This window comes from Acinetobacter sp. 789_lipA (assembly GCF_058242845.1).
In genome coordinates this window covers 1383901-1845273 of the sequence record NZ_JBZAYS010000001.1, presented here as the reverse complement: position 1 = coordinate 1845273, position 461373 = coordinate 1383901, and the positions used below count along the sequence as shown (strand labels likewise).

General features: G+C 41.0%; 403 protein-coding genes, 19 tRNA genes, 3 rRNA genes, 1 other RNA gene, 30 pseudogenes, 2 riboswitches and 1 other annotated feature (1 of these 459 only partly in view). Of the genes and pseudogenes, 198 read left to right on the top strand and 258 right to left on the bottom strand.

The features are described from left to right. Positions 1 to 935: the 5' portion of an amino acid permease gene (locus AC4CUZ_RS08920; protein ID WP_004695775.1), read on the bottom strand. It extends 469 nt beyond the left edge of the window; the window shows 935 of its 1404 coding nt (coding positions 1-935); it begins with the start codon at positions 933 to 935; its stop codon lies beyond the left edge, outside the window. A gap of 331 nt (positions 936 to 1266) precedes the next feature. Between AC4CUZ_RS08920 and AC4CUZ_RS08915 the strand changes: the two genes are divergently transcribed. From AC4CUZ_RS08915 to AC4CUZ_RS08900, 4 genes are all read left to right on the top strand, one after another. Beyond that, positions 1267 to 2628: an alanine/glycine:cation symporter family protein gene (locus AC4CUZ_RS08915; RefSeq protein WP_004695773.1), complete on the top strand. Its 1362-nt coding sequence runs from the start codon at positions 1267 to 1269 to the stop codon at positions 2626 to 2628. Positions 2629 to 2771: 143 nt separating this feature from the next. Continuing rightward, complete coding sequence (radA, locus tag AC4CUZ_RS08910) at positions 2772 to 4163, top strand: DNA repair protein RadA (RefSeq protein ID WP_004695771.1); 1392 nt, start codon at positions 2772 to 2774, stop codon at positions 4161 to 4163. A 118-nt stretch (positions 4164 to 4281) separates the two neighbouring features. Next, positions 4282 to 5244 carry a Tim44 domain-containing protein gene (locus AC4CUZ_RS08905; protein WP_490747495.1) on the top strand — a complete coding sequence of 321 codons (963 nt, stop codon included), beginning with the start codon at positions 4282 to 4284 and terminating at the stop codon, positions 5242 to 5244. Positions 5245 to 5505: 261 nt separating this feature from the next. Then, positions 5506 to 5829, top strand: a complete 324-nt coding sequence (locus AC4CUZ_RS08900; RefSeq protein WP_419381260.1) for a CREC-EF hand family protein — start codon at positions 5506 to 5508, stop codon at positions 5827 to 5829. A 70-nt stretch (positions 5830 to 5899) separates the two neighbouring features. Here the strand turns inward: AC4CUZ_RS08900 and AC4CUZ_RS08895 are convergent, their stop codons facing one another. Then, positions 5900 to 7081: a S1C family serine protease gene (locus AC4CUZ_RS08895; RefSeq protein ID WP_419381261.1), complete on the bottom strand. Its 1182-nt coding sequence runs from the start codon at positions 7079 to 7081 to the stop codon at positions 5900 to 5902. 168 nt (positions 7082 to 7249) lie between these two features. On the opposite strand from AC4CUZ_RS08895, the gene AC4CUZ_RS08890 reads away from it, so the two are divergent. The 8 genes from AC4CUZ_RS08890 (at position 7250) to AC4CUZ_RS08855 (ending at position 11259) form a co-directional block, all read left to right on the top strand. Further along, positions 7250 to 8008 carry a Nif3-like dinuclear metal center hexameric protein gene (locus tag AC4CUZ_RS08890; protein ID WP_078388626.1) on the top strand — a complete coding sequence of 253 codons (759 nt, stop codon included), beginning with the start codon at positions 7250 to 7252 and terminating at the stop codon, positions 8006 to 8008. 345 nt (positions 8009 to 8353) lie between these two features. Next, positions 8354 to 8974 carry a superoxide dismutase gene (locus tag AC4CUZ_RS08885; protein WP_335998500.1) on the top strand — a complete coding sequence of 207 codons (621 nt, stop codon included), beginning with the start codon at positions 8354 to 8356 and terminating at the stop codon, positions 8972 to 8974. Between the two features lie 209 nt (positions 8975 to 9183). Next, entirely contained in the window at positions 9184 to 9810 is a 627-nt protein-coding gene (gene sodB, locus AC4CUZ_RS08880; RefSeq protein ID WP_419381262.1) for a superoxide dismutase SodB, read from the top strand. A gap of 144 nt (positions 9811 to 9954) precedes the next feature. Next, positions 9955 to 10030, top strand: a tRNA-Asn gene (locus AC4CUZ_RS08875). A 4-nt stretch (positions 10031 to 10034) separates the two neighbouring features. Continuing rightward, positions 10035 to 10110: transfer RNA gene (locus tag AC4CUZ_RS08870), tRNA-Asn, on the top strand. Between the two features lie 196 nt (positions 10111 to 10306). Next, positions 10307 to 10382, top strand: a tRNA-Asn gene (locus AC4CUZ_RS08865). Positions 10383 to 10662: 280 nt separating this feature from the next. Then, positions 10663 to 10738 (top strand) — tRNA-Asn (locus AC4CUZ_RS08860). Positions 10739 to 10794: 56 nt separating this feature from the next. Continuing rightward, on the top strand, positions 10795 to 11259 hold the full coding sequence (locus AC4CUZ_RS08855) for a DUF2726 domain-containing protein (RefSeq protein ID WP_419381263.1): 465 nt from the start codon (positions 10795 to 10797) through the stop codon (positions 11257 to 11259). Between the two features lies 1 nt (position 11260). Here AC4CUZ_RS08855 and AC4CUZ_RS08850 read toward each other — a convergent pair whose 3' ends face one another. Both AC4CUZ_RS08850 and AC4CUZ_RS08845 read right to left on the bottom strand, forming a co-directional pair. Further along, positions 11261 to 11491: a hypothetical protein gene (locus AC4CUZ_RS08850; protein ID WP_078388624.1), complete on the bottom strand. Its 231-nt coding sequence runs from the start codon at positions 11489 to 11491 to the stop codon at positions 11261 to 11263. Positions 11492 to 11590: 99 nt separating this feature from the next. After that, positions 11591 to 12817: pseudogene (locus AC4CUZ_RS08845) on the bottom strand (alpha/beta hydrolase family protein). Positions 12818 to 12972: 155 nt separating this feature from the next. Here AC4CUZ_RS08845 and AC4CUZ_RS08840 point away from each other — a divergent pair. Next, positions 12973 to 14274 (top strand): IS4 family transposase, encoded by a 1302-nt coding sequence (locus AC4CUZ_RS08840; RefSeq protein ID WP_039891156.1) that lies wholly within the window; start codon positions 12973 to 12975, stop codon positions 14272 to 14274. Positions 14275 to 14323: 49 nt separating this feature from the next. Here AC4CUZ_RS08840 and ubiA read toward each other — a convergent pair whose 3' ends face one another. The 4 genes from ubiA to glnA form a co-directional block, all read right to left on the bottom strand. Then, positions 14324 to 15205 carry a 4-hydroxybenzoate octaprenyltransferase gene (gene ubiA / locus AC4CUZ_RS08835; RefSeq protein WP_078388623.1) on the bottom strand — a complete coding sequence of 294 codons (882 nt, stop codon included), beginning with the start codon at positions 15203 to 15205 and terminating at the stop codon, positions 14324 to 14326. Continuing rightward, a complete protein-coding gene (locus AC4CUZ_RS08830) occupies positions 15202 to 15687 on the bottom strand; it encodes a chorismate--pyruvate lyase family protein (RefSeq protein ID WP_078388622.1) in 486 nt (161 codons plus the stop codon). The genes ubiA and AC4CUZ_RS08830 overlap by 4 nt, the downstream gene beginning before the upstream one ends. A gap of 87 nt (positions 15688 to 15774) precedes the next feature. Then, positions 15775 to 16050, bottom strand: a complete 276-nt coding sequence (locus AC4CUZ_RS08825; protein WP_078388621.1) for a hypothetical protein — start codon at positions 16048 to 16050, stop codon at positions 15775 to 15777. A gap of 89 nt (positions 16051 to 16139) precedes the next feature. Continuing rightward, entirely contained in the window at positions 16140 to 17555 is a 1416-nt protein-coding gene (gene glnA, locus AC4CUZ_RS08820; RefSeq protein ID WP_005400480.1) for a type I glutamate--ammonia ligase, read from the bottom strand. Positions 17556 to 18398: 843 nt separating this feature from the next. Between glnA and AC4CUZ_RS08815 the strand changes: the two genes are divergently transcribed. The 3 genes from AC4CUZ_RS08815 to trpC are packed head-to-tail and all read left to right on the top strand — an operon-like array spanning position 18399 to position 20869. Beyond that, positions 18399 to 18983, top strand: a complete 585-nt coding sequence (locus AC4CUZ_RS08815) for an anthranilate synthase component II (protein WP_005400479.1) — start codon at positions 18399 to 18401, stop codon at positions 18981 to 18983. Between the two features lie 16 nt (positions 18984 to 18999). Continuing rightward, complete coding sequence (gene trpD / locus AC4CUZ_RS08810) at positions 19000 to 20046, top strand: anthranilate phosphoribosyltransferase (protein WP_005400478.1); 1047 nt, start codon at positions 19000 to 19002, stop codon at positions 20044 to 20046. Positions 20047 to 20062: 16 nt separating this feature from the next. Then, positions 20063 to 20869, top strand: coding sequence for an indole-3-glycerol phosphate synthase TrpC (trpC, locus tag AC4CUZ_RS08805; protein WP_419381309.1), 807 nt, complete (start codon positions 20063 to 20065; stop codon positions 20867 to 20869). 112 nt (positions 20870 to 20981) lie between these two features. On the opposite strand, the gene AC4CUZ_RS08800 is transcribed toward trpC, so the two are convergent. Beyond that, positions 20982 to 22880: a winged helix-turn-helix domain-containing protein gene (locus AC4CUZ_RS08800; RefSeq protein ID WP_419381310.1), complete on the bottom strand. Its 1899-nt coding sequence runs from the start codon at positions 22878 to 22880 to the stop codon at positions 20982 to 20984. A gap of 48 nt (positions 22881 to 22928) precedes the next feature. Next, the gene (locus AC4CUZ_RS08795) at positions 22929 to 23552 is read right to left on the bottom strand and encodes an AAA family ATPase (RefSeq protein WP_419381311.1); all 624 of its coding nucleotides are present in this window, start codon (positions 23550 to 23552) and stop codon (positions 22929 to 22931) included. A gap of 427 nt (positions 23553 to 23979) precedes the next feature. On the opposite strand from AC4CUZ_RS08795, the gene AC4CUZ_RS08790 reads away from it, so the two are divergent. From AC4CUZ_RS08790 to AC4CUZ_RS08765, 6 genes are all read left to right on the top strand, one after another. Continuing rightward, positions 23980 to 24474, top strand: a complete 495-nt coding sequence (locus AC4CUZ_RS08790; protein ID WP_490747494.1) for a 2,4'-dihydroxyacetophenone dioxygenase family protein — start codon at positions 23980 to 23982, stop codon at positions 24472 to 24474. A 70-nt stretch (positions 24475 to 24544) separates the two neighbouring features. Continuing rightward, the gene (locus tag AC4CUZ_RS08785) at positions 24545 to 26179 is read left to right on the top strand and encodes a long-chain fatty acid--CoA ligase (protein WP_419381313.1); all 1635 of its coding nucleotides are present in this window, start codon (positions 24545 to 24547) and stop codon (positions 26177 to 26179) included. 43 nt (positions 26180 to 26222) lie between these two features. Then, positions 26223 to 27032 carry an SDR family NAD(P)-dependent oxidoreductase gene (locus tag AC4CUZ_RS08780; protein WP_490747493.1) on the top strand — a complete coding sequence of 270 codons (810 nt, stop codon included), beginning with the start codon at positions 26223 to 26225 and terminating at the stop codon, positions 27030 to 27032. A gap of 252 nt (positions 27033 to 27284) precedes the next feature. Continuing rightward, positions 27285 to 27971 carry a Smr/MutS family protein gene (locus AC4CUZ_RS08775; protein ID WP_004695682.1) on the top strand — a complete coding sequence of 229 codons (687 nt, stop codon included), beginning with the start codon at positions 27285 to 27287 and terminating at the stop codon, positions 27969 to 27971. A 93-nt stretch (positions 27972 to 28064) separates the two neighbouring features. Beyond that, positions 28065 to 28613 (top strand): GTP cyclohydrolase I FolE, encoded by a 549-nt coding sequence (folE, locus tag AC4CUZ_RS08770; protein WP_171054237.1) that lies wholly within the window; start codon positions 28065 to 28067, stop codon positions 28611 to 28613. 86 nt (positions 28614 to 28699) lie between these two features. Continuing rightward, a complete protein-coding gene (locus tag AC4CUZ_RS08765; RefSeq protein WP_419381315.1) occupies positions 28700 to 29059 on the top strand; it encodes a cupin domain-containing protein in 360 nt (119 codons plus the stop codon). Positions 29060 to 29115: 56 nt separating this feature from the next. Here the strand turns inward: AC4CUZ_RS08765 and AC4CUZ_RS08760 are convergent, their stop codons facing one another. Next, entirely contained in the window at positions 29116 to 30492 is a 1377-nt protein-coding gene (locus AC4CUZ_RS08760) for a diguanylate cyclase (RefSeq protein ID WP_490450182.1), read from the bottom strand. Positions 30493 to 30603: 111 nt separating this feature from the next. Between AC4CUZ_RS08760 and AC4CUZ_RS08755 the strand changes: the two genes are divergently transcribed. Then, a complete protein-coding gene (locus tag AC4CUZ_RS08755; RefSeq protein WP_007116247.1) occupies positions 30604 to 31632 on the top strand; it encodes an IS701 family transposase in 1029 nt (342 codons plus the stop codon). 162 nt (positions 31633 to 31794) lie between these two features. On the opposite strand, the gene AC4CUZ_RS08750 is transcribed toward AC4CUZ_RS08755, so the two are convergent. From AC4CUZ_RS08750 to hemE, 4 genes are all read right to left on the bottom strand, one after another. After that, complete coding sequence (locus AC4CUZ_RS08750; RefSeq protein WP_419381319.1) at positions 31795 to 33678, bottom strand: Lnb N-terminal periplasmic domain-containing protein; 1884 nt, start codon at positions 33676 to 33678, stop codon at positions 31795 to 31797. A gap of 69 nt (positions 33679 to 33747) precedes the next feature. Then, a complete protein-coding gene (locus AC4CUZ_RS08745; protein ID WP_168158113.1) occupies positions 33748 to 34218 on the bottom strand; it encodes a DUF3015 family protein in 471 nt (156 codons plus the stop codon). 144 nt (positions 34219 to 34362) lie between these two features. After that, entirely contained in the window at positions 34363 to 35160 is a 798-nt protein-coding gene (locus AC4CUZ_RS08740; RefSeq protein WP_419381329.1) for a DUF817 family protein, read from the bottom strand. A gap of 36 nt (positions 35161 to 35196) precedes the next feature. Further along, positions 35197 to 36267: a uroporphyrinogen decarboxylase gene (gene hemE, locus AC4CUZ_RS08735; RefSeq protein ID WP_419381320.1), complete on the bottom strand. Its 1071-nt coding sequence runs from the start codon at positions 36265 to 36267 to the stop codon at positions 35197 to 35199. 202 nt (positions 36268 to 36469) lie between these two features. Between hemE and AC4CUZ_RS08730 the strand changes: the two genes are divergently transcribed. From AC4CUZ_RS08730 to AC4CUZ_RS08715, 4 genes are all read left to right on the top strand, one after another. Continuing rightward, positions 36470 to 37711: a L,D-transpeptidase family protein gene (locus tag AC4CUZ_RS08730; RefSeq protein WP_490747492.1), complete on the top strand. Its 1242-nt coding sequence runs from the start codon at positions 36470 to 36472 to the stop codon at positions 37709 to 37711. Between the two features lie 39 nt (positions 37712 to 37750). After that, positions 37751 to 38236: a hypothetical protein gene (locus tag AC4CUZ_RS08725; RefSeq protein WP_419381322.1), complete on the top strand. Its 486-nt coding sequence runs from the start codon at positions 37751 to 37753 to the stop codon at positions 38234 to 38236. Continuing rightward, on the top strand, positions 38209 to 38853 hold the full coding sequence (locus tag AC4CUZ_RS08720; protein ID WP_419381323.1) for a hypothetical protein: 645 nt from the start codon (positions 38209 to 38211) through the stop codon (positions 38851 to 38853). Before AC4CUZ_RS08725 ends, AC4CUZ_RS08720 begins: the two co-directional genes overlap by 28 nt. 122 nt (positions 38854 to 38975) lie before the next feature. Next, the gene (locus AC4CUZ_RS08715; protein ID WP_419381324.1) at positions 38976 to 39671 is read left to right on the top strand and encodes a pirin family protein; all 696 of its coding nucleotides are present in this window, start codon (positions 38976 to 38978) and stop codon (positions 39669 to 39671) included. Positions 39672 to 39749: 78 nt separating this feature from the next. Here the strand turns inward: AC4CUZ_RS08715 and AC4CUZ_RS08710 are convergent, their stop codons facing one another. The 3 genes from AC4CUZ_RS08710 to AC4CUZ_RS08700 all read right to left on the bottom strand — a co-directional run bounded on the left by AC4CUZ_RS08710 (position 39750) and on the right by AC4CUZ_RS08700 (position 41783). Continuing rightward, positions 39750 to 40103: a DUF1304 domain-containing protein gene (locus AC4CUZ_RS08710; protein ID WP_062033999.1), complete on the bottom strand. Its 354-nt coding sequence runs from the start codon at positions 40101 to 40103 to the stop codon at positions 39750 to 39752. A gap of 66 nt (positions 40104 to 40169) precedes the next feature. Continuing rightward, a complete protein-coding gene (locus tag AC4CUZ_RS08705; RefSeq protein ID WP_419381325.1) occupies positions 40170 to 41147 on the bottom strand; it encodes a zinc-binding dehydrogenase in 978 nt (325 codons plus the stop codon). A 3-nt stretch (positions 41148 to 41150) separates the two neighbouring features. After that, complete coding sequence (locus AC4CUZ_RS08700) at positions 41151 to 41783, bottom strand: TetR/AcrR family transcriptional regulator (RefSeq protein WP_419381326.1); 633 nt, start codon at positions 41781 to 41783, stop codon at positions 41151 to 41153. Between the two features lie 171 nt (positions 41784 to 41954). Here AC4CUZ_RS08700 and AC4CUZ_RS08695 point away from each other — a divergent pair. After that, positions 41955 to 43080, top strand: a pseudogene (locus tag AC4CUZ_RS08695) (acetyltransferase domain-containing protein). 135 nt (positions 43081 to 43215) lie between these two features. On the opposite strand, the gene AC4CUZ_RS08690 reads toward AC4CUZ_RS08695, so the two are convergent. The 7 genes and pseudogenes from AC4CUZ_RS08690 to AC4CUZ_RS08660 form a co-directional block, all read right to left on the bottom strand. Beyond that, positions 43216 to 44088, bottom strand: coding sequence for an EamA family transporter (locus AC4CUZ_RS08690; RefSeq protein WP_419381327.1), 873 nt, complete (start codon positions 44086 to 44088; stop codon positions 43216 to 43218). Positions 44089 to 44113: 25 nt separating this feature from the next. After that, positions 44114 to 45019, bottom strand: coding sequence for a DMT family transporter (locus AC4CUZ_RS08685; protein ID WP_419381328.1), 906 nt, complete (start codon positions 45017 to 45019; stop codon positions 44114 to 44116). Continuing rightward, on the bottom strand, positions 45016 to 45594 hold the full coding sequence (locus AC4CUZ_RS08680; RefSeq protein ID WP_490747491.1) for a TetR/AcrR family transcriptional regulator: 579 nt from the start codon (positions 45592 to 45594) through the stop codon (positions 45016 to 45018). The genes AC4CUZ_RS08685 and AC4CUZ_RS08680 overlap by 4 nt, the downstream gene beginning before the upstream one ends. Before the next feature lie 569 nt (positions 45595 to 46163). Then, positions 46164 to 46253 (bottom strand) — tRNA-Ser (locus AC4CUZ_RS08675). Positions 46254 to 46473: 220 nt separating this feature from the next. Next, positions 46474 to 46563: transfer RNA gene (locus tag AC4CUZ_RS08670), tRNA-Ser, on the bottom strand. Positions 46564 to 46652: 89 nt separating this feature from the next. Continuing rightward, positions 46653 to 47006, bottom strand: a pseudogene (locus tag AC4CUZ_RS08665) (GreA/GreB family elongation factor); the annotation flags it as partial. 120 nt (positions 47007 to 47126) lie between these two features. After that, entirely contained in the window at positions 47127 to 47462 is a 336-nt protein-coding gene (locus AC4CUZ_RS08660; RefSeq protein ID WP_490747490.1) for a helix-turn-helix domain-containing protein, read from the bottom strand. A gap of 247 nt (positions 47463 to 47709) precedes the next feature. Between AC4CUZ_RS08660 and AC4CUZ_RS08655 the strand changes: the two genes are divergently transcribed. From AC4CUZ_RS08655 to AC4CUZ_RS08600, 12 genes and pseudogenes are all read left to right on the top strand, one after another. Then, entirely contained in the window at positions 47710 to 48117 is a 408-nt protein-coding gene (locus AC4CUZ_RS08655; protein ID WP_490747489.1) for a hypothetical protein, read from the top strand. Between the two features lie 72 nt (positions 48118 to 48189). Beyond that, complete coding sequence (locus tag AC4CUZ_RS08650; protein ID WP_017395860.1) at positions 48190 to 48594, top strand: transposase family protein; 405 nt, start codon at positions 48190 to 48192, stop codon at positions 48592 to 48594. Positions 48595 to 48631: 37 nt separating this feature from the next. Next, a pseudogene (locus tag AC4CUZ_RS08645) lies at positions 48632 to 49024 on the top strand (transposase family protein); the annotation flags it as partial. A 472-nt stretch (positions 49025 to 49496) separates the two neighbouring features. Then, positions 49497 to 50806: pseudogene (gene gmtY / locus AC4CUZ_RS08640) on the top strand (gamma-mobile-trio recombinase GmtY). Continuing rightward, positions 50803 to 53570 (top strand): annotated as a pseudogene (gene gmtZ / locus AC4CUZ_RS08635) (gamma-mobile-trio integrase GmtZ). The pseudogenes gmtY and gmtZ overlap by 4 nt, the downstream one beginning before the upstream one ends. Next, positions 53560 to 53796, top strand: coding sequence for a gamma-mobile-trio protein GmtX (gene gmtX, locus AC4CUZ_RS08630; RefSeq protein ID WP_490747488.1), 237 nt, complete (start codon positions 53560 to 53562; stop codon positions 53794 to 53796). The pseudogene gmtZ and the gene gmtX (AC4CUZ_RS08630) overlap by 11 nt, the downstream one beginning before the upstream one ends. A 12-nt stretch (positions 53797 to 53808) precedes the next feature. Then, complete coding sequence (locus tag AC4CUZ_RS08625) at positions 53809 to 54834, top strand: IS30-like element ISAba125 family transposase (RefSeq protein WP_079265503.1); 1026 nt, start codon at positions 53809 to 53811, stop codon at positions 54832 to 54834. A 7-nt stretch (positions 54835 to 54841) separates the two neighbouring features. Further along, positions 54842 to 55255: pseudogene (gene gmtX, locus AC4CUZ_RS08620) on the top strand (gamma-mobile-trio protein GmtX); the annotation flags it as partial. After that, positions 55252 to 55725, top strand: coding sequence for a transcription elongation factor GreB (gene greB / locus AC4CUZ_RS08615; protein WP_490747487.1), 474 nt, complete (start codon positions 55252 to 55254; stop codon positions 55723 to 55725). The pseudogene gmtX (AC4CUZ_RS08620) and the gene greB, both read left to right, overlap by 4 nt. 150 nt (positions 55726 to 55875) lie before the next feature. Then, positions 55876 to 56487: a hypothetical protein gene (locus tag AC4CUZ_RS08610; protein ID WP_490747486.1), complete on the top strand. Its 612-nt coding sequence runs from the start codon at positions 55876 to 55878 to the stop codon at positions 56485 to 56487. Positions 56488 to 56504: 17 nt separating this feature from the next. Next, positions 56505 to 57605: an XRE family transcriptional regulator gene (locus tag AC4CUZ_RS08605; RefSeq protein ID WP_125278473.1), complete on the top strand. Its 1101-nt coding sequence runs from the start codon at positions 56505 to 56507 to the stop codon at positions 57603 to 57605. Between the two features lie 34 nt (positions 57606 to 57639). Next, entirely contained in the window at positions 57640 to 58461 is an 822-nt protein-coding gene (locus tag AC4CUZ_RS08600; RefSeq protein ID WP_490747485.1) for a hypothetical protein, read from the top strand. A 24-nt stretch (positions 58462 to 58485) separates the two neighbouring features. On the opposite strand, the gene AC4CUZ_RS08595 is transcribed toward AC4CUZ_RS08600, so the two are convergent. The 6 genes and pseudogenes from AC4CUZ_RS08595 to AC4CUZ_RS08570 form a co-directional block, all read right to left on the bottom strand. After that, positions 58486 to 61182 (bottom strand): DEAD/DEAH box helicase, encoded by a 2697-nt coding sequence (locus AC4CUZ_RS08595; protein WP_490747484.1) that lies wholly within the window; start codon positions 61180 to 61182, stop codon positions 58486 to 58488. 9 nt (positions 61183 to 61191) lie between these two features. After that, positions 61192 to 62172, bottom strand: a pseudogene (locus tag AC4CUZ_RS08590) (site-specific DNA-methyltransferase); the annotation flags it as partial. A gap of 18 nt (positions 62173 to 62190) precedes the next feature. Further along, positions 62191 to 63281 (bottom strand): IS4-like element ISAba33 family transposase gene (locus tag AC4CUZ_RS08585; RefSeq protein ID WP_115736667.1). Its coding sequence is split into 2 segments (ribosomal slippage): positions 62191 to 62741 and positions 62741 to 63281, totalling 1092 coding nucleotides; the frame shifts between segments, so codons are not numbered across the junction. A gap of 38 nt (positions 63282 to 63319) precedes the next feature. Further along, positions 63320 to 63919 (bottom strand): site-specific DNA-methyltransferase, encoded by a 600-nt coding sequence (locus AC4CUZ_RS08580; protein ID WP_490747483.1) that lies wholly within the window; start codon positions 63917 to 63919, stop codon positions 63320 to 63322. Positions 63920 to 64008: 89 nt separating this feature from the next. Next, positions 64009 to 65259 (bottom strand): hypothetical protein, encoded by a 1251-nt coding sequence (locus tag AC4CUZ_RS08575; RefSeq protein ID WP_490747482.1) that lies wholly within the window; start codon positions 65257 to 65259, stop codon positions 64009 to 64011. 113 nt (positions 65260 to 65372) lie between these two features. Beyond that, positions 65373 to 65519, bottom strand: a pseudogene (locus AC4CUZ_RS08570) (transcription elongation factor GreB); the annotation flags it as partial. Positions 65520 to 65883: 364 nt separating this feature from the next. On the opposite strand from AC4CUZ_RS08570, the gene AC4CUZ_RS08565 reads away from it, so the two are divergent. Then, positions 65884 to 66996, top strand: a complete 1113-nt coding sequence (locus tag AC4CUZ_RS08565; RefSeq protein WP_148825666.1) for an MltF family protein — start codon at positions 65884 to 65886, stop codon at positions 66994 to 66996. Between the two features lie 66 nt (positions 66997 to 67062). Here the strand turns inward: AC4CUZ_RS08565 and AC4CUZ_RS08560 are convergent, their stop codons facing one another. Continuing rightward, entirely contained in the window at positions 67063 to 67446 is a 384-nt protein-coding gene (locus AC4CUZ_RS08560; RefSeq protein ID WP_004695646.1) for an SCP2 sterol-binding domain-containing protein, read from the bottom strand. A 227-nt stretch (positions 67447 to 67673) separates the two neighbouring features. Further along, positions 67674 to 68597 carry a tRNA 2-thiocytidine(32) synthetase TtcA gene (ttcA, locus tag AC4CUZ_RS08555; protein WP_004695645.1) on the bottom strand — a complete coding sequence of 308 codons (924 nt, stop codon included), beginning with the start codon at positions 68595 to 68597 and terminating at the stop codon, positions 67674 to 67676. Between the two features lie 502 nt (positions 68598 to 69099). Between ttcA and AC4CUZ_RS08550 the strand changes: the two genes are divergently transcribed. Together AC4CUZ_RS08550 and htpX are read left to right on the top strand one after the other, a co-directional pair. Next, positions 69100 to 69972, top strand: a complete 873-nt coding sequence (locus tag AC4CUZ_RS08550) for a lytic transglycosylase domain-containing protein (protein WP_419381399.1) — start codon at positions 69100 to 69102, stop codon at positions 69970 to 69972. A 117-nt stretch (positions 69973 to 70089) separates the two neighbouring features. Then, positions 70090 to 70995, top strand: a complete 906-nt coding sequence (htpX, locus tag AC4CUZ_RS08545; RefSeq protein ID WP_490747481.1) for a protease HtpX — start codon at positions 70090 to 70092, stop codon at positions 70993 to 70995. Between the two features lie 52 nt (positions 70996 to 71047). Here the strand turns inward: htpX and AC4CUZ_RS08540 are convergent. The 8 genes and pseudogenes from AC4CUZ_RS08540 to AC4CUZ_RS08505 all read right to left on the bottom strand — a co-directional run. After that, a pseudogene (locus AC4CUZ_RS08540) lies at positions 71048 to 72106 on the bottom strand (IS4 family transposase); the annotation flags it as partial. Between the two features lie 12 nt (positions 72107 to 72118). Further along, positions 72119 to 72592 (bottom strand): annotated as a pseudogene (locus AC4CUZ_RS08535) (IS630 family transposase); the annotation flags it as partial. Between the two features lie 17 nt (positions 72593 to 72609). Next, positions 72610 to 72957 (bottom strand): IS630 transposase-related protein, encoded by a 348-nt coding sequence (locus AC4CUZ_RS08530; RefSeq protein ID WP_039890557.1) that lies wholly within the window; start codon positions 72955 to 72957, stop codon positions 72610 to 72612. 34 nt (positions 72958 to 72991) lie between these two features. Next, positions 72992 to 73240: pseudogene (locus AC4CUZ_RS08525) on the bottom strand (transposase domain-containing protein); the annotation flags it as partial. Positions 73241 to 73354: 114 nt separating this feature from the next. Next, entirely contained in the window at positions 73355 to 73720 is a 366-nt protein-coding gene (locus tag AC4CUZ_RS08520; protein ID WP_201952079.1) for a bleomycin resistance protein, read from the bottom strand. Positions 73721 to 73726: 6 nt separating this feature from the next. Then, positions 73727 to 74320, bottom strand: coding sequence for a DUF4112 domain-containing protein (locus AC4CUZ_RS08515; protein ID WP_201952082.1), 594 nt, complete (start codon positions 74318 to 74320; stop codon positions 73727 to 73729). Positions 74321 to 74435: 115 nt separating this feature from the next. Continuing rightward, positions 74436 to 75782: a magnesium transporter gene (gene mgtE, locus AC4CUZ_RS08510; protein ID WP_419381289.1), complete on the bottom strand. Its 1347-nt coding sequence runs from the start codon at positions 75780 to 75782 to the stop codon at positions 74436 to 74438. A 134-nt stretch (positions 75783 to 75916) separates the two neighbouring features. Next, entirely contained in the window at positions 75917 to 79021 is a 3105-nt protein-coding gene (locus tag AC4CUZ_RS08505) for a multidrug efflux RND transporter permease subunit (RefSeq protein ID WP_419381288.1), read from the bottom strand. 257 nt (positions 79022 to 79278) lie between these two features. Here AC4CUZ_RS08505 and AC4CUZ_RS08500 point away from each other — a divergent pair, with 257 nt between their 5' ends. Both AC4CUZ_RS08500 and AC4CUZ_RS08495 read left to right on the top strand, forming a co-directional pair. Further along, positions 79279 to 80424, top strand: coding sequence for a glycerophosphodiester phosphodiesterase (locus tag AC4CUZ_RS08500; protein ID WP_419381287.1), 1146 nt, complete (start codon positions 79279 to 79281; stop codon positions 80422 to 80424). Positions 80425 to 80632: 208 nt separating this feature from the next. Further along, a complete protein-coding gene (locus AC4CUZ_RS08495) occupies positions 80633 to 81007 on the top strand; it encodes a diacylglycerol kinase (protein ID WP_419381286.1) in 375 nt (124 codons plus the stop codon). A gap of 103 nt (positions 81008 to 81110) precedes the next feature. Here the strand turns inward: AC4CUZ_RS08495 and AC4CUZ_RS08490 are convergent, their stop codons facing one another. Further along, positions 81111 to 82715, bottom strand: coding sequence for an isocitrate lyase (locus AC4CUZ_RS08490; RefSeq protein ID WP_078388603.1), 1605 nt, complete (start codon positions 82713 to 82715; stop codon positions 81111 to 81113). A gap of 647 nt (positions 82716 to 83362) precedes the next feature. Here AC4CUZ_RS08490 and AC4CUZ_RS08485 point away from each other — a divergent pair. From AC4CUZ_RS08485 to AC4CUZ_RS08470, 4 genes are all read left to right on the top strand, one after another. Then, positions 83363 to 84352 carry a LysR family transcriptional regulator gene (locus AC4CUZ_RS08485; RefSeq protein ID WP_004695623.1) on the top strand — a complete coding sequence of 330 codons (990 nt, stop codon included), beginning with the start codon at positions 83363 to 83365 and terminating at the stop codon, positions 84350 to 84352. A gap of 129 nt (positions 84353 to 84481) precedes the next feature. Next, entirely contained in the window at positions 84482 to 85810 is a 1329-nt protein-coding gene (gene paeA / locus AC4CUZ_RS08480) for a polyamine export protein PaeA (RefSeq protein ID WP_419381285.1), read from the top strand. A 236-nt stretch (positions 85811 to 86046) separates the two neighbouring features. Then, positions 86047 to 87387: a CitMHS family transporter gene (locus AC4CUZ_RS08475; protein WP_125279981.1), complete on the top strand. Its 1341-nt coding sequence runs from the start codon at positions 86047 to 86049 to the stop codon at positions 87385 to 87387. A gap of 121 nt (positions 87388 to 87508) precedes the next feature. Continuing rightward, positions 87509 to 87793: a hypothetical protein gene (locus tag AC4CUZ_RS08470; protein ID WP_490747480.1), complete on the top strand. Its 285-nt coding sequence runs from the start codon at positions 87509 to 87511 to the stop codon at positions 87791 to 87793. A gap of 48 nt (positions 87794 to 87841) precedes the next feature. Here AC4CUZ_RS08470 and AC4CUZ_RS08465 read toward each other — a convergent pair whose 3' ends face one another. Next, a complete protein-coding gene (locus AC4CUZ_RS08465) occupies positions 87842 to 88354 on the bottom strand; it encodes a hypothetical protein (protein ID WP_490747479.1) in 513 nt (170 codons plus the stop codon). Between the two features lie 173 nt (positions 88355 to 88527). Between AC4CUZ_RS08465 and AC4CUZ_RS08460 the strand changes: the two genes are divergently transcribed. Further along, entirely contained in the window at positions 88528 to 89256 is a 729-nt protein-coding gene (locus AC4CUZ_RS08460; protein ID WP_419381284.1) for a hypothetical protein, read from the top strand. A gap of 40 nt (positions 89257 to 89296) precedes the next feature. Here AC4CUZ_RS08460 and AC4CUZ_RS08455 read toward each other — a convergent pair whose 3' ends face one another. Further along, positions 89297 to 91066: an alkaline phosphatase D family protein gene (locus tag AC4CUZ_RS08455; RefSeq protein ID WP_419381283.1), complete on the bottom strand. Its 1770-nt coding sequence runs from the start codon at positions 91064 to 91066 to the stop codon at positions 89297 to 89299. Positions 91067 to 91279: 213 nt separating this feature from the next. On the opposite strand from AC4CUZ_RS08455, the gene AC4CUZ_RS08450 reads away from it, so the two are divergent. Beyond that, a tRNA-Leu gene (locus AC4CUZ_RS08450) sits at positions 91280 to 91365 on the top strand. Positions 91366 to 91516: 151 nt separating this feature from the next. Here the strand turns inward: AC4CUZ_RS08450 and AC4CUZ_RS08445 are convergent. Then, entirely contained in the window at positions 91517 to 92449 is a 933-nt protein-coding gene (locus AC4CUZ_RS08445) for an IS5-like element ISAha2 family transposase (protein ID WP_001040037.1), read from the bottom strand. 62 nt (positions 92450 to 92511) lie between these two features. Here AC4CUZ_RS08445 and AC4CUZ_RS08440 point away from each other — a divergent pair, with 62 nt between their 5' ends. After that, positions 92512 to 92880 (top strand): hypothetical protein, encoded by a 369-nt coding sequence (locus tag AC4CUZ_RS08440; RefSeq protein WP_201952108.1) that lies wholly within the window; start codon positions 92512 to 92514, stop codon positions 92878 to 92880. A 54-nt stretch (positions 92881 to 92934) separates the two neighbouring features. Here AC4CUZ_RS08440 and AC4CUZ_RS08435 read toward each other — a convergent pair whose 3' ends face one another. The 4 genes from AC4CUZ_RS08435 to rlmE all read right to left on the bottom strand — a co-directional run bounded on the left by AC4CUZ_RS08435 (position 92935) and on the right by rlmE (position 97069). Continuing rightward, positions 92935 to 93246 (bottom strand): DUF5713 family protein, encoded by a 312-nt coding sequence (locus tag AC4CUZ_RS08435; RefSeq protein ID WP_004982696.1) that lies wholly within the window; start codon positions 93244 to 93246, stop codon positions 92935 to 92937. Positions 93247 to 93406: 160 nt separating this feature from the next. Beyond that, positions 93407 to 94258: a dihydropteroate synthase gene (gene folP, locus AC4CUZ_RS08430; protein WP_419380853.1), complete on the bottom strand. Its 852-nt coding sequence runs from the start codon at positions 94256 to 94258 to the stop codon at positions 93407 to 93409. 135 nt (positions 94259 to 94393) lie between these two features. Then, positions 94394 to 96286: an ATP-dependent zinc metalloprotease FtsH gene (gene ftsH, locus AC4CUZ_RS08425; RefSeq protein WP_005400430.1), complete on the bottom strand. Its 1893-nt coding sequence runs from the start codon at positions 96284 to 96286 to the stop codon at positions 94394 to 94396. Positions 96287 to 96418: 132 nt separating this feature from the next. Further along, positions 96419 to 97069: a 23S rRNA (uridine(2552)-2'-O)-methyltransferase RlmE gene (gene rlmE / locus AC4CUZ_RS08420; protein ID WP_004695608.1), complete on the bottom strand. Its 651-nt coding sequence runs from the start codon at positions 97067 to 97069 to the stop codon at positions 96419 to 96421. A 194-nt stretch (positions 97070 to 97263) separates the two neighbouring features. On the opposite strand from rlmE, the gene yhbY reads away from it, so the two are divergent. Together yhbY and AC4CUZ_RS08410 are read left to right on the top strand one after the other, a co-directional pair. Then, positions 97264 to 97587 carry a ribosome assembly RNA-binding protein YhbY gene (gene yhbY, locus AC4CUZ_RS08415; protein WP_004695606.1) on the top strand — a complete coding sequence of 108 codons (324 nt, stop codon included), beginning with the start codon at positions 97264 to 97266 and terminating at the stop codon, positions 97585 to 97587. Between the two features lie 12 nt (positions 97588 to 97599). Next, positions 97600 to 98139: a DOMON-like domain-containing protein gene (locus AC4CUZ_RS08410; protein WP_005400429.1), complete on the top strand. Its 540-nt coding sequence runs from the start codon at positions 97600 to 97602 to the stop codon at positions 98137 to 98139. A gap of 86 nt (positions 98140 to 98225) precedes the next feature. Here AC4CUZ_RS08410 and AC4CUZ_RS08405 read toward each other — a convergent pair whose 3' ends face one another. Continuing rightward, positions 98226 to 98672: a hypothetical protein gene (locus AC4CUZ_RS08405; RefSeq protein WP_004982703.1), complete on the bottom strand. Its 447-nt coding sequence runs from the start codon at positions 98670 to 98672 to the stop codon at positions 98226 to 98228. Positions 98673 to 98980: 308 nt separating this feature from the next. On the opposite strand from AC4CUZ_RS08405, the gene carA reads away from it, so the two are divergent. From carA to AC4CUZ_RS08380, 5 genes are all read left to right on the top strand, one after another. Beyond that, the gene (gene carA, locus AC4CUZ_RS08400; RefSeq protein ID WP_004695603.1) at positions 98981 to 100123 is read left to right on the top strand and encodes a glutamine-hydrolyzing carbamoyl-phosphate synthase small subunit; all 1143 of its coding nucleotides are present in this window, start codon (positions 98981 to 98983) and stop codon (positions 100121 to 100123) included. A 14-nt stretch (positions 100124 to 100137) separates the two neighbouring features. Then, on the top strand, positions 100138 to 103371 hold the full coding sequence (carB, locus tag AC4CUZ_RS08395) for a carbamoyl-phosphate synthase large subunit (protein WP_005400426.1): 3234 nt from the start codon (positions 100138 to 100140) through the stop codon (positions 103369 to 103371). Between the two features lie 93 nt (positions 103372 to 103464). Further along, positions 103465 to 103941, top strand: a complete 477-nt coding sequence (gene greA, locus AC4CUZ_RS08390; RefSeq protein WP_005400425.1) for a transcription elongation factor GreA — start codon at positions 103465 to 103467, stop codon at positions 103939 to 103941. A 112-nt stretch (positions 103942 to 104053) separates the two neighbouring features. Beyond that, complete coding sequence (locus AC4CUZ_RS08385; RefSeq protein WP_062032364.1) at positions 104054 to 105358, top strand: IS4 family transposase; 1305 nt, start codon at positions 104054 to 104056, stop codon at positions 105356 to 105358. Positions 105359 to 105555: 197 nt separating this feature from the next. Then, a complete protein-coding gene (locus AC4CUZ_RS08380) occupies positions 105556 to 106182 on the top strand; it encodes a CatB-related O-acetyltransferase (protein WP_419380852.1) in 627 nt (208 codons plus the stop codon). On the opposite strand, the gene AC4CUZ_RS08375 is transcribed toward AC4CUZ_RS08380, so the two are convergent. Together AC4CUZ_RS08375 and AC4CUZ_RS08370 are read right to left on the bottom strand one after the other, a co-directional pair. Continuing rightward, positions 106174 to 106632 (bottom strand): hypothetical protein, encoded by a 459-nt coding sequence (locus AC4CUZ_RS08375; protein WP_419380851.1) that lies wholly within the window; start codon positions 106630 to 106632, stop codon positions 106174 to 106176. The two genes, AC4CUZ_RS08380 and AC4CUZ_RS08375, sit on opposite strands and share 9 nt — an antisense overlap. 129 nt (positions 106633 to 106761) lie before the next feature. Then, entirely contained in the window at positions 106762 to 107388 is a 627-nt protein-coding gene (locus tag AC4CUZ_RS08370; RefSeq protein ID WP_490747478.1) for a KAP family P-loop NTPase fold protein, read from the bottom strand. Positions 107389 to 107408: 20 nt separating this feature from the next. Here AC4CUZ_RS08370 and AC4CUZ_RS08365 point away from each other — a divergent pair, with 20 nt between their 5' ends. Next, positions 107409 to 108434 carry an IS30-like element ISAba125 family transposase gene (locus AC4CUZ_RS08365; protein WP_001988464.1) on the top strand — a complete coding sequence of 342 codons (1026 nt, stop codon included), beginning with the start codon at positions 107409 to 107411 and terminating at the stop codon, positions 108432 to 108434. Between the two features lie 17 nt (positions 108435 to 108451). Here the strand turns inward: AC4CUZ_RS08365 and AC4CUZ_RS08360 are convergent. Continuing rightward, a pseudogene (locus AC4CUZ_RS08360) lies at positions 108452 to 108814 on the bottom strand (P-loop NTPase fold protein); the annotation flags it as partial. Positions 108815 to 109111: 297 nt separating this feature from the next. On the opposite strand from AC4CUZ_RS08360, the gene AC4CUZ_RS08355 reads away from it, so the two are divergent. Next, positions 109112 to 109552, top strand: coding sequence for a universal stress protein (locus AC4CUZ_RS08355; protein WP_004982711.1), 441 nt, complete (start codon positions 109112 to 109114; stop codon positions 109550 to 109552). A gap of 43 nt (positions 109553 to 109595) precedes the next feature. On the opposite strand, the gene AC4CUZ_RS08350 is transcribed toward AC4CUZ_RS08355, so the two are convergent. Continuing rightward, positions 109596 to 109919, bottom strand: a complete 324-nt coding sequence (locus tag AC4CUZ_RS08350; protein ID WP_419380850.1) for an MGMT family protein — start codon at positions 109917 to 109919, stop codon at positions 109596 to 109598. 114 nt (positions 109920 to 110033) lie between these two features. Next, positions 110034 to 111533 (bottom strand): cation:proton antiporter, encoded by a 1500-nt coding sequence (locus AC4CUZ_RS08345; RefSeq protein ID WP_151837235.1) that lies wholly within the window; start codon positions 111531 to 111533, stop codon positions 110034 to 110036. A gap of 223 nt (positions 111534 to 111756) precedes the next feature. Between AC4CUZ_RS08345 and AC4CUZ_RS08340 the strand changes: the two genes are divergently transcribed. Beyond that, the gene (locus AC4CUZ_RS08340) at positions 111757 to 112314 is read left to right on the top strand and encodes a hypothetical protein (RefSeq protein ID WP_419380849.1); all 558 of its coding nucleotides are present in this window, start codon (positions 111757 to 111759) and stop codon (positions 112312 to 112314) included. Between the two features lie 54 nt (positions 112315 to 112368). Here AC4CUZ_RS08340 and ypfJ read toward each other — a convergent pair whose 3' ends face one another. Both ypfJ and AC4CUZ_RS08330 read right to left on the bottom strand, forming a co-directional pair. Continuing rightward, entirely contained in the window at positions 112369 to 113274 is a 906-nt protein-coding gene (gene ypfJ / locus AC4CUZ_RS08335; protein ID WP_058870080.1) for a KPN_02809 family neutral zinc metallopeptidase, read from the bottom strand. A 41-nt stretch (positions 113275 to 113315) separates the two neighbouring features. Next, on the bottom strand, positions 113316 to 114242 hold the full coding sequence (locus tag AC4CUZ_RS08330; RefSeq protein WP_176538115.1) for a DUF808 domain-containing protein: 927 nt from the start codon (positions 114240 to 114242) through the stop codon (positions 113316 to 113318). Positions 114243 to 114439: 197 nt separating this feature from the next. On the opposite strand from AC4CUZ_RS08330, the gene trpS reads away from it, so the two are divergent. Then, positions 114440 to 115453 (top strand): tryptophan--tRNA ligase, encoded by a 1014-nt coding sequence (gene trpS / locus AC4CUZ_RS08325; protein WP_004695576.1) that lies wholly within the window; start codon positions 114440 to 114442, stop codon positions 115451 to 115453. 588 nt (positions 115454 to 116041) lie between these two features. Here the strand turns inward: trpS and AC4CUZ_RS08320 are convergent. The 3 genes and pseudogenes from AC4CUZ_RS08320 to AC4CUZ_RS08310 form a co-directional block, all read right to left on the bottom strand. Beyond that, positions 116042 to 116527: pseudogene (locus AC4CUZ_RS08320) on the bottom strand (IS3 family transposase); the annotation flags it as partial. Positions 116528 to 116606: 79 nt separating this feature from the next. Continuing rightward, positions 116607 to 117848, bottom strand: a complete 1242-nt coding sequence (ltrA, locus tag AC4CUZ_RS08315; RefSeq protein WP_004826931.1) for a group II intron reverse transcriptase/maturase — start codon at positions 117846 to 117848, stop codon at positions 116607 to 116609. A gap of 504 nt (positions 117849 to 118352) precedes the next feature. Continuing rightward, positions 118353 to 119095: pseudogene (locus tag AC4CUZ_RS08310) on the bottom strand (IS3 family transposase); the annotation flags it as partial. Then, positions 118704 to 118820: a sequence feature (AL1L pseudoknot), on the bottom strand. (Overlaps the previous pseudogene by 117 nt.) 54 nt (positions 119096 to 119149) lie before the next feature. Here AC4CUZ_RS08310 and AC4CUZ_RS08305 point away from each other — a divergent pair. Together AC4CUZ_RS08305 and AC4CUZ_RS08300 are read left to right on the top strand one after the other, a co-directional pair. Then, positions 119150 to 119704, top strand: a complete 555-nt coding sequence (locus tag AC4CUZ_RS08305) for a YqiJ family protein (protein WP_490747477.1) — start codon at positions 119150 to 119152, stop codon at positions 119702 to 119704. A gap of 45 nt (positions 119705 to 119749) precedes the next feature. Next, complete coding sequence (locus AC4CUZ_RS08300; RefSeq protein WP_419380848.1) at positions 119750 to 121462, top strand: flotillin family protein; 1713 nt, start codon at positions 119750 to 119752, stop codon at positions 121460 to 121462. Positions 121463 to 121761: 299 nt separating this feature from the next. Here the strand turns inward: AC4CUZ_RS08300 and AC4CUZ_RS08295 are convergent, their stop codons facing one another. The 10 genes from AC4CUZ_RS08295 to sdhC form a co-directional block, all read right to left on the bottom strand. Beyond that, positions 121762 to 122136, bottom strand: a complete 375-nt coding sequence (locus tag AC4CUZ_RS08295) for a hypothetical protein (protein ID WP_227518508.1) — start codon at positions 122134 to 122136, stop codon at positions 121762 to 121764. A gap of 368 nt (positions 122137 to 122504) precedes the next feature. Then, positions 122505 to 123395, bottom strand: coding sequence for a succinate--CoA ligase subunit alpha (sucD, locus tag AC4CUZ_RS08290; protein WP_004982733.1), 891 nt, complete (start codon positions 123393 to 123395; stop codon positions 122505 to 122507). Between the two features lie 11 nt (positions 123396 to 123406). After that, positions 123407 to 124573: an ADP-forming succinate--CoA ligase subunit beta gene (gene sucC / locus AC4CUZ_RS08285; protein ID WP_419380846.1), complete on the bottom strand. Its 1167-nt coding sequence runs from the start codon at positions 124571 to 124573 to the stop codon at positions 123407 to 123409. A 172-nt stretch (positions 124574 to 124745) separates the two neighbouring features. Continuing rightward, positions 124746 to 126179, bottom strand: a complete 1434-nt coding sequence (gene lpdA / locus AC4CUZ_RS08280; protein WP_419380845.1) for a dihydrolipoyl dehydrogenase — start codon at positions 126177 to 126179, stop codon at positions 124746 to 124748. 59 nt (positions 126180 to 126238) lie between these two features. After that, on the bottom strand, positions 126239 to 127453 hold the full coding sequence (odhB, locus tag AC4CUZ_RS08275) for a 2-oxoglutarate dehydrogenase complex dihydrolipoyllysine-residue succinyltransferase (RefSeq protein ID WP_004695562.1): 1215 nt from the start codon (positions 127451 to 127453) through the stop codon (positions 126239 to 126241). 16 nt (positions 127454 to 127469) lie between these two features. Further along, complete coding sequence (locus AC4CUZ_RS08270; RefSeq protein ID WP_062034018.1) at positions 127470 to 130292, bottom strand: 2-oxoglutarate dehydrogenase E1 component; 2823 nt, start codon at positions 130290 to 130292, stop codon at positions 127470 to 127472. Between the two features lie 804 nt (positions 130293 to 131096). Continuing rightward, positions 131097 to 131807: a succinate dehydrogenase iron-sulfur subunit gene (locus AC4CUZ_RS08265; protein WP_004982744.1), complete on the bottom strand. Its 711-nt coding sequence runs from the start codon at positions 131805 to 131807 to the stop codon at positions 131097 to 131099. A 14-nt stretch (positions 131808 to 131821) separates the two neighbouring features. Further along, a complete protein-coding gene (locus AC4CUZ_RS08260; protein WP_004695556.1) occupies positions 131822 to 133720 on the bottom strand; it encodes an FAD-binding protein in 1899 nt (632 codons plus the stop codon). Positions 133721 to 133732: 12 nt separating this feature from the next. Continuing rightward, positions 133733 to 134098, bottom strand: coding sequence for a succinate dehydrogenase, hydrophobic membrane anchor protein (gene sdhD / locus AC4CUZ_RS08255; protein ID WP_004695554.1), 366 nt, complete (start codon positions 134096 to 134098; stop codon positions 133733 to 133735). Then, positions 134098 to 134496 carry a succinate dehydrogenase, cytochrome b556 subunit gene (gene sdhC, locus AC4CUZ_RS08250; protein ID WP_005400408.1) on the bottom strand — a complete coding sequence of 133 codons (399 nt, stop codon included), beginning with the start codon at positions 134494 to 134496 and terminating at the stop codon, positions 134098 to 134100. Before sdhC ends, sdhD begins: the two co-directional genes overlap by 1 nt. Positions 134497 to 135523: 1027 nt before the next feature. On the opposite strand from sdhC, the gene gltA reads away from it, so the two are divergent. After that, entirely contained in the window at positions 135524 to 136798 is a 1275-nt protein-coding gene (gltA, locus tag AC4CUZ_RS08245; protein WP_004695551.1) for a citrate synthase, read from the top strand. A 148-nt stretch (positions 136799 to 136946) separates the two neighbouring features. Here the strand turns inward: gltA and AC4CUZ_RS08240 are convergent, their stop codons facing one another. From AC4CUZ_RS08240 to AC4CUZ_RS08225, 4 genes are all read right to left on the bottom strand, one after another. Continuing rightward, the gene (locus AC4CUZ_RS08240) at positions 136947 to 138539 is read right to left on the bottom strand and encodes a flavin-containing monooxygenase (RefSeq protein WP_419380843.1); all 1593 of its coding nucleotides are present in this window, start codon (positions 138537 to 138539) and stop codon (positions 136947 to 136949) included. A gap of 18 nt (positions 138540 to 138557) precedes the next feature. Beyond that, the gene (locus AC4CUZ_RS08235; RefSeq protein WP_419380842.1) at positions 138558 to 139403 is read right to left on the bottom strand and encodes an SDR family NAD(P)-dependent oxidoreductase; all 846 of its coding nucleotides are present in this window, start codon (positions 139401 to 139403) and stop codon (positions 138558 to 138560) included. Between the two features lie 15 nt (positions 139404 to 139418). Then, the gene (locus AC4CUZ_RS08230) at positions 139419 to 140375 is read right to left on the bottom strand and encodes a metal-dependent hydrolase (RefSeq protein WP_419380841.1); all 957 of its coding nucleotides are present in this window, start codon (positions 140373 to 140375) and stop codon (positions 139419 to 139421) included. A gap of 183 nt (positions 140376 to 140558) precedes the next feature. Next, complete coding sequence (locus AC4CUZ_RS08225) at positions 140559 to 141065, bottom strand: type IV secretion protein Rhs (protein WP_419380840.1); 507 nt, start codon at positions 141063 to 141065, stop codon at positions 140559 to 140561. Positions 141066 to 141268: 203 nt separating this feature from the next. On the opposite strand from AC4CUZ_RS08225, the gene AC4CUZ_RS08220 reads away from it, so the two are divergent. Then, the gene (locus AC4CUZ_RS08220; protein WP_419276352.1) at positions 141269 to 142894 is read left to right on the top strand and encodes an NAD+ synthase; all 1626 of its coding nucleotides are present in this window, start codon (positions 141269 to 141271) and stop codon (positions 142892 to 142894) included. 117 nt (positions 142895 to 143011) lie between these two features. Here AC4CUZ_RS08220 and AC4CUZ_RS08215 read toward each other — a convergent pair. After that, positions 143012 to 143088: transfer RNA gene (locus AC4CUZ_RS08215), tRNA-Met, on the bottom strand. Positions 143089 to 143266: 178 nt separating this feature from the next. Here AC4CUZ_RS08215 and AC4CUZ_RS08210 point away from each other — a divergent pair. Continuing rightward, positions 143267 to 143683 (top strand): hypothetical protein, encoded by a 417-nt coding sequence (locus tag AC4CUZ_RS08210; RefSeq protein ID WP_335997468.1) that lies wholly within the window; start codon positions 143267 to 143269, stop codon positions 143681 to 143683. A gap of 162 nt (positions 143684 to 143845) precedes the next feature. On the opposite strand, the gene AC4CUZ_RS08205 is transcribed toward AC4CUZ_RS08210, so the two are convergent. The 4 genes from AC4CUZ_RS08205 to coaD form a co-directional block, all read right to left on the bottom strand. Beyond that, positions 143846 to 143922 (bottom strand) — tRNA-Met (locus AC4CUZ_RS08205). Between the two features lie 73 nt (positions 143923 to 143995). Continuing rightward, an RNA gene (gene rnpB, locus AC4CUZ_RS08200) (RNase P RNA component class A) lies at positions 143996 to 144373 on the bottom strand. 26 nt (positions 144374 to 144399) lie between these two features. Beyond that, positions 144400 to 144663, bottom strand: a complete 264-nt coding sequence (locus AC4CUZ_RS08195; RefSeq protein WP_004695536.1) for a YfhL family 4Fe-4S dicluster ferredoxin — start codon at positions 144661 to 144663, stop codon at positions 144400 to 144402. A 1-nt stretch (position 144664) separates the two neighbouring features. Continuing rightward, entirely contained in the window at positions 144665 to 145156 is a 492-nt protein-coding gene (coaD, locus tag AC4CUZ_RS08190) for a pantetheine-phosphate adenylyltransferase (RefSeq protein ID WP_004695534.1), read from the bottom strand. Between the two features lie 141 nt (positions 145157 to 145297). Between coaD and smpB the strand changes: the two genes are divergently transcribed. Beyond that, positions 145298 to 145774, top strand: a complete 477-nt coding sequence (smpB, locus tag AC4CUZ_RS08185) for an SsrA-binding protein SmpB (RefSeq protein ID WP_004695532.1) — start codon at positions 145298 to 145300, stop codon at positions 145772 to 145774. A gap of 42 nt (positions 145775 to 145816) precedes the next feature. Here smpB and AC4CUZ_RS08180 read toward each other — a convergent pair whose 3' ends face one another. From AC4CUZ_RS08180 to rluD, 3 genes are all read right to left on the bottom strand, one after another. Next, positions 145817 to 146383 (bottom strand): flavodoxin family protein, encoded by a 567-nt coding sequence (locus tag AC4CUZ_RS08180; protein WP_490747476.1) that lies wholly within the window; start codon positions 146381 to 146383, stop codon positions 145817 to 145819. Positions 146384 to 146490: 107 nt separating this feature from the next. Continuing rightward, a complete protein-coding gene (gene pgeF / locus AC4CUZ_RS08175; protein WP_490747475.1) occupies positions 146491 to 147231 on the bottom strand; it encodes a peptidoglycan editing factor PgeF in 741 nt (246 codons plus the stop codon). A gap of 30 nt (positions 147232 to 147261) precedes the next feature. After that, a complete protein-coding gene (gene rluD, locus AC4CUZ_RS08170; protein ID WP_078425306.1) occupies positions 147262 to 148314 on the bottom strand; it encodes a 23S rRNA pseudouridine(1911/1915/1917) synthase RluD in 1053 nt (350 codons plus the stop codon). A 71-nt stretch (positions 148315 to 148385) separates the two neighbouring features. On the opposite strand from rluD, the gene AC4CUZ_RS08165 reads away from it, so the two are divergent. Continuing rightward, positions 148386 to 149369, top strand: coding sequence for an outer membrane protein assembly factor BamD (locus AC4CUZ_RS08165; protein ID WP_419380838.1), 984 nt, complete (start codon positions 148386 to 148388; stop codon positions 149367 to 149369). A 191-nt stretch (positions 149370 to 149560) separates the two neighbouring features. Further along, the gene (locus AC4CUZ_RS08160) at positions 149561 to 151456 is read left to right on the top strand and encodes a DNA primase (RefSeq protein WP_279678638.1); all 1896 of its coding nucleotides are present in this window, start codon (positions 149561 to 149563) and stop codon (positions 151454 to 151456) included. A 25-nt stretch (positions 151457 to 151481) separates the two neighbouring features. Here AC4CUZ_RS08160 and hemA read toward each other — a convergent pair whose 3' ends face one another. After that, positions 151482 to 152765, bottom strand: a complete 1284-nt coding sequence (hemA, locus tag AC4CUZ_RS08155) for a glutamyl-tRNA reductase (protein ID WP_125273209.1) — start codon at positions 152763 to 152765, stop codon at positions 151482 to 151484. 78 nt (positions 152766 to 152843) lie between these two features. On the opposite strand from hemA, the gene AC4CUZ_RS08150 reads away from it, so the two are divergent. The 11 genes from AC4CUZ_RS08150 to panD all read left to right on the top strand — a co-directional run bounded on the left by AC4CUZ_RS08150 (position 152844) and on the right by panD (position 158931). Then, on the top strand, positions 152844 to 154553 hold the full coding sequence (locus AC4CUZ_RS08150; RefSeq protein ID WP_078389155.1) for a tetratricopeptide repeat protein: 1710 nt from the start codon (positions 152844 to 152846) through the stop codon (positions 154551 to 154553). 5 nt (positions 154554 to 154558) lie between these two features. Then, entirely contained in the window at positions 154559 to 155140 is a 582-nt protein-coding gene (lolB, locus tag AC4CUZ_RS08145; RefSeq protein WP_004695517.1) for a lipoprotein insertase outer membrane protein LolB, read from the top strand. 10 nt (positions 155141 to 155150) lie between these two features. Continuing rightward, on the top strand, positions 155151 to 155981 hold the full coding sequence (gene ispE / locus AC4CUZ_RS08140) for a 4-(cytidine 5'-diphospho)-2-C-methyl-D-erythritol kinase (RefSeq protein WP_490748061.1): 831 nt from the start codon (positions 155151 to 155153) through the stop codon (positions 155979 to 155981). Between the two features lies 1 nt (position 155982). Next, positions 155983 to 156057 (top strand) — tRNA-Gln (locus tag AC4CUZ_RS08135). A gap of 28 nt (positions 156058 to 156085) precedes the next feature. Further along, positions 156086 to 156160: transfer RNA gene (locus tag AC4CUZ_RS08130), tRNA-Gln, on the top strand. 19 nt (positions 156161 to 156179) lie between these two features. Continuing rightward, positions 156180 to 156254: transfer RNA gene (locus AC4CUZ_RS08125), tRNA-Gln, on the top strand. 90 nt (positions 156255 to 156344) lie between these two features. Then, positions 156345 to 156419, top strand: a tRNA-Gln gene (locus AC4CUZ_RS08120). Positions 156420 to 156455: 36 nt separating this feature from the next. Continuing rightward, on the top strand, positions 156456 to 157409 hold the full coding sequence (locus AC4CUZ_RS08115) for a ribose-phosphate pyrophosphokinase (RefSeq protein ID WP_004695513.1): 954 nt from the start codon (positions 156456 to 156458) through the stop codon (positions 157407 to 157409). Between the two features lie 101 nt (positions 157410 to 157510). Continuing rightward, on the top strand, positions 157511 to 157807 hold the full coding sequence (rplY, locus tag AC4CUZ_RS08110; protein ID WP_004695511.1) for a 50S ribosomal protein L25: 297 nt from the start codon (positions 157511 to 157513) through the stop codon (positions 157805 to 157807). A gap of 18 nt (positions 157808 to 157825) precedes the next feature. Continuing rightward, the gene (gene pth / locus AC4CUZ_RS08105; RefSeq protein ID WP_004695508.1) at positions 157826 to 158407 is read left to right on the top strand and encodes an aminoacyl-tRNA hydrolase; all 582 of its coding nucleotides are present in this window, start codon (positions 157826 to 157828) and stop codon (positions 158405 to 158407) included. Positions 158408 to 158550: 143 nt separating this feature from the next. Further along, the gene (gene panD / locus AC4CUZ_RS08100; RefSeq protein WP_004695506.1) at positions 158551 to 158931 is read left to right on the top strand and encodes an aspartate 1-decarboxylase; all 381 of its coding nucleotides are present in this window, start codon (positions 158551 to 158553) and stop codon (positions 158929 to 158931) included. Positions 158932 to 158995: 64 nt separating this feature from the next. Here panD and AC4CUZ_RS08095 read toward each other — a convergent pair whose 3' ends face one another. Next, on the bottom strand, positions 158996 to 159589 hold the full coding sequence (locus AC4CUZ_RS08095) for a GDYXXLXY domain-containing protein (protein WP_490747474.1): 594 nt from the start codon (positions 159587 to 159589) through the stop codon (positions 158996 to 158998). Continuing rightward, positions 159586 to 161370, bottom strand: a complete 1785-nt coding sequence (locus AC4CUZ_RS08090; protein ID WP_490747473.1) for a DUF2157 domain-containing protein — start codon at positions 161368 to 161370, stop codon at positions 159586 to 159588. The genes AC4CUZ_RS08095 and AC4CUZ_RS08090 overlap by 4 nt, the downstream gene beginning before the upstream one ends. A 264-nt stretch (positions 161371 to 161634) precedes the next feature. Then, a riboswitch (FMN riboswitch) is annotated at positions 161635 to 161797 on the top strand. Between the two features lie 105 nt (positions 161798 to 161902). On the opposite strand from AC4CUZ_RS08090, the gene ribB reads away from it, so the two are divergent. Continuing rightward, entirely contained in the window at positions 161903 to 162562 is a 660-nt protein-coding gene (gene ribB, locus AC4CUZ_RS08085; RefSeq protein ID WP_234963552.1) for a 3,4-dihydroxy-2-butanone-4-phosphate synthase, read from the top strand. Between the two features lie 63 nt (positions 162563 to 162625). On the opposite strand, the gene AC4CUZ_RS08080 is transcribed toward ribB, so the two are convergent. Beyond that, positions 162626 to 163240 carry a LysE family translocator gene (locus tag AC4CUZ_RS08080; RefSeq protein WP_490747472.1) on the bottom strand — a complete coding sequence of 205 codons (615 nt, stop codon included), beginning with the start codon at positions 163238 to 163240 and terminating at the stop codon, positions 162626 to 162628. A gap of 80 nt (positions 163241 to 163320) precedes the next feature. Then, on the bottom strand, positions 163321 to 163806 hold the full coding sequence (locus AC4CUZ_RS08075; RefSeq protein ID WP_078389134.1) for a DUF1289 domain-containing protein: 486 nt from the start codon (positions 163804 to 163806) through the stop codon (positions 163321 to 163323). Between the two features lie 180 nt (positions 163807 to 163986). Here AC4CUZ_RS08075 and trhO point away from each other — a divergent pair, with 180 nt between their 5' ends. From trhO to AC4CUZ_RS08055, 4 genes are all read left to right on the top strand, one after another. After that, positions 163987 to 164919, top strand: coding sequence for an oxygen-dependent tRNA uridine(34) hydroxylase TrhO (trhO, locus tag AC4CUZ_RS08070; protein ID WP_490747471.1), 933 nt, complete (start codon positions 163987 to 163989; stop codon positions 164917 to 164919). A gap of 214 nt (positions 164920 to 165133) precedes the next feature. Beyond that, positions 165134 to 165433 carry a hypothetical protein gene (locus tag AC4CUZ_RS08065; RefSeq protein ID WP_087012710.1) on the top strand — a complete coding sequence of 100 codons (300 nt, stop codon included), beginning with the start codon at positions 165134 to 165136 and terminating at the stop codon, positions 165431 to 165433. A gap of 77 nt (positions 165434 to 165510) precedes the next feature. Continuing rightward, the gene (locus tag AC4CUZ_RS08060; protein ID WP_201953694.1) at positions 165511 to 166125 is read left to right on the top strand and encodes a DedA family protein; all 615 of its coding nucleotides are present in this window, start codon (positions 165511 to 165513) and stop codon (positions 166123 to 166125) included. Positions 166126 to 166147: 22 nt separating this feature from the next. Then, complete coding sequence (locus AC4CUZ_RS08055) at positions 166148 to 166561, top strand: ABZJ_00895 family protein (protein ID WP_490747470.1); 414 nt, start codon at positions 166148 to 166150, stop codon at positions 166559 to 166561. Between the two features lie 63 nt (positions 166562 to 166624). Here AC4CUZ_RS08055 and AC4CUZ_RS08050 read toward each other — a convergent pair. After that, a pseudogene (locus tag AC4CUZ_RS08050) lies at positions 166625 to 167517 on the bottom strand (LysR family transcriptional regulator). Positions 167518 to 167621: 104 nt separating this feature from the next. On the opposite strand from AC4CUZ_RS08050, the pseudogene AC4CUZ_RS08045 reads away from it, so the two are divergent. Beyond that, positions 167622 to 168225: pseudogene (locus AC4CUZ_RS08045) on the top strand (LysE family translocator). Between the two features lie 117 nt (positions 168226 to 168342). Here AC4CUZ_RS08045 and AC4CUZ_RS08040 read toward each other — a convergent pair. Both AC4CUZ_RS08040 and AC4CUZ_RS08035 read right to left on the bottom strand, forming a co-directional pair. Beyond that, on the bottom strand, positions 168343 to 168867 hold the full coding sequence (locus AC4CUZ_RS08040; RefSeq protein ID WP_490747469.1) for a YecA/YgfB family protein: 525 nt from the start codon (positions 168865 to 168867) through the stop codon (positions 168343 to 168345). A gap of 70 nt (positions 168868 to 168937) precedes the next feature. Further along, the gene (locus AC4CUZ_RS08035) at positions 168938 to 169147 is read right to left on the bottom strand and encodes a PA3496 family putative envelope integrity protein (protein WP_004982817.1); all 210 of its coding nucleotides are present in this window, start codon (positions 169145 to 169147) and stop codon (positions 168938 to 168940) included. Between the two features lie 433 nt (positions 169148 to 169580). Here AC4CUZ_RS08035 and rpoD point away from each other — a divergent pair, with 433 nt between their 5' ends. The 6 genes from rpoD (at position 169581) to AC4CUZ_RS08005 (ending at position 176156) form a co-directional block, all read left to right on the top strand. Then, positions 169581 to 171467, top strand: a complete 1887-nt coding sequence (rpoD, locus tag AC4CUZ_RS08030) for an RNA polymerase sigma factor RpoD (RefSeq protein WP_201952170.1) — start codon at positions 169581 to 169583, stop codon at positions 171465 to 171467. Between the two features lie 122 nt (positions 171468 to 171589). Continuing rightward, positions 171590 to 171877 (top strand): YbeD family protein, encoded by a 288-nt coding sequence (locus AC4CUZ_RS08025; protein WP_039890011.1) that lies wholly within the window; start codon positions 171590 to 171592, stop codon positions 171875 to 171877. A 161-nt stretch (positions 171878 to 172038) separates the two neighbouring features. Then, positions 172039 to 172698, top strand: coding sequence for a lipoyl(octanoyl) transferase LipB (gene lipB / locus AC4CUZ_RS08020; RefSeq protein WP_010327322.1), 660 nt, complete (start codon positions 172039 to 172041; stop codon positions 172696 to 172698). Between the two features lie 132 nt (positions 172699 to 172830). Next, positions 172831 to 173310, top strand: coding sequence for a hypothetical protein (locus AC4CUZ_RS08015; protein WP_216076700.1), 480 nt, complete (start codon positions 172831 to 172833; stop codon positions 173308 to 173310). Between the two features lies 1 nt (position 173311). Beyond that, the gene (locus AC4CUZ_RS08010; protein ID WP_148825626.1) at positions 173312 to 174496 is read left to right on the top strand and encodes an iron-containing alcohol dehydrogenase; all 1185 of its coding nucleotides are present in this window, start codon (positions 173312 to 173314) and stop codon (positions 174494 to 174496) included. A 265-nt stretch (positions 174497 to 174761) separates the two neighbouring features. Then, positions 174762 to 176156, top strand: coding sequence for an APC family permease (locus AC4CUZ_RS08005; RefSeq protein ID WP_004695470.1), 1395 nt, complete (start codon positions 174762 to 174764; stop codon positions 176154 to 176156). Positions 176157 to 176221: 65 nt separating this feature from the next. Here the strand turns inward: AC4CUZ_RS08005 and AC4CUZ_RS08000 are convergent, their stop codons facing one another. After that, on the bottom strand, positions 176222 to 176776 hold the full coding sequence (locus tag AC4CUZ_RS08000) for a flavodoxin family protein (protein ID WP_279043455.1): 555 nt from the start codon (positions 176774 to 176776) through the stop codon (positions 176222 to 176224). A gap of 95 nt (positions 176777 to 176871) precedes the next feature. After that, positions 176872 to 177654: an SDR family NAD(P)-dependent oxidoreductase gene (locus tag AC4CUZ_RS07995; RefSeq protein WP_279043453.1), complete on the bottom strand. Its 783-nt coding sequence runs from the start codon at positions 177652 to 177654 to the stop codon at positions 176872 to 176874. A 115-nt stretch (positions 177655 to 177769) separates the two neighbouring features. Between AC4CUZ_RS07995 and AC4CUZ_RS07990 the strand changes: the two genes are divergently transcribed. After that, positions 177770 to 178156 carry a winged helix-turn-helix transcriptional regulator gene (locus AC4CUZ_RS07990; RefSeq protein ID WP_490747468.1) on the top strand — a complete coding sequence of 129 codons (387 nt, stop codon included), beginning with the start codon at positions 177770 to 177772 and terminating at the stop codon, positions 178154 to 178156. A gap of 24 nt (positions 178157 to 178180) precedes the next feature. Here AC4CUZ_RS07990 and AC4CUZ_RS07985 read toward each other — a convergent pair whose 3' ends face one another. The 9 genes from AC4CUZ_RS07985 to rplU all read right to left on the bottom strand — a co-directional run bounded on the left by AC4CUZ_RS07985 (position 178181) and on the right by rplU (position 185200). After that, positions 178181 to 178660 carry a tRNA (cytidine(34)-2'-O)-methyltransferase gene (locus AC4CUZ_RS07985; protein ID WP_279043451.1) on the bottom strand — a complete coding sequence of 160 codons (480 nt, stop codon included), beginning with the start codon at positions 178658 to 178660 and terminating at the stop codon, positions 178181 to 178183. A gap of 32 nt (positions 178661 to 178692) precedes the next feature. Further along, on the bottom strand, positions 178693 to 180069 hold the full coding sequence (gene cysG, locus AC4CUZ_RS07980) for a siroheme synthase CysG (RefSeq protein WP_279043449.1): 1377 nt from the start codon (positions 180067 to 180069) through the stop codon (positions 178693 to 178695). A 76-nt stretch (positions 180070 to 180145) separates the two neighbouring features. Further along, positions 180146 to 181417, bottom strand: a complete 1272-nt coding sequence (serS, locus tag AC4CUZ_RS07975) for a serine--tRNA ligase (RefSeq protein ID WP_279043447.1) — start codon at positions 181415 to 181417, stop codon at positions 180146 to 180148. Between the two features lie 100 nt (positions 181418 to 181517). Next, on the bottom strand, positions 181518 to 182288 hold the full coding sequence (locus tag AC4CUZ_RS07970) for an RsiV family protein (protein ID WP_490738292.1): 771 nt from the start codon (positions 182286 to 182288) through the stop codon (positions 181518 to 181520). A gap of 173 nt (positions 182289 to 182461) precedes the next feature. Next, the gene (lolA, locus tag AC4CUZ_RS07965; protein WP_151835884.1) at positions 182462 to 183160 is read right to left on the bottom strand and encodes an outer membrane lipoprotein periplasmic chaperone LolA; all 699 of its coding nucleotides are present in this window, start codon (positions 183158 to 183160) and stop codon (positions 182462 to 182464) included. A 220-nt stretch (positions 183161 to 183380) separates the two neighbouring features. Next, on the bottom strand, positions 183381 to 183755 hold the full coding sequence (locus AC4CUZ_RS07960) for a YadA C-terminal domain-containing protein (protein ID WP_490747467.1): 375 nt from the start codon (positions 183753 to 183755) through the stop codon (positions 183381 to 183383). After that, positions 183755 to 184135, bottom strand: a complete 381-nt coding sequence (locus tag AC4CUZ_RS07955) for a hypothetical protein (protein ID WP_178928232.1) — start codon at positions 184133 to 184135, stop codon at positions 183755 to 183757. Before AC4CUZ_RS07955 ends, AC4CUZ_RS07960 begins: the two co-directional genes overlap by 1 nt. A 479-nt stretch (positions 184136 to 184614) precedes the next feature. After that, a complete protein-coding gene (gene rpmA / locus AC4CUZ_RS07950; protein ID WP_004695443.1) occupies positions 184615 to 184869 on the bottom strand; it encodes a 50S ribosomal protein L27 in 255 nt (84 codons plus the stop codon). Positions 184870 to 184888: 19 nt separating this feature from the next. Further along, the gene (gene rplU / locus AC4CUZ_RS07945) at positions 184889 to 185200 is read right to left on the bottom strand and encodes a 50S ribosomal protein L21 (RefSeq protein WP_004695441.1); all 312 of its coding nucleotides are present in this window, start codon (positions 185198 to 185200) and stop codon (positions 184889 to 184891) included. Between the two features lie 468 nt (positions 185201 to 185668). Between rplU and sdsA the strand changes: the two genes are divergently transcribed. From sdsA to AC4CUZ_RS07900, 9 genes and pseudogenes are all read left to right on the top strand, one after another. Beyond that, complete coding sequence (sdsA, locus tag AC4CUZ_RS07940) at positions 185669 to 186646, top strand: All-trans-nonaprenyl-diphosphate synthase (RefSeq protein WP_176538148.1); 978 nt, start codon at positions 185669 to 185671, stop codon at positions 186644 to 186646. Positions 186647 to 186679: 33 nt separating this feature from the next. Next, positions 186680 to 188734, top strand: a complete 2055-nt coding sequence (locus AC4CUZ_RS07935) for a site-specific recombinase (protein ID WP_419381208.1) — start codon at positions 186680 to 186682, stop codon at positions 188732 to 188734. A gap of 146 nt (positions 188735 to 188880) precedes the next feature. Next, on the top strand, positions 188881 to 189492 hold the full coding sequence (locus tag AC4CUZ_RS07930) for a phosphatase PAP2 family protein (RefSeq protein ID WP_419381199.1): 612 nt from the start codon (positions 188881 to 188883) through the stop codon (positions 189490 to 189492). Between the two features lie 25 nt (positions 189493 to 189517). After that, positions 189518 to 190762 (top strand): efflux RND transporter periplasmic adaptor subunit, encoded by a 1245-nt coding sequence (locus AC4CUZ_RS07925; protein WP_126037584.1) that lies wholly within the window; start codon positions 189518 to 189520, stop codon positions 190760 to 190762. Between the two features lie 13 nt (positions 190763 to 190775). After that, positions 190776 to 193955: a multidrug efflux RND transporter permease subunit AdeJ gene (gene adeJ, locus AC4CUZ_RS07920; protein WP_419381200.1), complete on the top strand. Its 3180-nt coding sequence runs from the start codon at positions 190776 to 190778 to the stop codon at positions 193953 to 193955. Beyond that, positions 193955 to 195412, top strand: a complete 1458-nt coding sequence (gene adeK / locus AC4CUZ_RS07915; RefSeq protein ID WP_178928237.1) for a multidrug efflux RND transporter AdeIJK outer membrane channel subunit AdeK — start codon at positions 193955 to 193957, stop codon at positions 195410 to 195412. The genes adeJ and adeK overlap by 1 nt, the downstream gene beginning before the upstream one ends. 103 nt (positions 195413 to 195515) lie before the next feature. Further along, entirely contained in the window at positions 195516 to 195872 is a 357-nt protein-coding gene (locus AC4CUZ_RS07910) for a YbjQ family protein (RefSeq protein ID WP_094148967.1), read from the top strand. A gap of 3 nt (positions 195873 to 195875) precedes the next feature. Beyond that, positions 195876 to 196313: a YbjQ family protein gene (locus AC4CUZ_RS07905; protein ID WP_005400359.1), complete on the top strand. Its 438-nt coding sequence runs from the start codon at positions 195876 to 195878 to the stop codon at positions 196311 to 196313. A gap of 180 nt (positions 196314 to 196493) precedes the next feature. Then, a pseudogene (locus tag AC4CUZ_RS07900) lies at positions 196494 to 197623 on the top strand (agmatine deiminase family protein). A 94-nt stretch (positions 197624 to 197717) separates the two neighbouring features. Here the strand turns inward: AC4CUZ_RS07900 and AC4CUZ_RS07895 are convergent. Both AC4CUZ_RS07895 and AC4CUZ_RS07890 read right to left on the bottom strand, forming a co-directional pair. Beyond that, the gene (locus AC4CUZ_RS07895; RefSeq protein ID WP_419381201.1) at positions 197718 to 198524 is read right to left on the bottom strand and encodes an SDR family NAD(P)-dependent oxidoreductase; all 807 of its coding nucleotides are present in this window, start codon (positions 198522 to 198524) and stop codon (positions 197718 to 197720) included. A 12-nt stretch (positions 198525 to 198536) separates the two neighbouring features. Beyond that, positions 198537 to 199211: a hypothetical protein gene (locus tag AC4CUZ_RS07890; RefSeq protein WP_004982886.1), complete on the bottom strand. Its 675-nt coding sequence runs from the start codon at positions 199209 to 199211 to the stop codon at positions 198537 to 198539. Between the two features lie 182 nt (positions 199212 to 199393). On the opposite strand from AC4CUZ_RS07890, the gene AC4CUZ_RS07885 reads away from it, so the two are divergent. From AC4CUZ_RS07885 to AC4CUZ_RS07875, 3 genes are all read left to right on the top strand, one after another. Continuing rightward, positions 199394 to 202288 carry a valine--tRNA ligase gene (locus AC4CUZ_RS07885; protein WP_419381202.1) on the top strand — a complete coding sequence of 965 codons (2895 nt, stop codon included), beginning with the start codon at positions 199394 to 199396 and terminating at the stop codon, positions 202286 to 202288. A 71-nt stretch (positions 202289 to 202359) separates the two neighbouring features. Further along, positions 202360 to 203769: an AAA family ATPase gene (locus AC4CUZ_RS07880; protein ID WP_419381203.1), complete on the top strand. Its 1410-nt coding sequence runs from the start codon at positions 202360 to 202362 to the stop codon at positions 203767 to 203769. Between the two features lie 3 nt (positions 203770 to 203772). After that, the gene (locus AC4CUZ_RS07875) at positions 203773 to 204444 is read left to right on the top strand and encodes a hypothetical protein (RefSeq protein WP_419381204.1); all 672 of its coding nucleotides are present in this window, start codon (positions 203773 to 203775) and stop codon (positions 204442 to 204444) included. Positions 204445 to 204954: 510 nt separating this feature from the next. Here the strand turns inward: AC4CUZ_RS07875 and AC4CUZ_RS07870 are convergent. The 3 genes from AC4CUZ_RS07870 to AC4CUZ_RS07860 all read right to left on the bottom strand — a co-directional run bounded on the left by AC4CUZ_RS07870 (position 204955) and on the right by AC4CUZ_RS07860 (position 208171). Next, complete coding sequence (locus AC4CUZ_RS07870) at positions 204955 to 206145, bottom strand: molecular chaperone DnaJ (protein ID WP_419381205.1); 1191 nt, start codon at positions 206143 to 206145, stop codon at positions 204955 to 204957. Positions 206146 to 206233: 88 nt separating this feature from the next. Beyond that, positions 206234 to 207256 (bottom strand): coiled-coil domain-containing protein, encoded by a 1023-nt coding sequence (locus AC4CUZ_RS07865; protein ID WP_419381206.1) that lies wholly within the window; start codon positions 207254 to 207256, stop codon positions 206234 to 206236. A gap of 153 nt (positions 207257 to 207409) precedes the next feature. Next, positions 207410 to 208171 (bottom strand): ferredoxin--NADP reductase, encoded by a 762-nt coding sequence (locus tag AC4CUZ_RS07860; protein ID WP_419381207.1) that lies wholly within the window; start codon positions 208169 to 208171, stop codon positions 207410 to 207412. An 85-nt stretch (positions 208172 to 208256) separates the two neighbouring features. On the opposite strand from AC4CUZ_RS07860, the gene gigC reads away from it, so the two are divergent. Beyond that, on the top strand, positions 208257 to 209135 hold the full coding sequence (gene gigC / locus AC4CUZ_RS07855; RefSeq protein WP_004695408.1) for a LysR family transcriptional regulator GigC: 879 nt from the start codon (positions 208257 to 208259) through the stop codon (positions 209133 to 209135). Between the two features lie 30 nt (positions 209136 to 209165). Here the strand turns inward: gigC and AC4CUZ_RS07850 are convergent, their stop codons facing one another. From AC4CUZ_RS07850 to ndhC, 16 genes are all read right to left on the bottom strand, one after another. Then, complete coding sequence (locus tag AC4CUZ_RS07850; protein WP_490747466.1) at positions 209166 to 209897, bottom strand: cold shock domain-containing protein; 732 nt, start codon at positions 209895 to 209897, stop codon at positions 209166 to 209168. A gap of 121 nt (positions 209898 to 210018) precedes the next feature. Beyond that, positions 210019 to 210312 (bottom strand): cold shock domain-containing protein, encoded by a 294-nt coding sequence (locus tag AC4CUZ_RS07845; protein WP_058870137.1) that lies wholly within the window; start codon positions 210310 to 210312, stop codon positions 210019 to 210021. A gap of 81 nt (positions 210313 to 210393) precedes the next feature. Then, entirely contained in the window at positions 210394 to 211029 is a 636-nt protein-coding gene (gene upp / locus AC4CUZ_RS07840) for a uracil phosphoribosyltransferase (RefSeq protein WP_005400348.1), read from the bottom strand. A gap of 122 nt (positions 211030 to 211151) precedes the next feature. Further along, the gene (gene nuoN, locus AC4CUZ_RS07835; protein WP_005400347.1) at positions 211152 to 212648 is read right to left on the bottom strand and encodes an NADH-quinone oxidoreductase subunit NuoN; all 1497 of its coding nucleotides are present in this window, start codon (positions 212646 to 212648) and stop codon (positions 211152 to 211154) included. A gap of 3 nt (positions 212649 to 212651) precedes the next feature. Next, complete coding sequence (gene nuoM / locus AC4CUZ_RS07830) at positions 212652 to 214259, bottom strand: NADH-quinone oxidoreductase subunit M (protein WP_171054233.1); 1608 nt, start codon at positions 214257 to 214259, stop codon at positions 212652 to 212654. Positions 214260 to 214266: 7 nt separating this feature from the next. After that, positions 214267 to 216156: an NADH-quinone oxidoreductase subunit L gene (nuoL, locus tag AC4CUZ_RS07825; RefSeq protein ID WP_005400345.1), complete on the bottom strand. Its 1890-nt coding sequence runs from the start codon at positions 216154 to 216156 to the stop codon at positions 214267 to 214269. Then, entirely contained in the window at positions 216153 to 216461 is a 309-nt protein-coding gene (gene nuoK / locus AC4CUZ_RS07820) for an NADH-quinone oxidoreductase subunit NuoK (protein WP_004695395.1), read from the bottom strand. The genes nuoL and nuoK overlap by 4 nt, the downstream gene beginning before the upstream one ends. Next, on the bottom strand, positions 216461 to 216979 hold the full coding sequence (nuoJ, locus tag AC4CUZ_RS07815; RefSeq protein ID WP_171054232.1) for an NADH-quinone oxidoreductase subunit J: 519 nt from the start codon (positions 216977 to 216979) through the stop codon (positions 216461 to 216463). The genes nuoK and nuoJ overlap by 1 nt, the downstream gene beginning before the upstream one ends. Further along, the gene (gene nuoI / locus AC4CUZ_RS07810) at positions 216979 to 217521 is read right to left on the bottom strand and encodes an NADH-quinone oxidoreductase subunit NuoI (RefSeq protein ID WP_004651038.1); all 543 of its coding nucleotides are present in this window, start codon (positions 217519 to 217521) and stop codon (positions 216979 to 216981) included. The genes nuoJ and nuoI overlap by 1 nt, the downstream gene beginning before the upstream one ends. A gap of 16 nt (positions 217522 to 217537) precedes the next feature. Beyond that, the gene (nuoH, locus tag AC4CUZ_RS07805) at positions 217538 to 218545 is read right to left on the bottom strand and encodes an NADH-quinone oxidoreductase subunit NuoH (RefSeq protein ID WP_490747465.1); all 1008 of its coding nucleotides are present in this window, start codon (positions 218543 to 218545) and stop codon (positions 217538 to 217540) included. A 3-nt stretch (positions 218546 to 218548) separates the two neighbouring features. Then, positions 218549 to 221230 carry an NADH-quinone oxidoreductase subunit NuoG gene (gene nuoG, locus AC4CUZ_RS07800; RefSeq protein ID WP_490747464.1) on the bottom strand — a complete coding sequence of 894 codons (2682 nt, stop codon included), beginning with the start codon at positions 221228 to 221230 and terminating at the stop codon, positions 218549 to 218551. 11 nt (positions 221231 to 221241) lie between these two features. Further along, positions 221242 to 222573: an NADH-quinone oxidoreductase subunit NuoF gene (gene nuoF / locus AC4CUZ_RS07795; RefSeq protein ID WP_078426487.1), complete on the bottom strand. Its 1332-nt coding sequence runs from the start codon at positions 222571 to 222573 to the stop codon at positions 221242 to 221244. Continuing rightward, the gene (nuoE, locus tag AC4CUZ_RS07790; protein ID WP_004695385.1) at positions 222570 to 223079 is read right to left on the bottom strand and encodes an NADH-quinone oxidoreductase subunit NuoE; all 510 of its coding nucleotides are present in this window, start codon (positions 223077 to 223079) and stop codon (positions 222570 to 222572) included. The genes nuoF and nuoE overlap by 4 nt, the downstream gene beginning before the upstream one ends. Before the next feature lie 14 nt (positions 223080 to 223093). Further along, complete coding sequence (gene nuoC, locus AC4CUZ_RS07785) at positions 223094 to 224881, bottom strand: NADH-quinone oxidoreductase subunit C/D (RefSeq protein ID WP_419381171.1); 1788 nt, start codon at positions 224879 to 224881, stop codon at positions 223094 to 223096. Positions 224882 to 224969: 88 nt separating this feature from the next. Next, entirely contained in the window at positions 224970 to 225647 is a 678-nt protein-coding gene (locus AC4CUZ_RS07780) for a NuoB/complex I 20 kDa subunit family protein (RefSeq protein WP_004695382.1), read from the bottom strand. A 6-nt stretch (positions 225648 to 225653) separates the two neighbouring features. Next, positions 225654 to 226202, bottom strand: coding sequence for an NADH-quinone oxidoreductase subunit A (gene ndhC / locus AC4CUZ_RS07775; RefSeq protein WP_419381170.1), 549 nt, complete (start codon positions 226200 to 226202; stop codon positions 225654 to 225656). 491 nt (positions 226203 to 226693) lie between these two features. On the opposite strand from ndhC, the gene AC4CUZ_RS07770 reads away from it, so the two are divergent. Further along, the gene (locus AC4CUZ_RS07770; RefSeq protein WP_004695379.1) at positions 226694 to 227050 is read left to right on the top strand and encodes a hypothetical protein; all 357 of its coding nucleotides are present in this window, start codon (positions 226694 to 226696) and stop codon (positions 227048 to 227050) included. A 49-nt stretch (positions 227051 to 227099) separates the two neighbouring features. Here the strand turns inward: AC4CUZ_RS07770 and bfmS are convergent, their stop codons facing one another. Together bfmS and bfmR are read right to left on the bottom strand one after the other, a co-directional pair. Then, entirely contained in the window at positions 227100 to 228764 is a 1665-nt protein-coding gene (bfmS, locus tag AC4CUZ_RS07765) for a sensor histidine kinase BfmS (RefSeq protein ID WP_094148765.1), read from the bottom strand. A gap of 36 nt (positions 228765 to 228800) precedes the next feature. Next, a complete protein-coding gene (gene bfmR, locus AC4CUZ_RS07760; RefSeq protein WP_004695375.1) occupies positions 228801 to 229517 on the bottom strand; it encodes a response regulator transcription factor BfmR in 717 nt (238 codons plus the stop codon). Between the two features lie 595 nt (positions 229518 to 230112). On the opposite strand from bfmR, the gene AC4CUZ_RS07755 reads away from it, so the two are divergent. The 4 genes from AC4CUZ_RS07755 (at position 230113) to AC4CUZ_RS07740 (ending at position 234970) form a co-directional block, all read left to right on the top strand. Beyond that, on the top strand, positions 230113 to 232944 hold the full coding sequence (locus AC4CUZ_RS07755; protein ID WP_201952221.1) for a ribonucleoside-diphosphate reductase subunit alpha: 2832 nt from the start codon (positions 230113 to 230115) through the stop codon (positions 232942 to 232944). 280 nt (positions 232945 to 233224) lie between these two features. Beyond that, positions 233225 to 233353 (top strand): hypothetical protein, encoded by a 129-nt coding sequence (locus AC4CUZ_RS07750; RefSeq protein WP_265102688.1) that lies wholly within the window; start codon positions 233225 to 233227, stop codon positions 233351 to 233353. Between the two features lie 58 nt (positions 233354 to 233411). Further along, entirely contained in the window at positions 233412 to 233549 is a 138-nt protein-coding gene (locus tag AC4CUZ_RS07745; RefSeq protein WP_004695369.1) for a hypothetical protein, read from the top strand. 137 nt (positions 233550 to 233686) lie between these two features. Then, on the top strand, positions 233687 to 234970 hold the full coding sequence (locus tag AC4CUZ_RS07740) for a ribonucleotide-diphosphate reductase subunit beta (RefSeq protein ID WP_078389989.1): 1284 nt from the start codon (positions 233687 to 233689) through the stop codon (positions 234968 to 234970). Between the two features lie 484 nt (positions 234971 to 235454). Here the strand turns inward: AC4CUZ_RS07740 and AC4CUZ_RS07735 are convergent, their stop codons facing one another. The 6 genes and pseudogenes from AC4CUZ_RS07735 to AC4CUZ_RS07710 form a co-directional block, all read right to left on the bottom strand. Beyond that, positions 235455 to 235865 carry a hypothetical protein gene (locus tag AC4CUZ_RS07735; protein ID WP_004982919.1) on the bottom strand — a complete coding sequence of 137 codons (411 nt, stop codon included), beginning with the start codon at positions 235863 to 235865 and terminating at the stop codon, positions 235455 to 235457. Between the two features lie 178 nt (positions 235866 to 236043). Continuing rightward, positions 236044 to 236448 carry a hypothetical protein gene (locus AC4CUZ_RS07730; RefSeq protein WP_114837115.1) on the bottom strand — a complete coding sequence of 135 codons (405 nt, stop codon included), beginning with the start codon at positions 236446 to 236448 and terminating at the stop codon, positions 236044 to 236046. A 2-nt stretch (positions 236449 to 236450) separates the two neighbouring features. Further along, on the bottom strand, positions 236451 to 236645 hold the full coding sequence (locus tag AC4CUZ_RS07725) for a hypothetical protein (protein ID WP_004982921.1): 195 nt from the start codon (positions 236643 to 236645) through the stop codon (positions 236451 to 236453). Positions 236646 to 236850: 205 nt separating this feature from the next. Further along, on the bottom strand, positions 236851 to 237267 hold the full coding sequence (locus AC4CUZ_RS07720; RefSeq protein ID WP_419381169.1) for a hypothetical protein: 417 nt from the start codon (positions 237265 to 237267) through the stop codon (positions 236851 to 236853). A 28-nt stretch (positions 237268 to 237295) separates the two neighbouring features. Beyond that, a pseudogene (locus AC4CUZ_RS07715) lies at positions 237296 to 237688 on the bottom strand (transposase family protein); the annotation flags it as partial. Positions 237689 to 237725: 37 nt separating this feature from the next. Next, entirely contained in the window at positions 237726 to 238130 is a 405-nt protein-coding gene (locus tag AC4CUZ_RS07710; RefSeq protein ID WP_017395860.1) for a transposase family protein, read from the bottom strand. A 143-nt stretch (positions 238131 to 238273) separates the two neighbouring features. Here AC4CUZ_RS07710 and AC4CUZ_RS07705 point away from each other — a divergent pair, with 143 nt between their 5' ends. Both AC4CUZ_RS07705 and AC4CUZ_RS07700 read left to right on the top strand, forming a co-directional pair. Then, positions 238274 to 239170 (top strand): LysR family transcriptional regulator, encoded by an 897-nt coding sequence (locus tag AC4CUZ_RS07705; RefSeq protein WP_005265686.1) that lies wholly within the window; start codon positions 238274 to 238276, stop codon positions 239168 to 239170. Between the two features lie 134 nt (positions 239171 to 239304). Further along, positions 239305 to 239976: pseudogene (locus tag AC4CUZ_RS07700) on the top strand (hypothetical protein); the annotation flags it as partial. 42 nt (positions 239977 to 240018) lie between these two features. On the opposite strand, the gene AC4CUZ_RS07695 reads toward AC4CUZ_RS07700, so the two are convergent. The 3 genes from AC4CUZ_RS07695 to AC4CUZ_RS07685 all read right to left on the bottom strand — a co-directional run bounded on the left by AC4CUZ_RS07695 (position 240019) and on the right by AC4CUZ_RS07685 (position 245448). Further along, a protein-coding gene (locus tag AC4CUZ_RS07695; RefSeq protein WP_107908576.1) for an IS3-like element ISAba22 family transposase occupies positions 240019 to 241184 on the bottom strand; the annotation gives its coding sequence in 2 pieces (ribosomal slippage) (positions 240019 to 240926 and positions 240926 to 241184; 1167 coding nt in all). Positions 241185 to 241247: 63 nt separating this feature from the next. Then, complete coding sequence (locus AC4CUZ_RS07690) at positions 241248 to 242636, bottom strand: hypothetical protein (RefSeq protein ID WP_419381135.1); 1389 nt, start codon at positions 242634 to 242636, stop codon at positions 241248 to 241250. Continuing rightward, positions 242620 to 245448, bottom strand: coding sequence for a type VI secretion system Vgr family protein (locus AC4CUZ_RS07685; RefSeq protein ID WP_078390445.1), 2829 nt, complete (start codon positions 245446 to 245448; stop codon positions 242620 to 242622). Before AC4CUZ_RS07685 ends, AC4CUZ_RS07690 begins: the two co-directional genes overlap by 17 nt. Positions 245449 to 246561: 1113 nt before the next feature. Here AC4CUZ_RS07685 and atzF point away from each other — a divergent pair. From atzF to AC4CUZ_RS07670, 3 genes are read left to right on the top strand one after another with little or no spacing between them, the layout of a single operon-like run. Next, positions 246562 to 248391: an allophanate hydrolase gene (gene atzF / locus AC4CUZ_RS07680; RefSeq protein WP_419381136.1), complete on the top strand. Its 1830-nt coding sequence runs from the start codon at positions 246562 to 246564 to the stop codon at positions 248389 to 248391. A 20-nt stretch (positions 248392 to 248411) separates the two neighbouring features. Continuing rightward, on the top strand, positions 248412 to 252014 hold the full coding sequence (gene uca, locus AC4CUZ_RS07675; protein ID WP_490747463.1) for an urea carboxylase: 3603 nt from the start codon (positions 248412 to 248414) through the stop codon (positions 252012 to 252014). Positions 252015 to 252017: 3 nt separating this feature from the next. Next, positions 252018 to 252722 carry a GntR family transcriptional regulator gene (locus AC4CUZ_RS07670; protein ID WP_490747462.1) on the top strand — a complete coding sequence of 235 codons (705 nt, stop codon included), beginning with the start codon at positions 252018 to 252020 and terminating at the stop codon, positions 252720 to 252722. A gap of 68 nt (positions 252723 to 252790) precedes the next feature. Here AC4CUZ_RS07670 and lysM read toward each other — a convergent pair whose 3' ends face one another. From lysM to AC4CUZ_RS07640, 6 genes are all read right to left on the bottom strand, one after another. Then, a complete protein-coding gene (lysM, locus tag AC4CUZ_RS07665; protein ID WP_062034058.1) occupies positions 252791 to 253264 on the bottom strand; it encodes a peptidoglycan-binding protein LysM in 474 nt (157 codons plus the stop codon). Positions 253265 to 253510: 246 nt separating this feature from the next. Further along, a complete protein-coding gene (acpP, locus tag AC4CUZ_RS07660; RefSeq protein WP_004695351.1) occupies positions 253511 to 253747 on the bottom strand; it encodes an acyl carrier protein in 237 nt (78 codons plus the stop codon). Between the two features lie 86 nt (positions 253748 to 253833). Then, positions 253834 to 254568, bottom strand: coding sequence for a 3-oxoacyl-ACP reductase FabG (gene fabG / locus AC4CUZ_RS07655; RefSeq protein WP_490747461.1), 735 nt, complete (start codon positions 254566 to 254568; stop codon positions 253834 to 253836). Further along, on the bottom strand, positions 254565 to 255551 hold the full coding sequence (gene fabD, locus AC4CUZ_RS07650) for an ACP S-malonyltransferase (RefSeq protein ID WP_062034056.1): 987 nt from the start codon (positions 255549 to 255551) through the stop codon (positions 254565 to 254567). The genes fabG and fabD overlap by 4 nt, the downstream gene beginning before the upstream one ends. 176 nt (positions 255552 to 255727) lie before the next feature. After that, entirely contained in the window at positions 255728 to 255910 is a 183-nt protein-coding gene (gene rpmF / locus AC4CUZ_RS07645) for a 50S ribosomal protein L32 (RefSeq protein ID WP_004695348.1), read from the bottom strand. Between the two features lie 76 nt (positions 255911 to 255986). Then, a complete protein-coding gene (locus AC4CUZ_RS07640) occupies positions 255987 to 256544 on the bottom strand; it encodes a YceD family protein (protein ID WP_004982945.1) in 558 nt (185 codons plus the stop codon). Positions 256545 to 256641: 97 nt separating this feature from the next. Between AC4CUZ_RS07640 and AC4CUZ_RS07635 the strand changes: the two genes are divergently transcribed. The 6 genes from AC4CUZ_RS07635 (at position 256642) to rluB (ending at position 261306) form a co-directional block, all read left to right on the top strand. Next, positions 256642 to 257304: an elongation factor P hydroxylase gene (locus AC4CUZ_RS07635; protein ID WP_436905675.1), complete on the top strand. Its 663-nt coding sequence runs from the start codon at positions 256642 to 256644 to the stop codon at positions 257302 to 257304. Between the two features lie 85 nt (positions 257305 to 257389). Then, on the top strand, positions 257390 to 258007 hold the full coding sequence (locus tag AC4CUZ_RS07630) for an L-threonylcarbamoyladenylate synthase (protein ID WP_004695345.1): 618 nt from the start codon (positions 257390 to 257392) through the stop codon (positions 258005 to 258007). A 54-nt stretch (positions 258008 to 258061) separates the two neighbouring features. Next, positions 258062 to 258328 carry a hypothetical protein gene (locus AC4CUZ_RS07625; RefSeq protein ID WP_279739255.1) on the top strand — a complete coding sequence of 89 codons (267 nt, stop codon included), beginning with the start codon at positions 258062 to 258064 and terminating at the stop codon, positions 258326 to 258328. Between the two features lie 448 nt (positions 258329 to 258776). After that, positions 258777 to 259571: a segregation and condensation protein A gene (locus AC4CUZ_RS07620; RefSeq protein ID WP_279677629.1), complete on the top strand. Its 795-nt coding sequence runs from the start codon at positions 258777 to 258779 to the stop codon at positions 259569 to 259571. Next, on the top strand, positions 259571 to 260158 hold the full coding sequence (scpB, locus tag AC4CUZ_RS07615; RefSeq protein WP_010327370.1) for an SMC-Scp complex subunit ScpB: 588 nt from the start codon (positions 259571 to 259573) through the stop codon (positions 260156 to 260158). Before AC4CUZ_RS07620 ends, scpB begins: the two co-directional genes overlap by 1 nt. 41 nt (positions 260159 to 260199) lie before the next feature. Beyond that, entirely contained in the window at positions 260200 to 261306 is a 1107-nt protein-coding gene (rluB, locus tag AC4CUZ_RS07610; RefSeq protein WP_490747460.1) for a 23S rRNA pseudouridine(2605) synthase RluB, read from the top strand. A gap of 120 nt (positions 261307 to 261426) precedes the next feature. Here rluB and tnpC (AC4CUZ_RS07605) read toward each other — a convergent pair whose 3' ends face one another. The 14 genes from tnpC (AC4CUZ_RS07605) to AC4CUZ_RS07540 form a co-directional block, all read right to left on the bottom strand. Further along, a complete protein-coding gene (tnpC, locus tag AC4CUZ_RS07605; RefSeq protein WP_490747413.1) occupies positions 261427 to 263031 on the bottom strand; it encodes an IS66 family transposase in 1605 nt (534 codons plus the stop codon). Positions 263032 to 263105: 74 nt separating this feature from the next. After that, on the bottom strand, positions 263106 to 263441 hold the full coding sequence (gene tnpB / locus AC4CUZ_RS07600; protein ID WP_004684362.1) for an IS66 family insertion sequence element accessory protein TnpB: 336 nt from the start codon (positions 263439 to 263441) through the stop codon (positions 263106 to 263108). Next, positions 263438 to 263821: an IS66-like element accessory protein TnpA gene (gene tnpA / locus AC4CUZ_RS07595; protein ID WP_043974824.1), complete on the bottom strand. Its 384-nt coding sequence runs from the start codon at positions 263819 to 263821 to the stop codon at positions 263438 to 263440. Before tnpA (AC4CUZ_RS07595) ends, tnpB (AC4CUZ_RS07600) begins: the two co-directional genes overlap by 4 nt. 169 nt (positions 263822 to 263990) lie before the next feature. Further along, positions 263991 to 265721: an ABC transporter ATP-binding protein gene (locus tag AC4CUZ_RS07590; protein ID WP_490747459.1), complete on the bottom strand. Its 1731-nt coding sequence runs from the start codon at positions 265719 to 265721 to the stop codon at positions 263991 to 263993. Between the two features lie 10 nt (positions 265722 to 265731). Beyond that, the gene (locus AC4CUZ_RS07585; RefSeq protein WP_436905672.1) at positions 265732 to 266877 is read right to left on the bottom strand and encodes an ABC transporter permease; all 1146 of its coding nucleotides are present in this window, start codon (positions 266875 to 266877) and stop codon (positions 265732 to 265734) included. A gap of 7 nt (positions 266878 to 266884) precedes the next feature. Then, positions 266885 to 267823, bottom strand: a complete 939-nt coding sequence (locus tag AC4CUZ_RS07580; protein ID WP_490747458.1) for an ABC transporter permease — start codon at positions 267821 to 267823, stop codon at positions 266885 to 266887. A gap of 11 nt (positions 267824 to 267834) precedes the next feature. Then, a complete protein-coding gene (locus AC4CUZ_RS07575; protein WP_490748059.1) occupies positions 267835 to 269850 on the bottom strand; it encodes a M3 family metallopeptidase in 2016 nt (671 codons plus the stop codon). 24 nt (positions 269851 to 269874) lie between these two features. Then, entirely contained in the window at positions 269875 to 271683 is a 1809-nt protein-coding gene (locus tag AC4CUZ_RS07570; protein WP_436905670.1) for an ABC transporter substrate-binding protein, read from the bottom strand. A gap of 13 nt (positions 271684 to 271696) precedes the next feature. Further along, positions 271697 to 273490 (bottom strand): ABC transporter substrate-binding protein, encoded by a 1794-nt coding sequence (locus AC4CUZ_RS07565; protein ID WP_490748058.1) that lies wholly within the window; start codon positions 273488 to 273490, stop codon positions 271697 to 271699. 621 nt (positions 273491 to 274111) lie between these two features. After that, positions 274112 to 274756: a dethiobiotin synthase gene (gene bioD, locus AC4CUZ_RS07560; RefSeq protein ID WP_168158223.1), complete on the bottom strand. Its 645-nt coding sequence runs from the start codon at positions 274754 to 274756 to the stop codon at positions 274112 to 274114. Next, positions 274753 to 275532: a malonyl-ACP O-methyltransferase BioC gene (gene bioC / locus AC4CUZ_RS07555; protein ID WP_490747457.1), complete on the bottom strand. Its 780-nt coding sequence runs from the start codon at positions 275530 to 275532 to the stop codon at positions 274753 to 274755. Before bioC ends, bioD begins: the two co-directional genes overlap by 4 nt. 7 nt (positions 275533 to 275539) lie before the next feature. After that, the gene (locus AC4CUZ_RS07550; RefSeq protein ID WP_490747456.1) at positions 275540 to 276697 is read right to left on the bottom strand and encodes an 8-amino-7-oxononanoate synthase; all 1158 of its coding nucleotides are present in this window, start codon (positions 276695 to 276697) and stop codon (positions 275540 to 275542) included. Next, positions 276694 to 278013: an adenosylmethionine--8-amino-7-oxononanoate transaminase gene (gene bioA, locus AC4CUZ_RS07545; protein ID WP_490747455.1), complete on the bottom strand. Its 1320-nt coding sequence runs from the start codon at positions 278011 to 278013 to the stop codon at positions 276694 to 276696. The genes AC4CUZ_RS07550 and bioA overlap by 4 nt, the downstream gene beginning before the upstream one ends. 105 nt (positions 278014 to 278118) lie before the next feature. Then, the gene (locus AC4CUZ_RS07540; protein ID WP_490747454.1) at positions 278119 to 278865 is read right to left on the bottom strand and encodes an alpha/beta hydrolase family protein; all 747 of its coding nucleotides are present in this window, start codon (positions 278863 to 278865) and stop codon (positions 278119 to 278121) included. Positions 278866 to 279028: 163 nt separating this feature from the next. On the opposite strand from AC4CUZ_RS07540, the gene AC4CUZ_RS07535 reads away from it, so the two are divergent. Continuing rightward, on the top strand, positions 279029 to 279589 hold the full coding sequence (locus AC4CUZ_RS07535) for a peroxiredoxin (protein WP_376699556.1): 561 nt from the start codon (positions 279029 to 279031) through the stop codon (positions 279587 to 279589). Positions 279590 to 279686: 97 nt separating this feature from the next. Here AC4CUZ_RS07535 and ftn read toward each other — a convergent pair whose 3' ends face one another. From ftn to AC4CUZ_RS07510, 5 genes are all read right to left on the bottom strand, one after another. Further along, a complete protein-coding gene (ftn, locus tag AC4CUZ_RS07530; protein ID WP_004695301.1) occupies positions 279687 to 280151 on the bottom strand; it encodes a heteropolymeric bacterioferritin subunit Ftn in 465 nt (154 codons plus the stop codon). A gap of 270 nt (positions 280152 to 280421) precedes the next feature. Further along, positions 280422 to 282053, bottom strand: a complete 1632-nt coding sequence (locus AC4CUZ_RS07525; RefSeq protein ID WP_490747453.1) for a PepSY-associated TM helix domain-containing protein — start codon at positions 282051 to 282053, stop codon at positions 280422 to 280424. A gap of 3 nt (positions 282054 to 282056) precedes the next feature. After that, positions 282057 to 282350: a hypothetical protein gene (locus AC4CUZ_RS07520; protein ID WP_058870177.1), complete on the bottom strand. Its 294-nt coding sequence runs from the start codon at positions 282348 to 282350 to the stop codon at positions 282057 to 282059. Then, complete coding sequence (locus tag AC4CUZ_RS07515) at positions 282316 to 282606, bottom strand: hypothetical protein (RefSeq protein WP_490747452.1); 291 nt, start codon at positions 282604 to 282606, stop codon at positions 282316 to 282318. Before AC4CUZ_RS07515 ends, AC4CUZ_RS07520 begins: the two co-directional genes overlap by 35 nt. A gap of 73 nt (positions 282607 to 282679) precedes the next feature. Beyond that, positions 282680 to 284821 carry a TonB-dependent receptor gene (locus AC4CUZ_RS07510; RefSeq protein WP_490747451.1) on the bottom strand — a complete coding sequence of 714 codons (2142 nt, stop codon included), beginning with the start codon at positions 284819 to 284821 and terminating at the stop codon, positions 282680 to 282682. Positions 284822 to 285095: 274 nt separating this feature from the next. Between AC4CUZ_RS07510 and AC4CUZ_RS07505 the strand changes: the two genes are divergently transcribed. After that, positions 285096 to 286163: an SDR family oxidoreductase gene (locus tag AC4CUZ_RS07505; protein ID WP_490747450.1), complete on the top strand. Its 1068-nt coding sequence runs from the start codon at positions 285096 to 285098 to the stop codon at positions 286161 to 286163. Positions 286164 to 286441: 278 nt separating this feature from the next. Here AC4CUZ_RS07505 and AC4CUZ_RS07500 read toward each other — a convergent pair. Further along, positions 286442 to 287326: pseudogene (locus AC4CUZ_RS07500) on the bottom strand (helix-hairpin-helix domain-containing protein); the annotation flags it as partial. 1080 nt (positions 287327 to 288406) lie between these two features. On the opposite strand from AC4CUZ_RS07500, the gene AC4CUZ_RS07495 reads away from it, so the two are divergent. From AC4CUZ_RS07495 to AC4CUZ_RS07455, 9 genes and pseudogenes are all read left to right on the top strand, one after another. Beyond that, the gene (locus AC4CUZ_RS07495) at positions 288407 to 290518 is read left to right on the top strand and encodes a hypothetical protein (RefSeq protein ID WP_490748057.1); all 2112 of its coding nucleotides are present in this window, start codon (positions 288407 to 288409) and stop codon (positions 290516 to 290518) included. Between the two features lie 11 nt (positions 290519 to 290529). Then, positions 290530 to 292518, top strand: coding sequence for a hypothetical protein (locus AC4CUZ_RS07490; RefSeq protein ID WP_490747449.1), 1989 nt, complete (start codon positions 290530 to 290532; stop codon positions 292516 to 292518). 16 nt (positions 292519 to 292534) lie between these two features. Beyond that, a complete protein-coding gene (locus AC4CUZ_RS07485; protein ID WP_004695280.1) occupies positions 292535 to 293071 on the top strand; it encodes a hypothetical protein in 537 nt (178 codons plus the stop codon). Beyond that, positions 293071 to 294426: a site-specific integrase gene (locus AC4CUZ_RS07480; protein ID WP_490747448.1), complete on the top strand. Its 1356-nt coding sequence runs from the start codon at positions 293071 to 293073 to the stop codon at positions 294424 to 294426. Before AC4CUZ_RS07485 ends, AC4CUZ_RS07480 begins: the two co-directional genes overlap by 1 nt. A 178-nt stretch (positions 294427 to 294604) precedes the next feature. Beyond that, on the top strand, positions 294605 to 295033 hold the full coding sequence (tnpA, locus tag AC4CUZ_RS07475) for an IS66-like element accessory protein TnpA (protein WP_000364662.1): 429 nt from the start codon (positions 294605 to 294607) through the stop codon (positions 295031 to 295033). Further along, positions 295030 to 295365 (top strand): IS66 family insertion sequence element accessory protein TnpB, encoded by a 336-nt coding sequence (tnpB, locus tag AC4CUZ_RS07470; RefSeq protein WP_000618090.1) that lies wholly within the window; start codon positions 295030 to 295032, stop codon positions 295363 to 295365. The genes tnpA (AC4CUZ_RS07475) and tnpB (AC4CUZ_RS07470) overlap by 4 nt, the downstream gene beginning before the upstream one ends. A gap of 74 nt (positions 295366 to 295439) precedes the next feature. After that, the gene (locus tag AC4CUZ_RS07465) at positions 295440 to 297086 is read left to right on the top strand and encodes an IS66-like element ISAba17 family transposase (protein ID WP_001094416.1); all 1647 of its coding nucleotides are present in this window, start codon (positions 295440 to 295442) and stop codon (positions 297084 to 297086) included. Between the two features lie 96 nt (positions 297087 to 297182). After that, the gene (locus tag AC4CUZ_RS07460) at positions 297183 to 299189 is read left to right on the top strand and encodes an esterase/lipase family protein (protein ID WP_314341491.1); all 2007 of its coding nucleotides are present in this window, start codon (positions 297183 to 297185) and stop codon (positions 299187 to 299189) included. A 252-nt stretch (positions 299190 to 299441) separates the two neighbouring features. Continuing rightward, a pseudogene (locus tag AC4CUZ_RS07455) lies at positions 299442 to 299792 on the top strand (MutS N-terminal domain-containing protein); the annotation flags it as partial. 253 nt (positions 299793 to 300045) lie between these two features. On the opposite strand, the gene AC4CUZ_RS07450 reads toward AC4CUZ_RS07455, so the two are convergent. The 6 genes from AC4CUZ_RS07450 to AC4CUZ_RS07425 all read right to left on the bottom strand — a co-directional run bounded on the left by AC4CUZ_RS07450 (position 300046) and on the right by AC4CUZ_RS07425 (position 308896). After that, positions 300046 to 300333, bottom strand: coding sequence for a hypothetical protein (locus tag AC4CUZ_RS07450; RefSeq protein WP_279683774.1), 288 nt, complete (start codon positions 300331 to 300333; stop codon positions 300046 to 300048). Further along, positions 300314 to 302353, bottom strand: coding sequence for a PHP domain-containing protein (locus AC4CUZ_RS07445; protein ID WP_490747447.1), 2040 nt, complete (start codon positions 302351 to 302353; stop codon positions 300314 to 300316). Before AC4CUZ_RS07445 ends, AC4CUZ_RS07450 begins: the two co-directional genes overlap by 20 nt. Before the next feature lie 100 nt (positions 302354 to 302453). Further along, positions 302454 to 305894, bottom strand: a complete 3441-nt coding sequence (locus tag AC4CUZ_RS07440; protein WP_490747446.1) for a DEAD/DEAH box helicase family protein — start codon at positions 305892 to 305894, stop codon at positions 302454 to 302456. Between the two features lie 32 nt (positions 305895 to 305926). Beyond that, positions 305927 to 307114 carry a restriction endonuclease subunit S gene (locus tag AC4CUZ_RS07435; protein WP_490747445.1) on the bottom strand — a complete coding sequence of 396 codons (1188 nt, stop codon included), beginning with the start codon at positions 307112 to 307114 and terminating at the stop codon, positions 305927 to 305929. Beyond that, the gene (locus tag AC4CUZ_RS07430; protein ID WP_490747444.1) at positions 307111 to 308592 is read right to left on the bottom strand and encodes a type I restriction-modification system subunit M; all 1482 of its coding nucleotides are present in this window, start codon (positions 308590 to 308592) and stop codon (positions 307111 to 307113) included. Before AC4CUZ_RS07430 ends, AC4CUZ_RS07435 begins: the two co-directional genes overlap by 4 nt. A gap of 97 nt (positions 308593 to 308689) precedes the next feature. Continuing rightward, positions 308690 to 308896, bottom strand: coding sequence for a helix-turn-helix domain-containing protein (locus AC4CUZ_RS07425; protein ID WP_279683782.1), 207 nt, complete (start codon positions 308894 to 308896; stop codon positions 308690 to 308692). 93 nt (positions 308897 to 308989) lie between these two features. Between AC4CUZ_RS07425 and AC4CUZ_RS07420 the strand changes: the two genes are divergently transcribed. Then, positions 308990 to 309469: a hypothetical protein gene (locus AC4CUZ_RS07420; RefSeq protein WP_490747443.1), complete on the top strand. Its 480-nt coding sequence runs from the start codon at positions 308990 to 308992 to the stop codon at positions 309467 to 309469. A 480-nt stretch (positions 309470 to 309949) separates the two neighbouring features. Here the strand turns inward: AC4CUZ_RS07420 and AC4CUZ_RS07415 are convergent, their stop codons facing one another. From AC4CUZ_RS07415 to AC4CUZ_RS07390, 6 genes and pseudogenes are all read right to left on the bottom strand, one after another. Then, complete coding sequence (locus AC4CUZ_RS07415; protein ID WP_279683889.1) at positions 309950 to 311887, bottom strand: BRCT domain-containing protein; 1938 nt, start codon at positions 311885 to 311887, stop codon at positions 309950 to 309952. 74 nt (positions 311888 to 311961) lie between these two features. Next, a pseudogene (ligA, locus tag AC4CUZ_RS07410) lies at positions 311962 to 313122 on the bottom strand (NAD-dependent DNA ligase LigA); the annotation flags it as partial. A 94-nt stretch (positions 313123 to 313216) separates the two neighbouring features. After that, a complete protein-coding gene (locus tag AC4CUZ_RS07405; RefSeq protein ID WP_183175236.1) occupies positions 313217 to 314212 on the bottom strand; it encodes a cell division protein ZipA C-terminal FtsZ-binding domain-containing protein in 996 nt (331 codons plus the stop codon). A 4-nt stretch (positions 314213 to 314216) separates the two neighbouring features. Next, complete coding sequence (gene smc, locus AC4CUZ_RS07400) at positions 314217 to 317669, bottom strand: chromosome segregation protein SMC (protein WP_490747442.1); 3453 nt, start codon at positions 317667 to 317669, stop codon at positions 314217 to 314219. A gap of 10 nt (positions 317670 to 317679) precedes the next feature. Next, complete coding sequence (locus AC4CUZ_RS07395) at positions 317680 to 318375, bottom strand: GntR family transcriptional regulator (RefSeq protein ID WP_004983028.1); 696 nt, start codon at positions 318373 to 318375, stop codon at positions 317680 to 317682. A gap of 159 nt (positions 318376 to 318534) precedes the next feature. Further along, complete coding sequence (locus AC4CUZ_RS07390; RefSeq protein ID WP_234955445.1) at positions 318535 to 319338, bottom strand: sulfite exporter TauE/SafE family protein; 804 nt, start codon at positions 319336 to 319338, stop codon at positions 318535 to 318537. A gap of 28 nt (positions 319339 to 319366) precedes the next feature. Between AC4CUZ_RS07390 and AC4CUZ_RS07385 the strand changes: the two genes are divergently transcribed. Next, positions 319367 to 320122 (top strand): biotin--[acetyl-CoA-carboxylase] ligase, encoded by a 756-nt coding sequence (locus AC4CUZ_RS07385; RefSeq protein ID WP_234956292.1) that lies wholly within the window; start codon positions 319367 to 319369, stop codon positions 320120 to 320122. Between the two features lie 16 nt (positions 320123 to 320138). Next, positions 320139 to 320870, top strand: a complete 732-nt coding sequence (locus AC4CUZ_RS07380; RefSeq protein WP_234304572.1) for a type III pantothenate kinase — start codon at positions 320139 to 320141, stop codon at positions 320868 to 320870. Here the strand turns inward: AC4CUZ_RS07380 and AC4CUZ_RS07375 are convergent. Together AC4CUZ_RS07375 and ffh are read right to left on the bottom strand one after the other, a co-directional pair. Next, positions 320861 to 321460 (bottom strand): RBBP9/YdeN family alpha/beta hydrolase, encoded by a 600-nt coding sequence (locus AC4CUZ_RS07375; RefSeq protein WP_234304571.1) that lies wholly within the window; start codon positions 321458 to 321460, stop codon positions 320861 to 320863. The two genes, AC4CUZ_RS07380 and AC4CUZ_RS07375, sit on opposite strands and share 10 nt — an antisense overlap. 179 nt (positions 321461 to 321639) lie before the next feature. Continuing rightward, on the bottom strand, positions 321640 to 323046 hold the full coding sequence (ffh, locus tag AC4CUZ_RS07370) for a signal recognition particle protein (RefSeq protein ID WP_490747441.1): 1407 nt from the start codon (positions 323044 to 323046) through the stop codon (positions 321640 to 321642). Positions 323047 to 323184: 138 nt separating this feature from the next. On the opposite strand from ffh, the gene AC4CUZ_RS07365 reads away from it, so the two are divergent. The 5 genes from AC4CUZ_RS07365 (at position 323185) to AC4CUZ_RS07345 (ending at position 328615) form a co-directional block, all read left to right on the top strand. Next, complete coding sequence (locus tag AC4CUZ_RS07365; protein ID WP_010327405.1) at positions 323185 to 323994, top strand: cytochrome C assembly family protein; 810 nt, start codon at positions 323185 to 323187, stop codon at positions 323992 to 323994. Between the two features lie 37 nt (positions 323995 to 324031). Further along, entirely contained in the window at positions 324032 to 324382 is a 351-nt protein-coding gene (locus AC4CUZ_RS07360) for a hypothetical protein (protein WP_490747440.1), read from the top strand. A gap of 38 nt (positions 324383 to 324420) precedes the next feature. Beyond that, positions 324421 to 325511 (top strand): IS4-like element ISAba33 family transposase gene (locus AC4CUZ_RS07355; protein ID WP_490748056.1). Its coding sequence is split into 2 segments (ribosomal slippage): positions 324421 to 324961 and positions 324961 to 325511, totalling 1092 coding nucleotides; the frame shifts between segments, so codons are not numbered across the junction. A gap of 519 nt (positions 325512 to 326030) precedes the next feature. Continuing rightward, complete coding sequence (locus AC4CUZ_RS07350; protein ID WP_490747439.1) at positions 326031 to 327617, top strand: ATP-binding cassette domain-containing protein; 1587 nt, start codon at positions 326031 to 326033, stop codon at positions 327615 to 327617. 62 nt (positions 327618 to 327679) lie between these two features. Further along, the gene (locus tag AC4CUZ_RS07345) at positions 327680 to 328615 is read left to right on the top strand and encodes a tRNA dihydrouridine synthase (RefSeq protein ID WP_215900985.1); all 936 of its coding nucleotides are present in this window, start codon (positions 327680 to 327682) and stop codon (positions 328613 to 328615) included. Here the strand turns inward: AC4CUZ_RS07345 and AC4CUZ_RS07340 are convergent. From AC4CUZ_RS07340 to AC4CUZ_RS07315, 6 genes are all read right to left on the bottom strand, one after another. Further along, a complete protein-coding gene (locus tag AC4CUZ_RS07340; RefSeq protein ID WP_490747438.1) occupies positions 328612 to 329667 on the bottom strand; it encodes a DUF1176 domain-containing protein in 1056 nt (351 codons plus the stop codon). The genes AC4CUZ_RS07345 and AC4CUZ_RS07340 overlap by 4 nt on opposite strands. A 39-nt stretch (positions 329668 to 329706) precedes the next feature. Next, positions 329707 to 330111, bottom strand: a complete 405-nt coding sequence (locus AC4CUZ_RS07335) for an NUDIX hydrolase (protein WP_168158243.1) — start codon at positions 330109 to 330111, stop codon at positions 329707 to 329709. 98 nt (positions 330112 to 330209) lie between these two features. After that, a complete protein-coding gene (locus AC4CUZ_RS07330; protein ID WP_039889976.1) occupies positions 330210 to 330656 on the bottom strand; it encodes a YybH family protein in 447 nt (148 codons plus the stop codon). A gap of 110 nt (positions 330657 to 330766) precedes the next feature. Next, a complete protein-coding gene (locus AC4CUZ_RS07325; protein ID WP_004695228.1) occupies positions 330767 to 331102 on the bottom strand; it encodes a YegP family protein in 336 nt (111 codons plus the stop codon). Positions 331103 to 331334: 232 nt separating this feature from the next. Then, entirely contained in the window at positions 331335 to 331700 is a 366-nt protein-coding gene (locus AC4CUZ_RS07320; RefSeq protein ID WP_078389055.1) for a 5-carboxymethyl-2-hydroxymuconate Delta-isomerase, read from the bottom strand. Between the two features lie 139 nt (positions 331701 to 331839). Next, positions 331840 to 332178 (bottom strand): zinc ribbon domain-containing protein YjdM, encoded by a 339-nt coding sequence (locus tag AC4CUZ_RS07315; RefSeq protein ID WP_279043392.1) that lies wholly within the window; start codon positions 332176 to 332178, stop codon positions 331840 to 331842. 77 nt (positions 332179 to 332255) lie between these two features. Here AC4CUZ_RS07315 and AC4CUZ_RS07310 point away from each other — a divergent pair, with 77 nt between their 5' ends. Then, the gene (locus tag AC4CUZ_RS07310) at positions 332256 to 333284 is read left to right on the top strand and encodes an IS701 family transposase (protein ID WP_490747408.1); all 1029 of its coding nucleotides are present in this window, start codon (positions 332256 to 332258) and stop codon (positions 333282 to 333284) included. 186 nt (positions 333285 to 333470) lie between these two features. Here AC4CUZ_RS07310 and AC4CUZ_RS07305 read toward each other — a convergent pair whose 3' ends face one another. From AC4CUZ_RS07305 to AC4CUZ_RS07265, 9 genes are all read right to left on the bottom strand, one after another. Continuing rightward, positions 333471 to 333815, bottom strand: coding sequence for a DUF488 domain-containing protein (locus tag AC4CUZ_RS07305; protein WP_490747437.1), 345 nt, complete (start codon positions 333813 to 333815; stop codon positions 333471 to 333473). A gap of 58 nt (positions 333816 to 333873) precedes the next feature. Further along, positions 333874 to 334320, bottom strand: coding sequence for an SRPBCC family protein (locus AC4CUZ_RS07300; RefSeq protein ID WP_490747436.1), 447 nt, complete (start codon positions 334318 to 334320; stop codon positions 333874 to 333876). 170 nt (positions 334321 to 334490) lie between these two features. Continuing rightward, the gene (locus AC4CUZ_RS07295; protein WP_004695219.1) at positions 334491 to 334877 is read right to left on the bottom strand and encodes a ribonuclease E inhibitor RraB; all 387 of its coding nucleotides are present in this window, start codon (positions 334875 to 334877) and stop codon (positions 334491 to 334493) included. Positions 334878 to 335027: 150 nt separating this feature from the next. Further along, on the bottom strand, positions 335028 to 335984 hold the full coding sequence (locus tag AC4CUZ_RS07290; protein WP_490747435.1) for an SNIPE associated domain-containing protein: 957 nt from the start codon (positions 335982 to 335984) through the stop codon (positions 335028 to 335030). Positions 335985 to 336261: 277 nt separating this feature from the next. After that, complete coding sequence (locus AC4CUZ_RS07285) at positions 336262 to 336927, bottom strand: RluA family pseudouridine synthase (protein ID WP_490747434.1); 666 nt, start codon at positions 336925 to 336927, stop codon at positions 336262 to 336264. A gap of 638 nt (positions 336928 to 337565) precedes the next feature. After that, positions 337566 to 337961 (bottom strand): VOC family protein, encoded by a 396-nt coding sequence (locus AC4CUZ_RS07280; RefSeq protein ID WP_159153324.1) that lies wholly within the window; start codon positions 337959 to 337961, stop codon positions 337566 to 337568. 16 nt (positions 337962 to 337977) lie between these two features. Next, positions 337978 to 338859 (bottom strand): IS982 family transposase, encoded by an 882-nt coding sequence (locus tag AC4CUZ_RS07275; RefSeq protein ID WP_490747433.1) that lies wholly within the window; start codon positions 338857 to 338859, stop codon positions 337978 to 337980. A 671-nt stretch (positions 338860 to 339530) separates the two neighbouring features. Beyond that, positions 339531 to 339803, bottom strand: a complete 273-nt coding sequence (locus AC4CUZ_RS07270; protein ID WP_159153323.1) for a hypothetical protein — start codon at positions 339801 to 339803, stop codon at positions 339531 to 339533. 106 nt (positions 339804 to 339909) lie between these two features. Beyond that, positions 339910 to 340566, bottom strand: coding sequence for a hypothetical protein (locus AC4CUZ_RS07265; RefSeq protein ID WP_159153342.1), 657 nt, complete (start codon positions 340564 to 340566; stop codon positions 339910 to 339912). A gap of 255 nt (positions 340567 to 340821) precedes the next feature. On the opposite strand from AC4CUZ_RS07265, the gene AC4CUZ_RS07260 reads away from it, so the two are divergent. Then, a complete protein-coding gene (locus AC4CUZ_RS07260) occupies positions 340822 to 341175 on the top strand; it encodes a hypothetical protein (RefSeq protein ID WP_490747432.1) in 354 nt (117 codons plus the stop codon). 80 nt (positions 341176 to 341255) lie between these two features. Here the strand turns inward: AC4CUZ_RS07260 and AC4CUZ_RS07255 are convergent, their stop codons facing one another. The 4 genes from AC4CUZ_RS07255 to AC4CUZ_RS07240 all read right to left on the bottom strand — a co-directional run bounded on the left by AC4CUZ_RS07255 (position 341256) and on the right by AC4CUZ_RS07240 (position 343016). Next, positions 341256 to 341462, bottom strand: a complete 207-nt coding sequence (locus tag AC4CUZ_RS07255) for a hypothetical protein (RefSeq protein WP_490747431.1) — start codon at positions 341460 to 341462, stop codon at positions 341256 to 341258. 232 nt (positions 341463 to 341694) lie between these two features. Further along, positions 341695 to 342270, bottom strand: a complete 576-nt coding sequence (locus tag AC4CUZ_RS07250) for a DUF4126 domain-containing protein (RefSeq protein WP_279739207.1) — start codon at positions 342268 to 342270, stop codon at positions 341695 to 341697. A gap of 118 nt (positions 342271 to 342388) precedes the next feature. After that, the gene (locus AC4CUZ_RS07245; protein WP_490747430.1) at positions 342389 to 342532 is read right to left on the bottom strand and encodes a zinc ribbon-containing protein; all 144 of its coding nucleotides are present in this window, start codon (positions 342530 to 342532) and stop codon (positions 342389 to 342391) included. Positions 342533 to 342872: 340 nt separating this feature from the next. Then, positions 342873 to 343016, bottom strand: coding sequence for a zinc ribbon-containing protein (locus AC4CUZ_RS07240; protein ID WP_332476704.1), 144 nt, complete (start codon positions 343014 to 343016; stop codon positions 342873 to 342875). Between the two features lie 158 nt (positions 343017 to 343174). On the opposite strand from AC4CUZ_RS07240, the gene AC4CUZ_RS07235 reads away from it, so the two are divergent. Further along, positions 343175 to 344203 carry an IS701 family transposase gene (locus AC4CUZ_RS07235; RefSeq protein ID WP_490747408.1) on the top strand — a complete coding sequence of 343 codons (1029 nt, stop codon included), beginning with the start codon at positions 343175 to 343177 and terminating at the stop codon, positions 344201 to 344203. A gap of 82 nt (positions 344204 to 344285) precedes the next feature. On the opposite strand, the gene AC4CUZ_RS07230 is transcribed toward AC4CUZ_RS07235, so the two are convergent. Beyond that, positions 344286 to 345170, bottom strand: coding sequence for an HNH endonuclease (locus AC4CUZ_RS07230; protein WP_490747429.1), 885 nt, complete (start codon positions 345168 to 345170; stop codon positions 344286 to 344288). Between the two features lies 1 nt (position 345171). Further along, on the bottom strand, positions 345172 to 345417 hold the full coding sequence (locus AC4CUZ_RS07225) for a hypothetical protein (RefSeq protein ID WP_490747428.1): 246 nt from the start codon (positions 345415 to 345417) through the stop codon (positions 345172 to 345174). Positions 345418 to 345484: 67 nt separating this feature from the next. Here AC4CUZ_RS07225 and AC4CUZ_RS07220 point away from each other — a divergent pair, with 67 nt between their 5' ends. Together AC4CUZ_RS07220 and AC4CUZ_RS07215 are read left to right on the top strand one after the other, a co-directional pair. Next, positions 345485 to 345889 carry a transposase family protein gene (locus tag AC4CUZ_RS07220; RefSeq protein ID WP_008942454.1) on the top strand — a complete coding sequence of 135 codons (405 nt, stop codon included), beginning with the start codon at positions 345485 to 345487 and terminating at the stop codon, positions 345887 to 345889. Between the two features lie 37 nt (positions 345890 to 345926). Next, positions 345927 to 346229: pseudogene (locus AC4CUZ_RS07215) on the top strand (transposase family protein); the annotation flags it as partial. Here the strand turns inward: AC4CUZ_RS07215 and AC4CUZ_RS07210 are convergent. The 3 genes from AC4CUZ_RS07210 to acnD form a co-directional block, all read right to left on the bottom strand. Then, positions 346172 to 347320, bottom strand: a complete 1149-nt coding sequence (locus tag AC4CUZ_RS07210) for an AAA family ATPase (protein ID WP_490748055.1) — start codon at positions 347318 to 347320, stop codon at positions 346172 to 346174. The pseudogene AC4CUZ_RS07215 and the gene AC4CUZ_RS07210 overlap by 58 nt on opposite strands. 341 nt (positions 347321 to 347661) lie before the next feature. After that, positions 347662 to 348752 (bottom strand): IS4-like element ISAba1 family transposase gene (locus tag AC4CUZ_RS07205; RefSeq protein ID WP_088631513.1). Its coding sequence is split into 2 segments (ribosomal slippage): positions 347662 to 348212 and positions 348212 to 348752, totalling 1092 coding nucleotides; the frame shifts between segments, so codons are not numbered across the junction. Between the two features lie 277 nt (positions 348753 to 349029). After that, entirely contained in the window at positions 349030 to 351636 is a 2607-nt protein-coding gene (gene acnD, locus AC4CUZ_RS07200) for a Fe/S-dependent 2-methylisocitrate dehydratase AcnD (protein ID WP_490747427.1), read from the bottom strand. Positions 351637 to 351901: 265 nt separating this feature from the next. Here acnD and ygfZ point away from each other — a divergent pair, with 265 nt between their 5' ends. Then, positions 351902 to 352624, top strand: coding sequence for a CAF17-like 4Fe-4S cluster assembly/insertion protein YgfZ (ygfZ, locus tag AC4CUZ_RS07195; protein WP_490747426.1), 723 nt, complete (start codon positions 351902 to 351904; stop codon positions 352622 to 352624). A 73-nt stretch (positions 352625 to 352697) separates the two neighbouring features. On the opposite strand, the gene AC4CUZ_RS07190 is transcribed toward ygfZ, so the two are convergent. The 3 genes from AC4CUZ_RS07190 to AC4CUZ_RS07180 all read right to left on the bottom strand — a co-directional run bounded on the left by AC4CUZ_RS07190 (position 352698) and on the right by AC4CUZ_RS07180 (position 355577). Beyond that, positions 352698 to 353888 (bottom strand): PQQ-dependent sugar dehydrogenase, encoded by a 1191-nt coding sequence (locus tag AC4CUZ_RS07190; protein ID WP_490747425.1) that lies wholly within the window; start codon positions 353886 to 353888, stop codon positions 352698 to 352700. A gap of 69 nt (positions 353889 to 353957) precedes the next feature. Continuing rightward, positions 353958 to 354986 carry an IS701 family transposase gene (locus tag AC4CUZ_RS07185; protein ID WP_490747408.1) on the bottom strand — a complete coding sequence of 343 codons (1029 nt, stop codon included), beginning with the start codon at positions 354984 to 354986 and terminating at the stop codon, positions 353958 to 353960. Between the two features lie 345 nt (positions 354987 to 355331). Beyond that, positions 355332 to 355577, bottom strand: a complete 246-nt coding sequence (locus AC4CUZ_RS07180; protein WP_004695190.1) for a hypothetical protein — start codon at positions 355575 to 355577, stop codon at positions 355332 to 355334. A 292-nt stretch (positions 355578 to 355869) separates the two neighbouring features. On the opposite strand from AC4CUZ_RS07180, the gene AC4CUZ_RS07175 reads away from it, so the two are divergent. Continuing rightward, positions 355870 to 356679, top strand: coding sequence for a tetratricopeptide repeat protein (locus tag AC4CUZ_RS07175; RefSeq protein ID WP_490747424.1), 810 nt, complete (start codon positions 355870 to 355872; stop codon positions 356677 to 356679). Positions 356680 to 356720: 41 nt separating this feature from the next. Here the strand turns inward: AC4CUZ_RS07175 and AC4CUZ_RS07170 are convergent, their stop codons facing one another. The 3 genes from AC4CUZ_RS07170 to AC4CUZ_RS07160 form a co-directional block, all read right to left on the bottom strand. Beyond that, positions 356721 to 357644: an AEC family transporter gene (locus AC4CUZ_RS07170; protein ID WP_234963493.1), complete on the bottom strand. Its 924-nt coding sequence runs from the start codon at positions 357642 to 357644 to the stop codon at positions 356721 to 356723. 110 nt (positions 357645 to 357754) lie between these two features. Beyond that, positions 357755 to 358870 carry an NADH:flavin oxidoreductase/NADH oxidase gene (locus tag AC4CUZ_RS07165; RefSeq protein ID WP_148825560.1) on the bottom strand — a complete coding sequence of 372 codons (1116 nt, stop codon included), beginning with the start codon at positions 358868 to 358870 and terminating at the stop codon, positions 357755 to 357757. 108 nt (positions 358871 to 358978) lie between these two features. Further along, positions 358979 to 360259, bottom strand: a complete 1281-nt coding sequence (locus tag AC4CUZ_RS07160; RefSeq protein ID WP_490747423.1) for a carbohydrate porin — start codon at positions 360257 to 360259, stop codon at positions 358979 to 358981. A 344-nt stretch (positions 360260 to 360603) separates the two neighbouring features. On the opposite strand from AC4CUZ_RS07160, the gene mutM reads away from it, so the two are divergent. Both mutM and AC4CUZ_RS07150 read left to right on the top strand, forming a co-directional pair. Further along, positions 360604 to 361458 carry a bifunctional DNA-formamidopyrimidine glycosylase/DNA-(apurinic or apyrimidinic site) lyase gene (gene mutM, locus AC4CUZ_RS07155; protein WP_234304549.1) on the top strand — a complete coding sequence of 285 codons (855 nt, stop codon included), beginning with the start codon at positions 360604 to 360606 and terminating at the stop codon, positions 361456 to 361458. After that, a complete protein-coding gene (locus AC4CUZ_RS07150) occupies positions 361455 to 361739 on the top strand; it encodes a peptidylprolyl isomerase (RefSeq protein WP_058870212.1) in 285 nt (94 codons plus the stop codon). The genes mutM and AC4CUZ_RS07150 overlap by 4 nt, the downstream gene beginning before the upstream one ends. Positions 361740 to 361797: 58 nt before the next feature. Here the strand turns inward: AC4CUZ_RS07150 and AC4CUZ_RS07145 are convergent, their stop codons facing one another. The 3 genes from AC4CUZ_RS07145 to typA form a co-directional block, all read right to left on the bottom strand. Continuing rightward, complete coding sequence (locus AC4CUZ_RS07145; RefSeq protein ID WP_004983113.1) at positions 361798 to 362127, bottom strand: gamma-glutamylcyclotransferase family protein; 330 nt, start codon at positions 362125 to 362127, stop codon at positions 361798 to 361800. 127 nt (positions 362128 to 362254) lie between these two features. Beyond that, the gene (gene mscL, locus AC4CUZ_RS07140; RefSeq protein ID WP_058870213.1) at positions 362255 to 362689 is read right to left on the bottom strand and encodes a large conductance mechanosensitive channel protein MscL; all 435 of its coding nucleotides are present in this window, start codon (positions 362687 to 362689) and stop codon (positions 362255 to 362257) included. Between the two features lie 202 nt (positions 362690 to 362891). Continuing rightward, positions 362892 to 364730, bottom strand: coding sequence for a translational GTPase TypA (gene typA / locus AC4CUZ_RS07135; protein ID WP_010327435.1), 1839 nt, complete (start codon positions 364728 to 364730; stop codon positions 362892 to 362894). 171 nt (positions 364731 to 364901) lie between these two features. Between typA and AC4CUZ_RS07130 the strand changes: the two genes are divergently transcribed. The 3 genes from AC4CUZ_RS07130 to AC4CUZ_RS07120 all read left to right on the top strand — a co-directional run bounded on the left by AC4CUZ_RS07130 (position 364902) and on the right by AC4CUZ_RS07120 (position 368838). Next, the gene (locus AC4CUZ_RS07130; RefSeq protein ID WP_058870215.1) at positions 364902 to 366272 is read left to right on the top strand and encodes a uracil-xanthine permease family protein; all 1371 of its coding nucleotides are present in this window, start codon (positions 364902 to 364904) and stop codon (positions 366270 to 366272) included. 67 nt (positions 366273 to 366339) lie between these two features. Next, the gene (locus AC4CUZ_RS07125; RefSeq protein WP_004983119.1) at positions 366340 to 367365 is read left to right on the top strand and encodes a methyltransferase; all 1026 of its coding nucleotides are present in this window, start codon (positions 366340 to 366342) and stop codon (positions 367363 to 367365) included. Between the two features lie 9 nt (positions 367366 to 367374). Then, positions 367375 to 368838, top strand: a complete 1464-nt coding sequence (locus AC4CUZ_RS07120; RefSeq protein ID WP_281962772.1) for an amino acid permease — start codon at positions 367375 to 367377, stop codon at positions 368836 to 368838. Positions 368839 to 369480: 642 nt separating this feature from the next. Here the strand turns inward: AC4CUZ_RS07120 and omp38 are convergent. Then, the gene (gene omp38 / locus AC4CUZ_RS07115; RefSeq protein WP_126037838.1) at positions 369481 to 370488 is read right to left on the bottom strand and encodes an outer membrane protein Omp38; all 1008 of its coding nucleotides are present in this window, start codon (positions 370486 to 370488) and stop codon (positions 369481 to 369483) included. Between the two features lie 374 nt (positions 370489 to 370862). On the opposite strand from omp38, the gene AC4CUZ_RS07110 reads away from it, so the two are divergent. From AC4CUZ_RS07110 to AC4CUZ_RS07100, 3 genes are all read left to right on the top strand, one after another. Continuing rightward, a complete protein-coding gene (locus AC4CUZ_RS07110; RefSeq protein WP_490747422.1) occupies positions 370863 to 371387 on the top strand; it encodes a GspH/FimT family pseudopilin in 525 nt (174 codons plus the stop codon). Between the two features lie 100 nt (positions 371388 to 371487). After that, complete coding sequence (locus tag AC4CUZ_RS07105; protein ID WP_148825552.1) at positions 371488 to 372663, top strand: thiolase family protein; 1176 nt, start codon at positions 371488 to 371490, stop codon at positions 372661 to 372663. A gap of 183 nt (positions 372664 to 372846) precedes the next feature. Then, on the top strand, positions 372847 to 373299 hold the full coding sequence (locus AC4CUZ_RS07100; protein WP_490747421.1) for a VOC family protein: 453 nt from the start codon (positions 372847 to 372849) through the stop codon (positions 373297 to 373299). Positions 373300 to 373313: 14 nt separating this feature from the next. On the opposite strand, the gene AC4CUZ_RS07095 is transcribed toward AC4CUZ_RS07100, so the two are convergent. From AC4CUZ_RS07095 to AC4CUZ_RS07070, 6 genes are all read right to left on the bottom strand, one after another. Then, positions 373314 to 373667 (bottom strand): DMT family transporter, encoded by a 354-nt coding sequence (locus AC4CUZ_RS07095; protein ID WP_058870222.1) that lies wholly within the window; start codon positions 373665 to 373667, stop codon positions 373314 to 373316. A gap of 103 nt (positions 373668 to 373770) precedes the next feature. Beyond that, entirely contained in the window at positions 373771 to 374256 is a 486-nt protein-coding gene (locus tag AC4CUZ_RS07090) for a DUF934 domain-containing protein (protein WP_114837210.1), read from the bottom strand. After that, a complete protein-coding gene (locus AC4CUZ_RS07085; RefSeq protein ID WP_490747420.1) occupies positions 374249 to 375892 on the bottom strand; it encodes a nitrite/sulfite reductase in 1644 nt (547 codons plus the stop codon). The genes AC4CUZ_RS07090 and AC4CUZ_RS07085 overlap by 8 nt, the downstream gene beginning before the upstream one ends. Before the next feature lie 380 nt (positions 375893 to 376272). Then, positions 376273 to 378675 (bottom strand): glucose/quinate/shikimate family membrane-bound PQQ-dependent dehydrogenase, encoded by a 2403-nt coding sequence (locus AC4CUZ_RS07080; protein WP_490747419.1) that lies wholly within the window; start codon positions 378673 to 378675, stop codon positions 376273 to 376275. Positions 378676 to 378859: 184 nt separating this feature from the next. Continuing rightward, the gene (locus tag AC4CUZ_RS07075) at positions 378860 to 380134 is read right to left on the bottom strand and encodes a carbohydrate porin (protein ID WP_490747418.1); all 1275 of its coding nucleotides are present in this window, start codon (positions 380132 to 380134) and stop codon (positions 378860 to 378862) included. Between the two features lie 119 nt (positions 380135 to 380253). Beyond that, positions 380254 to 381372: a CaiB/BaiF CoA transferase family protein gene (locus AC4CUZ_RS07070; RefSeq protein WP_490747417.1), complete on the bottom strand. Its 1119-nt coding sequence runs from the start codon at positions 381370 to 381372 to the stop codon at positions 380254 to 380256. 209 nt (positions 381373 to 381581) lie between these two features. Here AC4CUZ_RS07070 and AC4CUZ_RS07065 point away from each other — a divergent pair, with 209 nt between their 5' ends. Then, a complete protein-coding gene (locus AC4CUZ_RS07065) occupies positions 381582 to 382592 on the top strand; it encodes an AraC family transcriptional regulator (RefSeq protein WP_004695134.1) in 1011 nt (336 codons plus the stop codon). 74 nt (positions 382593 to 382666) lie between these two features. Here the strand turns inward: AC4CUZ_RS07065 and AC4CUZ_RS07060 are convergent, their stop codons facing one another. Further along, positions 382667 to 383629, bottom strand: coding sequence for an IS30-like element IS18 family transposase (locus AC4CUZ_RS07060; RefSeq protein ID WP_004691346.1), 963 nt, complete (start codon positions 383627 to 383629; stop codon positions 382667 to 382669). Positions 383630 to 383859: 230 nt separating this feature from the next. Between AC4CUZ_RS07060 and AC4CUZ_RS07055 the strand changes: the two genes are divergently transcribed. The 7 genes from AC4CUZ_RS07055 to AC4CUZ_RS07025 all read left to right on the top strand — a co-directional run bounded on the left by AC4CUZ_RS07055 (position 383860) and on the right by AC4CUZ_RS07025 (position 391692). Continuing rightward, complete coding sequence (locus AC4CUZ_RS07055; protein WP_490747416.1) at positions 383860 to 385065, top strand: acetyl-CoA C-acetyltransferase; 1206 nt, start codon at positions 383860 to 383862, stop codon at positions 385063 to 385065. Positions 385066 to 385076: 11 nt separating this feature from the next. Further along, positions 385077 to 387209, top strand: coding sequence for a 3-hydroxyacyl-CoA dehydrogenase NAD-binding domain-containing protein (locus AC4CUZ_RS07050; RefSeq protein ID WP_178928397.1), 2133 nt, complete (start codon positions 385077 to 385079; stop codon positions 387207 to 387209). Between the two features lie 188 nt (positions 387210 to 387397). Further along, positions 387398 to 387739: a hypothetical protein gene (locus AC4CUZ_RS07045; RefSeq protein WP_178928396.1), complete on the top strand. Its 342-nt coding sequence runs from the start codon at positions 387398 to 387400 to the stop codon at positions 387737 to 387739. Between the two features lie 256 nt (positions 387740 to 387995). After that, complete coding sequence (tnpA, locus tag AC4CUZ_RS07040; RefSeq protein ID WP_043974824.1) at positions 387996 to 388379, top strand: IS66-like element accessory protein TnpA; 384 nt, start codon at positions 387996 to 387998, stop codon at positions 388377 to 388379. Continuing rightward, positions 388376 to 388711, top strand: coding sequence for an IS66 family insertion sequence element accessory protein TnpB (gene tnpB / locus AC4CUZ_RS07035; RefSeq protein WP_004642106.1), 336 nt, complete (start codon positions 388376 to 388378; stop codon positions 388709 to 388711). Before tnpA (AC4CUZ_RS07040) ends, tnpB (AC4CUZ_RS07035) begins: the two co-directional genes overlap by 4 nt. A 74-nt stretch (positions 388712 to 388785) precedes the next feature. Then, on the top strand, positions 388786 to 390411 hold the full coding sequence (gene tnpC, locus AC4CUZ_RS07030) for an IS66 family transposase (protein WP_490747142.1): 1626 nt from the start codon (positions 388786 to 388788) through the stop codon (positions 390409 to 390411). A gap of 9 nt (positions 390412 to 390420) precedes the next feature. Next, on the top strand, positions 390421 to 391692 hold the full coding sequence (locus tag AC4CUZ_RS07025) for an IS4 family transposase (RefSeq protein ID WP_490747415.1): 1272 nt from the start codon (positions 390421 to 390423) through the stop codon (positions 391690 to 391692). A 21-nt stretch (positions 391693 to 391713) separates the two neighbouring features. Here the strand turns inward: AC4CUZ_RS07025 and AC4CUZ_RS07020 are convergent, their stop codons facing one another. Both AC4CUZ_RS07020 and AC4CUZ_RS07015 read right to left on the bottom strand, forming a co-directional pair. After that, on the bottom strand, positions 391714 to 392148 hold the full coding sequence (locus tag AC4CUZ_RS07020; RefSeq protein WP_178928395.1) for a GNAT family N-acetyltransferase: 435 nt from the start codon (positions 392146 to 392148) through the stop codon (positions 391714 to 391716). 59 nt (positions 392149 to 392207) lie between these two features. Further along, positions 392208 to 393422 (bottom strand): class I SAM-dependent methyltransferase, encoded by a 1215-nt coding sequence (locus AC4CUZ_RS07015; protein WP_125274298.1) that lies wholly within the window; start codon positions 393420 to 393422, stop codon positions 392208 to 392210. Positions 393423 to 393528: 106 nt separating this feature from the next. Here AC4CUZ_RS07015 and trhA point away from each other — a divergent pair, with 106 nt between their 5' ends. The 5 genes from trhA (at position 393529) to AC4CUZ_RS06990 (ending at position 397085) form a co-directional block, all read left to right on the top strand. Further along, positions 393529 to 394170 carry a PAQR family membrane homeostasis protein TrhA gene (trhA, locus tag AC4CUZ_RS07010; RefSeq protein WP_178928394.1) on the top strand — a complete coding sequence of 214 codons (642 nt, stop codon included), beginning with the start codon at positions 393529 to 393531 and terminating at the stop codon, positions 394168 to 394170. A 143-nt stretch (positions 394171 to 394313) separates the two neighbouring features. Then, on the top strand, positions 394314 to 395627 hold the full coding sequence (locus AC4CUZ_RS07005) for an MFS transporter (protein ID WP_178928393.1): 1314 nt from the start codon (positions 394314 to 394316) through the stop codon (positions 395625 to 395627). A 234-nt stretch (positions 395628 to 395861) separates the two neighbouring features. Beyond that, entirely contained in the window at positions 395862 to 396167 is a 306-nt protein-coding gene (locus tag AC4CUZ_RS07000; protein ID WP_131230730.1) for an IS630 transposase-related protein, read from the top strand. A 44-nt stretch (positions 396168 to 396211) separates the two neighbouring features. Beyond that, on the top strand, positions 396212 to 396634 hold the full coding sequence (locus tag AC4CUZ_RS06995) for a transposase (RefSeq protein WP_131230732.1): 423 nt from the start codon (positions 396212 to 396214) through the stop codon (positions 396632 to 396634). Between the two features lie 166 nt (positions 396635 to 396800). Then, positions 396801 to 397085 carry a hypothetical protein gene (locus AC4CUZ_RS06990; protein ID WP_490747414.1) on the top strand — a complete coding sequence of 95 codons (285 nt, stop codon included), beginning with the start codon at positions 396801 to 396803 and terminating at the stop codon, positions 397083 to 397085. Positions 397086 to 397092: 7 nt separating this feature from the next. Here AC4CUZ_RS06990 and AC4CUZ_RS06985 read toward each other — a convergent pair whose 3' ends face one another. Then, positions 397093 to 398103 (bottom strand): metallophosphoesterase, encoded by a 1011-nt coding sequence (locus AC4CUZ_RS06985; protein WP_010327455.1) that lies wholly within the window; start codon positions 398101 to 398103, stop codon positions 397093 to 397095. Between the two features lie 188 nt (positions 398104 to 398291). Between AC4CUZ_RS06985 and AC4CUZ_RS06980 the strand changes: the two genes are divergently transcribed. Next, complete coding sequence (locus AC4CUZ_RS06980; protein WP_490748054.1) at positions 398292 to 399833, top strand: phospholipase D family protein; 1542 nt, start codon at positions 398292 to 398294, stop codon at positions 399831 to 399833. A gap of 10 nt (positions 399834 to 399843) precedes the next feature. Here AC4CUZ_RS06980 and AC4CUZ_RS06975 read toward each other — a convergent pair whose 3' ends face one another. After that, a complete protein-coding gene (locus tag AC4CUZ_RS06975; protein ID WP_178928884.1) occupies positions 399844 to 400662 on the bottom strand; it encodes a lysophospholipid acyltransferase family protein in 819 nt (272 codons plus the stop codon). A gap of 387 nt (positions 400663 to 401049) precedes the next feature. Between AC4CUZ_RS06975 and hflX the strand changes: the two genes are divergently transcribed. From hflX to AC4CUZ_RS06955, 4 genes are all read left to right on the top strand, one after another. Next, the gene (gene hflX, locus AC4CUZ_RS06970) at positions 401050 to 402381 is read left to right on the top strand and encodes a ribosome rescue GTPase HflX (RefSeq protein WP_114837562.1); all 1332 of its coding nucleotides are present in this window, start codon (positions 401050 to 401052) and stop codon (positions 402379 to 402381) included. Between the two features lie 43 nt (positions 402382 to 402424). Beyond that, positions 402425 to 402796, top strand: coding sequence for a hypothetical protein (locus tag AC4CUZ_RS06965; protein WP_004695106.1), 372 nt, complete (start codon positions 402425 to 402427; stop codon positions 402794 to 402796). A 10-nt stretch (positions 402797 to 402806) separates the two neighbouring features. Beyond that, positions 402807 to 403481: an LrgB family protein gene (locus tag AC4CUZ_RS06960; protein WP_004695104.1), complete on the top strand. Its 675-nt coding sequence runs from the start codon at positions 402807 to 402809 to the stop codon at positions 403479 to 403481. A gap of 87 nt (positions 403482 to 403568) precedes the next feature. Beyond that, on the top strand, positions 403569 to 404018 hold the full coding sequence (locus AC4CUZ_RS06955; RefSeq protein ID WP_178928881.1) for a DUF2147 domain-containing protein: 450 nt from the start codon (positions 403569 to 403571) through the stop codon (positions 404016 to 404018). Between the two features lie 43 nt (positions 404019 to 404061). On the opposite strand, the gene AC4CUZ_RS06950 is transcribed toward AC4CUZ_RS06955, so the two are convergent. From AC4CUZ_RS06950 to pdxA, 3 genes are read right to left on the bottom strand one after another with little or no spacing between them, the layout of a single operon-like run. Next, on the bottom strand, positions 404062 to 404910 hold the full coding sequence (locus AC4CUZ_RS06950) for a symmetrical bis(5'-nucleosyl)-tetraphosphatase (protein WP_148825541.1): 849 nt from the start codon (positions 404908 to 404910) through the stop codon (positions 404062 to 404064). Between the two features lies 1 nt (position 404911). After that, positions 404912 to 405724, bottom strand: a complete 813-nt coding sequence (gene rsmA / locus AC4CUZ_RS06945; RefSeq protein ID WP_178928882.1) for a 16S rRNA (adenine(1518)-N(6)/adenine(1519)-N(6))-dimethyltransferase RsmA — start codon at positions 405722 to 405724, stop codon at positions 404912 to 404914. Positions 405725 to 405756: 32 nt separating this feature from the next. Then, positions 405757 to 406725, bottom strand: a complete 969-nt coding sequence (gene pdxA / locus AC4CUZ_RS06940; RefSeq protein ID WP_010327460.1) for a 4-hydroxythreonine-4-phosphate dehydrogenase PdxA — start codon at positions 406723 to 406725, stop codon at positions 405757 to 405759. 491 nt (positions 406726 to 407216) lie between these two features. Between pdxA and rplM the strand changes: the two genes are divergently transcribed. Both rplM and rpsI read left to right on the top strand, forming a co-directional pair. Further along, positions 407217 to 407645, top strand: coding sequence for a 50S ribosomal protein L13 (gene rplM, locus AC4CUZ_RS06935; protein WP_004695096.1), 429 nt, complete (start codon positions 407217 to 407219; stop codon positions 407643 to 407645). A 12-nt stretch (positions 407646 to 407657) separates the two neighbouring features. Further along, the gene (gene rpsI, locus AC4CUZ_RS06930) at positions 407658 to 408044 is read left to right on the top strand and encodes a 30S ribosomal protein S9 (RefSeq protein WP_004695095.1); all 387 of its coding nucleotides are present in this window, start codon (positions 407658 to 407660) and stop codon (positions 408042 to 408044) included. Between the two features lie 126 nt (positions 408045 to 408170). On the opposite strand, the pseudogene AC4CUZ_RS06925 reads toward rpsI, so the two are convergent. Then, positions 408171 to 408365, bottom strand: a pseudogene (locus AC4CUZ_RS06925) (hypothetical protein); the annotation flags it as partial. Positions 408366 to 408608: 243 nt separating this feature from the next. Between AC4CUZ_RS06925 and AC4CUZ_RS06920 the strand changes: the two are divergent. The 7 genes from AC4CUZ_RS06920 to tnpC (AC4CUZ_RS06890) all read left to right on the top strand — a co-directional run bounded on the left by AC4CUZ_RS06920 (position 408609) and on the right by tnpC (AC4CUZ_RS06890) (position 414306). Then, positions 408609 to 409637 (top strand): IS701 family transposase, encoded by a 1029-nt coding sequence (locus tag AC4CUZ_RS06920; RefSeq protein WP_490747408.1) that lies wholly within the window; start codon positions 408609 to 408611, stop codon positions 409635 to 409637. Positions 409638 to 409728: 91 nt separating this feature from the next. Continuing rightward, entirely contained in the window at positions 409729 to 410382 is a 654-nt protein-coding gene (locus AC4CUZ_RS06915) for a glutathione S-transferase N-terminal domain-containing protein (protein ID WP_004695093.1), read from the top strand. Between the two features lie 8 nt (positions 410383 to 410390). Next, a complete protein-coding gene (locus tag AC4CUZ_RS06910) occupies positions 410391 to 410822 on the top strand; it encodes a ClpXP protease specificity-enhancing factor (RefSeq protein ID WP_010327462.1) in 432 nt (143 codons plus the stop codon). Positions 410823 to 410839: 17 nt separating this feature from the next. After that, complete coding sequence (locus AC4CUZ_RS06905) at positions 410840 to 411499, top strand: hypothetical protein (protein WP_178929032.1); 660 nt, start codon at positions 410840 to 410842, stop codon at positions 411497 to 411499. Positions 411500 to 411911: 412 nt separating this feature from the next. Then, a complete protein-coding gene (gene tnpA / locus AC4CUZ_RS06900) occupies positions 411912 to 412295 on the top strand; it encodes an IS66-like element accessory protein TnpA (protein ID WP_043974824.1) in 384 nt (127 codons plus the stop codon). Continuing rightward, the gene (gene tnpB, locus AC4CUZ_RS06895) at positions 412292 to 412627 is read left to right on the top strand and encodes an IS66 family insertion sequence element accessory protein TnpB (protein WP_004684362.1); all 336 of its coding nucleotides are present in this window, start codon (positions 412292 to 412294) and stop codon (positions 412625 to 412627) included. Before tnpA (AC4CUZ_RS06900) ends, tnpB (AC4CUZ_RS06895) begins: the two co-directional genes overlap by 4 nt. 74 nt (positions 412628 to 412701) lie before the next feature. Next, positions 412702 to 414306: an IS66 family transposase gene (tnpC, locus tag AC4CUZ_RS06890; RefSeq protein WP_490747413.1), complete on the top strand. Its 1605-nt coding sequence runs from the start codon at positions 412702 to 412704 to the stop codon at positions 414304 to 414306. A 137-nt stretch (positions 414307 to 414443) separates the two neighbouring features. On the opposite strand, the gene AC4CUZ_RS06885 is transcribed toward tnpC (AC4CUZ_RS06890), so the two are convergent. The 10 genes from AC4CUZ_RS06885 to AC4CUZ_RS06840 all read right to left on the bottom strand — a co-directional run bounded on the left by AC4CUZ_RS06885 (position 414444) and on the right by AC4CUZ_RS06840 (position 424414). Beyond that, entirely contained in the window at positions 414444 to 414887 is a 444-nt protein-coding gene (locus tag AC4CUZ_RS06885; protein WP_178929031.1) for a transposase, read from the bottom strand. A 47-nt stretch (positions 414888 to 414934) separates the two neighbouring features. Further along, positions 414935 to 415240 (bottom strand): IS630 transposase-related protein, encoded by a 306-nt coding sequence (locus tag AC4CUZ_RS06880; RefSeq protein ID WP_000122230.1) that lies wholly within the window; start codon positions 415238 to 415240, stop codon positions 414935 to 414937. 140 nt (positions 415241 to 415380) lie between these two features. Next, positions 415381 to 415495 (bottom strand): 5S ribosomal RNA (rrf, locus tag AC4CUZ_RS06875). A 175-nt stretch (positions 415496 to 415670) separates the two neighbouring features. Then, positions 415671 to 418564 (bottom strand): 23S ribosomal RNA (locus tag AC4CUZ_RS06870). 395 nt (positions 418565 to 418959) lie between these two features. Beyond that, a tRNA-Ala gene (locus tag AC4CUZ_RS06865) sits at positions 418960 to 419035 on the bottom strand. A 68-nt stretch (positions 419036 to 419103) separates the two neighbouring features. Next, positions 419104 to 419180: transfer RNA gene (locus AC4CUZ_RS06860), tRNA-Ile, on the bottom strand. A gap of 61 nt (positions 419181 to 419241) precedes the next feature. Then, a 16S ribosomal RNA gene (locus AC4CUZ_RS06855) occupies positions 419242 to 420779 on the bottom strand. Together the 16S, 23S and 5S rRNA genes with 2 tRNA genes alongside form the textbook arrangement of a ribosomal RNA operon. Before the next feature lie 541 nt (positions 420780 to 421320). Next, positions 421321 to 422411 (bottom strand): IS4-like element ISAba33 family transposase gene (locus tag AC4CUZ_RS06850; protein ID WP_115736667.1). Its coding sequence is split into 2 segments (ribosomal slippage): positions 421321 to 421871 and positions 421871 to 422411, totalling 1092 coding nucleotides; the frame shifts between segments, so codons are not numbered across the junction. A gap of 237 nt (positions 422412 to 422648) precedes the next feature. After that, complete coding sequence (locus AC4CUZ_RS06845; protein ID WP_005402020.1) at positions 422649 to 423803, bottom strand: RNA-guided endonuclease InsQ/TnpB family protein; 1155 nt, start codon at positions 423801 to 423803, stop codon at positions 422649 to 422651. Further along, the gene (locus tag AC4CUZ_RS06840; RefSeq protein WP_005402019.1) at positions 423800 to 424414 is read right to left on the bottom strand and encodes an IS607 family transposase; all 615 of its coding nucleotides are present in this window, start codon (positions 424412 to 424414) and stop codon (positions 423800 to 423802) included. Before AC4CUZ_RS06840 ends, AC4CUZ_RS06845 begins: the two co-directional genes overlap by 4 nt. Between AC4CUZ_RS06840 and dgcN the strand changes: the two genes are divergently transcribed. The 4 genes and pseudogenes from dgcN to AC4CUZ_RS06820 form a co-directional block, all read left to right on the top strand. Beyond that, positions 424403 to 425338: a diguanylate cyclase DgcN/YfiN gene (gene dgcN / locus AC4CUZ_RS06835; RefSeq protein WP_490748053.1), complete on the top strand. Its 936-nt coding sequence runs from the start codon at positions 424403 to 424405 to the stop codon at positions 425336 to 425338. The two genes, AC4CUZ_RS06840 and dgcN, sit on opposite strands and share 12 nt — an antisense overlap. 205 nt (positions 425339 to 425543) lie before the next feature. After that, a pseudogene (locus tag AC4CUZ_RS06830) lies at positions 425544 to 425937 on the top strand (IS630 transposase-related protein). Between the two features lie 17 nt (positions 425938 to 425954). Continuing rightward, positions 425955 to 426428 (top strand): annotated as a pseudogene (locus AC4CUZ_RS06825) (IS630 family transposase); the annotation flags it as partial. 13 nt (positions 426429 to 426441) lie between these two features. After that, positions 426442 to 426732: pseudogene (locus AC4CUZ_RS06820) on the top strand (OmpA family protein); the annotation flags it as partial. Between the two features lie 54 nt (positions 426733 to 426786). Here the strand turns inward: AC4CUZ_RS06820 and tnpC (AC4CUZ_RS06815) are convergent. The 10 genes from tnpC (AC4CUZ_RS06815) to AC4CUZ_RS06770 all read right to left on the bottom strand — a co-directional run bounded on the left by tnpC (AC4CUZ_RS06815) (position 426787) and on the right by AC4CUZ_RS06770 (position 433548). Continuing rightward, positions 426787 to 428391: an IS66 family transposase gene (tnpC, locus tag AC4CUZ_RS06815; protein WP_490747412.1), complete on the bottom strand. Its 1605-nt coding sequence runs from the start codon at positions 428389 to 428391 to the stop codon at positions 426787 to 426789. Positions 428392 to 428465: 74 nt separating this feature from the next. Beyond that, positions 428466 to 428801: an IS66 family insertion sequence element accessory protein TnpB gene (gene tnpB, locus AC4CUZ_RS06810; protein WP_004684362.1), complete on the bottom strand. Its 336-nt coding sequence runs from the start codon at positions 428799 to 428801 to the stop codon at positions 428466 to 428468. Further along, positions 428798 to 429181, bottom strand: a complete 384-nt coding sequence (tnpA, locus tag AC4CUZ_RS06805; RefSeq protein WP_043974824.1) for an IS66-like element accessory protein TnpA — start codon at positions 429179 to 429181, stop codon at positions 428798 to 428800. The genes tnpB (AC4CUZ_RS06810) and tnpA (AC4CUZ_RS06805) overlap by 4 nt, the downstream gene beginning before the upstream one ends. 186 nt (positions 429182 to 429367) lie before the next feature. After that, a tRNA-Pro gene (locus AC4CUZ_RS06800) sits at positions 429368 to 429444 on the bottom strand. Between the two features lie 18 nt (positions 429445 to 429462). After that, positions 429463 to 429538, bottom strand: a tRNA-His gene (locus AC4CUZ_RS06795). A gap of 35 nt (positions 429539 to 429573) precedes the next feature. Continuing rightward, positions 429574 to 429650 (bottom strand) — tRNA-Arg (locus tag AC4CUZ_RS06790). A gap of 46 nt (positions 429651 to 429696) precedes the next feature. Beyond that, positions 429697 to 429773, bottom strand: a tRNA-Pro gene (locus AC4CUZ_RS06785). Positions 429774 to 429926: 153 nt separating this feature from the next. Then, complete coding sequence (gene nadA, locus AC4CUZ_RS06780; protein ID WP_114837920.1) at positions 429927 to 430994, bottom strand: quinolinate synthase NadA; 1068 nt, start codon at positions 430992 to 430994, stop codon at positions 429927 to 429929. Between the two features lie 145 nt (positions 430995 to 431139). Next, positions 431140 to 432360, bottom strand: coding sequence for a bifunctional glutamate N-acetyltransferase/amino-acid acetyltransferase ArgJ (gene argJ / locus AC4CUZ_RS06775; RefSeq protein WP_490747411.1), 1221 nt, complete (start codon positions 432358 to 432360; stop codon positions 431140 to 431142). A 129-nt stretch (positions 432361 to 432489) separates the two neighbouring features. Then, on the bottom strand, positions 432490 to 433548 hold the full coding sequence (locus AC4CUZ_RS06770) for an RNA-guided endonuclease InsQ/TnpB family protein (RefSeq protein WP_058951462.1): 1059 nt from the start codon (positions 433546 to 433548) through the stop codon (positions 432490 to 432492). Positions 433549 to 433568: 20 nt separating this feature from the next. Between AC4CUZ_RS06770 and tnpA (AC4CUZ_RS06765) the strand changes: the two genes are divergently transcribed. Next, entirely contained in the window at positions 433569 to 433982 is a 414-nt protein-coding gene (gene tnpA, locus AC4CUZ_RS06765; RefSeq protein ID WP_287166577.1) for an IS200/IS605 family transposase, read from the top strand. Between the two features lie 130 nt (positions 433983 to 434112). Here tnpA (AC4CUZ_RS06765) and AC4CUZ_RS06760 read toward each other — a convergent pair whose 3' ends face one another. The 4 genes from AC4CUZ_RS06760 to AC4CUZ_RS06745 form a co-directional block, all read right to left on the bottom strand. Next, the gene (locus AC4CUZ_RS06760) at positions 434113 to 435177 is read right to left on the bottom strand and encodes a transposase (protein WP_490747410.1); all 1065 of its coding nucleotides are present in this window, start codon (positions 435175 to 435177) and stop codon (positions 434113 to 434115) included. Positions 435178 to 435373: 196 nt separating this feature from the next. Then, positions 435374 to 435721, bottom strand: a complete 348-nt coding sequence (locus AC4CUZ_RS06755) for a hypothetical protein (protein WP_114837871.1) — start codon at positions 435719 to 435721, stop codon at positions 435374 to 435376. Between the two features lie 192 nt (positions 435722 to 435913). Then, entirely contained in the window at positions 435914 to 438637 is a 2724-nt protein-coding gene (gene secA / locus AC4CUZ_RS06750) for a preprotein translocase subunit SecA (RefSeq protein WP_114837870.1), read from the bottom strand. A 215-nt stretch (positions 438638 to 438852) separates the two neighbouring features. Next, on the bottom strand, positions 438853 to 439203 hold the full coding sequence (locus AC4CUZ_RS06745) for a hypothetical protein (RefSeq protein WP_490747409.1): 351 nt from the start codon (positions 439201 to 439203) through the stop codon (positions 438853 to 438855). Between the two features lie 431 nt (positions 439204 to 439634). Between AC4CUZ_RS06745 and AC4CUZ_RS06740 the strand changes: the two genes are divergently transcribed. Next, positions 439635 to 440276, top strand: a complete 642-nt coding sequence (locus AC4CUZ_RS06740) for a peroxiredoxin (protein ID WP_178928712.1) — start codon at positions 439635 to 439637, stop codon at positions 440274 to 440276. Positions 440277 to 440493: 217 nt separating this feature from the next. Here the strand turns inward: AC4CUZ_RS06740 and AC4CUZ_RS06735 are convergent. The 3 genes and pseudogenes from AC4CUZ_RS06735 to AC4CUZ_RS06725 form a co-directional block, all read right to left on the bottom strand. Continuing rightward, a pseudogene (locus tag AC4CUZ_RS06735) lies at positions 440494 to 440817 on the bottom strand (IS4 family transposase); the annotation flags it as partial. A 15-nt stretch (positions 440818 to 440832) separates the two neighbouring features. Continuing rightward, a complete protein-coding gene (locus AC4CUZ_RS06730; RefSeq protein WP_490747408.1) occupies positions 440833 to 441861 on the bottom strand; it encodes an IS701 family transposase in 1029 nt (342 codons plus the stop codon). Positions 441862 to 441917: 56 nt separating this feature from the next. Next, positions 441918 to 442904, bottom strand: a pseudogene (locus AC4CUZ_RS06725) (IS4 family transposase); the annotation flags it as partial. Between the two features lie 190 nt (positions 442905 to 443094). On the opposite strand from AC4CUZ_RS06725, the gene AC4CUZ_RS06720 reads away from it, so the two are divergent. Beyond that, positions 443095 to 443919, top strand: a complete 825-nt coding sequence (locus tag AC4CUZ_RS06720) for an MBL fold metallo-hydrolase (protein ID WP_490738240.1) — start codon at positions 443095 to 443097, stop codon at positions 443917 to 443919. Then, positions 443916 to 444491: a dual specificity protein phosphatase family protein gene (locus AC4CUZ_RS06715; RefSeq protein ID WP_004697794.1), complete on the top strand. Its 576-nt coding sequence runs from the start codon at positions 443916 to 443918 to the stop codon at positions 444489 to 444491. The genes AC4CUZ_RS06720 and AC4CUZ_RS06715 overlap by 4 nt, the downstream gene beginning before the upstream one ends. Before the next feature lie 26 nt (positions 444492 to 444517). Here the strand turns inward: AC4CUZ_RS06715 and AC4CUZ_RS06710 are convergent, their stop codons facing one another. From AC4CUZ_RS06710 to trpA, 4 genes are read right to left on the bottom strand one after another with little or no spacing between them, the layout of a single operon-like run. Then, complete coding sequence (locus AC4CUZ_RS06710) at positions 444518 to 445531, bottom strand: SPOR domain-containing protein (protein WP_410551838.1); 1014 nt, start codon at positions 445529 to 445531, stop codon at positions 444518 to 444520. After that, entirely contained in the window at positions 445522 to 446805 is a 1284-nt protein-coding gene (folC, locus tag AC4CUZ_RS06705; RefSeq protein ID WP_183173860.1) for a bifunctional tetrahydrofolate synthase/dihydrofolate synthase, read from the bottom strand. Before folC ends, AC4CUZ_RS06710 begins: the two co-directional genes overlap by 10 nt. After that, positions 446802 to 447698, bottom strand: coding sequence for an acetyl-CoA carboxylase, carboxyltransferase subunit beta (accD, locus tag AC4CUZ_RS06700; RefSeq protein ID WP_004697788.1), 897 nt, complete (start codon positions 447696 to 447698; stop codon positions 446802 to 446804). The genes folC and accD overlap by 4 nt, the downstream gene beginning before the upstream one ends. Continuing rightward, on the bottom strand, positions 447695 to 448498 hold the full coding sequence (trpA, locus tag AC4CUZ_RS06695) for a tryptophan synthase subunit alpha (RefSeq protein ID WP_004983629.1): 804 nt from the start codon (positions 448496 to 448498) through the stop codon (positions 447695 to 447697). The genes accD and trpA overlap by 4 nt, the downstream gene beginning before the upstream one ends. A gap of 372 nt (positions 448499 to 448870) precedes the next feature. Between trpA and AC4CUZ_RS06690 the strand changes: the two genes are divergently transcribed. After that, positions 448871 to 450202, top strand: a complete 1332-nt coding sequence (locus AC4CUZ_RS06690; protein ID WP_234304517.1) for a Na+/H+ antiporter NhaC family protein — start codon at positions 448871 to 448873, stop codon at positions 450200 to 450202. Positions 450203 to 450254: 52 nt separating this feature from the next. On the opposite strand, the gene AC4CUZ_RS06685 is transcribed toward AC4CUZ_RS06690, so the two are convergent. Continuing rightward, positions 450255 to 451277, bottom strand: coding sequence for an AraC family transcriptional regulator (locus tag AC4CUZ_RS06685; RefSeq protein ID WP_234304516.1), 1023 nt, complete (start codon positions 451275 to 451277; stop codon positions 450255 to 450257). 135 nt (positions 451278 to 451412) lie between these two features. On the opposite strand from AC4CUZ_RS06685, the gene AC4CUZ_RS06680 reads away from it, so the two are divergent. Both AC4CUZ_RS06680 and AC4CUZ_RS06675 read left to right on the top strand, forming a co-directional pair. Beyond that, a complete protein-coding gene (locus tag AC4CUZ_RS06680; RefSeq protein ID WP_490747407.1) occupies positions 451413 to 452288 on the top strand; it encodes a metal-dependent hydrolase in 876 nt (291 codons plus the stop codon). A gap of 112 nt (positions 452289 to 452400) precedes the next feature. Then, complete coding sequence (locus tag AC4CUZ_RS06675; RefSeq protein ID WP_178928467.1) at positions 452401 to 454233, top strand: DUF3413 domain-containing protein; 1833 nt, start codon at positions 452401 to 452403, stop codon at positions 454231 to 454233. Between the two features lie 49 nt (positions 454234 to 454282). Here the strand turns inward: AC4CUZ_RS06675 and AC4CUZ_RS06670 are convergent, their stop codons facing one another. From AC4CUZ_RS06670 to AC4CUZ_RS06655, 4 genes are all read right to left on the bottom strand, one after another. Beyond that, complete coding sequence (locus AC4CUZ_RS06670; RefSeq protein ID WP_159153230.1) at positions 454283 to 455275, bottom strand: DUF2804 domain-containing protein; 993 nt, start codon at positions 455273 to 455275, stop codon at positions 454283 to 454285. Between the two features lie 163 nt (positions 455276 to 455438). Beyond that, positions 455439 to 455951, bottom strand: a complete 513-nt coding sequence (locus tag AC4CUZ_RS06665) for a DUF1543 domain-containing protein (RefSeq protein ID WP_428870046.1) — start codon at positions 455949 to 455951, stop codon at positions 455439 to 455441. Positions 455952 to 456492: 541 nt separating this feature from the next. Next, the gene (gene trpB / locus AC4CUZ_RS06660) at positions 456493 to 457722 is read right to left on the bottom strand and encodes a tryptophan synthase subunit beta (protein WP_058870266.1); all 1230 of its coding nucleotides are present in this window, start codon (positions 457720 to 457722) and stop codon (positions 456493 to 456495) included. Further along, on the bottom strand, positions 457706 to 458347 hold the full coding sequence (locus AC4CUZ_RS06655; RefSeq protein WP_428870047.1) for a phosphoribosylanthranilate isomerase: 642 nt from the start codon (positions 458345 to 458347) through the stop codon (positions 457706 to 457708). Before AC4CUZ_RS06655 ends, trpB begins: the two co-directional genes overlap by 17 nt. A 143-nt stretch (positions 458348 to 458490) precedes the next feature. Then, positions 458491 to 458697: riboswitch (cobalamin riboswitch) on the top strand. 39 nt (positions 458698 to 458736) lie between these two features. Between AC4CUZ_RS06655 and AC4CUZ_RS06650 the strand changes: the two genes are divergently transcribed. Both AC4CUZ_RS06650 and AC4CUZ_RS06645 read left to right on the top strand, forming a co-directional pair. Next, entirely contained in the window at positions 458737 to 460644 is a 1908-nt protein-coding gene (locus tag AC4CUZ_RS06650; RefSeq protein ID WP_428870329.1) for a TonB-dependent receptor plug domain-containing protein, read from the top strand. A gap of 102 nt (positions 460645 to 460746) precedes the next feature. Beyond that, entirely contained in the window at positions 460747 to 461325 is a 579-nt protein-coding gene (locus AC4CUZ_RS06645; protein ID WP_428870330.1) for a cob(I)yrinic acid a,c-diamide adenosyltransferase, read from the top strand. The last annotated feature ends 48 nt before the right edge of the window (positions 461326 to 461373 follow it).

Sequence of the window (461373 nt, the reverse complement as noted above, 5' to 3'; positions counted from 1 at the left end):
ATTGATGACATCACAGAAGACAATACCACCAAGTTCATGATGATTGCTGCAGCTGCAATACCCGCTTGACTAAACAAGTTCACAAAAGGCGAAACCGCCGGATCAATCACGTTCCATGGTGTCACAGACATCACAATTACTAAAGACAGCACATAGAAAACAATGATACGAATTGGAATCGAGTTCACCGCTTTAGGCAAATTCTTTTCTGGGTCTTTAGTTTCAGCAGCCGTGGTACCGACTAGCTCTACACCTACAAAGGCAAAGATCGCAATTTGGAAACCAGCAAGGAAGCCCGTCACGCCTGTTGGGAACATTCCGCCATGTGACCAAAGATGACTAAATGATGCAATTTCACCCGTTGTTGAAGTGAACCCTGTAAAGATCATCCATAAACCAACGGCAATCAACACCACAATGGCAATAATCTTAATTAGTGCAAACCAGAACTCTAGCTCACCAAACAGTTTCACCGTGACCAAGTTCAAGCCCATGATGAACACAATGGCCGCAACACTGATCATCACCCCTTCCCCAGGTGTGAACGGCATCCCTCCATTAAAGAATTGAAGGTAATAAATAATGGCTGATAAGTCCGCGATACCAATCGTGATCCAACATAACCAATAGGTCCAACCAACGAAATAGCCTGCCCACGGTCCGATCAAATCGGTAGAGAAATCGATAAACGATTTGTACTTCAAGTTAGACAGCAGTAATTCGCCAAGCGCGCGCATGACCAAAAACACCATAAAACCAATAATCATGTAAATGATTAAAATAGATGGCCCAGCGAGACTAATCGTCTTCCCCGACCCCATAAATAAACCTGTACCAATCGCACCGCCAATCGCAATGAGTTGCAAATGGCGGTTGGATAAACTCCGTTTTAAATCACCTTGTTCAGAGGTCGATTCTGTATTTTCTAAACTCATTCTTGATGTCGTCTTTTATTTCCAGTCGCCAAAATTACCCGAAAAGAACAAAAAAATAAAAATAAAATTGTATTAATCTATATTTTCAACATCTTTTGAAAAGTAAATTAATTTTTCTTATATTTAACACGACAAAGGACACGTAAAAGTTCCTGTTGAAAAAATCAGCAAAACACTTGTCAAAAATAAATTTCCGTGTAACAAATACAACAAGACTAAAAATCAATAAAAAATCGTGCAGGAAGCATGACTGTGGCATATCAATTGCTTAATAAAACTCAAAATTTTTATAGAAATTTCAAGTTTTAAAACATAGAGGACTAAAAGAAAAATGAATACACAAAGTTTACAAACTTTTATGGAAACCATCAGTGGTTGGGTCTGGGGACCCTATATGTTGGTCCTCATTGTCGGAACAGGGATATTCCTCACATTACGCTTGTTCTTCTGGCAAATTCGCATGTTGCCTCTAGCCTTTAAACAAGTCTTTGGCAAACATGACCAAGCACATTCTCATGCAGGAGATATCTCGCACTTTGCATCCCTCATGACAGCACTCTCTGCCACCATTGGTACGGGTAATATCGCTGGTGTTGCAACCGCTTGTGTCCTTGGTGGCCCAGGTGCGGTGTTTTGGATGTGGATGACAGCCCTGTTCGGTATGGCAACCAAATATGGTGAAGGCGTACTGGCAGTTAAATACCGAATCAAAAATGAAAAAGGTGAAATGTCTGGCGGTCCAATGTACTACATTGAACGCGGCCTAAAATGGAAGTGGTTGGCACTGATTTTTGCACTATTTGGCACCTTGGCATCTTTTGGGATTGGCAGTTCAGTGCAATCCAACACAGTTGCGCTCGCTGTTGAAAACAGTACGGGAGTTGCAACATGGATCACAGGTATCGTCATTACGGTATTCTCCGCTTTGGTTATTTTAGGCGGGATTAAATCTATTTCTAAAGCCGCTTCTTTCATCGTACCGATTATGGCGATTGGCTATGTCCTCGGTGGTCTCATTATTATCTTCAACCATCTTGAACTCGTCATGCCTGCACTTGAACTGATCTTCCGTGATGCCTTTACGGGTGAAGCTGTAGCAGGTGGTGCAATTGGTGCCGTCATTCGTTACGGTGTCGCTCGTGGCGTCTTCTCAAATGAAGCGGGGATGGGTTCGGCGCCGATCGCCGCCGCTGCTGCAAAAACCGACCACCCTGCACGTCAAGGCTTAGTCTCAATGACAGGTACGTTTATCGATACCATTATCGTCTGTAGTATTACAGGGATCGTTTTGGTTATGGGCTTTATTATGGCGGGCAATAGTTTTGGTGGCGAAACAGGCGCGGTATTAACCACTCATACTTTTAACCAATTACTGCCGGGTGTCGGAGGCTGGATCGTGACTTTTGGTATTGTGTTCTTCGCTTACTCCACCATTTTAGGTTGGTGCTATTACGGCGAAAAATGCTGTACATATTTACTCGGTGAAAAGTATGTTCTGTTGTACCGTCTCATTTACATCGCATCAGTCTTTATTGGTTGCGTGGCATCTCTTGATTTAGTCTGGCTATTTGCCGATACCTTTAATGGTTTAATGGCGGTTCCAAACTTAATTGCTTTGTTATTGCTGTCGACGGTGATTGTGAAAGAGTCACGTGATTTTGTCGAAAAGCGTAAATCAGGTGAGTTGTACTAAGGTTATTTTCAAAGCAAGTTTTTAAAATCTGCAATCGTTAAGCCACCTTCGGGTGGCTTTTTGATTCAGAGCATTCATTTCAAATCAAATCCTCTGTATGCTGTTGAACCATCGAATACTCTAAATAGTGCATCAAATAAAGCATGGCAAAAGCAAAAAGTGTTTACCGCTGTGAACAATGTGGCGCTGACCATTCAAAATGGGCGGGTCAATGTTCTGAATGTGGAGAATGGAATAGTCTAGTTGAAGTCAATATTGCACCTGCAGTCACACATCGTGCGCAGCCCAAAATGGGGGGCGGCTATGCAGGTCAAGCTGCTGCTATTAGCACCTTAAATCAAATTTCAGTTTCACATGAGACTCGACTGGCTACAGGAATTGGTGAGTTTGATCGTGTGCTTGGCGGTGGTCTCGTCACGGGTTCCGTGGTGCTGATTGGCGGTGATCCGGGCATCGGGAAATCGACCATTTTATTGCAAACGGCAACGCATATGGCCGCAGCCAACAGTGCGGCATTGTATGTCACAGGTGAAGAATCACTCTCTCAAGTGGCTTTGCGTGCAAATCGTCTTGATCTACCCACAGATAAACTCAAAGTCATGGCTGAAACCTGTGTCGAGCGGATATGTGAAATGCTTGCTCACGAACGCCCTGCCGTGGCAATTTTAGATTCCATTCAAACCCTATATACCGAAACACTCCAGTCAGCGCCGGGCGGCGTTTCTCAAATTCGCGAATCTGCTGCTTTACTAACACGTTTTGCTAAAAATAGTGGCACAGCCTTGTTCATCGTCGGACACGTCACCAAGGAAGGTGCACTGGCTGGTCCACGTGTGCTTGAACATATGGTGGACTGTGTTCTGTACTTTGAAGGTCAGTCCGACTCACGTTATCGGATGATTCGAGCTGTTAAAAACCGTTTTGGTGCAGTCAATGAACTCGGGGTTTTTGGCATGACCGATAAAGGCTTAAGAGAAGTAGCGAATCCTTCAGCCATTTTCTTAAGCCGTTATGATGAAGCCATTGCAGGCTCAATCGTAATGATCAGCCGTGAAGGCACACGTCCTCTGTTGGTTGAGGTTCAAGCTTTGGTTGATGATGCACATGGTCAACCGCGTCGAGTCGCCTTAGGTTTAGAACAAAACCGTTTAAATATGCTCTTGGCGGTAATGCATCGCCATGGTGGCGTGCAAACATCTGGACAAGATGTCTACGTCAACGTTGTCGGTGGTTTAAAAATCACGGAAACAGGCTCTGACTTGGCCGTCTTATTGGCCTGTGCCTCTAGCCTGCGAGGTAAAGCGCTGCCACAACAACTGGCTGTTTTTGGTGAAGTAGGACTCTCTGGGGAAATTCGCCCAGTGCCAAATGGGCAGGAACGCTTAAAAGAAGCCATTAAACATGGTTTTAAATACATTATTCTACCGCGAGGCAACGCACCGCAAAAAGACATTGCTGGGGTGAAGGTCATCGCTGTGGCGCGCTTACATGAGGCACTCACTGAAGCCATGAGCTTAAGTGACGAACTCAACTAAGCTAAATTCCATCTATTTGGATTTCTCATAAAATAAACACGTTTTTTATTGAAATTTAGGATGAAAGACTGCATAAAGGTAGAGTTAAAATTTATTTTTTATAGAGTAGGAAAATTTGATGGAAGTTCGACAGCGTGGTTTGATTGCTGGTTTTTTAACAGCGGCTCTTTTAGTTGCACCCTTAGCCGCAGAAGCTAAACGTGCAGGTGGTGGTAAAAGCCACGGCATGAGCCGTCAAGCTGCACCAACTCAGTCTTATCAACAACCTCGTCAAGCAACTCCAGCTCAACAACCTACCGCGCCAGCTACAGCTCCAGCTAAATCTGGTCCAGGCGTCGGTGGTATGGTTGCGGCTGGTGTAGCGGGTGCTGCAATTGGTGCTGTAGCTGCAAATGCATTGGCAGATGACAACTCTGCTTCTCAAGCGCAAGCACAGGAAGAAAAAGGTGGTATTCCGAGCTGGATTTGGATTCTTCTTGCCGCTGCTGTTGCCTTCTTCATTTTCCGTAAAATGGGCGCAAAAAAAAAAGTAGCAGCTAATCCATACGCGCCAAACAATGGTTTAACTCAAGCACCGTTTGGCCAACAAGCTGCACCACGTACATCAAATGACAATAGCAATATTTTTGGTCAGTCTGTAGGTGGTTCAGCTGCTGCACCACAAAACAATGCACCTTTTGGCGCTGCCTATACCAATAGTGGTAGTCAGCTGCCAGACGGTACAGAACCTGCGGCTTTCTTACGTATTGCTCGTCAACGTTTCAATCATATTCAGTCAATGAACACGGCAAGTAACATTTCTGAAATTCAGCGTTACTTAACACCTGATCTTTACCAGTCTATGTATCAAGACATTATGGCGAATCAAGATCAAGATGTAGCTGAGTTTTCAAACCTTAATGCAATGGTTGCGGACTCTGCGACAGAAAATGGCCAATACGTGGTTAGCGTACGTTTTACTGGTACAGTAAGTGAAGATCTCAACAGCTTACCGCAACCTTTTGCTGAAGTTTGGCACTTTGTAAAACCTGCGGGTTCTACCCAAGACTGGCTCGTTGCAGGTATCCAGCAAGAAGCTTAATCTCTAAAGATAAAAAACAGCGACTTCGGTCGCTGTTTTTTATTGTGCAGATTCAACAATTAAATTACGGATAAATCGCTATACAACTTTTCAATACAAAATAGCATCCACAAAAACTGAACACCTATTTCAATAAATTTCCTTACCTAATAAATTATAGTATTCATATTCAGAATTCTATTTTGCGCTTAGGCTATAGCCATATCACAAATAGTTTCGCATTTTGAACACTCTGTAAATAATGTTACTGAGAAAGAAAATATGAAAAATTTAACCATGCTTTGCATTTCACTATTTATCAGCTCCCATAGTCTCGCCTGCGAGCCAGCCTCCTTAAATTGGGAACAGTTTCATAAGGCCTATGATCTAAATAAAAATAAAACCTTCGAGTTAAAAGAATTTTTAAGCGTTAAAGATTTTGACCCGCTTCCTTGGCCCGATGACAAACGCTTCCAAGCTAAAGATAAAAATTTTAAATTATTTAAATATCTAGATAAAAATAAGGATGGTAAACTGGCCGATGAAGAGCTTGGAGAAATTCATAGCTTACTCCCTAATCCTTGTGCAAATTGGCCCCCACGATAATTTCTCAATCATAAAATTCTAAGCAATAAAAAACCCTGAATAATCAGGGTTTAATATTTTTAAATAATGATTAACGTTCTGGTAATGGGATAAATTGAGAGTCCTGATTTTGCTCTTTTCTTTCCCCAACAACCACATCAACATCTAAAGGTTTGCCATCGCGCTCAAGTGAAATCTGAATGGTGCTATTTGGCGGTTGTAGAGCCACAAAATTAATCAAATGTGAGGTTGAAGCAATCACTTCATCATTCACTTTCACAATCTTGTCGCCTTTCTTTAAACCAGCTTTTGCAGCAGGTCCCGTTTTTAACACGTCCGCGACAACCACACCTGGCCCTTTAGGCTCTAAGATATTGACTTGTTCAACAGGCAATAAACTAATACCTAGCCAACCACGTACCACACGACCGTCTTTAAGAATAGAGTTCAGTACTTGTTGGCAAATTCTTGCAGGAATGGCAAAACCAATACCTAAAGACCCACCTGACTGAGAGAAAATCGCAGTATTAACCCCAATCAAATTCCCCGCCACATCAATCAAAGCACCACCAGAATTACCAGGATTAATTGCAGCATCAGTTTGAATGAAGTCTTCATAAGTGTTAATGCCCAGGTCAGAGCGTCCTGTAGCAGAGATAATACCCTGCGTAACGGTTTGACCTACGCCAAATGGGTTGCCAATGGCCAAGACCACATCACCCACTTCGTTGCCACTGAGCTTAAAGGGTAAAACAGGCAGATTTGCCAGCTCAATTTTAATCACAGCCAAATCGGTATCGGGGTCGGTACCAATCACTTTAGCCACTGCACGACGACCATCTTGCAATGCCACAACAATTTGATCGGCTTGAGCAATCACATGATTATTCGTCAAAATATAACCATCAGGGCGAACAATCACACCTGAACCCAAACTGTTTTCATTTTTATTTTGGCTAAACTGATCTGGAATTTGATTGCCAAAAAATTCACGGAACGCAGGATCATTGAGTAATGGATGGTCAAGTTGTTTGACTTTTTGCGTGGTAAAAATATTTACTACTGCTGGTGCAGCCACTTTCACGGCAGCGCTATAAGAAACTACCCCACCGGTACGCGTGGTGTTAATTAAAGGCTCAACCTTTTCAGCAGGCATCTTAATACCATCCGACGCCACAGGCGCTTTTGGCTTTTGATACTGCTGCCAAGCAAAAAATCCAGCAATGACTAAAATGAGTAATACCCAAGGTAACCAGGAAAAGGTCCTGCGCACGATTTCACCCTCTAAAATGTTTTAATTCATTGATGACTAAGTAATTTATGCCTATTGTAAAGCGAAATTCAAGCCGAAACACAAAAATAAGCAAGAGTTTTGTCATGCTTTAGTTACAATAAACAATAGGTTCCGATGTAATCAATTTAAAAGAGTTTTTAAGTCGATATGGCAAAATTACAAGACATTATTCAGTGGTGTGATCAAACCCTCAAATCACCTGAGTTTAAGGACTATGCACCGAATGGCCTTCAAATTGAAGGTAAGACCGAAGTACGTAAAATTTTAGCTGCGGTGACAGCATCGCAAGATGCCATAGATGCCGCGATCCGAGAAAATGCGGATCTTTTACTAGTGCATCATGGTTATTTTTGGAAAGGTGAAGCCTATCCCATCACAGGTATGCGCGGTAAACGGATCAAGAGTCTGATTCAACATGACATTTCTTTGTTGGCATATCACCTCCCCCTCGACAGCCATCCGAGTCTTGGAAATAATGCAGCTATTGCAGATTTGCTCGAACTAGAACGTATTGAGGCGCTTGACCCATCTGAGCGTCATCCTATTGGCAATATTGGTTATTTAAACCAGCCTATGCCTGTGGAAGAGTTTAAAAAGTTTGTGTCTGAGAAATTAAAGTTTGATGTCACCCATCTTCCTGCGGACAAGACCATGATTGAAAAAGTCGGTTTTTGTACCGGTGGTGCACAAGATTTTATTGTAAAAGCCGCAGAACAAGGATGTGATGCCTATATTTCAGGCGAAGTCAGTGAACGTACCTTCTATGAAGCTAAAGAATTAGGCGTACATTATTTTGCTTGCGGACATCATGCGACTGAACGCTATGGCGTGCAGCGATTAGGTCAAGCCATTTCAGAACAATTTAATATTGAATATGTTTATTTCGAGTTAAACAACCCAATCTAAGCAATCACTGGGATGAGACCTCTTTCATCCCAGTCCTTTCAATGCGCTTACATCGCATGGCATCCGACATTACCTCCATTTAAGCAAATTATTACTTTCTAAAATATTATTCCTAGTCTTTCATCTTTTTAAATCAAAACATAGCATCAGTTCAAAAACGCTTTGCATTTGATCTTTGTTATACATACTGAACTTCCAACCCAATATGAACAATAAAACTTGTTATCTTCTACCTTAAAATTGCAAATAATAAACATATTGATTCTCATTAACTTTTAAGTAGATAATGAAACTGCTTTAAAAAATCCCAATAAAACAATTTTGATGATTAAAGGAATCAAACACATGGCTTATTCTTTACCCGCTCTTCCATATGCCTATGATGCACTCGAACCCAATATTGATGCGAAAACGATGGAAATTCACCACAGTAAACATCATCAAACCTACATCAATAACATTAATGGCGCGATTGCAGGCACAGAATGGGAGAAACTGTCTGTGGAAGATTTGGTTGCCAAAGTCAATGAAGTCCCTACTGATCTTAAAAATATGGTGATCAATAATGCAGGTGGTCATGCCAACCACTCACTGTTTTGGACGGTCATGAGTCCACAAGGTGGTGGCCAACCGACTGGAGCTGTGGCAAAGGCTATTGATGAGCAACTCGGTAGTTTTGATGCTTTTAAAGATGCATTTACCAAAGCCGCGATTAGCCGTTTTGGCAGTGGTTGGGCATGGCTGAGCGTGACACCTGAGCACCAGCTGATTGTTGAAAGCAGTGCAAATCAGGATTCCCCACTGATGCACGGTCATACCCCTATTCTCGGTTTAGATGTATGGGAACATGCGTATTATCTAAAATACCAAAACCGCCGTCCTGAATATATTAATGCCTTTTATAATGTGGTCGATTGGGATGAAGTAAATCGACGTTACCATACTGCGTTACAAGCTAAAAATTAATCAACCACCTCAATCCATCTAGAGCTTAGAGTCTTTTAAAATGAATATATTCTGTACGAAAGGCTCTAACGATATCTTGTGTATCGTATATGTCTCCTTGCGAAGTTTTTTGCATATTTTGTGTATTAAAAGACTGCCCTATTGTCTATAGAATCATTTACAATAAATGCACTTAAAGTAAAACCCAGCAAATCTGCAAGGAATGAAACATGACAACCATTACTTTACCTGCACTTCCATATGGCTACGAAGATCTTGCTCCGCACATCAGCAAAGAAACTTTAGAATTCCACCACGACAAACACCATAATACTTATGTTGTTAACCTAAACAACCTAATCAAGGGTACTGACCTTGAAGGCAAAACTTTAGAAGAAATCATCACAGCTTCTGCTGGTGATGCAGCTAAAGCAGGTATCTTCAATAACGCAGCACAAGTTTGGAACCACACATTCTACTGGAACTGTATGGCTAAAAACGGTGGTGGTAAAGCAACAGGTGCTTTAGCTGCTAAAATTGATGAAGTGTTCGGTTCTTACGAAAAATTCGCTGAAGAATTTGCTGCTGCTGCAACAACTCAATTCGGTTCAGGTTGGGCTTGGTTAGTTGCTGACGAAGTAAATGGCAACCTTTCTATTCTTAAAACTTCAAATGCAGACACTCCACTTGCACACGGTAAAGTTGCAGTGTTAACCATTGACGTTTGGGAACATGCTTACTACATCGACTTCCGTAATGCGCGTCCTGTTTACATCAAAACTTTCCTTGAAAGCCTTGTAAACTGGGATTATGCAAACGCGAAATATGCAGGTCAAGCTGCTGGCGTTGAAAAATAAGATTCGTCTTGTTTAAAAAACCGCTCTTTTTGAGCGGTTTTTTTGTTTTTGCTGCCTAAACGCATATTTATAAAGCAAACAATTCATTTCTCAATATTTTTTGCTTGACCCATTTTCCTTTCCTCCCTAAAATGCGCATCAGATTCTCCAATAGCTCAGTCGGTAGAGCGACGGACTGTTAATCCGCAGGTCCCTGGTTCGAGCCCAGGTTGGAGAGCCACTATTCTTCCATAGCTCAGTCGGTAGAGCGACGGACTGTTAATCCGCAGGTCCCTGGTTCGAGCCCAGGTGGAAGAGCCAAGATTCTAAAAAGCCCAAGCATCGTGACTTGGGCTTTTTTTATCGCTCATTATTCTGATCCACAAACATATACCATTCTGGTATACAGCTATGACATATCAAATTGTTTATAAAAAAAACATTTAATCTAAAATTCGACTTTTTTTAGAATTGTAACTTGACCGATGTGTAATTTTCTCTATACTGCATTTCAGATTCTCCAATAGCTCAGTCGGTAGAGCGACGGACTGTTAATCCGCAGGTCCCTGGTTCGAGCCCAGGTTGGAGAGCCAAATTTTAAAAAGTCCAAGCATTATGACTTGGGCTTTTTTCTATCCATATAGATGATATTCACCTAATAAGTAAAACCAAAATCACTCCAAAGCAGCTCTCCATACAGGCCCTCCTCATCTTGACTCCCCCAAAACATCTTCATGAAAAGTGTGTGGCTGAATCAAATCGCACCAATAAAAGCTAAACCGTTTATTTTTAAATCATTTAAAGCAAATTATATAAAAATATCAGGCCAAAGACTTGACCCTTTGAGCTTTGCCACATAGAATGCGTGCAGATTCTCCAATAGCTCAGTCGGTAGAGCGACGGACTGTTAATCCGCAGGTCCCTGGTTCGAGCCCAGGTTGGAGAGCCAAAATTCTAAAAACCCACTCCATGCGAGTGGGTTTTTTCTTTGCGCTAGAAAATATTGTGTTCGATCTGAGTCAAATCATCTTTTTTATCATCGGCTGCTTCGCCACTATTACGTTAGTGATGATGGTCTACCCTGACCTGTTTCGCCGTAAACAAAAGTTTTATGCCAAACACGTCATTACGCCGTTTGAACGTAAAATGTTTATTCGCTTAAAAGAAGCCTTTCCACGCCATCATGTTCTAGCTCAAGTTTCATTTAGTTCACTGATTACCAGTGATCACTATAAAATGCGGGCCAAATTTAACCGTAAAGTCACCGATTTCGTTTTATTAGATGAACAATTAGCAGTCGTGGTGATTATTGAACTTGATGATCCTTCCCATATCGGCAAGGAACAAGAAGATGCAGAACGTGATGCCATGCTCAATGAAGCAGGTTACATCGTTCTGCGTTTTACTGAAATTCCAAGCATTCGCCAACTGCACAAACACATTGGTATCACACCTGCAATGCGTGCTTGAATTATTTTGAGACCGCGCTGCTCGCTTCCTGCTGTGTGAATTGCTTTTCGGCAGCCAACTTTTCTTGAATACGCTGCTGTTGTTCTTCTTTAATACGCTGATATTCCGCTTGGTTTTTTGCATCGCTTTTTACCGCTAAAAAAGCAATTCCTAAAATAAGCAATGGAATCACAATACCAAGACTCGCCAAAAACATCACTTTCGACGTTAGTTTTTTAGTTGATTTCGTCATAGCCAGCCTATTTCCAATATCTAGATTTTGATGGGCCAATACTATAACAAAAAAAGAACCTCAACCATGAGGCTCTGTCTTCAGTTTAAATGGTTAATTTTATGTCGGTGCTATACCTGTACAATTTTCATTGGTGCTGGCATCTTTTTGTGCATCAGTTAGTACAATACCCGTACCCGCAGACATATAGGTCTGAATAAAATCCACAGCCTCCTTATTTTGACATACGATTGCCTGCGTATGCGTCGCCTTCGGTACAATAGTTAGTTTATAACCATCAGCATATCCATTTTGCGGGAAGTATGTGGTCGCTTTTGCTTTCATATTCGCATATAACAGTTTCGTCATATCAGGCAGTACCGCTTGATCATTCGCACCTTGAATAATAAATACAGGGGTTTTAATGACTTTCGCAGCAGTGGCATTGGTTGCTGGTTGATTATCCGCCAAGAACTTCTGAACCACTGGATCTGTTTTAATTTTATTTAAATCAACACCATACTGAGAAGTCCAGTGTGTCGGATCTGCCAGAAACTCAACAACACCCGCTTTAAATTGTTCTTGTAAGCCATTTGCACTATTCGGTGCTGGATAACCTAAACATGCACCATCATCGCCTGTACGCCCATTGGTTTAGGTTGACCATTTGCGTCAAGATTATATTGTGGATCGAGATAAATTTGAATAATTTGTCCTAAACTGGATGCAGGTGCACCAGCCACAGCTCCTTTATAAGTCGTATCTGTATTAGCAAACTCGGCTGTACCCAATGATGCATGCCCACCTTGTGATTGACCAATCGACATCCATGCCCCATTTAACTGCTTACCATAATGATCTTTTGCCGTTTGTACAGCAGAAAGCGCTGACTTCGCAGCACTAGATAAGTTTAAATATGGATGAATCCCTGGTGTACCCAGACCTTCATAATCGGGGGCAACAATGACATAACCCGCAGCCAGTAGACTGTCTGCTAAAATTTTAAAACGTGGGTGAATCATATTATTACTTGGCGCACAACTATCACCAACCCCAACCGTGCCATGCTCCCAAACCACTACGCGATAACCATCTGTAGGTGGTGCTACTTTAGGGAACATCACCAGCGCCGTTGCTTTAGCGGTCTGACCTTGAACATTTTCCATGTTATACGTCATTACCTTAATAGAAGCTGCAGTGGTTAATGTGTCTTCTGAATAGGTACTTTCAGAAACATAGGTCTGTTTTTTGATTTGAAGCGGGCGAATCATCATCGTCATTACAAGCAGTTAAAGACAGCATTGAAACGGCAACTGTAAGGGCTAATGCTATTTTCGAGCGTTTCATAAAATATCCTTTTATTCGTTGTTTTTTTAAGCATGAAACTACATGCCGTTTTATTAAGACATAAAAAAGCGCTCTGTACAGGTAATGCTGATCAGTTAAGACAAAATAGCTGAAATGCGGTAAAAATGAGCGTATCCAGATACGCTCATTTTTTTATGACTTTTTCTCAGAATTTAAGTTCAGCATTTCAGCAGACAGCTCCTTCACTTTCTAATTTTAGCGAATTAATTGATTTAAACTGGATTGAAGACTGTTTAAAACGGACCGGGAAAGCATCGGTCAGAAAAAGAAAACTCCCCGCAGAGCATGCTGTATGGCTAGTTATTGGACTTGCATTGTTCCGCGACCAGCCCATCTGGTATGTTGTTCAGCAGCTGCAGCTGGTTTTTGGCACGGCTGAAAGCTGCGCCCCAAGCGCATCAGTGCAGGCCAGACAGCGCTTGGGTCTGGAGCCTTTAAATGTCCTGTTCAACACACTGAGTCAGACATGGTTTGAAGATTCTCAGCCGCAATATTCCGCCTTTCATGGCCTAAGCATCTGCGCTGTAGATGGAGCCGTCTGGTCCATGCCCCACACAGATGAGAACTTCAGGCACTTCGGTTCTTCCAAAGGCAAAACGATAGCAGCACCTTGGCCGCAAGCCAGAGCGGTTTGCCTGATCAACACCAATACTCATGAAGTGATTGATGCCGGGATTGGAAGTATGGATCAAGGCGAGCTGACTTTAGCGAAGAAATTGAAAGTGCCTGCAAATAGCCTGACTTTATTTGACCGGGCCTACTTCTCTGCTGATTTCTTATCAGGGTGGCAGTCTCGGGAAAACTGCCATTGGCTTATGCGGGCTAAAGACAATCTGCGCTATGAAATTATCAGGAAAAACTCAGCGCATGACTTTCAAATCAGAATGCCTGTTTCTCCAAGAGCGAAGAAACTGAATCCGGATTTAGGTGACTATTGGGAAGCCCGCCTGATTGAAACTGAACAGTCTGGAAGGGTTAGACGATACGTTACATCATTATTAGATTCAAAGGCTTATCCTCTGGAAGAGGTCAGTACGCTGTATGCTCAGCGCTGGGAAATCGAGATGTGCTACCGTGAAATCAAGAGCGACCTGCAAGATGGGATGCATTTAAGAAGCAAGCAGCCTGAATTGGTGTATCAGGAATTATGGGGTGTATTGATTGCTTATAATATTCTTAGAAGGCAAATGAAATTTATGGCTCAACGGGCGAAAGTCAGCCCTTTGCGTATCAGTTTCCATATTGCTTCAATCAGCATTATCAATATATTAAGGCATACTCCGCTGGAATCGGCAGGGAATTTGCCCAAGCATTTAGAGCGTTTGCTGGAACAGTCTAAAATGTTTGTTTTGCCTGAAAGAAGATCAAGGCAATGCCCTAGAGTCGTCAAAATAAAGCCTCAAAAGTACCCAAGAAAATGCCAGTCAATTTCTTAACTGACTGGCATTACTCTGTACAGGACGCTTTTTCAACCAATATATAAATTTAAATAATTAATTCTAAAAAGATTCCAGCAAAAACAATCAATCCCACCCAACGATTGTGACGGAATGCCCAAAAACAACGCTGTGGATCTCTGTCTTTGGTTTTTGACCATTGATAAATAAAATCAGCCACGACTACAAGCAATGCGATTAGACCCAATGGCATCAATAAATTTTCAAGGTAAAGCGCCGTACCGATCAAAACGACACTCATCGCCTGTAAAAGTGCAATGATTTGAATATCAAAACGACCGAATAAAATGGCTGTCGACTTCACCCCAATTTTTAAATCATATTCACGGTCGGTAATCGCATATTGAGTATCGTATGCCACAGTCCAAGCCAGATTGCCGAAATACAGCAACCAACAGGTTAAATCTAATGGTTTACCCATAGCCGTAAATGACATCGGAATTCCCCACGAAAAAGCCATGCCTAAAACAACCTGAGGCAAATGGGTATAGCGCTTCATGAAAGGATATATAAATGCGAGAACAAGCCCACCTAAAGCACAATAAAACGTTTCAATCGGTAGAAACAACAACATACAAGCACTAGCAAAGACTAGAGCTAGAAACACATAAATGGCTTCTTTGGCCGTGATAATCCCTGTTGCTAAAGGCCTTGTTTTCGTGCGCTCTACATGCGCATCGACCTTACGATCAGCAAAATCATTAATTGCACACCCAGCCGCACGCATAAATATCGTGCCAAGTACCATCGGAATCAGAATACCAATTGGCGGTATGCCCTCTGCTGCAATCCACAGTGCCCACATGGTGGGCCAGAATACCAATTCTGTGCCAACAGGCTTATCAAAACGACATAAATAATAATAGGCTTCTAAACGTTCACGCCAAGTAATTTGATGCGCAGTTGTCATGACTGTCCTTCAGATGCTGAATTCTGCTTTTGCAAAAATTGCTCAAAACTCGCTAAAAAAGTTTCTTGAACAATAAACTTGCAGCCGTGCCAAGTATAACAGCTCTGTCTAGTCCAGCCATCTTCTAGCCAAATCACACGACGTTCACATGCTGGATTGGTGCGCTGAAACAAGAACCAGCCAATCGGTTTTTTACCAATATGTTTAAAAAGCCGTGCACGGCCTTGCAAACTTAAGATCGGAAAAATGCTTTTGGCTTTAACCCAAGGCTCTACATCACTACCATATAAAAAACTTTCTCGTACCCATGACGTATGCTGAAACGGCATGCCCATCCATTTTGCATCGATAAACTGAAGACGCTGAAAATGCTCTTTGGTTGGTTGAACCCTAAATGTTCCATCAGCCAAATCCTTCAGTTGCTGAGTAAGTGAACCTGAAGCATATAACCATGTTTTCAGTTCAGCTGGAATCTGCTGCATAAGCCTACCTGTACCATTGATTTACTGTGCGCTTAAACGCTTTTTGAGTTATGCAGAATGTCATTGATTCAATTCTAAGATCAATCTTTAGCAATTATCTGTTTTTGCAATGGTTTCAAATTTACCCTGCGGAGTTTTTACCAAAATAAAACCTTCAGCACTCAAGTAAAAACTTTGAGGATAATCATAATCCAGTGCTAACTCAGGGCTTTTCAATGCAACAAATTCTGCCTGCTTGTAGCCTTCAGGGGTGCGACCAACTTCGATATAAATCACCATCGAAAAATTTAGCTTAAAACCTTTGTCGTGATCTTTAGGGTCAATCCAAGGATAAAAACTGGTGTGCTTCTTACGCTGTGCCATTGCTCTCATCAATTTTTTTCAAGTTAAACAGATGATACAAAAAAACCCGCGGCTAGCGCGGGTTTTTTGCAGCGAAATTCAGTTCAGAATTACAAGCTGTAGTACATATCAAATTCAACTGGGTGAGTTGTCGTGTTCAAACGACGCACTTCTTCAGTTTTAAGTTCGATATATGCATCAAGCATTTCTTTAGTGAATACACCACCTTTAAGAAGGAACTCGTGATCCGCTTGAAGCGCTTCAAGAGCCATATCTAGGCTGTGCGCAACTGTAGGGATTTTCGCTTCTTCTTCAGGAGGAAGGTCGTATAAGTTTTTATCAGCTGCTTCACCTGGGTGAATCTTGTTTTGGATACCGTCAAGACCCGCCATTAACAATGCAGCGAAACCTAAGTACGGGTTCATCATTGGATCTGGGAAACGAGCTTCGATACGTTTGCCTTTCGGGCTAGAAACGTAAGGAATACGGATAGAAGCAGAACGGTTACGTGCTGAGTAAGCCAACATAATCGGTGCTTCGAAGTGCGGAACTAAACGCTTGTACGAGTTTGTAGATGGGTTCGTAATTGCGTTCAATGCACGAGCGTGTTTGATTACACCACCAATGAAGTAAAGCGCCATTTCTGACAAACCAGCGTATTCATCACCAGCAAACAAGTTCTTGCCATCTTTAGAGATTGACATATGAACGTGCATACCAGAACCGTTATCACCAACCATTGGCTTAGGCATGAAAGTCGCAGTTTTTGCATATTGGTGCGCAACGTTCCAAACCGCATATTTGAACTGTTGTACTTCGTCAGCTTTACGAACCATTGTGTTGAAGCTTACACCAATTTCTAATTGGCAAGATGCAACTTCGTGGTGATGTACTTCTACACGACCTGGGCCCATGATGTCTTCAATACGCGCACACATATCAGCACGCATGTCATGTGAAGAGTCAACTGGAGGAACTGGGAAGTAACCGCCTTTAACACGTGGACGGTGACCAGAGTTTCCGCCTTCGTAGTCTTTGTTTGTTGACCAAGCAGCTTCTTCAGCAATCAATGTATGGCGCGCGCCAGACATATCAATTTCCCATTTTACTTCGTCAAATACGAAGAATTCTGGTTCTGGACCAAAGAATGCAGTATCACCAATACCTGTCGATTTTAGGTATTCTTCAGCACGGCGAGCAATCGAACGCGGGTCACGGTCATAACCTTGACCTGTTGATGGCTCAATAACGTCACAAGTAACAACTACTGTCGGCTCAGCGAAGAACGGGTCGATAAAACCAGTTGCAGCATCTGGACGTAAGATCATGTCAGATGCTTCAATGCCTTTCCAACCAGCAATAGAAGAACCATCAAACATTTTACCGTCTTCAAAAGTATCTTCGTCGATAGTATCTGCTGGGTAAGTTACGTGTTGTTCTTTACCCTTAGTATCCGTAAAACGGAAATCGACCCATTTTGCGCCACTTTCTTGGATGAGTTGTAGGACCTTGTTCGCCATGCTCATTTTGCTCCGATGAATTTTTGTTGCACTCTTTAGTGCGTGTTAGTAGTTGGTTGTTCTAAAGCAATTACCGTACCAACTTTAAAAAGCTTAGCTAAAATATTGAATTCATTATCAGAATAACAGTTTTAAGCTGTTTGCTTTGGCTCTATTATACTGAGCTAAAAAGTAAATGCACCATATTCAAGCACGCTTCTTCACATTTAATCTAAAAGATTTTGAGTGTGGATCATAATGGTGCATTTTTAAATATTATGGGTCGATTTACACCCGTTTTTTATAAATTAGAGCACTTTTTAAGCTGTTATTTTCGCCTTGATTTGACTTCCACACCTCATATCACGGCGAGCGATATACCTTAAATCAAATATAAGCAGCGTAATCAACTGTTTTTATTTGATTTTTAAAAAACAAAAAACCTCTCCTTTCAAACTAAATATAAAGCCGACATCTCAGATGTGAGCAAGCAAAAAAATATGCTCTGTTTTGGTGACATTAGGGGAGTTTTTGGCTCACAACATCAGAAGATATTCTTTTTATATTCATTGAATATGCATGCTTCATGACATTTATACATAGTCCACGAGGCTTCTCGTTAGGATTTGAATCTGAGATATTCATAAACTCTATATCAGTTAGTAACAAAACCCATTGTAATTTTTAGACCCACAAAAAAATGTCGCGCCCTAGCTGTGTATTTTTTGCTATGATAATTTCGGTTTTGTGCCTCCATTCAAGTCATTGAATGAGAAAAATAATTTACTTATAGCTTTATAATGTAAACGCACGAATACCATAGGACTCTTCAAGCACATTTATGTGCATAAATTTCAATAGGTTAAGCTCATGCTTTTAATGATCGACAACTATGACTCTTTTACCTACAACATCGTCCAGTATTTTGGCGAGTTAAATCAAGAAGTAAAAGTAGTACGTAATGATGCCGTGACATTGGAAGATATTGAGCGATGGCAACCTAAGTATCTTGTGATTGGCCCTGGTCCATGCTCACCTTCGGAAGCAGGAATTTCTATTCCAGCCATTCAGCATTTTGCTGGAAAAATTCCATTATTAGGGGTGTGCTTAGGACATCAGGCCATTGGTCAAGCATTTGGTGGCGAAATCATTCGTGCCAAAAAAGTGATGCATGGTCGTTTGTCTGACATGCACCACTCAAATAAAGGCATTTTTAGCAACCTCCCTTCTCCGTTTTCAGCAACGCGTTATCACTCACTGGTGATTGATCAAGAAAGCTTGCCTGAATGCTTAGAAGTGACTTGCTGGACCAATGAAGCCGATGGCTCAATTGAAGAAATCATGGGTGTAAAGCATAAGACGCTTGCCGTTGAAGGCGTGCAATTTCACCCTGAATCAATCTTGAGTCAGCATGGCCATCAAATCTTTAAGAACTTTTTAGAAATTTACGCATAAATGAGTGCAGTGAAAAATGAATATGCAACAAGCTTTAAATAACATCACTAAAAATATTGAGTTGACGCAGCCGCAAATGGAAGACGTCATGCGCACCATCATGAATGGTGAAGCAACAGATGCCCAAATTGGTGCACTAATGATGGGTCTTCGCTTAAAAGGCGAAAGTATTGATGAAATTACCGCAGCGGCTCGTGTCATGCGCGAGTTTGCCATCAAAATTGATGTCAGTGATGTACCTTATTTAGTCGACATCGTCGGTACAGGTGGTGACGGTCAGAACTTATTCAACGTCTCGACTGCGTCTGCTTTTGTGATTGCAGCGGCAGGTGCAACCATTGCTAAACATGGTAACCGCGGTGTTTCAACCAAATCGGGTTCCTCGGACTTGTTAGAACAAGCAGGCATTCAACTTGACTTAAACATGCAACAAACTGAACGTTGTATTCGCGAAATGGGTGTGGGTTTCTTGTTTGCCCCGAATCATCATAAAGCGATGAAGTATGCGGTTGGCCCACGTCGTGAATTAGGCATTCGCAGTATTTTCAATTTACTTGGCCCGCTTACGAATCCGGCTGGAGTAAAACGTCTAGTGATTGGGGTGTTTTCGACTGAATTATGTCGACCAATTGCAGAAGTGATGAAACAACTGGGGGCTGAACATGTCATGGTCGTTCATTCTAAAGATGGTTTAGATGAAATTAGCCTTGCATCAAGCACCTATGTGGCCGAACTTAAAAATGGCGAAGTCACCGAATGGGAAATTCAACCTGAAGATGTTGGGATCGAATCGCAAACTTTAACAGGTTTAATCATCCAAGATTCTGCTGAAAGTTTAAGCCTAATCAAAGATGCCTTAGGTAAAAACAAATCCGATAAAGGCGAAAAAGCAGCCAATATGATTGCTTTAAATGCAGGTGCCGGTTTATATGTCTCTGGACTTTGTACCAGCTATAAACAAGGCGTGGCTTTAGCACATGACATCATCTACGGCGGACAAGCCTTAGAAAAGATGAGCATCCTTGCTGAATTCAGCAAAACCCTTAAACAATACGACGCTTGATAGACAGGATTTTGTCATGGTAGATATCGCAAATACGATTTTAGGCAAAATTGTGGATCGCAAGCAGGAAGAGTTTGCTGCACGCCTCAAACAACGTAGCTATAAAGATGTTGAAGAATGGGCATTTGAGGCAACTCCTGTGCGTGGTTTTGCAAAGTCTTTACTGAGCAGACAACCGGGTGTGATCGCTGAAATTAAGAAAGCATCACCATCTAAGGGCATCATTCGTGAAAACTTTGATCCTGCTGAAATCGCACAACAATACGAAGCCGCAGGTGCAGCATGTTTATCAGTTTTAACCGATGTCGATTTTTTCCAAGGTGCCGATGAGAATATTCAAATTGCACGTTCTCACTGTGCCCTACCTGCATTACGCAAAGACTTTCTGATTGACCCTTATGGGGTGATTGAAGCACGTGCTTTACATGCGGACTGTATTCTTCTGATTGTGGCATCCTTGTCCGATCAACAACTCGAAGAAATGTCGAAAACAGCTTTTGAGCAGAATTTAGATGTCTTGGTTGAAGTACACGATGAAGCAGAGCTTGAACGTGCTTTGCGTCTATCTGAGCGTTGCGTATTGGGTGTCAATAACCGCAACTTAAAAACCTTTGATGTTGACTTAAACACCTCGATTCGTCTGAAAAAACTGCTTGAACCATCTCGTCTACTGGTAACTGAAAGCGGCATTGCGACCCCAGCAGATGTGGCCATGATGCAAGAGCATGACATTCATGCTTTCTTGGTCGGTGAAAGTTTTATGAAGCAGCCGCGTCCGGATCACGCCTTTACCGAGTTGTTTGGAACACCTAAATCACTTTAATGGCATATTCAGGGTAAGGCATGCTCTTGCCCTGAATACTTTGTGATATATCCTTTCAAAAAGCTGTTGAAGATCTGCTTAAACAGCAATATATAAAAAATTCAATCTTAAATTACTCAATTAAACCCTGTTTCTTGGCTTCATTCACCGCTTCCATTCGAGAGCGGACCTGCAACTTGTTATAGATTTTACGCAGATGCCATTTCACCGTATTGATGGACAAAAAGATCGACTCGGATATTTCAGCATCGGTACAGCCACGGCTTAGTTTTTCTAAAATTTGGACTTCACGTTTTGATAAAGCCTCAAGGCCAGAACTTCCGATCAAAGCTTCAGCACTGCTTTCAGCTTGATTGAGCTTTTGAAGTTGCTGAATATATTCTAATAACACAACTGTATGCTTTTGCTTCTGTCGACTTAAATGCTGACTTAGCCCACTTAATATATCCCAAATTAAAGGGTCTTCATCTAGAATCACCCGCACCGCCTGAGTCGGCATGAGGGTTTCAAGCGCTTGTTGTAGCGCCTCAAAAGCCTGTTCATGTTGTTTCAGCTGATACAGGGCCAGTGCAAACAAAATTTGAACACGCGCAAAACGTATAGGATAAATCCTAAAAAATGCTAACTGCTGGCTTAAATATTCTTTGGCTTGTTCGGCTTTCCCCATGAAAATTTGCTGACGCACCAGCATTAAATCATCGCCACGCAGCAAATTCGTAAAATTTAAATATGGCTGAAATGCTGCTTGTTCAGTATCAGCTAATGCAGAAAGCGGGCTTGATTGTTGCACATAGGCTTGTATGGTTTGTGCGAGTCGAGGTAATGACCATTGGCTACTACGGGTATGTGCTTGGTGCAAACACGTTTGTATCGCACTTTGATCTTGATGCAAGGTCGCTAGTCGCATTTGTAAAATATAACCGACTATCACCATATCAGGCATTGCTAGATTACCGCCGCCCTTAAAGTCCATTAATGCAACTTCGACTTGCGACATTTGGTTCATTTCATAATACAGGTCTGCTTTAAAGCTGCTCAGAATATTCATAATGGCCGCTTGATTGTCTTCATCTAGACCTAAGTTACGATATTCCTCGCTCTGTCCTACTTGAGTAAATTTCTCTGCCGCGAGCGTTAAATTTCCTAATAAATAATCACATAGGGCATCAATACAATCGACCATTGCCAAACCATATAGGTTATGACCTTGCAAATAGATAATGCGCGTTTGTAGTAATAGCTTTCGTGCTTCACTCATTTGCCCCAAACAAATGTGATGTAAAGCCCCAATCCCAATCAGTAGAGCACGGACAAAATAAACGGTACTTGGCAGTTGTGCTAAGTTTTGTTGCGCTAAGCGATAAGCCACATCTAACTTGTCTTCTAAAACAGCAATGAGAGGGGCTAAACCTAATTGGTCCTCATGTTGTAATAAGGTTTCATGTTGATCCACACTATGCCAGAGCTGTAAATAATGATTGGCTAGGGTCACTTGATGCGTCAGCACCAAGGTCCAAATAATGTCATAGAGCAAATTTGGATTTTGCAGCAAGACAGAATCTGGTATCTGTTTGACCAACTCCAACAACGTATAGTGTCGGCCTTCTAAGATCAGTTCACGACATACCGTGTTGAGCAATGATAAAATCAGCTGCTGATCTTCTGCCTGTTGGGCGTGATAAATCGCTTCCATCAGATAACGCTGTTGTTTGAACCATTCTGCCGCTTTACGATGCATTTGCTGATATGCATCGGGTTGTAAAAGCTTAAACTTCGATTGCAAAAAGTCTCGAAATAAATGATGCACGCGATACCACGTACGCTGTTCATCTATCGCTTGAATGAACAAGCCTTTTTGGCTGATGACATCGAGAATCTGCTGTGCAGCATGATTACCCGTTAAAGCGACAACCAAAGCTGGATTAATTTTCCTCAGTACACTAATTTGCAATAAAAATTGCTGAATTTCAGGGTCTTGTTGTAAAAAAACCTGCTCACTGAGGTAATTCACAATCTGATGGTGCGCACCGCTTAAATTTTGAATAAAGCCATGAATATCTTAGTGTTCTTTCAAATATAAATTGGTGAACTGAATGCCTGTAAACCAGCCTTCAGTTTTATCAATCAGTTGTTCTGCAAGCTCCGTGCTTAAAGCAAGCTGGTCAAAGTTTTGTTGTTGTAAAAACTGAATGAGCTCACTGCTTTCTTGCTGTTTGATACTCAACTGAGACTCAGTAACCCACTTTAAACGCCCCAATAGATATTCTTTCGCGAAACTCCAGTTGGGTTTGACCCTTGAAGCAATCACCAAATGACAATTTTCAGGTAAAGACTGGTACAACCACCAAAAGATATTTAAACATTCTGGGTTTGTTAATGCTTCAAACTCATCGATAAATAAAACTGTGTCAGCATCCTCTTCTGCAACTTTTTGCGTCAGTTCAATGATGTGTTGTTTATGGATCTGTCCATAAGAGATCGAATGCGGTGGTTCTAAATCTAAAAGCGCTAAACGCAAGTATTGATAGAGTCGAATAGGATCATTTTCATCATCATCCAAAGTTAACCAACAGACTTTCTTTCCCTTTGCTAAAAGAGACTCTGAAAGTTGATGCATCAGCGTGGTTTTTCCATAACCCGCCGCGGCGTGAATAAAAACCAAAGAAGACTGACAATAGTCCACGATCTGATTAACAGTTGGGGACGTTGCATTGCCCTGCCATTCAGCATGCTCGGACGACTGAGTTTAGTCTTCAACACTTGCATGTATATTCATCCAATCTTTTTATTCAATTACATCTGCAACATTCATTTCCCTGAATTTTGCATTTGGCAAAACATCATTCTCTACGAATCATGTTATGCCGTTCATCAGTCTAAAACACTTATAAATTAGTAGGGGCACCGCAGTTAAGCAATATGAAATAGCATCAAAAACCATTCCAATCCCTATTTTAAACTGTTCATTCGCGCATTTATCAAACAATGTAAATTCCATTCTTTCGAGTGGTTTGCATTTTCTGAAACATTGTTATGCTCAGGCTTAAGGAAATCTTAGATATTGATATCTCATATCATATTCTGATTCCAAGACATACAAGGAGTTTGTCATGAGCATCGCACAATCAGTTAAACATCAGGATCGATTATTAACGATTAACATCAAAGATGGCGAAATCAAAAATGCACTACCGGGTGTGCATGTCACACCATGCTTTTTAGATCCTGACAATGGTAAATGGATTATCTACGCTCGTTTTGATGCTGGCGTTGTAATGCCACGCCACTTCCACACAGGTGTTGTACATTTCTACACAACTGCTGGTTCATGGCATTATGTCGAATATCCTGAAGATGTTCAAACGGCTGGCAGCTATTTATTTGAACCAGCAGGTTCGATCCATACTTTAGCAACACCAGAAGGTGCTGAAGGCTTTATGGTCATTAATGGTGCGAACGTCAACTTAAATGATGATGATTCACTGATGTTTATTATGGATGCCAGTTGGATCGAGCGCACCCTTCACGTCGTGGCTGAACATACAGGGCAAAAAATGCCGCGTTATATTAAACCGGGTTCGGATGTTGTATTTAGCGACAAATAAATTCCAAAAGGCTTTTGGCTTCGGCTAATAGCCTTTTTTATTAGAAAAATAGTCAGCAAGGATGAATGAAATGTTTGGCAAAATGATGCACCAATCTTTATTGATTAGTAATTTAATCGAACATGCGGCAAAGTACCACGCAGATACTTCTATTTTTTCACGTGAAGTAAATGGTCAAATGACCACCACCAATTGGTTACAGGTTCAACAGAATAGCAAACGTTTAGCCAATGCTTTCACGTCATTTAATCTTAACCAAGGTGATCGTCTTGCAACGATCGCGTGGAACAACCACCGTCATTTAGAGTCTTGGTATGCTATTTCAGGGAGTGGTTATGTTTGCCACACCATCAACCCTCGCTTATTCCCAGAACAACTGGTGTTCATTATTAACGATGCACAAGATAAAGCGATTTTCTTTGATTCAACTTTTCTACCGTTAATTGTCGCAATCCAAGGCAAAGTACCAACCGTTGAAAAATTTATCTGTTACGGTGCGCGTGATGAAAACGTCATTGCAGCACTTCCAGATGTTATTTTCTATGATGATTTAATTCAAAACCAATCTGCTGAATTTAGCTGGCCACAATTCAGCGAAGAAACCCCTAGTTCTTTATGTTACACCTCTGGCACTACAGGTAACCCGAAAGGCGTACTGTATAGCCACCGTTCTACCCTACTCCACACCATGGCGATTAGCTTGCCAGACGCATTAAACCTGTCTGCAAATGATGTGGTCATGCCTGTCGTTCCTATGTTCCATGTCAATGCATGGGGTGTGCCATATGCAGCAGCGATGGTCGGTACCAGTGTGGTTTTACCAGGACCAAACCTAGATGGTGACAGTCTCGTTGATCTGATCGACAGCTATAAAGTTACTGTGGCTTTAGGTGTACCCACCATCTGGCAAGGCTTACTTGCAGCTGCAAAAAAACGCGGGACAAGCTTAGAGAGCATGACGCGTAACATCGTGGGTGGTGCTGCATGCCCGCCATCGATTATTCGTGATTTCAAAAACAACTATGCTTGCGACACCATTCATGCATGGGGAATGTCTGAAACCAGCCCACTGGGAACAGCGAACCAACCGAAAGCAAAACATGCCACGTTGAGTGCTGAAGAGTTTGAAAAGTTACGCTTAACCCAAGGTCGTCCACCTTTTGGTGTTGAATTACGTATCGTTGATGAAAGCACCAATCAAGTCTTAGCTAATGATGGTCATACTCAAGGGAATTTACAAATTCGTGGCCCTTGGATTGTCGATCATTATTTCAACCAAGAAAAAAGTGCCACCACAACCGATGGTTGGTTCGACACGGGGGATATCGCGACCCTAGATACAGACGGTTATATGACCATTTGCGACCGTGCCAAAGACTTAATCAAATCGGGCGGTGAATGGATTTCTTCGGTTGAACTTGAAAATATTGCCGTAGGTCACCCTGAAATTCGTATAGCAGCAGCCATTGCGGCACGCCATCCAAAATGGGACGAACGCCCAATTTTGATTGCCGTAAAACAGGAAAACTCAACACTGACTGAAGAAGAAGCGCTGGCTTACTTTGATAATAAGATTGCCCGCTGGCAGACTCCTAACGTGGTGATTTTTGTAGATGCACTGCCAATCAACGGTACAGGTAAAATTGTGAAGGCAGAACTCCGCAAACAATTTGGTCATGTTCTACTTCAAGACGAAGTCGTTTAAGGCTCATTCGAAACATTCAAAAGGATATTGTGATGAAAAAAATATGAAAACAGCATGGGTTACAGGTGGCAGCAGCAGTATTGGCCTTGAGTTGACTAAACGTTTACTCAAAGATAACTACCAAGTGTGTATTTTCGCCCACGCGGGGATTGAACAAGCGGTGATTGACTTGCAAAAGCGCTCCCCTGCGGTCTGTGGTTTTGAAGTCGATGTACAAAATGAAAGCACTATGGACGCGAAATTTGCAGAAGCAGTGGCTGCATTCGGCACACCAGATTTGTTGATTAACTCAGCAGGCATTGCAATTGCAAAATCATTTGAAGACATGACTTCTGAAGAATATTTACGACAAATTAATATCAACCTAGTCGGTAGCCGTAATGTAGCCCATGCTGCCTTACCGCATCTCAAGCAAGCGGTTCAACAAGGCAAATCACCAAAACTGGTTTTAGTTGCATCAGCAGCGGGCTTGGTCGGTTGTTATGGTTATACGGGTTACTGCTCATCTAAATTTGGCGTGGTCGGTTTGGCTGAAGTGCTACGTATGGAACTGCGTAGTCAGAAAATTAAAGTTGCCGTGGTTTGCCCGCCAGAAATTGAAACACCGATGGTATTTGACGAACGTAAAAATGGTTCACCAGTCACAGCGGCATTAAAACAACTTGGCGGCAGCCTCCCACTAGAGAAGGCCTGTCAGGAAATTTACAGCGGCATTTTCTCATCCCAATTTATGATTATTCCAAGTACTCAAGCACGTATTCTTGCCAAACTTTCGCGTGTCTTGCCTGACCTTTATCGTAACCAAATCGATAAAAAACTGGATAAAATCATCCGTACTTTACGTGCAAGTTAAGTCACGACTGACTTAGCATGCCAAACCTGAACCCGAGTACATCATTTGTCTATCTAGATAGAATAGTTGCTCGGGTTCAATCATTTTAAGTTCTTACAGAACAGCAGTTCTCTTGAGCACCCCGCAGAATACTATTAGCCATTTGATATGCAATTTTTTGCAAATCTCTATGAATGCAATTCAGTTCAAATATAGGGAAAATCAGACTATAATTATCGCCTAATTTCTTATTTTGCGTATTTTTCTGACACTATGAGCAAACATGATTCATCGCTTTCTAAAGAACAGTTTAATTTACTGAAAGACTTTAAAAAGCAAATCACCAATCCGCATTCGACTGCCATCAAACAGTCTGAGGCCCAAGCTCAAGTTGCTCCACCCGAGCCAGAAGATGATTTCGCGTTGTTTCAAAAACAAATGCAAGGTGTCCAAAAGATGGAGACCGCGAACATTGCCAAAATAGAAAAAAATCCAAAGAAAAAAATCGATGCACAAACTTTAGCAAAACGTGCAGCGGCTGAAGGCCCAATGCATACCGATGCAACTGAGCTGTCTGATACTCAAGCCATGCTCAATCCTGTCGCGAGCCAAGCCGCGCTCAGTTATCGCATTGCTACGCTGCAACACAAAGTATTTGAAGATTTAAAAGCGGGTAACATTCGTTGGTTTGAAGCAGTCGACTTGCATGGTTGCACCGTTGAAGAAGCCCGTGTCGCAGTTTTACAAGTCATTCAAATGGCCAAAGATGAAAATCAAAATGTCATTAAAATTGTACACGGCAAAGGTCCAGAAGCCATTTTAAAAACATATGTGAATGGTTGGCTACGTCAACACCGAGATGTATTGGCTTTTGTAAGTGCGCCAGAAAAGCAAGGTGGTACAGGTGCAGTTTTAGTGTTGCTAAAACGTGCTGAAAAGAACCCAAAGTTTAAACAGTAATCGGATTTTTGTCCAAAATAAGGCATTGGAATAGTTTTCTGCTACAATGCCGTCCTTGTTCAATATCAGTGTAAGTGAACACGTCTTATGTCTATGCAGCAATCCTACGCTAACATCTTAACTGCCGTTGGTGAAGACCTAACCCGTCCAGGTCTCCTCGATACGCCTATGCGTGCTGCTAAAGCTTTTTCGTATTTAACGTCTGGTTATAGCAAAAGCTTAGAAGAAGTGACCAATAATGCGGTGTTCCCATCGGACAACCGTGAAATGGTACTGGTTAAAAATATCGAATTTTATTCACTCTGTGAACACCATTTATTGCCTTTCTATGGTCGCGTACATATTGCGTATTTACCTGAAGGCAATGTCCTTGGACTCTCTAAATTTGCACGCATCACCGAAATGTTTGCACGTCGTCTACAGATTCAAGAAAATCTGACGCAGCAGATTGCAGAAGCGGTTGCAGAAGTGACAGGCGCACGTGGCGTGGCGGTTATGATTGATTCTGCACATATGTGTATGATGATGCGCGGCGTCGGCAAGCAAGAATCGACTACACGTACCGTTTCCTTTATTGGTGACTTTAAAACCAATAAAGAAGAGCGTCGTGAGTTTTTAAGTGCAGTCCCTGAAAGCTATTAATTGAAACATAAAGCCTCAACCTCTGTTGGGGCTTTTTTTATGCATATATCATTGAACGATTCATTTTTTGTTTAGAGGAATACGCAATGTCAGCAATTTGGTTAGCAGGTCATGGTTTGACCCAAGGCGAACAGAGTATTGATTTTCCACGTTCAGACCGTTTAGTTCAAGGTAACCCACAGCGCTTGACCTATAATCTGTACGAGCATCCACACATGGGCTGCGGGATTTGGCACTGTGAAGTTGGCTCATGGAATATTCAATTTGCTGACAACAAACAAGAATTCTTTCAAGTGATGGAAGGCTGCATCCGTATTCATGATGCCCACACTCAAAACTTCATTGAAGTCAAAGCAGGTCAGGCAGGAATTATTCCACCGAGTTTTATCGGCACATTTGAAGTGGTTGAAGCTGTAAAAAAATACTATGTGATTGTTGAGGTATAAGCACCTCAACAACCGATTTGAAACGTCTTAGAATAGTTCGTGTTTAAGTCTGAGATTTAAACACTCAGGACTTTTTCAGTCACATGAATACAGTTACGCCCTTTATTTTTGGCAGCATAGAGTGCCGAATCGGCAGTGTCTAAAAAGCGTTGATAGTCAGGATGACCATTATAAACCGTACAGCCAATACTGACGGTAAAACTAAAACTTTGCCCATGAGCGGTACGAATTGGGGTTTCCTGTATCCGCATGCGAATCGTTTCAGCGATTTGTAAAGCACGCGTGAGATCACTGTCGACCAATAGCAATAAGAACTCTTCGCCACCGACACGGAAGGCATAGTCACTACCCTTCGCTACATCTAACAAGACTTCAGCAATAAAACTCAGTGCCAAGTCCCCTGCGGTATGCCCATACTTATCATTAATACGTTTGAAATAATCCGCATCAATTGCTAGTAGGCTCAACGCAGCATCATTTTTACGGGCAAAATTAATTTCACGCGACACAATCGTACTTAAATAACGACGGTTTAACAGCTGAGTGAGCGAGTCATTGCCTGAATCTATATATTCGGTCACTTGAAACAGTTGATCGACCAAATGCTGAATCTGTCGGTTCACGTCACGAATTTCTTGAATGCGTTCTACCTTCTGAGCCTGATCTTGACAGTCGAGCACATCAAAATTGAGGGTATCGACCTGTTGAATCAGCCTGATAATGGTCTCCACCTGCTCTGCGCCCGTAAATGCATACGCTGCTTTATGAACAAACCATAGACCAAATTCTGACTTAGACAAAGCAATGTGTTGCAACTGCGGATGCTCGGAGAAGACTTTGAACATCAACTCATTTTCCCAGTCGAGCAAAATACTGCGCTGCTTATCTTTTTGTACCGCGACATCTTGCATTGCAGAAAATAAACGATAACTATGCTTAACTTCATGGCTTCGCTCTGTATTGGCTTCATAGGATCTGCACATAATTTCTGTCGCAAAACCCATAATTTGCAGCATATAACTCAGCATGTGGTGGTTATTTTCCAGCGGAAGTTCAGCCAAGAGTTCCAAGATCTTGTTTTCAATCTCACGAATACCGCGCATGATCAACCAAGAAGGAATGCCCACCCGCGCATGTACCTGCCCAACTTTTTGTTGTTTTTCAACTGCTGCATAATAAGCTTCATTCACAGCCACGTCGAAACTTTCAATGAGCCATTGGTTTAAACTGTTTTTTAAACGTTGTTGAATGATGTCATCTTTAAAAAAATCTGCAGCCTCAGGCTCCAAGACAATATTGCTATAAAATTCATTAACCAATACAGACGAATGCTGCTGAATAAAATTTTGCGCTTTAACTTGATCATTCACTGAATAATGTTGGCAAATTTTCCCCCATTGCTCGGCCAATTTAGCCATGCATTCATCATTCATAAAACTTACCTATTTATATATTTTTGAGACTTACTAGACATTTATGTGATTAATATAGGACTTACGCATTGACGGATTCAAAAAAGTATTAAAATACTTTATAAAGTATCTGTGATCAGACGAATTAAACATGCTTCTACAGCAACTTGTACATTACCCATTTATATGGGCTTTCTCATGACAGAACCGAACTCTATTAGCTGCACACAACTTGCCGAGACTTATAACATCTCGCATGATAGTGTAAATCGCTTTCTAGAACGTGAAGACTACACACCTCACGACCTATATCAAGAAGCAATTCAACATATTGATAATAATAAACTTATAGTCAGTATTGATGATACTGTTTTAGATAAACCCTATAGTCAACATATGGACTTGGTTAGCTATTTTTGGTCAGGCAAACACCACCGATCCGTCAAGGGTATTAATCTCATTACCTTGTATGCGACAGATCAGAATGGTCAAAATATTCCAATTAATTTCCGAATTTATGACAAATCTGAAAGTAAAACCAAGAATGATTACTTTATGGATATGTTAAGTGAAGTACTCAGTTGGGGTGCAAAGATTCAATTTATTACAGGTGATAGTTGGTATTCATCGACTGGAAATCTAAAAACCATAAGAAAATATGGTATTCGATTTATGTTTGGTATCGACTGTAACCGTAAGGTTTCCCCAGAAAAAGGACAATGGTTTCAACTGCGTTTATTGCCAAATTTCCATCAGGGTCAAGTGGTCTGGCTCAAAGATTTTGGCTTTGTACAATTATTTAAGACTCAGTTAAAAGAACAGCAGAGGTTTTATATTGTGCATCAAGATGAAGATGATTTATTGTCCTTTGAGGGTTTTCATGAATTACATTCAAGTCATTGGAAAATAGAGCAATATCACCGGGTGATTAAACAGGTTTGTCATATTGAAAAGTTTCAAGTAAGACGATCTAAACTGATTTTGAATCATATTTTTTCAGCCTTGATGGCCTACGTCGAGATACAAAAGAACCAGTTTGAGCGGATCTTTGAAAATGTATATCGTTGGCAGAAGAAATTATTTAGACCAGTTATCAAAAACTTCATTGATGACTTTATTCTCGATAAAAATCATCTGCTACCACAGAGAATCTATAAATAATAGTGCGTAAGTCCTATAATATAACAAATTTCAATACTTATTTTCACCATCAGCTTTGATTTTCAGCACTTTATAAAAAGTAAGGCTCACGTTTGGTTGTTTTAACAGCAACGACTTTCATAAAAAAAGCCCCTTTATTGGAGCTTTGAAAAGAGGACCGAACTAAAAGAAATGGAGATAACTCAAACCCGTCTGATCCCAATCCTTGCCTTTTTGCTGTTGATACTGCCAATGAAGCCTCAACGCATTTTGCTGATTGAATAAATATTGCAACTGAGTATTCAGTCTGACTTGCCATTGATGGCTATCTTCCCAATATGGCAGCTCGACCTGTACCAAACTATTGATATGTTCGCTCCAGATGTTCTGGCAGCCTACCGTTGGCCCAAGTCCCACGCGCCAACCTCGGTCTAAAGCTTTGCCTGCTTGAACATGATTTTGCAATTGTGCATAGCATAAATGTTGACGCTCTTGATCTGCCACACTATAGCCAAACTGACTGGATAGATTGAATACACCATGTTGATCCTGTTCACTAAATGCACCATCTCGATTTAGTGCCTCTTGTTGCCAACCCATGTTAAAACCCCAGCTTAATGGTGTTTTAAAAGCAGTCAATGGACTGTAGGCATTGACCTCCAGCACATTCAGCTCCTGCAGTTTTAGTCGATCATCGCGATATTCGAGGCTACCATCTAGAAACTTAAGCTGTGTACCCAAACGGAAACCGCCTTGTGGGTCAATCAAGTCATGATAGGCCTGACGATGGCTCAGTCGGAAATAAGTGTCACCTTGTATTTCACCCGCTTCAAACTGAACGGTTCGCGCATGGTGGCCTTTTACCGGATCTACTTTTGGCGCTTCGACCACTTGACGTTGCTTTTCCAAGTCAATCTGACTCCGCAAACCCAGCAGTTGTCGAATACGCGGTTGGGCGTCTTCTGCCGCAATCTTTTGTGCAATTAACTGTAAATACACATGGTCATAGGCCATTTCTAAAATACGTGCCTGATCCACCAAGGCATAGCGATTCAAATAATCTTGCATTTGAGCAGGTTCAAGTTGCGCAACCTGATGCGCAGCCGCTGCCAAGGCTTGTCCGTGTTGTTTGGCTTGTGCCAACAACTGAGTTTCTAAAGCTGGACGGTAAACACTTTCTGCAATTAGATGGTTTTCATCGACCGCCTTAATAGTCTCAACAGGAATCGCAGCGGTTTTAAATTGTTTTTGCAGGTTGACCTCTGGCCGAACCAAATCAATTAAACCCAGTAAACGATAGGCACAGTTATCACTGATAAAATAGTAAGGAAATTGCACATGCTTGAGTTCCCAAATATGCTCAACCATGGTTTTGGTTTCTTCTGGCGTCAGGGCTAACTCGTACTCCCACAAATCGCGGCTTTCCAAATCACCATATTCTTTCACTTTTCGATAGTACGGCATGAGTGAGTACTCACCTGGGTACTGCCCGGTTAAGCCCTTCCATGCAAAAGAAAAGCTGTCGCTATTGGCCACTGTCGCTGCATAATTCACGGCATAAGAGACTAAGTTCAGCTGTTTTTGGTCTTTAGGATCGAGCCTTAACAGGGTATGCCCAAACATCGAACTGGGATTGCCCATAAAGTCCGTGGCGTAAATTAAAGTCGCCTTATACGGCTTAATTTGCCCAAGCCACTCATCCAGCTCAGGACATGAGGCTTTAGTCAGTTGGTTTGATGCAATATTCAGTTGTCCTATGAGCCATTTTGAACGTGCCGGAAAGCGACACTGAATCGATTGATTGGCTTCGGCTGGGATAAAAAGTGCTGCAATATTGGCATCAAGCTCTTGTTTGAGCTGAGTTTGTCCGTGTTCGCTATAAAAAAATGGACGGTAGGTGACTTCACTTTGTCCTGAGACATTGGCATACATCAAACGTTGCCAAGTCACATTTGAGGCTAGCTTCAGCTGCTGTGCTTTTTCAATATAAAACTCTGCTGAGCTAGGTGCTTGAGCAAAGATGCTGGTGCTGAATAGCACACTAAAGAGGAGGACAACAGATTTCATGCAGTGTTAGCTATTCTTCTTTTTTAGATATGAAAAACCCTGCCTGAATGGCAGGGTTTTATGGTGCAATTAAACGTATGCTTTTAATACGCTATCCGTTGCCATCACTGCTTGTAAAGATGCTAATACTTGAAGCGCATCTTGGTTCTCAGCTGAATAGATTTTTGCAAAGTTTTGTTTAGAAACTTCAAAGAAACGTGCTTTATCACCAGATTGAATGTTGAGTAATTCAGCAAGGACATTCAGACTTTCACCCTCACCGACTGCCATATCACGCGCCAATGCTTCCGCATTTTCGTTGGTAAATGTTACTGCCTGAGCAGTCACAGTACCTGTACCGCTACAACCTAAAGTACCAAAGGTAATACCGAAAAGTTGGTTAGCAAAAAGACCATTGGTTGTACCCGCTAAAATTTTAGCGACTTTACCAGACTGGCCAGCCCAAATTTGTGAACCAATACCACAACCGACGTCATTATCTGCAAATGTAGCGGTAGAACCAACAGCCAAAACCGCAGCCAATGCTATTTTTTTCAACATAAGGTTTCTCCAGACTCGATTATCTCCGAGTATTTTTATTGTTCCTATTGTGTGTATTTTGAGCTACACCCTTGTAAGATAGCGGTAACAAGCGCATAACGCAAAACAATTTATACTAAAGTGAAGTGAATATTTAAAAATGTGCTAGCGGTATAAGGACCAACTGCCACGTAGGTCTCGTTTCCCTAAAATCTTTAACACCAACACCAGACTGAGCAGTAGCAATAAATACCAAGAACCCAACTTACCCCAACCGACCATATGCCATGCATCGACTTGACTTGGGTACAGCCAGATTTGGTAAAACGTACTGATATTTTCCGCAATCCAAATAATAAAAGCCAACAGTAAAAGTACGGGTAACATCGGCAGTTGAAAACGGTGCTGCTGTAATTCAAAGCCAATCTTGGTTTTCCAAAACAGCACTATGCTCCACGCAAACAAAAGATAACGAATATCGGGAACAAAAAATTTGGACATAAAGTTGATATAAGACAACACCGCCAATGTCAGCATGGCGGAGAAACGGGGTAAGTGCTGAAAAGAAACATGATAGAGACGTAATGAACGCGCAAAAAAACTACCCACAGCCGAATACATAAAACCTGCAAACAAAGGCACTGTTAAAATTTTAAACACGGCGGGATGCGGATACTGCCAAGATGCAATTTGCGGATGGGTCAAAAAGATTTCCATCACCATTGCCATCACATGAAATAATGCAATCACTTTGGCCTCGGCCCAAGACTCAAGTTTTAAGTACAACAGACAAACTTGTATCAGTACGGCATAAAACAGTAGATAGTCATAACGGAAAAAACCGAAATATTCCTGACTTCCCATACTGGCTGTGAACGCAAAAGCCAATAGCAGTAATATCCCAAATAAGGCAGCCGAAGCTGCCTTAGATGAGAACTCAAAACATGATTTTAAAATCGTGATCACGCATGAACCCTAATTGAATTGAAGCTGTGAAACTTAGAGATATTTGGCACTGTATTCATGCACAGTATCAATAAAGGCTTTCGGGTTTTCAGGGTCAACCCACTGGGTAATACCGTGACCTAAGTTTGCAACATAACCCGTTTTCTCACCGCCTGCATAAGCGTCATCTAACATGGCTTTGGTGGCTTTCACAATGGTCTCATGCGAACCATATAATGTTGCAGGGTCTAAGTTGCCTTGCAGTGCCGCACGGCCAGCCACCGTTTGGCGAGCCACATTTAATGGCGTCGTCCAATCTAGACCGAAAGCATCCGCCCCTGTTGCCACCATTGGCTCTAACCACTGACCGCCACCTTTGGTGAATAAAATCACAGGCACTTTACGTCCTTCATTTTCACGTTTTAAACCTGCAACAATTTTTTGCATGTATTTTAAAGAAAATTCTAAATATTCACGGTGTGCCAATGCCCCGCCCCAACTGTCAAAAATCTGTACGGCTTGAGCACCTGCATCAATTTGCGCATTGAGATAGTCAATCACCGCATCAGCCAAACGATCGAGTAGCGCATGTAAAACTTCGGGTTGCGCATACATCATTTGCTTGGTGAAACGGAAATCTTTGCTCGAACCACCTTCAACCATATAAGTTGCCAGAGTCCAAGGGCTGCCCGAAAAGCCAATTAATGGCACTTGGCCACATAAGGCTGAACGAATCGTCTTGACCGCATTCATCACATAGTCGAGATCAGATGCAGCATTAAACTGAGGTAAATTCGCCACATCTTGTTCAGTACGAACCGTTTTATGAAATTTAGGCCCTTCCCCAGCTTCAAAATAAAGCCCTAAACCCAAAGCATCGGGTACAGTTAAAATATCTGAAAACAAAATGGCAGCGTCGAGTTCATAACGACGCAAAGGCTGTAAAGTCACTTCGCACGCAAATTCGTTATTTTTACACAGCGAAAGGAAGTCACCCGCTTGAGCACGGGTTGCACGATATTCAGGTAAATAACGCCCTGCTTGACGCATCATCCAGACGGGTGTGGTATCTACAGGTTCACGTAATAAAGCACGTAGAAAACGATCATTTTTAAGCGTCGTCATTTACTTTCCCATCTCAATTAAATTTGCCCACCATCATAACAAAAAGGTCGAATTTTTAATAACTTCTCATAACACTAAAATTCGATCAGGACAAAGATACAAACGAATATTTACACAAAACAAATACTGCATCTCCATCTTTTTTCTGTAATACTTCACTAGTTTTTACTTTGTAAATGAATAATTCTTAAGGTTGAATTACATGTTCGTTCGCACAATACTCGCGATGAGTTTAAGTTGCATTCTTGCTGGTACAGCGTTTGCTGCATCTACTACTGAACAACCCTTGACGCCAAAAAAGATCATTGATACTTCAGTTCAAGATCCTATTGATCCTTTAGCAACAGATGTTGCTTCAGCTTCTACTGCGGTTGCAAACAGCCAAATTACAGCAAAAGAACAAGCAGACTTAAACCAAGCTTCACAAACTTTAGATCAACTTGAACGATCTGAAGATAAAACCGCTGACGTTGGTGCTGCACCAAGCAAAACCACCTCTGCACCGACCACCACGACGACAAATCCTGCTGCAGCAAAAGCATCGTGGACATTAAATGGTCTAAACAGTGCAGAATGGTTTGACAATATTGCTAAAGGCCAATTCCCTGTCTATGCACGTGCTCACGTGATGCTGAATAATGCACATGCGTCTCCGGGTGCAATTGATGGCATGAGCGGTAAAAATACCCTCAAAGCCATTGCCTCGTTCCAGCAAATGAGCGGTTTAAAAGCAACAGGCACTTTAACCAAAGAAACTTGGGATGCCCTACTGGCAAGCCAAGGTTCTAAGCCTGCATTTATTGAATACACCATTACCGAAGCAGACCTAAAAGGTCCTTATGCTGCATCAATTCCACGCGATTATGCACTACAAGCCAAAATGAAAGGTTTGTATTACACTCGCGTGACTGAAATGTTGGGTGAAAAGTTCCATATGGATGAAGACTTCTTGCAGAAGTTAAATCCAAAAGCAACCTTCAAAAAAGCGGGCGAAAAAATTATTGTGGCCAATATCCGCAATGAAGTGCCAGAAGACATTCATTTGATTGTTGCACACAAAGGTGCAAAACAGCTGTATTTATTTAACAGCCGCAACCAAATGATCGGTTCTTTCCCTGCAACCATTGGTAGCTCAGATACTCCGTCTCCAACGGGTACTTATAAAGTTACGGGTGTTGCGCCAAATCCATGGTATAGCTACTCACCTAGTAACTTTGTACAAGGTAAAAACTTAAAACCACTTTCTCTACCACCGGGTCCAAACGGTCCTGTAGGGAATATCTGGATTGGTTTAAGCAAAAAATCATTTGGTATTCATGGTACACCAAACCCTTCAGCTATTTCTAAAACAGCATCGCACGGTTGTATCCGTTTGACCAACTGGGATGCTAATGATCTTGGCAAAAAAGTGAAGTCAGGTGTTACGGTTAAATTCTTAGAGTAATTGGCTTTCTAAGTTATTTACGCTATAAAAGGTGTTCTCTTGAGAGCACCTTTTTTCAATTACAACAATATAAAAATGACGATGAACGCTTTAAAAATAATACTGCCCGTGGCCTGCTTACTATCTTTCTCAACTTATAGCTTTGCCGAATTAGATGAAGAAATCGTGACCAGCGTGGATGCTTCTGCATATGTAGTCGAATCTGACAATCCATTTGACAGTCTGGATGATCATGAAAAAATCCGTCATCCGCAATACATTCCAGAGCAAGATAGCCTCAAAGATCCACTTTTGAATGCACTCTATTATGTCATCGCAGGCAAATCTCCGATTCACTATTACGCGATTCGAACGGGGCAAAAGCCTAAACTGCTTTATTTAAACTCGCCCCACTCGGCAGTTTTTTCAATAGGCGAGGCTTATACTGAAAATCGAGAAAATTCACCCTACAGCCCCAACTCAACAACACTGTCAAAGATCATGAACTGTTTTCGATTATGCCCGTCGCGAAGCATCTCGCCCTGATTTTTCATACTCGCTATGCCTATACTCCTACAGAGTTAAAAGCCAGTGCGGCCATGAACTCCATCTATGCCAACAATCACTACCGATACAGCTATGAAATTATTGAAATCGACACGAATGGCAAACAGCTCCACCGCGTGCAATTTGTGGCTCCAGCAATTGAAGATGGGATGAGTTTTGGCCCCAAATGGGATGAGAACTCATCAGATTATAATAATGCAACACTTGAATACAGCACCAAGTCCCCGGGCGACTACCAAACCGTGCATCCTTATAATCTTGAAACCCATTATGAGTACAGACAAGGTACGCTTAAGCACTTTGAACAGAAAACTCTACTCACCGCCAGTGACAAAGTATTCTTGAAGAATCCACCCAACTCGATTAATTATGAAAATTATCTCGATGATCAAAATGTACCGCTCTCCGTCGAAGGCAGTACTTGCCTCGATGACTATTTTGTTTTTAAAGACAAAGCGGCTCCTCTCGGTGTGAAATGGGGCAATGACTGGATGCAACAGCAGCCGATGTTGCATCAACAATTTTTAGCTGAATATGCTCAAGGCAAAAACTATGTCTGGAAAGATTTCCGTGTGCGGTATTGTGATTTAGACTAAGACTGCAATGTTGCGTTTAATCATTTCAATATTGAAACGCAACATTGCAAATTCACTATTTTAGCGATAAATATAAAACGCTAAAATTACTCCATAGATTAAAAATAAGATTGGAGTTCAAAATGGATGCTTTCATTCATCGCAGTCAAGACCGCGGTCATGTCAATATCGGTTGGCTAGAGTCTAAACACAGCTTTTCTTTTGGCAGTTGGTATAATCCTAAATATATGGGCGTGAGTGCCTTACGTGTTATCAATGACGACGTGATCGCGGGCCATCAAGGTTTTGGTCAACACCCCCATGACAATATGGAAATCTTGACCTGTGTGCTTAAAGGTACCATCACCCATAAAGACAGCATGGGCAACCATGGTGGTATTTCTGCAGGTGAATGGCAACTGATGAGTGCAGGTACGGGTGTACAACACAGTGAAATGAATCAGGGGGATGAGCCGGTACATTTGCTACAAATTTGGATTAACCCAAATCAAAGAGATGCAGCGCCAACCTATCAACAGATTCGTCTTGATCCATATGAGCAACCAAATCAATGGCATGTGATTTGTGGACCAAATGACAATGCTGCAATGCATATCCGTCAAGATGCCGAAGTCAAAACGGCTGTGATTGAAAAAGATCAAATGCTAGAAGTTAAAGCTACACAGCATATTAACTATATGCATGTAATTTCAGGTTCAATCCAAGTTGCAGAACATATTCTTCATGCAGGCGACGCGATTGCTTTCTTAGAAGCAAGCGACGTTAAAGCTTTGGAAGAAGCACAAGTGACTTGGTTTGATTTGCCTGAAGTCAAATAAGTCATCCCTCACAATAAAAAGCCAACGTCAAGACGTTGGCTTTTTTAATGCAGAACTCAAGCAGTTGTTTCATTTGGTTTAGAGAAAATTCACCGCAAGTAACGCTACAACAGCAGGTAAGGCTTGAATGTAGATAATTTTCTTACTGGCGGTCAACCCACCATAAATTCCAGCAACCAAAACGCAGCCTAAAAAGAAATTGGCCAGTGGCAGTGCATAAGTTTCGGGTGCACATAGCGCCCAAAATAGACCTGCAGCCAAGAAACCATTGTATAAACCCTGATTTTGCGCCATGACTTTGGTCAGCTGTGCTTTTTCAGGCGTATTGCCAAAGGCTTTTAAACCATAAGGCTTATCCCATAAAAACATCTCTAAAACTAAAATATACACATGCAACAGTGCAATTAAAGCAATCAAAATTTGTCCCATCATACGCTTTATCCTTATTTTTGATGAATGATGCTAGATCAGCTTCACAACTGATCTAGGTCGAAACTATTAGGGTTTCAAAAGTACTTTACCCTGACGCGCGCCTTGCGTCGCTTTCAGTGCTGCATCTTTAATTTGAGCAAAGCTGAAGATGCCTTCAACAGGCAACAGTAATTTTTTCTGTGCAGCAAGCGTCAATAACTCCACAATTAACTCCTTTTTACGTTCAGCAGACAATTGCTTATTCACCACACTTGCCCAAAAACCTTTGACTGTGGCTTGTTTAAAAATCAGATCTCCCGAAGAAATCTGCATAGTCTCACCCGTCATGCTACCAAATGAAACCAATAGACTATTTTCACTCAGCAAAGCCAACATTTCCCCACTGGCCTGACCACCAATGGAGTCTACACCCGCAATCAGTGGCTGATCTGCATGAATCGCTTTGACTTGTTCTTTCCAATCGGCTTGGTCTGTTGCCACCACATTTTGAATGCCTAAGGCCTGCATTTCAGTTACAGCCTCAGTACGGCGAACCAAGTGAATCACCTTTTGACCACGCGCTTTTGCAATCATTGCCACGGTTTTACCCACCGCACCATTGGCAGTGTTCTGAATCAACCACGAATCTGCCGGCAAGTCGATAAAATCTAAAAGCATCAGTGCACTGATCGGCATTCCAATCAACTGCGCTGCCGTTTCATCATCAATCGCGTCAGTTAAAGGCACGATGCCATGTGCTGGCGCAATAAAATACTCAGCCCAACTGCCATGAACTGCAGCAACTGCTACACGCTGCCCTACCGATACGCCTTGTACACCCTCACCAAGCGCATCAATCACGCCCACAGCTTCGCTACCACCAATTGCAGGCAGTGTTGGTTTATAACCATAACTACCACGCACTGTCCACACATCGTGGTTATGCATTGGCGATAGAATCATTTTAATACGTACTTCACCCGCTTTCGGTTCAGGTTGCGGCATATCTGCAGCTTCCAAGACGTCAACAGGTTCACCAAAATGGTGATGAATAATACTTTGCATTTGCTATTCCTTTATCGGTTGTAATAGTTGTTGAGTGGTTTCCAAAGCAAGGTAAAGAGGCTGCTTATCTTGGGCCAATCTTGCCAATAAAGCTGCTCCCAACCACAGGTGATACATCGTCTGTGCCATTTTTTCAGCGTCAATATGCGCTGGAATTGAACCGTCTTGCTGCCCTGCTTGGATTAGGCCCGAAATACGTTCTGTTAACTTACGCACCCCGAAGTTCAAAATCTGACGCATATCTTCAGATAAATCTGAGACTTCTGCTGCCAATTTGACGATCAAACAACTCTCCGCCCACCCCCCATCGCTATGATGTTCAACATCACTTTCAATATGTGATGGGTTATCAATCCATGCTTGCCAAAGTGCTACGAGGCTTGCATAAGCGCTTCGCTGTTCTTGCTGTATCAGCTGATCGATTTTGACTTTATAGTCGGCCAGATACTGCTGGAGTAGCGCACAGCCGAAAGCCTCTTTCGAAGCAAAGTAATAATAGAATGAACCTTTCGGCACATCACAATTCTTTAGAATTTCCTGTAAGCCCACTCCGACAAAACCTTTATGTAACACCAGTTGAAAACTGCTATTTAAAATGTGTAGTCGTGTCGCTTCACTTTTATCTGATCGTTTCATATCCACACTATAAATCAATAATAGACCAGTCGCCTATAAAATAATGCATCTACCTTTGATAATTCATCTCAAATCATTGGATTACATATAAATTTTGCTGATTAAATTTTAGATATAAATGATTGAAATAAATGTTACATTATACTATAACCCTAATTTTCAATTCATCTTATGTCTACACCTTCACAACGTTTACAAGCGATTGACGCTCTCAGAGGATTGGTTATTCTGATTATGATGGTCGACCATGTCAGAGAAACTTTTTATCTGCACCAGCAAGTCCCCGACCCGATGCTAATTCCAGGAACCGAAGAATCCCTTTTCTTTAGCCGAATCTTGGCTCACTTATGTGCCCCTGTTTTTGTGGTTTTAACAGGCTTATCGGCTTATCTTTACCAAGCAAAAAACAACAGCGTTCAAATGACACGTGAATTTTTACTCAAACGCGGTCTATTTCTGATTTTTCTCGAACTGATCATTATCAACTTCGCTTGGACTGGACAGTTCCCGCCCGATGTCATCTATTTACAAGTAATTTGGGCCATTGGTCTGAGTATGGTGGTTTTAGCAGGCTTGATTGGGCTATCGCAAAAATGGCTCTGGGTGATCAGTCTCAGCATTATTTTTGGACATAATGCGCTGGATCAAGTGTCATTTTCACAAATACCTATCCTGCAAAATCTGTGGTTTATTTTACATGAACGTGGTTGGATCAAATTTGGAGATCTGATTCGCTTTAGAACCTCCTACCCTGTACTGCCTTGGATTGGGGTGATTACCCTTGGCTATTGCATCGGTCATACCATATTTAACAGTACATACGATGTCGCAAAAAGAAATCAAATCTTGTTAGGTTTCGGGCTTGCCAGTATCAGCTTATTTATCGTTTTAAGAATGATCAATCTCTATGGCGACCAGCACTGAAACCGTTATGAGTTTTTTGAACTTGACCAAGTATCCGCCATCGCTGCTGTTTATTTTGTGGAATGTCGGACTAGGCTTAGTCCTGTTAGTATTAATTCAAAGGGTTGAAAGTAAACCTTGGGTCAAGCCCTTGATTGTCTTTGGTTCCGTGCCAATGTTCTTCTATATCGTACACTTATATGTGCTGAAAGTACTCTATGTCATTGCGGTTGCACTATTTGGCACGACCCATGGCGAATACTTCGGGGTTGATCATGTATCCACCCTCTGGCTCATTTCGATTATTTTAACTGTGGCTCTCTATCCGTTGATGTTGAAATTCTCAGCCTTTAAACATAAAAACAAACACATTCGTATTCTTAAATACCTCTAAGGATTTAAGGTGTATAGCCAATTTCACTGCAATAAGATTGATGCTTAGTCCAACGAGGCATCAATCTTGACCTTATATCGGGTTATAAATAATGGCTATTAGATGACTGCCCTACTTCAGTTTCAATAACCAAACCTAGTCTACACATGTTTGAGCAACGCCTGTATTTTGATAAGAACAATAGAAGAACCCTGCACACGATACCATGATAATTGACACCCCTATCATTTGATAAAGGTTTAAATTTTCACCTAAAATAAACCATCCCGCCAATGCACTGATGATTGGTGAAGCACTTAACAACACCCCAAATATTTTGGGTGACAAACGCTTCATTGCAAAAATATCCAGTAAAAATGGAATACAACTCGACAGCAATGACACCACAATGCATAGACCGAATACCTCATATGTACTAAAAGCCTGTCCAACATTAGATATTCCAAAAGGAACAATACATAGCGTCGCAATCATCATGCCAATTGCTACCGTGTTACTGCCGCCTTTGGCCACTTTGGTTCCATAGATAATATACAGTCCCCAGCAGATGGCAGCACCAAGCGCATATAACATGCCAATATAGCTAAAGTTATTATCCACCTTCCCTAAGGGAAATAAGATCAAACCAATCAGCGATAAGCCACCCCAGACAAAGTCCGATTTATTTCGTGACATAAAAATAGCCACAGCCAAAGGCCCTAACACCTCAATTGAAATCGCGATCCCGACCGACATATAGGAAAAAGCTTTATAAATGAGTAAATTCATCAAGCTTAAAATCACGCCATAACAAAAGAGATCTTTCCATTCCATGCTGTTTTGACGAAAAGTTTTCCATGGCTGAAATACAATCCATAAAAAAACTGCGGATAAACCTAAACGCACCAAAGCGACCGTTTCAGCTCCGAGGATGGGAAAAAGCATTTTTGCAAATGCAGCACCCACTTGTACTGAAATTAAAGACAATACGGCTGCGAAAAGTGCTGTTTCTTGTTTATGTATCATCATGTATGAAACGACCCAAGGAGAAAATTTACTTTGCTTTGGTGAGTAGTGCTAAGCAGATTGAAATTAAAACCATCCCAATCCAACCGATTGGTGCAAGTTGTTCTCCCACCAACAGGATTGCAAAAACAGCAGCAACCAAAGGTTCAAACAATGTCAAGGTAATGGCTTTACTGGCGGGTACGGTTTTTAAGCCATATCCAAATAAAACATAGCCCAAAAACATTGGAATCAACATCATATACCCCACGACATAAAGGTTGATGTTTTCTTCAAACAAGTTTGAACCTGTTATCCATAAAGTCGGAAGTAATAATAAAGAACCAAGTCCGAAGATGAGCCCCATAGATGCTTTTGCATCCATTCCTTGGTCAATCATTCGTTTTGCCGCCCAAGAATATAAAGCATAGGTCAATCCCGCAACCGCCCCTAAAGCAATACCCAACATTTGTCGATTTTGGGACAAATGCTCCGTGGTTGCTACAGCATGTGATTCCCCTAGAGAAAGTAACGCAACGCCCGTCACTCCCAATACGAAACTCATCAGCCATGTCATCGAAAGTGCTTTTCGATCAAATACCCTTTCTAAAAGTGCGGTAAATAAAGGCGCCGTACCAATCGACACGACTGTCCCAATGGTGATCCCAGCATAGTGCATCGATGAATAAAAGGCCAAAGGATAAATAAAAACCGCAGTTACACCTACACCGAGCATCACAGCATGGGCTTTGATATGTGCCAGATGGTAGATAATACTTTTTCGCGCCAAAAGTGCCTGTAACAGTCCACCACCGCCCATGGCGGCAGCACCAACAGCCAAAGGACTCAAATTAGGTGCAAAAAATGCGACTGTACCCGTCGTTCCCCATAGAAAAGCAGCGAATAGCACTGCGATAAAACCATAATTTGGTACCGCAGAAACAGACTGATTCACGTACTGATTTCCTGCGTTAAAAGTATTTTCACCATCGCTGTTGCAGCTTGTACTTTTTCACTCGAGCTTTCCAAGCCTGCTCGCGCAATCGATCCCTCTAGAATAAAAGACAACAACAAAGCCATTTGTTTGACCTTGTCTGCGTCCGAAATGATAAGGGCAAGCTGTGTAGAGATAATGTTTTCAATTTCATCCTTATGCGCTTTCACAGCCAAGCGCTCGGCGCTGTGCGCTGGGAACTCAGCAGCAGCATTCAACAAACCACAGCCCCGAAAGCCTTTTTCATAGGCAAACTCAGCATGGTCTTGATAAGCTTCAAAAACCGCGACAATTTTATCAATAGGAGTATGGGCTTGTTGGTTTCGAAGCGCATACAAATCTAACCACTCTTGATGCCGTGCTTCTATATAAAAAGTGATCAAGTCAGCCTTAGTCGCGAAATTATTATATAAGGACATTTTAGCAACTTTGGCCTTATCGGTAATGCTATTAATCCCTGTACTGGTGATGCCATCGTTATAAAACAAAATCGCGGCTGCATCTAAAATTTTCTGTTTCGCAGTTTTTGTATTCATCACACTCAACCAAGTAGACCGATCTACCTAATATATAGAATATGTAAAAATATTCAAGTCACCTTTGCTTATTTAATGAAGGAAATATCAGATGAATCAAATACGGGAGAATACCCTTCAATAGCCCCATCGCAATGGCGGTGGATAAAAAGCGAAACGGAACTATCGCTCTATACTTTTACACGGCATATGTAGTTCCAACTTATAGGTAATGAGTTGCTAGATAGGCCGAACGAAGGATGCTAAAAACCCATCTGAGAAATTGAGAAACTTTCAAAAAACTGATCTACAGAAATGACTGCTATACAGTACAACTGCATAGTCTCTATAATTGCTTGTCTGAAACGAATAGTGAATCCAAAAAAGGATCAAGTTGGACAGCTCAATAGTTATAAAAGAAGGTTAAATACCTTAAATAAAAAAAGCAGTAAGAGAAGGTCTGACTGCTTTTTTTAGAATTTGATCACTGCCGATCTATGTGGTGTTCCCCACACTACTTGCCGTAATGGCTCAACTTAAACTTGGGTTATCGATTAATGATTAGTTTTAATTTGTATTTAAAAATAATTTGGCGGAAGCGGTGAGATTCGAACTCACGGAGGACTCACACCCTCGTCGGTTTTCAAGACCGGTGCATTAAACCGCTCTGCCACGCTTCCATGGGCGCTATCATATAAATAAAAATATTTTTTGGCAAATATTTTTCATCTCTCAGCCTTCAAAAGACCACTATTCAGCTAAAAAATGTTCAATCTCAATAAGATATTAACTTTACAGCCTTCATATGCAGGAAAATTGAGCGATAGCACTGACATCTTTTAGAAATTAATTTAAAAAAGGCATAAAAAAACCCTGACTCAGTCAGGGTTTTTTTGAATTTGGCGGAAGCGGTGAGATTCGAACTCACGGAGGACTCACACCCTCGTCGGTTTTCAAGACCGGTGCATTAAACCGCTCTGCCACGCTTCCATGGGCGACATCATATAAACATTCAATCTACTTGGCAAATACTTTTCTTCAAAAATCACACCAAGTGGCTAAAATTAAAACAAAATCTTTTAGTTCTCTGAACTTTCAGGTCTGTCATAACGAATTGAATTGACATACCAGTGTTTTTTTCCAGTTGGCGTCAACACTTCAATTTCATCATCGACTTGTTTGGACAGTAAAGCACGTGCCATCGGCGAGTCGATGGAGATGTGCTGCGGGTGATGATCGTAAATTTCATCTACTCCGACGATGCGTAAGGTTTTTTGTTCCCCTGCGTCATTTTCAATTTCGACCCAAGCGCCAAAATAAATCTTGCCAGCCTGCTCTTCAGAAAAGTCGATAATACGAAGTTCTTCGAGGCGTTTTCCCAAGTAGCGAACCCGTCGATCAATCTTACGTAAGATCTGTTTGTTGTACTGATATTATAACCCCACTCTAAAACATACTATTTCTAATCAAATTAGCTTTTCATATCACAAAAGTTTGTACAATCTGGTATGTAAAAGCCCATATTTCATACTGAATAGTATATGTTGAACTAGTTAATTTTCACTGTCCGAACCTGAATTGAATGAGTTAATAAAATTTAAAACTTCAAGTTTTTGTCGATCAGATAAGAAATGAAGCTTTAAAATGATTTCAGCCATCAAGTCATCTTCCGTATAAAAATAAGCTACGGGAACATCCAAAACATTTGCAATATTTTTTGCCATAAGAAAGTCTGGTAAATGCTTACCAGTTTCGTATTGATTCATCCTAGCACTAGCAGAGGATTCATCAATACCAGCTAAAATTCCCAAACGTTCCTGAGATAAACTTTTTGTTTTTCGTGCAACTCTCAACCGTCTGGAATAAATATTCGAATTATGTTGTGTCATCAGTTTAGTAATAAACCATAAAACTAAGATGTTCTTAGTTTTTAATTGCTTTATTACTAAGGATTTCTTAGTATTTTAAATATTGTGTAATCTCTGAAAAGTTGAAGGTTCCGAATTAAAAATTAAATTAAGATAATTTGTTATTTAAATTTGGAAAAATTTTTCATATTTCAAGTTATTGGATTACATATAGCCCATTAGTCTTAAGTTTAGCTGATAACTTAATAGTCATTTCTAGATCAAGTGTATGAAAGAAATTAAAAATGTAGTTAAAGAACAGTTTTTATTAATTTTAGAACGTCAAACTGTTCTGGTGATGTTTACTCCAAAAGAAATTTGGTCACAGTTCGATATGATTTCCGAACAAGTCAAGCTGCAAACTTACGCTCTTATAAGACAGCTTGTTAAGTACAATTATTTAACAGAAAAAACATGCTCGAACGGGAAAAAACTCTATTCAGAGACTTCGAAATTAGAAGATTTTAGATTTGATCATTGCAGGTTAAAAGCAACAAAAATTTTAAATGAAAAGCTAAATGATATAAAGCGACTAGAATTTGAAAAAAATAATGAACTCAATCTTACTAAGGAATTAATGAAAGAAATTCCAGAACTTGATTTCTGTTTAAAAAAATATATTAGACTTCCGTCATAAATCAAAAAACGTACAATTTATTTGATCTTAAATTAATCAGCAAAATTATTTAATTCAAGAGATAATCCTTGGATGAAATTCAAAGATATTCAAAAATTATCAGACGTTAAGTTTCGTAGGCTTACCGGTGTTAGTTGGGCTACATTTAACCTCATGTTGGCCGAGCTAAATAAGCATTTACCTCGTCATATTGGTAAAGGACGACCGCATAAATTACCGTTGGAAGATCGTTTGCTCTTATGTATAGAATATTGGAGAGAATATCGAACATTTTTCCATCTTGGTATGAGTTACGGTGTATCTGAAACGAGTGCAATTCGTATCACACGTGTTATTGAAGATACCTTAATCGGTTCTGGAAAATTTAACTTGCCAAAACAACTTCCTAATCGAGATGAAGTGGATTGGGAAGTTGTTGTGATTGATGCCACTGAAATATTAGTTCAACGTCCAAAAAAAACAGAAGAAATGGTATAGCGGTAAAAAAAAGCGACATACCTTTAAATTTCAGCTATCTATGCACTATACAACAGGTGAAATACTGAGTGTATGTGGAAGTCATGGAAGCATGCATGATTTTAAAATATTTAAAAAAAGCATGAGGAAATTAAAATTTAAGCCCTTTTTTATCGTTGATAAGGGGTATTTAGGGATAAAGAAATTGGGTTTTGGATGCCTCATGCCATCTAAAGCAAAGAAAACTGAAAAACTAGATTCTGAATTAAAAAAGTTAAATAGAGAGATTGGTCGTAGACGAATTCAAGTAGAGCATGTATTTGGAAGGATGAAATGTTTTAAGATTTTATCTTGTGTATATAGAAATCGTCGTAAAAGATTAAACCTGCGGTTTAATTTACTTGCTGGCATATACAATTTAGATTGGGTGAAAGATAAACAATTAAATTGATTGAAAAATGATTTATGAAGGAAGTCTATTAGCAATATTAATTATGAGATGAAAGAAATTAAAAATAAAAAAAATAATATTTCAAACATTATCAAAAAAATTGAATTTTGCATTTATTAAATTTAAAACTTAACTTTAATAATTTATATTAGCTTACTTAAAATATCAAACAAACAATAATTTATCATTAAAATCACACATCCATATAGAAATTAGCAGATCAAAATAAATTATTTTTTTAAAATTCATTATTATCAATTAGATATATAAATTTCAAGAATTTTAAAAAACAATCTATATAGTAGACACTTAAAATTCACAAAAAAAATAAAACAAATAAATTTATAACATATACCACAAAAAATTAAAAAATATTATTGATATTAAAGGACAATATTAAAAATATTACAACATCATTGACATCAATAAAAATAATAATAAAAATAAACTAGTTAAATCAATCAAAGCTAATATGACGTACGTTAAAGATATTTATGTAAATTATAAAGATTGTACTTCTCAGACAACCTTAGTGCTACCTGCTATCTTGACTGAAAGTGGAATCATTATTTCTCATTTAAGATATTTAGCTTCGCATAAAGTAAAAAGTGAATCATGGAAAGAACGATCATGCTATGCGCTCAAACTTTTATTGAAATATATTAATTCTGTTCCGAACATTAATAATGCAACAAAAGTTTTAAAAGCCTTCACTGAAGCTTTAATCACAGGGACAATTGATTACGATACTCGAACAGACCCACTTGATCTATATTGGCGCCCACGGACAATTAGTGATACTAATAATTTATTGTTCCATATCACAAATTATACTGATTTTTTAACGAGGCAAAACGAACATTCCACACTTCGAGTAAATCCTTTCAGAAAAGCGACAACCCATGAAGAACGACTGAATTGGTGTGCTTATTACCATAAACAAAATCATGTTTTTTTAAATCATCTAACAACAAAAGATTCATCACTACAGCAAGTTCGTGTAGTTGACTCTTTCGAAAATCATTTCATTGATTGTGAATACGTAGTACGTTTTCCAGAAGATCAAATTGAAAGACTTTTATATTTAGGTTTTGAAAAAATGGGGTAATTGACTATAAATCTCAAGCAATCACTATGTTGATGAATTATGGTGGGCTGAGAAAAAGTGAAGTTTTTCACATTTTTACATCAGACATCACATTAAATCCTAATTACCCACAGGAAGCTCTTGTGCGTGTTTACCATCCAGTAGAAGGTGCCTCCCCCGATCCATTTTTTAACAATAGAAGTGAATATCTTTTATCTAAAACCTCATTTAAACCTAGAAATAAATACGTATTAACAGAACGTCTTTATGCCGGATGGAAAAGCCCATCACTTCTTTCTCCTGGATTTTATTTAGAGGTTGTTTTTAACCCGCCAGAAAAAGCTAAAGAATTCTTATTAATATGGGCAAATTACCTCAAATATCAACGTGTAGAACCTGCAAAAAATAACCCTCACCCTTTTGCATTCACTAATACCCGTGGAGAACCTGAAACGCTTAAAAATTTCCAGCGATTGCATAAAAATGCCGTAGAACGTATCGGATTACAATGTAAAAAAAACTTAGGCACAACCGAACACGGTCACCGACATGCCTATGGATTTCGAGCACGCCAAGCTGGTTTAAATCAAATAGAAACCAAATACGCTATGCATCACAAAAGTCCAACTTCTTGCCTTGTCTATACCAAACCAACTTCAGAAGAAGTTCAAGAAAAATTGAGAAAGAACAAATGATAAAACCACAATCAATTCGTCAAATTGAAAATAAGCGATTTAATAAAGAATTTTCGATGTTTCCTGACCTGAACTCTTTAAAGCAATTTTGTAAAGATACAGGCATTACTAATTCCGTTCTATATAAACAACAATACAGAGAACATGGACTGCCTGCACATCCTGAAAGAATTTATGATGAGTGGATCAGTTATAAAGATTTTTTTGATATTGTTGATTTTATTTCATATTCTGAATTAAAAGAATTAGTCATTACTGCGAAACTTAAAAGCTCTAATGAATATAAGAAGTTTGTTCTAAAACAGAATGATCCGACCCTTCCACTCGACCCTCAAGGAGTCTATCAAAAGGAATGGGAAAACTGGTACAGATTTTTAGGTAAAAGCGAACCATTTAAACCTGATTTCATTTCGCCAGAATACATTAGTTGGGCAATTAAAATTAAAGAGTTTATGACTCAAGCACGAGGTGGAAGTACTAAAGAAACGCAGCTCTGTCGCTTCGTCCGTCTTTATATTGAACCTTTTGATAAAAGTAAAACGCCACATATCTTTCTCATACAAGAAAAATTTGATGTAAATCGTTTTCGAAATTTACTCGCAAACATAGCATCCGAACCGATGAAACGAAAACTAGTCGTCTATGTTAATGAGTTTTTGAATTATATTATTCATAATGATTTAACAATAGAAGATGAAGAAACAGGCGAAATTGTTCGAGTTAAGAATGCTCGCAACCCATTTTCGTATCTATTAGATCAACAAAATATATCCTCTACCTCTATTCCATCGGAAACAACAAAACCTTGTCTACAATATCATTTTGTAAAAAAGGTGCAAGGATGGATTATTCCTGAAAGTGCTAAATGTTTTCAGGATCTAGAACATCTTCATAAATTTGATGCTGATTGGGTCAAAGTTAATTTTGATCAATTAGATCTTTATGATCCTGACTGTGTTTATCGGATTACAGATAATCAAGCTTACTTATGGTGCCCTACCGATTGGATTCATACTTACACACTAACCAAAGTTCCATTACGAGGACGACAAATTGCCTATAATGATTCTGGTGAAGCTGATGAGTATTTAGCGGAATTTGATGAACAAAATAAAATCATTTGGCAAAAGAATCTTTCGCCATTATCAGGAATGACCAAAGATCAATCATTCATCAAAAGAATGCCTGATGGTCAATTAGGGATGTATACCACGACTAATAAAACAAACAACAATGGAAATGGCTACACTATTCCATGGATACCTGAAGAGCTTGCTTACTGGCTATTAAAGCTGCGCAAATGGCAACAAAAATTTAATCCAATTCATGCCCCAACATCTTGGTTAAATTGCCAAAGAACAAATTTGAATGAACTACAAAGGAAAGCAAAAGGAATCAATTGTTTTTTATTTAGACGATTTAATGACTCTGAACCAGCAAATGTTGGAAACTCTTTAACACCACGTTTGGCAGCTGCACTTTATAACATACAGCCTTCTAACCTTAGTTTGGCGACCCTTGAAGGTAATCAAGCTATTCTAAGTGCATATAAATCTAAATACACACCACATAGCATGCGAGTTAGTTTAATTACTGCATATGTCGTTGAAATGGGTATGCCTATTGAAATAGTAATGAAAATTGTAGGTCATAGCTCAGTAATTATGTCTATTTATTATTGCAAAGTTTCAAATCGTGATATTAGAACTAGGCTAGAGGAAGGCGAGAAAATCGCATTAAAGTCTGAGGCCGAGTCTATCCAACGAACAATTGAGCAAAATAAGATTGAAAATGTTAAAAACCAGTTGGTTGGTAATAATTCTGAATTACTACAGGCATTATCTAATGAAGTACCAGCGGGAAATTATATATTTAGAGATTACGGTATTTGTCCCTTTGCAGCATCTAGATGTGATGATGGTGGGGAATTAATTAAGAGTAGTACGTTCTACTCCCCCACACCACAAGGTTATTTAGGTATTCAAAATTGCATTCGTTGTAGGCATTTCATTACAGGTCCTGCTTTTATAGGTGGATTATTGGCAATAACTAATGAAATTTTACTCCAATCTAATGAGCAATCTGACATATGCTCAAAACTGCAACTAAATATCAATCAAATCAATCAGGATCTCGATAATTTAGAGAAGGAAGAGTACATAGCAAATATTAAAAAAAAAAATTTGAAGGTGCTACCAATAGATCAAAATTGGAAACACAACTTCGTAATTTTGAATCAGAATATGAAACCGCTGCAAAAAAATTAGATATGCTTTTATGTGATATACAAGCTGCTTATGGTTATATTACTAGCTGTCACAAACTAATCAACAATATTACCTTAATTGAAAACGATGACAAACTTTCTCTAATAACATCTTCTAATGCTGAATTAGTCGTGGAAATGGAGGAAGTAAGTCATTACCAGCAATTGCAAGAAGTTTGTGAAAATGCGGTAATTTATAAATCATGCAGTGCTGATAATGCAATTTATCCAAGAACACAACTTATTGATAGAATGGCAGCATTCAATGAAATTATGCCAAAACTTTTCACGCTTTCTAAAGATCAACAACTTTATGCAGGTAATCAAATTTTCAGGTTGTTGATGAATAGGCTAAAATCTTGGGATAAAGTACACAAAGTAATATATGGAGAAATTAAACTAATTGAATTGACAGAAATAGAGCAAATTTCAAAAACTGAAATTGAACTTATTTTAAATAATTCAACACCATTAATTGAGACTACTCATGGATTCTAGTGAGTTATTAATTGAATTAAAAAAGAATACATCTTCTAAATCTCAGCAAACACTTGATGCCATTTATGAGGTATGTACGGAGCAAATGAAACGAGGTGGTGATGATTTTTCATTTAGCACTATTGCAAAATTAGGATTTGATCGTGGAGTACCTCAAGCACAAAGTATTAGAAATAATAAAAAGGGCAGAGTAAAACTTGAAGTGCGACATAAACCACCTAATTAATTTAAAGGGTTTATGGAGTATATAAAATTGTCATACCATCATCTTAACTTTGAAGATCGTACTGCATTAATGCTTGAGTCAAGAAAAGAAGGCTTTTCAGCCAGAAAATTTGCTGAACTTATTAAAAGACATCCTAGTACGATCTATCGTGAGCTTAAAAGAAATAGCATCAATGACGTTTATCAAGCTCGATATGCTTCTGATAACACTTTTGCTAGACGTAGACGTGGTCACAGAAAACTCAAAATCGATTCAATCCTCTGGAAATTTATTGTTGAAGCGATCCGTTGTTTATGGTCTCCTCAGCAAATAGCAAAGCGTTTAAAGACATTTCCTGATTTGGATCAAACAATGAATGTAAGCCATACAACGATTTATTCAACGATACGAGCATTACCCAAGGGTGAGTTGAAAAAAGACTTATTATCCTGTCTACGTCATGAAAATAAAAAGCGAAAAGCTAACGGTGAACCTAAAAAAGATTCTATATTACAGGATATTAAAACTATTCATGAGCGCCCAGCCGAAGTTCAAGAAAGAAAAATACCGGGTCATTGGGAAGCTGATTTAATTAAAGGTAAAGACAATAAAAGTTCGATAGCAACACTTATTGAACGAAATACACGGCTCTGTATCTTGGCAACATTACCTGATGCAAAGGCAGAATCAGTGCGCAAGGCTTTAACTGAAGCTCTGAAATATTTACCTGCAGAACTGCGTAAAACGTTGACCTATGACCGTGGACGTGAGATGTCAGAACATAAAATACTCGAAGAAGATTTAGGCATAGATGTATATTTCTGTGACCCACATTCACCCTGGCAAAAAGGCACATGCGAAAATATGAATGGTTTAATTAGGCAATATTTACCTAAAGGGATTGATTTAAATCAGGCAGATCAGCATTATTTAAATCAAGTTGCCATGTCACTGAATACTCGTCCTAGAAAAGCGTTAGATTGGCTTACACCATTAGAGAAATTTGCTCAGCTTGTTGATTATCATAAGACTTTTCAAACTGTCGCACCTCATGTTTGAATTCGCCAAGTATAAAGTACTCATTCAATCTTTTCAGGATAAATCCTCACAGAAACCTAAGTTAAAAAAACCTTCAAAAAGTGACAATGAATGGATAGACGAAATTGAAAATCATAAGCATCAATTACTGGTACGTATCATGGCATCTGAATTAAAAGAAGCTCAACAAATGATTAGAGAATTAATTCCGCCTAAACAACGGGTTGATTTTTATGATCATAAGCATATGATGCCTGATCAATCTTTTAAGTTTTCTGATCAAGAAGTTCGGGCTTTACAGTATTTACTTTCGACTGATTTTCAAAAAAAGTGGAATTTAAAACCTACTGCTTTTGGTGAACTTGTGGACGACTCTAAAAAGCCTGTTTTTAAAGTTGCAACCTTGGATGCCTTACGTAAGGCCTTGGAGTATTTATCTTGAATCGTAAATTACTTACCGCTGAAGGTTATCAGCGCTTACAAGATGAATTAAATGATTTTGTCCGTAAAGAACGTCCTGAGATTACGAAAATAGTGTCATGGGCAGCAAGTCTCGGCGATAGATCGGAGAATGCTGATTACCACTATAATAAAAGAAAACTACGTGAAATTGACCGCAGAATTAGATACTTAACTAAACTTTTTGAGGTAGCCCATAAGGTCGAATATAACCCTGAACAAGATGGAAAAGCTTATTTTGGAGCATGGGTTGAATTAGAAAATGACGAGGGTGAGACTATTAAGTTTCGCATTGTAGGCGATGAAGAAATTTATGGACGTAAAGACTATATTTCTCTCCAGTCACCTCTTGCAAAGGCTTGTCTAGGTAAATCGGTAGATGATGAGATTCAAGTACATACGCCTACAGGAAAAAAAACTTGGTATATCTGCAATATTTCGTATATTAAGTAAATAATTTTTAATGAAATTCCTGTTTTATCTATTCACACCAACCCTAGTTGACAAAAAACATATATAGCAATAAATATTGGTTGACATAATTTAAATATAGCAATAAATTTAAGTTACCCCAACATTTCACAATTTATCGCGGATTTATTTATGGAATTACATCATCCTTCACTTTTTGAACCACAATTAACCGATGAGGTTATAAGTTTTTTCGCCAAGCATATGTTAGACATCTATCGAGATATTAATTATCTATTGAGTACTGATGATGACTCAAACTATGGACGTGGAACTAGTATCTTCGATAGAACTCGTAATCGCTTTTTAAAGTTAATTGTTAGAAAACAATGTCCGGTGGATGTTCACTTAACTGATGGTTCATTAAAGTTTATTTTTCAAATAGGTAATGCTTCTATACGTTTTTTAAAAGATGATTTTGAAAAACCTAAAAAGAAAAAATTCCTCATGCAACAAATACAAAGTTTTAGCCTATTTCCTTTAGATGATCACCAACCACATTTTTGGCGATTCATTCTGAATGAACCTAAAACTCTTGATGATGAACCACTTGTTGTATTTGCTGGCTATAACTTAGCAAATGATGTTGTTGCATATTGGGATTCAAATAGTATTACTGATATCAACCATATTCATTTGGTTGAGCCAGAAACCCCCGCATCTGTCGAGTTAGGCTCCCCATTGGTCGAAGATCTTGATATCGAAGATAAAGATGATGAAGATTCCATAGCTGTAAATAACTAATTGTACGATGACTAAACATGACAACACAGTTTAATGGCTTGGAACTAAAACTTTTAAGGCAATTCAATGAATTATCATTAGAAGATTTAGGTACCGAGCTAAATTTAACACGTCAATATCTTCATAAAGTTGAAACTGGGCAAACTATACCCAATGATCAATTTATTGATAAAGTGGCGCACTTTTTTAATGTGCCACAGACTTTTTTTATGCAGCTAAAACCTGTTTTACAGGAAGATCAGATTCATTTTAGAAGTAATCGTACCGCTAAAGTTTCGTTTAAGCAGATTGTTATCGCAAGAGGTGAATACATAAAACGATTAATTGAATATTTGGATTCAAAACTCAGATTACCTAAATATGATATTCATACTTTATATGACGAACCAATTGATCAAAATCCAGCAATTGAATCTATAGCTGAGCAATGTCGTGAAAAATGGGGATTAGGTTTAGGCCCTATTAGTAGCATGGTGCGACTCTGTGAAACACATGGAATTATTGTGACCACTTTCTCTAGTATATCAAAAGAAGTGGATGCTTTATCCCTTGCCACAAAACGCCCGATTTTTGTACGCAATGAAGCAAAAGAAAGTGTATGTCGTCAACGTTTTGACTTAGCTCATGAACTTGGCCATCTTGTACTTCATGATGGACTTGTTACCGGTGATAGACTAACAGAGTCTCAAGCTAACCATTTTGCATCTGCTTTATTAATTCCACAGGTAATGATGCGTACGCACTTCCACACTTGGCATAAAAATGGACGTTATAACTGGTCTAAATTAAGTGAATTTAAGCAAACTTGGAAAGTTAGTAAAGCTGCAATTTTGTATCGTGCTAGACAATTAGGTTTATTAACTCCCGAACAATATACTAGTGGTGTTATCTACTTGAAAAAAACAGGTGAAGGTCTTACTGAAAAAGAAGATCATTTAATTCCAAGTGAAAAACCTGAATTACTAAAAGTTTGTTTCTCTGCACTCTCCAAAAAGAGAATTTTTGCTGAAGATGTTGCAAACTCTTTGAATATAAATGTCGATTTTTTAGAAAACTTAGTTGGCATGAGTATTCCTAGAAAACCTAATACATTAAAAATCGTTGAAGAAAGCACCTAAAGGTGCTTTCTTCAACTTTGGAAAAATAGAAACTATGACTAATTTATCTTTTACTTCCTACCCGATCAGAAATAAATACGAATATTATTTACCTGAATTACAACTTTTTAGTTCATATAACGTTGGTGGAATAGCTTTAAAAGATTTAAACATTTATACAGAACCATCTTACCATGATGGTCATTCTGATGATCATAGATTCAATACATTTCATTGTAATAGCATCACAAACCATGATGAAGCTTGGGCAATTGGATTAGAACTTATAAGTCTTTTGAGAGGGCTGGTAACTATTTTTTTTGGTGAAAATGAACAGAGATTTGTTCGGTTGGAAAAAATGAAAATAGAAGGACAGCCTCTTGAATATCCAACATATGAAATGAATCACAATATTAAAATTTTGTTAGGTTTCTACCAAAGATTAGGAAGTAATCTAAATAGTAATTTAACTTTTACAGAGAGAAGAGATTATAAAGAAAGTGCTAAGGCTAATGTATTTGCTAGTTCCTTTTACATAGCACAAACACATATTGGAGTTTATTTGATTTTGAAATATTTTTCCGAACCATTAACGTGGATGAGTCTATATAAAATAATGGAAACATTTATGACTATTGAAGCTCATCATGATACAGGTTGGAAAATACCTTATAGCAAAGCTGACAAAACTAGATTTACCAATCCAGCTAATGATTTCAGCATGGTAGGAATTGATGCTCGTCACGGATTTAAAAAAGATTCGTTAATGCCAAATACTGGATCTAAAATGGAAATTAATGAAGCAAAAGAGATGTTTATTAATTGTGCTAAATCATATTTAAATTTTAAGCTCGACGAATTAAGAAAAGCACCTTAAGGTGCTTTTCTAATAACCAATAAATTAATTGGTTAAAGCTTGATTTATCTGCTCTTCCAAACTACGTCCAACTTCATCCTGATTTTTAGCCATTAAGAATAGTCGTTTTCCATTACTATCTTTAACCCATTGCTTACCAATAGCATTTTTAATTCGTGCATCATCAGCTGTATCTAGATGTCCCCCTTTGTATTCCAACACAAATATCGAACCATCAACTAATTCAGCAATGAAATCTGGGTAGAAATAGTCTTTTTCTGTTGGTAACCAGAAGGAAGTATGTGATTGCTTAGGAATATTACGCACCCAATATTTTACTTTAGGATGCATGTCCAAAAGCTGAGCACATTTAAACTCTTCAGAAATCTTTCCTGATTCAGTCTTTTCTTTTAAATCATCAATCTGAGCATAGAAATGCTTTTTAAACTTATAGCTACCTCGATAAGGCTTTCTAACTGGGTAAATTCCACGCTTAAACTCAAAACTATTTTCTAGTTTTAATTCTTCTGCTACTTTCAACTCTGCAAATAAATCACTTTGGAATGCTTGTTTACGAGCAAGTTCAAAGAGTCGGTCAAGCTCACGAGAAACAGCTAGTGACAATTGGAATTGAGCACGATGTAGTTGCGTCAATGTAAATCTACGCTCATTCAACAAGTGACTAATGAGCTTGGTTAAATACGCTCTTAGCTGAATTTGCGTTAATCCTGCCCTTCTTGTTTTCCGATCTAACCAATTCAACAAATCATTTTCGGTGATTGGTGTTGGCATATCATCAAATTGAATCTGTTGGCTATTGAGTAATTCATAACTCAACTGCTCATCTTCAAGATTTAGGTCAATCGCAAAACTATTTACAGTTTCACGTATGTTAAAACCTTCCAATTGAACTGGATAATCTAATAGATTCCATTCAACCGAATCTTCAATAGTTTCTTTGTCTGCAACTTGCCATTCACCATCAACAAATAATCCTAATTGTGGAATCAATGCGAAAGTAGCATTCCAGTTTTCTGGTGCTTGATGAGCTTGTCGCTCCGCACGAGCTTCCTTGAAAACTTCTTGTATTTGAGTTTTTTGTTTCGGAGTGGCTTTTTCAATTACAGCTTTTTCAATTTGATCAAACTCTTCGTCAGTCGTCCCTTTATGAATAATCAAGGACGTACCTTGGCTATTTTCTCTCGTTTGAATCGCTGGTTGCAAATTAGTTGGAATAAGTTCAGGTGTAACCACAAATGGAATAGAGACCATGACTTCAGGAGTCTTTGGTTGAGTAGTCCCTTGACTTGTACCTGTAGTACCTAGATCCAATTCAGGTTGTGGATTTGCCACAATCGAGGCTTCCGCTTCCCATTTATCAAAGCCCATATTTTGCACCATACGGTCTTTAAGAAGCATGGTGGCTTGAGCAATGGAACTTGAGACAACGTGAGCATATGCTTTATTGAGTTCATCATTCTGACGTAGTTTTGCATACGGCATACGTAAGACACGACCTAACAACTGCTCTACATCAGTTGCAGAATTGATATTTTGCAAACTCGCAAGTACATAGGCAAATGAGCAATCCCAACCTTCTTTCAGTGCTTCGACTGTAATCACAATTTTGACTTTACTTTGAGGGCTAAAGAGATTTTCATCTTCTAGCTCTTTGGTTTGCCCTGTAGAGATCGCAATCCAGTCTTCAGTTATATTTTCATATTCGCTTAACAAATGCTGTTTCACAGCTTCTACATTCGCTTCACCATTTTTATCTTGGGCTTGGATCAATAAAATTGGGCGAATATATTCTTTTTCGCTTTGTGCAAGCACTTCTAACTTTTGTCGTTGAATCAGCGCATCACGAATACAATCTTGCCAACTATTTGGATGTTCAGTCAGTACGACTGGCAGCTTAATCATGTGATCAACTTTTAACTGTGCAGCAGAAACCGAGTAAAGAACATTATTGTCTTTTGGTGTTGCTGTCAGCTCTACCAAGCAACTTGGGTTGAGACGCTTCAAGGTTGGGAAGAATGTTTTTCCACCACGGTTTTTATGCGCTTCATCCACAACAATAATTGGTCTATGCAAGTTAAAGAAATTGACCAATGAATGTTTAACACGACCAATATCTTTTTCAGTTAGGAATGGTTGATACTGCAAAGTATCAGCCGTTACTTTATCCATACTTTCGGCTTGGTGTGGAGTCAATTGAGTAAAGTGTTCACTCAAGGATTCATCAAAAGCATAGGCATTGCGCTGATAGGTCTTTTCTTTATCAATATTGAAGATCTGAATAGTGGTCACAATGATAATACATGACTGTCCAACATCATGCTTGTTGAGTGATTGAAGCCCGTCAATGTCACAGATTTTGATGCGATCGCCATAATAGCTTTGTAAGGCTTGTCTATAAGGGTGATTTACATTAGCAAGTGCAGCAAGTGTTTGCTGTCGAATCATATCTGTTGGTACAAGCCACAATACAATAGGACTCTCAGTATTCACATAACTCTGTGCCACTTTAGGAATACTATGCGCTGCAAGCAGCGTCTTACCGCCACCCGTAGGTACACGTAGGCATACAATTGGTATTCCCTCCAATCGATCGTTATAAGCAATATTTTCGCCGACACAGCGTTTAAATGCTTTCTCCGCCCCTAATGATGCTGCCAAAGTAAAGAATTGCTCTAATGCTTTTAAAGAATCTATTTGGTACTGTTTTAATTTAAGTGACATACGCAATCCTTACTGAGCTTGGTTGCCATAAAGCGAATATGGGATTTGTTTAAACTCAATGTCTAGAGCTTCAAGTCGGGCATCTCCAAGTCGTGATGCTTCGCCTATAACCACTCGTTTACCTTCATGCGCATGACATTCATTTAAGTAATTTAAAATAGATAAAGTTAAGACATTACCGCCATTTGGTCGTCTGTCACCTAAAATGCCGTTATAGAGAAGATAGTAAGCAACACCGTCATGTGTGCCTAAATATGGGGTATCAAAGCTTTCTGTTTGATTTAGAGCTGTTTTGGTTTGAAGCCACCAAATATAGCTTGCGAGGTCTTTAAACTTTACCTCTGTATTTAAGAAACCTTGATCATCAAATACGGGATTGCCTAAAGTGTAGAAGCTGAAACCGCCGCCACCTTGCCAATTCACAGTTAAAGAAATACCACCTTGTTCACCATCAATGACTTTTTCAAGACGTGGAATAATATGAGTTTTTGCATGTTCACCCATTTCAATTCCAATATAACGACGGGACATTTTATGAGCGACAGCAGCCGTTGTGCCTGATCCCAAGAAAGAGTCCAATACAATATCCCCTTTATTTGAAGCAATATGTATTATCTTTTCCATTAGACGTTCTGGTTTTGGGCTAGAAAATGTATCATCTTTACCAAACAAAAACTGACTTTCTTTTTTAGCTTCATCTGTATGTCCATGATCTTCATGATTCCACCATGTCCAAGGTACTACACCCTCAACTTCAGATAGATAACGGATAATATTTGGTTGAGTGTCACCATTTTTTCCAAAATAAATCCGTCCTTGGGCAAGAAGCTTTTTGAACTCAGGTTCAATAGTTGACCAACAGCGGCCTTCAGGTGGAATATGTTTAGTGCCATCTGGTGAATAAATAGGATACATCTGATTAGGTCTAAATCCTTGAGCTGTCATTGGAATACCACGCCATCTTCCCCGAGGATCATTATTAGGATTTTTCTCTGTACACGACAAATTTCATAGGATCCTTGTCCTATCAGGCTTTTTCTTTCTTAAAATTGCTAGCACTTTCTTAAATTCTTCTTTTTTTCCAAAACCAATCAAACGTAGAATAGCCATTTGAACATAGTCCAAACCGTAGCGAAATAAACTTACTGAAAGTCGTCCATGCTTCTTTATTTTTATCGCTTTTTTTCGATCATGTTGCCATTCACCTGTTAAATAGCACCAACAGAAACCGATAGCTAGCACTGCTATCAATTTCTTGACTCGTCCAGGGTCTGTTAAACGAGTATTTTCAAGATTGAATCCACGTCCTTTGAGACAACTAAATAAGGTTTCGATTTCCCAGCGTAATGCATAATCACGAATAGCAGAAGCATTAAACATAGGAGAAACAACAAGTAAAAGTTCTCCATCTTCTAATCGTAGCGCACTAATATACAGTTTTACTCGACCAACCCAAATACGTCGTTTACGACATTCAGTTTGACCAACTTGAAGATGACGAAATAAATCACTAATTTTATGATTCCTGGCTAAGTGATTGGTCACAATAAAGTTTTTTTAACACGTATACAGAAGTTAATGTCATTTTCAATTAACCATGTAAACCATTTCTCACCGATAAATTCTCTGTCTGCGAACACATTCACAATACGGTCTTTACCAAAAATAGAGATAAAGCGTTGAATCAAAGCAATACGCTCTTTTGTATCTGAATTTCCACGTTTATTGAGCAATGTCCAAACAATAGGTATCGCTATTCCACGATAGACGATGGCTAACATCAAGATATTGATATCTCGTTTTCCCCATTTCCAATTGGTTCTATCTAAAGTCAGTTGCACTTTGTCGAATGAAAATATATTGAAAATTAACTGAGAAATTTGACGATAATCAAAATACTGACCTGCAAAGAAGCGTTGTATACGTCGATAAAATGATTGTGGTAAGCACTTGATGGGTAAGGCTTTAGATGCAGAAGAAAGATTACATGTCTGTTTTACAATTAATGCAATCATAATCAGTGTAAAACATTTTACATGTGACTTGTTCCACTTTAGATATTTGTTTAAGATGAGATGTAACTCATTGAAATGTGTCATCATATTCGTCGTCAGAAAACAAGTATTATGCCATTATTTCAATGAGTTATCTTTTTTTGTCGTGTACAAAGAGGATTTTTATAAACTTTAGCTTGTGCTTCACTCATAGGAACCAAATTTCGACTCTTTTTGAAGTTAGCACTATCTTTTGCATAAACTAATAAGTGATCATGTGCATCGCCTATAGCTTCACGGTTTTCTCTTGAATAACGTTTCTGCCATACAATATTTGCTACAAAATTCTTCCTTGTGAACACTTCATCACATAAAACTTTTAAATAATGTGCTTCGTTATCATCTACTGTAATCCAAAGGGAACCATCCTCTGCCAAAAGTTCTTTTAGCAATTGTAGGCGTGGATACATCATGGAAAGCCATTGAGCATGTTCTAACTTATCGTCATAGTGTTCAAAAGCTGATTGTGTGTTGTATGGTGGGTCGATAAAAATACATTTCACCTGTCCACCATAAAGTGGTAACAATGCTTTCAAAGCTTGAAGATTATCCCCTTGAATGATGAGGTTTTTTTTCGCTTGCTCTTCATCACCAAAAGATTTTTCGAATTTTAAGAGATGATAGGGCACATTGGTGGCTGTTTCTTCAGCTTGGTTGCGGTTAACCCAATCTAATAAAGGCATAACAATACTGAATAAAAATAAGAATTACCTTTATCTTATCAAAATGCCCTTAATGAAAGAGTAAAGCAGCCTTTATTTTTTTAAATATTTTATACGTCATCTTGTATTCCAGCCGATTCAACCCACAAAGCCAAAATTTCGCTAGGTGTAAATTTCTCCCATTTCTGATTATTTTTAATTATATTGTTAGCAATAAAAAACTCTAATTCTGAATATTCCCAATCAATCGGAAGTTGCTTAGTGTAAAGAGTACGATTCGCATCCATCTCAATCCTATTTAAAAAATTCTCTATGTTTCTAATATATAAATTAGAATTAATATAATTAAATTTGCCTTCAAAAAAATGTTCATACTTATCTAAATTAGAGGTTGTTTTAATAGCTTGGTAGTTTAAAATATTATAAATAGTTTCTAAATTGTATTTTTTTGCCATCCCAATTAAAATAAAATTAAAAGCATTATTTTTATTTATTTTAATATGATTTCTAAAACAAACCTGATCAATAAGAACACCAATTTCCCAAAACCGCTTATTGAATATAAATTTTTCTACTTCCCTAATATCTTCAATTGTCATCATTTCTTTTTGAAGAGTTTTTAAAATTTCAATCATCCAATCTTCCAAACAATTAAATTCAGATGGAATTAGAATAATGCACTGACAATCAAAATTTAGTTTTAAAGTTTTTTCTACTTCATTAATCAAAATATGATCAAAAAGATTTGAATATTTCATATAAATTGAACGTAGTTTTGCTTGCTTACCAGAAAGTTCTATGGAACCTTCACAAACTTGTATATATCCTTTCTTAATAACATTATCAACCACCTCCCCCCCACCATTAGTTCTAACAACTGTATTATAATTCCAGCTTTTAACAATACCTTTATTCTTAATATAATTTTCAATTAAGACATACAAATATATATTTTCTAAATAACTTAATTTTTTAAATTGGTAGGATTCATCTTTAATTTTAATATCTGCATTTAAATCAGAAATCAATTTTTTTGTCATTTTTAAAGCATTAGATTTTTCACATTCTGCACAGGAAATTTCTTTTTTTAAAAAGTTTAATTGAAGATATTTAAAAGATGGTCGATCATTTGCTTTGTATTCTTCATAGCAAAGATTACAAACTTTTATTTTTTTTACTTCAAGAAAACCAGCCTTTCTAACCTTCTTCAATAATTCATTAGGGCTAATTACTTCATATTTCTTAAGTAAGTCATTAATTGTATAAGAATATTTATAATTATCATCAAACCGCCAATAATCTAAAAGCAATTCAGTATTTGATGAACAATTTTCGATAACTTCTAAATTCAATTTTTTCATTTGGTTCTCGTATATCTTTTTTTAAATAGTATATAAGAATAGTATGTATACTATTTTTAAGTCATTGATTTATGAATATTAAATTTAATAAAGTATAAAAAATGGGGTTATAATTTAAAATCCGCGTTTTCACTACGGTCGCCAAGGCTCGCCGCCCAGTTTACTTTCTTGGTAATTTCAGGGCGTTCTTCATGCCAAAGCTGCTTTAATTCCGCCACCAATTTGTCGTGACCTGCACGTGTAATTAAGTTTGATTTCATGATGAATGCCGTCTAAATCTGCTTATTGATTTACAACAAAGGATTATTTTATCCCTTATTTCTCCACAACAGAAGTTTATAAAATAAATTCCTGAATTAAATTAAATTGTTATGTTACATTTTTCAAAAAAATATTGCACAAAATTTGACACTTTTAAAATTGATATATATTATGCGCACATCTTAAATTAGTTGCCTATTTTTTAATCTATGTAGTTTTTCTACATAATCTTCTTAATCCCATGTCATTTTGAATGACGTCATGAATGCCCAACCTCTTATTGAATTTAGACAACTTGAACTCGTTTTAAGGCATGTTTTGCCTTTGCGTTCTAGGGCATAAATTACTTGTAGCGGAGACAACATGCACAGTAGTTCAACTTCTGGATCGAGGCTTTGCCTTAATTCATTAACTTTCTCTCTCCCGTTGAAAGCCCTTGCTTTAAGTACTTTGTTAATTCCATTTCATAGTATTAATGCAAGTAAGACCTACCAATATGATAACGTCGTCAATCATAATAAATTGACTGTCGTTTCAGTGGAAAACCCAACGACCGTTTTTAAAGATGGTCAGCATTTGCATGGTTTTGGTTATGACCTTGCACGTAACTATGCAGACAGCTTAAATGTAAAGCTAGACTTCAAAACCGTCCCCGATAATGCTACAGCACTTAAATGGGTAGCACAGGGCAAAGCAAATTTTGCAATGACGACGGCAAGTGTTCAAACGATTGAGCAAAAAAGTCTCGCAACCTTTTCTGCTACTTGTGGTGATTTAAACGTTTTACGTAAAAATGGCCTCAATACTGAGCTGAACTGGGTGTTTAAACATGCGAATGATCCATTGACGCAAACGGCGAGTGGATTTGTCTGCCGTGGTAAACAATCTGGTTCAATTGGTCAATTAGCCTCTTTTTACAACCGTAATGTCGTGAAGCCTGAAAACTGGAATACGATTCAACGCGATTTGCGTCAGCGTATGCCAATCTATAAGGCCAGTTTTAAAAGCACAGCGCAAAAGTACGATTTAGATTGGCACTTATTGGCAGCGATTGGTTATCAAGAGTCTTATCTTAAACCGAACTCCATTTCTCCCACGGGTGTCCGCGGTTTGATGATGTTGACCAATAGCACAGCCAAAGCCATGGGTGTAAGTAACCGTACCGATCCAGCGCAAAGCATTCAAGGTGGTGCTAAGTACTACGACCAAATGCTGAGTCGCTATGAGGATATCCCCTTCCCTGACCGTAACTGGTATGCATTGGTTGCGTACAATATGGGACCGGGTGCGGTGAATCAGATTCAAAAACGGATTCAGGCACAAGGTAAAGACCCTAATAACTGGCTCAATTTGTATGCTTACTTACAACAGAACCAAGCAAAGAATGGCCGTTACCGTCAAGCACTACAGTATGTGACACGTATCCGTGCTTATCTTGAACATATTAAAACCACGCCGCAGTTGGTCAATATCTAAAAGATCCTCTCTATCGGCATAAAAAAAGCTTACCTATAAAGGTAAGCTTTTTTTATTTCAGAACACTTAAGCTGTTTGCTCAAGCACTTTCTTAAATAAATCTTTTTGCTCTTGGCTTGGCTTCGCTGTTTGCAATGCCATCAACTGTGACATATCGCCTTGAACTTTTATTTTACCCGTCATGAACGCTTGCATTGCTGCAGCCATATCAAACTCAAGGAACACTTTACGTAGTGTTTCAGCATCCATGTTCAAAGTTGTTTTCGCGTTTGAAGACAAGCCTTTTTTAATTGCGCCGCCATCTAAAGATAACTCGGTATTACCCGCATTGTCAGCAACAACTAAGTTAATTGCAAGATTCGCAAGTGCTGGCGGCAGGTTCAGATTTCCCGCTTGAGCAGTTAATGTTTCTACAGTTGAAAACCAATCATCAGTTAAAAAAGCAGGCATGATGTTTCCTCAATTCTTTGTTCGTTGTGTGCTGCCTATCCAGACGGCATCATTGTGAAGCTAAATACGCTCGGAGATTGTTATAGCATGTATATCCTACATGTGCCTAAAGTTTTTTGTACGTACCGTTCATATTTTATATTTCTTATACAAAGTTTATCAAAATCATCCACATAAAAAAAACACCAATCATTGATTGGTGTTTTGCATTGGCTTAACTGACAAAATTAGTCTGCTGCAAAGCCAAGATTAACCATGTTAATGCGTTTGTTCTCTGGTTCATCTTCCGTTGAACAACTTTCACCTTTAAAGTCGAATTCACGTTCGCTATCTAACGCTTCAAAGTCGAATAACTCACGGTCTGCCAGCTGCGATGGCGAGACATTTTGCAAGGCACCAAAAATACTGTGTAGACGCTTTGGATGTGCTTTATCCCACTCACGCAACATGTCATTTAACATGGCACGTTGCAGATTTTCCTGAGAACCACACAAGTTACACGGAATAATCGGGAACTGGCGCATTTCAGCATATTTAATAATGTCTTTTTCTTCCACATAAGCCAGTGGGCGAATTAAGATGTTCTTTTTATCTGAGGATAACAATTTAGGAGGCATCGCCTTTAAGCTGCCGCCATGGAATAAGTTCAAGAAGAAGGTCGCCAAGATATCATCACGGTGATGCCCCAACGCCACTTTGGTCGCGCCAATTTCTTGCGCAAAGCCGTATAAAGAGCCACGGCGTAAGCGTGAACAGACTGCACAGTAGGTTTTGCCTTCAGGCGTTAAACGTTTGGTGATGCTGTAGGTGTCTTTTTCTAAGATATAGTAGGGAATATTATTCTCTTCTAAATAACGTGGTAACACGTCCTCAGGGAAACCGGGTTGCTTCTGGTCCAAATTCACAGCCACCACATCAAAATTGATCGGTGCAATGCGTTTAAACTGCAACATAATATCGAGCAAGGTATAACTGTCCTTACCACCGGAAATGCAGACCATCACTTTATCGCCTTCTTCGATCATTTTAAAATCGCGAATGGCATGACCCACCTGACGGCGTAACTTTTTCAACAGACGATAATACGCAGAGCTAGTGGGTAGTTCTGGTTTAAAATTAAATCCCTGATTGGACTCAACTGGCGAGAACATAGACGAGTTAAACCTTAAAAAAAATACCGCGCAATTTTATCCGATTCACAGCCATCTCGCACCTAAAGAATGTAAATTCTCATGAATTGTCATTGCTGTCATATTCATGTATTGAAATCGGTTTAACTTTGAACGATTGCGTTCAAATTTTAGCTGAACTGCTTATGTTTTGGACTTTTCCACATTTTTCCACAAAAGCTGGGGATAACTTTGTGGATTCTAATCGACTTGACAGGGTGTTCCCCCCACTCTTTAAGGCTTCTATTTAAATTGATCATTTTTTGATCAATTTATTTACTATTAAATTTCAATAACTTAACCCAGTCAAGCAATCCTCATTAAAAATAAATTAATTATTTTTTTTGATTAATTGCTCAACAATTTGACTTGATTTTTACAAAGACATAGATTTTTTGAACTTAAAATAGTTTCAGACGGTTCTTTTTTTGCTAAACTCATTTCTAGTCACTGAAATCGATTTTTTTACGATTAATAATAGATAATGAAAAATAAGCTGCTTTTGAGTCGTTTTTACGTTTTGGGGTGTATGACGATTTCGTTCATGGCACTGGATTGTCACGCGGGTCAAACCATCTACCAATTGAGAGATTCCAACGGCACGACCTTGTTAACCAATAAACAAAGTCGTTATAGCAACTTAAAAGTCGAAAAGAAAACCTATTATCCAGACAGTAATATCCACAGTTATAGTAACTGGGGGGCTTCTGAATCTTCAGTGTTGCCCAGTTATAGTCGTAACAAAAATGCTTTTGACCACATTATTCGCCAAGCGGCTCAAACCCATGGCGTTTCTGAAGGCTTAATTAAAGCAGTTATGCATACCGAATCAGGCTTTAATGTCAACGCACGCTCACCTGTTGGGGCTCAGGGGCTTATGCAACTCATGCCTGCGACAGCACGGCGCTTTAATGTGTCTAATGCATATGATCCACAGCAGAACATAAATGCAGGTGCAAAGTATTTGGCATGGCTGATGAAACGCTTTAACGGCAACACCAGTCTTGCGCTTGCAGGCTACAATGCTGGCGAAGGCAATGTACAAAAGTATGGTGGCATTCCACCCTTCCGTGAAACTCAAGACTATGTTCGCCGTGTGAGTAGCCGTTATAGCAATTTATATGCAGGCGGGATCAACATTTCTGCAGGCTCAAATAACACACCAGCCAATGCTCAAGTCATTGCCCAATCTGCACATTACGATGCAGACTCTTCTCCAAACACACAACTCAGTGTGAGTCGTAGCGCACCTTCACGTCAAATTATCCTCGCAGCTGATGGCAGTTTTACTGATGCGCCTGGTTCCTATGCCACGGCCAATGCAACCGCCTCTGCCCGCATCCAAATTTCAGAATAATTTTTATAGCAGTTTTATTATTTTTTCTTGAATTTTGATGAGTTTCACCTCATATTGAGATCAATGATTTTCGATTTATAAATCAGATTATTTTTTTATTATAAGAGGATTTTCTCAATGATGCGGATTGGTTTGTTCTTGCTAACCAACCTCGCGGTACTGGTTGTAGCTGGCATTATCTTGTCACTCTTCGGTGTCGGTAGTTACCATGGCGCGGGTGGCTTAAATCTAGGTAACCTACTGGTTATCTGTTTTGTCTTTGGTATGGTTGGCTCAATGATTTCTCTATTCATGTCAAAATGGATGGCGAAAAAAACAACTGGTACAGAGTTAATTGACCCCAATGCCCCGCGCAACCAAGCTGAAGCATGGTTGTTACAAGAAGTCGCTCAATTGGCGCAACGTTCTGGTATTAAAATGCCAGAAGTCGGTATTTTCCCGTCTTACCAATCTAATGCTTTTGCTACAGGTTGGAACAAGAACGATGCATTAGTTGCAGTTTCTACTGGCTTACTTGAGCGTATGAATAAAGACGAGCTTCGCGCAGTCTTGGCTCACGAAATTGGTCACGTGGCCAATGGTGACATGGTGACTTTGGCGCTGGTTCAAGGTGTCGTGAACGCCTTTGTGATGTTCTTTGCACGTGTCGCAGGTGATTTCATTGACCGTAATGTCTTTGGTCGTGAAGACGGTGAAGCACCAGGTTTAGCTTATTTTGCCATTACCATCGTGCTTGATATTGTCTTTGGTATTTTAGCTTCTGCAATCGTGATGTGGTTCTCCCGCTACCGCGAATATCGTGCAGATGAAGCAGGCGCGCGTCTTGCAGGCAAACAAGCAATGATTTCAGCCTTGTTACGTTTACAAGCCGAGTCACAACTTCCAGATGCGATGCCTAAAGAAATGAAAGCATTTGCAATCGCCGCAGGTCAAGAGCAAGGCTTTAGTTTAACTGCTTTGTTCCAAACCCACCCAACGATTGAACAACGTGTTGCTGCTTTACAACAGCTCGATTGTCCATAAACAATTCGTTGACTAGATTTTAAAAAGCCTCCGCATGGATAATGCCAGTCAGTTAAGAAATTGACTGGCATTTTCTTGGATATTTTTGTGCTTTAATTTTCACTACTCGCGGACATTGCCTTTGCCTTTTTTCAGGTAATACAAATATTTTAGATTGTTCAAATAATTGCGCTAAATGTTTGGGTAGGTTTCCTGCTGATTCTAAAGGTGTGTGCCTTAAGATATTGATAATACTCATAGATGCAACATGGAAACTGATCCTTAAAGGACTCACCTTTGCATGTTCAGCGATAAACCTCATCTGTCTTCTTAAGATATTATATGCAATAAATACCCCCCACAATTCTTGATAGACCAAATCAGGTTGTTTGCTTCTTAAAATCCTTGCATCCTGTAAATCACTTTTAATTTCCCGATAACACATTTCTATTTCCCAACGCTGGATATAAAGCATTGCAAGGTCTTTGAATGGATAAACTTTAGAATCTGTTAATGATGTAATGTAACGTCTTATTTTTCCTGCATATTCAACTTCAATTAAACGTGCTTCCCAATAGTCACCCAATGACGGATTTATCTTTTTTGCTCTTGCTGAAACAGGCATTTTGATCTGAAAGTCATGGGCCGCATTATGATGAATCACTTCATAACGCAGGTTGTCCTTTGCTCGCATCAACCAATGACTCTCTTCTGCCTGAGATTGCCAGCTCACTAAAAAATCAGCAGAGAAGTAAGCACGATCAAATAGGGTAATACTGCGAACTGGTGCTTTTAATTGACTGGCTAAGGTTAATTCACCTTGATCCATACTGCCCATTTGGGCATCAATCATTTCATGGGTATTGGTATTCACCAGGCAAGTCGCTCTAACTTGTGGGTAAGGTGCAGCTGCTGTTTTGCCTTTGGATGAACCAAAGTGCTTAAAGTTTTCTTCTGTATGAGGCATAGACCAAACCACACCATCTACAGCACAAACGCATAGACCGTGAAAGTTGCTATATTGTTGTTGTGAGTCTTTAAACCATGCCTGACTTAATGTCGAAAATAAAGCACTCATGGGTTCTAAGCCTAAGCGTTGTCTTGCTTGTACGGATGCACTCGGTACACAGTATAGTCAAACCGCTTAATTACCCATACACTCGTTAAAGAAACGACTAAAAAGCTTATCTATTGAGTTAACCAACCATTTTTTCCTTTTTGCTTTCACCCATGCCCACATTTTTTCAATAGGATTAAGGTCAGGACTATAAGGTGGTAACCAAAGTATTTGATGCCCATGTTGGCTTAATAGATCTTGTATATCTGGTCGTTTATGGAAGGCTGCATTGTCCATGACAATTACACTATTCGAGGGTAGTTCTGGTAATAAAAACTGATCTACCCAAAAATAAAATACATCCGAATTTACTTTGCTATCAAATAAACCCACTGCAAATAACTTACCCTCATGGATTGCTCCTATTGCATTGGTTTGATTTTTTAATTGCCAATTATATGTTCCATAACAAGGAGTTCCCTGTTTTGAATAACCATGAGGTCTATGTTCATGAGATTTAAATCCACTTTCATCAAGATAGATGATCGGGTGTTGATACCTTAATCGGTTTAAATCTTTTAAATACTGCTCTCTGAGTTCTGTTTTTGCTTTCGGGTGCCGTAAGGTCTTTTTTTAACTGTAATATTTAGACGCTTGAGCGCATCTCCAATTGTAGAAGTAGCACAACCAAAACGAGCAGCGCGTTCATATTGATAATCATCGGGATATTGCTCAACATCTGCACGTAAGGCATCATCATCAACTTTAGATGGTTTTCTTGGTCGAGTTCTTTTTATTTCGATTCGCTTTTTCCATTCGACAATTGTATTTTTATTAATTTCGAAGTGCTGAGCAACCGCTCGGATAGATTGACCTTCTTCAAGCTTGGCTAATATTTTTTTTCTAAAATGTATTGGATAACTCATATCAGTATTGTATTGGTTTTTTGACGTGTTGACTATATTCTGCCGTACCGAAAACAAGTTGCAATTGTTGAACCACATACCAAATCGGTTGATTTCGAAATAGAGCAAGTCCGATTACCAGCCAAACAACATGTTCAGCAGGCAGTTTTCTTTTTCGAATTGATGCTTTACCTGTTTGGTCTAAGCAATCCTCAATCCAGTTTAAATCAATCAATTCACTGAATTGTGAAAGTGAAGGTAAGGTTTGTTTTAATGTTAAATCTAGATTCTGAGATAAATTCATAAAAAAAGAGCGTATTTACATACGCTCTTTTTACAGCATTTTAACTTTTTTTGCTTAACTGACTGGCATTACTCCGCATGGAGGCTTTTTTTGTGACTCGGCATAAGAACATTTTTATTTAATCGTCACTTCGATACAGCGTAATAAACTGCCATTTGGGTCAATGATACAAAACTGGCGGAACTCGTCAAAATCCTGAATATCAGTCATACGAGCGCTTTCCCACAACGACCAATTCACTTTAGACCAGTATTCATAATAGGGTTGAATTTCCGCTACGCGAATACAGGCACTATGCCATGAACTATTTGGGTCTAAATGCGGATGATGGAAAAATTCCAGTGTCATTTCGCCCAAACGCAGAATCATCCACTCTGCAGACTGATAAACCAGATTAAAGCCCAAGCCTTGGTAAAATGAAGCGGTGCGCGCTAAATCAATCGCTGGCAAATTCGCCGTAATTTGACCTTCAAATTTCATCAGCGGCTATCCTAAGTTTAATTCCTGTAACCAATGCCACATCACACTACCACCCCACCACAATAAGCCAATAAAACACACCAAAAAGATCAGGCCAAACAAATCGGGGATGTGTAGCCAAAGCCATGCCACTACTGGATTTCGCCAAAATTCGGATTGTTGCTGTTTCTTTTCTAATTTTTCATGAAGAAAAGGATGCGTCACATGATGATCTGAATGGATTTGGTATTCTTCCCGAATATGGTCATGAACCACATCCAGTGCTTTACGACTCGGACGTATAAAAATATCAAACAATGTCCCTAGCACAGGGATAAAACCGACCACAGCGTCAATCATAGCCAGCTTCAATACTGGACTCAATTTCTCTTGCGGTACGCCAATTTGCTTGGCTTTATAAATGGCATAACACGTTAGGGCAAAACCAGCGATATCACCAGCAATCGGAACAGTACTCAACGCAGCATCAGCACCAACACCCTGCTTGGTGAACGGAATACGCACCACAGAATCCATCATATTGGCATATTTGGCCAAATCACGCTCTAAACGAATGACATCTTGCTGGCTCATTTTTTTTTGTTCTAAGGGTTCAGGCATGTTGTTACTGACCTCCATCATTTCAACCACATTAACATCATAAAACCACTGAATTATGCTGGTTTTTATGACTTTTTTCTGTGCTAACTTTGTGCTGAAACAATTGCTTATAAGTTTAAGACAAGGTCAGAATTTGCGACGCAATCAGCAGATATACCACCACGCCTGACGCATCACAAATTGAGGTGACCAAAGGTGCAGATGCACTGGCTGGGTCGAGTTTCATGCGGTTTAAGATAAACGGCAGACTCATACCAATCAGACAACCCATCAACACAATGCCCATCATACTCAGTGCCAATACTACGGCGACCAGAATGTCCCCACGGAAATAACCCAAAATGGAAACAGCCGTTGCCATAGTTCCGCCAAGACACAGCGCAACCAAACTTTCACGTCCTAGCAAATAAAACCAGTCTTTAAAATGTACATCGCCCGTTGCCAGTGCACGTACCATTAAGGTTGCGGATTGAGACCCCGCATTTCCCCCACTTCCTACCAGTAAAGGTAGGAAAAATACCAAAACAATATGTGCCGCAATCAAGTCTTCAAAGTGCGCAATCCCCAGCCCTGAGAGTAAACTGCCAAAAACCAGAAACACCAACCAAAACACCCGCTTCTTATACAGTAAGAGGATTGAAGCCGTTTTAATACTCATCTGCGGACTGGCCGCAACCGCACTACTTTTTAGAATATCTTCTGTGGTTTCTTGTTGTACCACATCCATTGCATCGTCATAAGTCACAATCCCCAATAGACGCTGCTGCTCATCAACAATGGGCAAAGCCATAAAATCATAATGAGCCAGTTTCTGTGCAATACTTTCCTGATCCTCACTGACTAAACCCGTAATGACATGACTGGTCATAACCTGTCCAATCAATTGCTCAGGCGGAGACTGGATAATTTGCCGCAGCGAAATCACACCATCTAAATAACGCGAGGCATCGGTCACATAGATGAGATATAAAGTTTCACTTTCCGCTGCATGCTGTCGTATATGTTGAATCGCCTGTTGCATGGTCATTTCGGCATGTACCGTAATGACCTCGGTGCTCATAATTGCACCCGCAGACTCGGCTGGATAATCCATCAAGGTCTTCAGCTGAGCTTGAACATGCGCGTCTAACTGCGGAAAAATATGACCTTGAACGTCCTGCGCTAAGCTTTGAAATAAATCGGTGCGGTCATCCGAATGCATATGAGCTAGTAGCTTCACCAGCAAAGCCTGAGGCAATTGCGCTGCTAGCTGCTGCTGCTGGGTTAATGCTAAAAACTCAAAGACATAACTGGCTTGTGGTAATTGTTCCAATAGCCGAATTTGGTCATTTATAGGCAGGCCCATTAAAATATCAGCCAAATACGCAGTGCTGTACTGTTTCAGACTTTGAATAAAAGCATGGTTATCGGGCTGATTTAATTGCTCTTGGAAATCTTGCTGTGAAAATGACGGATTTGGCATACACCACTCAAATATTGTTTTCTTTATCTATGCGAGTATAGCAAACGATCTTTAAATGTCAGGCCTTTCAGCCTGATTGGGTTAAAGGTTCGCTTTGCCTATTCAGACTGCACACGAATGTTTCGGATTCGATCTTAAACCTCGTCCTGAGGTGTTCGTCCATGAAACACACGGCGAACCAAGACATACATTAAAGGAATAAACAGCAATACCAACACCGTGCCAAAAATCACGCCACCAAGTACACTCACCCCAATTTCCTGACGACTTGCGGCCCCTGCACCAAAAGCAAAGACCAGAGGTGTAACACCCGCGCCAAAAGCCAAAGACGTCATTAAAATCGGGCGTAACCGTAAGCTTGCGCCTTCCAAGGCAGCTTCAATTGCGGTTTGGCCTTTTTGCTGCGCCAGTGAAGCAAATTCCACAATTAAAATCGCATTTTTACAGGACAGACCAATTGTAGTCAGCAAGGCAATTTGAAAGTAAATATCATTCGGAAAACCCGTCAGATAACTGAACAAAATATTGCCACCGATACCGAGTGGAATCGCACTCATGACTGCAGTTGGAATACTCCAACTTTCATAAAGTGCAGCAAGGCATAAAAAGATAAAGCCTATGGAGACCAAATACAGCAGCAATGCTTGGTTATTGGACTTGTTTTCCTCGAACGATAACCCGCTCCAAGCCAAATCTATACCATCATGCCCTCGTACCATGTTTTGTACGTCTTGCATGGCTTGTCCAGAACTAACATTTTGTGCTGTATCCGCCTCCATTTCTAGTGCGGTATAGCCCATAAAGCGATTCACTACCTCAGGGCCTCCACTCCAAGATACTTGAGCAAAATTTGTAAAAGGAATCATTTGGTTCAGATCATTACGTACGGTCCATGCTTGAAGATCATCAGGTTTTGAACGAAATTCGGCATCCCCTTGCATAATTACCCGCTTAATCCGACCACGGTCAATAAAGTCATTGATATAACTTCCACCCCAAGCACTGGATAAAGTGCTATTAATGGCGGTCTGGCTGAGTCCATTGGCCAAAGCTTGCTTTTGGTTCACATCCACTTTGAGTTCGGCTTTATCTGGGTTAGAACGTTTATCTAAATTGCTAAAACTAGAATACTGCTTGGATGCTTCCTGCAAAGTTTTGAACTGTGCTTCTAAATAGGCACGACCTTCGCCATTGATATCACGTATCCAAAACTCCATGCCATCGGTTTGCCCTAAGCCACTGACTGAAGACGGCATATTTACATTAATTTGCGCATTTCGATGCGATCTAAAATGAGCAATCGCCCGTTCTCGAATCGCTTGTGCGGAGTTCTCTTTCCCCTTACGTTCATCCCAATGTTTCAACGCAATAAAACCCTGACCTAAATTTTGTCCCGTCCCCGAGAAATTACGACCATAACGGATCATCACCAAATAGATATTGGCCTGTTCTTTATCTAAAAAGTATTGGCGAATTTCTTCCCCAACCACACGGCTTTGACTCAGCGGTGCACCATCGGCCAGTTTAAACTGGACACTTAAAATACCCTGATCTTCACTGGGAATAAAACTGGTCGGCAAAGCACGATAAAACAGCGCAAAGACGGCAATTAACGCCACAAAAACTACCAGCATGATTTTACTGTGCTGAATGGTCTGGCTACTCAGCTTTAAATAACGCTGTTTTAGCTGATCTAACGTCAGATTAAACCAAGTTGCCCATCGTGCCGATTTATCATTGGGTTTTAAAATTAAGGCACATAGTGCAGGCGTTAGAATTAATGCGACCAGCAGAGATAGCGCCATGGCAGCAACCAAGGTCATTGAAAACTGACGGTAGATCACTCCTGTCGAGCCACCGAAAAAGGCCATGGGAATAAACACTGCAGTTAACACCAAAGTAATCCCAATCAATGCCCCACTGATTTCCTGCATCGATGCAATCGAAGCTTGTTGAGCACTCATCTGCTGTTCATGCATCAGCCGTTCAACGTTTTCCACCACCACAATCGCATCATCCACCAGAAGCCCGATAGCTAAGACCAATGCAAATAAGGTTAAGGTGTTGATACTCATCCCGAGCACATACAGAATGGCCAGCGTGCCCAAAATTACAACAGGCACAGTGATAGTGGGAATCAACGTTGCACGCCAATTTTGCAAAAAGACAAACATGACCACAATCACCAAAAGCACTGCTTCAAACAGTGTTTTGACCACTTCCTTAATCGACTCTTGCACAAAAGGCGTGTTATCACGTGGATAAACAATTTGATAGCCTTCTGGGAGTTTAGAGGACAATCGGCTGACTTCTTGTTTGATCAATGCCGAAGTTGCCAGTGCATTGGCCCCTGAAGACAATGAAATGCCCATACCCGCTGAAGGAAAACCATTAATGGTATTAAACGACTGATAATTTTCCGCGCCCAGTTCCACCCGTGCGACGTCTTTTAAATAAATAAAACTGCCATCACGGGTCGATTTGACAATGATGTTCTCAAATTCTTCAACGGTTTTTAAACGTGTACCGGAGGTAACTTTGGCATTTAAATATTGATCTGACAGGCTAGGTAACTCGCCAATTGCCCCTGCGGCCACTTGCGTGTTTTGCGCTTCAACCGCCGCACGAATATCACTCGGCATCAGTCCATATTGACGCAATTTGTGCGGATTCAGCCATAAGCGCATGGCATACTGTGCGCCAAAGACATCAACCTCACCAACCCCATCAATACGGGCTAAATCTTGCTCCAAATGCGTCATCATATAATCAGACAGTGCAATATTGCTGCTTTTGCCTGTTTGGTCATATAAGCCAATCACCATATGCGTATCGCCAAGCGATTTATAGACATTGATCCCTTGACGCTGTACATCTTCTGGTAAACGGTTAATCACTCCATTGATGGCATTTTGAACTTGCACCTGAGCGGTATCTGGGTCAGTTCCATTCTCAAAACTAATGCTGATTCGACTACGGCCATTCGAGTCACTGCTCGAACTAAAATACAGTAAATGATCAATCCCTTTAATTTGCTGCTCTAAAACCTGAGTAACGCTCTCCTCCACCGTCTCTGCCGACGCACCCGTATATGTTGCACTCACAGTAATTCGCGGAGGTGCAATATCGGGGTAGCGCTCTACAGGCAACTGGAAGGTGGCAAATAAACCAAATGCCATCACGATAATCGCCAACACACCAGCAAAAATTGGACGATGAATAAAAAATTTAGACAGCATGGGACTGCGGTACTCTTGGGTCTGAGGCTAGATCTAGAAACTGGGCATCACTTCATGCTTGATCTTCTATGACGAATCATTAAAAAACAAGACTTAACAACATGAAATAGAACATTAGAGCTAAATATGAAGAAACTATGAAGAAAGCTTTTTGACCAATTGATGACATCCTGTAATTTTTCGCAATTTGTCATTGATCTGAGATATTAAAATTGAACACTGAGTCCGCAACACCACAATAAAATGTTGAGGAACACATGTTAAAAAGAACATTATTGAGCTTTATTTTTTTAAGTTTATTGGGCTGTCATCATGATGAGAAAGACAATGCAACATCCCAGCCACCATCAAACAACGCCGAATACATTGAGCCTACATTGCTTATTATTGGACATCGCGGCGCCAGCGCGCTACGCCCTGAACATACCTTAGCCGCTTACCAAAAAGCAATTGATGATGGTGCAGATTTTATTGAGCCTGATTTGGTGCCAACTCTAGACGGTTATTTAATCGCTCGCCATGAAAATGAAATCGGAGGAACCACCAATGTCAGCAGCTTGCCGCAGTTTGCAGAACGGAAGACCAGTAAAGTCGTTGATGGCGTGACTTACACAGGTTGGTTTACTGAAGACTTTACTTTAAACGAGCTGAAGCAACTGAAGGCACGAGAACGTATTCCAGAGATTCGTCCAGCAAATGCCCAATATAATGATCAATTTGATCTGCCCACTTTAGATGAAATTATTGAACTCGTAGATGCGCACTATAAAAAGACAGGAAAAATTGTGGGCCTGTATATCGAAACCAAACATCCCAGCTATTTCCAAGGTCTCAATTTGGCCATGGAGCAACGCCTATTAACCACGCTGGCCAAACACAGCTATAGTCGTGACATTGCACCAGTCTATATCCAGTCATTTGAAGTCAGCAACTTAAAACAGATGCGTCAACAGTTAGATCAATTAAAATCGATTCAACATGCCAAAATTATTCAACTCTATGGCGGTAACTCCGAACAACCTGCCGATGCTGTGCTTGCCAAATCAACACTCCGCTATAGTGATATGGCAACACCTCAAGGACTGAAAGACGTCGCAAGTTATGCACATGGTGTTGGGCCAAGTAAAACCTATATCGTGCCCAATACTCAGCCGGCGACCCCGACCAGTTTTGTAAACGATGCACACGCAGTGGGCTTAAAAGTACATCCTTATACCCTACGCCCAGAAAATAATTTCTTAGCAGACTATTTAGACTGTAGCGCGATAGCCGCTGAAAAGTGCGAAAAAGGCGCGCTGGCAGAGTTTGAAATTTTCTTTAAAGCTGGAGTGGATGGTATCTTTACCGATGACCCTGCTTTGGGACGTCAAGCAGCGGATGCTTTTTTGAAAAAAATAGAATAAGTCACACAAAGCAAACCAAACAACTGAGCATCTCGTTTACTTTCAACCAATATCCATCCTTTAACTATAGAGATTAAAAAGTAGGCTTTTTTAATCTCTTTCTCCTTATTTTAGGTGTACATAGATTAAGCACTTTTTGAATACTATAATTAAGTGACTTTTAATATAGATCATGTATTGTGGCTGAAATTTTAAAATGGTTGATGGTATGAGCCAATATTCCCCACTCAAAGGCAAGTCAGGTTTTAAGCGTATTTTTAATGCAACTCATTATTCCATTTCAGGTTTTAAGGCCGCATTTGCGCACGAAGCAGCTTTTCGCCAAGTCCTATTGATTAACCTGATTCTGATTCCAATAAGCTTTTTCTGTGATGTCAGTCGCTTAGAACAAGCCCTCATGGTAGCCGTTTGTTTACTTGCAATTATTGTTGAATTGTTCAATTCAGCCATTGAGGCGATTGTGGATCGTATTTCTCTGGAGCGGCATGAGCTTTCAAAAAATGCCAAAGACATGGGTAGTGCTGCACAGTTTGTTTCTTTAAGTATTATCTTTATTGTTTGGCTACTGATTCTGATGCCTTAATATTTTTGTTCAATATTTCACGCTCAAACTGTTCAACAAGCTAAAAATTAATTCATAAAAAAACCCTGCTTTAGCAGGGTTTTTTTATGAATCAGTTCAGTGCTTAGTGAGCAGCGAATTGGTTCATTGTGTTTTTAGCATCATCGTGCGCTTTAAGAGCGTTGTCACCAGAGAAGATTTCTTTGTGATCATCACCGATGTCAGAACCCGCCATTGCTTGGTGTTTAACACAAGCGATACCACCACGGATTTCTTTACGTTGTACGCCAGCAACATAAGCCAACATACCTTCAGAACCGAAGTAACCTTGTGCAAGCTCATGAGTAGAAAGAGCAGCAGTGTGGTAAGTCGGAAGTGTGATCAAGTGATGGAACACACCCGCTTCACGAGCAGCATCTGCTTGGAATGTACGGATCTTAGCGTCTGCATCAGCAGCTAATTCAGTAGCATCGTACTCAGCGCTCATTAATTTAGCACGGTCGTAAGCAGAAACGTCTTTACCTTCAGCAACCCAACGGTCGTAAGCTTGTTGACGGAAGTTCAACGTCCAGTTGAATGATGGAGAGTTGTTGTAAACAAGTTTCGCATTTGGAACTGTTTCTTTAACACGGTTAACCATGTGCGCGATTTCGTCAACGTTTGGAGTCGCAGTTTCGATCCAAAGAAGGTCAGCACCATTTTGAAGGCTAGATACACAGTCAAGAACAACACGGTCAATTTGTGTGTCTGGACGGAATTGGTATAAACCAGAAGCCAAACGTTTTGGACGGTGAAGTTTACCATCACGCTTGATTAAGATTTCGTCTTCTTGAGCATCAGCAATGTCAATTTCAACAGTGTCTAGGAAACCGATGTATTGAGAAGCGATGTCGCCTGGCTCTTTAACCACTGGGATTTTTTGAGTCAAGTCAGCGCCTTCAGAGTCAGTACGCGCAACGATGATACCGTCGTCAAGACCCATTTCTAAGAATGCATAACGTAATGCATGGATTTTAGAGATGAAGTCTTCGTGAGGAACAGTTACTTTACCAGCTTGGTGACCACATTGTTTCGCGTCAGATACTTGGTTTTCGATTTGTAGTGCACAAGCACCCGCTTCGATCATTTTCTTAGCAAGTAAGTAAGTCGCTTCTTCGTTACCGAAGCCAGCATCGATGTCTGCAATAATTGGCACAACGTGAGTTTGGAAACCGTCGATTTGTGCAGTGATTTCAGCAGCTTTAGCAGTATCGCCTGCTTCGTTTGCTTTTTTAAGCGCACGGAAAAGGTCGTTTAATTCTTTCGCATCAGCTTGGCGTAAGAACGTGTAGATTTCTTCGATCAACGCAGGTACTGAAGTTTTTTCATGCATAGATTGGTCAGGAAGTGGACCAAATTCTGAACGAAGCGCAGCAACCATCCAACCAGAAAGGTAGATGTAACGACGTTCAGTCGTACCGAAGTATTTTTTGTTCGCAATCATTTTTTGTTGTGCGATGAAACCGTGCCAGCAACCCAAAGACTGAGTGTATTTGCTAGAGTCAGCATCATAAGCAGCCATATCACGACGCATAATTGCAGCTGTGTATTTAGCGATATCTAAACCAGTTTTGAAACGGTTTTGGATTTGCATACGCGCAGCATCTTCAGGACTGATGTCTGCCCAAGTGCTACCGAATTTTGCTTTTAATTCGCGGATTGCATCAATCGCTGTTTGATATGTAGTCATGATATTTCCTGTAATAATATTAGGATTTTCTTCAACGAAAAGCTAAAATCAGACCCTCAAGCTTTTGCTTAGATTTAGAGCGCTTCGTTGCGATGAATACAGATTAGATTGACAGAATAAATTAATCCAATATTCTGCATTAATTTTCAGTATTTATTTAAAAAATATATAGATAAAAGTCTAATTATATTTCGATAAAACATAATTAAGTAATTGTTATTTTTAAACTTAAATAAAATAAGAAAACCGTGAAAAATACATCCTTTGTCGAATATTTCTTCATTAGACTTAAGTCTCGGCCGTTGGAAAAAAGAGTTCAAACCAAAAATCAATACTTAATTTGACCCAAATGACAAAAGTTCAATATTCAGCAAAAAGAGTATTTATCACGCTTTTATTCCATCAATAACAGGCCAGCTTAAGCCATTTTCTAAGCAATAATCTGAGCCTCAATTTACGCATATTGAGACATTGCTTAGGACTAATATGCTCTCCGTTTTTAAGCATAAAAACCCATTTTCTGAGAAAATGAAGGGGGTATTCTTTGTACAACCCGATGCTTTTTTTTTCGTCAGTTTATTACACAAGCCCGATGGCTTATGGCATAATGCAAACAATTTCATGATTTTATTCTCGGTATTTATTTTATGAATCTGGAGCGGGTTGATCTAAACCTCTTAATTTACTTGGACGTACTTTTACGCGAAAAAAATGTAACCCGAGCAGCTGAACAATTGGGTGTCACCCAACCAGCAATGAGTAATATTCTACGTCGTCTTCGTAACTTATTTAATGATCCCCTGCTAATTCGCTCTTCTGAAGGTATGACACCGACCGAACGGGCTTTAGAGTTACAACCCCGCATACGTGACGCTCTTTCTGATCTCTCCATGATTTTGGAACCTCGTACCGAGTTCCGTCCTTACACTTCAAACCGTGTTTTCCGTATTATGACTTCGGACTATGCCGAAGCAACCTTAGTTCCCCGCCTCGTTAAAGCATTACGTTCTGAAGCACCCAATGTGGTTTTAGACTTCTTAACTCCAAGTGATGTGTCATATCGTGATATGGAACAAGGTAAAGTTGATCTAGCCATTAACCGATTCAATGAAATTCCACAAAGCTTCCACCAAGTTTTGGTCTGGCGTGACAGTTTTTCATGTCTACTCAACGGTAAACACCCCGCTGCCAGCAACTTAAACCTAAAAAGTTACCTCGATGCACAGCATATTTGGGTCTCTAAAACAGGTATGGGCGTTGGTTTCGGCGTTAACCCTGAAAAACAAGCAGGTCTAGGTTGGATTGATCAAGCTTTAGAACGGATTGGCCAAAAACGTAAAATTTCGGTCTTCACCCGACATTATCAAATGCCTGCACTATTGGCTTCAAATGTAGATTTGATCGCGACTTTACCGACCCGTATTGCACGCTTACAAGCCAAAAGTCAAAACCTCCTGATTAAAGACCCACCTTTTTATATTCCAGAACTTGAGTTGAAAATGGCATGGTGTCCACTGTTACATCACCATCCTGCACATCGCTGGCTCAGACAGCTGATTTTGTATGTGGCACGTCAAATGATTGAGGAAGAAAATCGAGAGTTTTTAGGCAATAACTCGCAATTCTCACATTATTAAGCATTCAAGCTCTAAATAATTCATTTTCATACCAATAACTCAGGTATGATAGAAGACAGTAAGTGATTACTGTCTTTATTTTTTTGTGTTAAAAATATTCATAATAACGATGAATCACAGGTGGATTCCGTGAGCCTTTTTCAAAACATAGTTATCATTCTAGTCCTGATTGCTGGGGCGGGTTTCTTGTCTCTGACAGAAATTGCACTGGCAGGAGCACGTAAGGTCAAGCTGAAAATCTTGGCTGAGTCGGGCGATGATCGCGCACAGAAAGTTTTGAATTTACAAGAAAATTCTGCTGACTTCTTTGCCGCTTCACAAATTGGCTTAAATGCAGTGGCGATCTTGGGCGGTATTTTAGGTGAAGGGGCTTTTCGTCCCTACTTCATGAGCTTTGTTTCTCGTTTTTATACAGGTCCTTGGTCTGAAACCATTAGCTTTGCTCTATCTTTCACTTTAGTCACCTCTCTATTTATTTTGTTTGCTGACCTCATGCCAAAACGCTTGGCCATGATTGCGCCAGAAAAAATTGCTGTTTCTGTCATTAACCCGATTCAGGTTTTTATTAAAATTTGTAAGCCCCTTGCCTGGGTCATTAATGCCATCGCCAATTTGCTATTCCGTCTGTTTAAAGTGAATACCATTCGTGATGACAACATTACCTTTGCTGATATTTCCGCAGTGATGGATGCCGGTGCACAAGCGGGTGTACTACAAAAGCAAGAACATCATTTCATTGAAAATGTATTTGAACTTGAAGAACGTAATGTTCCATCAAGTATGACCACGCGTGAAAATGTGGTGTTCTTTACCTTAAAAGAGTCTGAAGCCAGTATTCGCCAAAAACTTGCAGAATATCCTTATTCCAAGTTTTTAGTGTGTAGTGAAAATATTGATGATGTGATTGGCTATATTGATGCCAAAGACATTCTGGTACGTATTTTAAATAATCAGTCTCTATTACAATTAAATGAAAATACCATTCGTAGTGTATTGACCATTCCAGATACCCTGACCCTTTCTGAATTGCTAGATCGTTTCCGTTCAACCAAAGAAAAATTTGCTGTCGTTATTAATGAATATGCCTTAGTTGTAGGGGTAATTACCCTATCTGACATTATGATTACCGTGATGGGCGATTGGGTTACTCCAATTGAAGCCGAACAACAGATCATTAAACGTGATAATAATTCATGGCTGATTGATGGCAGCACGCCGATTGAAGACATGAAGCATGCACTGGCCATTGATGAAATGCCAGATGAAGAAAATTATGAAACCTTGGCTGGTTTTATGATGTACCGTCTACGCAAAATTCCACGCCCTGCCGATACCGTAGAATACGCAGGCTTTAAATTTGAAGTGGTTGATGTCGATCATTTTAAGATTGACCAACTTTTAGTGACGCGCTTACTTGAAGAAACACTACAGCCTGCAACCCAAACAGTCGAGGAATAGAAACATCGCCTTGAATTAAAACCTTGCAACTGCAAGGTTTTTTTTGCTTCAGATTTAACCATATGAAGTTATACAAAATAAGTATCTTAACCATACTTTACATATATATATTATTTATTAGAAAAATAGAATGAAAAATCACATATGTTTAAGAGCATTTAAAAATCATGCTGAATTGCATACTATCGCTGTCACTTGATGAATAAACAGACTTAACACGTTCAAAGGATTGATCCATGCTGACCATTTTAGGTTTAGGCATGATTATGTGCTTCATGTACTTAATCATGTCCAAACGACTGAGCGCTCTTGTTGCTTTAACTTTAATCCCTATCATTTTTGCATTACTTACTTATGTTTTAAGTCTCTTTGTTGACAACCTTGCTGGATTTGATATTGCTGAACTTGGCAATATGATGATGGAAGGCATTAAAAAGCTCGCTCCTACGGGCGTAATGCTCCTTTTCGCAATCCTTTATTTTGCAATTATGATCGACACGGGTCTATTCGACCCTTCTGTGAAGTGGATTTTAAAGCAGGTTAAAGGTGATCCTTTAAAAGTGACCCTTGGCACTATTACGCTGACTTTAATTGTTTCCCTGGATGGTGACGGTTCAACCACTTATATGATCTGTGTTGCCGCAATGCTACCGCTGTATAAGCGTATTGGTATGAGCCCTTTAATTATGGCCTGCCTAATGATGCTTGCGAGCGGAATCATGAACCTAACGCCATGGGGTGGACCAACAGCACGTGCTGCAACTGCATTACATGTTGATCCAAACGATGTCTTTGTTCCGATGATTTTACCAATGCTCGTTGCAATTGGGTGGTTATACTTCCTCGGCTTTATGTATGGCCGTATGGAGCGTAAACGCATTGGTATTGTGGAATTAGATATTAGCCATGGTGACAGTATTCAGATTTCGCAAGAACCTGAAGCCAACCGTGCCCACTTAAGATGGTTTAACGCTCTACTAACTTTGGTCTTGATGGTCTGCTTAGTAATGGGCATTTTACCTGCGGCGATTCTGTTCATGGTTGCCCTGTGTATTGCCTTGGTGGTGAACTATCCAGATCTAGACATGCAAAAGCGTTTGGTTGGTAACCACTCTGCCAGTGCCTTAGCTGTAGTCGGGATTATCTTTGCGGCAGGTATTTTTACCGGTATTTTATCGGGTACAGGTATGGTTGAAGCCATGTCTCAAGAACTGGTTGCCATTATTCCAGAAAGTATGGGGCCGTATTTAGCACCTATCACGGCTGTGATTAGTATGCCACTGACCTTCTTCATGTCGAATGATGCCTTCTACTTTGGTGTACTGCCTGTACTCTCTGAAGCCGCTGGACACTATGGTATCACTCCTGTGGAAATGGCTCGTGCATCGATTGTTGGTCAACCTGTACACTTACTGTCCCCATTGGTTCCATCGACTTACTTACTCTGTGGATTGGCTGGAATTAACTTTGGTGAACACCAAGAATTTACCATCAAGTGGGCAGTAATTACCTGTTTAGTCATGTTGGTTACAGCGATGATCTTTGGTATTTTCCCACTTTACTCAACACTGGGTTAATCAAATACTCATACTGAGTTATAACGAACCTTAAGCTCAACAACCGATAAATACCCGATGTATCACATCGGGTATTTTCATTTATAATGCCTTGATATAACAATATAATAGAGTCAAGCTTATGTCTTTTTCATTGCCTGCTATTTTGGCGTGTACTTTCTTTTATTCTGCGCTTTATCTGATTTACTATTATTTTTCCCAATACAGCCACACACTTCTGATCGTAAGTGCGATTGTTTTGCTGATTTTAGCATGGCGGATTACACCTTATGCTTATGAACGTGGGCAACGCAGCTTTAACGAGACTCTGTCTTTTGGACAGTATTTCTGGAATCTACTGATTACATGGTGGCGACTGTTTATTTGGCCCATCAGCTTATTACTGTCTTGGATTTTCCATAGCTAATATAACGCCATAAAAAAAGCACCCGAAGGTGCTTTTGAGACTGCGATCTTAACGACCATACAATTCAAGCAGTTTATCTAAAGTCGCTTGATAGTGAATGCTAATATCTTCAGATAAAATTTTATATGCACTGTCAAACTGAACCATTGGCCAGCCTTCTTTCCAAAATGGGAAGATGTTGTGTAAATCATGTGTCACGGTCGCATCTTCACGTACAATTGCTTGTGTAACTTGTGACAAGACCTGTGCTGTTTCCGCACCATCAATCGCCATGTAATCAATCCCACGTACTTTTAAAATACGGATGCGGTCTTTCTTATAGCGAATTTTTTTGGCTTGACCTTCATTCAGACCCAACGCCAAAGCTACAGCTTCAACAAACTTACTTTCAAAAGATTGGTTCAAAGCCACAATCGCAAGTTTATGTGCTTCTTGACGACCCGCTTTACCGCCTTTACGAATCTCTTCTTTTGCCTCTGTATCAAGCTCATCGTCTTTCATAGACTGCAAAATGTCTAAAATTTCGATATCACTTAAAGATTCAGGAGAATGATCAGTCATGAACTGCCCTTAGACAAAAAAATTGAATCCGACATTTTCGCATAATTCAGAGCGAAAAAGCGAAATTGTTGTACTTTTCTCTGTGAATATTCTGTTTCACGTATTTTTTTGAGCCATCCCCTTCCAAATCTACTATAGTAAAGGCTATTTTTCTCATACGCTCTTTTTTGACGATGCAATCCAAACAAGTTCAACTGTTACTGCAACAATTAGAGACCCTTTACCCTGCCGCATTTAAACGTAATTACTTGTTTTATAGTCAAATCAAAACACGCGGTATTTTAGATGACCAACGTGAAATTATTCCGTGGGTTTTGGCGGTGATGATTTTTATTCCAATCAGCTTAATTCTGAAAGATTTTTACTTAACTCACTTGGAGAATCTCGATCCGCTGCAAAGTCACAGTTATGCCATTATTAGTATTTTATTGGTGCTGATGTGGGTCTTACCTTTTGTCATTAAGCAAATTAAACATTCATCAAACTCCTTGTATCAACTGCAACGCCATGCGCCCATCAAACTCGCTGCAGTGATTCTTTTAAGTGGACTAAATCTGATGTTCCTTGAAAGCAGTTTGCTGATGTGGGTCTTGTTTTATTTTGGTGTGAACTTTGGTTTTGTGCGCTTCTATAAAGAAAATTTATTTCGAGACCACAGCCAGTCGGTTGAACATCATCAGTTACAACAACTCAGACGTGTCTGTTTTTGGGCCTATAAGCAAACGGTCAAATCTCGATTCCAGTTGCGCTTTAGCTCCCATCAATCTGAAGATTATCAGGCACGGAAAACCCAGCTGGGGCATGAAGCAGATTTATATGTGCAACTGCTGAAGTATGAGCATGCTTACTGTAAGCAGATTAAGCACATCGATCTCGACAGTTATATCGATGAGAAATTATAAAAAAACCGAGCAATCATGCTCGGTTTTTTCTAAGGCCATTTTAGGCCGTTTGCTTTAACGAACTGATTGGCAATAATGTCGGGTCTAATATCACTTGATGCGAGCGAGTTTCATCAACGATGTATTCTTTGTGCTTAATGCTATCCACAAAAATCCAATCCGCTTGCACCTGCTCTGCGGTAAAACGGACTTTCAAATAACCACGCTGATTTAAATTGCAATAATTCAGCTCATCAATCAAGGTTGTAAAAGCAAACTCAAACTCTTTGAGTTGTTGCATTGAAATAGACAAATACTTTTCCATACCTGGCGAGGAAACTGAACTTGTCGCTAACTCCACACCCACAAACTGCCCTGTTAAATCGTGTAAGTCCGATGCCCATGCATTATGGGTATCACCAGCCAAGACCACGACTTTTTTATTTAAATACTGCAGTGTGCCGTACAGCGTCTCCCTTTCAACCGCATAACCATCCCATGCATCTAAATTGTAAGGAACCACAGTTTTAATACGAGACAACTGCTCTACTGTTAAAGATGGATCATGATTTAAGTAACGAAGTTTTATTTCTACCAATTCTTTAATGAGTTGATTCACCTGCGCCAAAACCTCTGGAGTTACCGCGCCGCTACTGATTGCACTGAGCACTTGTAACATCTCGGCTGGAACAAGCATTTTGCTCATCAACACCTGCTGACCCAAAACTTGCCATGTGGCTTTAGAGCTCGCAAGTTGCTGTGTTAACCATGCGCGTTGATTCAACCCCAGTAACGTTCGATTTGGATCTTGCATATCTGTAGTAAAGCGCACAGCATCCAAACTCGATGCGGTTAAATAATCCGCATAATCTAGCTGTTTACTCCGCGCTAGAATACGCGTATCCAACATATTCAACTGCACTAAATTACCAAAGTTAAACTGGCGATAAATATTCAAATGATCTTTTTCAGAAAGCGGACGGATTGGCATCCATTCAAAATAGGCTGCCAGTGCCGCAAGTTTACGATCGAGAAAATCGCCTTCATTATCTGGCTGATGGTTCTCAGCGCCATCTTTCCATGTATCATTGGCTAACTCATGGTCATCCCATACCACAATAAAAGGATGGCGTTGATGCGCGGCCTGTAAATCCTGATCTAGTCTATATAAAGCATAACGTTTACGATAATCATCTAAGCGAATAATTTCTGCATTATTATCATCCGCCAGTGCGCGCCCCATCGCTACAGCCTCTTCCGTTGCATATCCGCCCATACCATATTCGTAAATGTAATCCCCCAAATGAATCACAACATCCACATCTTGTTTGGCCATTTCTTTATAAACATGGAAATAACCCGCTGGATAATTTGAACATGAGCATACGGCAAACTGAACCGACTGTACCTGCGCTGCCAAGGTTTTGGTTTGCCCTGTGGTTGAATATGTCGACGCCGATTTAAAACGGTAGAAATAAACTTGCCCCTCAGCAAGTCCCGTCACATCCACTTTCACAGTAAAATCTTGTGCAGCTGTAGTCAGCACCTTTCCTGTTGCTGTAATGTTTTTAAAGTCTGCATCTTTTGCTACATCCCACTGCACTTCTAAACGCGCACTGCTGTCCGTCGGTGTTACACGTGTCCAAATGATCACTTGAGTTTGTAAAGGATCACCACTGGCAACCCCATGCAAAAATTGCACTTGCGTATTGGGCTGTGTGTTTGAGTCGGCGTCATCACCACAAGCAGTCAGTGAAATAGGTAAAGATAAAGCACCAAATCCTGCCAAAGTTTTTTGAATAAGTTCTCGGCGGTTCATTTTTTTTGTCATGTGGATTGCCTAAAGACGATATGGACTTGAAATTTATGCGAAAAAGATGACATCCATATCTCAAGTCGATGACATTTTTATGAAGCCTGAACAAGTGCAGCACAGATAATTTTGCTATTTTTTAAACATAAACCGCTGAATTGATTGAAAAGAAAGCAAATAATCACAAATAGACTTGCCAACTTTTATTTCGTCCTCTATTATTGCGCTCATGCCCGAGTGGTGAAATCGGTAGACACAGGGGATTTAAAATCCCCCGCCCACAAAGCGTGCCAGTTCGAGTCTGGCCTCGGGCACCATTCTTAAGCTAATTAAGATGGTGCAATAAAAAATCCAGCGATATGCTGGTTTTTTTATGTCTATAATTTATGCATCGAAGCACATAACAATCACAATAGGCTTTGTTGCACAAAGATTTAAAAGATAACACTCTGCTCATTTGAACAGAATTCAAGTGACAACTTGGGTATGAGGACGACCTAATTCTGTAAATTTGTTCAATACGGCTATGCGTGCATGAATCTCATTCACCTGACTAGAAAAACTCCTTGCTGTTAATTTATCACCTAATAGTTTGATGCAATGCATCTTGGTTTCAACTAAACTTCGACGATGATAACCAGACCATTTTTTCCAAAGCGTTCTTCCTAAACGTTTAACTGTTTTCAGTAACTCATTCCGCTCTAAAGATCTCAATTTCTGATCTTTCCATGGTTTTGCATTTTTTCTTGGCGGAATGAGCGCATGTGCATCTCGATCTAGAATGACTTGTCTGCAGTGCTTCGTGTCATAAGCACCATCGGTATAGACCGAATCAATTCGTTCATCTAAGGGAATTTGAGCAAGTAAATCACCGAGTACTTGCGAATCGCTCACATTATTTGTAGTAAGCTGTACTGCACGTATTTGCAAGGTTTCAGCATCGATGCCAATATGAAGCTTACGCCATTGGCGACGATATTCAGGTCCATGTTTCTTACGTTTCCACTCACCTTCACCTAGAAACTTTAAGCCAGTTGAGTCGACGAGTAGATGTAGCCCATCACTACTTTTTTGATAGCTAATCGCAATATCAATATGTTTTTGTCTTCGACAAAGCGTACTGTAATCTGGTGCGGTCCAATTTAATCCACAAAGTTTAATCAGACTTTGAACAAAACCTGTGACCATGCGTAAAGAGAGTCTAAATAAAGATTTGATCATTAAACAGCATTGAATAGCCGTATCGGAGTAAGTTTGATTTCGACCTTGCTTGTTTTGTGGTTGTGCATACCACTGAGTGTTTGGATCAAACCAAATGGAAATGTTGCCCCGATTAATGAGAGCGCGATTATAGGAAGACCAGTTGGTTGTACGATAAGTTTTAGGAGTAGGTTTATTCATTTTGAAATTATAGGACTGAATAAACCTTATAGGCTAGGTTTGTGCAACAAAGCCATCACAATATGAAAAAGAACACTCTTATTATCATCTTATGCCTCATTTTTTCAAACGTCAGCCATGCAAACCCCACCTCGCAGCAAACAGATAGCGATACGTTTTATGACTTGTTTGCAGGCACGATTATTGAAAAAGACCGTCAACTCTATTTACATGCGTGTAAATCAGTAGATGCTCATTTTAAATTAAGCTTTAATCACACTAAAGATGAGCAACATATTCGTGAGCTCATGAAAAAGCATCCAAAATTTTGGCTGAATCTCAGTGCAAATGCTGAAATGGTCGAAGGCGAATACGTGATGACAGTCGATGCGATTGGAGATGAGCATTTAAATCAAAGCTGTCATCTCACCGATCTTTTAGATGAGTTGTAACAGCAAACTCTGTTTCTAAAGCAAAACCAACAGAACTTGAAATGAGAGAGTGACTCACCACTCTCTGTTCACCACCAATTCTTCCATTTCAATATCCATAAACCCAGCATCTTGCACCACCATCATCATCGCTTCAGCAATAAAATCGGCAGCAGAATCATCTAATGATGAATCTAGATCTTCAAAATGCGGCTTCATTTCATTAATTTCAGCTACTGTGGCATTGGCATATTGATAGATATCACCCTCAGATTTTGCTTTTACAATTTTTTTAGCAAAAGTCTCAACATGCTGCTTCACTTCAGCAACAAGAATATCGGGATAATATTCATCATCAAACATAGGGAGAAGTAAATCTGCAAACATACAGGCACTCAAAATGAGAAACTTAAAAAACGAGTCTATATAACATAAACCAAACAAATCACCAAATAAAAAAGCAGCATCTGAAGATGCTGCCAGTCTAAAAATCTAATATAGATCAAATTTACAAATTAAATCATTAGCTCAGCATTCCACCGCCGCATTAAGCCATATTCATCGCTTGCCAAACCTTGATCGCATCACTCATGGCTTTGACATCATGGGCGCGCACCATACACGCGCCTTGTTGAATACTCAGCAAATGTCCCGCTACAGAACCCACGGCCCGCTGCCCTGCATCGGCCCCACCTAAAGCTTCTCCGATAAAGCGCTTTCGTGACAATGCGGACAAGATGGGATACCCGAGCTGATTCAGCTGATGGAATTCGTTTAAAAGCTTAAGGTTCTGCTTTGCATTTTTAGCAAAGCCAAAACCCGGATCAATCATGATATTTTCAGCTTTGACACCAGCCTTGAGTGCATCCGACACGCGCTGGGAAAGCTCAGCCATCACATCTAAAGTGACATTATCATATTGATCTAAACCATTCATGGTGGTCGGTTCACCACGCATATGCATGATAATCACTGGGATATTCAGTTCAGCTGCCGTTTCTAAAGCATTCGGGCGTGTTAATGCTCGTACATCATTCCAGATATGCGCACCTGCTGCGACCGCAGCTTGAATTACTTCAGGTTGAGAGGTATCAATCGAAATGACCACATCAAGTTCAGCCAAAGCTTCCACCACTGGGACGACACGACGAATCTCTTCCTCAACCTCAACCACAGATGCACCTGGACGTGTAGATTCCCCCCCAACATCGATGACTGTCGCCCCATCCGCAATCATTTGCTGAGCATGCGTAAGCGCTTGTGCTTTGCCATTATGTTTGCCGCCATCACTGAACGAGTCTGGCGTCACATTTAAAATACCCATCACATGCGGTACCGACAGGTCGAGTGATAGCTCACCACAACGTAGGATTTTCTTCGGCAAAGCCATCAATTGCATGTAATATTCTCCAGTTCAACTTACATTATCTTAACGCGTTCCCACTTTTAAGTGCCTATTTTTCTTCATCGGCAGTGGAAAATCTGCGCAATAAAAAACCACCCGAAGGTGGTTTTTTATTTTAACTTTTAAAAATTAAGTTGCAGATGGTAATGGTGGTGGTGTACTTGGACCATCCGTTGGAGTTACATCTATCACAGGATTTTCTGCAACATATACTTTTGGTGGTTGTGGCTCACGACCTTCCATAATGTCACGAATTTGCTCGCGATCAATCGTTTCCCATTCCATCAGAGCTTTCACCATCGCATGAGCAATATCTTTATTGTTTTCTAAGATATTGCGTGCGACATGGTATTGCTCATCGATGATACGACGAACTTCAGCATCTACTTGTTGCTGTGTTGCTTCAGAAATCGTACGACTACCAATGCTGCCCATGAATGATTGCTGAGAATCATCTTCATACACCATTACACCAAGTTTGTCAGACATACCGTACTTGGTCACCATCGCACGTGCCATTTTAGTTGCACGTTCAAAGTCGTTTGAAGCACCTGTCGACATTTGGTTGATAAAGATTTCTTCAGCAATACGACCACCAAACAAAATTGAAAGTTCATTCAACATTTTGTCTTTATAGTGGCTGGTTTGGTCATGTTCAGGCAACTGCCAAGTTACACCCAACGCCCAACCACGCGGCATAATAGTCACTTTATGTACAGGGTCTGTACCCGGCAGAATTTCAGCCACAATCGCATGACCAGCTTCATGGTACGCAGTTGCACGACGTTCTTCTTCACGAATCACCATCGACTTACGTTCAGGGCCCATGTACAACTTGTCTTTTGCATCTTCAAAATCATGCATATCGACAGTGTTCTTGTTACGACGCGCAGCAAAGAGTGCAGCTTCGTTCACAAGGTTCGCCAATTGTGCACCCGAGAAGCCTGGCGTACCACGTGCAAGCACTTGTACATCGACACCAGTCACTGAAGGCAATTTCTTCATGTGAACATTTAAGATTTGCTCACGACCTTTAATGTCTGGTAAGCCAACCATTACTTGGCGGTCAAAACGACCCGGACGGAGTAAAGCTTTATCCAGTACATCGGCACGGTTTGTCGCAGCAATGACGATAATACCTTCATTACCTTCAAAGCCATCCATTTCCACCAACATTTGGTTCAAGGTTTGCTCACGCTCATCGTGACCACCACCTGTACCTGAACCACGATGACGACCCACAGCATCAATCTCATCAATAAAGATGATACATGGCGCATGACGTTTCGCTTGTTCAAACATGTCGCGAACACGAGACGCACCCACACCCACGAACATTTCAACAAAGTCAGAACCAGAAATACTAAAGAATGGTACTTTCGCTTCGCCTGCAATTGCTTTTGCAAGTAAAGTTTTACCTGTACCCGGTGGACCCACCATTAACACGCCTTTAGGAATCGTTGCACCTAAGCGTTTAAATTTTGAAGGATCTTTTAAGAAATCAACAATTTCTACAACTTCTTGCTTTGCTTCATCACAGCCAGCGACGTCGGTAAAAGTCACTTTAATTTGGTCTTCTGCCAACATTTTTGCTTTTGACTTACCAAAACTCATTGGACCGTTTTTACCACCTGCTCCGCCACCCATGTTGCGCATAAAGAACATGAATAACAAAATGATTAAAAGTACAGGGAAGCTTGCGATCAAAAGTTGCATCAATAAACCTTGGCGCGCAGGTGCAGTACCTTCAACGACAACGTTATTTTTAATCAGATTAGGCATAAGCTCTGGGTCTTGAACCGCAGGACGAATACTTTCAAACTCTGAACCGTTTGATTTTTGGCCATGAATTCGTTCGCCATCAATTGTCACTTGCTTAATTTGACCAGCATTCACCGCAGCAACAAACTCTGAATAATTCATCGCTGTCGGCTTTTCATTGCTACTGACATTACTGAAAATAAGGATCAGTACGCCCAGTATCACTAGCCACAATATGGCATTCTTGAAGAGATCGCTCAAAGCTTTATTCCCATATCAATCTAATTTGATCATGCCCTATCGGGTGACCTTAAAGTTTCTGCTGAAGATCAGCTTCGCAAAATAATAAAAAGGTACAAAATGCACAATTTTTAACGACTTGGCAAGTAAACTTTATTTGAAAGCCTTCTTACGGCCTTGCCCAACTAAGAATACTTCCTTAGATCGGGCACGTGATGCAGCAGGTTTTACTGTCTTTAACACATCAAAGTTGTCGACTACTTGCTTACGGAACTCGTCAAAGCCTGTACCTTGGAATACCTTTACAACAAATTGACCATTTGGACCGAGCACTTTCGTAGCAAAATCGATGGCCAATTCACAGAGGTAAATCTGGCGAGGTTGATCTACAGCCTTGTTACCTGAAGTATTGGGGGCCATATCTGAAATTACAACGTCTACTTTACGTCCATCTAAAATATTTAACAATTTATCGAATACTTCTTGCTCACGGAAGTCACCTTGCAAGAAGGTCACATCTGGAAGTGCATCCATTTCCAAAATATCAGATGCAACCACCAATCCTCGATCACCGACCAGCTTTCCTGCAATTTGTGACCAACTTCCAGGTGCAGCACCCAAGTCAACCACGGTCATGCCAGGACGAATGATGTTATATTTTTCTTGAATTTCAAGTAACTTATAAGCTGCACGTGCTCGATAACCTTCTTTTTGCGCTTTTTTCACAAAATGGTCATCAAGGTGCTCTCTCATCCACGCACGGCTACTTTTGGATAACTTTTGGTTGGTAATGCGTGTTGCCATATCTCTCTAAAACATTAAAATTTCTTAAACTTAATTGTACGTTAAATTCTCTAGGCTTGCAGTATACATCTGTATCCAAATCTTGGGTTTTAGTTGTTTTTTTCTATTATCTAAATCGATTATTTCCACAGAATATACAGCGTTTAATTTCGCAGTTTGTTATACTAAGCCGTTTTTAAAATTAGGTTATCTTTATGGCGACTTTATCCATTCAGGAACGCAAGCGTTTGCGTCAAATCGGTCATGCTTTAAACCCTGTGGTAATGCTTGGCGGTTCAGGTCTGACTGAAAATGTCGTTGAAGAAATTTTACGTGCTTTAAACGACCACGAATTGATTAAAGTCAAAGTCGCGGGTGAAGACCGTGAAGAGCGCGCTGCAATCATTGCAGAAATTGCCTCAACTACAGGTGCAGAAATTGTACAGACCATTGGTAAAATTGCGTTGCTTTACAAAAAAGCGGCGAAACAAAATGCCAAATTGTCTAATTTAGTTCGTTTCGCTCACGCAGCAAAATAATTGTAGTTTTTTATGGCAAGTTACGAACTCAGTGCATTTGATCGTCGCTTTCAAGCTATTTCGCTTGTTGGTGCGATTGAACAACAAAGCCCATATGCTCTCAATATCGGCTTTTGGTTACGCGATCCCAATTTGTACATGCACTGGCCCGAAGTCGTGAATGCAAATCCTCGTCAAGACTTTTTATGGGAAAACACCTGTTTTGAAGTCTTTATCGGGGTAAAAGGCGAAGATTATTATCGTGAGATCAATCTCTCCCCTTCGCAAGCTTGGCAGGCCTATCAGTTTGAGGAATATCGTTATCCTGAAGATATGCCGCCACAGATCGCTTACGATATTGAACTCAATCAATTGAAGCGCACCCACTATGGTTTAAATGTCAGCATTGATCTGACTGAGTTTATGCTACAACACAAACTGAAATGGGCTGACCTATATCTAGGTTTATCCGCGGTGTTGAATACCTCACAAGGTCAACAGTTCTATGCCATGCAGCATAGTGGCCAACAAGCTGACTTTCACAATAAACGTGATTGGTTGCATCAGTTTTAATCCAGACAAATAAACCAGAGCAATAAAAAAGTGAGGCTATGACCTCACTTTTTTATGCACTTAATCTTGAGCCTCGTACAGCTAGATTATTTGTTTGAAACTTTATTCCACGCATCTAAGGTGTGTTCTTTTGAACGTTTAAACGTTTCAGTCAACTGATCTTTATGTTTTACTGAAATTTCGCTGACATCACCTTTTAACTCTTTACCTAGTTTGGTCAAGTCATCTAAAACAGCCGTAAACTCAGTTTTAACAAACTCTTTTAGTTCAGTTAAGTCTTTTTGAGAGTTCGATAACTGCCCTTTAATGGTTTCTAAGCGCAGTAAAAGATCTTGTTTAAACTGGCGGAGTTGCTCTTGCACACTGGCATTTAACTGCTTCGCTTCAGCTTCAAGCTTTTCTTTGCTTTCAACTACCGCTTCAGTGACCTGCTCTGTTGCTTCTTTCGCCACTTGCTCAAGCTTTTCAGTGCTTTCTGCAACAACTTCTTTCAACGCTGGCTTTGGTTTGGTCACTTTGTCTTGTTCAGTCATGATGTTATTCCTGTTGTTATATACACAGCGACAGCTTAGCGTGATTCGATAAAATTTAGATTTTGATTTGTTAGACAATTATTTGTTGTTACATTTTTCTTTACAAAACTTAGAAACAGTATCCGCTACAAAATAAAAGCACTTTATCTTGTTAATTCCATCTTATTGGCATGGACTTTGTTAGTGAAGTTGCGTATAGTGCCATGTTAAGTTCAAGCGAGCAGACATAGGGAGGGTAGGTTTTTAGATAGCCTTCCTTTTTTTTCGTCTACTCGCTTTTTTACAGCCTAAATTTCAGGAGCTTTGGTTTGAGCACCCCAGCAATTTTAGCCCTTGCCGATGGTACGATCTTTAAAGGAACGTCTATTGGTGCATCGGGTAGTACGACTGGTGAAGTCGTTTTCAACACTGCCATGACTGGCTATCAAGAAATTTTGACTGACCCGAGTTATGCACAGCAACTTGTGACTTTAACTTACCCTCATATCGGTAACACAGGTTGTAATGATGAAGACGCTGAGTCAGGTCGAATTCATAAAGTGTGGGCCAACGGATTAATCATTCGTGACCTACCTTTATTGCATAGCAACTTCCGATCAACGCAATCTTTAGGCGAATACTTAAAAGAACATAATGTTGTCGCAATTGCAGATATTGATACGCGTAAATTAACCCGTATTTTGCGTGACAAAGGTGCGCAAAATGGTTGCATCCTTGCTGGTGAAAATATTACTGAAGAGCAGGCTTTAGAAAAAGCACGCGCATTCGGTGGTTTAAATGGTTTAGACCTAGCGAAAGAATGCTGTGACCCAACTGGTTTCGAATGGACAGAAGGTTCTTGGGTATTAGGCAAAGGCTTCACACAACCTGAACTTAAATTCCATGTTGTTGCATACGACTACGGTGTCAAAACCAACATCTTACGTATGCTTGCAGACCGCGGTTGTAAACTCACTGTCGTGCCTGCACAAACTCCTGCTGCTGACGTGCTTGCATTGAATCCAGATGGCGTGTTCTTATCGAACGGCCCTGGCGATCCAGCTGCATGTGACTACGCAATTGAAGCTGTAAAAACAATTGTAGAAGACGCTCGCAACCTACCCGTCTTTGGTATTTGCTTGGGTCACCAAATTCTTGCACTTGCCTCAGGTGCAAAAACGGTGAAAATGCCGCATGGCCACCACGGTGCTAACCACCCTGTTCAAAACATGGAAACAGGCACAGTGATGATTACTTCTCAAAACCACGGCTTCGCAGTGGATGCAGAAACACTTCCTGCAAACTTGAAAGCTACGCACAAGTCTTTGTTCGATCAAACTCTTCAAGGGATTCATCGTACAGACAAACCAGCGTTCAGCTTCCAAGGTCACCCTGAAGCAAGCCCTGGTCCGCATGACTGCGCACCATTGTTCGATCATTTCATCGAACTTATCGAAGCATCTAAGAAGTAATTAAGGAAGCGATCATGGCTAAACGTACAGACATTAAAAGTATCTTAATTATTGGTGCAGGTCCGATTGTAATCGGACAGGCATGTGAGTTTGACTACTCAGGTGCGCAAGCGTGTAAGGCTCTTCGTGAAGAAGGCTACCGTGTTATTTTGGTGAACTCTAACCCAGCCACCATTATGACCGACCCTGCGATGGCAGACGCAACATATATCGAGCCAATCACTTGGCAGACTGTTGCACAAATCATTGAAAAAGAGCGTCCAGATGCTGTCCTTCCTACAATGGGTGGTCAAACAGCATTGAACTGTGCACTTGCACTTGATGCCAACGGTATTTTAGAAAAATACAATGTTGAATTGATCGGTGCGACCAAAGAAGCAATTGAAAAAGCTGAAGACCGTAAACTGTTTGATGAAGCAATGCGTAAAATTGGTCTTGAATGTCCAAAAGCTGCGATTGCTGAAAACATGGAAGAAGCTTTAGAGATTCAAGCACGCTTCGGCTTCCCTGTGATTATCCGTCCGTCATTCACGATGGGTGGTTCAGGTGGCGGTATCGCTTATAACAAAGAAGAATTCCTTGAAATCTGTGAACGCGGTTTCGATCTTTCTCCAACCAAACAATTATTGATTGATGAATCTTTAATTGGTTGGAAAGAATACGAGATGGAAGTTGTTCGTGACAAAAACGACAACTGTATTATCGTTTGTGCGATCGAAAACTTTGACCCAATGGGCGTGCACACAGGTGACTCAATCACTGTTGCTCCTGCGCAAACATTGACAGACAAAGAATATCAATTGATGCGTAATGCATCTTTAGCAGTTCTTCGTGAAATTGGTGTGGAAACAGGTGGTTCTAACGTTCAGTTCGGTATCTGTCCAGATACTGGCCGTATGGTGATCATCGAGATGAACCCACGTGTATCGCGTTCATCTGCCCTTGCATCAAAAGCAACTGGTTTCCCAATTGCAAAAATCGCTGCGAAACTAGCAGTTGGTTATACCCTTGATGAATTAAAAAATGACATCACGGGTGGAACAACTCCTGCTTCGTTCGAACCTGCAATTGACTACGTGGTAACAAAAATTCCACGTTTCAACTTTGAAAAATTCCCACAAGCAGACGCAACACTGACCACACAGATGAAGTCTGTGGGTGAAGTGATGGCGATTGGTCGTAACTTCCAAGAGTCTGTAAACAAAGCGCTTCGTGGTCTTGAAGTTGGTGCGTGTGGTTTTGATGAAAAAATCGCTGTAGGTACTGAAGGCGCGAAAGAAAAGATCTTGGTTGAACTTAAAGTTCCGGGTCCAGAGCGTATTTGGTATGTAGCCGATGCATTCCGTCATGGTTTCACCTTAGAAGACGTGTTCCAAGCGACGAAAATCGATAAATGGTTCTTGATCCAAATCGAAGACATCATCAAAACTGAAAATGAAATCAAAACTTTAGGTTTTGGTGATCTAAACGCAGACAACATCCGTTCGTTCAAACGTAAAGGTTTATCTGACCTTCGCATCGCGAACTTGATGGGTATTTCACAAAAACAATTCCGTAAGCACCGTTGGAACTTGGGCGTGACTCCAGTTTACAAACGTGTGGATACTTGTGCAGCAGAATTCGAATCTGACACTGCCTACATGTACTCAACTTACGATGATGAGTGTGAATCAAACCCATCTGATAAAGATAAGATCATGGTGATCGGTGGTGGCCCTAACCGTATTGGTCAAGGGATCGAATTCGATTACTGCTGTGTACACGCGGCGCTTGCAATGCGTGAAGATGGTTACGAGACCATCATGGTGAACTGTAACCCTGAAACTGTTTCAACGGATTACGACACTTCTGATCGTTTGTACTTCGAACCAATCACTTTGGAAGATGTACTTGAAATCGTACGTACTGAAAAGCCAAAAGGCATTATCGTTCAGTACGGTGGTCAGACTCCGCTTAAATTGGCTCGTGCTTTAGAAGAAGCAGGTGCCCCAATTATCGGTACATCACCAGATGCGATTGACCGTGCGGAAGACCGTGAACGTTTCCAACAAATGATTCAACGTCTTCAACTTCGTCAACCCAACAACAGCATTGTAAAATCTGCTGAAGAAGGTATGGCTGAAGCATCTAAAGTCGGCTACCCACTTGTGGTACGTCCTTCTTATGTACTCGGTGGTCGTGCGATGGAAATCGTATACAACGACGACGAACTTAAACGCTACTTACGTGATGCGGTTCAAGCATCAAATGAAGCGCCTGTTCTTCTTGACCGTTTCTTAGATGATGCGATCGAAGTTGACGTAGACTGTGTATCTGACGGTAAAGACGTTGTGATTGGCGGTATTATGCAGCACATTGAACAAGCAGGGATTCACTCAGGTGACTCAGCATGTTCGATTCCTCCTTACTCGCTCTCAGTTGAAATCCAAGACGAAATGCGTCGTCAAACCGTTGCTATGGCGAAAGAGCTTGGCGTTGTTGGTTTGATGAATGTACAGTTTGCTGTGAAAGGCGAAGACGTTTACATCCTAGAAGTGAACCCACGTGCGTCTCGTACTGTGCCATTCGTTTCTAAATGTATCGGTGAGTCTTTAGCGAAAGTGGCCGCGCGTTGTATGGCGGGTCAGTCTTTAGAATCTCAAGGATTTACTAAAGAAATCATCCCGACTCACTTCTCTGTAAAAGAAGCGGTGTTCCCATTCAACAAGTTCCCGGGTGTTGACCCTATTCTTGGCCCTGAAATGAAATCTACAGGCGAAGTCATGGGTGTAGGTAAAACATTTGGTGAAGCATTCTACAAAGCTGTGTTAGGTTCTAATGAACGCGTACCGGGTCTTCCTACAGAAGGCGAAGTGAAGCATGCATTTATTTCTGTGCGTGATTCAGACAAGCCTCGTGCTGTTGGTATTGCGAAGCAACTGGTAGGCTTTGGCTTCAAAGTACTTGCGACTGGCGGTACTTATGAGTTCATTAAAGCTGCGGGTATTGAGTGTGAACGTGTAAATAAAGTCACTGAAGGCCGTCCTAATATCGTGGACCGCTTGAAAAATGGCGAAGTTCACCTCATTATCAATACAACTGAAGGCAAACAAGCTCAACAAGATTCGTTCTCGATTCGTCGTTCAGCGCTTCAAGCGAAAGTGTATAACACTACGACCTTGAACGGTGCTGATGCTGTATGCCAAGCTTTTGCAATTCAATTGCCAATGGATGTATACCGTTTGCAAGATTTACAAACTGTAGGTTAATTCGTTTACCGAGAAGTCCCGTCACCTCTCGGTGGCGGGCTTTTTTCATTTATAAACCTATATTTTTTACACTCACAGACTTGAGGGACAACAATGCAACGTTATCCTATGACTCCCCAAGGCAAATTAGCCTTAGAGAAAGAATTACATCAATTAAAAAGTATTGAACGTCCACGTATTATTGCGGCAATTGCTGAAGCACGTGAGCACGGGGATTTAAAAGAAAATGCGGAATACCATGCTGCGCGTGAGCAACAAGGTTTCTGTGAAGGTCGTGTTCAAGACATCGAAGGTAAATTGGGTGCGGCTCAAGTGATTGATGTAAAAGAACTTGAACAGAACGGTCGCGTGGTTTTTGGGGTGACAGTCACTATCGAAAACTTAGACACCGAAGAACAAAAGACCTATATGATCGTGGGTGACGATGAAGCTGATTTTAAAATCAATAAAATTTCAGTGAACTCTCCTATCGCACGCGGCCTTTTGGGCAAAAGTGAAGGGGACGAAGCAAAAATTCAAACCCCTCAGGGTGAAGTTGAATACGAAATTGTAAAAGTTGCATATATCTAAGTTTCTTTGATATTTACGGCTGTAGAAACCCCTCGATTGAGTAATGCCAGTCAGTTAAGCAAAAAAAGTTAAAATGCTGTAAAAAGAGCGTATGTAAATACGCTCTTTTTTTATGAATTTATCTCAGAATCTAGATTTAACATTAAAACAAACCTTACCTTCACTTTCACAATTCAGTGAATTGATTGATTTAAACTGGATTGAAGATTGCTTAGACCAAACAGGTAAAGCATCAATTCGAAAAAGAAAACTGCCTGCTGAACATGTTGTTTGGCTGGTAATCGGACTTGCTCTATTTCGAAATCAACCGATTTGGTATGTGGTTCAACAATTGCAACTTGTTTTCGGTACGGCAGAATACTGTGTACCGAGTGCATCCGTACAAGCAAGACAACGCTTAGGCTTAGAACCCATGAGTGCTTTATTTTCGACATTAAGTCAGGCATGGTTTAAAGACTCACAACAACAATATAGCAACTTTCACGGTCTATGCGTTTGTGCTGTAGATGGTGTGGTTTGGTCTATGCCTCATACAGAAGAAAACTTTAAGCACTTTGGTTCATCCAAAGGCAAAACAGCAGCTGCACCTTACCCACAAGTTAGAGCGACTTGCCTGGTGAATACCAATACCCATGAAATGATTGATGCCCAAATGGGCAGTATGGATCAAGGTGAATTAACCTTAGCCAGTCAATTAAAAGCACCAGTTCGCAGTATTACCCTATTTGATCGTGCTTACTTCTCTGCTGATTTTTTAGTGAGCTGGCAATCTCAGGCAGAAGAGAGTCATTGGTTGATGCGAGCAAAGGACAACCTGCGTTATGAAGTGATTCATCATAATGCGGCCCATGACTTTCAGATCAAAATGCCTGTTTCAGCAAGAGCAAAAAAGATAAATCCGTCATTGGGTGACTATTGGGAAGCACGTTTAATTGAAGTTGAATATGCAGGAAAAATAAGACGTTACATTACATCATTAACAGATTCTAAAGTTTATCCATTCAAAGACCTTGCAATGCTTTATATCCAGCGTTGGGAAATAGAAATGTGTTATCGGGAAATTAAAAGTGATTTACAGGATGCAAGGATTTTAAGAAGCAAACAACCTGATTTGGTCTATCAAGAATTGTGGGGGGTATTTATTGCATATAATATCTTAAGAAGACAGATGAGGTTTATCGCTGAACATGCAAAGGTGAGTCCTTTAAGGATCAGTTTCCATGTTGCATCTATGAGTATTATCAATATCTTAAGGCACACACCTTTAGAATCAGCAGGAAACCTACCCAAACATTTAGCGCAATTATTTGAACAATCTAAAATATTTGTATTACCTGAAAAAAGGCAAAGGCAATGTCCGCGAGTAGTGAAAATTAAAGCACAAAAATATCCAAGAAAATGCCAGTCAATTTCTTAACTGACTGGCATTACCTCGATTGAGGGGTTTTTTGTTTTTGTATTTTACCAAATAGCTCTTCCTAGCCCTCTTCTTATCCACGTGGGAAATTTCACTACAAGAATGAGATAAATTTAAGGAATCCATTTCCCCCTCTCTTTTTCAAAGCAATACTTTTATTTGTTATAATTTCTCACACTCTCCAACGCTGTCTTTTTATGTCTGAGCCCCTGATTAATTCTCCTGTCAAACACTGGTGTGAGTTTGAGTTCATCTCTAAAACGGTGAAGAATCCGAATATTCACATTAAAGGAAATTACTCTTACTACTCAGCGTATTGGGATCAAGGTTTTGAACGTTGTGTCGTGCGTTATTTGCATGATAAGCCCTCGACCGTAGATAAACCGATTGATCAGCTCTATATCGGCAATTTTGTTTGTTTTGGGGCAGAATGCGTCATTATGATGGGTGGTAACCAACTGCATCGTACTGACTGGATTTCGGCCTTTCCTTTTGATACGCGTAGTTTTGTGCCCGCAGGTAATACCATCATTGGGGATGGCTGTTGGATTGGTTCACGTGCCATGATTATGCAAGGTGTGCAGTTAGGTGAAGGCGCAGTAGTGGCAACAGGCGCTGTCGTGACCAAAGATGTTCCACCCTATGCCGTTGTGGCTGGAGTACCTGCCAAGATTATTAAGTATCGCTTTCCCGAAGCAGATATAGAAAAACTGCTTACACTGAAGCTCTATGACTTAGATGAAAAGCAGTTTTTAAAAATGCGGGAGGAGTTGCAGACGGATGATGTTGAAAGTTTAGTTAAATATTTCGAAAAATTATTTTGACTCTTCTATATTATTTTCATCCCATAAATTTGCTTTTAGATATAATTCAAACTGCCCTGATATATCTGAATAAGTTGCTAATGGTTGTATTGAGTATTTACAGTATAGCTGCGTAAGCTCACTCTGAATTTTTGGTTGAGGATCAGGGCTGACAGTATTTCTGTGCCTAGAATATATATTCTTAACTTGTTCTAAGAATGTAATGTATTCATACGCTTCAATTGCAAAAAATTTGCTGATTGTCTTTTCAATAAGTTTTATTTCACTATTACTTAATCTTTGAAAATTCATTAAATCTTGTCCATTTCCCATTTTATATAGTGTTTTTGCAATATTTTCTATTTTTTCAGGCAAATTGTTAGCACCGCTAATAATTGATAACATTAAGAATATATTAATTTTTACACTATTTGTTTTAAGTAATGCATATTGATTAATTCTTTTTTTCAATGTTCTTGTAGAAAAATCTTTGTCATATTAGACTTCTTGCGTTAGTCAAATTTTAAGTAGCCGAAAGCTATATTTTATGAGGTTTTAGCCAATTCAAAAAATAGATAAAACTATACTTTCGCAAGAGGTCTATTGTTCAAAAAATAATATTAAACAAATATCTACAGAATCTTCACCTACAGTTAGCAATAACTCCTTTAGCTTTGATAAATACTCTATACTTACATCTATACTAGGTTTTAAAATTTTGGGTAAAGAAACCCAAAAATCAACAAACTTATCTAAATATTCCTCACCCAACTTTTCATCATAACCATAGTTATGGCAAACGACTTTTGAAAATTGAGTTTTATCCATCACTAAAACAAATACAATTTTAGGAATATCAAAAAAGTGCTTAATTCGCTCAATCAAACGAATTGCAAAATCAGGGCGACAACGATCTAATTCATCAATAACAAAAACTAAAGGTTTTTCTAACTTATCTGCTAATTGAGCTAATTCTTGCTTAAATACTAATAACGTATTTTTATCAGCTTCGTGACTTTCAATTTTAGCTTCAATACTTTCTTTAATTTTTTCGCCAATTTCATCACTTGCTGATTCAATAACTTTTTCACCTGTTTCATAAGCTTGTTGTGCTAATGTTCCTAAAACTCCACCACTAATCAAATTTAGTCCCAGTGTAAGCAACACTTTAGGTAAACTTGGCAATAATGCTTGGCAGAGTAAAACTTGAAGTGCGACATAAACCACCTAATTAATTTAAAGGGTTTATGGAGTATATAAAATTGTCATACCATCATCTTAACTTTGAAGATCGTACTGCATTAATGCTTGAGTCAAGAAAAGAAGGCTTTTCAGCCAGAAAATTTGCTGAACTTATTAAAAGACATCCTAGTACGATCTATCGTGAGCTTAAAAGAAATAGCATCAATGACGTTTATCAAGCTCAATATGCTTCTGATAACACTTTTGCTAGACGTAGACGTGGTCACAGAAAACTCAAAATCGATTCAATCCTCTGGAAATTTATTGTTGAAGCGATCCGTTGTTTATGGTCTCCTCAGCAAATAGCAAAGCGTTTAAAGACATTTCCTGATTTGGATCAAACAATGAATGTAAGCCATACAACGATTTATTCAACGATACGAGCATTACCCAAGGGTGAGTTGAAAAAAGACTTATTATCCTGTCTACGTCATGAAAATAAAAAGCGAAAAGCTAACGGTGAACCTAAAAAAGATTCTATATTACAGGATATTAAAACTATTCATGAGCGCCCAGCCGAAGTTCAAGAAAGAAAAATACCGGGTCATTGGGAAGCTGATTTAATTAAAGGTAAAGACAATAAAAGTTCGATAGCAACACTTATTGAACGAAATACACGGCTCTGTATCTTGGCAACATTACCTGATGCAAAGGCAGAATCAGTGCGCAAGGCTTTAACTGAAGCTCTGAAATATTTACCTGCAGAACTGCGTAAAACGTTGACCTATGACCGTGGACGTGAGATGTCAGAACATAAAATACTCGAAGAAGATTTAGGCATAGATGTATATTTCTGTGACCCACATTCACCCTGGCAAAAAGGCACATGCGAAAATATGAATGGTTTAATTAGGCAATATTTACCTAAAGGGATTGATTTAAATCAGGCAGATCAGCATTATTTAAATCAAGTTGCCATGTCACTGAATACTCGTCCTAGAAAAGCGTTAGATTGGCTTACACCATTAGAGAAATTTGCTCAGCTTGTTGATTATCATATGGCTTTTGAAACTGTCGCACCTCATGTTTGAATTCGCCCTTGATAAGCAGCTGCAGCTTTTTCTTTAAAAGTATTGATATGACTTGAAACATTATCATCTTTTGCAAGGCAACTTGTGATTTCAGAAGAAATTACTAGAAATGGATCTTCCAAGTAATCATTTGCAAATGCATCCAAATAAATCACATTATGGTTTTCATCTTCTAAATGTTTTTGCCAGTGTCGAACAAACCAAGTTTTACCCTCCCCCCAACGAGCATCTAAAGCGAGTACAGCTCCACACTGCAAACGATCAACATAATTCGTTAGTTGAATACCCAAACGCTTACGATTCCAAAGGTCACCTTCCCAAGCTGTTTCTATATTCTCTAAATTTGTTCGTTGCCAATTCAGTTGATTCGTATCTGTCATCGTATTTATAAAGTAGTAAGTTATTCATAAATATAAGCTATTTTTTAGGCAAAGCCTATGTTTCTTAAACGCTACATTTACATTCAACTTTAGTGTTAAATTGATTATTATTCACACGCTTTTGTGCTAATTTAGAAGTGAGAAATTAGCATTTCATATGCAAATATCCATATGAATTTACTAGGTTTTATTCTTTAAAAAATACAGCTATTATCAAGATATAAGCTGTATTTAACCCGTGATACATTAGAACAGAAATCTGCACGTATAATCAGTTGATAATAAGGAGAAACAACCATGGCATACCAAAACATTTTAGTCCCTGTAGACGGTTCAGAAACATCATATGCAGCAGTTGCGCAGGCGGCTGAACTTGCTAAAGCATTTGGCGGTAAAATTACAGTCGTTCAAGTGCTTGCACTTGACCCTTACATTGCAGCTGAATACATTTCTGCAACTCAAACCAATGACTTAATTGAACGTGCACGCACTTCAGTTTTGAAAACACTTGAGGAAGCAGCAGCTAAATTTAGCGATCTGGGCATTCCTGTTGAAGCAAAACTACTTGAAGGTCAGGTCGTACACCGTGAAATTATCAGAGAAGCTGAAACATCTAAAGCAGACCTGATTGTCATAGGCTCTCATGGCCGCACAGGTTTAAAACGTTTATTCCTAGGCAGTGTTGCACAAAGTGTTTTAGGTGAAGCGCACATTCCTGTTTTAGTTGTGCGTCAGTAATACATCGAGTGCTCTACTTCCACTGAGGTAGAGCATTTCTATTTTAAATATTCCACTGAAACTCTTTCATTTTTACTTTTCCCCCAATCACTAAAATACCTTCAGACATCAGTAACTGTGCTTGAATGTTCTGTCCCTGATCATTCAGTTTACTTAGGCTAATTTTTCCTTGGGAGTTGATTACCCGATACCAAGGCAAACTACTGTCTGCATCCATATGTTTTAGCACATAGCCGACTAAACGTGCATGTTTGGGAATACCTGCTAAACGTGCAATTTGTCCATAACTGGCTACCCGCCCATAAGGAATCTGAGCGATCACCTGAAAAATCATCGGGGCTAGTTCTTTGACTATCGATTCTGCCATTTCAAATGTGCCCTATTCTAATTATTCCATAATGACATCGTTATATGATTCAAATAAACCAGCTCATTCATTCTAAAAAGCCCCAATACAGGGGCTTTTGGGTTGGCCAAATCACTAAAAATTATCAGGACTTTCCAAACGTTTCACTTCCTGAACTCGTTCAGGGTTATGCACCGCAGCAATGCCGTCATCTGCTTTAACATCAATCAATGCTTCAGGTTGATAGACGATAATGGTTTCATAGCCCTGTGCATCTTCACCAATAATATACTTGAAACCTTTACGGTTCATTTTATTACACAGGCGTTGATACCAGCCTTTAAAACCCGTCTTTTCTTCATTCGGGTTGTAGTAAAACGCATTCATCACAGCAGGTAATCCTAGGCCACAGACCATGCCTGAAAGCAACACGGCGATAAAAGTATAACCAATCAAAATACTGCTGTATTCACTTAACTCAGGCACGTTGGCTACCGCTAAGATCAGTGCTAAGGAGATACCTCCACGCACTCCACCCCACGACAAAATCGCCAAACTTCCGTTATAACTTTTCTTACGGAAAGAGGGAAAAAAGGCAAAAGATAAATAGTTCGCTGCAAAACGTGAAGCATGCAGAATAATAAAAGCGACGATGCCGCCAAAAATCAAACTAAAGCTGAGATCTAAAATAAACAGTTCCAAGCCAATTAAGGTGAATAAGAACGAGTTAATAATCCCTTCAACTGTATGCCAAAAATGGTTCACTTCCCGTATTTCGCGCTCTTGTAAAATTTCTTTCCATTTGTTCCCCACAATCAAACCACCGATGACGCAAGCAATCGGTGCTGAAGCATGGGCAAACAGTGCAACCAAGTACGAACCACAGGCCAAGAGTGCTGTGGTCAAAATGAGAGACTCCATTTCGTGCTTACCACGCAGCAGTCGCAAGATCCCTAAACCAAAGGCCCAACCAATAATAACTGCGACAAAAATTTCGTAGAGTAAGGTCTGCAACACGCCCATGACGGTAAAGTTTTCACCTTGTAAGACGTTTAAAAGCGTCATAAACAAGGCAATACACATGGCATCATTAAACAGTGATTCGCCCTCAAGCTTGACCATTAAATGATGTGGTGCACGTACCGAACTAAGCACGCCTTTGATCCCAATCGGGTCCGTTGCACCCAATGCAGCCCCCAACAGCAAAAGCACCAATAAATCGACATGCTGCCCAATCAGGAACTGATAACCATACAGCACCACCCCAAAGAACACGGCACACAATACCAGTGCAATACTGGCTAAAATACTGATCGGTTTCCAATGACTACGTAAATCTGAGACTTTGAACTTCAGTGCCGAAGAGGTCAAAATGAAGCAAATCACACCATTGATTAAAAAGTCATAAAAGTCGATGTGACGAACCGCTTCTTCAATGTTATGAATATTGATGGTAATAAACTGATTACCACTCAACAGGCTCGCGCCCCACTGTAAAATAAAGACAAAAATGGCAGAAACGATGGGTACGCCAATGGCTTGAGGAAAACCTAAAATGCGTTTATTGAAAATAGTCGTTGCAATGGATAATGCAAAAATAACGGTAAAAACTTGTAGAAAAAAATAATTTCCCATTGAACTTCCAAATTGGGCGGTTGGGGAGACGGCGGCTTTCAGTGCTGATAGATGGAATAAAAGTTCATTTCATACACATTGATGCTCGAAATATTTTAATCATTTTTCAGTTCAACGCCCGAAAAAAATAATTTTTTTAACATTTCTCCTAATGATGAATTAACATAGCGCATATGCATGTTTTTTATGCGTGAACGTTCCCTTTGGCCAAGTTTGATCTCCTATGCAATTCACTTTTAAAACCATCTTTCGGATGTTCTTCGCACTGATTATTTTCCTGACCACCTTTGCGTTGTTTCTGACCTGCTTTGCAAAAACCAAAGAAATTTTACAAGCCGAGCAAACTTTTGCCTCAGCACAAAGTTTTAAAATGAACTCTCGTCCCGATCAAACACTAGTTCTACTTTCAAACAATAAAGCTCCCGATGATCATATTTATTTGCATGTGGCCAATCAGGGTTATATCGCCAAACTCAGCTGTGATCATTATTTAACTGACATTTGTGTGGATGATTACAACGAACAACATACCCGCCAAATTCAGTCAATTGAACTACTCAAAGCAGGTCAGTTTAACTATATTCAGCAAGTCAGTTATTTCGATACACGCACACAAGATGTTAAAACATTGCGTTATACGCCTGAACAAATTCAACAGTTTTACCGTGCGGATATGAGCAACTTAAAGTATGTGGTGTTTGGGGTGTTGTTATTTGCCTGTATTGCGTTATATGTGAGTGTCCGTATTGCTCGAAACTTTAAGCAGTTCTTAAACCGCTAGAATGAATTGCTTGAAATAAAAAAAGAGGCGATCAATCGCCTCTTTTTTTATGGCTTAAATGGCTTGGTTAAAGGTATCACAACTTTCAACTTGACCCGACTTAAAGCCAGTGCCAAACCAAGTCATACGCTGTTGACTGGTTCCATGGGTAAAGCTATCAGGGACCACTTGCCCTGTTGCCCGCTTTTGTAGGTAATCATCACCAATCTTATGTGCCGCATCCATCGCCTCTTCAACATCGCCTTGCTCTAAGAACTGAGTTCGTTGATTGTTATGATGCGCCCATACTCCTGCTAAACAGTCAGCCTGTAACTCTTGGCGTACCGATAAAGCATTGCCTTGCGCTTTTGAGCCCTGTGCACGAGCTTTTTGTACTTGTTCAGAAATACCTAAAATGGTCTGAATATGATGTCCAACCTCATGTGCCACCACATAAGCCTGAGCAAAGTCACCTGCTTGATCTTGGCGCGCCAACTCCGTTTGGTTTTGCTCACCGCCAATACCCATTTGAGTCCGCATGTCTTTAAAGAAAGCGGTGTCGATATACACCTTCTGATCTGCTGGACAGTAAAACGGCCCCATTGCAGACTGAGCAGTACCACAACCCGAATTGATCACTCCTGAAAACATCACCAGCTTCGGTGGAACATATTGTTGTCCCAATTGCTGTTGAAAAATTTGACCCCATGTGTCTTCAGTGTCGGCCAGTACAGTACCGACAAAGTCCATCGCTTCCTGCTGATCAGGCGTTGGGTTATCCAAACCTTGGGTTTCTGCCGCTCCAGTTTGTGCGGTCACTTGTTTAGTGGCTTGGTAGGCTTGCTGCGGATCCACTCCTAGAAATTTCCATGCCACAAAGGCCACGATCAGCCCTAAAATACTGATGCCACCCGCCTTGACACCGCCACCACCACGACGATCCTCGACATTGCTACTGACACGACGTCCCTTCCAACGCATAGCACTCTTCCTTCTTCTAATACATGCTGACCCGATCCAGTTTATGCCTTTTTTGAGCTCGGCCAAACTTTTTTAATCAAGCTCACAATAGCCAATACAATCAAACCAGCCACAAAACCAATCACTAAGTTAATCAGTGTTGGGGTTAATGCCCCCACAATGCTTCCCACAGTTGGAATATGTTCAGCATAATCCACTGAACCTTCAGTTAAATGATGCAATAAAGGCACGCCGTGGGAAATAATGCCACCACCCACTAAAAACATCGCGATAGTGCCCACGATGGTTAAGGTCTTCATTAGTTTTGGTGCAAAAGCCAATAAACCACGGCCAATAGTTTGCTTAAATGAAGAGGCTTGCTGAGTTAGATACAGCCCTAAATCATCAATTTTGACAATCATCGCCACAAAACCATACACACCGACGGTCATTAAAATGGCAATTACAGACAACACCATAACTTTGGTTGAAAAAGTTGCAGCAGCCACAGTCCCCAGTGAAATCACTACAATTTCTGCCGACAAAATAAAGTCGGTACGAATCGCCCCTTTGACCTTATCTTTTTCAAAAGTCGCCATATCCGTTTCAATCGCAGTTAATTCTTGGCTGGCTTCCTCTTCGGTTTTGGCTTTTTTGTGATGCAAACTATGCAGGACTTTTTCTACCCCTTCATAACATAGAAATAAACCACCAATCATTAACAGTGGCGTGATCAGCCATGGTGCAACCACACTAATCAACAGCGCCGCAGGGACTAAAATCAATTTATTAACAAAAGAGCCTTTTGCCACAGCCCAAACCACAGGCAGCTCACGGTCAGTACGAACTCCACTGACCTGCTGTGCATTAAGTGCTAAATCATCGCCCAAAACACCCGCCGTTTTTTTTGCTGCCATTTTACTCATGACCGCAACGTCATCTAATATCGTGGCAATATCATCTAGTAATATTAATAAGCTACTCGCCATTTATTTTTATCCATCTTGAGAATTCTGACATTTTAATCTGTGATCTAAGCTTTTGAATATTTGTTTTTTGAAATTTAACTGATTTTATAATTTTTTCACTGCAGTTTTTTTAAGACTGACATTGAAAAAGATTATGCCGTACAATGTCTGCATTCTTTGAAAATAGCATGTCGCTACGACGACTTTGGAAATAGATAATGAGTAATCAAGACAACCGTCCTGTTATTTTGACAGGCGACCGTCCAACGGGACAACTTCATTTAGGGCACTTTGTCGGATCTTTACGTTCACGTGTGGGTTTGCAGGATTCACACCATCAGCATTTATTATTGGCCGATGCGCAAGCCTTTACTGACAATGCAGATAACTTTGAAAAAGTTCGCCGCAATATTCTTGAAGTTGCCACAGATTACTTAGCAGTCGGGATCGACCCAACCAAAACCACCATTTGCGTGCAGTCGAGCTTACCGGCGCTGAATGAACTCACCATGTTGTATCTCAACTTTGTGACCGTATCTCGTTTAGAACGTAACCCGACGATCAAGTCTGAAATTCAGATGCGTGGTTTCGAACGAGATATTCCAGCTGGTTTTTTATGCTACCCAGTTGCACAAGCAGCAGATATCACCGCATTTAAAGCAACGGTTGTACCTGTGGGTGAAGACCAGATTCCAATGATCGAACAGACCAATGAAATCGTACGCCGCTTAAACCGTCAGATTGGTCAGGAATTACTGCCTGAATGTAAGGCTCTGCTTTCCAATATGAGCCGTTTACCCGGCTTTGATGGTAAAGCCAAAATGTCGAAATCTTTAGGCAATACCATTGTGTTGGACGCAACAGATAAAGACATTAAAAAAGCTGTGAATGCGATGTACACCGACCCGAACCACCTGCGTGTTGAAGACCCAGGTCAGGTTGAAGGTAATATCGTATTTACGTATTTAGATGCGTTTGATCCAAACAAAGAAGAAGTTGAAGAACTGAAAGCACATTACCGCCGTGGTGGTTTGGGCGATGGTACGGTGAAAAAACGTCTTGAAGGCGTATTGAAAGAGCTGATCACGCCTATTCGTGAACGTCGTATGGAACTTGCGAAAGATCCTGATTACATCATGGATATTTTGAAGACTGGTACAGACAAATGTCGTGACATCACTCAACAGACTCTAGATGAAGTTAAGTCGGGTTTAGGAGTGTTTCATTTCTAATCCGTTCTTAAACTAATCCGCTTCTTTAAAGCCTTTCTCACTGAGAAAGGCTTTTTTAATCGCGAAATAAACACAAATAAGCTACATGCATCTCAAAAACTGACATTTAGTGTCGTTTGTTAACCTAAATTTACAGTACTTAACGTGAATACTCATGAAATAACAACGCGCAGCCCTTATGATGAGTTCATAGCTTAGATTAACCCTGAGATATAACATTTCTCCTTTTTACCGAAACTGTGTAACAACAGATTCGTAGTTCTACGCAATGAATACCCCAATCATTGCGTATTTTTTTGTCTAAAATTTATCAAATCACAATTAAACTGCTCTCTCCTTACGTGCCAACAAACTTAGACATTCTTTTTTTTGAATGCTATGCTAAAGCCCAATTTCAATACAATTCTTTTTAAAAATTTACACTTAACTGATAACAGCATAAAAATAGAGAACCTTTAGAATGTGGGAATTATTTACTCACCCATCCAATTTAATTTTTAGTATTTGCCTCAGTCTGATGTTTTTATTGGGACTGCTCGAATTGATTTTTGAACCGTACCGGGTTTGTCGGAGACTTTTTTATTTAAGTTAGGCCACCTGACCTAACGGGTTAATCTTATCATAGTACATTGCTTCAAACTCAAAAGGCGATACATAACCCAGTGCACTGTGTACACGCTTTTTATTGAACCAATCTACCCAGTTTAGTGTCGCAAGTTGTACATCTGCTAAACCTTGCCAATCTGCTTTTAAATATTCAATCACCTCTGTTTTGTATAAGCCATTCACCGTTTCAGCCAAAGCATTATCGTATGAATCACCAGTTGTACCGACTGATGCTCGTAAATTTGCAGCTTCTAAACGATTGGTATAGCGAATAGAAAGATATTGAACACCTCTATCGGAATGATGAATCACATTCTTAGGCATACCTCGATCGTGCAATGCTTGCTCCAATGCATCGAGCACCATATCTGTATTCATCCGTGTAGATACTTTCCATCCAACAATTGCTCGTGAGAACACATCAATAACAAATGCGGTATATACCCAGCCTGAATGAGTTTGAATATACGGGTGAGTAGACCAAGGGAATTTCACCCTTAGCCCCTCGCAGAACCGGACATGAACCTCTCAGCTCATCCGGCTCCCATTATCCAACCGATGGTAAACATCCCATTTTCCAGTGCACAAAGGCATTTGGAAAATCACGCGCAAGTCGCCCTAAGGCATATCTAGCCCGTCTTTTATGACGGGCCAAGTTTTTATACTTACGCCTCATCCAGCGTATAAGATAAGCATTCATGTGTTGCCAGATCGCTGACATTGCTGAACCATGGAATCGACCATAGTATTGCTGCCAACCTTGAAGAATTGGATTGAATATTGCAGATAAATCACTTAATTCGCGATTACACATCAGATGTAGATGCCATTTCCGAATAGTCTGTCGCATTGCTTTAAGTGCATCACGACTGACTGCAGGAGAGAAATTTACATAAACTCTTTTATACTTGTCCACAGCCTTACGGGGCCTAAACGTGTACCCGAGAAAAGTAAATTGAACATCGGGATATGCTTTACGACGATTAATATCTTGGCAATAAACAATCTTTGTCTTGTCTGGATGCAATTCGAGACCACATTCACGAAATCGTGCATCGATCTTTTGTAAAACAAGTTTGGCTTGAGATAAACTCCGACAATGAATTACGCCATCATCTGCATAACGGCAGAACCGTACACTTTGAAGATGTTTCGTAATCCACATATCAAAAGCATAATGCATAAATAAATTCGCCAATAAAGGACTCACAACACCACCTTGTGGTGTGCCGCGATTCCTTTCTAAAAGATGGCCATTTATGTGTTGCATTGGTGCTTTTAACCAACGTTGCACATATAAAAGAATCCATGGAATTTCACAGTGTTTCTTGAGTGCACGCATGAGTAAATCATGGTCGATGTTATCAAAGAGACCTTTGATATCAAATTCCACAACCCAGTCATAATCCCAACTTCGTCTCCTCACTATCGCAATTGCATCATGGGCAGAACGCCCCGGACGATATCCATATGAGTTTGGATGAAATAATGGATCAATTTTCGGCTCTAATAAGAGCTTAACTGCTGTTTGCGCGACTCGATCTGCAACTGTTGGAATACCTAGTATACGCACGCCACCTGACTTCTTTGGAATCGGAACAGCCTTAACTGGCGGTGGAAAATAACTGCCAGAACAAAGTCGATTCCATAGTTTGTATAGGTTGTTCTTTAAATGCTTTTCGAATTGCTCAATAGATTCATGATCAACGCCTGGAGCGCCACCATTCTCTTTGACTTTTTTAAATGCCTCCCAGATTAACGCTTTAGGAATATTAAATGGTTTGGTCATAAAGTTTTGCTCCTCCTGCTTGCACAGTTGACAAATCCGTAGACCTGGATAATGCAACCCCTTCGCTCCATTACCATTACAGTAACTTCAACACTACTACGAGTTGCTCCGCCCCTTGGTGACGCATTGCTATTATCAGCCTTGCCTTTTGAGCTTGTGCCTTTCGCTTGACATCGCCACCGAAGGTTCCCGCAGTTCAACGTAAGAGCCTGAATTAGGATCGCGCTGCCTCTACGCCGGACACCGAATGGCCCGTAAGCAGGTAACGGCCAAACTAATCGCGGGGTAACTTCCATCCCCGGTTTTGATGTCATTTGAGTACTTTCGACACTTGAACGGCAGTTCACTGTTGTTCGCCTTCCTAATTCTTACCTGACATCTCTACGATGCCTTTTCCATAACGCTCACGACCGGGACTTTTGATCCAAGCCGCTTATGGTGGTTTGCTACCTGCTCCTGCAAGCCGATAGCGAGGGGCCATACCCTCATCTCTTACGCCGCTTGCTGCGGCACACTAAAGTCACCCACCCATAGTTGGTTTGGATGATCAGCATTAAAATTACGTTTCACTAAATCATCTGCCCGTTTTTGGTCATCTCGGTTACGGGTGGTTTGTTTATTCTTACCACGCCAAACACCTTGTATACCTAGCTTTTGCATCAATCGAGCAACTGTACAACGTGCAATAACATAACCCTCACGTTTTAATTTTTGCCAGACTTTACGTACACCATATCGACCTGAACTTTCCTTCCAAATTCGTTTAATTTGTTCAGCATGATGCTCATCATGTAGATCTCGTTTCGCTCGATGTTCTGGATTGTCAGCGAGATCTAAAGTTCGGTAATAGGTTGAAGCTGCGATCGGTAAAATCCTACAAATCGCATCAACACCATATAAGTCTTTATTGTTATGGATGAAATCCACCATTATTTGTGTGGGCGGTCGAGCTCCGCCTGGGCGAAAAAAGCGGCTGCTTTACGTAGAATTTCATTGGCACGCTTTAATTCTTTAATTTCACGTTCCATTTGCTTCATTTTTTCTTGATCAGATATCTGTTGTACTTTAATAGGATTTTGCTGATCTAAATGCTTTTGATGCCAGGCACGAAGTGTTTCAGGAGTACAACCAATCTTAGGCGCAATTGCTGTGATTGCAGCCCAAGTAGAAGGATAATCTTTTTCAGATTCAATCAATAATTGAACCGCTCTTTCTCTGATTTCAGGGGTATATTTTAATTTTGTCATCGCGATAGTCTCTCAGAATATTGACTCTCCGACAAACCCGGTACGGTTCATTTATTGGTGTTAGGCGGCGGCTCACAAGGCCTACTTGACCAATTCCTACCTGATGACCTAGGCAGTACTAAAGACGTCGACATTGCACTAGATGCCGATCAAGGTTGGCTCAATGCCCTGCTGGATTGGTTGTTTATCGGCCGTGTTCCTCTTTTAGTTTGGCTGATTATCTTCCTCACTCTATATAGCTTAAGTGGCTTTATTCTACAGTCCATTCTTCAAACTTGGACCGGGAGCTATTGGAGTGCATGGATCATGGCACCTCTTTGCCTCGTACTTTCAATGCCTATGATTCGTTACAGCGCCATGCTGATTGCTAAAATTTTGCCACAAGATGAAACCACAGCAATTTACAGTGAAGAGCTGATTGGACGAACAGCACTGATTATTTTAGGTGAAGCTAAAGTCAACTCACCTGCTCAAGCACGGGTTCAAGATCAGTTTGGGCAAACACATTATGTACTGGTTGAACCTGAAACAGACCTTCATTTTTCTCAAGGTCAAGAAGTCATCTTGACTCAAAAAACCAAGATTGGCTTTAAAGCCATTTCACTTTAATTCTTTCATTTTCTACTTATAACTTTAAATAAAATCGGGATCTTTATGCTCAGCAACAACTTCTATAACATTCTTATTCTTGCAGGGATTATCTTTGCAGCTCTCGTCATTATCGGCATTATTATTGCCCGTCTGTACCGTCGTTCAAGCAAAGAAATCTCTTTCGTACGTACCGGTTTTGGCGGCGAAAAAGTAATTTTAGGTGGAGGTGCAATTGTACTGCCTGTGTTACATGAAATTATTCCTGTCAACATGAACACACTACGTTTAGAGGTTCGCCGTGCTGATGATCAAGCGCTCATTACCCGTGACCGTATGCGCGTCGATGTCATGGCTGAGTTCTATGTCCGTGTGAAGCCGCTAGCAGAATCAATTGCAGTTGCCGCGCAGACTTTGGGACAAAAAACCATGTCTCCAAATGAGTTGAAGAACCTTGTGGAAGGTAAATTTGTCGATTCCTTACGTGCAGTAGCAGCTGAAATGGCGATGGAAGAGTTGCATGAAAAACGTGTGGATTTCGTGCAAAAAGTACAACAAGTGGTGTCCGAAGACTTACATAAAAATGGTCTAGAACTAGAAACTGTGTCATTAACAGGTTTAGACCAAACAGGTTTTAAATACTTTAACCCTCAGAATGCATTCGATGCCGAAGGTTTAACTAAGCTGACTGAAACAATTGAAGACCGCCGTCGTAAACGCAATCACATTGAACAAGATGCTGACCTTGCCATTAAGACTAAAAACTTAGAAGCTGAACAAGCTCGCCTACAAATCATCCGCGAAGAAGAATACGCCAAACTACAGCAAGAGCGTGAAATTGCAATTCGCCGTGCAGAACAATTGGCTGAAATTGCCTCACAAGAAGCCGAGAAAAAACGTGAAGCAGAAGAAGTACGTATTGCAGCTGAGCGTGAAGTCGAGTTAAAGCGTATTGGTGCAGCACGTGATGTAGAAAGTCAAAATATTCAAAAATCACAAATTATTGAACAAGCGCAGGTTGAGCAAAAGAAAACCATCGAACTGGCAGAACAATCACGTGCCATTGCGATTGCTGAAAAGTCGCGTGAAGAGTCTGAAGCCAAAGCTTCTGCTGACCGTGCCCGCGCTGAAGCGGTTAAAGCTGAAGAAGAAGTGATTACCGTACGTGAAACCCAGCGTGCTGAGCGTCAAAAAGCTGTTGAATTGGTTGCAGCGAAGCAAGCTGCAGAAAAAGATGCTATTGCGATTACGGTGGCAGCTGAAGCAGGTAAACAAGCTGCTGCCGATGATGCCGAAGCTGTTCGTATTGCTGCGGAAGCTCAAGCCGAACAAGCTCGCTTAAAGGCCAAAGGTGAAGCGGATGCCAAAATACTGTTGGCTCAAGCAATGGAAAAACAATACCAAGTCGATGCAGATGGTACACGTGCCGTGAATGAGGCCAACAACGTCTTATCTCCTGAGCAAGTTGAAATGCAAATTCGCCTAGCATTGTTAAAATACTTACCTGAAATCATTCGTGAAAGTGTTAAGCCGATGGAAAACATTGATGACATCAAAATTCTACAGGTTAACGGTTTAGGTAATGTCGGCTCAGCCACAACTGGAGGTGATGGTGCGGAATCTTCACAAGTTGCTTTGTCTGATCAAGTGGTGAATAGTGCGCTACGCTATCGTACCCAAGCACCATTAATTGATAGCTTGATGAATGAACTGGGAATTCAAGGCGGCGACATCAATGGTTTAACCCAAAGCTTAAAACCGCAAAGCAAAGCTCAATAGTAGTTAGACTTACAAGCAAAAAACGCGACGATCTGTCGCGTTTTTTATCATCTACTTTAATATTCAACTTTCAATAAAATACACATTTAAGCTGTTAAAACGATAGACCCTCTAATTCACTCAGCATAGTAAGCCTATCATCTATTATAAAAATTTAAGTTATTTTAGCTTGGTAATCGATTAGCCTACCATCAGAAAAGTCCAAAAGTAATGTAAACATCCTAGACTCTACAATTGAGTGAAAACATTCTAAACCATATGGCTACAACCTTTTTTACAAATAAACTGAGTTGAACCATTTAGTGCAAACGCACCCAAAAGAAACGGATCAATTGCCCACGATCATAAGGAAAATTTGAAAGGTACTCATATCCAACTTTATTTCGTTTGTTGATTTTAATTTCAATACCATACCCAAATGAAATACTGAGTGCATCCAAATCTGAACTATCAAACTCCCCTGTCCCCAATTTATGGCTTAAACCATCCGAGTTGTAGGCCGAGTAGTTAAATACGCGAATATATTCATTCTCATAAAAATCATTATTGATCAATGTATAATCGTTTTCTTCTTCATTATGTTGTGCAGCTAACTGCTGATAATAGTGGAAAATATCATCACTCAAAGACTCAGCTAAGTAGACGTCTTCATTTTCAGCATAAGCACTATTCATTGCTAGCCCGAACAAGAATAAGCAGCGACAAAACAATAAATGAATAGGCTTCAACATCTGCAATACTATGTCTTCAAAAGAATTATTTTAATTATGAATATAGCATAGTCCGCTATAGAAACAGTGTACACTAAATATTTATCGATTCTCAGATTATTAGGTGCATAGTAAATCTTGCTCTAATTTAACCATTTTGTCTTTTGTTCAATATGGCTTTTTCTATGTGGCTGAATATAATTTTCAACTGGGATTAAGTTACTCTAAACCCTTATATTATTTTTTATATTAGAGCAAACCAATATGCTCTCCACAAAAAAGCCGCATGTGCAATTAAGACATACGGCTTTTTCTTTTAAAATATAAAAGGCTTAAACTAAACCTTTATCCTTTAAAAGTTGGAACATGGTTGAACCGAGTTCTGCTGGGCTACGCGTATAGGCCATCCCCGCTTTTTCAAATGCTGCAAACTTTTCTTCCGCAGTACCTTTACCACCAGAAATAATCGCTCCCGCATGCCCCATACGCTTGCCTTTCGGTGCTGTTACACCGGCAATATAACCCACCACAGGTTTAGTCACATGTGATTGAATATATTCCGCTGCTTCTTCTTCAGCCGTACCACCAATCTCACCAATCATGATAATCGCTTCAGTTTGCGGATCTTCTTGGAACAGTTTCAAACAATCAATTTGGTTCATGCCCGGAATTGGATCACCACCAATACCAATACAGGTAGATTGTCCTAAGCCCAGTTTCGTCGTTTGAGCAACAGCCTCATAAGTCAACGTGCCTGAACGCGAGATAATACCAATTTTACCCGGTTGGTGAATATGACCCGGCATAATCCCGATCTTACATTCACCCGGGGTAATAATACCCGGACAGTTTGGACCAATCAGACGTGTACCATTGCCATTGGTTTCAAGATAACGCTTAGCTTTGAGCATGTCTAAAGTTGGCACGCCTTCTGTGATGACCACAATCAGTCCAACACCTGAGTCCACTGCTTCAATAATTGAATCTAATACAAACGGTGCTGGTACATAAATCACAGTCGCATCTGCGCCTGTACCTGCGACTGCATCTTTCATGGTGTTAAATACAGGTAAATCAAGGTGGGTTGTGCCACCTTTACCAGGAGTTACCCCGCCAACGACTTTAGTTCCATAATCTAGTGCTTGTGCTGAGTGGAATGTGCCGTTTTTACCTGTAAAACCTTGTACCAATACTTTGGTGTCTTTATTAATTAATACGCTCATATTGATACTCCTTACGCTTTTACTGCAGCAACAATTTTTTCTGCGGCATCCGATAAGCCATTTGCAGAAATAAGTTTTAAACCTGATTCATCAAGTAATTTGGCACCCAATTCAGCATTGTTCCCTTCTAAACGAACAACCACAGGTACGGTCACATTTACTTCTTGAACCGCTGCAATAATTGCTTCAGCAATCATGTCACAACGTACAATTCCACCGAAGATATTAATCAATACCCCTTGTACAGAGGTATCTGCTAGAATAATTTTAAACGCTTCAATCACACGGTCTTTGGTTGCACCACCACCCACATCAAGGAAATTCGCAGGTTGGCCACCATACAGTTTAATAATATCCATGGTAGCCATTGCAAGGCCTGCACCATTGACCATACAGCCAATGTTGCCTTCAAGCGCGACGTAGTTGAGGTCAAATTCAGACGCTTTTAACTCACGTTCATTTTCCTGTGACTTATCGCGCAGCGCAGCAATTTCTGGTAAACGATACAGCGCGTTGGAGTCGATCCCCACTTTGGCATCGACACATAGGATGTCACCATTTTCACGCACAGATAGTGGATTGATCTCAAATAAAGCAAAGTCATTTTCAATGAACGCCTGATACGCAGCAGACATGACTTTCACAAATTGATTCACTTGACCATCTTTAAGGTTCAACTTAAATGCAACTTCACGTGCTTGGAATGGCAATAAGCCAACCAAAGGATCGACTTCAACTTTAATAATTTTTTCAGGGGTTTCTTCAGCAACCTTTTCAATTTCGACGCCACCTTCGGTCGAAGCCATAAAGGTCACACGACGGCTTGAGCGGTCAACCACTGCACCTAAATACAGTTCACGCTCTACAGGATAAACATCTTCCGCGACAAGTACGCTATTTACAGGCTGGCCATGGCTATCAGTTTGATAGGTTACAAGGTTGGTCCCGATGATACTTTTTGCATATTCAGCAGCTTCCGTTGCTGACTTTACAACTTTTACGCCACCCGCCTTACCACGACCACCCGCATGCACTTGGGCTTTCATTACAGCAAATTTTCCGCCTATTTGTTCAAAGGCTTTTACTGCTTCTTCTGGACTGGTGGCAAGTACGCCCTCTTGGACAGGCATACCATATTTTTTTAATAGCGCTTTAGCTTGATATTCATGTAAATTCATCGACTAACCTTTTTATTACTGCTTATTTACTTTTTGTTGCACCGAAACTGTTTACTATCACAGTAACCATTTTGGATTTTTAAAACTTCTTGTCTTTATTTTTAGATGATTCTTCACGAGAAGACAACACCTGAAACAAAAAAGAGCGACCGTAGTCGCTCTTTTCGTTGTCTTATTTGCGTTTACGCTGAATTGCGTGAATCGCACGACCATCCACTGCAAGTGCTGCTTCATGAACCACTTCTGAGAATGTTGGGTGACCAAAAGTCATCAACTGTAGATCTTCAACCGAAGATACAAACTCAAGCGCAATCATACCTTGGTGTACGATATCAGACGCAGCAGGTCCAATCACGTGCATACCAAGTAAACGATCTGTTTTCGCATCAGCAACAAACTTCACGAAACCAGCATTTTCACCAGCAGCCATTGCACGGCCGTTTGCAGCGAAACCGAATTGACCTGTTTTAACTTCATGGCCTTTTTCTTTGGCTTGCTCTTCAGTTAAACCTACCCACGCCGCTTCTGGATGTGTGTAAATCACAGAAATGATCGTGTCATAGTTCACTTGAGCTGCATGACCGTGAATACGTTCAACAGCCATTACGCCTTCTTCCATTGCTTTATGTGCAAGCATTGGACCACGTACTAAGTCACCAATTGCATATACACCGTCAACAGAAGTCGCACACCAATCATTCACTTCAACTAAACCACGTTCAGTGAGTTTGATACCACAGTCATCTGCCAATAAGCCTTCAGCATACGCACGACGGCCTACACAAACGATCAACTTATCAAACGCTTGAGTTTTTTCTTCGCCGCCTTGAGTATATTTAACAGTGACTTCAGAACCATTAACTTCTGTGCCAGCAACTTTAGCACCAACACGGATATCAAGACCTTGTTTCGTCAAAAGTTTTTGGTAGTCTTTCGCCAAGGCTTTATCAGCCATTGGTAAGAATGTGTCCATTGCTTCAAATACAACAACTTCAGCACCTAGACGACGCCATACTGAACCAAGCTCTAGACCGATTACGCCCGCACCAATGACACCTAAACGCTTAGGTACTTCTTGGAATTCTAGTGCGCCTGTAGAGTCAACAATAATGTCTTGATCTACTGGAGCTACAGGAATGTTCACAGGAACAGAACCCGTTGCAAGAATCACATATTTAGGCTCTAAAATTTGAGTTTCACCTTCGTGAGATACAAATTCTACTTTTTTACCTGCAAGTAATTTACCTGTACCTTTTAACCACTCAATACCGTTACCTTTTAAAAGGCCATCAATACCCATGGTCAGTTGGTCAACAATTTTGTCTTTACGTGCAAGGAGTTTAGACAAATCAAAGTTCACTTCACCTGTTGTAATACCGTGATCAGCTAAGTGATGCACTGTATCTTCATAACGGTGAGAAGAATCAAGCAATGCTTTAGACGGAATACAACCCACGTTTAAGCACGTCCCACCTAATGATGGTTTGCCTTTGTGAATACGTTTTTCGATACAAGCAACTTTAAAACCAAGCTGCGCTGCACGAATTGCTGCTTCGTAACCACCTGGGCCACCGCCAATTACAACAAGATCAAATTGTTGAGACATTTTTATCTCCAAAAATGGGCTTAGAGGATCGCTCTAAGCCCATGTTTTATTCTTTAGAATTAAAGGTCAAGGATCAATTTAGCTGGTTCTTCTAACAATTCTTTGATTGTTACCAAGAAACCAACTGCTTCTTTACCATCGATTAGACGGTGGTCATAAGAAAGCGCTAAATACATCATCGGTAAGATTTCTACTTGACCGTTTACAGCCATTGGACGCTCTTGGATTTTATGCATACCCAAAATCGCAGTTTGTGGTGTATTCAAGATCGGAGTCGACAATAATGAACCGAAAGTACCACCGTTGGTGATTGTGAACGTACCGCCAGTCATGTCTTCGATGCCCAATTTGCCATCACGTGCTTTGTAAGCAAAGTCACGGATACCATTTTCAACTTCAGCATAGTTCATGCGGTCTGTATCACGAAGCACAGGTACAACTAGACCACGCTCAGAAGATACTGCTACACCGATGTCATAATAACCGTGGTAAACAATGTCATCACCATCAATTGAAGCGTTAACTGCTGGGTAGCGTTTAAGCGCTTCAGTTGCAGCTTTAACAAAGAAAGACATAAAGCCAAGACGCGCACCATGACGCTTCTCAAATGCGTCTTTGTATTGTGCACGCATTTCCATGATTGGCTTCATGTTTACTTCGTTAAACGTCGTCAACATTGCAGTTTCTTGAGTTGCAGCAAGCAGACGCTCAGCAACACGCTTACGAAGACGTGTCATAGGAACACGCTTCTCAACACGCTCCCCCACAGCAACACTTAATGGTGCTGCAGCTGGAGCTGCTGGTTTAGTTTGGTGATTTGCCACATCTTCTTTCGTAATACGGCCACCACGGCCTGTACCCGCAACATCAGCAGCTGGAATGCCAGACTCAGTCAATGCTTTACGCACAGCAGGCGCTTGATCAGCAACTTGAGCACGTTCAACGACTGGTGCAGCACCCGCTTCAGTTTGAACAACCGCTTGTTCTACTTTCGCTTCAGACTGAACTGCTTCAGTTTGCGCAGCGCCAGATACAGCACCTTCTTCAAACTGTGCAATCACTTCATTTGAAAGAACAGTATCACCTTCACCTTTAATGATCGATGCAATTGTACCGTCAGCAGGAGCAACAACTTCTAAAACAACTTTATCTGTTTCAATATCACAGATCACTTCATCACGTGATACTGCTTCACCTGGTTGTTTGTGCCAAGTTGCGATTGTTCCATCCGCAACTGACTCAGGGAATACCGGTGCTTTAATTTCGGTTGCCATTACTAAGAATCTCCTGTTATTCAGCTACGATCGCTAAAGCGTCATTTACGAGCTGAGCTTGTTGTTTTGCATGCAAATATGGTGAACCACAAGCCGGTGCAGCAGAAGCTTCACGACCTGCATAACTGATACGTACTGGTTTAGCCGACTTCATTACATCATCATATAGACGAGGAGCAATAAATAACCAAGCGCCTTGGTTCTTCGGCTCTTCTTGCGTCCAAACAATGTCTTTTACGTTTGGATATTGAGCAAGAACTTCAGCAATACGTTGTTCAGGGTATGGATACAATTGTTCAATACGAACGATTGCAGTGTTATTCAACTCTTGCTCACGACGTTTCTCAAGCAAGTCATAGTAAACCTTACCACCACAAAGCACTAAACGTGTTACGTCTGCTTTGTTGATGTTGTCGATTTCATCAATCACAGTTTGGAATGTACCGTTTGCAAGTTCACTTAAAGTAGACGTTGCAAGCTTGTGACGAAGTAAAGACTTCGGTGACATGATGATCATTGGCTTACGAATTGGGCGAATCGCTTGACGACGTAAAGCATGGAAAATCTGTGCAGGCGTAGTCGGTGTCATCACTTGCATGTTGTCTTCAGCACATAACTGTAAGAAACGCTCTAAACGTGCAGATGAGTGCTCTGGACCTTGACCTTCAAAACCATGAGGAAGAAGTAAGGTTAAACCACACACACGCTCCCACTTGGTTTCACCTGATGCGATGAACTGATCGATTACCACCTGTGCACAGTTTGCGAAGTCACCAAATTGTGCTTCCCAAATGATCAAACTCTTAGGCAGAGTCGTTGCATAACCATACTCAAAACCTAACACCGCCATTTCAGACAATAATGAGTCGTAGATCGCTGTACGTGGTTGATTTTCTTTGATATGGCAAAGCGGAATATACGTTGAACCATCCACTTGGTTATGCAGTTTTGCATGACGGTGTGAGAAGGTACCACGACCTACATCTTCACCAGTCAAACGAACCAAATAGCCATCATCTAAAATAGATGCATAAGCCAGAGTTTCCGCAGCGCCCCAGTTCAATGGAATTTCGCCAGTTTGCATTTTTAAGCGATCATCAATCACTTTTGCAACTTGACGCTGCATCACGAAGCCTTCAGGAAGCTCGCGCATTTTGCGACCTAGTTCTTTTAGGCGATCTTCAGAACATGTGGTATCCCATACGTCTGTATAGTCATGCCCTAAGTACGGTGCCCAATCTACAAACATTTTTGTATTTGGTTCAAGTACCAATGCATTTGCAACGTGCTTACCTGCTTCTAAATCAGCACGGTAGTCTTCAACCATTTGATCTGCTTTAGCACGGTCTAATACGCTTTCTTGAACCAATTGGTCTGCATACAGCGCACGCGTTGTCGTTTTCTTATTGATGACTTGATACATCATTGGCTGAGTTGCAGCTGGCTCGTCCGCTTCGTTGTGACCACGGCGGCGGTAACAGAACATGTCAATCACAACGTCTTTACGGAAAGTATGACGGAAGTCATGTGCCAATTGCGCAACAAACAATACTGATTCAGGATCATCACCGTTCACATGGAAAATCGGTGCTTGGATCATTTTCGCGATGTCCGTACAGTATTCTGTAGAACGCGCATCACGTGGATCAGATGTTGTGAAACCAACTTGGTTATTCACCACAATGTGAACCGTACCACCCACTGTATAGCCACGTGTTTGTGACATTTGGAAGGTTTCTTGGTTAACACCTTGACCTGCAAATGCAGCATCACCGTGAACAATTACTGGCAATACATCATCGCCACCAATATCTTTACGACGTACTTGACGTGCACGTACTGAACCTTCAACCACAGGGCCGACGATTTCTAAGTGTGATGGGTTAAACGCCAATGCCAAGTGAACTTCGCCACCTTGAGTCATTACGTTTGAAGAGAAACCTTGGTGGTACTTAACATCACCAGAACCTTTTTTATGTAAGCTCTTACCTTCGAACTCACCAAATAGGTCTGCTGGGTTTTTACCCATGATGTTTACAAGAAGGTTCAAACGACCACGGTGTGGCATACCAATGACCACTTCTTTACAACCTACAGAACCTGCACGCTGAATTAAAGCATCAACCATTGGAATGAAAGATTCACCACCTTCCACGCCGAAACGTTTTGCACCAACGTATTTATTACCTAGGAATTTTTCTAGGCCTTCAGCCGCAGTCAAACGCTCTAATACGTGTTTTTTCTGTTCTGCAGTGAAGTTGAATTGACCACGTGCACCTTCAAGGCGTTGTTGAATCCAACGTTTTTCTTTGGTATCAACAATGTGCATGTATTCTGCACCAATTGAAGCACAGTACGTTGCTTCCATGGCTTGAACCATTTCACCTAGAGTTGCTTCATCTTTACCAATCAAAAGATTACCTGTATTGAATACAGTGTCGAAATCAGATTGGGTTAAGCCATGTGCAGCAAGGTCAAGATCCGGCACGATTTCACGTTTTGCCAAACCTAAAGGATCAAGCTTCGCTTTTTGGTGACCGCGGTTACGGTACGCTGCGATCAGTTGTAGTACGCCAATTTGACGACGCTCATGTTCTGTACTAACAGAACTCTGTACCACTGCTTGAACACGACTTGAATTACGACCTAGTAATAAGAATTGCTCACGTACATTGCTGTGTGGTTGATCACCTTTCGGGTATTTATCGAAGTATGCACGCCAGTCAGCTTCTACTGAGTCTGGTGCAGCCAAGTACTGCTCATAAAGTTCTTCAATATACGCTGCACTATCAGCGGAAAGTTCAGTGTCAAGACGCAATGCGTCAGCAACTTCTTGCATTTGTGGACCCATTTCCTATTGCAAAAACATTTCAGGATGCTTTTTAAGCGAACCCATGATTAGTAATGTCAAATTGGTAACATGACATTAGTCCCCATAAGGCGGATGCCATGAGGCGTTATCACTACATTAGAATTACCCAATGTGACAATGAATCATAACGCCCTCAGCGGCATCATCACTCATTCATACCCGGCCAAAACCGAGCAATTTTTTGCAAATCGACTTAGAAAAAATAAGGCGATGCATTATTTTTTCTAAAGCGACTAACCCTTCATTTATACTCGCTCTAATGCGGCTTAAATGTTGAATTAATGTACATATTTAGCGCGCATTTTTTAAATATAAACGTGCAAAAATTTTAACATACTCCCCATATTTCAATTGATTTTTTTGACACATACCTTTCATAAATTGGCGAAATACACATATCAAAATTTCATCTAATATATGGTGCTTTAAATAAAACCGAGTTTCAACGTAGACCAAAGTCTACTCCAAAAAACACATACGAAAAGAGAGCATCATCTTTCAATATGCCCTCCCCATCAACAACATCCATATTAACATCTTCATAACTTTTTTTGCAGACTCATACTTGCACTTATTTATGACATTTGTTTTAAATCGCCGCGCTTTTCACCAATCTGGTGCAATTTCCACAAAAGTCACCTATCACAAACAAAAATAGTGCCAAGCTCACGCTTTCACTCAACTTTATTTTTTATAACAAAAATCTAACTATAAAATAAAAAAGCACACCCCAAAGGTGTGCTTTTTCTAACTGATAAATCAGCCTACAGATTAACCCGCAGCATCTAAAAGCATATTACGGATGTGACCGATTGCTTTAGTTGGGTTCAAACCTTTAGGACACACTGATACACAGTTCATAATACCTTTACAACGGAATAGCGAGAATGGGTCGTCTAGACGAGCCAAACGCTCTTGAGTTGCTGTATCACGAGAGTCGATGATAAAACGGTATGCATTCAACAACGCTGAAGGACCCAAGAACTTGTCTGGGTTCCACCAGAATGATGGGCATGAAGTTGAACAACATGCACAAAGAATACATTCATATAAACCATCTAAGTGCTCACGCTCTTCAGGAGACTGTAAACGCTCTTTTGGTGGCGCAGGTTGGTTGTTGATCAAGAATGGATGAATTTTGTTGTACTGATCGTAGAACTGATTCATATCCACAACTAAATCTTTAACCACTGGCAAACCAGGTAAAGGACGAACTGTAATCACTTCTGGTAAGTCGTTTAGGTTCCAAAGACACGCTAAACCATTTTTACCATTGATGTTTACACCATCCGAACCACAAATACCTTCACGGCATGAGCGACGGAATGTTAATGATTCATCCTGTACTTTCAATGCAAGAAGCGCATCAAGCAACATACGGTGCTTATCAGTCAATTCTAACTTGAAAGTTTGCATGTACGGCGCTGCATCCTTATCAGGATCGTAGCGGTAGATATTAAATGTACGAGTACCTCTACTCATCTTACTTCTCCTAATTAGAATGTACGTGGTTTAGGTGGAATTGCAGCAACTGACAATGGCTTGTAACGCACTGGCTTGTACTCAAGACGGTTATCGCTAGAGAACCATAATGTGTGCTTCATCCACTCATCATCACGACGACCATATGGGTAAGCTGGGTGATCAGGCGACTCTTCAAAGTCTACAACCGTATGCGCACCACGGCACTCTTTACGAGCTGCTGCTGAAATCAATGTCGCTTTAGCCACTTCATACAAGTTTTCAACTTCTAAAGCTTCTACACGCGCTGTGTTAAATACTTTAGATTTGTCTTTCAAGTGAATGTTACGTACACGTGGTTCAATCGCAAGAATCTGCTTCACACCTTCTTCAAGAAGTGCAGTTGTACGGAATACACCAGCATGGTCTTGAACGATGTCACGGATTGCATCTGCAACTTCTTGCGCATTTTCACCTGTAGATGAGTCATCTAACTTACGGATACGTGCAACAGTTTGCTCAAGTACAGTCGTAGGAAGTGGTTGGTATTCATCACCGTGATGTTTAGTCACGTAGTCGATGATGTGCTCACCCGCAGCTTTACCAAATACAACCAAGTCAAGTAATGAGTTCGTACCTAAACGGTTTGCACCATGTACAGACACGCAAGAACATTCACCAATTGCATAGAAGCCTTTAACAGGTTTCGTAAAGTTACGATCGCCCGCATTAGTCGAATAGATATCGCTATCTTTGTCATAATGTGCTGCAAATGCTTCCGTTTCAGAACCTTCAGGCACAACCACTTGACCGTGGATATTCGTTGGAATACCACCCATTTGGTAGTGAATTGTTGGTACTACTGGAATTGGCTCTTTGGTGATGTCAACGTTCGCGAATTTCTTACCAATCTCAAATACAGATGGAAGACGTTTCATGATCGTTTCAGCACCCAAGTGCGTCATATCAAGCAAGATGTAGTCTTTCTTCGGACCACAACCACGACCTTCTTTAATTTCTTGGTCCATAGAACGTGATACGAAGTCACGTGGTGCCAAGTCTTTTAAAGTTGGTGCATAGCGTTCCATGAACGGCTCACCTGCATCGTTACGAAGGATTGCACCTTCACCACGACAACCTTCAGTTAACAATACACCTGCGCCAGCAACACCCGTTGGGTGGAACTGCCAGAATTCCATATCTTGCAATGGAATACCTGCACGCGCAGCCATACCAAGGCCGTCACCAGTGTTGATATAAGCATTGGTTGATGCACGGTAAACACGACCCGCACCGCCTGTAGCAAACAATGTCGCTTTGGCTTGGAATACTGCAATTTTACCCGTTTCTTGGTCAATTGCTGTTACACCAAGAACATCACCTGCTTCGTTACGAATCAGGTCAAGCGCGATCCATTCAACAAAGAATTGCGTACCCATTTTCACGTTGCTTTGATAAAGCGTGTGAAGAAGTGCGTGACCTGTACGGTCAGCAGCAGCACATGCACGTGGAACTGCTTTTTCACCGTAGTTTGCAGAGTGACCACCGAATGGACGTTGGTAAATCGTACCGTCTGCGTTACGGTCAAATGGCATACCCAAGTGTTCTAACTCATAAACCACTTGTGGCGCTTCACGCGTCATAAATTCGATCGCGTCTTGGTCGCCTAACCAGTCAGAACCTTTAACAGTGTCGTAGAAGTGGTAGTGCCAATTATCTTCTTGCATGTTACCAAGAGATGCACCAATACCACCCTGCGCTGCAACTGTGTGCGAACGAGTTGGGAATACTTTAGTTAAAACAGCAACTTTCAAACCAGCTTGAGCAAGTTGGTAAGACGCGCGCATACCTGAACCACCACCACCAACGATGACAGCATCGAAAGTTTCGTGTGGAATATTTGTGTAATCTTCTTTAGGGGTTATAGCGCCCATGATCTATTCCTATCAATTCGCCCAAAAAATCTGGATTGCCCAGATCGCATATGCAAATACAGCAATAATTACTGCTGAAGTCAGTACAAGGCGTAAACCTGAAGCTGAAGGACCCATTTGACGAGTAGTCACATAATCCGTGAATACCTGCCACATACCAATCCATGCATGTGCAACAAGAGATAAGACGGCCAATAAAGATAAAATCTTCATTGGAGCTGTCATCATAAAGCCGTACCACTGTTCATAGCTAAAACCGCCATTGCATAGGATCCAACCTAAAACAACAACTGTATAAACCGCTAATACGACAGCACTTACACGCTGGATAAACCAATCGCGAGAACCTGAACCCGTTAAACCAGTAGCACTTTTCATTAGATAACAATCCATACAAATGCCGCAACGATACCGATTGCAGACAAGATCAATGAAATAGTAGCTGCGATACGACCACTTTGCAGTTCTTCAGCAATACCGATATCTGCAAGTAAGTGCTTAACGCCCGCAATAAAGTGGAAAATTAAGCCGGCTACAAATACCCATACGACAAAACGCACAATGAAGCTATTAAAAATAGCCTGAACTTGAGCAAATCCTTCAGGCGAAGACAATGACTTGTCTAAGATCCATAGAAGTACCGGTACGAGTAAAAATACGATGACACCTGATAGACGGTGTAAGATTGATGCAATAGCCACAGGGGATTTTAAGTTTACTTCTAAAACTTGACCCATGGACAAATTGACAGGTCTGTTGCTTTTCACAGCGGGCATCCTGTAAGTAAAAACTCCATCCGGAGTTTGTTGGAATTAATTCGAAGGAAAGCTGGCATTGTTCAGCAGCTACTTTAAAACTCTAAATTAAATAGCGTTTGAACTTAAAACGACACTGAATTATAAGACGTGAACTATCAAAATACAAACAATGCCCTTGGCCTTTTTGCATAAAAATTCTTTAAATAAGAATCATTAACACATAGATAAATACCTTGCGCTACAATACTTTAGCTTCAAATCTCAGCTATATGGTTGGTTTTTATAAAATAAACACCAAATTCAAGCGCTAAAATTTATACAAAAACGGTAAAATTCGACTTTAGACTAAAGATGCACAAAAAAGTCTTGTTTTTAAAACTGGCTAATTTCACTGCTTTATTTTAATCATTTTTTTATTTATATATAAAATGTTCATTATTTTATTTTAACATAGTGGCATAAATATGCATGATGTTGGTGCAACAGATTAATCCCCTACAAGATTGAAATATCTCGTAATAAATTTTAATTAAAACAATTTTTCACATCCGTATAAATAAAAAAAGTGACTGATATACCGTTTTCGAAATACCAAATAAGCTATTTTTTATACAATTAAATCATTTTTTTTGAGTCACTTATTGTTTTTAACAATGACTACGAAAGCAGCATTTTCTTTTTAAAATGATGCGTAAGTTACGAGAATCATAATAAATGTAAATATATGACGACTTGAATTCTTTTTCTTTTCAAGCGCTTTTTTCAATATAAAACTGCTTACAATTGCGCCAGCAACATTTTTTATTTATGCACTTGCTCGTTGAATTAACTTATTATAGTGTGTCGGTGCTGTGATTTTATGCAAATTTTAATGGATTAAATCTTAACTATAACTTCGGAAGTCATCATTTTATCCATAAGTATAATTGACAAAATTTCAGCACTCTCTACTCTTAGAGCAAATTTTTAATCCGTCTGATTCGTGCATTAAAAGATGAGTATTTCGAGTCAGATAAATCATTCACCAGGACAGGAGATCTATTGAATGTCTGAAGCAACTGGCAAAAAAGCCGTTTTACAGCTTGATGGCAAAGAAATTGAATTACCAATTTACAGCGGCACATTGGGCCCAGATGTAATCGACGTTAAGGATGTATTGGCCGCAGGTCACTTCACTTTTGATCCTGGTTTTATGGCTACTGCTGCATGCGAGTCTAAAATCACTTTCATCGACGGTAACAAAGGTGTGCTTTTACACCGTGGCTACCCAATCGACCAGTTAGCAACTAAAGCTGACTACTTAGAAACTTGCTACTTACTTCTCAATGGCGAGCTTCCAACAGCTGAACAAAAAGAAGTATTTGATGCTAAAGTTCGTAACCACACTATGGTTCACGATCAAGTTAGCCGCTTCTTCAATGGTTTCCGTCGCGATGCTCACCCTATGGCGATCATGGTTGGTGTAGTTGGTGCGCTTTCTGCGTTCTATCACAACAACTTAGACATCGAAAATGTTGATCACCGTGAAATTACAGCGATTCGCTTAATTGCTAAAGTACCTACTTTGGCTGCGTGGAGCTACAAGTACACTGTAGGTCAACCATTCGTTTACCCACGTAACGACTTAAGCTACGCTGAAAACTTCTTATACATGATGTTTGCTACTCCAGCAGACCGTGATTACAAAGTAGATCCTATCCTTGCTAAAGCAATGGACCGTATCTTCACGCTTCACGCAGACCACGAACAAAATGCTTCTACCTCTACAGTACGTTTAGCTGGTTCTACTGGCGCGAACCCATATGCATGTATCGCTGCAGGTATCTCAGCACTTTGGGGCCCTGCTCACGGCGGCGCAAACGAAGCTGTTCTTAAGATGCTTGATGAAATCGGCACTGTAGAGAACGTTGCTGACTTCATGGAAAAAGTGAAAACTAAAGAAGTTAAACTCATGGGCTTCGGTCACCGTGTGTACAAAAACTTCGATCCACGTGCGAAAGTAATGAAAGAAACTTGCGACGAAGTTCTTGGTGCGCTTGGCATTAACGATCCACAGCTTGCTCTTGCTATGGAACTTGAACGTATCGCGCTTTCTGATGAATACTTCATCAAACGTAACTTATATCCGAACGTAGACTTCTACTCAGGTATCATCCTTAAAGCGATTGGTATCCCGACAGAAATGTTTACAGTGATCTTCGCGCTTGCACGTACTGTTGGTTGGATCAGCCACTGGTTAGAAATGCACAGCGGTCCGTACAAGATCGGTCGCCCTCGTCAGCTTTACACTGGCGAAGTTCAACGCGACATCAACCGTTAATTCGGTCTGCGTTGATAGACAAAAAACCACCCGCATGGGTGGTTTTTTTATATATTGAACTCTAAACCTACCATTCATGAATCACACCCTTAAAGTATTAAAAGGCCTGAACAGACTCAGGCTTTTTTTAATACTTAATGTGGCTACTTTAAGCTTCAACAACATCGTAGTGTTTTAGCTCAAGCGCAGATAAACGTTGCTTTAACTCAGCCAAGGACCACGGCCAAGCCGCGAAGTTACGGCCATTTTGATCTAAATAATAGCTTGAGCAACCACCTCGGTTAAATACGGTGGTTTTCAAATGGGTTTGCACCTTAGCATTGTGATAACGCAGAACATCTCGTTTTACCATCATACGTTTAAAGCCTTGCTGCTTCATTTTTAGTAGACCATCTACAATGTACTGAATCTGAGCTTCAGCAATGCCAATAAAAGAGTCATAAACCAAGATATTTGGGCCCAATACCAAAAAGGCATTCGGCACATTTTCCAAACTTGTACCCAAGTACGCTTCTGGAGAACTTTCCTTCCAAAGGTCAGCCAATCGCTCACCTTGAGCATTCCATACACGCTGGCCAATTGGAAGATGTGCCACTTCAAAACCGGTCCCCCAGATAATGACATCGACCTCAAATCGCTCCCCATTTGCCACAATGACACCCTGTCCATCAATCTCGACCAAACCTTGTGGCAACAACGTGACATTGTCTTGTTGCAGTGCTGGATAATAATTGTTGGCAAATAAAAGTCGCTTACAGCCGATCGAAAAGTTAGGCGTTACGGCTTTACGTAGGGTGTCATCCTGTATTTGCAATTTTAATAATTGACGGCTTAAAACATTGACTGGCTCAAGTAGTGACGGATGACGCAGCCCAAAGTTGATCGCATTTAAAATACTGGAAACACTTTTCCTCCAGCCTTGCTGAATCATCGGGAATTTGGCCACCAGCGACTTCACACTAGCATTCAGCTGCATATCCGCTTTGGGCAAAACCCACGTTGCAGTACGCTGAAATACGATCAACTCTTTCACCAACGGCTGAATTTGTGGAATAAACTGAATGGCAGATGCACCTGTTCCAATCACTGCAACCCGCCTCCCCGTTAAGTCATAATCATGTTTCCAACGGGCTGAATGGAACATTTCTCCTTTAAACCCCTCTATCCCTTTAATTTTAGGTAAGGACGGTTCTGTAATCGGCCCTGTGCTAAAGATCACGGTTCGTGCTTGATATGCCCCCTGAGAAGTTTCGAGTTGCCAAATACTCGCCTCTTCATTCCACTTTGCACTGAGCAACTCATGCTGAAATCGGATTTTGTCTTGCAATTCAAACTGCTCAACCACCTGTTCCAAGTAACTTAAAATTTCAGGTTGTTTCGCAAATAAATGGCTCCATTGATGACTAGGTGCAAAGGAAAATGAATACAACGCCGAAGGTACATCACAGCCACAGCCAGGGTAATTATTATCACGCCACGTACCGCCGACCCTATCCGCTTTTTCTAAAACCAGATAATCCTCATAACCAACTTGTTTCATTTTATAAGCCGCAGCAATGCCCGAAATCCCTGCTCCCACAACAATGGTATCGTAAGTATGTACGGCTTTAGGACGAAGCACAGCCTTTTTACGGGTCTGCTTAGGTTGAGCTTCCGTACTTTTTGACGTGGTAGTTTGATCTCGCATTTGATCAGACGGCGCTTGCACATCTACTTGCTCGATCTCTAATTGCGTTTCCATATTCATTTTTCTCTATTCTTATTTTGTGATTTGATTAAACAGTGGATAACCCAAACCTAAAAGCTTGACGTATAAGCTTGGCGATGCGCGTTTCATCCACCAAAACAATTTGGCATCGGGTTGTGGAATAGTATAAAGCTTGCCTGCATCTAAGCGATTTAATGTTTTTTTGACTACAGCATCACTGGTGGTAAACGCATGGCTCATCAGCAGTTTGTCAGCCAGTCCAGAATAGCGACTTGGCAAACGCCCATTCTTCATAATATTAGTGGGCACCAAGGTCGGACACAGCACATTGACTGCAATGTTATAAGCCTGAAGCTCTGAAGCTAAGGTTTCTGATAGTGCCAAAACACTAGACTTAGTCACGTTGTACGCTGTCATTTCAGGGGCTGCGGTATAGCCCGCTGCCGATGCCACATTGATAATGGCACCAAAACCTTGCTGTTTAAACTTGGGCACAAAGTAGTGGCAACCATGAATTACCCCCCACAGGTTGAGATGCATACACCACTGCCAATCCTCCAGCGACACCTCATCAAACTTACCACCTAGCCCAACTCCGGCATTATTGATGAGCAAGGTGACAGGATGTCCCAAAAGCTGTTCCGCTTGCTCAACCAGAGCGTGTACAGATTCTTTTAATCCAACATCACAATGCACCGCATAGGCTGACGTAGATGTCATCGACTGAATTAAATCTACCGTCTCCTGTGCCGAGCTTAAATCAATATCTGCACAGATGACATCACCACCGCGTTTTGCCAGTTCCAGTGCAAAGCTACGACCAATTCCACTACCTGCACCAGTTACAACTGCGTAGGCCTTTTGACTTGGTTTATTTTTTTTACTCAACAGTCCCATGTCATAACCTCCTTTTTATGATTTCAGTACTGGAGTAAATTCTTTGGTGAAATAGGGGGTTAACACTCCCGTTTCAGGATGTAGTAAACGCTCTTTGTAATAATCTAAAAATGCAGAAGTATCATAATCATTCGGGTGAAAACTCGGGCGTAAATAATCAAAAATATGCTTCCAACTACTGCCATAAACACCTCGTTTTAGCCCAAACAAGAGACTGAAACTGCGCGGTACATCCTTCCAATAACTGAGACTCACCAAATTAGACGGTTTACGATAAAACGGGACAAAAACTGACGCCACTGAAATCAGCAGCAAAATGGTGATAAGGGCTGGGAAAAAACCCGCAATACGTAAGGCATAGTTATTGGAAAGTGATTGAAACACATCATATGCAATGTCTTTATGCTCAGATTCCTCTAGCATGTGCCACATCCAAATCGCCCGTTGCTTTTCATCTTGAGAATCAAAGAAAATCTCTTCATGGTTCATCATGTATTCAGACAGCACTGCAGTAAAATGTTCAATGCCTGCCATTAAAGACAATTTCATCGGCTGCGGTAAGCGGTTAAAACCGTAATCAAAAACGATTTCAGCTAAATAGCGAAAAATACCAACGGGTAAATCAACCTGTTTAAAAGTATCGTTCAATTCTTCATGTAGCTTTGAATGCAGTGCCTCCTGTCCAATTAAAGAAGTCACACGTTGTTTTAATACAGGGTCTGAGAGGAAATCGCGGTGATAACGGGCGGTATCAATCACCAAGTCTTCACCATAGGTCAGAAAGATCGAGAGTGATGCAAAGTAAGCACTCGCTAGCTCTGCATTTAAGTAAAATTTGGGATCAATTTTCTCAGCTTCAAAGTCAAATTTCATATGCCGAATCGGAATAATCGCAGACTGTTTTTCAGCATTGAATACTGGTCCTGCAAAAATTTGGCTGGCTTTACCTTTCAATGGAAGAGCAATACGCATAGGACATTCCTTCTTATTTTTAGCTCATTTTTCAGGCTCAATCTCACGATTTTTACCTGTGCTTTGCATTCAAAATAAGAGTCCGCTTCCCCCATGCCACTGGCATTTTTCTTCAAATGATTTGCAATTTATGACTTTAAAATCTGTTGTCTAACAATCACTCCACAGATTTATCTATCGGGGTCAGAACGAGGCTTTGTGTGCCACAAAAGGAATGCACTGCTCATAGGCTGAGCACTCTTCGCCATAGTGTTTTTTGAGAAAATAGTCTTGCACCATTTGCGCCTGCTGTTCAATGCCATAGCTTAAAAACTGCTTCCCTTGTTTTAATGCATAGCGATATTGACGGTTAAAAAGTGCCTGACGGACTACAGCGAGTCCCTGCTGAATTTGCCAAACATGCGTTAGCTCATGAATCAACCAGGCTTGTTGATGAATGGATTGATCGGCAAAATTTTCGCACCAGTCTTTGATATTAAAATAGACATGTCCATTGGGGCTAATCGCATAATGAGGCAGCACTGCCCGATGCGCGATAATTCGAACCGAATCCATGTTCAGACTGTTCCCAAAAATGCTGCTGGCGAGCTTTTGCTCCCCTTCAGTCAAGGGCCGATTTTTAAGTTCAAACTTTTGCTGTATTTTTTGTAAAAGCGGTTGAAACCACACAATCACACTCCATAAAGACATTAGAATAATTTGTTCTTTTTAAGGACATTTACGGATTTTTTTTAGAATATCCCTTAAAAAAAATCGCATTTCGTATATAGTATTCGCACTTATTATTGATTAATACTTCTATTTGTTTATCGTCACTTACACCACGTAGAACTTATAGCTATAACAAACTCAATCGTCGTGTATATCCCTATAGGTATAGGATTTAGTTGGAAATGAAAAGTTTTAAAATTGCACTTGCACAGTTCTCTCCGCACATTGGCAACCTTGAAGCAAATGCCCAAAAAATGTTGGAGCAGGCCAATGAAGCAAAAAAACAAAATGCTGATTTAATTATTTTTCCAGAACTTTCGAGCATTGGTTACCCAGCAGAAGATTTACTTCTACGTCCTAGCCTAACCAAACGCACGCAACAAGTTTTTGAACAACTTAAAACAGTAAAAGACATTGTGATGGTCTTTGGTTTTGTCAATCAAAGCGAAGATGGCCAGCGCTACAACGCCGCTGCGGTCATGAAAGATGGACAAGTTTTGGGTGTGTATAACAAACAAAACTTGCCAAACTATAGCGTGTTTGATGAAAAGCGTTACTTCACCGAAGGGCATCAACACCTTGTTTTTGAATATCTGGGGCATAAGTTTGGTGTGTTGATTTGTGAAGATGTTTGGTCACTATCAACGGTACAACAACTGGCACAGCTCAATGTAGAAACGGCTTTGGTCTTAAATGCTTCACCATATGAAGTCGGTAAGCCGCAGCACCGTGTTGAAACCATGTCTGCATTGGCGAAACAAATGAACCTCAACTTGGTTTATGCCAACCAAGTTGGCGGTCAAGACGACCTGATCTTTGATGGTACAAGCTTCGTGATTGCCAAAAATGGCTCGGTTGTACTTCAAGCAGAAAGCTTTAAAGAATCCCTATATTTAGCTGAATACGAAGCAGAACAACAAGCCTTTAAGGCCAATGCTCTGCCGCCTGCTTTAGACACTATGGCTGAGATTTATCAAAGCTTAGTAATGGCGACCCGTGACTATGTACAACGCTCAGGTTTCCCTGGAGTGATTTTGGGTTTATCAGGCGGGATCGACTCAGCTCTAACTCTTGCAATTGCAGCCGATGCGATTGGCGCCGACAAAGTCCAAGCCGTAATGATGCCATATACCTATACCGCTCAAATCAGTGTAGAAGATGCTGCTGAACAAGCGAAGAGTATGGGGGTGACTTTTGGGATTGCTGAAATCAACCCGATTGTGAACAGCTTTATGCAAACGCTTTATCCGTTCTTTGGCAACAGCCCTGCGGATGCAACTGAAGAAAACTTACAAGCACGTGCCCGCGGTACACTGCTGATGGGTTTATCCAACAAATTTGGTAATTTAGTCCTCTCTACAGGCAATAAATCAGAATTGGCGGTGGGCTACTGCACGCTCTATGGTGACATGGTGGGTGGTTTTGCAGTACTGAAAGATGTGTATAAAACCATTGTGTTTGAACTTGCGAAATACCGTAACAGCATTTCAGACAAGCCAGTGATTCCTGAGCGTGTGATTACTCGCCCACCTTCAGCAGAGCTACGTCCAGATCAAAAAGACCAAGACTCTTTACCGCCATATGATGTACTGGATGCCATTTTGTATGCCTATATCGAAGAAGATATGAGCCAAGATGACATCATTGGCAAAGGCTTTGATGCTGAAGTGGTTGCAAAAGTAATTCGTTTGGTTGATTTCAATGAATACAAACGTCGCCAAGGTGCAATTGGTCCGCGTATCAGCTCACGTGCATTTAGCCGTGAACGTCGCTACCCAATCATGAATGGCTGGAAAGCTGGCCTATAAGCACTTTCTCCAATAAAAAAGCCCAAACATGTGTTTGGGCTTTTTTATATCGACATATTCAAATCTATTTTTTACGCACAAAAAAAGAGACCAAGCTGAGAGCTTGGTCTTTTAAAATGGTGGCTATGACGAGACTTGAACTTGTGACCCCCGCATTATGAGTGCGGTGCTCTAACCAACTGAGCTACATAGCCGTAAACTGTGCGCGCATTATGCAAAGTTCAAAGACAAGCGTCAACCTTTTTTACACACAAATGGTTATTCCATAAACAAATACACTTTAAACTATCAATTTTTCAGCAACCCACTCTTTTTAAACTTATTTTCATACTGCAAGCTATATTCAAGTTATGCATATTTACGAGAAAGATAATGAAAAAGAGAGTCTGTTTTTTCTTCATCCTGAGTACTACAGCATTGAGCAGTTGTCAGCTGATTTCCCCCATGATCACCGACTATAACGGTGTACGGCGTGATGTAGCGACCTATATCAACTCCAACCTATTATTTAGCCTAAAAGATCGAGAGATATTGGTCAACTATGCCAAAGGACAACAAAAAATCCTGACGGCTGATCGCTTAAGCCCAACAGCACAGCAAAACTTGGCTTTAGAAAGAGCCGAAGGACGCTACTGTGCAAGTCAGCACATATCTTTAAAAAAACTCAATTTAGTCGATCATCAAATCTTTACATTGCCCGAACATCAAGCCAATTGGCAACACATTCAAGACTTACAGATGCAGATCAATTTAACGCCTGAAAACCTTCACTGCGAGGGGAAGTTCTAAAAATATCATAAATGTCCGCAGTCACAGCTTTGGTTTAAATATCGAAATAACGGTGCAGTGAACCACAAGACCATTTCAGAAATGGCAAGTAAATAAAGATAGTTTCACAGCCTTTCTTTCCCACAAAAAAAAAGATCATGCTGAGAGCATGATCTATAAAAATGGTGGCTATGACGAGACTTGAACTTGTGACCCCCGCATTATGAGTGCGGTGCTCTAACCAACTGAGCTACATAGCCGTAAACTGTGCGCGCATTATGTGGTTTTCTCACCAGTACGTCAAGTACCTTGCGCGCTTAATTGATCAAAATTTGTTGAAGTGAGCCGATAAGCCGGGTTCTGTCGAGAACGATCATTCCTCTAGGCGTACAATCACTCATACGCTCAAGCGACCTACCCGGATCCAGCATGGGCCATGCCTAAAGGATCCCTATTTGGTCTTGCTTCCGGTGGGGTTTACCATGCCATGAACTGTTACCAGCCATGCGGTGCGCTCTTACCGCACCCTTTCACCCTTACCTTCGATTTCGATTGCTCGAAACCATAATGAAGGCGGTCTACTCTCTGCTGCACTTTCCGTCGGCTCACGCCGCCCAGGCGTTACCTGGCACCTTGCCCTATGAAGCCCGGACTTTCCTCCCCTGCTTCAATCACGGAGATCTCCACAGCAGCGATCGTCTGGCTCACTTCGAGGCGCATAGTATCAAATCTTAGACTTAATTGCTTGCGCTTTTTTGAGCAATCAGCTTTTTATATTTATCCATGAGCTCATCCTCAGTTTCCGCATGATTAGGATCCAACGGAATACAGTCCACTGGACAGAACAATTGACACTGGGGTTTATCATAATGTCCGATACACTCTGTGCATAAGTCTGGATTGATTTCATAAATCAATTCCCCCATGAAAATGGCTTCATTGGGGCACACAGGTTCACAAACATCACAATTGATGCATTCATCGGTTATATATAAAGACACGCTACCAACCTTGTTGATGTTTACGTTCAAAAGCAGCGACTACAGCTTGCGGTACAAACTTTGTCACATCACCTTTTAAACGTGCTATTTCACGAATCAACGTCGATGAAATAAATGAATACTGCTCTGACGGCGTTAAAAATACTGCCTCAAAGTGTGAATCAAGTTGACGGTTCATATTGGCTAACTGGAACTCGTATTCAAAGTCAGACACTGCACGCAATCCTCGCAGTACAGCCGTTGCCTTCTGTTCACGGAAGAAATTTACCAACAAACCATCAAAACCTACAAACTCAACATTATCAAGATGGCTTAATGATGCTTTGGCCAAGCTCACACGCTCTTCTAAACTAAAGAGAGGGTTTTTATGATGACCAATGGCAATGGCTACCACCACTTCATCAAACATACGTGATGCACGTGTGACCAAATCAATATGACCATTGGTAATTGGATCAAAAGTCCCCGGGTAAATGACGCGAGTTTTAGACATCCATTTTTACTCTGTTGATTTTGTAGAGCCATATTTTAGCAAAAACTTGTTTTATAGGTGAAGAAACTCCATAAATTTGAAAAAACTTCACCTTAACCCTGCTTTAAGGCACAATAGGTACATTGTTGGAAGTAATTGATTATGGCGAAAGCAACTGTAGTTAAAAAAAATACCAGCGGGACGATTGCACAGAATAAACGTGCACGTCACGACTATTTTATTGAAGAAAAATTTGAAGCTGGCCTGTCACTGCAAGGCTGGGAAGTGAAATCATTACGTGCAGGTCGTATGACGCTGTCTGAGAGTTATATCACCTTTAAAAATGGTGAAGCTTTCCTGTTCGGTGCTCAAATTCAGCCTTTACTCAGTGCATCTACGCACATTGTTCCTGAAGCGACCCGTACCCGTAAGTTACTGTTGAACCGTCGTGAACTGGATAAGCTACTCGGCGCAGTGAATCAAAAAGGTTATTCATGTGTTCCACTTGTCGCTTATTGGAAAGGACCACGTGCTAAATTAGAAATCGCTTTAGTGAAAGGCAAACAGCTACATGACAAACGTGCCACGGAAAAAGACCGTGACTGGCAACGTGATAAAGCCCGCATTATGCATAAATAATAAAAAAACCTCCCATGTGGAGGTTTTTTATTATTAGAACTGTTAATAGTCAGCTTTTAGCTCAACCAAATATTTTCCAAACTTTCGAGCAGTTTCCAAGTCACCTTCGGGTGGGGTTATTTCAACACTGGCATTGTCTGACTGAGTCATCAAACCTAAAAAGCTCGACATCCGATTAATATCGTGTTGGCTACGTCCCGTCGGCATAAATGGTAAACCAGCCCACAACATACCATGCTGCATAGCAAATAAATTAATCTGCTGTAATACCGCCAGTTTATCGCCACTTAAGCCCCCACCATTGGTAAAGCCTGCAGCCAGTTTTCCTTGCCAAGCCCGTGCTAACCAACGCTTAGAGGAATCTTCCATAAACTGCTTAAGCGCTGCTGTAAGACTGCCCATATACGTTGGGCAACCCATCACAATAATATCGGCCTGATCTAACAAGTCCCACTGCACTGCAGCAACAGAAATTAAATGCACATCAGCACCCGCCTGCTCTGCACCTTGTGCAATATACTGAGCGACTTTCGCCGTATGACCATAGGCGCTATGATAAACCACACACACATGAACAGGTGCAGCAGAAACAAGATCAGGTACAAACATGGAAACTTTTAAGACCAAAGAATTGAGTTAAGTTTAACACTTCCACTCGCTGAGTGGGGAGTAAGTGCAAGGATTAAAACAGCCAAGCACTTGATCAGAAACCCAAACTATTGCATAAACACAAAGGTCGCCATACGCCCAGTTTTGGCATGACGTCGATAAGAAAAGTACTCATTCGACTGGCTAAAGGAACACTGATCACCACCAGAAACTACTTCAACCCCGTGCTGTTTTAGAATGAATTTTGCGATCGCATATAAGTCAGCATAATACTTTCCAGCTTGCGCAGCTGTTTGAAAAGCAGACTCAAGCTCAGCATACTTTGAACAAAAGGCTTCTTTTACTTCCGCCCCAATTTCAAAACAAGGTTGGCTAATGGCCGCGCCCAACCAAGCCCATGTCGGCTGAGTGTTTATGCTGGCAATGGTATTTTCAATAATGCCATGCGCCAACCCACGCCAACCTGCGTGCAAATTGGCCACTTCAGTTCCATCCGCATTACCTAAAACCACTGGCAAACAATCGGCTGTCATCATCATCAGAGCATGCTTCGGGCGCTGCGTCACCAAACCATCCCCTTCTTGAGCATCAAAGTCAATTTGCTCATTCACTACACGGCAAATGGTGCTGTGAGTTTGTGTCATCCATGTGATTTTATCGACCCCATAGTCTGCAAACTCTTCGAGCAAGATCATGCGATGCTGTTGCACACGTGCAACATCATCCTGTACATGCAAAGCCAAATTAAAGCCTTGTAGTTCAGTTTGAGTGGTCTCTAAAGCACGATCATGATGTACACGGGTTTGCCCCACAAAAACACCTGCCGGAAGTCCTTGAACAAATTGCATATACGGTCCTTATGATGATTCAACTATAACTTAGTAGGCTTTGTTTTCCGTGCGTAGTACATCGACCAAGGTCGCCAAGTCTGCTGGCCACGGCGCTTTAAACAACATTTCTTCACCTGTACGAGGGTGTTTCAAACCTAGCTCTGCTGCATGCAAGGCTTGGCGTCTGAAACCACGTAAAGTCTCATCTAAAAGTTCTGTTGCACCTGCGGGTACGCGTACACGTGGCATATACACAGGATCGCCAACTAAACCAAAACCAATATAACTAAAATGCACACGAATCTGATGCGTACGTCCAGTTTCAAGACGAGCTTGAATACGGGTGAAATGTTGGAAGCGTTCTTTCACGTTGTAGTGTGTTACAGCATCTTTACCGCCTGGTAATACCGCCATTTTGACACGATCGACAGGGTGACGTTTAATCGGTTCATCCACCGTGCCTCCAGCAATCACATTGCCATACACAATCAGATCATAAACACGGTAAACCGTTTTTTTCGCCAATTGCTTGCTGAGTGAAAATTGTGCTTCTAAGTTTTTCGCAACGACCAATAAACCTGACGTATCTTTATCAATACGATGCACCAATCCCGCACGAGTTAGTTCTGCCGATTTTGGATAGTGATGCAATAATGCATTGACCAACGTACCCGATGAGTTGCCCGCACCTGGGTGAACCACCATCCCAACAGGTTTATTAACAACAATAATGTCGTCATCTTCATAGACGATATCCAGCGGAATATCTTCAGGCAGACTACGAGTTTGGGCTTCTAACTCAACTTCAAGGGTTAACAGTTCAAATCCTTCACATTTATATTTCGGTTTGACACTGTTACCATTTACCAACAAATGGCCTTCTTTTAGCCACTGTTTGAGTTTTTCACGCGAAAAGTCGCTCCAAATCGTTGCTGCAACTTGGTCTATACGCTGTCCGAGATAAGTTTCATCCAATTGAAATTGCAACGATAAACGTGTTGCAGTAGAGCTTGAAGTATGGTTATCTGCATCCTCAGAATCTTCAAGTAAATTGAAATCGGTTTCAGGGAAATTTGGATCGGAAGATTGTGCTTGAGCCATTTGATCATTCAAATAAAAGTGATTTAATAGCGCAATTGTAGCTCATTGCCCGTATTAACAGAGGAATTTTTATGTCGCTACCACATTATAAAATGACAATGCTTGCTCTAACGATTGGCATTGCATCTGCAATGGTAGGCTGTAGCAGCAATCCCAAGAAAGAAGTGGTAGATACCGGTCCACAATCGAGTGAACAGGTTTATATTCAAAAAGCAGAAAAAGCACTGCAAAGTGGTCAATATACCGACGCTGCAAAACACTTAGAAGCATTAGATACCTATTACCCTACAGGTGAATATGCGCAACAAGCTCAACTCGAGCTGCTCTATGTGAAATTTCAGCAGAAAGATTATGAAGGTGCGATTGCACTGGCTGATCGTTTCATTCGTTTGAACCCTCAGCATCCAAACGTGGACTATGCCTACTATGTACGTGGTGTAGCCAATATGGAACAAAACTATGATGGTTTGATTCGCTATACTTCTTTAAAGCAAGCACATCGCGATGTGAGCTATCTTAAAGTGGCGTATCAAAACTTCGTGGACTTTATTCGTCGTTATCCTTCAAGCACTTATGCTGTAGATGCCGCACAGCGCATGAAATTTATCAGCAATGAGTTAGCTGAAAGCGAAATGAATGCGGCACGTTTTAATATCAAACGTAAAGCATGGGTCGCAGCACTAGAGCGTGCGCAATGGGTGATTGAACATTATCCACAAAGCCCTCAAGTGCCTGAAGCTTTAGCAACTGTTGCTTATACCTATGACCAATTGGGCGACAAGCAAACTGCGCAACAATATACCGATGTCTTGAAACTAAATTATCCAAATTTAGTGAAATCGAATGGTGAAGTGAACTTACGCGCTGCACGTAAAGAAGCAAGTTGGGTCAACCGTGCGACTTTAGGTGTGTTTGGTCGTGAAGAACAAAACAGTTCTGAAGAAAAAATCGAACAACCCAAACAAACAGCAGAACGCAGCTTTACCAATCGTGTCAGCTTCGGTTTACTCGATCGCCCTGAAACAAATCAAAACATCAATACTGAAACCGAATAATTCCTCTGAAATATTCGCTATTTTAGAAAGGGCAAGTTATCATACTTGCCCTTTTGTTTTGTGCGATTTCCGCTTGATCAAAACGCTTAAACGGTATACAAAACAATCTAGATTCGATGGTTTTTTGCATTTTAAAACCTCCATCTCTGCTTCTTTTCACGGTTCAAAACATCAGCGACTGACGATTCGACATGGCTATTCCTCAACACACCATTGACCAAATTTTAGATCGGACCGACATTGTCGACCTGATTGGTCAACGTGTGAAACTTAAAAAGTCAGGTCGCACCTATTCAGGCTGTTGTCCGTTCCATCAAGAAAAATCACCATCTTTTCACGTGTATCGTGACAAACAGTATTTCCACTGTTTTGGTTGTCAGGCCAATGGTAATGCCATTCGTTTTTTAATGGACATCGACAGTCGTAGCTTTATTGATGTGATGAAGGATTTGTCGAGTCAAACAGGCATCGAACTTCCCAAAGACAACCGTGACTCAAAAAAACTGGTGTATAAGCGTGAAGCTAAACCTGTCCAAAAACCACAGGTCGATGTCGCAGAAGCCAAGAAAACTGAGCCAACTCTAGCACAACCTGAGTTTCAGATTGAGCATGATCCTTTTGCTGAATTTCAGTCCATGGACTACCAAGAAGGTTATGCTGATTTTGATACCTTCGAGGGCTTCAACACTGCCCCCGTTCAGGAAGGTAACTTATACGACCTGTTAGAAAATATTGCGCAATATTATGAGCAACAACTACCGCATAGTCGTGCTGCTCAGCAGTACTTTAAACAGCGTGGACTCAGCCGAGATACCATTGCATATTGGCGTTTAGGCTATGCACCTGAGGACTGGCAACACTTAGAAAAAGCCTTTCCGCAAGATATCGAAGGCTTAAAGCTACTCGGACTGATTCGTACCAGTGACAATGGTCGTGACTTTGACTTGTTACGGGATCGCGTCATATTTCCGATTCGTGATGCCAAAGGTCGTGTCGTGGGCTTCGGTGGTCGTGCTCTAAATGACGAAATTAAGCCTAAATACATCAACTCGCCAGACTCTGAGGTATTTCATAAAAACCAATTGCTTTATGGTTTATATGAAGGCCGTAAACAAAAAGCCCAAGACTGGCTGATGGTCGAAGGTTATATGGATGTGATTGCGCTACAGCAGTATGGGATTGCAGGTGCTGTGGCGACCTTAGGAACGGCCAGTAACACCGAACACTTAAATATTCTGTTTAAACAAAACAACCGTATTACCATTGCCTTTGATGGTGACGTGGCTGGACAAAAAGCGGCTCGCCGTACTTTAGAGATTGCGTTACCGTTACTCAATGATGGTCGTGAGCTGAAGTTCTTTGTGCTGCCAAATGATCATGACCCTGACTCACTGATTCGTCGCGAAGGTATTGAAAACTTTAATAAACTGCTCCAACAGGCCCCACTGTTGTCAGACTTTGTATTTGCACATCTGACGCAGAACCATGACATCAGCAGCCCTGAAGGTAAAAGTCAGGTCATGAGTGAGTTACGTCAACTTACGGACTTATTGCCAAAAACAGGCTCTTTCCGTTATTTGCTAAATCAATCCTTCAAAGAAAAACTCGGTTTTGGTCGTCGCTGGACACCTCAAGTCAGCAACGATGCCTCGTTGTCTTTTAATATTCGCACCAAAGATGAAGACTTCGCGCTCGCCGTTCTGATCCATCATCCGTTTTTGTATATTCACTTTGAAACTCTACGCGCCTATTTACCTGAAGATGAACTTTTAGCGCATGTGCTACAAGTCTTAGATGGTATCTTTGATGATTTACCTGATGACCAAGAACTGGCGACCTATTATGTACTGGGTGCGTGTAGCCGTTATGCCAACGCGATTGCCGATATTATGCAGCGCACCAATATTGAAGTTCTGACCAAAACACCTGAAATGGCCGACAAACTGGCCAGTGAATATGCTCTCTCGCTTGAAGAAAAATATTTGCGCCAAAAACTAAAAGCGCCTTTAAGCCTGCTCGAATCGCGCAATCTACGTCAAAAACTGAATGAATTGACCAAAAAAATAGGCTTAAGACTGATTACTTAAACCTATTACATTTTTATATTTAGATTTACTTTTTAGTTTTACGACGTTTAGCAAAAGTCTCATTTAAACACGTTTGCATTTGTTCAAAATGACTCGGATCTTCAGATTTGGCTGCTTCACGCAGCATAATCGAGGTCGGATGTAGCAACTTCTGCGTCAAACGATGTGCAAACTCTTGCATTACTCGTTCCGCCATTTCCCCTTTCGCAATTCGTGCCAGCGCTAGATCTAATTCTTCTTGTCTTAACTGTTCACCTTGCTGACGGTAAGCATGAATGGTTTCACCTGCGAGATTGACCTTCTGTTGGGTCACCAACTCGGTGGCTAGTTGGTTGACCATCACCTCTGCTTCAACCGCCGCCTGACGACGCTGAGCAAGGTTTTCATCAATCACCGATTGCAAATCATCTACGCCATATAAATAGACGCCATCTAAGCTTTCCACTTTCGGGTCTATATCACGCGGAACAGCCAAATCGACCATCAACATTTGTTGATAACGACGCTTTTTTAAAGCAGCTTTGACATCTGGATAATGAATCACTTGATGTAAACTTCCCGTACAACTGGAAATGACATCTGCACGTGCTAAGTTATTGGCCAACTGATCAAACTCAATGATTTCAACATCTACACGATGGGCTATTTCTTGAGCCAAAGTTTCAGCCCGTTCACGAGTACGGTTACAAATGAGGATTTTTGCGACTCCCATTTCAGCCAAATGTTTCGCCACTAAGCTATTCATTTCGCCCGCAGCGACCACCATGACCGTCAACTTCTCAGGCTTACTAAACACTTGTAATGCAAGCTGAGCCACCGCGTAGCCCATCGATACGGCGTGAGTACCTACAGCCGTTTCAGAGCGGACGCGTTTCGCCGCATAGAAAGCATATTCAAAAATTCGGTTTAAATGAGGAGAAACAGTATGAGCCGTCTTCGCTAGAGATAGTGCAGATTTAACCTGCCCCAAAATTTGCGGTTCACCAAGCATGAGTGAATCTAAACCGCTTGCAACACGCATTAAGTGAGTCACAGCCTGCGCATTTTCATAACGGTATACATGATTCAACAATTGTTTAACATCTATGCCATTTGCTTGGGCGAGCCAGTTCAATACCATATCTGAGTTTTCAGACATGGCATACACTTCTGTTCTGTTACACGTAGACACCACCACCATTTCATTTAAGTCTTGGTTTTGGCCTTGTTGCTCAAGCAGTTGCGTTAACTTTTCAGGGTTAAATGCAATTTGCTCACGCAATTCTACGGAGGCGGTTTGATGGTTGACACCCAATGCAAAGAAAGACATATCAGATCATCATTTCGCTAAATTTATGCTATTGTGCAATAACGGTGTCATAAAAAGCATTACTTGGATCAAGAAAAATTGCGTCAAACACATTGCCGACTGAGCGGCGCGAGAATTAAGCAATATTCTACCACATTCTTACTCGTCGGTAGCATGGCATCTAGTGCTCATCTTAGAGCAGCTGGAGATTTTTCGCTATCTAATTATGATGCAATTCAACAAAGTATGATTGCCGAATTTGCACTGGCTTACCAAGACAGCGCGACTGCCTTGCACAACTATACTGTGCTGGCGATTAAAAGTAATTCCACCACCATTAAACAGCGCGCTTTAAATATTGCCCTTGAACAAAATGATTTGCATGCCGCACTCGACATTGCAACGCATTGGGTGGTACAAGAGCCCACCGATGTTCCAGCATTATTTTATTTGTCGCATATTGCACTCAAAGCACATGAATATGAGCTTGCGGCTGAAACGCTCGATAAGATTCTCAATATTGATGCCAATGCTGATTTAGAGCAAATCCTTGCGGGAATTGCCCCTGAAGAACCTGAAGATCAAGAAATTCTCATTCAAGCGTTACGTTCGAGTAAGGAGCGGAACAATCCCTCTATTTTGGCATTGATTGCAGGTTTAGAGGCTCAAAATGGCCAGCTTGAACAAGCCCTGACCACCATTAATAAAGCCCTAAAAAAGCGCGGAAAAGTCACAGGCTACATCCTGATGAAAGCCAACTTACTCAGCGCACTCGGTCAAGAGGAAGAAACCCGTAATTGGTATGCGAAATCGAGTCGTAAACACCGCGACAATGTCGATATCCGTTTAGCAGAAGCCAAATATCTGATTAAAATTAATGCGTCGAATGAGGCCTTAACCAAGCTTGAGAGCCTGATTAAAAAATGGCCTAACCAAGAAGAAGCCTTGTTTATTGCGGGGTTAACCAGTATTGATTTAAAGAAGTACGAAAAAGCTGAAAAATATCTGGTTGAACTACGTAATTCGGCTGAATATCAAAATGAAGCCTATTACTATCTAGCAGTGAATGCTGAACGAAAACAGCATTTTGAAACAGCCAAGGCCTACTACCGTCTAGTCGATGGTAGTCTGTATACCGTATCGCGTCGTAGCCTCATCAGTATCTATACTCAGCAAAACAAACCCAATGATGCTTTACGCTTCTTAACCCAAGAACGGGTGAACTACCCACAACATGCAAGCTTCTTGTATCAGGCGCAAGCCGATATTTTAAAGCGCATGAATAACAAAGCCGCAGCCATGCGACTGTTAGATGAGGCGATTAAAAACTTACCGGATGATCCTGAACTGATCTATTCTGAAGTGCTAATGCTGGATGCACACACGGATAAAGACAAACTTGAAAAGTTGCTGAATCAACTGTTAAGTATCGAACCCAATAGCCCAACCTATCTCAATGCTTATGCATACACTTTAGCCTTGCAAAACAGACGCTTAGATGATGCACGTAGATTTGTTGAACATGCTTTAGAATATGCCCCTGAACAAGCCTCCATCTTAGATACCTTAGGCTTTATTTGTTACTTACAAAATGACTTTAGCACTTCAGCCAAAGTCTTAGAAAAAGCCTACCTTATCAGTGGTAGTGTCAACATTGGCGTGCGTTATGCGCGTTCAGTCTATATGCTCGGTGATCTGCAAAAATTCTCCACTGTGTTACAACAACTCAAACAAAAACACCCAAATGATCCTCAATTGGATCAACTAAATACTTTATTGTTACCCCAACAACTGAAAAAGAGCTCATAGTTTTTATGCGTATTTTCTCAAATCTGAGCTTAAGCTTACTTGCTGCAAGTAGCTTGGCACTAACAGGCTGTCAACAATTTACCAAACCACAGCTTGACCCAAACACCATACAAACCGAATCTGATCAACACTTTAGCTTACAAGGTAAAATTGGGGTGCGTACGCCTGAACAGACAGGCAGTGCTTTTTTCACATGGGTACAACAGCAACAAGAGTTTGATATTGAGCTCAGTGGAATTTTAGGCGTTGGTAAGACGCAAATTACCGGTCGTCCAGGTGAAGTTAGCCTGAATAGTGCTAAAACTGGCCTCATCCAAGCTGAAACTCCTGAAGAACTTTTAAAAACAGCAACTGGTTGGCAGGCGCCCATCACCCATTTAGTCAATTGGGTTCAAGCCAAACCCGCAACAGTTCAAGCACAAATCCAACGTGACAGTGCCAAACGCGCAGTACAGATCATTGAAGATGGTTGGAGCGTTGAGCTGAGCTATAACGAGCAAGCCCATATGCCAAATCGGCTGATTTTAAAACAAGCACTTGAAAATGGTGCAGAAAACCGTATTACAATGGTCATTCAAAACCGCTAGTTATCTCGTTATGATCCGTGTCCCTGCCCCATCAAAACTGAATTTGTTTTTACACATTACGGGTCGTCGTGAAAACGGCTACCATGAACTGCAAAGTATTTTCCAGTTGATCGATCTGTGTGATTGGTTAGAGTTTGAACTCCGTACAGATCAAGAGATTCATATTGAAGGCTTAAACAGTGTCGATTTGAGTCAAAATTTGATTTATAAAGCGACACAGATACTTCAGCCGTATGCACAAACAGCTATTGGTTTATCCATTCATCTTGAAAAAAATATTCCGATGGGTGCAGGCTTAGGTGGTGGTTCATCGGATGCCGCGACGACATTAATCGTGGTCAATCAACTGTGGCTGTGCGGGCTAAATACTGAGCAACTAGCAGACTTGGGGGTTCAGTTAGGCGCAGACGTTCCCATCTTTGTCCATGGTCGCAATGCATGGGCTGAAGGTATAGGTGAGCGCTTAACATTCATAGACTTAGATCAAAAACAATACATTGTGTTAAAACCTGATTGTTTTATCAGCACTCAATTGCTTTTTTCACAAAAAACATTGACAAGAAACACGAAGAGCTCTAAATTTTGCGCCTATCAGTTAAAGCCATCTGATTTTGGAAATAATTTTGAGCCTTTGGCAAGAAGTTTATATCCAGAAGTAGATGAAGCAATGCAATATCTCGACCAGTTCGGTGTTGCAAAACTTACAGGTACAGGTGCTTGTGTTTTTGCTGAAGTAACGAGTGATATGAACATTGATGATGTTCTTGCAAATGCACCATGTAAAGCTTACTTGGTCAACAGCTTGAATGAATCACCAATAAGACATTTCCACGTTACCTGATAGGGGTATCGCCAAGTGGTAAGGCACCGGTTTTTGATATCGGCATCCGTTGGTTCGAATCCAGCTACCCCTGCCATTTTATTTCACCTGTAGATGACTGTACTAGGGGTATCGCCAAGTGGTAAGGCACCGGTTTTTGATATCGGCATCCGTTGGTTCGAATCCAGCTACCCCTACCATTTTACAGTAATCAAATTTAGGGGTATCGCCAAGTGGTAAGGCACCGGTTTTTGATATCGGCATCCGTTGGTTCGAATCCAGCTACCCCTGCCATTTTCCAAAAAAGACAGAACAACACTTTGCTGTTCTACTGTTAATTTACCTTGACAGAAAGACGCAAAAATATTAAAGTTCTGCCGCATTAGGGGTATCGCCAAGTGGTAAGGCACCGGTTTTTGATATCGGCATCCGTTGGTTCGAATCCAGCTACCCCTGCCATCTAATTCCTAAATTGCCAACCGCCAAGGGTGCTTCATGCCCAATCTTGTCGTTTTTAGTGGATCTGCACATCCACAATTCGCCCAAAAAGTCGTAAGCCACTTGCACATCCCTTTAGGTGCTGCATCTATTGGTCAATTTTCTGACGGTGAAATTGCTGTCGAAATTACTGAAAATGTTCGTGGTAAAGACGTATTTATCGTACAACCTACTTGTGCCCCAACGAATGATAACCTGATGGAAATCCTCGTTATGGCTGATGCTTTGCGTCGTGCAAGTGCTGGTCGTATTACCGCAGTGATTCCTTATTTCGGTTATGCACGTCAAGACCGTCGTCCTCGTTCATCACGTGTTCCAATTACTGCAAAAGTTGTCGCAGATATGCTGACAACTGTAGGAATTGACCGTGTGGTAATGATCGACCTTCACGCTGACCAAATCCAAGGTTTCTTCGATATCCCTGTAGACAACATCTACGGTACACCAGCGCTTTTAGCTGACCTTCGTCAACAATCACATGATAACCTCATGGTGGTTTCCCCTGACGTGGGCGGTGTCGTTCGTGCACGTGCTGTTGCTAAACAAATGGGCGATATTGACCTTGCTATCATCGACAAACGTCGTCAAAAGGCAAACGAATCACAAGTCATGCACTTGATTGGTGATGTTAAAGGCCGTGACTGCGTGATCGTAGATGACATGGTGGATACTGCAGGTACGTTATGTAAAGCTGCTGATGCATTGAAAACATTTGGTGCGCGCAAAGTGGTTGCTTATGCAACTCACCCTGTTTTATCAGGTAAAGCTATCGAAAACTTGAAAAACTCTGTGATTGATGAATTGGTTGTTACAGACACCATTCCTCTTTCTGAAGAAGCTCAAGCTCTTGGTAAGATTCGCCAAGTTTCAGTTGCAAGTATGGTTGCTGAAACAATTCGTCGTATTAACAACGAAGAATCTATTAGCGCAATGTTTGATTCTTATCTATAATATAGCGCTGAATTTTAAAAGCCCTGCCCAGTGCAGGGCTTTGTCTCACTAGGTCGGTCGCAGATCTAGTTTATTTAAAACTTAAATTAAGGATGTCTATCATGGCAAACTTCGTATTAAACGCTCAAGCGCGTGAAGCAGCTAACCAAGGGAAAGGTGCGAGCCGCCGCCTTCGTCACGCTGCTCAAGTTCCAGCTATCATCTACGGTGGTGCTGCTGAACCTGTAGCTGTTACTTTAGAACTTCGTGAGCTTGTTAAAGCTTTAGAAAACAACGCTTTCTTCGAAGAAGTTGTTGAAATCAAAGTTGGCGACAAAGTTGAAAGCGTTAAAATCAAAGCGTTACAACGTCACCCAGCTAAAAACACGCCTATGCACGCTGACTTCGTTCGCGCATAAGTGTTATTGGTGTAATTAGTGTCAAATATTTCACTGATTGTTGGTTTGGGCAACCCAGGTTCTGAGTATGCCCAAACCCGCCATAATGCAGGCTTTTGGTTTGTTGAACGCCTTGCAGAACAATATGGCATTACGCTTAAAAAAGACCCAAAATTCAATGGAATGAGTGGGCGTGGTAATATCGAAGGTCAAGACGTCCGTCTACTATTACCCACAACCTTTATGAACCTTGTTGGTAAAAGTGTTGTTCCCTTCGCAAAATTCTACAATATTGCTCCCGAAGCAATACTGATTGCTCACGATGAACTAGATATGAACCCTGGTGTCATTCGCCTAAAAACAGGTGGTGGTCATGGTGGTCATAATGGTTTACGTGACATAGTCCCTCATATCGGTCCAAATTTCCATCGCTTACGCATTGGTATTGGTCACCCCGGTTCAAAAGAACGTGTTTCAGGACATGTCTTAAGCAAAGCACCAAGCAATGAACAAAATTTAATGGATGATGCAATCCATCACGCATTAGCTCGCACTAAAATGCTGGTGAATGGTGAGATTCAGCCTGCCATGAATCAAATCAATGCTTACAAACCAAACTGATAAGTCAAAAAAATGTTGAACCATGCTGCTTGCCATACTGTCATTTTAAAGGCAAAATGCGCTTGCCTGATTGCTTATCCAGCAAGTTCAGATTGATTCAACCATAAGATAACGATCTTAGGTCCACTCAGGAGACGCTAGCCATGCTATCTCGTTTATTAAAAGCAAAAATCCACCGTTGTGTTGTTACTCAAGCTGAACTTCATTATGAAGGTTCATGTGCAATTGATGGTCTTTTATTAGATTTAGCCGGTATCCGCGAATATGAAGAAATTCACATGTGGAACGTGACTAATGGTAAGCGTTTCAGTACCTATGCAATTCGTGGTGAAGAAGGTTCTGGCATCATTTCAGTCAATGGTGGTGCAGCACATCAGGCCGATGTAGGCGATTTAATGATTATTGCGACATTCGGTGATTTCACAGAAGCTGAAGCAAATGCACATAAACCACGTTTAGTTTATGCAAATCCAGATAACACTGTAAGTCACATGGCAAACTGCATTCCAGTACAAGTGGCTTAAGCCCAATAGATTAAAAAAATCCGCTGCGTGCGGATTTTTTTATGAGCAGAATAATGCAATTGTATCAATTCTGAGCACCGCGAAACCAATCTCGTTTGCTCTCACAGCCTAATTCTTGTAGCTGATCACCTTTCAATGCCGTGAGTATCGCATTGCCCTGCTCATCGACTTTAAACTCAGCATATTCTGCCTGCTGATAACAATCCGCTAAACCTTCTGCAAATAAAAAACTTCTCGACGCAGGATAAAGTCCGTTATACCGATTATTCGGGTTTTGTAAAATCAGTCGAGCTGTACGAACATTTTTCGGCAACTCAAAGTAGCTATGGATCACGCGCCTCTGTGAATCGAGTTCAACATAAGTGAGCACCGAAGACTTGTTCTTAATCACTTCATCAAAATAATGACCTGAAAAAATCCGATCTTCTTGATTGCTGTTGGCTTGGCTAGTACTTTCTGGACTCAAATGCTGAGGCGCAAAATAAAGTTGATAATTCAGCGCCATATAATCCCCCTGGATAATCGAACGCGGGTCTACAGGTTGCAAGCGCACATACATGGTTTGACTATTGTTTAAGTGCCATTCATTTTTAAAAATTAAGCCTAAACATACCGCGATACTGAGTAGTGCCAAAGTAAGAGGAATCATTTTCTTCATATGCCGAACTCCTCTTTTTGCTTAAATAGCATCAAGCTCAATGTCAGCAAGAGCAACATCAGACCTGACAAGAACATGCTTAAACTTTTAATTAGAAAGGTCACGTCAAGGGAATAATATAAAAACCCTAAAATTAAAGCGAAAGTTGCCAGCGCAAATCCATAGATCACTTTATCTTGTGTTTTTAATGCCCATGAAATGATGGCCAAACAAATAAAAATATCGAAATAACCATAAAAAAGCAGCCCTACTGCAAAAGCAGTCAAAATAAAATGCGCAAATAAATGAAACTGCTTTTGAATATGTAAAAAGACAAAAAGTACAAACCATAAAATCGGTAAGCCAAAAGCCAATATCGGAATGTGCTCAATTTTCGCTAATTCGTATTTCCCAAATAAAGTATAAAAACCCATGGAGAATAAAATAATTCCAAGTGCCGAAAGCAATAAACTGCGTTGATATTCAGTTGGCTGTATGAATTTTATAGCCAAAATTCCCAGATAAAAAACATAGTTCCAAAGTGCTAAATAAACAAAATTTTCAACAATATTGCGCCAACTAAGATGTGCATTAATATCCCAAATACACGCTACACCTGCTGCATATAAACCCAAAATTTGAACAAAAACAAAGAACCAATGTGTTCGCATGAAATAAGCGAGTGCTAGCATCGCCAATTGTAAAAATAGAATAGGAATAATTTGATTTATTAAATCTACGGTGTGAAAGATCACCGCAATTTGTCCTGCAACCCAGAGACAATAAGCAAATTGTCTTAAAAACAAACTTTGTTTGGCTTTCAACAGATAAGCCGCCAAAGCCACAAAGACAACTCCCATAAGCAAAGAGAAATTCCCCCAAAAGGTCAACATCAACGTAGCAAAGACGCTGCCTGCAATCCAAGCTCCCACAGCAAGTGGAATAGCATTGAACCGACTATGTGGAATAAATTTAATCAACATGTAAGTGATGAAAGCAAACCACGCAAAAATAATCAGTGCGATAAAAAATAATTCAAAAATTTCATTCTGACCAAACCACTCCGTCACCGCCTTCACAATAATCAAGGTAAAGCTAATGCCCAAGCCAACGGCTGAAAGTGCGCTACATAGCTGATCTTTATTTTGATAATAGTAAGCCAGTGAAATGCCCAACAAGAGAAAAGACACTGTGAAATAAAGAATGCTTTTATCCGCATAGAGGTACATCGCCATATGCCAAACCGAGAGAATGGCAAACCACAGCAAGAATAAATAACGGAGTTTCGAATAATATTTATTGCAGAGATAGAATTGAATCAGTGCCAATACATGAATACTGATTAAGAAGAGCTCTGGATATTGATCTCCCCAAAAGGTTTGGATAAAAAATAGAAACAGTGCCAACTGGCTGGTAATACATAAAAGGAAAAATACACCGATATTCGGACGATATAACCACGGTAAAAGCAGCACAGACCAAAGTAGAAATAATAAATAGCTATCAGCACCCGTTTGATAAATTTGACCAATCACAGCCAGACTTAAACCAATCATCAAACCACAGATACTATGTAAACATTGCACTAGAAAATCATGTTTTGTCAGCCACAAGCTGCAAACCGCACTGAGGAATAATAACAACTGAGGAATAGCCAGCTGAATAGCCTGTGGCAACATAAACCAATTGGCGGCAACCAAATACAACATACTGAGCGCGATGAGTGTAAAACCAAAAACTTGCAGATGCTTTATGAAGGATTCAGCACTCCAAGGGTAATCATATTGTTGAGTTTTGATCAATTCTAACTCCTCACTCTTACTTTTATCTTGATCATTTCAAACCATTCAAACTATAGAAAAACTTCTTATTCATGTTTATGGTTTTTCTCAGATATTCATTCTTGGACATTAAACTCATACTAAGTGAAATCATACACAGAGAGTGTTGGTCTTTAGCAAACAAATAACATAAACAACGCTATAGCAAAATTTGTTCTATGTATAAAACTGATCATTCTAAAACTCCCCCTGTTTTTCTAAATATTTAGCACTATAATGGATTTACATCGCTTCAGGGCGGGGTGTAATTCCCCACCGGTGGTAAGTTCAGTTGAATGACTCAGACTGAATCAGCCCACGAGCCAGCCAAGCAGAAATCATCTGTTTGGCTCGCAGATTTGGTTCAATTCCAAAGCCGACGGTATAGTCCGGATGAAAGAAGACGACGTGACCAATAGAATCTCAGGTGCAAACCTGTGAGGATTTATTGCTACGCCAATTTTTCAAAGTCCTGAAATGTTCAACCGTACTTCAATTTTACGCGAGCGTTTCAATGTCTAGTTTGATTCAACCCGAAATTTTCTTTTCAGCCCTTTCTCCAGCTGAACAACGTATCCAACAAGCTTTAGAAGATATCCGCCAAGGCAAACCTGTTTTGGTGATGGATGACTTTGACCGGGAAAACGAAGCCGACCTCATTGTGGCTGCTGAAACCCTCACCGTCGAAACAATGGCACGTATGATTCGTGATGGTTCTGGCATTGTCTGTTTATGTCTGACCGATGAATTGGCCGATCACTTAGACCTTATGCCTATGGTGTCAGATAACTCAAGTCAGTTTAAAACTGCATTCACGGTGACCATTGAAGCTGCAACTGGCGTGACCACAGGTGTGTCTGCACAAGATCGTACCACCACAGTCAAAGCAGCAATTAAAGATGGGGCTGTTGCCAGCGACTTAAACCGCCCTGGTCATGTATTCCCGCTTCGTGCACGCCAAGGCGGTGTGCTCACCCGTCGCGGTCATACCGAAGGGACGATTGATTTAGCTCGTTTAGCAGGCTTGAAGCCAGCAGGCGTCTTGTGTGAACTGACCAATGCCGATGGAACTATGGCCTCTGGCATTCAAGTGTTGGCATATGCGCAAACGCATCAGTTGACTGTGATCACCATTGAAGAATTGGTGCAATATCGCATTAAACACGGAGTCTAATTTTTACGCTCCCCCATCAAAAAGCCTCCATATTGGAGGCTTTTTGATGCAGCACCATCAGCATCAAACAAACACAGTATAAATACCATAGAGCGCAATACTGACCAATATCGCACCACAAACGCCTAACAACTTATTGTACAAAGCGGACTGCGATAGTTTATTAAAACCCAAATAAACCAAAGACAACGTGCTGAAGTCTAGAATAATCCAGAGAATGGTCAACAGTACAAGGCTGACATCAAGATCACTGGTTACCCCAATGAACTGTGGGAAAAATGAAGCAAAGAAAATAATATCCTTCGGATTCGAAATACCCACCAAAAAACCTTGCTTAAAGCCACCCTGTACCGCCTTTAATTGCACTGGCGATGTTTCTGTTTCTTGGGCAATTGCTTCTTTTAAAATTTGAAAGCCAAGATAGGCAATATATACGCAGCCTAAAATCTTAATCGCATTTAACCAATGCTCTGCAATGTTTAAAAAGCCTTTTAAGATGAGTACAGACAGTACAATAAGAACCAAAGAGGCTAAATTCGTCCCAAAAATGGTTTTTAAGGCCTGTTTATATCCGCCTTTTAGGCCTGCACTAACCACCAACAACATCACTGGGCCAGGTGTTGCAATCATGACCACCACAGCAGTACAGTACAACACCAGCTCAAATACATTCACCATCGAAAAAACCCTTTCCCCCAGTCACTCTCGCAAATAGCTTAGGTATGCGGAGTAATCTTTTCTTTTCAAACCAAGAGGACTTATTCGTCCTCTTCCATATGGATGAGATGTTGTCGAATTGCGTCAGCACGCAAAAATGCCAAATCATAACTGGCTGTAGCAAGTGCAAGAACACGACGTTCAAACTCTTGCCAAATCGGTTTCACTTGCTGCGCTTGAATGCCTAAACCACTTTCTTCGGTAAAGTTCTTATTTTTTTCACATACTTTTAACGCATGATAAAGCTTCCGCCCTTTTGATGCATCGGGACGTAAACGAACGCGTTTAGATAAAACAAAAGCTTCGACCTGCTGCACATCAGCAAAAGGCAACATTGGCACTAAAATTTGATCTAGTTGCGCATCTAAGCGTTGCCAAACTGAACGATGCTGCTCCGAAGTGTAGGTGTTCCACTGAATCACTTCATGATTAAAACGACGACAACCACGACACACAGAATCACCAAATACCGTTGAACAACGCCCTGCACATGGGGTCAAAGAGGCAATTCGACGATCTGTACTCAAAACATACTCCTGTTAATAAACGCACCAAAACAAAACGGATTCTGTCTTTGGCAACTGAATATACACGCTCCCCTACCACTTGAGAAGCCATTTAAAATGTTTACTTATCTCGCATCTTGATTCAATTCCATGTAAAATGTGCACCTTAAAATTATCTATCAAAATACATTGGAGTACTCCATGAACGCTACTGTAGAACAGCTTGCACCTGTAGAACAGCAAGCGACGACTGGTTGGGTTGTTGCCGCACTTTATCAATTCAAAGAAGTTCAAGATCCTGCTGATCTTCAACAACGTCTTTTAGACTTGGTAAAAACCATCAACCTATGTGGTACTCTGATTGTAGCGGGCGAAGGCATTAATGGTACGGTTGCAGGCGACCGTGCCGCGATCGATATGATTCATCAATTCCTTCTGAATGAGGGTTTTAAAGAAATGGAATACAAAGAGTCTGACAGTGCAGACAAACCATTTCGTAAAATGAAGATTAAACTTAAAAAAGAGATCGTGACTTTAGGCGTTGAAGTAAAGCCACGTGATTTAGTCGGTCACTACCTTGACCCGAAAGAATGGAATGACCTGATTGCTCGTGATGACGTCATTTTGATCGATACTCGTAATGACTATGAATACAAAGCCGGAACATTTAAGGGTGCTATTGACCCGAAAACAGAAAGCTTCCGCGAATTTCCAGAATACGTTAAACAAAACCTTGAACAGCACAAAGATAAAAAAATTGCGATGTTCTGTACAGGTGGTATCCGCTGTGAAAAATCGACCTCTCTTCTTCTTCAAGAAGGTTTCAACGAGGTTTATCATCTGAAAGGTGGCATCTTAAAATACTTAGAAGAAACTCCTGCTGAACAAAGTATGTGGGAAGGTGAATGTTTCGTTTTTGATGGCCGTACTGCAGTCACTCATGATGTTGAAGAAGGCCTTAACATTAAGTGTCATGCTTGTGGTTGGCCACTTCTTCCTGCTGAAGCAGAAGAAGCTAGCTATGAACATGGTGTGTCATGCAAATACTGTATCGACAACACCACAGAAAAACAAAAAGAAGGCTTCCGTATGCGCCAATCACAGATTGCTGCGGCTAAACGTAAACGCCTTTAAAATCATTCAGATTATTTAAGCCAAGAATAAGCCCTCATTTGAGGGCTTATTCTTTTATGCAGTTCGCGTTTTTTAAAAATATTTAACAATTTTGTCACAACATTGAACTCAATCTGAGTCATACTGTATAAATAATAAGCTAAAGTGGTGTCCTGTAGGTCTCCACATAACAATAAAAATGACATGCCTAAACGACGAAAATAGGATGATTGCCATGCATAAAATAATCATGCCACGCCATCGCACACTGATTCGCAATGCCGCAGCAAGCCGTATCGAGCAATATCACAATACTAGCTTCAACCAAATCAAAGCCAAGCTTGAACAACGCACGCATTTATTTATCGTAGTTTTGGGCATGTTGATTGGTTCAAGTATCGCGCTAGGGATTGGTTACCATTTAAGCTCAAATCTTTTAAATTATACATTGCTCAGTTTAATCCCAGTTGCGCTGGCTTATAGCTTACGTAAAGTCTATATTCACACCCTGACCCATACCCGTTTCGATGAATAGAAAACAATACATTTCAATTCTTTACCCACATGCGATAAGTCCTTAAGATAACTTATCGCATTTATTTTATGGTTTATATGAACCTCACTGCATGGATCATCTCCGTCATGGAACAACTGGGTTATTGGGGAATAGCCTTACTGATGTTTCTTGATAATGTTTTTCCGCCCATTCCTTCTGAAATTATCATGCCTTCGGCAGGTTATGCCGCATCACAAGGTGAGTTGGTGTTAGTTGGGGTCATTATTGCAGGATGTATTGGTTCACTCTTTGCCGCAGCAGTGCTGTATTGGATTGGCTATCAATTTAAACAAGAGTACATTTTCAGATGGGTCGACCACTATGGTAAATATCTATTTATCAAATCCACCGATGTGAAAAAATCCTTAGATTGGTTTGAGCAGTATGGTCACCGTATTGTATTTTTTGGTCGCATGATTCCTGCGGTACGTTCACTGATTAGCATCCCTGCGGGAATGAGCCGTATGCCCTTTTGGAAGTTCATGTTCTATAGTGGGCTCGGTACGATTATCTGGACGACATTTTTAGCAACAGTCGGTTATTACTTTGGTGAAAACCAAGCACTGATGCATCAAATTTTTAGCAAAGTCGGTTATGTCATTATTGCCATTGTCGCTGTGATTATCCTTTGGTTTTTATATCGCAGGCATTTGCGTAAAACACGCAGCTAATTTATTTATTTTGGGGAAATACATGGAACACTATTTACTGCATTTTGCGGCGGTATATAGCATTGCTTTGGTGCTGTTAATCACTGTACTGGTCTTTGGTCTAAACCTTGGAGGTTTAACCTTAATTCCGACCTTAGTGGCTTGTGCACTGATTAGTGTCGGACACTTTGTGAAAAAAGAACACCGTGTTCCAAACAATCATGAAAAAATTCAACTGGTTTGGGGCTCCAGTGCTGTCGCAATTATCGTTGGTAGTTTCTTTGTACTTTTTTTAGTACTGATGAATCCCAATGCTGAAACCATTATGAAATCCGTCGATAATGCTGGCATTGGACTCACTGCTGTCATTATGCTGTGTATGGTCGCGATTCATGGCGCTATTTTTCATATTGCCTATGGTTGGTACGCAGACTATTGTTTTAAAAAGTTGCCATAAAAAAACACCTCGTTTGAGGTGTTTTTTTATGCTTAATAGATAACGATCAAATGCCGCACGTCATTAGTGTTTTTGAGCGGAAAGTGCCATTAACTTTGTTTGGCTAGTTCTCATTTCTTCAATCAACCAATCCTTAAAAATGACTTTATGCAGATCATCCTCAAAAGGAGATGCGGAAAGTAAATAATAAGCGGAGCCATCTTGCACAATCGGGGTAAGCATGTCTAACATTTGAAAATCGAGCTCTTTTTCAACCATATAGGCTGAAACCACTGTTGCACCTAAACCAGCTAAACATGCCTCTATACACAAATAGAAATGTTCCAACGCTACTTTTCAAAATGCTTAAACTGCGCTTTATATGTATCTTTAAATTGTGTCCAAAGTTTAGGTCTCGAACTGGAAATAAACAGCTGTGACATCGGGGCTAAATGCTTATGACGCGATACACCAACCATATGCTCATCAGCCATTTTTTCGCTATAAATGGCCTTGCCCCACTCAAAATCATTACGCCTTAAGGCCAAGTCGATGTTTTGCGCTTTAAAATCCGCTTCTCCACCCGCTGTTAACAAACTGATGTCAATCTCAGGATAACGTAGCTTAAATTGAACTAAACGCGGAATCAGCCATTTCATGGCGATGGTCGGCTCACAGGATAAGATTAAGCTCTTCTTCTCATTCTTCTTTTCTTTTGCCATCTGTACGAGACATTGGTCAATCTGAGGAAAGACCTGCTCACAACAATCAAACAGTGTTAGACCATCCCCCGTCAGCTGTAACTTTTTGCCGTCGCGAATAAATAAACGACGTCCCAGCGCCTCTTCCAAATTTTTTAACTGCTTACTGACCGCCCCTTGAGTGACAAAGAGTTTTTCAGCAGCGATGGTTACACTGTCATAGAGGGCAACATAATAAAAAAACTTAAGAGAATTCAGTGATAAGCGCTCAATCATTCCAAAAACTCATCGATAGGAAAGAATTAAAATCGATTTTCACTATAGCAAATATATGAAAAATATATAAATCCTTTTAATTCAACCTGAACAAGGATCAATGAGTGAATGAAATTATAGCGATTGCAATCATCACCCTACTTGCAGTCATCAGTCCTGGTGCTGACTTCGCTTTGGTCAGCCGAAATAGTTATCTATATGGGCGTAAACAAGGAATCTATACCGCATATGGCATTGCTTGTGCTGTATGGATACATATTAGCTATAGCGTACTGGGGCTGAGTTTCTTAAAGCACTACATTCCGAACCTATTGCATATCATTCAATATATTGGCGCGCTGTACCTGATGTATATCCGGGTACAAAACATTTACCCAACAGCAAATTAGTGACCATGCCACTCATACCTTGCTGCGCCCACGGCAAGCATTTATACAAGGTTTTCTTGGCAACAGTTTAAATCCCAAAACTACACTATTTGTGATGAGCATCTTTGCACAGTTGTTGCGAGGCAATAATGGTCTGATGCATTTAATCGGTTATGGCATTTTTATCTCGGCCAGTCATCTATTGTGGTTTTTGCTCATTTCACTATTCTGCTCTACCCCAGTGATCCGAAATAAAATTTTACGCAAACAAGTGAGCATTAACCGTGTCATCGGTACCGTACTCGCAACTTTAGGACTTTGCTTATTTCTCACAAACTAAGCATGAGTGATACCTGCGTTTAAACACTAAAATTTGGGCATAAAAAAACGTCCTCTAGGGACGTTTTTTTATTTGCTTGCTAATGCCTGCGTCGCTGATGTCACGACGCAAGAACAATTATGCTGGCGTATGATACATGAGATAAAGTTCGTTTAAGTTCTCTGGAATTTCTTCTGCAAGCTCATCCATTAACTGACCGTTACGACGGAAAGTTTCCATTTGCGGATCTTCTTCATCAATCCCACTAAATACCATAATTGGTAAAGTAAGATCGACCAATTGCTCTTCAAACTCAGGCGTGAACCATGCATCTTCATTGAGGAACATTGCATCGACAAAACCAACGCTCCAATCCCCTAGACTTGACTCAACATCGGCCTCTTCAATTTCAAAAGGAAATTCAATCCCTTCTTCATTGGCAAGGTTTTGACGAATAGACTCAAGCCAAGCTTTCACTTGTAAGATGATCTCGGCAGGCACTTTCTTTTGATTATTATCAAAAAGTTCATCCAACCATTTTACAAAAGTAGGACCAACTGCAATTGCACACAAGAAACCATGAGTCGCTGCAAAATCTAGACCATACTCATTTTGGTCACCATCTAGATATTCGCTCAATAAGTCTAAATCTAAAGCACTCATTTCAAATCCAAATTCAGAAACTGATTAGGGCATTAGCATAGCATTTTCAGACACGATGCTACATCTGATTTTAGTCTTCTTCGTCGTCAAAATCGTCGTCATCGTCGATGTCGTAATCAAAATCTTTAAGCTCACGTTCCAAACGGCGCTGTGCAAGAAGGTCATCAATCAGGCGACGTTTTTCTAATGATTCTTTCGCACTAATTTTACTTGATGACTCATCAAAATTAACATCATCATCAGCGTAGTTATCATCTAGTTCAAAATCTGTAGAAGACACTAAAACTACCTCATAGTGAAAAAATGTGAAGGGTCTTAGCCGCTATTTATATGGGTTACAGAACCTTGTCAAGTTTTATTTGCATTTAGAGCAATTAATTTGATTTTTAGTCTTTATTTCTAACCAATTTTTATGGCATGATATAATCCACCCTGCGTCTTTGTAGTTTACGACTTTAAATGGTCACATAAAATCCAAATTGTTCAGATTTCAAATTTGGGTTTTGAACTTGAGTACGCTCGGGATGAACTTGAAAACAACAAATTCACCCCCATCTAAATCACTGAATTTATATTTTTAATATTTTATCAGGCAGCTTTTGGCTGACTATCCCTGATGGAATACGCAGTTATTTACAAATAAGTTTATGAAGCGAATTGTGCCCAGATGCACAGTTTTCCACTGCCACAGATTCAACGAAGAGTAAGCAAAGATGAGCGATATGACTTCCCCTACTTCACAAGTAGCGGCTCTGATTAGCCGAGGCAAAGAGCAAGGTTACCTAACTTACGCTGAGGTTAACGATCATCTCCCAGACTCGATCACTGAAAGCGAACAGATTGAAGACATTATTCAAATGCTTCAAGACGTCGGTATTCCTGTGCACGAACGTGCACCTGAATCTGATGATGCAATGTTTGAAGGTGGTAATGAAGCTGCCGATGAAGTTGCTGAAGAAGAAGCCGCTGCTGTTCTTGCCTCTGTAGAAAATGAGCCTGGTCGTACCACTGACCCTGTCCGCATGTATATGCGTGAAATGGGTACTGTTGAACTGTTAACGCGCGAAGGCGAAATTAGTATTGCAAAACGTATTGAAGAAGGGATTCGTGACGTTCTTCACTCGATTGCTTACTGGCCAAATGCGGTTGAAGTGGTATTACAAGAATACAAAGATTATGAAGCGGGCGAACGTCGTCTTGCGGACATCCTTTCAGGTTATTTAGACCCTGAAACCGATGAAGCTATTCCAGAAGTCCTCGAAGAAGAGTCTGAAATTGATGAAGAAGAAGACTCTTCAACCAAATCAACCAAAGATGTAAAATTGGATGATGACGAGGAAGAAGAAGATTCTGAAAGTGATGATGATTCTGAAGGTGAATCTGGCCCAGATCCTGAAATTGCCAAAGCGCGTTTTGACGAACTGACTGCGGCTTGGAAAAACACCCGAACCATCATCGAAAAACATGGTCGTTCAAGCAAAGAAGCAGAAGATGCTTTAGAGTCACTTGCAACTGTGTTTATGATGTTCAAATTTACACCACGTTTATTTGACATCATTTCAGAAATGATTCGTGGTACACATGAACAAATCCGTACCTCTGAACGTGAAGTAATGCGCTATGCAGTACGTCGTGGTCGTATGGATCGTACTCAATTCCGTACCTCTTTCCCAGGTCAAGAGTCAAACTTTGCTTGGTTAGATGAACAAATTGCGAAAGCTTCGCCAGACCAAAAAGGCTATCTTGAAAAAGTACGCCCTGACGTTTTAGCGTTCCAACAAAAAATTGCAGACATTGAAAAAGATTTGGACCTTGATGTTAAAGGCATCAAAGAGATTTCAAAACGTATGGCTGTAGGCGAAGCGAAAGCACGCCGCGCGAAAAAAGAAATGGTTGAAGCGAACTTACGTTTGGTCATTTCGATTGCGAAAAAATATACCAACCGTGGCTTACAATTCTTGGACTTGATCCAAGAAGGTAACATTGGTTTGATGAAAGCGGTAGACAAGTTTGAATACCGTCGTGGTTATAAGTTCTCGACTTATGCAACGTGGTGGATTCGTCAGGCCATTACTCGTTCGATTGCCGACCAAGCGCGTACCATTCGTATTCCAGTACACATGATCGAAACCATTAACAAGATCAACCGTGTATCACGCCAACTTCTGCAAGAAATGGGCCGTGAACCAACACCTGAAGAACTCGGTGAACGTTTGGAAATGGATGAAGTTAAAGTGCGTAAAGTGCTGAAAATCGCCAAAGAACCAATTTCGATGGAAACACCGATTGGCGATGATGAAGATTCGCATTTGGGTGACTTCATTGAAGACAGCAACATCACTTCACCTGTCGATGCTGCAACGTCTGAAGGCTTAAAAGAAGCAACTCGTGAAGTGCTTGAAAACTTGACTGAACGTGAAGCGAAAGTCTTGAAAATGCGTTTTGGTATCGACATGCCAACGGACCATACTTTGGAAGAAGTAGGTAAACAGTTTGACGTGACGCGTGAACGTATTCGTCAGATTGAAGCGAAAGCACTGCGTAAATTACGTCACCCTTCTCGTTCTGAACATTTACGTTCATTTCTAGAAAACGACTAATTCATACCGATACATTGGAGACTTGAAATTTAATCTCGAGTCTCCATTAAGTATTTAAGAGCAACACCTAACGCCTGCAGTTTCGCAGGCGTTTGAAATAAGGGGGACTGACGCTCATGACTATGTTAGACCGTACACCATCACGTGAATTACAAGAACATCTTTGGGTATTCCCTATGGACTACCCGATCAAACTCATAGGCTTTGCCAGCACTGAGTTACATGTTGCAGTGGTTGAAATTTTAGTCAAACATTTCCCTGATTTTGATGGTGAATCGATCCAAGTCCAACCATCACGCACAGGTAAATACCATTCTTTAACTGCCCAATTGCGTTTTGAAGAATTAGAACAAGTTCATCAACTGTATGCAGACCTTGCAGCTTGTCCGTTAATTAAAACGGCGCTGTAATTCAAATGATGTATCAATGAAACACGCTTACGAGCGTGTTTTTTTTGCCTAAATTTTTGATCTATTAAATTCAGCTTATTCACAGAAGAAATCCTCCTACGCTCTAGATCTTTTCTTTATAATTTCAGACATACTTTTTGTTTTATAAGGACGCAAGTGCCGTGTCAGATGCCGTTCTCAAACCACAACTCATTATTCGCCAGTTTGATAATTTAACTTCATATGCTGACCGCTTTGTAGAAATGAAAGCACTGACTGAACAACGAGATGCAGACACACCAGATGAACTTTGGATTTTGCAACATCATGACGTGCTCACCCAAGGTCAAGCTGGAAAACCTGAACACATCCTCATGAGCAGCAACATTCCCGTGGTACAAACGGATCGCGGGGGGCAAGTCACTTGGCATGGTCCTGGTCAGTTGGTTGCCTATTTTATGTTTGACCTCAACCGACTTGGTTGGAACGTCCGCACCTTGGTGTCTTATGCTGAAAACCTAATGATTGAGTTACTCAAAAAATATGAGATTGAAGCCTATGCCAAACCTGATGCACCCGGCGTGTATGTCGATGGACGCAAGATTGGCTCATTGGGTTTTAAAATTCGTAAAGGCCGCAGTTATCACGGTTTGTCCTTAAATATTGATTGTGACTTATTTGGGTTTCACACCATTAATCCATGCGGCTATGCGGGCTTAGAAATGGTGCGTATCTCAGACCTCAAACCAGACTACCCGCACTTTGAAAACTTATGTGCCGACATTATTGAAACTTTACAGCACAGCGGTTACTTTAAAGAAGTTCAAGTACAGCATATATAAAGGCTTTGCTTTTCATGGAAAAATAAATTAGAGTATTTACTCTAAACTAATAATTATTTTTAGAAAGGACAACAGCGAGTGATTAACGTAAATTCAGTGAAACCCGCTCTGCAATTGACCTATGTCAAACTTATGATGGATGTGATTGGCCGAGGATTGGTCATGGCCAGCCAAGTCGATAGTGAAATTCAGCAAGAAGTTGCAAAATTTCCAGCCAATTTCACCTTATCGATGAATGTTTTTCCAAACGGCCCGGCTTTTTTAGCCAAAGTGACCGAAAACCATCAACTCGAACTACTCACTCCAGGAAGTTTAAAGGCAGATTTAACCATCACCTTTAAACATCTAAGCCACGCCTTTTTGGTGTTTTCATTTCAAGAAAGTACAGCACAAGCTTTTGCACACGACCGCATGATTGCAGATGGGGATATTTCCTATGCAATTCGCCTCGTCCGCTGTCTAAATAAAATGGAATCATTGATTTTACCGAAAATGGTCGCTGAACTTGCCGTCAAAGAATACCCAACTGAATTGGGCTTAAAAGAAAAACTCACTGGTGCTGCAAATATTTATCTCAAAGTAGCCCAATCATATTTAAAACGGAGTGCATAACATGGCGAAGCCTTATTACGAATTTTTCTGTCCTGTAAAAGTGATCGCTGGTCATGCTGCTTTAGAACACATTCCGTTTGAACTGGCAACATTAGGAGCAACCCGACCTTTAATCATTACCGACAAAGGTGTACGTGCCAATAATTTACTGGCACCCATTGAAGCAGCATTTGAGTCTACCGATGCGGTAATTGGTGCAATTTTTGATGATGTTCCACCCGATTCAAGCTTAGAGACAGTACGTAAAGCGGCCAATTTATATCGTGAACATCAGTGCGATGCGATTATTGCTGTCGGTGGCGGATCGGTGATTGACACCTCGAAAGCCACCAATATTTTGGTATCTGAAGGTGGTGATGACTTACTCAAATACTCTGGGGCACACAACCTACCTAAACCACTCAAACCCTTTTTTGTGATTCCAACCACATCAGGTACAGGGTCTGAAGTTACCATGGTTGCCGTGGTGTCTGATCCAGAGAAAAATGTCAAACTGCCATTCGCATCGTACTATCTAATGCCGCATGCTGCGATTCTCGATCCACGCATGACCCAAACCCTGCCACCGCACTTAACTGCGATGACCGCAATGGATGCCATGACCCATGCCATCGAAGCCTATACATGCATGGCACACAATCCAATTTCAGATGCCTATGCTACAGCTGCAATTAAGAAAGTCAGCAATCACTTGTTTAATGTGCTGGATAATCCAAACGATGCCAACGGCCGCTTAGAATTGGCTCAAGCTTCGACCATGGCTGGCATTGCATTTTCAAACTCGATGGTGGGCCTTGTACACTCACTTGGACATGCCTTAGGTGCAGTTGCACACTTGCCGCATGGACTATGCATGAACCTGTTCCTCCCTTATGTGCTTGAATTTAACAAGGAAGTGAATGGTGACAAGATTGCAGAGCTCCTGTTACCGCTTGCAGGGCCAGACATTTATGCGCAGACTCCTGCCCACTTACGTGCAGACAAAGCCATCAGCACATTACTCACCATGCGTGATCGCTTATTTACCCTAACCAAGTTACCCCGTACCTTGAGTGAAACAGGAAAAGTAACCTTAGAACAACTGGATGAGGTCGCAGAAAAGGCCCTCAACGATGGTTCGATCATTTATAATCCGAAAGAAGCCAGCTTAAAAGATTTAAAAGCAATTTTAGAAAAAGCTTGGTAATTCATAAAAAATCAGCCAATATAGCGACAATCTTAGCCTGATGCTTTTTTAAACATCGGGCTTTTATTTGCCATAAGGAATAATACTTTCCTTATACCTATTGGCATAAAAACTGCTAAAAAATCTGAAAAAGTTACTGACAAAAGCGGCCAAATTAATGTAGATTGGCGCACTTTTGAAATTAAACACAGGGGGGATCGTTCGTCTCAAACGATCCTTATTAAACATGACTGATCCTTGATCAACGATTAAGAGGATAACGCCGTTGACTAATATTTCTGGGACTCAATCGGCAGCTAAACTGCAAAAAACGCTAGGTCTCTGGCACATCATTATTATTGGTTTAGCTTATATTCAACCAATGACATTATTTGATACTTTCGGTTTAGTATCAGAAGAAAGTCATTATCATGTGCCAACGTCATATATCATTGCTTTAATTGCAATTTTATTCACGTCGATCAGTTATGGTCACATGATTCGTCGCTACCCTTCCTCGGGTTCAGCCTATACCTATGCGCAAAAGTCCATCCATCCGAATGTCGGATTTATGGTCGGTTGGTCATCATGGTTAGACTATTTATTGTCTCCAATGGTCAACATCATTCTTGCCGTGATTTACCTTGAAGCCTTATTCCCTGATGTAAACCATTGGGTCTGGGTGGTTGGTTTAACTGCATTTATGACCGCGGTCAACTTACGTGGTGCACGCTTCGTTGCAAACTTTAATGGTTTGATCGTTTTTGTACAGTTAGGTGTGATTGCTTACTTCACGTGGATGGTTTACAGCTTACTTGCTGGTGGCGTCAACGCAGATGGTACTTTGGTCAATGCGAAATATCAGTTATGGAGTTTAGAGCCATTTTGGAATGAGCTTACTTCACTGGGTGCCCTGATTACAGGTGCAACTTTGCTGTGCTTCTCATTCACAGGTTTTGACTCGCTCAGCTCGCTGGCAGAAGAAACAAAAGATACCGAGAAAACACTACCTAAAGCGATTTTCTTAACGGCACTCTTGGCTGGTGTGATCTTTATTATCAGCACCTACTTCATGCAGATTTACTTCCCGAACGATCCAAAGACTTACTTTGAAGATGTTGCTGCAACACAGCCTGACATTTTACAAGCCGTCGGTGGCGTTGCGTTTAAAACGGTGGTGTTGTACTTTGCAATTGTGACTGTTATGGCATCAGGTATTTCGGCACATGCAGGCGTTTCACGCTTAATGTATGTGATGGGCCGCGATGGCGTGATTAACAAGAAGATTTTTGGTCATATTAGCCCGAAAAGCTTCACACCGTCTTATAACATTCTCATTGTAGGTGCTGTAGCATTAACCGCTGGCTTCATGGACTTAGACATCGTTATTTCGATGATCAGCTTCGGTGCATTAACTGCATTTACCTTTGTAAACTTATCGGTGATTTCAAGATATGCACTGCGTGATGGCCGCACAAAGAATATTAAAGATATCTTTAGCTTTGTGATAATTCCAATGTGTGGATTCCTCAGTATCTTTGCCATGTGGCTAGAGATTGAAGAAACCGCGTTGAAATTCGGTTTATGGTGGGCAATGTTTGGTATTTTATACTTAGGTTATAAAACCAAAGGCTTTAAGCAACCTGCACCACAACATAATGAATTTGACGATCCGCTCTAATCTTTCATTCAAAAAGAAAAAGACGCCAAGTGCGTCTTTTTCTTTTTTAAACTAGAGCTAAAAAACTAGCCCTTAAATGGTTTAGTCATTTTAGCAATACGCTGTGCATAGGCTTTTGTGGTTTCGAGATCCCCGGCTGGGATTTCATCCGTACTTGCATCCGATGGTGATTGCACCAACAAGCCTACAGAACCACCCAAATTATTTACATCTTGACGGGTTGCCGCTTTACTATTAGCAGGCAATAAGCCCAAGCTTACCCAAATACCGCCATGCTGTGATGCTAGTGTTTGTAGTTGAATTAAGGTCACTTGCTTATCACCATTTAAGCTTGCACTATTGGTAAAGCCACCGAAAATTTTATCTTGCCATGCACGAGTAAACCATTTTTTTGAAGATGCATCGGCAAACTTTTTAAATTGCCACGGCGCAGTGCCCATATAAGTTGGTGCACCAAATACAATTGCATCAGATTGATCCAGTGTCAGCCAATCTTGCTCTGGAATGTCTCCATTTGGGTCAATCTCCACCAGATTTGCACCAATTCCTTGCGCAAAAGTTTGTGCAATCACTTTGGTATGACCATAACCTGAATAAAAAACCACTGAAATATTCGACATTTTAGTTTCCTCTTTTGAATTAGTTGATTGGCATCGCTGCGTCAATCATGATGCTGTGCCACGTAAACCATTAAAAATAAACAGTATGAAATATCTTAAACACTTGCCTGATCGGGCTTAAGTTTCAAATAACTTGCAACTTCAGCGCTTAGACCCTGCTTCAACTGCTGGGTCTTTTCACCGACCAAAACTTCATACGCATTTTGCTCGATGCCTTGAAAGATTTCTTGGGCTACTGTTTCTGACGCAATCTTTGGAATAGGTAATGAACGAGTCAGATCGGTATCAATAAAACCTACATGCACCCCCATGACCTGAATATTAAATTGAGACAACCACTGACGACTTGAGTTGGTATATGACCATGCTGCTGCCTTGGAAATGGCATAACTGGTCAAAACAGTGCTTGGCTCCCAAGATACATCCGAGAGAATATTGACCACATAAGCCTGTTGGCTCTTTTGCAAGATCGGAGCAAAAATTTGCGTCACTCGCATCAAGCCCAACAAATTGGTTTCCAAAATCTTTTGCGTAGTCGCAATGATATTGGCATCGACAGGATGCTCATTTAAAAGCGCAATGCCCGCGTTATTCACAAGAATCGTGGTATCTGCACATTGTTCGGCAGCCTGCTGTATAGACCCTTCATCATTCACATCGAGTTGAATCGGGATTAACCCTTCTTCGTGAAAACTCCCAATCTGGCGCATACCCACATAGATCTTTTTAGCGCCCTGACGACGTGCCTCCCGAGCGATGGCAAGTCCTAAGCCACGATTCGCACCCGTAATAAAAACAACAGCCTCTGAAACTTTCATCATGTGATCCATCCAATTGCCAGTATCTTGCGAAAGCGTAGTCTGATGACAGCACTGCATTAAGTCTGTATTAATGATACACTTATGAAACCTAGTATCAATTAGTTACCACTTGGTAACTAGTCTGATTGATTGTTTCAAATGAAGATAGAATCTAAAAGGAGCATGGTTAGAAATGAATAAGCCAATGAAATTTAATATTTTTCATCCAGATTGTCCTGCTCGTCTTTTTTTTGAAAAATTTGCAGACAAGTGGATTTTATTGATTGTGTATACACTGGATCAGGAGTCACAGCACTTTAATGAGCTCAAGAAAAATGTTTTAGGTATTTCACCTAAAGTACTGTCACAAAAATTAAAGATCTTAGAACGCGATGGTTTTTTGACGCGAACCATTCATGAAGATAACGTGATTCGCGTGGAATACGCGTTAACTGAGATTGGCAAAGACTTTGCTCAAAATGCCTATCAAATGAAAGATTGGGTCGAAGCCAATATGCGTAAAGTTTTAAAATCCAGAGCTGGATTCGATCAAAAGCTAGAAAAAATAGAGCCCGCTTAAGCGGGCTCTATCATAGCAATTTGATTAGGCTAAAGGCTTAAAACCCTGCTGACGCCATGCTTCATACACAATCACAGCTGTCGCATTGGATAAGTTCAAACTGCGCGAGTTTTCAGCCATGGGCAAACGAATCCAATGCTCTTTTGGAAACAGCATACGAATCTGCTCAGGCAGACCACGCGTCTCAGGTCCCATGAGTAAAGCCACGGGGCGATTCAAATCCGAAGTATGCGGCGTTTCCGTTCCTTTGGTGGTTAGAGGATAAATCGCGTTTATATCGACACCTTTTTCAGCTAAACTTGCTAAACACTCATCGAATGTTTCCCAAATTTGCATGCGCGCCCACTCGTGGTAGTCCAAACCTGCACGTTTGAGTTTTTTATCATCCAGTTCAAAGCCGAGTGGCTTAACCAAATGCAGCTGCGCTCCAGTATTGGCACATAAACGAATGATATTGCCTGTGTTTGCAGGAATTTCGGGCTCGTATAAAACAACATGGATCACAGCTTTTCTCTACTCTTTCAATATGGCAATAATTAATCTTGCCACTGTAATTGTTCACGCAAACTTACTACATCACCAATGATGGTCAATGTAGGCGCTTGAATATGATTTTCTTCAACTTTTGATGCGATATCCGCTAAGGTCCCGACCACCACTTTTTGTTCTGGCGTGGTACCTTTCGAAATCAAAGCAACGGGCATGTCTGGGCGCTGCCCATGCTCAATTAACTTTTCACAAATTTTTTCTAAACCAACCAAGCCCATGTACAGCACAAGCGTTTGATTCTGATAGACCAACTCATCCCACGGTAACTCAGGCGAACCTTCTTTTAAATGCCCCGTAAGGAAACGCACGCTTTGCGCATAATCGCGATGTGTCAAAGGAATGCCTGCATAAGCCGAACAACCCGATGCGGCAGTAATCCCCGGCACTACTTGAAATGGTACACCTGCAGCAAAAAGCTCTTGGATTTCTTCACCACCACGACCAAAGATGAAAGGATCACCACCTTTTAAACGGCAAACACGTTGACCTTTTGAGGCATATTCCACCAGTAAGGCATTGATGCCTTCTTGCGGTACAGCATGGTTAGAACGGGCTTTACCCACATAAATTTTTGTTGCATCGCGACGGCAGAGTTCCATAATCACAGGAGAAACCAAACGATCATAAATCACCACATCGGCTTGTTGCATCAAACGCAATGCTTTGAGGGTCAGCAACTCAGGATCACCTGGACCTGCACCAACCAAATATACCTCACCTTTCGGTGTTTTCCACTCCAACAGCGCTTGCTCGATTAAACGATCTGCTTCTACAAGATTGTCATGAAAAACCTGTTCTTTCAGGGGACTTGCATATAAGTCTTCCCAAAAAACACGGCGCTCATCAGGATTAGAAATCTTCGCTTTCACCGCTGCACGCCATTTTCCTGAAAACTCAGCCAGCTTACCCATGCCATGTGGAATACTGGTTTCAAGCTGGGTTCGAATTTGGCGAGATAAGACGGGGGATGTACCATTGCTGGCCACTGAAATCACCAAAGGCGAACGATCAACAATAGCAGGAACCATGAAACGGCAATGCGGTGGATCATCAACACTGTTGACCAGTATTTTCAGCGCTTCACAGTCCTCAAAGACTTGAGTATTCACCGCATAATCATCTGTTGCAGCAATCACTAAACGATAGTCATTGAGTTGAATCTGCGCAGGATATAGCGCTTGGATATATTGCCCTTGGCTTTCTTCAACCAGTTGCAATAAATTTGCATCAATATCAGGAGCAATGACATGAATCACCGCTCCTGCTTTATGTAACAACACTGCCTTACGGTAAGCAATATGCCCACCACCGACAATCAGACAAGGTTGCTGTTGCAACTTTAAAGAGATTGGAAAAATATCCACACACGACCTCAATGAGTTTTATCTGACTGTCTTAAAGCAATTATTGTGCACAAAACTGTGCAGTACATCGACTTTATTAGTCAATGTACTCAGCGCCGCCCATATATGGACGAAGCACGGTCGGAATTTCAATCGAACCATCAGCACGTTGGTAGTTTTCCATGACCGCAAGTAAAGTACGGCCCACAGCCAAACCTGAACCATTCAGCGTATGTACAAATTCAGTTTTCTTTTGGTCTGCACGGTAGCGTGCTTTCATACGACGCGCTTGGAAGTCACCCATGTTTGAACATGAAGATATTTCGCGGTATGTATTTTGACTTGGTACCCAAACTTCAAGATCGTAAGTTTTAGTTGCACCGAAGCCCATATCACCACCACAAAGAATGATCTTACGGTACGGCAAACCAAGTGCTTTCAAGATCCCTTCAGCATGACCTGTAAGCTCTTCAAGCGCTTGCATTGAGTCTTCTGGTTTAACAATTTGCACCATTTCAACTTTGTCGAATTGGTGTTGACGAATCAACCCACGCGTATCACGACCATATGAACCTGCTTCACTACGGAAACATGGCGTATGTGCTGCATATTTCAGTGGTAAACGGTCTGCATCAATGATTTCATCACGCACGAAGTTGGTTACAGGCACTTCCGCAGTTGGAATGAGGTAATACTCTTTTTCACCTTGTAATTTGAATAAATCTTCTTCAAATTTAGGCAATTGGCCTGTACCACGGAGTGAGTCAGCATTGACTAAATATGGCACATAAGCTTCGGTATAACCATTTTCCAAAGTATGTGTATTCAACATGAACTGTGTAATCGCACGTTGTAAACGAGCAAGTGGTCCTTTGAGCACACTGAAACGAGAACCTGTCAATTTGGTCGCAGTTTCAAACTCAAGACCGCCCATCCACTCACCTAAGTCAGTGTGGTCTTTAATTTCGAAGTCAAACGTACGCGGCGTACCCCATGTGAGGATTTCCACGTTATCGCTTTCGTCTTTTCCTTCAGGAACAGACTCATCTGGCAAGTTTGGAATGCTGAGTGATTTTGCTTCAAGTTCAGCTTGTAATTCAGACAAAGCGACTTCTGCCGCTTTGATTTCATCACCAATCGCTGACATACGCGTCATAATTTCAGATGCATTACCACCAGCTTTTTTAATTTGGCCAACTTGTTTTGCACCCGAATTACGTTCAGCCTGAAGAGATTCAGTTTTGGATTGAATCTCTTTACGGCGAGCTTCTAGTGATGCCCATTCTTCAACATTCAGTTGTACACCACGTTTTGCTAAGGCTAAATTTACAGCCTCAATATTATTTCTGAGTAATTTCGGGTCGATCATAGCCAATCTTTTGCAAAGAAAAAAACTGGCTATAGTGTAAGCGCTTCAGGCCGAAAAATACAGTCACGCTATCACTAGCTGTGGCTTATTACAGCAATTTTCATAGCTTTTCTTTGCTCGCTTTTTCTCGTTCAGCTGCATAATCGACAAAACTTGGCAAATATTCCGCCTTAATTAAGCCGCTGGCTTGTTGATACGGTAAAACCAATTCAGACATCCCTTCTGCATAAGACGCTAATTCATATAAGGGATAGACGAACACCACACCTTTGGCACTCATATAATAATTATCGGTCAGCTTCAATTGCTCGCGTGAAATATTATGATCGGACAGCCACATGCTATTGGCACTATATAATGCATCTAATAATTGGGACTCCGTCTTATCCACCACAATGTCACTCAGCGCAACCCGTTTTTTCGTTGCCAAATCTAAGGTGATGTATTCGTTGTGATACATGCCATGTGCGGCACGCGCTGGGTAGTGATAATTCATCAAGACAAAATCAGCATATTTGCCACGCTGCGCCACATAACGGACATCAGACAAAGTTTCACTGAGCATGTTTTCATCAATCTGTGGCTTTGCTTGCTTCGAGCTTTCAAATGCCACAGGATTGGCTTTTTTCATCCGCTCATCAAAATATTGATTGATCCATGGGACATTGGTGTCCAAGCTGTACAACTGGTATTTGGTGCACCCTTCTTCATCACAAGCAATAGAACGCGCCAATTGTAATGGTCGAACTTTCGCCTCAATCAGTGGTAAGGTCTTTAAGACTTGAGCTGGTTTAGTTGTCTCTTCACTTTTTGCAGCGTTAATGTCATTTTGTGGCTGGCATGCGCTGAGCAATCCCGCGCACAACATCATTGCGAAGACAGATCCAATTTTATTGTTATGAAGTAATATCATGATTTACCCGCAGTTAAGTATTCAATAGCACAGACTATACAAAGCACAGCCATAACTTCCCACCACGTTATGTAACTGAACGTGATCCAATAAAAAACCACCCGAAGGTGGTTTTGAACAACAGACTCATATTATTGGTCAATAATGTCTGTGCCTTTAGGCGGAGTAAAATTAAAGGTTGAAGGTGGAATATTGGTATTTACCTTGGTGTTATTAAAACGCACATAGGTTGTTTGTCCCAAAGAATCCTCTAAGATCATTAGCGTTGGCGCATTTTTCGCACCAAAACTGATCGTTAAGCTTTGAAATGCACCATCATTGTTTTTTGGGTACAAGGTATAGTAGGTTTTGCTCTGATTGGGTTGCGTAATACGGTATGCCTTACGAATCTGTTCCGTATTCCCTGACAATAATAGTGCAGGGGTATTCGCCACCTGTTCATCTAAAGTCTGACGAACTGCTTGCTGTAAGTCTGGATCATAAATCCAAACCGTTTTGCCCGAAGTCACAATGGTTTGTTTTGCAGGGCTTGTGGTTTCCCAATAGAATTTCCCTGGACGCTCAACTTTCATCACCCCTTTAAAGGTCTGATTCATATGCTGAGCAGATAAACCTTGTTTCTTCGGTGCTTTAGATGAATTTGTGACTTTGGTGGTTTGCTCAAAGTTAGAACTGATACTTTGAATACCACTCAACTGTTTCACTAAACTCGTCGTCGCTTGTTGCTCCGATGCTGCAACCGGAGCTGCAAATACTGTACTGCTCATAACAGGGCCAAGTGTTACTACACCTACTGTCATTGCACATAAAGTCTTACGAAGCATTTTCATAATCTCACCTTTTATAATTTGCGCAGTCGCAATTTGTTAGATGAGCTATCTTAAATCAAATTTTATGGCTAATAATTGAGAATATAAGAAAATTTGTATATTTATTGGTGCTTAATGTTGTGAAATATCCATCATGATGAAGATAAGATGTGCTCTTTAGATATAGAAAAGCCTCTGAATATGCAGAGGCTTTTCTAACTGAGGTTAAGAATTATCACTGTCATTTCCATTGCCAACCAATTGCTGCACCTGCACCGAAATTACCTTCGCTATTGGTTGTTACAGCTACTTTGTATACATATTTGTTACTTTCAGTCACACCGCTGAGACCAAAAGCATAACCTTGCTCACCTTCCCATGTACCCACGCCGGCACTAAACATATTGTAGCCAGCATCTGTCGGTTGCGGTAAAGATGCTATCGCAATACTTGATGCTACTGCTGCATAGGTTCGATCTTCGAGTTTTCGCATGTCTCGGTTCAAGGCATTTACACGACTATCCGTATAAGCATTTGCTTGATTGAGGGTTTGTTGCCCAACTTGGTTCACATAGGTTTGTGCCTGATTCAAGATATTCGTATCTGCTGCTGCCATTACTTCTGGGCTAATGCCGTTGGTACCATCCGCTCCTTGTGGGCCCTGCGGACCTTGTGGACCCTCTGGCCCCATTGGACCTTGTGGTCCTTGAGTTCCAGAACCATTTCCATGGCCGTTACCATTTCCATGCCCGTTACCGTTTCCATGCCCATTACCGTTTCCATTTCCGTGCCCGTTGCCATTTCCATGATCGTTACCATTTCCCTGCCCGTTACCGTTTCCATGCCCATTACCGTTTCCATTTCCGTGCCCGTTGCCATTTCCATGATCGTTACCATTTCCCTGCCCGTTGCCGTTTCCATGCCCATTACCATTTCCGTACCCGTTACCATCTCCGTTGCCATGCGACCCATGACCATACCCATTTCCATTCCCATGTGACTCGTGCCCTTGTCCCTGTCCTTGATGATTATCCCCTTGGGTTGCCCATGCAGCATTCCCCATGGCCAATACAATACTCAACAACAATAATTTCGGAGAATACAATACTCAACAACAATAATTTCGGAGTAAGTCTTAGATTCGTAACAACGCCGCTATTCTCAGTGTTTGATCTATGAGAAATACACAACGCTGTCTCTTTCATTATATGGTTTTTTTTCAATTTGACTGTTTTGTTTTACAACAACCATATGGCAGCAGGATTTTTCCAAGACTTTTGTGAATATTCTGTTCATGTCTGTCTGCCTTTCTTTTACTTTTACACTATTATTACGCTCCTTTTTTGTGACGTATATCACCATTTACTGGTATTTAGTGCTTTATTTCAAAATTTAAAAACACAAGAAAAATAAGCTAACCATATGAATAGACGAAAAAAAACCCACAAAACTGTGGGTTTTTTTACTATTAAAACTTACGCTTCAACAGTTACGTAGCGACGGCCAAACTGACCTTTCACTTCGAATTTTACTACGCCGTCAGCGGTTGCAAACAAAGTATGGTCACGGCCCATACCAACGTTTTGACCTGCGTGGAATTCTGTACCACGTTGACGAACGATGATGTTACCAGCAGTCACAGATTGACCACCGTAAATTTTAACACCAAGCATTTTAGGGTTCGAATCACGACCGTTCTTAGTCGAACCACCGGCTTTTTTAGTTGCCATGTCTCATTACTCCTCGTGATTAGCCTGAAATAGCTGTAATTTTCAACTCAGTGAACCATTGACGGTGACCTTGTTGTTTACGGTAGTGTTTACGACGACGCATTTTTACAATACGGATTTTGTCGTGACGACCATGGCTAACTACTTCAGCAGTTACAGTAGCGCCAGCAACAACTGGAGCACCGATTTGAATGCTGTCACCATTTACTAGCATTAATACGTCATCAAACGTAATAGTTGCGCCAGTTTCAGCTTTCAACAATTCAACTTTAAGGGTTTCACCCTCTACAACACGGTGCTGTTTACCACCGCTTTGGATTACTGCGTACATAATGTACTCCAAACATGCCCGTGTCGTCGTGCCGATAAAGGAAGATATCGATCTTAATACGAACGCCACTGGGGTTAATCAAGGGCAAGGATTTTAAGTGATATTGACTCAAACAACAAGAGATTTGCCGAACTTATTAGACTAAATTAACGATTATTTAATAATCGAGAAAAACTCAATCAACAAATTACAGTTCAACTCTGGCTTGACTTTGCTTACAATGAAATAGATTTTTAAAATCAATCCGCTATAGTATGGATGAATTGATTTTTTAAAATGTAAATAAGCCTACAAATGCAGTACGCTTATACATTGGGGAAATAAGGAACTGTCTTTAGTAAAATATAGCCTCGCACGCTAGTGAGTCTTATTTATGATTGAAATGAATCATTTAGACATGTATCCATATTTACACAATACTGGTAATGCTGATTTTTATCACTTTATATAGATGAGGCCGCTCTTCAAATGACCATCGACTTTAAGCAAGATATTCTCGCCCCTGTAGCTCAAGACTTTGCCACGATGGACACATTTATTAATGAAGGCATTACCTCTAAAGTGGCATTGGTCATGGCGGTGAGTAAACATGTGGTTGAAGCAGGTGGTAAACGCATGCGTCCCATTATGTGTTTATTGGCTGCCAAAGCCTGTGGTGCAGAAGATCTGGAACGCCAGCGTAAACTTGCTGCCATCATTGAAATGCTGCATACCGCAACTTTAGTCCATGATGATGTGGTCGATGAATCTGGCTTACGTCGTGGTCGCCCAACGGCCAATGCAACTTGGAACAATCAGACCGCAGTACTGGTGGGTGACTTTCTAATTTCACGCGCCTTTGATTTGTTGGTCGATCTCGGTGATATGACCTTACTCAAAGATTTTTCTACAGGGACTTGTGAAATTGCCGAAGGTGAAGTGCTACAACTTCAAGCACAGCACCAACCTGAAACCACAGAACAAACTTATTTAGATATTATTCACGGTAAAACGTCACGTTTATTTGAACTGGCAACTGAAGGGGCTGCCATTCTTTCTGGGACACCGCAGTACCGTGAACCACTACGTTTATTTGCAGGCCACTTTGGCAATGCCTTTCAAATCATTGATGATATTTTAGATTACACCTCAGATGCTGAAACATTAGGTAAAAATATTGGCGATGATTTAATGGAAGGTAAACCGACTTTGCCGTTAATCTCAGCATTGAAAAATACAACGGGTGAAGAACATAACATTGTTCGTCGAAGTATTGCGACAGGTGGAACGGCAGATCTTGATCAAGTCATTGCTATCGTAAACAGTTCTGGCGCACTAGATTACTGCCGACAACGGGCGCATGAAGAAACCGAAGCCGCACTTCAAGCATTACAGGCTTTACCTGACAGCCAATATCGTCAAGCACTGGTCAATTTAACCCAACTGGCTTTACATCGAATTCAATAACAAATGATGCTTTAAAATGTTTTTAACTTGCCTATGCATATAAAATTTAATGATCTGTTTTCTCAAATGCAGCAACAGCTTGAGCAACCTCAAGCTGTTTTAAATGATCAACTTTTAATTGAGTTGGTGGAGCGTATTCGTCCAATAGATGCGTATCAAACCGATGAAATCCACCAAAAATTTCAAGCGCTCATTCAAGCATTACTCATCACTCCCGATGCCGCATCAACCTTACAAAGCTTTGTACTGCGGCTTATTTCCCAATATAAACAAACCAGTCTTTATGCCGATACAGGTATCTTGTCTTTAGATGGGTTTTGGAACCAATTGTCACAGCGTTTAGGGGCACATTTTCTCCCGCTGATTAATGACGAAACTCAACTGCAAAATTTAGTCCGTCGCGTTTTTCCCAACCGAAGTGACAAATATTGGCTCGATAACATCCGAGACAGTGACTGGCTACAACTGCTGAACCTGCTCAATCACGGGCATGCCAATCAAAAAGAAAAAGTCAAAATTCGCAGTGAAGTGATTAAAGCCATTACGGTGTTGTCTTATCGGATTAGTGGTATTGGTTTATATCCAGAGTTTATTAATGCGCATCCTGAGCTGACCGAATATGAATCGCCTTTTTTAGTGCAGAACCGCGAAATTGTCGAATTCATTCAACAGTATAAAAAGGCACATCAAGACGCAGAAACCTCGAGTGTGGTTGCCCCACCCGACGCTTCTCAAGCGCTGGTCATGATTGAGCAGTGTCGTGATGTGGTATTGAAAATTCGTCGTGCGACTAGACGTATTGGAGTCAGTGTCAGTTTAACCTATCTGATTTCCTTACTTGAGCAATGCTTAGACCGCGTCGAACTGTTGCTCAATTTAATTGTAGAAGAAGGCGAAGTACACTATGAAGCGGTGAGTATGCTCTTGGTCGATATTACCGCTGCGATTTATAGCGAACGCAGCGTACGCTCTCTACTCACTACCAATAGTGAACTAATTGCGTTACAGGTAACTGAAAATGCCAGTAAAACCGGGGAACACTATGTAAGTACAGACAAACAAGGCTTTTTAGCCATGTATAAGTCCGCAGCGGGTGCAGGAGTTATTATTGCCATTATGGCAACGCTCAAAACCTTGTCGGCACGTATGGTCATGGCACCACTCATGCAAGCCTTTATTTACAGTATGAATTACTCACTAGGTTTTATGCTGATTCATGTCTTGCACTTTACTGTAGCGACCAAACAACCCGCAATGACTGCTGCAGCCCTTGCAGCAACAGTACAACACCGCAAAGGTTCTAAAACCGCGCAAATTGCTGAATTAGCAGCATTGATTATCAATATTATCCGTACCCAGTTCATTGCTATTTTGGGAAATATCTCGATTGCCATACCCGTTGCAGCCTTTATTGCATGGGCTTGGGCAACGGGGCTACACGAACCGCTGATGACACATGCAAAAGCCAGCAAAACACTACACGACCTGAATCCATTTACCTCTTTAGCCATTCCCCATGCTGCTATTGCTGGCGTGTGTTTATTTTTGTCAGGTCTGCTGGCGGGTTATTTTGACAATATGGCGGTTTATCGCAAAGTTGGCCCACGCTTAAAAGCACACCCTCGCCTCAAAACAATCATGGGACAAGAACGACTCGACAAATTTGCAGGCTATATAGAACGTAACTTAGGTGCGTTAGCGGGTAATTTTTTGTTCGGAATTATGCTAGGAAGTATGGGAACGATTGGCTATATTTTGGGTTTACCCCTAGATATTCGCCATATTGCCTTTGCTTCAGCAAACTTCATTCAAGGCCTGATGAATATTAATGGTAGTCCTGAGATTGGCTTGATTATTGTATCTTTCCTCGGAGTGCTCGCTATTGGTCTAACGAACTTATTTGTCAGTTTTACCCTCACGATTATTGTGGCTTTACGTGCACGTCGAGTTCGATTTGAACAATGGAAACCTTTAGCAAAATTGGTCCTCACCCATTTTCTGACTCGCCCTAGTGATTTCTTTTGGCCCCCGAAAGTCCCACTTGAAGTTGAAGAAAGTTCAAACAGTACAAAACACCATCCAAAATGATTTTGTACTGATTTTGAGCTCTTGTTACACTGTAAACAAAATTTTATACATGATTAATCAACACTTGAATTAAAGTGTACTGATGAGTACACTTTAACCCAGTAAATAACCGCGCTTAAATCGGTTGAAATGACACGAGTTCCAGCATGCCTTACTTGTTGCTTTTTATCGGTATTATTTTATTTATAATCAGTGTATTAGCTCTAAGCACTCAACCACTCACCGATTTAGATCTGGCGATGGTCGAATATTTCAGCACATTAAGAACTGAGCATATAGATAAACTTGCAATACTTTTATCGGCACTCGGTGGCATGCCGTTTGTATTATTTCTAACCACTCTATGGTGTTTCCATCGTGCATGGTATAAAAAGTATAGAGATGTTGTTTTTATTGGTTTAGGCGTTGTTGGAAGTATTGCTTCTGCTTGGCTACTTAAATTTCTAATTTCAAGACCACGCCCACCAGAAATGTTTCACCTAGTGACGAGCTATGGTGCTTCCTTTCCGAGTGCGCACAGTATGTATGCTGCCACTTTGGCGTGTCTTGCCATTTTCTTAAGTCGACCATTTTCTGCACATCGTCATGTTGTATCCATTGCTCTTTTATGGATGCTGATGATGGGAATTTCAAGAGTCTATCTTGGAGTACATTTCCCATCCGACGTTCTCGCAGGTTGGAGCATTAGTATTATCTGGATTTCACTGCTTTACATCTTGTGCGGCAGATATACCCAATTAAATACACATTATTTTTAGATAAGAATCTAATCGAGGTGGAACTATGATGTCGGCAAAGCTTTGGGCCCCAGCCCTTACCGCTTGCGCATTAGCAACGAGTATTGCACTTGTTGGTTGTAGCAAAGATCCAAACGATGCGCAGCAAGCTGGCGCTTCTCAACAAATGCCACCTACTGAAGTCGGTGTCATTGTTGCACAACCGCAAAATGTAGAACAATCTGTAGAGTTATCTGGCAGAACCACGGCATTTGAAATCTCTGAAGTTCGCCCACAAACGAGTGGAATCATTCTAAAACGTTTGTTTGCGGAAGGCAGTTATGTACGTGAAGGCCAGGCACTTTATGAACTTGACTCTCGTACTAACCGCGCAACATTTGATAATGCCAAAGCAGCATTATTACAACAAGAAGCGAATTTAAGCACACTCAGAACCAAATTGAATCGTTATCAGCAACTGGTTTCAAGCAACGCTGTTGCGAAGCAAGACTATGACGACTTAGTGGGTCAAGTAAATGTCGCTGAAGCACAAGTGGCAGCAGCACGTGCTCAAGTTAAAAATGCTGAAGTGGACTTAGGTTACTCAACCATCCGCTCTCCAATTTCAGGTCAAACCAACCGCTCTACAGTTACTGCTGGTGCTTTGGTGACTGCAAACCAAACAGAGCCATTGGTGACGATTCAACGTTTAGACCCGATCTATGTTGATATCAACCAATCAAGCTCTGAACTTCTTCGTTTACGTCAACAATTGAGTAAAGGTAGCTTAGACAGCAGTAACAACACGCGTGTGAAGCTGAAACTTGAAGATGGCAGTGACTATCCAATCGAAGGCCGCTTAGCGTTCTCTGATGCCAGTGTCAATCCAGATACAGGGACTGTGACGATTCGTGCGGTGTTCCCGAACCCGAATCACTTGCTGCTTCCAGGTATGTTTGCCAATGCACAAATCGTTCAAGGCGTAATCCCGAATGCGATGTTAGTGCCGCAAATTGCAGTGACTCGCACACCAACAGGTCAAGCGATGGCAATGATTGTGAATGACAAAGGCGTAGTAGAGCCTCGTCAAATCACCACAGTTGGTATTCAAGGCCAAGACTGGATTGTGACTGAAGGCCTTAAAACAGGTGAAAAAGTTATTGTTGACGGAATAGCAAAAGTTAAAGCTGAACAGAAAGTTGTTGCGAAACCGTATCAACCTAAAGCAGCAGCACCTCAAGCTCCAACAACGGATGCTAAAAAGACAGAAGCTGGTGCAAAAACTGAACAAAAAGCTACTTCAAATACATAAGGGGTAGACGAATATGGCTCAATTTTTCATTCATCGCCCTATTTTTGCTTGGGTGATTGCACTGGTGGTTATGTTGGCGGGGGTTCTTTCGCTAACTACAATGCCTGTTGCTCAATATCCAACAATTGCACCACCAGTGGTGACAATTGCTGCAACTTATCCAGGTGCTTCTGCACAAACTGTTGAAAATACTGTAACGCAAATCATTGAACAACAAATGAATGGTTTAGATGGTTTACGTTACATTTCATCTAACAGTGCGGGTAATGGTCAAGCGTCAATCAACTTGAACTTTGAACAAGGCATCGATCCTGATATTGCACAGGTTCAAGTTCAGAACAAATTACAATCTGCAACAGCGCTTTTACCTGAAGATGTACAACGTCAAGGTGTGAAAGTGACTAAGTCTGGCGCAAGTTTTATGCAAGTACTTGCATTTTACTCTCCAGATGGAAGTCTTTCTGGGGCGGACATTAATGACTATGTAAACTCAAACATCTCTGAACCACTTAGCCGTGTTGCAGGTGTTGGTGAACTTCAAGTCTTTGGTGGTCAATATGCGATGCGTATTTGGCTAGATCCAGCGAAAATGAACAGTTTGCAAGTGACACCAAGTGACATTGCTGCTGCAATTCGTGCTCAAAACGCTCAAGTGGCTGTAGGTCAGTTAGGCGGTGCACCTTCTGTACAAGGTCAAGTGCTGAATGCGACTGTCAATGCGCAAAGTATGTTGCAAACACCTGAACAATTTAAGAATATATTTCTAAAAAATACATCTTCTGGTGCTCAAGTCCGTTTGAGTGATGTTGCGCGTGTTGAACTCGGGTCAGATAACTATCAGTTCGACTCTAAATTTAATGGTAAGGCTGCTGGCGGTGTTGCGATTAAACTGGCAACTGGTGCAAATGCACTAGATACAGCAGCGGCTGTAGAAAAGCGCCTCAGTGAACTTCGTAAAAACTACCCAAATGGTTTAAAAGATCAACTGGCTTATGACACCACACCGTTTATTAAGCTGTCGATTGAAAGTGTTGTACACACGTTGATTGAAGCTGTCGTGTTGGTGTTCATTGTCATGTTCTTATTCTTACAGAACTGGCGTGCCACGATTATCCCAACATTGGCTGTTCCAGTGGTTGTATTGGGCACATTTGCTGTCATTAACATCTTCGGTTTCTCAATCAACACGCTCACTATGTTTGCGATGGTCTTAGCGATTGGTCTTCTGGTCGATGATGCGATTGTTGTGGTGGAAAACGTCGAACGGGTAATGCAAGAAGAACACCTAGACCCTGTAGCTGCGACCGAAAAATCAATGCAACAGATTTCTGGTGCCTTGGTCGGTATTACCAGTGTATTAACTGCGGTATTCGTACCGATGGCATTCTTTGCAGGTACAACCGGTGTTATTTACCGTCAGTTCTCGATTACGCTAGTTACCGCAATGATTTTGTCACTGATCGTGGCATTAACATTCACCCCTGCCCTGTGTGCAACCTTGTTAAAACAACACGATCCGAATAAAGCAGAAAGTAATAATATTTTTGCGCGTTTCTTCCGTTGGTTTAACAGCAGCTTTGAAAAGCTATCCGTAAAATACCAAGGTGGTGTCAACCGTATGACCCATCATAAAGTATTTTCTGGTGTGGTTTATTTACTGGTGATTGCAGGCTTAGTTGGCCTATATAAAGCTTTACCATCCTCATTCTTGCCTGACGAAGACCAAGGCGTCGTCATGACTTTAGTTCAGCTTCCACCAAGTGCAAGCCTTGAACGTACCGATAAAGTCATCACCACAATGACAGACTATTTCATGAATAAAGAAAAAGAACATGTAGAGTCCATCTTTACTGTTTCTGGTTTCTCATTCACAGGTGTTGGTCAAAACGCAGGTCTTGCCTTTATCAAGCTGAAGGACTGGAGTGAGCGTACGACACCTGAGTCGCAAATTGGTGCCATCATCCAACGTGGTATGGCATTGAATATGATTGTGAAAGACGCCTCTTACATCATGCCATTACAGTTACCTGCAATGCCTGAATTAGGTGTATCTGCTGGTTTTAACATCCAGTTGAAAGATGCAAGTGGTCAAGGTCATGAGAAATTGATTGCTGCACGTAATGCTATTTTAGGTATGGCTGCACAAGACAAACGTCTTGCAGGCGTCCGTCCTAATGGTCAAGAAGATACGCCTCAGTACCAAATCAATATTGATCAAGCGCAAGCGGGTGCAATGGGTGTCAGCATTGCGGATATCAATACAACCATGAGCATGGCTTGGGGTGGTACCTATATCAATGACTTCGTTGACCGTGGCCGTGTGAAAAAGGTATATGTCCAAGGTGAAGCGAATACACGTATGATGCCTGAAGACTTGAACAAGTGGTATGTGCGTAATAGTAGTGGCACGATGGTTCCATTCTCAGCATTTGCAACAGGCGAATGGACTTATGGTTCACCACGTCTAGAGCGTTATAACGGTGTATCTTCTGTAAACATTCAAGGTACTCCAGCACCGGGCGTAAGTTCAGGTGATGCAATGCTCGCGATGGAAGAAATTATTGGTAAGTTACCATCTATGGGCTTACAAGGTTTCGACTATGAATGGACAGGCTTATCTTTAGAAGAACGTGATTCGGGCAATCAAACAGCTCCGCTGCTTGTTCTTTCGATGCTTATCGTCTTCTTATGTCTTGCCGCATTGTATGAAAGTTGGTCTATCCCTGTTTCAGTATTGCTAGTTGTACCACTCGGTATTCTTGGTGCATTTGCATTGACATGGTTAGGTATGATCATTAAGGGCGATCCAAACTTATCGTTTAACATCTACTTCCAAGTTGCAATTGTTGCCGTGATTGGTCTTTCTGCGAAAAATGCGATCTTGATCGTAGAGTTTGCAAAAGAGTTGCAAGAACAAGGTGAAGACTTGTTTGATGCAACCCTTCATGCTGCAAAAATGCGTTTACGCCCAATTATCATGACCACCCTTGCATTCGGTTTTGGTGTACTTCCGCTTGCCCTTTCAACAGGTGCTGGTGCAGGTAGCCAACACTCGGTAGGCTTTGGTGTCCTTGGTGGTGTAATTAGTTCTACACTGTTGGGTATTTTCTTCATTCCAGTATTCTTTGTTTGGATTCGTAGTATTTTCAAATACAAACCTAAGAAACAAAATAATCAGGAGCAAACATCGTGATGCAAAAAGTATGGTCTATTTCAGGTCGTAGCATTGCGGTATCTGCACTTGCGCTTGCTTTGACTGCATGTCAAAGCATGCGTGGTCCAGAACCCGTCGCTCAAGCGGATATCCCAACAGGATATATTGGTTCAACGACAGGTCCATCTGTTGCAGAACAAGGCTATAAAGACTTTTTTGCTGATCAGCGTTTAGTCCAAGTCATCGAGTTAGCACTAGCCAATAACCGTGACCTCCGTACGGCGACTTTAAATATTCAACGTGCTCAGCAAGCGTATCAAATTAGCGAAAACAACCAACTGCCAACCATTGGTGCAAGTGGTAGTGTGCTTCGCCAAGATACACTCAGCAGCAACAAACCCATGACAACCTATAATGTTGGCCTTGGCGTAACTGCGTATGAGTTAGACTTTTGGGGTCGTGTTCGTAGCTTAAAAGACAATGCTTTAGACAGCTATTTGGCAACTCAAAGTGCACGTGATGCAACACAAATTTCGTTGATTGGTCAGGTTGCGCAAGCATGGCTGAGCTATTCGTTTGCTAATGCCAATTTAAAACTGGCAGACCAAACCTTAAAAGCGCAGCTTGAGTCTTACAATCTAAACAAAAAACGTTTTGATGTCGGTATCGACAGCGAAGTCCCTGTACGTCAATCGCAAATTTCGGTTGAAACTGCTCGTAATGACGTTGCGAACTACAAGACTCAACTTGCACAAGCACAGAACTTACTCAACCTGTTGGTGGGTCAGCCTGTTCCTGCAAACTTATTGTCTCCTCAACCTGTGAAACGCATTACCCAAAGTACAGCGTTGACAGCGGGCTTGCCAAGCGACTTGTTAAATAACCGTCCTGATGTCCGCGCTGCGGAATACCAATTGTCTGCTGCGGGTGCCAACATTGGTGCGGCAAAAGCACAGTTGTACCCAACCATCAGCTTAACGGGTACAGCCGGTTATGCATCGACAGATTTAAGCGATTTGTTTAAATCAGGTGCCTTTGTATGGTCACTTGGCCCAAGCTTAGATATTCCAATCTTTGACTGGGGCACACGTCGTGCCAATGTGAAGATTTCAGAAACTGACCAAAAAATTGCGTTGTCAGATTATGAAAAAACCATTCAAACCGCTTTCCGCGAAGTGAATGATGCATTGGCAGTACGTGAAAATATTGGTGACCGTTTGGCGGCACAACGTCGTCTGGTAGATGCAACCAACACCACCTATAAGCTTTCAACGGCCCGCTTCCGTGCAGGTATCGATAACTACCTGACTGTACTTGATGCACAGCGTACATCGTACTCGGCGGAACAAGGGTTGTTATTGCTTGAACAAGCAAACTTAAACAACCAAGTTGAAGTGTATAAAACCCTCGGTGGCGGAGTAAAAGCCAATACGTCTGATCAAGTGGTGAAACAACCTTCATCTTCAGATGTGAAATACAACAAAACAGCAAACTAAGGTTTGCAACATCAAAAGCTCACTTAGGTGGGCTTTTTTATTGCTTTTTGCTGGGCTTTTTCCTATCTTCAAAGATAATCAAATCATTTGAATATTGAACATTATGCTTTTAAGTAACCTTGAGTCTGTTCCTGGACATCGCATTTCTCAACAACTGGATGTGGTCTACGGCAGTACGGTTCGGAGTAAACATGTCGGGCGCGACTTTTTGGCAGGGTTAAAAAATATTGTCGGTGGTGAACTCACTGCCTATACCGAGCTTTTAGAAGAATCACGCCAAGAAGCCATGAATCGTATGATTGCAAAAGCACAAGGCTTAGGGGCCAATGCCATTGTAGGTATTCGTTTTTCAACCTCAAATATTGCCCAAGGTGCATCTGAGTTATTTGTTTATGGCACTGCAGTCCGTGTCACACCGTTAGACAACCATCTCCCCGATCCATTTCCAACACAGGCCTAAGCAATGGAAAGTTTAGTTTTCCAACTGCTGATCTTTGCGGTGCTCTTTAGCGTCGGTTTTGGCTTTGGTCGCTACAATGAACGTAAACATTTGGCGGAGCTTGAACAGAATGAGAAGCGTCTTGCCTACATTACCGTGGGTAATTTACGCAAAGTAAGCTTCGAACAGTCTGGGCACATGATCAGTAGCAATGTTGTGATTTCTCATGATTATTTCAAATATGTATTGGCGACCGTGCAAAACTTTTTTGGGGGTAGACTCACCAGCTATGAAAGTGTCGTCGATCGTGCCCGTCGTGAAGCCATCGTCCGACTCAAACTTGAAGCGGAAAAACACGGCGCAACGCATATTGCTTGTATGCGACTGGCGACCACAGAAATGGGCATGCAAGGCGGTATGGTCGAAGTCTTTGCTTATGGGACTGCCATTCAAAATCCTTAAACAGCGACTATTGACCAATTATCCATTCACTAAACTCAAACAGCATGAGCGTTCAAAATAGCTCATGCTCGCTCACCTTCTATCGTACATTCGGATGGTAGATTGCTCACTAGAGCATAACTCTCTACACTGAACACAATAAAAATGGACATTACCTACACTGTAAATAGGTCACAGATAATGAAATCTTTAGCACTGAAAATAAGTATGGCTGTACTCAGCATGATTCCACTTGTAGCCAAAGCTGAATTAATTGTACTGGCATCGCCTCAAAGTAATGATGCGTACTATAGCTGAATACTTAATTTATTATCACACCTAAAACCATAGGATATGAGGTTTTACAGATGTTTCCATGTGCTAGTGTTTTTAGAATTTAGCTATATGTAAAAATGATTGATGATATTTTTGATTTTCACGTCGATTATGCAAAAAAAATTATTAAAAATGGAGACAATGTCGTTGTTCTGACGGACAAAGGCCTCTACCCCGACTATGTCAAAGCCTTGGGCAAAAAGCATGTGGCCATCGCACCGATGCATGACATTTGGATGCGCGACTTCACCAGCGCTAATCCAGCTCAACCCGTCATGTTCCGCTACACGGCCGCAGGACAAGGTGGCGCTAAAAAAGGTCAGGCCATTTCAGATGAAGTACAAGACGAATTTAAATACTACAGCCAAAAGGCTGGCTTACAGTTTACGCAAAGCAAACTATTGAATGATGGCGGAAACTGGGTGGAAGATGGTTATGGCAATGTCGTCCTTAGCACCAAATTTCTAGCGGATAACAAGCTCACCGAAAGCGAAGCGCGTAAAAAACTCATGGCTCTAACAGGTGCAAAGCAGATTGCGTTTATTGAAGCCGATGAACAAGGGGGCTTGGAACATGCCGATGGCGTAGTAAGCTTTGTCGACCAAAATACCTTGGTGATTAACTCCTACCCTGAAGATCCCGACTATGCCAAGCAACTCAAAGCAGATTTAAAGCGCGGCATTCCCAATGTTAAAATTCGTGAAATCATCACCCCTTATGATGGTAGCGAAATCTACGATGAAAAATTTGGTTCTGCATGTGGCCTATACACCAATATGTTGGTGACGCCTGAACGGATTTACTTCCCGCAATTTGGGATTAAAGAAGATGCTGTCGCGTTACAGCAAATTCGTAGCGTAACGAAGCGTACTGTTGTTCCAGTACAGTCTTCAAATGTCTGTCATATGGGCGGCGGTGTACGTTGTATGTCTTGGCAAGTGCGTGGGAAAAATGCGGAATTGTTCTTAAACTATTTAAATAAAATCAGTAAGTAGTACAACTCTATCCCCTCTATCAAAGTATAGGGAATATGGGAACAACATCCCCAAAAAAGCAGGTGGAAGTGACTTTCCTCCTGCCTTTTTCAATTTACTTCACTTTCATCTTACGAATCATTTTATACAACGATGTAGGCGATAAACGAGACACCAGAACCCCCATTTTCTCCTTACGTCCACCGACTACGATGTATTCTTCACCTTTGAGCAAAGCACTCACCACCGTTTGCGCAAAAATATCGGGTTCTAAACCATTTTCAATCGCTTCGTCTTGATGACCCTGTGGTTTACCCTCGCCATTTAAAGCATTAAACGAGACATTGGTTTTAACAAAGCCCGGGAAAATTACCGATACATCCACACCCTCATTGGCCACTTCGGCACGCAGGCTATTTGCCCACATATGAATGGCAGCCTTGGCTGCTGAATAGCTGGCACGGTACTGCGTCCCCAACAACCCCGCAACACTCGAAACAAAAGCAATACGGCCAGATTTTTGCGCTAAAAATGTCGGCAGAACGGTTTTGGTTAAAAACACTTGTGAGAAATAATCCACTTCCATAATCGCACGTTCAGTCTGCATGCTGGTATCAGCAATCAAGGCACGTTGGCTTAAACCCGCATTATTAATCAGCCAATCAATTCGACCTTTTTTCTGTAGCACTTGCTCATAGGCATGACGAACTTGAGCTTCATCGGTAATGTCGGCACAAATGGAAATGTGTTGATCCGGATTCAGCAGCCCGACACGGACTTTTTCGAGTTCATCAAACCGTCTTGCCGTGAGTATCACCTCTGCCCCTTGTAAAGCACACTCTTTGGCTAGTGCTTCACCTAACCCAGAAGATGCCCCCGTAATCCACACCACCTTAGCGTCTAAACTGTTTAACTGTGCCATGTCCTTATTGCCTCATACCGAAGTTTTATTTGCAGATTGATCATTTAAAAAAGTCAGGAAATGATCGAAATATTGACTCATCATCTGCGCATCATAGATACGCCCTAACTTATCAAAACGTTTATAGCCCAACTGGGTCGTCAAGTTAATCACCCCATTTAGTGTTTTATCGACCACCAGATTAAATTTAAGCATTTTTTTGGGTTCACGGACCAGACTGGTCACCCCTTGATCGACAATTTGTGTAAATACCTTCAAAGCTGGAGCAACATAACTGTTATTGCCCTTTTCCATCTGTTCCGCACAACCCAAAAGTTCGGTAACTAAGGTTTTTTCGACTGGGTAGCTTAAAAAATGCATGCTCTCGGTGTCATACATCATTTGCTCTAGATAATTCACCATTGGAATTAGACGGTCATTTGAAAAAAACGACACGGACCACGGCATGTACTTACGCATAGTGTCCACAATATGCTGAATAATTTTCTCAGACTCCCCATCGCCTGAGGTAGACAAGCGTGCAAGATCACCAAAGACTTGATCAATCACTTCACATGAAATATCCGCTAAAACCTCACCCAAAGGTTTGGCAAGGCTTTGGCTTTCGCCTGCATTAAGCTGTTGATGAATGTGGGCAAAGCGTTGGTGAGTTTCAGGTTTTAATTTTAATGATATTTGATAAGTCATAGTGATCCCCCCTTTTTTGATTTTTACTGCGAACAAAGCGCACTCTAGGTTTAGACACATCATAAAGCGCTCTGCATCATGCCGCAATTGCTAGATCAACGCATTTGCTTTACATGCCCCCATTTGCGATTTCTTTGCTACAATAGATGCAATTTTTTATCTACTTTTGAACTGTTTGAACTATGACTGATTCAGCGCAAAATATCGCTACAACTTACGATCCGACCGAGATCGAGAAAAAATGGTACCAAACTTGGGAAGAGCGTGGCTATTTCAAGCCCTCTGAAAAAGGTGAGTCATTTTGTATCATGATTCCGCCACCAAACGTCACCGGTAGCTTGCACATGGGTCATGGTTTTAACAATGCCATTATGGATGCCTTAACCCGCTACAACCGTATGTCAGGTAAAAATACCTTATGGCAACCGGGTACAGACCATGCGGGTATTGCCACGCAAATGGTGGTTGAGCGTCAGTTGGGTGCTCAAGGTGTCAGTCGTCATGACCTTGGTCGTGAAAAATTCATCGAAAAAATCTGGGAATGGAAAGAGCAATCAGGCGACACCATTACCCGTCAAATCCGTCGTTTAGGTTCATCAGTCGATTGGTCGCGTGAACGCTTTACGATGGATGAAGGTCTATCCAATGCCGTAAAAGAAGTGTTCGTTAAACTGCACGAAGATGGCTTGATTTACCGTGGCAAACGTTTGGTGAACTGGGATCCAAAACTACAAACTGCGCTTTCTGACCTCGAAGTTGAGTCGGATAAAGAAGAAGCAGGTTCACTGTGGCACTTCAAATATTTCTTTGAAGATAAAAATCTACGTACCCATGATGGTAAAGACCACATTGTTGTCGCAACCACACGCCCTGAAACATTGTTAGGTGATACCGCGGTTGCTGTGGCACTGGATGATGAACGCTATACGCACCTTGTGGGTCAGAACATTATCCTGCCAATTACAGGTCGTGCTGTTCCAATCGTTAAAGATGAATATGTAGATAAAGAATTCGGTACAGGCTGTGTGAAAATCACCCCTGCACATGACTTTAACGACTATGAAGTCGGTAAGCGTTGTGAATTGCCAATCATCAACATCTTCAATAAAAATGCAGAAGTATTGGCAGAGTTTGAATATATCGCGAAAGCGGGTGAACAAATCTCGAAAACCATTGCTGCCCCTGAAGACTATATTGGTTTAGAGCGTTTTGAAGCACGTAAAAAACTGGTTGAACAAGCAGAAAGTGAAGGCTGGTTAGATCAAATTCAACCGTACACCTTGAAACCACCTCGCGGTGACCGTTCAGGCGTAATCGTTGAGCCATTATTGACAGACCAATGGTATGTAAAAATTGCACCACTGGCGCAACCTGCCATTGAAGCGGTTCAAGATGGTCGTATTAAGTTTGTTCCTGAACAGTACAGCAACATGTACATGGCGTGGATGAACAACATTCAAGACTGGTGTATCTCTCGTCAACTTTGGTGGGGTCACCGTATCCCAGCTTGGTACGATGCTGAAGGCAACATCTATGTCGGTCGTGACGAAGCTGAAGTCCGTGCAAAAAACAACATCCCTGCTGATGTTGCGCTTAGCCAAGACGAAGACGTACTGGACACATGGTTCTCTTCTGCGCTGTGGACCTTCTCAACTTTAGGTTGGACGGGCGATGCCAAAAAAGATGCGGAAAACTATTTCCTCAATACTTTCCACCCAACTGATGTGTTAGTCACTGGTTTTGACATCATCTTCTTCTGGGTTGCTCGTATGATCATGTTTACGATGCACTTCATGAAGAATGAAGATGGTACGCCACAAGTACCGTTTAAAACGGTCTATGTTCACGGTCTAGTTCGTGATGGTGAAGGTCAAAAAATGTCGAAGTCTAAGGGCAACGTGCTTGACCCTCTTGACTTGATTGACGGTGTAGACCTTGAGACGTTGGTACAAAAACGTACTACAGGTCTGATGAACCCGAAACAAGCGGCGAAGATTGAAAAATCGACCCGTAAAGAATTCCCAGAAGGCATTCAAGCCTATGGTACAGATGCAGTGCGTTTCACCTTCTGTGCGCTTGCCAACACAGGCCGTGACATTAAGTTCGATATGAAGCGTGTTGAAGGCTACCGTAACTTTGCCAACAAGATCTGGAACGCAACCCGTTTCGTGATGATGAACTGTGAAGAGCAAGTGATTGGTACTGAAGTTCGTCAAGACCTTTGGGAATTGCCTGAACAGTGGATCGTAAGCCGTTTGCAAAAAGCTGAAGCTGCGGTGCAACAAGCTTTCGCAACTTATCGTTTAGACTTGGCTGCACAAGCAATTTACGAGTTCATTTGGAATGAATACTGTGACTGGTATGTCGAACTGACCAAACCTGTTCTGAATGATGAAAACGTATCTGTTGAGCGTAAAGCTGAAGTTCGTCGTATACTTCTTGCAGTAATGGAAGCGTCTTTACGTCTTGCACACCCAATCATGCCGTATTTGACTGAAGAAATTTGGCAAACACTTGCACCGAAACTTGGTATTTCTGGCGAAACTATTATGCTGGCGCAGTACCCTGTTGCTAACCCTGAGCGTGTAAACGAACAGGCTGAAGCAGATATGCAATGGCTTCAAGGTTTGATTGGTGCAGTACGTAACATTCGTGGTGAAATGGGCTTAGGTAATGCACGTTTATTACCAGTGCTTCTACAAAACACAACGGAAGCTGAGAAAGCACAGATCACACGTATTGAAGCGTTGTTTAAAGCTTTAGCAAAAGTAGAAAGCATTACGTTCTTGGCTGATGGCGAGCAACCGCCATTGTCTTCATCAAGCGTTGTTGGTCACGTGTCTGTATTCGTCCCAATGAAAGGTTTAATTGACCCGAAAGCGGAATTGGGTCGCCTTCAGAAAGACTTAGACAAAGTGCAAAAGCAGCATGACGTCATTGCAGGCAAACTTTCGAATGAAGGTTTTGTAGCGAAAGCACCTGCGGCTGTGGTTGAAGGTGAAAAAGCGAAATTGGCTGAGTTTGCTGACCAGTTAGTGAAGATTAAGGCGAATATGGAACAGATTGCTGCGCTTTGATGTGTTGTTAGTTTGATCTAATTTGTAGTATAAAGGGCTGATTATTCAGTCCTTTATTGATTTTAACAACTATGAAATATATTCAAAAAATCAGTGCAAAATTAGACTTCCTTAATCATGATTTAAATATTGATCTAAAAGGACGTAACTTAATTCTCACTGGTAAAAATGGAGTAGGTAAAACTAGATTTTTGAATCAATTAAATAGTGTAGCTCTAAATAAGTTAATTCATGAAATTCCACATTTGTCTCAACAGCATTATTCATGTAAGGAACGAATTATTAATATAATAAGTTCAGAGATTCAAAACATATCACCTAACTTAATATTCCAACAGCATTTAGAAGAATTAACTAAATTACTTATTAAAACAGACTCTTATAACATTATTGAAAATAAAAAATTTGTAGAAATTGCAAAAAAATTAAAAGCTATAATCATCCAAAATCAAGGTTTATCAAATGATGAGAACTACAGATACAGACATTCACAAATTCATGAGATTGAACATTACTTTAATGAATTAGGCTATATGAATTCTCATGAAAATATTGATTTAGTCGTAACTGGCATTGGGAACCTGAGCGAAAATATTCAAGCTTCTAAAGTAACGTTTAATTTCTTCCCCGCACATAGACAATCACAAATTACCGCATCTACTAATACAACAGACTTAAATCAATATATTAATACAGCAAAACATGAGTATTCTTCGAAGTTAGGACAGTTTCTTGAACAATATTTATTGAATATCAAAATTGAAAAATCACTCGCTTTATCTGAAGAACAAGATACGGATCATGCTGACCAAATAGATGAGTGGTTTACAAAATTTGATGAAGATTTAAAGTTCTTATTTGAGGATTCAACAACTCAATTAAAATTCAATTATAAATTAAGAAAGTTTAGTTTGTTGCAATCCTATCGAGAGTTTACTTTCCAGTCACTCTCATCAGGATTTACTGCAATATTTGATATTTATAGTGATCTGTTAATGAGATCAAGATTATTAAATATTTTACCAAATGAATTAAATGGGGTCGTGCTCATCGACGAAATAGATGCTCACTTACATATTTCGCTTCAGAAAAAGATTCTCCCATTTTTAAGCCAATCTTTTCCTGAAATCCAGTTCATTGTAAGTACACACTCTCCATTTGTTATTGCATCAACGAATAATGATACTGTCGTCTATGACCTCTCAACTGGTGAGTTTTTTGAAGAAGATTTAAGTCTTTATTCACATGAATCAATTATTAAAGAACTTTTCCATGTTAAAGATGATAATGAAAATCTAAAACGGCTATCTAATCAACTTTTACAGTTCATAAACTCAGAAAACTCAATTCAAGACCTGAATCTAATTCAAGGGTTATTAGATGATATTAAGAAGGACTTCGAAAAACTATCAGTTGAATTACAACTTCAGTACATGGTCGCAAAGAATAAGCTTCACAAATTAAAACATGAGGGTAAATAATTCATGTTTTCAGTTGTAAGAGCACCTACTTTCCCTAAAAGTTTAACTACCTCTACAAAGGATTATCGTGCGTCTGATGTAGTTGAGGTACTACAAGATATATTCTTTTCTAAATGTTATTTATGTGAAAGAAAAGGCTTTCCAGACGTAAATATTGAACATCGTGATCCACATGAAGGTGACCTTTCAAAAAAATTTGATTGGGCTAATCTTTTCTATGCTTGCGTTCGATGTAATAGCATTAAAGCTAATATACACAAGAATATTTTAGATTGCTGTCAAAGTTTAGATGTAGCTCAAGCTATCGAGTTACACTGCCCAATTGTCAATAACGATGACCACAAAGTAGTTGTAAAGGTTGGAAATTTAGGAAGTAACCATGAAATTGAGTCAACAATTCGCCTTCTAGACCAATGTTTTAATGATACGAATACAGCTCTAAAAGGTATAAGTAGACATACATTGATAAAGCAAATTCAGAGATATCAAACTAAGCTTTTGATGATTAAAGATGAGCTTCTAGATGATAGTTTAATATTAACAACATCTGAAAAAAATCTGAGAATAGAAAAGTTAAAGGCTATGTGTGACCCTGAATTTCCTTTCTCTGCATTTTGGAAATGGTATATCACTCGTGATGTAGATTTATCAAAAATTGTAGGCAATGTCTTTTAAAGCCCTCACCCCAGCCCTCTCCCATAGGGAGAGGGAGCATTCTTTATTAATTTAATAGTTATTCGATACGCAATGAAGTTCCCTCTCCTCTTAGGATGAGCAGCGCTGCTGCGCGAGGGGAGAGGTCACAAAACCCCATGCCCCAACAACATCTCCACCCCACTCAGCTTTTTCATATACACATGCTCAGCTTTTACTTTTTTTGCTTATTTATCAGAGATATGCAAAGCCATCTACGCCACCAAAGCAATCAAGTCATTAAAGATGGAAAATACGCTAATCGATCAAAAGCGTAAAGTCTTTCCAACGGAGATGCTGTGCGTAACGTGATTTATCTAGCAATTGTGATGCAGCGTCTAAAAAGTGAAATACGCTTATCTTGCGCTGCTGTGCAGCTCATGGCGTTTAGCCATGAGCCGCGTTATTATTGAATTTGTTGACCGCCCCTAAGCAATCACCTTTAATTGATGAAAATCAATTACACAAAATTATTTACAGGCTCAACCCACTTTAAAAATTAAATGACCAGCCGAATGCTCTATTTTTAAGTAAGTTTTTTAAACAATCAAAATCCTTATAACTATTTAAACACTGTTCATCTTGCAATAGCTTTCTTCGAATTTCTGTCAAATCATATTGGTACTTCTTAGCCAAATCAGCAGGTTTAAAAGTCTGTTTATAAAAACCAGAGCTTTCCCAATCAAATGAGTAAATAATGTGATCTAACTCAATTTGCAATTGTTCAATTTGATCTTCTAGCAATAGATTATAAGATTTCAAATGTTCATTTGCGATTTTAACTGCTTGTTTTTGATCACCTTGTTCTGTATAAGCACGTAACTTTAACAGCGTAAGTAAATCTTTTTCTTCAAGTGCAGTATTTGCTTGCTGCAAAAGCTCAGTTTTCTCTATACGTTTTTGCTCATCTCTTTCGCGGTCAGGATGGATCACAGAGGCAATTTTTAAATAAATGCTTTTTAATGACTGCCCTGCCATTTTTTTTGCATCTTCAAGTTGCATTTGCTTCTTTAAAATTTTCTTTTTTTCTTTTTCTGCAAACTTTTGATATGCCTCACGTTCATGATCATTAAGTTGATTTTGAATGAAATCAGCTTCCTCTCGATCAAATTTTTCTTTTACTTTTTGCATAAACTCTTCAAGATTTTCGAGATCAAAATCAAAGTCAATCCAGTCCTCAGACACACCCAATTGATCTGCAAGAATTTCTTTCATCACTTGTTTTTGCATCATTTCATCAACATCATGCTCTGAATGAAAATCATCCTCTGTATCCTCTACTTGTGATGTAAGCAAATGATCACGGTCTTCTAAGATTTTATAAAATTGAGCAATGACGATGGTCAATGCATGTTGCTCTTCAGACAGATTGGGATTATCTAACAGTTGACTCACTAAAATTGAGATTTTTTCATCTAAACGCTCTAAATGGGTTTTAGCAAATTTATGCGATTGTTTATATTTCCAAAGTACCTCCAGTTGACTAAATAAAACTTGGTGCCATTGGGCATATACTGGCAAGAGTTCAACACTTGCATCCTCCTGTACTTTTTGTTGTGCTTGTTGCCACTCAACCAAAGAGAGTTGTAATTTCTCAATTTTTTGAATCTGACGATTAAACTTTTTTTGTTGTGGAGATAAATTTTCAGTTTCGTGATACAAACTTAAATCTAAAATGCTCATGACTTTATTTCAATACAAATGCGATTTGACTCAATATTTTAACAGAAAGCATGCCTACGACTATTTGTTTAAAAAGTAAAATCTTATCTCATAGAACCCCATGCTCCATCAAGATCTTCATCCCACTCACCTTTTTCATATGCTTTAAACGTTCCTTTTCCCACTTCAACTGCTGTTTTAACTCGGTAGCATCCTGATCTATGACCTTATTCACATCACTCATTTTGAGCTGTTTGGTATTGATATGACTACTCAAGTGAAAAGACGCAAAGATCTCATCTAATTGACCTTGTAAACTCTGACTCTGCGCTTCCAAAGCCAACTGATAAAACTTCACTTGTTCCGAACTTAAAACCTTTGAGCTTAGGCCTTTATTGGTCTCTAGCTGTAACTGGAGTTTCAATAAATAAAATAAATCCTGCTCTGCATGGGCTTCATTGACCTTCTGCAAAAGTTCAGTCTTATCTAATTTCTTCGCTTCATTAGGCTCACGGTCAGGGTGAATCATCGCGGTAATTTTTAAATACACCGTTTTCAGTGACTGCGCTGCCATTTTGGCGGCTTGCTCGCGTTTTTCTTGTTGTTTTAACTGCTTGGCACGTTCTCGCTCTGCTTCATATTGGGCAGAATCGTATTCATAATTTTCCCAGTCTACATCCACGTTTTGTTCTACTATTTCAGCAAGGTCATGACTTTGTATTGAGTTTGCTTTGGTTTTCTTCGCGCGTATATGCTCTGCATGCTGCATATAGAAAGTATCAATTTTCTCTACCTGTTCTTTTTGCTCGGAAGTTAGCATCTGTGATTTTTTCAGCATCTTGGCTAAAGCGGCTATTTTGGTGTCAATCTGCACCAAGTCTGCTTTGCTCAAGGCATCGTGGGCTAAGTGATTCCACAAGGTATCCAGCTGTGTAAATAGAACCGTATGTAACTCGCTATACACAGGTAAAAGCTTACTGCGTGTATAGTTTTGAATGTCGGCTTGCGCATTTTTCCATGCTGCCAGTTCTTGTTTTTGTTGTTCAATACGTTCAATCAAACGATTTAATTTTTTCTGCTGCGGGCTAAGCCTCGCCTCTGGCTGAGCCGTCGTTTTTAACGCTGAAGACATAACCCACCCAACCCAGTACAAAAGAGAAATTATAGCGCGATCTTAGCGCACAAGCAGTGATCTCTCTTTAAGCCAATTTTAAAATCTGAGTGATTCAAATTTCAAATAAAAAAAGCCCATCATTCGATGAGCATTTTATTTAGATAAATAGCTTTACCAATAGTTTTCGACCGCGATATTTCCTTCACCACGGCGATTCATGGTCAGACCACGTGCTTTCAGGGCTTCTTTGGTGTCTTCAACCATTTGCGGGTTACCACACAGCATCACATGGCTGGTTTCAGGGTTCAGACTCAAACCAACTGCTTTTTCAAGCTCACCATTTTCAATCAGTACAGGTAAGCGGTCATGCAGTGGCACATGCGGATCACGCGTAATAATCGGCACAAATTTAAAGCCTGTATGCCCTTCACCAAAAGTCTCTGCAATTTCTTGAATACGTGTTGCATACGCCAGTTCGGAGGCTATACGTACACTATAGACCAGAGTAATGCTCTCGTACTTCGACCACGTCTCAAAGTCTTGTAACATTGAAATAAAAGGTGCCAGCCCTGTGCCTGTGCCCAGTAACCATAAATCTTTTGGTAACGGCAGTTGATAACGCGCCAAAGTCAAAAAGCCGTACGGGATCTTTTCGAGGTAGATCTCATCATCGACTTTTAAGTGCTGTAAATTTGAGGTAAATGTACCTTCAGGCACCACAATCGAGAAAAACTCTAAAGTTTCATCAAAGGGAGAGGACACCACCGAATACGCTCGAACCACCAATTCATCACCCACTTTGATGCCAATACGGGCAAATTGTCCTGCGGTAAACTTAAAATGTGCAGGTCGCGTCATAGTGAAGCTAAAAAGTGTATTGGTCCAACGGTGTACGGATAAAACCTTTTCTAGGCTAAATTTTTCAATTGACATGATTTCAGCGTGGCATCAAAGACGTTGCTCATGTTAGCATGACCACATAATTTGTTAATATTTTTTAAATGTTAAGGCTATATTCATGCGCATGACTTTACGCCAGTTGGCGGTTTTTGTAGCAGTTGCTCAAGAAGGCACAGTAACCAAAGCCAGTGATGCGGTTCGACTCACCCAGAGTGCTGCGAGTATGGCTTTAGCAGATCTAGAAGACGGTTTGGGAGCTCCTCTGTTTGACCGTCTAGGTAAGCGTCTTCAGCTCAATGATCTGGGTCGTTTCCTGCTGCCACAAGCTTTAGAAATTTTGGGTCGCTGTGATGCTTTCGAGCAAGCCGCTAAAGGTGAGTTACAAAGCATTGATTTGCGTTTGGGTGCAACCCTGACCATCAGTGACTACCTCATGCCTGACCTAATGGCTGATTTCTTACAAATTCAGCCTCAAGCCCATTTACAACTGCAAGTTGGTAACACCCGTCAAATGATTGAGGCGGTGAATCAGTTCCAACTGGATTTGGCCTTGATTGAAGGCTCTTGTCACTTGCCACAGCTCCAGTGTATTCACTGGCGTGACGATGAATTAGCGGTCTGCTGTGCACCAGAACATCCTTTGGCGCAGTTAAATCGCACATTAACGCCTGAAGACTTTAAATCGGTCGAGTGGATCTTGCGCGAAGAAGGTTCAGGTACACGTGAAGTATTTGATAATGCTATTTTGAAAGACTTGCCTGATGCCAATATCCGTCTGACCTTGGGTCATAATGAAGCGATTTTAAAAATCGTGGCAGGTGGTTTAGGGATGTCATGCATTTCAAAACTGGCAACGGAACCTTTGCGCGAAAAAGGCCAGTTGGTGGTACTTGATACGCCGTTCTGGTCTCTAACGCGTCCACTGTTCATGTTGGTGCATCGTCAGAAGTACCAAGGCCCAGGACTCAAAGCCTTTATGAAATTCTGCGAAAAATAAGTAAGCAAAAAGCACCCGAGGGTGCTTTTTTTATTTCCCAAATTGGCGCTCACAAGGTTCACCATCATTGTTCCCATCCATTTGGGTATTTGGACAGTTCCTTAAGAAGTATAGCGCTTCTTCATAAGAACGCATTTGAGAGCAATGGGTTCGCCCATCGCATTTAAACTGCCCTGGACTGACAGGTAAACGACCATTTTGTTTATCAATACTTTCAGTCACACGTTCAGAACGGGGTTGATTGGTCTGGTGTAGACCTGCATCTAAATTACGCTTCCCTTGCTCAGAAAGGATTTGATCGGGTAACTTTCCTAGAGCTTTACGCTGTTCTTCTACAATCTGTTGTTGCTCGAGCATCAACTGTTCAGCTTTACGCTGTTTTTCTGCACTATAACTTTGATATTTCCCATAGGTCAAAAAGCCCAATACCGCGACGATAATGATCCCAATCACGGTGATAAGGGTACTTTTATGACCTGCCTCATGGTAACGTGGTGAGGCTTGGGTACGCACTTTTTTCTTATTTGATGATGTCGTGGCTTTGCTTTCTGAGGTCAGACCAAGCCGCTGGATATTCCCAGCCTTAAACTTGCCTTGGCCTTCTACAATCATAAACTGAAGTGCTTCACCAAGCTTGGGCTCAATGTTGTGCTGTGGCAAATCTTTGATATGAAAAAACACATCATCAATATCCCCTTCCACCTCAATGAAACCAAAACCACGTGAGGTACTAAAGCTTTTGATTTTCCCTTTCAGAAACATAATCTGCTCTATTCAACTGTATTTTTCGTATTGTAATCAATAAAAAAGAGGCTAAAAAGCCTCTTTGCTTCAAAATACAAAGATTAATCTTTGCACGATTAAACTCTGAATCAACGCTAACTTAGCGTCGAAAATTAGACAATAAATCTGTGGTGATCGATTTATTATGGCTTGAGACTTTCGACTTCTTGGCTTTGGTAGAGTTATCTTCAACCCGCTCAATTTTAATCGCTTTATAGCGATCGCCATTTTCAACCACATTAAACTTCACGCGTTCATTGCGTTTCGGCTCACCTGAGTCTGCAGGAAAATCCGAGATATGAAAAAATACGTCGCCTTCAGGTGAGGAAATAAAGCCAAAACCTTTGTCAGCGTTATATTGCTTAACTTTTCCTTGATATTGCTCGGCCTTCATAAACAGATCCTAATATGTACACGCTTTGTTGTAGTATATAAAAAAGAGGCTATAAAAGCCTCTTTTTGCTGGGGCTCAATCTTAATCTTTTTGAACTGAACCAAAGATTTTGTCGCCCGCATCGCCTAGACCCGGCACGATATAACCATTGGCATTTAAGCCTTGGTCAATTGAAGCCGTGAAAATAGTGATATCTGGGTGCGCATCCAAAACACGTTTAATACCTTCAGGCGCCGCAACCAACACCATCACACGGATGTCTTTACAGCCACTTGCTTTCAATACATTAATTGCAGCAACCAATGAAGAACCCGTTGCAAGCATTGGGTCGATGATCATCGCTAAACGGTTTTGTACATCTGGAACTAACTTTTTGTAATAAGTACGTGCTTCAAGCGTTTCTTCATCACGCTCTAAACCCAATACAGAGACTTTAGCACTGGGAATCAGGTTTAAAAAACCATCTAACATGCCAATACCCGCACGTAAAATTGGTACAACCGTGATTTTTTTACCCACAATGCGATCTACTGTTACTTTACCATTCCAACCATCAATTTCATGGTCGCAAACAGGTAAATCTTTGGTCGCTTCATAGGTCAACAGCATGGTCACTTCTTGAGCCAGCTCACGGAAGTTTTTAGTGCTGATATCGGCACGACGAAGAAGACCAAGCTTATGACGAATCAGTGGATGACGAATTTCATGGATAGCCACGGGAGAGCACCTAAAAGGTAAAATAAAATTCCTTACATTATAAAGCTTTTTATCGTGCGATAAAAACAAAAAAGCCCCCAATTCATGGAGGCTTTTTTGTTAAAACGAAACGTTTTTAAAAATTAGTGCTGTTGAGAAAGCATAAAGTGGATTGGAGATAGAATCTCTGACTGAAGTGCTAACTTGATAATTGGATCTGGATAGATACCAATCACAAGCACTGCTGCCGCAGCTAAAAGCACCATAATACCACCCACTTTTTGGCCCCAATGATCCACAGCATCTACACGAGGTGCATCTGGTGGTGTCATGTACATAACAACCATCACACGGAGGTAGTAGTACAGACCAATACCAGAACCAACGATGATCATCGCAGCAAGGAACCAGTGCTGAGTCGTTACCGCAGCCATGACTACAAGGAACTTACCAATGAAGCCCGCTGTCAATGGAATACCCGCAAGCGATAGCATCATCACGGTTAATACGGCAGTCAACACTGGACGACGCCAGAATAGACCGCGGTAGTCCGCTAAACTTTCTGCTTCGTCTACGTTGTTGTATGGGCTAGACATCAATGCAACAGCACCGAACGCACCAATCGTGGTTAACACATAAGTGATCACATAGACCGATACGTTACCAAGGCTTGCATACGTCATGCTGATTAAACCAATCAACAAGTAACCAAAGTGTGCAATTGAAGAGTATGCCAAGATACGTTTCAAGTTCACTTGTTTCACTGCAAGGAAGTTACCCACCAAGATCGATAATACCGCAATCACGGTTAAGATCGTCACGATTGAGTCAACAAGAATCGCACCTGATGTTAGGATGTAACGTACAAACAAACCAATCGTCGCTACTTTTGCAGCTGTAGCAAGGAAAGTTGCGATCGGAGTTGGTGCACCTGCATAAACGTCTGGTGTCCATTTGTGGAATGGCGCTAAAGACAGTTTGAATGCCACAGCAAAAACAATCAGGCCTAAACCTAAAAGTACCATTGGCTGTTGGATGTTTTGCATTAACGCTTGAACATTGTCATAGAACGACATTGAACCTGTGTACGCGTAAATATAAGCCATACCCATCAACAACATTGCCGAAGCTGTTGCTGAAAGCACCAAGTACTTCACACCCGCTTCTAAAGACTTAGAGCGCTGGTGTGTATAGGCCAATAAGCCATATACAGGAATCGACATCAACTCAAGGCTAATGAAGAACGATGCATAGTGAGAACTTGCCACCATTAACATTGCACCAGTCACTGATGACAACATTAAGATATACAGTTCTTCACGATTATCTTTATAGCTTTCAATATAAGCATGCGACAGAGTACAGCATGCCAAAGCAGCAATTAGAATAATTACTTGGTACAGCAAGGTGAACGCATCCACCATAAACATACCCATCACGTTCGCTGGTTTAAAAGCACCACCGAACATTGTGAAGAGTACATATGCTGCTGCAAGGTTTAAGCCCACCACTGATGCTGTTGCAATTAAGTTATGGTTACGCTTAATTGCAGTAAGAATCATCACGACGATCGTTGTTAAAGCAACGATCATCACAGGAGCTAAAGGCATAAGCTCAGAAAATGACATTGTGAAGTTCATGACTTATTGCATCTCCACATTTTCGAGTTGAACAGTTGCTTGACTCGCAACGTCAACTACTTCTTGTACAGGAATGTAGCTGTTCGCTAACCACGCCATGCTTGAATTTGAAATATCAAGGAAGCTTTGTGGGTACAAACCAAGCCATAACAGACCGAAAGCACAGATTAACAAGATCACTACTTCACGCACATTTAAATCTTTCAATGGGTTGTTGTAATGCTGCTGTTGTTCTTCGTTTGGCGTACCAAACAACGCTTTGTGGATCAGAATCAAGCCATAAAGACCTGCAAATACTAAGCTTACTGCTGCAAGAATAGTAAACACTGGGAATTTTGCATAAGAACCCATCAGGATCAGGAACTCACCAATGAAGTTACCTAGACCTGGAATACCCACAAGCGCCGCCACGAAGAACATGAGGAAGAATGCAAGATATGGGAACTGACCACGCATACCGCCCATCAAACGCATATCACGTGTATGAACACGCTCGTACACTTGACCACACATAATGAACAATGCAGCAGATGACAAGCCATGTGCCAACATCATGATCATCAAACCTTGGAAGGTTAAGATGTTACCTGCGTAAATCGCAAGTAAAACAAAGCCCATGTGTGAAATTGACGTGTACGCAAGTAAACGTTTCATATCGGTTTGCTGGAAAGCACACCAAGCACCGTAGAAGATACCGATTAAACCGAAAATGATCGCGATGTCTGCAAACTGTGCAGAAGCCGCTGGGAAGAATGGAATCACAAAACGTAGTAAACCATATGCAGCGGTCTTAATTAAGATACCTGCAAGGTCAACCGAACCTGCTGTAGGTGCTTGTGCATGCGCATCTGGTAACCAGCCGTGTAATGGGAAAACTGGAAGTTTTACCGCAAAACCGACAAATAAACACAGCATGAATGCATAAGCAACGGTAGGTAATTCTTTGTCTAAAGTGTTGGCTACAGCTAATAAGTAGTTGTAATCAAAACCGATCATACCCGTCATCATGTAACCATAAACCACAAGGCCTAGGATACCGATCAACATAATAAGACCAGCGACTTGCGTATAGATAAAGAATTTGGTTGCAGCGTAAACACGTGATTTACCTTCTGCCCCTTTATGACCCCAAAGCGCGATCAAGAAGTAGATAGGTACAAGCATCATCTCCCAGAAGAAGAAGAACAAGAACATGTCAATCGCTAAGAATACACCGATCACACCACCCAAAGACCATAAAAGGTTTAAGTGGAAGAAACCAACATTCTTTTGAATTTCACCCCAAGAACAGCCGACAGCCAACACACCTAAAAGTGCCGTTAAGCCCACCATTAATAGAGATAGACCATCCACCGCTAAGTGAATGTTAATGCCTAAAGTCTGAATCCATGGCAACATGAATTCAGCAGACCACGATGGCACTTTCGCGCCAAGTTCGTAGTTAAATGTACCTGTCTGCCATAGGGCAACAGTTAAGCCCAAAGTAATGAGCATACCCACTAACGCGATATAACGCGGCAGTTTGTCGTCGAGTTTGTCGACTAACCAACAAATAAAACCAGCAATGAACGGAACTAAGATCAGCGCGGGTAGAATCCAGTTGTTTGTGATTTCCATCTTATTTCCCCACGATCTGAGTGACGATCAAGACCATTAGCAATACAAAGATACCTAATGCCATGCTTGATGCGTAATCACGCAATGAACCCGTCTGACGTGAACTTGTGAAGCTGTGACCGCCTTTTACAAGTGCAGGCAAGACTAACCACAAACGATCAATTGGATCACGACCTAAAATCTTCGCAATAAGCAAATATGGTTTCACAAAAACGATGTCATACAGCGCATCGAAGCCCAGTGCATTACGGCAAATGTTTGCAAGACCTGCACCCAATGACGTTTTAGCAAAGCCTTTCACTGCGCTATAAGCAAACGCGAATAAGACCACACCAATCACTAAACCAACCAATGCAATACCTACAGCAGTCCATTCAGCGCTATGCATGCCATGTTCTAAAGCTTCAGGAATCACAAATGCTGGAATTTTTGCTGCATTTAAAATGCTTTCCACAGGTGCTTTAAGTGCCGCACCGACGAAAGTTGAAAGTACAGCAAGAATCGCCAAAGGACCCCAGAAGGTAATGCCTTTAATCGCATGATACGGCGTATTTTCTTTACCAAAGAACACAACCCAAATGAGGCGGAATGTGTAAATCGACGTTAAGAAAGCACCAGCTACACCCACCCAATACAATGAGTTATATACTGCGATTGATTCGCCTTGTACCCAAACTGCGCCCAAGATCGCGTCTTTCGAGAAGAAGCCCACGGTGAAGTATGGAATCGCGGCCAATGCACCGCCACCAATGGCGAAACAAGCAAATAGGAATTTGTTCTTGTAGAACAAACCGCCCATCTTGAAGATGTTTTGTTCGTGGTGGTAAGCCAAAATCACTGCACCTGAAGACAAGAACAATAATGCCTTGAAGAATGCGTGAGTCAGCATGTGGAACAGGCCTGCTTGGTAAGCTTCAGCACCCACAGCCATAAACATATAACCCAGCTGACTCATCGTTGAGTAAGCCAAAATACGTTTGATGTCGGTTTGAACCAATGCAGCAAAACCAGCCACCAACAACGTTACCGCACCAGTGATTGAGATAAACATCATCACTTCAGGGGCCATTTCAAACACGGTGTACATACGGCAGCACAGGTAAACACCTGCAGTTACCATCGTTGCAGCGTGGATCAATGCAGATACAGGAGTAGGACCTGCCATTGCATCGGCCAACCATGTTTGTAATGGGATCTGTGCAGATTTACCTGCAGCACCCAAGAACAACATCAGTGCTGTCCAAATGGTTAAAGATGAACTTTGTGTCATCACTGTTGGTGCAGCTGCAACCACTTCAGCAATGTTTAAAGTACCGAACTGTTGGTAAATTAAGAACAAAGCGATCAGTAAGAAAACGTCACCGACACGTGTTACGGTAAATGCTTTAATTGCTGCAAAACCATTTGCAGGGTTTTGGTAGTAGTAACCAATCAGCAAGTAAGAGCATAGACCTACGCCTTCCCAACCTAAGAACAATAACGCTAAGTTATCGCCCAATACGAGCAGCAACATGCTGGCAACGAACAGGTTGAAATAAGAGAAGAAACGCGCGAAGTCTTCTTCACCACGCATGTACCAAGATGCAAAGATGTGAATCAGGAAACCCACACCCGTCACCATACCCATCATGAGCAGTGATAGACCGTCAAGATGTAAGCTAATGCCTGGGCTTAGGTTACCTACATTGAACCATGTCCAAAGATGTTGAACATAGGTCACTTTGCCATTGTTAACAAAGTCTAAACCAGCGATCAAAGCAACCAATGCAGAAAGGCCAACCGCCCCCACACCAATAATAGCAGCGACATTTTCAGGAAGCTTGTTGCGACCTGCCGCTAAAAGGACAAAACCAATGAGCGGGAATAATACTGTTAAATATAAAAAACTCATCCGCGCATCTCACTAGCAGCATCCACATCCAAGTGATGGAAGCGATGGTAGAACTGAAGGACGATCGCAAGACCAATACAAGCCTCTGCCGCAGCAAGCGTTAAGATCAGAATAAACATGATTTGTCCGTCTGGTTGTACCCATGCACTACCAGCCAAAACAAACGCAAGCGCAGCTGCGTTCATCATGATTTCAAGGCTCATTAACATAAATAATAGATTGCGTCGCACCATCACACCGTAAAAACCCAGTGCAAAAAGAATGGTTGCAACAATCAAACCATGTTCTAAAGGGATGTTGCCCATTATTGTTTGTCCTCTTCTGCACCTGGTTCACGTTTGCCAAGATGGAATGCTGCAACCAACGCAGCAAGCAATAACATGGCAGCAACTTCAACCAATAATAAATAGTGAGTAAAGAGTGCTTGGCCAACGGCTTTTGGACCCACAACTTCGGTACCCATAACAGGGCCAGCCACTGTGTAGTCAGAGCCGAGCATCCACACCAACACCAAGCCCATTAAGAAGCTCATGAGTGCTGGATATGCCCAAGCAGACGATGTTAACCATTTACGTTCTTGTTCAACGGTGTGTTGACCAAGGTTTAACATCATCACTACGAATACGAATAACACCATGATCGCGCCTGCATAGACGATGATCTCAAGCGCGCCAGCAAATGGCGCACCTACGATCATAAACATGCCTGCAACCGCAAGAAGTGACACGATCAAGCTTAATAAAGCGTGTACAGGATTCGCGTTGGTCACAACACGAATCGTAGAAACGATGGCCACAAGTGCCATCAAATAAAATGGCCACATCATGGTAATAAGCTCCGTACATCAACTGGTGCGCTTTCACGCTGCGCTTGACCTTTGTCTTTTCCAGTTACAGCCATACCTGTTACACGGTAGAAGTTGTAGTCTGGGTATTTACCAGGACCTGAAATGAGTAAGTTTTCTTTCTCATATACCAAGTCTTGACGAACGTATTCACCCAACTCGAAATCTGGAGTCATTTGAATTGCAGTCGTCGGACATGCTTCTTCACACATACCGCAGAAAATACAGCGTGAGAAGTTGATACGGAAAAACTCCGGATACCAACGACCATCTTCTTTTTCTGCTTTTTGTAGTGAAATACAGCCAACAGGACATGCAACTGCACATAAGTTACACGCAACACAACGTTCTTCACCATCTGGGTCACGTGTTAACACGATACGACCACGGAAACGTGGTGGAACAATTTGTTCGGCTGGCACTTCTGGGTAAAGAATGGTGTCACGTTTACGTGTCACGTGTGAGAAAACCATCCACAGTGAACGTACGATTGACCCGAACCCAGCTAGAATTTTATACATTTTATTCTCCCTGCCCTTACCACAGAATCACTGCGCCAGTAACTAATAAGTTAACTAACGCTAATGGTAAGCAAATCTTCCAACCAAAGTTCATCACTTGGTCATAACGCGGACGCATAAGTGAACCACGAGCCAAGACAAACATCATCACAAAGAATGCTGTTTTGATAATGAACCAGAATACGGGTGGAATGAACGGAATATCGATGTTAAATGGCGCTAACCAACCACCGAAGAATAGCGTGACGATCAATGCAGAGATCAGAACTACGTTGACGTATTCCGCAACGAAGAACATCCCCCATTTCATACCGCCGTACTCGACGTGGTAACCTTCCGCCAATTCTTGTTCTGCTTCTGGTTGGTCAAATGGGTGACGGTGAGTGACCGCAACACCTGCAACCACGAAGATTAAGAAACCTAAGAACTGTGGGACGACAAACCATACATCTTTTTGTGCTTCTACAATTTCACGCATGTTGAATGAGCCTGCAATTGCAACCACACCCATCAATGAAATACCCAAGAACACTTCATACGAAATGGTTTGAGCTGCAGAGCGTAGACCACCAAGCAATGCATATTTGTTGTTTGATGACCAACCACCAAACAATACGGCATAGACTGCAATACCTGCCATTGCCATAAAGAACAATAGACCGATGCTCATGTCTGCAACACCTAAGTATGGTGATACAGGAATAACCATGAACGACATCACCGCTGTTGCCATGGCAACAGCAGGAGCTAAACGGAAAGTCAATTTGTCAGCAAACTTTGGTGTCCAGTCTTCTTTGAACATGATTTTCAACATGTCAGCAACGATCTGGAACATTCCCCCAGGACCTACACGGTTCGGACCATAACGGTCTTGCCATAAGCCCAGTAAACGACGCTCAATAAAAGACATCAACGCAGCGATGAGTACTACAACGAGTAAAATCACAATCGCTTGAATGACTGAGTAGGCAATTGGCCAGTTCTCAGCCCAAAGCGGCGTTTGACGGATTAATTCTTGTTGCATGAATTACGCTCCTACCGCGACTGATACAGGCTCAGCAAGTGAAACCGTAGGTGCAAGACCAACTGGATAACCAATATAACCTGTAGGTAAATAATCAATCACTTGAACTGGAAGTACGATCGAAGTCTCACCTGATTTCACAGTGATTTTTTGACCATCTTGAACATTCAAACGAGTTGCATCTTGCTCACCCACTGCAAAGACCGCTTCAGGAATACGCGATTCCATCGCAGGTGTTTTCACAGTAAATTCACCAGAAGCAAAAATGTGATGCATCGGCACTAAACGGAAGCTTTCAGGGTTTGCAACCACAACCGCTGGAGCAACGAAAGTACGTGCTGGGCGCTTCGCTAAACGATCGAATAAACGCACACCCGAATCACCACCTTTTAAGTGACCACCCACGTTATCTTGGAATTTATTCCAAGCTTGCGGTGAGTTCCAACCTGCTGACCATGCAAATGGTACCAGTGGAGACGGCGTCTGGTTCCCGACATAACCTTCCATAGAGAAGGTTAATGCCGAGTCGATATCTGTCGGTTGTTTCGGCTCATGCACGTTCAATGGTGCACGCATAGAGGTACGACCAGAGTAACGACGCGGTTCACGCGCAACTTTCAAACCATGGACACGGAAGCCCGCATCTGGAGCCACATCTTGAATCGCAGCAAGTGCAGGTACGTTTTTCGCAACTGACTCGATGACATCGTCAAGCAAGGTCCAAGAAATCGCTTTGCCCTTCACGCCGGTTTCAATGGCATGTAACCAGCGCCAAGATTCTTTGATCGCCAGTTCAGGTTTGTAGTAGCTAGGGTCATACACTTGGTAGAACCGTTGTGCACGGCCTTCTTGAGAGACAACCGTACCATCACCTTCAGCAAATGACGCAGCAGAAAGTACGATATCCGCTTTCTTCACAGTTTCAGTTTCAGAGTGATCTAGAACAATCACGTTTTTACCAGAAAGTGCTGCTTCAACTTGTACCGCTGGCAAACGACGGAATAGATCATTTTCAACGATCACAACCGTGTCATAATCTTGTGCAAATGCTTGCTCTAAGCTTTGTCCACCGAAGATTGCTAAGCCCATAGAGTTCACTTCAGGAACCGTTAAGCTTAAGCCAGCATTTCCACCAAGGTTTTGCGCAACTTGTGCAGCAGCTTCCATGATTGATGCGTCTTGTAAACTTGTACCTGAAATGATCAGTGGTTTCTTCGCCGCTTTCAATGTATCTGCAATGTTCTGAGCAAATGCTTTCGCATCATCCGCTAGACCAAGAATTGCATCACCTTTTACAGCCGAAGCAACGGCAAAACCTAAACGAGCGATATCGTTTGGAGAAGCAACCACTTCACCTGCAGCAACATCAGCTAAGCGTGTTTGCGTTGCCGCAAGGATGAAAATCGGTGATTTCGCATCTTGAGCAATACGTTGTAACGGTTCTGCTAACCAGTCTTGGGTACGACGTTCCGCAGCCATTTCTTTGGCTTTGTTTTTCGCCGCTTGACGAACAGACAACGCCATACGTGGCGCAGTTTGCGTTAAATCTTCACCCAAAATGAGCACAGCATCATAGCTTTCGATTTCACGCATACCTGGGTTATATACACCTTCGGTTTGCATGATCGATGCAGCCAATTCAACCAAGTTTTGCTCTTTTTGAGACATACCTGTTGAATAGTTCTCTTGACCAACTAATTCGCGAAGCGCGAAGTTCGACTCAAGTGATGCACGTGGAGAACCAATACCCAAAACTTTTTTGCCTTGGATATTTGCAATCACGGTATCTAATGCCTGATCTACAGAAACTGTAGTTGCTTCAGCACCATCACGGAACTGCGGTTGACGTGGACGATCTGCACGGTTCACATAACCTGTACCAAAACGACCTTTATCACAAAGGAAGTATTGGTTCACTTCACCGTTGAAACGGTTTTCGACACGACGAAGTTCGCCATAACGCTCACCCGGAGAGATATTACAACCCGAAGAACAGCCTTGGCATACGCTTGGCGCATACTGCATGTCCCACTTACGGTTATAGCGTTCTGAGTGAGTTTTGTCGGTGAATACACCTGTAGGACATACTTCAGTCAAGTTACCTGAAAATTCAGACTCTAAAGTGCCTGACTCAGGACGACCAAAGTAAACGCGTGACGCGCTTGCATACACACCAAAATCTGTACCACCCGCATAGTCGTTGTAGTAACGAACACAACGGTAACATGCAATACAACGGTTCATTTCATGTGAAATGAATGAGCCCAGCTCTTGGTTGTAGTGTGTACGTTTAGTGAAACGGTAACGACGACGGTCGTGTTGAGTCATCACTGTCATATCTTGTAAATGACAGTGCCCACCTTCTTCACAGACTGGACAGTCGTGTGGGTGGTTCGTCATCAAGAACTCAACAATTGACGCACGGAAGTCTTTCGCTTCTTTGTCTTCAATCGAGATGTAGGTATTGTCAGATGCAGGCGTCATACATGACATGACTAAACGACCACGCGTATCTTCAGGATTCGCGTATTGAGTCACGGCACATTGACGGCAAGAACCGACAGAACCTAAGGATGGATGCCAACAAAAGTACGGGATATCAATACCCAAAGACAAACATGCTTGCAGCAAGTTCTCTGAGCCATTGACTTCGTACGATTTGCCATCGACATGAATTGTAGCCATAGTCGAATTCCTTAAGCTTGTTCTACGTTGCTAGTTTGCGCAGCAGCATTCACTACTTTTGCTTCAAACTCGCCACGGAAATATTTGAGTGCACCCATCAACGGTTCCATTGCACCTGGAGCATGCGCACAGAAAGTCTTACCAATCCAAAGCTTACGAGTAAGTTCTTGTAAGTGATCGATATCTTCTTTCTTACCTGTGCCATCTTCCAGTGCTTTCAGTGCTTTCACCGCCCACGGTAAACCATCACGACAAGGCGTACAGAAACCACATGACTCACGTGCAAAGAATTCTTCTAAGTTACGTGTCGCTGAAACCATACATTGCGTTTCATCCACCACCATCAGCAAACACGTACCTAAACGTGAACCTGCTTTCATGATGCTCTCAGCATCCATCGGTAGATCAATGTGTTCAGCAGCCAAGAAGTCTGTAGACGCACCACCCGGTAACCATGCTTTAAGCTTCAAGCCATCACGCATACCGCCCGCATAGTCTTCAATGACTTCACGCGCAGTTGTACCAAATGGAAGCTCCCAAAGACCAGGGAATTTCACCTTGCCAGATGCACCATAAATTTTTGTGCCTGGATCTTTCGACTTACCCGCAGATAAGCCGATATACCATTCAGGACCACGTAACATGATTGCTGGTAGGTTATTGTAGGTCTCTACGTTGTTAACAATGGTAGGACGACCCCAAGCACCTGCAACTTGTGGGAATGGTGGTTTCGTACGTGGGTTTGCACGGCGACCTTCAAGCGAGTTGATCAATGCAGTTTCTTCACCACAAATATAACGACCCGCACCGGTGTGCACATGCAACTCGAAGCTCCAGTCAGTTCCAAGGATATTCTCACCCAAGTAACCTTTGGCACGAACTTGCTCAAGCGCTTCATTTAAGTAAGCAGCTGCTTCAATGTACTCACCACGAATGAAGATATAACCATGAGTTGCTTCTAGCGTATACGCTGCAATCAACATCCCTTCAATCAATTGGTGAGGAAGTTTTTCCATCAACAAACGGTCTTTAAAGGTCCCTGGTTCCATCTCATCGGCATTACAAATCAGGTAACGTGGACCTGAGTTGTCATTTGGCGCCATCAAAGACCATTTGATCCCTGCTGGGAAGCCAGCACCACCACGGCCTTTTACGGTCGCAGCTTTAATCACTTCAAGCACATCTTTCGGCGGCATGGTGATTGCTTTTTTCAGACCCGCGTAACCTTCGAGCGCTTCGTAATCATCGGCATTACGAACGTGCTCTTGTTTACTCAAACGCCAAGTTAATGGATGCGTTTCTGGGTTACCTTCGCCATAAATTGGTTTTGGTTCGGTATTCATACATACTTCTCCAATAACTGTTTCACTGAAGAAACTTCAACCAAACCGTGAGTGTCTTCATTCACCATTAAGGTTGGGCCTTTGTCACAGTTACCTAAGCAGCAAATCGGCAGCAAAGTAAAACGACCATCAGCAGTCGTTTGACCAAACTGAATGCCTAACTCGCGCTGAAAAGCTTCTGCTAAAGTTTCCGCACCCATCAAGAAGCACGCGATCGAGTCACAAAGTAAAATGACGTTACGACCCACGGGTTGACGGTAAATACGGTTATAGAAAGTTGCAACACCTTCCAAATCAGCAACACTGATTGTCAATAACTGAGCAATGGCGTTTAGCTGCGCGTCATCTACCCAACCATTACGGCGTTGTACACACTTCAAAGCATCCAAAGATGCTGCGCGTGGGTACGGGTAGTGACCAATGTGATGTTCAATTTCGTGGATTTCGTCCGTAGTCAAAATCCCTTCAACATTCACGCGTGGCTTTTTATCAGTCAAAATCATCATAATGCGTTTACCCCTTAGCGATCCACGTCAGCCATAACGACGTCAATAGTCGCTAAATAAATGATCAAGTCAGACATTAAGCTGCCGTTAATAACAGAAGGCATTTGCTGTAAATGCGTGAAGGTCGGTGTACGAATACGGGTACGATAACTCATGGTTGACTTGTCTGAAGTCAAGTAGTAATTCGACGCACCTTTTACCACTTCCGCCATCACAGATGCTTCACCTGCAGGCATGACTGGACCCCAAGATACGCTTAAGAAGTGCGTAATCAAGGTTTCAATGTCTTGTAAAGTCTTGTCTTTTGGTGGTGGAACAGCCAATGGATGATCTGCTTTGTACGCACCTGAAGGCATGTTGTCTAAACATTGCTTCACGATTTTGAGTGATTCTTCAATTTCACGGAAGTGAACCATCACACGTGCATAAGCATCTCCTTCGTACTCAAGTGGCACATCGAAGTCGTAGTTTTCATAGCCACTGTACGGGCGATATTTACGAACGTCGAAATCAATACCTGTTGCACGCAGACCTGTACCAGTCACGCCCCAAGCCAATGCAGATTTTGCATCATATTGAGCTACGTTACGGGTACGACCAATAAATACTGAGTTGCGTAATGCAGCGGTGTAGTATTCATTCATACGCTTCGGCATCCAATCTAGGATTTCACGAATCAGATGCTGCCAGTTGTTTGGCAAGTCATGCGCTGTACCACCGATACGGAACCATGCTGGGTGCATACGGTAACCAGTGATTGCTTCAATCGCGTCATAGATTTTTTGACGATCCGCAAACATGTAGAAGACTGGCGTCATACCGCCGGCATCTTGAATCGCAGTACCGATATACAATAAGTGGTTATTGATACGGAACAATTCAGACATCATGACACGGATACATTGCGCGCGGTCAGGTACAGTAATACCCGCCATTTGCTCCACACCCATCACATAAGGCATGTTTTGCGCACAACCACCTAAGTAGTCGACACGGTCGGTATAAGGAATGAATGAATGCCAAGTTTGACGTTCAGCCATCTTTTCCACACCACGGTGGTGATAACCGATATCAGGCACACAGTCTTTCACTTCTTCACCATCCAACTGCAAGATTACACGGAAAGCACCGTGCGCAGATGGGTGGTTCGGACCTAAGTTCAAGAACATGAAGTCTTCGTCGTCATTACCGCGCTTCATACCCCAATCTTCAGGTACGAAACGAAGGTGTTCCTGTTCGTAATCCTGCTTCGCTTGGTTCTGCATATACGGTGTATATTCAGTGGCACGTGCAGAGTACTCTTTACGAAGTGGGTGACCTTCCCAATAGGTTGGCAACAAAATACGACGGAGCATTGGATGCCCTTCGAAATTGATCCCGAACATATCGTAAGCTTCACGTTCGTACCAGTTGGCATTTGGCCAAATATTGGTTGCAGTTGGAAGATTTACATCATTTTCACTCAATGCAACTTTGATACGAATATCACTATTACGCTCAAGCGATAATAAGTGATAGAACACAGTAAAGTCAGACGCAGGCAAACCGTCGCGGTGTGTACGTAAACGTTCATCTACCGCAGACAAGTCAAACAACATCACGTATGGACGTGACACTGTACGCAAGAACATTAAAACTTCTTGTACGCGCGCGCGCTCAACCCAGACTGTTGGAAAGTCTTCAAAAGTCGTTTGCACATAGAAGTTCTCGCCAAATTTGGTTTTGAGCTCTTCTACAATTGCAAATGCTGGGCGTGAATCAACTTGCGCTGACTCTGGCATAGCGTTTTCAGTTTCAGCCATTGGCTTGGCTTCCTATTTAATACAAATTCATTCAACCTAAACAACAACTACACCCAGACCGGGTGCATCAAAACAACTGTCGTTTAAATTATTTAATTTCATCCATAGAGCGTAAGTTTTTCACTGCAATACGTTCAGCATTCTTACGGTCACGTTCTGGCATCATCTTTGGCTTATACACTGGCTTAAGATCATCACCAATCACGGCAGAAAGTGGACGGCGCTCTAATTGAATTTGGTCTTGTAACAACATTAATGCTTGGATTAATGCTTCTGGACGGGGTGGGCAACCCGGAATGTACACATCCACAGGAATGATTTTATCCACACCTTGCACAACTGAATAAATGTCGTACATACCACCTGAGTTTGCACAGGCGCCCATTGAGATGACCCATTTAGGCTCAAGCATTTGCTCGTACAAACGCTGAATTACAGGTGCCATTTTTACAAAACACGTACCCGCAACAATCATCAAGTCAGCCTGACGAGGTGAAGCACGGATTACTTCGGCACCGAAACGTGACAAGTCATGCACGCCTGTTAAAGTCGTTGCATACTCTACGTAGCAGCAAGATGTACCAAAGTTAAACGGCCAAACTGAGTTCTTACGACCCCAGTTCACTGCTGTATGTGCCACGTCCTCTAAACGAGTCATGAACACATTTTTATTCACTTCTTCTTCAAGCGGATCCGTTACGATTTGACGCTCTTGAAGTGGATATTGATCAGCATCCGGATTCGCACGGGTTAATGTATATTTCATCCCGAGTTACTCCTTATCAGACGATTTAGCCGGTGACTTATCTTTCACACGACCAGATGATTGAGCTGGGATTTGACCTGTAGGGTCCATAACCAACTCTTCAATTGAATTAAAGCGAGTAATATCCGCAAGATTCATATTTGGCGAACCAATTTTCAATGGTATACCGGCTGATTTGCGACGATCTACAGGTGCCCAATTTAAAGCACCGACAGAAATTGCGTAAATCAAAGCAATCAATAAGTCGACAACAAAAATCACCACAGTGGTAAAACCAAACCAACCGACTTCACGAACCGATGTTGCCCATGCGTAAAGATAAAGTGCTTCTAGGTCGAAGACTACAAAGAAAATTGCAACTAAATAGAATTTAGCAGACAAGCGGATGCGTGCTCCACCAGCACCTACCACACCTGACTCAAATTGCTCTTGCTTGGCACGGCCCCATGACTTACCCCCAAGGAGTAAAGGAACTGTGAGCATAAAGACGCAAAGAAATGTAACGCCGATCACGAAGGCAATAATTGCCCAATCGTATGGAGTAATGGCACTCATGCGGGGATAACTCCTGGCAGGCCTAATTTATTAACAAAGAATGCATGTATTGGCCTTCAAATACACCAAACACAAAATTAATCCCGCCAATTGTACCCGATTGCTGACGTAAGTTGCTAGCTTATAGACCTTCGTCTTTAGGATGATTTCTCTTCGTTTTTTGAGATTTTTTCGATGAAAGCCCTTTTATTTCGAAACCAATCGTTTTATCTAATAAAACACTACTATTCTATTATTTTTCCAAATTTTGACATTCAAACAAAGCCTATAAAGCATTTTTCAGCCTCATTCCGATAACAATCACACAATCAGCGGTTTAAAAAACTCAGCTCATCAACCGCAGCATTTTGCTTATTTTAAAAGTACAAAAGTAGATTAAGTCACTCATATTTTTTGTATTTTTTTGCAAATCACTCCAATCAATTAATGCACTTGGCTTTTTCTTGTGCTATTGATATAGACAACCAACAACAAAGAATAAGGAGCACCACATGAGTCTGGAATTCACCCATAAACCTAACTATTTTTTATTTGCCCAGTTGCTTATTCGCCATGTTGAAACTTATGTTCGTAAACACCCTGATGCTAATAACGCCATCTTTGATTTACGCGACATTTATGAACTTTTTCGCCAAGACAAAGCTTCAGCCACCACCAACCTTGATGGCATTATGAATATTGTGGATGAATATAAAATTGAAACGATTAATGGTGATCAGAAGCTCATTAGCCGTTATGGCATAGATACGCAAAATAACTCATTATTGATTGACTTTAATGCAGATGCGCTTGAAAGCCTAAAACAAGGCAAACAGATTATTTCTCCCGATGCCAGCATCCAAGAATAAGTCAGCATAGAAAATTAAAAAGCACCGAAATTCGGTGCTTTTTTAATGCTTAGCTTTTTGAGTCTGTATTATCTTTAACACTATACTTCTTTTTAGACTTACTAAAGCGATGTGCCGGCCATGTCATGGTAAAACGTGCACCACCGAGACTTGGACTCTGATCCACCTTAACACTACCACCGAACCAATAGGCAATTCGGCTCACAATCGACAAACCTAAACCATAGCCACCCGATGCTCGAGTCCGACTATCATCCAAACGTGCGAATGCTTCAAAAACGCGCTCTCGCTCGTCTTCTGGAATACCTGGCCCATCATCTTCAACACAAACATAGGCCATACCGCTGTCATTAATACCACCACTGACCAGCACCTGATGGTCGCCATAACGAACCGCATTACCAACCAAGTTCTGTACCACACGGTGTAAATAACGACGCTCAGCCTCAACCGTTAAGGTTAATGGCGGGGCATTTAAATGAATTTCTTTCTGGGTTTTTAGTGCTTCAGTCTCCACCACCACCTGATCTAAGACTTCAAACAATACAATGTTTTCAATATCGAGTGATGGTGTGCCCTGCTCTAACTTTGCGTAGGTCATGATTTCATCAATTAAGGTATTTAAAGCCTCAATGTCTTTATCAATCATATCGACTTGCTGAAGACGGTATTCATAATCATCTTCTTCAGCCAGCATTTCCATACCAAAACGAATCCGAGCAACAGGCGTACGAAGCTCATGTGATACCGCACGCATCAGTTCACGCTGTGCCTCGATGAGTCGCTGAATATGGTCTGACATGCTGTTATAGCTATTGGCTAGACTGGCCATTTCATCCGTGCCATCGACAGGCAAACGCAGGGTCATGTCACCTGCTTTCATACGGTTTAAACCGTAATTAACCTCGCGCAGTTTACGCTGCATCGGTACAAGCAAGCCATACACCCCTAAACTCAGCACAAACAAGCTAAGCAAGGTAATCCCTGCTGCGAGCTGAAACGGCATCCAATTGAAAATAGGCACAGGCCCCAATACCAAAACCTTGCTCGGTGAACTTGGTAAAGGTGGAGACACAATAGAAATGGTGGTGCCACGCACAGAAGCACTATCACGATATAAGATCACGCTATGATCTAAACGCAAACGACCAATCTGCTCCGACTCTAAAGCCAGATTTTGTACTTCTTCAATTTGTACAGGATAAGAGAAATGTTTCTGTACTTTTTCCAAGTACTCTTCTTCTTGGCCTGGGTAATACACCAGATAATCTAGGATAAAAATCGGGAGTGCTTTCATTTGCAGCTCACCAATTTTATCTACTTTAATATACAGTAAATGATTCGGATCATCTTTTAGACCAATGATCAAGTACGCCACTTGCGTTTGCGCATCATAACGCACAGCCGCTTTACGCTCACTGATCCGCTTTAATTCTGCACGACTCAAATCAACCTTATCGGCTGGGATCATATTAATCGGTAATTCAAGCAAATCCGAAGCATCTGAAATCCAGTCTGCTTTTTGCTGTGCATTGGTCTGACGGGATACACCTTCACTAATAATAAAGGAAATCCCGTCCGTCAAAGACTCGCGATATTCTTGCACTCGCTGATAGTTAATAATTTGTACAAGCAAATATCCCATGAGGGCAACAATAGCGACCAGCACCACCAGCCCAGCATAGATACGCAAGAATATACTGTGTTTGAACACTAAAAATGTCCCGTTTTAACGAATCAAATAAACGGCTTAAAGACCATTGGTTTCTTTTACAAATAAGTAGCCTTTACTACGTACCGTTTTAATACGTTTTGGATTTTCAGGATCATCACCAATTTTTGGACGAATACGCGAAATACGCACATCAATTGAACGGTCTTGACCGTCATATTCGATACCACGTAAGCGTTCGAAAATGTCTTCACGAGAAAGAATGCGGCCTGCATTTGAAGCCAACAACCATAATAAATCATATTCAGCGCTGGTAAAGTCAACCAACTCACCATTTAAAGTCACTGAACGACCACCGTTATCGATCACCAAATCATCAAATTCAATACGCTGTGCAACTTCATCTTCAGGCGCTTTGTCAGTACGACGTAATAAAGCGCGAATACGCGCAAGTAAAACACGGGGCTGAACTGGTTTTGCCACATAGTCATCTGCACCCATTTCTAGACCAAGCACTTGATCCATATCTTCGGTACGTGCAGTCAACATCAAAATCGGTTGATGATAATGTGGACGAACTTCACGGCAAATGGTTAAACCATCTGCACCTGGAAGCATCACATCCAACACCACCATATCGGGTTGTTCTGCAATAATACGGCGAATGGCACGGTTACCATCGGGTTCTACCCCAACCTCAAGACCATTACGGATCAGGTACTCTTGAGTTAAGCGAGCTAGGCGCTCATCGTCTTCTACGATTAAAATTTTTGGTAACTTTTCTTCTTGGCTCATGGAGTGCCCCTTTATTTTGACGACTTAACGTATCCTTTAAAATCCAAGGGATACGCTCTGATATATTTTGCAATATACACACGTTTACATTGTAAACAAGATCTTGTTCACCAAACTGATACATCAAAGTAGCATTTTGTTATACATTTTTTCAGCCTCCAAATGAGCGCTTTCTCGCGTTTGCTGTATATCCAACCAAAGCAAAAGAAACGTTTCTTTACAAAAGGGCGATTTTTCATACCAAATCACTGTTTGAACAGTTTATAACTCACTCATTCGTCTGTTTTGAACTTATCCACAATGTTATCTATAAGCACTTAAACCGAGCTTTGTTATGCTATCGCCTTGTCTAATAAGGCTTAATACAAGAATCATAAAAAAGGGATCTTTTTGAGATCTTTTCGAGACCAGATCGATCAAAATATTTAATAAAATGTCAATATTGATCTACCCTGAATTTTCCCGTATCTTGTGTTCAATTAATTTTTAAACCACTAGGTCTTGTGTTTAAACCTCAAACACTGTGGCATAAAAATTGCCCAGTTCAAACGGTCCATAGACATAAAAATAGATGACAAAATGGAGCTATGCTAGCATGAGCGTATCGAATTCAACCCCTGGTCAAATTCAGGTGATTAAACGCACTGGAGATGTTGCCAGCTTTGACGCAGAAAAAATCTCTGTTGCCATTGGTAAGGCATTTTTGGCTGTTGAAGGCCAACAAAGTGCTGACTCAAGCCGCATCCACGATCGTATTTCTCAACTTACCGAGATGGTATTAAATACGTTCAGTCGCCGCCTACCTTCTGGCGGTACAATTCACATCGAAGAAATCCAAGACCAAGTTGAACTTGCGCTAATGCGTACAGGTGAACAAAAAGTTGCTCGTGCGTATGTCATCTACCGCGATCAACGTGCTGATGCACGTAAACAAGCAGGTGAAAACCATCACCCAACCTTACAAATCACTGACGCCAATGGTCAGCTTCAACCGCTTGACATGCGTAAGCTTGAAGCGACTGTAACCAAAGCGGCTGAAGGTTTAGAAGGCATCAATGTTCAAGCAATCATCGATGAAACCATCAAAAACCTTTACAACGGTGTAAAAGCGTCTGACATCGCAACCACGATGATGATGGCAACACGTACACGTATCGAACAAGAACCAAACTATACCTACGTGACGGCTCGCCTACTTCGTGATGAATTGGTCGCAACAGGTTTAACTTTCCTTGGCTTGTCTGAAGACACAGTTGAAGGTGATGCTTTAGAAACTTTCCTGAAGAAAGGTATTGAGCTAGACCTACTTTCACCTGAGCTTCTTAACTTTGACCTTGCAAAATTGGCCGCAGCGATTCAACCAGAACGCTCAAACCAATTTACGTACTTAGGTCTACAAACATTATTTGACCGTTACTTCATCCACTCAGATGGCGTACGTTTCGAATTGCCACAATTATTCTTCATGCGTGTTTCGATGGGTCTTTCACTCAACGAAGCAAACCGTGAAGAACGTGCAATCGAGTTCTACAACCTATTGTCTAGCTTTGACTATATGGCGTCTACGCCTACCCTGTTTAACTCAGGTACGCTACGTCCACAGTTGTCTAGCTGTTATTTAACGACCATTGATGATGACCTGTATGACATTTATGGCGCTATGCGTGATAACGCAATGTTATCTAAATGGGCAGGCGGTTTAGGTAATGACTGGACGCCAGTTCGTGCCTTGAACTCGTATATCAAAGGTACAAACGGTAAGTCTCAGGGTGTTGTTCCATTCCTTAAAGTGGCGAACGATACTGCTGTTGCGGTCAACCAAGGTGGTAAGCGTAAAGGTGCTGTGTGTGCATACCTTGAAACTTGGCACTTGGACATCGAAGAGTTCCTAGAGCTACGTAAAAATACTGGTGATGACCGTCGCCGTACGCATGACATGAACACCGCGAACTGGGTTCCTGACTTATTTATGCAACGTGTTTTTGAAGATGCTGAATGGACCCTGTTCACGCCATCTGAAACACCAGATCTACACGACTTAATGGGTGCAGAATTCGCTGAGCGTTATGCACACTATGAAGCGATTGCGAAAGAAACAAACATGTTGCACAAGAAAATCCGTGCAAAAGATTTGTGGCGCAAAATGCTGTCGATGTTGTTTGAAACTGGTCACCCGTGGATCACATTCAAAGACGTATGTAACTTACGCTCACCACAACAACACGTTGGTGTAGTTCACTCTTCTAACTTGTGTACAGAAATCACATTAAATACAAGCAAAGATGAAATTGCGGTATGTAACTTAGGTTCAATCAACCTTGTACAACATGTTCAAGGTGGTGTGTTAGACCGTGAAAAGCTTGCACGTACAGTAAAAACAGCGGTTCGTATGCTCGATAACGTGATCGACATTAACTACTACGCTGTACCACAAGCGAAAAACTCGAACTTGAAACACCGCCCAGTAGGTATGGGCATCATGGGCTTCCAAGATGCGCTGTATGAAATGCAACTCGCTTATGGTTCTGATGCAGCAGTAGACTTCGCTGATGAATCAATGGAAGTGATCAGCTACTACGCAATTTCAACATCAAGTGATTTGGCTGTTGAACGTGGTACTTATGAGACATTTAAAGGTTCACTGTGGGATCAAGGTATCCTGCCAATTGACTCACTAGACCTTGTTGCAAAAACACGTCCTGAGCGTATGTTTGAAGTTGACCGCACTCAACGTTTGGACTGGGACACTTTACGTGCCAAAGTTCAAAAAGACGGTATGCGTAACTCGAACGTGATGGCCATTGCACCGACTGCAACCATTTCAAACATTTGTGGTGTGTCTCAATCGATTGAGCCTACATTCCAAAACTTATATGTAAAATCGAACCTGTCAGGCGAATTCACAGTGATCAACCCGTACCTAGTACGTGCGTTGAAAGACCGTGGTCTGTGGGACTCTGTGATGGTGAATGATCTGAAACACTTCGAAGGTTCAGTTCAAAAGATTTCTCGTATTCCTGAAGAGCTTAAAGCGATCTTCGCGACAGCATTTGAAGTTGAGCCACGCTGGATTGTGGATGCTGCATCACGTCGTCAAAAATGGATCGATCAAGCGCAGTCTTTAAACCTTTACATCTCTGGTGCAAACGGTAAGAAACTGGACTTGACCTATAAAATGGCTTGGTTACGTGGTCTGAAAACGACGTATTACCTCCGAGCTTTAGGTGCAACATCTGCTGAGAAATCAACCATTAACACTGGTGCATTGAATGCAGTAAAACCAGCAACTGTAACGGCAGCGCCTGTTGCAGCAGTTGCTCAGGAAGTTAAACCAGAAGTGGTTGTTGAAGATGAAGGCTTCGGTCAAGCAGCTCCAGTGCCAATGGCGTGTTCAATTGACAATCCAGACTGTGAGGCTTGTCAGTAATAACCTCCCCTAACCCCTCCTAAAAGGAGGGGAATTACACCAAACTTATTGAGGTGTGAAAGTCCCTCTTTTAAAAGAGGGATTTAGGGAGATTAAAAATTTAGGCAATAAAAAAGCCCTCTAGCGTCCGTCAAAACTAACTAGAAGGCTTTCAATCTCGATGTGATAACAAGATGATCACAAAGAGGCTGGCATATGTTAATGCATGGGCAATTCTATCATTGAATTAGTTTGTGAGCCAGTAAGAGTCATCTTGATTTTGTATCAAGGAGTACCGAAGATGGCTGCAAATTCAAAAGCTGCTCGAAGTGCTATCACTGGTCAATATGTAACTTTGGAATATGCTAAAAAGCATCCCAAAACTACAGTCGTTGAAACAGTGAAGCCAACCAAATCATCTAAAAAATGATTTAAAATGTGAATCCTAGTTAACTAGGATTCACACAATTTGAACCAAGGAACCCACCATGCTCCATATGACACATAACTATATGTTAGGTCTTGCGACCTTGGTGATTTCCTTTGTGGTTTTGTTTTATATGCCCATTGCCTACTTTTGGGTAAAAGCAAACCAAAGCAAAAAGCGAAAGCAAAATAAGTCGTGAGAATCACGTTCTATGCACAGTTTTAGAACAACGATTGGCAAAACTTAATTTTGCTTTCACAAATTAAGCGTATAGTAAGACATCTCAGCACTGCTGGATGTCGATAAAAGATATAAAGCAACGTAGAGAGAATTGATATGTCTATCCTAAGTTGGGACGATTTCGAAGATGATTCGCAAAAACCGGCTGCACCTGAACACAAGTCTGCGCCCGTCGAACCGCAAAAAGCGGCTAATCCGCAGATGGTATCTGCTGCAGAGCAACCACAGAAGAATGTGGCAACTGCACAACCCGCTTCAACCCCTCGAAGCCGATCAACAAATCCAGCCGATCCGTTGGCAAGAGCATCTAACGCCTTAGAAAGCTTAGATGTTGCTCCAGGTCTAGAAGAACTAGAAATGGGTGCGCAACGTGTACAAGTTGACGACAAAGCCATGATTAACTGTCGTGCGGACTTAAACCAACTTGTACCGTTCAAATACGAATGGGCTTGGCAAAAATATCTAGACGGTTGCGCAAACCACTGGATGCCACAAGAAGTAAACATGAACCATGACATCGCGCTTTGGAAGTCTGAAAATGGCTTAACCGAAGATGAGCGTACCATCGTCATGCGTTCATTAGGTTTCTTCTCTACAGCAGACTCATTGGTTGCAAATAACTTGGTGTTGGCAATTTACCGTCACATTACCAACCCTGAATGCCGTCAGTACATTTTGCGTCAAGCGTTTGAAGAAGCGATTCACACGCATGCTTACCAATACTGTATCGAATCTTTAGGTATGGATGAAGGCGAAGTCTTCAACATGTACCGTGAAGTTCCGTCAGTTGCGCGTAAAGCTGCTTGGGGCTTGAAATATACGCAGTCTTTATGTGATCCAACCTTCCAAACTGGTACACCAGAAAACGATCAAATCTTACTACGTAACTTGATCGCGTTCTACTGTGTGCTTGAAGGGATCTTCTTCTATTGTGGTTTCAGCCAAATCTTGTCGATGGGCCGTCGTAATAAGATGAATGGTGTTGCTGAGCAATTCCAATACATCTTACGTGATGAGTCGATGCACTTGAACTTTGGTATCGATATGATTAACCAAATCAAGATCGAAAACCCAAGCTTGTGGACTGCTGAATTCCAAGAAGAAATTATTCAAATGATTCTTGAAGGTACGATGCTTGAAATCGAATATGCGCGTGACACTATGCCACGTGGTGTATTGGGTATGAATGCTGCGATGATGGAAGAATACTTGAAATTCATCTGTAACCGTCGTTTAGCACAGTTGGGCTTGCCTGAGCAGTTTGCTGGTGTGAACAACCCATTCCAGTGGATGTCTGAAATGATGGACTTGCGTAAAGAGAAGAACTTCTTCGAAACGCGTGTGACAGATTATCAGACTGGTGGTGCGCTGAGCTGGTAAGGTAAACCGTCACGCGACACATATGTTGTCATAGAAAAAGGCTGCTATTTGCAGCCTTTTTCTATTAGAAACAAATTATAGTAATTCTTTGATCATACTTATTGAAATCAAATATTCTTGATGATCATCTCTAAATTTACAGAGTAGCGTACTTCTGTACTTTAATCTTTTTCACAGCGTAAAAAGGCTTTTATTCAAAATCACATATCACCAGCTGCCAATAAATCATGATGTTTATCACAATATATTCATTATACCAAGTATAATTCATGTCATTATTCACACTTACAAAGATCCATAAAGGTATATCGACCAATGATTTTGGGGCAAGTTTGTTATTTAAAAAAATGAATCTACTATCTTTCTTGGGCCATTCAGGCATTTCATTATAAGATCTAATAGAATTTCCTAAATCCAACTCCTTAACGAGGATCTTCTCCAAGCATTCACAAATATGTATTTCCTTACTTTTCACTGAAATTTCTCAACACTCTTTCCCCCATCTTACTGAAAAACAAATATTTAGAGATAGATCACTATATACAGAAATAACTCCCCAATTATAAAAATATTCTGTATATGGTTTTACATCATCTACTTTTTTATTCGAAAATTGTGTTTTATCAAAATAACCTAAAAGACTATCCATCTTTAGATCAAATTCATCATAAGATTCATATACAAGTTTAAAATTAATTAATTTTAATTTATCCTGAATATAAATTATATTTAATTTAAATTTTTCATTTAAAAAAACCACAAACGAATTTTCATAAAGAACATTTAACTCATTATAACTTTCACCCTCAAAATAAAAGTCACTTAGCCTATAATCAATTAAATTTCCAATTACATGTATATCACCAGTATTACTATTAAAATTCAGTCTATACACAAATAAAAACCCATAAATTTAAATATAAAAAATAACAACAACAAAGAAACCTTAAATAAAATTTATTACAAAAAAAATTATTTATTCGATATAAGCTTTTATTAATTATTTCAATTAACTAAAATTTTACAAAACCTAGACAGCAACCAATCAAAATTCACCCAGCACAGAATATTAATTAAAAATACAAACTCATAGAAATATCACCTTGCCTCGGATCATAAGAAAAATTTATCTCGTCCCAGTTATGCTTCTTTTTTTTTAATGAAACTTTAGTTGGGTGCTCAACAATAAAGTCATCATCAGTTAACACATATTTTTTCTTAAACCTTTTTAATATTTTTGATTTTAATAAATGATTATCAAAAAAATCAGATTTTTCAAATAGAACATATACAGTATTGCTACTTTTCGAGATCAGCAATTCAATATCATCACTCAAATATTTAAGATCTATTTTTCTAAATCTATAACTACTAACATCTTCTTCAAATAAAGACATTGGAAAAATATTAGCTCCAAAATTTAATTCATCTCTGTCCACTAAGATCTTTTTACTATCTAAAACAACTTTACAATCCATACCTATTTCTCATAATTAAAGTTAAATGATAATTTAAAATTTTTATTATCAGTATTTTCAATGAAAATTTGTGCCCCCACCAATCCAAAGATATCAATTTTATAGAGAACAACCTCATAAAAAAGAGATATTCTTTCCCATAATATTGCCGTTTTAGTAGGATATTTTTCAGTGCAAGCAACTAAAGATTTAGACATTACTATTTTTAGCCTGCCCACTTGCGTGCTTAACTAACACTCCGCTTCCTTCACCTTGATTCACTCAATAAGATTCGAAGCATAAGCATATACATTACACCTATTTAGAAGCCCAATTAGATCTTTTGAAATAAAATGATCTACATAAAATTAACAATGATAATGACAGTTATAACAGTGTTACTCTTTCTTATAAAAATTATATTTATACATTATGAATCTTCATTGTAATTGAATAATCTTGCCTAATCGCATTTAACTCTATACTACCCCACTCCAGTTCGAAAAATGATTTCCACTCTTGTTTTTTTGGTTTTATGTTTACTTCTTTTGTAACGAAACCACTTAACTCTACAAGTTTCTTTTTTAAACAAATATCATCATAACAATCCTCATCAAATGTTAAGAAAAAATATCTAACAAAATCACCATCCTTAAATATAATATTCAAACTAAAATTACATTCAAAAAAAACAACTTCAAAGCCATAAGTATCAAAACCATTCACTTTAAGATGTTTTTTCAAAAAAATATTATTTGAAATAAATTGTTCATTATTAAAAAAAAACTCACTCTTATTAATAAATAGATTTCCTGTTGATTTATTTAGCTCTAAATTCATTAGACTTCCTTCATAAATCATTTTTCAATCAATTTAATTGTTTATCTTTCACCCAATCTAAATTGTATATGCCAGCAAGTAAATTAAACCGCAGGTTTAATCTTTTACGACGATTTCTATATACACAAGATAAAATCTTAAAACATTTCATCCTTCCAAATACATGCTCTACTTGAATTCGTCTACGACCAATCTCTCTATTTAACTTTTTTAATTCAGAATCTAATTTTTCAGTTTTCTTTGCTTTAGATGGCATGAGGCATCCAAAACCCAATTTTTTTATCCCTAAATACCCCTTATCAACGATAAAAAAGGGCTTAAATTTTAATTTCCTCATACTTTTTTTAAATATTTTAAAATCATGCATGCTTCCATGACTTCCACATACACTCAGTATTTCACCTGTTGTATAGTGCATAGATAGCTGAAATTTAAAGGTATGTCGCTTTTTTTTACCGCTATACCATTTCTTCTGTTTTTTTTGGACGTTGAACTAATATTTCAGTGGCATCAATCACAACAACTTCCCAATCCACTTCATCTCGATTAGGAAGTTGTTTTGGCAAGTTAAATTTTCCAGAACCGATTAAGGTATCTTCAATAACACGTGTGATACGAATTGCACTCGTTTCAGATACACCGTAACTCATACCAAGATGGAAAAATGTTCGATATTCTCTCCAATATTCTATACATAAGAGCAAACGATCTTCCAACGGTAATTTATGCGGTCGTCCTTTACCAATATGACGAGGTAAATGCTTATTTAGCTCGGCCAACATGAGGTTAAATGTAGCCCAACTAACACCGGTAAGCCTACGAAACTTAACGTCTGATAATTTTTGAATATCTTTGAATTTCATCCAAGGATTATCTCTTGAATTAAATAATTTTGCTGATTAATTTAAGATCAAATAAATTGTACATTTTTTGATTTATGACGGAAGTCTATTGATTTTTTATTAATTACATTTGATTAACAAAAAGTGATAGTTTGGAGAATACAGTGTCGGAAAATTTAAATGATTTAAAAGTCTTTATAATTGTTGCCCAAACAGGGAATTTTACCAAAGCCGCAGGTCAATTAGGTACATCTCAGTCGGCTCTCAGCTATACCATTAAAATGCTGGAACAGCGTCTCGGAGTCAAACTCTTTCATCGTACAACACGCAGTGTCTCTTTGACACAGGAGGGAGAACAGCTATTCAATGATATTGAACCACTCATTACGGGCATTGAACAAAAGCTAACCCACCTAAACGAATTTAGGGATTCTCCTCATGGAAAATTAAGAATCAATGGGACTGAACTCAGTATCAACTTTTTATTGTGGGATAAATTATCCAGGTTTTCACGTGACCATCCGACTATACAACTGGAACTGACCACAGATTATGCCTTTGCAGATATTGTCAAGGATCGCTATGACATTGGTATTCGTCTGGGCCACTTGGTAGATAAGGACATGATTGCCGTTCAGGTCAGTGATGAAATGCAGATGATTACGGTGGCTTCTCCTGATTATTTAAAGACTTATGGTACACCACAAACTCCTGAAGAATTGCATCAACATCGCTGTATAGGAATGCGTCTACCAACCCACGAACAGATCATGGCATGGGAGTTTAAAGATTTAGAAAAAAATAATGAAGTGATGAATCTTAAGCCTGACTTTGTCATGGTAGTCAGTCATGCACATCTAAAAGTCAAAGCGGCTCTGGATGGACTCGGTATTACCTGGCTCCCCAAAGCAATGGTGCAATCTGAGATACGTAGTGGTAAATTGGTCACAATATTAGAAAATTGGGACATGAAATATTCAGGCTACTATATGTATTACCCAAGTCGACGGGAATCCTCTCCTTTGTTTCGTTTACTCGTGGATGCATTAAAGCTTCAATAGGATTTTTTTTCAAAATTTCATCAAAGCTTTAAACTATCAATGGTTATTGTCATAGCTGAGCACACTAACTCTATCAGTACAAAGTAAAGTTAATAACTTAACCAGAAACTTTGAAAAACCAGATGTATCTATTCGTAGTAGAAGAAGATTTATCTTTAACCGATAAAATTTACTTAGCAAGCCTGTTACGAGAATGCCTGCATGAAGAAGCTGAATATATTGAAAAGATTAATCAAAAAGATATAACCATTACTCCGTATCTAGATTTCACAAGTGAACTTTTACAGCACCTGTTATCTAGAAAGCTTATTATTCCTTATCTTATAAATGATCTTGATCAGTTTATAGAGGAAGAGGATGGCACTATAAATTATTATATTTACTATATAAATTATCAGATCAACATCCAACCCAAGGATGGAGATTACCAAATGATGTTACATCGACTAATGTACCCTCGCTCAGATGAATTTTTAGAAAATCCAAATTTCTGTTATGAGTTCTGGAAGAAGATAGCATTTTATGAAAGTATGCAATATCTCATGTTCAAAATGAAAAGTGTTCGTTATGACTTTTCTCCTGGTCCTAAAACAACTACGGTTTTCCAAAACTTAGTCAATAATTTCTCTGTAGGACAAATTTACAATATTATTTATAGAGCTATTGCAAATAGTACAGAGCAATATCAGTCAGGGAAAATTACAAAAAATCATGCTCAGAACATGGTTATCTCATCATGTGAAGGTCAAGGTGAAAGAGCTATCGCTAACAACTGGAACCTTACAGCTTACTCAAGAATTAAAGACTGATATACGCTGAATTATCAGGAGACTTTCCCTTGGGAGATTCTAGGCAGCCAACTTATAAAAGTCTTCGGCCATTTGATTTGGTGTCTTAAAACCCAAACCCTTTTGAATTCTTCGATGATTATAAAATAATTCAATGTATTTTATAATATCTGCTTTGGCTTCTTCTCTGGTTTGATAGTTGTAATGATGCACTAACTCATTTTTCAGTATTCCCCAAAAGCTTTCAATCGGTGCATTATCGTAACAGTCTCCGCGCTTGCTCATTGAACCTTGAAAACCATATTGCTCAAGTATATTTCGATATTCATGGCTGCAATATTGACTTCCTCTGTCTGAATGCACAATCAGTTCTTTGGTTGGTTTTTGATTGTGAATAGCCATATTTAGCGCATTACAAACAAGCTGTGCTGTCATGCGCTCATTTAAGCTATAGCCAACCACTTGCTTCGTGTAAAGGTCTTTTACCGCTGCTAAGTACAGCCATCCTTCAACAGTCCATATGTACGTAATATCACTTGACCATGCTTGATTTGGTCTAGTCATTGAGAATTGTTGCTCCAGCAGGTTTTCATAGATCGCTCGATTATGGTCACTATTCGTAGTCCTTTTAAAACGCTTGTGTCGCTTACAATACAGGTGGTTCAGCGCTTTTATCTGTCGTACAGCGTACATACTCATTTTTATGCCCTGAGCTTGTAAGTATTTGGTTAATCGAATATAACCATAGCTCTGCTTTGTCTCCTCATGGGCTATTTTCACCAATATCGTCTGTTGATTTCGTTGAATCGTTCTTTTGCTCACGCCTCTCTTGAGCCAATCATAAAAACATGAAACTGAAACATGAAGTAATCGAGCCATTAAGGTAATTGGAAAAGAATATCTTTTTTGTTTCATATAGGCGTACCTTACTGACTTTCTTTGGCAAAGTACGCTGCTGCCTTTTTTAAAAATTCACGTTCCATTTCAGCTATTTTGAGCTGTTGTTTGAGTTTTTTATTTTCTTCGAGTAGAGCGTTTAGATCAGGTGAATACTGTTTTGTACCTGCTAAAGTTCCAGCCTTTGCTTTGGTATTCCAATTTGAAAGAGTTTGCATTGAAATGCTAAGTTGTCTGGCTGTTTCCGAGACATTGCCTTGATTGGCTTCAATTAATTTGATGGCTTCAGCTTTAAATTCTGTGGTGTAAGTCTTGTGTTTCTTGCTCATGGTAAACTCCTGATGAGTGTGTTTAGTTTACCAAGTTAAAACCTCCTGTTTTTTCAGCACACATCAATCTTTAGGGTCTAGTACAACTTGTACGCCACCACCTCTTAAATAAAAGTCACCACGTATTTGAGATGCCGCAGGACCTTCCCATGCATATAATTTCTTACCTTTTGGAACCGTATATTCCAAATATTCACCATTACTATTCCAACTTGCCCATACAGCAAATTTATCACGCCATTCTTCTCTATTTTTTAACTTTTCAAATTCGGACTTCCTCATCCAACAAATACTATTATCCAAACTTCCTGGTGCTAAAACGCGAACTAACACTTCACCTTCATTAAATGTCTGAGCTTTAATCAAGCCCTTTGCGAAAGTATCATATTTACCCTTTAAAGGATGAGAGAAACCACTTTTTAAAGCTAATTGAACATTTCCTAAGCTTGGGTGTAAAGGAGTTTTTGAGGTTTTTGGGTCAATTTTAGCTTCAGGGAAAGGTACGATTTTATTTTTTGGAAGTACATGAACCCAATTAGGTCTACTTTTTCTAAAAGCTTCTAATTCTTCTGCATCTGAAACTCGTCTCAATCGAGTTACATTTTTTACATTTGTTGTTGCTTTAAATGCAGCATCGCCTTCTTTATCTATTCGAACTGCTAACTTTTCTAAAAAATTTTGAACTGGTTTTAAAAATTTTCCTAGTTCTTTATTCGCAGAATTTCTAACTTCAATTACGACATTCAACAATTTTTTAGCTTTAAGTGCTACGCCTTTACTTGCATACTTATCAATAAAACTAACGGTTTCTTTCAAATACTTAATAAGCTTATCAAATACTTCTAATAACTCCTTAGTTCTGAGCTTTCCCTTAACTTCACGAATTTTAGTTGAAGTAGATTTATACACATTAGTAATTTTAGCTTCTTTTAGGGCTTTTTTGACTGCGGGCCGTGCCAAAAATTTATTTAATTCCTTAATACCACTTTCGATTGACGGTTCTGCAATTTTATAAATATTTGCACCTGTTAATTGTGCTAATTTTGCTGTGGGCCTCAGCATAAAACGGCGAACAGGAGCGAGAACCACTTTAAATATTCCTTTGAAGAGAGAACCTAATACAGGAAACAGTCCAATTAAAGTTAGAATCAAACCAATCCATGCCCATGGATTACTATTATCTTCTTTAATTTTAGAACAATTTGCACAAATATCCCTTACATCACATATTTGGTCTACAAATGGGATCATTGAAATTACGGTACCAGTCACAATTTGAGCAGTAGATTGTTCCTCAGCAAAATCACCTTGAATTACAACCCAAAGCCAATCTGCAATATCCGTGAGACTTTCCTGTCCTTTTTTTATTGCCTTGTTTACTGGAGCTGCTATCGCAGCCATTGCATTAAGTAGATCTTTTTTTGATGGTAAGAAATCAGTCATTATTTTCATTCACTTCTTTTTTTAATTCATTCAACTGATCTAAAACTAAATCATATAAACCCCATGGCTCATCTATATAATCACGTTGTTCATACTCAACTTTAATTGCTTTTTGCGGTACATTATCATGATGAGCTTTCCCAAGATCATCTAATTTTCCTTCTATAATTTGATTACCTTCAAAATAAATTTTATAACCTAAATTTGCAAATGGCTCATTTTCAGCATCTAAATGTTCTAATGCAATCCAATTTTTATTATTAAATTTAGGTAACACTGGAGATTGGTTTTTTACACTGGCCCCACTTTGGAACACATGCTGTGTTGCATTCACTCTAAATTCACCGCCTGTTTTCAGGGAAATCCCTGAACCATTTAAGGTGATTTGTGATGTAGCCCCTGTGATGACAATCTCTTTAGGACTGCTAATTTCGATACGGTCCTCAGTCGAGGAAATAATGATGCCTTTTTTAGCAAGTATATCCAATGCATCCGATTGGGCTTGGATCTCAACTTTACTCTGTGCTGCTACTGCTTTGATCCCACCTTGTGCAGCAAACAAGCTCAGTTTGTTTTGCGCCTGAGCAATCCAGTTCTTTTGAGTGCTGAAGTTGATGCTATCGCCTGCAATCTGATTAATTTGTGAATCAGCAGAGAAATGAATATCTTCAGCTGTACTTAGCGCAATTCCGTCAGGTGAATTGAGCAATAAAACTGCCTTTTTGAATTTTGCAATTTTTTGTTCGAGTTGTTCTGCAAATTCTTTAAGCTGCTCAAGCGATTCAATTTCATCAGTCTTTTGATTTTTAGCAATATCACTTAAAGCTTTACTGTTCGTCTGACTACCTTCCAGTTGTTTCTTGGCAATTTCAGCATCTAGATGCTCACCTTTGGCTTGATCTTGTTTATACGTGGAAACAAGTAAGCCTTGCCCAGCACGGACAGCTCCCCACTGGTCAGTACGCAGTTCAAAACCTTCACCTCGTCCTTCACTCGTGTCCGTTTCTTTAGGATGACTCAAATTCCCTAAGTTCAGTTGTGTCGCACCATGACTACTTTGTAGCTGGGTACTGATCTGACCCGTCGTGTCATCAAAACGTAGTTGCCCGAAGCCCTCGCCTTGAACCTCTTTTGATCGAATCCCTGCCAGTTTTTTGGTATCAGGCAGTTTGCCTGTATTGTCAAATTTGCTTGGAAGACGTTGTGCTTCATGGATGCGCCCCACGACAAAGGGTCTGTCGATATTGCCATCAAAGAAGTCGATCACCACGATTTCACCAATACGCGGTAAGAAGCGTGCGCCATAACCCTCACCAGCCCAAGGTGTGAGCACATCAACCCAAGCAGAATCTGTGTCATTGTCATTTGAACCTGCACCGCCATCGTGAGTATTGTCTTCACTACGGGTGAACAGGAAACGGACTTTAATACGCCCCCATTCATCCACGTGAATTTCTTCACCACTTGGTCCAACCACTTTCGCGCGTTGTGGTGATGCAATAGGGCGTTGTCGTAGCGGATTGTACTCTGGAACAATGCTGATATTACGTCGTTGTAAAACAAGGTGATTGGCTTGGCGTTCGTCTTTATTATTTGTTGTAATTTCAGCCTGCTGCCAATTGGTTTGCTTCAACAAAGCTGTGATTTGATCGGTCAAATCTTTAGGTAAATTATTCTGATTATAGAATTTTTTGGATGTGATTAAGAATTCTTTGTCTGAACCACTATGTTGATCGATTTCAGGGTGCTCGTTGAGTTCAAACCAGTAACCCACTTGTGCATCTCGTACGGTCGAGGTAGCCATAAATTGCTTGGCTTGTAGGTCGTAATAATGACCAAGATTTTGATTAAACTTTTCAATCTGACCATTGCCTGATTTGGTCGTTCCATCTTCACCTTTAAGGTCTTGTATCCATGCAGGTGAAAAATGCCATGCTTGCTCTAAACCTAGACTGGCGTTGTCTTGATTATCACTATGGCTATGTTTGCTTTGAACTGAACCCGCACCTTCTTCTATTTCTAAAGTATTCGCTTGCCAATGTTGAATATGGACAGATGTTGGTTGTATAGAACGCTGTCCGACAAAATTTGTAATCGAATCACTGCTTTCTACAGCACTGCTACGATGGAAGCGAATATTCTGTCGCTCTAAACTTTGATATTGGGCGTTGTCATCAATCAGTCTAAGTTTTTGCGGCTGAATGGGTTCACTTGAACTGGACACTTTGAGCTGAGACTCATCAATAAGCCAGTTAATCCCCTCTGAAGAGAGCAGCCTTTGAATAAATTCACTGTCCAACTCATTCGCTTGCATAATGAATGGGCGCACATCATATTCTTTGCTTAAACCACCTTTATCCAATGTCAGACTCGAAGCAAATAAGGGACTACGTTGCTGCCACTCGGCAAAAATAGTTTGAACCACCTCAACAACAGACTTCGCCATGAAAACTCTAGAGTTGCGTCGATGCTTCCATAAAGCTGTCGGGTCTTCCACGGTTAAACGATATATGGTTAAAGCGCCATCACTTGCCCCCACATCCGCCTTGGTGATGATGCCTGAAATACGATTGAGTTCTGATTTTTCAGTGACAATATCGACAGCGACTTGACTACCGATGAATTGCTTTAACGGAATATGAGCGGAGGTAGATAAGCAAAGGAGCTGTAACTCTATACCTGCATTCAGTTCATGCGTTCCATCTATGCGCTGAAGGAATACTTGTTCGTTAAGCGAGGTATTGCTGAACTGAATATGAATAGCACGTTTTTGTGCAGTAAGTCCAAGTTGCTCTATTGCAGCATAAATATTATTGGGCATCGTTATTATTAAATTTTAAGTTGTGGCTGATTGTACAAAAGTCTCAAAAAATTTCTTTAATTTTTTGTAACTTTAATAGAATTTTTAAGTTTCAGAGCCTTTTTTCAATAAACGACCGATCCATCTGTAAGTTTCTATTTTTATAGTTTTGATATTATCCCAGTCATATTCGCTTAACCCAATTCATTCCTTTATCCACTCTAGAAATATTAAAGTTTTTCAGTTAATACCAGACCACTAAAATTTTATTTTCTTCAAACTGGTTTGCAATTTACTCAAACTTCATTTAATCCGTTAACAATTACAGTATTCTACATAACCCGCAATTCTTGAAGATGTTGCTTATCAGGCAATATAGACACTCCCCCATAGATGATACAGTAAGCTACTACCAATAGCTTATACATAGTAGCAATTGATCTGCTATCGACAGACAGTTTAGATCATCACCTTATGCAGGATAAATACAAGTTAAGTACATCAATTATTATTCGAAAAAAAGACCCAGTTATTCACGTCAGATGTTTGAATTGAGATCCAGCCTGCTTATGTATATCAATATATGGCATAGAATTAATTACACAGGAAAGATGAGAAAATCTGAATGAAAAATTATAAAAATAATAGTTTATTATAAGTTATACGCGTGATTTATTGATTATCTCTGCAAATTTCAACGGTTGTATTGGTCAAGAGTTAAATGAAACTTGCAACTTTCCAGATTTGGTATAGCTTAAATTACATTAAGTTATACATAAAAATTAAAAACTGAGTGTGTATATTTTCTTTGAATCATCCTATTTTATAATATGTTTTAACCTCAATTCTTTTGGCTTTAATTCACATAAAAAAACGAATATGATTTAAACCCTATTTTTAAATAGTTTAACGTCAAACTACCCAAGGTTTGATCATAAAAAGCACCATTAGCTCCCCTATGCGCTTGTTTTGGTGCAACTCTAAAAACACTTAGAATCACTCAATTAAACTAAAGCTTCAACATTAAACTAATGATTTATAACAATTATAACCAAAGATAAATCAAATTGATTAGATTGGCATAGATTCTGCATTTTTGTATTCCATCATGTATACAAGTTGGAATGCAAAAAAATGAGTCAGAACAAATGCATTGGCTGGACACTTCAAGAATGGCAAACCGCTTATCTCAACCAAGATATTCATCTTGAAGATTTAATCGACTATGTAGCGCAATTACCACAACCTGATCATGCATGGATTTCAATTGCTACGACCGAAATACTTTCCCAACAAATTGAAGCCTTAAAGCAAAAAGCAGATCAAGCCACAGACCTCAGCAAAGAATTGCCTTTATACGGCATTCCGTTTGCAGTGAAAGATAACATCGATGTTGCTGGTTTTGTCACCACGGCCGCATGCAAAGCCCTGACAACTGTTGCTACACAAGATGCAGAAACCATTCGCCTGCTTAAAAATGCAGGGGCAATTGTTGTAGGAAAAACCAATTTAGACCAATTCGCAACGGGGCTTGTCGGGACACGCTCTCCCTTTGGTGCAGTCAGTAACACGTTTAATGCTGACTATGTCAGTGGTGGCTCTAGCTCTGGTTCAGCCAGTGTTGTGGCTCGTGGCTTGGTACCCTTTGCACTCGGAACAGATACCGCAGGCTCTGGCCGTGTTCCTGCTGCATTTAACAATATTATTGGGCTAAAACCGACTAAAGGTCGTTTTTCAAATCGTGGTTTATTACCAGCTTGTAAAAGCTTGGACTGTATTTCAATTTTTGCATTAACGGTAACAGACGCCGACACCATTGCCCAAACGGTAGAACATTACGATGCGTTAGATAGCTATTCACGCCAGCACCCCAAAACTACACCTGTGAAACTCTCGACTAAGCCACATTTTGCTATTCCCCAAAAACTGGAATTCTTTGGAGATGACCAAGCTAAATATGCCTTCCAACTGGCTGTAGAACAGTTAAAAGTTCTCGGTGCTGAAATTACTGCAATTGATTTTTCGGCTTTTGAACAATTAGCAGCCCAACTCTATCAAGGCTCATGGGTGGCAGAACGTACCGCAGCGGTTGCCGAGTTGTTGGCGCAGCAGCCTGAGGTTTTCGATCCGACAGTACGTGCAATCATTCAAAAAGGTCATGATTTTAGTGCAGTTGATGCCTATAACGCGGAGTACTTAAAGCAAGAATTAAGCCGAAAAATTCAAGACACTTTGGCCCAATTTGATGCATTGATTGTTCCCACCTCTCCAACCATTCATACCCTTGCCGAAATGGAACAGTCACCGATTAGTCTGAACTCTGAGTTTGGGACTTATACCAATTTTACCAACCTCGCCGATTTAAGTGCTCTCGCCCTGCCCGCAGGTTTCCGCACTGACGGTTTACCTTTCGGCATCAGCCTAATTGCACCTGCATGGTATGACCAAGCTCTGATTGAATTCGGAAAAATTTGGCAGATGCATTTGAACTTAAAGCTGGGGGCTTTAGACCGCTATGCACCCATTCCAAAGCTACAGAACTCAGTCTCTCCACATCATATCCGTGTTGCGGTGGTTGGGGCACACCTGACTGGAATGCCGCTGAACTTCCAATTGCTCACCCGTGATGCTGTGCTTGTGGAAACCACGCATACCGCTGAGCACTATGCCCTGTTTGCCCTGAATGGCGCGATCCCGCCTAAACCCGGTCTAGCCCGAGTCGATGAACACGGTCAGCAGATCATTGTTGAACTGTGGGATGTACCGACCGCTCGCTTTGGCGAATTTGTCGCAGAGATTCCGACACCACTGGGCATGGGCAATGTCGAACTGGCAGACGGTCGATGGGTGAAAGGTTTCATTTGTGAACCTTATGGCTTAAACGATGCCGAAAACATCAGTCACTTTGGCGGTTGGCGCACCTATATCCAGCACCGTAACAATTCAAAAGTAGAACAAGCTTAGTCAAATTTAGGAATTATAAAATGTTTAAAACTGTATTGATTGCAAACCGTGGCGAAATTGCCGTACGTGCAATTCGCACTTTAAAAAAACTGGGGATGACCAGTGTAGCGGTATATTCAGACAGTGATCGTTACGCACAACATGTCAAAGACGCGGACATTGCCATTGCTCTAGACGGCTTAAAACCATCCGACACTTATTTAAGCATTGAAAAATTGATTCAAGCCGCTCAAAAAACGGGGGCTGAAGCTATTTTCCCCGGCTATGGCTTTTTATCAGAAAGTGCTGAATTTGCAGAGGCTTGTGAGAAAAATAATATTGCCTTTATGGGGCCAACCGCGACACAAATTTTAGAGTTTGGTTTAAAACACCGTGCACGTGAACTAGCTGCCGCTGCACAGGTGCCTATGACACCGGGTACAGGCTTACTTGAAAGCTTAGATGAGGCAATTTCTGCGGCTACAGAGATTGGTTACCCCATCATGCTGAAAAGCACCGCAGGCGGCGGTGGCATTGGTCTTACCCGCTGTGATAATGAACAAGCCTTAGTTGAAGCTTATGAAAGCGTCAAACGTTTAGGTGCACAATTTTTTAAAGATTCGGGCGTATTTTTAGAACGTTTTATTGACCGTGTGCGTCATGTCGAAGTTCAGATTTTTGGTGATGGTCAAGGTCAAGTGGTTGCATTAGGCGAACGCGACTGTTCATTGCAACGTCGTAACCAAAAGGTTGTGGAAGAAACCCCTGCTGCTCATCTGCCCGAAGCCACACGTCAAAAACTACACCAAGCAGCAGTTGAACTCGGCAAATCTGTCAATTACCGCAGCGCAGGTACGGTCGAATTTATTTATGATGCTGCACGCGATGAATTTTACTTCCTTGAGGTCAATACCCGACTACAAGTAGAACATCCTGTCACTGAGATGGTGACGGGTTTAGACCTGATTGAATGCATGCTTAAAGTCGCTGCGGGCGATGCACTGGATTGGACGGCACTGAGCAACATCCAACCACAAGGTGCGGCGATTGAAGTGCGTATTTATGCAGAAGATCCAGTTAAGAACTTCCAGCCCAGCCCGGGTGTACTGACCGAAGTTGCATTTCCAGACAATTGCCGTATTGATACTTGGGTCTCAACAGGGACAGAAATTTCGCAATATTTTGACCCGATGATTGCCAAAATCATCGTACATGCGGACACCCGTGAACAAGCCATTGAGCAACTAAAAAGTGTGCTCTCTCAAACTCGTTTAAATGGCATCAGCACCAATTTAGACTATGCACATAGCGTGATCTCTGATGAACGCTTTGCACAAATGCAAATCTGGACACGCTTGCTAGATGACTTTGACTACGTACCGAATGTAATTGAAGTACTCCAAGCTGGCACGCAAAGCTCGATTCAGGACTTTCCGGGACGTGTTGGCTATTGGGATATTGGTGTACCACCATCGGGTCCTATGGATGACTATGCTTTTCAATTGGCCAATCAAATTGTGGGGAATGATGCTAGCGCAGCAGGTTTCGAGTTCACTCTTCAAGGCCCAAGCCTCAAGTTCCACCAAGACAGTGTGATTGCACTGACAGGTGCGCCATGCCCTGCGCAACTCGATGATAAGCCCGTGGACTTTTGGCAGCCGATTCACATTTGCGCAGGTCAAGTACTCAGCTTAGGACAGGTCGAGTCTGGTTGCCGTAGCTATTTAGCAGTGCGTCATGGACTCGATATCCCCCTATATTTGGGCAGTCGTTCGACTTTTGCTTTAGGTAACTTTGGCGGGCATGCAGGACGCGTGCTTCGTGCAGGTGACATGATCAAACTCGTCAACACAACCCATCCAAATAGCGATACACCTTTAGCCACGCAAGAACCACAAGCTCTATCTTCTGCCCTGATTCCAAGCTACGGCAGAGAATGGAAAATTGGCGTTCTGTATGGACCACATGGTGCACCTGACTTCTTTAAACCCGAATATATTGAAGAGTTTTTTGCCTCCCAATGGACTGTACACTTCAATTCCAACCGTCTAGGCATCCGACTATCAGGGCCAACACCAAGCTGGGCACGTGAAAATGGCGGTGAAGCAGGACTCCACCCATCGAATGTCCATGACTGTGAATATGCTATTGGTGCGATTAACTTCACAGGTGACTTCCCTGTCATTTTGGCCAAAGATGGGCCAAGTCTAGGAGGTTTCGTTTGCCCTGTAACCATTGTCAAAGCTGAACTTTGGAAAGTGGGTCAGCTTAAAGCCGATGATAAAATCAGCTTTTATCCTTTAACTGTTGAACAAGCCAATGCCTTAGAACAACAACAAATTGAACGGATCGAAAACTTTGCCCACGCAGCACTTAATTCTGAGCCCCCAAGCAGTGATATTCCAACATCCGCAATTCTTGCCAGCTTAGAGGCAACTGATGTGTCTCCACGCACGGTATACCGCCAAGCGGGTGACAGCTATATTCTACTGGAGTACGGTGACAACGTTTTAGACTTGGCGCTACGCTTACGCGTTCATCAGCTCATGCAACTCATTCGCGCGGCTAATATTAAAGGCATATTGGAACTATCCCCCGGCGTACGCTCGCTGCAAATCAAATACGATGGACTCACGCTTCCACAGCATCAATTGATCGAATTTCTACTCAAACTTGAACAGCAAATGGGAGATTTAAGCCAAATTAAGATCCCGTCACGGATCATCCATCTGCCGATGGCATTTGAAGACAGCGCAACTTTAGGTGCCGTTGAACGCTATCAAGAAAGTGTCTGTGCCAAAGCGCCTTGGCTACCGAACAATGTCGATTTTATTCAACGCATCAATGGTTTAAACAGCCGAGAGCAAGTCAAAGAAATTATTTTCAATGCCCATTATCTCATTTTAGGCCTTGGTGATGTTTACCTCACCGCGCCCTGTGCAGTACCGATTGACCCACGCCATCGCCTGTTAAGTTCAAAATACAACCCTGCCCGTACCTTTACCGCTGAAGGCACCGTAGGCATTGGCGGCATGTATATGTGTATCTACGGTATGGACTCTCCGGGAGGCTACCAACTAGTCGGACGCACCCTACCCATCTGGAATAAATTTAAAAAGAACAAACAGTTTGGTGACAAACAATGGTTCCTAAACTTCTTTGATCAAATCAAATACTTCCCCGTATCTGAGTCAGAGTTAGAGCAATGGCGTGCCGACTTTGAAAATGGACAAGCACAAATTCAAATTGAAGACACTGAATTTGACTATGCAGCGTATTTACAACTACTTGAAGATGAAAAAGACAGCATTGCCGAGTTTAGAGCACAGCAACAACACGCTTTTAGCGCTGAAGTCGGCTTATGGAAAGAGAGTGTTGATCATCAAGAACATCTGATTGCAGAAGTAACTGATGAGACCGACTACAGTGCCTATGCAGCACTACATGCTTCGATGACCGGTAATATTTGGAAAATATTAGTGGAACAAGGTCAGATTGTGAAAAAAGGGGAAACCATTGCTATCATTGAAGCCATGAAAATGGAATTACCGGTGTACGCTGCGGATGATGGTACTGTCAAAGCCATTATTTGTCGGGCTGGACAAACCGTTCATAGCGGTGAGCCTTTGGTTTATATGGAATAACACATGCCCAATATGACACGTGCAGGTTCAAGTTCAGACAATTTGTCTGAACTGGTTTACCAGAAAATTAAGAACGATATTTTTGATTTCAAATTGATGCCGGGTGAACGTTTTACCGAATCCGAAATCGCCTTGAACTATCAGGTCAGCCGCACGCCTGCGCGGCAGGCGCTATATCGATTGCAACAAGAAGGCTATGTAGAGGTGGCATTTCGTAGTGGCTGGACTGTCCGTCCGTTGAACTTGCAATACTACGATGAGCTGTATGAGCTACGCATCATGATTGAGCAGTATGCAATTCGAAAGTTATGCAGCAGTGCATCTCAACCATCGAAGGAAATGAAACACCTACACAAAATTTGGATGGTTGCACCTGAGCAGTATCTGTCAAGTTTAAAAGCCATGGCGAAAATTGATGAAGATTTTCACTGTGCATTGGTTCGTGCCATTGGCAATCAAGAAATGATCAAAATTCACCAAGAGGTCAGTGAAAAAATTCGCATTATTCGTCGCCTCGATTTTTCTAAAATGGATCGGATTGAAGCCACCTATGCGGAGCATCAAGCCATTTTGAATTATATAGCACAGCAACAGACGGAGCTTGCCGTTGAAAAGATCAGCGCTCACATTCAACAAAGTCGGGATGAGGTAAAAAAAATTACCTTAGGTATGCTTAGTCAGCATGCCGTTGTGAAAGCAAGTCGCTAAGCACTCAATCAACATTCCACTCTCAAATAGAAAAGGCGCTTCATGCGCCTTTTCTTAAACCTTTGAACTTAAGCAGGAATACGCAGCACTTGGCCTGGGAAAATATCATCTGCATCTTTCAATAGCGGACGGTTGGCCTCAAAAATTTTATTGTACTGGTTGGCATCACCATAAAATGCTTTGGAAATTTTTGATAGATTATCGCCCGATTTAACTGTGTAGAACTTACTTTCAGGTTCAGGGCTAGCCACAGTGAGTTGATCATCGACTTGTGCTACATGGTCAATATTACCGACAGCTAAAACAATCTTTTCTTTATCGGCTTGAGTCTGAACTTGCCCTTTCACGGTCGCCAAATCCGTGGTGGAGTTATAGCTGACTGAAAGTCCCGTCACAGATAAGCCCAATGCTTTGATATGACCCAATAACTTGTTGGCAATTTCTTGAGCCGATGGCTCTGCTGGTGTGGTTGGTGCGGCTTGAGGCTCGGCGGCTGCTGTGTTTTTCTTACCAATGCCTTTAACAAAATCAAAAAGACCCATGTGTATGCTCCATCTTGTTATATCAGTGTTGTTATATTGAATGCTCAAAAATGAGACACCCTTTTTTATACCCAAAAAAGACAACAGATTTGGTAGCGAATAGTCCTCTTAAGGTAAAGCTTTGTAAGTTACCCGAGTAAATAGCAGATTTTAAAGGTGAGTTAGGTGCTTTGCATTTTTTGAAAGGCATAAAAAAGCCACCCAACTGGGTGGCCTTTCCATTCAGCAAAGCTGAAACAATATGTATTAACCTAGTTTCTTAGAAACGTAGTCAATCGCAGATTGTACAGTTGTGATTTCGTTAGAATCTTCGTCTGGGATTGTGATGTCAAAATCGTTTTCGAAAGACATAACAAGCTCAACAAGGTCTAAAGAGTCAGCACCTAAGTCATCCATGAAAGATGCTTCGTTTTTGATTTCTTCAGCCTTAAGACCAAGTTGTTCTGCAACTGCTTGCTTGATGCGTTGTTCGATATCGCTCACAGGAATTCTCCTCATTGCTTGTGGCGTTTTTAATGCCGTTAGTTTAATTGAATCTTTAAAATTTTGAAAGTTTATCCATCAGCCAATTAGCTCATGTATAGACCACCATTTACATGCATTACCGTACCAGTAATGTAATTTGCTTTGTCTGATGCCAAGAAGCTCACCGCATTTGCAATATCTTGTGGATCACCTAAACGGTTCAAGGCCACTTGATCGCTCATTTTTTTACGGATGTTTTCGCTTAATTGCTCAGTCATTTCTGTTGCAATAAAACCAGGCGCCACTGAGTTTACAGTGATTTGACGGCTGCCCATTTCTTTTGCAAGGCTACGGCTAAATGCTTCAATACCAGCTTTCGCTGCTGAATAGTTGGCCTGACCTGGGTTGGCAAAATGCGCAACCACAGAACTAATATTAATAATTCGTCCAAAACGTGCTTTGGTCATACCCTTTAAAACACGTTTCGACAAACGGTAAACTGCTTTTAAATGGATATTTAAAATGTCATCCCAGTCATCTTCTGACATACGAAGTAACAAATTATCTTTGGTAATCCCAGCATTGTTCACCAAAACCAACACAGGGCCATAGTTTTGTTCAATGTCAGTGACAAGCGCATCAATGGCAGCACCATCGCGAACATCGAGTACTTTACCTGCACCGTGTTCACCGAAGCTTACAGCCAGTTTTTCTGCACCTGACTCAGATGTCGCAGTACCCACAACAAAATAACCGTCTTGAATAAGTTGCTGAGCGATGGCAGCACCAATCCCTCGACTTGCACCTGTCACGAGTGCAATTTTGCGTTCCTGTGTCATGCAATTTTTCCTTCAGCCACTAAAATGGCATTTAGTGCATCTTCCAAGCGTGATTTACTATCGAGTGGAAATGCTTTTTCAATATTAGGTAGACGTTTTGCCAAGTTTGCCAAAACATTGCCTGGACCACACTCTGCAACATATTGGATTCCTTGATCCTGAATAAACTGCATGGTTTTGGTCCACTGTACAGACTCATATAACTGAGCTGTAAGTGCTTGGCGGACTTGTGCTACATCTGTAGCAATTTCCGCGCCCACATTTTGTATTACAGGTATGCTAGGCAGCTCAATGGCAGTTTGTTCCAAAGCTTCTGCGAACTGTTCTGCAGCAGGCTTCATCAATGAACAATGCGATGGAACAGAAACTGGGAGTGCAATCGCTTTGCCGCTGTTTTCTTTGGCTAAAGCCATGACTGCTTCAACCGCTGCTTTTTCACCCGCAATGACCACTTGACCTTGAGCATTGTAGTTAGCCGCTTCAACCGAACCCTCAGCCTGACTCGAAACCTGTTGGCATAAAGCAACAACTTGCGCATCGTCCAAACCTAAGATGGCCGCCATTGCGCCCTTTCCTTGCGGTACAGCACTTTGCATTAACTTGCCACGCAAGTTTACCAGCTTGACTGCATCGCCTAAGCTTAGGCTTCCTGCTGCAACCAACGCACTGTATTCACCAAGTGAGTGTCCCGCCAAATACTTTGGTGCAACACCACCAAGTTCTAACCATACACGCCACAAAGCAATGCTGGCAGTTAACAATACCGGTTGGGTAAATTCAGTTTGGTCTAAACCTTCACCAGATTGTGCAATGTGCCACAAATCGAATCCAACCGCTTTAGAGGCTTCTGCAAATGTTGCTTCAACACTGGCAAATTGTTCTGCCAATTCAGCCAACATGCCAACCTTTTGTGAACCCTGACCGGGAAATACAAAAGCTGTTTTTGTTGCCTGAGCGACTTGATCAAGTTGTTTCGCAGACATAAAAAAGTCCTTTCTTGTCTTTGCTCTCGTTTATGGAGCGAAAATTTAACACTTAATTTAGGTCGATGTAATTGCCAAATACAACAAAAACAGCAGCGATAAAAATTCGACAACAAAAAAAGGGAGCTTTACGCTCCCCTTTTTTCGACTAAGCTTTAAGCTTAATGCTTCGACAATTATTCAGCAGATGCTTTAGCGAATAATTGACGACCACGGTAGATACCATCTTTAGATACATGGTGACGACGGTGAATCTCGCCAGTAGCTTGGTCTACAGTTAATGCATTCTCGGTTAAAGCGTCATGTGAACGGCGCATGTCACGGCGAGAGCGACTTTTACGGTTTTGCTGAACGGCCATGATGGCTCCTTACAAATCGAAAAATATGGATCAGAACAAATTCAGTTGTCTTATACGGAAGAGTATAACACAAAAATTAGTTAAGTTTACCCTTCAAACTTGCCAAAACATCAAACGGATTATCCCGCTTTTCTTCAACAAGTTCTTCAACGGCAGGTTGGTGCTTATGTTCACAAGCGTCATGCTTAGCAGACAAAGGCATCAACAATAACAATTCATCTTCTATCAGAGACAGTAAATCAGCCGTCGCAGGCGCATCATAGCTACCTTTCGTCGTTGCTTCACTTTCACCTAAGACGATGAAATCAGCATCCTCATCCAAGCGCTCTATCAGTGACTCATCATCCACTAGAGCTAGATGAAAATCTGAAACGAGTTCAATGTTTACCGTGCCTAAACAGCGCTGGCATTCCATTGGAACGTTCGTTTCAACGTGACCATCTAGCCATACAATACGATGATACGCATCCATTGATAGCTTACAGTCTATGTTAATCAATTGATCATCAATTGATCCAACAGCTTCACGGGCTATACGAGCAAAGCGAGACAATGGCAGTGTTCCTGACCATGTAAAGCCTTGTTCGGCCCATTTAAACGGCTCAATCTGTGCCGGAAAGGTATTTGCTGACATAATTAAGGCGGCAATTCTACAAATTCATCAGTACTCTGTCAAAGATTAAGATACAATTTTGTACTTATTTAGACAGACCATTTGGGTAACTTAAGTCATGCATCTGTTGCAGCCGCAAACAGAAGTGAGTATTTCATCACTTGTGAGCACAATTTCAACTGTCGATTCTGACATTTCAAACCGCCAAGTGCAACTCTCGACGTGGGAGAATTTGTGTACAGAAGCAGAACAAGTTGATTGGCTCATCTTACACTTTAATCGTTGGTTTTCCCACCTGAATGTCAACTTGGTTAAAGGTGACTTTGAACCTGAATATTTTCCCGCGATAGACAGCACCCCTGCACGCATCCAATTTGCCCATGGTTTTTTTAATAGCGCCTTGCATGAAATCAGCCATTGGAGCATTGCGGGTGAACAACGTCGCCTACTCCCCGACTTAGGCTATTGGTACGCTCCTGATGGTCGAACAGCGGAACAACAAGCTTTATTTGAACAGGTTGAAATTAAACCGCAAGCCATTGAATGGTTATTTGCTACAGCTTTTGGTCGAAAGTTCCGTGTTTCCTTGGACAATCTGACTGGTGAAGGGGGTGACGGCAACCGCTTCAAAGACCATGTTTTCGCTCAAGTTCAGGCTTATTTTTCAGGCCAAGCCCAATTACCGCGCGATGCGAAACACTTCATTGACTGTATTTGCCTATGTACTCGTGCTGGCAAAACATTACAGAGCGATGAATTTCAAAGAGAAATGCTCGACTAAATTTCACACGATTCACATTTTGGTCATTGAACATCACCGAGATAAAGCGCGATAATGTTGAAAAAACCATCAGGAGATAAAAACGATGCTTCATTTAAGAGTCCATCCTGATAACCCTCAAGCACGCTCAATCAGCCAAGCAGTAGAACGGATTCGCGCAGGCGATGTGGTGGTGTATCCGACCGATGCCGCTTATGCCATTGGCTGCCAGATTGGGAATAAAAATGCCATGGAGCGGATTGCTCAAATTCGCGGCCTTGGGGCCAAACATCAATATGCCATCATTTGTGCTGATCTATCCGATATTGCCACTTATGCCAAAGTGGACAATGCTATGTATCGTTTACTGAAAAATAATACACCAGCCGTGACGACGTTCATTTTGCCTGCAACCAGTGAAGTGCCTAAACGCTTGATGCATCCGAAGAAAAAAACTATTGGTTTACGTATTCCAAGTAACCCAGTGTGCCAAATGTTACTCAAAGAGTTAGGCGAGCCGCTACTAACCAGTACATTAATCCTGCCGAATCAAGAAGAACCGCTGGATGATCCCTATGACATTGAAATGCAACTGTCAAAACGAATTGATGTGTTTATCGACAGCGGGCTGGGCACATTAAGCACCACCAGTATTGTCGATTTATCAGGTGATCACCCTGAAGTGATTCGCCGTGGACTTGGTGATGTCAGCGCATTTGAGTGATGCGCTGCATTTATTCGCTAGGGAAACTAAATCTCACATTCTCAAGAGATCAACATGACCCTGTTTACGGTTTTGCTCAATCTGAATCAATTTCCCGAGCAACATAGTTTATATGTGCAGCGTCCTTGGACGCTTGAGTCCGAGACTTTGGTGCAAAGCCCGAGTTCAATCAACTGCATTATGCGGGAAGAGAATCTGTACAGCTATTTCCTCCCGATCTCGACCATCCAACAATATTTCAAATTCCTCGAACCCAAAAATCTCTGCCTACAAGACAGCTGTCAGCGCATCATTGAATTTGCGCTACAAGCACCTGAGTAAATCTTTTCTTTGGCGTCAACTGACATTAACTTGAGCTTCAGCTACTCTCTTCACTCATTCAAACCATCTATCAAATAAAAGCGTTGCCCTCACTATTCTAATCTCAATAAATCTGTATCGCCCATTTACCTATCTGCAGCAAATCGATTATTTTGCAAACTACAGGACTATGCCCTAAGTGTGCCAAGTTCTCTCAAACCCACCCCATTTCTGCAAATTTAGCTACGACATCAGTGGATAAAAAGCATCACACAAATAAATACTCTATATTTATTTACAGCTTTTTTTGTTATTTGGTCGGTGAAATCATGTATTCACACCGCAATTTGTTTTACACTAAGCCCTATTAAAATTATGTATTTTTTAAATCACCTCTACTTTTTCTCCTAAGTACTGATTCGAAAAAACATAATCATGCCTTTGAAAATTCGCGTGGCCAATAACTGTAATGAATCAATCCGTCCATAATGCCATGGAAGATCTTCCACAAATCCGTGTTATGGATGAGTGGCATGACTCCATCCCCGAGGATTTATATATTCCTCCAGCTGCATTTGAAATTCTTTTAGAGCATTTTGAAGGACCACTCGACTTTCTGATTTACCTGATTCAAAAAAACGGCTTCGACTTATTACAGTTAGATATTGCCCCGATTGCAGCGCAATACCTGTCTTATATGGATGCCATGAAGTCGCTGAACATTGAGCTGACAGCAGACTATATGGTGATGGCCGCGCTATTGGCTGATTTAAAGTCACGTTTGCTGTTGCCCAAAGCACCCAATGCAATCCAAATTGAAAAAGACCCAAAACAAGAGCTGATTGACCGTTTAGAAACTTATCTCCGTATTAAACAAGCGGCTGAACGCTTGGGGCAAATGCCTATATTAGAGCGAGACACCTTCTCAACCAATGTCAGCTTAGGCCAAACTCTAGACAATAATGACGGTCATGATGTGCAACAGCTGCGTGATGCACTGTTCTGCGTGTTTAACCGACCTGAGCCGATTACCCACCAAATTGCACAAGAACCTGTTTTACTTGAAGAGCGCATGGCTTTTATTGAAAGCAAAGTCGCTTCAGGTGAAGTTTTAATTTTTGAATCTTTGCTGCGTCCCATTCAAGGTCGGATGGGCATGGTCGTGACGTTTATGGCCATTTTAGAGTTAACCCGTCAGCAACGTATTCAAATTGTAAGTTCAGGTGTTGAAGCACCGCTTTCGATACAAGGAGTCAAAAAATAATGTTAGAACAAACCGCTCCTGTAACGAACGAAGATAACTTGCATGAAGTGTTGATGCAATTAGAAGCGATTATTTTTGCCAGTGATGCACCTGTTTCACTTGCACGATTGAAAGAATCGTTCCAAAATCAATATAGCAAACAAGATTTACGCCAGTTTTTACAACAACTTGCCATGCTACAGCATGGTCGTTCGATTGAACTGATTGAAACTGCTCAAGGTTTTCGTTTTCAAGTTCGAGCAAAATACCGTCAAATCGTTGCGCAAACGTGGCCAGAGCGACCAACTCGCCTCTCGCCATCGCTACTCGAAATGTTGGCCGTGGTTGCTTATCATCAACCCGTCACTCGAGCAGATATAGAACAAATTCGAGGAGTCTCAAATAACAGTCAACTGTTACGCACGTTATTTGATTGGAACTGGATTAAAGAGTCCGGTTTTCGTGAACTCCCAGGAAGACCTGCGTTGTTAGTTACGACGCCCCAATTTTTAAATGCATTTGGCCTAAATTCTTTAGGTCAGTTGCCTCCCCTGCAGGATGCCAAGGAAGCTTTTATGGCGCTCGATGCGAATGCACCGAAGTCGTAAATAGGTGAACTGTTGATGATAATTTCTAAGGTTATGCTGTCATGAGTGAAAAGTTGCAAAAGGTACTCGCACGAGTTGGTTTGGGTTCTCGCCGTTATATGGAAGAAGTCATTGCCGCTGGTCGTGTGAGTGTCAACGGCCAAGTTGCCCAAGTAGGCGAACGTATTGAACCAGGTGATGAGCTTCGCATCGATGGTCGTAAAGTATCGTTCCAAATTGAAGATGAAATTCGTCGTCGTGTTCTGATTTACTATAAACCAGAAGGCGAAATTTGTTCACGTAGTGATCCTGAGTCACGTCCAACTGTATTTGAGCAATTGCCTGCAATCGCGAATGATCGTTGGGTAATGGTCGGTCGTCTGGATATTAACTCAACAGGTTTACTACTATTTACAAACGATGGTGAGTTGGCGAATCGCTTGATGCACCCATCAAACGAAGTTGAACGTGAGTATGCTGTACGTGTTATGGGTGAAGTGACGCCTCAAATTAAGAACAACATGCTCAAAGGTGTGGTGTTAGATGATGGCCCAGCAAAGTTTGAGTCATTCTCTGAAATTGGCGGTGAAGGGGTTAACCGTTGGTATCAAGTGGTGGTAAAAGAAGGTCGTAACCGCGAAGTACGTCGTATTTTTGAATCGCAAGGTTTAAAAGTCAGCCGTCTACTCCGTACACGTTATGGCACGGTTATTTTACCGCGTGAATTACGTACGGGGCGTTGGATGGAGTTGGACAAAAACGACATCGACAACTTAACCAAAGCGGTTGAGCTAAAGCCGCGCCAAGGCACTGGTTTATACGGCATGGCAAAACGTCGTACTGAACGTATGCAAGAAAAACCAATGGCTGCGCGTCGTGGTGGTTTCTTACGCCAACAGCGCCGTGACAATGAAGATGAAGGCCAACAACAAGCGAAGCCAGCTTTCAATCGTGAACGCCGTGAAAATCCAAATGGACATAGCCAATGTCGTCAGGACAATGCACAAACTGGTTATGGTCAACATGAACCACGCCAAAACTCAGGCTATGCACAACGTGACAGCCGTCCAGAGAACTTTGGCAACAAAGGCACCTATGGTCAACGCGACGCGCGTGATGAAAATGCGCCACGTAAACCTTTTGGAAATAAAAGCTTTAAGAAGTTTTAATTTTTAAAGTCCAAATTTGAGCCACTTTCGAGTGGCTCTTTTTATATGTGTTTACACTGCACAATAAGCCCTCTTTCTGTTCTAGATCAGTAAGCGTCCGCTGAACCCCATGTCTATTTTTTAATTTGAGTTGGATTTCCAGCGGTGTGGTAGCAATTCTTCTATTTGGGTCACTTTATGGGTCGGCAATCTTTTCAGCACATCACTTAAATAGGCATACGGATCCAACCCATTCAGCTTTGCTGACTGGATTAAAGTCATGATGTTTGCCGCTCGCTGACCACTACGCAGCGAACCTGCAAATAACCAGTTCTTACGTCCCAACGCCCAAGGCCGCACCTGGTTTTCCACCCAATTATTGCAAATCGGTAGATTGCCATCATCCAGATAGCGGCTTAAAGCTGGCCAACGCTTCAGAGTGTAATTGATGGCCTTGGCGGTTGGAGAACTCGATGGCACCGTCAGTTGATGCTGGTTGAGCCATTCATACAGTTGTTGCATCACCGGTTGACTATGCTGTTGTCGGTATTCGCGGCGCTGTTCTGCTGTACCATCGGTCTTTCTCCTGAGTTCTGCTTCTATGGCATACAGTTTCTGAATCAGCACTAAGGCCTGTTCAGCGACCTGACTTTTCTTGGTCACATGCAGTTCATGGAATTTACGACGAGCATGCGCCATGCAGCCCACCTCAATGACTTGGCCTGATTTAAAGCGTGCTTTATAACCACTGTAATCATCACAGACCAGATGGCCCTGCCAGTCTTTCAGGAACGCTTCAGCATGCTGGCCTGAACGACTATCCTGAAAGTCATAAATCACGGCTTGAATTGGATTATATTGGGTTGTTGCATAGGCCCAGACATAACCTTTCTTCGGTTTTTTCTCATCATCACTCATCCGCATGATGGTGACCGGCGTTTCATCAGCATGGATCACCCGCTGTTGCAGCACCACCTCTTTTAAAGCATTGGCCAGAGGTTCCAGTTCTACACCGCAGCGACCTATCCAGTCAGATAAAGTTGATCTAGAAAGCTCGATTCCCGCCCGCTGATAGATCAGACGTTGACGGTACAGCGGCAAATGATCGGCATACTTCGATACCAGCACATGGCTGAGCAATTCAGGTGAAGCAATGCCTTTATCAATCACATAGGCGGGCATCGCTTGCTGAGTCAGGGTGTCACACTGATCACAGACCCATTTGCCACGCACATGCTGTTCCTTATAGAACTGTGCCGGTCTGAAATGCAGTTTTTCACTGATATCTTCGCCGATACGACGTAACTGGCAGCCACAACTGCATTGGGTTGATGCAGGTTCATGCTCAATACGGATGGTGTGTAGATGATCTGGCAGTGGTCGACGTTTAGGTTTATTGACTGTGGCTTTGTGTGTCGCTGCATCAGTTTTATCTGCATTCAGCCGTTCCAGTTCCAGATCAACAGCGGCAATATCTTCTTCGACCGCTTCATCCCATAGATGGATTTGTTTTGCAGTGAGATGTTCGTTTTTACTGCCAAATTTGTGCTGTTTAAATAGTGCGAGCTCATGCTCGTATTTTTGCGTGAGAATGGAAAGATGTTGAACTTTGGCATCCAATTGCTGGTTTGATTTTTCTAATTCTTGATTTGATTGTGCCAAAGACTGATGCTGCATTGCCAACTGCCGGGTAAATTCCAGCAGTTGTTCATGGGTCAGTTGGCTTAAATCAGGCAGTGTATTCATGACCGCAGTATGCCTGAGGTCATGAGAAGAATGAAATAGAACGTTTGGAGAATAGCAGAATGGACCAAGCTAGTTTAGAGCATTGTGACCACTTGCTGTCGTCCAATGCGCTGCCAAGGCAAACCCTGGATCAGTGCCTGTAACTGTTCTGGACTGAGTGCAAGGGTTTCACCCTGATGAACTTTAGCCCAGTGAAATTTTCCCTGTTCCAACCGCCGAGAACACAGCCAGATCCCCAGTCCATCATGTACCAGCACTTTCATGCGATGGCCACGTTTATTACAGAACAGGTAAGCACAATGCGGTTTGATGTAGCCAAAGGCTCTCACCACCTGAGCCATGGCCGTATCCATACCTGCACGCATGTCCATGGGCTGGGTAGACAACCAGATTTCATCGATACGGATCATGTTGTAAGTGCCTTGAGTAATTCTGCTAAAGCAGATATTTCTGATACTTGCCATTTCAAGCCAATTTCTGCTTTTGAGTGGGGTAAAGTAATTTGAACCGTTAACATGCCAGTAGGGATAGGATCTAATGGTGCGGAGCAAGATAAGGCAATAAATGCAGGTTTATTCGGTAGTAGTGAGCGATCATTCCCTGGCTTAGCATCAATTAAGCGAATCCATTTGGATACAAGATTTGTATTCAATCCATGTTGCAAAGCGACCGAAGCAATTGAAACCTCCGATGCTTTACACGCCTGAACGATCTGCTGTTTAAATTCAGCACTATATGTTCTTCGTTTTATCGTAAGAGATGCGATGGATGTCTGGTTATTTGTAGTCATAAATTTAAGTTCCCACTTGTTTTTAAGTGAGGACTAAATTAAGGCTTATAGGACGAATTCATAAGGTGTGTTCAGCGGACGCTTACCTAGATCAGAAAAAACTGCAAGCTCCTTATAAAAAACGCCCAACTTATTGAGCGTTTTTATTCCCCCGCCAACAGCAGCCCATTCATGCCACACTTTGCGGAATGGCGCTAAGTAAGCGTTTAGTATATTCGTGCTGTGGAGACTGGTACAAATCATCTGAATTGGCTATTTCCACCAAATCACCATGATTCATGACCATGATTTGATCTGAAATATATTTCACCACTGATAAATCATGTGAAATAAAGATATAACTCAGTCCAAATTCATCCTGTAAATCTTGCAGCAAATTCAGTACTTGGGCTTGTACCGAAACATCCAACGCTGAAACAGACTCATCACAAATCAAAATTTCAGGTTTTAAAGTTAGGCAGCGCGCAATCGCAATACGTTGACGCTGTCCGCCTGAAAACTCGTGTGGATAACGATAAAAAGCCTGTGCAGGTAAGCTCACACGCTCCAACAGTTCCAAAGCCATCTGTTTACGTTCAGCATCATTCGCGCCGATCCCATGCACTTGCATCGGCTCCATTAAAATCTGCCCGACGGTAAAACGTGGATTGAGTGATGCATAGGGATTTTGGAAAATAATTTGAATCTTGCGTTGATACCGAGCAAACTCTTTTTCTGACATGGCCAAAATATCTTGACCTTCAAACAGCACTTTTCCTCCCGTCGCCGCCTTTAAGCGCATCAGCAATAATCCGATGGTGGTTTTCCCTGAACCAGACTCACCCACCAAGCCCAAAGTCTTGCCTTTTGCCAGTTGGAAACTCACGCCTTTGACCGCTTGAAACTCCTCTTTGCCGAATAATCCTTTACGACTATAAAATGACTTTTTAAGGTCTCGCACATCTAAAATGATCTCTTCTTGGCCAGTTAAGCCGCGAGATCTTTGTTGAAGTGACTCGACATCGATGGTATGCGTTTCAATATAGTCATCACCCTTTTGCTGCATGAAATCACTGATCATGGGCAAACGCATGGGACGTTTGGACAATTGTGGACGGCAGTGTAACAACGCTTTGGTATAGACATCTTGAGGGCGTTCAAGCACATCTTTAACCCTGCCTTGTTCACGAATTTGACCATGCCGCATTACGATTACCTGATCGGCAATTTCCCCGACCAAAGCCAAATCATGGGTAATAAACAGCATCGACATTTGATGCTTCTTCCGCAACGACTCCAGCAAATCTAAAATTTGCTTTTGAATGGTGACATCCAGCGCTGTTGTCGGTTCATCAGCAATCAATAGTTTGGGTTTACACGCAATTGCCATAGCAATCATGACGCGCTGCTGCTGCCCACCCGACAACTGCCCCGGATAAGCATCAATATTGGTTTCAGGAGATGGAATCCCAACTTCTATCAAGAGTTCCAAAGCACGTACACGCGCCTGCTTACGACTCATGCCCAAATGTAACTGCAAAATTTCTGCAATTTGTGAACCTACCGTAAACACAGGATTTAAGGATGACATCGGCTCTTGAAAAATCATGGCAATATCTTTACCGCACTTTTTCCGCATTTCACGACGCGTTAAATCGAGTAGGTTTTGCCCCTCAAACAGAATTTTACTGTCCGAAGCAATTTGACTGCTTTCTGTAGGTAATAGCCCCATGGTTGCTAGCGATGTGACCGACTTCCCACTACCTGACTCCCCAACCAAGGCCACAGTGGTATTCACTGGAATACTAAAACTGATGCCTTTGACTGTTTCAATGTACTGCTTTTCTTCATTTTTAAAGCTGACACGCAAGTTTTCCACCTGAAGTAAGGCTGGCGCTGTCATATGATTAAGTTCAGACATTCTCATGCTCCTATTTCAGTTTCGGGTCTAATGCATCTCGCAGTGCATCGGTAAACATTGAAAATGCAGTGACCAGAACCGCCATTGCTACCGAAGCGGTCGCTAACTGCCACCACTTGCCTAAAATCAGTTCACTTTGCGCTTCATTCAACATACTGCCCCATGACACCACACCAACAGGGACACCAAAACCTAGGAAGCTCAAAATCACTTCTGACTTAATAAAGGCCACCACTAAAATTGACATTTGAACCAGTGCAATATGACTGACATTGGGAAATATATGCACAAAGATACGTCGGCCATGACTCACTCCAATCGCTTTTGCCGCCAGCACATATTCCCGCGAAGTATGCTTCATATATTCGGCACGAATTAAACGATATACTCCCGTCCACCCCGTTAAACCCAAAATCAAAACAATCGATAAAACGCCTTTTTGTTGTAGTACTGCGGCAATCGCTAAAACCAAGAGCAAATAAGGAATCGAAGTGAAAATGTTATAAAACCAGTTCAAGACATCATCGACCCAGCCACCAAAGTAGCCCGAAATTGCACCTAGAACGGTACCAATCACCACAGCAAGAAAAGCTGCGACTAAGCCAACAATAATTGATGTTTCTGCACCTTTAATGGTTTTCAGTAAAACACTTTGTCCCCATTTGTCGGCACCTAAAATCAGGCTTTGCTTGAGTTCCGCTTGTTGATCTAGTAAATGACCATCCAGCGCTTGGTCAATCGCTTTCATATCTTCGGCTAAAGGATCAACAACCCCATAATAATCAATTGCACCACCCACACCTTGTTCAGCAGCAATTTCTGCATTGAGCTCACGAATGACATCTTTTAAAGGATCAACAGGGTTTTCAGGCACAGCCGCTTCGACTTTTTGTGCTTCACTTTGCGTAGCAGGTATCGCTGCTGCACCGATAAACGTAGGCGGTGCATAACTCACCGCAACTTCTTTATTCCAGTCTTTTGCAATCAATCCTGTGGATGACAAAATTAACAGCACCAAATAAAACAGTACGATTAGGAGTGAAAACATCGCGATTCGATCGCGTTTTAAACGGCGCATGGCGAGTTGCCATAGCCCTGTAGATGCTGTTGTAGGTTCAGCAGTATCTGGTTTTCTTTTAGTGAGAACACTGAGCATAATTCACCTACTTCAACTGTACACGTGGATCGACCCATTTATAAATCAAATCGGCAATCAAGTTGAAAAACATCGTTGCGAGGGCAACGTACACGGTAATGGCTTTAATTACGGGAAAATCACTACGCTCTACCGCAATAATTACTTCACGACCAATGCCCGGAATACCAAAGAAACGCTCAATCAAAAATGCACCAATCAACAAAGCAGGTAAACTTGCCATCACGTCTGTAATAATCGGGATTGAGGCATTACGTAGCACATGCACGCCTAAAATGCGCCGTTCACCCATCCCTTTGGCACGTGCAGTACGAACATAGTCTTGATTGACTTCATCCAAAACAAAACTACGATACAACCGTAAAGTCGGGGCAATACTGACCACTAACATGATCAGAATAGGTAATAAAGTATACTTAAACAGGTTCTCACTAAAGCTATCGCTCCAGCCTTGTACTGGAAACCAGCTCAGCTGATAGGCAAAGACATACTGAAAAACAATGATATACACCAAGATACTGATCGACATGCCAATCGTACACAGCATCATCACCATACGATCCGTTAAACTGCCACGCACCGCTGCCACCGCCAAAGCCAAAATAATAGAAATAATGGTTTGTAAGATCGTCAGTGGAATGAGCAAAGTCAGTGAAGGCCCAAGTCGTGTCATGATGATTTGCGATACTGACTCCCCTGTACTCCAACTCAGCCCATAATCAAAAGTCAGAATCTGTTTGATGAAAATCCACAGTTGCACATAATAGGGCTGATCGACCCCAAGCTGCTGTCGGATATTTTCAATCTGTTCAGGGTTCGACATTTTCCCTGCCAAAATATAGGCAGGATCACCACCGACCCAGTTAAACAAGAAGAAAATCAGCAAAACCACCCCAAGCATGGTCGGGATCATTTGCCAAATTCGACGAATAATATATGCCAGCATAAAAATGCCCCTTATTTCACCCGTTGACCGGTAATTTCATCGAAAAAGGCTTTGTTATCAGGTTCACGACCCAAAAAGTCTTTGACCAATGCTTTGGCAGGTTTTTGACCACCTTGGGACAAAATGGTTTGACGATAGTGCTGCCCCACTTCAGGGTTATTTAAGTTATCACCAAAGGCTGAAAGCATGTCCAACGCCATCACTTCTGACCACATATAGCCGTAATAACCGACTTGATAACCACCCATGATGTGACCAAACTGCCCCGGAAACTCGGTGGTTGGAACATAGCCCAAGGCCGTTTCCCCTTCCATTTTTTCCCAAACCTTTAAGGGCTGAACCTCTCGTGCATCACTACCATGTAGCGCCATGTCATACTGTGCATACAACGTCTGACGTGCATAATGCAAACCACGCCCATAACTATGCACGGCATTGAGTTTGGCAATCAACGCATCATCCACGCGTGGGCAGTCAGGTTTGCAGTAGTCTGCCACCTTTGACAAAGTCTCTTTGCGTCGAGCCCATTCTTCATACATTTGTGACGGTGCTTCGACAAAGTCTCGCTCAACCGAAGTTCCTGACTGAGATGAAAAACGTGTGTTAGATAAAATGCCATGCAGCGCATGACCAAACTCATGTACAAAAGTTTCTAACTCATCGCTATTTAAACCATTGCGGTTAAAGTTAGTGACCAGTGCTGAAATCGGTTTGCGTCCAGTTAGGCTACTGCCGCCATAAACACCCCACACAGCAGCATGTCCATATTTACCTTTACGTGGAAATTTATCCATATATAAGCCGCCGAGCAGTTGCCCTGTTTTAGCATCGGTCACATCATAATATTCCACTTCATCTTGCCAAACCTCGACTTTTGCAGGCTTAAACTTGATGCCATACAGGTTTTCAGAAATGGAAAATAGCCAGTCTTGAGAGGCTTGCGTTGGAAAATACTGACGTAGTTGCTCTTGATCGACCTGATACTTGGCTTTGCGTAATTTTTCACTCCAATATGCTTCGCTCCAACGCTCAATACTGGCTTGCTCAACAGGGATATTTAAACTTTGTGCTTTAAACTCACGTAGAGTTTGGACTTCCTTTTTCTCTAGGGGTGCTACGGTAGCATGTACCTCTGCCAAGAATTTATTCACGGTTTCAGGCGTTTTCGCCATCCGGCTTTGCAGTACCCATTCGGCATAACTAGACTTGCCAAACAGTTGTGCTAACTCATAACGTAGGTCCATCGCTTGCTTCAGCAGCGCTAAATTTTTCTCGCCACCACGTCGGGTAAATGCAATTTGATAACGCTTACGTGCGTCATCGTTATCTGCCAACTCCATAAACGGACGATAATCTGGATACTCAAACCCCAGTAGATAATTACCTTTTTCATTTTTCTTTAAGCCGTCGATATAACTTTGTGGCAGGCCTTTTAGCTCATCTGGGCTAAATTCGAGTTTTTCAGGATTATCACGTACATTACGTGCATACTCTTGTTCAACTTTTGCCAATTCATCAAAAATCGCTTTTAAACGTACTTGTTTATCTGCTGAAAGCTGTATCCCTGTTTTTTCAAAACCTTCCAAAATATCTTCACGGAACTTGGCTTCAATCGGATCAGCAATTTTAATTTTCTTAATTTGTTGATATAGCTTTGGATTTTGATACACATCAGTTTGGAATTGGCTAATTTTAATTTCACAGTCTTCAGCCGCTTTACGCAGTGCTTCATCAGGGTCAACATTGCTATACAGACCAATCGGGCCGTAAAAATCTTCAAATGATGCAAAAATACGATCCCATTCAGCCAATACAGGTGCTGCTGCCGTTTCGTTTTTAAGGGGCTTATTTTCAAACGTTTTAAGTTGCTTTTTCACATCCGCAATTTTGGCATTACACATTGCAGGGATGTCTTTGGCTTGAAAGCTGGGTAATGTTTGGCGCGGTGCTGTTTCCGCCAAAGCCATCTGACTCATCCCTAGGCCCAACATGCACAATGCAGTGAATTTAAAATGTTGCTTTTTCATCATGACTCCAGTTTTGTTTAATTTCTATTTCTTCAAATCAATATCGATATACATCCACTCTGCAGGCAGTATGGGATGCTTTTTAAAACCAATTACACGCGGTTGTGCCAAGATATTTCGATAACGCGCACCAATCACCTGCACAGGCATATACACCTCTAGCAGACGCGACATTTTGGCGTAGATTGCATCGCGCTCTGGGCTTGGTGTCATCTTTTGGGCTTGTTCATATAGGCGGTCATATTCAGGAATTTTGACGCAGCCATTGTTGGTAATCTTGATGTTTTTGCCATAAAACAGCTGCATAAAGTTATCTGCATCTGGGTAGTCTGCAATCCATGCTGATGCTTTAAACATGGTTTTACATTGTTTTTCTAATTTCAAAGCTTCAGCAAAAGGCATCGACTTGGTGGTCATTTTGATTTTAATGCTGTCTAAGGTTTTCTTCCAAAACTCGGCCTGTTGTTGACTGCGTAAATTATTGCCCGAAAGCGTCATCTCAATCACCAAAGGTTTCCCATTCGGCTGAGTACGCCAACCATCCGCAGCGACTTTATAGTGATAACGATCTAACAATAAATTTGCCGCTTTGACTGAGTAAGGAATACTGCTTCGATAATTGGGATCATAGCCCACCACACCACTTGGAATCGGTGCTTGCAGTTTTTGCGAATCGCCTTTTTGTAAAATATTGATGTAGTTATCGGCTGAAAACGCCATCGCCATGGCACGGCGCAGAACAATTTTATCTTTACTCAAACCACCAACTACTGGGTTTTGCATGTTCCAATAATGATAGTCAATAGAGGGATCGGTGATCCGTGACAGCTGTACACCTTTCTTGATCAATTCCGGTTTTAGTTTTCCATCTTGCAAGGCTTGAACCGTCAACTCACCATCCAAAGCAAACAAATCCACTTCATCTTTAATAAAGGACAACCAGCGTGATTGCCCCTCTTCCATAATCTGAATATCAATCTCGCCAATTTGTGGCATTTTTTTGCCTTGCATGGCTTTAACGATCTTTTGGTCCTCAGGCATACTGGCTTTAAAGTTCCAAACAAAACTTCGGAAATCAGGATTGGCCTTTAAAATGATCCGCGAACCCGGTGTCCAACGACTGAGCATATACGGCCCCGTTCCTATTGGATGCCCCATAACAAAACCCGCTTTGTCACGATATTTTTCGATGACTTCCCGTGCAACTGCACCTGCAGGCTGATGCGCAAGTAGCATTGGAAAGTTCTGATCTGGGCTGGTCAGGCGAATAACCAAGGTATAACGGTCTGGTGTTTGTAAACCAGCGACAGATTGGTCGTAATTGAATTTTCCCGTTTTCTGCGCTTGTTTCAGCAAAGCCTCCATCCCTAAGATTCGCCCATCAAGCAGCCAACTGTTGGGTGAATGCAAACTCGGATCCAGTAAACGCTTAAAGGTATACACATAATCAGCCGAGGTCAGCTCACGCTTTTTACCTTTAAACACTGGGTCTGCAGCAAAATAAATCCCCTTTTGCAAACGAATGGTATAGGTCAATCCATCCGCGCTCACCTCGGGTAAAGCCACAGCTGTTCGTGGTACCAATTTCGCAGGTGAGGCCAAATAATCATAGGTAAACAACGTTTCAAAAATCGAACCGTTAACATGGGCGGAGTACAAGTCATGCACGCCCGCAGGGTCAAAGCCTGTTTCAGCCACAGGAAAAACATAACGTAAAACTTTTTTCGGGTCGGCAGGACTTTGCGCAAAACTGGAAACTGAACTACTCAGCAGAATGCTGCCTGCCAAAATTCCCAAACCCCATCGTTTCAATTTCTGATTTAGATCTCTCATTGTGTTCTACATCTCAATTATTTTTTATAGGCTGAATATCAAGATATTGCCAATTGGTATTCATCATCGGATGTGCTTTAAAACCCTGAACTTGTGGATGTAACAACCAATTTCGAATGCGACTGTTATGAATAATCCATGGATTATCGGCTTCAATTTGACGACTGAGTTTTTCATAAAACGGCAAACGCTGAGGCGGTGGTAAAGCCATCGCTTGTGTATAAAGTGCATCATAGGCTTTGGACTGGTAGCAACTGAGATTACCCTGTGCCGAATTGGGCCCATACAGCAGTTGGGCAAAGTTTTCCCCTTCAGGATAATCGGCAATCCAAGCCCCGCCCCAAATCATATATTTACATTGCATCGCTGCTTTTAAATTGTCAGCAAAGTTACTCACCACAAAGTCGGCACGCAGACCAATCGCATCTAAATTTTTCTTCCATAGTTCAGACTGAATCACGGAACTGGAACTGTTTTCAGTCATAAACTTAAGCGTTAGAGGCTGACCATTCGGTAGCCGACGGTAACCATCTCCCCCCTTTTTATAACCGAAACGATCCAGTAATTTATTCGCCAAGAGTGGGTTATAGGCCACGCTACTTCGGTAGTTGGGATTAAAGCCTTGTACCCCCTCAGGCACCAACATCTCCGACTTCACCGCCTGCCCTTTATACAGTTGTTTAATGGCTTCTGCTTGGTTATAAGCTAGACTAATCGCACGTCTTAATGCAACTTTTTCAAGCCCAAAACCGCCCACTGTAGGATCTTGCATATTAAACATGGTATAGGTGATTTCAGCGTCTTTATTGGGGAAATGTTGAATGCCTTGCTTGACCAGTTCAGGTTTGAGTTGTTTGCCATTTAAAGCCCGTGGTACCGCATTGGAAGTCAGTTTGTCAAAATCGAGTTGGCCTGATTTGAACGCGAGCCAGCGTGATTGTTCTTCTTCAATAATACTGACGCTGACTTTGCCAATTTGCGGCATTTTTTTGCCTTGCATTTCTTTAACCAGACGGTTGTCCCAACTCGAACCTGTAGATTTAAAGTTCCATGTAAAACCACGATATTTCGGGTTGGCCACCAGTTCAATACGACTCCGCGGTACATATTTGCTCAGTTGATAAGGCCCTGTCCCCACGGGATGTTGCGCGATTCGATCCCCATAAAACTCCACCACTTCCCGCGCTGTTCCGCTAAATGTGGCATAAGCCAAGATATACGGGAAATTATAGTCAGGACGGGTTAATGTGATTTGTAGTGTGTATTTATCGAGGGCTTTTAAACCCGGAATCGCGGCATCATAATTAAACTGGCCTGTTTTCTTGGCTTGAGCAACAGCAGCATCGCCACCGACAATTTTGCCTTCAATAAATGAATAGGTCGGTGAGCGGTTTTTCGGGTCCATAATCCGCATCATGGAATAAATATAATCCTGCGCCACCAACTCTCGCGGCTTGCCTTTGAAGGCCGCATCATTGCTAAAATAAATATTGGGCTGAATTTTAAAGATATAGACTTTGCCCTCTTGTTCTATTTTTGGCATCGCCACTGCTGTATTTGGAACCAATTGAGCGGGGCGCGCCAAATAATCGTATTTTAAAAGTGGTTCAAAAATGGCTTGGGCAATACTACCACTATAAAAATTATAGGTTTTAACCGTATCAAAACCATCATCAGGCGCTTCATAAGCGATATTTAATACTTTGTTTGGATCTGCAGGCGACTTTGCATAGGCAGAAAAGCCAAAACCCATCGCAAGGGATAAAGCAGCAAGCTTCAGTTTTTTTGAATTCAAGTTCATACCTATACACATCTTTTTTTTAAGCAAGGTGATCTCATGCCATCCATGTTCAATGTCAGTGTTTTATTTTTCAGACAACACTAACAAAAACTTAAAACATAAACCCATGTTTTATAAATTAAATTTTAATTATCAAAATTTAAAAAACGGTCATGGGCAAATATTCACCTCAGCAACAAAGCGAATATCATGCCACGCCTATTTTTTTCTAATTCCTTAGGATGTTGTACCATAAGTCGAAAAATGTTCCATCCCATTTATACGACCCAGCTTCAGATATAACTTAGGTAAATCATCGATTTCTTTTAGCATAATGGCCGTAGACAGCAATTTAAACCTGTTCTTTATTCACACCAGATAATGAACGTGATGCCATACAACTATCCCTCTGTCATTGCGCACAGTATCGTTTTACTTCTTTGATGTCATTTGAATTATTTTTCTAGTCGATATTCATAAAAAGTATTTTCACCACATCAAAAACTTCATTTTACTTTGAGCGAAGTTCGGCTTGAAACTTTCCAAAATTTAACAACAACTCATCCTCCAAATGCAGCATGATCATGCACGCTTTGGAAGAGGATGAGTTTTATTCTTTTTCACATGTAAACAATAAAAGTAAAAAGATTACTTCAATACGGGGATGTCGATCCACAATGCTTGCGGAAAATGTGTCGCCAAATAAGCTTTTAAATAGGTCGCCGTGTCTTTAGAAATGAGTTCATCTTGTGACTCATCATTTAAGTTATAGGCTAAAGCATAAAGCTCTAAACCACGGCTTTTCAGTGCTTCTAAACTTAAAATAGTATGGTTAATACTGCCCAAACGTCCCGAACTTACCAAAATGACAGGCAGTTGCTTGGCTGCAATATAGTCAATGCTAAGCAAATCTGTGGTTAAAGGCACCATTAAACCACCCGCACCTTCTAACAACACCACCTCATATTTTTCAGCCAGCTGCTGAGTAGCACGCTCGATTTTTGCAAAATCAATCTCACGACCATCAATTTTAGTCGCCAAATGTGGCGATGCAGGATAACTAAAAATTTCAGGCATGGTCAGCTTACTGTCATCTTCAGGAAACCAGCCCATACCCATAATTTTACGGTGCTGTTCAATGTCTTCAGAAACATCAACATTGCCCGTTTGCACTAGCTTTTGGGTAATGGTTTTTTGGCCTTGCTCATTCCAAAGCTTGGCTAAGTAGCCCGTGGTATAGGTTTTCCCAATGCCTGTATCGATTCCACTGATAAAGTAAACTGATCCAGTCATGGCATTCTCCGTGCAATACAATAAATAGGGTGATAACTTAGGCGATAATGAATCTGACCTGATGTATCGAGTTGTGAAAATTGTTGATAATCTTGATAAAAGCGTTCAAGGGAGTGCTTGGTCCAACGGAAGTTAGAGGCAGTTGCCGTAACCCCTGTGGCTTTTAAGTGTTGTAGTATCTGTTTCGGTGTCGCAAAGTCTAAGTACTCAATTTGTTCAGACAAATGCAGAACTTCAAAGCCTTGATTTTGCAATTTTTCCCGTAGTTGATCGAGGTTTATATAATCTAAACCTTGCCCCGTTAAGGTCTTAATCTCTTGTAAATTCCGCTCACCAAAAGTGGAAAAACAAAACAGCCCTTGTGGAAGCAGACTGTCATTCGCTTTCTGAAAAACAGCATCAAGATTCGTCATCCACTGCAGTGCAGAGGTCGATACGATCAGTTCTAAATGAGCTGGAAAAACAAGCTGTTCAATGTCACCTAATAACCAGTCTATATTCGAATAATTCTGAAAGTGCTGCTGCACCTCGGCATATAAGTCATTCAAAAAATAGTGCTGGATTTGGAAATCTTTCAGCAATAAATGGCTTAAATTGCCTGAACCACAGCCAATTTCAAATACCCGCTCAAATTGCGTTTTAGTGGTATAACCTTGTATTAAATCAAAAAGCTGGCGTGCAATTTGCTTTTGCACAACCGCATGCTCACTGTAGCTTTGTCCTGCCTGAGCAAAGCGCAATGCGACTTGTGCTTTATCAATCTCTAAATTCTTCACGACTCACTCACAACAACTGAATCAACTGATCTAAATCAGTATGGCGAACTTGAGCGGTCAAGGAAATACGTAGTCTAGAACTATGCTGCGGCACAGTCGGTGGTCGTACAGGCATAATATAAAAACCCGATTGTTGCAAAGCTTTTGCCTTCTCTACCGTTTTGCTTGAATCCCCGATGATCACAGGGACAATTTGAGACGTTGATGGACAAGCAAAACCTTTGGCCTGAACCGCTTGCTGCAAGGTCTGACTGATACTGTGTAAATGCTGTCGTGCTGTCTTTAACTGCAAGACTTGTTGCAAGATAAAGTTGCTCCACGCCATGCAGATCGGCGGTTGTGCCGTACTAAAAATCAATGGACGCATCGTATTGATCAGATAGTCTCGAATCACAGGATGACAAATCAGATAGCCGCCGATTGAAGCCATAGCCTTACCCAAAGCACCAACCAAAAAGTCAATCTCATCAATCACTTGATATTGCTCGGCACAGCCCAAACCTTGCTCACCACGTACACCGATACCATGTGCTTCGTCGACATAGAGCATGACTTTTTCAAACTGTTTTTTGATGCGGACCAATTCAGCCAAATCGGTTTCGTCACCATCCATACTAAAAATGGACTCCGTCACCACAATGATTCGCTCAAAAGTATCATCGGTATGATAATTGTGTAAAAGTTGAGTCAAATGTGCCAAGTCATTATGGCGATAACGTACCAACTTCGCTGTCGATAAACGAATACCATCAATCATGCTGGCATGGATTAATTTATCAGCCAGAATTAGAGTTTTACTGTCCGCTAACGCAGGTAAAATACCAATATTCATGTGATAGCCACTGTTGAATACCAAAGCCGCTCGACCATGAAAAGCCTGACTTAGGCTGGCCTCAAACTGTTCATATTCTGGAAAATTACCCGTCAATAAACGTGAAGAAGCTGAACTCATCCAGCGCTGTGCGTTCGGTGTTTCATCGAAAAACTGTTCACGTAATTCGATATTTGCAGCCAATCCTAGATAGTCATTCGATGCCAAATTCAACATCTCATGATCATGAATTCGAATCATCCGCCCTTGCTGCACATTGGACGTAAACTGGCGCAAATTGCCTTGCTGTTTAAGTACATCCAGTTGTGCTGCAAAATGTTCTACATGATTCATACAAAAGGCTCCTGCATCTGCACCACCACTTCAACCAATTGCTCAAGCAAGGTCTTGAGTTCCTGTGCGGTAATCACATAAGGGGGCATTACATAAACCAACTTCCCAAACGGTCGCACCCAAATACCACGGCGGACAAACTCCTGTTGTAAGGTCTTCATATCCACATTAAACGTCAGCTCAACCACACCGATGGCCCCCAATACACGAACTTCATGGACATATTCAAGTGACTGCAACGGGGTCAAGGCGGTACGAAGTTGTGTTTCAATGCGTTGAATATTGCTTTGCCAATCTTGTAAAATGAGGAGTTCTGTACTTTTCGCCGCTACTGCACACGCCAAGGGATTGGCCATAAACGTTGGGCCGTGCATAAATACGCCCGCTTCGCCTCGACTGATGGTTTCAGCAATATGCTTTGTGGTTAAGGTTGCTGACAAAGTCATATAGCCGCCTGTTAAACCTTTACCCATACACATAATGTCAGGTTCGACCTGTGCATGCTCCCAAGCAAAAAGTTTCCCCGTACGCCCAAAACCTGTCGCAATTTCATCAAAAATCAGTAAAACACCGTATTTTTCACAGAGCAATTTGGCCTGTCGTAAGTACTCAGGATGATAAAAACGCATCCCTCCTGCACCTTGAACAATCGGCTCAATAATCAGCGCGGCGATACTTTCATGCTGTGCAGCTAAGGTGTTTTCAAGCTCACGAATGTCCTTCTGATCCCATGCTGCATCAAAGGCAACTTGCGGTGCAGGAACAAAAATACGATTGGGTAAGCTTGAGCCAAAAATTTGATGCATCCCTGTGACAGGGTCACAGACCGACATCGCATTCCACGTGTCACCGTGGTAGCCCGAACGCGGGGTGACAAAATTGGTTTTGTCTTGTTTCCCAAGCGAAGTCCAATACTGAACTGCCATTTTTAACGCCACTTCAACCGCAACAGAACCCGAGTCTGCATAGAAAATTTTATCTAAACTTGGCGGGGTGATTTGCAACAGTAATTTGCCCAGTTGAATGGCGGGATCATGGCTAAAGCCACCAAACATAATATGTGACATGTTTTGCAGCTGATCTGTCACGGCCTGATTCAGTTCAGGGTGGTTATAGCCGTGTATGGTGCACCACCACGAAGACATCCCATCAATCAGCTGACGACCATCATCTAACTCAATGGTTGAACCAAAGGCTTTTTTGACTTTAAAAGTGGGGAGTGGATTGGTCATCGAGGTATAAGGATGCCAAATATGTTCCCGATCAAATGCTAAGTCATCCAACTCACCATCCAATTTGGCATTGATCTCAGTCATCCTTAACTCCATATCGTCTACAGTTACAGCAAAATTTCAATTTGACTGATCTTAAACCTGCGCGCATCAAAAAGAAATTGCGATATTCACCACTCAGCGAATTGTTTAATCCATTTTTTGTAAATGTTGGCAGATTTTGTCAGTTACTTCATCGACATGAAAAACTGGAAGTCCATGTGAACCACTTAAAAGCATCGTATCTAAAAAAGTTGCACCTAAAGCTTTTAAATTATCCAAGACTTTGTAGCTAACTAAAAAATCTTGTTTAGCCAGAAGATGGAGTTGATGCCCCGTATAATTGTGTAAGATCTCAACCGTATTTAAATGCTCTAAACAATTGAGTCCCTGTTTTAGCAGATCTAAAGACTGAGGCTGAATCAAACTTTGCAACTGCAAAAAATCTTGCTTGGTAGTTGCCGTTCCTTGGCATACCATAAATCCAAATTTCTTTAAGGTTGCAATCGCATCTGCTTCGAAGGATTGTTTAAAGCTTTTAAATGTCGCTGGACTCATCGCGGTTATCCAGTTTTCATGCGCCACAAAGCACGGATTTGAAGCTAGAGTAATTAATACTTTTTGCTGTTGATACTGCTGTTCAACAGCCGCGACCAATAAAGTCGCTAGTTGCCCCCCCAAAGACCAACCGATAATGACATCAAAATCTTTGGCTTGTTCAACATGTTGCTGCAACGCCAGTGTATCCAATCCATTAAAAATATTGATCAGCTCAACCGAATGGCCTTTATGCTGCAAAGCATGAGCCAAAGGTTGTAGTAACTTGGTCCCACCACCCCAGCCCGTGATGAGTAAAATACGTTGATTCAATGCAGACTCTAAAACTGTAAATTTCAAACAGTATAAAACCTCAGACTCCGTTGCAAAGCAAGCCCTTTGAATGAACAGTAAATTTAAATAAATAATTCAGATTTAGACACCAGAATCTCAGCACTTTAGTGCCTTAAAATTTGCTAAGATCAATGAAATACATTTCTGGACAGCCTACACCATGAAAATAATGCAAGTGGCAACGATTAGCTTACTTTCGCTAGGTAGTTTCTGTGCCATCAGTAGCGCCACTTATGCAGCACCAGCTTTTTCAAGCGCTTCATCAGACCAAAAACAATGGGTGGGCAAGCCCGCACCGAGTTTTAAGTTACAAGATCAAAATGCCAAATGGCATGAGCTCAAACAATATCAAGGCAAATGGGTAGTGTTATATTTTTATCCGAAAGATGACTCGCCGGGCTGCACCCAAGAAGCCAATCAGTTCAAAGCACTCTACCCACAATTTAGCAAAAATAATGCGGTGGTCTTAGGCGTGAGTTTGGACGATGTACAGTCACATCAAAAATTTTCTAAAAAGTTGGGACTGAATTTCCCTATTTTGGCTGATCACAATCATCAACTGGCAAATCAACTCGGCATCGTGCGGAACTTGGGCATCGCGAAAATTGCGAAACGTGAAACCTTTCTGATTGACCCACAAGGTACAGTGGTCTATCACTACAGCAGTGTAAATACCCAAACCCATGCGGGACAAGTATTGGCAGATATTCAAAAATTCTCTAAAAAATAACCGATGTAAAAAAGCCTTCGAAGATTGATTCGAAGGCTTTTTGATTACTCAGTATGTAAATACACATGCCACCTTTACATAAAGTGGCCGGCATTTCTTACATTTGAGATTGAATATAGTTTTGCAGACCAATCAATTCGATTAAACGTAATTGTTTTTCTAACCAATAGGTATGGTCTTCTTCGGTATCTGACATTTGTTGACGTAACATGTCACGGGTAATGTAATCACCCTTTTCTTCACACAATTTTACGCCTTGCGCTAATTTTTCACGTACATGATATTCGAGCTTTAAATCTGCTTTTAAGCATGAAACCACATCTTCACCAATTTCAACGTCATCACGTTGCATATTCGGTGTGCCTTCCAAAAACAAAACACGGCGAATAATCGCATCTGCATGTTGTGCTTCTTCTTGCATTTCATGATCGATACGTTCAAAGATTTTGCTCAAACCCCAATCTTCATACATACGTGAATGAATGAGATATTGATCGCGTGCAGCCAATTCTCCACCGATCAACATATTTAAGTAGTCTACGACTTCAGGATTGCCACGCATTTTCAAAATCTCCATTCTCTAATGCAACTATTATGGACACATTTAATTCACTTTGCAAAAGATAAATTATGTAAGTTTATGATTTTTATAAAATTAAAATGAGAAACATACGCATTTGCAGTATGAGTCATCAAAATAATAGTTATAAAAGAAGCCTTTGCAAAACTTCATCCCTTTTGCAAAGGCTTTTTAGGCTTGAACAGCCCTGTGCTTCATTTTGTAACCATTAAAAATGCTTCTTATTTCAGCCTTAGAACGGCGTACAATCTTTCATTTTTTTTGTGCAACGGACCAAAGAGAACCCACTTCAGCGGACTGGACTCGGGCCTGAGCTTGGCGATAAAAACGGAAAAATAACCCTGCAAAAATAATAGCAAAGACGTCAACCCACCATAAAGAGGAAGAAGATGACCATAGCCCAATCTCAGGTAAGAGCAGTGCTATAGCAGAAGTCAAAGGTATGAGCAGTAAAACAATCACAATCGACAGCAATAACGTTGGTAATGCTCGTGCTGCGCCCAGTAGAAAGCTAAGCATTAAACTGAAGATAAAAATCGCATAATAGATATACATAAACCATGCGTTGATGCTGTGTAGTTCAGGACTGAGTACATAGGCCCAGCGCCCGATCAACATACTCATAACAATCCCAAAGACCGTTCCCAAACATGCGCCTATGGTTAAGTTTGCGATGAATTGCACATCCTTACGCTGTGCAGGTGGTGCTAACTTTGGATTTTTTTGTCGTTTCACTCGAGACTCAATCCATAACAGATTACCTGAGTAAAATAAAAATGCTCCGCCCAGCCCCAAGGCCAAATACAACCACCGGGTAAAATCTCCGCCATAGTTACCAAAGTGCAAACTGAACATCGATCGAATCAGTTGATCTAGACCAGAACTTTGGGTATTTAAATTGGCTGTACTATAGGGTGCGGGCTGGTAAGGATTGAAAAACATCACGTCGAAGTTATCACCACGTAACATCTGGTCAGGGCTGTATAAACTCACGCGTGCCGATGCCTTGGCGGGTTGGTCTAGATTGTTAAAGCTTACAGACGAGACCTCATAGCCCTGTGCTTGTTGCTGTACCTGTAAGAGTATTTTTTCAACATCCAGTTGAGGAACTGGATCTACAATCTGCACCGCAGCGGGACGTTCAAACAATGGTTTGCCTTTGGACACCAACTGCCCCAAGCCATCATAAAAGAGATCATGAAATGCAAAAACAATCACCGTCACACTTATCAAAATATGAAACGGTAAACTGGTAATGCCAATCACATTGTGCGCATCGAGCCAAAAACGTTTTTTGTTCTTACCTTGCCGTATCGCAAAATAGTCTTTGACCAACGTTGGCAAGAGGATGATTAAACCTGTCATTAGCGCCAAAAAATATAAGACGGATACCACACCCATCACATAAACACCGAGTGTATGATGCCCAAGCATCCCTGGAATGCCTGCCGTTTCGTGCAGTTGTTCAATCAACCAACCCAGTTTAGATAAGTTTTCTTGTTCAACCTGTAAAGTCCCATCTGGTTTCAGTGTCGCCAACATCGCGCTTTGATCGGTATCAAAGGCATGATCATCATGTACTTGACTTTGCGCAGGTTGCCACTGAATCGGGGCATAATGAAACTCTTTGGATTTTAAATTGATCTGAAAGCTTTTTTGCGCTGCAGGATAGTGCTGCTGTACCTGTGACACCAGATCGTTGTACTGATGGAATTCAACCGTATTTAAACTTTGTTGCGGTGGCGTTGCCCACTTACTCAAATCATGCTGAAACATACTCAGCCCACCTGCAAAAAAGCAAATGAACAAGAGAATGCCTGCACAAATCCCCACCCATGTATGTAACTCTTTGGCCAGTCGGAGAATATCTGTACGTACCTTCATGCCCTATTCCCCTCTGAGCCAAAATATGAGTGTGTAAGCCACAACATTGAAAAACAGATAAATCACAATGGACTGCCATCCGCGTGGAATAAAATAGGCCACGAAAAAGAGTGGTAGCCAAATCCATGGAATCGACCACATACCTAACTGTGGAGCAAGACTACGATACTCAGATTGCAGTCCCCACATTGTGATTAATGCAGCTAAAGCGAAAGCTAGGCTGAGTCCAAGAACTGCTCCTGCAAAGCTTTTCGTCCACCAGTCAGGTTGTATCTTTTGATCGCGTAGTAACCTCATGCATCAAAGCCCCATGTAATAAAGGAATAAATGGTAGTGCTGACCACAACACCAATGGCATCAGTAACCACATCAACACCGCCACCAGTTTTGGTAATACCGCCAGTAAAAGAACCAATGCCAAAACAAAACCAATCCACCCGACCCAACGATACTTTTTCGCCACAGTCTGTTTAAGAAAAGTTTGGTTAGGATGGGTCAAATACAGCAGCACACAACCACCACAGCACAGGAGTAAACCGAGAAATTTCATCATTGCGTTCAACTTAAATGAGACAGCATTCAGACATAAAAAAGCCCACTGCATCGCAATGGGCTGATCATAAAAATTAGAAATCGAAAGTGACGCCAAGTTTATAGGTACGTGCACCACCAACCGTTGCATAGTAAGAGTTGAACACACCTTCCCAGTATTTTTTATTAGTCACGTTATCTACATTGGCTAAGAAAGTCGTGTTTACACCACCCAGTTTTGTTTTATAGCGCGCACCAACATCAAGAATAGTATAGTCAGGAAGTTTATAGGTATTCAAACTATCTAAATATTGTTCACTAACATAGTTAGCCCGAGCATTAACATTTAAACCATCTACCACAGGTACGGCATAATCCAAACCTAATGAGGCAGTAAAGTCTGGTACACCATAAATCGTATTGCCTGAAATATCAGTGGTGCTTGTAGAACCTTTTGTATATTCAGCATCAATATAAGCCATGCTTCCCAGTAGACTTAAGTCCTCTGTGAAACTCCCTGAGAAGGACCATTCAATACCACGTGATCGACTTTCCCCACCATCTTCAGTGATCTGTGTATTACCATTAACCGCTGTCGCCAAAGCTGTTGTGATCAGAGTCGGTTTTTCAATTTGATAAAGCGCCAAGCTATTTAACCAAGAACCAGCTTGATACTTCGTCCCCACTTCATATTGCTTCGTTTCGTAAGGCTTAAACTGTTTTCCTTCATTCACATCCGCGGTAGAAGTTACTGAGTCTGCTTTTGATAAACCTTCAACATAACTTGCATAAAAAGATAAATTTTCTCCAAACGGTTTGATTACGATGCCTAAACTTGGTGAAAGCTTATTTTCATCGTATTTCACATCTGTAGTGAGACTTTCTAACTGCATATCTTGATAACGAGCACCCAAAATCAACTGAAATTTGTCATCCAACATTGAAATTTGATCCGTCAAGGTATAACTCATGAATTTATCATCTTCATAAGGTACAACTGTTGGATAGGTCGTTGGCATTGTCCCGTTCGAGTTAGGATTATAAAGATTCGTTGTAAATGATGAACTGGTCGCACGAGAGTGTTGATCGTATTCGCGATGCACATAATCTGCACGTAACCCAAGGGTATGTTTAATGGCGCCTGTATTGAATTTAGTTTCAATACCCGTATTACCACTTAGGTTATTTTCTTTAGATGCGACTCGATAGTACTGCGAAGTTGCATCACCTGCACTGTTCTGCAAGATCATACGCGTACCAAAAATATGGCCCGAATAACCTTTCTCAACATAACCCACACCTGCAAAAACTTTGGTATCAGGGGTGAATTTATATTCACCATTTAAGCCCGCATAACGGCTATAGGTTTCCCCATGAATTTGATCAAAGTAATTATTATCACCCTTTGGTGTGGCAACTACGCCTGTTTTTTGCATAGAGACCATTGCAGGTGAACCATTATCACGGTTTTCACGAATGGCATAAGCATCAAAGTTTAGTTTTAATTTATCGGTCGTATAGTCCGCTGCAATCGAACCCAGTGCTAAACGGTCATCCATACCTTCAATAAGATGCTCACCGTCTCCATATGTGCCGTTTACACGAACTCCAAATTGGTTTTGGTCACCAAAACGACGAGAAACATCTACATTGGTTTTATAATAACTCTCATCTTCTAATGACGTCGAAATACGTGTTAGATCTTGGTCGGCACGTTTAGAATTCGCAATCACTACTCCGCCAACGCTTCCTGCTGGTGCCATACCTGCAACCAAAGCATTCGGTCCTTTCAATACTGTTACCGATTCTAGTAAATCTGTTGGTATACGTCCCATAGGAGCTACAGCGTATAACCCGTTGTAAGCCATATCGTCATAGCCGACACTAAAACCACGAATTTGGAAGTTTTCGTTTAAATGACCTTGATTGGTCGTCGCACGAATACTGGCATCATTTTCTAAAACTTCCCCCACTGTAGATGCTTGTTGATCACGAATCAGTTGCTCTGTATAAGTAGAAACCGTAAATGGCGTATCAATCGTTGACTTATTCCCTAAAGCACCCAAGTCAGCTGCCTTCGCCAATTTACCATCGGCATAGCCTTGTTGTGATTGCGCTTCTGATTTTAAGGCAGGTAAAACTGAAACCTCCTCTGCAAAAGCAAGCTGTAAACAGCCTCCACCCATCATCAAAAGCCCAACAGAGCTTGCAAGAATTTTCTTAGAGAAGGATTTCATTTTAAACAACGCTTATTTTTAATGAGAATTATTATTATATGTAAAATAATTATCATTATTTATTGTATTTTATCATTTGACTTATCTATATGATCTAAAATACAAATTTAAGATTACTGCTAAAAAATACGTTTTACTCGCTCAATTTCAATACAGTTTGGTGCAGTATTATAAAATGACGCATAAGTCAGACACCTGTTCACCCCATAGGCAAAGACTTTCATGGCATTCACGTTTACACTAAGCCAATACTTAAAACAACAATGGGGAATCTATGACAAACTTAGCAACACAAGCACCGGTACTGGTTACAGGTGCATCGGGTTATATTGCCAGTTGGGTGATTCAAAAATTATTAACCCAAGGGTATACCGTTCATGCCACTGTACGTGACTTGAACAAAACCCAAAGCTTCGCGCATTTATCTAAAATTGCAGACAGCAGTGCTGGAACACTGAAACTCTTTAAAGCCAATTTGCTCGAGCCAAATTCCTTTAAAGAAGCGATGCAAGGCTGTGAAATTGTCTTTCATATGGCCTCTCCTTTCGTCGTTACTAACTATAAAGATGCAGTGAAAGACATCATTGAACCTGCTGTTTTGGGCACAGAAAATGTCTTAAACACCGTCAATGAAACCGAGTCTGTTAAACGCGTCATTGTCACTTCGAGTATTGCTTCGACCTATGGCGATGCCATTGATATTTTAAAAACAGACCACAATACTTTTAATGAAAGTCACTGGAACACCAGCAGTTCTGAGACTCATCAGCCTTATCCATATTCTAAAGTGATGGCTGAGCGTAAAGCTTGGGAAATGGCAGATGCACAAAACCGCTGGCAATTGGTTTGCATTAACCCAGCATTGGTCTTTGGTCGTTCATTGACACCAAATACGCAGTCAGGCTCAATTGAGGTCTTACAACAGTTTACCAATGGTTTGACTTTAGCTGGTGTCCCACCTATGTGGAATGGTGTAGTCGATGTTCAAGATGTTGCTGAAGCTCACTTACAAGCAGCATTCAACCCAGAAGCAACGGGTCGTTACATTGTAAGTGGTGGAACTTTAAGTCTGCTTGAAATCGGTCAATTGCTTAAAGCACATTTTGGTTGGAAGTTTCCATTTCCACGAAATGAACTTCCTAAAGCAGCTTTTAAGGTGATTGGTCCATTCATTGGATTTAGCCGCGAGTTTGTTGAATTGAATATGGGTTATCCCATTTATTTTGATGCGAACAAGAGCCAAAAAGAATTGGGTTTAGAGTATCGAGATGTCAAAGAAAGCTTGGTTGAGCACTTTCAACAATTGCTCGATGACGGTGTCATCAAGCAATATATTCCTTGAAATAAACAACCTAAGTTTGACTTAAATATTTCTCCAGCTCATTGAAAAGCAATGATCTTGGCGGAGTCTTATCAAGTTCTCACCCCATTTCATCATTAGCCTGCAGCTGGCCCTACTTTTGTTTCGGCAAAAGTAGGCAAAACCATGCTCATCTGCAAAACCTGACCACTTTTTGATGTATCAGAAATATGTCGCAGAAACATTATCTTACTTACACCACGCAGGTTGCAGATGACGTTCCCAAGTATCATATTTCTGATTTAACCTGAGTCAACAATCTAAGCCTCTAACTGACCATAATCTTTCATAAGTTGAATAAACTCAGCTTCATTGATCACAGCAATACCAAGCTTCTCCGCTTTATCCAGCTTTGAACCTGCTTTTTCACCTGCAACGACACACTTTGTTTTACTCGACACACTACCACTCACACGTGCGCCCAGTGCTTGTAGGAGCTGTGTTGCTTCATCACGCCCCATCGTACTGAGTGTCCCTGTCACGACCCAACTTTCACCATTTAAAGGTTGTCGACTTGGTGCCACAGGCGCGTCCCAATGAATACCTGCCGCCAATAATCGGTCTAAAACTTCAAGGTTATGCGGTGCTTGGAAAAAATCGACAATCCACTCCGCCGTGATATCCCCTACATCTGGAGTTTTCTTTAAAGCTTCAATGTCTGCGACACGTAGCGCATCTAAAGTTTGGAAAGTATTGGCCAACATACGTGCTGTGGTTTCACCCACTCCACGAATCCCTAGTGCATAAATAAATGCAGCCAAAGTGGTTTTCTTACTATTTTCAATCGAATCAATCAAGTTCTGAACGGACTTCTCACCCATTTTTTCAATGGTTAATAGCTTTTCTCGGTGCTCGTGTAGGTGATAAATATCAGCCACATCTTTAAGCAGATCAAGATGTAACAATGATTCGACCCAACGATCCCCCAAACCTTCAATATCAAGCGCTTTACGTGACACGAAGTGGCGAATCGCCTCAATACGCTGTGCGGCACAATACAAACCACCTGAGCAACGTGCTAAAGCTTCACCTTCGGGCATCACCACTGGCGATTCACACACGGGGCATTGGCTCGGGAGTTCAACTTCAGTCGCATCGATAGGACGGAACTCAGACCATACTTTTTCCACTTTGGGAATCACATCAAAGTGTCACCTTACAACTAACTTTTCATCACTCAGATATTATTGTAATAACTGAAATTTTGATATAAAACTAGAGCATCTTCACTAGTTGAAACTATCAAAAAGGGAATAGCTGTGATAAATCATGACGAAAGGCTCATTTTTTTATCTAAGTTTATTGGTGTAGGTGAGTTGGTCAGAAAATGGATTGATTCTAAGAGCACGAATCAGCAACCCTTGCTTTCCCTTATCTTGATTCGATACGTCGAACTGATCCATTCTCCTTTCAACAATGATGATACCAACGAGCTAATTATTAACCTTACTTACATTCGTGCTGACCTTTGCCAGCGGTATAAATTTAAATATGCGAATGAAAGGTACAAAAAGATTTGCTTGCTAATAAAGCACATGATTGATGAGAGCTATTTCAAAGGCGGAAATGTCGATGGTCTATCTTTCCTCATATGTACTCTCACTGAATCTCAATATGAAGCCTGTAAGTCTGAGAAAATTCCATTCGAGGTTTCTCTCAAGTTCAACTATGACCTTTCGAAATCAGATACAGTAGACAACGCTAAAAATCATCCCCTCTCACCTACTGTCGTGCTAAGACTTGAATACTTATCTAGCTTCCTGAATAGTGATGTATCGAAATTGATTGCTAATTTTGTATCTCAGTCAAGTATCAACCGACGAACTGAACTCACTCTGTTATTAGTGACGTACTTGAAGGTTCTATGCAAGGCACTTAATAACCGAGATACAGATATGCTACTCCAAAACCTAACATATATGCACTCGGACATCTGCCGAAGACAACGCTTTTCAATGTTCAAGCGTAATGCAGGGCACCTTAGAATGCTTGTAATGCACCTCCTTAAAGAGCGCTATTTACATGAAGGTTCAGTTTATAAATTAGCAGTTGCTTTTGATAAAGTTACCGAATCAAAGTATAAAATTTATTTGTCTGAGAGCATTCCTAAAGAAGTTTTTGATAAATTCGATCATAATTTTACTAATCCAGATTTACGCTCTAACAAAGATTCCCCACCTCTCCCACATTTTGTTAAAGAAAGGCTTGAAAACTTATCTGGAATTTTGAATGCTGATGTTTATTATTTAATTTCTAATTTTATATCTCAGTTGGGTAAGCAGCAACAAACCAAACTATCATTTTTAATAAAAACATACATAGCAGTTCTGCATGAAGCGCTTAACAATAACGATTCAGGTGAACTAGCTAAAAGCCTACACTATATTCGAATAGACCTTTACAAAAGACACACTTTTGAAAGCAGTAGAGTTTTAATCAATGCTCTTCAAACACTAATTAAGCGATTAATTAATATAGACTTTTTTAACAAAAAAGAATTAAATAAACTAGATAGCTTTCTTGCTTCAACAACTAAATCTCAATTCGAACTAATTAAGTCAGAAATTATACCAGAAGAAATATCAAATCTTTTCGCACATGAATCCAGCGCCGATGAGAACTTTAAGAAAATACTAAACTCCACCTGCACTCCAGAAATTGCTAATAGATTAAAAGAGCACGTTAACAGTTTTAAGTATAAGAAACATCATAGAGCCCCGTTAATTCAATTTTTAGAGCAAATTTCATCAACTAATATTGAGTGGTATAAACATCCCAGAATTATTCAAGGTGAGCTTTTAAAATATAGAGGTAACTTGCTTGATGAATATCACAGAAATACTGCATATAGTAAATTCCAGAACGTTAAGAACTCAATTGATGTGTTAGTTAAACATAGCCTATTGCCAAAAAACGTTGAAATGCCGGACAATTTACGTAGGTGTACAAATACGGAAAAGGTGCGAAAAGACAACCCGCTCATATGTGAAGTGGACATGTATGATGAAAAAAAGCGTGATGAATACATAAACACTCCCCAGTTTATTGAGTCTTTAAAGAGCGAACTTTCATATAACTTGTGTATCCTTGTGAAAAATGCCCAAGAGATTGTTTTTCAGGGGTACAAAAATTTTTGTAATAAAAATATCATCATAGAGCAAAGCCAGTTTGATGAATTCATGAACCACCCGCAATTTCTCACAAGTAAAACAAAAGGCAGCAATTCTAAGTCAAAGGTAAATCCTTTTTATAGCAGACATCCACTACGCTTAAATAATTTAACCGCTTATTACGATTATTATTTTAATAATCTACTAAATGGCAAAACTCAACATAATATTTACCAACTCGCTATAAGCGAAGATATCCTTGGATATCTAGGCTTAACAAGCAGTATTGCATCTGCGATGCAAACCATCATCACAGAAGAATTAGGGATTAATCCGTACTCGCTTTATAAAGTAAAAATATCATCTAACGGTCACGGCCATGAATTTGTTATAGTGGATGATGAAGGTTCTGTAAGAATTAAAGCATTAAAGCCACGAGCTAGAAACGCTCACTCAAGAAAGGCGGAAGGATCTTATAAATCATTAGCCGATATAGATGCATATGAAATAAATGCAGCAACTTGCTTAAGAATGGCATTAGAAATGACAGCAAGAATCAGAGAGACCTTGGGAATACGAGATCTATGGGTTTGCCTAACTTGTCATGGTGTCACTGTTCCAAGTCCTGAAACATTCCAAAATAAATTTAATAAGTTCTGCTTGACGCTCTCACCTCAGAACACGACTTTGCAGGAAGCTACATTAAAAAAAGTACGAGCATCAAAAGGTGTTTTAATTTATTTAAATTCAAATGGCGACTCCATCAAGACTTCGACATATTTTGGCAATACTGTTAAGACAACTCTTAATCGTTACATCCCGAAATATTTAACTGAGATAATTTACAGACTCAAAATAAGAAACTTTCAGAAGATATTTCTGTTTATGGCTACCTCATCTGATAAATTACCTTTCAAGTCACTAAATATGAGTGAGGCCGAATTTAAATTACAGCTAAAACAAGTTTTCAATAATCCAGATATGGGAGGTAATTTATACGAAAAACTAACTAACCCTTGTATAGATAATGAGGAAGATATCCCACTATATTTTTGTGTATCTGATCTAAATCTTCAGTTAGCTATAAAGTATGCGAAAGATGGTAAAGATGAGAAGTTAAAGAAAAACTGTAAAGATGTACTTGATAAGATTGGACAAGAGTCCTCAGTAATGATGAAGCATATGCTTAGGACAGCACAGTTAAATGTCGAGAAAAATAGTTCTTAGGTGTGTAAATAATGAAAAGTAATTTAAGCCCTATAAAGGAACGCATAGACCCTAATGACTTGCTAGAGACCATTGTTAATTCCTCTTACCCTAAACCTCGATGGATGTTGAACGAGTCTATAAATGATAAAACTTGGTACTTATCCAAAGTTGGTATTAGTTTAACCTTCTATAAGGGAAACATTAATAAAGCACAAAAGTTTGAATTCAAACAAAAGATTGCAGACAATGAGTATTTAACTGACAAAATTAATGAAGCATTATTAATAGATATACGTAACAGTCTTCTGTATCTTGATACAACAGGTAAAATTACAAGACCAGCTAGGATTTCGGATATCGCTCTATCTGTAATTCACCTCATCTACCATGCAAATGAATTTCGTATTTCCAAGAACGAACCTTTAGTTAGAAGCCTAGAGCAAATCAAATTCAAAGAGTTGAAACATTACTTGTTATCTTTCAATGTAGAGAGGGATTTGTTTGAAAAAGCAGTTAATTTTATATTAATAAAATGGAACTCAAGGCGCGATATAAACTGGTCTTTAATAAAAACTGAGTTTGCTCTTACAACTAGGGAATTTAAAAGTCTTAAATACAAGATAATTAAATACTTAGAATCAAAAGATGATGGCTTTTTTTCTCAAATGGCGTATAAGCGAGAATACAATAATGCATGTACACGAGAGTTTGACATAGACTTTGATTTGTATCCAAGTCAAAGTACAATCTCTAATGAAATATCTAAACTGGAAGCCTTTTTTACTGCAAGAACTGCCCAGAAATATAAGTTTCAGTATTCGCCAATGAAACTGTTTTCTGTGGGAAGGACTATTTTTGATGAAATGATCGATAGCGTGAAAACTCCATTGATGCCAATTCCATTATCCCTTCATACAATTTCCTCAGCATTACATTTTGCACGCGTTTATGGGGAACCACTTCGTCAGTACATTTCGGATTTATCTAAAGGCGAAGTTAACAGGATAAAGGAACTGGGTATAGCTTTATCAACCAGCAGGCAACATAGCCTAAAGATAAAGAATTATGTATATAAAACAACTAAGATCCCACGCGCGCTCAAACCTTTAATCATTACGTCATGGGAAAAAGCAGATTTCAATAAATTTGACTATAGCGAATTAAGAAATGGCATGTCTGTTAATATGGCTATCAGACTTTACACAGCTGCAATATGGATTCTGATCGCCAGCTTCTCTGCTGGCAGAGCAACATCATTGCGGACTTTAAACCGTAATTGCTTTGTACAATCCCCAGTTGATGGTTTGTTTGACATAGTCATGAAAATTCCTAAAAGCTCAGAAAGGTTAGAGTTAGAAAAAGTACATAGACCTATCCCTGATTTAATATACGATTACGGTCTAGAGTTCGCTTTAATGGTATGTGAACTTGAAGAAAGACGAGGTTTTATAGGAGATGAGAATGAACTATTTTTGTTTGGTTGTGCATTGTCATATAGATCAATCAGTGCGGCTCGTGAAGATGGTGGGGAAAACTCGAAATACCCTTTAAGCAGTGACTATATTAATGCTTCCATTAATATGTTTATGGACTGGATTGAATCCCCCCTAATCGATGGAAAAAGATGGTATCCATCAACACACCAATTTAGAAGACTATTTGCTGTAGTGTATTTTAACTTCTCAGATCAAGTTGGATTAGATGAGCTATCTTGGTTCATGGGTCACTCTAACCTCGATCAAACATTCTATTATGCAGAAGTGTCACCTGATGATGAATGGATCGACGAAGCTGAAGCTACTATTGCACGGATAGGGGCATCATTAAACAAGCATATTAATGGTGATCAAGCAGTGAGAAGCATCATTAACAACGCCAGACAGTCAACAAAAATTTCAACTGTACTAGAGACACTGGTCCGTAGATTGATTGACGAACATAAAGAAAGAACAGGTCAACAAGTCCGTTTCTGTAAAATTGATGGAAACGAAGTTTTCTTTTACTTTATTAAACCATGAAACTAGGAATTTAGTTATGTCAAAGTTTAAGAAGGGCGAAACTTCGAAACCAGTTATCGATAAAAAGATTGAAATATCCTCATCTATAAAGCGAAAAACTGAACTCATAAATAAGATAGAATACTTTGAAGATATACCTAGCAGCTTGGAAATGAAAAAAAACACCATCTCACAAACTTCAGTTCATAAGTGGGATGATAGTGATCTTAATATTATATCTTATTCTTACAATACAGCTCATGCTGAGCATAACTTAAAATATTTAAACGATCTAATTGATTCAATTAAAAATGCCAATCATAGGCTTTCTAAACTCTCAGAATCAGAAAGGAAGGATAAAGGTAATTCCACCGCCAGAATATCACAAAATGAAGTGAACAAACTAAAAACTGAAAACGAGGAATTACGTGTTGCATTAGCGGAAGTTTATAGAGCTTATATGAGCCTTTTAGATCAATGTCGAGAAGATAAGGAAATCGATGCTGCATATAGAAAACTTATTCTATCTCAAGCTCAAATCCTAGGTAGAAATCGACTCTGGCTGGTTAAATAATGTCTTCTGTAGTCGTTGCAAAAGATCCTAACCTTAAATTTCTCAATACTAGTAGGCGAATAGACCAACACAATGATTGCCCACTTCCCATGATTTTAAAGAAAGGTGGTAAGTTTGATTGGGATGCTAATTCATTTATTACTCATTATGGCGGTGGTTCACAAACATATAATATTCGCCCATTAGCAAAAACCGTTCAGAAAAAAGCATATAGTTTAAACTTGTTCTGTGATTTCCTTGAAGATAATTCTATAAATCTGAGTGAGATTAATGATAGCACTCTTTATCAATATATTAAGGAGTCAAAAGATAGGAATATTAAAGACGGTACTATTATTCAACATGGAAGGACTGCAATTGAGTATATAGATTATCTCAGTAAAATGTATCCAGAATGGAAACTGGGTACTACAGGGAAAGATCCAGATAAAATATTCAGCGTGCATTATGAAAAACTTAAATTCAAGAAAGGAAGTATAACAGGTGAATACTTTTATCATGAATCACTTGTCGGACTAATTAACATTGCCTCTGAAGCTGAATACGTTCATGATAACGAGTTAGTTATGTGGCTAGATGCCATCAACTGCACAACCAACCACCCAAGAATAAATACATTCCTCATAAGCAGGTGGGAAGCCTTAACCACATTACTAGATGTTACAGGCTCTAGAATAAGTGAAGCTCACGAGATAACCCGAACTATGATAAAAAAGGCAGCGGATTCATTACTCATCAGTGACAAGCAGCCAATAATCCGAAATATTCCCATAAGGAAAGGAAAATACAAAGGTAAAACTCGATCAGTGAGGACTACCCATGAGGATATTCAAGTTATTCTTTTATACGTCCATGTAATTGAAGATATGTTTCCTGATATGGAGCATGATGCTCTTTTTGTCGATTCAGTCACAGGAAAACCATTGAAATCTACTTATTTAAAAAATTATGCAAAAAAGGTTATTAACGGTAGTAAGTATTGTGAGGCTCTGAGGCACCTAACCAATCATTCTTTTCGCCATAGATTTATTACCCTTAATATCGCTAAAGCAATTAAGAAAATATCAGCACAAGGTAGCTTTACAAGTATTCTGAGTGTTGCTTCAAATGCATGCCGTAAAGTTACCATGCATGCAAACAATGAGTCTTTGTCTCATTATGTGCATCTAGCCACTGAATATAATGAAAAAAACGATCAAGCAGATATAGATATGAGCAATGTTTCTCCTCAAATTAGAATTCGTGTAAAGAAAATGATCTCAATTGCAAATTTGTTCCGCTTAAAGGAGATAAACGAAGCCGAAGCTTTAGATTCTCTTCTCTCAACGATAGATGGATTTAAGAAGTTTACCTAAAACCAATCAGCCTTTGTTCTTCAGTTCAGATATGTGAGCGGGAAATGCCCAAAGTTTCTGATGGCAGAGGACTTTTACAAGTTGGCTGCCTAAAATCGTAAGCGTCCGCTGAACCCCACTTTTTCTAACTCATTAATACCGCGATAGTGTCCACTTAAATTTAAGTGGACACCTATTTATGGATTTAAAGACAGTTATAGACAGTGCACCAACGCTAAAAAAGCCCCGTCGAACCTTCACAGCTGAATTTAAACATCAACTTATTCAGCAATGCCAGCAGCCAGATACATCAGTGGCCAAGGTAGCAATGCAACATCAGATCAATGCCAATCTGCTACATAAATGGATTCGTCAGTCCAGATCAATGCCCCCTGCATTAAAAACCCCATCCATTCCACAGACTGACTTTCTTCCGGTCATTCTTCACCCGACTCCAGTCAAACAAGAAGCACCTCTACCACCTGTGCCAGAGAAGAAAGCTGTCGCTCATATCAGGATTCCATTACATGAGGCACCAAGTTCCGCAAGGGATCAGATGATCGAGATCGACTGGCCGGTGGAGTCAGTAACTGAATTACTGTTGCTGATCCAGGGTTTGACTCAATGATTCGTATTGATGAGATCTGGTTGTCTACCCAGCCGATGGACATGCGTGCAGGGATGGATACAGCCATGGCTCAGGTGCTGAGAGCCTTTGGCTACATCAAACCGCATTGCGCTTACCTGTTCTGTAATAAGCGTGGCCATCGTATGAAAGTGCTGGTGCATGATGGACTGGGTATCTGGCTGTGTGCCCGGCGGCTGGAACAGGGGAAATTCCACTGGGCTAAAGTTCACCAGGGTGAAAGTATGGCGATCAGCCCGGAGCAGTTACAGGCACTGATCCAGGGTTTGCCCTGGCAAAGAATCGGACTGCAGCAAGTGGTAACAATGCTCTAAACCAGGCTCATCCATTCTGCTATTCTCCAAACGTTCTATTTCCTCTGCATCATGACCTCAGGCATACTGCGGTCATGAATACGCTGCCTGATTTAAGCCAACTGACCCATGAACAACTGCTGGAATTTACCAGACAGTTGGCGATGCAGCATCAGTCTCTGGCACAATCTAAACAACAACTGGAACAATCAAATCAGCAATTAGATGCCAGAGTTCAACATCTTGAAGTCACCAATCAGCAATTAGATTCTAAAGTTCAACATCTTTCTATTCTCAATCAAAAATACGAGCATGAGCTTGCACTATTTAAACAGCATAAATTCGGCAGTAAAAACGAACATCTAACCGCAAAACAAATCCATCTCTGGGATGAAGCGGTTGAAGAAGATATTGCAGCGGTTGATCTGGAACTGGAACGACTGAATGCAGATAAAACCAATGCAGCTGCACAGAAAGCCCCAGTCAACAAACCTAAACGTCGGCTGTTGCCAGATCATCTACACACCCTCCGTATTGAGCATGAACCTGAATCAACACAATGCAGTTGTGGCTGTACCTTGCGTCGTATCGGTGAAGATGTCAGTGAAAAACTGAATTTCAGACCGGCACAGTTCTATAAGGAACAGCATGTGCGTGGTAAATGGGTCTGTGATCAGTGTGACACTCTGACTCAGCAAGCGATGCCAGCCTATGTGATTGATAAAGGCATTGCTTCACCTGAATTGCTTAGCCATGTGCTGGTGTCAAAGTATGCCGATCATTTGCCTTTGTACCGTCAACGTCAAATCTTTCTACGCGCAGGTGTTGATCTGTCTAGATCAACGTTATCTGACTGGATTGGCCGCTGTGGGGTGGAACTGGAACCTCTGGCCAATGCCTTAAAACAGGTGGTACTGCAACAGCAGGTGATCCATGCAGATGAAACACCGGTGACGGTCATGCAGATGGGTGAAAATGAGAAAAAGCCCAAAAAAGGTTATGTCTGGGCCTATGCCAGCACACAGTACAATCCAGTTCAGGCAGTGATCTATGACTTTCAAGATAGCCGTTCTGGCCAGCATGCTGAAGACTTCCTGAAAGGCTGGCAGGGTCATTTGGTCTGTGATGATTACAGTGGTTATAAAGCACGCTTTAGATCAGGTCAGGTCATTGAGGTGGGCTGCATGGCACATGCACGTCGTAAATTCCATGAACTACATGTGACCAAGAAAAGTCAGGTCGCTGAACAGGCATTAGTGCTGATTCAGAAATTATATGCGATAGAAGCAGAATTAAGAAAAAAGACGGATGGTACAGCGGAAGACCGCTGCGAATACCGACAACAGCATAGTCAACCGGTCATGCAACAACTATATGAATGGCTCAACCAACATCAGCTGACGGTGCCATCGAGTTCTCCAACCGCCCGGGCGATCAATTACAGCCTAAAACGTTGGACTGCTTTAAGCCGCTATCTGGATGATGGCAATCTACCCATTGACAATAATTGGATAGAGAACCAAATGCGTCCCTGGGCCTTGGGGCGTAAGAACTGGCTATTTGCAGGTTCGCTGCGCAGTGGTCAACGAGCTGCCAATATCATGACTTTAATCCAGTCAGCAAAGCTGAATGGCTTGGATCCGTATGCCTATTTAAGTGATGTGCTGAAAAGGTTGCCAACACATAAAGTGCCCCAAATAGAAGAATTACTACCTCACCGCTGGAAACCTGAACCCCGTTAAAACTTGGCGATGGCGTTCAGCGGATGCTTACATAAATCCGAGAATTATCGTATGATTTAAAAAATTCAAAAGAATAAACGGTAGTCGACGCTTTTTATGCCTAAATACATCCGTAGCACCTTGATGATGACCACTCTCGTTTCGCTTTTGAGTGGTTGCCAAGTGGTCAGTGTGAAAAATCAATCACTGAACGTCACGATTACCAATGAGCGTGAGAGTATTTTAACGCGGGATAAGCTCAGTGAAGCGAGTCTAAACGTGCTGTCTATGACGGGTCGAGAAGCCAAAATCTGTTCAGAGCAACCTGAAGAATGCGTCAGTGAACTCAAACAAATTCCACAAATTCAAGATGAACAGCTCCTCTCTACTGCCAGCGAACTCTATCTCGCTAAAGCACTTTCCTTAGAAAAATCATCTGCCTGTAAAGTGAGTATTTTAACCAAGACTCAGTCCGAAGAAAAAAAAGCGCTACAAAAACAAAACTACCAAAGCTGCCTAGATGAGCAACTCGGCATGTTGGATAAAAGCATTCGCTATAGTTATGCCTACATGTTTAACACCAAACGTGGCCCACAAGACCGTATTTTTGATAACCGTCAAGTCCAACTCCGTGACTTTTATAACCAAGCTATCGCTAAGCTTGTAAATAGTTATCGCTTACGCCATGGGCCATCTGAAGTCGGCAATCAAATAAAAGTGGGGCAAAGTATTTACCGCATAAATTATGACAACTACCCACTTTTAAAAAACCGTCAAGTTGAACAACTGATGTCAACTTACAATATGAACTTTTCAGGCCTACGCTCTATCACACGTCGCGATGGTTTTGGTTCAGAGTTTCTGATTGTCCTCCCACCCGAGCACAATGACACCTCACCAGAAAAAGCCAAATATATTGTCGATCCACTGCATTATCAGTACACCAATGGTCGTAATCCTAACATTCACAATGCCCGTTATTTAGCAGCGACTATTACCGCACAACCACGCTCTGCATCCAATATCGATGAGATCTTAAACAACCCTGAGTTTGAAATCTCAGCTTATGATCCCTATAAGTTTGAATCTGCGAAAATTGCAGGCAAAAGTTACCCTCTTGCTGCAAACTTTTCTGCGCCTTATGGCTTATGGTTGGCACAAAACAATTTAGGTAAAGCCGCGTATTTATCACTGATTGATCGTGATGCACGCCTCACTATGCCGCACCTATACATGCTTGAGCCGTACAACCCAAATAAAAAAGTGGTGGTGCTCGTTCACGGACTAGCCAGTAGTCCAGAGGCATGGATTCGTTTGACGAATGATGTCATGGGCGATCCCGTGCTACGTGAACACTATCAAGTCTGGCAAGTGTTCTACTCGACCAATATGCCAATTTTGGAAAGTCGTTTCCAAATCTATGCAATCATTCAACAAAGTTTTAATTTGGTCGATAGCAAAGCGCCTGCCAAAAAGGATGCCGTGCTAGTGGGTCATAGTATGGGCGGTATTATTGCGCGGCTTTTGGTAAGCGATGCTGACTTAACCCCTGCGGCAATGAAACTGCTACCCAATCGACGTGTGCAACAATTTAAAAATGATCCTCTGTTTAAATCGCGCCTCGACATTCAACCGATTCCAAATTTCAGTCGGGCCATTTTCTTAGCAGCGCCACATCGTGGGACAGAGTTTGCTGACCGCTGGTTTACCCTCGCGGCGCGTAAAGTCATTCGTCTACCAGGTGCATTTTTGGGGGCACTGACCGATGTTATACAAAGTAGTGACCCTGACCTACAAGAATTTATTAAAGATGTAGATAATGGACTCATACAAAATGGGCCAAGTGATCTCAGCAAGAACTCTAACTTCACTCGGTTAACTAAAAACGTCGTTCCATACAAAGGCATGAAATTCCACAGCATCATGGGGAATGCGACCAAAAGTGATGACATCAATATCATTACAGACGATGTCGTGCCTTATACGAGTGCCCATCTAGATGGTGCATTGTCTGAGAAGATTATTAAAGGTGGACATTCTATTCAAGAAACGCCTGAAGCTGTTCTTGAGTTACGTCGTATCCTACGGTTGCAGCTGACTGAACTCGGTCTGTATAAGCCTTAAATCTTAAAAAGCCTAAACAGATGTTTAGGCTTTTTTATTTTTGCTTTACACCTAATGCCTACAGCAATAATCACTTGGCTGTTTAACAACTGTTCGCTTTATAGATGATTTATTGTTTAGTCGTTTTCAATTTTGCTAAGATATTGCCATTCATACAATAGCTGTTCATAGCGCATAAATACACACGGTAAGCGGTGTCGCTCGGTCTATTTTTATATTGTGCATTTTCAAAGATTTAAGGATTTCACCTACATGAGCAATTCGGGAATCATAACTGATTTGTCCACACTCACACCCATGATGCAACAGTACATGGGCGTCAAAATGCAACATCCGCACTCTTTGATGTTCTATCGTATGGGTGACTTCTACGAGCTGTTCTTTGAAGATGCACACAAGGCCGCTAAACTTCTCGGGATTACCCTGACCCATCGTGGCAAAGCCAATGGTGAACCCATCCCTATGGCAGGTGTTCCTTACCATGCAGCTGAAGGCTACCTTGCTCGCTTGGTGAAAAAAGGCGAAACCGTCGTTATTTGCGAGCAAATTGGTGAAGTCACAGGTAAGGCCCCTGTTGAACGTGGCGTTGTCCGGATTATTACCTAAAATCTCCCAAGTGAAAGTCTCCTACTAATTCAGCACACATCAGAGTTTATATCTTACAAAATAAGCTTAGGCTCATATTCTGATATAAATCTACTACCGATTCCTAATTAAAAAGATCACCCAATACATCTTCAGAAACAAAAATTTCTTTTAACTTTGTCTAAAACCTTATTAGGATGTCCAACTAAGACATGAATGGATGTCCGAATGTTGATTTTTCACTTTAGCATCCTGCTTAGAATCGTTTGTATTAACTATATTTGGCTAAAGCTTCTTTAAATAAATTCTCACTTTCATCTTTGAATCTAGTCTGTTGGTTATTTAATTCAAAAAATTTTGCGTATAAATTTTTATAAATTATATCGTGAGCTTTATTGTGAACTGTTTCATCTGAAGGATTGTCCATCTCAAAGCTACCTTCTAAGCATAAATTCATTATAGTTAGAATGTCCTCTTTAGAGATTTCATCTAATGGTTTCCAGCTCTTGCCATCTAATGAAAAAAAGCCCTTACCATTTTCAATTTTCAAGCACTTCATAACCTTTCCTTCTATCTAAATAAGGTTCACTACCTGCTTCTAAGCAATTAAGTAATACTGCATGATTATTTGTTTCTTTGCCATTAAGACTAACTAATACTTTATCTGTAGGGTAGCCAGTGTACAATTCGTACTGCTCTTTACCTTGAACATCCTTACTTTTACAAGTATATACCAAATAATCAGGTTTTATTGATGCACCAACAGTACTGTTGTGTGTTACGAGAATCACTGGCATATATTCAGATATCTCTTTGATTAGAGTATTAACTTTTTGAAATAGAAATCTATTATCAAATGATGATTCAGGTTCATCAATTAGCAGAAGGTCATACTGACTAGCATCGCTTATTTCTTGTAAAAGCCTATATTCTGAACGCTCCCCACCAGATACTTGATAACCAGAAGCGTTTAAGATGTTATAGCTTATTTTTGTGAATAGTTTGTGGTAGTCAGTTTCAGCTAAAGATTCAATTTTTCTAAGCTCTTCAAGGTAAGTAAAGCCATTCGAATCATATTGAGAAAATGCATTAGCAAAAGATATTTGTTTTCCCAAAGTTGAACCAATGTCCCTAGCATTAGTAAATTCATTTCTTTTTGCGATCTTAGAAAAACCTTGGATATCATGCCTTAGAAATTCTTTTTCTTGCTTTATTAAGCTACATAAGGCATTAAACTTGTCAACTTTCTTCTGATCGAGTGCAAGCTTATATAAATTAATCTCTTTGATCGGTGACGCTGATGTGTGCATCTTTAATTCAAATTGGATATTATCGATAATGTCATTAACAAATGATTTTTTTAATTCCATCGCATAGTTTTTATTATGTTCAATGATTAAATCTATAATCAATAGCTTTAGACTATCATCCGAAATGTGTCTATTTATAATCTCTTTAAATCCCGATGAGTCAGCTAAACTCATTGTAGCTTGGACTAGCTTCTTAAGTGAAGATAAATCATCTATAGTAAATTTTGACTCTGTAAAGAGCTTAGCTTTAGCAAAAGCATCAAGTTTGTCGGTTTCTGATGCATGTTTCAGTAAAGACTCAATAAACTCATTAAGTTCTCTATTTGATCGAGTGATATCAACATCTCTCATTATGTCTACGCATTCTTTAAATTCTTTTAAGTGGTCTTCAGTGATTCTAGAATGAGTAGTGCTAAGGTTTTTTGAAAATTCTTTTTCATCATCTTCATCTTTCTGTAAAAGAGAAAATTGTTTAATATACTTAATTTTTACATCTTCAGTATCATTTTGATTTGCAATTAAATTTAAAGTATGTGATTTACCTGACGATCTTTCGCCTATAACAACATTTAAGCCAGTAGATAATTTTAGACCATTATTTAATGCTTCAAAAAAATGGTGTCCATCTTCTTTAGAAAGGTGCACTTTGTGTTTGTCGGATAATGCAACTTTAAGAGCTGTAAGTGTAATATCACCGATATCTACATATGTTTGTCTAGCAGGAATATGTGTTAGTCTTTCTTCCATACGTAAATCACTAAAACAAACTGGTACTAAAGCTGTTTTATCTTTAATTGAGTAAGCAAATTTCCTTGGACTAGTTACTTCTCCTGCTGTTATAAAATTTGATAGTTGATTTAACGTTTCTTCTTTGATTTCAGGTGACTTCTTGTAATGAGGTATTAGAAGATAATTTGAAAGTTCTACAAATACGTCTCGAAACTCCGCAATAGATATTGACGTTTCTTTATCAGGAATCATTTCTGTAATTTTATCACAACGCATTTTAAAATCATGTAGCTCATTATCTTCAGCAATGACTAAAATATGTGTTCCTTCTATATCAATTTCGATTCCTGGAAATACTTTAATTCCAAGCTGACTTTTAATTTCTTGGAATTGTAGTAGGTCAAACATATTATGATTAGTTATTGCAATAGCATCTAACTTGCCTTCTGATACGTACCACACTAGCCGTTCCATGCAAAAGCTAAAGTATTTGTCACTGGGAGTACTAACAGTATGAATGTGCAAGTCAATTTTTTTCATTTTTTAATTGTTCACATATAGTAGAATTTAAAATAACTCAAGATAAGTATATAAAATTTATCATGATAATAAAGATATTTTACTTAATTTTGTTGATAGTTTAAGCCACAGCTTCATTAAACGCTTCTACAACCCCAAATATGTTGTCAACATCCCCATCAGCAAATACACCATCAATCCCTTCATAGTGGATTTGATTAAAAGGTGGTTCATATAACTGTGTAGCTTCTAGCACACCATTTTTCGTTAAATGATCAATCAGCATTTCTACAAAACGAATCTGTTTCTCGTTATAGGTTGATCCTTGTAAATACTTAGAAAAGGCTTCTTGTACCGCCTGACGATCTAAGCCCACCAAAGAACGTATGAAAAGAGGAAGAGATTTTTCTGTTCCAAAACATTCTTCAAACTTATCTCGGCTTTCTACTTCTTGCGCTTCAAAGACAAAGCGTTCAAGCTCGCTTAAGTCAGTCGGTGTAAGAGCCAAACCACGCTTAAGTTTGGCAATGGTAATATGGTTTTCATTGGCTTTAATAAAGCTTTCGACACGCTTACGGTATTGTGCAAGGTTTACGCCACTTGAAACGACTGGTATATCGACTGCTTGCATATCTCCAATTTCATCATCAAGCATAGAATACACAATAGTCGATGTGGATTTTTCAATCAGTTTCACCAAGCCACGAATACGTTTACGCATCGCTTCGAGCATTGGCAAGGTAATACCTTTCCAATATTCCACGGTTTGAATATCTTGAATCAGCGCAATCTGTTCTGCAACAACAGGAATATTTTCTTTGCTTTCCAGCTTAGAAGCAATTTCAATCACTTTATTGGCATAACTCTGAATCGCTGTATTGTTCTTTTCCAATACTGCCAACTCAAGGTTGTAGCAAAGCATATCAAACAATTTAGCTTCTAAAGTTTCAGGCTCAAGTTGGTTTGGTAATTTAGAAATGTGTTCTCGTAATGTTCCTATCGCAAGGTCATCTAAGTTGTTCCAAGCATCATCATTTTTGAAATGTTCAACATGCTCAAGTTCAGATTTCACAATGAAATTCTCATTGTTCATAGACTTCACTTCAGTCTGTAAACTCTGACGCATATCTTGCTGTACAGCTTTTAACTCTTCGGTGGCATCGTCCTTCGCATTGAGCAGACTCAGGATATTTAAACGTGCTTTAAACAAACGTTGTCCAAGAGGTTCTGTGGTCGATACAGGCGCACCATCTGGATTTTCATTGAAGTATTCAAAGTTAGAGCAATAATCGAAAATAAAGAATTCTTTTTTATCTTTTTCAGGGCTAAACAATTCTTTGCAGAGTCGTGTACCACGCCCAATCATCTGCATAAATTTGACTTTAGAGCGAACCGCTTTAAAGAATACTAAGTTGACCACTTCAGGCACATCAATCCCTGTATCGAGCATATCCACTGAAATCGCAATCTGTGGCTCAGGTAAATCTTTCTTGCTAAAGTCATCAATTAAGCTTTGTGGATACTTAGTGGCATGAGTAATGACACGGGCAAACTTGCCATCATATTGCGGATAGTTTTCATTGAAGCGATCAGCAATAAACTGGGCATGTTTTTGATTGACGGCAAAGATAATGGTTTTACCAAGACGATCACCGCCTTCGGTTTTAATGCCATTTTCCATCAAGTGCTTGAGCATTAAATCAATCGTGCCTGTATTAAACAGCTCTTTATTAATCTTGGATGCTGAGACTTCTTCAGGTGCATCTTCATCGCCCCAATTTAGGCTATCCCAATGTTGTTTTTCTTCTTCGGAAAGTTCGTCATATTTCACACCTTCACGCATGAATTTGAGCGGAACGGAATAGGCTTTAGGTGTTACAAGATAACCATCGGCAATGGCTTGATCTAAATCATAGTAATCAGTTGGGACACCACTTTCTAAGCCAAACAGTGCGTATGTATCACGGTCTACTTCATCGCGTGGCGTTGCAGTTAAACCGACAAGCAAGCTGTCGAAGTATTTAAAAATCTCGCCAAATTTTTGATAAACGCTGCGGTGTGCTTCATCAATAATAATCAGGTCAAACATGCCTGTACCGAATTGGCGTGTACCGTCCGCATTTTTTTCATCAATTAAGCCCATCATAGTTTGATAGGTAGAGAAATACACTCGACCAACCTGATTTTTATCCTCAAGTAAATTGACGAATGAAGCATCTTTTAAATTGGCTTTAAAGGCGTTGTGTGCCTGATTGACCAATGAAGTGCGGTCTGCAAGGAATAAGGCTTTTTGCACCACATTGGCTTTCATCAGCACATCAACCAGTGCAATGGCGGTACGGGTTTTACCTGTGCCTGTTGCCATAATCAGTAAGCCTGCACGTTCTTTACGTTGATAGGCTGCAAGCATGGCTTTGATGGCACGAGTTTGGTAGTAACGCTCGACAATGTCCGCATTGATCGGGAAGCTACTTAAATCAGGGTTGTTCTTACGTCTTTCGATCAGACGCTTGAGTTCTGCCTGCGTATAAAAGCCATGAACTAAGCGTGGTGGGCCACCTTGCACATCATTCCAGATTCGGGTTTTGTAACCATTGGTATAGAAAATGACAGGTCGTTGTCCTGTTTGTTGCTCTAAACAGTCTGCATAGAGCTTGGCTTGTTGTTGCCCAATATCAGGGTCAGTCGATGTGCGTTTGGCTTCAACCACAGCCAAAGGCAAGCCATTGGCATCATACAGCACATAATCCACTGCACCTTTACCCGATGGGCTCGGCATACCTGTTACAGCAACTTCCTCTCGAACCGTTGTGCCAATTTCCCAACCTGCTTCTTCAAGCATGAGGTCAATTTTAAGCTTTCGGGTTTCGTCTTCTTTATAGTCGGTATGGTCTTGAACTTTACTGTTGGCAAGCTTGGCTTGTTCAACGTCTGCACGTTTTTGTGCAAGTTCAGCATCAATATCGGCAAGTAATTTTTCACGCTCTTCTAAACTGGCGGACAGTTCAAATAGTTTTTGTTCCCGTTCCCGTAACGCTTTATGTTGTTCTGCAAACTGTTTTTCTTTAGCTTCTGTTTCTTTTTGCAGTTGTTCTTTATTGGCGGTGATTTGCTGAGTATTGTCAGCATTTGGTATTAGTTTTGGATTAAATAAAATCGACTGAGAGCGGTCTTTTGACGGTGAACCATAGTTACGCTCAAACCAAACATACATCAAAAATAAATGGCTGATGTGTTTTACAGTTTCTTCAGTGGTGAGCTGCTTGAACTTTTTCCCATGTACGGCACTGTTGCCGACCATGCGGATGTTGTCCATTTTGTCCCAAATATAAGGTGGAATTAGGTCTTTAAACTTTATGTCGTTGAGTAAGTTATGCAGTGAAGCATCGTAAGGCTGAGTCAGTTTTTTGTCGTATTGATACAGCCACAGTACAAGGTTTTCAAGTGAGGTACGAGCAGCAGCAAGGGCAAACTGAGGGGATATATACGTGAGCTTTTCGGCTTCTTTGGCAGTCGCTGCCAAGCTTTTAAATTCAGGTTCTAAAAACTGAAAATTGCTCATGTATATATTCCCTCATATTTTTTAATTAAATTTTATAAAATACCGTTAAATGCTTGGTTTTGTAACGCGAAAAAAAGCTTATTTGATGAAATTAACTGTACTTTCGAGTAACGTTTCGTTTCATTTATTGATTCTATAAATGAATCAAATTTATCCAATTGGGCTTTAGTCGGCAAAGGTATATCTAATTCATATAGATCTGAATTACTAATATTTGCTTGTCGTACACCACGATTATTTTTAGTAATTAAAGCCTTAATTGAGGACTGACTAAAAAAATAACGTATATAATTTTTAGAAAATAAAGTATTAATTACTTCTAGTTTAGCAACTCGCTGATTTAAATAGTATAAGTCATAGTCATCAGTAACTTCCGTTATATTACCATAATCATCTTTGCCAACTGTTCCAGTTAAACTCATTAATAAATCGCCTGATCTTAGCTCATATTGTGTAAGCTTTTCAGGATATTGAGGAATAATGAAGTCAAACTTTTCCGTGCTAAAACCTAATTTATTCGCATTACCAATTTTTACAACAGGAATTCCTGATTTTGAAAAATCAGTACTTGAAAATGCATAACCACCTTGGATTTTTAATACATTTTTTGCTGAAACAAGTTCCCACCCTTTAGGGTTACTCACAGGATCGCCAAACATATCAATAAACGTGGCTTGTAAAAGCTGATCTAACTTTTCAATCGCTTGCTGACGTTTTTGGCGTAACTCGTCCGCTTGATCTAAAATAGACGCAATTCGGCGTTGTTCGGCAAGTGGTGGAAGTGGGATTTCAACATTAGCAATAACTGTTTTAGAAATTTCCTTAAATGTTGCGCCAACACCTAAATCTTGAAGATATTCTTTGTTCGCTTTTAACCAATAATATAAATATTGCGAATCCAATAAATCAGCTTTGGGTACAAAACTTTTGAACCCTTGGTTAGTACACATAGGAATTGTATTAATTGCAACATGTCCGATAGGAGCACGAGAACTAAATAAAACAGAATTTTCAGGAAGTAATTTAGTTGAACAACTATCAAAACCTAATTGAGTAATCTTACTTTCTGTTTTAGAAATAAATTTAGACTTTAATTTACTAAGGTCTTTAGGTGTCACCCAAGTAATATCACCATCCCAAAAATCAGGATTATTCGTCCGTGGCGTTGAGCCTGAATGAATTTCAGCACATTCACCTAACTTCATTTTAGGAAAACTCACTTAAGCATCTCCTTAAGCGCAGCCATTCCTTTTAAAATATCCTGCTCAAGTACTTCTAAATCCGCCAAAATTTTACTTGGTGCTTCATATTCCACTTGCTCATACACCACTTCCTTATAACGGTTAATCGACAAATCATAACCATTGGCAGCAATATGGGCTTTATCCACCATAAAGCTTTGCTCTGTGGCTTTACGGTCTTTTTCACCCTCTAAGTTTTTAAAACGGGCAATAATGTCAGGAATGTTGTTATTTTCATGCTTAGACGCATCGAGTTCATTACGCTTATCATCCAGCGAATAACCATCCGCCTGCATATCATAAAACCAAACTTTATCCGTACCGCTCGACATGGTTTTGGTGAAAATCATAATGGCAGTCGAAACGCCTGCATACGGCTTAAATACACCTGACGGCATCGAAATAATCGCTTCAAGCTTTTGCTCTTCCACAATCTTTTGACGCAAATCTTTATGCGCTTTAGACGAACCAAATAACACACCATCAGGCACAATCACCGCAGCACGACCGCCAGTTTTTAACAAACGTAAGAACAAGGCTAAAAACAATAATTCAGTCTTTTTGGTTTTGACTACGGCTTGAATATTCTTGGCACAGCTTTCATTGTCCAAACTGCCTGCAAATGGAGGATTGGCAAGAATCAGACTGTATTTTTCCGCAATATGTGAATGGGTTTCACTCAAAGAATCACGGTTTTCAATACGTGGGTTTTCAACACCGTGCAGCATCATGTTCATTGAACCAATACGAAGCATAGTGCTATCAAAATCATAACCAAAGAAAGTTTCTTCACTAAAACGTTTTGCTGCTTCAGGATTGGCAAAAATTTCAGTGCTATGATGATCGTTTAAATATTCACTTGCCGCCACCAAAAAGCCTGCTGTACCACAAGCAGGATCACAAATGGTATCGGTTGGCTTAGGTTGCATCAACTCCACAATCATCTTGATAATATGACGAGGGGTACGGAACTGACCGTTTTGACCCGCTGAAGCAATTTTACCGAGCATGTACTCGTAAATATCGCCTTTGGTGTCTTTATCATCCATCGGCACATCGGCAACCAAATCCACGACTTTGGTAAGTAGCGCAGGCGTAGGAATGGTAAAACGAGCATCTTTCATGTGATGACTATAGGTGGTTTCATCTTCTGCACCTAAGTTTTTAATGAAAGGAAAGACTTCATTGGCAACGGTATTATATAGTGTTGCAGCATCGCCTAAAGTGATGAATTTCGACCAACGTAAGTGGTCTTGTTCAGGCGTAAAAATTGGATGTTCTACAGCTTTCTTTAAACGATTGGCTTTCTTTTCTTTCGTAATCTGAATTTCATCGAGTCGGCGAATAAACAGCAAATACGTCATTTGTTCCATGACTTCTAAGGGATTGGAAATACCACCACTCCAAAATGCATTCCAAATCTGGTCAATTTTGCTTTTAATTTCGCCTGTAATCACGTTATGACTCTCAAATTTCTTTGAGGTTTATTGTGTTGGATTTGAAGTAGAAAAGCTATCAGGAAATAAAGAGATGCGACAAGGTTTGGCGTTGAACTTATGGTATTAATTCTTTTGCATTGATTTCTAATGCAGATGCAATTTCATATAGTTTTTCGACAGTGAGATTGACCTCACCTCGTTCAACGCGCCCCATATAACTCCGATCAATTCCACATTGCAGTGCAAGAGTTTCTTGAGTGATTTTTAATTCAGTTCTTTTATTGCGTATTAGTTGACCAATCGCTATAGATAATTCTGACATTTGAAGCCAAGTGTTCAAAAACAGAAATATCCCCAATTGAAGAACACATATCTACGGATTATAATCCTCTTTTAGTGTTGTGAGATCAATCTGATGGCTAAACCTACTCCATTACCTTTCTATGATGAGTTCATGACAATTTTTAAGAATCATAATATCTCCAATTGGGAGGCTAAAGATTTTGTCAAATTGATAATGGGTAACAATGTAAAAATTAATAAAAAAAATCAATTTAAAATTTATAAAGCACTAAAGATACTTGTTCGTTATAAATATTTGAGTATTGACCCATCCAAATCGACACAAAATCGATTCAGCTACTGTGAAACAGAGTTAATGAATGAATTAAGAGTAAGTCCAATTCTTAATAAATTGGGACAAATATTTGAATTAAAGGAACTAGAACTCTTAAAACAGATTCAAGAAAAGGAACATAACATTTCTTTTATAAAATCACTTTGTGAAGATAATCCTGAAGTAACAGATTTTTTAAACAAAAAAATAGAAAAATTAAATGATGAAATTAGCTTAATCAAAAGCAATATATCTCTAATGGAAAATATTTTGGCGTAGATTTTAGCCAAAATTGAAATGTGCTGAATTTTTTAGGAGTTTAAGTTGAGGTATTTCTAATGTGTAGCCAAATTTAGTGGCTATTCAAAAATTCCATAATACATACTATACATTATTATCTGGATGCGATTGATAAACCTCAAATATCTCGTACTGCTATTTGCCCAAAGTGTGCTGTGGATGCGGTACTTGGTTCTGTCTCTGGCATTAAGATTAATAAAAGTCTGCTACAAAAAATGCAGAAACATTGGTTTTAATTTCGCAGAAAAAGAGTGCCCAGTGAGGCTCGGACTTTCATCACATGAAATCTAATGTCTCATGATCACCAAACACTTTTAGAAAAAAACAGGTTACTCTTGACTATGAAATAGCACATCTTTTTTGTGTCGCAATTTAGCTCAAACCTAATCTGGCGCTGGCACCAGAAAAACTGGGTAGCTATCAGCTTAGGCCTGAGCTAGTACAACTAAATATTTAAAGTTAACCAATTAAGTTAAGGTATTCCTGTTCAGTTAATACCTTAACGCCTTTATCACGAGCTGCATTAATCTTAGTTTCACCGACCTTGTCGCCAGTTACCAGATAGGTAGTTTTACCGGTAACAGTTTTAGCCACTTTAGCTCCAAGTGCTTTTGCATTCTTTTCCATATCGTCACGGGAACCTTGTTGCATCGAGCCAGTAAATACAACGACTGCTCCAGCTATAGGCGAATCTGAACTTTCTCTATCAGATTCCTTGGGTGTAACACTTAAGTTGAAACCGAGGTTATATACTTTGAAAAACTCTTCTCTAACATTTGCTAAACCTTCGACAATAGCTTCAGCGCTTAGATGTGCAAATCCATCTATTTTAACCATATCCTCGACTGATATTTCGAAAACCTGAACTATGGCATGATGCTGAAGTAATTTCTCACAGTTTCCGCCAGCTAATCGGGTAACCCCAAATGCTGCAAGAAATCTCCAATCCTCTATTTCAATTTCTCTACTTGCTTGGAGTTGATCGATAAGATTCTGCGATGTTTTATCTCCAAATCCAAACTCGACAAATTGATGCTTAGGAATCTGATAGATTTCGTGGATGTGCTTAATACCTTGATTAGCTATTTTTTCAATCACTTTTGGCCCAAAACCATCGACATTACCCAATGTTTTAAAAAAATGAATCAGTGTATTCTCGGTTTGAGCAGGACAGTCTGATTTATTCGGGCAAATTAAATGATCGCCTTCCCAAATAAGGTGAGCATCACAACTAGGACAATTTTCAGGTAACTCTGGCTCTACTGGTTTGATAACTTCTTCAATTTTTGGAATAACTAAGCCACTTCTAACTAACTTAATGATTGCGCCGGGACCCACTCCATTTTTCTTCACCATCCTATAATTATGAACAGTTACCCTGCTTAAAGTAGCCCCACTAAGTTTGGTCGGAGCCAATTCAGCCACTGGTGAAACTCGACCAGTCCTTGAGGTCTGAGGAATAACTTTCATTACTTCTACTTCAGCCGATTCGTCATTCACTTTAAACGCGATTTGCCACCTATGAAATCTTCTCGTAGAACCCATATGCTTTTTAATCGGCTCATTTGTTGATTCTAAGACTAATCCATCAATATCAAAATCAACTGAGTTCCATATACTTTCAAGAATACTTTCAAAGTTTGACAACAACTCCTCTATACTTCCCGTCCAGCTTTCTAATAGCGAAAAAGGGTAGAAGACACAAGCACCGTCATCAATTGCCTTTTGAACATCTTCATCAACTTTCTTTTCAGCAATAATTGCTGCTTGGATATTGCGTGAGTTTTCAAACTTTTCACTCAACACTTTATTAAAGTAACTTTTCTTGATTACTATTTCGCCAGGCCCTAAACCCCTTTCTGCTTTTTTTGCTACTCTGAGTCCTCGTTCAAATGCACGAGTAATATCTTGACCTCTTGTCCCATCACCTCGGGTGTAGAGAGTTATACCATCATCATAAGCAGCATAACCATCAAGTTTTGGTGTAACCCTAATCTCAATTAAATTTTGATCAAATTCAATTTCTGATGCGGCTTTAATAATTCTTTCAGTCCATTTTTTAATTTCTTCAAAAGAATATGCTTTATCAGTAGAAAGCATTTTCTTTGGAAGTGGAACAGTCTTGCTATCGATTAAAACTTCAGGCTCTATGTTTAATAAGAATGGGTTCTCGGGATCATAAATTTTCAAGCAACTAAGATGTTCATCATACTTCTCATCCTCAATAATCTGATAACCAGATCTGTAAAGAGCATTGGCAACTTTAAGCAATGTTTCCAACTCTTCCAAACTGTGCTCATTAGAAGAAAATAACTTTTCTGCATCATCTATATCTAAATTAAGCCCTAGCTTTTCAAAAATGGCGATTTGGTTGTCGTTAAATTTATATTGAGACATTACTGCTACCCTTATACTGCCATTTGAAAATCTAATTGAGTTCTACTTGAAATACTTGAGTTCATGGTGACACCTACATCACCACTACGGTAAACACTGACAGTATCGCCAATTCTAACATCTAAACGGTGAATTTCCCCAATATTATGCAAGGTCACATTTGAAACGGTCACGCCGCCCACAGCAACAGGATTCAAACGCGCCACAGGTGTGAGTGTACCTGTACGCCCCACTTGCCAGTCAATATTTTCAACCGTGGTGAGCGCAGCTACCGCAGGGAATTTATAAGCCGTTGCCCAACGCGGTTCACGACTTAAAAAACCGAGCTGTTGCTGTTGTTTGAGGCTGTTAACCTTAATCACCATGCCGTCAATTTCCACACTCAATTGTGGTCGTTCCGCATTGATTTGTTCATAAACCGCTTGAACTTCTTGAATACTATCGCAGACAAAATGACGCTCACCAACTGCAAAACCAAACTGTTGCAACCACTCTAGACTTTCCGACATGGTGCTTTGACCATGATTGGGTTCACACTGCGCAATACCATAAGCATAAAATGCGAGTGGACGCGAAGCCGCAATATTCGGGTCTAACTGACGTAAACTTCCCGCCGCGGCATTACGTGGGTTGGCAAAAGTCTTCTCACCTTTGGCTTCATTTTCTGCATTGAGCTTTTCAAAACCTGCTTTAGGCATCAAAACTTCGCCACGAACTTCCAGTAACGTAGGTACTTCACCCTGATCTGTACTCAACACCTTCGGCAAGTTCCGAATGGTTTTGACATTTTGAGTAATGTCTTCCCCTGTCTCACCATCACCACGTGTCACTCCACGCACCAGCACACCTTGTTCATACCACAGTGAAATGGCAAGACCATCAAACTTCAGTTCGACATCATATTGAATCGTTTGATTCGGCAACCGTTCTTCTGCACGGCGTGCAAAAGCAAAGAGTTCTTCTTGATTAAACACATTGCCTAAAGACAGCATCGGTACCACATGGGTCACGCTCGTAAACTTCGCCAAAGGTTTACCGCCCACTTTATTGATCGGGCTATCCGGCTGAATATACTCAGGGTATTGTTCTTCTAAAGCTTTCAGTTGATGAAAGAGCTGATCATATTCACTGTCTAAAATGGTCGGCTGATCCATCACATAATAAGCATGATTATGCTGTGCCAAAATTTGGATCAGTTGACGCATTTGCGCAACGACAGTCGAAGTTTGAGTCATAATTTCACCATAAAAAAGGGCGGTCTTTGTTCCGCCCTAAAAATTGTATTTCTACTGTCTATTATAGAAATCGTTACCGTTGCTTTCAATCAGATTAAGCATCGATTGCTTGTCCAGCACGATAATCAATCGCCAAGTGGCGCCAATGCTCACGCAGTTGTGGCGTGAACTCTTGGTTGTTTTGGTCATAAACCGTTCCATCGATTTCACGAGCAATTAAACGTGAAATACTGTCCATGGTGTCAAAGGCATTTTGGACATCGCGGTGTGGTAAAGCCAAGAAAAATGCCAAGCCTTTAATTGGATCGGTCGACAAATTTTCCAAGTCAAAACCATCCATACCTGTATCAGTAATCTGCAACACAGAGAACAGTAACTTGGTTCCATCTTCGTTATAACGATGGAAACACGACATTTCGCCAAAACGTAAACCATACTTCATTAAAACTTTTAAAGTTTTCTCACCAGACAATGCACGACGTTCAGGATAAACATTCAGGGCAATAAACGACTCTGCTGTGGCTAAGGCACTTTCATCATCGACAATTTTTTGCTCATACAAATGTGCATCTAAAATGCTGCTTTCATCGTCAAACTCTGAAATTTCAGCTTTTTCGACGTTGGCATTTAAACTAAATTCAGCTTTATCCGCTTTTGCTTGGTCATCAACAAGCGAGGAGCTTGCACTTTCAGTCGTTAATTCCGTTGCATCTGCTACTGCATTTTCAGGAGCGACTAAGTCTACTGCTTTATTTTCTACCTCAGCTGATACATCCAAACTTGGTTCCGTGTTGCTGCTTTCGAGCACACTATCTGCATCCAAAGCTTTCGGTTCGGCTTTTTCAGGCAGTGTCTCTTCTACAGAGCTTTCGTTTAAAGTCGGCTCTTTACGTTCAGCCTCTTCAACTGATGCCGTTTGCAGTTGGTCACGTACGTGACGCGGGATAATCGGTTTTTGACTGTCAGCATCGATATGCAATGCGGACTCAAGTGAAGGCGCTGCATCTGCCGGCTTTCGAAAAATCATTCGAACCCCAAACAGCATAATGATCACTGCTATGACGATACCAATAATTGTTGTGTATTCCATCTTATTAGGCCTCCGCGACTAAACCGTATTCTTTTGCCTGTTCTAAATTTACAGTCACTAATTTTGATGTTCCCGGTTCAGGCATCGTAACACCTAACAAGTCGGTCGCCATCGTCATTGCGAGTTTATTATGGGTAATGTAAATGAATTGCACCTGTTCAGAAAGCTCTTTTACAAGATTACAAAATCTTCCCACGTTCGCATCATCCAAAGGCGCATCAACTTCATCCAAAACACAAAATGGCGATGGATTGAGCCGGAAAATCGCAAACACCAAGGCCAATGCTGTCAGGGCTTTTTCTCCCCCTGAAAGTAGCGCCAATGAGCTATTGCGTTTGCCTGGCGGACGGGCCATGAGCTTAACCCCAGATTGCCAGTCATCTTCCAAAGTCAGACTCGCTTCTCCACCATTGAAAACTTTCGGGAACAGATCTTGTAGTTCGGTATTGACCCGATCAAAAGTGCTCATGAACAGTTTACGGGTTTCTTGATCAATACTTTTCATTGCAGCACGCAACTGCTCAACAGTATTTTCCAAATCCTGAATTTGATGGCTCAACTCTTCAAAACGTTTAGACACTTCTTCATATTCTTCTGAAGCCGCCAAATTCACTGCGCCCAATTTCTCAAACTGTTGCTGTGCTTTTTCTAAAACTTGTTGATGGTTACTGATCTCAATGTTCAAACCCTCAATAGCTTCAACATTCATCTCTTTCAGCTGTTCAGAATAATGTTGTAAGTCTGACTTTGCCGCTTGCCACGCCAAACGCTTCTCTTCTAACTGGGTTCTCAGCTTTTCATCTTGTTGTTGCTGTTGATGACGGTGTTCGGTCAAACTTTGCTGGCGCTCTTGTACTGCATTCAGTTCAACTTGCCATTCAGACCATGTCTTTTGCAGCTTTTCAGTAATCTGTGCTTGTTCGCTAAACTGGCTTTCCAATGCAGGCAGCTCAAGTTGTACAGGGTCAATAAACTTTTTGGCCTGCTCCATCTGTGACAATATTTGCTGATACTGCGCCTTTAAGAAAGTACTGTCTTTTTCTAACAGTTCAATCTGCTGTGTGGTTTGGACCGCCTGACGACGCACCATTTCAAGCGCCTGCCAAACCTGCTGTGCCTGCTGCTGGCTATCATCCAGTTGCTCAGTCAATGACTCCACTTGGAACTGCATGGTTTTATAGTTTGGCAAGTTTTGCTCTAGCTTAATATTCAATGCATGCAGATCAATCTCCAGATCATCTTTTTGCATGGCATCTTCTTCAAGCTGACTGTCTAGCTGCGCCAGTTGATTGGCCAATTGTTGCTTTTGCACTTCAAAGGCTTGGTTAGTACTTTGCACTTTGGCAATATTCAAATCAATCTGCTGCGTCGCTTGAACTTCTTTTTTTAACAGGTGTTGATCCGCTTTTAACTGCTCATCCACCGCTTGGACTTGAGTACGAAGCTCTGTGGTTTTCGTTTCAAGCTGAGTCAGAAGTCCCGTTTTTTCAGCAAGGGTCTGTTCAATTTCATCTAAACGAATCCGATGGCTTAACGCACCCTGTCCAGCTTGGCTTGCTTCGTCATAATCCAAACCAATCACCCAGTCCACGCCGACATGGTAACCGTCTAAACTCAGAAGAGACTGACCATCTTTCAATTGCTTTTGCAGCGCTAGGGCTTGTTTTAAGTTGGTAGTCACACCCACCTGCTGCCACAAAGAGGATTGCGGCGATTCAATCCAACTGGCTAGGCTATCGCAACCTGCAATTTCGATCAGTTCAACATGCGGCTGAGGCGTTAACTGACGTGCAACGGCATCGGTGAATGCATCGCTGTTGTCTAAACAATGCGCTGAAAGCCATTTGGCTAAGAATTTTTCGACCAGCACGGCATGGGTTTTAGCCGCATCTTTAAGCTTCAGCACGTGCATCAACTGTGGATGATCACTATTTTTTAAGGCGCTGACTTTGACCAATAGCTGCTTTAGATGTTTCTGTTCTGCACTTAAGACCTGTATATCTGCTTTGTGCTGATTCAACTCAGTTTGAGCAGCTTGGTGCTGAATACGCAAATCATCCAGCTGTAACTGCACCTCAATGATACTTTGCTCACGTTGTAACTGCTGTGCCTCAGCGTCTTGCTTGGCATGCAACAATTGGTCTATCGCATCCAACTGGCTTTGGTTTTGAATTTGCGCCGCTTGCTGCTCTAAAATTTGCTTTTGTTGTTCAAAACGTAAAATGTTTTTGGCCAACTGTTCACTTTGCGCCAACATTTGCGTTTTTTGTTGCTGTTGCTTTTCAACCAAACTTTTGACTTGTTCAAACTGTTGAAGCAGCTGTTGCTGCTGTGCTTTTAAATCCGTTAAGCCTTGGCTTTGCTGTTGGTTTTGACTTTCTTGCTGTTGTAACTGTTCGGTATGAAGCTCATTTTGTTCGTGCAAACTTTCCAGTTGTAACTCAATCAACTGCATACGTTCTTTGGTTTGTGCCTTCTGCTGTTCAAGCTGTGCCAAAGTCGTCGTATTTTGCTGGAACAAGCTCTGCTTTTGTTCCAAAGTCATTTTCAACTCAGCCAGCTTTTTCTCTGCCTGTTGCCACTCACTCTGTAGGGGCGTGGACTGCTGAATCAGACGTTGAAATAGCTCACTGGTTGACGTCAAATCATGCTCTAAAGTGGTTAACTCTGAACGGACTAACTTGAACTGATCGCCCAAATCATTCATGTGCAGCGTATATTCTTGTTGTAAACGGCTGCTTTGTTCACATTGAAAAGATAAAACTTCAACTTTAATGGTGCGAATTTGGCTTTCCAGTGTTTTATACTGAATCGCGGTTTCAGCCTGACGTTTTAAAGTTTTTAACTGTGATCTTAATTCGGAGGCAATATCTTCTAAACGCGATAAATTTTGCGTGGTGTGATCCAAATGTAATAAAGTTTCACGGCGACGTGCTTGATAACGCGAAACCCCTGCGGCTTCCTCAATAAAAACCCGCATTTCTTCAGGTTTTGCATCGACCAAACGGTTGATCATGCCTTGTTCAATAATCGAATAAGAACGTGGCCCTAAACCTGTGCCCAAGAATATATCTGTAATGTCCCGACGACGGCACTTGGTACCATTTAAAAAGTATTCAGACTTGCCATCTCGGTTGACCTGACGTTTAACCGCCAGTTCGGTATAGGCATTATAGCTACCACCTAACTTGCCATAAGTGTTGTCAAAACGCAGTTCTACACTGGCGACACTGACAGGTTTGCGCTTTGCCGTGCCTGTAAAAATGACATCCTGCATACTGCCACCACGCAACTGACGCGCACTGGATTCGCCCATGACCCAGCGAATAGCATCGATCACATTGGATTTGCCACAACCGTTCGGCCCAACGACTGCGGTGCGGTTATCTTTAAAGTGTAATGTGGTACTGTCGGCAAAAGATTTGAAGCCGGAAAGTTTTAAACTGCTTAAACGCATAATGTCCTGACTAACGTCGTGAGCGTCTCGCCCACGCAAGTTCAATTTGTTTCATTCGGGTCAGAGATTCCAACACCAAGTTACGTAAGTGTCGACAAAAATCTTCCATAAATAAAGTAGCTTGTTGTGATTTTCTGATTAAAACAGCATCAGTCACCAGTTTAAATAAATCATAAGATTCTTGTAACTCTCTACGCGAAGTATTTAAGGTTAAAAAATAGCTCCGACGTATCGAGGGTAACAATTCTTGGTAAAACTTCATCAAATAAGCATTGCCCACCATTTCATGCTGGCGCGCCAATCCTTCAAAAATCAAATCATAAAATTTTTCGATACTGCCCTGTTTCAGTTGATTCCCCAACTCATCCAATAACAGCTGTAAACGTTCCGCTTCATAGCTGCGCCATGTTTCCGCAATGCGTTGCACAATTTGCCCCAATAGCAGACTGCTGGTGTCAAACAAGGCGCGCACTTGCTGAGCGGACATTTCAGAGACTATAGCGCCGCGACGCGGGTAGATTTCAATCAGATGTGTACGTTCAAGCAGTAACAAGGCCTCACGCACCGAGCCGCGACTCACATCCAGTTCAGCGGCAATACGTAATTCTTGTATGCGCTCACCTTCGACCAACTCACCGCGAATGATTTGTTCACTGATGTGCTTGGCAATTTGTTCGGACAAACTCTCTGTATCATGTGCTTGCATACTGTTCCTAACTTGTTTTTATAAGATGCAATCCATGGTCTTTAGTGACCTATTTTTAGGTTTTACCCGATCTTAAACGCTAAACACTATGTCATTGTCTAACAATTTTACCGTCTATAATGCCAATCAACAGCAACGCACACAACATTGTCAAAGAAATTAAGAACTAAAACCTTGATAAATAAAATATAAACCAACTACCACCAACAAACCAGCAAAACACTTTTTCAACATCGCAGGCGATAAAAGATGCGCTACTTTCGCACCAAACTTCGCGGTGATAAAACTCATGACCGCAATCCCCAAAAAAGCATAGACATGAATATAACCAATGGTATTTGGTACGTTGACCTCAGCCTGATGCCCGAACCACATAAAACCTATAGCTCCAGCCACTGCAATTGGTAAACCACAAGCCGCAGACGTCGCCACCGCTTTTTGCATAACCACACCATGACGGTTTAAGTACGGCACCGTCAAACTTCCCCCACCAATGCCAAAGATCGCAGAAGCCACACCAATGCCTGCACCGACAAATAACTGTTTGCCTGTAGACGGTAACTGACGTGATGGATCGACCTCAACATGTGCGCCACTAAACATTTTGTACGCCACCCACACCGCAAAAAAACCGATCAGCAACTGTAAGCCATGTCCCGACATATAGTCTGCAATGCCCGCACCTAAAAAAGCACCCATGACTAGACCTGGAGCCAAATTGCGAAACACAGGCCACAACACGGCTCCACGTTTATGATGCGCACTCACGGAACTCATTGACGTGACAATAATGGTCGCCAGTGATGTGCCAACCGCCATATGCATAATGACACTCGGGTCATAGTTCAGATGAGTAAAAACCACATATAAAATCGGGATGATAATGAGTCCACCACCGACCCCAAATAGCCCTGCAGCAAAACCAGCGATTGCGCCAATCAGTAAATATATGATTAACTCCATGATCATTTTTCACTTTTCTCAGATTCATATGGATTTAGAGACACGCCAATTACAACAGCTTCTCGCTGAAGCACAGCAACTTCCTGAAGTTTTATTGCTTAAGCCAGTTACCACATCCACCAATGATGATGTGCGTGAAATTGCGCAAAAAGGGATTCAGAGCGTTTTGGTCTGCAGTACACGACAAACTCAAGGTCGTGGACAGCGTCAACGACAATGGGTTTCTCCTGAAGGAAACATCTATTTAAGCACATTGCTACAGACCAAAACACCTATAGATGGGCGCTTGGCTTTAGAAATTGCGTTAAATATCTTGCAAATGCCGAGTTTGCAAGGCCTTGCTCTGCAAGTGAAATGGCCAAATGACCTTTACAGTACTCAAGGTAAATGGGGCGGCATTTTAGTTGAACCACTGTCGAGCCACCAAGCTATTATTGGGGTTGGTATCAATATCAACCAAGTCGAAGATACCCAGCTTGATCAAGCCACCAGCTCACTTGAACAGCTGGGTTTAGCCCAAGCAGATCGCATTCGCTTAATGGCGGAACTATATCTAGCGATTCAACAAGCAGGCCTATGGTTCACCCATAACAGTGCAAATCTGGCTTCTCGTTTCAATCATTACGCAGCCTTTATGCAGCAACAGGTCGAATTTGAACATATGAAAGGTCTGTCTCAAGGCCAATTCTTAGGCATTCAAGATGATGGTGCGGTACAAATTCTGACCACCAATGGTGTTGAAAACTTTTATCAAGGCCGTTTACGCCCAGTGACCCCTGTTTAAATGATTGAGCATCATCATGAAAAATTTATGGTTAGATATTGGTAATACTCGTCTGAAGTATTGGATTACGCAGGAAGATCAAATTTTGGAACAAGGGGCTGAGTTACATTTACAGTCCCCTGCCGATTTGCTTTTAGGTCTAATTCAGCATTTTAAAAACTTAAACATCCAACAGATTGGTGTTTCTTCGGTTCAGGACAAAAAAAATAATGACCGAATCCGTAGACTTTTAAAAAGTTTAAATGTGCCGATCACCTTTGCTCAAGTACAGGCCAACTATGCTGGCTTACAATGCGGCTATGAACAGCCCGAACAACTCGGAATTGACCGTTGGTTGCAAGTGCTGGCTGTCGCACGTAATCCAGAGCAGAACTATTGTGTGATTAGCTGTGGTACGGCGCTGACCATCGACTTGGCAGATGGTTTACAGCATTTAGGCGGCTATATTTTACCCAATCTCTACTTACAACGAGACTCGCTGATCCAAAACACCAAAGGCATTAAAATTCCAGATGCGGCTTTTGATGAACTCGGTCCTGGCCGTAATACCATCGACGCAGTGCATCATGGGATTCTGCTCGGCTTGGTCAGTACCATTGAAAAAGTCTTGCAACAATCTCCACGCCAACTGATTTTAACTGGCGGTGATGCACCTGTATTTGCACGCTATTTGGCAGAGTATGCACCATGCATTGAAAATGATTTATTACTTAAAGGGCTGCAATATTATACTCAACATCACCCCTGAGCCACCGCCTGTTGTTGTAAAAGGGGTTTTAAGGTATTGAGCAGTAGCTCAAATTCAGCATAGCCATTTTCACGCATAAAATGCCCTGCACGTTTCACCTCCAGTACCTCTGCACTCAAGAAGTGCCCAAAGGTAAGTGCCAAAGGAGGTGGAACATAAGGGTCATTATTGGAAAACATAACCACACGTGAAGCGATGTGAGAGTGGAGTATACCGCTGTCCAACTTCGCTTGCGCAATAAAGCCACTTAACTCAGGTAAGGTTGTTAAAGCCGCTTTAAAGCCCGCAATACAGAAGATCGCTTTGATTCGACGTTCACGCAGTCTACTACTGAGATAATGTAAAGCTGCTAGACACCCCAAACTATGCGCAATGATGATGGTATTTTCATCCAAAGCGGTCATTTGCAGGGCCAAAGCCTGTTGCCATTCTTCGAAATGTGGTGCATCGCTGTGCGGGAGCACTAAACGTTTTACTTCAGCATGCAGATCCATCTGGCTGAGTTTTTGACTTAGCCACGGAAACCAATGGTCATTGGGCGATGCTTGATAGCCATGCACAATATAGATATGTTGTTTTGATCCATTCATTTTCAACTTCTTATTATAATGTTTGAAAAGAATAAATTTTACGCAACTTTCAAGCCATAAACAGTGCGTTTTTGTTATTGATTGAGGGTATTGAAAATACACATAATATTTTCCATGACTCACAAAACAACATAAAAAAGGCGCTCAACGCGCCTTTTTCTGAAATGGTAAGAAGCAGATTACTTCTTATCGTTCCCACCAAATAATGGTCCCATTCCGCCGCCACCACCAAACTGTTTTTGCATACCGCTTAGTGATTTCATCATTTTTGCCATACCCGATGGATTGGCAAATTTCTTCATCATTTTCGCCATTTGCGCATGTTGTTTAATCAACTTATTGACTTCAACGACATCCATACCACAGCCGGCTGCAATGCGCTTTTTACGGCTTGGGTTCATCAGATCTGGATTGCGGCGCTCTTTGATGGTCATCGATTGGATAATCGCTTCCATCTTTTTCACTTGCTTTTCAGGGTTCGCTTGCGCCAACGCATCTTGAATCCCTGCATTGCTCATGCCAGGCAACTTATCCAAGAAGCCCATCATGCCGCCCATTTTATTCATTTGCTCAAACTGCATTAGCATATCTTCAAAGTTGAAGCTGCCACCTTTTTGCAGTTTTTTCGCCATTTTTTCGGCTTTTTCTTTGTCGACTTTACGTTCAAGCTCTTCGACCAAAGAAAGTACGTCACCCATACCCAAGATACGCTGTGCAACACGTTCAGGATGGAATGGCTCTAAGGCATCGAGCTTTTCACCCATACCTAAGAATTTGATTGGCTTACCTGTGATTGCACGTACTGAGAGCGCCGCACCACCGCGCGCATCACCATCAGTTTTGGTCAGAATCACACCCGTTAATGGCAGTGCATCATTGAAGGCTTTGGCTGTATTTGCCGCATCCTGACCGGTCATTGCATCGACCACGAACAAAGTTTCAGTTGGCTTAATCGCCGCATGAAGCTCTTTGATCTCGTCCATCATTTCATCGTCTACGTGTAGACGACCTGCTGTATCGACAATCAAGACATCCGCAAACTGAATTTTGGCTTGTTCAATTGCACGCGTTGCAATGGTAATTGGTTTTTCGTCAGCACTCGATTCAAAGAAAATCGCGCCAACTTCACCTGCAACAGTTTGTAGCTGTTTAATTGCTGCTGGACGGTAAACGTCGGCAGATACCATCGCGACTTTTTTCTTTTGGCGTTCTTGTAAGAAGCGAGCAAGTTTTGCAGCAGTTGTTGTTTTACCTGCACCTTGTAAACCCGCGAGTAGGACTACAACAGGAGGTTTTGCTGCAAGATCAAGGCTTTCATTTGCCTCGCCCATCATTTTTGTTAATTCGTCATGCACGATTTTAACAAATGCTTGGCCCGGCGATAATTGATTCATGACTTCTTGACCCAACGCCTCTTCCTTAACTTTCGCGATAAATTCACGAGTTACAGGAAGTGCAACATCGGCTTCAAGAAGTGCCATACGTACTTCACGTAGGGTATCTTTAATATTGTCTTCGGTTAGCTGCCCAGAGCCAGTAACATTTCTTAAACTCTGCGTGAGTCGTTCCGTTAAGGTATCAAACATTGCAAAATCCGCTTAAAATTGCTAGTTGCAAAAAAATCTTTCTTAAAATAGAAAATTTATGCATAGAATGCTATAGGATACTGTAGTTCGCACCGAATTTATATAAATGAATATTCATCATCCTGAAAAAGGTTTGACATGATTAGCCTGCCCTTGGTTTACACCATCTTAGCATTAGTCGCTTATACCACCTCTTTTTGGTATTTGTTCCTCAAATTAATGGCTAAACGTGATCCAAACCATTGGTTTATTGGCATTATTTTAGGCTTAGGCTTATTACTACATGCAACTGTTTTGTACCATGACATGCTCACGCCGATGGGGGTGAATTATGACGTTTTTGTCTTAATGTCATTTACATCTGGGCTCATGTTGTTACTTAGTCTACTCTATAGCACTTATCGTCCAATTCTAGCTTTGAACCTGATTGGCATTCCTGTGGCTGCTACAGGACTCATTTTAGGTTTTGCCTTTAGCCAGTCCACTCAATTTATTGAACAGCGCTCATTGGGTTTAGATATTCATATTATTTTATCGCTGTCGGCCTATGCGGTGCTACTCATGGCGACCATACAAGCCGTGATTTTATGGTTCCAAGATCGTGAGTTAAAGAACAAACAGAAGAAACGCTTTTGGGTTAACTTACTGCCCTCTTTTCAAGCGATGGAGTCTTTACTGTTTGACTTAATTAAAACGGGTTTTCTTTTACTAACCGTGGCGTTGGTGTTTGGTTTCTTTACTATCGATAACTTTTTTGCCCAACATCTGGCACATAAAACCGCTTTTAGTATTATTTCTTGGTTTGTGTATGGGGCTTTACTCATCGGACATTACCGTTTTGGTTGGCGCGGTCAAAAAGCGATTCGTTTTACCTTAATTGGATTCTTCTTGTTGGCTGTCGGTTTTATCGGATCTAAGTTTGTATTGGAAATGATTTTAGGTCGATAAAGTATTTTATGTTAACTTTAGGAAAATTAAACTTATAATGAAATTTTTCTTTGTAGCATTTGCATTCACTTTAATCACATGGGTTTGCAGCGATTTTTTTCATAAAAAACAATTAGATTCTGCAATAAACTCAACAAATAAAATTAAAAATTGTGGCTACTTGTTGGGCATTAAGTCAACAAAAGCTAGATTTAGTCAGGAGTATTTTGTAATACAGAATAATCAAAAGGAAATAGATAAATTTAATTTTGATCCTGAATTTGATGTGCATCAGAACATAAAATACTCTGGAGAAATAAAGCAAGGGGAAAAAATTTGTTATGAATATACTTACATTCACACTTATATGGATACTCTTTGTACACGACAAAAAAATATAACTCATTGAAATAATGGCATAATACTTGTTTTCTGACGACGAATATGATGGCACATTTCAATGAGCTATATCTCATCTTAAACAAATATCTAAAGTGGAACAAGTCACATGTAAAATGTTTTACACTGATTATGCTTGCATTAATTGTAAAACAGACATGTAATCTTTCTTCTGCATCTAAAGCCTTACCCATCAAGTGCTTACCACAATCATTTTATCGACGTATACAACGCTTCTTTGCAGGTCAGTATTTCGATTATCGTCAAATTTCTCAGTTAATTTTCAATATATTTTTATTCGATAAAGTCCAATTAACTTTGGATAGAACCAACTGGAAATGGGGGAAACGAGATATCAATATCTTGATGTTAGCCATCGTCTATCGTGGAATAGCCATACCTATAGTTTGGACATTGCTCAATAAACGGGGAAACTCAGATACAAAAGAGCGTATTGCTTTGATTCAACGCTTTATCTCTATTTTTGGTAAAGACCGTATTGTGAATGTGTTCGCAGACAGAGAATTTATCGGTGAGAAATGGTTTACATGGTTAATTGAAAATGACATTAACTTCTGTATACGTGTTAAAAAAACTTTATTGTGACCAATCACTTAGCCAAGAATCATAAAATTAGTGATTTATTTCGTCATCTTCAAGTTGGTCAAACTGAATGTCGTAAACGACGTATTTGGGTTGGTCGAGTGAAACTGTATATTAGTGCGCTACGATTAGAAGATGGAGAACTTTTACTTGTTGTTTCTCCTATGTTTAATGCTTCTGCTATTCGTGATTATGCATTACGCTGGGAAATCGAAACCTTATTTAGTTGTCTCAAAGGACGTGGATTCAATCTTGAAAATACTCGTTTAACAGACCCTAGACGAGTCAAGAAATTGATAGCAGTGCTAGCTATCGGTTTCTGTTGGTGCTATTTAACAGGTGAATGGCAACATGATCGAAAAAAAGCGATAAAAATAAAGAAGCATGGACGACTTTCAGTAAGTTTATTTCGCTACGGTTTGGACTATGTTCAAATGGCTATTCTACGTTTGATTGGTTTTGGAAAAAAAGAAGAATTTAAGAAAGTGCTAGCAATTTTAAGAAAGAAAAAGCCTGATAGGACAAGGGCTCTATGAAATTTGTCGTGTACAGAGATGGATACTATAAAAATTCTAACAAATATGAACAAAATTAATAATTTTCCATAAAGTTTACAGAATAGAGCTTATGTAACATAACACTAAAAACTCCCCCAACCACCCTACAATATTTTAGTTATCTATTGCTTCTCATCCCCACTAAAAACATATAGCAGCACTGTAAAACTCATCCACGCACTCACAAAAGCCTCACTTAACCAATCGTGCGGGTTGTATTCACATCTACAGGAAGCTTCGATTAGTATGTGGCCTATAGCACTGATCGATAAACCTTAAGTGCATAAGAAAGATAATGAAATGGATCGTTTTTTATCCATCTGTTATACTAGCTAAATATTTACCCCCCTTCTTCCAATTTAGAGTAACGCCAATGAAGTAAGTCTTATTTTCCGTCAAATCTAATTTATGTGTTTTCTGACGTGCAAAATAAACTTATTTACTACTCTATATCTCTATAAAAATTTATTTTGTATGTCCTGTATAAAGGAGTCTTTAATGACCCAACAGGCCTGTACTGTAAAAAATCTCAGCGTTCAATTTGCTCATGAACCACTTTTTCAGCATTTAAACTTTGAATTGCCCGCTGCCCAATGTTCAGCTCTGATCGGACGCAATGGTCAAGGCAAATCAATATTAATATCCCTACTCACTCAAGCGCACATGCCAAATTATGCGAGTGGCGAAGTGATTTGGCATATGCCATTTTCCTACTTAAGTCAGCTCGAGCGTTTAAGCAACTGTACACTTGCCGAAGCCCTTAACATTGCTGACTTACATGCAAGTTTTCAACGTATTGAACAATCGACTGCGAGCTTTGAAGACTATGACCGCGTCGAACATGCATGGCATCAACCCACTGAGTGGCTGAAATTACTGGAAAGTGCCAACTTACCTACAGATCTATCTAGCTCGGTTTCTCAACTCAGTGAAGGTCAGAAAACTAAACTGGCACTGTGTCTCCTTTTTTTACAAACTGGGCATTATTTACTTCTTGATGAGCCCAGTAATCACTTAGACCATACAAGTCGTGCATGGTTAAGTCAAAAAATACTTCAGCATCCTGCGGGCTGTTTAGTCATTAGCCACGACCGCACATTGTTAAATCAAATCTCCAATACCTATGTTTTAAATGATTTTGGCTTGCAACACTTCCGTTGCAACTATGCCGAGTATCAGTCACACACAGAGCAACAACAGCAGGCACTACAACACAATATCTCGCAAGAGAAAAGCGAACTCAAACAATTACAAATCCAACAGCATGAACAGCGCATGAAAGCCCAGAAAAAGCAAAAGTCTGGGCAGAAATTACGAAGCTCTGGTTCTCAAGCCAAAATCCTACTCGACTTTAAAAAAGAACGTGCGAGTCAAACCTTATCGGGAGTCGCGCAGCAACAACTTCGCCAAAAGGAACAAGTGCAAGATGAGCTCAAAAACAAACAGCAGCAACTAGAACAGATTAAGTCACAAAAGTTTGATTTCCATTTTCAACCTAAACAAACTGGTGAAATTCTTCGTTTAAAAGAAGTGGTTTTAGCAGCACTCTCTATCTTCCCTATTTCTTTTGCCTTACATAGCGGAGAAAAAATCCAACTGCGCGGCCAAAATGGTTCAGGTAAGTCGACCTTACTTCGTGCCATTCAAAATTATAGTCATATTCAATCGGGAGACATTGTCAAGCGAGGAGCATCGTTATATTTAGATCAAAACTTTAGCCTACTGAATCCAGAACTGAATGCGGTACACAATTTACAGTTATTGAATCCGTCTTTGTCCGATGAGGCGTGTCGGAATCAATTGGGGCAACTTCGAATTCGTCGAGATAAAGCTCTGCTTCCCATCTCACTACTCAGTGGCGGTGAACAACTCAAAGTTGCTTTACTGTGTATCAGTCTCGCAGCACAGCCTGTGGACTTACTGCTACTGGACGAACCCGAAAATCATCTCGACATCAACTCAAGACAACTGTTGGCACAGGCTATACGCGATTTTACAGGGGCGGTTATTTTAGTTTCGCATGATGATGCCTTTATCGAGGAGACACAGATTGAAAACTATTTCGATTTAACCCAAACGGATTAGACTAGACAGCGTGATCGGATTTGCGTATAACACCGTTTTTCTATTTGACTGGTGACACCGCTGTGAAACTCATTCTTGCACCAATGGAAGGCTTAACCGACCCAATCATGCGTGATGTTCTCACGTCTGTAGGTAGCTTCGACTGGTGTGTGACCGAGTTTATCCGTGTGACCAATTCGGTGTTACCCGATCATATTTACCACCAGTATTGCCCTGAATTACTCAATGGCGGAAAAACGGCGGCAGGAACACCCGTGCATGTGCAGTTTTTGGGCAATGACCCTGAAATGTTGGCTGCCAATGCCATCCGTGCGGTGAAACTCGGTGCGCCTGCCATTGATATGAACTTTGGCTGTCCAGCCAAAACCGTGAACCGTCACCGTGGTGGCTCGGTGCTTTTAGATGAGCCTGAAGTGGTACATGAACTGGTCAAAGCAGTACGTGATGCGGTTCCTGAACACATTCCTGTTTCTGCGAAAATGCGCTTGGGTTATATGGACCGACATTTTATGTTGGACAATGCTCATGCCATTGAGGATGCTGGTGCGGCTTGGGTTACGGTGCATGCACGTACCAAAGCCGATGGTTATACTCCACCCGCTTTTTGGGATCAGCTCCGCCCGATTCGTGAAGCATTGAAGATCAATGTGATTGCCAATGGTGAAATTTGGAACAATGCAGACGCGAAACAGTGTCGCTTAGAATCTGGCTGTGAAGATTTAATGATTGGACGTGGTGCCGTGACTACCCCCGATTTGACTCAGTGTATTCGTCAAAATATCGATACACCTCTGCTCACATGGAATGAGCTACTGACCTTACAAATCCGTTTCTTAAACGGGGGGTATAAGAAAGAAATGAATATGGTCGGACGTTATAAGCAATGGCTTGGCATGATGTCTAAACACTATCCTGAAGCCAAAGCCCTCTGGGATGAAGTCAAGCGTATCAAGCCGCTGGATGACATTATCCTTAAACTAAACGCAAGCGCGACTTAATCCGTTCGCGCAACGATCGCGACATAAGTGGGTAAGTTCCATGCACCACCCGCAAAACCTTTACATTGCTGCGATTGTGCCTGATAACTGAGGACAAAAGCCTTTCCATTCCAAGCCCACTCGGAACGAATACCACAGTCTGCGATACCCCGACCTTTTTGCTCTGAGAAAATTTGCGCCTCACTAAAACTTGAGCCTGATGTCGTGACTTGCTGCTGAATCTTTTGCAATGCTTTGTCCATAACCCAGTAGCCTAGACCTTCATTGTACGCTCCACGCCAACATGGCACTTGAACCACCACTTGCTCTGCATTCAGCGGATAGACTGAAACCCGATCTTCCTCAAAAAACCGTACTTCATATAAATTTGGACAGTCTTGTTGATCTGTTTTTGCTTTTAACTTTTTAAAGAGTTGATGGGCATTTTTACTGTCCACGGCAAAGTGACTGGCAACCGCAGGTCGGTATCCCGTAATACCAATTTTAGGGATGGCTTTGGGCTGTAAAACATTTTGCTCAGACTGATTGCCTTTTTGATATACCGCGTTCGGTGTATTTACACGCTTTTGTATATCATCCATTTTGAGCAAAACAGCATTTGCCCCAGCGGTTGAAATTTGCCATTGCTGTGCTTGAGTCGTGAGACGAATATCTTCTGCGCCCACCAAAGCCTTTAACAACAGCGCACTTTGAGCACTGGACAGTTTCGCAGTACTTTTCTTGGCATCGATGGTCAGGCTCCCCAGAGATGTTCCTCCTACGTTTAAATTGGCTTCAGTATCCTGTGTAAATTCCTCAGCCACTTGAATTTGGCTGAGCACCGCACTGCCTGCACCTGCTGGACGAGAAATCAGCAATGAAACTGGATGACCAAACTGAGCATCACTTTGATACCCTACCGCACGGCACATGCCCGTATTATCACAGGCAAGTTCCCAGTCTTTATGCATAAAATAGTTACCCGTTTCAGCATGAGTCCACTGGCTCAAGGCACTCATCAGCAACACACCAATAATGGGACTATTTCGTTTTATGATCTTATTATTCAACATATGCACTCACTCCACTTCAGAGGAATCTTAATCTTGCACTCAAAAACTGCGGCTTTGCACTATACCTGTGTAATTTAAACAATCTTCAACGCGAATCCGTTGTACCTTCGACAGCTGATCTAGATCAAACCAAGCATAAGCCGTATGTTCATCACTGAGGCTGATCTCAGCAGATGCAGCCAAATGACATCTAAAAATAAATGCATGTGAGGTCACTGCCGAATGAAAATACACACCCGACAAATAATCGATCTGAACCTGACAACCGAGTTCTTCTTGGCACTCACGCAGCAAAGCCTGATGAATGGTTTCTCCCATATCCAAGGCTCCACCGGGCAGCCCCCAAGCCTGATCGGCATAATTGGCTTTCAGTAATAAAACCTGTCCTGCATCATTGGTTAGCACCGCATGAGAACTCAGTCGGTAAAAGTCTTGAAATGCCATAGATACCTTCTTCTTAAGTTGTTCATGTTGTCATTCAAACATAGCCCAGTAAAACGGAGGTGGCTCAACCTGTACCCAAGCCAAAGCTTTAGTCGAACTCAGTCTGGAAAATAAATCGGCTTTGACATTTTAGTTTCAAAGTCCACAGGCACCGAAATATGCTGATGGGCAACCAACCACTCACCTGCCGTTTTTTGAAAACATAGCGTGGTTCTGCACCAAGGAATCTCTGGGGTTGCAACGCCACTGGCATGATCCAATTTAGAATAACAATGTAAAAAAGCTAAACCGTCACGACTAAAAATATTGATGTTACGCCTGAACACTTTGATTTCCCCCTGAAAAAATGGGGCATATCGTCTCCACAATTCTTGATAGGCTTGCACACCTTGCAGCTCAAACCCAATATCAAACAAGCTGACATCACTCTGACAAAGACGAATGATATTTTGTACATCCATTTTACAAATGGCATCATCCCATTGTTTGAGTTTGAAGATAATTTCATGCCCTGCATGCTCATCTCCAACTAATCGAAAATCCACATCGCACTCCCACGCTACAAATCAAACTGCATAAAAAAACGCGTGCGCCATCCATAGCAAACACGCGGTTTTCTTCAATTCTTAAAACAAGCAAAATATGTAATCTGATCTTAAGTCGTCAAATCCTTAATCGTGGTACTTGAACCATTGTTTTTGACCGATTCAATGCCTTTATCTCGGGATTGCTCACTGGCATAAAACTGACTGGTACCAATAATCTGATGATTGGCAGCCTTTAAGTTAAAATAAGGTTTGCCATTCTTGGCTTCTAAGCGTTCATAACGCGTATCATCGGGGCTATTTTTTTGCACCGACTCAATTCCATTATGTGCTGACGCCTTTGCTTTATACAGTTCACTGGTCAAAATGACCTCGCCATTTCCCGCTTTTAAAACAAAACGATATTGGCCATCATTTGCCTGACTTACTTCGTACCATCCTGACATAAGCTCACCTATTGTTATTTTAAAGTGATTGTAGATCCACCGAAACCGAATAAAAAATCATCCAATTTCATAAAATATAAATGACTTCTTTTATAAAAAAAAGTGCATTTACTACCAGCCAGATTTTATTTTTATAAAATAACAGCGCTATATGAATAACGCATGACAGCCTCAAACCGTTTAAATGACACGTGATATCGGCCCAATAAACGGTTTGGAACTCTTCATAATTTTATGCTTTTAATACCAATTTGCTATAACTGCTTTTTGGCATTTCAATAATTTCTACACAAATTTGTACCGTTAAATCCTGAGGAGCGGTAAAGTTTTGCTGCAAGGTTTTAAGTAACTGGCTCGAAATGGCGCACTTGGTGGCTTCATCTCGTCCGCTTAATAAAGACACTTTGGCATGCAAATAAGCCTGCGCATCTCCATCTACCCCAATCACAAAATCGGACTGTCGAATAGCACGACTTTTGATGTCGTTGCCCGATTGTACAAACTGACCATCCAACAAAGCTTGGTTTAGAGCCAATAATATCGGCTTAACTTCAAGGGTGTCGATATTGTCTGAATATTCAAGGTGGATATGTGGCATAGCGTATTCTTCAACAGGTTTTTATCTTTATAGCATGCTGTGCTAGTGTTTCAACGCTTAATGTCTTTTCAAAATGGCCAAAAAACAAAAACGGAGTCTAATTGACTCCGTTTTAATCTCGAACTACAAACTCAGCGGATTAGGCTTTTTTCACATACTCAGATTTCAGTTTCATCGCACCGACACCGTCAATCTTACAGTCAATGTCATGACCATCTGCGGCATCTGGCAGTAAACGAATATTTTTCACTTTGGTTCCGACTTTCACCACCGATGACGAACCTTTAATTTTTAAATCTTTAATCACCGTTACCGTGTCTCCGTCAGCAAGTGAGTTGCCGTTGGCATCTTTAATTGCCACCACTTCTTCAGTTGCTTCTCCCTCTTTCCATTCGTTTGAACATTCAGGGCAGATCAGCAAGTCACCATCTTCATAGGTATATTCGGACTGGCATTTTGGGCAGTTGGGTAAAGACATAAAAACCTCAAAAATAAAAAATAGGACTTACGCATTGACGGATTCAAAAAAGTATTAAAATACTTTATAAAGTATCTGTGATCAGACGAATTAAACATGCTTCTACAGCAACTTGTACTCTACCCATTTATATGGGCTTTCTCATGACAGAACCGAACTCTATTAGCTGCACACAACTTGCCGAGACTTATAATATCTCGCATGATAGTGTAAATCGCTTTCTAGAGCGTGAAGACTACACACCTCACGACCTATATCAGGAAGCAATTCAACATATTGATAATAATAAACTTATAGTCAGTATTGATGATACTGTTTTAGATAAACCGTATAGTCAGCATATGGACTTAGTTAGCTATTTTTGGTCAGGCAAACACCACCGATCCGTCAAGGGTATTAATCTCATTACCTTGTATGCGACAGATCAAAATGGTCAAAATATTCCAATTAATTTCCGAATTTATGACAAATCTGAAAGTAAAACCAAGAATGATTACTTTATGGATATGTTAAGTGAAGTACTCAGTTGGGGTGCAAAGATTCAATTTATTACAGGTGATAGTTGGTATTCATCGACTGCAAATCTAAAAACCATAAGAAAACATGGTATTCGATTTATGTTTGGTATCGACTGTAACCGTAAGGTTTCCCCAGAAAAAGGACAATGGTTTCAACTGCGTTTATTGCCGAATTTCCATCAGGGTCAAGTGGTCTGGCTCAAAGATTTTGGCTTTGTACAATTATTTAAGACTCAGTTAAAAGAACAGCAGAGGTTTTATATTGTGCATCAAGATGAAGATGATTTATTGTCCTTTGAGGGTTTTCATGAATTACATTCAAGTCATTGGAAAATAGAACAATATCACCGAGTGATTAAACAGGTTTGTCATATTGAAAAGTTTCAAGTAAGACGATCTAAACTGATTTTGAATCATATTTTTTCAGCCTTGATGGCCTACGTCGAGATACAAAAGAACCAGTTTGAGCGGATCTTTGAAAATGTATATCGTTGGCAGAAGAAATTATTTAGACCAATCATCAAAGACTTCATTGATGACTTTATTCTCGATAAAAATCATCTGCTACCACAGAGAATCTATAAATAATACTGCGTAAGTCCTAAAAAAAATAAGCAATTCACATTGCTCAAAACGCCAATATAGCATTTTTCAGACGAAAACGATGCGAATCACCTATTTATTTTATGGCTTTAGCCTTGTCACGGGATTGATAAAATAACGCTTACGAAAATATAAGTTTTAGCTGTAATGACGTCACCTCAACGCTTATTTTTACTCTAAGCACTGCTTCAAAATCACCACATGGTTATGCTGTTCTTCTTTGGCTGCGGTGAGTAACGTGATCTGCTCACGCACTGCCAGTTGGCGCAAATCATTCAACTCGGCGGGATGTGCTTCCAGTTCTTTCATATAACGGACTTTAAACTCATCCCAGTGTGCCACCATGTCTTGGTAATACCATTTCCGTAGTTCATTGGATGGTGTGAGAATTTTTGGCCATTCATCTATTTTGGCCTCAAGTTTTGATACCCCTCTCGGCCATAGCCGATCAACCAAAATCCGTTTGCCATCCTCAGCCTCGATAGGCGCATAAATTCGCTTCATGCGTATTGGCATGCAGAACTCCTTTTATTCTTTTGTGCAACTTATTCTATTGTTCAACAATGACGAAGCACTATTCATCGGGAATGTCTGGATTCACTAAAAAAGCCAAGAGTTGCAATGACTCTTGCCAGCCCAGATAACAGCCATCGACAGGAATCACATCGGGTAAACCAGACTGCGTAATATGAACCTCTGTACCGACAGATACTTCTTTAAACTCAACACGTACTTCAATTTTTCCTGCTAGTTCAGGTACATCGAACTCATCGGTATAGCGTAATAAGCTGTTTTCAACGATTTCATGATAAGTACCATGAAATGAATGCTGCATGCCTGTACTGAAGTTAGTAAAAAACATGCGAAATTGACCACCTTCTCGCAGATCGAATTGATCTACATGTGCGGTAAAGCCATGTGGTGCCATCCACTTCACTAAAGCATCTGCGGTGCTAAAAGCACGATAGACGCGCTCGACGGGCGCACTAAATACGCGGTGTAATTGAACACTATTTGACATGATTTTTCTCGTTCTTTTCAAATATTCAGATTTAGTTTAGAACGCTCAAACCCACATACTGTATTTTTTTTTGTGCATATTTTTAGACAAGCCAAACGCGGCCTGCTGCCTTTTTCTACCCACCAACAAAAAAAGCATGTTTTTCAACATGCTCTAAATTTGACCATTTTTTAGGCCTGACCTTGCTCATAGTCCTCATCATCTTCGTCGTCATAGACATAGGCCATACAGCCCCAGCCATCATATTCGCCACCAAACTGTTCTGCAATTTTAGTAAACCATTGTTCTAAGTCAACAATATCTGAATACTCAGGTTCCATATACACGTAAATGGTAATAATCCACTCAGATACGTCACTTTCTTCATCGACAAACAAAGTGATTTTTTGCTCTTCTTGTAATAAATACAGCGCACACTTTTCTGCTTGTGACTGCTCTTGAAAGGCAATCGAATATTCTATTTCATGCGGTTCAGACAGGTCGTCGCCATCCTCAGCCATTTGCCAAAGTACATTTCCATTATCATCATCTGGATATAATTCATAATCACGTGTCATGCGTATGTCCTTGTTATCTTTTTAGCCAATATATCGTTGGCAAGTGACAAAATAGTGACTTCAACATAGCATATTTTGCTCATTTTTATAGCAGTTACATCTGATTTTTCGAAGGTTGTTTGGACTTTATTTCACGTAGACTTTGCCGCGTTATTGTAAAACCCGATGCTCAACTAAAATGTCCGCTTGAAACTGTAAATCACTGCTTTTTAAGCTTTCTAATAAGGCCGCAAATTTGAGTTCTTCTAAGCGTAGGGCTAGATAACTGTCTTGTATCTGAGTATGACCAAAAGCCGCACCATAGTGATTGATAAGGGTAAAGTCATCCTGCAAAGCTTGGATCAAAAGACCAAGATTGTCTTTACTCACACGTTGCAAATAAAAATCTGCTTTCGTGTTAAATAACTGTGAAACCAAGACCATCACAGATAGTCGTCGATGTTCATCCATAAAGGCACAGGTCACAACTTCATTTTGCTCAACCGCACGAATCACTTGTTGCCGGACTTTTTGTAAATGGCCGGCCGCATCCGTTTTCCCATAGCCTTCAATGAGTTCATCTAATAACTGCTCCGAAGGTAGTTGATAACTCTGGCTGTAGGTTTCAATTTTATGGTGTAGTGCCTTCGATATTTCAGCCAGATGTTGTCGTTCTTCAGCCATGTGAAAAAAAGCGCCCAGTTTTTCTCTGGCGCGCTGCATGGTAACTTCTTTGGCTTTACATTCATATTCCGCTAAGAAGTGATGTACTTTTTCAATGTACTGCCGACATTGTTTGAGCATTTGTTCAGCATCAAATTTGACCGTTTCAGCAAACAATTCAACTTGGTTGTGCCGTTCAATAACATAGTGTTCGACATCAATAATTTCTTGGTAAGTACTCAAGGTTTCATTGCGTTGTCTAAGTGTTCCAAGCTCAATTCTTAAACTGGTCAGCCGATGTTGTAATTCACTTTGCTGCTGTTCATAAACTTCTAAACTGTTTCGACTGCGCTCTAAATTGCTTTCTAAGGATTCAATCTTCTTTTTTTGGGCAAGGCTGTGTATTTTTTGCCCGCATATAACAGCACACAGCAGAACCATAATGACAGCGAATACATAAAGCATGGCCTATCTCCCTACGGGAATGTCATTTTTATTTTAAAGACTCAGCTGTAAGAACAAATGAAACTCAAACAGTAAGCCTTGGAACAGACAAACCTATTTTCATTCAATTTCAATCAGTCGTGACCATGGCCAAAAAGCCAAACTCAAATGTTAATTTCCACAAAGATAAGCACACTGGATAAAAGTACGCTTACACAACTTACGCTAACGGTTTTTTAAACTGCCCGATATCCCAAATTTTAAGTATTTCTCAAAATTAAAATAAAGTGTGACACAGTTAGAATGGCACGCTTCCATGAATCGCAACCGCTTTTCCACTTAAAGGCTGCTGAAAGGCGAGAAAACTGGCATGTAAAGCCATACGTTTTAATGGACTTCGTATCGGCTCAGGGTGATACAACTTATCTCCAGTAATTGGATGCCCAATATATTGCATATGTACACGGAGTTGATGTGAACGCCCCGTAATCGGGGTCAGTAAAACTCGCGTAATATCGGTCTCAATGTCATAGCTAAGAGCTTGATAAAGCGTTTTTGCAGGCTTACCCAGTTCAAAGTGCACAATCTGCCGTGGTCGATTTTCCCAGTCAGTAATCAGCGGTACTTCAACACTGCCTTCAGCATCCAACTGACCTTGAACTAAAGCAATATAGTGTTTATCCACCGTGCGGGCTTGGAACATTTTGCTGACGGCGACTTCGGCATCGCGGTGCTTGGCAAACATTAAAATTCCCGAGGTCGCCATATCTAAACGATGGGTAATTTTGGCATGTGGGTACTGCGCTAAAACCCTTAAATAAGCACTGTCTTGGTGTTCTGGTAAACGTCCCGGCACAGACAACAAGCCCGCAGGCTTTTCAATCACCACCAAATCATCGTCTTCATAAACGATCACCAAGTCTTCTTGGGGCGGTGAATAAATAAAGTTGTCATTTAGAGCCATGGGAATAACAGCATACAAAAGCGAGCGCGAAAAATAGCAAGCTGTGTTTCTGCTGTCAATCATTGACAAAATATAGAAAACAGCCTTAATCCTAGGCGTCCATCACCCTATATAAAGCCAGCTTTTTAGCAGGGCTAATTCGATTGAAAGCCTAAAATAAAATAATGTAAGTGAAACTACAACAGCAGGATTTTTCGATTTTCGCGGGAAATATTAAAATTTATTTTTTTGATTTATATTTTATTCGAGTTCAAATTTTTTAGGGTGTCTGGGAAAACATGTTGTTTACTTCAACTATCATAACTTTGTAAGTGATGATCTTATAGCCTATAAACTTTTGATTTATAGCGTCCTAAGCCGAATCAAGACCTTTTGGGTAAGTACTACTCACGCGTTTTGCGCCACTGGTAGCATGCTACTCTTTTCGATCCCGTCACACCCTTGAGATATAATTTAACAATCCAAGGGCGGGATTGTTTCCCGAAGATAAAGTCTTTTTAGCTATTTTTGGAAAAAAATCTTGGCTTTTAGGTTATCTAAAAAATATTTTCCCAAATGCAGCGTATTTATGATTTTTTTCTCACATAAAAGCGTTTTTCTCAGGATTTTATTTCTTTGCTGCATCACAGATGAGAAATTCAACTTCCTGCACAGACCTGCATCAACTGAATGAGATTCCCGCAGGTATCATCAAAGACTGCAACTTTGACTTTTCCTGCCCGCATCGGTTCACTGGTAAAGCGCACCCCTAAGTTTTTGAGTCGCTCATATTCCGCATCGAGGTCATCCACTTGAAAAGAAGTATAGGGAATCAGGTCTGCTTTAATTGCAGCTTTAAACGGCTGTGCCGCAGGATGTGCATCAGGCTCCAGTAGCAGTTCAATACCTTCAGGACTTTCGGGTGAAACCAAGGTCAGCCAGCGATACTCCCCCACAGGTACATCATGTTTGACTTTAAAACCGAGTTTTTCTGTATAAAACTGACAGGCTTTTTCTTGGCTATCGACCATGATGCTGGTGACATATATTTTCATTGTTGTTACGCCAATCTCAACTTTGAATAAGGCTTTCCAGTTGTAAAGGTGGATTTCCTAATCGTGTATTTAAAATTACTGCAATGGTATGTGAAAGAATCTTACGCGTAATTCTATGCGTTAAATGCCATAAATCTTTAGCTCTTACTTTTTGAATGTGAAATCGTTCAGTTAATTGACCTATAACAGTCTCAATTTTTCTACGAGTATTCATGAGCCTCGCCATAGCTTCCTTAGACCTGCTATCAGTCATGTTCTTTCTATAAGGTGTTTGTAAATCAATATCTTGGTACTTAAAATAGTGTTTTAATTCAGGTCTTAAGTATCCTTTATCACCACCAAGTAATCCCTGAATATCTTGAGTAATTTCGGGTGCAACATCACGTTCATCACAATGAGCTGGAGCAAAAGTATAGCCTGTAATCATTCCTGAAAAGTTAATAACGATATGTCCTTTGAAACCATAATATTTTTCTTGTTTAGCCGCACAATAACTAAAACCTGCAGATTCTTTGAAGTTTTTATGTTTTTTTGCTCTAGCATAACGACAAACAGGTATAGGAAAGCCATCGATAAAATGAATATTATCTAAACCGAAAACAGATTTTAGTTGTGACATAATCTGTTGATTTACATGCCATAATTTTGCACAATGTTTGCAAAAATTAGGATAGGAACCTAATTTTGGAAACCATTCAAACCAATTGTGTTTAAAGTAGAACCAGATATTTTTATCAGAATCTAAGCCAAGAAACTCTCCCACAATTTGTATAGTAAGAATTTCAATATCACTTAAAGCGGGTGGAAATCCTCTACTTCTTAAAGGTTGAATGACAATCGCTGAGTAAAATTGCTCTATGATTAAAAATACAGAAATGATAAATTCGTAAATGGACATAACTTGCTTTGCTTTTCTTAGTCGAAAATTAAATTGGGTTATGTCCTTTTTATTTCAAAGACTTAAAAAGTTGAGATTCGCGTTGTTGTTCCATATTTTTTATCAGACTTTTAATGGTTATAGCAGAACTCTAAGCATTCCAATGTTATCAAATCGCAATTTTTTTAAAGCCGTTTTCGCAAACCAAAGCGCCAATTTGTCTGGGCACAGTTAGAGCAAATATTTGGATAAATTCAGGGCAATATAGACGCTTAAAATGGAAGAAAATATTTGAATGGACGTGTCTTTTATCGTGTTGTTTTTAACGTTTAGTTTCTAGGGATCAGGAGATAACTTCAACGATTAAAACTGGGTAAGTTCTAAACTTTTGCCTATAAATGGATAATCTATAGCGTCCTAAGCCGAATCGAGACCTTGTGGGTAAGTACGACGCTGATCTGATAGATAACGAGTCGCAAACTACTCTTTTCGATTCCTGTGCCCTTAAACGCTATATTAAGCAAATTGGTGCGGGATGAATTTCCGAAGATTGGCTGATTTCAAGCAATGATGAAAAATATTTCCCTAAACACAACTAGATTTGATAAAACATTCATAATGACACTTGAATCATCTATTTCATCGCATAAAAATGAACTTCTATCATTTTTTACACCATCATTTCAGAACGCTTAAGTCCCCATATAACCTTGCAACCAAGTTGCAATAAACCACCACAAACTGATCGCGGACATACCACAGAGTAAATTGGCAAGCACCTTTTGCATATTGCTGAGCTGAGACAGATAAATTTTTCGGTTAATCACATACGCAACCACAGCTAAGGCTCCACCGATTGCACCACCAATCATCACTAAAAACAAAGGCCAGCCTGCCATCAAATGAGCAGCTGTACTCAGCTTAGGTTTCTCTTCAACACTCAAAGCCAGTTCTTTACTTTCCATCGCTTTCCCCTATACATGATCAAGCAGTCATGTGACTGATGCCCTAGGCTCACGTCACTCATAAAAGTGCATTTTGAAATATAAGTTAGCAAAAACTAAGCCAACACTATTCAAAACTCAGAGCATCGATGTCCTGAATTTTGCTCAAATACATTGGAGCAACATTCACTTTGCTCCATGTTTCTTTAAATTTAGGGTCGCTATCAAGGTCTTTGTTGAGATTTTCTCTGACTAGCTTCTTTGCGGTGAGAAAATTGACACTGGTTTCGCTGTTCACATAAGGGCCGAAATTATCGGAGCTGTCATAGCCAATCAGACGCATATCACGCCCCTCTAAACGGAACTGATAGGCCCAATATCCATAACGACCATGGGCATAATGTAGTTTTAACAGGCCTTTTTCGATAGAGGGCATCAACTCAGGCGCAAAGTACACACCGCCATCTTCATTTTCTGAAGAAAACAGTGACAGGTTCTGAACGACTTTTTGGTAGCGCCCTTTTGTATTCAACAGCACGATCACACCACGGCGGTTGCGATCTAGTTTTCCGCGGTATTCATCGGTGACCCATTGTTTCGGATCTGTACCTTTGACGATTAAAACCACATCTTTTAAACCATCTTTGTTTAAGTCCCCTTGCACGACCTCAAACACCGTATATTTTGCGGGAAGGTAAGCTTTGTATTGGCTGGTGGCTTTTTGACGCTGAATGTTCTCAGCACTTAAGTTTTCCGCACACAGATTGGCGGATATACCCAACATTGCAGCGAACATTAGAGAAGTTTGAATGAACTGTTTTTTCATAGTTTTGTTAATTTTTTAAATAAAGTAGGTAAAAGAGCGCGCTAATGAATGCTTCATTTTTGGCATCTGTGCTACAGATTAGCATTTATCAGAAGCCTATTTGTAGAATGCTCTGCAATTAAAAACAGATGACCGTATCAGTGTCATATTTTGATTGCTGCCGTTGAAAACTTTCGGCTAAAGTGAAGAAAGACCATTCAAATACGCTTCATCATGAAAACCAAAACTACCCTATTGATGCTGTGTCTTGCGCTTTCCCTCAGTGCATGCAAAATGTTAAAAACACATATCGTCAAAGTCACCAGCTCAACTGAAGCACAGCCACATGAAGTATTGTTAAAAACCACCAAAGGCTATGTGTACTTATCGACACAGAACATGACGGATAAACAGAAGCACATCCTAAAAAATCTGCGTCCTTTTCAGTGCTTAGAAATTAAAACACCTGAACAGTTTGCTATGCAAAACAGAATGGTTCGATTTTCTGACTTTAAAATCCGCGCTTTAGTCGAAGCTGACCGAGAATGTCGAAAAATTAAGGTCACGACCCGAGTTGAAATTCATTAATGTTGTAATGCTTAAAAATAGAGCATCCATATCCAACAATGAAAAGCTCTGCATAATTTGCAGAGCTTTTTTGTTTTTGATTACTTGAAACAACACTTGTCACAACCTTCGATTTTTTCTCTGGGCCAGTTCATTCTTGCCCGCTTATAAGCCAGCTCATAATTGGCAAAATATCCAATCAGAATTTGATCCTCCGAGCTGGGTAAGTCTGCACAGCCTAAGGATGCATTGTGAATATGATGGATGCCTTTTTCACTAGACTGTTCATTTACAATAAATTTTATCATTTACAGTTCCCCGAATAATTTTTATAAAGTTCAACCACAAATAAAACCATACAAAAAGTATGTATTTATAAAATTAAACGGATGCCGTATGAAAATCAATCATTATTTTAAAAGTGAAACTGACCTTTAAGTCATATCAACATAGAGGAATTGATGCCCATATAACCGAAAAATTAGCCACTCTATTTTTTAAATTTAGAGATCCAGCAACGCCATAAGAAAACTGCCGAGACTATAAAGGGGTGCTGATACTTTCTTGTTTTTTACGTTTAAACCAACGCACGGCCCAAATCGCTAAAATAATACCCACAATCACCACCAAGACTGGAACCAGTAGTGACAGTACGGACAGTAAAACGGCACCTACCCACTCCACTGTAGATACCAGTGGGTTGGCAACCCCACCTGTCGTTGCGGTTGAAACTCCTCGGACAGCAACGGTACTCATTTGCACGGCGCCTGCTGTTCCGCCACCGACAATAATTGCGGCGGCCCAACTGGCAAACTGCGACATTTCCCCGCTACTGACTGCCATAGTGGTGAGTGTTCCTGCGACCATCGCGGCTGGCGTTGCAATGGTGTCCAAAGCGTTGTCGACCCAAGGTATGTAATAAGCTGCGATTTCACAGACAGTTGCAATGGCTAAGGCGATACACACCGATGGCATGCTTAACCATTCAAAACCTTGCATGGGTTCGAACCATCCCATAATAGATGCAAGGCTCATGACCAAAAGTGGGACAAAGACACGAAAGCCACAGGCCGCACTTAAGCCAATACCGATACAAAGTCCTAATATGGTTTCCATGTGCTTTTCCTGTGTGGCCTAAGTTGGGATGTTTTTATCTTTTTTATAACTTAGCAAAAAGCCCTATCGGGTGATAGGGCTTTTCTTTAAAACAGTGGGTAACTGTTAAATCTTTGGCTTAGGCATTCTTATTGTTAAATTGATTGCCTTGGCATTTGGTACACGGGGGTAAACGATCTGTACGAATTTCTAAGTAGACGCGGTGTCCGCATTGAACACAAAAATAGAAGCCTGTTCCAGGTTTTTCGCCAGCAGTAACCATTTTTGTTCTCCATATGTTTAGAAAATGGTATCCCTAGTATATGCATTTTATGATGGATGTCTATTGATCATTTTGACAAATGATGACGTCATAAATGTAAGAAATGATGTATTTCAAAAATAGCTAAGCTAAATAAAATTTAGTCATGAAAGTGCTGTCAGTAGCTTATATTGTTGTCTCTAGAGCGTTGAATCATAAGTGCATTCGTTTAAGCTGAGATACATTTGAGTCATAGTATCAGTGCTAACCGCTTCCAAAACCTTTCTTCCAGCAAATAAAAAGCCCTATCTAATGACAGGGCTTGATTTAAAACAGTGGATAACTGTTTGCAGTGTGCCGCTTAGGCAATCTTGTTGTTAAATTGATGGCCAAGGCATTTGGTACACGGGGGTAAACGGTCTGTACCAATTTCTAAATAAGTGCGGTGTCCGCATTGAACACAAAAATAGAAGCCTGTTCCAGGTTTTTCGCCAGCAGTTACCATTTTTGTTCTCCATGTGTTTTAGAAATGGTGAACAGAGTATAGACAAGCTTTTGAGATTGTAGAGTCTATTTTGTGACCATTGGAGTCAAATACAGAATAAAATAGGACTTACGCATTGACGGATTCAAAAAAGTATTAAAATACTTTATAAAGTATCTGTGATCAGACGAATTAAACATGCTTCTACAGCAACTTGTACTCTACCCATTTATATGGGCTTTCTCATGACAGAACCGAACTCTATTAGCTGCACACAACTTGCCGAGACTTATAATATCTCGCATGATAGTGTAAATCGCTTTCTAGAGCGTGAAGACTACACACCTCACGACCTATATCAGGAAGCAATTCAACATATTGATAATAATAAACTTATAGTCAGTATTGATGATACTGTTTTAGATAAACCGTATAGTCAGCATATGGACTTAGTTAGCTATTTTTGGTCAGGCAAACACCACCGATCCGTCAAGGGTATTAATCTCATTACCTTGTATGCGACAGATCAAAATGGTCAAAATATTCCAATTAATTTCCGAATTTATGACAAATCTGAAAGTAAAACCAAGAATGATTACTTTATGGATATGTTAAGTGAAGTACTCAGTTGGGGTGCAAAGATTCAATTTATTACAGGTGATAGTTGGTATTCATCGACTGCAAATCTAAAAACCATAAGAAAACATGGTATTCGATTTATGTTTGGTATCGACTGTAACCGTAAGGTTTCCCCAGAAAAAGGACAATGGTTTCAACTGCGTTTATTGCCGAATTTCCATCAGGGTCAAGTGGTCTGGCTCAAAGATTTTGGCTTTGTACAATTATTTAAGACTCAGTTAAAAGAACAGCAGAGGTTTTATATTGTGCATCAAGATGAAGATGATTTATTGTCCTTTGAGGGTTTTCATGAATTACATTCAAGTCATTGGAAAATAGAACAATATCACCGAGTGATTAAACAGGTTTGTCATATTGAAAAGTTTCAAGTAAGACGATCTAAACTGATTTTGAATCATATTTTTTCAGCCTTGATGGCCTACGTCGAGATACAAAAGAACCAGTTTGAGCGGATCTTTGAAAATGTATATCGTTGGCAGAAGAAATTATTTAGACCAATCATCAAAGACTTCATTGATGACTTTATTCTCGATAAAAATCATCTGCTACCACAGAGAATCTATAAATAATACTGCGTAAGTCCTATAAAATTAACTTTTTCCCTGTCAAATTATTGTTTAGTAATGATTAAATACATATCAATATAGTATTTTAATCAAAGTCAAAGCATTCTATATCGTCAGGTGCTAATATACGATTTACAACTTGAGCTGTAGGCATTAAACTATTAAGAAAGCTCTTCGCCTCATTACAATTGTTCAATGACTCGTAAAAAGCTGTACACCAATCCGAACGATTCATATTATTGATACAGATTTTACCCGAAATCAATACATCTAATGGAAAGTTATTCTTTTTTGATTTCCTTCTCAACTCTTTGAATTCATTCAAACAATAAGAAGAAATTCTAGACTTTACATTTAATATCCCAAAATGGTTTTTAACTCTTACCTTTTCTACAGTTGTCAGATTAGATGCTTCCAGTTTGATATCATCGACCTTAATTAAATTTATAGATGAATCAAAAGACAAACTTATCTTAAACTTTATTTTTGATAAAATATCACTATAAAAGGGGTGTATAAACAAACATCCTTTAGAGGAATCAAAGTATTTTTTACCTTTTATACTTGCACATTTCCTACACTGTGGTACCAAATTATTCTGAAATATTGAATAATGAGAAAAATCCTCTTTAGGCATAAAATGATCTAGTGTATTTGGTCTCACAAATTTTCCACAGTATGGACATACATTAAGACTATTATTTCTTCTATTAACTAATTTACCTTTAAGCTTTACAGGAGGATTATTATAATAATCCAATAGGATATCTTTATTTTCAGTATTTACAAAACTAGGAATTTCAGGGTTTTCTATATAAATCGATATTATTCTTTCATAAATCAAATAATTCTCAAAAATATTAGACTTTAATCCAATTAATTTATCTTTATTTTCTTTTGTCGAATCAGGATGAGTTGCACTAATCCACCATTCATCGCCATTATCAACAAAACTATTTAAAAAATCCATACTAATCTTCAAACTCTATCTTTTCATTACGATTTTTACTAATAAAGTAAATCAAACCTGCATCGCCAAACTCCTCATTAATTTGATTGACATTTAACTCATTATCATCCTCTATTAAATCATCAATAACATGCTCATAAATCTTGCTTTCCAGATCATCCTCAAAAATCTCAGAAATAATACTTTCTATATCTGAACCGTATGTTTGAATGCTAGGTAAGGTGATTAGACTTCCGTCATAAATCAAAAAACGTACAATTTATTTGATCTTAAATTAATCAGCAAAATTATTTAATTCAAGAGATAATCCTTGGATGAAATTCAAAGATATTCAAAAATTATCAGACGTTAAGTTTCGTAGGCTTACCGGTGTTAGTTGGGCTACATTTAACCTCATGTTGGCCGAGCTAAATAAGCATTTACCTCGTCATATTGGTAAAGGACGACCGCATAAATTACCGTTGGAAGATCGTTTGCTCTTATGTATAGAATATTGGAGAGAATATCGAACATTTTTCCATCTTGGTATGAGTTACGGTGTATCTGAAACGAGTGCAATTCGTATCACACGTGTTATTGAAGATACCTTAATCCGTTCTGGAAAATTTAACTTGCCAAAACAACTTCCTAATCGAGATGAAGTGGATTGGGAAGTTGTTGTGATTGATGCAACTGAAATATTAGTTCAACGTCCAAAAAAAACAGAAGAAATGGTATAGCGGTAAAAAAAAGCGACATACCTTTAAATTTCAGCTATCTATGCACTATACAACAGGTGAAATACTGAGTGTATGTGGAAGTCATGGAAGCATGCATGATTTTAAAATATTTAAAAAAAGTATGAGGAAATTAAAATTTAAGCCCTTTTTTATCGTTGATAAGGGGTATTTAGGGATAAAGAAATTGGGTTTTGGATGCCTCATGCCATCTAAAGCAAAGAAAACTGAAAAACTAGATTCTGAATTAAAAAAGTTAAATAGAGAGATTGGTCGTAGACGAATTCAAGTAGAGCATGTATTTGGAAGGATGAAATGTTTTAAGATTTTATCTTGTGTATATAGAAATCGTCGTAAAAGATTAAACCTGCGGTTTAATTTACTTGCTGGCATATACAATTTAGATTGGGTGAAAGATAAACAATTAAATTGATTGAAAAATGATTTATGAAGGAAGTCTATTGTTGTGTAATTCCCTTCTCTCTTTAATATATTAACAGCTTCTCTATCAACTTCACGAGTAATAATACTTGAATGTGTTGCAATTACTGCGAAAGATTTAAATGCTTTTAATAATTTCTTTAGCATTTTCATTAACCCCAACTCAAGCCCTGGGTGTAAATACAGCTCTGGCTCATCTATTAATAAGAGCGTCTCACTTTCGATCTCACTTATTAATATTGGAATCAAATAAGAGTAAATTTCCTGACCTGAGCTTAAAGCCAAACAATCATCATTTTTCTTAAAAAAAAGCCCCTTATTTTTATCTAACTGACCAGAATCTACTTCACCTAATTCATCAATTGAGATATATTCACTTTTTTTATTGATAATAAAAATATCATCAAAATCTATACTTAACTTTAAAGTATCCTTTAATAGTTCTCTTTTATTCACCTCCCCCCACCATAGATTATCCTTATCATATTTAATAATATTCAAAATAGCATCAACACTTCTCCTTTTCGGATAATCTTTATCAAATTTATTATATTCATTCCTAAAACCGATATAATTATACTTATTTACAGGAATCCTCTTATTTCTAGTACTTCTTTTTGGGGTTCCATTAGTATTTTTTAATTTATATAATTCACCGATCTCATTAGCAGTTAAAAAATTTTCAAATGGAGAAAAAGCAGAAACCAAAACCTTATTGAAATATGGATAATCAATTTTTTTTGACTCAATTCCCAAAATAGTTCTTATCAATTGATCAATTATATAAGTTTTCCCTGAACCATTTCGTCCAATTAATAGATTTATATTTCTTTCGCCATATTCTCTTTCAATATCAAAATCCAAAATAAGGTTATCAAATTTATTTTCATCAAGCTCAATAGTCACATTGAATTTTAAATTATCTAGTGATCTTCCTATTGAAAGTTGGTAACCTTTTTTAATAATTGCTTCAGAAGCTGATCCCTCTCTCATTAATGAACTAGAGTAACCACCAAATTTAGAAAAATCTTTTTCCTCCTCAATAAAATAACTAGCATCTCTAATGGAGCTTAAAAAGTCATTAATTTTATCTTCATCACTATCAAGCAACACTCTTATTTTTTTATAAAAATTTACTTCTAGAGGTAAACTAATCATACTTTCATCAAGAAGATCACTAACATCATAATTTTCTTCATCAAGTTTAGTACCCTGCTTCTTAAAATATTCAAAAGTATTTTTATTACCTGATTTAAGTACTCTCACAAAACCCAAAAGTTGTTCGCCATCTTGTTTATCACTTTTATAATAAATCTCTCTGTACACGACAAATTTCACAGAACCCTTATCCTATCAGGGTTCTGCCTTCTTAAAATTGCCAAAATTTCCTTAAACTCTTCTTTTTTCCCAAAACCAATTAAACGCTGAATCGCCATTTGAACATAGTCTAAACCATAGCGAAATAAACTCATTGAGAGTCGTCCATGCTTCTTTATTTTTATCACTTTTTTTTGATCATGTTGCCATTCACCCGTTAAGTAACACCAACAGAAGCTTATAGCTAACACCGCAATCAATTTTTTCACTCGTCTAGGGTCTGTCAAGCGCGTATTTTCAAGATTAAACCCGCGTCCTTTGAGACAACTGAATAAGGTTTCAATTTCCCAGCGTAATGCATAATCCTGAATAGCATTGGCATTAAACTGAGGAGAAACGACGAGTAAAAGCTCTCCATTTTCTAACTGTAGTGCACTTATATATAGTTTCACCCGACCAACCAAAATCCGTCGTTTACGACATTCAATTTGACCAACTTTAAGATGGCGAAATAAATCACTAATTTTATGATTCTTTCCTAAATGATTGGTGACAATGAAGTTTTTTTAACACGAATGCAGAAGTTGATGTCTTGTTCAATTAACCATGTAAACCACTGCTCACCGATAAACTCTCTGTCTGCGAACACATTCACAATACGGTCTTTACCAAAAATGGCTATAAAGCGTTGAATCAAAGCAATACGCTCTTTCGTATCTGAATTTCCACGTTTATTAAGCAATGTCCAAAGGATAGGTATCGCTATTCCACGATAAACGATTGCGAGCATCAGGATATTAATATTTCGTTTTCCCCATTTCCAATTGGTTCTATCTAAAGTCAGTTGCACTTGGTCGAATGAAAACATATTGAAAATCAACTGAGAAATTTGACGATAATCAAAATACTGACCTGCAAAGAAGCGCTGCATACGTCGATAAAATGATTGTGGTAAGCACTTGATGGGCAAGGCTTTAGATGCAGAAGAAAGATTACATGTTTGCTTTAAAATAATCACAAGCATGATGAGCGCAAAGCACTTTAAATGTGACTTGTTCCATTTTAGATATTTGTTTAAGATAAGATATAACTCATTGAGATGTGTCATAGTATTCGTCGTTAGAAAACAATTATTATGACATTATTTCAATGAGTTATCTATTTTTGTCGTGTACAGAGAATAAATCTTAAACTTTACTTTATAATCAAAATCATCCCAAGGCTGGTTATGCCCAGTACGATAATTATCTTTTGCTAAAAAAATTCCACTATAATTTGTGCTTATCTCTTCTGTATATATAACTTTCATAACTTATTTAATTTAAAAACCCCACATAAATGTAGGGTCTTTTTACAACAAAATCAATTAGTTCAGGCTTAAATTTTTAAGCCACATTCCCTTCCAAGAAATCTTGCGCAAAGCGTTGCAATACACCACCCGCTTCATATACAGACACTTCTTCTTCCGTGTCTAAACGGCAAGTGACAGGCACTTCAACAATTTCACTCTTACCATCTTCTGTCGCACGTTCAATAACTAAAGTTAACGTCGAACGCGGCGCAATATTACCAATCACGCTATACAGTTCAGTACCATCTAAACCTAAAGTTTTACGGTCAGTCCCCGCTTTAAACTCAAGCGGTAACACCCCCATACCGACTAAATTGGTACGGTGAATACGCTCAAAACCTTCCGCCACAATCGCTTCAACACCAGCAAGACGCACACCTTTTGCAGCCCAGTCACGGCTAGAACCCTGACCATAGTCTTTACCTGCAATAATGATAAGAGGTTGCTTACGATTCATATAAGTTTCAATCGCTTCCCACATACGCATCACTTCGCCTTCAGGCTCAACACGTGCTTTCGAACCTTGCTTAATGGTGCCATCCGCACGAACCACCATTTCATTAAACAGTTTCGGGTTAGCAAATGTTGCACGTTGTGCAGTCAAGTGGTCACCACGGTGCGTTGCATAGGAGTTAAAGTCTTCCTCAGGTACACCCATTTTGTGTAGGTACTCACCTGCTGCCGAATCCATCATAATTGCATTCGATGGTGACAAATGATCTGTAGTGATGTTGTCAGGCAAGATCGCAAGCGGCCGCATATTTGCCAGTGTACGAGGTGCAGCCAAAGCCCCTTCCCAATACGGCGGACGGCGAATATAAGTACTTTGTGGACGCCAGTCATATAAAGGACTTGCCGCTTTTTCCGTTACACCCAAGTCAAACATTGGAATGTACACTTTACGGAACTGTTCAGGTTTTACCGCTTCTTTGACCAATGCATCAATTTCTTCATCTGATGGCCAAATGTCTTTCAGGTAAATTGGATGACCGTCTTTGTCGTTTCCTAATGCATCTTTTTCGATATCAAAACGAATGGTTCCTGCAATCGCATACGCTACAACCAGCGGAGGTGATGCCAAGAATGCTTGTTTTGCATAAGGATGAATACGACCATCGAAGTTACGGTTACCTGAAAGCACCGCTGTTGCATATAAGTCACGATCAATAATTTCTTGTTGCAGTTTAGGGTCTAACGCACCTGACATACCGTTACATGTCGTACATGCATACGCCACGATCCCAAAACCTAGTTTCTCTAAATCGTCCAATACGCCTGCTTCTTCAAGATATAAAGCCGCTGCTTTAGAACCCGGTGCAAATGATGATTTCACCCAAGGTTTACGGGTTAAGCCCAATTCATTGGCTTTACGTGCCAATAAACCTGCTGCAACTGTGTTACGTGGGTTTGATGTATTGGTACATGAAGTAATGGCAGCAATAATCACAGCACCATCAGGCATTAGACCATCGGTACGGTTTTCAACCACACCTGCTATGCCTTTTTCTTTTAAATCCGCAGTAGAAACACGGGCATGTGGGTTTGATGGGCCTGCAATATTACGTGTTACTGTTGAAAGATCGAAGCGAAGTACACGTGGATATTCTGCTTGTTTCATATCCGATGCCCAAAGACCAATTTCTTTGGCATAGTTTTCAACCAGTGCAACTTGCTCAGCTTCACGACCTGTCAGGGTTAAGTAGTCAATGGTGTTTTGGTCGATATAGAACATTGCCGCAGTTGCGCCATATTCAGGTGTCATATTGGAAATCGTGGCACGATCCCCCACTGACATGCTGTCTGCACCTTCACCAAAGAACTCTAAATATGCACCAACGACACGTTCTTTACGCAAAAACTCAGTCAATGCTAAAACGATATCGGTTGCAGTAATACCCGCTTGACGTTGTCCAACAAATTCAACACCGATAATGTCTGGAAGACGCATCCAAGACGCACGGCCTAACATTACATTTTCAGCTTCTAAACCACCGACACCAATCGAAATGACACCGAGTGCATCGGTATGTGGCGTATGTGAGTCTGTACCGACACAAGTATCTGGGAATGCCACGCCTTCACGACTTTGCACCACAGGAGACATTTTCTCCAAGTTGATTTGGTGCATGATGCCGTTACCCGCTGGAATCACATCGACATTTTCAAAAGCGGTCTTGGTCCATTCGATGAAGTGGAAACGGTCTTCGTTACGACGGTCTTCAATGGCACGGTTTTTCTCAAAGGCGTCTGGGTCAAAACCACCGTATTCCACAGCAAGAGAGTGATCGACAATCAACTGTGTTGGCACCACAGGATTCACTTTCGATGGGTCGCCACCTTGGTCTGCAATCGCATCACGTAAACCCGCAAGGTCTACCAATGCTGTTTGTCCAAGGATGTCATGACAGACGACGCGAGCTGGATACCAAGGGAAATCGTGATCTTGTTTTGAGAAAATCAGTTCTTTCAGTGACTGCTCCAAAATGGCAGGATCACAACGACGCACTAACTGTTCAGCCAATACTTTTGAAGTGTATGGAAGTTTTGCATAAGCGCCTGGCTGAATCTGTTCAACGGCTTCTCGCACATCAAAGTATTCTAGCTGGGTGCCTTGCAGTGGTTTGCGGTGATTATTGTTCATAGCGTTCCTGCCTTTGGTGTTTCATTTTTCTTCACTGTCTTTCTTTACTAGACAATTCATCTTTGTCTGCTAGGCATACTACACTGTCGAAAACCCATTTCCCAAATCGTTTATATTTCATTAACTTAGATATAAAAACAGGGGTTTTTGAAATATTTGGTTACATTAACTTTTAAATATTTACTCTAAATATGATTTTTTCTGAAAAATAGCGGAAAATAGCCCTAATTCTTTAGTATTAGATTTTAAGATAGGCGAGCAATTCATGAGCGATCTAGCTTTCTCCTCTTTCACTTTAATTGGTGTAGATGCACTCAAATTTTTACAAGGCCAAGTGACGGTCAACGTTGAAGCTTTAGCTGAAAATACAACGCAATACACCGCCATTTGTGACTTGAAAGGCCGTATCCACTTTGGTTTATGGCTAACAAAACGTAACCCTGAGCATTTTGAAATTGTCACCACACAAGACCAGTCGGAAGAGTTTGCTAAACACATTAAAAAGTTTGGTGCTTTCTCTAAAATGAAACTTGAACCTATGGGTTCAGTTTTTCCAACCTTCACGCAAGACCGCACCACCTTTTCTGCTGAGCCTACCGATATTGCTGCATGGCAAGTGCAAGCCATTACCCATGGTGAAGCGTTTATCGACCAAGCCATTGAGCATGTGTTTCAACCCCAAGAGCTTCGTTTACACCAACGTGAAGGCGTGCACTATGACAAAGGCTGTTACTTGGGTCAGGAAGTGATTGCGCGTTTATGGTTTAAAGCCAAACCCAAAGCATGGTTGCATTTAATTCAGGGTACAGGCAGTGCGCCTGCGCAAGCTGAACAGTTGAATAAAGGTATTCAAGTGGTGAATAGCGCTGCGATTGATGGCGGTTATGTAGCGTTGGTGGTGGCACGTCCTGAGTCTTTGAGCGAACTGGATGTGACAGTTTTAGACTTACCAGAACGCTTAAATGGTGATGTGGCAAGACCTGCTTAAGTCTTTAAATTTTATGCTGTTATAATAAATGAGCCTCCAAAACTTATTCTTGGTTTTGGAGGCTTTTTTTAACTTAGAATGATGTCGGCCCTTTCTTCCTCACATAATAAACCACACCAGCCTTATCATCTGAAAAATAAAAGGAATTTGCATCTATACGGTAAATATCCGCAGGTCGACCATTCACCTTATTCCCCACTAAAAAACCATCCATAAAGGTTTCAAGTTTTTTCCTTTTACGCATAATCACAATTTTATAACCATGACCAATTGTGGCATCCGTAGAACCATGCAGAGCCACTAAAAAAGAATTTTTAATGGTGTCATCCGTATCTGGATCATCAAAGTAGTCAAAGCCTAGTGCAGACGAATGCGCAGGAAAATAGGCGTACGGAGACGGTACATTTTTACATCCAGTTGGACGTTTAAATTTTGGATCTGCTAAAATTTTACCATTCGACGAATAACAAGATGGCCAACCATAATCTGCATCACGCTTGAGTGCATAAAAAGTTTCATCAGGTTTATGTTTACCCAAATGGTCCGCACCTTGATTGGTAGCAAATAAAAATTTACCCACCCATTTCAAACCGACTGCATTGCGTAAGCCTGTGGCATAAATCTTTTGTTCAGAACCATCGGGGTTCATTTCTAAAACTGTCGCTCTAACTTTCTCTTTCTCGGTACAAGCATTACAACTTGAGCCGACTGAAACATAAATTTTACCGTTCCCACCTACTGCAATGGTTCGTGTTAGATGCCAGCCACCATATTTATAACTTAAACCATAATCAGGAAAAGTCGCTAAAACTTCGGTTTTGTCCGTGGGTTTAATCTCATCTTGGGTGAATTTTCGTCGGGTGAGCTGATGCGTTTCAGCCAAATATAACCAATCTTGCCCTGAAGAATCGGTATAAAACTGGACTGAATTTGGATTTTTCAGACCTGTCATATAAGGAATAATTTTGCCGAATTTTCCTGTTTCAGCATTCCATTCATCCAAAATATAAACGATGCCTTTTTTATTGTCGGTTAAATCATGCATGTCCGTTACAAACATTCTACCGTCAGGTGCTTTGCTAAAAAAACGAACACGTTTTAAGCCCTCAGCCGCAGGAATGATGACGTAATTTTCTGGCAGATTGAGAGAAAAGCGCTTCCCATTTTTCAAGTTGATTTGATGAGGCACAAGATTTGGCTGCCCCGCTAAAACTGCCATTGAACTAATTAAGCATATGAATAAGATTGAGAATATTTTTATCATTTTAGAGACGTCTCGATTCATCTTATGAAATACAGCATCTTTTTTATAGGATATAGGACTTACGCAGTATTATTTATAGATTCTCTGTGGTAGCAGATGATTTTTATCGAGAATAAAGTCATCAATGAAGTCTTTGATGATTGGTCTAAATAATTTCTTCTGCCAACGATATACATTTTCAAAGATCCGCTCAAACTGGTTCTTTTGTATCTCGACGTAGGCCATCAAGGCTGAAAAAATATGATTCAAAATCAGTTTAGATCGTCTTACTTGAAACTTTTCAATATGACAAACCTGTTTAATCACTCGGTGATATTGTTCTATTTTCCAATGACTTGAATGTAATTCATGAAAACCCTCAAAGGACAATAAATCATCTTCATCTTGATGCACAATATAAAACCTCTGCTGTTCTTTTAACTGAGTCTTAAATAATTGTACAAAGCCAAAATCTTTGAGCCAGACCACTTGACCCTGATGGAAATTCGGCAATAAACGCAGTTGAAACCATTGTCCTTTTTCTGGGGAAACCTTACGGTTACAGTCGATACCAAACATAAATCGAATACCATGTTTTCTTATGGTTTTTAGATTTGCAGTCGATGAATACCAACTATCACCTGTAATAAATTGAATCTTTGCACCCCAACTGAGTACTTCACTTAACATATCCATAAAGTAATCATTCTTGGTTTTACTTTCAGATTTGTCATAAATTCGGAAATTAATTGGAATATTTTGACCATTTTGATCTGTCGCATACAAGGTAATGAGATTAATACCCTTGACGGATCGGTGGTGTTTGCCTGACCAAAAATAGCTAACTAAGTCCATATGCTGACTATACGGTTTATCTAAAACAGTATCATCAATACTGACTATAAGTTTATTATTATCAATATGTTGAATTGCTTCCTGATATAGGTCGTGAGGTGTGTAGTCTTCACGCTCTAGAAAGCGATTTACACTATCATGCGAGATATTATAAGTCTCGGCAAGTTGTGTGCAGCTAATAGAGTTCGGTTCTGTCATGAGAAAGCCCATATAAATGGGTAGAGTACAAGTTGCTGTAGAAGCATGTTTAATTCGTCTGATCACAGATACTTTATAAAGTATTTTAATACTTTTTTGAATCCGTCAATGCGTAAGTCCTAGGATATAACTTGAATGATGAGCAGATAGTCAAACGCTTTTGCTAGAAAAGCGTATAGGCTCTTCATATATAAATTATTATTTTATATTATCTTTTGCCTATCCACTGCAAGCGCCTTTACAGTGGACTAAAGCCTTCATTTTCGGTCTGTGGCTATAAACAGAACATATAAAATATTGCTTTAGAAGTCTAAAGCAAGCATCAGTACTTGGGCTAAAGGCTCATCCAAGGACGTAAACCTTTTTAGAGCCTTATTTAATAGTTCACTCATCTTCAATGAATATTAAACATCAAAAATCATGAAACAGCTTATTCATGTCTTTGCAGAGATAGTCTTTAAATGAAAAATCTCGTGCATGTTTAGCATCAAATTTTGCGGTCACACCGTCTTTTTCAAAGATATACACGCGGTCATCTTTGCTCACTAAAAACTCACCACCCAATTTCATCAATAAGGCATCAATTTTCTCGCCGTCTGGAATCGACTCATCGGCCAAAACTTTTAAATAATTTCTCTTAATTGACTTAATAAACATGCTGAACTCACTACTCATTTTCAGCGCTATTTAAACAGAATCTAAGCCAGAATCCTAATAAAACCCGAAGCCATCAGCTACAACTACCAATAACACGTTTCAGACTTTTCCACTGCACAGCACGCGGTTTGTATTGGAAAAATATATACCGATCAATACAATCAACGGAAATTTGTAAGACCAAGACACAATTCAGATATTTACATTCACACAATTCAACTTATGATGTGAAATGACTCAAAACAAATACACACATAGATGGACTTATGTGTAAGAAAAAGGTTTATAAAACATGAAGAAAATCGTACTTGCAAGCTTAATTGCACTCACTAGCCAGCTTGCACTTGCAGCTACCACTCAAGATACCACCAACCCCGAATTTGCCAAGATTGAGGAAATGGTTAAAGCCAACAATATGACAGGGGCATATCAAGCTTTAGAAAAACTGGCAAAGTCTGGCAACCCACAAGCCATGTATAACTTGGCTTATTTGACTCAGACTGGCCAAGGCACAGCGAAGAATGAGAAGAAAGCCATTCAGCTCTATCAAGATGCTGCAAACAAAGGCTACCCTGTTGCGCATTATGTGCTTGCGAAAAACTATGTCACAGGTACTTTAGGCTTGCCTCAAGACATCAACAAAGCCAAACAACACTTTGAAGCCGCATCTAAACTAGGCTTTGATGATGCAACCGTTGAATATGCCGTGCTGTTATTTTCTGAAAATAAACCAGAGTCTGAAAAGTTAGCCCTTAAGAAACTTGAGCCTTTGGTGAAAAAAGGCAACTATCAAGCCATTCATGCACAAGCCTTGTACGACATCAGCACAGGCTTTAAAAACAAACAAGAAGCACCCATTCAAAAAGGCCTCAACAGCATTCAAGGCTTAGCCAAAAAAGGCTATATTCCTGCACTGATGGCCGTAGGCAATATGTTTGCTAATGGCAATATCATTCCGCAGAACTTGCCTGAAGCGAAGAAAATTTTTACCGCTTTAGCCAAGGAAAATGTGCCACAGGCCAAAGAGTCTTTGGCGATGGTTGATAAAATGATTGCCGATCAAGCCAAAGCCCCTGCTGCAACAGCTGCGGTCAAAAAATAAATCTCTTCTTCAAAAAAATACTCTCAATTGAGAGTATTTTTTCACCACCAAAGACCAATCAAGACACTGACCACCACAAAACTCAATAGCGTGCTGATCATCAATGGGGTGAGTGCTTTTTCATTTAAGCCATACACTTGCCCAAAAATTCCAAATAGAGAGGGCATCGGTAAAGCTGCAATCAAGGTCCCTGCATAAATCATCTTTGGGTCCAATGCAGTCAAATAGGTCAGCCCTAAATAAACCAAGAGTGGCATACAAATATTTTTAGATACCACCAGATAAACCGTTTGCAGGTTAAACGATTGAATGGTTAGCCCGACCATTCCCCCACCAATAATAAAGAGCGCTAAAGGTGCAGCGGTCTGGCCTAACATCGCAAACACTTGGTCGATTAAATGTGGAATTTGAAGTTCGAAAATCGCACAACTCATACCAAGCATCACCGACAAGAACAGTGGATTTTTAAGTAGCGTAAGAAATGTAGTTTTTAAAATGGAGGCTAAATTGGCTTGTCTTTGTCGCCCTATTTCTGCCAGAGTGAGCATCAGCGGTACAAGAAATACACTTTCAATGATCACCACCAATGAAATATAAATCATCGCTTCACTTCCCATCAGCAGCGTCAAAATTGCTGCTCCCAATAACCCCGTATTGGACATGGATGCACCCAGTGAAAAAACTGCAGCATGGGTAAAGTGATTCTTAAATAGCTTTTGACCTAAAATAAAAGCCGTAATAAATAAGCCAAAGGTCACAGCTGCATAAACATAAAAATAAGAGGGATACCAAATTTCATGCAAATCTTTTGAAGCTAAGGCGTGCAACAATAAAGCAGGTAACGCAATTTTGATGACAAAAGCACTGATTGCAGTCATTTGCTCTTTAGCGAGCAACTGGATTTTGACAGATGCAAAACCGAGGAAGAGCAGGAAAAATACTGGAAAAATTACCGAAAAAATCATTCAAGCTGTTCCTTTTCCAGATGATGTAAGTAAAGACCTATCCTAGAATACACCTTTACTCAGTTGAAATATTTTTAAAGACCAATGGACGAAGCAAAATGCTTATGCGATTAGAACGCAGAAAACAAATCTTTGATCCCATGTGGCTGACACCGTAAATACTGCGGTGCGATAGAGACTTTCCCACCCAGTTCTGCAGCGGCATGCCACGGCCATCGTGGGTCATACAACATGGCACGCGCCAGACCAATTGCATCGGCTTCTTGCGCTTCTAAAATATGTTCAGCCTGCTTAGCTTCTGTAATCAAGCCCACCGCAATGACTGGAATTTTCACCGCTTGTTTCACTGCATGGGCAAAAGGCACTTGATACTTGGGCTTAATCTGAATGTCTTGTTCCACATGCAAGCCACCACTTGAAACATGAATATAAGCCGCACCGAGTTGCTCTAACGCTTTCGATAGCCCAACCGTTGAATCAATATCCCAACTTTCTGTTGCAGTCGACTCCATCCAATCAGTTGCAGATAAACGTATACCTACGGGATAATTTTCAGGAACAGCTTGTTTAATGGCTTGGAAGACCTCTAAGGTAAATCGAATACGGTTTTCAAAACTTCCACCATATTCATCGGTACGTCGGTTCGACAGCGGTGACATGAACTGATGCAACAAATAGCCATGGGCTGCATGTAGTTCGATCAGCTCAAAACCTGCATCTACTGCGCGTACTGCAGCACTGGCAAAGTCTTCGATGATGTCTTGCATCTCCGTCACACTTAAAGCATGTGGTGCATGCTCTTCGGGCTTAAAGGGGACATCACTGGCAGAAACCGTTTGCCAACCATGCGGTTCATTCGGTTTGATCTGACCTTTTCCTGACCAAGGACGATCGGTCGATGCTTTACGCCCCGCATGTGCCAGTTGAATGGCAAAAGGCATTGGTGAAAGTGTTTTGACTTTTTGAAGCAAGGCCTTCATTTGTGCACGTTGCAAATCATTCCACAGCCCTAAATCCGCAAAACTGATTCGTCCTACAGCTTGTACGGCTGTTGCCTCAACAATACACAAGCCCGCACCTGACAAAGCATAATTGGCCCATTGTTGCTCATGCCAATAGCTCAGCTCACCCGCATCATTGGCTGAGTATTGGCACATCGGCGCAATCACGATTTTATTTGTTAAGTTTAAATCCCCAAATTGAATGGGTTGAAATAATAATGGCATCACAGCTCTCCCTGTACTCACTATGATCTATAACAAATAAAGTGCCTTGCATTCAACGCTAAAAGTGCAAATCTGCTGTCAAACCTTTGTACTTTTATGGCTATCCATTTAGAAAGTAATGCGGCTTCCAAGCCCCAAGACTAATGCATTATCCACCACATGGCTTGAACCTGAGTTGATCACATACTGAATGTTGGGACGTAACATTAACCACGGCGTAGCGTTATAGCTATAGTTCAGTTCAATATTGTATTCTGCGCTCGCATCATACTGTGCTTTACCCGCAGTAAATCGCTCATTCAGATGTACACGATTCACTCCCAAACCTAAAATATCCGTCGGATGCTGCTCAAATACCCCAATATATTTCAGCCCCACTTGCTGTGAGTTGTCTACTTTATTGGTGATGCGGTCATGCCATGTAAAGTTGGCAAAACTATGCAAACCTTGGCGCCCTGCACCCGTTGAAGTCAGTTGCTGTTCGATGGCAATCCATCCTGCAAATGTCCGGTCTTCGCCAACCACACCTTTGCCATAAGCCACATCATATTGGTTATTTGGATCATCTGCGGTGTTATATATCCCACCAACCCGATAGCTCCCCGCCAAACCATTCAATAGTGCTTTCGGTGTCCAAATCACTTCTACTGGAATAGTCACACCGTCGGCATGTTCTGTGTCTAGGCTCCAACCTTGTCCCTCGGCTTTGCCATTGCCATTATCTGGATTGAATTCATAAACACCCACTTGAGTTGTCACTTCAGGGGTCAGTTGATATTTAATGCGACCGCCCCATTGTGAAACCGGCGTATTCATCCAGATATTGCCCTGCCATTTCCCCATTTGTGCGGCACAAAAGGCATTACTAACAAAATCACACGCCATCACATCAAAATCAGAACCTAAACCCAGTCGCCCAACTTTGACACTGAGCCCTTGTTCTTTAAAACGCTTTTCAATCGAAAGCTCTGACAAACGGCTGTCTTGGTTTCCACGGCCATAGGTGGCTTGTACATTGGCTAATTGCGGTGCAGAAGGATCTTGCAAATCTCGAATTGAGGTACTTTGTCCTTGACGCGCAGTCGCAACAAAACGAATGGTGACCCCTTCCCAGCCGGCTAGCTTTTCTAAATCAAATTGTGTACCTAACCAAAACTGCGAAGCGGTACTTGGGCTTGCACCTGCATTATGCCCGCCATCCGCCAAATAGTTGGTATCTGTTAAAGCATTGGCTTCAAACTTAATGCCTTTTTGCGCCAATTCAGTTCGTTTTCCCTGCCAGTCACCAAACAAATACTGACCCTGTACATCCATCATCTGTTCCGCATGACTCACTGTCGCCCAGGCACACATTGCTGTTGCAAATAAAGAGAAAGAAAACTGTCGCATAAAACCCAAGCCCCAAACTAAAATGAAGAACAATCCATTTCATTTAAATGAAAAATTTAATGAAAAGTACATAATTTTTAAACAAAGATCTCAGCAAAATTTTTATCATTAAGTCAAAAAAAAGTTATCAATATCGTCCACAGCTATAAATAGAAGATTGGATTTGGGTGATTCATAGCAGTTTTCACTCAATTCAAGAATGCTATTTAAAGAGGATGATTCCTGATCACACTTGCACTCTAGCTCCGTACAAATGTGCTAAAGGCAAGCCTCTCGTTGAAATCACTTGCAATCTTGCGTGTACACCGCAATATTAGCCTCAAGTTTTATCATCTCATGTTGCCATGCCAGAATTACCCGAAGTTGAAACCACCAAAGCCAGTCTAGCGCCGTTATTAGATCAACAAGTACTCAGTGTTGAAGTTCGCCAGTCGAGCCTGCGCTGGCCGATTCCCGCCGATCTCAGCAAACTGGTGGGTCAGCGTTTAATTCAACTCAAACGCCGTTCTAAATACATTTTGGCCATTTTTGAACAAGACACGATGCTTTGGCATTTGGGTATGTCTGGTAGTTTCCGTATTTGTGAGGTGGGTGAAACCCTGCGTAAACACGATCATTTGATTATTCGTTTTGAAGATGTCGAGCTACGCTACCATGATCCGCGCCGCTTCGGCTGTATTTTATGGTTGGATAAATATTCGCAAACCAAGTTAATCGATACCCTTGGGCCTGAACCACTGAGTGCTGATTTTAACGCTAAATATTTAAGCCAAAAGTTAAAAAGCAAACAGGTCGGCATAAAAGTTGCAATCATGGATAACCATGTGGTGGTTGGTGTCGGAAATATCTATGCCACAGAGAGTTTGTTTAATTTAAGAATACACCCTGCGCAAGTGGCGTCTAGTTTAACACCCAGCCAAATTGAAAAATTGGTGGTCGAGATTAAACGTATTTTGCAGCAGGCCATCGATTTAGGTGGGTCTACCCTGCGGGACTATTCCAACGCAATGGGTGAAAATGGTTACTTTCAACAAACTTTATTGGCTTATGGTCGAGCAGGTGAAATGTGTGTGAACTGCGAGACTACGCTTGAAAACATCAAACTAGGACAGCGTGCTTCTGTGTTTTGTCCCGAATGCCAACCGCTGAAAAAAGTGCAACCTAAGCCCAAAGCCACAGCTCGAGGAAAAACCAAATGAAAACTGCCATTGTTCGTCATATTTTGGTCAAAGACAAAGACCTCGCTGAACAACTGAAAAAGAAAATCCACGATGGCGCCGATTTCGCCAAAATTGCTAAGCAATACTCCACCTGTAATTCAGCTAAACGCGGTGGTGAACTAGGTGAAGTCAAAAAAGGCCAATTGGTGCCTGTGATTGATAAATTGGTTTTTAGTGCAGCTGAAAAAGTACTACATGGCCCCATCAAGAGCCAATTTGGTTTTCATTTAGTAGAAATTAAATTCCGTATGGATTTTTAAAAGGATGCGCGGTATGTGATGTGTTTATGTCTAAGCACATCACAAACACAGTATTTGATTAAGCCTCTTTCATCTCATATGTCCAAGCATCAACGTGTTCGCCAGATTCCAACGTCCCTTGTACCCTCACCCGTTGATACTGTATCCCTTCAAACTCATCCAACGCATCCCAATGTTCGGTTAATTTTTCACTGCTAAAAAAATATCCTTCAACTGCTGCTGCTTGCGGATCTAAAACAATGGCGAATAAGCCTTTGTCGGGTCCCCAATCCAAAATATGCACCACGCCATGCACATAGCCTTTTTGCCATGTCCCACCTATACGCTCTAAAAGATGGGCATTTTCATGATTTGGACGGAGCGTCCCATAGACAAATAATTGGTTCATTCGACATCACCACAGCTATTCAATCATCGCGCATCATAAAACCAAAACTGTACAAAAACCAGTCTTCGGATAAGTCTCAGACATAAAAAAACGGCACTTGATGTGCCGTTTTATTTTAACTGTTCGATTACTGACGTTTTTTCAATTCATCACGAATTTCACGTAGCAACGCGATATCTTCTGGCGTTGCTGCTGGTTCTGGCGCTACTTCTTCTTGTTTACGGCGCATACGATTAATCATTTTCACCATTAAGAACACCACCCATGCCAAAATGATGAAATTAATTAAAATCGTAAGGAAGTTACCATAAGTCAGGACATTTACACCTGCTTTGGTTAACTCATCTAAAGACTGTAAATTGTTTGGGTTATCGCCCAAAACAAAGAACTTTTGTGTGAAATCCACACCACCGCCAGTGATCACAGTAATCAATGGCATGATGATATCTTTCACTAATGAGTCAACAATTTTACCAAATGCCCCACCAATAATCACACCGACAGCCAAGTCGATCATGTTGCCTTTTACCGCAAATTCGCGGAACTCTTGAATAATACTCATTTAAATCTCCAGTTTTTTTTGACTTTAATTTATGTGACGAAGTATACATTTAATTTTATAGCTTCATTTCCACGTAATTTACTCGGAAATCATCTGCTTTTATATATTGGTTTGCTAATTTTAAACAAAAAAATGCCATCAATAAATTGATGGCATTTTTAAATTTTGCTGCCCCGCATGAGGACAACATCATTTTTAAAACTTATTTACCAGAACGGTTACGTTTACGTTCGTTTTCAGTCAAGTAACGCTTACGGATACGGATTGACTTAGGTGTTACTTCAACTAATTCATCATCTTCAATGAATTCAAGCGCTTGTTCAAGCGTATATTCAACAGCAGGAACAAGAGTCAACGCATCATCAGTACCAGAAGCACGTACGTTTGTTAACTGTTTTGCTTTAGTTGGGTTAACTGTCATGTCATCTGAACGAGAGTTAATACCAATGATCATACCTTCGTAAACTTCTAACTGAGGTTTAGCAAATAGACGACCACGGTCCTGCAATGTGAACAATGCATAGCCAAGGCAAGTACCTTGAACCATAGAAATCAACACACCGTTTTGACGTTTCGCAACAGTACCTTGTTTCATTGGACCGTAATGCGAGAAGCTAGACGTCATGATTCCTGTACCAGAAGTCATGGTCAAGAATTCTGAACGGAAACCAATTAAGCCACGTGAAGGAACAGTTGCTTCAATACGGATACGGCCTTTACCGTCAACTTCCATATTCGTCATTTCGCCTTTACGGTGACCCATTTGTTCCATTACAGAACCTTGGTGCTGTTCTTCAACGTCAAATGTTACGTTTTCATATGGCTCTTGCTTTTCACCATCAACTTCTTTCAAGATTACTTGTGGACGAGATACGCCCATCTCGAAGCCTTCACGACGCATGTTTTCAATAAGAACTGAAAGGTGAAGTTCACCACGACCTGATACTTTAAAGCTATCAGGACTATCAGTATCTTCAACACGAAGTGCAACGTTATGAATTAATTCGCGGTCAAGACGTTCACGAATATTACGTGAAGTAACAAATTTACCTTCTTTACCAGCAAACGGAGAGTTGTTTACTTGGAAAGTCATCGTTACTGTAGGTTCATCTACAGACAATGCTGGTAAAGCTTCAACATTTTTAGGATCACAAATGGTGTCAGAAATATGAAGTTCATCAATACCTGTGATACACACGATATCGCCTGCTTGAGCAGATTCAACATCAACACGTTCTAAACCATGGTAACCCATGATTTTTAAGATACGACCATTACGTGTCTTACCGTCTTTATCAATCACAGTTACTGGTGTGTTTAATTTTACAGAACCACGTTGAATACGACCAACACCGATAACACCTACGAAGCTGTTATAGTCAAGTGATGAAATCTGCATTTGAAATGGACCATCAACATCAACTGCTGGTGGTTCAACAATGTCTACGATGGTTTGGAACAATGGAGTCATATCTTCAGCAAGTTCTTCTGGAGATGGACCAGCAACACCACGAAGACCTGAAGCGTAAACAACTGGGAAGTCTAACTGTTCGTCAGAACCACCAAGGTTATCAAACAAATCAAATACTTGGTCAATAACCCAATCTGGACGCGCGCTTGGCTTGTCGACTTTGTTGATAATTACGATTGGCTTCAAACCACGTGCGAACGCTTTTTGCGTTACGAAACGAGTTTGTGGCATTGGACCTTCTTGAGAGTCAACAAGAAGAAGTACACAGTCAACCATCGACATTACACGTTCAACTTCACCACCGAAGTCCGCGTGTCCTGGGGTGTCAACGATGTTAATACGGTATTCTGTATTGGTACGTGCATCTAACCATTTGATTGCAGTGTTTTTTGCAAGAATGGTAATACCACGTTCACTTTCAATCGCGCCTGAATCCATGACACGCTCAATCTCGCCTGCACGATCGCCAAGTGCACCTGATTGCTGTAAAAGTTTGTCTACTAGAGTGGTTTTACCGTGGTCAACGTGCGCAATGATGGCAATGTTGCGGAGAGTTTTGATATCTGACATGTAAATTCGATACGCCTAAAGTTTGAGGGCAAATTATACAGAAAAATAATAGAATTTAGTAGTGACAGTTTATTGACAGACTCATTTTTTTTGATAAGTGGTGTGTAATTAATTTTGTAAAGCTGTGTAAAGCGATTAGAATAGCGCCACCTTGCTAACACCCTTTGACATATGTCTGATCAGAAACTCTCTCCCAATCAAACAGATCAACTCGATTTGGTCTATGGTTTAAACGACCGCCCTCGCCCAATCATTGCTTTTCTTGCTGCCTTTCAACATCTCCTTGCAATTATTGTCCCAATTGTTACTCCGGGCTTACTCATCTGTCTAGCGCTTGGTGTGTCGAAAGAAGACACCAACATGATTTTATCCATGTCTTTGGTCATTTCAGGGATTGCAACCTTCTTACAATGTAAAAAAGTTGGACCTTTCGGTGCAGGTTTATTGATTGTTCAGGGCACCAGTTTTAACTTTATCGGCCCGATTATTGGAATTGGCTCTGCCATGGTTGCTGCAGGTACTCCAGTAGAATCCGTCATGGCTGCAATTTTTGGTGTGGTAATCGCAGGTTCATTTATTGAAATGGGCGTCTCACGTATTCTGCCTTGGGTGAAAATGCTCATTACCCCATTGGTAACAGGCATTGTGGTGTTATTGATTGGTTTGACTCTGATTAAAGAAGGTCTGATCAGCATGGGTGGTGGCTATCAAGCCATGTCAAACAATACCTTTGCCAATGCAGACAACTTAATCATGTCCTGTACAGTACTGGCACTGATCATTATATTGAACCGTATTCGCATTACTTGGGTAAAAAGTTCGGCTATTTTAATCGCACTGATTGTCGGTTATGTGTTGGCAGGCTTTATGGGGCATCTCGACTTTTCAGGTCTTCAGGATGCACCTCTGGTTCAAATTCCAACCCCAATGCACTTTGGTTTAGACTTCTCTTGGAGTTTGTTTATTCCAATGGCCTTTATTTACCTTGTGACCTCTTTAGAGGCGATTGGTGATATTACGGCAACCTCTAAACTCTCGAACCAACCTGTCGATGGTGCAACATGGATGGAGCGTATTAAAGGTGGTGTCTTGGTGAATGGTGCAAACTCTTTCCTTGCGGGTATTTTCAACACCTTCCCTAGCTCGGTCTTTGCACAAAACAATGGCGTAATTCAACTCACTGGCGTTGCGAGCCGTTATGTCGGCATCTGGATTGCCGCATTATTGGTGATTCTAGGTTTACTCCCTGCTGTTGCAGGTGTGATTCAGGCAGTGCCTCAAGCTGTTTTAGGCGGCGCTGTGATGGTGATGTTTGGAGCTGTAGCAGCTTCTGGAATTAACATTCTGTCAGGTATTCATCTTGACCGCCGCGCACTACTGATTATTGCCATTTCATTGGCACTCGGTTTAGGTGTTGCACAAGTTCCACAAATTTTGGAACACTTACCTGAATTATTCCGTAACATCTTCAGTTCAGGTGTTGCGACAGGTGGTATTGCAGCTTTGTTATTAAATATTATTCTTCCTGAAACGAAGAAATAATTGTTCATTTCAGTATGCACTTTGCCCAGCACTGTCTGGGCATCGTTTTTACAATGGAGTATATAAAATGGATCCACGAAGTGAAGTTGTTCTTCGCCAGCAAGAATTTCTCTCTGGTTCAGTTTTACTGGTCAATGCACCGTGTGACGAATTAAACACACAGTTAATTGGTACTGTAGAGCCACATTTTTGGACATGGAATTTTAACGAATTACAATATTTCCAAAACCAACAAAGTGATGTGCATTTTGGTACAGATTTGCCTGATGTCGCTTTTGATCAAGCCATCGTGTTTGTTCCAAAGTCAAAAGAACTACTCAATTATGTCCTACACCAACTGGTCAGTCGTTTGGCTGTAGGTGCATCGATCTTTTTAGTCGGTGAAAAGAAAGGCGGTGTAGAACGCGCTTCTAAACAGCTGCAACCTTTTGGTAAAACCCTCAAATTAGACAGCGCTCGACATTGTCAAATGTGGCAGTTAGTCACCGAAAAAACCGTAACCGCAAAACCTTTGGCTGATTGGGCACAACTCTATACAGTGCCAACCCCGAAAGGTGAATTACAGATTTGCGCATTACCGGGTGTGTTTAGTCAAAATCGTCTGGACGTGGGTACAGCCGTGTTATTGCCTCACCTTTCACAGGTCACTTCTGGAAAAATTGCAGACTTTGGCTGTGGTGCAGGCGTGATCAGTGCTTATTTGGCCAAGTTAAATCCGAAAAATCGCATTTTTGCACTGGATGTCGATGCCTTTGCATTAGCTTCAACAAAAATGACTTTTGAAAAAAATAACCTTTTACCAGAACAACTTGAGATTAAAGCGGTACACGGAATTGAGGATGCTCCTCTGTTTTTACACGCAATCGTCAGTAATCCCCCATTCCATCAAGGCATTCATACAGATTACAATGCCAGCGAAAATTTATGCAAAACATCCCGTCGCCATCTCAAATCAGATGGTGAGTTGTGGATTGTTGCCAACCGCTTTCTCAATTATCCATTACTCATTGAGCAAAGTTTTGGCCAATGTACAACCAAAGCCGATCAACAAGGCTTTAAGGTGCTGTTTGCTAGCACACAAAAGAAATCTTAAGGAACAATGATGAGCGAAACGACTCAACCAGCTCAACTCAAGCGGAAGCTTGGAGCTCGCCATCTGAATATGATCGCCATTGGTGGTTCAATTGGTACAGGTTTATTCCTTGCCTCAGGTGCAACCATTGCAAATGCTGGCCCTGGCGGGGCGTTATTGGCCTACTGCTTAATTGGTGTGATGATTTACTTTCTCATGACCAGTCTGGGTGAGTTGGCAACACATAACCCAACATCAGGTGCATTTTTCACCTATGGCACCAAGTATGTTGAGGGCGGTTTTGGTTTCGCCCTTGGCTGGAACTATTGGTATAACTGGGCCATTACGGTTGCATTTGAATTGGTTGCAGTTCAATTCATCATGAAATTCTGGTTTCCCGACCTGCCCGGTTTCTATTGGAGTGCTCTATTCTTAGCTGTTGTCTTTGGCATCAATGCACTGACAGTCAAAGGCTTTGGTGAAAGTGAGTTCTTCTTCTCCTTGGTTAAAGTCCTTGCCATCATTGTGTTTATCATCATTGGTATTTTCATGATTGCTAAAATCATGATGACGCCTGGTATCGCAACTTTTGCCAACTGGACCAAAGGTGAAGCGCCCTTCGTTGGTGGCTTATCGGCACTGATTGGTGTGGCGATGATTGCAGGGTTCTCGTTCCAAGGTACCGAAATGGTCGGTGTCGCTGCAGGTGAATCAAAAGATCCGCAAAAAACGATTCCGATTGCCATCAAACAGATTTTTTGGCGCATTCTACTGTTTTATGTAGTGTGTATTTTCATTATCGGCACACTCATTTCATATGATGATCCACTTTTATTACAAGCGGCTTCATCAGAGAATATTGCACTCTCTCCATTTACCTTACTCTATGAAAAAGCGGGATTTGCCTTTGCTGCCAGCGTGATGAATGCCGTGATTTTAACCGCGATTCTATCGGCAGGTAACTCTGGGATGTATTCATCAACGCGTATGCTGTTTAATATGGCCCAAAATGGCAGTGCACCTAAAGTGTTTGCCAAATTAGACCCACGCGGCGTACCCATGAATGCACTTTATGCGACAACTGCAATTGCTGCACTTTGCTTCTTAACTACTTTCATTGGTGAAGAACAAGTTTTCAACTGGTTGCTTAACATGTCGGGTATGTGTGGCTTTATCGTTTGGTTAGGGATTGCTGTTTCACACTATCGTTTCCGTAAAGGCTATGTTGCCCAAGGTCATAAGGTTGAAGACTTAGCTTATCGTGCAAAATTCTTCCCATTTGCTCCGTGGTTCGCCTTTATTCTGTGTGCAATTGTTGTTTTAGGTCAAAACTACCAAGCAGTGCTTGATGGTGAATGGCTCTCTGTGTTATCGACCTATATTGGTATTTTCTTATTCTTGGCGATTTGGCTAGGCTATAAATGGAAATACAAAACCAAACTTGTTTCTTACCAAGAAATGGATGTCAGTCCAATGAGTCCTGATCGCGAATAAAATCCTTTCATAATAAAAGACAGCCTTCGGGCTGTTTTTTATTATCATTTATCCATTTGCTAAAGCCGTAAAGCATAAATTAATAACGCAATTTTCAATAAGACAGTTCAATTATTGACTTCACATAAAAGCGATACCTATGACTCGGATCCATCCTAAACTTAGTTAATATTCTGCAACCAGCATCCGCTCACTTATACGATTAACAATTTACATATCTAGGTTGTAAAAATTTAGCCTCTCAATTCGCACAGCAATAACTAAATGTTACGGTTCATTGAGTACTGATCTCTATCAAATTCCTAGCCCCCTAAATATCAAGCCAGAAATATTATCTCGCTGGCAAACAAATCTTTATAAAAATAAATATCAATTCATTCTAAAGGCAAAAGTTATGATCGATGTCGCGAAGCATGAGTGACTAAAATCCACTCTTCATTCTTCTTATATTCATCCTCTAAAATTAAATACTTCTAACTGTGTCTTATGTCCTATGCGTAAATGACCATGACCAACGTAAGCCTTAAAGGCTCTTGTATTGAGCTCGAGCTTATGCTCAACAACACGCATTAACATAAATTTCATTGTTTTAGACATAAAAAAAAACGACTCCGAAGAGTCGTTTTTTAGTTAAAACTCAGATTATTGAGCTTGAACTGTACGGCTGCCAGAAATTGTCGCGAATACACGACGGTTCATAGCACGGCCTTCTTTAGTGTTGTTGTCAGCAATCGGTTGGTCCCAAGCGAAACCTTGAGTAGACAAACGAGCTGGGTCAACGTTGTATTCGTTTACTAGAGACGATTTAACAGAGTTAGCACGAGCTAAAGATAAACGTTCGTTCAATGCACGTGGACCAGTGTTGTCTGTGTGACCTTCGATGCGAGCAGTAGCATTTGGATATTCAACTAACTTCTCAGCAACTTTAGCGATTTCTGGCTTGTATTGGTCTTTGATGTTTGATTTGTTTGTATCAAAGAACACACGAAGTTCCATGTTAAGGTCTTCAGTTAACTCTTGTGGTTGAACTGGAGCAACTGGTTCAACTGGAGCAACTTCTACTACTGGAGCAGCAGGTTTCAAGTGACCACCAAGAACTACGTTAAGACCAGCAAGTGCTGTGTAGTTCCAGAAATCTTCATCGATGTTGTAAGTAGCACGAGCTTCAGTACGTAGCGACAAAGCATCGTTCAAGCGCCAGAAAGCACCGAAACCAGCATTACCTAAAGTACCTTCTTCGTCTTTAGCAATACCATCGATGTCATATTTGTAGTGACCAGCACCTAAAAGTACGTATGGCTTGATTTTGCTGTCATAGTTTTTAGTGATCAAATCAGAAGTAGCATAGAAGTTACCGTTGATTTGAGTTTGCTTATATTCAGCGCCAGCAGCAAGACCGTCTACATCACCTTTAACTTGGTTGTATTCAGCTTCGAAACCTAACCAAGGAGTCAATTCAACACCAAGTGCAGCGCCAACGAATAAATCGTCTTGAATTTCAGGAGCAGAAGTTAAATGGTCAACACCGTTGTTGTGTTGACTGTCTTGCCAAGTGTAACCAAGCATTAATGGAGTAACAGTTACGCCCGCGTTTGCAGCAGCTAAAGGAGCAGCTACGAGCATTGCTAATGCAATACGACTCATTTTCATGGATTTATCCTCCAGAGATAACAATTGTTTTTCAAGCTTAAGCTTAAAATTATTTAACCATTCTGAGATAGGCTTTTTTATACCCCAGTTTTATTTTTAAGCTATTCGCAATGAATCATACAAACACTTTATTTTTTTTCCAAGTGCTTGATAACTTTAATCAAGTAAATTATTGACAAAATTACTTACAATTTCCGTTGTAATTCGGTAATTTTTTACTCAATTTTTACTTGCGAATAGCTTATTTTCACTTGTCTTACATTTTAACAGCTTTTTAAACAAGTTGAGTACTACTAATTATGTATAAAATTTGTTTGATAAACAAAGCTTTAATAAATAAAAAATAGCCCATAACAATAAAACTGGATAACCATATGTTTTTTATCAATAAAAAAGGGTTCACTTTATTCGAACTCATGATCACTATTAGCATTATTATGATCATTTGTACAGTAGCTCTTCCTCATTTTCATCAGTATATGGCAGCACAAGAGCGAACCAAGATACTGAATACACTAAGAAATAATATTCATGCAGCCAAAAATATGGCCAACCTGCAACGTCAAAATATCACCATTTGTCCAAGTCAAGACCTCGTTCAATGCCAAAATCATCAGTGGAACATGGGCTTTATTGTATTTATCGATAATAATAAAAACCGACGAGTAGATACCAGTGAAAAGATTATTCGGACAGAACAACAGCAGCTCAAATATGGCAATCTTGATTGGCGTGGCACACTCAATCTTCCATCTTTAAGCTTTAAAGCTGAAAATGGTCTCCCCCTTGGTTCAAATGGAACTTTCTATTATTGCTCTATGCAAAGTCAGGATCACTTTAAATTAGTCATGAGCAAAATGGGGCAGACCCGGACTGAACCCCTAGATGCCTGTAACTAGACCCATGAGTCCATAATCACGTTTTCAGCTTTTCTCTCGAGTAAATTTGCATATACTGCTTAAGTTTACAACAAAACGTATAAGTGATTCGGAGAAGAAAATGACAGACATCGTAATTGTGAATGGTGCTCGTACGGCAATGGGCGGTTTTCAAGGCAGTTTAGCAAGTGTGACCGCTCCAGAACTCGGTGCTGTGACGATTAAAGAAGCGATTGCTCGTGCTGGCCTACACGCAAACGATGTAGAAGAAGTAATCATGGGTTGTGTTCTACCTGCGGGATTAAAGCAAGGTCCAGCACGTCAAGCTATGCGCCAAGCAGGTTTACCTGATTCAACAGGTGCCGTGACCATCAATAAATTATGTGGTTCTGGCATGAAAGCAGTAATGCAAGCTGCGGATATGATCAAAGCAGGTTCAGCAAATATCGTGGTTGCAGGTGGCATGGAGTCGATGACCAATGCTCCTTATATTTTAACCAAAGCACGCGCAGGCTACCGTATGGGGCATGGCGATGTTAAAGACCACATGTTCCTTGATGGCTTAGAAGATGCAGAAACAGGTCGATTGATGGGTTCTTTTGCACAAGATATGGCCAATACCCGTGGCTATACGCGTGAGCAAATGGATGCATTCGCGATTCGCTCTTTAGAGCGTGCACAAACAGCGGTCAACGAAGGTTACTTTGCCGATGAAATCGTGCCTGTGACAGTTTCATCTCGCAAAGGTGATGTTGTCATTGATAAAGATGAACAACCATTCAATGCCAATATTGCAAAAATTCCAAGCCTTCGCCCTGCTTTTGCTAAAGATGGCACCATCACTGCAGCAAATGCAAGCTCAATCTCAGATGGCGCATCCGCACTAGTTTTAACGTCAGCAGAAAATGCATCGAACAAAGGTTTAACACCATTAGCGAAAATTGTGGCTTATGCATCCAATTCACAGCATCCATCAGAGTTCACCATTGCACCAGTCGGTGCAATTGAAAAAGTGCTTAAGAAAACAGGTTGGAATGCACAGGACGTAGACCTTTGGGAAATCAATGAAGCTTTTGCGATGGTGACCATGTGTCCAATCGATGACTTCAAACTTGATCCTGCAAAAGTGAACATCAATGGTGGAGCTTGCGCATTGGGTCACCCTGTCGGTTCAACCGGTTCACGTATTATCCTGACTTTGATTCATGCGCTTAAACGCACAGGTGGTAAAAAAGGGATTGCAGCACTCTGCATCGGTGGTGGTGAAGCAACTGCTGTAGCGATTGAATTACTTTAAGATTCAAGCAACTTTCTTTTATTGACATATTTTATACAATGAAAGACTGGCTGATTAGCTGATATAAAAGCGACATTTATGAAAATCCCTCGACTGCGAGGGATTTTTTATTACAAGATTGTATTAGGGTCGATCTTAACGACTTGTTAAAATAACGACGAAAAAAACAACAAGGATAAGACAATGCAACTGAATCACTACCTCAACTTTGATGGTCAAACTGAAGCCGCTTTTAATTTTTACAAGTCTGTCTTTGGTGGAGAGTTTGCAACGTTCATGCGTTATGGAGACTTACCTTCAGATGAAAGTTCAGTTACCCTTTCCGACGCTGACCAACAAAAAATCATGCATGTTTCGCTTCCCATCAATGCCAGCACGATTCTGATGGCTTCGGATACCAATGATCAGTTTTGTGCCCAAACCAATACTGTTTTTACTCTAGGCAACAACCACTATATTTCCATTAACTTAGATGCCCATGAACAAGCCGATGCAAAACGCTTATTTGATGCACTTTCAGCCAATGGAAAAATAGAGATGCCTCTAGAGAAAACATTTTGGGGCGCACTCTATGGTGCATTTACCGATCAATTTGGAGTGAAGTGGATGGTGAATTGCCAATTAGAAGAAGGATAAAATGCATCTTCTTTTTAAACATCAATATTTGAGAATTGCGCAATAATAGTGAGCCCCAAGGTAATAAAACCGATACCGAGCCATCCAGCCAAATCGATGTTCTGCCCTAAAAATGCTTTAGCAAGAAGTGCTGTGGCAATGACACCAATGCCAGACCACAGCACATATAAAATTCCCGCTTGCATAAATTTTAAGGCATAGGCGGCACACGCAAAAGAAATCATGTAAAGCACCAGTGCAATACCTTGATCCAATTTATTGACCAAGCCATTACCTTTTGCGGAATAAAAAGTCGAAAGCACATCTGTAGCAATAGCAATAAGTAACCAAATGACACCGGGATTAATTTTTGCAAAAAGTGCCATCATGTCCATTTTACCTGCTTCTTTTTCTTCAATTTGTTCATCAAAAATGCTGCGTATAAATACAAAAAAGCTGGACCAAAGTCCAGCTTTTTATTCACTTGAAAATTTAAGCGCCCGTTTGATAACTGGCTTGTGCAACGGCTGTTGATGCTTGATATGGATTTCTAAAATCATTTAAACCCGCAGCAGCTTCAAGAATGTCTTTACCTTCTTTAATAACAAAGGTATCAAAGCCTGAACGTTTCATGTAGTTCAAGACATCTTTAAACACATCACCTGTTGCGCGTAGTTCACCTTGGAAACCTTGGCGACGTAATAGCGCTGCAAATGAATAGCCACGACCATCGTTAAAGCCCGCAAAATCAATAAAGATGGCATCTAACTGATCTAAAGGGAATTCATGCGTTTCAGGAGAAGCATCAACTGTAACAAGGAGTGCTTTTTTACCTGAAACTTGAGCCAATTGATCTAACTGCTCAACCGTTAAAACCACATCACCTTGCGGTAAAACACCATCTTCACCAATCACTTGATAAGTGTTGTCTGCAATCGAGCCATCTTTAGAGAGGACTTGTAGTGCGAGATTAAGCATATGCACGCTCCTTAAAGGGTTGAATGCCCACACGGCGATAAGTATCAATGAATTCTTCACCCTCAGCACGAAGGTCAAGATAGGTATTTAAAATTTCTTCAACGATGTCTGGCACAACTTCAGCTGCAAATGAAGGGCCTAAAATGTTACCAATTGAAGCATCATGATCAGCATTACCACCCAAAGTGATTTGGTAGAATTCAGCGCCTTTTTTGTCTACACCTAGAATACCAATGTTGCCCACATGGTGATGACCACATGCATTCATACAACCTGAAATATTCAGATCCAGTTTGCCAAGGTTATAAATGGTATCTAAGTCATCAAAACGACGTGAAATCGCTTCTGAAATAGGAATTGATTTCGCATTTGCCAGTGAACAGAAGTCACCGCCTGGGCAGCAAATAATGTCGGTTAAGAAACCAATGTGCGCACGAGCTAAATTGTTTTTCTCTAGAATAGTCCACAATTCAAACAAATCTTTCTGCGGAACATCCACCAAAGAAATATTTTGCTCATGCGTGGTCCGCAGTTCACCAAAGGTGTATTTGTCTGCAAGGTCTGCAATCAAATTCATCTCTTCCGTGGTCACGTCACCCGGTGCAATACCCGTACGTTTCAACGAAATCGTTACAATACGGTAGCCCTTCACTTTGTGAGCATTGGTGTTGATATTGAACCACTGTTTGAATTTTGGATGTGCAGCAAACTGTTCAGAAAAATCTTCATCTGCATAATCTTGATAATCAAACGGCATAAATTCTTCGTCTAATTTCTGCAAAATTTCAGGCTGAATTTTTAAAGTTTTAATGGTGTGCTCAAACTCAGCTTCGACTTTTTCAGCAAAGACTTGAGGCGTCAACGCTTTCACTAAAATTTTGATACGTGCTTTGTATTTGTTATCACGACGACCGTGTAAGTTATAAACACGCAGTACGGCTTCTAAGTAAGCAATCAGGTCTTCACGTGGCAAGAAGTCACGAATGAAACTACCAATCACAGGGGTACGACCTAAGCCACCACCGACTTTAATTTTATAGCCAATTTCGCCCGCTTCATTTTTAACGATATACACCCCAATATCATGGAATGATGTCGCTGCACGATCAGTTTCTTCAAGTGCTGATACAGCAATCTTGAACTTACGTGGCAAGAAGGCAAATTCTGGGTGGAAGGTTGACCATTGACGGATCAATTCACACGTTGGACGTGGGTCAGCCACTTCACCAGCAACCACACCTGCATATTGGTCTGTAGTCGTGTTACGAATACAGTTACCCGAAGTTTGGATCGCATGCATTTGTACAGAAGCTAGCTCTTGAAGCATGTCTGGAACATTTTCTAGCGCAGGCCAGTTAAACTGAATATTCTGACGCGTTGAAACGTGTGCATAACCACGGTCAAACTCAGTTGCAAGTTCTGCAACTTTGCGCAATTGCGTTGAGTTCATTAAGCCATAAGGCACAGCAATACGTAACATTGGCGCATAGCGTTGTACATAGAGACCGTTTTGAAGACGTAATGGGCGGTACTCATCTTCAGTGAGTTTTCCAGCTAAATAACGTTCCGTTTGGTCACGGAACTGTGCAACACGTTCATTGATCAGTTGCTGATCGAAATCAGTATATAAATACATGGCGTACAGCTAGTAGTTTCATTATAACGGCTGACAGCATAACGAGATTTAAACTATCAACAAAATGCGTTTTTTACATATTTCATAGCTGTTTTATTGATAAGGATAAGTAGATGTACTGTTTGCCCCTAATCCTAAAGGTTTTTTCTGATTAAAGTATTTTTTATTAGATACTTATACATTATTCAGCTAACTCCGTTCAGCCTATCACATACACACTAACCAATGCATTGCTACCGCATAAATTTTAAACCTGGCTTTCTGGGCAGATCTCAATTTTTCTATTGCTTCCTCGTTCTCACTTTACCCTTTTAAACCGATTGCACATAAAAATAGCCTGACGAATCAGGCTATTTGAAAGTTTAAATGACTACAAAAGATTATTTTGCATCGGGTAAGGCATATGCCACCAAAGCATCTCCCATCTTGGTCCCAAATGAACCATGACCACCCGCCATAATGACCACATACTGTTTACCATTGGCTTCATAGGTCATTGGTGTAGCTTGACCGCCCGCTGGTAGACGACCTTTCCAAAGTTCATCACCATTGGTCACATTGATGGCACGGATATAATTATCCTGCGTACCACCGACAAACATCACATTCCCCGCCGTTGAGATTGAACCACCAAGCATAGGAACCCCCATTTTAAATGGTGGTAATTGAATTCCCGGTAAGCTGTCACGGATCGTACCAATACGACGTTTCCATGCAACTTCGTGAGTATTTAAATCTACACCCGCCACAAAACCCCAAGCAGGCTGTTTACATGGCAAACCAAATGGAGACAAGAACGCACTGATCTCTACACCGTAAGGCACGCCATACATCGGTTGTACACCCGCTTCGGTGCCTGCACCTTTGGCTGTTTTCGGACGGTTTGGATCGGCTGGAATGAGTCGAGAAACAAACGGTAAACCGATTGGGTTCATCACTGCGATTTGACGATCAGGGTTAACGGACATACCGCCCCATTCAAATACACCCAAGTTGCCTGGGAAAACCAAAGTTCCATTTTCTGAAGGTGGGGTATAAATACCGTCATAGTTCAGTTTGTGGAAAGACACACGGCACATCAACTGGTCAAACATGGTTGCACCCCACATTTGCTTATCCGTCAGTTTCTCTTTTGGCGCAAGGTCAAAGTCAGAGAAAGGTTGTGTCGCAGAGTAACGCTCACCTTTGGTTTGCGGCCCACGTTTCACTGTTTGTGGTACAGGTTTTTCTGTAATTGGAACAATGGCTGCACCAGTACGACGGTCTAGAACAAAGGCATTGCCTGTTTTCGTTAATACGTAAATGGCAGGAACCATTTTGCCTGACTTATCTTTAATATCCGTCAACGTCGGTTGTGATGGTACATCCATATCCCACAAATCATGATGCGTAGTTTGGAAATTCCACACCAACTTACCTGTTGAGGCATTCAGTGCCAGCATTGAATTGGCATAACGCTCATGCAACTCGGTACGGTTACCGCCCCAAATATCTGGCGTACCCACACCCGTTGGAATGTAAACCATATCCAAGGCTGCATCATAGGCTAATGGTGCCCATGCATTCGGTGAGTTTTGAACATACTTTTGACCTGGAGCTGGAATCGCATTTGGATCTTCTGCACCTGTGTCAAAGACCCACAACAATGCACCCGTATTTACATCATAACCACGAATCACACCTGAAGGTTCTTCAGTTGAATAGTTATCTGTGGTTGAACCCGCAATAATAATAGTCGTGCCTGTGACTACAGGTGGCGACGTTGGGATATAACCGCCCGGATAAGGGAATGGCATATCTTTTTGCAAATCGACTTCACCATTTTTACCAAAGTCAGTACAACGCTCACCAGTATCAGCATTGATAGCAACCAAACGGCCATCATTGACAGGTAAAATCACTTTTTTTGGACATTCAGTCGATGTTGATTTTTTTGAAGCCAAGCTGGCTTCAAAACCAGCCGTATTGTTCGCATCATAATAAGACACGCCACGACAGGTTAAATGCTGAAAAGTATTGTCCGCTTTGAGTTTCGGATCAAAAGTCCATTTCGCCTTACCCGTAGCTGGGTCAAGTGCAACCAATTTTTGGTGCGTGGTACAGATATACATATTGTCCCCAACTTTAATTGGGGTGACCTGATTGGTGGTTTCACCAGAGTCATTTTCTGTTTTAAAGTCGCCTGTGTTATAGGTCCAAGCGACTTTTAAATCATTAACATTCTCAGAATTAATTTGCGTTAAAGGAGAATAGCGCAAACCAGACTGAGTACGACCATAAGCAGGCCAGTCGCCATCCGCAACACCCGGAATAGACTGTGCGGTTGCAGGTTGCTTGCTGCTTAGTTCACCTCGAATTTCTTGAGGGTCATTAAACACAGCATAGATCATCACGGCAATAGTCACCGCCAATGAACCTATTAAAACCAGTTTTGCACTTTTAGCGTTGTCAAAGCCACGTGTGACCGCTGGAATGAGTAGCCATAAACCAAATAAACCAAGGATATCTAAACGTGGCGCCAAGGCAAAGAAGTCTGAACCCACTTCCCATAAGCCCCAAACCACTGTACCCAAGACCAACAACGCATAAACGATTAATGCCGTACTTTTTAATTTTTGCAGTAGAACTGCAGTCACGATGAAGAGTAAACCTGCAATGATGTAGTACCAAGACCCACCAAGCACTGCAAGATAAATCCCTCCTATCAGCAGGACTAAACCAAAGATTACAGCAATCACAGCTGTAAAAGTTTTAAGCCCTGAACCTGAAGACGGAGTACTCATATTGACCACCTTTTTCTTAGATTCTGTTAAAAGCTCATATCGTTTTAATATCGATATGAACACCTAGACAGTTTTTAGATTTTAAGTATCTGTCCAAACGACTTATTTCGAACAGTTTTATGCTTTGAACAACCGTTAAAAGTTTTTATCAACCTTGCTGGACAAATACTTATCGATCTAGAAACTAAAATGCAGTCTGGAATTTAATTCCGCCCACCCATGCATTTTCACCATTTTTATATGCGCCTACATGGCGGATATATTGGATATTGGGACGAATGGTTAACCAGTTGGCTGCATGAATACCGTAGTAAATCTCGGCATCATACTCTTCACCTTGTAAACGGGCTTTGACGCTGTTATTGACAATATTCGCGTCCTTGACATCATCATTGATATTAATACGGGCTAGGCCAATCGCGATTTCATCTTGAGGGCGAGCATCAAAAGCACCTTTATAGACCAAACCAATGTTCTGCATGTCGCGAACCGTATTGGTATCTGAATCATGTAGTGTGAGATTCACAAAAACTGTCAAACCGCGCGCAGCATCACCGTGATGTGCTGTGAGTTGCTGCTTGGCAACAACCCAGCCGCCTTGTTTATGTGAGGTTTGCTGTGGGTTTTGAATGTCTGTGGCATCTGCCGAACTGTAGTAATAACCTGCACGATATTCGCCGGGTAACTTATTTATACCTACAGCAGGTTGCCACACCACTTCAGCAGGAATAATGGCCCCCTGCGAACCGTCGGTACTTAAGTTCCAGCCTTTGCCACGTTCTAAGTTTTCAGGGTTATATTCATACACCCCGACTTGTGCATACAAATCTGGCCGAAGGTTATATTTGACTCGCGCAGCCCATTGGCTGACAGGCCAATTGTACCACTGGCCACCGCCCCAGTTACCAACTTGAGAGCCACAGAGCGCAAGGTTTTGGAAATCACAGTCGAAACTATTGAAGTCTTCACCTTCACCAAAACGACCGACTTTAATGTCTAACTTTTGATCCATGAACTTTTTCTTAATCCACAAATCGGTTAAACGCCACGTCTGTCCACGTCCCCACACTTCTTGAGTGGAACTTAAATGCCCATCTAAAGCATAGGATGTTTGAGAAAGTGAACGCCCATTGCGTTCGGTAATGGTGATTTGAGCCTCAGTATCCTGCCAGCCCAAAATCTTGTCTAAATCAAAGTGCGTACCAAATGCAAACTGGTCTGCATATTCGGTACCATGACTTGAAGAATGTGAGGCATCGAGCAACGTTGCCATTTCACCCGTATAGCCAAAGCTAAAGTCGTAGCCTTTTTGTTGCAATGCACTGCGCTGACCATTCCAATCACCCAGCATCCAAGGGCTTTCTGCCTCAAAGGCATTTGCAGCATACACACTTTGAAAGCAGCAACTGAGCGCTAAGAGACTGAGGTTAAAACACCAACTTCTTTTACATTTATTCATAATTGGTGACCTTTCTTACAAAATTACAACTAATCGATATGATACGCTTTATTTGTATAAAAACCCATTTTATGACGTTTTGTTGTTTTAAATCTATCCAAATTATCGTTATATGATATTTATAAAGAATCAAAACCAAGTGGTTTGCCTATAAATTCATATCTTATTTTTGAACGTGAAAACTTAATTGGACAAGCTAATTGTTGTTCGCTTTTTGTACTGCCCTCTTGTAAAGGTACAGAAACCACCCACGCACGATCTTTAGCCAACTGCGAATCGAGTGCTTCATCCAACTTTAATACAGGCTCAACGCAGACATCTTGCTGCTGAAAAATTGCGTTCCACGTGGCAAAATCTTGAGTTTTAATTTTGTCTTTTATTGCTTGTTTCACCACCTGACGGTCATCAGTTGCCAGAGAGGCCCCTTTTTCAGCCACAATCGGCAACTCTAAAATCTGGGCCAGCCCATGTAAAAACTGCGGCTCTAAACTCCCAATCGATAAATAACGTCCATCTTGCGTTTCATAATAGTCATAAAAAGTCGCACCATTGAGATAGCTTTGCTCAGGCCCTTGTTTTTCCTGTCCTGCTAAGCTCGCAGCTGCGGCCATGCTACTGAGCCCCACCACACAGTCGGTCATAGAAATATCAATATACTGTCCCAAACCACTCCGCTGTCTTTCAATCACTGAAGCTAAAATTCCAATCACACTATGCAAAGAGCCGCCTGCAATATCCGCAATTTGAATCCCCATTGGTGGTGGTCCACTGTGCTGTCGGCCACTATGTCCCGCGATACCTGACAAAGCCACATAGTTGATATCGTGTCCTGCTTTATTTTGATACCCTCCTGTTTGCCCATAACCCGTAATGGAACAATAGATCAAGCGCGGATTAATTTCAGATAAGGTCTGATAGTCGAGTCCCAATCTTTGCATCACGCCTGGACGGAATTGTTCAATTACAATGTCATAGTCTGAAATTTTCGATTTGATCAGTTCAATATTGGCAGGATCTTTCAAATCAAGAGCGACAGCATGTTTATTTCTGTTGAGATAACTATGTGCAGTGGCCTGTCCATTGGCATAAGGTGGCATTAAACGGATCAGATCTGGGCGGGTTGGAGACTCGATGTGGATCACTTCTGCACCTAGGTCTGCTAAGTACATTGTTGCAAAAGGTCCAGGTAAAAGTGTAGAAAAATCGAGAACTTTCAATCCTTTCAATGCCATATCCATGTTTATTTTCTCTTTTTATGTTGATTTTTTAGCTATTTTAGAAATATAAAAGCAACAAAACAATGTCATGTTCAGCCATTTACCTTGATCATTTCGGCAATTTAACATGTAAAAAGGCAAAAAACTTTAGTGTAAATTGCCTAAAATACTTTTTTTAGCGTCATTTAGGTCAAACGCAAGTGAATATAAAAGAGACTGAAGGATTAAATATGAGCCGCGATACCATTAGTATCCATTTCGTCAATGCGGCTTTAACTGGCGTAAAACGTCTCGGCATGGATGTCGAAACATTACTTTCTCACGTAGGGATTGAGGCAGAACTGCTGCGTCAACCTAAAGCCCGTATTTCTCCAGAACAATATACTCGCTTCGTTAAAATGTTATGGATGGTGACCCAAGACGAACATGTTGGCTTCGATAAGCAACCACGTCGTTTAGGTACGTTTGCCATCATGTGTCAGTTGATTATTCATGCCAAAACCTTAGGTGATGCTTTAGAACTGTCTTCACAGTTTTATAAATTGTTTGGTGATGAGTGGTCGGTGACCTTAGAACGCGACAAGCACGAAGCTCGTCTTGTTCCTCAGATTCCAAAATCGATGGATCCAGATCACTTCATTACCGAAAGTATGCTGATGATTTGGCACGGTCTCGCGTCTTGGTTGATTGAACGTCGTTTACCACTAGAACGTGTACACTTTGGTTATGAACGTCCGACTCATGCAGATGAGTACGATGCCCTGTTCTTCGCACCTGTGATGCAGTTCGACATGCCGCGTACTGAAATCACTTTTGCGGCAGATTATTTGGACTTACCAATTCGTCAAAATGAAGAAACATTAGAAGAGTTTTTAAAAGCCGCTCCTGCACAGTTGTTGGTGAAATTTAAAAATACAAACTCACTCACTTCACGTATTCGTGATGTATTGAAGAGTCAAATTGGTGAGGAAATGCCAACTCTGAATGATGTGGCTTCTATGCTGTATTTATCTCCACAAACGTTGCGTCGCCGCTTAGCTGCTGAAGGTAAAAGTTACCAAGGTGTGAAAGATGCATTACGTCGTGATGCCGCGATCCACCTACTATTGAACCCAGGTTTGACTTTAGAAGATGTGGCACAGCAAGTGGGCTTTAGTGAAACCAGTACCTTCCACCGTGCCTTTAAAAAATGGACTGGAGTTACGCCCGGTTTATATCGCCAACTACACGGTTATCACTAAATTTTTAGTTTGACGACTGTTCGGCACATTGCTAAACCCAAGATTTCGATCTTGGGTTTTTTTATGCGGCGGATTCAAGCGGCAAGTGCAACAGTATAAAAACCAGCCATAACTTCACTCGGTGTATACCAACCTAGTGTTTTTCTAGGACGATGGTTGAGTGCAAATTCTATCTGCTCTATTTGTTCGTTTGACACGCCATCAAACGATGATGATTTTGGCAGATATTGACGGATTAAACCATTCGTATTTTCATTTCTAGCTCGCTGAATAGACTTGTAAGGATCAGCAAAATACGTCTCTATGCCAGCATCAGTAATTCTTTTGTGTTCGGAAAATTCTTTGCCATTATCAAATGTCACACTATAAGCATGGCTCATTTGTAAACGATCTAATGCACAAGTAATCGTTTGAGAGGATGCTCTTGTTGGCCCTAAATGAACAATATGTACATACAGGCTCTTTCGATCAACGAGAGTCAATAAAGCACCTTTATGATGTTTACCAATCACCGTGTCACCTTCGAAATCTCCTAAACGTTGTCGTTGATCAATGACCTGGTGTCGGCAGTGAATACTTGTTTTATCAATGATTTGACCCCTACGATCCGTGTTTTTGTAACCGCGTTTTCGATATTTCTTCTGATGCCTTAAATGTAGATGAAGTTTACCGCCTTTTGATTTATCTTGATAAATGTACTGGTAAATCCACTCATGTGAAGGTACATCCAGCCAACCGCGTTGTGTTAAAGCACCTGAAATTTGTTCGGGTGACCAGTCCAAACCAATCAAATAATCAATATAAGCGAAGGCAAATGCTGTCATTGATGATGAAGGACGGTACCGTCTTTGACTTGCAAATTTAGCTGCCTGTTGAGCTCTATATCCACGTTGCCCAGTATTTCTTTTTAATTCACGGTAGATGGTTGATCGTGAACGTCCTAATTCCCGAGCAAGGGTAGCGATTGAACTTTTACTTTTCAAAGTAGCATAAATTTCGTATCTTTCATCTTGAGAAAGTTGGGTGTATTTCTTCATTGTGTGCTTTCCAATTACGAGTTGAAAAAGTCTAATGATTCTATGAATACACCTAACTTTTTCAACTAACTACAAATGTGTTGCACTTGGGATTTGAATCTGCGTGCCCAAATCTTCAGTTTATTGGCAAAAAGATTCATCTGACCTGACCCGTTCTAGTCATTGCATCACGGCCATTAATTTGTACACTCAAATGCATAACAACTTAAAAGTCATAAAAAGGAACAGCTATGAGCGAGGCTTATATCATTGACGCCATTCGCACACCACGCGGAAAAGGAAAGAAAGATGGTTCATTGCATGAAGTGAAGCCGATTACTTTACTGACAACATTATTGAATGAACTCAAAGATCGTCATCACTTAGATACGTCTAAAGTAGACGATATTGTCTTCGGGTGTGTCACGCCTATTGCAGACCAAGGTGGTGATATTGCTAAAACTGCTGCAATTGCGGCAGGTTGGGATAATGATGTTGCCGGTGTGCAAATCAACCGTTTCTGTGCTTCAGGTCTTGAAGCTGTCAATATGGCTGCACAAAAAGTACGTTCAGGTTGGGAAGATGTGGTTGTTGCAGGTGGTGTCGAGTCGATGTCACGTATTGCAATGGGTTCAGATGGTGGGCCATGGGCATTAGATCCTGAAACAAATTTAAAATCACACTTTGTTCCGCAAGGGATTGGCGCAGATTTAATTGCAACATTGGATGGTTATACACGTTCAGATGTCGACGCATTTGCAGCAAATTCGCAACGCAAAGCAGCAGCTGCACAAGCTGCGGGTTATTTCAATCAATCAGTGGTTGCTATTAAAGACAAAGCCGGCGTGACCATTTTAGATCAAGATGAATTTATCAAACCGTCAACAACAGCAGATGGTTTAGCAAAACTCAATCCAAGTTTTGAAATGATGGGTGCAATGGGTTTTGATGCGATTGCATTACAACAATATCCAGAAGCACAAAAAATTAATCATGTGCATCATGCAGGAAATTCGTCAGGTATTGTTGATGGTGCAGCACTTGTATTACTTGCTTCCGAGAAAGCAGTCAAAGAACAAGGTTTAAAACCACGTGCCAAAGTATTGGCGACTGCATTGGTGGGTTCAGATCCAACTATTATGCTCACAGGACCTGCACCTGCTGCTCGTAAAGCATTGGCAAAAGCTGGTTTAACGATTGACGATATTGATCTATTTGAAGTCAATGAAGCATTTGCATCAGTGGTGATGCGTTTTATGACGGAATTAAAAGTTCCTGCTGAGAAAGTCAATGTGAATGGTGGTGCAATTGCGATGGGACATCCATTGGGTGCGACAGGTGCGATGATTCTTGGAACTTTACTGGATGAGTTAGAGCGTCAAGGTAAAAAGCGTGGCTTGGCAACATTATGTGTAGGTGGTGGCATGGGTATTGCGACCATTATTGAGTTGGTATAAGGATAATAATAATGAGCGCAATTCAATATTTAAAAAATGACGATGGCATTATTATTCTGACTTTAGATTCTCCGAATCAATCAGCAAATACTATGAATGCAGATTTTCGTGTAGCTTTGGAAAATATTGTTTCTAAACTGAAATCTGAAACTTCTATTACAGGTATTATTTTTCGTTCAGCGAAAAAAACTTTCTTTGCAGGCGGCGATTTGGATGAGTTGATTCAAGCTCGTTTGGAAGATGCCACTCCATTTTTTGAAATGATTCAGAAAATGAAAGCAGAGTTTCGCTATATCGAAACTCTAGGTGTTCCTGTCGTTGCAGCATTGAATGGTACAGCTTTAGGTGGTGGTTGGGAAATCGCTTTAGGGTGTCATGCACGTATTGCATTGAATGATCCTAAAACGAAGTTTGGTTTGCCTGAAGTGACTTTAGGTCTACTGCCAGGTGGTGGTGGTATCGTGCGTATGATACGCCTTTTAGGTCTACAAAATGCTTTTCCATTCTTAATGGAAGGTAAGCAGTTTGGTGTGGATAAAGCAAAATCTCTCGGTTTAATTCAAGACATTGCAGAAACACCTGAAGAGTTGATGGATAAAGCCATCGCTTGGGTAAAAGAACATCCAAAATCACAACAACCGTTTGATGTAAAAGGTTATAAAATTCCGGGTGGTGATCCAAAAACACCTGCGGTTGCGCAAATGCTGGCGATTGCTCCAGCGATGCTACGTGATAAAACCAAAGGTTGCTATCCTGCACCTGAAGCAATCATGGCGGCTGCGGTTGAAGGTGCGCAAGTCGATGTAGATACAGCGCTGACTATTGAATCACGTTACTTTACTTATCTTGCCACAGGTCAAGTTTCAAAAAACATGATCGGTACTTTTTGGCATGGAATGAATGCAATTAAGGCAGGTGCGAGTCGTCCTAAAGACGTTGCAAAATGGCAAGCAAGCAAAGTTGGTGTACTTGGTGCAGGTATGATGGGGGCAGGTATTGCTTACTCTACAGCAATCAAAGGGGTTCCCGTTGTACTGAAAGATGTTTCTGCAGAAAATGCAGAAAAAGGTAAAGCCTATAGCCAAAAATTACTGGATAAAAAGGTCTCCCAAGGTCGTATGACGGCTGAAAAACGTGATCAGGTTTTAAGTCTAATTACAGCTACAGCATCTGCGGAAGATTTAAAAGGCTGTGATTTAATTATCGAAGCTGTATTTGAAAATCAAGAACTCAAAGCGAAAGTCACTCAAGAAGCCGAAGCATTCCTTGTAGAAGGTGGTGTGATGGCTTCAAATACTTCGACATTACCAATTACTGGTTTGGCAAATGCATCGAAAGATCAAGCAAACTTCATTGGTCTACATTTCTTTAGCCCAGTCGATAAAATGCAATTGGTTGAAATCATTAAAGGTAAAAATACCTCTGCTGAAACTTTGGCAAAAGCATATGATTATGTACAGCAAATTGGCAAAATTCCGATTGTTGTGAATGATAGCCGTGGCTTCTTCACCAGTCGTGTATTTGGTACTTTTGTTCAAGAAGGTTTACGTTTACTGCATGAAGGTGTACATCCAGCTCGTATTGAAATGGCAGCACTCAAAGCAGGTATGCCAGTTGGCCCATTAGCCATTCAAGATGAAGTTGCATTAACACTTTCTGAACATGTTGCCAATGAAACCCGTAAGGCGCTTCAAGCTGAAGGTAAAGATTTACCTCGTTCAGGTGCAGATGATGTGATTCAAACGATGATTCATACTTTTGACCGTAAAGGTAAAGCTGCTGGTGCAGGTTTCTATGATTATCCAGAAGGTGGTAAAAAGCATCTTTGGGAAGGTTTGAATCATTGGAAGAAAGATGTAGATATTTCTGAACAAGAAATGATAGACCGCTTCCTGTTTGTACAATCACTCGATACCTTACGTTGTTATGAAGAAAATGTCCTTGAGTCTGTGATTGATGCCAATATCGGTTCGATCTTTGGGATTGGTTTTGCGCCGTGGACAGGGGGTGCAATTCAGTTTTTAAATCAATATGGTTTAGACCAAGCTGTACAACGTGCCAATGAACTTGAAGCGAAATACGGTGAGCGTTTCAAAGCACCGCAACGTCTGGTTGAATCGGTGTCATCGGGTCAGATTCGCTAAAACTTCAATCTTAAAAAAGGGATCTGCTGATCCCTTTTTTGCGCTCTCAGCACACAACAAAATTAACCTGCTGATTCAGCATCTAATTTTGACTTATTTTAGTGCATTCTTTTCAAGCCCGACGCAGTTTTTTGTGTTATAAAGTTACATAGTTTTAGATTTATTCTTATTCAATTGGGCTGTTGCACATGACTGACAATACTTCTCCTGAAAAATCACCATGGGGTTGGAAAGCACTGATTATTGCTTTCATTTTAAGTGGAATTTTCTTAGGTATCTTCTACCTTGCGATCACCAATGAGCCTGACTATATGCCAAGTCAACAAACGCAGCAAAACTCTCAGCAACATGCCTTTAAAAATGCGCCTGCGATGTCTGAAGAAGCCATGGCCAAAGCGCAAGCGGATAAAGAAGCGCGTGAAGCAAGAGCTCAAGCAGCTTCTGAAGATACCACAGAACATGCAACCGCTGATGAGCACGGTATGAATGCCGATGAACACGCGAAAATGTCATCTGAACATGGTCACTAATATACTGTGACTAATAAAAAAGCCCTGAAAGATCAGTAATGCCAGTCAGTTAAGCAAAAAAAGTTAAAATGCTGTAAAAAGAGCGTATGTAAATACGCTCTTTTTTTATGAATTTATCTCAGAATCTAGATTTAACATTAAAACAAACCTTACCTTCACTTTCACAATTCGTAAGCGTCCGCTGAACACACCTTATGAATTCGTCCTATAAGCCTTAATTTAGTCCTCACTTAAAAACAAGTGGGAACTTAAATTTATGACTACAAATAACCAGACATCCATCGCATCTCTTACGATAAAACGAAGAACATATAGTGCTGAATTTAAACAGCAGATCGTTCAGGCGTGTAAAGCATCGGAGGTTTCAATTGCTTCGGTCGCTTTGCAACATGGATTGAATACAAATCTTGTATCCAAATGGATTCGCTTAATTGATGCTAAGCCAGGGAATGATCGCTCACTACTACCGAATAAACCTGCATTTATTGCCTTATCTTGCTCCGCACCATTAGATCCTATCCCTACTGGCATGTTAACGGTTCAAATTACTTTACCCCACTCAAAAGCAGAAATTGGCTTGAAATGGCAAGTATCAGAAATATCTGCTTTAGCAGAATTACTCAAGGCACTTACAACATGATCCGTATCGATGAAATCTGGTTGTCTACTCAGCCCATGGACATGCGTGCAGGTATGGATACGGCCATGGCTCAGGTGGTGAGAGCCTTTGGCTACATCAAACCGCATTGTGCTTACCTGTTCTGTAATAAACGTGGCCATCGCATGAAAGTGCTGGTACATGATGGACTGGGGATCTGGCTGTGTGCTCGGCGGTTGGAACAGGGAAAATTTCACTGGGCTAAAGTTCACCAGGGTGAAAGCGTAGCCCTCAGCCCAGAACAGTTACAGGCACTGATCCAGGGTTTGCCTTGGCAGCGCATTGGACGACAGCAAGTGGTCACAATGCTCTAAACTAGCTTGGTCCAAGTTGCTATTCTCCAAACGTTCTATTTCATTCTTCTCATGACCTCAGGCATACTGCGGTCATGAATACACTGCCTGATTTAAGCCAACTGACCCATGAACAACTGCTGGAATTTACTAGACAGTTGGCAATGCAACATCAGTCTCTGGCACAATCAAACCAGCAATTAGATGCCAAAGTTCAGCATCTTGAAGTATCCAATCTGCAATTAGATGCCAAAGTTCAGCATCTTTCCATTCTCAATCAAAAATACGAGCATGAACTTGCGCTGTTTAAAAAGCACAAATTCGACAGTAAAAACGAACATCTCACCGCAAAACAAATCCATCTCTGGGATGAAGCGGTCGAAGAAGATATTGCCGCTGTTGATCTGGAACTGGAACGGCTGAATGCAGATAAAACTGATGCAGCGACACACAAAGCCACAGTCAACAAACCTAAACGTCGACTGCTGCCCGATCATCTACACACCATCCGTATCGAGCATGAACCAACATCAACCCAATGTGCTTGTGGCTGCACCTTGCGTCGTATCGGCGAAGATATCAGTGAAAAACTACATTTCAGACCGGCACAGTTCTATAAGGAACAGCATGTGCGTGGCAAATGGGTCTGTGATCAGTGTGACACACTGACTCAGCAAGCGATGCCCGCCTATGTGATTGATAAAGGCATTGCCAGTCCTGAACTGCTTAGCCATGTGTTGGTCTCGAAATACGCAGATCATTTACCGCTGTACCGTCAACGTCTGATCTATCAGCGGGCGGGAATCGAGCTTTCTAGATCAACTTTATCTGACTGGATAGGTCGCTGCGGTGTAGAACTGGAACCTCTGGCCAATGCTTTAAAAGAGGTGGTGCTGCAACAGCGGGTGATCCATGCCGATGAAACGCCGGTCACCATCATGCGGATGAGTGATGATGAGAAAAAACCGAAGAAAGGTTATGTCTGGGCCTATGCAACAACCCAATATAATCCAATTCAAGCCGTGATTTATGACTTTCAGGATAGTCGTTCAGGCCAGCATGCTGAAGTGTTCCTGAAAGACTGGCAGGGCCATCTAGTCTGTGATGATTACAGTGGTTATAAAGCACGCTTTAAATCAGGCCAAGTCATTGAGGTGGGCTGCATGGCGCATGCTCGTCGTAAATTCCATGAACTGCATGTGACCAAGAAAAGTCAGGTCGCTGAACAGGCCTTAGTGCTGATTCAGAAACTGTATGCCATAGAAGCAGAACTCAGGAGAAAGACCGATGGTACAGCAGAACAGCGCCGCGAATACCGACAACAGCATAGTCATCCGGTGATGCAACAACTGTATGAATGGCTCAACCAGCATCAACTGACGGTGCCATCGAGTTCTCCAACCGCCAAGGCCATCAATTACACTCTGAAGCGTTGGCCAGCTTTAAGCCGCTATCTGGATGATGGCAATCTACCGATTTGCAATAATTGGGTGGAAAACCAGGTGCGGCCTTGGGCGTTGGGACGTAAGAACTGGTTATTTGCAGGTTCGCTGCGTAGTGGTCAGCGAGCGGCAAACATCATGACTTTAATCCAGTCAGCAAAGCTGAATGGGCTGGATCCGTATGCCTATTTAAGTGATGTGCTGAAAAGATTGCCGACCCATAAAGTGACCCAAATAGAAGAATTGCTACCACACCGCTGGAAATCCAACTCAAATTAAAAAATAGACATGGGGTTCAGCGGACGCTTACCACAATTCAGTGAATTGATTGATTTAAACTGGATTGAAGATTGCTTAGACCAAACAGGTAAAGCATCAATTCGAAAAAGAAAACTGCCTGCTGAACATGTTGTTTGGCTGGTAATCGGACTTGCTCTATTTCGAAATCAACCGATTTGGTATGTGGTTCAACAATTGCAACTTGTTTTCGGTACGGCAGAATACTGTGTACCGAGTGCATCCGTACAAGCAAGACAACGCTTAGGCTTAGAACCCATGAGTGCTTTATTTTCGACATTAAGTCAGGCATGGTTTAAAGACTCACAACAACAATATAGCAACTTTCACGGTCTATGCGTTTGTGCTGTAGATGGTGTGGTTTGGTCTATGCCTCATACAGAAGAAAACTTTAAGCACTTTGGTTCATCCAAAGGCAAAACAGCAGCTGCACCTTACCCACAAGTTAGAGCGACTTGCCTGGTGAATACCAATACCCATGAAATGATTGATGCCCAAATGGGCAGTATGGATCAAGGTGAATTAACCTTAGCCAGTCAATTAAAAGCACCAGTTCGCAGTATTACCCTATTTGATCGTGCTTACTTCTCTGCTGATTTTTTAGTGAGCTGGCAATCTCAGGCAGAAGAGAGTCATTGGTTGATGCGAGCAAAGGACAACCTGCGTTATGAAGTGATTCATCATAATGCGGCCCATGACTTTCAGATCAAAATGCCTGTTTCAGCAAGAGCAAAAAAGATAAATCCGTCATTGGGTGACTATTGGGAAGCACGTTTAATTGAAGTTGAATATGCAGGAAAAATAAGACGTTACATTACATCATTAACAGATTCTAAAGTTTATCCATTCAAAGACCTTGCAATGCTTTATATCCAGCGTTGGGAAATAGAAATGTGTTATCGGGAAATTAAAAGTGATTTACAGGATGCAAGGATTTTAAGAAGCAAACAACCTGATTTGGTCTATCAAGAATTGTGGGGGGTATTTATTGCATATAATATCTTAAGAAGACAGATGAGGTTTATCGCTGAACATGCAAAGGTGAGTCCTTTAAGGATCAGTTTCCATGTTGCATCTATGAGTATTATCAATATCTTAAGGCACACACCTTTAGAATCAGCAGGAAACCTACCCAAACATTTAGCGCAATTATTTGAACAATCTAAAATATTTGTATTACCTGAAAAAAGGCAAAGGCAATGTCCGCGAGTAGTGAAAATTAAAGCACAAAAATATCCAAGAAAATGCCAGTCAATTTCTTAACTGACTGGCATTACTGAAAGATCAGGGCTTTTTTATGGATGATAAACGCATATGAATATGCGGAATGCCACAATCCAAATACTCCTCACCCTCTTGCATAAAGCCCAAAGCCTGATAAAACGCTTGCGCATGCACTTGAGAGGACAAGACTAAAAATGGACGCTGTTGCTGTTGGGCATATGCAATCACCGCCCGCATCAGTACTTTGCCCACGCCCAAACCACGATGGGACTTCAAAACTGCAACACGACCAATACTATGATTTTGCAAAAGTCGTGCGGTGGCGATGGCTTGATCTTGTTCATAGACCACAAAATGAACTGCGATTTCATCTTGCACATCCCATTCATCTTCAGCAGCAATGTTTTGCTCTTGAATAAAGACCTGCTCACGAATCATTTTCGCAGCCTGTTGCAACTCTTCCCATGTTCCATTCGTAATTTTCAAGCTTGGCATTTTCATTTCTCTATAAATCATCTCTGTATTGGTCATTGCACTAAAAAGTGATGTTCAGATCAGCATTTACACCCTACATCTTGCTGATCCCATTGATCATTCAACAACAATTCCAGTGAATGTTTTTGAATACCATACATCTCTTTCAAGGCTTGAATTTGTGCCAAGACAGCAACATCGGGCGCTTGATAATCCTTACGCTTGGTTGCCAAAATCATTTTATTTTTGCTGGTATGCTCAAGTGCTACAAACTCAAACACTTTGGTTTCATAGCCATAGGCTTTGAGTAATAAGGCACGAATAGTATCGGTCAGCATTTCAGCTTGCTGTCCTGCATGAATGCCAAACTGCAACATGGGTTGCAACACGAGCGGAGCTTTCAGCTGGGGGCGTAATTCTTTATGACAACACGGCGCGCACATGATCATTTCAGCATTTAAACGAATGCCGGTATGAATCGCAAAGTCCGTCGCGACATCACATGCATGCAGCGCAATCATCACATCGAGGCGTTCAGGTTGGTACGTCCGAACATCACCCTGAAAAAAATCAAGTTGCTGAAAATCCGACTTGTTCGCAACCTCCTGACAGAATTCCACCATCTTGCTGTTTAGCTCAACCCCAGTCACAAAAGGGTTCAGATCTTGCTTCAGCAAATAATCATACAAAGCAAAAGTTAAATAGCCTTTTCCTGAGCCAAAATCGACCACGCGCAGTTGTTCAGGCAGCTGAATATGACTTAGTGCCCCTGAGAAAATTTCGACAAACTTATTAATCTGTTTCCACTTACGCGCCATACTGGGAATGATCTGCGATTTTGCATCGGTAATACCAAGCGGCTGTAAGAAATAACTGTCTTGATCCACAAAACGCTGTTTGACACGGTCATGGCCTTGCTGCTCAACAGCTTTGGTTACCGTTTTATGTTTACTTTGCGTCAGCATGGCTTTCTTCTTGTTCTTCTTCAGTTGCAACTCTTGTTCAGTTGTCATCAAGTTGGCTTGTTTACACTGCGCCAAAAGTGCAGTTACCGTAGCAAGTGCTGTGTCTAATGAATAATTTTTGGTGACATCTTGGGTTTTATAACGATATAAACAGCTCAATACAGGCTGTCCTTGCAACATGACGACTCGAAAAGTCATCTTCTCGAGTTGCTCAAGTTCACCCTGATATTGACTCAGAATCATCCGATCAAAACTTTGAGATTCAAGCGCTTGCTGGAAGGCTTGAAGGAATTGCTGCTCTTGTGCAGAGGACGATACCGAAACGGTCATAATAGAAACCAAAAAAAGAATTGCGATTAAATTTTAAAGCGTCTTACGCTAAATGCAAATTTGAATTACGATACAGTTGTATATTTTATAAAAATGCACATGACTTATGAGCGCTCACCCTATTGTAAACTACGATCCTGTTGAAGAAAGAATCAATTTTATTAGCCATGCTATTGGAGCAGCTCTTGCACTCATAGCTGGTATTTTATTGATTATCAAAGGGTCTTACTTAGAAACAGCGCAGTGGATGGGGCTGTGGGTCTATGCTTTGAGCCTATTTTTATTATTTGCCGCATCAAGCTTGTATCATTTTGCGGAATCTCCAGAGCGTCGCGGCTGGTATAAAAAGTTAGATCACACTGCCATTTATTATCTGATTGCGGGAACCTACACTCCATTTTTGTCTATCGCACTGCCCACGCAAAAAGCTCATTACCTACTCATTGCACTTTGGGTGATTGCACTCATTGGTACACTATTCAAGTTAGTTTTCATTCATCGCTTTGAAAAAATTTCACTGATTGCTTATCTGCTTATGGGTTGGCTGGCTGTGCTGGTAATGGATGATATGCAACGTTTTTTATCTAAACCAGCTTTGACTTTTTTAATCATTGGTGGACTTTCCTATACCATCGGTGCATTGTTTTATGCGCTAAAAAAGGTAAGATATACGCACGCTATCTGGCATATTTTTGTATTGATTGGTGCAGGATCACATTTCCTGTCCATCTATCTTTACGTGATATAACCCGCGCACACTACATTTTTTAGTAACCCTAATTCCGTAGTCTGCCCGAGGAACATTCGTATTTTTTTAAAAAATTACGCCTTTTTTAAAAAGATGACGCTTTTAAAACTCAGTTCGACTATTTTTTAAGTGTAAGGTCTACCATGGCGTCATTAAATACTGCTGTTGCTGAACAGCAGCATGTAAACTCAAAATTCCGCGTACTTACAGCCAGTCTAGTAGGTACAACTATCGAATTCTTCGATTTTTATATTTATGCCACTGCGGCTGTCATTATTTTTCCGTATCTGTTCTTTCCAACAAGTACCGATCCAATGACTGCAACCATTCAGTCTTTGGCAACCTTCGCGATTGCCTTTATTGCACGCCCGATTGGCGCTGCACTCTTTGGACATTTAGGTGATCGTATCGGCCGAAAGGCGACCTTGGTTGCAGCTTTGCTGACCATGGGACTTTCAACCGTGTGTATCGGCTTGTTACCCACCTATGCACAAATTGGAATTGCCGCACCATTACTGCTTGCGCTGTGTCGTTTAGGTCAAGGACTCGGCTTAGGTGGTGAATGGTCGGGTGCGGTATTGCTTGCCACGGAAAATGCACCTGAAGGTAAGCGTGCTTGGTATGGCATGTTTCCCCAACTAGGCGCGCCGATTGGCTTTATCTTAGCAACGGGTTCATTCTTAACGCTGGGTCATTTTATGACTGAAGAGGCGTTCATGACTTGGGGCTGGCGTATTCCTTTTATCTCAAGTGCGTTATTGGTGATTGTAGGTCTGTGGATTCGTTTACAACTCCATGAAACTCCCGCGTTCCAGAAAGTTTTAGACAAGCAAAAAGAAGTTAACATTCCATTTAAAGAAGTGATCACCAAGCACTGGGGCATGTTGATTTTAGGTACCATTGCAGCCATCTGTACCTTTGTGGTGTTCTACCTCACGACAGTATTTGCTTTACAATGGGGTACCAAACAGCTGGGTTACACCCGTGAACAGTTCTTACAACTTCAACTGGTCGCAACCCTCTGCTTTGCTGCATTCATCCCTTTGTCTGCAGTTTTTGCGGAAAAATTTGGTCGTAAAACCACCTCTATTGCAGTCTGTATTGCTGCGGCGTTATTTGGTTTAGTATTCTCAAGCATGTTGGAATCAGGCAGTACCCTTGTTGTGTTCTTATTCCTATGTATTGGTTTATCCATCATGGGTTTAACCTATGGACCAATTGGTACCGTGCTCTCTGAAATTTTTCCAATATCCGTTCGTTATACAGGCTCAGCACTGACCTTTAACCTTGCGGGGATCTTTGGAGCATCATTTGCACCTCTCATTGCCACTAAGCTTGCAACCACCTACGGTTTACACGCAGTGGGTTACTATCTCACGGCGGCATCGCTTCTGTCTTTATGTGCGTTCTTAATGATCCGTGAAACCAAAAATGATGATGTAAATAATCAAATTTAACCCTGAATTTGATGTCTAAAAACCAGCACAATGATGCTGGTTTTTTTATACCAATGCGTTAACAAACGCTACAAAAACCATATTTAAAATCTGTCGTTTTACTTCAAAAATAGAGAGAGATACAGATGAATAGGACCGAAAAATGGATGAAAAAATACAACAACTCACCAATGAACAACTCCTTGATGTCATCGTATTATAGCCAAATACTTAAAAATATAGAACAATAGAAACATGGGATATTCAAAAGATTTTAAAGACAAAGTCATAGAAATTATGACTAGAGATAAAATGTCTGTGCGAAAAGCAGCACAGCATTTTAACATCTGTATACAGACGATTCAGAATTGGAAAAAGTCCACTGTAACTAAACCTATTCCTGGTCGCCCAGCTAAAATTAGCAAAGAGCAAATATTGAATGATGTTGAACAATATCCCGATGATTACATCAGTGAACGGGCAGAACGTTTTGGTGTCAGTACACATGCAGTATTTAATGCGCTACATGCTGCAGGAATATCGCGTAAAAAAAGACGTTAAAGCACCCTAAAGCAGATCAAAATCAACGTCGGCAATTTCAGAACTTGATTGAATGTTTAGAACAACAATTACCACTGGTTTATATCGATGAAAGTGGTTTTCAAAGCGAAAGTACGAGATCGCATAGTTATAGCCCTAAAGGAGCGCGAGCTGAAGCTGAATTTAACTGGCAGTTAAAAAATTGTAGCAATGCGATTGGCGCATTAATCGAAAATAGATTGCTTACAGTTGGAGTATTTGATTGTTCAGTGAATACCGAGGTATTTGAATGCTGGATTGAACAGGATTTATTGCCAAAGCTGAAAAAAACCAGTGTATTGATTATGGATAATGCCACCTTTCACAAAGGAACAAGGCTTCAGGAGTTGATACGTTGTGCAGGCCATTACATTGTGTGGCTTCCTAAATATAGCCCGGACTTAAATCCTATAGATGAACGATATATCGTGCAAGGTGGTCACGAGTAAAAATGATTCGCAATAAATTTAGAGTTAAAGATATTGATAAATTGTTTAAAGATTACTGTAATGATTTATTTAGTATTTAGCTATAGTTGAAGAAAATAAAATTATTCAAGCCATTCAATACATCGCCACACATACCGCTTTTCAATACGATGATGCACAAGAGATCGTGACTGAACTCACGAAGCGGCATGATGCTGCACTAAAAAGCATGTATCGCCATAAACGACATCAACAACCACGCATATCAACCGCTGAACTAAGACACCACAGCTCCCTTGTGTCTGAAGGACGGAGCTTTACACAACAACAGCCACAAAGCCCGCATAGCACAGCAGTGAATAACCTCGATGCAATACAAGACCTACAAGCGCTTCATACAAAAAATCACAACCTTTGGATCGTCTTGGCTGTGGTCATTTTGGTTTTAAGCTTTATTTTTTATTGGTTCTAAACCCAACTTAAATCAGTTCAATAATATCGATCGTCGGTGGTACGCGAAAACGAAACGGCACACCCACCATGCCTGTTCCAACCGTGACAAACACATCCGCATGTTCATGTCGGTACAAGCCTTTTTTGTGTCCTAATATAGATACTTTTTTCATTACATAGTCTGTGAGCCATGGCAGTTCAACTTGACCACCATGGGTATGACCCGAAAGCATTAAAGGACGGCTGGGTAAAGCGGGTATCATATCGACCGTGTCTGGATTGTGCGATAAGATGACCCATGGTTTGTCCTGCGGTAAATGCGGCATAAAACGCATATCCGCCTTACCTGCCCACAAATCTCCGACTCCAATCAAACGAAACTCTTCAAATTCAACAATCTGACCTTCAATATCAATCACATTATTCACCTTCAAAGCATGTCTTAACAAATTTTGAATCGGCGGGCCTGGATATTGTTCATCATGATTGCCATTGACCGAATAGACTGGCGCATTAATTTCTTGCAATACTTCTAATTCTTCTGCCAGTGTATTTTCAGGTTCATATGTCCAATCCCCTGCAACCACCACCAAATCAGGTTTTTGTTCATTCAGTCGTTTGACGATTGTTTTCAGTTGTCGCTCATGCCCTGAAAATAGACCAATATGTAGATCGGCAATTAAGGCAATACGAACAGGTTTGAGTAATTTATAATCTTCTTGGATTTGATATTGAGTGGTTTTGACATGTACAAAATGCGGTTCGATGAAACGTGCATAACACAGCACACCACTAACCAAAAACACAAAAATAGCTTCATGCCATGAATAATAGCCCTGAAAGCCGGCATATAAGCTAAAGAAAAACAAAGGAATGAGTAAATAAGAGAGATAAAAAGCCAACAAATGCACAAAGGCTTTAAACGGATGAATAGTCTCCGTATTGGTTTGACTGATCCATGCCTGATACACCGCCCACCCCGCAAGCAAGGCCATCGCAATATAAAAATAGAACACGACGGAGTGTATATTCATCATAGACTTTTACTCACAAACTGTTCATCAAGAACACATAATCTTCTGTTTATCTTTTCACAGCTCAGAATTATACTCAAACCAAATTTATAGACCTTATAACGATGGAAAAACCTCACGGCTTAGCGAAACAAACTTTATTCCGCTCATCTTCGACTCAGCAAGGTGCCAAACTGTTGTTGCTGAGCTGTATGGTTTTGACTGTCCCAGCGTGTAACACCTTACCCAAGCAGATCCCACAGATGCCCGTCTATGCCTTTGATTTGCCAACCGATCAAACCAGTTTAGGCAAAATCGTACTGCCTTTACGTGAACAAAATCCAGGCCTTACAGGTTTCCATGTTCTCTATAATCCACTTGAAGCATTGGCCGCGCGTATCCATCTCATTGATAAGGCAGAAAAGACCTTAGATCTACAATACTATATTTGGGACAACGATCGTATTGGTTCTTTAGCGCTTTATTCTATTTTGAAAGCCGCTGATCGCGGGGTGAAGGTTCGATTACTAATCGATGATAACAATGCCAAGAAAATGGAAGGCATTTATTTGGCGCTCGATCAACACGCCAATATCGACATCAAACTGTATAACCCCTACCGCTTCCGTCACTATCGCGCGATGGATATGGTCTTAAATCTAAAACGCATCAACCGTCGTATGCACAACAAAAGCTTCATTGCCGATAATCAAATTTCGTTGATTGGTGGGCGTAACATGAGCAATCAATATTATAACGTCAGCGACAGTTATCAATTTTCCGATGTTGATGTGATGTTGGTCGGCTCTGCCTCAGATGAAATTGTGCATTCCTTCGATGAATACTGGAATGACGACTATGCCTTTCCAGTGCGTCAAATTGTCAACGCTAACCATTACAGCTTGCGTTATGAAGGTTTAAAAACCCAGTTAGAGCAGCACTATCAGGAAGTGACCGTACAAAATTATTTGGATCTGGCCAATCGTTCTCAGGCCTTTGAACACTGGCTAAATGATAGTATCCAGTTCGATTGGGTCAAAGCCGAAGTGGTGAAAGACTCGCCAAGCAAAACCAAGTCTCGTGCGAAAAAAGAAGAACATTTAAACTTCCAGTTGCAAACCCATTTAGAAAAGCCAATGGAAAGCATCGACATTATTTCGGCCTATTTTGTGCCTGAACGTAAAGGCAAAAAACAGTTGGCAAATCTAGCTCAAAGTGACATTCAAGTTCGCGTACTGACCAACTCATTTAAAGCCAATGATGTGCCGCTGGTGCATGCTTTCTATGGAAAATATCGTGAAGACTTGCTGGAAAGCGGTGTTCATCTCTATGAGTTTTTAGCCACGCCTGCGGCCGAAGCCCTAAACGAAAACAATGAAGAAATTTCGAAAAAAGCCAAAGTCAGCATCAAAGGATTAAGCCGCTCGAGTCTACATGCCAAACTCATGGCCATTGATGAGAAACAGGTTTTTATTGGTTCATTTAATTTTGATCCCCGCTCTGCCAACTTAAATACAGAAATTGGGGTTTTACTGAACAGTCCACCGCTGGCCAAAGCGGTACACTACACCATGGACCAAAACCTCAGTAAATATGCCTATAAGCTGGTTTTAGATGCAAATAAAAAAATTAACTGGCAAATCAAACAAGCTGATGGTTCTACCAAAACCTATACCACTGAACCCAAAATGAATTGGTTCAAACGTGCTGGTCTCAAAGTCGTCTCTTGGCTACCAATTGAAGGCTTTATGTAAGCCTTCAAGCTTATTGCATGTTGGGTTGGGACTTCAAAACTTTCTGATGTAAATCGGCCAAACCTTGCACCATTTTTTGTTGGACCAGTGCCGTTAAACTCTCAACCGTATGTCCTGCGGTACAAATCGCTGGCAGCGCAACTAAATGTGCCGTGACTTTTGGCATTTCTAGTACTTTTTTAACATGCTCGGCAAAACTAATGTTACCGATAAACGGAGAGACTTGGTCAAGTCCGCCCTGTTGATTCACATAGCAAAGCAAACAAATTTGCACATCACGCTGGGCCTCAATTGCTGCGCCTAAAATACGTCCATGAACCTTTTTCACTTTAGAACCATCGGTCGTAGTCGCTTCCGGAAAAAACAACACAGGAATATCTTGTTTTAAAAACGCTGTAATTTGCTCTCGAATTTTGATGGAATCGCCTGAACCACGTTGAATAAACAAGGTTCCACCACTTTTTGCCAATTTGCCAAACACAGGCCATTTTTCAATTTCAGCCTTGGCCAAAAAGAAAACTCGTGCGCCTGAGCCTAAAACCGCGACATCTAACCACGAAATATGATTGCTGACCCAAAGGGCAGGCTTACGTGGAATATCCCCGTGGACATGAACATCAATGTTAAAAACCTTGCACAGTCGACGACAGAAATACTGCACGTAACGGGTATTTTGTGGATTGTTAATGTCTTTATACAAGCCATGTCGATAGACCAAATAAAACCCTTCGGACACGGCGCCAAGCCCTGAAGCCAGCTTTTTACCATACAGAAAAAGCTTAGAGACACCTTTTATTGATGTTGTTTTTATTTCAGTATTCGATTGCATAGACGGTTCACTTGGCACAGCTTCATTCAACATTTAATCATTGATTTCGGCTCATTCTATACTGATCTTGAGCAACTTGCATTGATCATAAAAACCGAAGGCCCAGATGATTATTTTCAATTTTAATCGTTTAAACAAGTTAATTAAAATAAATCAATCGAAATACCAAAACATGGTGTGTACATGAACGATCAAATGAATCCTCCAGCTCCACCGTTAAATCCTGTTCAGGCACTGAAATTTATTATAGGGCTCAGTATTTTATACTTTGGTACCTTACTGCTTTTGGTTCACTTATTTCGCTCAATGTAAGGCAACGGCATAACTATTTCGCTCAATCTCAGCAAATTCATCTACACTAGAGTTTTCAATGTGAGATCGAATTTAGTGGAATATTTTGAGCAGAAGCAAGGTGGCGAAAAAACCATTTTAGTCAGTGTTGCCATCCATATTCTGGAAGACCTTGATGCAGAAGAATTTCGCTTGCTTGCTAAGTCGGCAGGTGCAGAAATTCTGGAGCATGTTCACGCTCAAAGATTCAAACCCGATGCTAAATATTTCATTGGTTCAGGCAAAGCAGAAGAAATTGCTGCTCGTGTTGAGGAGCTTGAAGCCACACTGGTGATTATTGACCATGCCCTAACCCCTAGTCAGGAACGTAATCTGAGTCGCATTATCAAGTGCCGCGTCATTGACCGTACACGCCTTATTCTAGATATCTTTGCACAACGTGCCCGTACCCATGAAGGGAAACTTCAAGTCGAATTGGCTCAATTGGATCACTTGTCTTCTCGACTGGTCGGTACAGGCATTAGCCTCGATAGCCAAAAAGGCGGGATTGGACTCCGTGGTCCAGGTGAAACGCAACTCGAAACTGACCGTCGTTTACTTCGTGTCCGTGTTGGACAACTTAAAGATAAATTAGAAAAAGTCCGTCAGACCCGTATTCAAGGGCGTGCTGCACGTCAAAAAGCAGCAATTCCAACCGTTTCTTTGGTTGGTTATACCAATGCGGGCAAATCGACCCTGTTTAACACCCTTGCCAAATCTGATGTTTATGCCGCAGATCAGTTATTTGCAACCTTAGATCCAACCTTAAGACGTTTGGAATGGGACGGTATTGGCCCGCTGGTCCTAGCCGACACGGTTGGTTTTGTGCGTAATCTTGCGCATGCTTTAGTGGAATCGTTTAAAGCGACGCTAGAGGAAACATTAGAAGCCAGTTTGCTGTTGCATGTGATTGATTCGAGCAGTCCAGACCATATGGAACAAATTGAAGCTGTTGAAAAAGTGCTCAAAGAAATTGGCGCAGATATTCCAATCCTACGGGTGTATAACAAGATCGATCAAAGTGGCGAACAAGCCAAAATCATTTACGCTAAACCCAATGTACCTGAGCGTGTCTATGTCTCAGCACATACAGGCGAAGGATTTGATCTACTACGCCAAGCGGTCCAAGAGTGCTTGATGGGCCAAATTCAAAACTTTGACGTCCTACTCAAACCTGCCTATGGCAAATTGCGTAATCAACTGTACGCCCTAAATGTGATTCAATCTGAAAATTATGATGATGAGGGCAACCTACACCTACAAGTGTATATTGCGCCACATAAACTTGAACAATTGATCAAACAAGCACATTTACCGATTAATGAAATTTTAGGTTTGAAAGCAAAACAATTTCATCGTGAACTCGAAGAATTTGAAATCAAAAGCTAAATCGGTTAAAACGTGATAAGTAAAATGTTAATGACAGAACAAAATGGAATGGATAAAAACTGTTGATTGGAAAGCATGGATCGGCACGGTTGCCCTGATCATCATCTTTCGTGAGGCGGCTGTGTGGATCACTGGACGTTTTGGACATCCTGAACTGGGCAATTTAATTGGACTGATTAGTTTATTAATCGTCCTTTTGGGTTGGAGAAAATTTCATAAAATTCCAGCACGTTTGGTGGATACCAACAATAAAATCATGAAAGAAAGTGCCTTTGCTTTTCTACCTATCAGTGCAGGCTCCCTGCTGATGATGACGCATTTAGGCAGTGAAATCCCAATGTTTTTGGTGGTGCTATTTGTCAGCACACTAATTCCACTGTGGGTTTACGCAAAAATGTCTAAGAAATGGCTTTAAGAGTGTGCACATGATTCCCATTATTTTCGGTTTTTTCCTAACCCTCGTTGCCTATTTACTGGCAAAGCCACTCAACAAAAAACTGCCACAGATTCCCGTGATTGTTTTTGGCATGTGCTTTGTGATTGCCCTGCTGTTGTTGTTAAACATTCCGTATGAGCAATATATGGCACAGGTAAATCCAGTGTTTAACCATCTGCTCGGTTATGTCACAGTCGCATTGGCTATTCCATTGGCTGCAATGCGCTATGACGACCTCCCCCTCAAAGCCGTGGTGGGTATCTTGGTCTTTGCCAGTATCAGTGCGGTCGGACTGCCGATGGGACTGGCTTATCTACTACATTTGTCCGATCCTACCATTATGGCATTTGCCACACGCGCAGTCACAACGCCAATTGCGATTAACATTGCAACACTGCTGCAAGCCCCTGTGAGTCTGGCAATTTTAATCGTTATTTTATCCGGTGTGATTGGTGCTGCATTTTCACCACTGATCCTCAAACATATTAATGATGAACGAGCATCGGGCTTAGCGCTAGGTCTTGCAGCTCATGCCATCGGTACAGCTCAAGCATGGCAACGGGGAAGTATTGCTGGACGTTATGCAGCCTTTGGAATGGCTGTCAATGCGGTATTTACAGCAATCTGGTTACCGTTGTTTATTCTATACTTGCAAAAAATGTGATATGTTCCTCACATAAACAATTGTATTGTTTAAAAAATCGACTTAAGATGAGTTTGTCGTTGATTACATGATAAAAGGATTTTGTTCATGAGCAAATTGACACTTGCAATCGCATTCGCTACAACCGTTATAGGCAGTACAGCTTTCGCTGAAGATATTAGCGGCACTTGGAAAAATATTGATGACAAAACTGGGTCGTCAAAAGCCATCCTTGAGATTCGCCAAGAATCAAATGGGACATATACCGCTAAGATCGTTAAAGTTACGCCTCGTCCGGGTTATACGCCAAAAGAAACTTGTGTGAATTGCCCTACGCCATATACCAACAAACCAATTTTGGGCATGGACATTATTAAAGGCTTAAAGCATGTCGACGGCACCAATAACTATGAAAAAGGTCGTGTGATTGATCCTTTGTCTGGCAAACTTTATGATGCGAAAATGAAACTGAATGCCACAGGAAAGCGTCTTTCTCTACGTGCATACATCGGTGTTTCTGCTTTAGGTCGTAACCAAACCTGGTTAAGAATCGACTAAGAATAAAAAAGCCACGAACTTCGTGGCTTTTTTAATGCATGTGCTATTGAACTGGATTATCAACTGCAAATAAGGTCTCATCTTCTAAACGGTAAGCCATTAATTGATGCCCCCAAACACAACCGCCATCTACATTTTGAATCGAGTCTGAAATGGTTTTGCCTTGTAAAGCGGCCCAGTGACCAAACACAACTTTATGGGTTTGCGCTGCTTGTGAAGCAAATTCAAACCATGGTTTGAAGCCTTCAGGCATCGGGTCGCTGAGTGAGTCTTTAAAACTAAACTCCAAACGCCCAGCACTATCGGTTAAACGCATGCGGGTCAAATAATTTACGATACAACGTAAACGCGCGTGTCCCGTTAGCTCATCCGACCATAAGGTGGGCTCTTTGCCATACATTTCTTTTAAAAAGGCATCGACAACATCAAAATCATCCGCTGCAATGACAGCCTCAACTTCTGCGGCTAAAGCAGCAGTTTGTTCTGCTGTCCAATTGGTTGGAATGCCTGCATGAGTTAGAACCGTGGTTGCGTTTGGAAATACACACAAGGGTTGTTTACGTAGCCAATCAATCAAATCATCACTATCAATCGCATCAATCACATCACGAATGTTATCTTTGTCTTTAATTGCTTTAATGCCACGTGCAGCCGCCAGCAACGTTAAATCATGATTACCTAAAACTGTTGCAGCCGCATTACGCTCTACTAATTTTTTAATAAAGCGTAAAGCACCCAATGAGTTTTCACCACGGGCAACCAAATCCCCTGCAAACCAAATAAAATCTTGGTCAGGATCAAACTGAATAGACTTTAGCAAGGCTTTTAGTGCTTCAAAACAACCCTGCACATCACCAATGACATAATTGTATCGAATTTCTGCACCTGCCACCTTAAGCCACCATTTGATCTGCTAATGCCACAAATTGAGCCAGTGTTAAAGTCTCTGGACGCGCCATCGGATCAACACCTGCTTGTTCAAAACCATCTTCAACCAACATGCCTTTTAAACTATTACGCAAAGTTTTACGACGCTGAGTAAAGACGTGCGATACCAAACGTGCCAAGGCTTTTTCATTTTTTGCCACAATCGGCTTAACCGCATACGGCTCTAGGCGGAACACCGCAGAAGTCACTTTTGGTGGCGGGTTAAATGAACCCGGTGGTACTTCAAACAAGAACGTAGGTTTACAGAAATACTGAATCATCACCGACAAACGACCATATTCTTTGCTATTTGGAGAAGCCGTAATACGGTCAACCACTTCTTTTTGTAGCATAAAGTGCATATCTTTAACTTTGTCACCAAACTCCAAGAGGTGAAACAAAAGTGGCGTCGAAATGTTATACGGCAAATTACCCACAACCCGTAAAGGACGACCATCTTCAAATAAGTTGATGAAGTCGTACTTCAGTGCATCTGTTTCAATAATGGTTAAACGTTCAGGATGTGGCACACGCCCCGGCAAACCTGCCGCCAAATCACGGTCTAATTCGACAACCGTAAGTGCATCACATTCACCAATCAACGGTGATGTTAATGCTGCCAAACCCGGGCCAATTTCCACAATGTTATCACCTGAACGTGGTGCAACTGAACGTACAATCTTGGCAATCACACGTTGGTCATGTAAGAAGTTTTGCCCAAAACGCTTCCGCGTATGGTGCCCTTCATCTTTAGGGTTTAAGGCATTAATTTGATACATAAAATTTTCCAACGTGAGTTAATCACTGAACATTAGTGACGAGCTAATTCTAACGCTAAATCAACAGCGACCTGTAAGCTTGAGCTTTTCGCAAGACCCGTGCCTGCGAGGGAGAGAGCTGTGCCATGATCGACTGAGGTACGAATAAACGGTAAGCCCAAAGTAATATTAATGGCTTCACCAAACCCTTGCGATTTTAACACAGGTAAGCCCTGATCGTGATACATCGCCAAAACAGCATCGGCATCTTTTAAGTTTTCAGGGGTAAATAAAGTGTCGGCAGGTAAGCTCAGGCTCATATTTATGCCTTGAGCACGGTAGCTTTCCAACACGGGGTTGATCACCTCAATTTCTTCCATGCCCAAATAACCATCCTCCCCTGCATGTGGGTTTAAACCACACACTAAAATGTGGGGATGCTCTTTTTTAAATTTGCTTTTTAAGTCCTGAGTTAAAATATCAATGACTTGATGCAATCGCTCTTTGGTAATCGCATCGGGTACTGCTCTTAATGGCAAATGTGTAGTAGCCAGCGCGACACGCAAGGTCTTGGTTGCGAGCATCATCACCACACATTCAACCCCAGCAAACTCTTGGTAGTATTCGGTATGTCCACTAAAGTGAATCCCAGCATCATTGATGACTGACTTTTGTACAGGAGCAGTTGCAACACCTACACTTTTACCGGACATAGCATAATCGGCCGAACGTCGTAGCTGCTCTAAGACATAAGGCGCATTTTCAGGATTGAGCTCACCCATTACAACAGCTTTGCTTAAAGGCACATGCTCAACATAAAGTTGACCCTGAGTTGATGATGCTTCTTGCCCTGAATATTCAATCAGTTCAATGTCCAATCCCAAACATGCTGCACGTGTACGTAGCAAGTTCATATCACCAAGGACCACGATCGGACGCTCATCTATACGAGCAGCAAGGCTTAAACAAATATCTGGACCAATCCCAGCAGGTTCACCACTGGTGACATATAAAGGCAGCATGATCAACTCAAGTAAAATGCGTTTTGACTATTATACAACGTCTCACCCAGTATCTCCGCATTCACCGTACTCAACTTGAACCTATTCTTTTATATTTAAATCCTCACTTATCCTGTTTTCACATTCCATCAACTTTCAAAGAAAAAATAAAGCCTCAAACACATCAAACATGAGCAAAGAAATTGCGAGTCGTAACTGCTGCACTGTCCGTTAATTTAAAATGGTTCTATGGTGATAATCCTGCATTTCATTCAGTGAAGTCATAAAGTTCAATATCGCTGTTCCCCATTTTTTTAAAGTTTGAACTCTTTTGTGGTTTTTTAAAAAGAATAAACTTTGATCTCTTCCTTTATGTAGGGAAATACCTTAAAATACGGCTCTTGAAATTTTATATTTTCATTTGTGATTCTGAGCAACTTCGTTTAGAATCGCGTCTCCTTTTGTTTGGACAGATTCCATAGTCCAAACCAACTATAATAGGTAGTGGTTTAATGAAAACTCTCAGCGCTAAGCCTGCTGAAGTTCAACACGACTGGTACGTTGTTGATGCTTCTGGCAAAACTTTAGGTCGCCTTGCGACTGAAATCGCTCGTCGTCTACGTGGTAAGCACAAGACTTCTTATACTCCTCACGTTGACACTGGCGATTATATCGTTGTAATCAATGCTGAAGAAATTCAAGTGACTGGTAAAAAAGCGCTTGATAAAAAATACTATCGCCACACTGGCTTCCCTGGTGGTATCCGTGAGACTAACTTTGAAAAGTTAATCGCTCACAAACCTGAAGCGGTTTTAGAAAAAGCTGTTAAAGGTATGTTACCAAAAGGTCCTCTTGGTTATGCAATGATCAAGAAAATGAAAGTGTATGCAGGTACAGAGCATCCACACGCTGCTCAACAGCCACAAGTTTTGGACATCTAAGGGATACAGCACATGGCTACTAATTATGGTACAGGTCGCCGTAAGACCGCAACTGCACGTGTTTTCTTGTCAGCTGGTACAGGCAAGCTCGTAATTAACAACCGTACTCTTGAGCAATACTTCGGTCGTGAAACTGCTCGTATGGTTGTTCGTCAACCTTTAGAGCTTCTTGAAGTTACTGAAAAGTATGACCTTTACATCACTGTTGCTGGTGGTGGTATCGGTGGTCAAGCTGGCGCTATCCGTCACGGTATTACTCGTGCGTTGATCGCTTCTGACGAAACACTTAAACCTGCTCTTCGTCAAGCTGGTTTCGTTACTCGTGATGCTCGTGAAGTTGAACGTAAGAAACTTGGTTTACGTAAAGCTCGTAAACGTCCTCAATTCTCTAAACGTTAATTCGTTTACCGAATCGGACAAAAAAGCCTTGGTTTATCCAAGGCTTTTTTTATGCGTCATTTTCAAGTTTTAAGTCCATGCTTTCTGCTTTATTCGTACCACATGCCTCTAGTTACATATTCCTGCTTATTTTGAAAATTGATGATCTTTGGGAAGTGGTGCATTACACGGCTCGTCGGTTTTCTCATCGACCATTTTCACAGGTCCATCATTATAAACAGTGACCTTACAGCCTTTTACTGTATATTCTTGCTGAATGCCGCCATACATCTCATCCTCAGAGATAGAAGTAGCGACATCACAGGCTTCATCGGCAATACAAGCAGCATATTCAGCAGTCTGCTGCGCTACATCTACCTGTTCGGATGCATCTCAAATTTGACCATAACTACTTGAGATAGAAGTCATTAATATAATAACTGCGATCGATTGGGTGATTCTGAGCCTAAGCTGCATGGTTCTATCCTTATTTTTCATTTATTCCAAGTTGTTCGATTGTATAAGCATATAGGACTTACGCATTGACGGATTCAAAAAAGTATTAAAATACTTTATAAAGTATCTGTGATCAGACGAATTAAACATGCTTCTACAGCAACTTGTACTCTACCCATTTATATGGGCTTTCTCATGACAGAACCGAACTCTATTAGCTGCACACAACTTGCCGAGACTTATAATATCTCGCATGATAGTGTAAATCGCTTTCTAGAGCGTGAAGACTACACACCTCACGACCTATATCAGGAAGCAATTCAACATATTGATAATAATAAACTTATAGTCAGTATTGATGATACTGTTTTAGATAAACCGTATAGTCAGCATATGGACTTAGTTAGCTATTTTTGGTCAGGCAAACACCACCGATCCGTCAAGGGTATTAATCTCATTACCTTGTATGCGACAGATCAAAATGGTCAAAATATTCCAATTAATTTCCGAATTTATGACAAATCTGAAAGTAAAACCAAGAATGATTACTTTATGGATATGTTAAGTGAAGTACTCAGTTGGGGTGCAAAGATTCAATTTATTACAGGTGATAGTTGGTATTCATCGACTGCAAATCTAAAAACCATAAGAAAACATGGTATTCGATTTATGTTTGGTATCGACTGTAACCGTAAGGTTTCCCCAGAAAAAGGACAATGGTTTCAACTGCGTTTATTGCCGAATTTCCATCAGGGTCAAGTGGTCTGGCTCAAAGATTTTGGCTTTGTACAATTATTTAAGACTCAGTTAAAAGAACAGCAGAGGTTTTATATTGTGCATCAAGATGAAGATGATTTATTGTCCTTTGAGGGTTTTCATGAATTACATTCAAGTCATTGGAAAATAGAACAATATCACCGAGTGATTAAACAGGTTTGTCATATTGAAAAGTTTCAAGTAAGACGATCTAAACTGATTTTGAATCATATTTTTTCAGCCTTGATGGCCTACGTCGAGATACAAAAGAACCAGTTTGAGCGGATCTTTGAAAATGTATATCGTTGGCAGAAGAAATTATTTAGACCAATCATCAAAGACTTCATTGATGACTTTATTCTCGATAAAAATCATCTGCTACCACAGAGAATCTATAAATAATACTGCGTAAGTCCTAGCATATTAAAGTTAAGATGATTTTATTGGCTATTTTTAGTATTCTAACCGATTCACTTCACCTAGTTTCTGAAATATGTCTGTCGAAACTACTCCGCTTCAAGGAATTACGCTGTATAGCCATGCAGATGATTTTCGCTCCCATTGGATTCGTTATGTACTTGCAGAGAAGCAAATCAAATACCATTTGGTTTTAAGTGATGCAGATGATGAAGATCTCGCCAGCTTAAACCCTTATAACCAGCTACCGATGTTGATTGAAAATGATTTAAAACTATTTAATGCCAATATCATCTCTGAGTATTTAGACGATCGTTATCGTCAAAACAAGCTCTATGCCGACGCACCTATGCCTCGTGCAGAACAGCGGCAGTATATTTGGCGCTTTGAACAAGATTGGTTAAAGCTTGCCGATATGATGCTACGCCATCCAGATACACTCGATGAACAAGCAAAACTGAAAGCACAAAAAAAACTGAAAGACACACTCATTTCCTTAACACCATTGTTTCAGCATTTCCCCTATTTCATGTCGGAAAGCTTTAGCATTTTAGATTGCATGCTTGCGCCTATCTTTCTACGCTTAAACAGCATGGGCGTGCATTTACCGAAACAGCAATGCCGCCCAATCTATTTATATTGTCAACGTATTTTTAGTCGTCCTGCATTTTTAAAGTCTTTAACTTTGCAGGAGAAAAACCATTATCAATCTGAATTTAAACAGCCGTAGAGAACATTATGTCTGATCAAGAATTAAACCTTACGCCGACTCGTCCATATTTAGCTCGCGCCATTTATGAATGGATTTGTGATAACCAACTGACACCGCATTTATTGGTCGATGCAACCCAGCCCAATACTCTCGTTCCTGAACAGTTTATTCAAGATGGCCAAATTGTCTTAAACATCGTCCCTCATGCCGTACATGCGCTACATATGAGCAACGATGCGATTACCTTCTCTGCACGTTTTGGTGGCGTATCTCGTGATATTTATGTCCCATTTAATGCTGTGATAGGCATTTATGCCCGTGAAAATGGACAGGGCTTGTTCTTCGATCCAAGTGAGTATGACAATCATACCCAAAGTGAGCAAAATGCTTTAAAATCAGACAATGAAGAAAAAACTGAACCCGCTAAGAAAAAACCAAGTTTAAGGTTATTAGATTAATAAAATGGAGTAATTATATGGCTTTTGATTTAGTACAATATTTTGCAGAGCAGATTAAAATTCAAAAGCCTGAGCTTCTGAGTCAATATTCAGATGAGGAACGACTTCAATATCTTTCTGAGGCCAACACCCTCTCCCTTGGAAAACTCATCACTTTGATGCGTCAAGATGGCACCAAGCTCTATCATGAGATTCAAACCCAAGATCATCTCTATATTCAAGAACTTGCAAGGCATCTCACCACGTCTCCGCAAAATGAATCACAGTTAGCGAAGGCAGACTTAGAACATAGCTTGACTACAATGTTGGGGCTTCAGTTCGCTGAACTCAAACAACTTGATGTCACAGGGAACTTTGGTGAACATGGAATTCGTGAGCTGCTTGTCGGTCAAATTGAGCACCTCTCAGGTCTGGCTGATGACTGGGTTTGGACAACAAGTGAGCTAACAGAGCTGATTGGCTCTAAACCAAAGCCTAAAGAAGAGCTATCATTAGAAGAGACGATGAAGGAGTTTAATCAAATGGTAAATCAACACGCAACAGACCACTCAGATCATCTACACCCACAGGTAGTAGAGCAAAATCCAACACCAACATGGGCAAAACTGATTGAGCCTGCTGTGGCTATTGTTATTTTATGGGGACTTTATTGCGCAGCAAGTCAAATGTTTGTCTAATTCCCAAGGGATGCACTTATTTTGCGCATCCCTTTATTTTTTAATGAAAAATAATTATATATTTCATCGTTGTAAATCAAAAAAAATCGATTTATTTTTTGCTTTTATTTGTCCAAATGATAAAATTTACATTTTGTTGCAATAGTAAATAAATTAAACACTTTTTCAAATAACAATGAACTTTATCACACTCCTTTTAAAATACACAAAATTAATCACATAATCTGTAGCGAAAACTGACTAAAAGCCTCGGATTCAGTCGTACATTTATTCATCTTTTTTTGTTACATTTATTTATATTGATAATCTTTTGACGACGTCCATATGTAAGCGTCCGCTGAACACACCTTATGAATTCGTCCTATAAGCCTTAATTTAGTCCTCACTTAAAAACAAGTGGGAACTTAAATTTATGACTACAAATAACCAGACATCCATCGCATCTCTTACGATAAAACGAAGAACATATAGTGCTGAATTTAAACAGCAGATCGTTCAGGCGTGTAAAGCATCGGAGGTTTCAATTGCTTCGGTCGCTTTGCAACATGGATTGAATACAAATCTTGTATCCAAATGGATTCGCTTAATTGATGCTAAGCCAGGGAATGATCGCTCACTACTACCGAATAAACCTGCATTTATTGCCTTATCTTGCTCCGCACCATTAGATCCTATCCCTACTGGCATGTTAACGGTTCAAATTACTTTACCCCACTCAAAAGCAGAAATTGGCTTGAAATGGCAAGTATCAGAAATATCTGCTTTAGCAGAATTACTCAAGGCACTTACAACATGATCCGTATCGATGAAATCTGGTTGTCTACTCAGCCCATGGACATGCGTGCAGGTATGGATACGGCCATGGCTCAGGTGGTGAGAGCCTTTGGCTACATCAAACCGCATTGTGCTTACCTGTTCTGTAATAAACGTGGCCATCGCATGAAAGTGCTGGTACATGATGGACTGGGGATCTGGCTGTGTTCTCGGCGGTTGGAACAGGGAAAATTTCACTGGGCTAAAGTTCATCAGGGTGAAACCCTTGCACTCAGTCCAGAACAGTTACAGGCACTGATCCAGGGTTTGCCTTGGCAGCGCATTGGACGACAGCAAGTGGTCACAATGCTCTAAACTAGCTTGGTCCATTCTGCTATTCTCCAAACGTTCTATTTCATTCTTCTCATGACCTCAGGCATACTGCGGTCATGAATACACTGCCTGATTTAAGCCAACTGACCCATGAACAACTGCTGGAATTTACCCGGCAGTTGGCAATGCAGCATCAGTCTTTGGCACAATCAAATCAAGAATTAGAAAAATCAAACCAGCAATTGGATGCCAAAGTTCAACATCTTTCCATTCTCACGCAAAAATACGAGCATGAGCTCGCACTATTTAAACAGCACAAATTTGGCAGTAAAAACGAACATCTCACTGCAAAACAAATCCATCTATGGGATGAAGCGGTCGAAGAAGATATTGCCGCTGTTGATCTGGAACTGGAACGGCTGAATGCAGATAAAACTGATGCAGCGACACACAAAGCCACAGTCAATAAACCTAAACGTCGACCACTGCCAGATCATCTACACACCATCCGTATTGAGCATGAACCTGCATCAACCCAATGCAGTTGTGGCTGCCAGTTACGTCGTATCGGCGAAGATATCAGTGAAAAACTGCATTTCAGACCGGCACAGTTCTATAAGGAACAGCATGTGCGTGGCAAATGGGTCTGTGATCAGTGTGACACCCTGACTCAGCAAGCGATGCCCGCCTATGTGATTGATAAAGGCATTGCTTCACCTGAATTGCTCAGCCATGTGCTGGTATCGAAGTATGCCGATCATTTGCCGCTGTACCGTCAACGTCTGATCTATCAGCGGGCGGGAATCGAGCTTTCTAGATCAACTTTATCTGACTGGATAGGTCGCTGCGGTGTAGAACTGGAACCTCTGGCCAATGCTTTAAAAGAGGTGGTGCTGCAACAGCGGGTGATCCATGCTGATGAAACGCCGGTCACCATCATGCGGATGAGTGATGATGAGAAAAAACCGAAGAAAGGTTATGTCTGGGCCTATGCAACAACCCAATATAATCCAATTCAAGCCGTGATTTATGACTTTCAGGATAGTCGTTCAGGCCAGCATGCTGAAGCGTTCCTGAAAGACTGGCAGGGCCATCTGGTCTGTGATGATTACAGTGGTTATAAAGCACGCTTTAAATCAGGCCAAGTCATTGAGGTGGGCTGCATGGCGCATGCTCGTCGTAAATTCCATGAACTGCATGTGACCAAGAAAAGTCAGGTCGCTGAACAGGCCTTAGTGCTGATTCAGAAACTGTATGCCATAGAAGCAGAACTCAGGAGAAAGACCGATGGTACAGCAGAACAGCGCCGCGAATACCGACAACAGCATAGTCAACCGGTGATGCAACAACTGTATGAATGGCTCAACCAGCATCAACTGACGGTGCCATCGAGTTCTCCAACCGCCAAGGCCATCAATTACACTCTGAAGCGTTGGCCAGCTTTAAGCCGCTATCTGGATGATGGCAATCTACCGATTTGCAATAATTGGGTGGAAAACCAGGTGCGGCCTTGGGCGTTGGGACGTAAGAACTGGTTATTTGCAGGTTCGCTGCGTAGTGGTCAGCGAGCGGCAAACATCATGACTTTAATCCAGTCAGCAAAGCTGAATGGGTTGGATCCGTATGCCTATTTAAGTGATGTGCTGAAAAGATTGCCGACCCATAAAGTGACCCAAATAGAAGAATTGCTACCACACCGCTGGAAATCCAACTCAAATTAAAAAATAGACATGGGGTTCAGCGGACGCTTACGTCCATATAATTAAACCCACTTGTTAAACAACAAGTTATAGTCAAACTACTTTATTATTCATACAGGATTCGAAAAAAAATCGAAATAACTCATCGACTGAGTCGATTAACCATTCTTTACGCTTACGTTTAACCCATGCCCACCTTGCACGATATATCGCTCATCTATAGGATTTAAATCAGGGCTGTATGCAGGAAGCCAAAGAATTTTATGCCCTTGTTGTTCCAATAACTCCTGAATATCTGCTCTTTTATGAAATGCTGCATTATCCATAACCACTACACTATTTTCTGGTAATGCCGGTATGAGGAATTGCTCAATCCAAAAATGAAAAACATCTGAATTGATTTTGCAGTCAAATAAACCGACTGAAAATAACTTACCCTCATGGATTGCTCCAATGGCATTGGTCTGATTCTTTAATTGCCAATTATATTGCCATAAACAGGGTACTCCTTTTCGTGAGTAGCCATGAGGTCTATAATCATGTGACTTAAAACCACTTTCATCCAGATAAATAATCGGATGGTTTTTTTCTAATTCATTCACTTGCAGAATAAATTTATCCCTAAGCTTTGTATCTGCTTTAGGATGGCTTAACGTCTTTTTTTAACTGTAATATTTAAGCGCTTTAATGCAGCACCAATAGATGAAACACCACAATTAAAACGTGCAGCACGTTCATATTGATAAGCATCAGGATACTTTTCAACATCTTCACGTAAAGCATCATCGTTAATTTTAGAAGGTTTACGTACACGAGTTTTTTTAATCTCTATACGTTTCTTCCATTCAACAATGGTATTTTTATTAATTTCAAATTGTGCAGCTACCGCTCGAATAGAATAACCTTCCTCAAGCTTAGCTAAAATTTTACGTCTAAAATGTTCTGAATAACTCATTGCACCATTGTATTGGTTTTATAATGATTTGACTATATATCTCAATTAGACGATTGATTCGTTTATTTTTTATTATTTACCATTCCTTGCATAAAAAAATCCCCCTATCTCATTTGAGTTAGGGGGATTTAGAATTAATGAGCTGGCGATGACTTACTCTCACATGGATAACTCCACACTACCATCAGCGCTAAGAGGTTTCACTTCTGAGTTCGGGAAGGGATCAGGTGGTTCACTCTTGCTATTGTCGCCAGCACAACTGTTTATGACTATTCGTTGGGTCTAACCTCAGAGCAGTGCTCTTCGTGCCTAACTTTCATCAAATGAGTTATTAACAGGTATATTTGAGTTGAATATTTTATCTAGCTTTATAACTAAATCAAGTTGTTTGCAGTGATTTGAACCACAACACCAACTGTTTGGGTGTTGTATAGTCAAGCCTCACGAGCAATTAGTATTGGTCAGCTTCACATATCACTATGCTTCCACATCCAACCTATCAACGTCGTAGTCTTCAACGGCTCTTTAGAGGACATAAAGTCCTAGGGAAATCTTATCTTGAGGTAGGCTTCCCGCTTAGATGCTTTCAGCGGTTATCCCTTCCGAACATAGCTACCCGGCGATGCGACTGGCGTCACAACCGGTACACCAGAGGTTCGTCCACTCTGGTCCTCTCGTACTAGGAGCAGATCCTCTCAAATTTCCAACGCCCACGGTAGATAGGGACCGAACTGTCTCACGACGTTCTAAACCCAGCTCGCGTACCTCTTTAAATGGCGAACAGCCATACCCTTGGGACCTGCTTCAGCCCCAGGATGAGATGAGCCGACATCGAGGTGCCAAACACCGCCGTCGATATGAACTCTTGGGCGGTATCAGCCTGTTATCCCCAGAGTACCTTTTATCCGTTGAGCGATGGCCCTTCCATACAGAACCACCGGATCACTAAGACCTACTTTCGTACCTGCTCGACTTGTGGGTCTCGCAGTTAAGCGCGCTTTTGCCTTTATACTCTACGCGTGATTTCCGACCACGCTGAGCGCACCTTCGTACTCCTCCGTTACTCTTTAGGAGGAGACCGCCCCAGTCAAACTACCCACCAGACATGGTCCTCGTCCCGGATAACGGGACAGAGTTAGAACCTCAATATTACCAGGGTGGTATTTCAAGATTGGCTCCACCGAAACTAGCGTCTCGGTTTCAAAGCCTCCCACCTATCCTACACAAGTAAGATCAAAGTTCAATGTCAAGCTGCAGTAAAGGTTCACGGGGTCTTTCCGTCTAGCCGCGGGTACACCGCATCTTCACGGCGAATTCGATTTCACTGAGTCTCTGCTGGAGACAGCGCCCCCATCATTATGCCATTCGTGCAGGTCGGAACTTACCCGACAAGGAATTTCGCTACCTTAGGACCGTTATAGTTACGGCCGCCGTTTACTGGGGCTTCGATCAAGAGCTTCGCTTACGCTAACCCCATCAATTAACCTTCCAGCACCGGGCAGGCATCACACCCTATACGTCCACTTTCGTGTTTGCAGAGTGCTATGTTTTTAATAAACAGTTGCAGGGGCCTGGTTTCTGTGGCTGCCAATAGCTCAAGGAGTAAATCCTATCACCGTCGGCAGCGTACCTTCTCCCGAAGTTACGGTACCATTTTGCCTAGTTCCTTCAGCAGAGTTCTCTCAAGCGCTTTGGTCTACTCGACCTGACCACCTGTGTCGGTTTCGGGTACGATTCCTATGTAACTGAAGCTTAGAGACTTTTCCTGGAAGCATGGTATCAGCCACTTCACTGTACAAGTACAGCTTGCTATCAGTTCTCAGCATACAGTACCCCGGATTTGCCTAAGATACATGCCTACAACCTTCCACCTGGACAACCAACGCCAGGCTGACTTAACCTTCTCCGTCCTCTCATCGCATTACATAGAAGTATTGGAATATTAACCAATTTCCCATCGACTACGCCTCTCGGCCTCGCCTTAGGGGTCGACTCACCCAGCCCCGATTAACGTTGGACTGGAACCCTTGGTCTTTCAGCGTGCGAGTTTTTCACTCGCATTGTCGTTACTCACGTCAGCATTCGCACTTCTGATACCTCCAGCATACTTCTCAATACACCTTCATCGGCTTACAGAACGCTCCCCTACCACTTGCAATAAATTGCAAATCCGCAGCTTCGGCATATAGTTTTAGCCCCGTTACATCTTCCGCGCAGGCCGACTCGACTAGTGAGCTATTACGCTTTCTTTAAAGGGTGGCTGCTTCTAAGCCAACCTCCTAGCTGTCTATGCCTTCCCACATCGTTTCCCACTTAACTATAATTTTGGGGCCTTAGCTGGCGGTCTGGATTGTTTTCCTCTTGACTACGGACGTTAGCACCCGCAGTCTGTCTCCCGGATAGTACTCATTGGTATTCGGAGTTTGCATCGGTTTGGTAAGTCGGGATGACCCCCTAGCCGAAACAGTGCTCTACCCCCAATGGTATTCGTCCGAGGCGCTACCTAAATAGCTTTCGGGGAGAACCAGCTATCACCGAGTTTGATTAGCCTTTCACCCCTATCCACAAGTCATCCCCTGGCTTTTCAACGACAGTGGGTTCGGTCCTCCAGTTAGTGTTACCCAACCTTCAACCTGCTCATGGATAGATCACCCGGTTTCGGGTCTACACCCAGCAACTAAACGCCCTATTAAGACTCGATTTCTCTACGGCTCCCCTATGCGGTTAACCTTGCTACTGAATGTAAGTCGCTGACCCATTATACAAAAGGTACGCAGTCACCGAACATGTCGGCTCCCACTGCTTGTATGCATGCGGTTTCAGGATCTATTTCACTCCCCTCACAGGGGTTCTTTTCGCCTTTCCCTCACGGTACTGGTTCACTATCGGTCAGTCAGGAGTATTTAGCCTTGGAGGATGGTCCCCCCATATTCAGACAAGGTTTCACGTGCCCCGCCCTACTCGACATCATCATATAAGCCCTTTCGTGTACAGGACTATCACCCACTATGGTTGCACTTCCCAGAGCATTCCACTAGAACTTATATGACTTAATGGGCTTTTCCCCGTTCGCTCGCCGCTACTGAGGGAATCTCAATTGATTTCTTTTCCTAAGGGTACTGAGATGTTTCACTTCCCCTCGTTCGCCTCGTATGACTATGTATTCATCATACGATACCTGCCTTATGACAGGTGGGTTTCCCCATTCAGAAATCTCCGGATCACAGGATATTTGCCGCCTCCCCGGAGCTTATCGCAGGCTATTACGTCTTTCATCGCCTCTGACTGCCAAGGCATCCACCACATGCACTTAATTACTTGACTATACAACCCCAAACAGTCGTTAATCCCTACAAGTAGGATTAAGACAGTCTATGATGATTTCTCATCACTTCCTTACAGTTTGTTGTTCTGTGTACTTAAACACTGTACAGCTTCAATTCAATTCACATACCAAAACGCTTGATTCAGTTAATTTCGCTAGTAACTCATTTCTTCAACCTTCATCAATCAGTAATAAATCACTGTTAATGTCGATCTTAAAAACGAGTATGAACAAATTATTTCAACTCAAATATATTCTGTTAATGATTTTTCCAGCCTTCGTCAGGTCAGGAAACTGTGATAAATCACAGAAGTTAATAAAATGTAAACCAATGTCTACCTCTTACTAATTTCTATAATCTAACTACTTAGCTTATATATTGAAGAACAATATATGGTGGAGACTAGGAGAGTCGAACTCCTGACCTCCTGCGTGCAAAGCAGGCGCTCTACCAACTAAGCTAAGTCCCCAGCTTATCAATAAGTCAATGTCTCTGTTTTTCTGTATTCAGCATTTAACAATGCTTGTTAGTCAGATTTGGTGGGTCTGACAAGACTTGAACTTGTGACCCCACGCTTATCAAGCGTGTGCTCTAACCAACTGAGCTACAGACCCTCAGATACATCGTCATGAAGAACAACTTGTTGTGGATTCTTACCAATCGTCAATCTTTCGTTAAGGAGGTGATCCAGCCGCAGGTTCCCCTACGGCTACCTTGTTACGACTTCACCCCAGTCATCGGCCACACCGTGGTAAGCGTCCTCCTTGCGGTTAGACTACCTACTTCTGGTGCAACAAATTCCCATGGTGTGACGGGCGGTGTGTACAAGGCCCGGGAACGTATTCACCGCGGCATTCTGATCCGCGATTACTAGCGATTCCGACTTCATGGAGTCGAGTTGCAGACTCCAATCCGGACTACGATCGGCTTTTTGAGATTAGCATCCTATCGCTAGGTAGCAACCCTTTGTACCGACCATTGTAGCACGTGTGTAGCCCTGGTCGTAAGGGCCATGATGACTTGACGTCGTCCCCGCCTTCCTCCAGTTTGTCACTGGCAGTATCCTTAAAGTTCCCGGCTTAACCCGCTGGCAAATAAGGAAAAGGGTTGCGCTCGTTGCGGGACTTAACCCAACATCTCACGACACGAGCTGACGACAGCCATGCAGCACCTGTATGTAAGTTCCCGAAGGCACCAATCCATCTCTGGAAAGTTCTTACTATGTCAAGACCAGGTAAGGTTCTTCGCGTTGCATCGAATTAAACCACATGCTCCACCGCTTGTGCGGGCCCCCGTCAATTCATTTGAGTTTTAGTCTTGCGACCGTACTCCCCAGGCGGTCTACTTATCGCGTTAGCTGCGCCACTAAAGCCTCAAAGGCCCCAACGGCTAGTAGACATCGTTTACGGCATGGACTACCAGGGTATCTAATCCTGTTTGCTCCCCATGCTTTCGTACCTCAGCGTCAGTATTAGGCCAGATGGCTGCCTTCGCCATCGGTATTCCTCCAGATCTCTACGCATTTCACCGCTACACCTGGAATTCTACCATCCTCTCCCATACTCTAGCTTCCCAGTATCGAATGCAATTCCTAAGTTAAGCTCAGGGATTTCACATCCGACTTAAGAAGCCGCCTACGCACGCTTTACGCCCAGTAAATCCGATTAACGCTCGCACCCTCTGTATTACCGCGGCTGCTGGCACAGAGTTAGCCGGTGCTTATTCTGCGAGTAACGTCCACTATCCTAGAGTATTAATCCAAGTAGCCTCCTCCTCGCTTAAAGTGCTTTACAACCAAAAGGCCTTCTTCACACACGCGGCATGGCTGGATCAGGCTTTCGCCCATTGTCCAATATTCCCCACTGCTGCCTCCCGTAGGAGTCTGGGCCGTGTCTCAGTCCCAGTGTGGCGGATCATCCTCTCAGACCCGCTACAGATCGTCGCCTTGGTAGGCCTTTACCCCACCAACTAGCTAATCTGACTTAGGCTCATCTATTAGCGCAAGGTCCGAAGATCCCCTGCTTTCCCCCGTAGGGCGTATGCGGTATTAGCATTCCTTTCGGAATGTTGTCCCCCACTAATAGGCAGATTCCTAAGCATTACTCACCCGTCCGCCGCTAGGTCGTATAGCAAGCTATACTTCCCCGCTCGACTTGCATGTGTTAAGCCTGCCGCCAGCGTTCAATCTGAGCCATGATCAAACTCTTCAGTTAAAAATCATTAGTAGCTTATGGCTACAAATCTTGGCTCATCAATTTTCTGACAAATATTTCTCAAATAAACTTCGAGTAATTTTTACCATCAATCAATGAAATATTTTCGATCGATCAATCAGTAAAAATCCACACAAGTTGTTCTTCATAATCTCTTAATGATCTTCTTGCTGATTCGTCATCAGCAAGCTAGGTCGGCTATACTACTCTCTTTCAAGAAGAAGTCAACTGGTTTTGTTAATTATTTTTAAACTTATTCAAGACTTCCAGATTCTACCGCTTGGGCTAAATCCTTGTTTCTCAACAAGTTTTAATCAACATCACCGCCGATGGATGTGCATTCTACAGCATTTCTAATCCCTTGCAACAACTTTTTCTATTATTTTATTTCAAGCGCATATTTTTTGGTCAAAAATGTGATTTTTGTCGATTATTAAAGCAATTTTAACCATCACTGTTTATTTTTCGTTAAAATAAGCTCACTTTCGCTGCCAAGCAAAATGAATAATGACAGCTTTTAAATCTCTGTACACGACAAATTTCATAGGATCCTTGTCCTATCAGGCTTTTTCTTTCTTAAAATTGCTAGCACTTTCTTAAATTCTTCTTTTTTTCCAAAACCAATCAAACGTAGAATAGCCATTTGAACATAGTCCAAACCGTAGCGAAATAAACTTACTGAAAGTCGTCCATGCTTCTTTATTTTTATCGCTTTTTTTCGATCATGTTGCCATTCACCTGTTAAATAGCACCAACAGAAACCGATAGCTAGCACTGCTATCAATTTCTTGACTCGTCCAGGGTCTGTTAAACGAGTATTTTCAAGATTGAATCCACGTCCTTTGAGACAACTAAATAAGGTTTCGATTTCCCAGCGTAATGCATAATCACGAATAGCAGAAGCATTAAACATAGGAGAAACAACAAGTAAAAGTTCTCCATCTTCTAATCGTAGCGCACTAATATACAGTTTTACTCGACCAACCCAAATACGTCGTTTACGACATTCAGTTTGACCAACTTGAAGATGACGAAATAAATCACTAATTTTATGATTCCTGGCTAAGTGATTGGTCACAATAAAGTTTTTTTAACACGTATACAGAAGTTAATGTCATTTTCAATTAACCATGTAAACCATTTCTCACCGATAAATTCTCTGTCTGCGAACACATTCACAATACGGTCTTTACCAAAAATAGAGATAAAGCGTTGAATCAAAGCAATACGCTCTTTTGTATCTGAATTTCCACGTTTATTGAGCAATGTCCAAACAATAGGTATCGCTATTCCACGATAGACGATGGCTAACATCAAGATATTGATATCTCGTTTTCCCCATTTCCAATTGGTTCTATCTAAAGTCAGTTGCACTTTGTCGAATGAAAATATATTGAAAATTAACTGAGAAATTTGACGATAATCAAAATACTGACCTGCAAAGAAGCGTTGTATACGTCGATAAAATGATTGTGGTAAGCACTTGATGGGTAAGGCTTTAGATGCAGAAGAAAGATTACATGTCTGTTTTACAATTAATGCAATCATAATCAGTGTAAAACATTTTACATGTGACTTGTTCCACTTTAGATATTTGTTTAAGATGAGATGTAACTCATTGAAATGTGTCATCATATTCGTCGTCAGAAAACAAGTATTATGCCATTATTTCAATGAGTTATCTTTTTTTGTCGTGTACAAAGCTTTTAAATACAAAATTTATTTAACCGTTATTTAAAACCTACTTAAACCTACTTACGTGGGTTTAATGTTTAATTCCTACTTCATCATCAAGAACCAATTGCTATTGCGCTTGGGATTACCTCAATTCCATAGGCTGTCACGGTGTAACTCACCGCCATTGGTGGCTTATGTAGCCACCAATTCTTTATCTGCATGTTTTAGAATATTGATGGCAGCATTAATATCCCTGTGATGCAGGGTGTTACATGAACATCGCCACTCACGCATTGCAAGTGTCAGGTTTTGGTTTAATTCACCACAATTCGAACACATCTTGCTGCTTGGAAAGAATCGTCCAACAGAAAGTATTGATTTGCCATGCTGTTTAGCCTTGTAAATCAACTGTCGCTTGAACTCATAAAAGCCCATATCCGATATGGCTCTTGAGAGCTTACGGTTTTGTACCATACCTTTCACATTTAAATCCTCAATCGCAATCAGATCGAATCGCTTAACTAAATCAGATGTGACTTGATGAAGATTGTTTTTTCTCAAGCATGATATTTTGTAGTGCAAACGAGAGAGCTTGGTTTTCGCTTTTTCTCTGTTTTGACTACCTTTCTTTTTACGGCTAAAAGACTTAGCAAGTCGTCTTAACTTGGCAAGCTGTTTCTTTAGTGGCGCACTTGATGGAACAACCTCGCCATTAGATAAAGTGGCAAGACTGGAAACACCTAAATCAATACCAACAGATAAACCTGTTTTGGGGTGAAGTTTCTCAGGCTGATTTAATTCAACAGCAATCGAAGCAAACCACTTACCACCCTGTTTAAATATTTTCGCTGATAATATTTTTCCTTGATAACGCAAATCCTCAGTCATTTTTACCCAACCCAAGTTTGGGATACTAATTTTTCTATCTTTAATGCTGAATTGGTCATTTGATAATGAGAAGCGATCATCTACGCCTTTTTTTCTAGGCTTTGGATATTTGGATTGACCATTAAAAAAACGATCAAATGAACTACCCAATTGCTTAATCGCAAGTTGTGGCGCACATTTGGTCACTTTAAGCATGAAAGGGTATTTCTCACGCTTGAACGAGTTTAAGTGCTTTCTTATTTTAGCTTCGGATGGTTTATTTAGAAGTTTTTTATCCACCTGAACGCCATAATAGTCACACTGATCTCTATATTCCTTATCTGCTTTATATTGACGTTGCCATTCTTTTAAAGCCCAATTATACGACAAACGAGCAACACCACTCGCTTGAGCGAAATGACTTGCTTGCTTATTATTTGGCAGTAATTGGATTACATGCCCTCGTATGAATCGGCTCATAGTGCGTCTTTGACTGCCTGTATTAACTTTTGGTTTTTCTTACTACGACTACCATATAATCTTGCCGAAAACACTGTAATGATTTCCAAAACATCTTGAGCAAGTTCTTCCTCAAAAGACAAATTTTCACCCTTATTAAGAATGACGATCTCCACGCTTTTAGCTTCACATAAGGCAAAAACCAACTCAGCACCAAACCGCAATAAGCGATCTTTATGCGTTAAAACCAAACGTCCGATTTCATCATTCATGATTGCTTCTAGCAGCTTATTTAAGCCTTTTTTTCTATAGTTCATACCCGAACCAAGATCGGAGATTAATTCAAACGTCCAACCTTGATTTGCACAGTACATTTCAAGAACTTGTTGCTGTCGAATTAAATCTTCTTTTTGGTCATGACTCGATACCCTTGCGTATGCAATGGTTTTCCTTTGAAGTTGACTATCGGGCTTGTGTATTTGCTCAGGCGTGATCTTACTCAGATCATATCGTCTATGATTTTTAGGGGTTCGATCTGCAACCAAAGTGCCTTCTTCATCCCAACGCCTTAATGTTTGAATGGAAACACCTAATGTTTTAGCTGCAACGCTAATGCTTACATATTTACTCATGTTGTATATAATAGTATAGAAATAAGTAGATTTCAATTAGCAGTTACAAACCCTGTGACACGCACCATTAAACATCAAAACAACCAGTACGGGACATTGATCATTTACGGAAGTGCTACCCAACTCATGAGCTTTTTCTTTCAGCTTTTGATTTGTCTCTCCGTTGGAATTTTTGTCATCCTGTTGATTATGTTGTGGTTGGTACATTCAACCTATCAAAAACTGATGCACTCGATTCAACCCATGGTCAATACCGTTGAAAGCCTTAATCTTGATACTCAATATCAAGCACGTCTTCCATCATCTCCCATTTATGAATTTCGCGTCATCAGTGGTGCATTTAATAATTTATTAGATAAAGTGCAGCGTACCAATGAAAAACTACAAAGCGAAAACTCTCAGTTATCACATCAAGCGTTGCATGATCAGTTAACTAAACTCCCGAATCGTCATTATTTTTACAATATTTTGTTCAATCAATTTGAGCACCCCGAGAAAAACCAGACAGCTCTCTTTTTTATCGACAACAATAACTTTAAAAACATTAATGATGTTTATGGGCACTTAGCAGGTGATGCCGTGCTCAAAGAAATGGCTCAACGCTTAAAAAAGAATGTCAGAAGCCACGATGTGGTAGCACGATTAGGTGGTGATGAGTTTGCAATTCTGCTTCGTAATATCAAACACTATGATCATTTAGAACTAATTTGCAAGCATTTAATCGAATGCAGTAAAGCCCCGTTGTCTTTTGATCAACAACAGATTCATTTTAGTTTCAGTATTGACGTTGCTTTCTCAAAATGTGCAACAACGCCTGAAGATTTGATTGCTGAAGCAGACAATGCCATGTATAAAGCCAAAAACTTAGCTCAAGGGTGGTATATCACACCTTGCATAAATCCTGATCAGGAACCCTCATGTTAAAACATGTTTGCAAATTTATGCTTATCACTGCTTTATCTGACTGCCTGAGTTTAGGGTACCTCAACTATAAGCAAACACGCATGCTGAAGAAACAAGGCTTTACCCTGAACGAAGAAGGCTGGACGCTGAGACTGCCTGAAAATTATTGTTTGGATTTGAGCAATCCGATATAGTCCGCACGCCAAAAAACCAATACAATACTGATATGAGTTATCCAATACATTTTAGAAAGAAAATATTAGCCAAGCTTGAAGAAGGTCAATCTATCCGAGCGGTTGCTCAGCACTTCGAAATTAATAAGGCTCTAGACTAGCAGAATAGATATGTTAGTCTAGAGCCTTAATAAAAATACAATTGTCGAATGGAAAAAGCGAATCGAAATAAAAAGAACTCGACCAAGAAAACCATCTAAAGTTGATGATGATGCCTTACGTGCAGATGTTGAGCAATATCCTGATGATTATCAATATGAACGCGCTGCTCGTTTTGGTTGTGCTACTTCTACAATTGGAGATGCGCTCAAGCGTCTAAATATTACAGTTAAAAAAAGACCTTACGGCACCCGAAAGCAAAAACAGAACTCAGAGAGCAGTATTTAAAAGATTTAAACCGATTAAGGTATCAACACCCGATCATCTATCTTGATGAAAGTGGATTTAAATCTCATGAACATAGACCTCATGGTTATTCAAAACAGGGAACTCCTTGTTATGGAACATATAATTGGCAATTAAAAAATCAAACCAATGCAATAGGAGCAATCCATGAGGGTAAGTTATTTGCAGTGGGTTTATTTGATAGCAAAGTAAATTCGGATGTATTTTATTTTTGGGTAGATCAGTTTTTATTACCAGAACTACCCTCGAATAGTGTAATTGTCATGGACAATGCAGCCTTCCATAAACGACCAGATATACAAGATCTATTAAGCCAACATGGGCATCAAATACTTTGGTTACCACCTTATAGTCCTGACCTTAATCCTATTGAAAAAATGTGGGCATGGGTGAAAGCAAAAAGGAAAAAATGGTTGGTTAACTCAATAGATAAGCTTTTTAGTCGTTTCTTTAACGAGTGTATGGGTAAATAAGCGGTTTGACTATATTCAAGCCTCTCAAAAATCCGCACTCGAAGCGCTTTCTAAACAGCTACAGCAATACAATTTAAATAAAATTAAAGTGGTTGGACATACAGACAATATTGGTGACCCAAGCTACAACCAAATACTCTCGAAGAAACGCGCATCAACAGTTAGCCAGATTTTTATCGAAACAGGGTTTAAAACTCAAAATATTCAGAGCATGGGTCGCGGTGCATCACAACCTCTGGTAGAAAATAGCAGCAAGGAAAATCGAGCGCTGAATCGTCGTGTGAATATTATTATTATTCCTTAAGCATTTATGTTTTATCTTTAGCCGTAAGCGTCCGCTGAACCCCATAGCTATTTTTTAACTTGGGTTGGATTTCCAGCGGTGTGGCAGTAATTCTTCTATTTGGGTCACTTTATGGATCGGTAACCTTTTCAGCACATCACTGAGATAGGCATACGGATCCAGCCCATTCAGTTTTGCTGACTGGATCAGGGTCATGATATTGGCCGCTCGTTGACCACTACGCAGCGAACCTGCAAATAGCCAGTTCTTGCGCCCCAACGCCCAGGGACGCATCTGATTCTCAACCCAATTATTATCTATAGGTAAATTGCCATCATCCAGATAGCGGCTTAAAGCTGGCCAACGCTTCAGAGTGTAATTGATGGCCTTGGCGGTTGGAGAACTCGATGGCACCGTCAGTTGATGCTGGTTGAGCCATTCATACAGTTGTTGCATCACCGGTTGACTATGCTGTTGTCGGTATTCGCGGCGCTGTTCTGCTGTACCATCGGTCTTTTTCCTGAGTTCTGCTTCTATGGCATACAGTTTCTGAATCAGCACTAAGGCCTGTTCAGCGATCTGACTTTTCCCGGTCACATGCAGTTCATGAAATTTACGACGTGCATGTGCCATGCAGCCCACCTCAATGACCTGGCCTGATTTAAAGCGTGCTTTATAACCACTGTAATCATCACAGATCAGATGGCCCTGCCAGCCATTCAGGAACTCTTCTGCATGCTGACCTGAACGGCTATCCTGAAAGTCATAGATCACCGCTTGAACTGGATTGTACTGTGTGGTGGCATAGGCCCAGACATAACCTTTCTTTGGTTTTTTCTCATTATCACCCATCCGCATAATGGTGACCGGCGTTTCATCGGCATGGATCACCCGCTGTTGCAGCACCACCTGTTTTAAGGCATTGGCCAGAGGTTCCAGTTCCACACCGCAGCGACCAATCCAGTCAGATAACGTGGATCTGGACAGATCAATGCCCGCCCGCTGATAGATCAGGCGCTGACGGTACAGCGGCAAATGATCGGCATACTTCGATACCAGCACATGGCTGAGCAGTTCAGGTGAAGCAATGCCTTTATCAATAACATAGGCGGGCATCGCTTGCTGAGTCAGGGTGTCACACTGATCACAGACCCATTTGCCACGTACATGCTGTTCCTTATAGAACTGTGCCGGTCTGAAATGCAGTTTTTCACTGATATCTTCGCCGATACGACGCAAGGTGCAGCCACAACTGCATTGGGTTGATGCAGGTTCATGCTCAATACGGATGGTGTGTAGATGATCTGGCAGTGGTCGACGTTTAGGTTTATTGACTGTGGCTTTGTGTGTCGCTGCATCAGTTTTATCTGCATTCAGCCGTTCCAGTTCCAGATCAACAGCGGCAATATCTTCTTCGACCGCTTCATCCCATAGATGGATTTGTTTTGCAGTGAGATGTTCGTTTTTACTGCCAAATTTGTGCTGTTTAAATAGTGCGAGCTCATGCTCGTATTTTTGCGTGAGAATGGAAAGATGTTGAACTTTGGCATCCAATTGCTGGTTTGATTTTTCTAATTCTTGATTTGATTGTGCCAAAGACTGATGCTGCATTGCCAACTGCCGGGTAAATTCCAGCAGTTGTTCATGGGTCAGTTGGCTTAAATCAGGCAGTGTATTCATGACCGCAGTATGCCTGAGGTCATGAGAAGAATGAAATAGAACGTTTGGAGAATAGCAGAATGGACCAAGCTAGTTTAGAGCATTGTGACCACTTGCTGTCGTCCAATGCGCTGCCAAGGCAAACCCTGGATCAGTGCCTGTAACTGTTCTGGACTGAGTGCAAGGGTTTCACCCTGATGAACTTTAGCCCAGTGAAATTTTCCCTGTTCCAACCGCCGAGAACACAGCCAGATCCCCAGTCCATCATGTACCAGCACTTTCATGCGATGGCCACGTTTATTACAGAACAGGTAAGCACAATGCGGTTTGATGTAGCCAAAGGCTCTCACCACCTGAGCCATGGCCGTATCCATACCTGCACGCATGTCCATGGGCTGGGTAGACAACCAGATTTCATCGATACGGATCATGTTGTAAGTGCCTTGAGTAATTCTGCTAAAGCAGATATTTCTGATACTTGCCATTTCAAGCCAATTTCTGCTTTTGAGTGGGGTAAAGTAATTTGAACCGTTAACATGCCAGTAGGGATAGGATCTAATGGTGCGGAGCAAGATAAGGCAATAAATGCAGGTTTATTCGGTAGTAGTGAGCGATCATTCCCTGGCTTAGCATCAATTAAGCGAATCCATTTGGATACAAGATTTGTATTCAATCCATGTTGCAAAGCGACCGAAGCAATTGAAACCTCCGATGCTTTACACGCCTGAACGATCTGCTGTTTAAATTCAGCACTATATGTTCTTCGTTTTATCGTAAGAGATGCGATGGATGTCTGGTTATTTGTAGTCATAAATTTAAGTTCCCACTTGTTTTTAAGTGAGGACTAAATTAAGGCTTATAGGACGAATTCATAAGGTGTGTTCAGCGGACGCTTACCTTTAGCCTTCGTCACGAAGGCTTTTTTATGCACTTTACTAAATTTCAGGCATAAAAAAACCGCTCAACGCGGCATCTTTATCTTGACCATTTCAAGAAATGGTCGGAGCAGTAGGATTCGAACCTACGACCCCCTGGTCCCAAACCAGGTGCACTACCAGGCTGTGCTATGCTCCGATTTCAACTTTTTAAAGTTGGGGTGAATGACGGGATTCGAACCCGCGACAACTGGAATCACAATCCAGGGCTCTACCAACTGAGCTACATCCACCATAACGTGTCGGTTCTTAATACCAAGCTACCTAATGGCGCGCCTGACAGGATTCGAACCTGTGACCATCCGCTTAGAAGGCGGATGCTCTATCCAACTGAGCTACAGGCGCATGACCAATAATACGAGGTATTATGGATAACCTTGCCTTGAAGAATTGGTCGGAGCAGTAGGATTCGAACCTACGACCCCCTGGTCCCAAACCAGGTGCACTACCAGGCTGTGCTATGCTCCGATTCATCTCAGCTTTTGTATCGAACATCTCGTTCGGTACGGTGTGCATTCTAGGCGTGACGCTTGATAACGTCAACACCTATATTTAAAAAAAATAAAAAAATCACGTCAAATGTATATTAATCAAGCGTTTCAGGCATTTTTTATACAAATTTTAACGTTTTAGCGATGCACTAAAATCCAACATGCGATCTAAAGGTAATTTCGCACGCTCAGCAAGTGCAGGATCTACGAATATTTCCTGATCGCCACGCTGTAATACCTCTAAAATACCATCCAGCTCATTCATTGCCATCCACGGGCAGTGTGCACAAGAACGACAGGTTGCACCCTCTCCGGCTGTTGGTGCTTCAACCAAAATTTTGTTGGGCACCGCTTGTTGCATTTTGTAGAAAATACCCCGATCGGTTGCCACAATCAGTCGCTCATTGGGTAAGGCTTGTGCAGCTTTAATCAGCTGTGAAGTACTTCCAACAGCATCAGCAACATCCACCACTGACTCAGGCGACTCAGGATGTACCAGTACCGCAGCATCAGGATACAGCGCCTTCATTTGCGCGATGCCACGTGCACGGAATTCTTCATGCACAATACATGCACCATCCCAAAGCAACATGTCAGCGCCTGTTTTCTTTTGGATATAACGGCCTAAATGCTGATCAGGTGCCCAAATAATTTTTTCACCCAAACTGTCTAAATGCTCAATAATTTCGACTGCACAGCTTGAGGTCACCACCCAATCGGCACGGGCTTTAACGGCTGCTGAAGTGTTGGCATAGACCACTACTGTATGGTCTGGATGGGCATCACAAAACTGACTAAATTCTTCAACAGGGCAACCCAAATCTAAAGAACATGTAGCCTCTAAAGTGGGCATCAGAATGGTTTTATTCGGTGATAAAATTTTTGAGGTTTCCCCCATAAATTTAACGCCCGCCACCACCAAGGTCGATGCTGGATGATCACGACCAAAACGGGCCATTTCCAATGAATCAGAAACACAACCACCACTTAACTCGGCCAATTCCTGCACTTCAGGATCGCAATAGTAGTGCGCTACCAATACTGCATCACGCTTTTTCAACTCGGCTAAAATTAAAGCAAATTTTTCTTGCTTCACTTCTTCACTGAGCTTGGAGTCTTTGGTTTCACCCAAACGGTCCAAATGCGCCTGTACAATTGATTTTGCGTCATTGGCAATTAAATTGGTCGCATTGTTCATCATTCATTCATCCCTTCATGCTTGTCGGCAAGCAAGTCCCGCACTTAATTTATTGGTCAAATGGCTTCTCGGCTTTTGACCAATCATTCAAAAGTTCTTATGCTAAAAAAGCCTCCAAAGGAGGCTTTTTTTAAACTCGTTAAGATTAAGAGCGATAATCCGCATTAATCTTCACATAGTCATAAGATAAGTCACAGGTATACACTGTGTCTTTCGCTGCCCCGCGTCCTAGATCTACACGAATGGTCATTTCAGCTTGTGACATTACACGAGCACCTTCCGCTTCCGTGTAATCGGCAGCCGCACCACCATCCTTACAGATTTGCACATCATCTAACCAAACTTGAATTTTTTCAACATCTAAATTCTTAACCCCAGCATAACCAATCGCAGCCAAGATACGTCCCCAGTTCGGATCTGACGCAAAAATCGCAGTTTTAACCAAAGGTGAATGTGCAATACTATAAGCAATATCACAGCATTCTTGCGTGTCATACCCACCTTCAACAGCAACCGTAATAAACTTAGTTGCACCTTCACCATCACGTACAATCAGTTGTGCAAGACGTTTCATCATACGCGTGAGTACATCTAGCACTACGGTATAGCGTGGATCTTGGGTTGAGCTAATTTCAACACCACCCGCTTGACCCGTAGCTGCAAAGATACAGGAGTCATTGGTTGAAGTATCACCATCAATGGTAATTCGGTTGAAAGAAACATTGACCGTTTCGCTCAACAGTTGCTGAACCAACTCGTGGCTGATAGGTGCATCGGTTGCTACATAGCCCAACATCGTTGCCATATTGGGACGAATCATGCCTGCACCCTTAGAAATACCCGTCATGGTATACGTGATGCCATCCAATTCGAATTGCTCAGATGCACCTTTTGGTGTGGTGTCTGTGGTCATAATCCCAGTAGCAGCAGCACCCCAAGCATCAGCACGCAAACTATTTAATGCAGGCTGTAAACCATTTAACAAACGCTCCAACGGCAATTGTTCACCAATCACCCCTGTTGAAAACGGTAACACTTCCGTTGCTTGCACACCGGCAAGCTCAGCCAATTTTGCACAAGTACGCTCAGCATTCAGCATGCCTGTCTTGCCTGTACCTGCATTGGCATTGCCAGTGTTAATAATGAGGTAGCGCGGATTCGCCACTTGTAAGTGCGCTTTAGACACATGCACGGGCGCTGCACAGAACGCATTTTGAGTGAAAACACCCGCAACATTCGTTCCTTCAGCAAATTCGAAAATGACAAGATCACGTCGGTTCTGATAGCGCACATAAGCTTCAGCCGTTCCGATTCTTACCCCTTTCACCACGTGTATTTGTGGCATTGATACGTCACCTACTGGCATTTTAAACGTCCAATTCATTTGTTAGAAAAAACACAGCTTATTAGAATTTTCAGAAAAAATCGAGCAGAAGACTTTGTTTGCTTTAACTTTTCAATGCACACTCATTTTTGACTTGACATCCTCCGCGACCTAAAGGACGGGGATTCCTACTGCTAGACGCTCATGTCCGAGCGCAAGAATATTCAGTGCGGAATTTATATCCCTATCATGGAATGTACCGCATTCCATACACTGCCATTCTCTTATTCCAAGTCCCGTTCTACCTTTCGGACTACTACAGCGTGAGCCACAGCTCGAACAAGTTTGGGTGGTATAGGCTTCATTGACTTCTTTATACCATACACTTGCGTTCTCGCATTTATACTTGAGCATGGTTCTAAGTGTTGTCCAACTTGCATCTAATACAGACTTCGCTAGTTTAGTCCGTGCTAATGCCTTTGCATTCACATTACCAACGAAGATGGCTGCATGTTTATTCACCAATTTATGACTGAATTGATGTAGCGTATTTTGACGTATGTTTCTAATCTTGGCATGAATCGCTTTAACACGCTTTTTATTTCTAGCACGTTGAGCAATGCCAAGTTTTTGTTCGTATTGCCGATAGATTTGAGGGGCTTTGAGCTTTACGCCATCTGAACAGGTTGCAAGGTCTTTTAAGCCCAAATCTATACCGATTGAGGTATTACCCTTTGATTTAACTTGTTTTGTCTTATCAACAACTAAACAAACATACCAACGTCCACGACTGTCTTCTACAAATGAGCCTGTTTTGACGTTGTATTTTGATAGTCCATAGCTATCCCATAGCTTGAATTGATGCTTGCCATACTGCACGTAGCCATCAGCATATTTGATTGCAACCTTTTTGAAGGGTATCCAACCCAAAGAACGTCTTGCAGACTTCTTATTACTCACCCGCCATTTTAGCTTTGCTTTTTTAAACTGCTTTCTTCGAGTAACCAATTCTTCTGTTATCGCTTGAACAGTTTGACTATGCAGATTGCATTCTTTAGATGTGCCTTTCGTGTATTTAGCAATATCGTAAGCTGAAAGAAATTCACCTTTTCTTTTTAGATGTTTAAATCCTAAATCATTCACATAATTCCAAACAAAATTTACTTCCAATGCGAGTTGGTCTAGTACCTTGTAATGTTTGTCTTTTATGCGTAATTTAAGTGTTTTCATGATTAAAATATATTTGGTCTATGAGCAATAGTCAAGAGATTAGAACAGGTCGCCACTGTGTTTTTAATATGCATGTACATTTAGTCTTTGTGGCTAAATACCGTAGAGATGTTTTTACCAAAGCAATGCTTGAAACAATGCGTGAAGTGTTTGAGCGTGTTTGTTTAGACTTTGAAGCCGAGTTGGTAGAGTTTGATGGTGAACACGATCATGTTCATTTGCTTGTGAATTATCCACCTAAAATAGCAATTTCTAGCTTAGTGAATAGTTTAAAGGGTGCTTCAAGTCGCATTGTAAGAACCAAACACCCTGAAATTAAAAACAAGCTATGGGGCAGTGCTTTGTGGTCGCCTAGTTACTTCGCTGCTTCATGTGGCGGTGCGCCAATTGGAATTGTTAAACAATATATTCAACAACAGCAAACACCGCATTAATGGCTTACGCCACTCGCTTATATCCTCGGGCTAAACCCATAGGTATCTACACATCTTGATGTACCTAATGCAATTGTTGCGATTTCATTCAGTTCATCTATTGAATATTCTGAGAGCAGTTGAAGAGTGTTCAGTAAAATCGAAAGTCCTGCCAATATTGCAGGTGCACTTTCCAACTTACCTCTCTTCTGCTGTCGGCCTGAAAGAGGAGCCGTCTTAAAATCGCTGCAGGTGTGGTCTGAAGCCATGATTCAACGTCATGGCCTGCCTGCTTCAGAAGCTTGAAATAGCACTCAATTGTCCAGCGCCAGTAATACCAGGTGGTTAATTCTACCGCATCAATCTCTGAAGAAACATTGCTGATCAGCGACCATCTCGCGACTGTTTTACCTTGAGCATCTTTCACCACAGCAACAATTAATCTGGCTGTAACTGCCTTGCCTGGCTGGGGAGCAACCCGTTGGCCTAAATCATCTTTTCTCTTCGGTTTTGCTGCACGCGTTATCCGAATATCGGTTTCTCCAACATGCAGCATATGCCTGTTTCCTTTATAAGCAATCGGCTTAACTTGCTGAGTTACTACTTTTTCTGCGACTTCTGCAACTTTGTAGGTTTCCCCTTGATGCTCAATCCGATGGCTTTCTTTGGCCCGAATCAACCATTTGAAACCATGGCTGCTGATTTCCCTCAAGTGGGCAATCGAGTCTCCTTCACGGTCAATGATATGGACTTTTGTTTTCTCAATCGGATACTGTTCAATCGTTTTGATTTGTTCTGCGAGTGAGTCCAAATGGGACTTGCGCTCGCTGTATTGTTCACTGAATGTGGAATAACAGCCGGATGCATCTGTTAGCGTCTGAGCTAATGGCGCAATTGGGAGCCCTGATGACGCATCGACAAGTAAACTGCTTTGCAATTCATAGCCTGAATTCGCCTCTGTTCTTTGAAGACGCCGAACCTTATGACTGTGCTTCACATACTGCAGTTGAGACCAGTCATGAACGATTAATGCATACTGATGCGGTGATGTCTTGATCTGTTCGCATGCAAGAAGCTTAATCGGCTGGTTTAATTGACTAAAAGAGATTTTATTATTATTCAGGAATCGCCAAACAGCCTGTGTAGTTGAGAAACTCGACTTTTGGGTAGAGGCCAGGTCTTTGATTGCGGGAGCAAGTGAAGCAAGAGGATTCATATTGAGTTTTACAAGGCTGTTATAACGTTTGACAAGACGCTGATCCAGACCAGAGATGTTAAATTGAAGAGCATGCTCTTCAATTTAACGCAAAGCTCGGAAATTGTGTAGATACCTATGGGCTAAACCCCGAGGTTTTACGCTCCAATGGATAAAAAAACCAATCCGAAGATTGGTTTTATGCAGCAGCATTTGATTAATTTGAAGCAAGCTGTGCTGAGCTAGACAAAAGCGCTTGTTTAGCATTTTCTTGACTTACAGGAGAAAGCGCTGGGTTTGAAGCCACAATACGGTTCACCGTTGCTGCATTTACAGGAGCAATAGCAGCCGTTTGCAGAACCACTGGGCGTTGATTTGGATTGGCAAAGGTATAGCGAATACCTGTACGCGGACTTTGTACCGTAATATTACCATTGGCTTGTGCCGCAGGTGCTGTGGTTGCACCGCGTGCTTGTTGAACTTTAGCTGCGGTAGTGGTATCTGCAAATGCAAAAGTTGGAAGCGCTAAAGCTGCAATCATGATTGGTTTTAATACTTTTTTCATTGTCTTTCCACTTTAGAGGTTTAGATGATGAGCAACTAAATAGCATTTAATGCCTAACACTGCAAATGCTATTCACATTATGCAACGCTTTAACTGTAATCAGAATCGTATTTGGACTGATCTTAACCTCAATTTTTTAGTCATATCAATAAAAAGCAGAACCGAAGTTCTGCTTTTTCACTCGTTCACAGTTTAGATTTTACCGTGGCACTGTTTATATTTTAGACCTGAACCACATGGGCAAGGCGCGTTACGACTCGCAGGTGCCGCAAACTCTTCGACTGGCTCGTACTGTGCATCTACTTCTGCGAATTGGCTTTGATCATCGGTCAACAAACCATCAAAGTCGGCATGCGACAAGTTCAATTGCATCGCTTCAGCTTGAGCTTGCTTTTGAGCTTCCATTTCAGCCAGCTCTTCAGCCGTTGGTACATGTACGCGAGATAAGTCAGTTACAACATCCGATTTGATAATCGCCAACATATTTACAAATAAGTTATACGCTTCTTTTTTGTATTCTTGCTCAGGATTTTTCTGTGCATAACCACGTAAGTGAATGCCTTGACGTAAATAATCCATCGCTGCCAAGTGATCTTTCCAGTGACGATCCAGCGAGTTCAACATGAAGTGACGCTCCAGCATAACTGCTGTTTCATCGCCCATTTGCTCACGGCGGCTACGGTAGCGCTGTACCACTTCATCAGTAATACGTTCAACCAAAGATTCTTCATCTAAACGACGGTCATCTTCCAACCATTGATTGATTGGCAAATCAATCGCGAGGTCTTCACGTAACGCTTTTTCAAGCCCGTCAATATCCCATTGATCATGAATTGACTCAGGTGGAATATAGTTAGAAATCACGCCTTGCATCACATCACGTTGCATCTCTTCGATATAATCTTGCAATGTGCTTTCGGCCAAAACCTCATCACGTTGAGAGTAAATAATTTTACGCTGTTCGTTGTTGACGTCATCGTATTTCAATAAGTTCTTACGAATATCGAAGTTACGTGCTTCAACTTTACGCTGCGCATTTTCAATCGAACGTGACACCATTTTATGCTCAATGGCTTCGTCTTCTTGTAAGCCCATCGCACGCATCATGCCCACAACACGATCACCCGCAAAGATACGCATTAAGTCATCTTCAAGTGACAAGTAGAAACGTGACACACCTGGGTCACCCTGACGACCTGCACGACCACGAAGCTGGTTATCAATACGACGTGATTCATGACGCTCAGAACCAATGATGTGTAAGCCACCCGAACTCAATACCATTTCATGGTTTTGTTCCCATTCGGCTTTTAAGCGCGCTTCGTCTTCAGCAGTTGGGTTTTCAATTTTTGCCAGTAAAGCTTTCCAGTTACCACCGAGCAGAATGTCTGTACCACGACCTGCCATGTTGGTTGCAATGGTTACTGCTCGCGGTGCACCCGCTTGCGCAATAATATCCGCTTCACGTTCGTGTTGTTTTGCGTTCAACACTTCATGCTGAATGCCTGCATCACGCAATTTATCAGAAAGAATCTCAGACGCTTCAATCGTTGCAGTACCAATCAAAATTGGGGCTACACCAGACTCATGCACGCGTTGAATTTCTTGAATAATCGCGTTGTATTTACCATTACGATTTAAATAGATTAAATCGTTTTGGTCGAGACGAATCATTGGACGATGCGTCGGAATGATCACCACGTCTAGACCATAAATTTCTTTCATTTCCGCAGCTTCAGTATCGGCAGTACCGGTCATACCCGAAAGCTTTTTGTATAGACGGAAATAGTTTTGGAAGGTTGTGGTTGCAAGCGTTTGGTTTTCAGGCTGGATTTCTAAGCCTTCTTTTGCTTCAACTGCTTGGTGTAAACCTTCTGACCAGCGACGACCTGGCATGGTACGTCCTGTGTTTTCATCGACAATGATCACTTCACCATCATTGATGATGTAGTGCACATTGCGTTGATATAAGTAATGCGCACGAATGGCAGCAGTCACATGGTGAACCAAGTTCAGGTTGGTCGATGAATATAGACTTTCACCTTCAGCCAACAAGCCCATCTCAATCAGTTCATTTTCAACCGTTTCAAAACCAATTTCTGTCATTTCAACAGAACGTTGTTTTTCATCAATCCAGAAATGCCCGCCATCCGCGACTTTTTCTTCTTTCTGCGCATGCAGTTTGGGTGGAATGCTATTGATTGCAGCATACAACTGTGAAGAGTCATCACTTTGACCTGAAATAATCAACGGCGTACGTGCTTCATCAATTAAGATCGAATCGACTTCATCTATGATGGCATAGATCAAACCACGTTGTTTTTTCTCAGCAAGCGAGAACACCATGTTGTCACGTAGATAGTCAAAGCCAAATTCGTTGTTGGTACCGTAGGTAATATCGGCACGATAGGCTTCAGCTTTCTCTGTTGGATCTTGCATGGAATAGATAATCCCGATGCTTAAACCCAAAAATTCAAAGAGCGGACGGTTTAATTCAGCATCACGCTGTGCCAAATAGTCATTCACGGTAATGACGTGAACACCTTGAGCACTAATCGCGTTTAAATAACACGCCAAGGTACCCATTAGGGTTTTACCTTCACCTGTACGCATCTCTGCAATTTTACCTTCGTGTAAGGTAATACCACCAATCAACTGTACATCATAATGACGCATGCCCATGACACGCTTAGCTGCTTCACGGCAGACGGCAAATGCTTCCGGGAGTAATTTATCGAGGCTTTCGCCCTTGTTATATCGTTGTTTAAATTCTTCAGTTTTTGCAGATAAGTCTGCATCGCCAAGAGCGGATATCGTCGGCTCGAGCGCATTAATCTTGTCTACGATTTTACGCATGCGTTTGAGTTCGCGCTCATTTTTGGTACCGAAGATTCCTCCGATCAGACTTGCCAACATGAATAGACTCTCTAAATCTTGCTTGTCAAATGAATATGTTTTCTTAGTCGTTATTATGGTGCTAGAAATTTGAAGTACAAGGGCTTTACACAAAACCATTTAAAAAATCTATTCATTGTTTCTAGCCCGTCGAATCTAAGGCAAACTAATGTAACAAATTTTAAACAGCCGACATAGAGATTTCATCCGACCTCATCAGGATTCAACGGTCTTTTTTAAAGTAGCGACTTTAATTGTTTGCAGTTATTCAAGGTTTTACTTTCAAGCGCTTGATTTTGCCGCAGCGAGGCTTTCACCCCGTTATTGGACTGATTTGGATTCATACGCTGCAGGAAACCCAAGAGTTGTTCATCATTGACTCGCATTGCGGTAAGAATCGGAACAAGCTGTACGCAGGTAATATTATAGACATTACTCGCATTCGTATTCTGACCTTGAGCTAACTCTCGCTCGAGAGCCTGTGAAAGGGTGGCTTTACGCTGTTTGAGGCTTTTTTGAGACGCTAGATATTGATCTGTAATTTGTTGTGGCGTTTGACGAGCAGTACTCACTTGGGCTTGTTTCAATTGCCCACCATTCTGCGCATGGGTTACTTCTAGTCCCCATAATACTAAAGTCAGGGCTACCCCTATTTTTTCATTGTTCGAATACTCAAGTTTTTTATACTTTGTGGAATTGCTTTAAAAAACAACTATAAATCAATCATGAAAAGAATTATAGCCAATTATAAACCGATCCTATGCGCGATCAATTCTATAGAGCGATACACTTCACAGCAGCAGAAATAATCTCGTCTAAACACTGTTACCAAATACGCAAATAAGCGGTCTCTAGAGCAACAATGAGGTCATCTTTGGCATACCCAAATACAGAACACCTATCCGACCAATTATGAATATTTTGTATAAACAAATAATAAAACACTATTTTTCATGCAAAAGAAATTGCGCCATAGTGATGTTCATTCCATAGACATAAAGATAATTTGAGGTTCAACATGAGTTTACGTTTAGGCGACATCGCACCCAACTTTCAACAGGCTTCGAGCGAAGGAGAAATCGATTTTTATCAATTTTTAGGCGATAGCTGGGGGGTACTGTTTTCACATCCTGCTGACTACACGCCAGTATGTACCACCGAGCTTGGCTTTACCGCAAAACTCAAAGATGAATTTGAAAAACGTGGAGTAAAAGCCATTGCCCTCTCAGTCGATGATGTCGAATCGCATCAGGGTTGGATCAAAGACATCAATGCAACCCAAAACACCACGGTGAACTTCCCGATCATTGCCGACCAAGACCGTAAAGTGTCTGAGTTATATGGTTTTATCCATCCCAATGCCAGTGAAACATTAACGGTTCGCTCTTTAGTGATTATCGACCCAAACAAAAAAGTCCGTTTGATTATCACTTATCCTGCATCAACAGGTCGTAATTTTCATGAAATCTTACGCGTAATTGACTCACTACAGCTGACCGATCATCACAAAGTTGCAACTCCTGCGAACTGGCAACAAGGTGAAGATGTAGTGATTGTGCCATCACTCAAAGATGAAGCTGAAATCGCACAGCGCTTTCCGAAAGGCTATAAAGCAGTTACCCCGTATTTACGCCTGACTCCACAGCCTGAGCAAGGATAAAATATTCTGCTGTTGCAACAGACAAGTGAAGCCCGAAGTTTTGACCGAGCGGACCGATTGAAAATAAAAAAATGGGGCACTGAACTCCAAACAATCCAAAAGAGGAAACTAACCCATAAAAATATGTCAAAGACACCTTGTATGATCGTTTCAAACTCCAATGACGAGCCGAGTTTGAACTTTTGAAAGCCTGTCAATCGACAGTAATGCCAGTCAGTTAAGAAATTGACTGGCATTTTCTTGGATATTTTTGTGCTTTAATTTTCACTACTCGCGGACATTGCCTTTGCCTTTTTTCAGGTAATACAAATATTTTAGATTGTTCAAATAATTGCGCTAAATGTTTGGGTAGGTTTCCTGCTGATTCTAAAGGTGTGTGCCTTAAGATATTGATAATACTCATAGATGCAACATGGAAACTGATCCTTAAAGGACTCACCTTTGCATGTTCAGCGATAAACCTCATCTGTCTTCTTAAGATATTATATGCAATAAATACCCCCCACAATTCTTGATAGACCAAATCAGGCTGTTTGCTTCTAGGACTTACGCAGTATTATTTATAGATTCTCTGTGGTAGCAGATGATTTTTATCGAGAATAAAGTCATCAATGAAGTCTTTGATGATTGGTCTAAATAATTTCTTCTGCCAACGATATACATTTTCAAAGATCCGCTCAAACTGGTTCTTTTGTATCTCGACGTAGGCCATCAAGGCTGAAAAAATATGATTCAAAATCAGTTTAGATCGTCTTACTTGAAACTTTTCAATATGACAAACCTGTTTAATCACTCGGTGATATTGTTCTATTTTCCAATGACTTGAATGTAATTCATGAAAACCCTCAAAGGACAATAAATCATCTTCATCTTGATGCACAATATAAAACCTCTGCTGTTCTTTTAACTGAGTCTTAAATAATTGTACAAAGCCAAAATCTTTGAGCCAGACCACTTGACCCTGATGGAAATTCGGCAATAAACGCAGTTGAAACCATTGTCCTTTTTCTGGGGAAACCTTACGGTTACAGTCGATACCAAACATAAATCGAATACCATGTTTTCTTATGGTTTTTAGATTTGCAGTCGATGAATACCAACTATCACCTGTAATAAATTGAATCTTTGCACCCCAACTGAGTACTTCACTTAACATATCCATAAAGTAATCATTCTTGGTTTTACTTTCAGATTTGTCATAAATTCGGAAATTAATTGGAATATTTTGACCATTTTGATCTGTCGCATACAAGGTAATGAGATTAATACCCTTGACGGATCGGTGGTGTTTGCCTGACCAAAAATAGCTAACTAAGTCCATATGCTGACTATACGGTTTATCTAAAACAGTATCATCAATACTGACTATAAGTTTATTATTATCAATATGTTGAATTGCTTCCTGATATAGGTCGTGAGGTGTGTAGTCTTCACGCTCTAGAAAGCGATTTACACTATCATGCGAGATATTATAAGTCTCGGCAAGTTGTGTGCAGCTAATAGAGTTCGGTTCTGTCATGAGAAAGCCCATATAAATGGGTAGAGTACAAGTTGCTGTAGAAGCATGTTTAATTCGTCTGATCACAGATACTTTATAAAGTATTTTAATACTTTTTTGAATCCGTCAATGCGTAAGTCCTAGCTTCTTAAAATCCTTGCATCCTGTAAATCACTTTTAATTTCCCGATAACACATTTCTATTTCCCAACGCTGGATATAAAGCATTGCAAGGTCTTTGAATGGATAAACTTTAGAATCTGTTAATGATGTAATGTAACGTCTTATTTTTCCTGCATATTCAACTTCAATTAAACGTGCTTCCCAATAGTCACCCAATGACGGATTTATCTTTTTTGCTCTTGCTGAAACAGGCATTTTGATCTGAAAGTCATGGGCCGCATTATGATGAATCACTTCATAACGCAGGTTGTCCTTTGCTCGCATCAACCAATGACTCTCTTCTGCCTGAGATTGCCAGCTCACTAAAAAATCAGCAGAGAAGTAAGCACGATCAAATAGGGTAATACTGCGAACTGGTGCTTTTAATTGACTGGCTAAGGTTAATTCACCTTGATCCATACTGCCCATTTGGGCATCAATCATTTCATGGGTATTGGTATTCACCAGGCAAGTCGCTCTAACTTGTGGGTAAGGTGCAGCTGCTGTTTTGCCTTTGGATGAACCAAAGTGCTTAAAGTTTTCTTCTGTATGAGGCATAGACCAAACCACACCATCTACAGCACAAACGCATAGACCGTGAAAGTTGCTATATTGTTGTTGTGAGTCTTTAAACCATGCCTGACTTAATGTCGAAAATAAAGCACTCATGGGTTCTAAGCCTAAGCGTTGTCTTGCTTGTACGGATGCACTCGGTACACAGTATTCTGCCGTACCGAAAACAAGTTGCAATTGTTGAACCACATACCAAATCGGTTGATTTCGAAATAGAGCAAGTCCGATTACCAGCCAAACAACATGTTCAGCAGGCAGTTTTCTTTTTCGAATTGATGCTTTACCTGTTTGGTCTAAGCAATCTTCAATCCAGTTTAAATCAATCAATTCACTGAATTGTGAAAGTGAAGGTAAGGTTTGTTTTAATGTTAAATCTAGATTCTGAGATAAATTCATAAAAAAAGAGCGTATTTACATACGCTCTTTTTACAGCATTTTAACTTTTTTTGCTTAACTGACTGGCATTAGTCAATCGACAGGCTTTTTTCCGCTTAAAGCAGATACACATGACTCTTTAACAAAATCAAACTGTTAAAACTCACATCTTCCGCTATAACAGTCCAAACAATACGATAAAAACGACTTTATGATTTATAACATTCACCATTTACATTGCGGCACCATGTGTCCAGTGTGTGCCCCTCTCTTTGGTCAAAAAGGTTTTCAAGCTAATGTCGTGTGTCATTGTCTTTTGGTTGAAACAGATCAAGGGCTGGTGCTGATTGATACGGGCTTAGGCATACAGGACTATCTACACACCAAACAGCGTTTGGGGCAGTTGGTGGCTCGAATTGGAAAAATTGAACAAAACTTAGAATTAACAGCCATTGCACAAATCCAAAAACTTGGCTTTAGCCCAAAGGATGTCAAACACATTTTGGTTTCACATCTGGATTTTGACCATGCGGGGGGTATTTCCGACTTTCCCAATGCAACAGTACATATCCTGTCTAACGAATATAATGCTGCACAAAACCTGAAGTCATTTAAAAATAAAGCCCGTTATAAAACACAACAATTTCAGCAGCATCGCCATTGGCACTTTATTGAGCCGATTCACGGTGACGCATGGTTTAATTTGACTCAAGTGCAAGGGTTTGACTTATTTCATAATGAGATTCTTTTGATTCCACTGTTTGGGCATACTGAAGGCCACTGTGGCATTGCCATTAAAACCCAACAAGGTTGGAAACTCTTCTGCGGGGATGCTTACTACTCCCACCTAGAACTTACCCCCCAAAACAGACTTCGCAGCTTAAATGCCTTGGAAGTATTTTTTGCCGAAGATAATGCACAGCGTTTAAGTAACTTGCATAAAATTCAACACTTGGCACAGTCTGAACCAAGTATCGAAATCTTTTGCGCACATGACCCTGTTGAACTTTCACACCATCAGAGCCTGATCCTATGACCAAATATCTTGTTATGCTTTCTCTGTGTATCAGTGTTTCTGGCTGTATGACTACACCTGGGCTGCCAGAGACAGAGCGTCCACAACACTGGGGACAGTCGATGCAGCCTGAGCATAATTTCTATCAAATCAGTAAAACCATTTTTCGTAGTGAGCAACCCGATCAAAATTTAGTTCAGAGTTTAAAAGCACAGAAAATTGATGTAATTATTAATTTACGCTCACGCAATCAAGACCTGAAAAAACTATCCAACCAAGGGTTTGAACTGGTACATATCCCCATTCATACATGGGCGATTGACCGAGAAGACTTGTTAAAGGTGATGCAGCAAATCCAACTTGCAGAGCAAAACCAGCAAAAAGTTTTACTGCATTGCTACCATGGTTCAGACCGTACAGGCGCCAGTGTGGCCATGTACCGCATTATTTTTCAAAACTGGTCTACCACTGATGCCTTGGCTGAGATGAAACATGGGGGTTATGGTTTTCATCCAATTTGGCAAAATATTGAGCCATTATTCAGCCCTGAAAATATAAAATGGATTCAACAGCAACTGTTGAATCCATCTTAGTGAAGGCAACTGGGTTGAACCCAATTTTAGCGTTTATCGAGTGGCACCCAGTCAATCACCCATGCGGACTTCATGCCGAGGCTCGCATCTGAAGTAATCTTCTTGCGGGCTGCATCGGCAGTATCACGGTCTTTAGATGGCCCCACCATAATCCGTACGCCTTTAGAGGTTGGACTTTTAGTGACCTTATAGCCCTTGGCACGAAGCTTAGCCGCCAGTGCATCCGCATTGGCTTCATTGGCAGCCAATGCCACCTGTACCATCCACTGCTTATCGCCATGTTCAAGTAAATCACGCGCTTTCTCAGCTTCCGCCTTTTTCTTGGCTTCATCAGCTTTACGCTTTTCATCTGCCTTACGTTTGTCTTCCGCTTTTTTATCAGCATCTGCTTTACGTTCAGCTTCTTTTTTCGCTTCAGCCTTACGCTCGTCTTCTGCTTTACGTTTAGCCTCTGCTTCTCGCTTAGCTTTATCTTCAAGTGCTTGCTTTTCTGCTAAGGCTTTTTGCTCAGCCAGTTTTTTTGCAGCCGCTGCTTTTTCAGCTTCAGTACGCGCTTGCAGCTTTTGCTGTTCCAACTTCTTTACTTCAGCCGCTTTGTCCGCAGCAATTCGCTGTTGCTTGGCTTTTTCATCTTCAACCAATTCTGGTGGAATGTTGTCCGAGCTTTGCTGTGCAGCATTACGGTGCGCATTCAACGCGGCATATTCTTCTGCTGCTTTACGTGCAGCATCTGCTTCGGCTTGCTGTTGCATTGCTAAAAATTCGGCCGCACGAGCTTCTTGTTCAGCAACCGATTTTTCACGTGCTACACGTTGTTGTTCCAGTAAACGCTTTTCTGTTTCAACATCAACCGTTAACGGCTGAAGTTGAACCAACTCACCTTCGGCATTACGTTGCACATTTTGTGTGACTAGCTCTGGTGTTTTAATATTATTTTGATGTATTTCTTCTTTGCCTTTAAGCAGTAATGCCGCCAAAAGGACACCACCACCTAATAAAACAACGCCACCCATCCAACGTTGTTTGCTATTCATTGACATTCTTCCAAATACTCCCATACCGCTTCTAAGGTATGAAATGAACCACATACCAAAATCAGCTGATTATTCTTTGTTTCGTCGAGCGCTGATTTAAAAGCCAATTTCACACTGTCAAAGTGCTGCACATGTTGCCCTTGCAGCGCTTGATCCAATTGTTCAATTGGAGCTGCACGCGGGACAGTTAATGCCGCAATTTTCCACATTTGTATGGAATCTTTCAATAACTCTGTGACAGATTTCACATCTTTATCTGCCAACATCGAGAAAACACTGACTACTTCAGTGTACTGTTTATTGTATTTTAGGAAATTTCGCAATTGATTTAATAAAAAAGCAACACCATGCGGGTTATGCCCTGCATCAAAAATTACCGTTTTGTTCTGTATTTGGCGAATTTCAAAACGACCTTGCAATTTTGCATTTTGAATTCCTTCAGAAATAGCCGCTTGAGTGACAGTTAAACCACTCAATAAAACAGCAGCAACAGCTGTTGAAATATTCTCAACCGCCAATGTGCCGAGAGGTAAATTTAAAGTGGTGCCGCTGGATGCAAACATCCATGACTGACCATGCTCACTGCGTTGATAAAAATAGTCACGATTCACTGCATAAAGTTTTGCAGCACAAGCATCCGCTTTATCGATAATCGCTTGAGGGATTTGTTGTAAGCCGCCAAACACCACAGGAATATTGGGACGGATAATGCCTGCCTTTTCAAAGGCAATCTTTTCAATGGTATCGCCCAGCCAGTCAGTATGGTCTAAACCAATATTGGTGATCACCGCAACATCGGGTTCAATCACGTTGACCACATCTAAGCGACCGCCCAGACCGACTTCAAGGACCCAAACATCACATGCTTGGTCTTTAAAAATGACAAAAGCCGCGAGTGTGGTCGCCTCAAAGAACGAGAGGCTTAAATCACAATCACGGCGCGCTTGATCCACTTGTACAAAAGCATCGACCAAGCTTTGGTCATCGACCTCTACACCACGCAATTTGACCCGTTCATTAAAACGGTAAATATGTGGTGACTGATACAATCCCACCTTATAGCCTTGCGCATTTAAAATGGCAGCCAATGTAGTGGTGGTCGAACCTTTTCCATTGGTTCCCGCTACAGTTAAAACTTTGGCATCGGGACGTGTCACACCGAGCTTTTCAGCTACAGGAATGACCCGTTCCAATCCTAAATCAATCCCCGTAACGTGAACATGGCCCCAATAATCGAGCCATGTTTCTAAAGAGTCTGTTGCAAGTGGTGCTGTGTTCAAGACAAATTCATCAGTTTCGCGACAATACGATAAACTGTATCACGTAATGCGTGACGGTGAACAATTTGATCGATTACACCATGATCAAGCAAGTATTCCGCACGCTGGAACGGCTCTTCTAGCTTTTCACGTACCGTTTGTTCGATCACGCGTTTACCTGCAAAACCAATCATCGCTTTCGGCTCTGCAATATGTACATCACCGAGCATTGCTAAAGATGCCGTTACACCGCCGTAAACTGGATGCGTCAACACCACCAAATATGGCAGACCCGCGTCTTTCATTTTTTGGATGGCCGCTGAAGTACGCGCCATTTGCATCAAAGACAACATGCCTTCTTGCATACGTGCACCGCCTGAAGCAGCAAAGCAAATCAGAGGTTGTTTGTCCGCAATGGCTTTTTCAGCCGCTTGCACAAAACGGTCACCAACAACCGTACCCATTGAACCACCCATGAAGTCAAATTCAAAGGCACAGGCAACCAAAGGAATACCTTTAAGTAAACCTTGCATCACCACCAAGGCTTCAGTTTCACCTGTTTTGGTCTGTGCTTCACTCATACGCGCTGGATATGGCTTTGAGTCGACAAATTTCAACGGATCTTTGGCTTTAAATTCTTGTCCCAATTCTGTTTGCACTTGGTCAAAGAACCAATTCAAACGATCACGGGCTTTCATACGCAAATGTTCATCACACTGAGGGCAAACATACGCGTTAAATGACATTGCAGTACGTGTAACAAGTGCATGGCACTCAGGGCATTCAATCGTTGGTTCTGTAAACGTCGCCTTGAGTGAGGTTTGCTCATCAGGTACTTGAATACCGGGTACACCACGTTCAGTCCATGGCGTCGATGGGCTTAGGATTTTCCCTGATTTAACATCTTGACTCATACTAACTCATCGAGCGCTGCTCGAAGCTCCTTGACTTTATTAACCGTTTCAACCACGGCTTGTTCTGGTGCTAAGCTTGCAAATTGCTTAACAAAAGCACTACCAACAATCACAGCATCAGCCACTCCGCCCATTGCTTTGGCAGATGTCGCATCACTGATCCCAAAACCAACACCGACAGGAATATCTGTTTCTGCTTTAATTTTTGCAATTCGGTTTGCAGCTTCAGCAACGTCTAAAGTTGCTGCACCTGTGACCCCTTTTAAAGACACGTAATAGATGAAACCACTCGCTTGTTTCACCACATGTTTAATGCGTTCGTCCGTTGAGGTTGGCGCTAGTAAAAAGATTTGATCCATATCAAATTGCTTCAATACAACATCAAGCTCTGCTGCTTCTTCTGGTGGTAAGTCCACCAGTAGAATGCCATCGACACCACATGCATGCGCAGTCGATACAAACTTTTCATAACCAATGACTTCAACAGGATTCAGATAACCCATCAATACGACTGGGGTCTCTTGATCCTTTTGACGGAACTCTTTGACCATATTCAAAGCATCTAAGGTATTGGTACCACCTGCCAATGCGCGTTCTGCAGCAAGGGCAATCACAGGACCATCTGCCATAGGGTCTGAAAATGGAAGACCGAGTTCAATCACATCTACACCCGCCTCAACCATCTGATGTAACAAAGGAACTGTTACCTGTGGATGAGGGTCACCAGCCATAACATAAGAAACCAAAGCTTTACGCTGTTGAGATTTAAGCTGTCCAAAACGAGTGGCTAAACGTGACATAGGGTTGTGCTTTCCTTAACTTGTTTAAAATTAAAACTACTGAGGAGTTGGCTTTGTAAAAATACAAGACGCTGCATTGTAACGCTATTTTTTACTCATTGAATAGAGCACATCGCGTTCGCGTTCCAATTCATTTTTCGTCAAATATTTTCAGAACAACCGTAAAGCACCATTTACTGATATTTCGGTTTTTTTCTCAATGATCAAAGATGCCTAATTTTAGGAAATACCAAAATGTCTAAGTTTTAGATAAACTTATTTTTATTTGAAAAAAAATGATAAAAATAGACGGCTTAGCTTTTACATTTAAAGTTTTATGAAATAGCAAAACCTGCATTATACTACGCACATTCTTTCATTTCCCTATCTCCTATGACCACCGATAACTCAGGTTTAGTGCAAGCACGTGCGCTTGCGCTGTTACCGCTTATTGTTTTTTTAGCCATTTTCTTAGGCAGTGGTATTTACCATTCTGTGATTGGAACCGAGTTTGCGTTCTATCAAATGAAAGCGCCTGTTGCGGCCATTCCTGCCATTATTTTGGCGGTGTTGATTTACCGCGGTGAGCTAAATCAAGGCATCGAAACCTTTCTGCGCGGTGCAAGTCACCCGAACCTCATCTTAATGTTTATGGTGTTCATGCTGGCAGGTGCATTTGCCAGTACCACCAGCGCCATTGGTAGTGTCGATGCCACAGTGCAAATGGGCTTGTCTGCGATTCCACCAGCCTTTGTGTTACCGATGCTATTCATTATTTCAGCGTTCATTGCAACAGCAATGGGTACCTCAATGGGCACCATTGCGGCCTGTGCACCGATTGCCTTTGGTTTCTCTCAAGCCACCGATATTGCTGCTGTCTATGCCATAGGTGCGGTCGTGGGCGGTGCGATGTTTGGTGACAATCTTTCAATGATTTCGGATACCACCATTGCAGCCACCACCAGTCAAAAAGTTCAACTTCGAGACAAGTTTCGCGTCAATGTCTGGATTGCAGTACCTGCGGCTTTAATCACAATCGCGATTTATGTCTTTAGCATCCATCAAACCGAAACCATTCAATCCAAAGACTTTAACCCTTGGCTAGTATTGCCCTATGTGGTGGTGTTTTTCCTCGCATTCAGTCGTTTACACGTGCTTGCGGTACTTACAGTCGGTGTAGTGCTCTCTGGGGTGATGGGACTGATTACACAGCCAGAATTTACGGTCATTCAACTCAACACAGCCATCTATGATGGTTTTGTCGGTATGTTTGAAGTCGCTTTACTGTCGATGTTCTTGGGCGGTCTTTCGACCATTATGCAAAAAGAAGGTGGACTCGACTGGCTTATTCAACGCATTTACAGCCTCACCCGTTTATTTAAAGTTGGTCGTGAGCGCGCAGGTGAAATCGGATTAAGCTTTTTGGTGGTTTTCTCCAACATTTTTGTGGCCAACAACACTGTAGCGATTATTTTATCGGGCGATATGGCGCGTGAAGTCGCTAAAGAATATGGCGTAGACCCAAAACGTGCAGCCGCTTTGCTCGACATCTTTTCATGTGTTGTACAAGGGCTTATTCCCTATGGTGCACAACTTCTATTGGCCTGCTCAATTGCAAAGCTTTCACCAGTTGAACTCATCGGCAGCATTTACTACTGTTGGATACTAGCAATCTTTGCCATCCTTGCGATTGTATTCCGTTTTCCACGACTGAAATCAGTCTGATCATTTCATACATTTCAGTGCCTCTCCAAAGGCGCTTTTTTTATGCCAGCTGTTATTTCAGTTGTCGTTTCAACTGTAATAAGGTCTGTCCACTGTGCTGTTTATAAGCACGCGCTAAAGCTGACTGTCCCGAATAGCCGAGTTGTAAAGCAATTTCAGTTAAACTCAAACCTTGTTGTAAGAGATATTCACATCGTTTCATGCGCTCTGACTCAAGTACTTGCTTAAATGAACTATCCCAGTCTTGCAACTGGCGTTGTAAGGTCCGCGTTGACAGGTGTAATTCATTGGCAATCTGTTCAATTTTAGGAGCTTCCGCATGTGCCTTAAGATAATCAGCCACGGCGCTATGAATCTGTTGCAATACGCTCTCATAACGAGGCTTGAGGGCAATTGCTACCTCTGCTTGTTTCAGTAAAAGCTGCGTTAAAGAAGGATCAGCAAAGCCCGATTTTAAAGTCAAACTGTCCGCACTCATCACATAGGCATAGCAGGCTTGATTAAAGCTCACTTCACAGCCATAAAATTTTTGATAATGATACTGTGCCATCTGGGCTGGATGCGCCATTTGGATTTTTAAGAATTGTAATTGATCGGGGAAAATTTTCTTGGCCAAATGCACAATGGATGCCATGGTCATTTCATTCAGTGAAGCATATTTCTCATTGAGAAAAGGCCAAGTCAGCCAAATTTCATTGCCCCATTGCTGCATCTGCATGGGACTAACTTCTGCCCCATCAATCACCAAACGACTAAAGCGCATCACATAACTCAGTGCTTCAGCCATGCTATTACTGCGTGTGGCCATATAACCTAAAACACCAAAATGCTCAGGTTGAATAAATTTTGCCATCTCCATAATCAACTGAGGACAATCCAACTGTTCTCGCGTCAGTTGCAAAATCGTTTGAAAGAAAGAAAATGGTGATTGGGTATCGATTGACAGTTGTAATACATGCTCCAATTCATACTGATATTGCGCTAAAAAACCGAGTTGATGAAAATCGATTCCTTGCTCTATAAGATACATATTCCAGAGCTGAAAATAACCATTGGGGATTTGTAATTCTTGCATGACGGCCTACCCGCTATTTGACATGCGATATTTTCACATTGGCGTAAAATGTATAAAAAATGGCAATATCTGTCAAAACAAACTGCATTTTCTCCGACATACTGCAATCATCCAAGGCAAATGAAGTAAAACAAAATGAATGCCATTATTACAGCCCCTATTGAACCGATTGTGCGAACCCAACTTAATTTTAAGCTCGATGAAGTGCCCCGTTTTTGGTTTGGCGGTGACCCATTTCGGACGCGCATGTTCGATGCACTCAGCCTCACTTTCCCCGATGGAGAACGCTATTTTATTCAAAGCGTGCGTTTGTTTAGGGACCAAATTACAGACCCAAGCTTAGCGGCTCGTGTAAGCGATTTTATTAAGCAGGAAGCACAGCATGGCATTGCCCATGACAAAATGAATCAGGTCATGCGAGAACAAGGCATGCCTGTCGATCAGTTTATTCAGCGTTTAAATAAAATCTTCAAGTTCGAATTAAGCAAACGCTCGCCGCAATACAACATTGCCATGACGGCTGCGGCAGAACATTTAACCGCACTGATGGCCGAAACTTTTTATAGCCATAAAGCCACGTTGGCTGAGGCCCACCCCTATGTACGTGCTTTATTTGCATGGCATGCAATTGAAGAAATGGAACACCGCGATGTCGCGTTTGATGTGATGAAACAAGTCGGACATGTGCCTGAAGCGACGCGTCTATTTGCATTGGCCTTTACCACGGTGATGATGTTTGGTTTCACCACCTATCGTGCAGATGTCATGCTCAAACATGATGGCTTTAACCGTATTCAGCGCTTGCAAATGATGCGTAAAGGGCTGCCATGGTTCTTTGGGGAAAAAGGGATACTGTCTCGGATGCGTGGTCAATATCTCGATTGGTTTAAGAAAGACTTTCATCCCAATCAACATCCTGTGATTGCTCAGTATAAAGTTTGGATCGACACCCTAGCAGAAAGTCATGATCCGATTTTAGCGGGTGAAGCTTTTTGGCAAGCTGGGAAATAATTCAGTAAGCGCAACAAATATACACTTTGGATGAGTTTAGGTATCATACGCCATCTTAAAACATGGGTATATGAAGTTGAATTTGTATGTCCGATTACATCCGAAGTTAAAAATGTCGTTTAAATTCAAACTCCGCGTTCTTGGTTATTTGATCATGGTCAATGCAGTGATCTCGATGCTTATTGCTTGCAGATATTTCCTGTATTTATCTGAGTTTCCAACAGATTTATTGGGATTCAGTTTCTTATTTACTGGAACATTCTCGCACATGACTGTGCTTGCTTCATTGATTGGCTTGATCTTGATTCCGAGCTTATTTCTACCCAATACGCTACGTCATATTACGCAAGCAAGTATTGCTAGCTTGGCACTCATTGCACTGATCATAGATACCTTTGTTTACGCACAGTACCGTTTCCATATCAATACCGTCATGCTGGAACTGGTGATGTCAGGTCAGGTTGTGAGTTTCTCAATCTCAACATGGCTGATGGTCATTGCTGCGATTGCCTGTATTTTTGCAGCACAATTTTACTTGATCCGATTCTTAGAGAAAAAATTACCCACTTTTTCATGGAGCATTGGTAAAAAGTTTACAGGCTTAGTGTTTGTCGCTTTACTTTTAAGTAATGGTATTCACGTTTGGGCTGCAGCACATGTCTATCAACCTGTGACCATGACACAACGCTATTTACCGATGTTTTATCCGATGACCTCGAATAAAACCATGAAAAAGTACGGCTGGATTGATGAAGAAGCCTTAGAAAAACAAAAGGCTATGTCTTTAGAACGTAAAAGTGACCTGAATTATCCGCTGACGCCGATTGTTGGAGAAGCTCCAAAGCAACCCACCAATATTATGTTTATCGTGATTGATTCTTGGCGTGCAGACACATTTAATGCAGACAACTCACCAAACTTGTGGAGTTATGCGCAGAACGGAAAGATTTTTAATCAACACTATTCAACAGGAAATGCCACACGCACAGGTATTTTTGGGATGTTCTATGGTATTCCTGGTACTTACTGGCATGGCATGATTGTGAACCGCCAAAGTCCAGTATTTATTGACCGTTTGCAAGCACTGAATTATCAACTCGGTTTATTTGCTGCTGCCAAATTAACCAACCCTGAATTCCACGAAACCGCATTTTCAAAAGTGCCAAATTTACGTATTGGTTCTTCTGGCAAAGTGGCGGGGGGTATAGATGAAGAACTAACGCAGGATTGGTTAAAGTGGTATGAAAAAAGAGATCGAAACAAACCGACCTTTTCATTTTTATTTTACGACTCCCCACACGGATACAGCTTCCCTAAAGACTATCCACACCAGTACAAACCTATGCTGGATGAGGTTAATTATCTCAAGTTAAGTAATGATTCTGATCGTTCATTAATGATGAATCGTTATAAAACCAGTGTGCACTACGTCGACAGCATTGTGAAACAGGTTTTAGATAAACTAAAAGAAACGGGTGATGCAGAAAACACATTGGTCATCATTACTGGCGACCACGGACAAGAGGTGAATGATAATCTTCAAAACTTCTGGGGACATAATGGTAACTTTACCGACCCTCAAGTCAAAGTTCCTTTTGCAATCATTGGTCCGAAGATTCAAGCTGATAAACTATGGAATAACCAAGTTTTAACTAGCCATCAAGATATTGTTCCAACTCTCATGAAGAACTATTTGGGTGTGACCACAAAAATTCACGACTATTCAGTGGGGGAAGATTTGTTGGGAGCACAAATTCAACGTGATTGGATTTTAACCTCAAGCTATAGTAAATATGGCATTGTTACCCCTAAAAACATCTTAGAAGTGGGGGCTATTGGGCAATTCGAAATCTTAGACAAAAAGAATCAGCCAATGTCAGATCAAGAGCCAAACTATGCTCATGTTCAAGCAGCATTGGAGCAAATTAGTCGTTTTAATAAATAAAGGCAAAAGAAAAACCGGCATGATGCCGGTTTTTTTATCACAAGTGTTTTTACCACTTTGCATAGTGCTGTTCGAGCAGTCCATATTCATTTAGCAATACAATCTCTTGATCACCCTGCTGAATCGTACCGCTAATTTTGGCTTGCCACTGACTAAACTGACTGCCCACGAGACGCAAATTTAGATTTTCAAAACGGCGCCACCCCGTGGTCACGGTTAAATTTAAGCGTTCATCTAGCGAGCGAATGCTCCAACGCCCTTCTTCTTCCATTTGGAACAGAACATCACTCACAGTGTAGAGCTTTCCATTCACCCACAGACAGTTTTCATTGCCAAAACTTTCATTCACACCAGAGGCTAAGTTCAGACCAATACGCTTACCCTGTGCATCCCAAAAACTACAAGAAAGCCAAAACCAAGCTGTTTCCGGTCGGAGGAAACCACAGGTATCATCTAGCGCAGCCAAGGTCCGCTCATTAAACTGAATGATCTGCCCCGCTTTATTGGTAAAAAAACCCTCACACGCTAAGGTGGTCAATTTCTGAGTATAAGTCCAACCATTAATCCCTGTTGGACTACACATACTCAATGGATCAGTACCTGCGCAGAAAATTCGGGCACTCAGCTTAATCTCACCATACTTAGTGACTTGAACATAACGCACCCCATTGGCATGCTGAATTTCAATTTGAAACGGTGAATTTGCAAACACACTTTGGTTATACAAAGGTTGTTCATCTAATACGGTTTTACGCGCCAGAAAATTCACGGCATTCCATTCAAGCACTTCATTTTTAAGATGATCGTAAATATAAACGAAACCATGCCCAGCCCAAGCAATATCAGCGATCGCTAAGCCAATGGTGTAATGCTCATGTTGAATGCTACAAAACTTAAACTTCTTATATTTCAGCTTTTTCCGCCAGCCAGTGAGGACTTCGCCATACGGGGTTTTATACTGATACTTATTTAAATCAATGGTTTTTGGAAGTTCGCTAAACCGACCATAATGTGGTTGTCCGTTGGACTGTATCAAATCCATTGATGCTTTATCCTTAAGCAAAAGTTAATGAATATCCATAGGCATATTATGCCTATAATTTTAATCATGAATAGTATTTAGTTGTTTTTTTCATCAAATTATTCATGAAACTCGTTTTTTCGTTTTAATCCATCTTATGCCAGAAAGAGCGAACCTGTTGATTCTAATTTAACATGAGATATGTATTTTCCCACGTATTTGCATCAAACTCAGCTTCAACCAAAGCCACATAACGCCCATGTACACAATCAATCGAGATACAGTCATCGACTTCTAAAATACGGTCAGTATGTTGCTTTTGCCACTTTTGATCAAAATGTTGTTTGCCAAGTTGTTTGGCTTCTGCGGCATGCGGAGCAACCACGAGTACATAACGATGTAACTCCCCAAATTCATGTGTGTCATACCCACCTAAATTTATGAGCCACAGTTTTTCATCTGTGACTTGAGGCTGTGCATCACTAAACTGTATTTGGTATTTTCTCCCTGCACTTTCAACACCATTCACTTGCGTCCAAGCATCAATATGTAAGCCTTTTTGTTCACCAAACCACGCATTTTTAAGTTGCGGGTAGGTGTCTTGTAATCTGTCAGCGACAGCAAATACAACATCATGAACTTCGGTATTGGCGTGGGCATGGCGACCACCAAGCATGACCATAAATAAGTTGGGCATTCTATTTCCTTTTTTTGACACATTTTTACAGCTAACATGAGATTCACGGAAACGTTATTCGCAATTGTTCGAGGTAGACCACACTGCGAGAGAAATGTTTTTGCAACGATATTAATCACATGAAAGTATAGGACGAGTTTTGCGAATGACAATGCCTTTGGTTACTTTGGGCTTATCCAAAGTAACATTATGAACTCCTTACATTTGAGGTGTAAGCGGTAAGACTCCGTCAAAATACAGATAACGTTACATGACCAGTAAGATAGATTTGACCAGAGCTTTCATTGGGAGGAAATATCTTACTTTTGTTTCGTCAAAAGTAACAAAACCATCTTATTGAGCAGACATTACATCCCTGTAATGCTGCTCAACGGGCAACATCTAGGTCACCTTCACTTATTCATGTTTTGGATAAACGTCTATTTCAAAAAAAATCGTGCTGAATTACTTCAGCACGATTTTTGTAATCTACCCAACCCTCATTTATTAAAAAAGGGGGGGGGCTTTTCTCTCTTTTTCAAAAGTGGTTAGTGGAGGATTCTTACATCTCAACCATTTCCACGCCATCAATACGCGCCACAGTCATTAAGTCCTTATCACCACGACCTGAAACAGTCGCAATAATAATTTGATCTTTAGACATGGTTGGCGCAAGTTTAGTGACATAAGCCATCGCATGAGAACTTTCCAGTGCAGGAATAATCCCTTCAATATGGGTTAAATCACGGAAGCCTTGTAAGGCTTCATTGTCATTGATCGGAACATATTCAACACGGTGCATATCTTTTAAGAAGCTATGTTCAGGACCTACACCCGGATAGTCCAAACCAGCAGAAATCGAATGCGTTTCAATGATTTGACCTTGTTCATCCGACATCAAGTAAGTACGGTTACCATGTAAAACACCGACATGACCTGCATTTAACGGTGCAGAATGTTTGCCCGTTTCAATGCCATAGCCTGCTGCTTCAACGCCGTACATTTTCACATCAGCATCATTTAAGAATGGATAGAACAAGCCCATTGCATTTGAACCACCGCCCACACACGCCACTAAAGCATCAGGTAAACGCCCTGCTTGCTCTTGAATTTGTTTACGAGCTTCACGACCAATAATGGATTGGAAGTCACGAACTAACTGCGGATATGGGTGTGGGCCTGCAACCGTACCAATCACATAGTAAGTTGAATCAACATTGGTCACCCAATCACGCATAGCTTCGTTCATGGCATCTTTCAATGTTTTAGAGCCACTTTCCACAGGAACAACGGTCGCACCGAGTAAACGCATACGGTACACGTTCATGGCTTGACGTTTCACGTCTTCAGCACCCATGAATACCACACATTCAAGCCCTAAACGTGCGGCAATCGTGGCCGTTGCTACACCATGCTGACCAGCACCTGTTTCGGCAATAATACGTTTTTTACCAGACAGTTTTGCCAATAGTGCCTGACCAATGGTGTTATTCACTTTATGTGAGCCAGTATGGTTCAAATCTTCACGTTTTAAGTAAATTTGCGCCCCACCCAACTCTTTCGACCATCGCTCAGCATAATATAAAGGACTAGGACGACCTACATAGTAGGCGAGGTCACGGTCGAATTCTGCCAGAAATTGCTCATCATCTTTCATACGGAAATAGAGCTTTTCTAAGTCTTCTAATGCAGCCATTAGAGTTTCTGACACAAAACGTCCGCCATGGATACCGAAATGCCCTTTTGCATCTGGGTATTGGGTATAGTCAATCACATTACTTTGCTGATCCACGATGGACTCCTTGCATGAAGTTTTCTATAAGTTGTTGGTCTTTTATACCTTTAGCGGATTCGACGCCTCCGCTGACATCTACAGCATAAGCCCCAGTCGTCTTTATAGCGTCTTCAACATTAGTTGGGGTTAAACCACCAGCTAAAATCAAAGGAATATCCAGTTTGGGGAATTGTGACCAGTCAAAACTGTGTCCTGTTCCCCCTTTCAGTTCAGGATGCCATGCATCTAAGAGCACTGCGCTTGCCCCTGCCTGTTGAAAGCGTTGAACTTCTGCCACCACATCCATTTCAGATATTACTTGAATGGCTTTATACCAACGGCGCCCAACCTGTGCCGCAATTGCCTGACAGTCTTCTGGTGTTTCATCACCATGAAATTGAATGATATCCAGCGCAACTAGTTTTAACACATCGGCAATGTCATCCGCTGTGGCATTCACAAAAAGCCCAACAGTTTGCACATACGCAGGCACGTGTTGAATCAATTCTTTAGCTTGAGCGGCACTTACATGGCGTGGACTAGGCGGGAAAAATACAAAACCAATTGCATCTGCCCCGGCATTGACCACAGCGTGAATATCTTGGCTACGGGTAATTCCACAAATTTTGGCACGGGTTCGCATAGGTTATGACTCTGGCTCAACCCTATTTATAGCTGATCTATAAATAACAGGGCGAATCATTGTAATGCAATTTTTTCACCTTGCGTAAAGTTCATCCTGAAAAATCTTTACATAGATTGTTTAATTCGCATACAAACCTTATACTTCGCTCAAATGCAATAAGTCTAAGCACTATGCTTTAGGGAAGTTGGTGAGAATCCAACACTGCCCCCGCAACGGTAAAACGAAACGTATATCTTTATAAGTATTTGCACTTACATCACTGCACTCGTGTGGGAAGATGGATATACCAATATTGTTCGCAATATTTATATTTAAGTCCGGAGACCTGCTTGTTGCGCCATTTAACTCAATCATTCACGGGGGGTGAATGTATGGAGCGTAAAAACATGTCTACTCTTTTTCAACCTACTGCACTTGTAGGTGCTATCGCTATTGCGATGGGTTTCTCCGTATCGGCACAAGCAAATACAGATTCTTCTGTCAATGCATCTTTAGAAACTTTAGTGGTTACCGCATCGCGTTCTGAAGAAAAGATTAAAGATGTACCTGCACGTATTAATGTAATTGATCAAAAGACGATCGAAAAAAATCCCACGCTTAACTTGTCTGATCTAATTCAAAAAGATGCAAGTATTTATATCAAACAATCGGGGGGTATTGGACAAGTACCAGAAATCTATCTACGTGGAACGTATCAGCCCCATACACTTGTCTTAAAAGATGGCGCTCGATTAAATAATCAGAATCATTATTCACCTTTATTTTCTGGCTTTATTGATACCAATGATGCACAACAAATTGAAATCTTAAAAGGTCCTGCATCAGTACAATATGGTAGTGATGCAATTGGCGGGGTTATTCAATTAATTTCTAAAAAACCAGAAAAATCAGGTGCTGAATTAACGGGGATTTACGGTGAAAATAATACTTATAAAACGATCGTAAATGCTAATTTAGTTACCAATCAAGGTTTCTATGCTCAAGTTGGTGGACAACGCTTAGAAAGTGATGGTACACCTATCTTCGAAAGCCAATCTAAAAATAAAAAAGCTGGATATGACCAAAAGGGCTACAATGCGAAACTAGGTTATACTCAAAAAGACCTAATTGATACCAGTGTCTCTATTAGCGAAAATAAAGGGACTAATCTTTTCCATTATCTAAGCTTAAACAACGATTCGCCTCGTCAATTTGAGAATCGTGTCATCAATGCCAAAGTTGCTTATAACATTTTGCCTAATTTAGTTTTGAATACGCAATATGCAAATGTTCAAGATAAGCAAGATGTACGTGATTATGGTTCATACTATAATACTGAAAATAATCAAGGTGACTTAAATCTAAAATGGAAATTCACACCGAATCAAAACATTTTAGTTGGTGCAACTTATAATGATGCAAATTTCAAAAGTAATACCATTTTAAACAGTAACCAAAGTGTAGATAGCACGGGTTATTATGTACAACACCAATTTAAAAACGAAAAATTTAATACCCAAGTTGGTGTACGTCTAGAAGATAATGAACGTTTTGGTAATCATACTGTTGGACAAGGCGCTATTCGTTATTTTATACAACCGACAACCAGTGTTTATGCCAATGTTGGAACAGCATTTAGAGCTCCTGCACTTACAGAACTCTATTACTATAGCGAAGAGTCTGATCAATATGGAATCTATCATACTTATGGCAATACCAACCTCAAGCCAGAGGAAAGTATTTCTTATGAAATTGGTTTAGACCATCAGTTTACGTCTGCATTAGCACTCTATTTATCAGCATACAAAACAGATATTAAAAACTTAATTACATCATTTCCAAGTTATGATTCTGCAACAAATATATCAACAACCACTTATGAAAACATCAATAAAGCGCAATTTACTGGTGGTGAAGTTGGTCTTAAATGGAAACAAAATGATCTTTTCTTATCAACTGAATATGCCTATGTAAAAACCGAAAATAAAGAAACTGGTTTAGAAATTGCCTACCGCCCTAAAAATACAGTTACCTTAACCACTGGTTTAGAAAATGCGATTTATGGTGTAAGTGTTTCTGCAATTGCTCGTTCAAACTCGAATGCCAGTAATAGTGAAAATTCTGTAAAAGTACCAGGTTATGCCACTGTTGACTTCAATGCTTTTTGGAACATCAATCCAAATGTAAAACTATTTACCAATATTCAAAATGTAGGTGATGTTAAATATCGTGAGGTATTAAATACTTACCCATCTAAAGATTGGTATATCAACGGCGGTCGCCTTGCTTCTGCTGGAGTCACTTTCCGTTATTAATTTAACTTAAAGCCTCAAAAAACATTTAAAACAGCGCAGTTTATGGATAATGTTCTGACCGACATTATCCTTTTTTATGACTTAAAAATTCTAGGAAAAACTATGGGCCACCGTTTAAGCAAAATTTACACCCGTACAGGCGATTCAGGCACAACAGGTCTTGGCGATGGTTCACGCGTTGCCAAAGATGATTTACGTATCGGCGCTTTAGGCGATGTCGATGAATTAAATTCTTGCATTGGTATTTTACGCGCACAAATTACTATCAGTTCAATTGAAGATAAAGCCGCTTGGGACAAATCTTTAAGCTTAATTCAACACTGGTTATTTGATCTGGGTGGCGAAGTCTGCATTCCAAACTACAATATGGTGTTACCTGTTGCAGTTGAATTTTTGGAAAATGAAATTGACCGTATGAATGAAGACTTGCCTATGCTCAAAGACTTCATCTTACCTGCGGGCACGTTGGCATGTAGCTACGCACACCAAGCCCGTTCAGTATGCCGCCGTGCAGAACGTAGCCTGATGACTGTACATAGCCGCGACCAAAATATTCAAGCCACTTCATTACAATTACTCAATCGTTTATCCGATTGGTTATTTGTCGCTTCACGCACTTTGCAACGTGCCGAAGGTGGTAGTGAAGTACTTTGGCAAAAAAATATTAATGAGACTATTTAAACGTTTCTAAGTTTTTAGAACGAAATAGATTTTTTCGGAGTCTTGCAG

Bases quoted from the DNA above. Each gene is read 5' to 3' on its own strand.
- nuoN (WP_005400347.1), bottom strand. From the start codon at position 212,648: ATGAACTTCACAATGTCATTTTCTGAGCTTATGCCTTTAGCTCCTGTG.
- AC4CUZ_RS08300 (WP_419380848.1), top strand. From the start codon at position 119,750: ATGCTCAGCAACAACTTCTATAACATTCTTATTCTTGCAGGGATTATC.
- AC4CUZ_RS08065 (WP_087012710.1), top strand. From the start codon at position 165,134: ATGCATAAAATAATCATGCCACGCCATCGCACACTGATTCGCAATGCC.
- trhA (WP_178928394.1), top strand. From the start codon at position 393,529: ATGAGCGCTCACCCTATTGTAAACTACGATCCTGTTGAAGAAAGAATC.
- AC4CUZ_RS08470 (WP_490747480.1), top strand. From the start codon at position 87,509: ATGTCTTTTTCATTGCCTGCTATTTTGGCGTGTACTTTCTTTTATTCT.
- tnpC (WP_490747413.1), bottom strand. From the start codon at position 263,031: ATGAATACACTGCCTGATTTAAGCCAACTGACCCATGAACAACTGCTG.
- AC4CUZ_RS07290 (WP_490747435.1), bottom strand. From the start codon at position 335,984: ATGCTTTATGTATTCGCTGTCATTATGGTTCTGCTGTGTGCTGTTATA.
- AC4CUZ_RS06840 (WP_005402019.1), bottom strand. From the start codon at position 424,414: ATGAGTAAATATGTAAGCATTAGCGTTGCAGCTAAAACATTAGGTGTT.
- fabD (WP_062034056.1), bottom strand. From the start codon at position 255,551: ATGTCTGCGAAACAACTTGATCAAGTCGCTCAGGCAACAAAAACAGCT.
- AC4CUZ_RS08825 (WP_078388621.1), bottom strand. From the start codon at position 16,050: ATGGCACAGCGTAAGAAGCACACCAGTTTTTATCCTTGGATTGACCCT.
- AC4CUZ_RS08080 (WP_490747472.1), bottom strand. From the start codon at position 163,240: ATGGTGAATGTATTTGAGCTGGTGTTGTACTGTACTGCTGTGGTGGTC.
- nuoK (WP_004695395.1), bottom strand. From the start codon at position 216,461: ATGGGCAACATCCCTTTAGAACATGGTTTGATTGTTGCAACCATTCTT.
- ltrA (WP_004826931.1), bottom strand. From the start codon at position 117,848: ATGACCAAACCATTTAATATTCCTAAAGCGTTAATCTGGGAGGCATTT.
- AC4CUZ_RS08180 (WP_490747476.1), bottom strand. From the start codon at position 146,383: ATGTTTGTACCTGATCTTGTTTCTGCTGCACCTGTTCATGTGTGTGTG.
- AC4CUZ_RS07580 (WP_490747458.1), bottom strand. From the start codon at position 267,823: ATGCTGGCATATATTATTCGTCGAATTTGGCAAATGATCCCGACCATG.
- accD (WP_004697788.1), bottom strand. From the start codon at position 447,698: ATGAGTCAAGATGTTAAATCAGGGAAAATCCTAAGCCCATCGACGCCA.
- AC4CUZ_RS07415 (WP_279683889.1), bottom strand. From the start codon at position 311,887: ATGTCTCAATATAAATTTAACGACAACCAAATCGCCATTTTTGAAAAG.
- mutM (WP_234304549.1), top strand. From the start codon at position 360,604: ATGCCAGAATTACCCGAAGTTGAAACCACCAAAGCCAGTCTAGCGCCG.
- AC4CUZ_RS07730 (WP_114837115.1), bottom strand. From the start codon at position 236,448: ATGGATTGTAAAGTTGTTTTAGATAGTAAAAAGATCTTAGTGGACAGA.
- AC4CUZ_RS06655 (WP_428870047.1), bottom strand. From the start codon at position 458,347: ATGCGAACCCGTGCCAAAATTTGTGGAATTACCCGTAGCCAAGATATT.
- AC4CUZ_RS08815 (WP_005400479.1), top strand. From the start codon at position 18,399: ATGCTTTTAATGATCGACAACTATGACTCTTTTACCTACAACATCGTC.
- AC4CUZ_RS08505 (WP_419381288.1), bottom strand. From the start codon at position 79,021: ATGCTGTCTAAATTTTTTATTCATCGTCCAATTTTTGCTGGTGTGTTG.
- AC4CUZ_RS07150 (WP_058870212.1), top strand. From the start codon at position 361,455: ATGAAAACTGCCATTGTTCGTCATATTTTGGTCAAAGACAAAGACCTC.
- AC4CUZ_RS08690 (WP_419381327.1), bottom strand. From the start codon at position 44,088: ATGATGATACATAAACAAGAAACAGCACTTTTCGCAGCCGTATTGTCT.
- tnpC (WP_490747142.1), top strand. From the start codon at position 388,786: ATGAATACACTGCCTGATTTAAGCCAACTGACCCATGAACAACTGCTG.
- AC4CUZ_RS07110 (WP_490747422.1), top strand. From the start codon at position 370,863: ATGTTTTTTATCAATAAAAAAGGGTTCACTTTATTCGAACTCATGATC.
- folP (WP_419380853.1), bottom strand. From the start codon at position 94,258: ATGCAATTGATGGCTTTGCCGAAGAAAATCCTACGTTGTGGTGAGCTA.
- AC4CUZ_RS08915 (WP_004695773.1), top strand. From the start codon at position 1,267: ATGAATACACAAAGTTTACAAACTTTTATGGAAACCATCAGTGGTTGG.
- tnpB (WP_004642106.1), top strand. From the start codon at position 388,376: ATGATCCGTATCGATGAAATCTGGTTGTCTACTCAGCCCATGGACATG.
- AC4CUZ_RS07325 (WP_004695228.1), bottom strand. From the start codon at position 331,102: ATGTCAGGATGGTACGAAGTAAGTCAGGCAAATGATGGCCAATATCGT.
- ttcA (WP_004695645.1), bottom strand. From the start codon at position 68,597: ATGTTCTCGCCAGTTGAGTCCAATCAGGGATTTAATTTTAAACCAGAA.
- mgtE (WP_419381289.1), bottom strand. From the start codon at position 75,782: ATGCCAAATCCGTCATTTTCACAGCAAGATTTCCAAGAGCAATTAAAT.
- AC4CUZ_RS08520 (WP_201952079.1), bottom strand. From the start codon at position 73,720: ATGAAATTTGAAGGTCAAATTACGGCGAATTTGCCAGCGATTGATTTA.
- AC4CUZ_RS08780 (WP_490747493.1), top strand. From the start codon at position 26,223: ATGAAAACAGCATGGGTTACAGGTGGCAGCAGCAGTATTGGCCTTGAG.
- AC4CUZ_RS07885 (WP_419381202.1), top strand. From the start codon at position 199,394: ATGACTGATTCAGCGCAAAATATCGCTACAACTTACGATCCGACCGAG.
- AC4CUZ_RS08515 (WP_201952082.1), bottom strand. From the start codon at position 74,320: ATGCCTGAACCCTTAGAACAAAAAAAAATGAGCCAGCAAGATGTCATT.
- AC4CUZ_RS08460 (WP_419381284.1), top strand. From the start codon at position 88,528: ATGCAATCCAAACAAGTTCAACTGTTACTGCAACAATTAGAGACCCTT.
- adeJ (WP_419381200.1), top strand. From the start codon at position 190,776: ATGGCTCAATTTTTCATTCATCGCCCTATTTTTGCTTGGGTGATTGCA.
- AC4CUZ_RS08465 (WP_490747479.1), bottom strand. From the start codon at position 88,354: ATGACTGATCATTCTCCTGAATCTTTAAGTGATATCGAAATTTTAGAC.
- AC4CUZ_RS07960 (WP_490747467.1), bottom strand. From the start codon at position 183,755: ATGGCAGCAGCAGATACGAATATCTTGAATCAGGCACAAACCTATGTG.
- rluB (WP_490747460.1), top strand. From the start codon at position 260,200: ATGAGTGAAAAGTTGCAAAAGGTACTCGCACGAGTTGGTTTGGGTTCT.
- AC4CUZ_RS07160 (WP_490747423.1), bottom strand. From the start codon at position 360,259: ATGCGACAGTTTTCTTTCTCTTTATTTGCAACAGCAATGTGTGCCTGG.
- fabG (WP_490747461.1), bottom strand. From the start codon at position 254,568: ATGACACAGGAACGCAAAATTGCACTCGTGACAGGTGCAAGTCGAGGG.
- AC4CUZ_RS06910 (WP_010327462.1), top strand. From the start codon at position 410,391: ATGTCTGATCAAGAATTAAACCTTACGCCGACTCGTCCATATTTAGCT.
- AC4CUZ_RS06960 (WP_004695104.1), top strand. From the start codon at position 402,807: ATGATTCCCATTATTTTCGGTTTTTTCCTAACCCTCGTTGCCTATTTA.
- AC4CUZ_RS07525 (WP_490747453.1), bottom strand. From the start codon at position 282,053: ATGAAGGTACGTACAGATATTCTCCGACTGGCCAAAGAGTTACATACA.
- AC4CUZ_RS07535 (WP_376699556.1), top strand. From the start codon at position 279,029: ATGCAAGTGGCAACGATTAGCTTACTTTCGCTAGGTAGTTTCTGTGCC.
- AC4CUZ_RS08530 (WP_039890557.1), bottom strand. From the start codon at position 72,957: ATGAGTTATCCAATACATTTTAGAAAAAAAATATTAGCCAAGCTTGAA.
- ribB (WP_234963552.1), top strand. From the start codon at position 161,903: ATGTCTAGTTTGATTCAACCCGAAATTTTCTTTTCAGCCCTTTCTCCA.
- AC4CUZ_RS07625 (WP_279739255.1), top strand. From the start codon at position 258,062: ATGACCCTGTTTACGGTTTTGCTCAATCTGAATCAATTTCCCGAGCAA.
- AC4CUZ_RS07450 (WP_279683774.1), bottom strand. From the start codon at position 300,333: ATGAAGTGCTTGAAAATTGAAAATGGTAAGGGCTTTTTTTCATTAGAT.
- AC4CUZ_RS07390 (WP_234955445.1), bottom strand. From the start codon at position 319,338: ATGGAGTTAATCATATATTTACTGATTGGCGCAATCGCTGGTTTTGCT.
- rsmA (WP_178928882.1), bottom strand. From the start codon at position 405,724: ATGTATCAAATTAATGCCTTAAACCCTAAAGATGAAGGGCACCATACG.
- tnpB (WP_004684362.1), bottom strand. From the start codon at position 263,441: ATGATCCGTATCGATGAAATCTGGTTGTCTACCCAGCCCATGGACATG.
- AC4CUZ_RS08750 (WP_419381319.1), bottom strand. From the start codon at position 33,678: ATGAAATCTGTTGTCCTCCTCTTTAGTGTGCTATTCAGCACCAGCATC.
- AC4CUZ_RS07230 (WP_490747429.1), bottom strand. From the start codon at position 345,170: ATGGATTTTTTAAATAGTTTTGTTGATAATGGCGATGAATGGTGGATT.
- AC4CUZ_RS08240 (WP_419380843.1), bottom strand. From the start codon at position 138,539: ATGGAAACGCAATTAGAGATCGAGCAAGTAGATGTGCAAGCGCCGTCT.
- ispE (WP_490748061.1), top strand. From the start codon at position 155,151: ATGATCCGTGTCCCTGCCCCATCAAAACTGAATTTGTTTTTACACATT.
- AC4CUZ_RS08575 (WP_490747482.1), bottom strand. From the start codon at position 65,259: ATGAAAAAATTGAATTTAGAAGTTATCGAAAATTGTTCATCAAATACT.
- AC4CUZ_RS06985 (WP_010327455.1), bottom strand. From the start codon at position 398,103: ATGATGAATATACACTCCGTCGTGTTCTATTTTTATATTGCGATGGCC.
- AC4CUZ_RS08060 (WP_201953694.1), top strand. From the start codon at position 165,511: ATGAACCTCACTGCATGGATCATCTCCGTCATGGAACAACTGGGTTAT.
- AC4CUZ_RS07250 (WP_279739207.1), bottom strand. From the start codon at position 342,270: ATGGAAACCATATTAGGACTTTGTATCGGTATTGGCTTAAGTGCGGCC.
- AC4CUZ_RS07490 (WP_490747449.1), top strand. From the start codon at position 290,530: ATGAAAAGTAATTTAAGCCCTATAAAGGAACGCATAGACCCTAATGAC.
- AC4CUZ_RS07720 (WP_419381169.1), bottom strand. From the start codon at position 237,267: ATGAATTTAGAGCTAAATAAATCAACAGGAAATCTATTTATTAATAAG.
- AC4CUZ_RS08345 (WP_151837235.1), bottom strand. From the start codon at position 111,533: ATGGGAAATTATTTTTTTCTACAAGTTTTTACCGTTATTTTTGCATTA.
- AC4CUZ_RS07585 (WP_436905672.1), bottom strand. From the start codon at position 266,877: ATGCTCAGTGTTCTCACTAAAAGAAAACCAGATACTGCTGAACCTACA.
- AC4CUZ_RS06680 (WP_490747407.1), top strand. From the start codon at position 451,413: ATGAATGCCATTATTACAGCCCCTATTGAACCGATTGTGCGAACCCAA.
- AC4CUZ_RS07315 (WP_279043392.1), bottom strand. From the start codon at position 332,178: ATGTCTTTACCCAACTGCCCAAAATGCCAGTCCGAATATACCTATGAA.
- AC4CUZ_RS07405 (WP_183175236.1), bottom strand. From the start codon at position 314,212: ATGGAATACACAACAATTATTGGTATCGTCATAGCAGTGATCATTATG.
- rpoD (WP_201952170.1), top strand. From the start codon at position 169,581: ATGAGCGATATGACTTCCCCTACTTCACAAGTAGCGGCTCTGATTAGC.
- AC4CUZ_RS08260 (WP_004695556.1), bottom strand. From the start codon at position 133,720: ATGGGCGCTATAACCCCTAAAGAAGATTACACAAATATTCCACACGAA.
- AC4CUZ_RS08210 (WP_335997468.1), top strand. From the start codon at position 143,267: ATGAAAAAGAGAGTCTGTTTTTTCTTCATCCTGAGTACTACAGCATTG.
- AC4CUZ_RS07285 (WP_490747434.1), bottom strand. From the start codon at position 336,927: ATGGCTCTAAATGACAACTTTATTTATTCACCGCCCCAAGAAGACTTG.
- ygfZ (WP_490747426.1), top strand. From the start codon at position 351,902: ATGAGCGATCTAGCTTTCTCCTCTTTCACTTTAATTGGTGTAGATGCA.
- AC4CUZ_RS07925 (WP_126037584.1), top strand. From the start codon at position 189,518: ATGATGTCGGCAAAGCTTTGGGCCCCAGCCCTTACCGCTTGCGCATTA.
- mscL (WP_058870213.1), bottom strand. From the start codon at position 362,689: ATGAGTATTATTCAAGAGTTCCGCGAATTTGCGGTAAAAGGCAACATG.
- AC4CUZ_RS08365 (WP_001988464.1), top strand. From the start codon at position 107,409: ATGGAGTATATAAAATTGTCATACCATCATCTTAACTTTGAAGATCGT.
- AC4CUZ_RS07375 (WP_234304571.1), bottom strand. From the start codon at position 321,460: ATGAATGGATCAAAACAACATATCTATATTGTGCATGGCTATCAAGCA.
- AC4CUZ_RS06760 (WP_490747410.1), bottom strand. From the start codon at position 435,177: ATGAATCCTCTTGCTTCACTTGCTCCCGCAATCAAAGACCTGGCCTCT.
- AC4CUZ_RS06670 (WP_159153230.1), bottom strand. From the start codon at position 455,275: ATGGATTTGATACAGTCCAACGGACAACCACATTATGGTCGGTTTAGC.
- AC4CUZ_RS08560 (WP_004695646.1), bottom strand. From the start codon at position 67,446: ATGCCTGCTTTTTTAACTGATGATTGGTTTTCAACTGTAGAAACATTA.
- AC4CUZ_RS07780 (WP_004695382.1), bottom strand. From the start codon at position 225,647: ATGAAATATACATTAACCCGTGCGAATCCGGATGCTGATCAATATCCA.
- bioD (WP_168158223.1), bottom strand. From the start codon at position 274,756: ATGACTGGATCAGTTTACTTTATCAGTGGAATCGATACAGGCATTGGG.
- AC4CUZ_RS07280 (WP_159153324.1), bottom strand. From the start codon at position 337,961: ATGAAAATATATGTCACCAGCATCATGGTCGATAGCCAAGAAAAAGCC.
- AC4CUZ_RS08405 (WP_004982703.1), bottom strand. From the start codon at position 98,672: ATGACTGAACAAGACAAAGTGACCAAACCAAAGCCAGCGTTGAAAGAA.
- AC4CUZ_RS08900 (WP_419381260.1), top strand. From the start codon at position 5,506: ATGAAAAATTTAACCATGCTTTGCATTTCACTATTTATCAGCTCCCAT.
- AC4CUZ_RS06710 (WP_410551838.1), bottom strand. From the start codon at position 445,531: ATGTCAATGAATAGCAAACAACGTTGGATGGGTGGCGTTGTTTTATTA.
- AC4CUZ_RS06845 (WP_005402020.1), bottom strand. From the start codon at position 423,803: ATGAGCCGATTCATACGAGGGCATGTAATCCAATTACTGCCAAATAAT.
- AC4CUZ_RS06915 (WP_004695093.1), top strand. From the start codon at position 409,729: ATGTCTGTCGAAACTACTCCGCTTCAAGGAATTACGCTGTATAGCCAT.
- AC4CUZ_RS07360 (WP_490747440.1), top strand. From the start codon at position 324,032: ATGAAATTTTTCTTTGTAGCATTTGCATTCACTTTAATCACATGGGTT.
- AC4CUZ_RS07000 (WP_131230730.1), top strand. From the start codon at position 395,862: ATGGGATATTCAAAAGATTTTAAAGACAAAGTCATAGAAATTATGACT.
- AC4CUZ_RS08550 (WP_419381399.1), top strand. From the start codon at position 69,100: ATGAAAAATAAGCTGCTTTTGAGTCGTTTTTACGTTTTGGGGTGTATG.
- typA (WP_010327435.1), bottom strand. From the start codon at position 364,730: ATGTCAGATATCAAAACTCTCCGCAACATTGCCATCATTGCGCACGTT.
- AC4CUZ_RS07740 (WP_078389989.1), top strand. From the start codon at position 233,687: ATGTCTATCCTAAGTTGGGACGATTTCGAAGATGATTCGCAAAAACCG.
- AC4CUZ_RS07710 (WP_017395860.1), bottom strand. From the start codon at position 238,130: ATGAAATTCAAAGATATTCAAAAATTATCAGACGTTAAGTTTCGTAGG.
- sodB (WP_419381262.1), top strand. From the start codon at position 9,184: ATGACAACCATTACTTTACCTGCACTTCCATATGGCTACGAAGATCTT.
- AC4CUZ_RS07255 (WP_490747431.1), bottom strand. From the start codon at position 341,462: ATGATAAAATTTATTGTAAATGAACAGTCTAGTGAAAAAGGCATCCAT.
- folE (WP_171054237.1), top strand. From the start codon at position 28,065: ATGCAGCAATCCTACGCTAACATCTTAACTGCCGTTGGTGAAGACCTA.
- rplY (WP_004695511.1), top strand. From the start codon at position 157,511: ATGGCAAACTTCGTATTAAACGCTCAAGCGCGTGAAGCAGCTAACCAA.
- AC4CUZ_RS08040 (WP_490747469.1), bottom strand. From the start codon at position 168,867: ATGAGTGCTTTAGATTTAGACTTATTGAGCGAATATCTAGATGGTGAC.
- nuoC (WP_419381171.1), bottom strand. From the start codon at position 224,881: ATGGCTGAAACTGAAAACGCTATGCCAGAGTCAGCGCAAGTTGATTCA.
- AC4CUZ_RS07180 (WP_004695190.1), bottom strand. From the start codon at position 355,577: ATGTTTATTAAGTCAATTAAGAGAAATTATTTAAAAGTTTTGGCCGAT.
- AC4CUZ_RS08885 (WP_335998500.1), top strand. From the start codon at position 8,354: ATGGCTTATTCTTTACCCGCTCTTCCATATGCCTATGATGCACTCGAA.
- tnpA (WP_043974824.1), top strand. From the start codon at position 411,912: ATGACTACAAATAACCAGACATCCATCGCATCTCTTACGATAAAACGA.
- AC4CUZ_RS07100 (WP_490747421.1), top strand. From the start codon at position 372,847: ATGCAACTGAATCACTACCTCAACTTTGATGGTCAAACTGAAGCCGCT.
- AC4CUZ_RS07640 (WP_004982945.1), bottom strand. From the start codon at position 256,544: ATGTCAGCAAATACCTTTCCGGCACAGATTGAGCCGTTTAAATGGGCC.
- AC4CUZ_RS08565 (WP_148825666.1), top strand. From the start codon at position 65,884: ATGCACAGTAGTTCAACTTCTGGATCGAGGCTTTGCCTTAATTCATTA.
- AC4CUZ_RS07120 (WP_281962772.1), top strand. From the start codon at position 367,375: ATGAGCGAAACGACTCAACCAGCTCAACTCAAGCGGAAGCTTGGAGCT.
- AC4CUZ_RS07630 (WP_004695345.1), top strand. From the start codon at position 257,390: ATGCTTCATTTAAGAGTCCATCCTGATAACCCTCAAGCACGCTCAATC.
- AC4CUZ_RS07170 (WP_234963493.1), bottom strand. From the start codon at position 357,644: ATGATTTTTTCGGTAATTTTTCCAGTATTTTTCCTGCTCTTCCTCGGT.
- nuoE (WP_004695385.1), bottom strand. From the start codon at position 223,079: ATGATGATTTTGACTGATAAAAAGCCACGCGTGAATGTTGAAGGGATT.
- AC4CUZ_RS07485 (WP_004695280.1), top strand. From the start codon at position 292,535: ATGTCAAAGTTTAAGAAGGGCGAAACTTCGAAACCAGTTATCGATAAA.
- AC4CUZ_RS06905 (WP_178929032.1), top strand. From the start codon at position 410,840: ATGGCTTTTGATTTAGTACAATATTTTGCAGAGCAGATTAAAATTCAA.
- tnpA (WP_287166577.1), top strand. From the start codon at position 433,569: ATGAGCAATAGTCAAGAGATTAGAACAGGTCGCCACTGTGTTTTTAAT.
- pdxA (WP_010327460.1), bottom strand. From the start codon at position 406,725: ATGCTGCCTTTATATGTCACCAGTGGTGAACCTGCTGGGATTGGTCCA.
- AC4CUZ_RS07995 (WP_279043453.1), bottom strand. From the start codon at position 177,654: ATGCAGTGCTGTCATCAGACTACGCTTTCGCAAGATACTGGCAATTGG.
- AC4CUZ_RS07060 (WP_004691346.1), bottom strand. From the start codon at position 383,629: ATGAAGAAATACACCCAACTTTCTCAAGATGAAAGATACGAAATTTAT.
- carB (WP_005400426.1), top strand. From the start codon at position 100,138: ATGGCTAAACGTACAGACATTAAAAGTATCTTAATTATTGGTGCAGGT.
- AC4CUZ_RS08680 (WP_490747491.1), bottom strand. From the start codon at position 45,594: ATGAATACAAAAACTGCGAAACAGAAAATTTTAGATGCAGCCGCGATT.
- AC4CUZ_RS07130 (WP_058870215.1), top strand. From the start codon at position 364,902: ATGTCTGATCAGAAACTCTCTCCCAATCAAACAGATCAACTCGATTTG.
- AC4CUZ_RS08385 (WP_062032364.1), top strand. From the start codon at position 104,054: ATGAATTTATCTCAGAATCTAGATTTAACATTAAAACAAACCTTACCT.
- AC4CUZ_RS07005 (WP_178928393.1), top strand. From the start codon at position 394,314: ATGGCGTCATTAAATACTGCTGTTGCTGAACAGCAGCATGTAAACTCA.
- greA (WP_005400425.1), top strand. From the start codon at position 103,465: ATGCAACGTTATCCTATGACTCCCCAAGGCAAATTAGCCTTAGAGAAA.
- AC4CUZ_RS08225 (WP_419380840.1), bottom strand. From the start codon at position 141,065: ATGTCTTTATGGAGTGTGATTGTGTGGTTTCAACCGCTTTTACAAAAA.
- AC4CUZ_RS08660 (WP_490747490.1), bottom strand. From the start codon at position 47,462: ATGACACAACATAATTCGAATATTTATTCCAGACGGTTGAGAGTTGCA.
- lpdA (WP_419380845.1), bottom strand. From the start codon at position 126,179: ATGTCTCAACAATTTGATCTTGTTGTAATTGGCGGTGGCCCAGGTGGT.
- AC4CUZ_RS07090 (WP_114837210.1), bottom strand. From the start codon at position 374,256: ATGCTTAATCTCGCACTACAAGTCCTCTCTAAAGATGGCTCGATTGCA.
- AC4CUZ_RS07055 (WP_490747416.1), top strand. From the start codon at position 383,860: ATGAGCGAGGCTTATATCATTGACGCCATTCGCACACCACGCGGAAAA.
- AC4CUZ_RS08720 (WP_419381323.1), top strand. From the start codon at position 38,209: ATGCCCGTCGCGAAGCATCTCGCCCTGATTTTTCATACTCGCTATGCC.
- rluD (WP_078425306.1), bottom strand. From the start codon at position 148,314: ATGGCTCAAGCACAATCTTCCGATCCAAATTTCCCTGAAACCGATTTC.
- rlmE (WP_004695608.1), bottom strand. From the start codon at position 97,069: ATGGCAACACGCATTACCAACCAAAAGTTATCCAAAAGTAGCCGTGCG.
- trhO (WP_490747471.1), top strand. From the start codon at position 163,987: ATGAACGCTACTGTAGAACAGCTTGCACCTGTAGAACAGCAAGCGACG.
- ypfJ (WP_058870080.1), bottom strand. From the start codon at position 113,274: ATGCGTTGGAAGGGACGTCGTGTCAGTAGCAATGTCGAGGATCGTCGT.
- AC4CUZ_RS06685 (WP_234304516.1), bottom strand. From the start codon at position 451,277: ATGCAAGAATTACAAATCCCCAATGGTTATTTTCAGCTCTGGAATATG.
- AC4CUZ_RS07850 (WP_490747466.1), bottom strand. From the start codon at position 209,897: ATGTTTCTGAAAGGGAAAATCAAAAGCTTTAGTACCTCACGTGGTTTT.
- AC4CUZ_RS07335 (WP_168158243.1), bottom strand. From the start codon at position 330,111: ATGGCATTTCAAGACTTTTACCGACTGAGTTCTCATGCGGTGCTAACC.
- AC4CUZ_RS07350 (WP_490747439.1), top strand. From the start codon at position 326,031: ATGACCCAACAGGCCTGTACTGTAAAAAATCTCAGCGTTCAATTTGCT.
- rpsI (WP_004695095.1), top strand. From the start codon at position 407,658: ATGGCTACTAATTATGGTACAGGTCGCCGTAAGACCGCAACTGCACGT.
- AC4CUZ_RS08355 (WP_004982711.1), top strand. From the start codon at position 109,112: ATGGCATACCAAAACATTTTAGTCCCTGTAGACGGTTCAGAAACATCA.
- bfmR (WP_004695375.1), bottom strand. From the start codon at position 229,517: ATGAGCCAAGAAGAAAAGTTACCAAAAATTTTAATCGTAGAAGACGAT.
- AC4CUZ_RS08625 (WP_079265503.1), top strand. From the start codon at position 53,809: ATGGAGTATATAAAATTGTCATACCATCATCTTAACTTTGAAGATCGT.
- tnpC (WP_490747413.1), top strand. From the start codon at position 412,702: ATGAATACACTGCCTGATTTAAGCCAACTGACCCATGAACAACTGCTG.
- AC4CUZ_RS06880 (WP_000122230.1), bottom strand. From the start codon at position 415,240: ATGAGTTATTCAGAACATTTTAGACGTAAAATTTTAGCTAAGCTTGAG.
- AC4CUZ_RS08270 (WP_062034018.1), bottom strand. From the start codon at position 130,292: ATGCAAGAAGTTGCTGACGCATTGCGTCTTGACACTGAACTTTCCGCT.
- lolB (WP_004695517.1), top strand. From the start codon at position 154,559: ATGCGTATTTTCTCAAATCTGAGCTTAAGCTTACTTGCTGCAAGTAGC.
- AC4CUZ_RS08295 (WP_227518508.1), bottom strand. From the start codon at position 122,136: ATGAATAGTGCTTATGCTGAAAATGAAGACGTCTACTTAGCTGAGTCT.
- AC4CUZ_RS08760 (WP_490450182.1), bottom strand. From the start codon at position 30,492: ATGAATGATGAATGCATGGCTAAATTGGCCGAGCAATGGGGGAAAATT.
- AC4CUZ_RS07620 (WP_279677629.1), top strand. From the start codon at position 258,777: ATGAATCAATCCGTCCATAATGCCATGGAAGATCTTCCACAAATCCGT.
- trpC (WP_419381309.1), top strand. From the start codon at position 20,063: ATGGTAGATATCGCAAATACGATTTTAGGCAAAATTGTGGATCGCAAG.
- AC4CUZ_RS08595 (WP_490747484.1), bottom strand. From the start codon at position 61,182: ATGTCACTTAAATTAAAACAGTACCAAATAGATTCTTTAAAAGCATTA.
- ndhC (WP_419381170.1), bottom strand. From the start codon at position 226,202: ATGAGTGCCATTACTCCATACGATTGGGCAATTATTGCCTTCGTGATC.
- AC4CUZ_RS07425 (WP_279683782.1), bottom strand. From the start codon at position 308,896: ATGTCAGAATTATCTATAGCGATTGGTCAACTAATACGCAATAAAAGA.
- AC4CUZ_RS06755 (WP_114837871.1), bottom strand. From the start codon at position 435,721: ATGAAAAAAGTATTAAAACCAATCATGATTGCAGCTTTAGCGCTTCCA.
- omp38 (WP_126037838.1), bottom strand. From the start codon at position 370,488: ATGAAAATGAGTCGTATTGCATTAGCAATGCTCGTAGCTGCTCCTTTA.
- AC4CUZ_RS07050 (WP_178928397.1), top strand. From the start codon at position 385,077: ATGAGCGCAATTCAATATTTAAAAAATGACGATGGCATTATTATTCTG.
- AC4CUZ_RS08015 (WP_216076700.1), top strand. From the start codon at position 172,831: ATGATGGATGTGATTGGCCGAGGATTGGTCATGGCCAGCCAAGTCGAT.
- pgeF (WP_490747475.1), bottom strand. From the start codon at position 147,231: ATGCAATTTGTTCAAGGACTTCCGGCAGGTGTTTTTGTGGGGCAAACC.
- AC4CUZ_RS07340 (WP_490747438.1), bottom strand. From the start codon at position 329,667: ATGTTGAATAATAAGATCATAAAACGAAATAGTCCCATTATTGGTGTG.
- argJ (WP_490747411.1), bottom strand. From the start codon at position 432,360: ATGCCAGTAGGTGACGTATCAATGCCACAAATACACGTGGTGAAAGGG.
- AC4CUZ_RS07970 (WP_490738292.1), bottom strand. From the start codon at position 182,288: ATGATGTTGTGCGCGGGATTGCTCAGCGCATGCCAGCCACAAAATGAC.
- AC4CUZ_RS07220 (WP_008942454.1), top strand. From the start codon at position 345,485: ATGAAATTCAAAGATATTCAAAAATTATCAGACGTTAAGTTTCGTAGG.
- sdhD (WP_004695554.1), bottom strand. From the start codon at position 134,098: ATGAAAAGTGCTACTGGTTTAACGGGTTCAGGTTCTCGCGATTGGTTT.
- AC4CUZ_RS07045 (WP_178928396.1), top strand. From the start codon at position 387,398: ATGACTGACAATACTTCTCCTGAAAAATCACCATGGGGTTGGAAAGCA.
- AC4CUZ_RS06975 (WP_178928884.1), bottom strand. From the start codon at position 400,662: ATGCAATCGAATACTGAAATAAAAACAACATCAATAAAAGGTGTCTCT.
- AC4CUZ_RS07025 (WP_490747415.1), top strand. From the start codon at position 390,421: ATGGGGTTCAGCGGACGCTTACCACAATTCAGTGAATTGATTGATTTA.
- AC4CUZ_RS07750 (WP_265102688.1), top strand. From the start codon at position 233,225: ATGGCTGCAAATTCAAAAGCTGCTCGAAGTGCTATCACTGGTCAATAT.
- AC4CUZ_RS08745 (WP_168158113.1), bottom strand. From the start codon at position 34,218: ATGTTGAAAAAAATAGCATTGGCTGCGGTTTTGGCTGTTGGTTCTACC.
- AC4CUZ_RS07245 (WP_490747430.1), bottom strand. From the start codon at position 342,532: ATGGTTACTGCTGGCGAAAAACCTGGAACAGGCTTCTATTTTTGTGTT.
- AC4CUZ_RS07880 (WP_419381203.1), top strand. From the start codon at position 202,360: ATGAAATATATTCAAAAAATCAGTGCAAAATTAGACTTCCTTAATCAT.
- sucC (WP_419380846.1), bottom strand. From the start codon at position 124,573: ATGAATTTACATGAATATCAAGCTAAAGCGCTATTAAAAAAATATGGT.
- AC4CUZ_RS07420 (WP_490747443.1), top strand. From the start codon at position 308,990: ATGGCTAAACCTACTCCATTACCTTTCTATGATGAGTTCATGACAATT.
- AC4CUZ_RS08475 (WP_125279981.1), top strand. From the start codon at position 86,047: ATGCTGACCATTTTAGGTTTAGGCATGATTATGTGCTTCATGTACTTA.
- AC4CUZ_RS07265 (WP_159153342.1), bottom strand. From the start codon at position 340,566: ATGTTGGGTATATCCGCCAATCTGTGTGCGGAAAACTTAAGTGCTGAG.
- AC4CUZ_RS08330 (WP_176538115.1), bottom strand. From the start codon at position 114,242: ATGGCGAGTAGCTTATTAATATTACTAGATGATATTGCCACGATATTA.
- tnpB (WP_000618090.1), top strand. From the start codon at position 295,030: ATGATTCGTATTGATGAGATCTGGTTGTCTACCCAGCCGATGGACATG.
- AC4CUZ_RS08785 (WP_419381313.1), top strand. From the start codon at position 24,545: ATGTTTGGCAAAATGATGCACCAATCTTTATTGATTAGTAATTTAATC.
- ftn (WP_004695301.1), bottom strand. From the start codon at position 280,151: ATGCGTGGCAATCCTGAAGTCGTAGACTACTTAAATATGTTGATCGGT.
- smc (WP_490747442.1), bottom strand. From the start codon at position 317,669: ATGCGTTTAAGCAGTTTAAAACTTTCCGGCTTCAAATCTTTTGCCGAC.
- AC4CUZ_RS07095 (WP_058870222.1), bottom strand. From the start codon at position 373,667: ATGATGGCACTTTTTGCAAAAATTAATCCCGGTGTCATTTGGTTACTT.
- AC4CUZ_RS08495 (WP_419381286.1), top strand. From the start codon at position 80,633: ATGAGCCAATATTCCCCACTCAAAGGCAAGTCAGGTTTTAAGCGTATT.
- nuoL (WP_005400345.1), bottom strand. From the start codon at position 216,156: ATGAGTTTTTTATATTTAACAGTATTATTCCCGCTCATTGGTTTTGTC.
- AC4CUZ_RS08580 (WP_490747483.1), bottom strand. From the start codon at position 63,919: ATGCCTTTATTAGATTGGGTTAACCGCAACCAAGCTGAAGAAACAGCC.
- AC4CUZ_RS07890 (WP_004982886.1), bottom strand. From the start codon at position 199,211: ATGACTTATCAAATATCATTAAAATTAAAACCTGAAACTCACCAACGC.
- AC4CUZ_RS07930 (WP_419381199.1), top strand. From the start codon at position 188,881: ATGCCTTACTTGTTGCTTTTTATCGGTATTATTTTATTTATAATCAGT.
- lolA (WP_151835884.1), bottom strand. From the start codon at position 183,160: ATGAAAATGCTTCGTAAGACTTTATGTGCAATGACAGTAGGTGTAGTA.
- AC4CUZ_RS08775 (WP_004695682.1), top strand. From the start codon at position 27,285: ATGAGCAAACATGATTCATCGCTTTCTAAAGAACAGTTTAATTTACTG.
- AC4CUZ_RS07725 (WP_004982921.1), bottom strand. From the start codon at position 236,645: ATGTCTAAATCTTTAGTTGCTTGCACTGAAAAATATCCTACTAAAACG.
- AC4CUZ_RS08095 (WP_490747474.1), bottom strand. From the start codon at position 159,589: ATGAAGAAAATGATTCCTCTTACTTTGGCACTACTCAGTATCGCGGTA.
- AC4CUZ_RS07895 (WP_419381201.1), bottom strand. From the start codon at position 198,524: ATGGCACAGTTAAACAGTTTAGACGCTAAGGTGGTGTGGATTACGGGG.
- hemE (WP_419381320.1), bottom strand. From the start codon at position 36,267: ATGACGACGCTTAAAAATGATCGTTTTCTACGTGCTTTATTACGTGAA.
- AC4CUZ_RS07395 (WP_004983028.1), bottom strand. From the start codon at position 318,375: ATGCAAGCACATGATACAGAGAGTTTGTCCGAACAAATTGCCAAGCAC.
- AC4CUZ_RS08500 (WP_419381287.1), top strand. From the start codon at position 79,279: ATGTTAAAAAGAACATTATTGAGCTTTATTTTTTTAAGTTTATTGGGC.
- AC4CUZ_RS07465 (WP_001094416.1), top strand. From the start codon at position 295,440: ATGAATACGCTGCCTGATTTAAGCCAACTGACCCATGAACAACTGCTG.
- AC4CUZ_RS08340 (WP_419380849.1), top strand. From the start codon at position 111,757: ATGCAATTCACTTTTAAAACCATCTTTCGGATGTTCTTCGCACTGATT.
- glnA (WP_005400480.1), bottom strand. From the start codon at position 17,555: ATGAGCATGGCGAACAAGGTCCTACAACTCATCCAAGAAAGTGGCGCA.
- AC4CUZ_RS07385 (WP_234956292.1), top strand. From the start codon at position 319,367: ATGGATTTAGAGACACGCCAATTACAACAGCTTCTCGCTGAAGCACAG.
- AC4CUZ_RS07875 (WP_419381204.1), top strand. From the start codon at position 203,773: ATGTTTTCAGTTGTAAGAGCACCTACTTTCCCTAAAAGTTTAACTACC.
- nadA (WP_114837920.1), bottom strand. From the start codon at position 430,994: ATGAACAATGCGACCAATTTAATTGCCAATGACGCAAAATCAATTGTA.
- AC4CUZ_RS07320 (WP_078389055.1), bottom strand. From the start codon at position 331,700: ATGCCACATATCCACCTTGAATATTCAGACAATATCGACACCCTTGAA.
- AC4CUZ_RS08655 (WP_490747489.1), top strand. From the start codon at position 47,710: ATGAAAGAAATTAAAAATGTAGTTAAAGAACAGTTTTTATTAATTTTA.
- AC4CUZ_RS06965 (WP_004695106.1), top strand. From the start codon at position 402,425: ATGGAATGGATAAAAACTGTTGATTGGAAAGCATGGATCGGCACGGTT.
- panD (WP_004695506.1), top strand. From the start codon at position 158,551: ATGCTATCTCGTTTATTAAAAGCAAAAATCCACCGTTGTGTTGTTACT.
- AC4CUZ_RS08830 (WP_078388622.1), bottom strand. From the start codon at position 15,687: ATGCAGCAGATTCCAGCTGAACTGAAAACATGGTTATATGCTTCAGGT.
- hemA (WP_125273209.1), bottom strand. From the start codon at position 152,765: ATGTCTTTCTTTGCATTGGGTGTCAACCATCAAACCGCCTCCGTAGAA.
- AC4CUZ_RS07445 (WP_490747447.1), bottom strand. From the start codon at position 302,353: ATGAAAAAAATTGACTTGCACATTCATACTGTTAGTACTCCCAGTGAC.
- AC4CUZ_RS07860 (WP_419381207.1), bottom strand. From the start codon at position 208,171: ATGTCAATTGAAAAATTTAGCCTAGAAAAGGTTTTATCCGTACACCGT.
- AC4CUZ_RS08700 (WP_419381326.1), bottom strand. From the start codon at position 41,783: ATGAAACGATCAGATAAAAGTGAAGCGACACGACTACACATTTTAAAT.
- AC4CUZ_RS08730 (WP_490747492.1), top strand. From the start codon at position 36,470: ATGTTCGTTCGCACAATACTCGCGATGAGTTTAAGTTGCATTCTTGCT.
- lysM (WP_062034058.1), bottom strand. From the start codon at position 253,264: ATGGGTCTTTTTGATTTTGTTAAAGGCATTGGTAAGAAAAACACAGCA.
- AC4CUZ_RS06720 (WP_490738240.1), top strand. From the start codon at position 443,095: ATGATTTATAACATTCACCATTTACATTGCGGCACCATGTGTCCAGTG.
- AC4CUZ_RS07865 (WP_419381206.1), bottom strand. From the start codon at position 207,256: ATGTCTTCAGCGTTAAAAACGACGGCTCAGCCAGAGGCGAGGCTTAGC.
- AC4CUZ_RS07690 (WP_419381135.1), bottom strand. From the start codon at position 242,636: ATGAAAATAATGACTGATTTCTTACCATCAAAAAAAGATCTACTTAAT.
- AC4CUZ_RS08790 (WP_490747494.1), top strand. From the start codon at position 23,980: ATGAGCATCGCACAATCAGTTAAACATCAGGATCGATTATTAACGATT.
- AC4CUZ_RS08010 (WP_148825626.1), top strand. From the start codon at position 173,312: ATGGCGAAGCCTTATTACGAATTTTTCTGTCCTGTAAAAGTGATCGCT.
- AC4CUZ_RS08220 (WP_419276352.1), top strand. From the start codon at position 141,269: ATGAAAAGTTTTAAAATTGCACTTGCACAGTTCTCTCCGCACATTGGC.
- AC4CUZ_RS06980 (WP_490748054.1), top strand. From the start codon at position 398,292: ATGGTTTTGACTGTCCCAGCGTGTAACACCTTACCCAAGCAGATCCCA.
- tnpA (WP_043974824.1), bottom strand. From the start codon at position 429,181: ATGACTACAAATAACCAGACATCCATCGCATCTCTTACGATAAAACGA.
- AC4CUZ_RS07515 (WP_490747452.1), bottom strand. From the start codon at position 282,606: ATGATGAAATTTCTCGGTTTACTCCTGTGCTGTGGTGGTTGTGTGCTG.
- AC4CUZ_RS07300 (WP_490747436.1), bottom strand. From the start codon at position 334,320: ATGTCAAATAGTGTTCAATTACACCGCGTATTTAGTGCGCCCGTCGAG.
- ffh (WP_490747441.1), bottom strand. From the start codon at position 323,046: ATGTTTGATACCTTAACGGAACGACTCACGCAGAGTTTAAGAAATGTT.
- AC4CUZ_RS08715 (WP_419381324.1), top strand. From the start codon at position 38,976: ATGGATGCTTTCATTCATCGCAGTCAAGACCGCGGTCATGTCAATATC.
- AC4CUZ_RS07590 (WP_490747459.1), bottom strand. From the start codon at position 265,721: ATGTCTGAACTTAATCATATGACAGCGCCAGCCTTACTTCAGGTGGAA.
- AC4CUZ_RS08435 (WP_004982696.1), bottom strand. From the start codon at position 93,246: ATGTTTGCAGATTTACTTCTCCCTATGTTTGATGATGAATATTATCCC.
- AC4CUZ_RS07175 (WP_490747424.1), top strand. From the start codon at position 355,870: ATGAAGAAAATCGTACTTGCAAGCTTAATTGCACTCACTAGCCAGCTT.
- acnD (WP_490747427.1), bottom strand. From the start codon at position 351,636: ATGAACAATAATCACCGCAAACCACTGCAAGGCACCCAGCTAGAATAC.
- yhbY (WP_004695606.1), top strand. From the start codon at position 97,264: ATGGCGACTTTATCCATTCAGGAACGCAAGCGTTTGCGTCAAATCGGT.
- trpS (WP_004695576.1), top strand. From the start codon at position 114,440: ATGAGTAATCAAGACAACCGTCCTGTTATTTTGACAGGCGACCGTCCA.
- AC4CUZ_RS08485 (WP_004695623.1), top strand. From the start codon at position 83,363: ATGAATCTGGAGCGGGTTGATCTAAACCTCTTAATTTACTTGGACGTA.
- AC4CUZ_RS08445 (WP_001040037.1), bottom strand. From the start codon at position 92,449: ATGAATAAACCTACTCCTAAAACTTATCGTACAACCAACTGGTCTTCC.
- AC4CUZ_RS07755 (WP_201952221.1), top strand. From the start codon at position 230,113: ATGAGCGTATCGAATTCAACCCCTGGTCAAATTCAGGTGATTAAACGC.
- AC4CUZ_RS08705 (WP_419381325.1), bottom strand. From the start codon at position 41,147: ATGCAAAGTATTATTCATCACCATTTTGGTGAACCTGTTGACGTCTTG.
- nuoG (WP_490747464.1), bottom strand. From the start codon at position 221,230: ATGGCTACAATTCATGTCGATGGCAAATCGTACGAAGTCAATGGCTCA.
- AC4CUZ_RS08455 (WP_419381283.1), bottom strand. From the start codon at position 91,066: ATGACAAAAAAAATGAACCGCCGAGAACTTATTCAAAAAACTTTGGCA.
- AC4CUZ_RS08350 (WP_419380850.1), bottom strand. From the start codon at position 109,919: ATGGCAGAATCGATAGTCAAAGAACTAGCCCCGATGATTTTTCAGGTG.
- uca (WP_490747463.1), top strand. From the start codon at position 248,412: ATGTTTAAAACTGTATTGATTGCAAACCGTGGCGAAATTGCCGTACGT.
- AC4CUZ_RS07065 (WP_004695134.1), top strand. From the start codon at position 381,582: ATGAGCCGCGATACCATTAGTATCCATTTCGTCAATGCGGCTTTAACT.
- AC4CUZ_RS07165 (WP_148825560.1), bottom strand. From the start codon at position 358,870: ATGCCATTATTATTTCAACCCATTCAATTTGGGGATTTAAACTTAACA.
- AC4CUZ_RS07910 (WP_094148967.1), top strand. From the start codon at position 195,516: ATGCTTTTAAGTAACCTTGAGTCTGTTCCTGGACATCGCATTTCTCAA.
- AC4CUZ_RS07085 (WP_490747420.1), bottom strand. From the start codon at position 375,892: ATGTATTTATATACTGATTTCGATCAGCAACTGATCAATGAACGTGTT.
- AC4CUZ_RS07550 (WP_490747456.1), bottom strand. From the start codon at position 276,697: ATGAATCATGTAGAACATTTTGCAGCACAACTGGATGTACTTAAACAG.
- AC4CUZ_RS07955 (WP_178928232.1), bottom strand. From the start codon at position 184,135: ATGGGAATGGAAATGGGTATGGTCATGGGTCGCATGGCAACGGAGATG.
- AC4CUZ_RS07440 (WP_490747446.1), bottom strand. From the start codon at position 305,894: ATGAGCAATTTTCAGTTTTTAGAACCTGAATTTAAAAGCTTGGCAGCG.
- AC4CUZ_RS06955 (WP_178928881.1), top strand. From the start codon at position 403,569: ATGAGCAAATTGACACTTGCAATCGCATTCGCTACAACCGTTATAGGC.
- AC4CUZ_RS06740 (WP_178928712.1), top strand. From the start codon at position 439,635: ATGAGTTTACGTTTAGGCGACATCGCACCCAACTTTCAACAGGCTTCG.
- AC4CUZ_RS07015 (WP_125274298.1), bottom strand. From the start codon at position 393,422: ATGACCGTTTCGGTATCGTCCTCTGCACAAGAGCAGCAATTCCTTCAA.
- AC4CUZ_RS06650 (WP_428870329.1), top strand. From the start codon at position 458,737: ATGTCTACTCTTTTTCAACCTACTGCACTTGTAGGTGCTATCGCTATT.
- AC4CUZ_RS08160 (WP_279678638.1), top strand. From the start codon at position 149,561: ATGGCTATTCCTCAACACACCATTGACCAAATTTTAGATCGGACCGAC.
- tnpC (WP_490747412.1), bottom strand. From the start codon at position 428,391: ATGAATACACTGCCTGATTTAAGCCAACTGACCCATGAACAACTGCTG.
- AC4CUZ_RS08410 (WP_005400429.1), top strand. From the start codon at position 97,600: ATGGCAAGTTACGAACTCAGTGCATTTGATCGTCGCTTTCAAGCTATT.
- radA (WP_004695771.1), top strand. From the start codon at position 2,772: ATGGCAAAAGCAAAAAGTGTTTACCGCTGTGAACAATGTGGCGCTGAC.
- AC4CUZ_RS07520 (WP_058870177.1), bottom strand. From the start codon at position 282,350: ATGAGGTTACTACGCGATCAAAAGATACAACCTGACTGGTGGACGAAA.
- AC4CUZ_RS07075 (WP_490747418.1), bottom strand. From the start codon at position 380,134: ATGAATAAATGTAAAAGAAGTTGGTGTTTTAACCTCAGTCTCTTAGCG.
- tnpA (WP_000364662.1), top strand. From the start codon at position 294,605: ATGGATTTAAAGACAGTTATAGACAGTGCACCAACGCTAAAAAAGCCC.
- AC4CUZ_RS07365 (WP_010327405.1), top strand. From the start codon at position 323,185: ATGATTAGCCTGCCCTTGGTTTACACCATCTTAGCATTAGTCGCTTAT.
- AC4CUZ_RS08840 (WP_039891156.1), top strand. From the start codon at position 12,973: ATGACTTTTTCTCAGAATTTAAGTTCAGCATTTCAGCAGACAGCTCCT.
- AC4CUZ_RS07990 (WP_490747468.1), top strand. From the start codon at position 177,770: ATGAATAAGCCAATGAAATTTAATATTTTTCATCCAGATTGTCCTGCT.
- trpA (WP_004983629.1), bottom strand. From the start codon at position 448,498: ATGTCACGTTTAGCCACTCGTTTTGGACAGCTTAAATCTCAACAGCGT.
- AC4CUZ_RS07190 (WP_490747425.1), bottom strand. From the start codon at position 353,888: ATGATAAAAATATTCTCAATCTTATTCATATGCTTAATTAGTTCAATG.
- gmtX (WP_490747488.1), top strand. From the start codon at position 53,560: ATGGATTCTAGTGAGTTATTAATTGAATTAAAAAAGAATACATCTTCT.
- rpmF (WP_004695348.1), bottom strand. From the start codon at position 255,910: ATGGCCGTTCAGCAAAACCGTAAAAGTCGCTCTCGCCGTGACATGCGC.
- AC4CUZ_RS07145 (WP_004983113.1), bottom strand. From the start codon at position 362,127: ATGAACCAATTATTTGTCTATGGGACGCTCCGTCCAAATCATGAAAAT.
- AC4CUZ_RS07125 (WP_004983119.1), top strand. From the start codon at position 366,340: ATGGATCCACGAAGTGAAGTTGTTCTTCGCCAGCAAGAATTTCTCTCT.
- AC4CUZ_RS08610 (WP_490747486.1), top strand. From the start codon at position 55,876: ATGGAATTACATCATCCTTCACTTTTTGAACCACAATTAACCGATGAG.
- AC4CUZ_RS06715 (WP_004697794.1), top strand. From the start codon at position 443,916: ATGACCAAATATCTTGTTATGCTTTCTCTGTGTATCAGTGTTTCTGGC.
- AC4CUZ_RS08605 (WP_125278473.1), top strand. From the start codon at position 56,505: ATGACAACACAGTTTAATGGCTTGGAACTAAAACTTTTAAGGCAATTC.
- AC4CUZ_RS07460 (WP_314341491.1), top strand. From the start codon at position 297,183: ATGCCTAAATACATCCGTAGCACCTTGATGATGACCACTCTCGTTTCG.
- AC4CUZ_RS08905 (WP_490747495.1), top strand. From the start codon at position 4,282: ATGGAAGTTCGACAGCGTGGTTTGATTGCTGGTTTTTTAACAGCGGCT.
- AC4CUZ_RS08850 (WP_078388624.1), bottom strand. From the start codon at position 11,491: ATGACGAAATCAACTAAAAAACTAACGTCGAAAGTGATGTTTTTGGCG.
- AC4CUZ_RS07685 (WP_078390445.1), bottom strand. From the start codon at position 245,448: ATGCCCAATAATATTTATGCTGCAATAGAGCAACTTGGACTTACTGCA.
- AC4CUZ_RS08650 (WP_017395860.1), top strand. From the start codon at position 48,190: ATGAAATTCAAAGATATTCAAAAATTATCAGACGTTAAGTTTCGTAGG.
- AC4CUZ_RS07070 (WP_490747417.1), bottom strand. From the start codon at position 381,372: ATGGATATGGCATTGAAAGGATTGAAAGTTCTCGATTTTTCTACACTT.
- AC4CUZ_RS07105 (WP_148825552.1), top strand. From the start codon at position 371,488: ATGACAGACATCGTAATTGTGAATGGTGCTCGTACGGCAATGGGCGGT.
- AC4CUZ_RS08025 (WP_039890011.1), top strand. From the start codon at position 171,590: ATGTTAGACCGTACACCATCACGTGAATTACAAGAACATCTTTGGGTA.
- AC4CUZ_RS07745 (WP_004695369.1), top strand. From the start codon at position 233,412: ATGCTCCATATGACACATAACTATATGTTAGGTCTTGCGACCTTGGTG.
- AC4CUZ_RS06665 (WP_428870046.1), bottom strand. From the start codon at position 455,951: ATGCCCAACTTATTTATGGTCATGCTTGGTGGTCGCCATGCCCACGCC.
- AC4CUZ_RS07845 (WP_058870137.1), bottom strand. From the start codon at position 210,312: ATGAAGGCCGAGCAATATCAAGGAAAAGTTAAGCAATATAACGCTGAC.
- sdsA (WP_176538148.1), top strand. From the start codon at position 185,669: ATGACCATCGACTTTAAGCAAGATATTCTCGCCCCTGTAGCTCAAGAC.
- AC4CUZ_RS08710 (WP_062033999.1), bottom strand. From the start codon at position 40,103: ATGATGGGACAAATTTTGATTGCTTTAATTGCACTGTTGCATGTGTAT.
- nuoI (WP_004651038.1), bottom strand. From the start codon at position 217,521: ATGTATAAAATTCTAGCTGGGTTCGGGTCAATCGTACGTTCACTGTGG.
- AC4CUZ_RS06770 (WP_058951462.1), bottom strand. From the start codon at position 433,548: ATGAAAACACTTAAATTACGCATAAAAGACAAACATTACAAGGTACTA.
- AC4CUZ_RS07635 (WP_436905675.1), top strand. From the start codon at position 256,642: ATGCATCTGTTGCAGCCGCAAACAGAAGTGAGTATTTCATCACTTGTG.
- smpB (WP_004695532.1), top strand. From the start codon at position 145,298: ATGGCGAAAGCAACTGTAGTTAAAAAAAATACCAGCGGGACGATTGCA.
- nuoJ (WP_171054232.1), bottom strand. From the start codon at position 216,979: ATGTGGCCATTTTATTTGATGGCACTTGTGGCCATCGTTTCTACGATT.
- AC4CUZ_RS08765 (WP_419381315.1), top strand. From the start codon at position 28,700: ATGTCAGCAATTTGGTTAGCAGGTCATGGTTTGACCCAAGGCGAACAG.
- AC4CUZ_RS07570 (WP_436905670.1), bottom strand. From the start codon at position 271,683: ATGAGAGATCTAAATCAGAAATTGAAACGATGGGGTTTGGGAATTTTG.
- AC4CUZ_RS07295 (WP_004695219.1), bottom strand. From the start codon at position 334,877: ATGACACGTGATTATGAATTATATCCAGATGATGATAATGGAAATGTA.
- AC4CUZ_RS07020 (WP_178928395.1), bottom strand. From the start codon at position 392,148: ATGCCAAGCTTGAAAATTACGAATGGAACATGGGAAGAGTTGCAACAG.
- htpX (WP_490747481.1), top strand. From the start codon at position 70,090: ATGATGCGGATTGGTTTGTTCTTGCTAACCAACCTCGCGGTACTGGTT.
- AC4CUZ_RS07670 (WP_490747462.1), top strand. From the start codon at position 252,018: ATGCCCAATATGACACGTGCAGGTTCAAGTTCAGACAATTTGTCTGAA.
- secA (WP_114837870.1), bottom strand. From the start codon at position 438,637: ATGTTGGCAAGTCTGATCGGAGGAATCTTCGGTACCAAAAATGAGCGC.
- atzF (WP_419381136.1), top strand. From the start codon at position 246,562: ATGAGTCAGAACAAATGCATTGGCTGGACACTTCAAGAATGGCAAACC.
- serS (WP_279043447.1), bottom strand. From the start codon at position 181,417: ATGATCGACCCGAAATTACTCAGAAATAATATTGAGGCTGTAAATTTA.
- AC4CUZ_RS08890 (WP_078388626.1), top strand. From the start codon at position 7,250: ATGGCAAAATTACAAGACATTATTCAGTGGTGTGATCAAACCCTCAAA.
- AC4CUZ_RS07575 (WP_490748059.1), bottom strand. From the start codon at position 269,850: ATGAAAAAGCAACATTTTAAATTCACTGCATTGTGCATGTTGGGCCTA.
- rplU (WP_004695441.1), bottom strand. From the start codon at position 185,200: ATGTACGCAGTAATCCAAAGCGGTGGTAAACAGCACCGTGTTGTAGAG.
- tnpB (WP_004684362.1), bottom strand. From the start codon at position 428,801: ATGATCCGTATCGATGAAATCTGGTTGTCTACCCAGCCCATGGACATG.
- scpB (WP_010327370.1), top strand. From the start codon at position 259,571: ATGTTAGAACAAACCGCTCCTGTAACGAACGAAGATAACTTGCATGAA.
- AC4CUZ_RS08490 (WP_078388603.1), bottom strand. From the start codon at position 82,715: ATGACTACATATCAAACAGCGATTGATGCAATCCGCGAATTAAAAGCA.
- AC4CUZ_RS06675 (WP_178928467.1), top strand. From the start codon at position 452,401: ATGTCGTTTAAATTCAAACTCCGCGTTCTTGGTTATTTGATCATGGTC.
- AC4CUZ_RS08380 (WP_419380852.1), top strand. From the start codon at position 105,556: ATGTCTGAGCCCCTGATTAATTCTCCTGTCAAACACTGGTGTGAGTTT.
- AC4CUZ_RS07505 (WP_490747450.1), top strand. From the start codon at position 285,096: ATGACAAACTTAGCAACACAAGCACCGGTACTGGTTACAGGTGCATCG.
- AC4CUZ_RS07380 (WP_234304572.1), top strand. From the start codon at position 320,139: ATGAAAAATTTATGGTTAGATATTGGTAATACTCGTCTGAAGTATTGG.
- coaD (WP_004695534.1), bottom strand. From the start codon at position 145,156: ATGTCTAAAACTCGCGTCATTTACCCGGGGACTTTTGATCCAATTACC.
- AC4CUZ_RS07480 (WP_490747448.1), top strand. From the start codon at position 293,071: ATGTCTTCTGTAGTCGTTGCAAAAGATCCTAACCTTAAATTTCTCAAT.
- AC4CUZ_RS07870 (WP_419381205.1), bottom strand. From the start codon at position 206,145: ATGAGCATTTTAGATTTAAGTTTGTATCACGAAACTGAAAATTTATCT.
- bioA (WP_490747455.1), bottom strand. From the start codon at position 278,013: ATGACTGAGATCAATGCCAAATTGGATGGTGAGTTGGATGACTTAGCA.
- AC4CUZ_RS06690 (WP_234304517.1), top strand. From the start codon at position 448,871: ATGACCACCGATAACTCAGGTTTAGTGCAAGCACGTGCGCTTGCGCTG.
- rplM (WP_004695096.1), top strand. From the start codon at position 407,217: ATGAAAACTCTCAGCGCTAAGCCTGCTGAAGTTCAACACGACTGGTAC.
- AC4CUZ_RS07905 (WP_005400359.1), top strand. From the start codon at position 195,876: ATGGAAAGTTTAGTTTTCCAACTGCTGATCTTTGCGGTGCTCTTTAGC.
- AC4CUZ_RS07260 (WP_490747432.1), top strand. From the start codon at position 340,822: ATGAAAACCAAAACTACCCTATTGATGCTGTGTCTTGCGCTTTCCCTC.
- AC4CUZ_RS07270 (WP_159153323.1), bottom strand. From the start codon at position 339,803: ATGGAAAGTAAAGAACTGGCTTTGAGTGTTGAAGAGAAACCTAAGCTG.
- AC4CUZ_RS07935 (WP_419381208.1), top strand. From the start codon at position 186,680: ATGCATATAAAATTTAATGATCTGTTTTCTCAAATGCAGCAACAGCTT.
- tnpB (WP_004684362.1), top strand. From the start codon at position 412,292: ATGATCCGTATCGATGAAATCTGGTTGTCTACTCAGCCCATGGACATG.
- AC4CUZ_RS07080 (WP_490747419.1), bottom strand. From the start codon at position 378,675: ATGAGTACTCCGTCTTCAGGTTCAGGGCTTAAAACTTTTACAGCTGTG.
- AC4CUZ_RS08055 (WP_490747470.1), top strand. From the start codon at position 166,148: ATGGAACACTATTTACTGCATTTTGCGGCGGTATATAGCATTGCTTTG.
- sdhC (WP_005400408.1), bottom strand. From the start codon at position 134,496: ATGCCCGCTGTGAAAAGCAACAGACCTGTCAATTTGTCCATGGGTCAA.
- tnpA (WP_043974824.1), top strand. From the start codon at position 387,996: ATGACTACAAATAACCAGACATCCATCGCATCTCTTACGATAAAACGA.
- AC4CUZ_RS08000 (WP_279043455.1), bottom strand. From the start codon at position 176,776: ATGTCGAATATTTCAGTGGTTTTTTATTCAGGTTATGGTCATACCAAA.
- nuoF (WP_078426487.1), bottom strand. From the start codon at position 222,573: ATGAATACCGAACCAAAACCAATTTATGGCGAAGGTAACCCAGAAACG.
- AC4CUZ_RS07240 (WP_332476704.1), bottom strand. From the start codon at position 343,016: ATGGTAACTGCTGGCGAAAAACCTGGAACAGGCTTCTATTTTTGTGTT.
- AC4CUZ_RS08165 (WP_419380838.1), top strand. From the start codon at position 148,386: ATGTCGCTACCACATTATAAAATGACAATGCTTGCTCTAACGATTGGC.
- AC4CUZ_RS08600 (WP_490747485.1), top strand. From the start codon at position 57,640: ATGACTAATTTATCTTTTACTTCCTACCCGATCAGAAATAAATACGAA.
- AC4CUZ_RS07275 (WP_490747433.1), bottom strand. From the start codon at position 338,859: ATGTCCATTTACGAATTTATCATTTCTGTATTTTTAATCATAGAGCAA.
- gltA (WP_004695551.1), top strand. From the start codon at position 135,524: ATGTCTGAAGCAACTGGCAAAAAAGCCGTTTTACAGCTTGATGGCAAA.
- sucD (WP_004982733.1), bottom strand. From the start codon at position 123,395: ATGAGCGTATTAATTAATAAAGACACCAAAGTATTGGTACAAGGTTTT.
- trpD (WP_005400478.1), top strand. From the start codon at position 19,000: ATGAATATGCAACAAGCTTTAAATAACATCACTAAAAATATTGAGTTG.
- AC4CUZ_RS08115 (WP_004695513.1), top strand. From the start codon at position 156,456: ATGCCCAATCTTGTCGTTTTTAGTGGATCTGCACATCCACAATTCGCC.
- AC4CUZ_RS07305 (WP_490747437.1), bottom strand. From the start codon at position 333,815: ATGCCAATACGCATGAAGCGAATTTATGCGCCTATCGAGGCTGAGGAT.
- AC4CUZ_RS06645 (WP_428870330.1), top strand. From the start codon at position 460,747: ATGGGCCACCGTTTAAGCAAAATTTACACCCGTACAGGCGATTCAGGC.
- nuoH (WP_490747465.1), bottom strand. From the start codon at position 218,545: ATGCAACAAGAATTAATCCGTCAAACGCCGCTTTGGGCTGAGAACTGG.
- AC4CUZ_RS08230 (WP_419380841.1), bottom strand. From the start codon at position 140,375: ATGCGTATTGCTCTTCCATTGAAAGGTAAAGCCAGCCAAATTTTTGCA.
- ubiA (WP_078388623.1), bottom strand. From the start codon at position 15,205: ATGACAACTGCGCATCAAATTACTTGGCGTGAACGTTTAGAAGCCTAT.
- rpmA (WP_004695443.1), bottom strand. From the start codon at position 184,869: ATGGCAACTAAAAAAGCCGGTGGTTCGACTAAGAACGGTCGTGATTCG.
- AC4CUZ_RS08265 (WP_004982744.1), bottom strand. From the start codon at position 131,807: ATGAGTAGAGGTACTCGTACATTTAATATCTACCGCTACGATCCTGAT.
- tnpA (WP_043974824.1), bottom strand. From the start codon at position 263,821: ATGACTACAAATAACCAGACATCCATCGCATCTCTTACGATAAAACGA.
- odhB (WP_004695562.1), bottom strand. From the start codon at position 127,453: ATGGCAACCGAAATTAAAGCACCGGTATTCCCTGAGTCAGTTGCGGAT.
- gigC (WP_004695408.1), top strand. From the start codon at position 208,257: ATGCGCATGACTTTACGCCAGTTGGCGGTTTTTGTAGCAGTTGCTCAA.
- AC4CUZ_RS07510 (WP_490747451.1), bottom strand. From the start codon at position 284,821: ATGAAATCCTTCTCTAAGAAAATTCTTGCAAGCTCTGTTGGGCTTTTG.
- AC4CUZ_RS07770 (WP_004695379.1), top strand. From the start codon at position 226,694: ATGAGTCTGGAATTCACCCATAAACCTAACTATTTTTTATTTGCCCAG.
- adeK (WP_178928237.1), top strand. From the start codon at position 193,955: ATGCAAAAAGTATGGTCTATTTCAGGTCGTAGCATTGCGGTATCTGCA.
- AC4CUZ_RS08235 (WP_419380842.1), bottom strand. From the start codon at position 139,403: ATGGGACTGTTGAGTAAAAAAAATAAACCAAGTCAAAAGGCCTACGCA.
- AC4CUZ_RS08440 (WP_201952108.1), top strand. From the start codon at position 92,512: ATGAAAAAGAACACTCTTATTATCATCTTATGCCTCATTTTTTCAAAC.
- AC4CUZ_RS07210 (WP_490748055.1), bottom strand. From the start codon at position 347,320: ATGAGAGAGGGATCAGCTTCTGAAGCAATTATTAAAAAAGGTTACCAA.